Annotated in this window: 377 protein-coding genes, 3 rRNA genes, 9 pseudogenes and 2 riboswitches (2 of these 391 running past the window's edge); of the genes and pseudogenes, 175 read left to right on the top strand and 214 right to left on the bottom strand. The window is 73.1% G+C overall.

Annotated features, from left to right (window positions below; genetic code table 11):
- On the bottom strand, positions 1–534 hold the 5' portion of the coding sequence (locus tag AB6L24_RS15385; RefSeq protein WP_405655779.1) for an ROK family protein. It extends 438 nt beyond the left edge of the window; 534 of the gene's 972 nt are visible here — the first part of the coding sequence; the start codon lies at positions 532–534; the stop codon falls past the left edge of the window.
- A 437-nt stretch (positions 535–971) separates the two neighbouring features.
- On the opposite strand from AB6L24_RS15385, the gene AB6L24_RS15380 reads away from it, so the two are divergent.
- Positions 972–1,958 carry a LacI family DNA-binding transcriptional regulator gene (locus AB6L24_RS15380; RefSeq protein WP_380853897.1) on the top strand — a complete coding sequence of 329 codons (987 nt, stop codon included), beginning with the start codon at positions 972–974 and terminating at the stop codon, positions 1,956–1,958.
- 87 nt (positions 1,959–2,045) lie between these two features.
- Here the strand turns inward: AB6L24_RS15380 and AB6L24_RS15375 are convergent, their stop codons facing one another.
- From AB6L24_RS15375 to AB6L24_RS15355, 5 genes are all read right to left on the bottom strand, one after another.
- Complete coding sequence (locus AB6L24_RS15375; protein WP_405655778.1) at positions 2,046–2,807, bottom strand: hypothetical protein; 762 nt, start codon at positions 2,805–2,807, stop codon at positions 2,046–2,048.
- Positions 2,804–3,490 (bottom strand): RNA polymerase sigma factor, encoded by a 687-nt coding sequence (locus tag AB6L24_RS15370; RefSeq protein WP_405655777.1) that lies wholly within the window; start codon positions 3,488–3,490, stop codon positions 2,804–2,806. The genes AB6L24_RS15375 and AB6L24_RS15370 overlap by 4 nt, the downstream gene beginning before the upstream one ends.
- 49 nt (positions 3,491–3,539) lie before the next feature.
- On the bottom strand, positions 3,540–4,529 hold the full coding sequence (locus AB6L24_RS15365) for a GNAT family N-acetyltransferase (RefSeq protein ID WP_405655776.1): 990 nt from the start codon (positions 4,527–4,529) through the stop codon (positions 3,540–3,542).
- 120 nt (positions 4,530–4,649) lie between these two features.
- Positions 4,650–6,596, bottom strand: coding sequence for a serine/threonine-protein kinase (locus tag AB6L24_RS15360; RefSeq protein ID WP_405655775.1), 1,947 nt, complete (start codon positions 6,594–6,596; stop codon positions 4,650–4,652).
- A 127-nt stretch (positions 6,597–6,723) separates the two neighbouring features.
- The gene (locus tag AB6L24_RS15355) at positions 6,724–8,022 is read right to left on the bottom strand and encodes a DUF6986 family protein (protein WP_405655774.1); all 1,299 of its coding nucleotides are present in this window, start codon (positions 8,020–8,022) and stop codon (positions 6,724–6,726) included.
- Between the two features lie 294 nt (positions 8,023–8,316).
- Here AB6L24_RS15355 and AB6L24_RS15350 point away from each other — a divergent pair, with 294 nt between their 5' ends.
- Positions 8,317–9,219: an endonuclease/exonuclease/phosphatase family protein gene (locus AB6L24_RS15350; RefSeq protein WP_405655772.1), complete on the top strand. Its 903-nt coding sequence runs from the start codon at positions 8,317–8,319 to the stop codon at positions 9,217–9,219.
- Positions 9,220–9,328: 109 nt separating this feature from the next.
- Here the strand turns inward: AB6L24_RS15350 and AB6L24_RS15345 are convergent, their stop codons facing one another.
- The 4 genes from AB6L24_RS15345 to AB6L24_RS15330 form a co-directional block, all read right to left on the bottom strand.
- The gene (locus AB6L24_RS15345; protein WP_405655771.1) at positions 9,329–10,291 is read right to left on the bottom strand and encodes an electron transfer flavoprotein subunit alpha/FixB family protein; all 963 of its coding nucleotides are present in this window, start codon (positions 10,289–10,291) and stop codon (positions 9,329–9,331) included.
- 61 nt (positions 10,292–10,352) lie between these two features.
- The gene (locus tag AB6L24_RS15340) at positions 10,353–11,141 is read right to left on the bottom strand and encodes an electron transfer flavoprotein subunit beta/FixA family protein (RefSeq protein ID WP_164326835.1); all 789 of its coding nucleotides are present in this window, start codon (positions 11,139–11,141) and stop codon (positions 10,353–10,355) included.
- 231 nt (positions 11,142–11,372) lie between these two features.
- On the bottom strand, positions 11,373–11,879 hold the full coding sequence (locus tag AB6L24_RS15335; RefSeq protein WP_405655770.1) for a flavin reductase family protein: 507 nt from the start codon (positions 11,877–11,879) through the stop codon (positions 11,373–11,375).
- A gap of 207 nt (positions 11,880–12,086) precedes the next feature.
- On the bottom strand, positions 12,087–12,458 hold the full coding sequence (locus tag AB6L24_RS15330) for a TlpA family protein disulfide reductase (RefSeq protein WP_405657170.1): 372 nt from the start codon (positions 12,456–12,458) through the stop codon (positions 12,087–12,089).
- A gap of 266 nt (positions 12,459–12,724) precedes the next feature.
- Here AB6L24_RS15330 and AB6L24_RS15325 point away from each other — a divergent pair, with 266 nt between their 5' ends.
- Entirely contained in the window at positions 12,725–13,453 is a 729-nt protein-coding gene (locus AB6L24_RS15325) for a lysophospholipid acyltransferase family protein (RefSeq protein ID WP_380853667.1), read from the top strand.
- 15 nt (positions 13,454–13,468) lie between these two features.
- Here AB6L24_RS15325 and AB6L24_RS15320 read toward each other — a convergent pair whose 3' ends face one another.
- The 8 genes from AB6L24_RS15320 to AB6L24_RS15285 all read right to left on the bottom strand — a co-directional run bounded on the left by AB6L24_RS15320 (position 13,469) and on the right by AB6L24_RS15285 (position 23,147).
- Positions 13,469–14,158 (bottom strand): B3/4 domain-containing protein, encoded by a 690-nt coding sequence (locus tag AB6L24_RS15320; protein WP_030358154.1) that lies wholly within the window; start codon positions 14,156–14,158, stop codon positions 13,469–13,471.
- 93 nt (positions 14,159–14,251) lie between these two features.
- Complete coding sequence (locus AB6L24_RS15315; protein WP_405655769.1) at positions 14,252–16,498, bottom strand: glycosyl hydrolase family 95 catalytic domain-containing protein; 2,247 nt, start codon at positions 16,496–16,498, stop codon at positions 14,252–14,254.
- 223 nt (positions 16,499–16,721) lie between these two features.
- Positions 16,722–17,327, bottom strand: a complete 606-nt coding sequence (locus AB6L24_RS15310; RefSeq protein ID WP_405655768.1) for a transglutaminase domain-containing protein — start codon at positions 17,325–17,327, stop codon at positions 16,722–16,724.
- 91 nt (positions 17,328–17,418) lie between these two features.
- Positions 17,419–18,489 carry a threonine aldolase family protein gene (locus AB6L24_RS15305; protein ID WP_405655766.1) on the bottom strand — a complete coding sequence of 357 codons (1,071 nt, stop codon included), beginning with the start codon at positions 18,487–18,489 and terminating at the stop codon, positions 17,419–17,421.
- A complete protein-coding gene (locus AB6L24_RS15300) occupies positions 18,486–19,226 on the bottom strand; it encodes an SDR family NAD(P)-dependent oxidoreductase (RefSeq protein ID WP_405657169.1) in 741 nt (246 codons plus the stop codon). The genes AB6L24_RS15305 and AB6L24_RS15300 overlap by 4 nt, the downstream gene beginning before the upstream one ends.
- A gap of 26 nt (positions 19,227–19,252) precedes the next feature.
- The gene (locus tag AB6L24_RS15295) at positions 19,253–20,656 is read right to left on the bottom strand and encodes a DUF6421 family protein (protein ID WP_405655765.1); all 1,404 of its coding nucleotides are present in this window, start codon (positions 20,654–20,656) and stop codon (positions 19,253–19,255) included.
- A gap of 81 nt (positions 20,657–20,737) precedes the next feature.
- Entirely contained in the window at positions 20,738–21,787 is a 1,050-nt protein-coding gene (locus tag AB6L24_RS15290; protein WP_405655763.1) for an alpha/beta hydrolase, read from the bottom strand.
- 223 nt (positions 21,788–22,010) lie between these two features.
- Positions 22,011–23,147 (bottom strand): LLM class flavin-dependent oxidoreductase, encoded by a 1,137-nt coding sequence (locus AB6L24_RS15285; protein ID WP_405655762.1) that lies wholly within the window; start codon positions 23,145–23,147, stop codon positions 22,011–22,013.
- Between the two features lie 246 nt (positions 23,148–23,393).
- On the opposite strand from AB6L24_RS15285, the gene AB6L24_RS15280 reads away from it, so the two are divergent.
- From AB6L24_RS15280 to AB6L24_RS15270, 3 genes are all read left to right on the top strand, one after another.
- Entirely contained in the window at positions 23,394–24,113 is a 720-nt protein-coding gene (locus AB6L24_RS15280; protein WP_405655761.1) for a lysophospholipid acyltransferase family protein, read from the top strand.
- A 100-nt stretch (positions 24,114–24,213) separates the two neighbouring features.
- A complete protein-coding gene (locus tag AB6L24_RS15275) occupies positions 24,214–24,849 on the top strand; it encodes a PadR family transcriptional regulator (RefSeq protein WP_405655759.1) in 636 nt (211 codons plus the stop codon).
- A 278-nt stretch (positions 24,850–25,127) separates the two neighbouring features.
- Positions 25,128–25,811 carry a glycerophosphodiester phosphodiesterase family protein gene (locus AB6L24_RS15270; RefSeq protein ID WP_030358164.1) on the top strand — a complete coding sequence of 228 codons (684 nt, stop codon included), beginning with the start codon at positions 25,128–25,130 and terminating at the stop codon, positions 25,809–25,811.
- Positions 25,812–25,848: 37 nt separating this feature from the next.
- Here AB6L24_RS15270 and AB6L24_RS15265 read toward each other — a convergent pair whose 3' ends face one another.
- The gene (locus tag AB6L24_RS15265) at positions 25,849–26,403 is read right to left on the bottom strand and encodes a GNAT family N-acetyltransferase (protein WP_405655758.1); all 555 of its coding nucleotides are present in this window, start codon (positions 26,401–26,403) and stop codon (positions 25,849–25,851) included.
- 135 nt (positions 26,404–26,538) lie between these two features.
- Between AB6L24_RS15265 and AB6L24_RS15260 the strand changes: the two genes are divergently transcribed.
- The 5 genes from AB6L24_RS15260 to AB6L24_RS15240 all read left to right on the top strand — a co-directional run bounded on the left by AB6L24_RS15260 (position 26,539) and on the right by AB6L24_RS15240 (position 30,318).
- Complete coding sequence (locus AB6L24_RS15260) at positions 26,539–26,925, top strand: VOC family protein (protein WP_405655756.1); 387 nt, start codon at positions 26,539–26,541, stop codon at positions 26,923–26,925.
- A 185-nt stretch (positions 26,926–27,110) separates the two neighbouring features.
- A complete protein-coding gene (locus AB6L24_RS15255) occupies positions 27,111–27,725 on the top strand; it encodes a DUF5134 domain-containing protein (RefSeq protein WP_405655755.1) in 615 nt (204 codons plus the stop codon).
- Between the two features lie 149 nt (positions 27,726–27,874).
- Positions 27,875–28,807: a M56 family metallopeptidase gene (locus tag AB6L24_RS15250; RefSeq protein WP_405655753.1), complete on the top strand. Its 933-nt coding sequence runs from the start codon at positions 27,875–27,877 to the stop codon at positions 28,805–28,807.
- 33 nt (positions 28,808–28,840) lie between these two features.
- Positions 28,841–29,533 (top strand): phosphatase PAP2 family protein, encoded by a 693-nt coding sequence (locus AB6L24_RS15245; RefSeq protein WP_405655752.1) that lies wholly within the window; start codon positions 28,841–28,843, stop codon positions 29,531–29,533.
- A 71-nt stretch (positions 29,534–29,604) separates the two neighbouring features.
- On the top strand, positions 29,605–30,318 hold the full coding sequence (locus AB6L24_RS15240) for an HAD family hydrolase (protein WP_405655751.1): 714 nt from the start codon (positions 29,605–29,607) through the stop codon (positions 30,316–30,318).
- Between the two features lie 80 nt (positions 30,319–30,398).
- On the opposite strand, the gene AB6L24_RS15235 is transcribed toward AB6L24_RS15240, so the two are convergent.
- Complete coding sequence (locus AB6L24_RS15235) at positions 30,399–30,644, bottom strand: DUF2630 family protein (RefSeq protein WP_405655750.1); 246 nt, start codon at positions 30,642–30,644, stop codon at positions 30,399–30,401.
- A 231-nt stretch (positions 30,645–30,875) separates the two neighbouring features.
- Here AB6L24_RS15235 and AB6L24_RS15230 point away from each other — a divergent pair, with 231 nt between their 5' ends.
- The gene (locus AB6L24_RS15230; RefSeq protein ID WP_405655749.1) at positions 30,876–31,499 is read left to right on the top strand and encodes a TetR/AcrR family transcriptional regulator; all 624 of its coding nucleotides are present in this window, start codon (positions 30,876–30,878) and stop codon (positions 31,497–31,499) included.
- 143 nt (positions 31,500–31,642) lie between these two features.
- Positions 31,643–32,203, top strand: coding sequence for a histone deacetylase (locus AB6L24_RS15225; RefSeq protein ID WP_405657167.1), 561 nt, complete (start codon positions 31,643–31,645; stop codon positions 32,201–32,203).
- 77 nt (positions 32,204–32,280) lie between these two features.
- On the opposite strand, the gene AB6L24_RS15220 is transcribed toward AB6L24_RS15225, so the two are convergent.
- Together AB6L24_RS15220 and AB6L24_RS15215 are read right to left on the bottom strand one after the other, a co-directional pair.
- Positions 32,281–33,249 (bottom strand): threo-3-hydroxy-L-aspartate ammonia-lyase, encoded by a 969-nt coding sequence (locus AB6L24_RS15220; protein ID WP_405655748.1) that lies wholly within the window; start codon positions 33,247–33,249, stop codon positions 32,281–32,283.
- 19 nt (positions 33,250–33,268) lie between these two features.
- Positions 33,269–34,000, bottom strand: coding sequence for a transcriptional regulator (locus AB6L24_RS15215; RefSeq protein WP_405655747.1), 732 nt, complete (start codon positions 33,998–34,000; stop codon positions 33,269–33,271).
- Positions 34,001–34,172: 172 nt separating this feature from the next.
- Between AB6L24_RS15215 and AB6L24_RS15210 the strand changes: the two genes are divergently transcribed.
- Positions 34,173–35,375 carry an AAA family ATPase gene (locus AB6L24_RS15210; protein WP_405655745.1) on the top strand — a complete coding sequence of 401 codons (1,203 nt, stop codon included), beginning with the start codon at positions 34,173–34,175 and terminating at the stop codon, positions 35,373–35,375.
- Between the two features lie 88 nt (positions 35,376–35,463).
- Here the strand turns inward: AB6L24_RS15210 and AB6L24_RS15205 are convergent, their stop codons facing one another.
- Positions 35,464–36,123 (bottom strand): hypothetical protein, encoded by a 660-nt coding sequence (locus tag AB6L24_RS15205; protein ID WP_405655744.1) that lies wholly within the window; start codon positions 36,121–36,123, stop codon positions 35,464–35,466.
- A gap of 258 nt (positions 36,124–36,381) precedes the next feature.
- Between AB6L24_RS15205 and AB6L24_RS15200 the strand changes: the two genes are divergently transcribed.
- Positions 36,382–37,083: a FadR/GntR family transcriptional regulator gene (locus AB6L24_RS15200; RefSeq protein ID WP_405655743.1), complete on the top strand. Its 702-nt coding sequence runs from the start codon at positions 36,382–36,384 to the stop codon at positions 37,081–37,083.
- Between the two features lie 86 nt (positions 37,084–37,169).
- Positions 37,170–38,444 (top strand): CynX/NimT family MFS transporter, encoded by a 1,275-nt coding sequence (locus AB6L24_RS15195; protein ID WP_405655742.1) that lies wholly within the window; start codon positions 37,170–37,172, stop codon positions 38,442–38,444.
- A 13-nt stretch (positions 38,445–38,457) separates the two neighbouring features.
- On the opposite strand, the gene AB6L24_RS15190 is transcribed toward AB6L24_RS15195, so the two are convergent.
- Complete coding sequence (locus tag AB6L24_RS15190) at positions 38,458–39,690, bottom strand: alkene reductase (protein WP_405655741.1); 1,233 nt, start codon at positions 39,688–39,690, stop codon at positions 38,458–38,460.
- Between the two features lie 59 nt (positions 39,691–39,749).
- On the opposite strand from AB6L24_RS15190, the gene AB6L24_RS15185 reads away from it, so the two are divergent.
- Positions 39,750–40,112, top strand: a complete 363-nt coding sequence (locus tag AB6L24_RS15185) for a MerR family transcriptional regulator (protein WP_405655740.1) — start codon at positions 39,750–39,752, stop codon at positions 40,110–40,112.
- Here AB6L24_RS15185 and AB6L24_RS15180 read toward each other — a convergent pair.
- Together AB6L24_RS15180 and AB6L24_RS15175 are read right to left on the bottom strand one after the other, a co-directional pair.
- Positions 40,109–40,540 (bottom strand): DUF3995 domain-containing protein, encoded by a 432-nt coding sequence (locus tag AB6L24_RS15180; protein WP_405655739.1) that lies wholly within the window; start codon positions 40,538–40,540, stop codon positions 40,109–40,111. The two genes, AB6L24_RS15185 and AB6L24_RS15180, sit on opposite strands and share 4 nt — an antisense overlap.
- A 44-nt stretch (positions 40,541–40,584) precedes the next feature.
- Positions 40,585–41,046, bottom strand: coding sequence for a DUF6463 family protein (locus AB6L24_RS15175; RefSeq protein ID WP_405655738.1), 462 nt, complete (start codon positions 41,044–41,046; stop codon positions 40,585–40,587).
- A gap of 105 nt (positions 41,047–41,151) precedes the next feature.
- Here AB6L24_RS15175 and AB6L24_RS15170 point away from each other — a divergent pair, with 105 nt between their 5' ends.
- A complete protein-coding gene (locus AB6L24_RS15170) occupies positions 41,152–41,718 on the top strand; it encodes a TetR/AcrR family transcriptional regulator (protein ID WP_380853905.1) in 567 nt (188 codons plus the stop codon).
- Between the two features lie 7 nt (positions 41,719–41,725).
- On the opposite strand, the gene prcB is transcribed toward AB6L24_RS15170, so the two are convergent.
- Complete coding sequence (prcB, locus tag AB6L24_RS15165) at positions 41,726–42,571, bottom strand: proteasome subunit beta (protein ID WP_405655736.1); 846 nt, start codon at positions 42,569–42,571, stop codon at positions 41,726–41,728.
- A gap of 226 nt (positions 42,572–42,797) precedes the next feature.
- Between prcB and AB6L24_RS15160 the strand changes: the two genes are divergently transcribed.
- The 3 genes from AB6L24_RS15160 (at position 42,798) to AB6L24_RS15150 (ending at position 46,357) form a co-directional block, all read left to right on the top strand.
- Positions 42,798–44,294 carry an esterase gene (locus AB6L24_RS15160; RefSeq protein ID WP_405655735.1) on the top strand — a complete coding sequence of 499 codons (1,497 nt, stop codon included), beginning with the start codon at positions 42,798–42,800 and terminating at the stop codon, positions 44,292–44,294.
- Positions 44,295–44,628: 334 nt separating this feature from the next.
- Positions 44,629–45,492 (top strand): family 16 glycosylhydrolase, encoded by an 864-nt coding sequence (locus AB6L24_RS15155; protein ID WP_405655734.1) that lies wholly within the window; start codon positions 44,629–44,631, stop codon positions 45,490–45,492.
- A gap of 193 nt (positions 45,493–45,685) precedes the next feature.
- The gene (locus tag AB6L24_RS15150; protein ID WP_405655733.1) at positions 45,686–46,357 is read left to right on the top strand and encodes an AIM24 family protein; all 672 of its coding nucleotides are present in this window, start codon (positions 45,686–45,688) and stop codon (positions 46,355–46,357) included.
- A gap of 30 nt (positions 46,358–46,387) precedes the next feature.
- Here AB6L24_RS15150 and AB6L24_RS15145 read toward each other — a convergent pair whose 3' ends face one another.
- Positions 46,388–47,656 carry an MFS transporter gene (locus AB6L24_RS15145; protein WP_405655731.1) on the bottom strand — a complete coding sequence of 423 codons (1,269 nt, stop codon included), beginning with the start codon at positions 47,654–47,656 and terminating at the stop codon, positions 46,388–46,390.
- Between the two features lie 362 nt (positions 47,657–48,018).
- On the opposite strand from AB6L24_RS15145, the gene AB6L24_RS15140 reads away from it, so the two are divergent.
- The 3 genes and pseudogenes from AB6L24_RS15140 to AB6L24_RS15130 form a co-directional block, all read left to right on the top strand.
- A complete protein-coding gene (locus AB6L24_RS15140) occupies positions 48,019–48,273 on the top strand; it encodes a hypothetical protein (protein ID WP_405655729.1) in 255 nt (84 codons plus the stop codon).
- A pseudogene (locus tag AB6L24_RS15135) lies at positions 48,270–49,496 on the top strand (response regulator transcription factor); the annotation flags it as partial. The gene AB6L24_RS15140 and the pseudogene AB6L24_RS15135, both read left to right, overlap by 4 nt.
- 147 nt (positions 49,497–49,643) lie before the next feature.
- Positions 49,644–49,946 (top strand): annotated as a pseudogene (locus AB6L24_RS15130) (winged helix-turn-helix domain-containing protein); the annotation flags it as partial.
- A gap of 301 nt (positions 49,947–50,247) precedes the next feature.
- On the opposite strand, the gene AB6L24_RS15125 reads toward AB6L24_RS15130, so the two are convergent.
- From AB6L24_RS15125 to AB6L24_RS15105, 5 genes are all read right to left on the bottom strand, one after another.
- Complete coding sequence (locus AB6L24_RS15125; RefSeq protein WP_405655728.1) at positions 50,248–50,430, bottom strand: hypothetical protein; 183 nt, start codon at positions 50,428–50,430, stop codon at positions 50,248–50,250.
- Between the two features lie 278 nt (positions 50,431–50,708).
- Positions 50,709–51,485 carry a S1 family peptidase gene (locus AB6L24_RS15120; RefSeq protein WP_405655727.1) on the bottom strand — a complete coding sequence of 259 codons (777 nt, stop codon included), beginning with the start codon at positions 51,483–51,485 and terminating at the stop codon, positions 50,709–50,711.
- A gap of 495 nt (positions 51,486–51,980) precedes the next feature.
- The gene (locus AB6L24_RS15115) at positions 51,981–52,886 is read right to left on the bottom strand and encodes an NADP-dependent oxidoreductase (protein ID WP_405655726.1); all 906 of its coding nucleotides are present in this window, start codon (positions 52,884–52,886) and stop codon (positions 51,981–51,983) included.
- A 183-nt stretch (positions 52,887–53,069) separates the two neighbouring features.
- Positions 53,070–55,061 carry a sigma-70 family RNA polymerase sigma factor gene (locus AB6L24_RS15110; RefSeq protein ID WP_405655725.1) on the bottom strand — a complete coding sequence of 664 codons (1,992 nt, stop codon included), beginning with the start codon at positions 55,059–55,061 and terminating at the stop codon, positions 53,070–53,072.
- Positions 55,062–55,110: 49 nt separating this feature from the next.
- Positions 55,111–55,434 (bottom strand): YciI family protein, encoded by a 324-nt coding sequence (locus AB6L24_RS15105; protein ID WP_405655724.1) that lies wholly within the window; start codon positions 55,432–55,434, stop codon positions 55,111–55,113.
- 141 nt (positions 55,435–55,575) lie between these two features.
- On the opposite strand from AB6L24_RS15105, the gene AB6L24_RS15100 reads away from it, so the two are divergent.
- Positions 55,576–56,277 carry a DUF998 domain-containing protein gene (locus AB6L24_RS15100; RefSeq protein WP_405655723.1) on the top strand — a complete coding sequence of 234 codons (702 nt, stop codon included), beginning with the start codon at positions 55,576–55,578 and terminating at the stop codon, positions 56,275–56,277.
- A gap of 123 nt (positions 56,278–56,400) precedes the next feature.
- On the opposite strand, the gene AB6L24_RS15095 is transcribed toward AB6L24_RS15100, so the two are convergent.
- The 3 genes from AB6L24_RS15095 to AB6L24_RS15085 are packed head-to-tail and all read right to left on the bottom strand — an operon-like array spanning position 56,401 to position 59,759.
- Positions 56,401–57,390, bottom strand: coding sequence for a BtrH N-terminal domain-containing protein (locus AB6L24_RS15095; RefSeq protein ID WP_405655722.1), 990 nt, complete (start codon positions 57,388–57,390; stop codon positions 56,401–56,403).
- Positions 57,387–58,217, bottom strand: coding sequence for a MerR family transcriptional regulator (locus AB6L24_RS15090; protein WP_405655721.1), 831 nt, complete (start codon positions 58,215–58,217; stop codon positions 57,387–57,389). Before AB6L24_RS15090 ends, AB6L24_RS15095 begins: the two co-directional genes overlap by 4 nt.
- A 60-nt stretch (positions 58,218–58,277) precedes the next feature.
- The gene (locus tag AB6L24_RS15085) at positions 58,278–59,759 is read right to left on the bottom strand and encodes an amidase (RefSeq protein ID WP_405655719.1); all 1,482 of its coding nucleotides are present in this window, start codon (positions 59,757–59,759) and stop codon (positions 58,278–58,280) included.
- 230 nt (positions 59,760–59,989) lie between these two features.
- Here AB6L24_RS15085 and AB6L24_RS15080 point away from each other — a divergent pair, with 230 nt between their 5' ends.
- The 3 genes from AB6L24_RS15080 (at position 59,990) to AB6L24_RS15070 (ending at position 62,293) form a co-directional block, all read left to right on the top strand.
- A complete protein-coding gene (locus tag AB6L24_RS15080; RefSeq protein ID WP_405655718.1) occupies positions 59,990–61,030 on the top strand; it encodes an alpha/beta fold hydrolase in 1,041 nt (346 codons plus the stop codon).
- A gap of 59 nt (positions 61,031–61,089) precedes the next feature.
- On the top strand, positions 61,090–61,539 hold the full coding sequence (locus AB6L24_RS15075) for an SRPBCC family protein (protein ID WP_405655717.1): 450 nt from the start codon (positions 61,090–61,092) through the stop codon (positions 61,537–61,539).
- 184 nt (positions 61,540–61,723) lie between these two features.
- Positions 61,724–62,293, top strand: coding sequence for a TetR/AcrR family transcriptional regulator (locus AB6L24_RS15070; RefSeq protein WP_405655716.1), 570 nt, complete (start codon positions 61,724–61,726; stop codon positions 62,291–62,293).
- Positions 62,294–62,356: 63 nt separating this feature from the next.
- Here the strand turns inward: AB6L24_RS15070 and AB6L24_RS15065 are convergent, their stop codons facing one another.
- Positions 62,357–63,076, bottom strand: coding sequence for an SDR family NAD(P)-dependent oxidoreductase (locus AB6L24_RS15065; RefSeq protein WP_405655715.1), 720 nt, complete (start codon positions 63,074–63,076; stop codon positions 62,357–62,359).
- 70 nt (positions 63,077–63,146) lie between these two features.
- Between AB6L24_RS15065 and AB6L24_RS15060 the strand changes: the two genes are divergently transcribed.
- A complete protein-coding gene (locus tag AB6L24_RS15060; RefSeq protein WP_405655714.1) occupies positions 63,147–63,800 on the top strand; it encodes a MarR family winged helix-turn-helix transcriptional regulator in 654 nt (217 codons plus the stop codon).
- Between the two features lie 27 nt (positions 63,801–63,827).
- Here the strand turns inward: AB6L24_RS15060 and AB6L24_RS15055 are convergent, their stop codons facing one another.
- Both AB6L24_RS15055 and AB6L24_RS15050 read right to left on the bottom strand, forming a co-directional pair.
- On the bottom strand, positions 63,828–66,767 hold the full coding sequence (locus AB6L24_RS15055; protein WP_405655713.1) for an FAD-binding and (Fe-S)-binding domain-containing protein: 2,940 nt from the start codon (positions 66,765–66,767) through the stop codon (positions 63,828–63,830).
- Between the two features lie 98 nt (positions 66,768–66,865).
- Positions 66,866–68,032, bottom strand: coding sequence for a pyridoxal-phosphate-dependent aminotransferase family protein (locus AB6L24_RS15050; protein ID WP_405655711.1), 1,167 nt, complete (start codon positions 68,030–68,032; stop codon positions 66,866–66,868).
- A gap of 98 nt (positions 68,033–68,130) precedes the next feature.
- On the opposite strand from AB6L24_RS15050, the gene AB6L24_RS15045 reads away from it, so the two are divergent.
- On the top strand, positions 68,131–68,898 hold the full coding sequence (locus AB6L24_RS15045; protein WP_405655710.1) for an IclR family transcriptional regulator: 768 nt from the start codon (positions 68,131–68,133) through the stop codon (positions 68,896–68,898).
- A gap of 297 nt (positions 68,899–69,195) precedes the next feature.
- Positions 69,196–70,563, top strand: a complete 1,368-nt coding sequence (locus AB6L24_RS15040) for an SLC13 family permease (RefSeq protein WP_405655708.1) — start codon at positions 69,196–69,198, stop codon at positions 70,561–70,563.
- A gap of 74 nt (positions 70,564–70,637) precedes the next feature.
- On the opposite strand, the gene AB6L24_RS15035 is transcribed toward AB6L24_RS15040, so the two are convergent.
- On the bottom strand, positions 70,638–72,233 hold the full coding sequence (locus tag AB6L24_RS15035) for a PTS ascorbate transporter subunit IIC (RefSeq protein ID WP_405655707.1): 1,596 nt from the start codon (positions 72,231–72,233) through the stop codon (positions 70,638–70,640).
- Positions 72,234–72,250: 17 nt separating this feature from the next.
- Positions 72,251–73,096 carry a PTS sugar transporter subunit IIA gene (locus tag AB6L24_RS15030; protein WP_405655706.1) on the bottom strand — a complete coding sequence of 282 codons (846 nt, stop codon included), beginning with the start codon at positions 73,094–73,096 and terminating at the stop codon, positions 72,251–72,253.
- A 155-nt stretch (positions 73,097–73,251) separates the two neighbouring features.
- Here AB6L24_RS15030 and AB6L24_RS15025 point away from each other — a divergent pair, with 155 nt between their 5' ends.
- On the top strand, positions 73,252–74,046 hold the full coding sequence (locus tag AB6L24_RS15025; protein ID WP_405657166.1) for an SDR family NAD(P)-dependent oxidoreductase: 795 nt from the start codon (positions 73,252–73,254) through the stop codon (positions 74,044–74,046).
- A gap of 20 nt (positions 74,047–74,066) precedes the next feature.
- Here the strand turns inward: AB6L24_RS15025 and AB6L24_RS15020 are convergent, their stop codons facing one another.
- Positions 74,067–75,185, bottom strand: a complete 1,119-nt coding sequence (locus AB6L24_RS15020) for a hypothetical protein (RefSeq protein WP_405655705.1) — start codon at positions 75,183–75,185, stop codon at positions 74,067–74,069.
- 68 nt (positions 75,186–75,253) lie between these two features.
- A complete protein-coding gene (locus tag AB6L24_RS15015; RefSeq protein ID WP_405655704.1) occupies positions 75,254–76,408 on the bottom strand; it encodes an epoxide hydrolase family protein in 1,155 nt (384 codons plus the stop codon).
- Between the two features lie 341 nt (positions 76,409–76,749).
- Between AB6L24_RS15015 and AB6L24_RS15010 the strand changes: the two genes are divergently transcribed.
- Both AB6L24_RS15010 and AB6L24_RS15005 read left to right on the top strand, forming a co-directional pair.
- Positions 76,750–77,547, top strand: coding sequence for an arylamine N-acetyltransferase (locus AB6L24_RS15010; protein ID WP_405655703.1), 798 nt, complete (start codon positions 76,750–76,752; stop codon positions 77,545–77,547).
- Between the two features lie 204 nt (positions 77,548–77,751).
- Complete coding sequence (locus tag AB6L24_RS15005) at positions 77,752–79,110, top strand: GNAT family N-acetyltransferase (protein ID WP_405655702.1); 1,359 nt, start codon at positions 77,752–77,754, stop codon at positions 79,108–79,110.
- On the opposite strand, the gene AB6L24_RS15000 is transcribed toward AB6L24_RS15005, so the two are convergent.
- From AB6L24_RS15000 to AB6L24_RS14975, 6 genes are all read right to left on the bottom strand, one after another.
- A complete protein-coding gene (locus AB6L24_RS15000) occupies positions 79,094–79,795 on the bottom strand; it encodes a fused DSP-PTPase phosphatase/NAD kinase-like protein (RefSeq protein WP_405655701.1) in 702 nt (233 codons plus the stop codon). The two genes, AB6L24_RS15005 and AB6L24_RS15000, sit on opposite strands and share 17 nt — an antisense overlap.
- A 300-nt stretch (positions 79,796–80,095) precedes the next feature.
- Complete coding sequence (locus AB6L24_RS14995; protein ID WP_405655700.1) at positions 80,096–81,013, bottom strand: hypothetical protein; 918 nt, start codon at positions 81,011–81,013, stop codon at positions 80,096–80,098.
- Positions 81,010–83,373 (bottom strand): PEP/pyruvate-binding domain-containing protein, encoded by a 2,364-nt coding sequence (locus tag AB6L24_RS14990; protein ID WP_405655699.1) that lies wholly within the window; start codon positions 83,371–83,373, stop codon positions 81,010–81,012. Before AB6L24_RS14990 ends, AB6L24_RS14995 begins: the two co-directional genes overlap by 4 nt.
- A gap of 265 nt (positions 83,374–83,638) precedes the next feature.
- Entirely contained in the window at positions 83,639–84,265 is a 627-nt protein-coding gene (locus AB6L24_RS14985; RefSeq protein WP_405655698.1) for a hypothetical protein, read from the bottom strand.
- A gap of 75 nt (positions 84,266–84,340) precedes the next feature.
- Entirely contained in the window at positions 84,341–86,572 is a 2,232-nt protein-coding gene (locus AB6L24_RS14980) for an MMPL family transporter (protein ID WP_405655697.1), read from the bottom strand.
- 312 nt (positions 86,573–86,884) lie between these two features.
- Entirely contained in the window at positions 86,885–87,271 is a 387-nt protein-coding gene (locus AB6L24_RS14975; protein WP_405655696.1) for a PPOX class F420-dependent oxidoreductase, read from the bottom strand.
- A 264-nt stretch (positions 87,272–87,535) separates the two neighbouring features.
- Between AB6L24_RS14975 and AB6L24_RS14970 the strand changes: the two genes are divergently transcribed.
- Positions 87,536–88,168 carry an RDD family protein gene (locus AB6L24_RS14970; RefSeq protein WP_405655695.1) on the top strand — a complete coding sequence of 211 codons (633 nt, stop codon included), beginning with the start codon at positions 87,536–87,538 and terminating at the stop codon, positions 88,166–88,168.
- A gap of 91 nt (positions 88,169–88,259) precedes the next feature.
- Here AB6L24_RS14970 and AB6L24_RS14965 read toward each other — a convergent pair whose 3' ends face one another.
- On the bottom strand, positions 88,260–89,153 hold the full coding sequence (locus AB6L24_RS14965) for an NAD(P)-dependent oxidoreductase (protein ID WP_405655693.1): 894 nt from the start codon (positions 89,151–89,153) through the stop codon (positions 88,260–88,262).
- 175 nt (positions 89,154–89,328) lie between these two features.
- On the opposite strand from AB6L24_RS14965, the gene AB6L24_RS14960 reads away from it, so the two are divergent.
- The 5 genes from AB6L24_RS14960 to AB6L24_RS14940 all read left to right on the top strand — a co-directional run bounded on the left by AB6L24_RS14960 (position 89,329) and on the right by AB6L24_RS14940 (position 93,911).
- Positions 89,329–90,345, top strand: a complete 1,017-nt coding sequence (locus AB6L24_RS14960) for a helix-turn-helix domain-containing protein (RefSeq protein WP_405657164.1) — start codon at positions 89,329–89,331, stop codon at positions 90,343–90,345.
- A gap of 168 nt (positions 90,346–90,513) precedes the next feature.
- On the top strand, positions 90,514–91,278 hold the full coding sequence (locus AB6L24_RS14955; RefSeq protein ID WP_405655692.1) for a class I SAM-dependent methyltransferase: 765 nt from the start codon (positions 90,514–90,516) through the stop codon (positions 91,276–91,278).
- 85 nt (positions 91,279–91,363) lie between these two features.
- A complete protein-coding gene (locus AB6L24_RS14950; protein ID WP_405655691.1) occupies positions 91,364–91,774 on the top strand; it encodes a tautomerase family protein in 411 nt (136 codons plus the stop codon).
- A gap of 96 nt (positions 91,775–91,870) precedes the next feature.
- Positions 91,871–92,887, top strand: coding sequence for a DUF5954 family protein (locus AB6L24_RS14945; RefSeq protein WP_405655690.1), 1,017 nt, complete (start codon positions 91,871–91,873; stop codon positions 92,885–92,887).
- A 229-nt stretch (positions 92,888–93,116) separates the two neighbouring features.
- Positions 93,117–93,911 carry a thioesterase II family protein gene (locus tag AB6L24_RS14940; protein WP_405655689.1) on the top strand — a complete coding sequence of 265 codons (795 nt, stop codon included), beginning with the start codon at positions 93,117–93,119 and terminating at the stop codon, positions 93,909–93,911.
- A gap of 40 nt (positions 93,912–93,951) precedes the next feature.
- Here AB6L24_RS14940 and AB6L24_RS14935 read toward each other — a convergent pair whose 3' ends face one another.
- Together AB6L24_RS14935 and AB6L24_RS14930 are read right to left on the bottom strand one after the other, a co-directional pair.
- On the bottom strand, positions 93,952–94,824 hold the full coding sequence (locus AB6L24_RS14935; RefSeq protein ID WP_405655687.1) for an SMP-30/gluconolactonase/LRE family protein: 873 nt from the start codon (positions 94,822–94,824) through the stop codon (positions 93,952–93,954).
- A 17-nt stretch (positions 94,825–94,841) separates the two neighbouring features.
- Complete coding sequence (locus AB6L24_RS14930) at positions 94,842–95,297, bottom strand: hypothetical protein (protein ID WP_405655686.1); 456 nt, start codon at positions 95,295–95,297, stop codon at positions 94,842–94,844.
- Between the two features lie 283 nt (positions 95,298–95,580).
- Between AB6L24_RS14930 and AB6L24_RS14925 the strand changes: the two genes are divergently transcribed.
- Positions 95,581–95,988, top strand: coding sequence for a protein phosphatase (locus AB6L24_RS14925; protein WP_405655685.1), 408 nt, complete (start codon positions 95,581–95,583; stop codon positions 95,986–95,988).
- A gap of 23 nt (positions 95,989–96,011) precedes the next feature.
- On the opposite strand, the gene AB6L24_RS14920 is transcribed toward AB6L24_RS14925, so the two are convergent.
- Positions 96,012–96,596: a rhodanese-like domain-containing protein gene (locus tag AB6L24_RS14920; protein WP_405655684.1), complete on the bottom strand. Its 585-nt coding sequence runs from the start codon at positions 96,594–96,596 to the stop codon at positions 96,012–96,014.
- Positions 96,597–96,677: 81 nt separating this feature from the next.
- On the opposite strand from AB6L24_RS14920, the gene AB6L24_RS14915 reads away from it, so the two are divergent.
- Positions 96,678–96,959: a metal-sensitive transcriptional regulator gene (locus tag AB6L24_RS14915; RefSeq protein WP_030358230.1), complete on the top strand. Its 282-nt coding sequence runs from the start codon at positions 96,678–96,680 to the stop codon at positions 96,957–96,959.
- A gap of 20 nt (positions 96,960–96,979) precedes the next feature.
- On the opposite strand, the pseudogene AB6L24_RS14910 reads toward AB6L24_RS14915, so the two are convergent.
- The 3 genes and pseudogenes from AB6L24_RS14910 to AB6L24_RS14900 form a co-directional block, all read right to left on the bottom strand.
- Positions 96,980–97,369 (bottom strand): annotated as a pseudogene (locus tag AB6L24_RS14910) (TSUP family transporter); the annotation flags it as partial.
- A 209-nt stretch (positions 97,370–97,578) separates the two neighbouring features.
- Positions 97,579–97,932, bottom strand: a pseudogene (locus AB6L24_RS14905) (TSUP family transporter); the annotation flags it as partial.
- Positions 97,929–99,407 (bottom strand): rhodanese-like domain-containing protein, encoded by a 1,479-nt coding sequence (locus AB6L24_RS14900; RefSeq protein ID WP_405655682.1) that lies wholly within the window; start codon positions 99,405–99,407, stop codon positions 97,929–97,931. The pseudogene AB6L24_RS14905 and the gene AB6L24_RS14900, both read right to left, overlap by 4 nt.
- 203 nt (positions 99,408–99,610) lie before the next feature.
- Here AB6L24_RS14900 and AB6L24_RS14895 point away from each other — a divergent pair, with 203 nt between their 5' ends.
- Positions 99,611–100,864, top strand: coding sequence for an FAD-binding protein (locus AB6L24_RS14895; protein ID WP_405655681.1), 1,254 nt, complete (start codon positions 99,611–99,613; stop codon positions 100,862–100,864).
- A 10-nt stretch (positions 100,865–100,874) separates the two neighbouring features.
- Here AB6L24_RS14895 and pulA read toward each other — a convergent pair whose 3' ends face one another.
- The 7 genes and pseudogenes from pulA to AB6L24_RS14860 all read right to left on the bottom strand — a co-directional run bounded on the left by pulA (position 100,875) and on the right by AB6L24_RS14860 (position 111,261).
- Positions 100,875–103,604, bottom strand: a complete 2,730-nt coding sequence (gene pulA / locus AB6L24_RS14890) for a pullulanase-type alpha-1,6-glucosidase (protein ID WP_405655679.1) — start codon at positions 103,602–103,604, stop codon at positions 100,875–100,877.
- A gap of 166 nt (positions 103,605–103,770) precedes the next feature.
- Positions 103,771–105,099: pseudogene (locus AB6L24_RS14885) on the bottom strand (alpha-amylase family protein); the annotation flags it as partial.
- A 220-nt stretch (positions 105,100–105,319) separates the two neighbouring features.
- Complete coding sequence (locus AB6L24_RS14880) at positions 105,320–106,384, bottom strand: LacI family DNA-binding transcriptional regulator (RefSeq protein ID WP_405655678.1); 1,065 nt, start codon at positions 106,382–106,384, stop codon at positions 105,320–105,322.
- The gene (locus AB6L24_RS14875; RefSeq protein WP_405655677.1) at positions 106,372–108,036 is read right to left on the bottom strand and encodes a glycoside hydrolase family 13 protein; all 1,665 of its coding nucleotides are present in this window, start codon (positions 108,034–108,036) and stop codon (positions 106,372–106,374) included. Before AB6L24_RS14875 ends, AB6L24_RS14880 begins: the two co-directional genes overlap by 13 nt.
- An 86-nt stretch (positions 108,037–108,122) precedes the next feature.
- Complete coding sequence (locus AB6L24_RS14870) at positions 108,123–108,971, bottom strand: sugar ABC transporter permease (protein WP_405657162.1); 849 nt, start codon at positions 108,969–108,971, stop codon at positions 108,123–108,125.
- A gap of 5 nt (positions 108,972–108,976) precedes the next feature.
- Positions 108,977–109,987, bottom strand: a complete 1,011-nt coding sequence (locus AB6L24_RS14865; protein ID WP_405655675.1) for a carbohydrate ABC transporter permease — start codon at positions 109,985–109,987, stop codon at positions 108,977–108,979.
- 2 nt (positions 109,988–109,989) lie between these two features.
- On the bottom strand, positions 109,990–111,261 hold the full coding sequence (locus AB6L24_RS14860; RefSeq protein WP_405655673.1) for an extracellular solute-binding protein: 1,272 nt from the start codon (positions 111,259–111,261) through the stop codon (positions 109,990–109,992).
- 266 nt (positions 111,262–111,527) lie between these two features.
- Between AB6L24_RS14860 and AB6L24_RS14855 the strand changes: the two genes are divergently transcribed.
- On the top strand, positions 111,528–112,565 hold the full coding sequence (locus tag AB6L24_RS14855) for a LacI family DNA-binding transcriptional regulator (protein ID WP_405655672.1): 1,038 nt from the start codon (positions 111,528–111,530) through the stop codon (positions 112,563–112,565).
- A 47-nt stretch (positions 112,566–112,612) separates the two neighbouring features.
- Positions 112,613–113,023 (top strand): ArsR/SmtB family transcription factor, encoded by a 411-nt coding sequence (locus AB6L24_RS14850; protein ID WP_405655670.1) that lies wholly within the window; start codon positions 112,613–112,615, stop codon positions 113,021–113,023.
- Between the two features lie 47 nt (positions 113,024–113,070).
- Here AB6L24_RS14850 and AB6L24_RS14845 read toward each other — a convergent pair whose 3' ends face one another.
- Together AB6L24_RS14845 and AB6L24_RS14840 are read right to left on the bottom strand one after the other, a co-directional pair.
- Positions 113,071–114,492 carry a nitrate/sulfonate/bicarbonate ABC transporter ATP-binding protein gene (locus tag AB6L24_RS14845; protein ID WP_405655668.1) on the bottom strand — a complete coding sequence of 474 codons (1,422 nt, stop codon included), beginning with the start codon at positions 114,490–114,492 and terminating at the stop codon, positions 113,071–113,073.
- Between the two features lie 65 nt (positions 114,493–114,557).
- The gene (locus AB6L24_RS14840; RefSeq protein ID WP_405655666.1) at positions 114,558–116,312 is read right to left on the bottom strand and encodes an ABC transporter permease; all 1,755 of its coding nucleotides are present in this window, start codon (positions 116,310–116,312) and stop codon (positions 114,558–114,560) included.
- A gap of 458 nt (positions 116,313–116,770) precedes the next feature.
- On the opposite strand from AB6L24_RS14840, the gene AB6L24_RS14835 reads away from it, so the two are divergent.
- Positions 116,771–117,505: an MgtC/SapB family protein gene (locus AB6L24_RS14835; RefSeq protein WP_405655664.1), complete on the top strand. Its 735-nt coding sequence runs from the start codon at positions 116,771–116,773 to the stop codon at positions 117,503–117,505.
- 19 nt (positions 117,506–117,524) lie between these two features.
- Here the strand turns inward: AB6L24_RS14835 and AB6L24_RS14830 are convergent, their stop codons facing one another.
- A complete protein-coding gene (locus tag AB6L24_RS14830; RefSeq protein ID WP_405655663.1) occupies positions 117,525–117,983 on the bottom strand; it encodes a MarR family winged helix-turn-helix transcriptional regulator in 459 nt (152 codons plus the stop codon).
- Between the two features lie 96 nt (positions 117,984–118,079).
- On the opposite strand from AB6L24_RS14830, the gene AB6L24_RS14825 reads away from it, so the two are divergent.
- The gene (locus AB6L24_RS14825) at positions 118,080–118,874 is read left to right on the top strand and encodes a dioxygenase (RefSeq protein WP_405655661.1); all 795 of its coding nucleotides are present in this window, start codon (positions 118,080–118,082) and stop codon (positions 118,872–118,874) included.
- A 33-nt stretch (positions 118,875–118,907) separates the two neighbouring features.
- Here the strand turns inward: AB6L24_RS14825 and AB6L24_RS14820 are convergent, their stop codons facing one another.
- Entirely contained in the window at positions 118,908–119,819 is a 912-nt protein-coding gene (locus AB6L24_RS14820; RefSeq protein ID WP_405655659.1) for an N-acetyltransferase, read from the bottom strand.
- A 248-nt stretch (positions 119,820–120,067) separates the two neighbouring features.
- Between AB6L24_RS14820 and AB6L24_RS14815 the strand changes: the two genes are divergently transcribed.
- Positions 120,068–121,096 carry a hydroxyacid dehydrogenase gene (locus tag AB6L24_RS14815; RefSeq protein WP_405655657.1) on the top strand — a complete coding sequence of 343 codons (1,029 nt, stop codon included), beginning with the start codon at positions 120,068–120,070 and terminating at the stop codon, positions 121,094–121,096.
- 69 nt (positions 121,097–121,165) lie between these two features.
- Here AB6L24_RS14815 and AB6L24_RS14810 read toward each other — a convergent pair whose 3' ends face one another.
- The 4 genes from AB6L24_RS14810 to AB6L24_RS14795 all read right to left on the bottom strand — a co-directional run bounded on the left by AB6L24_RS14810 (position 121,166) and on the right by AB6L24_RS14795 (position 123,100).
- Positions 121,166–121,519 (bottom strand): DUF1036 domain-containing protein, encoded by a 354-nt coding sequence (locus tag AB6L24_RS14810; RefSeq protein WP_405655656.1) that lies wholly within the window; start codon positions 121,517–121,519, stop codon positions 121,166–121,168.
- A gap of 4 nt (positions 121,520–121,523) precedes the next feature.
- Positions 121,524–121,763, bottom strand: coding sequence for a hypothetical protein (locus AB6L24_RS14805; protein WP_405655654.1), 240 nt, complete (start codon positions 121,761–121,763; stop codon positions 121,524–121,526).
- 94 nt (positions 121,764–121,857) lie between these two features.
- A complete protein-coding gene (locus tag AB6L24_RS14800) occupies positions 121,858–122,391 on the bottom strand; it encodes a hypothetical protein (protein WP_405655652.1) in 534 nt (177 codons plus the stop codon).
- A 55-nt stretch (positions 122,392–122,446) separates the two neighbouring features.
- Positions 122,447–123,100, bottom strand: a complete 654-nt coding sequence (locus AB6L24_RS14795) for a DJ-1/PfpI family protein (protein ID WP_405655650.1) — start codon at positions 123,098–123,100, stop codon at positions 122,447–122,449.
- A gap of 276 nt (positions 123,101–123,376) precedes the next feature.
- Between AB6L24_RS14795 and AB6L24_RS14790 the strand changes: the two genes are divergently transcribed.
- Positions 123,377–124,327, top strand: a complete 951-nt coding sequence (locus AB6L24_RS14790; RefSeq protein WP_405655649.1) for a GlxA family transcriptional regulator — start codon at positions 123,377–123,379, stop codon at positions 124,325–124,327.
- A gap of 45 nt (positions 124,328–124,372) precedes the next feature.
- On the opposite strand, the gene AB6L24_RS14785 is transcribed toward AB6L24_RS14790, so the two are convergent.
- On the bottom strand, positions 124,373–125,116 hold the full coding sequence (locus AB6L24_RS14785; protein WP_405655647.1) for a class I SAM-dependent methyltransferase: 744 nt from the start codon (positions 125,114–125,116) through the stop codon (positions 124,373–124,375).
- A 117-nt stretch (positions 125,117–125,233) separates the two neighbouring features.
- On the opposite strand from AB6L24_RS14785, the gene AB6L24_RS14780 reads away from it, so the two are divergent.
- The 3 genes from AB6L24_RS14780 to AB6L24_RS14770 all read left to right on the top strand — a co-directional run bounded on the left by AB6L24_RS14780 (position 125,234) and on the right by AB6L24_RS14770 (position 129,835).
- Positions 125,234–126,091 (top strand): hypothetical protein, encoded by an 858-nt coding sequence (locus tag AB6L24_RS14780; protein ID WP_405655646.1) that lies wholly within the window; start codon positions 125,234–125,236, stop codon positions 126,089–126,091.
- A gap of 81 nt (positions 126,092–126,172) precedes the next feature.
- Positions 126,173–127,099 (top strand): slipin family protein, encoded by a 927-nt coding sequence (locus AB6L24_RS14775; protein ID WP_405655644.1) that lies wholly within the window; start codon positions 126,173–126,175, stop codon positions 127,097–127,099.
- 255 nt (positions 127,100–127,354) lie between these two features.
- The gene (locus AB6L24_RS14770; RefSeq protein WP_405655642.1) at positions 127,355–129,835 is read left to right on the top strand and encodes a polysaccharide lyase 8 family protein; all 2,481 of its coding nucleotides are present in this window, start codon (positions 127,355–127,357) and stop codon (positions 129,833–129,835) included.
- A 73-nt stretch (positions 129,836–129,908) separates the two neighbouring features.
- Here the strand turns inward: AB6L24_RS14770 and AB6L24_RS14765 are convergent, their stop codons facing one another.
- Complete coding sequence (locus tag AB6L24_RS14765; protein ID WP_405655640.1) at positions 129,909–130,514, bottom strand: TetR/AcrR family transcriptional regulator; 606 nt, start codon at positions 130,512–130,514, stop codon at positions 129,909–129,911.
- A 269-nt stretch (positions 130,515–130,783) separates the two neighbouring features.
- Here AB6L24_RS14765 and AB6L24_RS14760 point away from each other — a divergent pair, with 269 nt between their 5' ends.
- Positions 130,784–131,725, top strand: a complete 942-nt coding sequence (locus AB6L24_RS14760) for an alpha/beta hydrolase family protein (protein WP_405655638.1) — start codon at positions 130,784–130,786, stop codon at positions 131,723–131,725.
- A 480-nt stretch (positions 131,726–132,205) separates the two neighbouring features.
- Here AB6L24_RS14760 and AB6L24_RS14755 read toward each other — a convergent pair.
- The 5 genes and pseudogenes from AB6L24_RS14755 to AB6L24_RS14735 all read right to left on the bottom strand — a co-directional run.
- Positions 132,206–132,670 (bottom strand): annotated as a pseudogene (locus tag AB6L24_RS14755) (trimeric intracellular cation channel family protein); the annotation flags it as partial.
- 109 nt (positions 132,671–132,779) lie between these two features.
- Entirely contained in the window at positions 132,780–135,335 is a 2,556-nt protein-coding gene (locus AB6L24_RS14750; RefSeq protein ID WP_405655637.1) for an ATP-binding protein, read from the bottom strand.
- A 43-nt stretch (positions 135,336–135,378) separates the two neighbouring features.
- Positions 135,379–137,922, bottom strand: a complete 2,544-nt coding sequence (locus AB6L24_RS14745) for an ATP-binding protein (RefSeq protein ID WP_405655635.1) — start codon at positions 137,920–137,922, stop codon at positions 135,379–135,381.
- Positions 137,923–137,932: 10 nt separating this feature from the next.
- Entirely contained in the window at positions 137,933–138,022 is a 90-nt protein-coding gene (kdpF, locus tag AB6L24_RS14740) for a K(+)-transporting ATPase subunit F (RefSeq protein WP_033263837.1), read from the bottom strand.
- Positions 138,023–138,242: 220 nt separating this feature from the next.
- Positions 138,243–139,145: an NAD(P)-dependent oxidoreductase gene (locus AB6L24_RS14735; RefSeq protein WP_405655634.1), complete on the bottom strand. Its 903-nt coding sequence runs from the start codon at positions 139,143–139,145 to the stop codon at positions 138,243–138,245.
- 151 nt (positions 139,146–139,296) lie between these two features.
- Here AB6L24_RS14735 and AB6L24_RS14730 point away from each other — a divergent pair, with 151 nt between their 5' ends.
- From AB6L24_RS14730 to AB6L24_RS14710, 5 genes are all read left to right on the top strand, one after another.
- Positions 139,297–143,928: a BTAD domain-containing putative transcriptional regulator gene (locus AB6L24_RS14730; protein WP_405655632.1), complete on the top strand. Its 4,632-nt coding sequence runs from the start codon at positions 139,297–139,299 to the stop codon at positions 143,926–143,928.
- A gap of 389 nt (positions 143,929–144,317) precedes the next feature.
- Entirely contained in the window at positions 144,318–144,767 is a 450-nt protein-coding gene (locus AB6L24_RS14725) for a subtilase-type protease inhibitor (RefSeq protein WP_405655631.1), read from the top strand.
- A 292-nt stretch (positions 144,768–145,059) separates the two neighbouring features.
- Positions 145,060–145,866 carry a cupin gene (locus AB6L24_RS14720; RefSeq protein ID WP_405657161.1) on the top strand — a complete coding sequence of 269 codons (807 nt, stop codon included), beginning with the start codon at positions 145,060–145,062 and terminating at the stop codon, positions 145,864–145,866.
- A 109-nt stretch (positions 145,867–145,975) separates the two neighbouring features.
- Positions 145,976–146,437 carry a nitroreductase family deazaflavin-dependent oxidoreductase gene (locus AB6L24_RS14715; RefSeq protein WP_405655629.1) on the top strand — a complete coding sequence of 154 codons (462 nt, stop codon included), beginning with the start codon at positions 145,976–145,978 and terminating at the stop codon, positions 146,435–146,437.
- Between the two features lie 44 nt (positions 146,438–146,481).
- The gene (locus AB6L24_RS14710) at positions 146,482–147,021 is read left to right on the top strand and encodes a GNAT family N-acetyltransferase (protein WP_405655628.1); all 540 of its coding nucleotides are present in this window, start codon (positions 146,482–146,484) and stop codon (positions 147,019–147,021) included.
- Positions 147,022–147,106: 85 nt separating this feature from the next.
- On the opposite strand, the gene AB6L24_RS14705 is transcribed toward AB6L24_RS14710, so the two are convergent.
- Positions 147,107–147,982, bottom strand: coding sequence for a TauD/TfdA dioxygenase family protein (locus AB6L24_RS14705; protein ID WP_405657160.1), 876 nt, complete (start codon positions 147,980–147,982; stop codon positions 147,107–147,109).
- A gap of 533 nt (positions 147,983–148,515) precedes the next feature.
- Here AB6L24_RS14705 and lpdA point away from each other — a divergent pair.
- The gene (lpdA, locus tag AB6L24_RS14700; RefSeq protein ID WP_405655626.1) at positions 148,516–149,919 is read left to right on the top strand and encodes a dihydrolipoyl dehydrogenase; all 1,404 of its coding nucleotides are present in this window, start codon (positions 148,516–148,518) and stop codon (positions 149,917–149,919) included.
- Positions 149,920–150,136: 217 nt separating this feature from the next.
- Positions 150,137–152,353 carry an MMPL family transporter gene (locus AB6L24_RS14695; protein WP_405655624.1) on the top strand — a complete coding sequence of 739 codons (2,217 nt, stop codon included), beginning with the start codon at positions 150,137–150,139 and terminating at the stop codon, positions 152,351–152,353.
- A 116-nt stretch (positions 152,354–152,469) separates the two neighbouring features.
- Here the strand turns inward: AB6L24_RS14695 and AB6L24_RS14690 are convergent, their stop codons facing one another.
- From AB6L24_RS14690 to AB6L24_RS14680, 3 genes are read right to left on the bottom strand one after another with little or no spacing between them, the layout of a single operon-like run.
- Positions 152,470–153,813: an MFS transporter gene (locus tag AB6L24_RS14690; protein ID WP_405655623.1), complete on the bottom strand. Its 1,344-nt coding sequence runs from the start codon at positions 153,811–153,813 to the stop codon at positions 152,470–152,472.
- Between the two features lie 46 nt (positions 153,814–153,859).
- Positions 153,860–154,726 carry an isocitrate lyase/phosphoenolpyruvate mutase family protein gene (locus AB6L24_RS14685; RefSeq protein WP_405655622.1) on the bottom strand — a complete coding sequence of 289 codons (867 nt, stop codon included), beginning with the start codon at positions 154,724–154,726 and terminating at the stop codon, positions 153,860–153,862.
- A 25-nt stretch (positions 154,727–154,751) separates the two neighbouring features.
- Positions 154,752–155,357, bottom strand: coding sequence for a hypothetical protein (locus AB6L24_RS14680; RefSeq protein WP_405655620.1), 606 nt, complete (start codon positions 155,355–155,357; stop codon positions 154,752–154,754).
- Between the two features lie 265 nt (positions 155,358–155,622).
- On the opposite strand from AB6L24_RS14680, the gene AB6L24_RS14675 reads away from it, so the two are divergent.
- From AB6L24_RS14675 to AB6L24_RS14665, 3 genes are all read left to right on the top strand, one after another.
- Positions 155,623–156,108: a hypothetical protein gene (locus tag AB6L24_RS14675; RefSeq protein WP_405655619.1), complete on the top strand. Its 486-nt coding sequence runs from the start codon at positions 155,623–155,625 to the stop codon at positions 156,106–156,108.
- Between the two features lie 424 nt (positions 156,109–156,532).
- Positions 156,533–157,237, top strand: a complete 705-nt coding sequence (locus AB6L24_RS14670; RefSeq protein WP_405655617.1) for a class F sortase — start codon at positions 156,533–156,535, stop codon at positions 157,235–157,237.
- Positions 157,238–157,367: 130 nt separating this feature from the next.
- The gene (locus AB6L24_RS14665) at positions 157,368–158,846 is read left to right on the top strand and encodes a serine/threonine-protein kinase (RefSeq protein ID WP_405655616.1); all 1,479 of its coding nucleotides are present in this window, start codon (positions 157,368–157,370) and stop codon (positions 158,844–158,846) included.
- 45 nt (positions 158,847–158,891) lie between these two features.
- Here the strand turns inward: AB6L24_RS14665 and AB6L24_RS14660 are convergent, their stop codons facing one another.
- Positions 158,892–159,713, bottom strand: coding sequence for a peptidoglycan recognition protein (locus tag AB6L24_RS14660; protein WP_405655615.1), 822 nt, complete (start codon positions 159,711–159,713; stop codon positions 158,892–158,894).
- Between the two features lie 239 nt (positions 159,714–159,952).
- On the opposite strand from AB6L24_RS14660, the gene AB6L24_RS14655 reads away from it, so the two are divergent.
- Together AB6L24_RS14655 and AB6L24_RS14650 are read left to right on the top strand one after the other, a co-directional pair.
- Entirely contained in the window at positions 159,953–160,375 is a 423-nt protein-coding gene (locus AB6L24_RS14655; protein ID WP_380858568.1) for a YciI family protein, read from the top strand.
- 117 nt (positions 160,376–160,492) lie between these two features.
- Complete coding sequence (locus AB6L24_RS14650; protein ID WP_405655614.1) at positions 160,493–161,734, top strand: RNA polymerase sigma factor; 1,242 nt, start codon at positions 160,493–160,495, stop codon at positions 161,732–161,734.
- Positions 161,735–161,879: 145 nt separating this feature from the next.
- Here the strand turns inward: AB6L24_RS14650 and AB6L24_RS14645 are convergent, their stop codons facing one another.
- Entirely contained in the window at positions 161,880–162,764 is an 885-nt protein-coding gene (locus AB6L24_RS14645; RefSeq protein ID WP_405655612.1) for a LysR family transcriptional regulator, read from the bottom strand.
- A 364-nt stretch (positions 162,765–163,128) separates the two neighbouring features.
- Here AB6L24_RS14645 and AB6L24_RS14640 point away from each other — a divergent pair, with 364 nt between their 5' ends.
- Complete coding sequence (locus AB6L24_RS14640; RefSeq protein ID WP_380858559.1) at positions 163,129–163,440, top strand: CopG family transcriptional regulator; 312 nt, start codon at positions 163,129–163,131, stop codon at positions 163,438–163,440.
- Between the two features lie 32 nt (positions 163,441–163,472).
- On the opposite strand, the gene asnB is transcribed toward AB6L24_RS14640, so the two are convergent.
- Both asnB and AB6L24_RS14630 read right to left on the bottom strand, forming a co-directional pair.
- A complete protein-coding gene (gene asnB, locus AB6L24_RS14635) occupies positions 163,473–165,314 on the bottom strand; it encodes an asparagine synthase (glutamine-hydrolyzing) (RefSeq protein WP_405655611.1) in 1,842 nt (613 codons plus the stop codon).
- 320 nt (positions 165,315–165,634) lie between these two features.
- The gene (locus tag AB6L24_RS14630; RefSeq protein ID WP_405655610.1) at positions 165,635–166,276 is read right to left on the bottom strand and encodes a TetR/AcrR family transcriptional regulator; all 642 of its coding nucleotides are present in this window, start codon (positions 166,274–166,276) and stop codon (positions 165,635–165,637) included.
- 110 nt (positions 166,277–166,386) lie between these two features.
- Between AB6L24_RS14630 and AB6L24_RS14625 the strand changes: the two genes are divergently transcribed.
- Positions 166,387–167,319 carry a DMT family transporter gene (locus tag AB6L24_RS14625; protein WP_405655608.1) on the top strand — a complete coding sequence of 311 codons (933 nt, stop codon included), beginning with the start codon at positions 166,387–166,389 and terminating at the stop codon, positions 167,317–167,319.
- On the opposite strand, the gene AB6L24_RS14620 is transcribed toward AB6L24_RS14625, so the two are convergent.
- Positions 167,280–167,873, bottom strand: coding sequence for a TetR family transcriptional regulator (locus AB6L24_RS14620; RefSeq protein WP_405655607.1), 594 nt, complete (start codon positions 167,871–167,873; stop codon positions 167,280–167,282). The genes AB6L24_RS14625 and AB6L24_RS14620 overlap by 40 nt on opposite strands.
- Positions 167,874–168,503: 630 nt before the next feature.
- Here AB6L24_RS14620 and AB6L24_RS14615 point away from each other — a divergent pair.
- From AB6L24_RS14615 to AB6L24_RS14595, 5 genes are all read left to right on the top strand, one after another.
- On the top strand, positions 168,504–169,448 hold the full coding sequence (locus tag AB6L24_RS14615) for a Gfo/Idh/MocA family protein (protein WP_405655606.1): 945 nt from the start codon (positions 168,504–168,506) through the stop codon (positions 169,446–169,448).
- Between the two features lie 452 nt (positions 169,449–169,900).
- Positions 169,901–170,722: a helix-turn-helix domain-containing protein gene (locus tag AB6L24_RS14610; protein ID WP_405655605.1), complete on the top strand. Its 822-nt coding sequence runs from the start codon at positions 169,901–169,903 to the stop codon at positions 170,720–170,722.
- A 125-nt stretch (positions 170,723–170,847) separates the two neighbouring features.
- The gene (locus AB6L24_RS14605; RefSeq protein WP_405655604.1) at positions 170,848–171,888 is read left to right on the top strand and encodes a PhlD; all 1,041 of its coding nucleotides are present in this window, start codon (positions 170,848–170,850) and stop codon (positions 171,886–171,888) included.
- Positions 171,889–172,263: 375 nt separating this feature from the next.
- On the top strand, positions 172,264–172,521 hold the full coding sequence (locus AB6L24_RS14600) for a hypothetical protein (protein WP_405655603.1): 258 nt from the start codon (positions 172,264–172,266) through the stop codon (positions 172,519–172,521).
- Complete coding sequence (locus tag AB6L24_RS14595) at positions 172,521–173,213, top strand: trimeric intracellular cation channel family protein (RefSeq protein WP_405655601.1); 693 nt, start codon at positions 172,521–172,523, stop codon at positions 173,211–173,213. The genes AB6L24_RS14600 and AB6L24_RS14595 overlap by 1 nt, the downstream gene beginning before the upstream one ends.
- Positions 173,214–173,461: 248 nt before the next feature.
- Here AB6L24_RS14595 and AB6L24_RS14590 read toward each other — a convergent pair whose 3' ends face one another.
- From AB6L24_RS14590 to AB6L24_RS14565, 6 genes are all read right to left on the bottom strand, one after another.
- On the bottom strand, positions 173,462–173,974 hold the full coding sequence (locus AB6L24_RS14590) for a GNAT family N-acetyltransferase (RefSeq protein ID WP_405655599.1): 513 nt from the start codon (positions 173,972–173,974) through the stop codon (positions 173,462–173,464).
- Complete coding sequence (locus tag AB6L24_RS14585) at positions 173,971–174,093, bottom strand: hypothetical protein (RefSeq protein WP_405655598.1); 123 nt, start codon at positions 174,091–174,093, stop codon at positions 173,971–173,973. Before AB6L24_RS14585 ends, AB6L24_RS14590 begins: the two co-directional genes overlap by 4 nt.
- A 163-nt stretch (positions 174,094–174,256) precedes the next feature.
- Positions 174,257–194,386, bottom strand: coding sequence for a non-ribosomal peptide synthase/polyketide synthase (locus AB6L24_RS14580; protein ID WP_405655597.1), 20,130 nt, complete (start codon positions 194,384–194,386; stop codon positions 174,257–174,259).
- A gap of 14 nt (positions 194,387–194,400) precedes the next feature.
- Positions 194,401–213,027, bottom strand: a complete 18,627-nt coding sequence (locus AB6L24_RS14575) for a non-ribosomal peptide synthase/polyketide synthase (protein ID WP_405655596.1) — start codon at positions 213,025–213,027, stop codon at positions 194,401–194,403.
- A gap of 89 nt (positions 213,028–213,116) precedes the next feature.
- The gene (locus AB6L24_RS14570; RefSeq protein ID WP_405655595.1) at positions 213,117–214,466 is read right to left on the bottom strand and encodes a serine hydrolase domain-containing protein; all 1,350 of its coding nucleotides are present in this window, start codon (positions 214,464–214,466) and stop codon (positions 213,117–213,119) included.
- An 88-nt stretch (positions 214,467–214,554) separates the two neighbouring features.
- Positions 214,555–215,643, bottom strand: a complete 1,089-nt coding sequence (locus AB6L24_RS14565; RefSeq protein ID WP_405655594.1) for a cytochrome P450 — start codon at positions 215,641–215,643, stop codon at positions 214,555–214,557.
- Positions 215,644–217,009: 1,366 nt separating this feature from the next.
- On the opposite strand from AB6L24_RS14565, the gene AB6L24_RS14560 reads away from it, so the two are divergent.
- Complete coding sequence (locus AB6L24_RS14560) at positions 217,010–217,786, top strand: GNAT family N-acetyltransferase (RefSeq protein ID WP_405655593.1); 777 nt, start codon at positions 217,010–217,012, stop codon at positions 217,784–217,786.
- A gap of 61 nt (positions 217,787–217,847) precedes the next feature.
- Here AB6L24_RS14560 and AB6L24_RS14555 read toward each other — a convergent pair whose 3' ends face one another.
- Complete coding sequence (locus AB6L24_RS14555; RefSeq protein ID WP_405655591.1) at positions 217,848–219,053, bottom strand: isoaspartyl peptidase/L-asparaginase family protein; 1,206 nt, start codon at positions 219,051–219,053, stop codon at positions 217,848–217,850.
- 143 nt (positions 219,054–219,196) lie between these two features.
- Entirely contained in the window at positions 219,197–220,432 is a 1,236-nt protein-coding gene (locus AB6L24_RS14550; protein ID WP_405655589.1) for an acyl-CoA dehydrogenase family protein, read from the bottom strand.
- A gap of 189 nt (positions 220,433–220,621) precedes the next feature.
- Between AB6L24_RS14550 and AB6L24_RS14545 the strand changes: the two genes are divergently transcribed.
- Positions 220,622–221,269 carry a TetR family transcriptional regulator gene (locus AB6L24_RS14545; protein ID WP_380858526.1) on the top strand — a complete coding sequence of 216 codons (648 nt, stop codon included), beginning with the start codon at positions 220,622–220,624 and terminating at the stop codon, positions 221,267–221,269.
- A gap of 76 nt (positions 221,270–221,345) precedes the next feature.
- Here AB6L24_RS14545 and def read toward each other — a convergent pair whose 3' ends face one another.
- A complete protein-coding gene (gene def / locus AB6L24_RS14540; RefSeq protein WP_405655588.1) occupies positions 221,346–221,912 on the bottom strand; it encodes a peptide deformylase in 567 nt (188 codons plus the stop codon).
- Positions 221,913–222,049: 137 nt separating this feature from the next.
- Here def and AB6L24_RS14535 point away from each other — a divergent pair, with 137 nt between their 5' ends.
- From AB6L24_RS14535 to AB6L24_RS14515, 5 genes are all read left to right on the top strand, one after another.
- Positions 222,050–223,297: a MurT ligase domain-containing protein gene (locus AB6L24_RS14535; protein ID WP_030362405.1), complete on the top strand. Its 1,248-nt coding sequence runs from the start codon at positions 222,050–222,052 to the stop codon at positions 223,295–223,297.
- A gap of 49 nt (positions 223,298–223,346) precedes the next feature.
- Positions 223,347–224,075, top strand: coding sequence for a type 1 glutamine amidotransferase (locus AB6L24_RS14530; RefSeq protein ID WP_030362404.1), 729 nt, complete (start codon positions 223,347–223,349; stop codon positions 224,073–224,075).
- Between the two features lie 184 nt (positions 224,076–224,259).
- Positions 224,260–225,285, top strand: coding sequence for a 6-phosphofructokinase (locus AB6L24_RS14525; protein WP_405655586.1), 1,026 nt, complete (start codon positions 224,260–224,262; stop codon positions 225,283–225,285).
- Between the two features lie 111 nt (positions 225,286–225,396).
- Positions 225,397–226,356, top strand: a complete 960-nt coding sequence (locus AB6L24_RS14520) for a cytochrome c oxidase assembly protein (RefSeq protein WP_405655585.1) — start codon at positions 225,397–225,399, stop codon at positions 226,354–226,356.
- A 93-nt stretch (positions 226,357–226,449) separates the two neighbouring features.
- Complete coding sequence (locus tag AB6L24_RS14515; RefSeq protein ID WP_380858513.1) at positions 226,450–226,608, top strand: hypothetical protein; 159 nt, start codon at positions 226,450–226,452, stop codon at positions 226,606–226,608.
- Positions 226,609–226,655: 47 nt separating this feature from the next.
- Here AB6L24_RS14515 and AB6L24_RS14510 read toward each other — a convergent pair whose 3' ends face one another.
- Positions 226,656–227,060 (bottom strand): subtilase-type protease inhibitor, encoded by a 405-nt coding sequence (locus AB6L24_RS14510; protein WP_405655584.1) that lies wholly within the window; start codon positions 227,058–227,060, stop codon positions 226,656–226,658.
- Between the two features lie 264 nt (positions 227,061–227,324).
- Here AB6L24_RS14510 and AB6L24_RS14505 point away from each other — a divergent pair, with 264 nt between their 5' ends.
- The 3 genes from AB6L24_RS14505 (at position 227,325) to AB6L24_RS14495 (ending at position 229,730) form a co-directional block, all read left to right on the top strand.
- Positions 227,325–228,050, top strand: coding sequence for a lysophospholipid acyltransferase family protein (locus AB6L24_RS14505; protein WP_380858507.1), 726 nt, complete (start codon positions 227,325–227,327; stop codon positions 228,048–228,050).
- A gap of 149 nt (positions 228,051–228,199) precedes the next feature.
- Positions 228,200–229,243, top strand: coding sequence for an NAD-dependent epimerase/dehydratase family protein (locus AB6L24_RS14500; RefSeq protein WP_405655582.1), 1,044 nt, complete (start codon positions 228,200–228,202; stop codon positions 229,241–229,243).
- 1 nt (position 229,244) lies between these two features.
- A complete protein-coding gene (locus AB6L24_RS14495) occupies positions 229,245–229,730 on the top strand; it encodes a YbaK/EbsC family protein (protein WP_405655581.1) in 486 nt (161 codons plus the stop codon).
- A gap of 60 nt (positions 229,731–229,790) precedes the next feature.
- Here the strand turns inward: AB6L24_RS14495 and AB6L24_RS14490 are convergent, their stop codons facing one another.
- Both AB6L24_RS14490 and AB6L24_RS14485 read right to left on the bottom strand, forming a co-directional pair.
- Positions 229,791–231,407 carry an alpha/beta hydrolase gene (locus tag AB6L24_RS14490; protein ID WP_405655579.1) on the bottom strand — a complete coding sequence of 539 codons (1,617 nt, stop codon included), beginning with the start codon at positions 231,405–231,407 and terminating at the stop codon, positions 229,791–229,793.
- Between the two features lie 295 nt (positions 231,408–231,702).
- Positions 231,703–232,233, bottom strand: coding sequence for a VOC family protein (locus AB6L24_RS14485; RefSeq protein ID WP_405655578.1), 531 nt, complete (start codon positions 232,231–232,233; stop codon positions 231,703–231,705).
- 606 nt (positions 232,234–232,839) lie between these two features.
- Here AB6L24_RS14485 and AB6L24_RS14480 point away from each other — a divergent pair.
- The gene (locus tag AB6L24_RS14480; RefSeq protein WP_380858493.1) at positions 232,840–233,046 is read left to right on the top strand and encodes a hypothetical protein; all 207 of its coding nucleotides are present in this window, start codon (positions 232,840–232,842) and stop codon (positions 233,044–233,046) included.
- Between the two features lie 68 nt (positions 233,047–233,114).
- On the opposite strand, the gene AB6L24_RS14475 is transcribed toward AB6L24_RS14480, so the two are convergent.
- The 7 genes from AB6L24_RS14475 to AB6L24_RS14445 form a co-directional block, all read right to left on the bottom strand.
- Positions 233,115–233,930 carry an urease accessory protein UreD gene (locus AB6L24_RS14475; RefSeq protein ID WP_405655577.1) on the bottom strand — a complete coding sequence of 272 codons (816 nt, stop codon included), beginning with the start codon at positions 233,928–233,930 and terminating at the stop codon, positions 233,115–233,117.
- On the bottom strand, positions 233,927–234,616 hold the full coding sequence (gene ureG, locus AB6L24_RS14470; protein WP_405655575.1) for an urease accessory protein UreG: 690 nt from the start codon (positions 234,614–234,616) through the stop codon (positions 233,927–233,929). The genes AB6L24_RS14475 and ureG overlap by 4 nt, the downstream gene beginning before the upstream one ends.
- Before the next feature lie 144 nt (positions 234,617–234,760).
- A complete protein-coding gene (locus AB6L24_RS14465; protein WP_405655574.1) occupies positions 234,761–235,435 on the bottom strand; it encodes an urease accessory protein UreF in 675 nt (224 codons plus the stop codon).
- A gap of 14 nt (positions 235,436–235,449) precedes the next feature.
- Positions 235,450–237,171: an urease subunit alpha gene (locus AB6L24_RS14460; protein ID WP_030358750.1), complete on the bottom strand. Its 1,722-nt coding sequence runs from the start codon at positions 237,169–237,171 to the stop codon at positions 235,450–235,452.
- Positions 237,164–237,532: an urease subunit beta gene (locus AB6L24_RS14455; protein WP_405655571.1), complete on the bottom strand. Its 369-nt coding sequence runs from the start codon at positions 237,530–237,532 to the stop codon at positions 237,164–237,166. The genes AB6L24_RS14460 and AB6L24_RS14455 overlap by 8 nt, the downstream gene beginning before the upstream one ends.
- A 16-nt stretch (positions 237,533–237,548) precedes the next feature.
- The gene (locus tag AB6L24_RS14450; protein ID WP_087883138.1) at positions 237,549–237,851 is read right to left on the bottom strand and encodes an urease subunit gamma; all 303 of its coding nucleotides are present in this window, start codon (positions 237,849–237,851) and stop codon (positions 237,549–237,551) included.
- Positions 237,852–238,048: 197 nt separating this feature from the next.
- Entirely contained in the window at positions 238,049–238,669 is a 621-nt protein-coding gene (locus AB6L24_RS14445; protein ID WP_405655569.1) for a TetR/AcrR family transcriptional regulator, read from the bottom strand.
- Positions 238,670–238,857: 188 nt separating this feature from the next.
- Between AB6L24_RS14445 and AB6L24_RS14440 the strand changes: the two genes are divergently transcribed.
- The gene (locus AB6L24_RS14440) at positions 238,858–239,868 is read left to right on the top strand and encodes an ABC transporter permease (protein WP_405655567.1); all 1,011 of its coding nucleotides are present in this window, start codon (positions 238,858–238,860) and stop codon (positions 239,866–239,868) included.
- Between the two features lie 106 nt (positions 239,869–239,974).
- Here AB6L24_RS14440 and AB6L24_RS14435 read toward each other — a convergent pair whose 3' ends face one another.
- Positions 239,975–240,277, bottom strand: a complete 303-nt coding sequence (locus tag AB6L24_RS14435) for a type II toxin-antitoxin system Phd/YefM family antitoxin (protein WP_405655565.1) — start codon at positions 240,275–240,277, stop codon at positions 239,975–239,977.
- Positions 240,278–240,397: 120 nt separating this feature from the next.
- On the opposite strand from AB6L24_RS14435, the gene AB6L24_RS14430 reads away from it, so the two are divergent.
- The 4 genes from AB6L24_RS14430 (at position 240,398) to AB6L24_RS14415 (ending at position 243,314) form a co-directional block, all read left to right on the top strand.
- Positions 240,398–241,027, top strand: a complete 630-nt coding sequence (locus AB6L24_RS14430) for an ATP-dependent Clp protease proteolytic subunit (protein ID WP_405655563.1) — start codon at positions 240,398–240,400, stop codon at positions 241,025–241,027.
- A 7-nt stretch (positions 241,028–241,034) separates the two neighbouring features.
- Positions 241,035–241,364: a hypothetical protein gene (locus tag AB6L24_RS14425; protein WP_405655561.1), complete on the top strand. Its 330-nt coding sequence runs from the start codon at positions 241,035–241,037 to the stop codon at positions 241,362–241,364.
- A gap of 665 nt (positions 241,365–242,029) precedes the next feature.
- Positions 242,030–242,195, top strand: a riboswitch (cyclic di-AMP (ydaO/yuaA leader).
- A 2-nt stretch (positions 242,196–242,197) separates the two neighbouring features.
- Positions 242,198–242,671: a C40 family peptidase gene (locus tag AB6L24_RS14420; RefSeq protein ID WP_289953873.1), complete on the top strand. Its 474-nt coding sequence runs from the start codon at positions 242,198–242,200 to the stop codon at positions 242,669–242,671.
- A gap of 103 nt (positions 242,672–242,774) precedes the next feature.
- Positions 242,775–243,314 (top strand): DUF6328 family protein, encoded by a 540-nt coding sequence (locus AB6L24_RS14415; protein ID WP_405655559.1) that lies wholly within the window; start codon positions 242,775–242,777, stop codon positions 243,312–243,314.
- Positions 243,315–243,337: 23 nt separating this feature from the next.
- On the opposite strand, the gene AB6L24_RS14410 is transcribed toward AB6L24_RS14415, so the two are convergent.
- Positions 243,338–244,000, bottom strand: a complete 663-nt coding sequence (locus AB6L24_RS14410) for a LysE family translocator (protein ID WP_405655557.1) — start codon at positions 243,998–244,000, stop codon at positions 243,338–243,340.
- Between the two features lie 179 nt (positions 244,001–244,179).
- Here AB6L24_RS14410 and AB6L24_RS14405 point away from each other — a divergent pair, with 179 nt between their 5' ends.
- Positions 244,180–245,091 (top strand): LysR family transcriptional regulator, encoded by a 912-nt coding sequence (locus tag AB6L24_RS14405; RefSeq protein ID WP_405655556.1) that lies wholly within the window; start codon positions 244,180–244,182, stop codon positions 245,089–245,091.
- Positions 245,092–245,101: 10 nt separating this feature from the next.
- On the opposite strand, the gene AB6L24_RS14400 is transcribed toward AB6L24_RS14405, so the two are convergent.
- Positions 245,102–245,533 (bottom strand): ATP-binding protein, encoded by a 432-nt coding sequence (locus AB6L24_RS14400; RefSeq protein WP_030358738.1) that lies wholly within the window; start codon positions 245,531–245,533, stop codon positions 245,102–245,104.
- Positions 245,534–245,795: 262 nt separating this feature from the next.
- On the opposite strand from AB6L24_RS14400, the gene AB6L24_RS14395 reads away from it, so the two are divergent.
- On the top strand, positions 245,796–246,656 hold the full coding sequence (locus AB6L24_RS14395) for a helix-turn-helix domain-containing protein (RefSeq protein WP_405655554.1): 861 nt from the start codon (positions 245,796–245,798) through the stop codon (positions 246,654–246,656).
- Positions 246,657–246,665: 9 nt separating this feature from the next.
- Positions 246,666–246,890, top strand: a complete 225-nt coding sequence (locus AB6L24_RS14390) for a DUF397 domain-containing protein (protein ID WP_405655552.1) — start codon at positions 246,666–246,668, stop codon at positions 246,888–246,890.
- Between the two features lie 57 nt (positions 246,891–246,947).
- Here AB6L24_RS14390 and AB6L24_RS14385 read toward each other — a convergent pair whose 3' ends face one another.
- Positions 246,948–248,084, bottom strand: a complete 1,137-nt coding sequence (locus AB6L24_RS14385) for an 8-amino-7-oxononanoate synthase (RefSeq protein WP_405655551.1) — start codon at positions 248,082–248,084, stop codon at positions 246,948–246,950.
- Between the two features lie 197 nt (positions 248,085–248,281).
- On the opposite strand from AB6L24_RS14385, the gene bioB reads away from it, so the two are divergent.
- The 4 genes from bioB (at position 248,282) to AB6L24_RS14365 (ending at position 252,442) form a co-directional block, all read left to right on the top strand.
- Positions 248,282–249,469 (top strand): biotin synthase BioB, encoded by a 1,188-nt coding sequence (gene bioB, locus AB6L24_RS14380; protein WP_405655549.1) that lies wholly within the window; start codon positions 248,282–248,284, stop codon positions 249,467–249,469.
- Entirely contained in the window at positions 249,462–250,781 is a 1,320-nt protein-coding gene (locus AB6L24_RS14375; RefSeq protein WP_405655547.1) for an adenosylmethionine--8-amino-7-oxononanoate transaminase, read from the top strand. The genes bioB and AB6L24_RS14375 overlap by 8 nt, the downstream gene beginning before the upstream one ends.
- Positions 250,778–251,491, top strand: a complete 714-nt coding sequence (gene bioD / locus AB6L24_RS14370; RefSeq protein WP_405655545.1) for a dethiobiotin synthase — start codon at positions 250,778–250,780, stop codon at positions 251,489–251,491. The genes AB6L24_RS14375 and bioD overlap by 4 nt, the downstream gene beginning before the upstream one ends.
- 270 nt (positions 251,492–251,761) lie before the next feature.
- Entirely contained in the window at positions 251,762–252,442 is a 681-nt protein-coding gene (locus AB6L24_RS14365) for a class I SAM-dependent methyltransferase (RefSeq protein ID WP_405655544.1), read from the top strand.
- Positions 252,443–252,450: 8 nt separating this feature from the next.
- Here AB6L24_RS14365 and AB6L24_RS14360 read toward each other — a convergent pair whose 3' ends face one another.
- The 3 genes from AB6L24_RS14360 to AB6L24_RS14350 all read right to left on the bottom strand — a co-directional run bounded on the left by AB6L24_RS14360 (position 252,451) and on the right by AB6L24_RS14350 (position 253,544).
- A complete protein-coding gene (locus AB6L24_RS14360) occupies positions 252,451–252,813 on the bottom strand; it encodes a VOC family protein (RefSeq protein WP_405655542.1) in 363 nt (120 codons plus the stop codon).
- A gap of 128 nt (positions 252,814–252,941) precedes the next feature.
- On the bottom strand, positions 252,942–253,280 hold the full coding sequence (locus AB6L24_RS14355) for a hypothetical protein (protein ID WP_063750494.1): 339 nt from the start codon (positions 253,278–253,280) through the stop codon (positions 252,942–252,944).
- Positions 253,281–253,316: 36 nt separating this feature from the next.
- Complete coding sequence (locus AB6L24_RS14350) at positions 253,317–253,544, bottom strand: toxin-antitoxin system HicB family antitoxin (RefSeq protein WP_030358728.1); 228 nt, start codon at positions 253,542–253,544, stop codon at positions 253,317–253,319.
- Between the two features lie 176 nt (positions 253,545–253,720).
- Here AB6L24_RS14350 and AB6L24_RS14345 point away from each other — a divergent pair, with 176 nt between their 5' ends.
- From AB6L24_RS14345 to AB6L24_RS14325, 5 genes are all read left to right on the top strand, one after another.
- Positions 253,721–254,638: an ABC transporter ATP-binding protein gene (locus tag AB6L24_RS14345; protein ID WP_405655539.1), complete on the top strand. Its 918-nt coding sequence runs from the start codon at positions 253,721–253,723 to the stop codon at positions 254,636–254,638.
- A 9-nt stretch (positions 254,639–254,647) separates the two neighbouring features.
- Positions 254,648–257,212 (top strand): ABC transporter permease, encoded by a 2,565-nt coding sequence (locus AB6L24_RS14340; protein WP_405655537.1) that lies wholly within the window; start codon positions 254,648–254,650, stop codon positions 257,210–257,212.
- A gap of 170 nt (positions 257,213–257,382) precedes the next feature.
- A complete protein-coding gene (locus tag AB6L24_RS14335; RefSeq protein ID WP_405655535.1) occupies positions 257,383–258,276 on the top strand; it encodes an LLM class F420-dependent oxidoreductase in 894 nt (297 codons plus the stop codon).
- A 201-nt stretch (positions 258,277–258,477) separates the two neighbouring features.
- Positions 258,478–259,818 carry a hemolysin family protein gene (locus AB6L24_RS14330; RefSeq protein WP_405655533.1) on the top strand — a complete coding sequence of 447 codons (1,341 nt, stop codon included), beginning with the start codon at positions 258,478–258,480 and terminating at the stop codon, positions 259,816–259,818.
- Positions 259,815–260,828 carry a hemolysin family protein gene (locus AB6L24_RS14325; protein ID WP_405655531.1) on the top strand — a complete coding sequence of 338 codons (1,014 nt, stop codon included), beginning with the start codon at positions 259,815–259,817 and terminating at the stop codon, positions 260,826–260,828. The genes AB6L24_RS14330 and AB6L24_RS14325 overlap by 4 nt, the downstream gene beginning before the upstream one ends.
- A gap of 49 nt (positions 260,829–260,877) precedes the next feature.
- On the opposite strand, the gene AB6L24_RS14320 is transcribed toward AB6L24_RS14325, so the two are convergent.
- Both AB6L24_RS14320 and AB6L24_RS14315 read right to left on the bottom strand, forming a co-directional pair.
- Complete coding sequence (locus tag AB6L24_RS14320; protein WP_405655529.1) at positions 260,878–261,126, bottom strand: holin; 249 nt, start codon at positions 261,124–261,126, stop codon at positions 260,878–260,880.
- Positions 261,127–261,168: 42 nt separating this feature from the next.
- Complete coding sequence (locus AB6L24_RS14315) at positions 261,169–262,275, bottom strand: LysR family transcriptional regulator (protein WP_405655527.1); 1,107 nt, start codon at positions 262,273–262,275, stop codon at positions 261,169–261,171.
- 70 nt (positions 262,276–262,345) lie between these two features.
- Here AB6L24_RS14315 and AB6L24_RS14310 point away from each other — a divergent pair, with 70 nt between their 5' ends.
- Entirely contained in the window at positions 262,346–263,083 is a 738-nt protein-coding gene (locus AB6L24_RS14310; protein ID WP_405655525.1) for a maleylpyruvate isomerase family mycothiol-dependent enzyme, read from the top strand.
- A gap of 59 nt (positions 263,084–263,142) precedes the next feature.
- Positions 263,143–263,988 (top strand): SGNH/GDSL hydrolase family protein, encoded by an 846-nt coding sequence (locus AB6L24_RS14305; protein WP_405655523.1) that lies wholly within the window; start codon positions 263,143–263,145, stop codon positions 263,986–263,988.
- Positions 263,989–264,067: 79 nt separating this feature from the next.
- Here AB6L24_RS14305 and AB6L24_RS14300 read toward each other — a convergent pair whose 3' ends face one another.
- The 4 genes from AB6L24_RS14300 to AB6L24_RS14285 all read right to left on the bottom strand — a co-directional run bounded on the left by AB6L24_RS14300 (position 264,068) and on the right by AB6L24_RS14285 (position 267,994).
- Positions 264,068–264,502, bottom strand: coding sequence for an SRPBCC family protein (locus tag AB6L24_RS14300; RefSeq protein ID WP_405655521.1), 435 nt, complete (start codon positions 264,500–264,502; stop codon positions 264,068–264,070).
- Entirely contained in the window at positions 264,499–265,893 is a 1,395-nt protein-coding gene (locus AB6L24_RS14295; protein ID WP_405655519.1) for a carotenoid oxygenase family protein, read from the bottom strand. The genes AB6L24_RS14300 and AB6L24_RS14295 overlap by 4 nt, the downstream gene beginning before the upstream one ends.
- The gene (locus tag AB6L24_RS14290; RefSeq protein ID WP_405655517.1) at positions 265,890–267,251 is read right to left on the bottom strand and encodes an MFS transporter; all 1,362 of its coding nucleotides are present in this window, start codon (positions 267,249–267,251) and stop codon (positions 265,890–265,892) included. Before AB6L24_RS14290 ends, AB6L24_RS14295 begins: the two co-directional genes overlap by 4 nt.
- 176 nt (positions 267,252–267,427) lie before the next feature.
- Positions 267,428–267,994 (bottom strand): TetR/AcrR family transcriptional regulator, encoded by a 567-nt coding sequence (locus AB6L24_RS14285; RefSeq protein ID WP_380858397.1) that lies wholly within the window; start codon positions 267,992–267,994, stop codon positions 267,428–267,430.
- Positions 267,995–268,202: 208 nt separating this feature from the next.
- Between AB6L24_RS14285 and purB the strand changes: the two genes are divergently transcribed.
- Positions 268,203–269,645 (top strand): adenylosuccinate lyase, encoded by a 1,443-nt coding sequence (purB, locus tag AB6L24_RS14280; RefSeq protein WP_405655515.1) that lies wholly within the window; start codon positions 268,203–268,205, stop codon positions 269,643–269,645.
- 76 nt (positions 269,646–269,721) lie between these two features.
- Here the strand turns inward: purB and AB6L24_RS14275 are convergent, their stop codons facing one another.
- Positions 269,722–270,315 (bottom strand): DedA family protein, encoded by a 594-nt coding sequence (locus tag AB6L24_RS14275; protein ID WP_405655513.1) that lies wholly within the window; start codon positions 270,313–270,315, stop codon positions 269,722–269,724.
- Between the two features lie 354 nt (positions 270,316–270,669).
- Here AB6L24_RS14275 and AB6L24_RS14270 point away from each other — a divergent pair, with 354 nt between their 5' ends.
- Both AB6L24_RS14270 and AB6L24_RS14265 read left to right on the top strand, forming a co-directional pair.
- A complete protein-coding gene (locus AB6L24_RS14270; protein WP_405655511.1) occupies positions 270,670–271,821 on the top strand; it encodes a sensor histidine kinase in 1,152 nt (383 codons plus the stop codon).
- Positions 271,812–272,456 carry a response regulator gene (locus tag AB6L24_RS14265; protein ID WP_405655509.1) on the top strand — a complete coding sequence of 215 codons (645 nt, stop codon included), beginning with the start codon at positions 271,812–271,814 and terminating at the stop codon, positions 272,454–272,456. Before AB6L24_RS14270 ends, AB6L24_RS14265 begins: the two co-directional genes overlap by 10 nt.
- 81 nt (positions 272,457–272,537) lie before the next feature.
- Here AB6L24_RS14265 and lysA read toward each other — a convergent pair whose 3' ends face one another.
- Both lysA and AB6L24_RS14255 read right to left on the bottom strand, forming a co-directional pair.
- Positions 272,538–273,908 carry a diaminopimelate decarboxylase gene (gene lysA / locus AB6L24_RS14260; RefSeq protein WP_405655507.1) on the bottom strand — a complete coding sequence of 457 codons (1,371 nt, stop codon included), beginning with the start codon at positions 273,906–273,908 and terminating at the stop codon, positions 272,538–272,540.
- A gap of 823 nt (positions 273,909–274,731) precedes the next feature.
- Entirely contained in the window at positions 274,732–275,274 is a 543-nt protein-coding gene (locus tag AB6L24_RS14255) for an SAV_915 family protein (RefSeq protein WP_405655505.1), read from the bottom strand.
- 267 nt (positions 275,275–275,541) lie between these two features.
- On the opposite strand from AB6L24_RS14255, the gene AB6L24_RS14250 reads away from it, so the two are divergent.
- Positions 275,542–276,330, top strand: a complete 789-nt coding sequence (locus AB6L24_RS14250) for an endonuclease/exonuclease/phosphatase family protein (RefSeq protein ID WP_405655503.1) — start codon at positions 275,542–275,544, stop codon at positions 276,328–276,330.
- Positions 276,331–276,383: 53 nt separating this feature from the next.
- On the opposite strand, the gene AB6L24_RS14245 is transcribed toward AB6L24_RS14250, so the two are convergent.
- Positions 276,384–277,067 carry a response regulator gene (locus AB6L24_RS14245; RefSeq protein WP_087883164.1) on the bottom strand — a complete coding sequence of 228 codons (684 nt, stop codon included), beginning with the start codon at positions 277,065–277,067 and terminating at the stop codon, positions 276,384–276,386.
- 784 nt (positions 277,068–277,851) lie between these two features.
- Between AB6L24_RS14245 and kdpB the strand changes: the two genes are divergently transcribed.
- The 8 genes from kdpB (at position 277,852) to AB6L24_RS14205 (ending at position 288,619) form a co-directional block, all read left to right on the top strand.
- On the top strand, positions 277,852–280,014 hold the full coding sequence (gene kdpB, locus AB6L24_RS14240; RefSeq protein ID WP_405655500.1) for a potassium-transporting ATPase subunit KdpB: 2,163 nt from the start codon (positions 277,852–277,854) through the stop codon (positions 280,012–280,014).
- A 341-nt stretch (positions 280,015–280,355) separates the two neighbouring features.
- On the top strand, positions 280,356–281,183 hold the full coding sequence (locus tag AB6L24_RS14235) for an SDR family NAD(P)-dependent oxidoreductase (protein WP_405655498.1): 828 nt from the start codon (positions 280,356–280,358) through the stop codon (positions 281,181–281,183).
- Complete coding sequence (locus AB6L24_RS14230) at positions 281,180–281,275, top strand: 50S ribosomal protein bL37 (RefSeq protein WP_405655496.1); 96 nt, start codon at positions 281,180–281,182, stop codon at positions 281,273–281,275. The genes AB6L24_RS14235 and AB6L24_RS14230 overlap by 4 nt, the downstream gene beginning before the upstream one ends.
- Before the next feature lie 147 nt (positions 281,276–281,422).
- Positions 281,423–282,274 carry a GNAT family N-acetyltransferase gene (locus tag AB6L24_RS14225; RefSeq protein ID WP_405655495.1) on the top strand — a complete coding sequence of 284 codons (852 nt, stop codon included), beginning with the start codon at positions 281,423–281,425 and terminating at the stop codon, positions 282,272–282,274.
- Between the two features lie 155 nt (positions 282,275–282,429).
- The gene (mutA, locus tag AB6L24_RS14220; protein WP_405655493.1) at positions 282,430–284,283 is read left to right on the top strand and encodes a methylmalonyl-CoA mutase small subunit; all 1,854 of its coding nucleotides are present in this window, start codon (positions 282,430–282,432) and stop codon (positions 284,281–284,283) included.
- The gene (scpA, locus tag AB6L24_RS14215) at positions 284,280–286,523 is read left to right on the top strand and encodes a methylmalonyl-CoA mutase (protein ID WP_405655491.1); all 2,244 of its coding nucleotides are present in this window, start codon (positions 284,280–284,282) and stop codon (positions 286,521–286,523) included. Before mutA ends, scpA begins: the two co-directional genes overlap by 4 nt.
- A 12-nt stretch (positions 286,524–286,535) precedes the next feature.
- Positions 286,536–287,573, top strand: a complete 1,038-nt coding sequence (gene meaB / locus AB6L24_RS14210) for a methylmalonyl Co-A mutase-associated GTPase MeaB (protein WP_405655489.1) — start codon at positions 286,536–286,538, stop codon at positions 287,571–287,573.
- Complete coding sequence (locus AB6L24_RS14205) at positions 287,570–288,619, top strand: enoyl-CoA hydratase/isomerase family protein (RefSeq protein ID WP_405655488.1); 1,050 nt, start codon at positions 287,570–287,572, stop codon at positions 288,617–288,619. The genes meaB and AB6L24_RS14205 overlap by 4 nt, the downstream gene beginning before the upstream one ends.
- Positions 288,620–288,669: 50 nt before the next feature.
- Here the strand turns inward: AB6L24_RS14205 and AB6L24_RS14200 are convergent, their stop codons facing one another.
- From AB6L24_RS14200 to AB6L24_RS14190, 3 genes are all read right to left on the bottom strand, one after another.
- Entirely contained in the window at positions 288,670–289,125 is a 456-nt protein-coding gene (locus AB6L24_RS14200; protein WP_405655486.1) for a hypothetical protein, read from the bottom strand.
- Between the two features lie 83 nt (positions 289,126–289,208).
- Positions 289,209–289,946, bottom strand: a complete 738-nt coding sequence (locus AB6L24_RS14195; RefSeq protein ID WP_405655484.1) for an ABC transporter permease — start codon at positions 289,944–289,946, stop codon at positions 289,209–289,211.
- Between the two features lie 2 nt (positions 289,947–289,948).
- The gene (locus AB6L24_RS14190; RefSeq protein WP_405655482.1) at positions 289,949–290,914 is read right to left on the bottom strand and encodes an ABC transporter ATP-binding protein; all 966 of its coding nucleotides are present in this window, start codon (positions 290,912–290,914) and stop codon (positions 289,949–289,951) included.
- Positions 290,915–291,022: 108 nt separating this feature from the next.
- Between AB6L24_RS14190 and AB6L24_RS14185 the strand changes: the two genes are divergently transcribed.
- The 3 genes from AB6L24_RS14185 to AB6L24_RS14175 all read left to right on the top strand — a co-directional run bounded on the left by AB6L24_RS14185 (position 291,023) and on the right by AB6L24_RS14175 (position 294,288).
- Positions 291,023–292,261, top strand: a complete 1,239-nt coding sequence (locus tag AB6L24_RS14185) for a sensor histidine kinase (RefSeq protein ID WP_405655480.1) — start codon at positions 291,023–291,025, stop codon at positions 292,259–292,261.
- Between the two features lie 109 nt (positions 292,262–292,370).
- On the top strand, positions 292,371–293,033 hold the full coding sequence (locus AB6L24_RS14180) for a response regulator (RefSeq protein ID WP_385718928.1): 663 nt from the start codon (positions 292,371–292,373) through the stop codon (positions 293,031–293,033).
- A gap of 97 nt (positions 293,034–293,130) precedes the next feature.
- Entirely contained in the window at positions 293,131–294,288 is a 1,158-nt protein-coding gene (locus AB6L24_RS14175; protein ID WP_405657159.1) for an ROK family transcriptional regulator, read from the top strand.
- Between the two features lie 143 nt (positions 294,289–294,431).
- On the opposite strand, the gene AB6L24_RS14170 is transcribed toward AB6L24_RS14175, so the two are convergent.
- A complete protein-coding gene (locus AB6L24_RS14170) occupies positions 294,432–295,193 on the bottom strand; it encodes a GntR family transcriptional regulator (RefSeq protein WP_380834158.1) in 762 nt (253 codons plus the stop codon).
- Positions 295,194–295,482: 289 nt separating this feature from the next.
- Entirely contained in the window at positions 295,483–296,373 is an 891-nt protein-coding gene (locus tag AB6L24_RS14165; RefSeq protein WP_405655477.1) for an RNA polymerase sigma-70 factor, read from the bottom strand.
- Positions 296,374–296,556: 183 nt separating this feature from the next.
- Between AB6L24_RS14165 and AB6L24_RS14160 the strand changes: the two genes are divergently transcribed.
- The 3 genes from AB6L24_RS14160 (at position 296,557) to AB6L24_RS14150 (ending at position 300,960) form a co-directional block, all read left to right on the top strand.
- Positions 296,557–297,414 carry an alpha/beta fold hydrolase gene (locus tag AB6L24_RS14160; protein WP_405655475.1) on the top strand — a complete coding sequence of 286 codons (858 nt, stop codon included), beginning with the start codon at positions 296,557–296,559 and terminating at the stop codon, positions 297,412–297,414.
- Positions 297,415–297,723: 309 nt separating this feature from the next.
- Entirely contained in the window at positions 297,724–299,304 is a 1,581-nt protein-coding gene (locus AB6L24_RS14155; RefSeq protein ID WP_380858330.1) for an alkaline phosphatase D family protein, read from the top strand.
- A 195-nt stretch (positions 299,305–299,499) separates the two neighbouring features.
- Positions 299,500–300,960, top strand: a complete 1,461-nt coding sequence (locus AB6L24_RS14150) for a GNAT family N-acetyltransferase (RefSeq protein WP_405655473.1) — start codon at positions 299,500–299,502, stop codon at positions 300,958–300,960.
- Positions 300,961–301,079: 119 nt separating this feature from the next.
- Here AB6L24_RS14150 and AB6L24_RS14145 read toward each other — a convergent pair whose 3' ends face one another.
- Positions 301,080–301,982, bottom strand: a complete 903-nt coding sequence (locus AB6L24_RS14145) for an NAD(P)-dependent oxidoreductase (RefSeq protein WP_405655471.1) — start codon at positions 301,980–301,982, stop codon at positions 301,080–301,082.
- A 130-nt stretch (positions 301,983–302,112) separates the two neighbouring features.
- On the bottom strand, positions 302,113–302,697 hold the full coding sequence (locus AB6L24_RS14140) for a TetR/AcrR family transcriptional regulator (RefSeq protein WP_405655469.1): 585 nt from the start codon (positions 302,695–302,697) through the stop codon (positions 302,113–302,115).
- A 122-nt stretch (positions 302,698–302,819) separates the two neighbouring features.
- Between AB6L24_RS14140 and AB6L24_RS14135 the strand changes: the two genes are divergently transcribed.
- A complete protein-coding gene (locus AB6L24_RS14135; RefSeq protein ID WP_405655468.1) occupies positions 302,820–304,532 on the top strand; it encodes a DUF885 domain-containing protein in 1,713 nt (570 codons plus the stop codon).
- Positions 304,533–304,636: 104 nt separating this feature from the next.
- On the opposite strand, the gene AB6L24_RS14130 is transcribed toward AB6L24_RS14135, so the two are convergent.
- Positions 304,637–305,482: an SDR family oxidoreductase gene (locus AB6L24_RS14130; protein ID WP_405655467.1), complete on the bottom strand. Its 846-nt coding sequence runs from the start codon at positions 305,480–305,482 to the stop codon at positions 304,637–304,639.
- A gap of 135 nt (positions 305,483–305,617) precedes the next feature.
- Here AB6L24_RS14130 and AB6L24_RS14125 point away from each other — a divergent pair, with 135 nt between their 5' ends.
- Positions 305,618–305,995, top strand: a complete 378-nt coding sequence (locus AB6L24_RS14125; protein ID WP_405655466.1) for a nuclear transport factor 2 family protein — start codon at positions 305,618–305,620, stop codon at positions 305,993–305,995.
- 28 nt (positions 305,996–306,023) lie between these two features.
- Here the strand turns inward: AB6L24_RS14125 and AB6L24_RS14120 are convergent, their stop codons facing one another.
- A complete protein-coding gene (locus tag AB6L24_RS14120; protein ID WP_405655465.1) occupies positions 306,024–306,554 on the bottom strand; it encodes a rhodanese-like domain-containing protein in 531 nt (176 codons plus the stop codon).
- 94 nt (positions 306,555–306,648) lie between these two features.
- Here AB6L24_RS14120 and AB6L24_RS14115 point away from each other — a divergent pair, with 94 nt between their 5' ends.
- On the top strand, positions 306,649–307,095 hold the full coding sequence (locus tag AB6L24_RS14115; protein ID WP_405655463.1) for an Lrp/AsnC family transcriptional regulator: 447 nt from the start codon (positions 306,649–306,651) through the stop codon (positions 307,093–307,095).
- A gap of 36 nt (positions 307,096–307,131) precedes the next feature.
- Here AB6L24_RS14115 and AB6L24_RS14110 read toward each other — a convergent pair.
- From AB6L24_RS14110 to AB6L24_RS14100, 3 genes and pseudogenes are all read right to left on the bottom strand, one after another.
- Positions 307,132–310,367: pseudogene (locus tag AB6L24_RS14110) on the bottom strand (AAA family ATPase).
- The gene (locus AB6L24_RS14105) at positions 310,364–311,527 is read right to left on the bottom strand and encodes an exonuclease SbcCD subunit D (protein ID WP_405655461.1); all 1,164 of its coding nucleotides are present in this window, start codon (positions 311,525–311,527) and stop codon (positions 310,364–310,366) included. Before AB6L24_RS14105 ends, AB6L24_RS14110 begins: the two are co-directional and overlap by 4 nt.
- Positions 311,528–311,668: 141 nt before the next feature.
- Positions 311,669–312,874, bottom strand: a complete 1,206-nt coding sequence (locus tag AB6L24_RS14100; protein WP_405655459.1) for a DUF6777 domain-containing protein — start codon at positions 312,872–312,874, stop codon at positions 311,669–311,671.
- 234 nt (positions 312,875–313,108) lie between these two features.
- On the opposite strand from AB6L24_RS14100, the gene AB6L24_RS14095 reads away from it, so the two are divergent.
- Complete coding sequence (locus AB6L24_RS14095; RefSeq protein ID WP_405655457.1) at positions 313,109–314,410, top strand: streptophobe family protein; 1,302 nt, start codon at positions 313,109–313,111, stop codon at positions 314,408–314,410.
- A 48-nt stretch (positions 314,411–314,458) separates the two neighbouring features.
- Here AB6L24_RS14095 and AB6L24_RS14090 read toward each other — a convergent pair whose 3' ends face one another.
- Complete coding sequence (locus AB6L24_RS14090; protein WP_405655456.1) at positions 314,459–315,076, bottom strand: TetR/AcrR family transcriptional regulator; 618 nt, start codon at positions 315,074–315,076, stop codon at positions 314,459–314,461.
- Positions 315,077–315,199: 123 nt separating this feature from the next.
- Between AB6L24_RS14090 and AB6L24_RS14085 the strand changes: the two are divergent.
- Positions 315,200–315,781: pseudogene (locus AB6L24_RS14085) on the top strand (alpha/beta fold hydrolase); the annotation flags it as partial.
- Positions 315,782–315,973: 192 nt separating this feature from the next.
- Here AB6L24_RS14085 and AB6L24_RS14080 read toward each other — a convergent pair.
- From AB6L24_RS14080 to AB6L24_RS14065, 4 genes are all read right to left on the bottom strand, one after another.
- Positions 315,974–317,023 carry a serine/threonine-protein kinase gene (locus tag AB6L24_RS14080; RefSeq protein ID WP_405655454.1) on the bottom strand — a complete coding sequence of 350 codons (1,050 nt, stop codon included), beginning with the start codon at positions 317,021–317,023 and terminating at the stop codon, positions 315,974–315,976.
- Positions 317,023–317,838: a hypothetical protein gene (locus AB6L24_RS14075; RefSeq protein WP_405655452.1), complete on the bottom strand. Its 816-nt coding sequence runs from the start codon at positions 317,836–317,838 to the stop codon at positions 317,023–317,025. The genes AB6L24_RS14080 and AB6L24_RS14075 overlap by 1 nt, the downstream gene beginning before the upstream one ends.
- Before the next feature lie 76 nt (positions 317,839–317,914).
- Complete coding sequence (locus tag AB6L24_RS14070; protein ID WP_405655450.1) at positions 317,915–320,287, bottom strand: FHA domain-containing protein; 2,373 nt, start codon at positions 320,285–320,287, stop codon at positions 317,915–317,917.
- A 100-nt stretch (positions 320,288–320,387) separates the two neighbouring features.
- Positions 320,388–321,014, bottom strand: coding sequence for a YigZ family protein (locus AB6L24_RS14065; RefSeq protein ID WP_405655448.1), 627 nt, complete (start codon positions 321,012–321,014; stop codon positions 320,388–320,390).
- Between the two features lie 107 nt (positions 321,015–321,121).
- Here AB6L24_RS14065 and AB6L24_RS14060 point away from each other — a divergent pair, with 107 nt between their 5' ends.
- Complete coding sequence (locus AB6L24_RS14060) at positions 321,122–321,841, top strand: 4'-phosphopantetheinyl transferase (protein ID WP_380858288.1); 720 nt, start codon at positions 321,122–321,124, stop codon at positions 321,839–321,841.
- Positions 321,842–321,887: 46 nt separating this feature from the next.
- Here AB6L24_RS14060 and AB6L24_RS14055 read toward each other — a convergent pair whose 3' ends face one another.
- Positions 321,888–322,556, bottom strand: coding sequence for a transcriptional regulator (locus AB6L24_RS14055; RefSeq protein ID WP_405655446.1), 669 nt, complete (start codon positions 322,554–322,556; stop codon positions 321,888–321,890).
- Between the two features lie 172 nt (positions 322,557–322,728).
- Between AB6L24_RS14055 and AB6L24_RS14050 the strand changes: the two genes are divergently transcribed.
- Positions 322,729–323,184 (top strand): tellurite resistance TerB family protein, encoded by a 456-nt coding sequence (locus AB6L24_RS14050; protein ID WP_030358673.1) that lies wholly within the window; start codon positions 322,729–322,731, stop codon positions 323,182–323,184.
- 32 nt (positions 323,185–323,216) lie between these two features.
- Here AB6L24_RS14050 and AB6L24_RS14045 read toward each other — a convergent pair whose 3' ends face one another.
- Together AB6L24_RS14045 and AB6L24_RS14040 are read right to left on the bottom strand one after the other, a co-directional pair.
- On the bottom strand, positions 323,217–324,215 hold the full coding sequence (locus AB6L24_RS14045) for a M48 family metalloprotease (protein ID WP_405655444.1): 999 nt from the start codon (positions 324,213–324,215) through the stop codon (positions 323,217–323,219).
- 9 nt (positions 324,216–324,224) lie between these two features.
- Positions 324,225–324,635, bottom strand: a complete 411-nt coding sequence (locus tag AB6L24_RS14040) for a BlaI/MecI/CopY family transcriptional regulator (RefSeq protein WP_405655442.1) — start codon at positions 324,633–324,635, stop codon at positions 324,225–324,227.
- Between the two features lie 243 nt (positions 324,636–324,878).
- Here AB6L24_RS14040 and AB6L24_RS14035 point away from each other — a divergent pair, with 243 nt between their 5' ends.
- The 3 genes from AB6L24_RS14035 (at position 324,879) to AB6L24_RS14025 (ending at position 326,444) form a co-directional block, all read left to right on the top strand.
- Positions 324,879–325,454: a TerD family protein gene (locus tag AB6L24_RS14035; RefSeq protein WP_030358670.1), complete on the top strand. Its 576-nt coding sequence runs from the start codon at positions 324,879–324,881 to the stop codon at positions 325,452–325,454.
- Between the two features lie 126 nt (positions 325,455–325,580).
- Complete coding sequence (locus AB6L24_RS14030; protein ID WP_380858276.1) at positions 325,581–325,997, top strand: CoA-binding protein; 417 nt, start codon at positions 325,581–325,583, stop codon at positions 325,995–325,997.
- Positions 325,998–326,093: 96 nt separating this feature from the next.
- A complete protein-coding gene (locus tag AB6L24_RS14025) occupies positions 326,094–326,444 on the top strand; it encodes a hypothetical protein (RefSeq protein ID WP_405655440.1) in 351 nt (116 codons plus the stop codon).
- 28 nt (positions 326,445–326,472) lie between these two features.
- On the opposite strand, the gene AB6L24_RS14020 is transcribed toward AB6L24_RS14025, so the two are convergent.
- Together AB6L24_RS14020 and AB6L24_RS14015 are read right to left on the bottom strand one after the other, a co-directional pair.
- Positions 326,473–327,537 (bottom strand): PucR family transcriptional regulator, encoded by a 1,065-nt coding sequence (locus AB6L24_RS14020; RefSeq protein ID WP_405655438.1) that lies wholly within the window; start codon positions 327,535–327,537, stop codon positions 326,473–326,475.
- 256 nt (positions 327,538–327,793) lie between these two features.
- On the bottom strand, positions 327,794–328,486 hold the full coding sequence (locus tag AB6L24_RS14015) for a hypothetical protein (RefSeq protein WP_405655437.1): 693 nt from the start codon (positions 328,484–328,486) through the stop codon (positions 327,794–327,796).
- A gap of 613 nt (positions 328,487–329,099) precedes the next feature.
- Between AB6L24_RS14015 and AB6L24_RS14010 the strand changes: the two genes are divergently transcribed.
- Both AB6L24_RS14010 and AB6L24_RS14005 read left to right on the top strand, forming a co-directional pair.
- A complete protein-coding gene (locus tag AB6L24_RS14010) occupies positions 329,100–330,140 on the top strand; it encodes a LuxR C-terminal-related transcriptional regulator (RefSeq protein WP_405655435.1) in 1,041 nt (346 codons plus the stop codon).
- 53 nt (positions 330,141–330,193) lie between these two features.
- A complete protein-coding gene (locus AB6L24_RS14005; protein WP_405655433.1) occupies positions 330,194–331,246 on the top strand; it encodes an NAD-dependent epimerase/dehydratase family protein in 1,053 nt (350 codons plus the stop codon).
- Between the two features lie 120 nt (positions 331,247–331,366).
- On the opposite strand, the gene AB6L24_RS14000 is transcribed toward AB6L24_RS14005, so the two are convergent.
- The gene (locus AB6L24_RS14000; RefSeq protein WP_405655431.1) at positions 331,367–332,482 is read right to left on the bottom strand and encodes a sensor histidine kinase; all 1,116 of its coding nucleotides are present in this window, start codon (positions 332,480–332,482) and stop codon (positions 331,367–331,369) included.
- Positions 332,479–333,417: a response regulator transcription factor gene (locus AB6L24_RS13995; protein ID WP_405655429.1), complete on the bottom strand. Its 939-nt coding sequence runs from the start codon at positions 333,415–333,417 to the stop codon at positions 332,479–332,481. The genes AB6L24_RS14000 and AB6L24_RS13995 overlap by 4 nt, the downstream gene beginning before the upstream one ends.
- Before the next feature lie 355 nt (positions 333,418–333,772).
- Here AB6L24_RS13995 and AB6L24_RS13990 point away from each other — a divergent pair, with 355 nt between their 5' ends.
- The 3 genes and pseudogenes from AB6L24_RS13990 to AB6L24_RS13980 all read left to right on the top strand — a co-directional run.
- The gene (locus AB6L24_RS13990; protein ID WP_405657158.1) at positions 333,773–334,450 is read left to right on the top strand and encodes a glycosyltransferase family 2 protein; all 678 of its coding nucleotides are present in this window, start codon (positions 333,773–333,775) and stop codon (positions 334,448–334,450) included.
- Entirely contained in the window at positions 334,447–335,088 is a 642-nt protein-coding gene (locus AB6L24_RS13985) for a DUF2064 domain-containing protein (protein WP_405655428.1), read from the top strand. Before AB6L24_RS13990 ends, AB6L24_RS13985 begins: the two co-directional genes overlap by 4 nt.
- A pseudogene (locus AB6L24_RS13980) lies at positions 335,085–335,792 on the top strand (methyltransferase domain-containing protein); the annotation flags it as partial. The gene AB6L24_RS13985 and the pseudogene AB6L24_RS13980, both read left to right, overlap by 4 nt.
- Before the next feature lie 125 nt (positions 335,793–335,917).
- On the opposite strand, the gene AB6L24_RS13975 reads toward AB6L24_RS13980, so the two are convergent.
- Together AB6L24_RS13975 and AB6L24_RS13970 are read right to left on the bottom strand one after the other, a co-directional pair.
- Positions 335,918–336,484, bottom strand: a complete 567-nt coding sequence (locus AB6L24_RS13975; protein ID WP_405655427.1) for a hypothetical protein — start codon at positions 336,482–336,484, stop codon at positions 335,918–335,920.
- Positions 336,484–337,902, bottom strand: coding sequence for a molybdopterin-dependent oxidoreductase (locus AB6L24_RS13970; RefSeq protein WP_405655425.1), 1,419 nt, complete (start codon positions 337,900–337,902; stop codon positions 336,484–336,486). Before AB6L24_RS13970 ends, AB6L24_RS13975 begins: the two co-directional genes overlap by 1 nt.
- Before the next feature lie 195 nt (positions 337,903–338,097).
- Here AB6L24_RS13970 and AB6L24_RS13965 point away from each other — a divergent pair, with 195 nt between their 5' ends.
- Complete coding sequence (locus AB6L24_RS13965; protein WP_405655423.1) at positions 338,098–339,510, top strand: hypothetical protein; 1,413 nt, start codon at positions 338,098–338,100, stop codon at positions 339,508–339,510.
- A 12-nt stretch (positions 339,511–339,522) separates the two neighbouring features.
- On the opposite strand, the gene AB6L24_RS13960 is transcribed toward AB6L24_RS13965, so the two are convergent.
- The 3 genes from AB6L24_RS13960 to AB6L24_RS13950 form a co-directional block, all read right to left on the bottom strand.
- A complete protein-coding gene (locus AB6L24_RS13960) occupies positions 339,523–340,548 on the bottom strand; it encodes a phytase (protein WP_405655422.1) in 1,026 nt (341 codons plus the stop codon).
- 104 nt (positions 340,549–340,652) lie between these two features.
- A complete protein-coding gene (locus AB6L24_RS13955; protein WP_405655420.1) occupies positions 340,653–341,477 on the bottom strand; it encodes a lysophospholipid acyltransferase family protein in 825 nt (274 codons plus the stop codon).
- Positions 341,474–342,319: a GNAT family N-acetyltransferase gene (locus AB6L24_RS13950; protein ID WP_405655418.1), complete on the bottom strand. Its 846-nt coding sequence runs from the start codon at positions 342,317–342,319 to the stop codon at positions 341,474–341,476. The genes AB6L24_RS13955 and AB6L24_RS13950 overlap by 4 nt, the downstream gene beginning before the upstream one ends.
- 259 nt (positions 342,320–342,578) lie before the next feature.
- Here AB6L24_RS13950 and AB6L24_RS13945 point away from each other — a divergent pair, with 259 nt between their 5' ends.
- Positions 342,579–343,115: a VOC family protein gene (locus tag AB6L24_RS13945; RefSeq protein WP_405655416.1), complete on the top strand. Its 537-nt coding sequence runs from the start codon at positions 342,579–342,581 to the stop codon at positions 343,113–343,115.
- A gap of 5 nt (positions 343,116–343,120) precedes the next feature.
- On the top strand, positions 343,121–344,317 hold the full coding sequence (locus AB6L24_RS13940) for a CaiB/BaiF CoA transferase family protein (protein WP_405655414.1): 1,197 nt from the start codon (positions 343,121–343,123) through the stop codon (positions 344,315–344,317).
- 68 nt (positions 344,318–344,385) lie between these two features.
- Here the strand turns inward: AB6L24_RS13940 and AB6L24_RS13935 are convergent, their stop codons facing one another.
- A complete protein-coding gene (locus AB6L24_RS13935) occupies positions 344,386–344,940 on the bottom strand; it encodes a YbaK/EbsC family protein (protein ID WP_405655412.1) in 555 nt (184 codons plus the stop codon).
- Between the two features lie 58 nt (positions 344,941–344,998).
- Entirely contained in the window at positions 344,999–345,583 is a 585-nt protein-coding gene (locus AB6L24_RS13930; protein ID WP_030358650.1) for an XRE family transcriptional regulator, read from the bottom strand.
- Between the two features lie 112 nt (positions 345,584–345,695).
- Here AB6L24_RS13930 and AB6L24_RS13925 point away from each other — a divergent pair, with 112 nt between their 5' ends.
- Entirely contained in the window at positions 345,696–346,562 is an 867-nt protein-coding gene (locus AB6L24_RS13925) for an EamA family transporter (RefSeq protein WP_405657157.1), read from the top strand.
- Between the two features lie 64 nt (positions 346,563–346,626).
- Here AB6L24_RS13925 and AB6L24_RS13920 read toward each other — a convergent pair whose 3' ends face one another.
- Positions 346,627–347,400 carry an acyltransferase gene (locus tag AB6L24_RS13920; RefSeq protein ID WP_405655410.1) on the bottom strand — a complete coding sequence of 258 codons (774 nt, stop codon included), beginning with the start codon at positions 347,398–347,400 and terminating at the stop codon, positions 346,627–346,629.
- Between the two features lie 164 nt (positions 347,401–347,564).
- Between AB6L24_RS13920 and AB6L24_RS13915 the strand changes: the two genes are divergently transcribed.
- The gene (locus AB6L24_RS13915) at positions 347,565–348,122 is read left to right on the top strand and encodes a gamma carbonic anhydrase family protein (protein WP_405655408.1); all 558 of its coding nucleotides are present in this window, start codon (positions 347,565–347,567) and stop codon (positions 348,120–348,122) included.
- Between the two features lie 64 nt (positions 348,123–348,186).
- On the opposite strand, the gene AB6L24_RS13910 is transcribed toward AB6L24_RS13915, so the two are convergent.
- The 8 genes from AB6L24_RS13910 to AB6L24_RS13875 all read right to left on the bottom strand — a co-directional run bounded on the left by AB6L24_RS13910 (position 348,187) and on the right by AB6L24_RS13875 (position 358,249).
- Entirely contained in the window at positions 348,187–349,842 is a 1,656-nt protein-coding gene (locus tag AB6L24_RS13910) for an alpha/beta fold hydrolase (RefSeq protein ID WP_405655407.1), read from the bottom strand.
- Entirely contained in the window at positions 349,839–351,110 is a 1,272-nt protein-coding gene (locus AB6L24_RS13905) for a serine hydrolase domain-containing protein (protein ID WP_405655406.1), read from the bottom strand. Before AB6L24_RS13905 ends, AB6L24_RS13910 begins: the two co-directional genes overlap by 4 nt.
- A gap of 392 nt (positions 351,111–351,502) precedes the next feature.
- Positions 351,503–352,249, bottom strand: coding sequence for a DedA family protein (locus AB6L24_RS13900; protein WP_405657155.1), 747 nt, complete (start codon positions 352,247–352,249; stop codon positions 351,503–351,505).
- 80 nt (positions 352,250–352,329) lie between these two features.
- Positions 352,330–354,078 carry a carboxylesterase/lipase family protein gene (locus AB6L24_RS13895; protein WP_405655404.1) on the bottom strand — a complete coding sequence of 583 codons (1,749 nt, stop codon included), beginning with the start codon at positions 354,076–354,078 and terminating at the stop codon, positions 352,330–352,332.
- Positions 354,075–356,492, bottom strand: coding sequence for a beta-glucosidase (locus tag AB6L24_RS13890; RefSeq protein ID WP_405655403.1), 2,418 nt, complete (start codon positions 356,490–356,492; stop codon positions 354,075–354,077). Before AB6L24_RS13890 ends, AB6L24_RS13895 begins: the two co-directional genes overlap by 4 nt.
- A 96-nt stretch (positions 356,493–356,588) precedes the next feature.
- A complete protein-coding gene (locus AB6L24_RS13885) occupies positions 356,589–357,152 on the bottom strand; it encodes a hypothetical protein (protein ID WP_405655402.1) in 564 nt (187 codons plus the stop codon).
- Positions 357,153–357,245: 93 nt separating this feature from the next.
- Positions 357,246–357,701, bottom strand: coding sequence for a DUF6234 family protein (locus AB6L24_RS13880; protein ID WP_405655401.1), 456 nt, complete (start codon positions 357,699–357,701; stop codon positions 357,246–357,248).
- An 89-nt stretch (positions 357,702–357,790) separates the two neighbouring features.
- Positions 357,791–358,249, bottom strand: a complete 459-nt coding sequence (locus AB6L24_RS13875) for a DUF4442 domain-containing protein (protein ID WP_380858197.1) — start codon at positions 358,247–358,249, stop codon at positions 357,791–357,793.
- A gap of 193 nt (positions 358,250–358,442) precedes the next feature.
- On the opposite strand from AB6L24_RS13875, the gene AB6L24_RS13870 reads away from it, so the two are divergent.
- The 3 genes from AB6L24_RS13870 (at position 358,443) to AB6L24_RS13860 (ending at position 362,173) form a co-directional block, all read left to right on the top strand.
- A complete protein-coding gene (locus AB6L24_RS13870; protein ID WP_405655399.1) occupies positions 358,443–359,450 on the top strand; it encodes a hypothetical protein in 1,008 nt (335 codons plus the stop codon).
- A 215-nt stretch (positions 359,451–359,665) separates the two neighbouring features.
- Positions 359,666–360,769 carry a hypothetical protein gene (locus AB6L24_RS13865; RefSeq protein ID WP_405655398.1) on the top strand — a complete coding sequence of 368 codons (1,104 nt, stop codon included), beginning with the start codon at positions 359,666–359,668 and terminating at the stop codon, positions 360,767–360,769.
- Positions 360,770–360,853: 84 nt separating this feature from the next.
- On the top strand, positions 360,854–362,173 hold the full coding sequence (locus AB6L24_RS13860; protein WP_405655397.1) for an MFS transporter: 1,320 nt from the start codon (positions 360,854–360,856) through the stop codon (positions 362,171–362,173).
- 110 nt (positions 362,174–362,283) lie between these two features.
- On the opposite strand, the gene AB6L24_RS13855 is transcribed toward AB6L24_RS13860, so the two are convergent.
- The 3 genes from AB6L24_RS13855 to AB6L24_RS13845 form a co-directional block, all read right to left on the bottom strand.
- Positions 362,284–363,078, bottom strand: coding sequence for a spermidine synthase (locus AB6L24_RS13855; protein WP_405657154.1), 795 nt, complete (start codon positions 363,076–363,078; stop codon positions 362,284–362,286).
- 329 nt (positions 363,079–363,407) lie between these two features.
- On the bottom strand, positions 363,408–364,583 hold the full coding sequence (gene tuf / locus AB6L24_RS13850; protein WP_405655396.1) for an elongation factor Tu: 1,176 nt from the start codon (positions 364,581–364,583) through the stop codon (positions 363,408–363,410).
- Positions 364,584–364,917: 334 nt separating this feature from the next.
- Entirely contained in the window at positions 364,918–365,622 is a 705-nt protein-coding gene (locus AB6L24_RS13845; protein WP_405655394.1) for a DNA alkylation repair protein, read from the bottom strand.
- Positions 365,623–365,671: 49 nt separating this feature from the next.
- Here AB6L24_RS13845 and AB6L24_RS13840 point away from each other — a divergent pair, with 49 nt between their 5' ends.
- A complete protein-coding gene (locus tag AB6L24_RS13840; protein WP_405655393.1) occupies positions 365,672–366,379 on the top strand; it encodes a TVP38/TMEM64 family protein in 708 nt (235 codons plus the stop codon).
- A 236-nt stretch (positions 366,380–366,615) separates the two neighbouring features.
- A complete protein-coding gene (locus tag AB6L24_RS13835; protein ID WP_380858179.1) occupies positions 366,616–367,488 on the top strand; it encodes an undecaprenyl-diphosphate phosphatase in 873 nt (290 codons plus the stop codon).
- A 641-nt stretch (positions 367,489–368,129) separates the two neighbouring features.
- Here AB6L24_RS13835 and AB6L24_RS13830 read toward each other — a convergent pair.
- The 4 genes from AB6L24_RS13830 to AB6L24_RS13815 form a co-directional block, all read right to left on the bottom strand.
- Positions 368,130–368,711, bottom strand: a complete 582-nt coding sequence (locus AB6L24_RS13830) for a hypothetical protein (protein ID WP_405655392.1) — start codon at positions 368,709–368,711, stop codon at positions 368,130–368,132.
- Positions 368,712–368,916: 205 nt separating this feature from the next.
- Positions 368,917–369,339 carry a peptidase inhibitor family I36 protein gene (locus tag AB6L24_RS13825; protein WP_405655391.1) on the bottom strand — a complete coding sequence of 141 codons (423 nt, stop codon included), beginning with the start codon at positions 369,337–369,339 and terminating at the stop codon, positions 368,917–368,919.
- Positions 369,340–369,455: 116 nt separating this feature from the next.
- The gene (locus AB6L24_RS13820; protein WP_405655389.1) at positions 369,456–369,959 is read right to left on the bottom strand and encodes a hypothetical protein; all 504 of its coding nucleotides are present in this window, start codon (positions 369,957–369,959) and stop codon (positions 369,456–369,458) included.
- Positions 369,960–370,000: 41 nt separating this feature from the next.
- The gene (locus AB6L24_RS13815; RefSeq protein ID WP_405655388.1) at positions 370,001–371,020 is read right to left on the bottom strand and encodes a RimK family alpha-L-glutamate ligase; all 1,020 of its coding nucleotides are present in this window, start codon (positions 371,018–371,020) and stop codon (positions 370,001–370,003) included.
- 628 nt (positions 371,021–371,648) lie between these two features.
- Between AB6L24_RS13815 and AB6L24_RS13810 the strand changes: the two genes are divergently transcribed.
- Positions 371,649–373,247, top strand: a complete 1,599-nt coding sequence (locus AB6L24_RS13810; RefSeq protein WP_405655386.1) for an NBR1-Ig-like domain-containing protein — start codon at positions 371,649–371,651, stop codon at positions 373,245–373,247.
- 58 nt (positions 373,248–373,305) lie between these two features.
- Here the strand turns inward: AB6L24_RS13810 and AB6L24_RS13805 are convergent, their stop codons facing one another.
- Complete coding sequence (locus AB6L24_RS13805; protein ID WP_405655384.1) at positions 373,306–373,848, bottom strand: GNAT family N-acetyltransferase; 543 nt, start codon at positions 373,846–373,848, stop codon at positions 373,306–373,308.
- Between the two features lie 166 nt (positions 373,849–374,014).
- On the opposite strand from AB6L24_RS13805, the gene AB6L24_RS13800 reads away from it, so the two are divergent.
- A complete protein-coding gene (locus AB6L24_RS13800; protein WP_405655383.1) occupies positions 374,015–376,831 on the top strand; it encodes an alpha/beta hydrolase family protein in 2,817 nt (938 codons plus the stop codon).
- On the opposite strand, the gene AB6L24_RS13795 is transcribed toward AB6L24_RS13800, so the two are convergent.
- Entirely contained in the window at positions 376,803–377,396 is a 594-nt protein-coding gene (locus AB6L24_RS13795; protein ID WP_405655381.1) for a cupin domain-containing protein, read from the bottom strand. The two genes, AB6L24_RS13800 and AB6L24_RS13795, sit on opposite strands and share 29 nt — an antisense overlap.
- 161 nt (positions 377,397–377,557) lie before the next feature.
- Between AB6L24_RS13795 and AB6L24_RS13790 the strand changes: the two genes are divergently transcribed.
- Positions 377,558–378,481 (top strand): LysR family transcriptional regulator, encoded by a 924-nt coding sequence (locus AB6L24_RS13790; protein WP_405655380.1) that lies wholly within the window; start codon positions 377,558–377,560, stop codon positions 378,479–378,481.
- Between the two features lie 3 nt (positions 378,482–378,484).
- Here AB6L24_RS13790 and AB6L24_RS13785 read toward each other — a convergent pair whose 3' ends face one another.
- Complete coding sequence (locus tag AB6L24_RS13785; protein ID WP_405655378.1) at positions 378,485–379,171, bottom strand: TetR/AcrR family transcriptional regulator; 687 nt, start codon at positions 379,169–379,171, stop codon at positions 378,485–378,487.
- Positions 379,172–379,239: 68 nt separating this feature from the next.
- On the opposite strand from AB6L24_RS13785, the gene AB6L24_RS13780 reads away from it, so the two are divergent.
- The 4 genes from AB6L24_RS13780 to lnt all read left to right on the top strand — a co-directional run bounded on the left by AB6L24_RS13780 (position 379,240) and on the right by lnt (position 383,816).
- Entirely contained in the window at positions 379,240–380,817 is a 1,578-nt protein-coding gene (locus AB6L24_RS13780) for an MFS transporter (protein WP_405655376.1), read from the top strand.
- Between the two features lie 295 nt (positions 380,818–381,112).
- Positions 381,113–381,292 (top strand): hypothetical protein, encoded by a 180-nt coding sequence (locus AB6L24_RS13775; RefSeq protein ID WP_078619226.1) that lies wholly within the window; start codon positions 381,113–381,115, stop codon positions 381,290–381,292.
- Between the two features lie 247 nt (positions 381,293–381,539).
- Complete coding sequence (locus AB6L24_RS13770) at positions 381,540–382,022, top strand: nuclear transport factor 2 family protein (RefSeq protein ID WP_405655374.1); 483 nt, start codon at positions 381,540–381,542, stop codon at positions 382,020–382,022.
- 105 nt (positions 382,023–382,127) lie between these two features.
- Complete coding sequence (gene lnt / locus AB6L24_RS13765) at positions 382,128–383,816, top strand: apolipoprotein N-acyltransferase (protein ID WP_405655373.1); 1,689 nt, start codon at positions 382,128–382,130, stop codon at positions 383,814–383,816.
- Here the strand turns inward: lnt and AB6L24_RS13760 are convergent.
- Both AB6L24_RS13760 and AB6L24_RS13755 read right to left on the bottom strand, forming a co-directional pair.
- Complete coding sequence (locus AB6L24_RS13760) at positions 383,740–384,645, bottom strand: Gfo/Idh/MocA family protein (RefSeq protein WP_405655371.1); 906 nt, start codon at positions 384,643–384,645, stop codon at positions 383,740–383,742. The genes lnt and AB6L24_RS13760 overlap by 77 nt on opposite strands.
- A 10-nt stretch (positions 384,646–384,655) precedes the next feature.
- Positions 384,656–385,894: an FAD-dependent monooxygenase gene (locus AB6L24_RS13755; protein WP_405655370.1), complete on the bottom strand. Its 1,239-nt coding sequence runs from the start codon at positions 385,892–385,894 to the stop codon at positions 384,656–384,658.
- Between the two features lie 114 nt (positions 385,895–386,008).
- Between AB6L24_RS13755 and AB6L24_RS13750 the strand changes: the two genes are divergently transcribed.
- Positions 386,009–386,623, top strand: coding sequence for a TetR/AcrR family transcriptional regulator (locus AB6L24_RS13750; RefSeq protein ID WP_405655369.1), 615 nt, complete (start codon positions 386,009–386,011; stop codon positions 386,621–386,623).
- Positions 386,624–386,746: 123 nt separating this feature from the next.
- Complete coding sequence (locus AB6L24_RS13745) at positions 386,747–387,283, top strand: hypothetical protein (protein ID WP_405655368.1); 537 nt, start codon at positions 386,747–386,749, stop codon at positions 387,281–387,283.
- Positions 387,284–387,435: 152 nt separating this feature from the next.
- On the opposite strand, the gene AB6L24_RS13740 is transcribed toward AB6L24_RS13745, so the two are convergent.
- From AB6L24_RS13740 to AB6L24_RS13710, 7 genes are all read right to left on the bottom strand, one after another.
- A complete protein-coding gene (locus tag AB6L24_RS13740) occupies positions 387,436–387,930 on the bottom strand; it encodes a hypothetical protein (protein WP_405655366.1) in 495 nt (164 codons plus the stop codon).
- 228 nt (positions 387,931–388,158) lie between these two features.
- Entirely contained in the window at positions 388,159–388,842 is a 684-nt protein-coding gene (ung, locus tag AB6L24_RS13735; RefSeq protein WP_405655365.1) for a uracil-DNA glycosylase, read from the bottom strand.
- Between the two features lie 114 nt (positions 388,843–388,956).
- The gene (locus AB6L24_RS13730; protein ID WP_405655364.1) at positions 388,957–390,543 is read right to left on the bottom strand and encodes an ABC transporter substrate-binding protein; all 1,587 of its coding nucleotides are present in this window, start codon (positions 390,541–390,543) and stop codon (positions 388,957–388,959) included.
- Positions 390,544–390,715: 172 nt separating this feature from the next.
- Positions 390,716–391,471 carry an SDR family oxidoreductase gene (locus AB6L24_RS13725; protein WP_030358612.1) on the bottom strand — a complete coding sequence of 252 codons (756 nt, stop codon included), beginning with the start codon at positions 391,469–391,471 and terminating at the stop codon, positions 390,716–390,718.
- A gap of 46 nt (positions 391,472–391,517) precedes the next feature.
- Complete coding sequence (fabG, locus tag AB6L24_RS13720) at positions 391,518–392,279, bottom strand: 3-oxoacyl-ACP reductase FabG (protein ID WP_405655362.1); 762 nt, start codon at positions 392,277–392,279, stop codon at positions 391,518–391,520.
- 217 nt (positions 392,280–392,496) lie between these two features.
- On the bottom strand, positions 392,497–392,850 hold the full coding sequence (locus AB6L24_RS13715; RefSeq protein WP_405657153.1) for a DUF3037 domain-containing protein: 354 nt from the start codon (positions 392,848–392,850) through the stop codon (positions 392,497–392,499).
- A gap of 86 nt (positions 392,851–392,936) precedes the next feature.
- Positions 392,937–393,713 (bottom strand): HipA family kinase, encoded by a 777-nt coding sequence (locus tag AB6L24_RS13710; protein ID WP_405655361.1) that lies wholly within the window; start codon positions 393,711–393,713, stop codon positions 392,937–392,939.
- A gap of 99 nt (positions 393,714–393,812) precedes the next feature.
- On the opposite strand from AB6L24_RS13710, the gene AB6L24_RS13705 reads away from it, so the two are divergent.
- Positions 393,813–396,026: a prolyl oligopeptidase family serine peptidase gene (locus AB6L24_RS13705; RefSeq protein ID WP_405655360.1), complete on the top strand. Its 2,214-nt coding sequence runs from the start codon at positions 393,813–393,815 to the stop codon at positions 396,024–396,026.
- A gap of 134 nt (positions 396,027–396,160) precedes the next feature.
- Positions 396,161–396,637, top strand: a complete 477-nt coding sequence (locus tag AB6L24_RS13700) for a Rieske (2Fe-2S) protein (RefSeq protein WP_405657152.1) — start codon at positions 396,161–396,163, stop codon at positions 396,635–396,637.
- A 49-nt stretch (positions 396,638–396,686) separates the two neighbouring features.
- Here AB6L24_RS13700 and AB6L24_RS13695 read toward each other — a convergent pair whose 3' ends face one another.
- Positions 396,687–397,331 carry a cysteine hydrolase gene (locus AB6L24_RS13695; protein WP_405655359.1) on the bottom strand — a complete coding sequence of 215 codons (645 nt, stop codon included), beginning with the start codon at positions 397,329–397,331 and terminating at the stop codon, positions 396,687–396,689.
- 261 nt (positions 397,332–397,592) lie between these two features.
- Between AB6L24_RS13695 and AB6L24_RS13690 the strand changes: the two genes are divergently transcribed.
- On the top strand, positions 397,593–398,060 hold the full coding sequence (locus AB6L24_RS13690; RefSeq protein ID WP_405655358.1) for a pyridoxamine 5'-phosphate oxidase family protein: 468 nt from the start codon (positions 397,593–397,595) through the stop codon (positions 398,058–398,060).
- 127 nt (positions 398,061–398,187) lie between these two features.
- Here the strand turns inward: AB6L24_RS13690 and AB6L24_RS13685 are convergent, their stop codons facing one another.
- Complete coding sequence (locus tag AB6L24_RS13685; RefSeq protein ID WP_087883230.1) at positions 398,188–399,090, bottom strand: LysR family transcriptional regulator; 903 nt, start codon at positions 399,088–399,090, stop codon at positions 398,188–398,190.
- A gap of 74 nt (positions 399,091–399,164) precedes the next feature.
- On the opposite strand from AB6L24_RS13685, the gene AB6L24_RS13680 reads away from it, so the two are divergent.
- A complete protein-coding gene (locus tag AB6L24_RS13680) occupies positions 399,165–400,199 on the top strand; it encodes a DMT family transporter (RefSeq protein ID WP_405655356.1) in 1,035 nt (344 codons plus the stop codon).
- A gap of 51 nt (positions 400,200–400,250) precedes the next feature.
- On the opposite strand, the gene AB6L24_RS13675 is transcribed toward AB6L24_RS13680, so the two are convergent.
- The gene (locus AB6L24_RS13675; RefSeq protein WP_405655355.1) at positions 400,251–401,591 is read right to left on the bottom strand and encodes an aminotransferase class I/II-fold pyridoxal phosphate-dependent enzyme; all 1,341 of its coding nucleotides are present in this window, start codon (positions 401,589–401,591) and stop codon (positions 400,251–400,253) included.
- An 89-nt stretch (positions 401,592–401,680) separates the two neighbouring features.
- Between AB6L24_RS13675 and AB6L24_RS13670 the strand changes: the two genes are divergently transcribed.
- Positions 401,681–402,382 (top strand): pyridoxamine 5'-phosphate oxidase family protein, encoded by a 702-nt coding sequence (locus AB6L24_RS13670; protein ID WP_405655354.1) that lies wholly within the window; start codon positions 401,681–401,683, stop codon positions 402,380–402,382.
- Between the two features lie 7 nt (positions 402,383–402,389).
- Positions 402,390–403,034, top strand: a complete 645-nt coding sequence (locus AB6L24_RS13665) for an FMN-binding negative transcriptional regulator (protein ID WP_405655352.1) — start codon at positions 402,390–402,392, stop codon at positions 403,032–403,034.
- Positions 403,035–403,103: 69 nt separating this feature from the next.
- Here the strand turns inward: AB6L24_RS13665 and AB6L24_RS13660 are convergent, their stop codons facing one another.
- The 3 genes from AB6L24_RS13660 to AB6L24_RS13650 form a co-directional block, all read right to left on the bottom strand.
- A complete protein-coding gene (locus AB6L24_RS13660) occupies positions 403,104–404,084 on the bottom strand; it encodes a DMT family transporter (protein WP_405655351.1) in 981 nt (326 codons plus the stop codon).
- A 262-nt stretch (positions 404,085–404,346) separates the two neighbouring features.
- The gene (locus AB6L24_RS13655) at positions 404,347–405,366 is read right to left on the bottom strand and encodes an EamA family transporter (RefSeq protein ID WP_405655350.1); all 1,020 of its coding nucleotides are present in this window, start codon (positions 405,364–405,366) and stop codon (positions 404,347–404,349) included.
- Positions 405,367–405,512: 146 nt separating this feature from the next.
- Complete coding sequence (locus AB6L24_RS13650; RefSeq protein ID WP_405655349.1) at positions 405,513–406,055, bottom strand: Clp protease N-terminal domain-containing protein; 543 nt, start codon at positions 406,053–406,055, stop codon at positions 405,513–405,515.
- Between the two features lie 198 nt (positions 406,056–406,253).
- On the opposite strand from AB6L24_RS13650, the gene AB6L24_RS13645 reads away from it, so the two are divergent.
- Positions 406,254–406,442, top strand: a complete 189-nt coding sequence (locus AB6L24_RS13645; RefSeq protein WP_030358596.1) for a hypothetical protein — start codon at positions 406,254–406,256, stop codon at positions 406,440–406,442.
- 105 nt (positions 406,443–406,547) lie between these two features.
- Here AB6L24_RS13645 and AB6L24_RS13640 read toward each other — a convergent pair whose 3' ends face one another.
- On the bottom strand, positions 406,548–407,333 hold the full coding sequence (locus tag AB6L24_RS13640) for a putative protein N(5)-glutamine methyltransferase (RefSeq protein ID WP_405655348.1): 786 nt from the start codon (positions 407,331–407,333) through the stop codon (positions 406,548–406,550).
- 155 nt (positions 407,334–407,488) lie between these two features.
- Here AB6L24_RS13640 and AB6L24_RS13635 point away from each other — a divergent pair, with 155 nt between their 5' ends.
- Positions 407,489–407,917 carry an SRPBCC family protein gene (locus AB6L24_RS13635; protein ID WP_405655347.1) on the top strand — a complete coding sequence of 143 codons (429 nt, stop codon included), beginning with the start codon at positions 407,489–407,491 and terminating at the stop codon, positions 407,915–407,917.
- A gap of 92 nt (positions 407,918–408,009) precedes the next feature.
- Here AB6L24_RS13635 and AB6L24_RS13630 read toward each other — a convergent pair whose 3' ends face one another.
- The gene (locus AB6L24_RS13630) at positions 408,010–408,627 is read right to left on the bottom strand and encodes a PadR family transcriptional regulator (RefSeq protein WP_405655346.1); all 618 of its coding nucleotides are present in this window, start codon (positions 408,625–408,627) and stop codon (positions 408,010–408,012) included.
- 243 nt (positions 408,628–408,870) lie between these two features.
- On the opposite strand from AB6L24_RS13630, the gene AB6L24_RS13625 reads away from it, so the two are divergent.
- Complete coding sequence (locus AB6L24_RS13625) at positions 408,871–409,698, top strand: PhzF family phenazine biosynthesis protein (RefSeq protein ID WP_405655345.1); 828 nt, start codon at positions 408,871–408,873, stop codon at positions 409,696–409,698.
- 55 nt (positions 409,699–409,753) lie between these two features.
- Here the strand turns inward: AB6L24_RS13625 and AB6L24_RS13620 are convergent, their stop codons facing one another.
- Positions 409,754–410,554: a CPBP family intramembrane glutamic endopeptidase gene (locus AB6L24_RS13620; protein WP_405655343.1), complete on the bottom strand. Its 801-nt coding sequence runs from the start codon at positions 410,552–410,554 to the stop codon at positions 409,754–409,756.
- A 202-nt stretch (positions 410,555–410,756) separates the two neighbouring features.
- On the opposite strand from AB6L24_RS13620, the gene AB6L24_RS13615 reads away from it, so the two are divergent.
- Positions 410,757–412,529: a substrate-binding domain-containing protein gene (locus AB6L24_RS13615; RefSeq protein WP_405655341.1), complete on the top strand. Its 1,773-nt coding sequence runs from the start codon at positions 410,757–410,759 to the stop codon at positions 412,527–412,529.
- Positions 412,530–412,576: 47 nt separating this feature from the next.
- On the opposite strand, the gene AB6L24_RS13610 is transcribed toward AB6L24_RS13615, so the two are convergent.
- Positions 412,577–414,097 (bottom strand): glutamate--cysteine ligase, encoded by a 1,521-nt coding sequence (locus AB6L24_RS13610; protein WP_405655339.1) that lies wholly within the window; start codon positions 414,095–414,097, stop codon positions 412,577–412,579.
- A gap of 483 nt (positions 414,098–414,580) precedes the next feature.
- Between AB6L24_RS13610 and AB6L24_RS13605 the strand changes: the two genes are divergently transcribed.
- A complete protein-coding gene (locus AB6L24_RS13605) occupies positions 414,581–415,165 on the top strand; it encodes a hypothetical protein (RefSeq protein WP_405655337.1) in 585 nt (194 codons plus the stop codon).
- 359 nt (positions 415,166–415,524) lie between these two features.
- Positions 415,525–415,731, top strand: coding sequence for a DUF5999 family protein (locus AB6L24_RS13600; RefSeq protein ID WP_030358586.1), 207 nt, complete (start codon positions 415,525–415,527; stop codon positions 415,729–415,731).
- A 101-nt stretch (positions 415,732–415,832) separates the two neighbouring features.
- Here AB6L24_RS13600 and gcvP read toward each other — a convergent pair whose 3' ends face one another.
- Complete coding sequence (gcvP, locus tag AB6L24_RS13595; RefSeq protein WP_405655335.1) at positions 415,833–418,721, bottom strand: aminomethyl-transferring glycine dehydrogenase; 2,889 nt, start codon at positions 418,719–418,721, stop codon at positions 415,833–415,835.
- A gap of 188 nt (positions 418,722–418,909) precedes the next feature.
- A riboswitch (glycine riboswitch) is annotated at positions 418,910–419,007 on the bottom strand.
- A gap of 205 nt (positions 419,008–419,212) precedes the next feature.
- Between gcvP and AB6L24_RS13590 the strand changes: the two genes are divergently transcribed.
- Positions 419,213–419,575, top strand: a complete 363-nt coding sequence (locus tag AB6L24_RS13590) for a PRC-barrel domain-containing protein (protein WP_030358584.1) — start codon at positions 419,213–419,215, stop codon at positions 419,573–419,575.
- 415 nt (positions 419,576–419,990) lie between these two features.
- Here the strand turns inward: AB6L24_RS13590 and AB6L24_RS13585 are convergent, their stop codons facing one another.
- From AB6L24_RS13585 to AB6L24_RS13525, 13 genes are all read right to left on the bottom strand, one after another.
- The gene (locus AB6L24_RS13585; RefSeq protein WP_405655332.1) at positions 419,991–421,610 is read right to left on the bottom strand and encodes a DNA polymerase IV; all 1,620 of its coding nucleotides are present in this window, start codon (positions 421,608–421,610) and stop codon (positions 419,991–419,993) included.
- Between the two features lie 91 nt (positions 421,611–421,701).
- Entirely contained in the window at positions 421,702–422,334 is a 633-nt protein-coding gene (locus AB6L24_RS13580; protein ID WP_405655330.1) for a MerR family transcriptional regulator, read from the bottom strand.
- Between the two features lie 247 nt (positions 422,335–422,581).
- Positions 422,582–423,055 carry a bifunctional nuclease family protein gene (locus AB6L24_RS13575; protein WP_005475662.1) on the bottom strand — a complete coding sequence of 158 codons (474 nt, stop codon included), beginning with the start codon at positions 423,053–423,055 and terminating at the stop codon, positions 422,582–422,584.
- Positions 423,056–423,108: 53 nt separating this feature from the next.
- Positions 423,109–423,852, bottom strand: coding sequence for a MerR family transcriptional regulator (locus AB6L24_RS13570; protein WP_405655328.1), 744 nt, complete (start codon positions 423,850–423,852; stop codon positions 423,109–423,111).
- A gap of 43 nt (positions 423,853–423,895) precedes the next feature.
- The gene (locus tag AB6L24_RS13565) at positions 423,896–424,780 is read right to left on the bottom strand and encodes an FHA domain-containing protein (RefSeq protein WP_405655326.1); all 885 of its coding nucleotides are present in this window, start codon (positions 424,778–424,780) and stop codon (positions 423,896–423,898) included.
- 139 nt (positions 424,781–424,919) lie between these two features.
- Positions 424,920–425,813 (bottom strand): DUF881 domain-containing protein, encoded by an 894-nt coding sequence (locus AB6L24_RS13560; RefSeq protein ID WP_405655325.1) that lies wholly within the window; start codon positions 425,811–425,813, stop codon positions 424,920–424,922.
- Between the two features lie 23 nt (positions 425,814–425,836).
- Positions 425,837–426,169 carry a small basic family protein gene (locus AB6L24_RS13555; protein ID WP_003988855.1) on the bottom strand — a complete coding sequence of 111 codons (333 nt, stop codon included), beginning with the start codon at positions 426,167–426,169 and terminating at the stop codon, positions 425,837–425,839.
- Positions 426,166–427,065: a DUF881 domain-containing protein gene (locus AB6L24_RS13550; RefSeq protein ID WP_405655322.1), complete on the bottom strand. Its 900-nt coding sequence runs from the start codon at positions 427,063–427,065 to the stop codon at positions 426,166–426,168. Before AB6L24_RS13550 ends, AB6L24_RS13555 begins: the two co-directional genes overlap by 4 nt.
- A gap of 89 nt (positions 427,066–427,154) precedes the next feature.
- A complete protein-coding gene (locus tag AB6L24_RS13545; protein ID WP_405655320.1) occupies positions 427,155–429,650 on the bottom strand; it encodes a sugar phosphate nucleotidyltransferase in 2,496 nt (831 codons plus the stop codon).
- Positions 429,651–429,761: 111 nt separating this feature from the next.
- Entirely contained in the window at positions 429,762–430,370 is a 609-nt protein-coding gene (locus tag AB6L24_RS13540) for a CDP-alcohol phosphatidyltransferase family protein (protein ID WP_405655318.1), read from the bottom strand.
- A gap of 174 nt (positions 430,371–430,544) precedes the next feature.
- Positions 430,545–430,661, bottom strand: a 5S ribosomal RNA gene (rrf, locus tag AB6L24_RS13535).
- A gap of 89 nt (positions 430,662–430,750) precedes the next feature.
- Positions 430,751–433,873: ribosomal RNA gene (locus AB6L24_RS13530) — 23S ribosomal RNA — on the bottom strand.
- Positions 433,874–434,180: 307 nt separating this feature from the next.
- A 16S ribosomal RNA gene (locus tag AB6L24_RS13525) occupies positions 434,181–435,706 on the bottom strand.
- Together the 16S, 23S and 5S rRNA genes form the textbook arrangement of a ribosomal RNA operon.
- 588 nt (positions 435,707–436,294) lie before the next feature.
- On the opposite strand from AB6L24_RS13525, the gene AB6L24_RS13520 reads away from it, so the two are divergent.
- Both AB6L24_RS13520 and ptsP read left to right on the top strand, forming a co-directional pair.
- A complete protein-coding gene (locus tag AB6L24_RS13520; RefSeq protein ID WP_405655316.1) occupies positions 436,295–436,744 on the top strand; it encodes a PTS glucose transporter subunit IIA in 450 nt (149 codons plus the stop codon).
- An 81-nt stretch (positions 436,745–436,825) separates the two neighbouring features.
- Positions 436,826–438,496: a phosphoenolpyruvate--protein phosphotransferase gene (gene ptsP / locus AB6L24_RS13515; protein WP_405655314.1), complete on the top strand. Its 1,671-nt coding sequence runs from the start codon at positions 436,826–436,828 to the stop codon at positions 438,494–438,496.
- Positions 438,497–438,601: 105 nt separating this feature from the next.
- Here ptsP and AB6L24_RS13510 read toward each other — a convergent pair whose 3' ends face one another.
- Together AB6L24_RS13510 and AB6L24_RS13505 are read right to left on the bottom strand one after the other, a co-directional pair.
- Positions 438,602–439,495 (bottom strand): hypothetical protein, encoded by an 894-nt coding sequence (locus AB6L24_RS13510; protein ID WP_405655312.1) that lies wholly within the window; start codon positions 439,493–439,495, stop codon positions 438,602–438,604.
- A gap of 79 nt (positions 439,496–439,574) precedes the next feature.
- The gene (locus AB6L24_RS13505; RefSeq protein WP_405655310.1) at positions 439,575–441,557 is read right to left on the bottom strand and encodes an acetoacetate--CoA ligase; all 1,983 of its coding nucleotides are present in this window, start codon (positions 441,555–441,557) and stop codon (positions 439,575–439,577) included.
- Between the two features lie 341 nt (positions 441,558–441,898).
- On the opposite strand from AB6L24_RS13505, the gene AB6L24_RS13500 reads away from it, so the two are divergent.
- Complete coding sequence (locus AB6L24_RS13500) at positions 441,899–444,256, top strand: TIM-barrel domain-containing protein (protein WP_405655308.1); 2,358 nt, start codon at positions 441,899–441,901, stop codon at positions 444,254–444,256.
- Between the two features lie 76 nt (positions 444,257–444,332).
- Here AB6L24_RS13500 and AB6L24_RS13495 read toward each other — a convergent pair whose 3' ends face one another.
- Positions 444,333–444,866: an NUDIX domain-containing protein gene (locus AB6L24_RS13495; RefSeq protein ID WP_405655306.1), complete on the bottom strand. Its 534-nt coding sequence runs from the start codon at positions 444,864–444,866 to the stop codon at positions 444,333–444,335.
- 71 nt (positions 444,867–444,937) lie between these two features.
- Here AB6L24_RS13495 and AB6L24_RS13490 point away from each other — a divergent pair, with 71 nt between their 5' ends.
- The 5 genes from AB6L24_RS13490 to glpK all read left to right on the top strand — a co-directional run bounded on the left by AB6L24_RS13490 (position 444,938) and on the right by glpK (position 450,138).
- Entirely contained in the window at positions 444,938–445,750 is an 813-nt protein-coding gene (locus tag AB6L24_RS13490) for a M15 family metallopeptidase (RefSeq protein ID WP_405655304.1), read from the top strand.
- Between the two features lie 32 nt (positions 445,751–445,782).
- Positions 445,783–446,238: a Zn-ribbon domain-containing OB-fold protein gene (locus AB6L24_RS13485; RefSeq protein WP_405655303.1), complete on the top strand. Its 456-nt coding sequence runs from the start codon at positions 445,783–445,785 to the stop codon at positions 446,236–446,238.
- Positions 446,235–447,425 carry a lipid-transfer protein gene (locus tag AB6L24_RS13480; protein WP_405657151.1) on the top strand — a complete coding sequence of 397 codons (1,191 nt, stop codon included), beginning with the start codon at positions 446,235–446,237 and terminating at the stop codon, positions 447,423–447,425. Before AB6L24_RS13485 ends, AB6L24_RS13480 begins: the two co-directional genes overlap by 4 nt.
- A 415-nt stretch (positions 447,426–447,840) precedes the next feature.
- On the top strand, positions 447,841–448,593 hold the full coding sequence (locus AB6L24_RS13475; RefSeq protein WP_405655302.1) for an MIP/aquaporin family protein: 753 nt from the start codon (positions 447,841–447,843) through the stop codon (positions 448,591–448,593).
- A 24-nt stretch (positions 448,594–448,617) separates the two neighbouring features.
- Complete coding sequence (gene glpK, locus AB6L24_RS13470; protein ID WP_405655301.1) at positions 448,618–450,138, top strand: glycerol kinase GlpK; 1,521 nt, start codon at positions 448,618–448,620, stop codon at positions 450,136–450,138.
- A 109-nt stretch (positions 450,139–450,247) separates the two neighbouring features.
- Here glpK and AB6L24_RS13465 read toward each other — a convergent pair whose 3' ends face one another.
- The 5 genes in view from AB6L24_RS13465 to AB6L24_RS13445 are tightly spaced (at most 42 nt apart) and all read right to left on the bottom strand, a layout consistent with a single transcriptional unit that may run on beyond the window.
- Complete coding sequence (locus AB6L24_RS13465; RefSeq protein WP_380860929.1) at positions 450,248–450,853, bottom strand: ATP/GTP-binding protein; 606 nt, start codon at positions 450,851–450,853, stop codon at positions 450,248–450,250.
- A 42-nt stretch (positions 450,854–450,895) separates the two neighbouring features.
- The gene (locus AB6L24_RS13460) at positions 450,896–454,546 is read right to left on the bottom strand and encodes a hydantoinase B/oxoprolinase family protein (protein ID WP_405655300.1); all 3,651 of its coding nucleotides are present in this window, start codon (positions 454,544–454,546) and stop codon (positions 450,896–450,898) included.
- 25 nt (positions 454,547–454,571) lie between these two features.
- Positions 454,572–454,970 (bottom strand): DUF742 domain-containing protein, encoded by a 399-nt coding sequence (locus tag AB6L24_RS13455; protein WP_405655299.1) that lies wholly within the window; start codon positions 454,968–454,970, stop codon positions 454,572–454,574.
- Between the two features lie 9 nt (positions 454,971–454,979).
- Complete coding sequence (locus AB6L24_RS13450) at positions 454,980–455,420, bottom strand: roadblock/LC7 domain-containing protein (protein ID WP_030560569.1); 441 nt, start codon at positions 455,418–455,420, stop codon at positions 454,980–454,982.
- Positions 455,417–457,915, bottom strand: partial view of a nitrate- and nitrite sensing domain-containing protein gene (locus AB6L24_RS13445; RefSeq protein WP_405655298.1) — the 3' portion only. 633 nt of this gene lie beyond the right edge of the window; 2,499 of the gene's 3,132 nt are visible here — the last part of the coding sequence; the start codon falls outside the window, past its right edge; it ends in the stop codon at positions 455,417–455,419. Before AB6L24_RS13445 ends, AB6L24_RS13450 begins: the two co-directional genes overlap by 4 nt.

Here is a 457,915-nt window from a genome sequence, read left to right as displayed (position 1 = left end):
GCCGCACGGGCACGGGTCGCCGTCGAGGTCCACGCTGATGTGCCCGATGTGGCCCGCGTTGCCGGTGGGGCCGGGGTGCAGGGAGCCGCCCAGGATCAGGCCGCCGCCGACGCCGGTGGACACCACCATGCACAGCGCGTTGTCGTGGCCGCGGGCGGCGCCCTGCCAGTGCTCGGCGGCCGTCATTGCCACGCCGTCGCCCACCAGCTCGACGGGCCGGCCGCCTGCGGCCGCGCGCACCCGCTCGACCAGGGGATAGCCGCGCCAGCCCGGGACGTTGACCGGACTGACCGTGCCCGCGCCGGCGTCGACCGGACCCGCGCTGCCGATGCCGACCGCGCGGACGAGCCCCCACGGCTCACCGGCCGTCAGCTCGCCGATCACCTCTTCGACCGCGCGCATCACGGTGTCGCCGTCCTCGCGCGCGGGCGTCGGCCGCTGGGCGCGCAGCAGGATCCGGCCCCGGCCGTCCACGAGGGCTCCGGCGATCTTGGTGCCGCCGATGTCGAGTGCGGCGACGAGGTCCGTGGGCATCAGTGTCAGATCTCCTGGTGAAAGGGCAGGCCGGAGAGTGCGGTGCATAGTCTCTCGCGCATCTGACAACGTTGTCCAGGTCCTATGCTCGACGCCACATGCGAGGCACACGCATACGACCGGGCACGCACCGCCCCGGGCGGTCCCCGGGCGACGCGGATGCGGACCCCGGTGGACGAGGACGTACGACCCCCGATGGATAGTGGACGTCGCAGTACGGACGTCACCGTACACAGGGGGAAGCGCAGAGGTGGAAGTCTGAACTTCCGCACGTGAAGCACCGACGTTACGCAGACTGAGATCCGCACAGTGGACGACAGACAGGACAGCGCACCGTGGCAGAGACCGCCCGCACCCCCGTCTCCCGGCTCCGTACGGACGGGAGCACCTCGGACGGCACCGCGGACCCCAAGAGCCGCTACGGCAACAGGCCCACCATGAAGGACGTCGCCGCGCGCGCGGGCGTGGGCCTGAAGACGGTGTCGCGCGTCGTGAACGGCGAGCCCGGCGTCACGCCCGACACCGAACGCCGGGTCCAGGAGGCCATCGAGGCGCTGGGCTTCCGGCGCAACGACAGCGCGCGGGTGCTGCGCAAGGGCCGTACGGCGAGCATCGGCCTGGTCCTGGAGGACCTGGCCGACCCGTTCTACGGTCCGCTCAGCCGGGCCGTCGAGGAGGTCGCCCGCGCGCACGGGGCACTGCTCATCAACGGTTCCAGCGCCGAGGACCCGGACCGCGAGCAGGAGTTGGTGCTCGCGCTGTGCGCACGCCGGGTGGACGGGCTCGTGGTCATCCCCGCGGGAGACGACCACCGCTATCTGGAGCCGGAGATCGCCGCCGGTGTCGCCACGGTGTTCGTCGACCGGCCGCCGGGGCGGATCGACGCCGACGTGGTGCTCTCCGACAGCTTCGGGGGCGCGCGCGACGGCGTCGCGCACCTGGTCGCCCACGGCCACCGCAGGATCGGCTTCATCGGTGACCAGCCGCGGATCCACACCGCGATAGAGCGCCTGCGCGGCTACCGCGCGGCGATGGCGGAGGCGGACATCGACGTCGACGAGTCCTGGGTGTCGCTCGGCCCCACGGACCCCGAGCGGGTCCGGCACGCTGCCGAGGCGATGCTGTCGGGCCCCTCCCCCGTCACCGCCGTCTTCGCGGGCAACAACCGCGTGACGGTCACGGTCGTACGCGTCCTCGCGGGCCTCCCCCGCCCCGTCGCCCTCGTCGGCTTCGACGACATCGAGCTGGCCGACCTGCTGAGCCCCGGCGTGACGGTGGTCGCCCAGGACGCGGCCCAGCTGGGGCGGACGGCGGCGGAGCGGCTTTTCCGGCAGCTCGACGGCGCCTCGGACGCGCCGGAGCGCATCGAGCTGCCGACGCGGTTGATCACGCGGGGGTCGGGGGAGCTGCCGCCCTCCGGATGAGCGGCGACGCGACGCGGGCGACCGGGGCGGCCGTCCCGCGCCGGGTGCGCCGCCCGAGGCGCCCGCGCTGTGCCCGTGGAGGTCGCCCTACCCGTGAGGGTCGCTCGTGACGACCTTCCCCCGCCGGTCGAGCGCGTCGATCGTGCGGTACTCCCGCTCCGTCTCGGGCTGCCTGCGGGCGAACGCCAGGAACGTGCCGTCGGGGTTCAGGCGGACCGTGTGCCGCGCTCCGTCGGCCCAGGTGATGCGTACCGTCACGGCGGGCTCGGCGGCGCGCCCGAAGACGGTCTCGTAGCCGGGCATGTCGGTGGTGCCGCCGCCGGTCCACAGCGGGAGCCGGTCCAAGGGGGTCGCGCCCGCGCCGTTCGAGCACTCGGTGCCGCCCCCCTCCGACGTGCCGTCGTCGTCGGCGACGTACCGCGTGTACAGGCAGGTGCCGCCGCTCCCGTTGGGCGCCTGCCAGACCTGCATCGTCCGGCGGCCGTCCGGCATCGGGCCCGCCACCAGCATCCGGGCCCGGTCCAGGTCGACCTCGCCCAACTCGTCGTCCTGGATGCGGGTGAGCCCGTCGACCACTCCCGACGGGAGCACCCCCATGGCGTCCGCCATCGCCGTCACTCCTCCCAGGGCCATGACCGTGGCCGCGGCGACCAGCCGGCGGCGTCGTGCTCCCCGGGCGCGGCCGGGCGGCTCCGGCCGGTCCGCGAGGATCCGGGCCAGGACGGCCCGGCCCTCCGGTGTCCGTGCGGCGCCGGTGAACTCGTCCCCGCGCGCGGGATCGCCGGGGCCGAGGGCGTGCCGCGTGAACTCCAGCGACTCCTGTGTGATCCGCGTCCGCCGACCGCTCATGCCTGCCTCCCCTGCAGCGCCACGGCGGTCCGCGGCACCCCCTCGTCCGCGTACGTGGCCGCGAGCGCCCGCGCGAGGCGTCGCCGGGCCCGGTGCAGCCGGACCGCGAACGTGCGGCGGCCACAGCCCACGACCCGCGCGGCGTCCGCCACGTCGAGGCCGTCCCAGCCCACGAGCAGCAAGGTCTCCCGGTCCCGCGCGGAGAGCGTGCCGAGCGCCTGCCGCAGATGCAGTACGCCGACGACGTCCCCCGCGTGGTCGGGTCCGGCCCGGGGCGGGTCGACGCCGCCGATGCGGGCGGTGAGCCGCTCGCCCCGCCGGTCCCCGCGCCGCTGGTTGGCCAGCACGCGGCGCGCCACGGCGTACAGCCACGGCAGCGCCTCGTCACCGGCCGACGGCACCTCGGCCAAGCGCCGCCACGCGACGAGGAAGGTCTCGGCGGCCACGTCGCCCGCCGCCTCGTGCTCGACTCTGCGCGCCGCGAACCGCAGCACGTGCTCGTAGTGGGCCTCGAAGAGTTCCTTGAAGCGCTCCTCGTCGCGGCCACCGACGTCGTCGTCCCGGTCACGCCCGTGGTCCCGTTGATCCCGGTGGTCCTGCCGATCCCGGCTGCCCTGCTCGTCCCGGTCGTCCCCCCGCACGCCGTCCCCCTTCTCGCGCGGCCTGCCCTCCTGCGTCTGCATGCCTCTTCATGTCCGGCACGGGCGGCGGGGTTACAGGCTCGGGGCGGGTCTAGCGGGGTGCGGGCAGGGTGACCTCCCAGGTGTCCACGGCGTAGTGCAGGCCGAGGCCGTGGGCCGTGTACAGGTCCAGGGCGCCGGTGGCGTTCTCGGTGTCGACGCCGAGGCCGATGGTGTCGCGGCCGCGGGCGGCGTACACGGCGAAGGAGTGCCGCAGGAGATGACCGGCGATGCCCCGGCCGCGGGCGTCCTCGCGGACGCCGAGGTAGGGGACCCAGGCCATGGCCGCGCGGTCGTCGCGGGTCACGACGACGGCGACGTCGCCCGCCCCGGCGAGGGAGGCGACCCAGACCAGGGACCAGTCCATGCCCTCGCCGAGGTCGTCCAGCCACTGCTGGTAGGTGCGCGTCCGGTGGTCGTGGTGGCCGACGAAGGTCTCCTGGACCAGGGCGTGGGCGCGTCGCCGGTCGGCCTCCGCCGCGCAGTCGCGCAGGGTGAGGCCGGGCGGCGGGGTCGGGGCGGGGTCGGCGGCGCGGGAGAGCGGGCGGGTCAGGACGTGATAGCGCCGGACGGTGTGCCAGCCGCGCCGGGCGAGCGTCGCCCGGTCGAGGCTGGGGCGGATGTTGAGGTTGAGGTGGACGACCGCGCGGGTCGCGCCGTTCTCGGCGGCGCGTTCGGCGGCTCGGGTCTCGATGGCGGCGAGCACGCGCTCGCCCGCGTCCTGGTGGTCGGGAAGGACGTAGTGGTCGGCGTCGATGCGGTCGGCGCCGGAGTCGTCCCAGAGGAGTCCGTACGCGACCATGCTTCCGTCGCGGAAGGCCAGCCAGGAGTTGCGGGGCAGGTCGGCCTCGGGGTGGACCAGGTCGACCTCGACGATGCCCAGGTCGGTCTCCGCGTGCCCGAGCTCCAGGATGTCGATGGTGTTGAGCATGCGGCAGATCTCGGCCGCGTCCTCGGGGGTCGCGGCGCGTACGGTGAGGTCGTCCCCGTCGGCCGGGGCCTCCGGGCCGAGCAGGGCTTCCGTGGGCGTCAACTCGTCCATCCGGCAAGGGTCCGCGCCGCCGCGAGGGCCGCGCAACCGGATTATTCACGGCGTGCCCGCCGCGCCCCGGCGTGCGCGGCCACGCGCCCGGCACCCCTCAGGGGTCGGGCGGTCCCGCCCTCAGCAGGTCGGCAGCCCCGGAAGCGGCTTGTCGTTGTCGCCGCCCCGGATGTACACGTCGCTCACGAACACGTTCGTGTTGCCGCTGTCGTCGTCGGTCTTCGCCCACCAGACGTTGGTCCACTGGCCGTGGGTCTCGCGGCGGCCGAGGTTCTGCTGGCAGTAGAAGTAGTTGGTGCCCGCGTTGAGGATGCCCGCCTCGGCGCCCGACGCCTGGTACGACTTGGCGGTCTGCCACACCGAGCAGTTGTACTTGCCGCCGCCCGCGGGATGGCACGCGGGCTCCTCGTCGCCACCGGAGGAACCGCCGCCGGACGTACCGCTCTTGGGTGGCTTGGACGACTCCTTGGGGCGGCCGTCGGACTTGTCGCCGGAGTCAGATCCGGAACCGGAACCGGAGTCGTCGTCCGACGCCCCGTCGCCCTTCTTGCCGTCGCCGTCCCGGTCGTCCTCCCCCGCCTTGTCGGGGCGGTCGGCGTCCTTGGAGGGCTTCGCCTTCTTGTCGCCCTGCTTCGAGGGCTTCGAGCCGTCCGGGTCGAGCGCGCCCCGGCTCGCGTCCGAGCCCGGCTCGACCGTGCTCCCGGCCTCCTGCGCGTCGCGCGCGTCCCGTGCCTGGTCCTTCTTGTCGTCCCCGCCGGAGAGCACCGCCACGGTCACGCCGGTCACCGCGAGGACCACCGCCACGGCAGCGGCGGCGAGCAGGGCCTTGCCCCGGCGCGGCCGGCCCGCCCGCGCTCCACGGCGGCCCGAGGGCGCCGGAGCGGGCGCGGTTATGGACCCCGCGGGCGCCGCACCAGCCGCACCAGCCGCACCGAACGCCGCGGGCTCACCGGCGACTCCCGCCACCCCGTGCCCCGCCGCCACACCGGACGCACCGGGAGGCGGGCCGAACCCGGGCGGCGGCGTGGTCGGCACATGGCGCACCGTGGGCTCGCGCACCGCGCCCCCGACACCCTGGGACGACGGCTCCGCGTACCCGAGAGGCCCGGTGGCCCCCAGGGGCCCGCTTGCCCCGGCAGACTCGGCAGACTCGGCAGACTCGGCAGACCCAGGAGACCCCGTCGCCCCCGACGCCCCCTCCGAGATCGACTCCCCCGCAGCCACCTGCTCGAGGAGCCGCCGCGCGCCCTCCGCGTCCGGTCGTGCCTGCGGGTCCTTGTCCATGAGGAGCCGGAGGACCGGCATGAGCGTGCCCGCGCGCAGCGGCACGGGCAGGGGCTCGACGACGATCGCGGTGAGCGTGGACCACGTCGACGTGCGGCGGAACGGCGAGGCGCCCTCGACGGCCGCGTACAGCGTGGCGCCGAGCGCCCAGACGTCGGACGCGGGTCCCGGCTCCTGGCCCTGGGCCCGCTCGGGCGCCAGGTAGTCCAGGGAACCGACGAGTTCGCCGCTGCGGGTGAGGTGGGTGGCCGAGCCGTCGCCGGGGTCCTCCATGGTGGCGATGCCGAAGTCGGTGAGGACGACGCGGCCGCCGGTGCCGAGCAGGATGTTGCCGGGCTTCACGTCGCGGTGCAGGACGCCCGCGCGGTGGGCGGCGGCGAGGGCGTCCATGACCTTGGCGCCGATGGCCGCCGCCTCGCGCGGGTCGAGCGGGCCGCGCTCGCGCAGGACGTCGTCCAGGGAGGGGCCGTCGACCAGCTCCATGACGATCAGCGGCCGCCCGTCGACCTCCGCGACGTCGTGCACGGCGACGACTCCGGGGTGGCGCACCCGGGCCGCCGCGCGGGCCTCGCGCTGCATGCGCAGCCGCAGGTCGGCCAGTTCGGGCCCGCCCGTGTCGGTGTAGGTGCGCAGCTCCTTGACCGCGACCTCGCGGTGAAGGACCTCGTCGAGGGCGCGCCACACCACACCCATGCCGCCGCGTCCGAGCTGCGCGAGCACGCGATACCGCCCGGCGAGGACGCGGCCGACCCCGTCCGTCTGTCCCTGTTCCCCCGAAGACACCGCTGCCCCGTCCCTGTGATCCCTGTGCCGCCGTCGTGCTGATGTGCTGTGTGGCGTACAGAGTACGGGGCAGATGTGACAGGCGGTGCGGGACGTCTCGTGAAGACCGCGGGACGCCCGCGCCCCGTCACTTGGCCGACGGCGTCAGGTCCCCCCGGCGCGGTCCGGCGTAGACCTGGAGGCCCGCGAGCGTCAGGCCGGTGAGGCGGGTGACCTCGGCCGTGTCGAGTGCCCCGCAGTCCAGGCCGCGCAGCAGGTACCCGGCGAGCGCCTTCGCGGTGGCGGGCTCGTCCGCGATGTCGCCGCCGGTGCGGTTGGCGTAGGCGGCGAGGCGGGCGGCGGCCTGCGCGAAGCCCTCGCGGTAGAAGGCGAAGACGGCGGCGTACCGGGTGGGGATGTGGCCGGGGTGCATGTCCCAGCCCTGGTAGTAGGCGCGGGCGAGGGCGCGCCGGGTGAGGCCGTAGTGCAGCCGCCAGGCGTCGTGGACCTTCGCGGTCGGGCCGACGGGCAGCACGTTGGTGGAGCCGTCGGAGACGCGCACGCCGGTGCCCGCTGCGGCGACCTGCATGACGGCCTTGGCGTGGTCGGCGGCGGGGTGGTCGCTGGCCTGGTAGGCGGCGGAGACGCCGAGGCAGGCGCTGTAGTCGAAGGTGCCGTAGTGCAGGCCGGTGGCGCGGCCCTCGGCGGCGTCGATCATGCGGGCGACGGCGGCGGTGCCGTCGGCGGCGAGGATGGACTGGCTGGTCTCGATCTGGATCTCGAAGCCGATCCGGCCTGCGGCGAGGCCGCGGGCCTTCTCGAACTCCTCCAGGAGCCGCACCATCGCGGTGACCTGCTCGGCGTACGTCACCTTGGGCAGGGTCAGGACGAGGCCGTCGGGCAGCCCGCCCGCCTCCATGAGGCCGGACAGGAAGACGTCGAGGGTGCGGATGCCACGGTCGCGTACCGGCGCCTCCATGCACTTCATGCGGATGCCCATGTACGGAGCGGCGGTGCCTCCCGCGTACGCCTCGGCGATCAGGCGGGCCGCACGGGCCGCGTCGGCGTCCTCGTCGGCGTCGGTGCGCCCGCCGTAGCCGTCCTCGAAGTCGACGCGCAGGTCCTCGATCGGCTCGCGTTCCAGCTTGGCGCGCACGCGGGTGTAGACGGGCTCGGCGAGGTCGTCGGCGAGGCCGAGGACGGCGGCGAAGGACGCGGCGTCGGGGGCGTGCTCGTCGAGGGCGGCGAGGGCGCGGTCGCCCCAGTCGCGGACGGTGTCGGCGGCGAAGGCCTCACCGGGTACGTACACGGTGTGCACGGGCTGACGGGTGCCGGGGTCTCCCGGGTACCGGCGTTCGAGCTCCGCGTCGACCGGCGCGAGCGAGGCGCTGATGCCTTCGCTGACCGCACCTGCGAGGCTCGTGGACACCTTCTCCTGCTGACCCATCCGTGCACCCTCCACTGTTCAGTGACCCACACCGGTTCTCAGTGACTCACACCCACGGCGCTGCCGACGGTCTCCCGTACAGCATTTCCGCCTGACGGAATCGAACATCCGCATACTGAAGTTATCCGTGCACCTTCCCGCTGGTCAACACCTTCTCGCGTGCCGGTCCCCGCGTGTTCACGCATGTCTCAGATGGTGCTTCCACACTCCCGTGGGCGCACTCCACGCTGACCGTGGCCCGACCGCGACCGAACGCACCGACCGCACCATCCGCGACCCCACGAAGGAGAACGCGTGCCGACCGACAACCGAGTGACCCGCCGCTCCGGCCTGCGGACGGCGGCCGCGGCCGCCGCCGTCACGGTCCCGCTGCTCGCGACCGCACTGGCGGCGTCGCCCGCCCGCGCGGTGGAGCGTCCGGGCCGCCGCCTGGAGGTGATGTCGTTCAACCTGCGCTACGCCGGAACGAACCCGCCGAACACCTGGGCCGACCGCCGCCCCGTCACACGGGAGCTGCTGCGGCGCGCCCGCCCGCACGTCGTGGGCACCCAGGAAGGCCTCTACCAGCAGGTGCAGGACATCGCCGAGGACCTGGGGCAGCACTACGCGTGGATCGGCACGGGCCGCGCCGGCGGCAGCCGGGACGAGTTCATGACGGTCTTCTACGACACCCGCAGGCTGCTGCCCGTCGCCTACGACCACTTCTGGCTCTCCGACACCCCGGACGTGATCGGCTCCAACACCTGGGGCGGCGGCTCGATCCGCATGGTGACCTGGGTCCGCTTCCTGGACCGGCGCACGGACGGCGAGCTGTACGTCCTCAACACCCATCTGGACAACGCCAGTCAGTACGCCCGCACCCGCGCCGCGCACCTGATCACCGACCGGATCACGGCCCTCGACCGGTCCCTGCCCCTGATCGTCACCGGCGACTTCAACGTCGCGGCGCACAAGAACCCGGTGTACGAGACGATGCTGGGCGCCGGGCTCGTCGACACCTGGGACGCGGCGGACGAGCGCAGCAAGCAGTACGCGACGTTCCACGGCTACAAGCCGCTCGTGCCCGACGGCGACCGCATCGACTGGATCCTGGCGACGCCGGGCGCCCGGGTGCACGCCGCCGCCATCAACACCTTCTCGCTCGGCGGGCAGTTCCCGAGCGACCACCTGCCGGTGCAGGCGAGCCTGACGCTGTGACGCGCGAGGCCCCCGCCTCCGCGCGCGGCGGATGCGGGGGCCTCGTCCGGCCTCGGCCACGGGGCCGCCGGGAGCGCCGGTGTCCCGGAACTCCCCCGACCCGACGGGCTCAGCCCTTGCGCGACTTGACCTCGTCGGTCAGCTGCGGGACGACCTCGAACAGGTCGCCGACCACGCCGTAGTCGACCAGGTCGAAGATCGGGGCCTCGGCGTCCTTGTTGATGGCCACGATGGTCTTCGAGGTCTGCATGCCGGCGCGGTGCTGGATCGCGCCGGAGATGCCGGAGGCGATGTACAGCTGCGGCGACACGGACTTGCCGGTCTGGCCGACCTGGTTGGAGTGCGGGTACCAGCCGGCGTCGACGGCGGCGCGGGACGCGCCGACGGCGGCACCGAGCGAGTCGGCGAGCGCCTCGATGATCGCGAAGTTCTCGGCGCCGTTGACACCGCGGCCGCCGGAGACGACGATCGCGGCCTCGGTCAGCTCGGGGCGGCCGGTGGACTCGCGCGGGGTGCGCGCGGTGACCTTGGTGCCGGTGGCCTGGGCGGAGAACGACACGGACAGGGGCTCGACGGCGCCCGCGGCCGGGGCGGCCTCGACCGGCGCCGAGTTCGGCTTCACGGTGATGACCGGGGTGCCCTTGGAGATGCGGGACTTGGTGGTGAACGCGGCCGCGAACACGGACTGCGTGGCCACCGGGCCCTCGTCACCGGCCTCCAGGTCGATGGCGTCGGTGATGATGCCGGACTCGATGCGGACCGCGAGGCGGGCCGCGATCTCCTTGCCCTCGGCGGAGGACGGCACGAGCACGGCGGCCGGGGACACGGCGTCGTAGGCGGCCTGGAGCGCGTCCACCTTCGGCACCACGAGGTAGTCGGTGAACTCGGGGGCGTCGGCGGTGAGGACCTTCACCGCGCCGTGCTCGGCGAGCGTGGCGGCGGTGGCCTCGGCGCCGGAGCCGAGCGCGACGGCGACGGGCTCACCGATGCGGCGGGCCAGCGTGAGCAGCTCCAGGGTGGGCTTGCGGACGGCGCCGTCGACGTGGTCGACGTAGACGAGAACTTCAGCCATGGGACTTCAATCTCCTGCGATTACGAAGAAGTTGGGATGTGAGGGGTGACTGAAGCTCAGCTCAGATGAACTTCTGGCCGGCGAGGAACTCCGCGAGCTGCTTGCCGCCCTCGCCCTCGTCCTTGACGATCGTGCCCGCGGTGCGCGCGGGACGCTCGGCGGCGGAGTCGACCTTGGTCCAGGCGCCCTCGAGGCCGACGGTCTCGGCGTCGATGTCCAGGTCGTCCAGGTCGAGCGACTTCACCGGCTTCTTCTTGGCGGCCATGATGCCCTTGAAGGACGGGTAGCGGGCCTCGCCCGACTGGTCCGTCACGGACACGACGGCCGGCAGGGACGCCTCGAGCTGCTCGGAGGCGGTGTCGCCGTCACGGCGGCCCTTCACGACGCCGTCCGCGACGGAGACCTCGGAGAGCAGCGTCACCTGCGGCACGCCGAGGCGCTCGGCGAGGATCGCGGGGAGGACGCCCATGGTGCCGTCGGTGGAGGCCATGCCGGCGATGACGAGGTCGTAGCCCGTCTCCTCGACGGCCTTGGCCAGGACCAGCGAGGTGCCCATGACGTCGGTGCCGTGCAGGTCGTCGTCCTCGACGTGGACGGCCTTGTCGGCGCCCATCGAGAGGGCCTTGCGGAGCGCGTCCTTGGCGTCCTCGGGGCCGACGGTGAGGACCGTGATCTCGGCGTCGTCGTCCGCCGCTTCCTTGATCTGCAGGGCCTGCTCGACCGCGTACTCGTCGAGCTCCGAGAGCAGACCGTCCACGTCGTCGCGGTCGACGGTCAGGTCCTCGGCGAAGTGCCGGTCGCCGGTGGCGTCGGGCACGTACTTCACACAGACAACGATCCTCAAGCTCACGCCGGCTCTCCTACTGCATCGTCATTACTGGGCTGCTGCCTCGGCTACAAACCACTGCCTTCTTGCAGGCAGCATAGGCGCCTGAAGCGGCGGGTCCCGGTTGGGGCGGCCCCCGCTCCAACCGGAATATTACTCATGAGTACACCCAGTACTTTCCCCCTGAGCAAGCGCTTTGAACTGTGACCTTCGCAACGCTCCGTAATCACGCGCACCCCGCGTCATCGGGAACTCTCAGTCACGCAGCGCGTTGAAGCGTCCCTGGTGGTACAGCAGCGGACGGCCCGCCCCCGCGGGGTCACCGGCGACCACCTCGGCCAGGACCACCCGGTGGTCACCGGCGGGCACCCGCGCCACGATCCGGCACACCATCCAGGCGAGCACGCCCTCGAGGACCGGCACGCCCTCGGGTCCGTCGAACCAGCGCGTGGGCGCGCCGAAGCGGTCGGCGCCGCTGCGCGCGAAGGTGGCGGCGAGTTCCTGCTGGTGCTCGCCGAGGATGTGGACGCCGACGTGCTCGGCCCGGGATATCGCGGGCCAGCTGGAGGCGCCGGTGCCGATGCCGAACGAGACCATCGGGGGTTCGGCGGAGACCGAGGTGAGCGAGGTGGCGGTGAAGCCGACGGGGTCCGCGCCGCGGGCGGTGATCACGGCGACTCCGGCCGCGTGCCTGCGGAAGGCGGAGCGGAGCAGGTCGGGCGTGGCGAGCTGGGGGGCGGAGAGGTCGGGCGTGGCCGTCATGGAGTTGTGTCCTTCTGCCGAGAGGTACGAACGGGTCCGTGGCTGCTCAGCGGGACCAACAGCGCGCACTGGCATGGCGCGCGAGGTCCACGTGGACACGCTCGTAGAGAAGGAGCTCCGGGGGCATGGCAGCAGGCTGACGATAGGTGGCGGGTGCAGTCAAGCCCGTTCCGTGAGGTGAAAGCACCACGCACCGTCCTGTACCGCTCATATCGCCGCCCCCAGGGCCGAGATCACATCGGCTTTCCGCGGCTGTCCGGCCGCGCGCCGCACCTCGCGCCCGGCGGCGTCGAGGACGAGGACGGTCGGGGTCTTGTCTACGCCGAGGGCGCGGACCAGGCCGAGGGCGGCCTCCGCGTCGATCTCCACGTGGGCGACGCCCGGGACCATGGCGGCGACGTCCGCGAGGACTCTGCGGGTGGCCCGGCAGGGCTGACAGAACGCGCTGGAGAACTGCACGAGCGTGGCTCTCTCGCCCAGCTCGGCGCCGAGTTCCGCCGACCCGAGCCGAGCCGCACCCGGACGGTCCGCACCGGCCCGTGCCGCGCCGAGCGACCCCGCGCCCTCGCCTCCGCGCACCCCTGTCACGCGCGCCCCGCCTCTCCCACCCCCACCGGGGGCCTCGCTCCGCCCCATCGGGGCTCCACATACGTCCATCCCTACAGCGCACGCGCGTACGGAAAGATTCCGACGTGACGAGAATCTCCCGCGATACGGGCACCATGGCTGGCCAGCCGCTCGTTCTTGGGGCACGATCTGGCGGAGCCGTAGACCCTACGGATCCGTAACTTAGCTTCCTGCCAAAGGCCCTCTCCTCTGGCAGAGACGAAGGGCCCTCCCCAGCCATGGCAGAACTCGTCTACCGACCGGTCATCGGCGTCGCCAAGACCTTCTTCAAGGCTCTCGACCTGAAGATCGACTGCAAGGGCTCCGAGAACATTCCGCGCTCGGGCGGGGCGGTCCTGGTCAGCAACCACATCAGCTATCTGGACTTCGTCTTCGACGGCCTCGCCGCCCTGCCCCAGAAGCGCGTGGTGCGCTTCATGGCGAAGGAGTCGGTGTTCCGGCACAAGATCTCGGGTCCGCTGATGCGCGGCATGAAGCACATCCCGGTGGACCGCAAGCAGGGCGAGACGGCCTATGCCCACGCCCTGGACTCGCTGCGCGCCGGAGAGATCATCGGGGTGTTCCCGGAGGCGACGATCTCGCAGTCGTTCACGCTGAAGTCGTTCAAGTCGGGTGCCGCGCGCATGGCCCAGGAGGCCGGGGTCCCGCTGATCCCGATGGCCCTGTGGGGCACGCAGCGGCTGTGGACGAAGGGGCACCCCCGCAACTTCAAGCGCCAGGGCCTGCCGGTGACGATCCGCGTCGGCGAGCGCATGGAAGCCCCCAAGGACCAGTACGCGGGCGCGATCACACGCCGTCTCCGCGAGCGCTGCCAGGAGCTCCTGGAGGCCGCTCAGCGCGCCTACCCCGTGCGCCCCAAGGGCCCCGAGGACACCTGGTGGATGCCGGCGCACCTCGGCGGCACGGCCCCGACGCCCGCCGAGGTCCGCGCCGCCGAGGCCGGCTGACCCCGAGCGGGCCGACTAGCCCACCGGCTCGTGGACGGTGACGCGGGCCCCCGGGCTGACCTTCTCCAGGAGCTCGGCGAGTTCGGCGCCCGCCGCCGCCAGGCCCGCGTCCGGGCCCATGCCCTCCAGCAGGAAGATCGCGTTCACGCTCGCCTCGGTGAGGCGGGTGCGCGGGCCCTGCCGCCAGTTCCAGCGACGGCACGTGACGCCCTCGTCGTCGCGCCAGACGACCTCGCCCGGCTCCGGGTGCTCGACGGCGCGCTCACCCCCCGCCATGGTGACGAAGTCCTCGTCCCCGGCCGCCCGCACCAGCCGCATGCCGCCCTTGATGTGGTCCAGGTCCTCGCCGCCGACCGGGATCAGATGGGCCACGCTGATCGCGTTGTAGACGTCGACGAGCGCGTTGATCCGGGGCAGCCCGCCGTCCGCGAGCGCCCGCTTGGCCAGCGCCTCCGCGGAGTTGCGGGTGCGCGAGGGCTTGGCGCCGAAGGCCGTGTACGCGGCGCGCCAGGCCACCATGTGCGGATCCTCGTGCGGGGCGCGGCCGTCCAGGCGCGCGGCGAGACGGCGGGCCGCGTCGTCGAGCAGGGCCGAGGTGGCGTCGGTACTGGGACCGTTGACGAGGTCGTACGCCTCGATGGTGACGTGGGTGAAGCCGGGCGCGAGCGTGCGCACCTCGTCGGACACGGTGAGGGTGAGCGTCATGGTCTGCGTCTGCCTTGGTTCGCGGGAATCGACGGAAGTACAGCATAGGGCACCACCGAGTGCATCATGATGGACTTCCGTTGTTTCCCGCACCTACGGCAGGCCCCAGGCGGGCTCCGTCCCGTTCGCCCGCACATCACGCGGGCGCAGCGACGGCGGCCTGGCCCCGTTGGGCGTGATCACCGCGGACTGCCCTCGCCGCAGCGGCACACCGATGACGTCCCGGCCCGTGTACGGCAGCGGCCGCCCGCGCTCGTCACGCACGTCGATCGCACCGGCGATGCCGTGCCGCAGCCGCAGCGGCTCCCCGGCCTCGCTCTCCACCCTGATCCACTCGGTGCGCCCGCCGCGCCGCGAGGCGTCGACGAGGAACGCGCCCTGTGCACGCACCCGTTGCAGGCTGGCGTCCGCCCAGGTGCGGGACACGGCGGGGAAGATCTTCACCACTCCCCCGTGGCTCTGCGTCAGCATGTCGAGCAGGGACTGTCCGGCGCTGATCGGGCTCTCCAAGGCGAAGTTGGAGCCCTCGCGGTACATCGTGTTGGGGGTCATCGCGCACTTGTCGGTGACATTGCCGTCCAGGAAGAACCGCAGGTGGGCGAGGGCCTCCTCGGGCTTGCCGAAGAGCGTCTCCATGGAGGATGCGGCCGCGTAGCTGTAGCCGTGCCAGCGGTCCTGGCGACTGGTCCAGTGGTCGAAGGTGCGCCGGTCCAGTTTCTCCTGGAGCGGATAGAGCCACAGCAGGTGCGAGTAGTGGCGGTGGGACTCGGCGAGCGGGACGCCGTCGCCGATCATCACGCCGTTCTCGTTCTCGTGGTACGGGACGAGCCGGTCGCGGATGTCGCGCCACCGCTTCTCGTGCGGATCGCGCAGGCGCAGCCTGCGCGCGGAGTCGAGGAGCGTGGTCACGCCCCAGCGCAGCAGCGAGAGGTCGTAGGTGCAGTCGGAGGCGTTGGCGTACTCCGGGGAGCGGGTCTCGGGCAGGTGGAGCCGGCCGTCGGAGCCCTCGGTGAGGTGGCGGGCGTAGTAGTGGACGGCCCGGGTGAGGACCGGGCGGATGACGTGCCGCAGGACGTCGTCGTCCATGTGGTGGCGGTAGGTGACCCAGGCGTTGTGCAGGGCCCAGGTGAGGTTGCCGGTGTGGTCGTTGGGGCTCTCGCCGGGGATGCCGACGTAGCGCGGGCCCGAGCGCAGCTTCCAGTCGCCGGGGTGGCACAGGGCGTAGGTCTCGCCGTCGCGCAGCCGCGGCCAGATGTTGGACTCCAGGTTCTCGTGGTACTTCGCGAACGTCGGCGTGACGGCGTCGAGTTCCCGGTGGTTGGAGCCGTTGGCGATCGGATATGTCACCTGGACGTTGGTGTTCCACCAGATGCTGGTCCAGTTGTTGCCGGTCTCGGGGAACCAGGGCCCGAAGACGGGCGTGACGGGCCCGTGGCTGCGGGTGGCGCAGGCCAGCTTGTAGAGCTGGATCCAGTAGAAGCGCTGCACCTTCTTGTCGGGTACCGACACGAAGCTGCGCCGGTAGAAGGCGTGCCACCAGTCCCGGTGCCGGGCGACGGCCGCGTCGGGCGGGCCGTCGAGGGCGCGCGCCACGGTGCGTTCGGCCTCCGTGCGGCCGGTCGAGCTGGGGTGGCCGTAGGCGATCGTGGCCGCGAGGAGCCTTTTCGTGCCGGAGCGCGCCTCGCGCCAGGCTGTGGTGTAGCCGCCGCCCGCGCGCAGGGGCTGTTCGACGACGCCGGGGGCGGTCGTCGGGTCGGGGTTCGCGGTGTAGTCGGGTGGGACGCGGGTGGTGCGGGTGGTGTGCGAGGGCAGCGCGGTGAAGCCCCAGGTGGCTGCCTCCTCGCCCGCGCTCGGCTCCAACGACACGAGGAGGACGTCTTCCTGACTGAGGATCAGGGCGGTGAAACGCACGCTGCCGCGGGCCGTGGTGAGGGTGCCGGTCAGTTCGGCGTTGTCGAGGTCGAGCCGCCAGTCGACGGCGGTGATCGTGCCCGCGAGGGTCAGCGTGAGGAAGCCGACGCCGAGCCGGGAGTAGCCGATCGCGGCCTCCCACTGGCCGCGCTGGTCCTGTACGTACGAGTGGTTGATCATGGTGCGCAGGACGTTGCCCTCGCCGGGCTTGACGTACAGATGGGCGGCGAGGAACCCGTTGCCGAGGAACGGGCCCTCCTGCCAGCCGCCGGGCAGGCGTCTCCACACCATCGCGGCGTCGCGAAGGAGCGTGCCGTGCACGTCGTCCGGTGCGGCGGCCGGGGCTCTGCCCCAGGCGACAGGTGACCCGGCCGCCACTAACGCTCCGGAGGTGCCTGCGACGAACGCGCGCCGCGAGATGGGGGACATGGCGAGGCCTTCCGACGGAGGACTGCGTGACAGCGCGCCAACACGACGACGCGACGTCGCGACGACTCGGACGGCACGCAGCATCGACCTCGGGACGGGTACGCGTCAAGGAATCCGACAGGAATAGGTCGGATGAATCTCCACCTTAGGTGCCGCACCAGGGACTTGAAGGAGCCTTGGCTTCACGTACGCGACCTGTCCTCCGATGAATGACCCCGCACGCTCACCGGGCGACCGGGAGCTCCGTCGGCAGCGTGTCCCACAGGTGCGGCCGGTCGGTGGCCTGTTGCAGGCTGGCGAGCACCGACGGGTGCGGGGAGGCGTGGAGTTCGGGGTAGTCGACCTCGCCTGCCGCGGCGTCCGGGATCCAGGCGAGTCGTTCGCCGTCGAGGCTGAACTGGGCGTCCACGCCCGGCTTGTTGCCGCGGGGGTCCTGCCGGTGCCAGGCGCCGTCGAGGCGCACGGCGACGAGTCCGTGGACGACGAAGCCGCTGCCGTCGTCGTGCAGGAGGCGCTGGTAGCACAGCGCGGTCGGGATGTCCTCGGCGCGAAGGAGCGCGGCAAGGGCGTGGGCCTTGGCGTGGCAGATGCCGGTCTTCTGTTCCAGGACGTCGGAGGCGCGCCAGGTGACGCGCGGGTCGCCGGAGTCCGCGGAGTGCGGGACGGCGTCCCGCACGAACTCGTAGGCGGCGCAGGCGTACGCGTAGGAGTCGGCCACGTTCTTGGCGAGCCGGGCCGCCGTCTCGCGCACCAGGGGATGCGTATGGTCGATGGCCTCGTCCGCCGCGAGATAGGCCGAGAGGTCCGGGGTCTGCTGGATCAGCTGCATGGCGAGCGAGCATAAGAAAGCGGCCGATCGTCAGTCAATGACTTTTCGATCGACCGCATACTTATGCGCCCTGCCGGAATCGGACGGTCGGCTAGCGCGCCATTTCTTCCTTCAGCGCCGCCACGAAGGCGTCCACGTCGTCCTCGGTGGTGTCGAAGGAGCACATCCAGCGGACGTCGCCTGCGGCCTCGTCCCAGAAGTAGAACCGGAAGCGCTTCTGCAGGCGCTCGCTGACGTCGTGCGGCAGGCGCGCGAAGACGGCGTTGGCCTGGACGGGATAGAGGATCTCCACGCCGTGCACCGCGCGGACGCCCTCGGCCAGGCGCTGGGCCATCTCGTTGGCGTGCCGGGCGTTGCGCAGCCACAGGTCCTTGGCGAGCAGCGCCTCCAACTGCACGGAGACGAACCGCATCTTGGAGGCGAGCTGCATGGACAGCTTGCGCAGGTGCTTCATGTGCCGCACGGCGTCCTGGTTCAGGACGACCACGGCCTCGCCGAACAGCGCGCCGTTCTTGGTGCCGCCGAACGAGAGGATGTCGATGCCGACCGCGTTCGTGAACGTCCGCATCGGGACGTTCAGGGACGCGGCGGCGTTGGCTATCCGCGCGCCGTCGAGGTGCACCCGCATGCCGAGGCCGTGGGCGTGCTCGACGATGGCACGGATCTCGTCCGGGGTGTAGACGGTGCCCAGTTCGGTGTTCTGGGCGAGCGAGACGACCTGCGGCATCGCGCGGTGCTCGTCCTCCCAGCCGAAGGCCTGACGGTCGATCAGCTCAGGGGTGAGCTTGCCGTCGGGCGTCGGCACGGTGAGCAGCTTGATGCCCGCGACCTTCTCGGGGGCGCCACCCTCGTCGACGTTGATGTGCGCGCTCTCGGCGCAGATCACCGCGCCCCAGCGGTCGGTGAGCGCCTGGAGAGCGACGACGTTCGCGCCGGTGCCGTTGAAGACCGGGAAGGCTTCCGCGCTCGCCCCGAAGTGGCTGCGGATCACCTGCTGGAGGGCTTCTGTGTACTGGTCCTCGCCATAGGCGATCTGATGGCCGCCGTTGGCCAGGGCCAGGGCCGCGAGCACCTCCGGGTGCGTGCCGGCGTAGTTGTCGCTCGCGAAGCCGCGGACGTCCGGGTCGTGGTGCCGGCGCGCGTCGGTCTTGGGTGGGTTCACGGCTTCTCGGTCAGCCACAGACGGTTTCCGTTCACTTCCTCGGCGGGCCGCTCCCAGACTCCGGCGATGGCCTCGGCCAGCTCCTTCACGTCGGTGAAGCCCGCGAACTTCGCGCTCGGCCGCTCCGCCCGCATCGCGTCGTGCACCAGCGCCTTGACCACCAGGATGGCAGCCGCCGCGCGCGGCCCCTCCTCGCCCCCGGCCTTGCGGAAGGCGTCGCCGAGCGCGAGCGTCCAGGCCTCGGCGGCGGCCTTGGCGGACGCGTACGCCGCGTTGCCCGCCGTCGGCTTCGAGGCGCCCGCGGCGCTGATCAGCAGATAGCGGCCGTTGCCGCTGCGCTGCAGGCCGTCCTGGAACGCGAGCGAGGTGTGCTGGACGGTGCGGATCAGGAGGTCCTCGAGGACGTCCCAGTCGCCGAGGTCGGTCTCGGCGAAGGAGGCGCTGCCGCGCCAGCCGCCGACGAGGTGGACCAGGCCGTCGATGCGGCCGAACTCCTTCTCGGTGCGGTCGGCCCAGGCGCGGGCCGCCTCCAGGTCGAGCAGGTCGACGGTGTCGCCCGTGACCGTGGCGCCGCCGTGGGCGTACCGCGCGGCGTCCACGGCCTCCGCGAGGCGGGCCGCGTCGGCGTCGGAGGCGACGACCGTGGCCCCGGCCTCAGCGAGCCTGAGCAGTGTGGCCCGGCCCGCGGGACCCGCGGCCCCGGCTACCGCGACTACGGCTCCGTCGAGTGCGGACATGGTCCTCGCCTCCTTGATGCGGTCGCTCACGCGGCGACCTTCCCGGCTCCCGAGCCCGCGGTGATCCCCTGGGTGGAGGCGATCACTGCCTTGAGCTTCTTGGAGAGCGCCTCATAGAACATGCTGAGCGGAAACTCGTCAGGAAGCACCTCGTCGACCAGTTTCCGCGGCGGCAGCGAGGTGTCCAGGGCGTCGGGACCCTTGGCCCAGCGCGAGCCCGGGTGCGGGGAGAGATAGGTCGAGACCAGGGTGTACCCGGCGAGCCAGTGGACGAGCTTGGGGCGGTCGATGCCGTCCCGGTACAGCTTCTCGATCTCCGCGCAGAGCTGGTTGGTGACCTGGGGCGCGCGCTCCCAGTCGATCTTCAGCTTGTTGTCGGTCCAGCGGACCACGTCGTGCTTGTGCAGGTAGGCGAAGAGCAGCTGGCCGCCGAGGCCGTCGTAGTTGCGCACGCGCTCGCCGGTGACCGGGAAGCGGAACATCCGGTCGAAAAGCACCGCGTACTGCACGTCGCGGGCCTGGGACACGCCGTCGGCCTCGAGCTTCACGGCCTCCTTGAAGGCCGTGAGGTCGCACCGCAGCTCCTCGAGGCCGTACATCCAGAAGGGCTGCCGCTGCTTGATCATGAAGGGGTCGAACGGCAGGTCGCCGTGGCTGTGCGTGCGGTCGTGGACCATGTCCCACAGGACGAAGGCCTCCTGGCACCGGTCCTGGTCGTCGAGCATCGCGCGGACGTCGGCGGGCAGCTCGATGCCGAGGATGTCCACGGTGGCCTCGGTGACGCGGCGGAAGCGGGCCGCCTCGCGGTCGCAGAAGATGCCGCCCCAGGTGAAGCGCTCGGGTGCCTCGCGCACGGCGATCGTCTCGGGGAAGAGGACGGCCGAGTTCGTGTCGTACCCGGGAGTGAAGTCCTCGAAGGTGATGCCGCAGAACAGCGGGTTGTCGTAGCGCGTGCGCTCGAGCTCGGCGAGCCACTCGGGCCAGACCATGCGCAGGACGACCGCTTCGAAGTTGCGGTCGGGGTTGCCGTTCTGCGTGTACATGGGGAAGACCACAAGGTGCTGCAGGCCGTCCTCGCGGTGGGCCGCGGGGTGGAAGGCGAGCAGCGAGTCCAGGAAGTCCGGCACCACGAAGCCCGCGTCGACCCAGCCGCGCAGGTCGCTCACCAGCGCCCGGTGATACGCCTCGTCGTGCGGGAGCAGCGGGGCGAGCGCCTCGACGCCGGATATGACGCGGTCGACCGCCGCCTCCGCGTCGACCCGGGTCGGGGCGCCCTCGCGCTCGAAGTCGATGGACCCGTCCTTGGACTGCCAGGGCCTGATCTCCTCGACGGCGCTCTTGAGTTCCGGCCAGGCCGGGTGATCCACCACTCGTCCGTCCCGGATGGCGTCGCCACCCTCCACCGCCGTGTGCACAAGAATTTCCGTCATAACCCATCCTCCACGGGAGAACCTCGCGTATGGACACCGTATGTGTGCGGGGTTCTCCGTTTCAAGAGGGGATCCGGGAAATTATCCTGCCCCACCCCCACCAAGGCCGCTGTTTTTCCTGCCGTCCAGCGTCGAGACGATCGCTTCTCTCACTGTTTCCTGTGCGGCGCGGGCGTCCGCGAGGAGCTCCGGGAAGCCGAAGAACCCGTGGAACATGGCCGGAAAGTGGCGCTCGACGACGGGGACCCCGGCGTCTCTCAGCCGCGTCGCGTAGGCCCTGCCCTGCGCGCACAGGGGGTCGTGGCCCGCGGTGACGACGACGGCGGGCGGCAGGCCGGAGAGGTCGGCGGCCAGGAGCGGCGAGACGCGCGGGTCCGCCGGGTCGCCGCCCGCGCGCAGGTACGCCCCCAGGTACTGCTCGCGGAACCAGCGGCCGTGGGCGGGGGTGAGGAAGCTGGTGCCGGGGTCGGCGTCCGCTCGGCCGGCGGGGCGGTCACGGCCGTCCACCGCCGGATAGACGAGGACCTGGAGCGCCGCTCGCGGGCCGTCGTGGTCGCGGGCCGTGAGCGCGGCCACGGCCGCGAGGTTCCCGCCCGCGCTGTCGCCCGCGAGCACCAACGGGCCGTCCTCGCCGCCGAGTTCGGCGCGGTGCGCGTGCGCCCACAGGACGGCTGCGTACGCGTCGTCGACGGCCGCGGGGAACGGGTCCTCCGGGGCGAGGCGGTAGTCCACGGAGACCACGGCGGCCCGCGCGGCACGGCACAGGCCGCGCGCGGTCGCGTCGTGGGTGTCCACGCCGCACAGGGACCAGCCGCCGCCGTGGAAGAAGACGACGGTGGGGCGGGGCGCGGGTTCCACCGCTGCCCGCGCGGGCGCGGCCTCGGGCAGATAGCACCGCACGCGCAGGTCCGGCGCCCCGGACGGCCCCGGCACGGACCGGTCGGACACCGAGCCGACCTCGGGCGGCGGGAACGGCGACGCGGGCGCGGCGGCCAGGATGCGGCGCGCCTCGGCGGCGTCGGTGACGGCACCGCCGATGTCGGGGAAGAAGGCGGTGAGCGCGGCGACGAGGGGGCGGGCGTCGGCGGCGAGGGGGACGGGGTCGGGCGCGGGCGGCTCGACAGGGGTCACGGCGGGCACGCAGCCGCCGCTCGGCGAACCGGCACCCGGCACACCGGAAGCCGCGTCGGGCCGCTCACCCGCGTCCGCCCCGGCCCGACCTCCCGCGTCCCCCACAGGGGGCTTCCCCGCATCCACCCCGGACCGCCTTCCCGCATCCCCCTCGGACTGCCTTCCCGCATCCCCCTCGGACCGCCTTCCCCCCTCCGCCCCGGACCGCCTTCCCGCACCCATCTCACGCCACCTCCCGACGTCGCGGACGAAAGTGCGGGATCACCGTCTCGCCCCACTGCCGCAGCGTCTCCAGGCACGCCTCCTGCGGCACCGTGCCCATCTGGACCAGGCACATCACCTCGTCCGCCCCGGCCGCCCGCAGCCGCTCGACGTAGGCGATGGCGTCGGCCGCGGTGCCGTAGGCGTGGTCGGCGTGGAACACGGCGGTGGCGGACGGGCGGACGGGGATGTCCTGCTCGTTCAGGCGCGCCACGACCTGCTCACCCGCGGTGCGCAGTGCGGCCGCCTCGTCGGTGCCGTCGACCACCGCCTCGTCGGGCAGCCCCGCGCCGCCGTACCAGTGCGCGATGGACTGCGCGAAGAACCGCTGGCCGCGCAGGCCCACGCGCCGGGCGGCCGTGCCGTCGTCGAGCACGATGGTCGGGCAGAGCACGGCGAAGTGGTCGTTGACGACGCTCGACACGAACCCCTCGGGCGTACGTGCCGCGATGGCGTCGTCGTACACGCGCCGCATCCCGGCGATCGACTCGGGCCCCGCGAAGCCCATCACCAGCGCGCCGACGCCGAGCCCGGCCGCCCGCTCCAGGGTCTCGGCCCTGCTGCACGCGAGGAACAGCGGCGGGTGCGGGGTCTGCGCGGGGCGCGGCAGGACCGGGTGCGGCCCGATGTCGAGCAGCGGGCCGTGGTGTTCCAACTCGTCGTGCTCCCAGGCCCTGGCGACGACGCGCAGCGCCTCCTCGACCTCCTCGGCCGTGCGGTCCGGGTCGACCCCGCAGAGCGATGTCTCCTGGGCCGTGCCGCCGCGGCCCGCGCCCAGGTCGAGCCGGCCGCCGGAGAGCAGGTCGAGCATGGCGGCCCGCTCGGCCACGCGCGCAGGATGGTTGAAGTTGAACGGCATGCAGACGACGCCGTGCCCGACACGGATGGTGCGGGTGCGGGCGGCCACCCAGGTCAGGAAGACCTCCGGCGCGGACATGTGCGCGTACCACTTCAGGGAGTGGTGCTCGACCGCCCAGACGCGGTCGAACCCCATCTCCTCGGCCAGGACGGCCTGTTCGACGCAGTCGTGGATGAGGCGGTGCTCGCGGTCCACGGTCGGATCGGCGAGTTGCGCTTCGAAGATGACGGAGAACTGCACGGTGCCTCCAGGGAGTCGGCCTCCGGGACGCTCGCATGTTTCAAACAGTCATATGACTAGTCGTCAGATCTTGAAGAGGCAAGGGGCACGGCAAGGGCGGTGCGACGGGGCGGCGACAGGTCAACTCACGCCAGACATAGCTCACATGAGACGCCATCCCTGGCTGATTACGCGTTCTCCCTCAAACCCCTTGAGACCACTAGCGTTCCCCGGCGCGGGGGCAGCCAAGGAGGAGGTCTCACAGGCATGTTCTACCGCTTCTTCAAGTGCGTCGTACTGGTGCCGCTGCTGCGGTGGCTGTTCCGGCCGCGGATCGAGGGGCTCGACCACGTGCCCGCCGCGGGCGGGGCGATCGTCGCGGGCAACCACCAGTCGTTCTGCGACCAGTTCCTGCTGGGGGTGACGCTGCGGCGGCGCATCAACTTCCTCGCGAAGATGGAGTACTTCACCGGCAAGGGGCTCAAGGGCCGCCTGGCCGCCGCGTTCTTCCGGGGCATCGGGGCGATCCCGGTGGACCGGTCCGGGAACGGGGCAGGAAGGGCCGGGGTCGAGTCGGGGCTCGCGGTGCTGCGCGGGGGCGGACTGCTCGGGATCTTCCCGGAGGGGACACGTTCGCACGACGGTCGTCTGTACAAGGGCCGGGTGGGGGTGGCGGCGATGGCGCTCCGCTCGGGCGCGCCCGTGGTCCCCTGCGCGATCATCGGCACGTTCGAGGCGCAGCCCGCGGGACGCAGGGTGCCGAGCCTCGTGCCCCTCACGCTGCGCTTCGGCGAGCCCCTGGACTTCTCGCGCTACGCGGGCCTGCAGGACCAGCGAGCCGCGCTGCGGGCCGTCACGGACGAGATCATGTACGCGATCCTGGTGCTCTCCGGCCAGGAGTACGTGGACCAGTACGCCGTCGACGCCAAGGCGGAGGCGCGGACGAAGGCGCTCGCCGAGCACGCGGCGGCCCCGCGCGCGGCCTGAGCCCCGGACACCCGGCCCGGCGGCCCGCGCACACGCCGAACCCGGAGGCCCGCGGGCGGACCCTTGCGCGCACACCGGCCCGTTCACTTCAATGCGGCTCATGGCAGCCCCGCTCCCGGCCCCGTCGCCCCCGCCCGCCCCGCTGCCGCCGACGGCGTGGGCCGTGCTCGGGCTGCTGTCCTTCCCGGGCGAGCGGACCGGCTACGAGCTGAAGAAGTGGGCCGACTCCTCACTGCGGTTCTTCTACTGGTCCCCGGCGATCAGCCAGATCTACGCCGAGCTGCGCCGCCTGGAGGGCCTGGGGTACGCCTCCTCGCGCCGCTCCGGCCCGGAGGAGCCGCGGGCGAGGCGGGCGTACACCATCACGGACGCGGGCCGGGAGGCGCTCGCGGGCTGGGCCGCGGGCGGGCAGGACGCCGGGCCGCCGGTGCTCAAGCATCCGCTGCTGCTGCGGGTCTGGCTCGGCCACCTCACCGAGCAGGACCGGCTGCGGGCCATGGTGGGCGAGCACATCGCGCACACCCGGGACGAGCTGACGCAGGTCCAGGGCGCCCTGGCGCACGCCCAGGGCGTCGAGGGCTGGGCCCACCCGCAGATCGCGCTGCGCTGGAGCGCCCGCCATCTGGAGGGCGAACTGGAGCTGGCCGAGGCACTGCTCACCGATCTCGAAGCGCTCCCGGAGGCGCCCGGCGAGCGTCCTGGTCAACGCCCGGACGACGCGCCCACCCACGGGTGAGACCACTCGCGATCAAGGGCTCCGCGGCGGTAGGACGGGCCGGGTCAGCCGACTCCACCGAGAGAGGCCGCGAACCCTTGAGCACCCGCGCCGTCCTTGTCGCCGCCCTCATCACCGGACTCATCCTGGGCATCGTAGGAACCAGACCGGACGACTCCACTCCGTCCCGCAGGGACGGTCCCATCGCGGAGGCGGGCCATTAGGCTGCGCCTTGCCGCGTGGTCATGAGCCGCCGAGCCGCGCGGAGCCGAGCCGCCGTCGACGGAAGCGAGTGAACCTTGAACTTCCTCACCATCGGTCATCGCGGTGTCATGGGGGTCGAACCCGAGAACACCCTGCGTTCGTTCGTCGCCGCCCAAGCCGCGGGCCTCGACATCATCGAACTCGACCTGCACCTCAGCAAGGACGGCGCCCTCGTCGTCATGCACGACGCGGACGTGGGCCGCACCACCGACGGCCGGGGCGCCATCGCCGACAAGACCCTGGCCGAGCTGCGCGACCTGGACGCGGGCAAGGGCGAGCGGATCCCCGTCTTCGAAGAGGTCCTGGACGCCGTGAAGGCGCCGCTGCAGGCCGAGATCAAGGATGTCGCGGCGGCCCGCGCGCTCGCCGACGTCATGCACGCGCGCGATCTGACCGGCCGGGTGGAGGTGCTCTCCTTCCACGACGAGGCCATCGCCGAGATCGCCCGGCTCGTCCCCGGCGTCCGGACCGCGCTCGTGGCCAGCCGCTACGGCACGGACGTCGTGGAGCGCGCCACCGCGGTGGGCGCCACCAGTCTCGTGCTGAACATCCGGCGCCTGACACTGGAGATCGTCGAGCACGCGCGCAAGGCCGACCTGCGGATCATCGGCTGGGTCGTGAACACCCAGGACGATCTGCGCCTGGTGCGCGCGCTGCAACTGGACGGCGCGACCACGGACTACCCGGAGATCAAACGCACGGGCCGCTTCACCGCCTGACGGCCCGCGCGCACCGCCCGGCGCCCCGGGGCACCGCTCAGCCGATCTCCTTCACCAACAGCTCGAACTGCAGGTCGTCGCGCTGCGGGATGCCGAAGCGCTCGTCGCCGTACGGGAAGGGGCTCATCTCTCCCGTACGGCGGTAGCCGCGCCGCTCGTACCAGGCGATGAGTTCGTCGCGCACGGAGATCACGGTCATGTGCATCTCGCGCGCCCCCCACGCCTCGCGCGCCACCCGCTCCGCCTCCGCCATGATCACCTTGCCGAGGCCCGCGCCCTGGAGCGCCGGGCTGACCGCGAACATCCCGAAGTAGGCGTGCTCGCCCCGGTGTTCCAGCTGGCAGCAGGCGACGACCCGGCCCTCGACCTCGACGGCGAGCAGCTTGCTCCCGGGCTTCTCGATGACCGCGACGACACCCTCGGGGTCGGTGCGCTGGCCCTGGAGGATGTCCGCCTCCGTCGTCCACCCGGCCCGGCTGTCGTCCCCGCGGTACGCCGACTCGATGAGCGCGACCAGCGCGTCGACGTCGTCCGTGGTGGCGTCCCGGAACGTCGGGTCGCCGTGGGTCCTGTGGCGCGGTGCCGTGTGCATGGGCGCGTGTCTCCGATCTCCGGAGCCGCGGCGCGTGCCGGGCCCCGGCTGCGGCGGGTTTCCGTACGGCGGCGGCGCCACTCCCGCACCACCGCGCGCACCGCCGAGGGTAACCCGGCACTAGCGTGCACAGGCATGGTGCACGTACTCAGCAGCAGGATCCTCCTGACCCCCACCGACCTCGAGCGCTCCCGCGCGTTCTACGGCCGTGACCTGGGTCTCGCGGTGTACCGGGAGTTCCGCACGGGCTCCGGACGCGGCACGGTCTACTTCCTCGGCGGCGGCTTCCTCGAACTGTCCGGCCGCTCCGACGCACCCGCGTCCCCGGCGGTGCGGCTGTGGCTCCAGGTCGCGGACGTGGCGGCCGCCCACGAGGAGCTGTCGGCGCGCGGCGTGGAGATCCTGCGGCCGCCGGTGCGGGAGCCGTGGGGCCTGATCGAGATGTGGACCGCGGACCCGGACGGCACCCGGATCGCGGTGGTGGAGATCCCGGAGGACCACCCGCTGCGCTACCGCCCCTGAGAACCCGCGCGCCACCTCCCACCACACCCCTTCTTCGCCCGGCGCGTCCTTGCGCCCACGAGCGCGCCCGGCGGCGACCCGCGCCCGCGATGTGCTCCCGCCGTACCTCCGTGCGCTCCCGTACGCCGACCCGGGGCCGGGCATCGACCCGACGACGGCGTGACGTCGATCGAGGAGGTGCCCAGATGCACGGACCGGGGTCGGCGAGCTGGCTGCTCGTGACGCTCTGCGCGGGGAGCGGCGCCTACTGCCTGCTGCGGCTGCGCAGCCGCGTCGAGGAACAGCGGCGCACGGCGGGCGGCGAGGCGCTGATGGGGTTCGGCATGGCGGTGATGGCCCTGCCCGCCACGGTGGTGCAGCCGTCGCGCGGCGTGTGGCTCGGGTACGCGGCGGTGTTCGCCGCCGCCGGTCTGTGGATGGCGTGGCCCGCGCTGCGCGCACCGCGCCATCTGCACCACGTCGTGGGGGCGCTGGCGATGGTGTACATGGCGGCGGCGATGGTGGCGGCACCGGGCGGCCACGCCGGTCACGGCGGTACGGGCGTGCCGGTGGTGACGGGCGCGCTGCTCCTGTACTTCGCGGGCCACGTCCTGCTCTCCGGCGCGCGCCTCGCGCCGGTGGGGGCGGCGGTCGCCGGGAGCGAGGGGGTTCCGGGCGGGGGCGGGGACCGGGCGGTGTGCCGCGCCGCGGAGCCGCCTCCGGACGGCGCCGTGGGCTGGGCCGACCGGCCGGAGCTGGTCCTCGTGTGCCGCCTCGCGATGAGCATGGGGATGCTGGCGATGCTGGTCCTGATGTCGTGAGGACGCCGGTGCCGATGGCGTGGAAGGGCGCTTCGGGGCGTCGCCGCGGAGGGCCCGCGCGCGCCGGGACACCTGATTCCGTCGTGGCGTACGTCACTTGCGGTGGCTGCCCATACCCCCGCGCGGCGCGGCCCTCATAGGGTTGACCCATGATGGTCCCCGTCGCGCTGTTGCTGCTCGGCGCGCTGACCGCCGTCGTCGCCCCCAGACTGCTCGCCAGGGCCGACTGGGTGGAGCGCGAACCGGTGGTCGCGCTGTGGGTCTGGCAGTGCGTGGTGGCGGGTGTCCTGCTGTGCTGCGCCCTTTCGATGACGTTCAGCGCGGCGTCCGCCTGGCAGGCGGTGCGCGGGCAGCTGTTCGCGCCCGCGCCGCGCGGCGTCGTGGAGGCGTACGCGCTCGGACCGACCCCGTGGGCGGCCGTGACGGCCGTGGTGCTCGCCTGCGGCGGCGTGTGGACCGCCGCGATGCTCACCCGGGAGATCGCCCGGGCCCGCACCCGACGCGCCCGGCGCCGCGCCGAACTCGTCGTGCGGGCACCGCTGTTGCCCGGCGAGGAGCCCGGCGCCGACCGGCTCGTGGTGCTCGAGGGCGAGCGGCCCGACGCCTGGTGGCTGCCCGGCGCCGCACCCCAACTGGTCATCACCACCGCCGCGTTGCGCCGCCTGAAGGGCCGTCAGCTGGATGCGGTGCTCGCCCACGAGCAGGGCCACGCACAGGCCAGGCACGACTGGCTGCTGCACTGCTCGGGCGCGCTGGCCGCGGGCTTCCCGCAGGTGCCGGTGTTCGCCGCGTTCCGCGACGAGATGCACCGGCTCGTGGAACTGGCCGCCGACGACGTGGCGTCGCGCCGCTTCGGCCGGCTCACCATCGCCCTCGCCCTGGTCGAACTCAACGAGGAGCGGGGCGTGTTCGGGCCCTGCCCGACCCCGCAGGCCCATGTGCCGCAGCGCGTGCACCGGCTGCTCTCGGCCCGCCCCCGGCTCACGGCGGGGCGTCGGCTGCGGCTGACGGCGGCCGCGGCGCTCGTCCCGGTCGTGCCCCTGCTCGTGGCCTTCGTCCCGGCGCTGCGCGCCCTCGGTTAGGTGCCGCCGCCCTCCATCGGCCAGGATCGACGCATGCCTTCCGCACCGCCCGGAGCGACCCGGAGCGCCACCCGCGCCCCGCGCGTCGCCGTGTTCCTCGCCGTCCCGTCCGTCCTCCTTCTCGTTCTCGTCGCCGCCGAGTGGCACCCGCTGCTCGCCCTGGACGACGACATCGCGCGGACCACCCACCGCTGGGCCGTCGAGCACTCGACCCTGACGCGGACCGCCCGCATCCTCACGGACTGGGTGTGGGACCCCTGGACCATGCGCGCGCTGGTCACCGTCGTCGTGCTGTGGCTCGTGGCGCGGCGATCGTGGTGGCTCGCGGGCTGGCTCGCGGCGACCTCCCTGGTGGGGACGCTGGTGCAGCAGGGGATGAAGGCCGCGCTGGACCGGGAGCGACCGGAGTGGCCGGACCCGGTGGACTCTGCGCGCTATGCGGCGTTCCCGTCGGGGCACGCGATGACCGCGACCGTGGTGTGCCTCCTGATGCTGTGGCTGCTGCGGCTGTACGGCGCCGGGGCCCTGGTGTGGCGCACGGGGCTCGTCGTCGCCGTGGTGTCCGTGGTGGGAGTGGGGTTCACGCGGGTGTGGCTCGGCGTCCACTGGACGTCGGACGTCGTGGAGGGCACGCTGCTCGGGGGCTTGACGGTGGCGGTGGCGGTGGCGGCGTACGAGCGTTTCGTGCCCGAGGATCAGCGTCCGGACCGCGCCGGACATCGCTGACCTGGCACCTCGCCCCTCGCCGCGCGATGCGCCCTTGACCCTCGTTCGCCGGGTCCCGGAGGATCGCTCCCATGGCGATCAAAGGCGTGCTCTTCGACTTCTCCGGGACGCTGTTCCGCGCCGAGTCCACGACGTCCTGGCTGCGCGGAACGCTGGCCGCGAGCAGGCTGACGCTGCCGGAGGACGAGGTGGCGCGGCTCGCGACAGCGCTCAACCGCGTGGGCGCGCTGCCGGGCGGCTCGCCGCCGACGGTCGACGTACCGGAGCATCTCGCGGACCTCTGGGCGCGGCGCGACGAGAGCGCGGAGCTGCACCGGGCGGCGTACACGGGCCTCGCCCGCACCGTGGAGCTGCCCGATCCCGCCCTGTACGACGCGCTGTACGAGCGGCACCGGACGCCGGAGGCGTGGCGGCCCTACGACGACGCTCGCGAGGTCCTGCGGGGGCTGCGGGAGCTGGGTGTGCGCGTGGGTGTCGTCAGCAACATCGGGTGGGACCTGCGGCCGATCTTCCGGGCGCACGGCCTGGACCCGTACGTCGACGTGTACGCCCTGTCGTACGAGCACGGCGTGCAGAAGCCGGACGCGCGGATCTTCGCGCAGGCCTGCGCCGGGCTCGGTGTGGCTCCGGAGGACACGCTGATGGTGGGCGACGACCGGCGTGCGGACGCGGGTGCGGCCGCGTTGGGCTGCGCGGTGCACTTCGTGGAGCATCTGCCGGTGGCTCGGCGGCCCGACGGGCTGCGGCCCGTGCTCGGGCTCGTCGAGGGCACGGGCGCGCGCTGAGGCCGGTCGTCGTCCGCCCGCGCCTCAGGACTGACCCGTGCCTCAGGACTGACCCGCGCCTTCAGGGCCGCCCCGCACCCTCAGGACTGATAGCCCTCGACCTGCGCCACCGGCCGCACCCGCACCGAGTCGGGGTCGCCGCCGAACTCCTCCTTGGCCCGCCGCCTGCGCAGCAGGTCCCAGCACTGGTCCAGTTCCCGTTCCAGGACGCCGAGGCGGGCCCGCTCCGTCGCCTCGTCGATCGCTCCGGACGCGAGCGATTCGCGCAGGGTCTTCTCGGCGTCGACCATCTCGGTGATCCGCGCCAGAATCTGCTGTTGGTCCATGTCCAAGCGCCTCCTCGGCCCCCGGCCCACTGTAAGGAGGCGGAGCCGGATCCGCGAGAAGAGCGCGGACGGGCGCGCGACGCCCCGGGTCCCCGGCTGGCCCCGGCTGTCCAAGGGCAGGCAACACTCCCCCGCGGTGTTGCCTGCCCCGGACCGCACCGGCCCATGACGGCCAGGGCCGGGTCGTCCTGAGTATATTGGCTGTGAGCCAGTCAACGCAGGAGTTACAGGATGTCCCCGCGTAGCCCATCGGTCAATGAAGAGTTGCGGCGACGTTCCCGCGAGCGGCTTCTGCAGGCCACGGTGGAGCTGGTGAGCGAGCGCGGTTACGAGGCCACGACCCTGGCCGACATAGCCGACCGGGCCGGCTCGGCGCGCGGCCTGGTGTCGTACTACTTCCCGGGGAAGCGCCAGCTCCTGCAGTCGGCCGTGCACCGCCTGATGCACAGGACGCTGCAGGAAGCGCTGGAGCGGGAGCCGCGCACGGAGGACGGGGACGAGCTGCTCGCCCGCGCCATCGACGCGATCCTGGGCCTCGCCCGCGACCAGCAGATGCTGATGCGCACGCACATGGCGGGCATCCTCCAGGCCGAGGGGTTCGTGCAGTGCCCCGAGCAGCAGCGTCTTGCCTTCCTGCTCCGCGAGGCGGTGTCCCGGCACGGGTCGCCGGAGGCCGAGACGGACTACCGCATGCTGCGCGCCCTGCTGATGGGCGCGGTGTTCGCGCTGCTCATCCCGGGCGCCCCGATGCCGTTCGACGTACTGCGGGCCGAGCTGTTCCAGCGCTACGACCTGGACTGGACGTGCGGCTTCCCGCCGGGCGACGAGCCGCCCGAGGGGTCGTTCAAGACGTGAGTCGCGTACGGGTCATCGAGGCGGGGGCAGGGGAACCGGGCGGCGGGCAGTCGGCCGAGCCGGGTGGTGGTGAGCGGGCGGCGGGCGTTCCGGAGCTGGTCTGGTACGCGGCCTACGGCTCCAACACGAGGCGGGGCCGCCTGATGCACTACATCGAGGGCGGCCGGCCGCCCGGCGCCGCCCTGGCCTCGCCCGGCTGCCGGGACCCGCGTCCGCCGCGGCAGTCCGTGCCCGTGGAGCTGCGGGGCGTCGTGTACTTCGCGACCGAGTCCGCGCTCTGGACGGGCGGCCGGGCCTTCTACGAACCCGACGCGCAGGGGCGGGTGTACGCGCGCGCCCATCTGGTGACGGCGGGGCAGTTCCGCGACATCGCCGCCCAGGAGATGTACCGCGCGCCGGGGACGGGCCCCGACCTGATGCCGGCGCTGCGGCACGGCCGGGCCCGGCTCGGCGAGGGGCGCTACGAGACGCTGGTGTGCCCGGGGACGCTGGACGGCCTTCCGGTGCTCACGTTCACCGCGCCGTGGGCGCTCGGGGACGTGCCCCTGAACGCCCCGTCCGAGGGCTATCTCCGGCAGCTGGCCACCGGGCTCCTGGAGGCGGACGCGTGGGACGGGGCCGCCGTGGCCGCGTATCTCGCGGGCTGCCCGGGGGCGGCGGGGCGGTGGACGGCCGAGCGGGTCACGGAGCTGCTCCGCGCCTGACCGCCCGGCCGTGGCGCGGCGGTTCGCGCGCCGGGCTCTCGGAGCCGGTTCGGTCGCCGCACCCCGGGCCGGCCCGGTCAGGTGCCGCAGATCTCCGCGAAGCGCCGGGCGTCGACGTTGCCGCCGGAGAGGATGATGCCGACGCGGGGCGGCACGCGGTCGACGCGGCCGCTGAGGGCGGCGGCGAGGGCCGTGGCGCCGCTCGGCTCGACGACGGTCTTCAGGCGTTCGAAGGCGAACCGCATGGCGTCACGGATGTCGTCGTCGGAGACGAGGGCGATGCCGTCGACGAGCCGCCGGTTGATGGAGAACGTCAACTCGCCCGGGATCTCGGCGGCTTGACCGTCGGCGATGGTGCGCGGCACGGGGATCGTCACGCGGTGTCCGGCCGCGAGCGAGCGCTTGGTGTCGTCGCCCGCCTCCGGCTCGACGCCGACCACACGCACGCTGCCGCTCAGCCCCTTCACCGCCGTGGAGCTGCCCGCGATCAGCCCGCCGCCGCCTACCGGCACGAGCAGCAGGTCCAACTCCCCGACCTCCTCAGCGAGTTCGAGGGCGGCCGTGCCCTGTCCCGCGATGATGTGCGGGTGCTCGTACGGCGGGATCAGGGCGAGGCCGCGCTCGGCGGCCAGGGCCGCGCCGATGGCCTCCCGGTCGCCGGTGTAGCGGTCGTACGTGACGATCTCCGCGCCGTAGCCCTCGGCGGCGGCGCGCTTGGAGGCCGGGGTGTCCTCGGGCATGACGATGACGGCGCTGCTGCCCAGCTCGCGGGCGGCGAGGGCGACGGCCTGGGCGTGGTTGCCGGAGGAGAACGACGCGATGCCCTTGGCCAGTTGCTCCGGCGAGAGGCGGGACACGGCGTTGTAGGCGCCGCGGAACTTGAAGGCGCCGACGCGCTGGTGGTTCTCGCACTTGAGGAACACCTCGGCGCCGACACGGGCGTCGAGGGTGCGCGAGCGCAGCACGGGGGTGCGGTGCGCGACGCCCTTGATCCTGGCCGCCGCGTCGCGTACGTCGTCGAGGGTGACCGGGGGTGTGCTGGTCATGCGGGTGCTCCCTGTCTCGTCATGCGGATGCCCCCGGTGCGGTGTCGGGCCCGTACTCCGGGGGCTCCTCGGCCCGGGCCTTGGCGAGATAGCTGTACGCGGAGGCGCGGGAGATGCCGAGGCGCTCCGCCACCTGTGGCACCGCGCGCCGGACCGCGAAGACCCCGCGCTCGTCGAGGCCCCGGAACAGCTCGACGCGTTCGGCGCGGTCGAGCTCGCCCCAGGGGCGGCTGCGCTTGAGCTGGTAGGCGTCCACGACGGACCCCACGACGGCGTCGACGACCTCGGCGGAGTCCCCGAAGGTGGTCGTGGGCACGTCCGCCGGGGCCGCCACACCGGCGAGCTCGCCGATGAGCGTGCCCACCTGCTGGACGGCAGTGATGTCGAGGTTGACGCACAGCGCGCCGAACACCGCGCCGCCGCTGTCGCGCAGCAGCACCGTGGACGACTTGACCAGCTTGCCGTCCTGAGTGCGCGTCAGATAGTTCAGCTCGTCGCCCGCCTCGTCGCCGCGGGCGAGCATGCCCATCCCGATCTCGCTCATCGCGCCGCCGACGCGGCGCCCGGTCACGGACCCGGCGATCGACACGACGGACTTCTCCGGCCGCCGGTAGTCGTGGACGACCACTTCGCACAGCGAGCCGAAGGTGGCGGCGATGCCGTCGGCGACGGGGACGAGCGCGGCGAGGATCGCGTCCCGCTCGTCGTCCCGGGGGGAACCGGCTGCTGTCGGGCTTTCCGCGGCACTCATGTCGGGCCTCGTGCTCCTCGCGCTCCTCGTGCTTCCCGGTCGCGACCGGGGTCCCGGCCCTCCGACCGGGCCGTCTGGACACAATGTACACGCCTTGGACGAAAATTCCAGACGCCCGATCGCCGCCGGAAACCGTTCGACGCGCGCGCGGCGCGCGGGCGAGACTCGCGGCATGCGCCTCCTGCCCGTCCTCTGGCTGTGCGGCCCGCCCGGGGTCGGGAAGACGACCGTCGGCTGGGAGATCCACTCCCGGCTCGTGGACGAGGGCGTCCCCGCCGGGTACGTAGACGTCGACCAGCTGGGGATCTGCCACCCCGACCCGGCCGCCGACCCCGGACGGCACGCACTGAAGGCGGCCAACCTCGGCGCGGTGATGACGCACTTCCGTGCGGCGGGCGCCCGCTGCGTCGTCGTGTCCGGTGTCGTCGAGGCCGACCACGGGGTCCGGGCCGACCGGCTCTCGGGGGTCGCGCTGACGGTGTGCCGTCTTCGTGCCGACCGGCGGGAGCTGCGGGAGCGGTTCGTCGGGCGCGAGGCGGCGAACGGGGCGTCGGAGGCGGGGAGTTCGGGCGACGAGGCGGTGGCCGCGGTGCTCCGGTACGCGGACGAGCTGGACGCGAGCGGCTTCGCGGACGTGTGCGTCGAGACGGGGGGCCTGTCGGTCGGGGAGGTCGTGGGGCGGGTGCGGGAGCGGGTGGGAGGGTGGCCGGGGGCGGCGGCCCCGGAGCAGGCCGGAGGGGCGTACGGGACGGCGACCACGGAACGGCCCCCGGCCACCGGGGCGCAGGACACCGTCCCGCCCGGCGGCACCCGCGCCCTCTGGCTGTGCGGCGCCACCGGCACCGGCAAGTCCGCGGTCGGCTTCCCGCTTCATCTGCGGGCCGCACGGGCCGGGTTCGGGTCCGCGTTCATCGACCTCGACCAGGTCGGCTTCCTCTCCCCCGCCCCGTCCGGGGACCCGGACCACCACCGGACCAAGGCGCGCGTGCTCGCGGACCTGTGGCGCAACTACCGCACGGCCGGGGCCCGTCGCCTCACGATCGTGGGCCCCGCGACGGACGAGGCCACCCTGCGGACGTACACGCGAGCCCTCGCCGGAACGCCGGTCACGGTGCGCCGGCTGCACGCCGGACGCGAGGAGTTGACGCGCCGGATCCTGCGGCGCGGGCAGGGGCTCGGCTGGGCGCAGCCGGGCGATCCGCTGCGGGGGAGGCCGACCGCGGAGCTGCTGCGGGTCGCGGGGCAAGCGGCGGCGGTCGCCGGGGAGTCGGCGCGGGCCGGGATCGGCGGGTCGCACGTCGACACGGACGGCGCGACGGTGGCGGAGGTCGCGGACGCGGTGGCCGCCACGGCCGACTGGCCGGGGCGGCCGTGACGCGGAAGGCCCCCGGCCCTCCGCAGGCGGGAACGATCCGCGTACGGAGGACCGGGGGCCCGAATCCGTGGGGGGGGAGGTGTCGGCGTCAGCGCACGGTGACCGTGAACACCGGGGACAGCGTGGCGCCGCTCTTCATCCGCAGCTCGTTCTTGCCCTTCAGGCCGAGCTTCACGCGCAGCGTGTACGCGCCGGACTTGTTGACGGTGGTGGACGCGGGCAGCGTCTTCCACGTGCCGCGCTGCTTCTGCTGGAGGCCCACCTTGGTGCCGGCCTTGATCCCGGTCGCCTTGCCGCTGACGCGCAGCTCCTGCCAGGCCTTCACGGAGGTAGCGGACGGCTTCGCGGTCAGCGCGGCCTTCACCTTGGCGGTGGGGCTGTTCTTCTGGGTGCCGAGGCTCTTGCCGGTCTTGACGTCCCAGATCGCGTACGGCGTGCCGCCGCCCTGCGTCTTGCTGTACAGCTTCTTGCCGTCGGCGCTGAGGTGCAGGTAGATGCCGTCCTGGACGGTCTGACCGGGCTTCAGGGCCTTGCCGTTGTAGTACGGCTTGCCGCCCTTGACCTCAAGGGTGACGCCGGCGCCGATGTCGATCTTCACCGGCTTGGGGGCGGCGGTCCGCACGGCGGCCTGCTGCGGGGCCGGGGCGCTCGCGAGGGCGGCCGCGGCCGGGGCCAGGAGCGCCGCACCGACGGCGACGGAGATGGTGGCGGTACGAAGGGCGCTGCGGCGGTGGGTGGTGTGACGCATGGTGGCGATGTTCCCCTTCACGGTACGGATATCTCGATATGCCCTCTGCCTTCCGGCGAGTGCTGAATCAACCTATTCGCCCGGCATTACGGATTTCCCGAGATCATGTAACGGCGCCCCATAGATCACTTCACGGGTCTGCCCGTACGGGGGTCGGCGGTCCGGTCGATTGACACTCTCAAACATGGGATGTTCCCATGTCTGTCACGATCCCGTCCGCCCAGGCAGATCCGCCCGGACCGAGAGGGCACCTCACCGATGCCGCTGCGCAGCACCGCCCGCACCAACCTCGTCGACCTCGTCATCGCCCAGATGGAGAGCCTGATCTCGGACGGCGAGTGGCCGGTCGGCACGAAGATCCCGGCCGAACCGCTGCTCGTGGAGCAGCTCAACGTCGGCCGCAACACCGTGCGCGAGGCGGTCCGCGCCCTGGTGCACACCGGCATGCTGGAGCCGCGCCAGGGCGACGGCACGTACGTGCGGGCCAGCAGCGACTTCGGGGCGGCCGTGCAGCGGCGGGTGCGCAAGGCGAGCGTCCTGGAGGCGTACGAGGTGCGGGCCTCGCTGGAGCGCGACGCGGCCCGGTACGCGGCCGAGCGCCGCACGCCGGAGGACCTGGCAGCGCTGCGCGCCGCGCTCGACGAGCGCGGCCGGGCCTGGGAGAGCGGCGACACGGAGGCCTTCGTCGACGCCGACATGACCTTCCACCGCGCCGTCGCAGCCGCGGCCCACAACGCCGTGCTCGCCGAGCTGTACGGACACCTGAGCGACGCCATGCGCACCACGGTCAAGGCCGTGATCGGCGCGGCCGTCCCCGACTCCGTGCGGCATCAGATCGACGCCCACAGCGCGATCGTCGACGCCATCGAGGCGCGGGACCCGGCCGCCGCGGAGGCCGTGGTGCTCGCCCATCTCGCCGAGGGCATGGCGGCGTTGCGCGAGGAGCCCTCGGCCGACTGAGACCCCGGCTCCACCCGGGCGGGCCGGTCCCCGCCGGGCCGGCCCCACACCCGTACCACCGCAGCACGACCCCCAGGAGAAACCTCATGCACAGCCGAACGCCCGCCCCCACGGACACCGTGGCGCGGGCGGACGCCGGTCCCACGGCGGCCGACCTGCCGACAGCCGCCCCGTCCGGCGTCACCGGGCGGCACGCACTCTGGCTCGGCCTGGGTGTCGTCCTGCTCGCCCTCAATCTGCGCCCGGCCCTCGTCGCGGTCTCCCCGCTCGCCGACACCATCCGTGACGACAGCGGCATGTCGGCGGCGGCCACGAGCCTGCTCACGGCGCTGCCCCTGCTGTGCTTCGGGCTGCTCGCGCCCGTCGCCCCACGCCTGGGCCGCCGCTTCGGCACCGAGCGGACGCTGCTCGCCACCATGGTGCTGATCTGCGCGGGCACGGCGCTTCGCATGCTGGACGCGGTGGTCGCGCTGTTCGCGGGCACCGTCGTCATCGGCGCGGGCATCGCCGTCGCCAACGTGCTGCTTCCGGGCCTGATCAAGCGGGACTTCCCCGGGCGTGCTGGGCTGATGACGGGTCTCTACTCGATGTCGCTGTTCGGCGGCGCCGCGCTCGCGGCGGGCGTCACTCTGCCGGTGCAGGAGGCGTCCGGCATGAACTGGCGGACGACGCTGGCCTGTTGGGGCGCGCTCGCGGTGGTGGCGGTCGTGGTGTGGCTGCCGCAGCTGCGTGCGCGCGCCCGGGACGGCGCGGCGGCGGCCCGGCAGGCGGCGCGTCCGGTGCGGGGTCTGTGGCGCTCGCCGCTGGCCTGGCAGGTCACCGGGTACATGGGCCTTCAGTCCCTCAACTACTACGCGGCGGCGGCCTGGCTGCCGACGCTCCTGAAGGACGCCGGGATGAGCGCGGGCGACGCGGGCTGGATGCTGTCGTTCTCGTCGCTGCTCGGCATCGCGGGCTCGTTCGTGGCTCCCGTGATCGTCGGCAGGCGGGTGCGGTCCGGCACGCTCGCCGTCCTCGGCGCGGTGCTCTGCGCGATCGCGTACGCCGGGCTGCTCGCCGCCCCGGTCGGCGCCGCCTATCTCTGGATGAGCCTGCTCGGGCTCGGCCAGGGCGCGGCCATCAGCCTCGCGCTCCTGTTCATCGTGCAGCGCGCGCCGGACGCCCGGCACGTCGCGCCGCTGTCCAGCATGGCCCAGTGCTTCGGCTACATCCTCGCCGCCACCGGACCCGCCGTCCTCGGCGCCGTACACGACGCGTCCCACGACTGGACGCTGCCGGTCGTCCTGCTGCTCGTCCTGCTCGTGCCGCAGGTCGCGGTCGGCCTGGGGGCCGCCCGCAACCGGCACGTGGCGGGGCGGTAGGGCGCGGCCGGGGTCAACGCGTCGCGGCGGGGGTCGCGGGCCGGGCCGCGGCGAGGTCGGCCCGGTCGGTGCGGCCGACCCGGTCGGCGAGGTCGGCCTGGCCGGCGGCGCCGGCCGGGGCTCCGACGGCCGCCTCCAGGGCCGGATAGTCGGTGTACCCCTTCTCCCCGCCCACGTACATGAGGCCGTGATCCCGCACCGGGTTGACGGGGGCGCCCGTGCGCAGCCGGTCGACGAGGTCGGGGTTGGCCAGGAAGGGGCGGCCGAGGGAGATCAGGTCGGCGCCCGCGGCGAGCAGACGGTCGGCCTCGTGGCGGCCGCCGTCGGCGGGGATCCGGTCGCGCGGCAGCATCGGGTTGGCGATGAGGGTGCCGGTCCAGCGCTTGCGGATGTCCTGGAAGACGGGGCTGTCCGGGTCGGCGTACACGAGGTGCAGATAGGCGAGCGGGACGTCCGCGAGCGCGTCGAGGAGCGCCGGATAGAGGTCCTCGGTGTCGCCCTCGTCCATGCCGTTGACCTTGATCCCGGGCGAGACGCGCAGGCCCACGCGCGCGGCGCCGATCTCGGCGACGACGGCGCGGACCACCTCGGCGACGAACCGGACCCGGCCCGCCGCGGAGCCGCCGTACGCGTCGGTGCGCCGGTTCGTGCCCTGCCCCAGGAACTGGTGCAGGAGATAGCCGTTGGCGCCGTGCACCTCCACCCCGGCGAAGCCCGCGTCGACGGCTCGACGGGCCGCGGCGGCGAAGTCGGCGACGGTCGCGCCGATCTCGGCCACGGTCATCTCGCGCGGGGTGACGGCCTGTTGGTGGCCGGAGGGCGTGAAGATGGTGTCGGGCAGCGGTATCGGCGACGGCGCGAGCGGCGTCAGGCCGCCGTTGTTGTCCGGGTGTCCGACCCGGCCGCCGTGCTGCAACTGGAGGAACATCCGCCCGCCCGCCGCGCGCACCGCGTCGGTGACGCCCCGCCAGCCGTCGACGTGCGAGTCGGTATGGATCGCGGTGATGTCGGGGTAGGTCTGGCCGACGGCATTGGGGGTCGCGGCCTCGGCGATGATCAGGCCCGCGGTGGCGCGCTGCGCGTAGTACGTCGCCATGAGCGGGGTCGGCGTGCCGTCGGCGGCGGCGCGGTTGCGGGTCATCGGGGCCATCACCAGGCGGTTGGGCAGGTCGAGGACGCCGAGGCGGGCGGGGTCGAAGAGGCCGCGCGGGGCGAAGGGGCGGGGGTTCGCTGCTGTGTTCGTCATGCCGGTACCGTAGAACCTGACATTGATGTCAGATTCAAGCCCGGAAGGCTCGGTGGGACATGCGGATCGGTGAACTGGCGCGGCGCACCGGCGTGAGCGAACGCTCCTTGCGCTACTACGAGAAGCAGGGGCTGCTGGCCGCCGAGCGCACGCCGGGCGGCCATCGCGACTACGCCGAGGACGCGGTGGACCGGGTCATCCGCGTCCAGGAGCTGTTCGCGGCGGGCCTGTGCAGCTCGAAGATCGTCCGGCTGCTCCCGTGCATGCGGGACGCGGACGGCGGCCCCTCCACGATCGCGACCCCGCACCTGGTCGCCGAACTGAGCGCCGAGCGGGACCGCATCAACCGCATGATCGGCGACCTGGTCCGGTCCCGCGAGGTCCTGGAGGAGGTCATCGACGCGGCGTCCGCGCCGGTCTAACGCCTGCTCGCGGCCACCGCGACGACGGCACCCAGGGCGGCGAGCGCCACGCACAGCGGCGAGTACAGGACCGTGTTCCACTGCCGGAACTCCGCGGCCGCCCCGGCGTTCATGAAGTATCCGCCAAGACCTCGGGCGAGCAGCACCGCCGTCAGGCCGTACATGCCCGCGAGGCGCAGCCAGTCCGGCCCGACCGCCGGGATCGACCCGTTCACCATCAAGGTGAGCGCGGCGCCGCCGATCAGCAACAGGCCCACGACGACGGTGCTCGACGCCGACGGCATCACGCCGTCGTCGCTGCCGCCGATCGTCCTGGTGAACGTCATCGCGTCCCTCAACGGCCAGGGGGAGAACGCCCAGACGAAGTGCAGCAAGCCGATCGCCGCGAGGACGACCGTCAGCACCGCGGGGACCACTGTGCGGACCATGAGTGAGTTCCTCCGACTCGAAGTGGCGCTCGGACAGGCGGACTTCAGCCCTCGGCGGCCTCGGGCCGCTCCGCGCCGGGACCGCGCGCGGCCAGGACGAGCAGCAACCCGACCGCCACCAGGGCCCAGGCCGGCGAGGCGGGAAGCAGGGCGGCGAGGACCGCGCCCCAGGCGGTCATGGCCCAGCCGAACGCGGCGGGCACCCGCGCCCCTCGCTGCGCCGCCCACAGCACGAAGGAGCCGAACAGGAGCACCGGCACGCCGAAGCTGGCCGGCCCGACCCAGAAGGCCTCGGAGTAGGCCAGGTTCTCGGACGTGACGTCCAGCGAGATGGTCCGCCACGGCCCCTGCTCGAAGATGTCCGACCAGACGGCCCGCTTGTCCAGCGGCGCCACGACGATGTGGATCGCGCCGAAGGCGACAGCGATCCAGCCTGCCGCCCGCGCGAGCTTCGGCCTGGTCGGATTGTTCGGACGTGACGTGCGCGTGGTACGTGGAAGTGCCATGACTGCCCCCATCCACCCTCGTCTATACGGGGTCGTATAGACACGACTCTAGCACCCATCTATACGATGTCGTATAGATGGGTGGCCGAAGGAACGGAGCAGATCATGGCGGTGGCTCGCACCCCGCGTCACAAGTGGATCGACGAAGGACTGCGCGCCCTCGCGAGCGGGGGCCCGGATGCCGTCCAGATCGAGTCGCTGGCGAAGGCCCTCGGCGTCTCCAAGGGCGGCTTCTACGGGTACTTCGCCGACCGGCGCACCCTGCTCGACGAGATGCTCGAGCGCTGGGAACGCGAGGTCACCGTCGACGTGGAGGCACACGTCGACATGCAGGGCGGCGACGCGAAGACCCGGCTGCGCAACCTCTTCGCCGTCGTCGACACCGGTGACGGGCTCGACCCGGCCATCACGACCGACCTGGCGATCCGCGACTGGGCCCGCCGCGATCCGGCGGTCGCCGCCCGCGTCCGCCGCGTCGACAACCGCCACATGGACTACCTGCGCTCGTTGTTCCGCGCCTTCTGCCCCGACGAGGACGAGGTCGAGGCCCGCTGCCTGATCACGTTCTCGCTGTACATCGCCGACCAGTTCACGTTCGCCGACCACGGCGGGCGCAGCCGCGCCGAGGTCCACGAACTGACGACCCGATGGCTGCTCCGCTCACCGCGCTGAGCGGTGCTCAGAGCACGGCGGCCCGCGGTCCGTCCGGCGTCTCCAGGCGGCCTTCGACCACCGTCCTGGCGATCTCCGCGACCTCGCCCTGCGGCAGTTGCCGGTAGCCGTCCGCGGTGACCAGGGCGACGCGCGGGAACAGACGGCGCGTCAGGTCGGGGCCGCCCGTCGCCGAGTCGTCGTCCGCGGCGTCGTACAGCGCCTGGACGGCGGCGAGGACGATGTCCCGCTCGGACATGCCCTCGTGGTAGAGCTTCTTCAACGAGCCGCGGGCGTACACCGATCCCGACCCGGTGGCCGCGACGCCCCGCTCCTCGCTGCGCCCGCCGGTGACGTCGTACGAGAAGATCCGGCCGACGCCCTTGGCCAGGTCGTACCCGGCGAACAGCGGGACCACGGCGAGGCCCTGCATCGCCAGGGCGAGGTTGCCGCGGACCATGGTCGTGAGGCGGCTCGCCTTGCCGACCAGGGACAGGGCCGTGCCCTCGATCTTCTCGTGGTGTTCCAGCTCCAGTTGGAAGAGCTTGACCAGTTCCACGGCGAGCCCGGCGGTCCCGGCGATCGCTATCGCGGAGTGGCCGTCGGCGGGGAAGACCTTGTCGTACTCGCGGTGGGCGATGACGTTGCCCCTCGTGACCCGCCGGTCGCCCGCCACCAGGACGCCGTCCGCGTACGTGGCCGCGACGATCGTGGTGCCGTGCGGTGCCTCGAAGCCGTCGTGCGCGGCGGGCAGGGCGCGCCGCGCGGGCAGCAGGTCCGGCGCCTGCTCGGCGAGGAAGTCCAGGAAGGACGAGGTCTCGGCGGCCATGAAGGCGGCCGGGAGACCTCCCGAACCCTGTGGGTCTGTGTGCATGCGCGCCCCTCCCGAGCAGCCCGACGCGTCCTGAGGCGGACCCTACCCCCCGCCCTCAAGACCTGAACCCCGAGCGGGAGTTGCGGGCGGCCGCCCGGTGAACCCGCGGCGACATCCCGTACAACCCTTCCGGTCCTGCCGCGGTCGAACAGGGCGCCGGACGAGGAACGGGCCCTTTCCGGACACCCCCGCGCCGCCCGGCCACCTTCCCGCACAGGAGTCGCTCGTGCGCAAGAACCGTTCCGCCGCCGTCGCCGCGGCCTCATTCCTTCTGCTCTCGGGTGCGGCCGTCGCCGCCGCGCCCGCCGCCGTCGCGGGCACCCCCGGAGGCACGCACGCCGACGACCGCAACAGTGACTTCGACGGCGACGGATACGAGGACGTCCTGGTCGGCGCGCCCGGCGCGACGGTCAGCGGCAAGAAGGGCGCGGGTCTCGTCACCGTGCAGTACGGTTCCTCCAGAGGCATCGGCACCAGCGACGTGGCGCGGTTCAGCCAGTCCACGGCCGGTGTCGCGGGCGCCGCCGAGGCCGCCGACGGCTTCGGCACGGCCGTCGCCACCGGCGACCTCGACGCCGACGGCTACGACGACGCGGTCGTCGGCATCCCGGGCGAGGACATCGGCGACCAGGCGGACGCCGGCGGCGTCGCGATCCTGTGGGGCTCCAAGGAGGGCCTCAAGGGGGCGGCGAGCGACTGGCTGCAGACCCAGGAGCCCACCAAGGGCGAGAAGTTCGGGTCCGCGGTGACGGCCGCGCGCCTCACCGGCGACACCCCGGGCGACGTCCTCGCCGTGCTCGACCGCGACGACCTCGAACTCTTCGTGTACGACGCGGCACCGCAGGCCCGCGCCGCGGCGCCGCTCAAGCGCCTCGCGACCGAGCGCCTGGCATCGGGGCGCACGGCCGCGCGCGCCGAGGAGCGCCACATCCTGCCCAAGTCCCTGACCACCGGCGACTACGACGACGACGGCTACGCCGACCTCGTGGTGTCCGGCGTGACCGTCGGCGACGAGGAGCCCGGGCACGGCTGGTCCGCCTACTTCAAGGGCGGCGCGGACGCCATCACGCACCAGGGCGACCTGCGCGGCGGCCCGGCGGCCGCGTCCGGCGACATCAACGGCGACGGCTTCGACGACCTGGTCACGGGCGAGCCCCACTCCCCCGACGACGGCGGCGAGACGATGACCGGCGGCCTGGTCGGCGTGCGCTACGGCTCCGCCGAGGGGATCTCGCAGGACGTGAAGTGGTGGACCCAGGACGCCCCGGGTGTGCCCGGCACCGCCGAGCGCGGGGACGGCTGGGGCGCCGACCTGTCCGTCGCCGACACGGACAAGGACGGCTACGCGGACGTGGCGATCGGCGCGCCCGGCGAGGACATCGGCACGGTCGCGGACGCGGGCGCGGTGTGGGTGCTCCGCGGCACGGCCGCCGGGCTGACCGGGACCGGCGCCAAGTCGTGGGACCAGAACTCCGCGGACATCCCCGGCGCCGCCGAGAAGGGCGACAAATGGGGCGCCCAGGTGCGCCTGACCGACCCCAACCGCGACGGCCGCTTCGGGCTGCTCGCGTCGGCGCCGGGCGAGAACACCGGCGACGGCGTGGTGTGGGTGCTCTCGGCGGGCGCGGGCGGGGTCACGGCCGCCGGGTCGTGGACGTACGGGGCGGGATCGCTCGGCGCGCCCGCGCAGGACGCGGCGTTCGGGGCTGCCGTCGACGAGTGAGCGACCGCGAGTCCCTCGCGGCAGCGGGGGTACGCGGAGAACGTGCCCGTTCACGGCCGGGGCAGCGGCCGTGAACGGGCGCGCCGAAGGGGCCGACGGCGGCGAACGCCGTCGGCCCCTTCGGCAGTTGGTCCGCACCAACGCCTTGACGGCCCCTGCGCACCTGCCTTAAATCAAGCAGTGAAGAAACCGTCGCGGAGGATCGCGTACCGCGTTCAACTCTCGACGTGATCTTGTCATGCACGCGACTAGCGGCATGCCCGCGACCGCACCGCGCACCACCACCATGCCCCCCACGGCATGCGTGCCCGCTCCCCCCACCCGAAGCGATGTGATGACCGTGTCCCTCTCCTGGCGCCGCCGCGCGGCGCTCTGCGCACTCTCCCTGGTCTGCTGCGCCACCGCCGCGACCGCCGCCCCCAGCGCCGCCGCCGCGCCCGAGCGCGAGCGCGAGAACGCTGCCCTCGCCTTCTCCGACGACTTCAACGGCCCCGCCGGGTCCGGCGTGGACGGCGGCAAGTGGCAGGTCGAGACCGGCGACAACGTCAACAACCACGAGCGCCAGTACTACACATCGGGCAACAAGAACGCGAAGCTCGACGGCCAGGGCAACCTGGTCATCACCGCCCGCAAGGAGAATCCCGAGAACTACCAGTGCTGGTACGGCCGTTGCGAGTACACCTCGTCCCGGCTCAACACCGCGGGCAAGTTCACGTCGACGTACGGCCGCGTCGAATCGCGCCTGAAGGTGCCGCGCGGCCAGGGCATGTGGCCCGCGTTCTGGATGCTGGGCGCCGACATCGGCAACGTGGGCTGGCCGAACTGCGGCGAGATCGACGTGATGGAGAACGTCGGCAAGGAGCCGAACACGGTCCACGGCACGCTGCACGGCCCCGGCTACTCCGGCTCGGGCGGCATCGGCGCCGCGTACTCCCTGCCGAACGGCGAGGCCTTCGCGGACAAGTTCCACACCTTCGCCGTGGACTGGTCGCCGAACAAGGTGACCTGGTCGGTCGACGGGCACGTCTACCAGACCCGCACCCCGGCCGACCTCGGCGGCAAGCAGTGGGCCTTCAACAAGCCCTTCTTCCTGATCCTCAACCTGGCCGTCGGCGGCTACTGGCCCGGCGATCCGGACGGCAGCACGACGTTCCCGCAGACGCTGACCGTCGACTACGTGCGCGTGACGACCGGCTGACCGCGACGGGTCCCCGGTCCCGCACGGGCGCCCCCTCGCACGGGCGCCCCGCCCCGGAAGAGCGCCCCGCCTTAAGTAGAAGCGCCCCTGGCCGAAAGTCGCGGCCGGGGGCGCGCCGGGCGCGACCCCGGTCCGGTGGACATGCGCCCCGGGAGTCTTGGCGGGGCACCCCCGCACGGGGCACGATGCCCGCATGAAGAGCGACCTTTTCTCCAAGGACCACGTGGCGCAGCCCGCGACGGCGCCCGGCATGAGCCTGCACAACTCGAAGTCCATCCGGTACGCCGTGAGCGGCGAGATAATGGCGCGCCAGGGCGCGATGGTCGCCTACCGCGGCAACCTGCAGTTCGAGCGCAAGGGCCAGGGCGTCGGCGGGATGCTCAAGCGCGCGGTGACCGGTGAGGGGCTGCCGCTGATGTCCGTGAAGGGGCAGGGCGAGGCGTGGTTCGCGCACGAGGCGCAGAGCTGCTTCGTCGTCGACATCGAGCAGGGCGACTCGCTCACCGTCAACGGCCGCAACATCCTGTGCTTCGACGCCTCCCTGTCGTACGAGATCAAGACCGTGAAGGGCTCGGGGATCTCCGGCGGCGGGCTCTTCAACAGCGTGTTCACGGGGCACGGGCAGCTGGGCCTGATGTGCGAGGGCGAGCCGCTGGTGATCCCCGTGTCGGCGCAGGCGCCGGTGTTCGTGGACACCGACGCCGTCGTCGGCTGGACCACCAGCCTGCACACGTCGCTGCACCGCTCGCAGTCGATCGGTTCGATGATCCGCGGCGGCTCCGGTGAGGCGGTGCAGCTGAAGCTGGAGGGCGAGGGCATGGTGATCGTCCGCCCGAGCGAGGCGACGCCGCACAAGCCGCAGTAGTACGGCGGTCGCCCCGCGCCCGTCGGCCGCTCAGCAGCCGACGGGCGTCGTCGGGTCCGCCGACGCGGTGGGCGCGGTGGGCGCGGTGGGCTCCGGTGTCTGCCGGTCCTCTCGCGACAGCCGCGTCCGCAGCACCGGCAGCGCGCACAGCGTCAGCAACAGCGCGACGGCGCCCGCGACGAGCGCCACCGAGACCCCGGCGGTGGCGCCGAAGCGGTCGTAGACGACGCCGGTGACGGCCGCGCCGATCGCCACGCCGCTCTGCAGGCCCGCGATCATCCAGGTCATCGCCTCGGTGAGCTGGTGCTCCGGCGTCACGCGCTCCACGATGCCCATGATCACCACCATGGTCGGCGCGAAGAACACCCCGGCGAGGAACACCACCACGCACATCCCCACCACTCCGTCGACGAGCAGGAACGGCAGGGTCGTGAGGGCGGTTCCCGCGACCCCGACGAGCAGCAGGCGCGGCAGCGGGACGTTCCACTCGCGGGCTCCGAAGAGCAGTCCGGACAGGCCCGAGCCGATCGCGTAGACGGTGAAGACGAGGCCGCCGAGCGACTTGTTGCCCTGTTCCTCGGCGAACGCGAGACCCATCGTGTCGACCATGCCGGGGATCGCCCCGCCGCAGAGCAGCACGAGTGCGAGCAGCAGCACCGGCGCCGAGCGGATCACGGAGGTGTCGCCGCCGCTCGCGGCGCGCGGCCTGACGGGCGGTTCGGTGCGCTTCTGCGGTACGAACAGGGCGACGCCCACGACCAGGAGGACGGCCGCGAACAGGGGTGCGGCCTGCGGGAACAGCGCCGTGGACAGGACCACGGCGAGCGCCGGGCTGATGACGTACGTCAGCTCGTCGACGACCGACTCCATGGAGTACGCGGTGGTGAGCCGCGGGGTGCCCCGGTAGATCTCCGTCCAGCGCGCGCGGACCATCGCGCTCATGCTCGGCATCAGGCCGGACAGCAGGGCGAAGAGGAACAGGGTCCAGCTGGGCGCGTCGGCGGTGGCGCAGAGCAGCAGCGCGGCGAGGCCGAGCACGCTGACGCCGGTGGCGAGCGGCAGGACGCGGCTCTGCCCGCGCCGGTCCACGGCCTTGGACACCTGCGGGCCGAGGAAGGCCATGGAGAAGGTGAAGGTGCCCGCGACCAGGCCGGCCAGGGCGTACTCGCCGGTCGTCTCGGACAGCATCGTCAGGATGCCCATGTGGGTCAGGGGCAGTGGCAGCCGGGCCAGCAGACCGGCGGAGCTGAACGCCTTCGTCCCGGGGGCGGTGAAGATCTCTCGGTACGCGTTTGCCATTGGTCGTCCTGTCGGTGGAATCGGCCCTCGGCCCGTGCGGGCATGCGCGGTCACCCGGTGTGCGCGGCCCGCACGGACACCTACCGGGACTATCGTTCCACTTTCTATCACGCCCGGCACGGGCCGACCATCGGCGCGCACATCCGACGGGCAGACCTTCTCCAACTGGCCCCGGCGCTACGTTGATTGCGCTTTCTTGCCGGTGGACGCGTTCTGGGGGACGGTGGGCGAACCACTTCAGGTGACGGGGACGTACACACCTCTCAGCTCCTCTCGCACGACGCACGGCGACTCGTGGATCCACCGCGTGCGCGTCGCGACAGCCCGCGATGGCCGCGGTCGCTGTCGAGAGGAGGTGACCGATGTGCCGAACCTCGGAGCCGGGCGGGTCGGGCACGGACACGGAGGGCGAGGAACCCCCCGCGTCGGACCCCGGAACGTCCACGAGGTGGGATCCGCGGAGGGTGAACTCGTACTGGACGGGGCTGCGGGCCGTGTTGTTCGTCGTGGACACGGTGGCGGCCCTGAGACAGCACGAGGCCCTTGCCCAAGGGGCAAGGGTCCTCATCGCGGTGGGTGACATGATCGTCGACGCCGGCAAGCACGAGCGGTCATGAACCCGGGGGGCCTGGTCGCCAGGAGGCGGTCGGGCCCTCCGCATCCAGGAGACCACGGACCGTCGGCCTCGGCCAAGGGGCGCTCTCCCCCTTGCACCCGATGGGCCGTCACAAAAACGGGTTTCGTGTCATGCTCGCGATCCGTTCGTAGAGAGGGCCGCGTCATGGGGACGGCAGACGGCGAGTGCCAGGAGTGCGGCGGGCCGTTGCCGCCCGCCTCCGGCACGGGCCGGCCGCGCCGCTACTGCTCGGACGTCTGCAGATCGGCGGCCCGGCGGTCCCGCGACCGGCGGCGGAAGTCCGCCGACGCCATCGCGTCGCGCCGGTGCGCGACGGACATCGCCGGACGCCGCTGCGAACGGGACGCGCGGCACGTCCTGGTGGTGCGGGGCACCGAGAGCCAGGTGTGCGCCGACTGCCGCGAACTGGCCCTGGCGTTCCTGGTCAACAGCGGAGTGCCCGGCTCCGCGGTCGAGGTGCGCCCACTGCCCGGGTACGTGGCCGAACGCGCGCCGGACGAGGGAGCGACGGCGGTCGCGCCGCCACCGGCGCCGGCCACCGCCGAACACCGCACACGCGTGCTGCTCATCGAGGACGATCCGTACGTCGCCGCGGCGCAGGCCGCGGTCCTGGCCCGGCACCGCTACTCCGTCGTCCACAAACTGTCCGGCTCCGATGGGCTTCGCGCCGCGCAAGCCGAGCGGCCCGACCTGGTGCTCCTGGACCTCGGGCTCCCCGACATGGACGGCTACGAGACCCTGACCCGGCTCCGGACCGTCAGCGACGTGCCCGTCATCGTCGTGACGGCCCGCGCCGACCTCCGGTCACGCCTGCACGGCTTCCACCTGGGTGCCGACGACTACGTGGTCAAGCCGTACGCCTCCGCGGAACTCCTCGCCCGCATGGAGCGCGTCCTGCACCGCACCGCGCCGAAACAGTGGGTGGACCACGTCTACGACGACGGCCTGCTGCGGCTCGACTCCCAGAACTTCGTGGCCGCCGTGGCCGACGCGCCGCTGCGGCTGACGCGCACCGAGTTCCGCGTGCTCGACCTGCTCGTACGGAACACGGGAGTCGTCCAGCCGTTCCGCAAGCTGCTCGCGCGTGCCTGGGACGACCCCGACGGGCGGGACACCGACAAGGTCAAGTTCACCATCTCGCGCCTGCGCGGGAAGCTCGACGCGACGGTGGTCGGCAGCGAGTCGATCGTGTCGGCCCGAGGCGTCGGCTACCTCTACCGGGCGCCGGGGCCGACGGCGCCCGGCACTCCTGCCGCGCCCGAGTCCCCCTCGCCCCGGCCGGGGTACGGGCACGCCGGCCAGGTGCTCAGCATCCTGGAGTCGCAGGACCCCGCCGCGGCCGGAACCGCCCCTGAGGCGGCCCTGCGGTTGGGCCCCCTGCGCATCGAATCGGCCGCCCAGCGGGTCAGCGTGGACGGATCGGTGGTCGAGCTCGCCCAGAAGGAGTTCGACCTGCTCACCCTGCTCGCCCAGCGCCCCGGCACGGTCGTCCGCCGGGAGGTGCTCATCGCCGAGCTGTGGCGGGCCGAATCGCCGGGCACCGCCCGCGCCCTGGAGGTGCATGTCGCCTCGCTGCGCCTCAAGTTGGGGGTGCGGAACCTGATCGAGACCGTACGCGGTGTCGGCTACCGGCTCGTCGTGCCGGCCGCGTAGCACGGGGGGCAGGGCGGGGCCCCGGACCGTGGTGTCGGCGCCGGGCTCGGCGGCCTCACGCGGCATACCGGCCACCTCGCCCTCGAAGCATCCGACTTGCTGGACTCGTTCCATGAACTCGCCGTCCAGTGTGGGCACGAGGTCTGGGCGCCGGAGCTCGTCCCACTGATCACCGACAGCCGCATCCCGCCGGTCCTGAGCTCCCTCCGCACCCTGCCGACCGGTCTCAACCGGGACACGAGGGCGCCCTCGCCCAACGGCCCTCTGCTGGAAGCCCGTTGGACGAGGGCGCGCGGTGCGCCTACTGCCGGGTGCGGCCGACGGCCGCGCAGACAGCCGCTGCCGCGGTGATCCATTCGGGGGTCACCCCGGCGCACGCGAGCACGATCACCACCGTGATCACGGTGATTACGACTACGTGCCACGCGTTCGCGCCGTGTGCCTGGCCGCCATCAGGGGCATCCACACACTGAGGTACGGTCACGTACTTCTCCTTCCGGGTTCGCCTGGTTGGCGTGGCTCCCTGGTGCGGGCTGGTTGGGAAGCCGGTGTCCCGCACCAGGGGGCTTCGGCGTTTCGCCGTGGTGTGTCCATTCCCCTCGGGCTGAGCGAGTAGCCGTGACCTAACCCACGGCGCCGCAGCATTGGGGGCGCACAGAACCACGGTGACCGTCATCTGGACGTGACGACGCGCCGTCCGAACCCGGTGAGTTGATCCGAGCAGCCTCCTGGGGCGCGTGCAGACTGCGGGGACAAGGAGCCCTACACGCCGGCGATCTGCTGGATCCAGGCGCGGCTGCGGGTGATGTCGGTGTAGCCGCTCCAGCCTCCCGACGGCTTGGGGCCTACCGCGCTGACGCCCGCCTGCACCCAGCGGCCGGACGGGCTCCACACCATCAGCGGTCCGCCGGAGTCGCCGCCCGCGGTGGTGCCGTTGCCCGCCCCGAAGCACAGGACCGCGGGACTGGCGGGGGTGCAGTTGGTGCCGGTCATGGCGCCCCGCGCGTACTTGAGCCTGGTGGGCAGGGGGCCGCCCCAGTCGGCCCGCTCGGAGCCCCAGCCGTACACCTCGGCCGTCTGGTTCCGGACGATGTCGCCTGCGCCCGCCAGCGGGGAGTAGGCGGTGTTCACGTTCCGGTCCAGTTGCACGAGGGCGATGTCGTTGCTCGGCCAGTTGTAGTCGGGGTGCTGGACGACGTGGACGGCCTGTGCGGTGGTGCCGCCCTGCGTGCGGTCCAGCGAGCCGATCCGGACGAGGGGGCGGTCGCCCGGGCGCACACAGTGGGCGGCGGTGAGCACCCAGCGCGGGGCGATGAGGGTGGAGGTGCAGCGGTGGTTCGCACCCCCGAGGGACGCGATGGAAGGCTTCTGCTGGGTGACGAACTGGCCGCCGACGATGCGGGTGCCGACGGAGCCGGGTGCGGCCGCCCGGCCGCCGTCGCTGTCGGCGGCGGCCGGTACGGCGAGCGCGCTGGTGGCCAGTGCGGTGAGCGCCGCACCCAGCAGTGCCCGGCGGCGTATGGCAGATCGCTCTCTCATGGCTGTGCTGCCTTTCGGTGGGGGTTGACGGTGCGGTGCTCGCTGCGGGAGGTGTGAAGTTTCCCTGACGGCACGTCAATTCGATTTGCGGCCATGTGCGTTCGATGTCCGGACACACGGAAGTACGGACACCCGCGGATCAGGCGCGCAGCCGCACCGGGGAGCGGTTGGGGGGACGCGGACCGCGCCGGTAATCAAAGCCAGCCTTGGATGTCATGCCCTCGACATCCTCTGGCATATAACATTTCACACGTCACACGACAGCAGGAAGTCCCGTACGCCAAACAGTTTCTGACGGGACATCAGGGCTGCGCCGGACATCTCTCCCGGGCCTTCGCCGGGCGGCGGCCCCGCACAGCGGTCCGGCGGGAGCGCGGCGCTAGGGCCGCGTGAGGTTGACGGGCGGTTCCGCGGAGGGACAGGCGGATGCGGATCACGCTACTGACGGCGGCGCGCCCCTGCCGTCCGTTGGATCCTTCCGTGGGCGGGGCGAGGTCAGACGCGGACCACGATCTTCCCCCGTGTGTGTCCGCGCTCCGCGTACGCGTGCGCTTCCGCGATCTGCTCGATGGGGTAGGTCCGCTCGACGCGCGGTGTGTAGCGGCCTTCCCGGCCGAGTTCGCCCGCTTCGGCGAGGAGTGTGGAGTCGTTCTCGGCGTTGGCCGGCCATACGCCCAGGCGCTGCGCGTTGGCGTGGTCGGCGATCGTCGACACACGAGCGGGGTCGCCCACGATCGCGACGAGGTCGGCCAGGGAGCCGGAGGCCGCGGTGTCGAGCGCGACGTCCACACCGTCCGGGGCCAGCGTGGCGAGGCGCTCCGCGAGGCCGGTGCCGTAGGTGGTGGGAACGGCTCCGAGCGACGTGAGGAACGCGTGGTTGCGCTCGCTCGCCGTCCCGATCACGGTGGCGCCCCGGGCCACCGCGATCTCGACCGCGGCACTGCCCACGCCCCCGGCGGCGCCCTCGACGAGAAGGGTGCGCCCCCGCAGCGGACCGAGCGCCTTCAGCCCGCCCAGCGCGGTCACGGACGCCAGACCGGCACCGGCGGCCTCCTCGTCGGTCCACGCGGCGGGCGCGTGCGCCCAGGCCGAGAGCACGGCCAGCTCCGCCGTCGCGCCGGTGACACCCCCGAGCCCGAAGACGCGGTCGCCGACGCCGACCCCCCGCACCCCACCACCGACCTCGTCGACCACACCGACAACCTCACGCCCCGGAATCGCGGGCAGATCCACGGGGAGCACCTCGCGCACCGCGCCGGAACGCACCTTCCAGTCGACGGGGTTGACCCCGGCCGCCGCGACGCGGACGCGGATCTCGCCGGGCCCGGCATGCGGGTCCGGCACCCGCTCGACCACGAGGGTCTCCACACCGCCGTACTGGTGATACCGGACTGCGCGCATGACGTTCCGCCTTCCACACGGCCCGAGTCGGCCGTACGTGAGATCAGTGGGGTGAAGGGCCGGCGAGCGCCGACGCCCCCACGCTAAAAGCTGACGTCGGCGTCAGGTGCAAGTCGGACGGGCCGCCGGCTGCTCTCACGTGCGGTGAGGCCAACTCCCCCCTCCGCTGTTTCCGCCGTTCCGTCAGGAACCCTGCGGCTTGAGCCTGCTGAGGGTGTAGCCCTGGGCGGCCGGGTCGAGCGACTTGGTGGTCTGCTTGAAGAGGTACTCCGCCCGTTCGTACGAGAGCCTGCGGCGGCCGGTCTGCGGGCACAGGTCCGCCGCGGCGGGCGTCCGGGCGGGGGCGGGGCGGCGGTCGGCGAGGAACAGCGGGCCCCGGGTGCGGCCGGACAGCAGGGCGGGCAGCAGCCGGGCCGTGCCGGAACGCCAGGACACCCAGGTGCCGCCGGTGCGGGCGCGGCGGTCGTCCAGGTCCAGGTCTTCGACGTTCAGGGACAGGACGGTCGTCACCCCGGCCCCCGACTCGTGCAGGAGCCACCACAAGGTCCGTTCGCGCAGCGGCAGTTCGGTGCGGCCGAAGAGGGCGTCGAGTTGCGTCCGTGCCAGCGGTCGCGTGGCGCGCCCGGATCCGGTGCGCCGTTCGATGCCGACAGTGAGGTCGTCCAGGTCGGCCCAGGCGCAGAACGAGCGGACGGCCGAGCGGTGGCGGTTCCACGTCGTGGCCGCGGCGTCCGACCAGGTGGCCGCGAACACCTGCGCCACCTGCTGCGGGGGCATGGAGTGCAGGGGCTGCCCCTCGCCCAGGGCGCGGCACAGGCGGCGCAGCGTCTGGGCGTAGGAGCGGAGGGTGGGGGCGGTGAAGTCGTCGCACTTCAGGAAGTCGTGGGCCGCTTGCCCGAGCGTGGGGCCGGAGGTGTCGGCGACGGTGATCTCGTCGGCCCTGCGGAGCAGGAAGGCGCGCTCGGCGACGTTCCGGGTGAGCTGGGCGGCCCGTTCGAACTCGCGGCGGGCCTCGGCGGACCGGCCAAGGCGGAGCAGGAGGTCGCCGCGGACTCCGGGGAGCAGGTGGTAGTCCCGCAGGGCGGGGTCCGACGTCAAGGCGTCGACCAGGTCGAGGCCTTGCTGGGGGCCGTGCGCGTGCGCGAGCGCCACGGCCCGGTTGAGCTGCACGACCGGTGTCGGCAGCAGTCGCGCGAGGGCCTCGTACAGGGACGCGATCCGGGCCCAGTCGGTGTCCTCGGCGGATGCCGCCTGGGCGTGGCTCACGGCGATCGCCGCCTGGAGCACGTACGGGCCGGGTGCGGCACCGATCTCCCGGGCGCGCAGCATCGCGGTGAAGCCGCGGCGGATGAGCAGTTGGTCCCAGCGGCCCCGGTGCTGCTCGTGCAGGGGGATCGGCTCCCCGGAGGGTCCGGTGCGGGCGGCGGAGCGGGACTGCTGGATCTCCATGAGGGCGACCAGGCCGTGCACCTCGGCTTCCCGCGGGGCGAGTTCGGCGAGGAGCCGGCCGAGGCGCAGGGCCTCCAGGGTGAGTCCGGGGCGCATCAGGTCGTCGCCGGACGTCGCCGCGTAGCCCTCATTGAAGATCAGGTAGATGACTTCGAGCACCGATGCCAGGCGCTCCGCGAGTTCGGCGCCCGGGGGCAGTTCGAACGGCACGCGCGCGTCGGCCAGGGTGCGCTTGGCGGCGGCGATGCGCCGGGCGATCGTCTGCTCGCCCGTCAGGAAGGCCCGGGCGATCTCTCCGGCGGTCAGGCCGCCGAGCAGGCGCAGGGTGAGGGCCAGGCGTTCCCGGGTGGGGAGCAGCGGGTGGCAGGAGATGAACATCAGCCGCAGGACGTCGTCCTGCTCGTGGTCGCGCTCGCTGTCGGGGCCGGGCTGCCGGTCCTGGTCGTGGGCGAGGTCGTGGGCGAGCTGCTCCTGCTTGCGCTCCAGGCGCCCGGAGCGCCGGATGTGGTCGACGGCCCGGCGCTTGGCGATCGCGAGGAGCCAGGCAGCGGGGTTGTCGGGGACGCCCGCGGCGGGCCACTGTTCGAGCGCGGCGACCAGCGCGTCCTGTGCCAGTTCCTCGGCGAGCGCGACATCGCGCACCATCCGGGTCAGCGTGGCGATGATCTTGGCCGACTCCAGCTTGAAGACCGCGTCGACCGTGCGGTGCGTGTCGGTCACGGGCATGACGGCACCGCCTCCGCCGGTCGGTGACGGAGGCGGCGCCGTCGGCCGGTCACTGGCTGAACACCTGCCGGATCTCGCTCTCGCCGTCACCGACGATCCTGCGGAACCGGCGGGCCAGCTCGACCGCCTCCTCCTGCGAGCGGGCCTCGATCAGCGCGAAGCCCACCACGGCCTCCTTGGCCTCGGTGAACGGCCCGTCCGTCACCGTTATCTCGCCGTCGACCGAGGTCAGCCGCAGGCCGCCGGGCTCGAGGCCGCCGGTGGCCAACAAGGCTCCGGAGGCGGTCAACTCCTCGATGAACTGGCCCATCTCGGCGAACAGGCTCTCGTCGGGGGTCCTCGAAGAAGCCTTGGTCGTCATCAGGTAGCGCATGGCCGTTCCCTTCCACTGCGGGCTGCTGTCACGCCTCCACGTCGTACAAGCTTATGTGACAGGGAATTGCACCGTTCCCTGTCACATCGCCGGATCGACGTGAAGGCAGGAACAGCCGACGAACCGGGAAAGGCCCTCGCCATGACGACCACTCAGATCACCGCCCGCGCCGCCACCACGAGCGCCGCCACCTCCTCCCCCGCCCCCTCCACGATCGCCTCCGGCCCTGTCCGCGCCCTGCTCGCCGCCGGAGCCGTCGCCACTCCGCTGTGGACCGTGGCGGCGGTGACCCAGGCCCTCACCCGGGACGGCTTCGACCTGACCCGGCACCCGTTCAGCATGCTCGCCAACGGCTCGCTCGGCTGGATCCAGATCGTCAACTTCCTGGTCGTCGGGGCGCTGTTCATCGCGGCGGCGGCCGGCCTCCGCCGTGCGCTCCACGGCGCGACCGGCGGCATCTGGGTGCCGCGCCTGGTGCGGGTCGTCGGCGTCGGGATGGTCGCCGCGGGCGTCTTCGTCGCGGACCCGGGGGACGGTTTCCCCGCGGGCACCCCGGCCGGCAGGCCGGAGAGCATGAGCTGGCACGGCACGCTGCACCTCGTCGCCGGGTCGGTGACGTTCTTCGCCCTGATCGCGGCCTGCCTGGTCCTGGGCCGCCACTTCGGCCGCGCCGCGGACCGCCGCTCGGCCGTCGCCTGCCGCGCCGCCGCGGGGGCGGTCGTCCTCGGCAACGGGTGGGCGATGAGCGGCGGCCCGGCGGGCTCGCTGACCCTGGCGGTCGGGGTCATCGCGGGGATGGGCTGTGTCTCCTGGATCGCCGCCCGGTACCGCAAGGGCCTGTGACCCCGGGCGGAGCCGTCGGTTCGACACCCTGGACACCCCGACACCCTGGACACCTCGACACCCTGGACACCTCGACACCCTGGACACCCCGACGCCCCGGACGCCACGGCGCCCGGGGCGCCCTCATGCCCCCACGCGCGTCAGTGCCTCCATCGCCTCGCGCTCGACGCGCGCGAGCTCGTGGAGCAGGGTGCCCGCCTGCGCGAGGCACTCCGCGCCGCCGGATTCACCGGCTTTCTTGATCAGCGCTGCGACCTCCGTCCACCGGTCGGCGGCCTCCGTGTACAGCCCGAGGCCGGTGCGCAGATGGCTGTCGTCGAGCAGGTCGGCGCACTCGGCGAGGAAGTCGCGGTAGAGGTTGCGGAACAGGGCGCCGCCGGTTCCGGCCTTCTCCATCAGGAGGGCGGCCCGCGGCAGGTCGCGCCGCGGGTCGTCGGTGCGCCGGAACCAGGTGGGGACCAGCTTGCCCGCCTTGTCGATGCCCCGGTGGCCGAGGTTGGCGATGGGCGGGTGGAGGAAGGCGTCCGCGCAGGCGGTGATCGCCGGGACGATCCGGTCGCGCGGGGAGGGCGGATTCCGTGGCGCGGTGAGGGTGAAGGAGCGGTGCTTGGCGGTCATCGGGCCGCGCGCGGCCCTGGCGTCGGCCAGGCTCGTCAGGCTGGTGGAGACCGCTCCGCCCTGCTGTTCGGTGTCCACCAGGTACGCGACGCGGTCGTCGTAGCCGTACAGGGCGACGACATGGCCGCCGAAGTGCGCCTTCGCCCCGAAGTACGCCAAGTAGTAGCTGTCGAGCTGCAGTCCGACGGGGTGACCGGCCTCGACGGCTGCCACCACGTTCTCCCAGCCCTTGCGGGGCGAGGTGGTCTCCCGGACCGTCAGGTCGAGGCCGAGACGGGTGGCCAGGTTGCGGGTGAGGTCGAACGGCTTGACCCGTCCCCCGAGGAAGGGGAAGCCCATGTTCTTGCTGTCCCAGTAGACGAAGGACAGACCGGAGCCGAGGCCGAAGAGCATGGGCTCGGACAGATCGAGCCCCTGGTGCCGCAGCAGCACCCCTAGGGCCGTCGTCTCGCAGTGCTGCGTACCGCGCGCGTCGACGCCTGCCACCGTGGTCATGCCGTGCTCTCCTCGACGCCGATGATCAGCCGGGTCCTCAGCTCGTCCTGCGGTGCCTGCGCCGGTCCCCCGAGATAGGCCTCACGCGCGGGCGCCCGTGGCCGCAGCCCGCGCTCGTGAACGGTGGCGAAGAGGGCGTGGTACGCCAACGGCAACTGGGCGTAGGGCCCGACGTGCACCGTCTCGGCGACGAGCCCGCCGGGCAGCACCTCGCACTCCAGGCCGGGCGGCGCCCCGCACTCCGGTCCTGGCGACTCGGCACCCTCCCCCAGCTGGGCCCCGACGGCGATCTCCGTCCGCGCTTCCAGGTCCAGCGGGTACAGGCCCCACAGCGGCGGCTCCCACGCGACCCCCGTCCCGCCGAGCCCGGCAAGCAGCCGCCCCACGCACTCCCCGACCCGCTCCCCGATCTCCGTGGGAGCGCAGACGGCCCGCACCACCGCGAGCCGCCGCTCCGGCTCCCGGCCCGTCGTCACCTCGTAGCCGGGCAGCCCGCCCTCGGCGAGGCGCTCGAGGAGCTGCAGCCGGAGCTGGTCCCTGCTGATCCGCTCGGCCAGCCGCTCGCCCTCGGCGCGCAGGATCTCCGCCCGGGACTCCGGCTCGGCGGACAGGGCCCGGGCGATCACGGCCAGGGGCAGGTCCATGTCGCGCAGGAGGGCGATGGTCAGGGCGTCACGCGCCTGTTCGGGCGCGTAGAAGCGGTAGCCGGTGACGGCGTCCACGCGGACCGGGGCCAGGAGTCCCGTCTCGTCGTAGTGCCGCAGCTGCTTGACGCTGAGCCGGCACAGGCGGGCGAAGCGGCCGATGGTGAGGAGTTCGTCTCGCACGCCACCATGGTGGACTCTCCCACCGTGGGAGAGTCCAGCACCGCCCGCGTCGGCCCGGTCTCAGAGGTTCGGCCGCTCCCGGCCCCAGGGCGCGGCCGACTCCAGCTGCGCGGCGAGGGCGAGCAGCATGCCCTCGCCGCCGAGCGGCCCGCCGAACTGCACGCCCAGGGGCAGGCCTTCGGGGGTGCGGTACAGCGGTACCGACATGGCGGGGCGGCCGGTGATGTTGGCGAGCTGCGTGAAGGGGTTGGGCGCGAGATTCTGGACCACGGCCTGCCGCCACAGCTTGGTGCGGCTGAGCCGGCCCGCCACGCCCGCCTTGAGCAGCGCCTTGCCGACCTGCCGGGTCGGCCAGGGCGTGGCGAGCTCGCCGATCTTCACGGGCGGCCGGGCGAGGGTCGGGGTGAGCAGGATGTCGTACGTCTCGTGGAACGCGGCCAGCTGTCGGGCGTAGGTGTTCCAGCGCGCGTGCCGGACGGTGTGCTCGACCGCGCCGAGCGCGCGGCCCGCGGCGGCGAGGAGCCGGGTGTCCAGCTCGAACTGGTCGTCGTCCGCGCCGGTCCTGTGTTTCAGCTCGGCGAGGGTCGCGGCGTTCTCGGCGGCGTACATGGCCATGAAGTCGTCGGCCATGCGCAGGCCGTCGACGACGGGTTCGGCCTCCTCCACGTCGTGGCCGAGGCCGACGAGGAGCTTCACGGCCGTGTCGACTGCCTCGACGGCCTCGCGGGACACGGGGGTGCCGATGGGCGAGCGGGTGCTGACGCCGACGCGCAGCTTGGCCGGGGTGCGCAGGGCGAGCTCGGCGTAGGGCGCGTCGGGGCGTGCCGCGAGGTACGGGCCGCCGGGGTCGGCGTGGGCGGTGAGGACGTCGAGGAGGGCCGCGCTGTCGCGCACGGTGCGGGAGAGGACGCCGTCGCTCGCGGCGCCCGAGAGGAGTTCGCCGTACGCGGGGCCCGCGGGCACCAGGCCGCGGCCCGGCTTGAGGCCGAAGAGCCCGCAGCAGGCGGCGGGTATGCGGATCGAGCCGCCGCCGTCGTTGGCGCCCGCGGCCGGGACGATGCCCGCGGCGACGGCCGCCGCTGAGCCGCCCGACGAACCGCCGGGCGTGTGGCTGAGGTTCCAGGGGTTGCGGGTCGCCCCGCCGGCCTCGGGCTCAGTGATGCTCTTGATGCCGAACTCAGGGGTGTTCGTCTGCCCGAAGATGACGAGCCCGGCGTCCAGCCACCGCTGCACGGGCTCGCTGTGGCGTGCCGCGACGAGCCCCTGGGCCGCGCGGGAGCCGCGTCCGGTGGGGCGGCCCGCGTAGTCCTGCATCAAGTCCTTGATCAGGAACGGCACTCCGGCGAAGGGCCCGGCCAGCGGGCCCGCGGCGCGCTCGCGGGCGACGACCGGCATCGGGCGCACGATCGCGTTGATCCTGCCGTTCACCTCGTCGGCGCGCGCGAGGGCCGTTTCGAGGAGTTCGGCCGGTGTCACCTCGCCCCGCGCCACCAACTCGGCGAGCCCCACTGCGTCGTACGTCGCGTAGTCCCGGTAATCCACCGCGCACCCCACTGACTTGGCGTCAAGAATGCACCGGAGCGTAGATCGTCGGTGCGGCGAGCGGCAACGGGGCCGGGACGGGGCCGGCGCCTGCGTACGCCCGCACGCGAGGCGTGCCGCCCGGGACGAGGAGGCCGATCGGGCCGTCTTGCGGAAACCGCAAGATTGCGTGCCCGGTCGTGGGGTGCCTGGCAAGACTGCGTGCATCCCCACCTGAGGAGCCCTGCCGCATGAGCACAGCACCACGGCCGTCGCCCCACCGCTTCCGCCGGACCGCGTACACGACGGCGACCGTCCTGCTCGCCCTCCTCCTGACGATCGCCACCGCGGCCTGTGCCCCACCGACGACGGACGACGCGGACAGGGCCGTTCCCGCGTACGCGGCCGCCACCCACGACGATCCCGGGTTCCAGAAGACGTTCCGGCACAAGTTCGCCGACGTCGACGGCGTCCGCATGCACTACGTGACCGGCGGCAGCGGCCCACCGGTCGTGCTGCTCCACGGCTGGCCGCAGACCTGGTACGGCTGGCGGCGCATCATGCCGGAACTCGCCGAGCACCACACCGTCTACGCCGTGGACCTGCCCGGCCTCGGCGACAGCACCGGCCGGCCGACCGGCTACGACAAGGCCACGCTGGCACGGTACGTGCACCGGCTGATCGCCGGCCGGCTCGGGATCCACGACGCCCGGATCGTCGGGCACGACCTCGGCGCCGCGGTGGCGTTCCAGTACGCAAGCCGGTTCCCGAAGGACACCGCGCGCCTCGGCTACCTCGACCTGCCGCTGCCCGGGCCCGCGGTCGACGCGCCCACGTACCGCTCCCTGAGCTGGCACATCGCCTTCCACTCGCAGCGCAAGGTCCCCGAGGCGGTCGTGGGCGACGACGTCCGCGACTATCTGGCCCTGTTCTACCCCCAGGTCGCGTTCGGCGGCACGGCGTTCGGCGGCACCTCCCGGCGGTCCCCGTTCACCCGCGCGGAGATCGACGAGTACGCACGGACCTACCGCTTGCCCGAAGTCCTGTCCGGCGGCTTCGAGCTCTACCGGGCCCTCGACAAGGACGTGCGGGATACCGTGGCCGCGCGACCGACCCGGGTCCCGGCCCTGGTCATGACCGCCCAAGGCCAACTCGACGCGATCCGGCGCACCGTGGCCCCCCGCATGACCAACGTCGTACGGGCGGTGGACGTGCCGAAGGCCGGGCACTGGCTCGTCGAGGAGAACCCCCGGTTCGTCACCGCCGAACTCTTGCGCTTCCTCGACGGGTGACCACACCGCCGAACCCGTCAGGGACACCCGCCCCCACCCACTCCCAGGAGCCTTCTCTCATGCACAAGTACGACGTCACCGTGACCACCGCCGCCTCGCCGGAAGTCGTCTGGAGGCTGCTGGTCGACGCGAGGACCTGGCCGGAGTGGTCCAAGGTGGACAGCCTGGACACCGAACGGTCGGCGGGCCTCGACCCCTTCGGCGACGACGGCGTCGGCGCCGTCCGGGCCTTCCGGACGGGACGCACCGTGACCGGGGAGCGGATCACCGAGAAGGTCGAGCACCGCCTCCTGGCCTACGAGGACGCGTTCAACACACCGATCCACAACCTGAGCGCACGCATCGAACTGGAGCCGACAGCGAGCTCGGGCACCGTCATCCACTGGCACGGCGAGTACGAGACGAACTGGCTGATGGGCCTGATCATGCCGCGCTACCTCCAGAAGTTCATGCAGGGCATGGCGGACGGACTCGCCCGCCACGCCGAGCGGCAGAAGCCGACCGGGTAACGTCGGCGGGAACGGGTCATGGCCGACCCGCATCTGTGAGCAGTGGAGAGCCACCCTGAACGAGACGGGCACCGACACCAGTACGGGAACGACGGCCGGCGCGGAACCGGCGGCCGGGCCGGACGGCGCGGCGGGAGCCGCGCGCAAGGCCGCGCCGGACCTCGGGCGGACGGAGGGGGCGGCCGTGACGGACGGCCGCCGTGTCAAGGGCGAACGCCGCCGCCGGGCGCTGATCGAGGCGACCGTGCGGGTCATCGCGCGCGACGGCGCCGCCGGGGTCACGCACCGCACGGTGGCCCGCGAGGCGGAGCTGCCGACGACCGCGACGACGTACTACTTCAGCAGCATCGACGCGCTCCTCACCGCGGCGCTGACCCAGTGCATGGAGGAGGACTCGGCGCGCATCGAGGCGCTGGCCGCGGCGCCGGGAGACAGCGTCACCAGGCGCCGGTCCCTGGCGCTCCTGATGGCGGAGATCCTGACGCCGCCCGGGCATCTGCTCGCCGAGTTCGAGCTGTGCCTGCTCGCGGTGCGCCGCCCCGAGCAGCGCGCGGCCACCCGCCGCTGGAAGGAGGCCCTGGCCGCCTTCGCCCGCGCCTTCACCGACGACCCCCTGCGCGTGAAGCTCTTCGCGCACGCCTACGACGGGCTGCTCCTCCAGGGGCTGCTCGACGACGAGCCGCCCACGGCGGACGAGTTCGAGGAACTGCTCCGGGAGCTGCTGCCGGATCCGGCGGCGGGCGGGGACTCCTAGGTCCCCTCCCGCGCACCCCGGGCGCGGCCGTGGTCCGGTGCCCGGGCGGACCGGCAGCTTGGCTCAACGGGTCGCGCGGGCCCCGCCGTTGACGTGCAGGACCTGACCGGTGATGTGGCGGGCCGCGGGGGACGCGAGGAAGGCGACGGTGCCCGCGATGTCGGCGGGCGCCCCTGCGCGGCCCGTCGCGGTGGCCGCCACCAGCTGCTCGCGCCGCTCGCCCGGGAGCTTGTCGCGGAAGAACTCGGTGTCGGCGATGTAGCCGGGCGCGACGACGTTGGCCGTGACGCCGCGGCGGCCGAGCTGCTGCGCCAGGTCGATGTTCCAGGTGGCGAGGCCCGCCTTGGCGGCGCCGTAGGAACCGGCGCCCTGCTCGGCGGCGATCGAGCCGATGTGCACGACGGCGCCGCCGTCCGCGAGCCGGTCCTCAAGGGCCTTGGTGGTGAGCGCGGCGCTCACCAGATTGGCGTCGAGGTTGGCGCGGAAGTCGCGGGCGTACGAGGCCAGGTCCGTCTTGCCGTCGGCGTCGAAGGCGATGTTCCCGCCCGCGTTGTTCACCAGGACGTCGATCCGCTCGGGCAGCTCCGCGAGGAGCCGGGTGAGCGCGGCGGGGTCGGTGTGGTCGCAGACCGCCGTACGGACTCCGGCCTCGGCGGCGAGGTCGGCGAGCGGGCCGGGGCGGCGGCCGGTGACGGTGACGCTCTCGCCCGCCGCCGCGAAGTGCCGTGCGATCGCCCGGCCGATGCCCGTGCCGCCTCCGGTGACCAGGATGGTGCGTGCCATATGCTGAGCTCCGAATCGATCTCGTATAGGTCTAAATTTAGGCCTCAACATAACACCGGGGAGCAGCACGATGGCAAGGGAACCAAGGGCGGGGCGGCACCCCGACGGCCCTGACGGCACCACCGGCACCGACGACGAGGGCCCCGCGGACGACGGGAGCGGCGTCGACGACGGCGGCGCCTCGGCCGAAACGGCGCGGGCGCACACCGCTCAGGGCATCGCCGCGGCCTGGGAGCGCGAGCGTCCCGGCACGCCCGTCTCCTCCATCGGGATCCTCACGCCCGTCTGGCAGTTGGCGAAGCTGTTCGGCGACGACCGGCGCCGGGTGCTCGCCCGCGCGGGGGTGGACGCCGCGACCCTCGACCTGCTCAGCGTGTTGCGCCGCAGCGGGCCGCCGTACACCCTCAGCACCCGTGAGCTGGGGCGGCGTTCGCTGGTGACGGCGGGTGCCGTGTCGCAGCGCGTGGCCCGCGCGGAGCAGGAGGGCCTGGTGACCCGGGGGCCCGCCCGCGGCCGGTCCCGCACGGTCCTCGTCACCCTGACCCCGGCCGGGCACGACCTGGTCGAGGCGACCGTCGACCAGGTCCTGCACCGCGACGCCGAGCTGGTCGCGGGGCTCACGCCCGACCAGCAGGCCCAGCTCACGGGCCTCCTGGCGGTCCTGCTCACGGACGTGCAGCGGCGGCTCGGCGACGACCGGATCGGCCACGTCGGGGACCGGTGAGCGCCGGGCCCCCGTGGCCGCCGGGCGTCAGCCCCCGTCGGTCGCCAGCGCCTCCCGCACCAACTGCACCGGATGCCACGCGTTCCGTTCGGTGCCGTGGAAGATCTGCTGGCGGCACGAGGCCCCGGTGGCGACCACGACGGTGTCCTCGGACGCGGCCCGCACGGCGGGGAACAGCCGGTCCTCCCCCACGGTCATCGACACGTCGTAGTGCTCGGACTCGAAGCCGAAGGAACCCGCCATGCCGCAGCAGCCCGCGTCGATCTCGGTGACCTCGACGCCGGGGATGCGGCGCAGCATGGCGACGGTCGCGGCGGTGCCGACCTCGGCCTTCTGGTGGCAGTGGCCGTGGTAGAGCAGGGTGCGGCCGCTGAGCCAGGAGTCCTCGCGCAGGGCGAGACCGCCGTCGTCGATGGCCTCGGTGAGCAGTTCCTCCAGCTGGCGGACGCGGCCCGTGACGGCCTCGCGGGCCGAGTCGAGCGGCAGCAGGGCCTTGTGCTCGTCGCGGAGCGTCATCAGGCAGGACGGCTCGCAGCCGGTGATGGGCGCCTCGGGGGGCGTGGTCTCCGTGAGGCGGTGGACGAGCTGGAAGGCCTTGTCGCCCGCCTCGTCCAGGAGGCCCTTGGACAGGGCGGCCCGGCCGCAGCAGCCGGCGCTCTCCAACCGCACGTCCCAGCCCGCGCGTTCGAGGAGTTCCACGGCGGCCTGGCCGATCTCCGGTTCGGTGTACGTGGTGAAGGAGTCGGCGAGCATGACGACCGGGCCCCGGGACGCCGGGACGCCGGCCGCCGGGCGGCGGGTGAACCAGCGCACGAGGTTGCGCCGGGTGTAGCGGGGCAGCGGCCGGTGCGGGGTGATGCCGACCGTGCGGTGGAGCAGGCGGCGCAGCAGGGGGATGCGGCCGGGCAGGTTGGACACGGGGGCGGTGGCCGAGCCGAGGCGGTTCAGGAAGCGGATGGCGCCGAAGATCCGGGAGCGCAGCGGGGTGCCGTGCTCGTCGTGGTGGTGGGCGAGGGCCTCCGCCTTCAGGGACGCCATGTCGACGCCCAGCGGGCACTCGCTCTTGCAGGCCTTGCACATCAGGCACAGGTCGAGGACCTCGTGCAGGCGTTCGTCGCCGAGGGCCTTGTGCGGGTCGGGTGCGGACAGGGCCTTGACGAGGGCGCCCGCGCGGCCGCGGGTGGAGTCCTCCTCGTTGCGGGTGGCCATGTAGGAGGGACACATCGTGCCGACGTCGCTCTTGCGGCACAGGCCGATGTTCATGCAGCGGTCGGCCGCGGCCCGCATGCCGCCCGCGACCTCGAAGTCGAGCCGGGTGCGCAGTCCGGGCGCGGGCGGCAGCGCGGCGTCGCGCAGATGGTCGGTCATCGCGGGCGCGTCGACGATCTTGCCGGGGTTCAGCCGGTTGTCCGGGTCGAAGAGGCCCTTCACGCGCCGCATCGCCTCGTACAGCTCGTCGCCGAACAGCTCCCGGTTGAACTCGCTGCGGGCGAGGCCGTCGCCGTGCTCGCTGGAGTTGACGCCGCCGTACTCGGTGACCAGGTCCTTGATCTCCTCGGCGACCTCGCGCATGGTCTGCCGCTGCGCGGGGTCGGTCACGTCGAGGAACGGGCGGATGTGCAGACAGCCCACCGAGCAGTGTCCGTAGAAGCCCGCCGTGAGGCCGTGCCGGTCCAGGACCTTCTTCAACCTCGCGGTGTACGCGGACAGATGGACGGGGTCGACGGCGGTGTCCTCGATGAACGCCAGCGGCCTGCGGGTGCCCTCGCTCGCCGCCATCAGCAGGCCGAGGCTGGACTTGCGGACCTTCAGGAGGGCGGTCTGGTCGGCGGGGGTGACCGCGGCGAGGGTGTGGTAGCCGTGGCCGTGCCGCTGCCACAGCTTGGTCAACCGCTGGACGCTCGCGATGAGTTCGCGTTCGTCGTCGCCGGTGAACGACACGAACAGGAGGGCGTCCGGGTCGCCTTCGAGCACGGTGGACAGGGAGGCGTACTCGATCTTCTGGCGGGACAGGTCGAGGATGGTGCGGTCCATCAGCTCGACGGCCGCGGGGTCGCAGGCGAGGGCGTCCTGGGTGGCCTCGATGGCGCCGGCCACGGAGGTGAAGTGGCCGACGGCGAACACGGTGTGCTTCGGTTTCGGCACGAGGTCGACCAGGGCGCGGGTGCTGACGGCGAGCGTGCCCTCCGAGCCGACGACGAACTTCGCCAGGTCGAACGGGGTGTCCTCGCGGGCGAGCCGGTCCAGGCGGTAGCCACCCGCACGCCGCCAGTGCTGCGGGAATCCGGCGGCGATGGCGTCGGTGTGGGCGGCGACGAGCGCGGGCAGTTCGCGGTGGATGCGGGCGTCCAGGCCGGTGCCGCGGGCCCGGTCGGCGTGCTCGGTCGCGGTGAGGGGCGCGAGGTGGGCGGTGCTCGCGTCGGCGAGGACCACGTCGAGGGCGCGGACGTGGTCGATGGTCATGCCGTACCGCAGGGAGCCGCTGCCCGCCGAGTTGTTGCCGATCATGCCGCCGATGGTGGCGCGGTTGCTGGTGGAGGTGTCGGGGCCGAACATCAGGCCGTGCGGGGCGGCGGCGCGGTTCAACTGGTCCTGGACGACGCCCGTTTCGACCAGGGCGGTACGGCCGTCCGGTTCGAGGGCGATGATGCGGCGCATGTGGCGGGACAGGTCGAGGACGATGCCGGGGCCCGTGGTCTGGCCGGCGAGGCTGGTGCCCGCGCCGCGCGGCACGACGGACACGCCGAACTCGGCCGCCGCCGCGACAACGGCCTGCACGTCCTCGGCGTGCTTGGGGAAGACGACCCCGAGGGGGGTGATGGCGTACATGCTGGCGTCGCGGGCGAAGAGATGGCGGCTGTAGTCGTCGAAGCCGACCTCGCCGTCGAGGTCGGCGCGCAGCCGCCGCGCGAGGTCGCCGCCGAGCGCGTCCCGCTCGGCCTCCGTGGACTCGGTGCTTGTGGTCATGCGACACGCTCCTGGTGGTGAAGGGGCGTACGGGACAAGGGCTTTCGGGTCGTGCGCGGGGCGGCACGCTCAAGACGTGGAGGGTCGGTGACGTGGCGTCAGTCGACGCGGAGGTGGTCGAGCGCCGCCGCCACGCCGTCGCGGCCGACGGGGATCCCGGCGAGTTCGAGGCCCATCTGCACGCCGGCCAGGGTCCCGGCGAGGGTGAGGTCGTTGAAGTGGCCGAGGTGGCCGATGCGGAAGACCTTGCCCGCGAGCCGGCCGAGGCCGGTGCCGAGCGACATGTCGAACCGCTCCAGGACGATCTTCCGTACGGCGTCGGCGTCCTGGCCGTCGGAGAGCAGCACGGCGGTGAGCGAACCGGAGTGCTCGCGCTCGTCGGCGCACAGCACGTCCAGGCCCCAGCCGCGCACGGCCGCGCGGGTGGCGGCGGCGTGCCGGGCGTGCCGGGCCCACACCTGTTCGAGGCCTTCCTCGGCGAGCATCAGCAGGGCCTCGTCGAGGCCGTACAGGAGGTTGGTGGCCGGGGTGGAGGGGAAGAACCCGGCTTCGTTCGCGTCGATGATCGGCCCCCACTCCCAGTAGGACTTGGGCAGTCGGGAGGTGCGGGCGGCCGTGAGCGCCTTGTCGCTGACGGCGTTGAAGCCGAGGCCCGGCGGCAGCATCAGCCCCTTCTGGGAACCGGTGACGGTCACATCGACGCCCCAGTCGTCGTGGCGGTACTCGATGGAGCCGAGCGAGGAGACCGTGTCGACCAGGAGCAGCGCGGGGTGTCCCGCGGCGTCGAGGGCCGCGCGGATCTCCGGGACGCGGCTGGTGACGCCGGTGGACGTCTCGTTGTGGACGACGCAGACGGCCTTGATGTCGTGGGAGATGTCGGCGTCGAGGCGCTGGGCGGCGGCCTCGGGCGACGCGCCGTGGCGCCAGTCGCCGGGGACGAACTCCACCTCCAGGCCGAGGGACTCGGCCATGTCGCGCCAGAGCGTGGCGAAGTGCCCGGTCTCGAAGCACAGCACCCGGTCGCCCGGGCTGAGCGTGTTGACCAGGGCGGCCTCCCAGGCGCCGGTGCCCGACGACGGGTAGACGACCACCGGGCCCGCGGTGCCGAACACCGGCTTCAGGGCTTCGAGCACCCGGCGGGCGAGGCTCGCGAACTCGGGCCCCCGGTGGTCGACGGTGGGGGCGGACATGGCACGAAGTACCCGGTCGGGGACGTTCGTCGGTCCGGGTATCTGGAGAAAGTGGCGTCCGGTCCTGACAGTCATTGCGCGGATCTCCCCTCAGCGCTTGTGCCGTGAGGTGGCACAGCGTATCGTGGTGCGGCACGACGCAGCATAGAGTTCCGATCCGGAGGGGGTCAACGGTGCAGAACGTCCTGAACACCTTGCGCGTGCTGGAGGAGCTCGCGGTGCGCCAGCCCGTGGGCGTGGGGGACCTGGCCCGCGCCATGGAGCTGCCGAAGAGCACCGTCCAGCGGGCGCTCGGCACCCTGCACACGGCGGGCTGGATCAAGCAGACCGGCACCGCCCCCACACGCTGGACGCTCACCACGAAAGCCCTGCTCATCGGGCGACAGGCCACCGGCGAGCTGGACCTGCGGGACGTCGCCGTGCCGGTGATGGAGGAGCTGCGGCGCGCGGTGGACGAGACCGTGCACCTGGCCGTCGCGGAGGGCGAGCGGGTCGTGCTCGTGGAGCGCCTGGAGACGACCCAGCCGGTGCGGATCGTGCTGCCTCTGGGCCAGCACCTTTCCGGCCACGCGTCCGCCAACGGCAAGGCGATCCTGGCGGCCCGCTCCCCCGAGGCCGTCGAGCGCTACCTCACCCAGGGCCTGACGCGGTTCACGGACACGACGATCGACGACCCGGCCGCCCTGCGCGCCGACCTGGAGGCGGTCCGCACCTGCGGCTACGCCCTCAACCAGGGGGAATGGCGCGAGGACGTGTCCGCGGTCGCCGCCGCCGTGCTCGGCCCCGACGGCTCGCCGGTGGCCAGCGTCAGCATCAACATGCCGAGCAGCCGCTGCGACCGCGACCGGCTCGTCGAGCTGGGCGAACACGTGCGCACGGCGGCCCACAGGATCAGCACGGCACTCGGCTACCAGGCACCGGATTCCGCCCGCGCGAGCTGAACCGGACGCCGATCACCCCACAACCCGGATGTGTCCGCACCCCCTTGACGGGGCGTGACCGCCGTCACATACTCGCCAACGTCGCATTGGAGTTCCGCATGGCGGAACTTCAAGTCCACCCTGCGGACAGTCCGGGCTCTTGAGACTGCCCGCCATGGCAGGGGCGCGGCCGTTCTGTGCCCCTCTGCCCCCGGACGCCGCCACGGGTCCCTCCCGCATGCCCACAGTCGGACACAGCCCGCGCATCGACTCAAGCCCGCGCACTGTGACCGCCGTCCGAAGGCGAGGACGTGTCACATGGCAGACCATCTCATCGCGATCGGCGCACTGGTACTCATCTTCACCATCTCCACCTTCACCTCCGTCCACATGGGGGCGCTCGCCCTCGTCGCCGCCTTCGCCGTCGGCTCGTCCGTCGCCGGCGAGAACGCGGACGACGTCTTCGGCGGCTTCCCCGGCGACCTCTTCGTCGTACTCGTCGGCGTCACCTTCCTGTTCGCCATAGCGAAGAACAACGGCACCATCGAATGGCTCGTGCACGCGGCGACGCGCGCCGTCAGGGGGCGCATCGCGCTCATCCCCTGGGTCATGTTCCTCATCACCGCATCCCTCACAGCCGTCGGCGCGGTCGTGCCCGCGGCCGTCGGCGTCATCGCGCCCATCGGCATGAGCTTCTGCGTCCGCTACGGAATCAGCCCGCTCCTGATGGGCCTCCTGGTCATCAACGGCGCGAGCGCGGGCGGCTTCTCTCCCGCCAGCGTCTTCGGCAGCATCACCAACGGCGTGGTCGAGCGCAACGACCTGCCGGGCGACCCCGGACTGCTGTTCCTGATGTCGTTCCTGTTCAACGTCGCGCTCAGCGTCGTCGCGTACTTCCTGTTCGGCGGGCGGCACCTGCTCGGGCGGAGGGCCGAGGACGGGGGCACGGGCACCAAGGCCGGGGGTGTGCCGGACGCCGAGGGGGCCCCGGGTTCCGGAAGCGCGCCCGCGGTCCCCGTCGGCGCCCCCGAGCCCGGCGGCACCACCACGGTGGCGTTCGCACCCGCGACCACCGATGTCGGACCTCGGCTCGACCGGTCGCGCGCCCTGACCCTGATCGGGCTGCTCGGCATGGTCGCGGGCGCCCTGTTCCTCGACTACAACGTCGGCCTGATGGCCTTCACGGTGGTCGTCGTGCTCACCCTCGTCGACGCCGACGCGGCGAAGGGTGCCGTCGACCGCTGCGCGTGGTCGACCGTGCTGCTCGTCTGCGGTGTCGTCACGTTCGTCGGCGTGATGGAGCGCATGGGCACGATCAACTGGCTCGGCGACAGCGTCGCGAAGATCGACTCACCGCTCGTCGGCGCCCTGTTGATCTGTCTCATCGGGGCCGTGGTCTCCGCGTTCGCCTCCACCACGGGCATCCTCGGCGCCCTGATCCCGCTCGCCGTACCGTTCCTGATGGACGGTCAGGTCGGGGCGGTCGGCCTCATCATCGCCCTCGCCGTGTCCTCGTCGGTCGTGGACTCCTCGCCGCTGTCCACGAGCGGCGCGCTGGTCACCGCCAACGCCCCGGAGGAGCAACGCCCGCAGGTGTTCAGCGCGCTCATGAAGTGGGGCATGTCGATGGCGCTCATCGCACCGGTGGCCACGTGGGCGCTGTTCGTGGTGCCGGGGCAGGGCTGAGCGGTCGCGTTTGTGGTCCTCCGCCGGGCGGGGCCTCCGGGCAGAGCTTTCCCGGCGGGCTTTCCCGGCAGTCCTCAGCCGTCCTGTCCGGGCGGCGGCGGAGGCTTGGGCGCGCCCGGCGGCGGGGCGATCTTCGCGTACGTCGCCGCCGGGCCCGCCCCGGAACCGGCCTCGGCGTCCGCCCCGCCGTCGCCCTCCGTGCCCGCGGCGGCCGCGTGGCCGAGGAGCGCGTCGCGCCGGGCCCCGGGGTCCCAGCCGGTCTCCACCACCCGCTTCTGCATGACGATCGCGCCCGCCAGGACGACCGCGCCGATCACCAGCATCAGGATCGCGCCGCCCACGGTCCCCGCCTTGGCCGCGTTGCCCACGAGCGAGCCGAACCAGCCGAAGTCCGCGTCGCCGAACGTGGTGTTCTCCTTGCCGAAGGCGCCGAGGACCTTCAGGAGCAGCGCGGGCAGGAAGGTGATGAGCACACCGTTCAGGAACGCGCCGACGACCGCGCCGCGCCGCCCGCCCGTCGCGTTGCCGTAGACCCCGGCCGCGCCACCCGTGAAGAAGTGCGGCACGAGGCCGGGAAGCACCAGGGCGAGGCCGAAGGCGGGATCGAAGATCCAGGCGAGCAGGCCGAGGCTGATCAGGCCGCCGACGAAGCTGGAGATGAAGCCGATGAGGACGGCGTTCTGCGCGTACGGGAAGACGATCGGCGCGTCCAGGGACGGCACCGCGCCGGGCACGACGCGGTTCGCGATGCCCTGGAAGGCGGGCACCAGTTCACCGAGGATCGTCCGGACGCCGAAGAGGATGACGGCGACGGCGATGCCGAACTGCAGGCCCTGCATGACCGATTGCATGACGTACGCGCCGACGTCGGGCGCGGCGGGCCCGCCGTCGACGGCGAACGCCTTGAACGCGCTCTTTTTGCCGACCTTCGCGAGGAAGACGAGCGACATGATCAGGTAGATGAGGACCATGGACAGGGCCGTCGCCACCATGGAGTCACGCAGGAAGCGCAGGCCCTCCGGCAGCTTCATGTCCTCCGTGGACCGGCTGCGGCGCCCGACGACCTGCCCGGTCGCACCGGCGACGACGTACCCGGCGGTGCCGAAGTGCCCGATCGCGACAGTGTTGTTGCCGGTGACGCGCTTCGTCCAGGGGTGCGCGAAGGCGGGCATCGCGACCAGCATGATGCCGAGCAGCACACCGCCGACGACGACCACGACCCAGGAGCGCTGCCCCGCGGTCGCGAGCACCATCGTCAGGAGCGTCGCCATGAACAGCATGTGATGGCCGGTCAGGAAGACGTAGCGCAGCGGTGTGAAGCGGGCGAGGACCAGGCTCACGGCGAAGCCGAGGATCATCAGCCAGGCGACCCGGGAGCCGTACTCGGCCTGGGCGATGCCGACGATGGCCTCGTTCGTCGGGATCACGCCGTGCGCGCCCGTCGAGCCCTGGATCATCTCGCCGAGCGGGGCGAGCGCGGCCACGACGAGCCCGGCGCCCGCGCCGATCAGGAGGAAGCCGAGGGTCGCCTTGATCGCCCCGCCGAGCACCTGGCCCGCCGACTTGCGCAGGGCGATCAGGCCCGCGGCGGTGATCAGCCCGATCAAGTACGCGGGCTGGCTGAGGATTTCGTTGACCAGGAACTTCGCTACGGAGACCAGCCAGTCCACGGCTCTCCCCCCTCTTTCTAGACGTCGTAGGTGTCCCGCAGGACCCGGTCGGCCTCGGTGGTCGAGGTGAAGTCGTCGACGACCCGCACGGGGACGCCCACGTCGCCGAGGGTCTTGGCGATCTCCCGGGAGGTGAGGATGGCGACGGCCTCGGACGCCTTGCCCTTGGCGGAGATGGTGTCGGTGGCCTCGACGGTGACGTACCGGCTCCAGCCCCAGCGGTCCAGGACCTGCTCCAGGGTGTTCTTCAGGAAGAGGCTGGTGCCGAGGCCGTTGCCGCAGACGGTGAGGATCTTGTGCACGGCGGGCCCGGCGGCGGCTGCGGCCACGGGCGCGGAGGCGGCGGCTCCGGCTCCGGCTCCGGCTCCGGCTCCGGAGGCAACCCCCGCCCCTTCGTCAGCCCCCGACTCCCCCGACTCCCCTGCGAGAATCCCCCACACCGCCGCAGGAGTCGGAGCCACCCGCAGCGCCTCCGTCGTCTCCGGGTCCGCGAGCAGCCGGGCCAGGGACGCCATCGCCTCGGTGTGCGCGGAGGCGTCCTCGGCCGCGAGGGCCACGACGAGGCCGACGGGGTCGTTCGTCTCGTGCCCGAACTCCACCGGCCGCGCGAGCCGCACCCACGCCATGCCCGTCCGCAGCACCGCGGGCGAGGGCCGCGCGTGCGCGAACGCGAAGCCGGGGGCGACGACGATGTAGGGGCCGCTGTCGACCACGGTCCGGATCATCTCCGCCGTGTACGCGTCCGTGCTGCTGCCCGTCGCCACCAGCAGCTCGCCCGCGGCACCGATCGCGGCACGCCAGTCCTCGGCCGCCACATCCACGCGGATCGCCTCGACGGGCAGGAGATCACTCACAGACACCATGTGGTTGATCGTTTCACAGACCTCCTGGGGCGGCAGGGGCTGCGGCGCCGAACGGCGCACCCGTCGCATCGGCGGGTTGCGGGGCGCGCCTCCGCGGAAGGATGGCCATGGCAAGGAAAGCGCTCGACACCACGACGAAAGAGAAGGTGCACCACGTGTTGATCGACCTCGTCGGAAAGTCGGCCCTGGTCACGGGCTCGACCCAGGGAATCGGAGCCGCGATCGCCGCGGGCCTCGCCCGCGCCGGAGCACGCGTCTCGGTGAACGGACGGACGAAGGACTCCGTCGAAGCGGCCCTGCAGCGGCTGCGCGCGGCGGACCCGGAAGCGGACCTGGTGGCGGCCCCGGGCGACATCACCACCGACGACGGTCTGGAGCAGGTCCTGTCCGCGCTGCCACGGACGGACATCCTCGTCAACAACCTGGGCATCTTCGGGGCCGTGCCCGCCCTGGACATCTCCGACGCCGAGTGGCGCCGGTACTTCGAGGTGAACGTGCTGGCCGCGGTGCGGACCACGCGCGCGTACCTGCCGGGGATGAAGGAGCGCGGCTGGGGCCGGATCCAGAACATCGCCAGCGACTCGGCCGTCGTCGTCCCCGCCGAGATGATCCACTACGGCATGTCCAAGACCGCGCTGCTCTCGGTCTCCCGCGGCTTCGCCAAGGAGGCCGCGGGCACCGGCGTGACCGTCAACTCCGTCATCGCGGGACCCACGCACACCGGCGGCGTGGAGGACTTCGTGTACGAGCTGGTCGACCGGAGCCTCGCCTGGGACGAGGCGCAGCGCGAGTTCATGCGCCTGCACCGGCCCCAGTCCCTGATCCAGCGGCTCATCGAGCCCGAGGAGATCGCGAACATGGTGGTCTATCTCAGTTCGCCGCTCGCCTCGGCGACCACGGGCGGCGCGGTCCGGGTGGACGGCGGATACGTCGACTCGATCCTGCCCTGACCGCGCCCCGGGCGTGCCGGTCAGCGCGTCTCGGAGGCCTTGCGCAGCGCGGTGATGCAGGTGTTGATGGCCTGCTGGAGCTCCTCGAGGCGCTGGACCATGTCGTCCTCGTAGATGTCGTCGAAGTCGACGGCGTCGTCGAGGGTCAGCTCCTCGAAGACCTTCGTGGCCTTCTGCAGGCTGCTGTAGAACTTCGTGCGCCGCTCCTGCACGCGCAGCTCGGGGTCGGCCTCGACGGTCTCGGCGACGAGGGTCTTCACCGTGTCGTACGCCTCCGCGGCCCACTCGCCGGCCTCTTCGGAGTCGTCGAGTTCGTCGAGGAGGGACAGGTGCCGCTCGGCCTCGGCGCGCAGTTCGGCGGGGGCGTCCAGGGTCTGCCCGGCGGGCGTGCGGATCTGGCCCTCCTCGGCGACCTTGCGCACGTACTCGATGCGGTCCGCGGCCCTGGTCTCCCCCGCGACGGCCTTCTTCAGCTCGTCGGTGCGGGCGATGTCGCGGGCCAGCTCGGTCTGGAGGGCCGGGTCCTCCTTGAGGCGGTCGAGCAGCGCGTGCCGGGCGGCCTGGGCGGTGGAGGGGTCGGCGAGGATCGCGGCGCGCAGCGCGGTGGGGTTCTCGGCGACCTCCAGGGCCTTGGTCGGGCGGATGCCCTCCGCCTCGGCGGCGGCGGTGATCGCGGTACCTCGCTCGGAGGTGGCGCTGGAGCGCGGCACGTAGTAGGTCAGCCAGACGTCGGCGTCGGGGAGTTCCACGTCGCCGCCGGGCGTCAACGCCTCGAAGTGCGGCACGAGGCCGTCGTCGGCGGCCTTGTCCCAGGCCTTGTAGTAGCGCATGACGCGGTCGGCGGAGCACCCTGCGAGCTCGGCGAACTCCTTCGCGGAGACCTTCGGCGTGCCCTCGGCGGCCTGCCCGCCGGGCCGCACGCTGCGGGCCACCTTCAGGCCGAAGGTCCAGCCGCCGGTGCGGGCGTAGGCGCCGAAGTCGCGGGCGTCGCGCTCCACGAGTTCCCGAGTGCCGGCCGGGTCCGCTTCCCGGTGGTCGGCCGGTACGGCGGCTTCGGGCACGACGATGGCTACGCTCACAGATGACGCTCCGGGGTGGGTCACAGGCTGCCAGGAAGCAGCAGGAAACGGAACGTACATCCTATATCGGCCCTCGCGCTCCCAAGCCCCTTCCGGAGCCCGGGAGCGCGGCCGCTGCCGGACGGGCCCTAGTCGGCCCGCCTCAACGGACCGAAGAACGCCCGCAGTTCGGCGGCGACCTGGTCGGGCTCCTCGTGCGCCATGAAGTGTCCGCCGCGCTCCGGCGTGTTCCAGTGGCGCAGGTCGGCGAAGACGCGCTCGGCGAGGCTCTTCGGGTAGTCCCTGAACGCCGGTTCGTTGCTGAGGGTGACGGCGGCGGGCACGGCGATGCGCGGCACCCGCTTGTTCAGGTGGTAGTCGTAGTACTGCCGGAAGGACGAGCCGATGCTGCCGGTGGCCCAGTAGAGCGTGGCGACGGTGAGCAGGGTGTCCCGGTCCCAGCGGCGCGCGACGTCTCCGTCGCAGTCGCTCCAGTCCCGGTACTTGTCGACGATCCACGCGAGCAGCCCGGCGGGCGAGTCCATGAGCGCGGCGGCGACCGTGTCGGGCCGGGTGCACATGATCTCGCTGTAGCCCTGGTCCCCGATGTCGTACGCGGCGAGCGCGTCCAGGTACGTCTGCTCCGCGGGCGTCGGCGGCTCCTTCTCGAAGTCCGCGCTCACCACGGCGGACGTGATGTGCACGCCGGCGACGTGCTCCGGGTACAGGGCGCCGAGCCACTGGGTGACGCCGCCGCCGATGTCGCCGCCGAACGCCCCGTAGCGGTCGTAGCCGAGGGTCCCGGTCATGAGGGAGTGCCAGGTCTCGGCGACTCCCCGGCGGGTGAACGGGCCCTGCGGCAGACCGGAGTAGAGGAATCCGGGCAGGGACGGCACGACCACGTCGAAGGCGTCGGCGGGGTCGCCGCCGTGGGCGGCGGGGTCGGCGAGACGCCGGGCGACGCTCAGCATCTCCACGAAGCTGCTCGGCCAGCCGTGGCTGAGCACGAGCGGCAGCGGCGCGGGAGCGCCCTCGGGTCGCCGGGCGCGCAGGTGGATGAAGTGCAGCGGGGACCCGGCGACTTCGGCGACCTGGTGCGGGAACGCGTTCAGGGCGGCCTCGGCGGCGCGCCAGTCGAAGCCGTCGGCCCAGTACGCGACGAGGTCGCGCAGGTACGCCGGGTCGGTGCCCGCCGCCCAGGAGGTGGTGTCGGACGCGGCGGTGAAGCGGGTGCGGGTCAGTCGTGCGCGCAGGTCGCTGAGGACGTCGTCGGGCACGGCGATCCGGAAAGGCGTGACAGTCATGGGTTCCTTCGCTCAGGAGTGCTTCGATGCGATGACATGCGATGCCTGGGCCGGTGCGGGCCAGGCGGGGCGCTCCTGCGCGGTGTCCGTACGGTTCAGACGCGTACGGCGGTCAGGAGGGCCCGGGCTGTGGTGCGGTCGGCTGAGTGCTCGCGCATCGGGTCACCTCCTTCTGTGGGGCACGCGCGGGTCGGGTGCCGCGCGGCGTGGACCGACTATACCCACCGGGCGGCGGCGCGGGCCACGGGGATCGGCGGCACCTTGGACCTAGGTCCCGGGACGGGGGCCCGCCCCACCCCCGGTCGGTGGCCGCACCGGCGGGCCGCGGCGAGACTTGCGCCATGGATACCGCCCGGACAGCCGCCTATCTGCGCCGCATCGGCGCCGACCGCCCCGCAGCCCCGACCTCGTCGGCCCTGCGCGATCTGCACCTCGCCCATCTGCGCCGTGTCCCCTTCGAGAACCTCGCCATCCACCTCGGCCAGGAGGTGGAGCTGACGGAGAAGGACCTGGTGGCGAAGGTCGTCGACGAACGCCGCGGCGGGTTCTGCTACGAGCTCAACGGCGCCTTCGCGGCGCTGCTCACCGCGCTCGGCTTCGAGGTCACGCTGCTCCAGGCCCGGGTGTACGGGGACGAAGGACGCCCCGGCATCCCGTACGACCACCTGGCGCTGCGGGTGCGCACCGAGGACGGCGGGGACTGGCTCGCCGACATCGGCTTCGGCACCCACAGCCACCTCCCGCTCGACCTTGCCGAGCGCGGGGACCAGGACGACCCCGGCGGCACGTTCCGCGTGGTGGAGACCCCCGCCGGCGACCTCGACGTCCTCAAGGACGGCAAGCCGCAGTACGTCCTCGACCGACGCCCGCGCGAGCTGGCCGACTTCACGGCCGGGGCGTGGTACCACCGCACCTCCCCGAAGTCCCACTTCACCCGGTCCACGGTGTGCACGCTGGTCACGGAGACGGGCCGGGTCACCCTCAGCGGCAGCAAGCTCACCGTCACCACCGGCGAGCAGCGGAACGTCACGGAACTGGCCACGGACGCGGAGATCCTCGCGGCGTACGCGACGCACTTCGGGATCGCTCTGGACGAGGTGCCGCAGGTGGCGAAGCCGGTCCGCGTCGGCGGGCGCTGACGGGTCCGGGCGGTAGTACCCGGAGGACGATCTTCCGGGTGCGTCCGGCGCGGCCGCCCGGCGTCCTGTGACAAGACACGGGGCGGCCCGGCCAAGCACGCGGGGCCCCCTTTGTCCAGTCCCCTTGGCGGGAATCGAACGCGGATGCTGGCGGTGATGTTCATCGCGGCATTCGCGGCCTTCCCGGACGTAGGCTGCTGCACTGTGAAGAGACACATACCTTTCGAACGGCTGCACAACTTCCGTGACCTGGGCGGCCATGTCACTGAGGACGGCCGTGCGGTGCGCTGGGAGCAGGTGTACCGGTCCGACTCGCTGAGCAAGCTGCGGGGCGCCGACTGGGACCGCTTCCTCGCCCTGGGTGTCCGCACCGTCATCGATCTGCGCCGACCTTCGGAGATCGAGGCGAAGGGCCGGGTGCCCGAGCACCCGACGCTCGCCTACCACCAGCTGAACACCGAGCACCGCCCCCACTCCCAGCCGTCGCCGGGCCCCGACGCGCTGCTGGTCCCCCACCTGCGCGAGCGCTATCTGACGATGGCCGAGGATGGCGCGAAAGAGCTGCGCCGCGCCCTCGAAGTGCTCGCCGACGACGGCTCGGGCCCGGTGGTCTTCCACTGCGTGTCCGGCAAGGACCGGACCGGCCTGCTCGCCGCCCTCCTGCTCGCCCTGCTCGGCGTGCCCGAGGCCGACATCGTCGAGGACTACGCCCGCACCGAGCTCGCCACGGACCGCTTCCTCGCGGACTGGCGCGCCGAGCACCCCGGGGGCGAGCAGCCCTGGCTCGGCTTCGGACGCGCGCCCGCCGACGTGATGCGCCTCGTCCTCGTGGAGATCTCCGAGCGGTACGGGTCCGTGCGCGCGTACGCCGAGCAACTCCTCGGCGCCGACGCCGAGTTGGTGGCCACGCTGCGCCGCAACCTGCTCGAACCGGAGGCGGGGCGCGAGCTGTCGTTCCGGCGCGCCGACGAGTCCGACGTGCCCGTGCTCGTACGGCTGCGGGACGAGGCGGCCCGCTGGCAGATCGCGCAGGGCATCGCGCAGTGGAAGCCGGGCGAGCTGGGCGAGGAGCACTTCAGGGCGCGGCTCGTGGACAGCGAGATCTGGATCGCGACGCTCGGCCCGGACGGGCCGGTCGCGGGCGCCTGGGAGCTGTGGTGGGACGACCCGGCGGCGTGGGGCCCGCAGCCGCCCACGGCCGGGTACGTGCACCGCCTGATGACCGACCGCCGGGTCGCGCCGCCCGGCACCGGCCGCCGCATGCTGGAGCACGCCGAGCGCCGCGTCCGCGCCGCGGGGCGCAGCCTGTGCCGCCTCGACTGCCGCGCCAACAACCCGCGGCTGCGGGCGTACTACGCCGCCGCGGGCTTCGAGGTCGTCGGCGAGCAACCGTCGAAGGACGGCGGTGTCGGCGGACGCTTCGCGGCGACACTGCTGCAGAAGCGGGTCCGCGAGGACGAGCGGCGGCTCGGCGAACGCGCGGCCGACGGCGGGCAGTTGTCGGCGGACGGCGGCGCGGAGCTGTTCCGCGGCGGCGCGTGGCGGCTCAAAGCGACGCTTTGATCCTGCGGGGCGCGTCGGCGAGCCGGCTGACCAGCGAGACGACGCTCGGCGGCTGCCGGCTCGCGTCCCGGTCGGCGCTGAGCACGTAGTAGATCTGCTCCAGCGAGGGCGGACCCACGGCGACCGTGCGCAGCGCCGCCTGACGGGGCGTCGCCTGCCCGGTGCGGACCAGGTAGGCGGCGGTCATCGAGCCGGTGCGCCCGACGCCCGCGCCGCAGTGCACGAAGACCGGGCCGCGCGCGTCGGCGACGACGCGCAGGAACCGGTCGACCTGGCGGCCGTCGGGGGTCTGGCCGTCGCGGATCGGCATGCGGACGACGTGCAGTCCGGCGCGCTTCGGCTGCGCGAGCGCCGCGGCGCCCAGGTCCTCCGCGCGCAGGTCCACGACGGTGTGGATGCCGTGCGCGACGAGCGCGCGGTAGCCCGCCTCGCTGGGCGCGGAGCCGCGCCACACCCGGTCGTCGACCTGCTGGAAGTGCCGGATACCGGCCAACTCGCCGTCTTCCGGGGCGTGTTCGCCCGCCCACGCCGACACGGCGAGCACACCGAGGGCCGAGGTGAGCCAGAAGACGGTGTAGCCGAGGACGCACAGGCCGACGGTCTTCAGCGCCCGGCGGGCGAGGGGGCGGCGGGGCGTGAGTCCGTCGCGCGCTCGGACCCCTGCGGCCCGCGCGGCGGCGAGCACTGCGGCGGCGCGGGCCGGCAGCCCGGCAGGGGGCGGCGCAGAGGGAGCGGGCGAGGAAGGCCGGGAAGAGGGCGCGGAGGACAAGCGGTCACCACCTGATGGGGTACGCGACGGGCGCACACCAGCACGGGACGGGGAGGAAACGCAGACGCCTTTCAGGCTACCCGCGCGCGAGCGGCCCCGGGACCGCGTACGACCGCCCCACCAGGCTCGACAGCCTCCCTAACTCGCCCTCACATCAAGGGTGTTGGGCTCTCCAGGGACTTCGCCTCGTCTGCGCGGGGCGCCGCCCCAAGCCCCTCACCCCTCCCGATGAGCCGGTTCCACCTGGCTCTCGCCCAGGACCCGCGCGCGGGTTCGGTGGGCCGTCGCGTCGGTCAGGCAGCCGCTGAGGCGCATCGCGTCGTGGTCGGAGAGGGCGGGGCGGATCACTCCGGCCCAGACGTCCGTGTCGAGGCGGGTCAGCGGGGCCCGCACGTTGAGGGCGGCGGTCGAGCGGCGGCACCGCTCCCACAGTTCGCGCGCGGCCAGGGCGCGGGCGTTCGCGTTGTCGCTGCCGCGCACCTCGACCCGGTAGACGAGGGTGGTCGCGGCCGAGCCCGCCGCCTTGCCGGGGCGGGTCTGGGTGGCGTCGGACAGCGTGTCCACCAGGAGGCTGAGGAGCAGCCCGCACGCCGCGGCCACGACGGCCAGCAGGAGCGTCCGCGCGGCACGGGGGCGCGGCACGGCGGGCCTGGCCTCCAACTCCGGTGCCCGGCCGAGGCGTTCGGGCGGCGGCGCGGCCAGTGCCGTGAGGCGCCCGGCGAGCCTGCGCTCCGCGCCGGGCCCGGCGGTGGCCGCCGAGATCCGCTGCACGACCCAGGCGACACCGGACAGCAGCACCCCGGCCGCCATCAGGACGGGAACGAAGACGTACGTGCGGTGGGCGCCGTCGGGCGCGGACGGCTCCAGCCAGCGGAACCGCGCGCCCTCTTCCGGGCCCGATTCCCGCAGCCGCCGCCACACTTCCTCGGTGCGCTCCCCGGTGTCGGCGATCCTGCGCTCCAGGCGGCCGATGCGGCTCAGGAGCAGCGCGCAGACGAGCAGGCCCTCGACGACCAGGAGCAGCACGCCGCAGATGAGGGCGCGCTGCCACTCCCAGCGGGTGAGGTAGACGACGCTGTAGGTGGCGGCCGCGGCGGCGGTGAGGCCGCCGAGGAGATAGCTCACGTACTTCATGACGCCAGGCCCTCCTGGTAGTCGGGGCAGTCGGGCGGGACGGGTCCGCGCACACCACCACCGCCGTCGCCACCGTCGTGGGAGCACGGCGGCACGTCGGGTCCGGCGCTGGTCCTGGACGGTCCGCCGCCGCGGTCGGCGGACTGCCTGCCGCCGGGTCCCGCGCCACCGGTCCCCCTGCTGCCCGGCTCGACACCGCCCGGCCCCGCGCCGGGCACCTCCGCCCCGCTCGCGTCGGCGTCCGCGTCGGCTGCCATGTCCACGGAGTCCACGGGATCCACCGCATCCGCCACGGCCGCCACCCGCACCACGTCCACCTCCCCCGTCCCCCCGTCCACGGAGAGCCGCACCCCCTCCGGGAAGCGGCTCTGCGCGTCGGGGACGCCCACCGCCGTGGGCACCCGGTACTCGCGGGCGAGGACGGCGAGGTGGGACAGGACGCTGCCGGTCTCGGCGACCAGGCCGGTGAGCCCGGGAAGCAGCGGCGCGAAGGACGGGTCGAGGGTGCGGACGATCAGGACCGGGTGCCGGGGCGGTGTCCCTGTCCCGTGCCAGGCGGTGCCGGAGCCGAAGCCGCCGCCCGCGCCCTGGCCGGGGTTCTTCTTGCGGCGCCCGCCGGGTTCGGGCACCGGGCATCCGGCCGCGAGGCGGAAGGCGGCGGGCAGGGCGGGGCGGTGCGGGCGGGGACGGCGTTCGGGCAGGTCGGCGGGGAGGCCCGCGCCGTCGCTCGCAGCCGTCAGCTCGGTCCAGCGCAGCAGGGCCACACGGGACGGATCGTCGATGAGCCCGGCGACCGTGAAGCGGCGGGCTGTCTCGCGCACCATGGCGGCCTGCATCTCCTGCACCCAGCGCACCCGCAGCCGCAGCCCCTCGCGGACCGGCAGGGCCGCCGTGCCGCGCGGCACCCCGGCCCACGCGGTGCGCGCGGGCAGCGGCGGGCGCGGGCCGAGCGACGGCGGCAGCAGGGACAGGAGCACGGGGTGCCGGGCGACCAGGCGTACGTCGTCGGGTTCGGCGGCGCGCACCTCGGACAGGACCGCCAGGGCCTCGCCGACGGCGGTGGCACCGCAATCGTGCGCCAACAGGGCTCCGGCCAGGGACTCCTGGGCGTGCAGCGACGCCAGGACCGTCCGGCCCCAGGACACGGCGGCGAACAGCCGTCCGCTCAACATCTCATCGGGCGGCGGCAGTTCGCTCAAGTACCGGTCCACGTCGGCCATGAGGTCGACGGCGAGCATCGGCAGGGCGGCACGCAGGCGCCCGGTCCGCCAGGCCGACGCGGCGCGGCGGGCGCCCGGGGCGGGGTTGAGGAAGGCGAGGGCGGGCCGGCGTGCCGGGGCGGCCCCGAGCAGGCGCAGGTCGGCGGCCGCGCGCCCGTCGACCGTGGTGACGACGGGCAGTCGGCGCAGCTGCCCGCGCGGCGCGGAGCCGGTGAGGTCGAGGGCGAGCGTCAGGCCGTACGACATGGGGGCGAGCCACAGGTCCTCCTCCAGCGGCTGTACGACTCCGGGGAAGGTCTCGGCGACCGGGCCGGGGCCGAGCAGGCGGGCGCCGCGGGGCGGGGCCGTGGGCATCGCCGTGATGGGGCGGGTCTGGAACAGCCACAGCCGGTCGTCGGCGTCGAACCCGAACTCGATGTCCTGCGGGCCGCCGAACTCCCGCTGGGCCAGGCGTGCGAGGCGCACCAGGCGGCGCAGTCGGCCGCGGTCGAGGAGGCGGGCGCCGCGCGGCTCGGCGGGTTCGGTGCGGACCAGGCGGGCGTGGCGGGTGAGGTGGTAGCGGACGCCGTCGGCGCTGCCGTCGACCAGCCGGTCGGGGCCGCCGGGCACGGCGCTGACGAGTACCCGGTCGTGCCGCCCCGTGAGCGGGTCCGCGCCGAACATCACCCCGCCGACGACGGCCCGCACCATGGGCTGCACCAGGACGGCCATGTCCGCGCGGGCGGGGCCGTCGGCCTCCTGGCCGACGTGGGCCGGCACCTGTCGTACGGGGACGCGGTGCGCGGAGCGGAGCACCCGTCGCACGGCGTCGGTGAACGCGTCCCAGCCGTGCACGTCGAGGACCGTCTCGAACAGGCCCGCCAGGGACGACTCGGCGCCGTCCTCGTGCGCGGAGGACGACCGCACGACGAGCGGTCGCGCGCCGTTGTCGCTCAACTCGCGCCAGGCGCACCGTAGTTCACTCTCGCCGTGGTGCGCTTCGGTGTCCGCTGCCGCCACCACGAATCCGGGCAGCACCGGCAGGCCCGCCCCCGCGGCCCGTGCCAGATGTGCCGCCTTCGCCCCCGCGATCCGGACGTCCTGTGCCCGTCGGGCATCCAGAGCGACCACCGCGAGCCGGTCCCCGTCGACCCCGATCATGGTCAACCTCCTCCGCGCGACCGCGCCCCCGGGCCCTCGCCCGCGGAGCACGCGACACCGCTCCACGCGGGACGTAGGGCCTGGCAGCCGGGCTGAAAACGGTCCAGCCCTTAGCACGGACGCGTGTCGTCACGGCGAAGTTGACTTCGCGGACGCACGAATCGAGCCGAATCGCCTCTTCGGTGCCGTTCCTTGCCGTTCCTTGCCGTTCTTTGCCAAATCAGCGCCCTTCAGCGCGTTTTGGGGCCGATCGGGTCAGTCGGGGTCAGTCCCGCCCTGCCCGGAGGTGGTCGAGCACGAGGCGGCCGCGCGGCGAGAGGCGGTAGCCGACGTCGAGACTCTCGGTCAGGCCGCGGTCCTTCAGCTTGCGCACGTCGGTCTTGAAGGGGAGCGTCTCGCGGCCGAGGCGCGCGGCGAGGTCGGCGGCGCGGACGGCGGGGTGCGCGGCGATGAGTTCGAGGGTGGCGGTGGTCCACGGGCCGTGGCCGCTGCGGGCGTCCATGCGGGCGAGGGCGGTGGTGACGGCGTCCAGGTCGGCGGCGGACAGGTCCGTGTCCTCGCGCAGGCCGACGCGGGGGTCGGCGCCGACGCGGCGGAGGGCGATCCGGTAGAGGGCGCGGTCGGCGCCGGGGCGCTGGTCGGCGAGGAGTCTCGCGCGGTCGGCGTATCCGGCGCGGCGGGCGTCCCGGTCGCTGACGGCGCTCTCGTCGACGGCCTCCACGGCGTCGACGGCGAGTACACCGACGGCGGTACGCAGCTGGGTGCCGGGCCGGACGGCGGGTCTGACCCAGCGCCGGAACGCCAGGTCGACATCGCCGGCGGCGATCTTGGCCAGGGCGTCCTGGGTGAAGAGCACGGGCACCTCCGAGGTCGCGCCGAGGACAGTCTCCACCAGCGGGGCCGCCTGCGCACAGCAGAGCGGCCCGGTGACCGAGGAGGTCACCGGGCCGCCGTTGTCACTGCGGGGTCAGCGCACGCGCTGCAGTTCACGCTCCGGGTCGCTGTACGGCGCGGGTCCGCCGTTCACGTCACCGAGCTGCTTGTGCAGCTTCTCGCCCTCCACGTCCACGTTCGGCAGGATCTTGTCCAGCCAGCGCGGCAGCCACCAGGCGGACTTGCCGAGCAGCGCGAGCACCGCGGGCACGATCGCCATGCGGACCACGAAGGCGTCGAAGAGGACGGCCGACGCGAGACCGAAGCCCATCATCTTGATCATGTCGTCGTTCTCCATGATGAAGCCGGAGAACACGCTGATCATGATGACCGCCGCGGCGGCGACGACGCGACCGCTGTGCGTGAAGCCGGTCACGATGGCCTCGCCCGGGCGGGCCCCGTGGACGTACGCCTCACGCATACGCGTCACGAGGAACACCTCGTAGTCCATCGCGAGGCCGAAGACCACACCGATCATGAAGATCGGCATCATGCTCATGATCGGGCCGGGCTGGTCGACACCGAAGACGTCGGCGAGGTGGCCCTGCTGGAAGACCGCCACGACCGCGCCGAGCGCCGCGAGGACCGACAGGAGGAAGCCGAGGGCCGCCTTCAGCGGGACCAGGATGGAGCGGAAGACCAGCATCAGGAGCAGGAAGGCCAGGCCGACGACGAGAGCCAGGTACGGGATCAGGGCGTCGTCGAGGGTCTGCGAGAAGTCGATCGTCATGGCCGTGGAGCCGGTGATCAGGACCTCGGCACCGGTCTTGGACTCGACGTCGCTGATGTCCGAGCGGATCTTCTTGACCAGCTTTTCCGTCTCGGCGTCGCTCGGGCCGGTCTTCGGCACGGCGGTCATCGTCGCCGTGTTGTCTTCCTTGTTCGGCGCGGCCGGGGTGACGGTGACGACGCCGTCGAACTTCTTGAGCGCCGCGCCGACCTCCTTGGCCGCGGCGGCCGCACCCTTGTCGTCCTTGTCGACGACGACCGTGAGCGGACCGTTGAAGCCCTTGCCGAAGGAGTCCGACAGCATGTCGTACGCCTTGCGCTGGGTGGTGTCCGTCGCGAACGTGCCCTCGTCGGGCAGGCCGAGCTCCAGCTTGGCGGCCGGGGCCGCGATGGCGCCGAGGCCGACGACGGCGAAGAGCAGCACGATCAGCGGGCGGCGCAGCACGAACCGGGCCCAGCGGGTGCCGAGCTTCGGCTTGCCGTGCGGGTCGGCGTGCGGCGTGCCGAACGGCTTCTTGCGGTCCTTGCGGCGCAGCACCTTGCGGCGGCCGAAGCCGAGCAGCGCCGGGATCAGGGTGAGCGCGATCAGTACGGCGATCACGACCGTGCCGGCCGCGGCCATACCCATCTTGGTGAGCAGCGGGATGTTGACGACCATGAGGCCGGCGAGCGCGATGACGACGGTGAGTCCGGCGAAGACCACGGCGGATCCCGCGGTTCCGACGGCGCGGCCGACCGCGTCCTCGGGTTCCCGTCCTTCGGCTATCTCTGCTCGGTAGCGGGACACGATGAACAGCGCGTAGTCGATGCCGACCGCGAGGCCGATCATCATCGCGAGCGTCGAGGTGGTGCTGGACAGCTCAAGGGTGCTGGCGAGCGCCGTGATGCTGGAGATGCCGATGCCCACGCCGATGAGGGCGGTGAGGATGGGCATGCCCGCGGCGATCATCGATCCGAAGGTGATGAGCAGGACCACCGCGGAGACGCCGATGCCGATCAGCTCGGCGCTGCCGCCCATGCTCTGCTCGGTCGGAACGGCGTCGCCGCCCGCCTCGACGGTCAGGCCGTCCTTGCTCGTGTCCTTGAGGAGCTTTTCGAGGGCTTCCTTGTTCTTGTCACTCAGCTCGGTGCCGGTGACCTTGTAGGACACGGTCGCGTAGACGGTGGTCTTGTCCTTGCTGACGGCACCCGCCTTGAACGGGTCGTCGACCTTGGAGACCTTGGGGCCCTTGCCCAGGTCGGCGACGAGCTTGTCGACCTTGGCCTTGTTCTTCCCGTCGGTGATCTTCTGGCCGTCCGGGGCGCGGACCACCACGCGGGCGGTGGCACCGTCGGACTTGCTCTGCGGGAAGCGCTCGTCGAGCAGGTCGAAGGCCTTCTGCGACTCCGTGCCGGGCATGGAGAACGTGTCGGCGGGCGCAGCGGGGGCTGCCGAGGCGGCGAAGCCGGCGCCTACAAAGAGCAGCACCCATATGAGCGCCATCCACCAGCGCCGTCTGAACGCGAGACGGCCCAGCTTGTAGAGGAACGTAGCCACGGCGAAAGAGACCCCCGTCGGGATTGGCAGGCAAGGGTGACCATCCGGCGGCACGTTGATGCTCGTCGGTACAGGTCTTCAGGATCCCCTCCATCGTGCCGTCCGGTCGGGGCCCGGAAGTCAGACTGCGGGCCGGACTATCGGCCCACGACCGGTGTAGTCCTGACAGGGCCCCCTCATCCTCCGGTAGGAGACGCACAGAATCGGTGTAGGTCTCATGTACCAATGCCGCCGAACCGGTGTGATCTGCGTCTCTCGGGCATCAACTTGCCCGCATTGCACCCCAATTCGGGACAGAGTCCACGTCTTTGATCACGGAACGAGGATGATGCGGATACCCACGGTGCCGCGGACCCCTCTGCGCAGCCTGCTGCCGAGCAGGACCAGGGCCCCTGAGACGCCGTACTTCCGTGCGATGAGTCTGCGGTAACGCGCTGTCGTCGTCGAGTCACAGATTTCGGCGGTGGCCGGAACCTGATCACCCGTCGGATTGCCACGCAGGTCGCAGGGACCGACGAGAACGTCCGTCCGACGGCGAATCCGCTTCACCTTCCAGCTCTCCGTGACCGTCCAGATGCCGAGCGCGTCCCCGTCCCGCACCACCCAGACCGGCGTCGGCACTCCCGTGCCGTCCTTGCGGTAGCTGGTGACCAGCAGGTACTTGCCGTCGGCGAGGCGGTCGAGCCGCGTGGTGTCCATGGCCGGAGTCTAGGGAGGAGGCATCCGAGGGCCGCCCTGCCACGCGCGGGGCGCGCGCCGAGCAAAGCCTCCGATTCGCGCCCCACGCACGTCGCGTGCGCTTCTGCGCGCCGGTCGTCCCGGAGTCATCTTGACGCTTTGGCAACGGAGTTGAACGACGGGAGCGCCCCGGGATCGTCTCAATTGACCGGCTGAGCACGGGAGTCGGTGTTGCTATCGTGATGCGCACTCAGACCGGGGGGTAGCAGTCTTGGGGGATCATCTGTGCCGAAGTTCCGCCGTCTCGGCGCCTGGCTCATCGACTTCGCTTTGGTGGTGGCGGCGGCCTGGGGCCTCGCCGTCCTGACCTTCAACCGCATCTCGGCACTCATCACCGACGTGCCCGAGCTGGTGACCAAGGGAAGCTGGCACTTCGTCAAGTCCGGGGGCGACGCCCAGGGAGCGGCCGACAAGATGGTCGACTCGCTCTGGAAGGACGCCGTCGGCTACATCCAGCAGGGCTTCCTCGCCCTGATCGTGCTCACGTTCCTCTACCAGTGGCTCACGCTCAACTTCACCGGCCGCACGCTGGGCAAGGCCCTGATGGGGCTGCGCGTCACCCCGCGCACACCCTCGCGCACGGCGCTGCGGGCGGCCGTCACCACCTCGGCCGACGTCGCGGTGTACGCCCTCGCGTGCTGCATGCTGGTGCAGGGCTGGCTCTTCCTGTCCGTCCTGTGCTGGATCGCGGCGGTCGCCCTGTTCCTCCTGAACGTGTTCCCGGTGCTCTCGCGCTCCTCGCGCTCGCTCGCGGACCGGGTCGCCGGTACGTCGGTGGACTCCCCCGGATTCGGCGGTCTGCCCTCGGCCCGGCGTGCGCCCGAGCAGCCCCAACCGGATCTCACACGGAGCTGGTGAACACCGGTGGCGTCGGCCCTTGCGGGCCGACGCCACACCGTGTTCCGGGCGCCCGGCCGCCCACCGCCGCGGGCCCGCACGCCCGCGGCACCTAGGCCTTCGCCCCGCCCTTCCCGCGCATCACCTCGATCACGCTCGCGTAGCTGTCCCCGCCGTGGCCCGCCGCCTTCGCCTGCTCCATGCCGGCCTTCAGCAGCTCCGGCAGCGCGTTGTCGACACCCCGGTCGGCCGCCGCGTGGATGAGGTGGTCGATGGTCGCGATCTGTACGTCGACGGTCGCGTCGTCGCCCGGGTAGTGGCCCTCGTCCACCTGCGCCGCGTACCGCGTGAGGAAGCCGCTCACCGCGCCGCCGAGCCAGCGGTTCGCGAGCACCGTGTAGTCCGTGGCGGCCACCTTGTCGGCACCGACGAGCGCCGTGCCGTGCAGCCAGCCGTTGAACGTGGCCCACATCAGACCGAGCAGCGCGGCGTCGTACAGCGAGGCGACCGCCGGGTCCGTGCCCAGGAACAGCGCGTCGCCGAGGACGTCCAGGGTCTCCTTGTGCGCGGTGAAGGTGTCCTGCGAGCCGCTGTAGAGGAACATCATGTCCGGGCTGCCGACGCCGGGCGGCGTGGTCATGATGGCGCCGTCGAGGTAGGTGGCGCCCTGCTCCTTAGCCCAGTCCCTGAAGTCACGGGCCTGCTCCGGCGATCCGGAGGTCACGTTCACCAGGGCGCGGCCCGCGAGCCGGTCGGCGACCGGGTCGAGCACGGCGTGCAGCGCGTCGTAGTCGAGGACGCAGGCGATCACCAACTCGGCCGCGGTCACCGCCTCCTCGGGCGTCGCCGCGACCCGCGCGCCGCGCTCGGCGAGGGCCTTGGCCTTCTCCGGCGAACGGTTCCAGACGGTGGTGGGGTGGCCGCGCTCCAGGAAGGCGGCGGCCAGGGCCGTGCCCATGTTGCCGAGTCCGATGACGGTCACGGGGGCGCGTCGTTCTGCGCTCATTGTGTCGTAACTCCTAGAAGATCCGCCTTCGGGCGGCTGATCACGTTGATCACGTAGGACCACCTTCGCAGCGCGTCGATGGCCACGACAGTGACGGTGGTGACGGTGGCCACCAAATTCCTGCCAGCCCTGCGGGCGTCGTATCCTCGCCCGCATGAGCGCTGGAACCGTCGCGGTGGTCGTGACCGAGGAGATCGGGGTCCCGTCGTGGGACCTGTACGAACTGAGCATCCCGTGCACGGTGTTCGGCAAGCCCCAGCCGGATCTGGCCGACTCCTGGTACGACCTCCGGCTGTGCGGCATCAACGGCGGCGAGGAGGGCGGCGCGGCGCCGTCCGGCTTCTCGCTGCGCACCCCCTACGGCCTCGACGACCTCGTCGGCGCGGACACCGTCATCGTGCCGTCGGTGCCCGACGCCTGTGTCGACGAGGGCGCGCCGATGCCGCCCGGCCTCGTCGACGCGCTGCGCCGCGCCCACGCGGCGGGCGCCCGCATGGTGTCGCTGTGCACCGGCGCCTTCGCGCTCGCCGCCGCGGGCATCCTCGACGGCCGCAGGGCCACCGCGCACTGGCTGCACACGGCCCAGCTCGCCGCCCGCCATCCGCGCGTGGAGGTCGACGACTCGGTCCTGTACGTGGACGACGGCGACGTCCTGACCAGCGCGGGGCTCGCCGCGGGCCTCGACCTGTGCCTGCATCTCGTACGCCGTGACCTCGGCGCGCACGTCGCCAACCAGCTGGCCCGCCGCATGGTGGTGCCCGCCCACCGGCCGGGCGGGCAGGCCCAGTTCATCGACCTGTCGGTGCCGGCCACGGACGACGCGGGCCTGAGCCCGGTCCTGGAGTGGGCCCGGGAGCGCCTCGACCAGCCGTTGACGGTGACGGATCTGGCGCGCCGCGCGGCGATGAGCCCGCGCACCTTCTACCGCCGCCTCCAGGCCGCCACCGGCACGACCCCCCTCCAGTGGCTCCTCAACCAGCGCCTGGCCCGCGCCCAGAGCCTCCTGGAGTCCACCGGCCTGCCCGTCGAGAAGGTCGGCGAACTCAGCGGCCTCGGCACGGCGAACAACCTGCGCCACCACTTCCTGAAGCAGGTCGGGGTGTCGCCGAGCGATTACCGGCGGGCGTTCCCGCAGCCGGACGCCGCATCCGTCAGGAATCCGGCTCCGGCGGCGCCCGCAGTACCCGCCTGACGGCGTTCGGCGGGGCCGCACGCGGACGGACGAGCGCGCTCCGGGGTGCTCTCGCGCACGCCCCGCCCGCACCCCGCACAAGCCCGTCCACGCACCCGAGTCACCCGGCCTGACCTGGGATTTCCTGTGCGCCGTCGATATCCTGGCCCCCTCACCAAGGGGGTTCGGATGGACCGGGACATACGCACCGTGGACGACGTACTGCAGCTCCTCGACGGGCTGTTCGCGCCGGAGGCCGATCGCTGGACGGCGGGCGCGGCCGACTGGTGGGACGGCTTCTACGCCGACCGGTCCAAGCCGGTGCCGTTCTTCGTGGCGAAGCCCGACGCGAGCCTTGCCTCGTACGTCGAGCGCGGCCTGATCCGGCCGGGGCGCGCCCTCGACCTGGGCTGCGGGCCGGGCCGCAACGCCCTGCACCTGGCCGCGCTCGGCTTCGATGTGGACGCCGTCGACGTGTCGCCCACCGCGCTCGCCTGGGCCGAGGAGCGCGCCCGCGAGGCCGGGGCCGCGGTCCGCTTCCACCTCGGCGACGCGTTCGCGCTCGACCCCGCCGCGCTCGGCGGGCCGTACGACCTGGTCTACGACTCGGGCTGCTTCCACCATCTGCCGCCGCACCGCCGCGTCAGCTACCTCGCCCTGCTGGAGCGCGCGCTCGCGCCCGGCGGCCACTTCGGCCTCACCTGCTTCGCCGCGGGCGCCATGGGCTCCGAACTCCCCGACGCGGACCTCTACGGCGGCTCCGGACTCCAGGGCGGCCTCGCCTACACCGCGGAGTCGCTCCGCTGGATCTTCTCCGACCTCACCGAGGTCGAGCTGTGCCGCATGCGCGACGAGCCGCCCGAGTCCGCGCACTTCGGCGAACCGTTCCTCTGGACGGGGCTGTTCCGCAAGGACGCCCCTGACGGCTCCGCGCAGGACGCCCGGGGCGCTTAGGGCCCCTCGCCCCCGCCCGAGCCCCGGCGAAGCTGACTGTACCTACTAGTATGTACGGCAAGCGACCAGCGAGGGGAACACCGCCATGCCTTTTGTCCGCATAGACGCCCTGGAAGCCGGCCAGGACCGCCTCGACGCCCTCGGCAGGGCCGTGCACGACGCACTCGTCGAGACCATCGGCATCCCGGCCGACGACCGGTTCCAGGTGCTCGACGGCCACAGCGGCGGGGGCAGCACGCTGCGGTACGACGACTATCTCGGGGTGCGCCGCGACAGCGGCATCGTGTACGTGGCGATCACGATGCGCTCCGGCCGCACCCCCGACCAGAAGCGGGCCCTCTACCGGCGCATCGCCGAACTCGCCCACGCCTACGCCGGTACCGAGCCCCGGAACGTGTTCGTCACCGTGACCGAGAACGAGTCGATCGACTGGTCGCTCGGCGACGGAGAGGCGCAGTACGCGCGGGAGCCGCGCCGGAGCGAGGGCCCCCTATAGGGCACGCCGGTCCCCCGCGCGCGGCATTCGACCACTTCGTCATGCTCCCGCGTGACGCGGCCCGCGCGGGACGGCGCGAGTCAGGACAATGCACACATGCCTGACGACTGGAAGCGGCAGATCGACGCGCTGCACAGCGACTTGGTCCGCCGTGACGACCCGGCCGCATGGGTCAGCGAGGCCGACGCGGTGGACGCTTCGTACCTCTACCCACAACTGGCCGTGCGCGGGCCGGTCTTCGGGCTCGCCGCCCGGGAGACCGGCGCCGAGCAACCCTGGCGGCTGCTCGGCGACGTCACCGAGGGCACGCCCCAGCAGGCCCGGGACGGCCTCAACTCCCTGCTGTGGTTCAAGGCGAAGGACGACACCGAGGACCGCGAGGAGCGACGCGCGCTCCTCGCGGCCGTGACCCGGCTCGAACGCGAACCGGTCGACGAGGTCACCGTGCTCGGCACCCGCTACCGCGTGGTACGCGGCGACGAGTTCGCCCGCGCAGGCGAGGACGGCCTCGAACCGCCCCGCCCCACCGACCCCGAACCGGCCGACGCCTCCTGGGAGGACCGGCCGAGCCCGCCCTCGCAGGACGTGGGCTTCACCCTCGGCCCCCAGAGCACCGAAGGCCTGATGGCGGGGGCACTGCGCATCGCCCTGCGCGGCTTCACCTACGCCGACGGCCACCTCCCCGCCGCCCTCCGCGAGGACTCCGAGCGGGCCGCCCGGGACTACCCGGAGGTCGTCCTGCTCCCGGTCAGCTTCGGCGTCGCGGAACGCCGCGGCGACCACTGGCGGCCCCGCGGCGCCCTCATGCCCACCCCGCACGACGCCCGGCGCCTCCTCGTCCACGGCATGACCGAGCTGTGGCCGCTCCTGTACGACTTCGACGCCGCCGAGCGCGCCGAATTCCGCAGCGCCGCCGAGGAGTTCAAGTCCGCCGGACGCGCCAACCAGATCGTCGTGCGCGACCGCTGCTTCCGCATCTGCCGCGTGGAACGCATGGTCAGGATCGGCAGCGACGGACCCGAGTCGACACGCCCCTCGGACATGGAGACGACGGAGCCGATGAAGCTGCACCCGACGATGGACGAGGACGGGGTCATCCACTACGACGACTGAGGGCGGACGCGACAGGCGGACGGCGGACACCGGTGAGATCTGTCGGCTGTCGGCGTTCGCCGTCCGGGCGACCGGACATCTGTGTGTACGTGGCATCGGTGCGGGGTAGCGCTTGTGGCGTCGGCCGAAGCGCTACCCCGGGTTGCGGCAGTTGCCCCGCTTCTGGTTCCGTCGCGCGGGCGACCACTTGAACCGCGGCCCGACCGCCTAGCTGCTCGACGGAGTGCTGATGACCACCGAACCGAATCCCACCGCCCACCGCCCCGGTGGCAACTCGGCCGCTCCCACGCCCCGCTGGCTGCGCCGCACCCAGCCGCGCCCCGGCGCCCGCACCACCCTGGTGTGCTTCCCGCACGCGGGCGGCACCGCCTCCTTCTTCTCGCCGTGGGCGCGGCTCCTCCCGCTGGACGTGGAGCTGGTCGCGGTGCAGTACCCGGGGCGTCAGGACCGGCTCGCGGAGCGCCCGATCGGCACCATGACGGAGCTGGCCGACGCGGTCACCGAGGCGCTGCGGGCCGGTGTGCGCCCCGACCGCGAGCTGGTCTTCTTCGGTCACAGCATGGGCGCCGCACTGGCCTGGGAGGCGGCGCTGCGCCTGGAGGCGGGTCCCGGGCCCGCGCCCCGGCAGGTCTTCGTGTCCGGTCGCCAGGGTCCGCGCCGCCAGCGCCCCGGCACGGTGCACCTGCTGCCGGAGGAGCGGCTCGTCGACGAGATCAAGCAGCTCGGCGGCACCGACCCGCAGCTCCTCGACGACCCGGACGTGCGCGAGATGGTGCTGCCCGCGATACGCGCCGACTACCGCCTGATCGAGACGTACCGCCCTGACCTGACGGCCCGGCTGCGCTGCCCCATCGGCGTGTTCACGGGCGACCAGGACATCGAGGTGTCGCCGGAGGACGTGGAGGCGTGGCGGGACGCGGGCAGCGGCGACTTCTCCGCCCTGGTGCTGCCCGGCGACCACTTCTACCTGGCCGACCAGGCGGAGCGCGTCATCTCCTCGATGTTCGCGAGCCGGACCGTCTGAGACCGGCGCGGCGCCCCGGGACGGCCCCGGCCCGGCGGTGTCAGCCCGCGAAGGCCGTCCCCGGCAGCCCTTGGCCCGCGCCCCGGACGACGAGGACCGAGCCCGCCATCGGGTGCGGCCGCTCCTGGCCGGTCCGGGCCGTCGTGACGTACAGGTCACGCAGGTCCGGGCCGCCGAACGCGCACGCGGTGGGGCGCGCCACGGGAAGCCCCAGGACGCGGTCCAGCGTGCCGTCCGGGGTGTAGCGCCGCACCTGCCCGCCGTCCCAGAGCGCCACCCACACACAGCCGTCGGCGTCCACGGTGAGTCCGTCCGGGAAGCCGTCCGCGTCCGCGATCACCGCGAACTCCCGTCGCTCCACGGGGTGTTGCCCGTCCATGCGGCACACGTCGATCCGCCGCGTGGGGCTGTCCACGTAGTACAGGAGGGTGCCGTCGGGGCTCCAGCCGGTGCCGTTGCTGACGGCCACGCCAGGGAAGACCTCCGTCGCCGTGCCGTCCGCCGTGACGCGCGTGAGGGCGCCGCCGCCGGGTGCCTCGTCGTAGCGCATGGTGCCCGCCCACAGCGCGCCGTCGGGGGCGACGGCCGCGTCGTTGCCGCGGCGTCCGGCGACCGGGTCGCGCACCAGCCAGGAGAAGGCGCCGTCCGGGGCGTAGAGCCCGATGCCGTCGCGGAGGTTGACGACGAGGCCGCCGCCCGCGCGCGGCTTGGCAGCGCCGACGTGCTGTTCCGTGGCGAGCACCGTGCGGTGGCCGCTCGCCGGGTCGTAGGTGTGGACACGGGAGTTGAGGATGTCCACCCAGATCAGGCGGCCGGTGGCCGGGTCCCAGGTGGGGCCCTCGCCCAGCTCGGCCCACTCGCGCACCGCGACCTCGACGACCGGCTTGAAGTCCGTCACCGTCTCACCCTTCACCGCTGCTCCGCCTCTCGTCAGGGCCTCGTCAGGGCCTCGTTGCGGCTCATCCAACCCGTCCGCGCCGTCGACGGCGCGTACGCGGGCACGCCGAAGACCCGCTCGGCATGCGAACTCGTGGCGATCTCGCCCTCGTTCATCGATGGTGCGTCGATGAGGGCGGCATCGGCACGGTACTGGTCGCCGTCGTCGTCGGCCAGAGGTCCGGCGCGTACGACGACGGCAGGGGAGGTGTCGGTGGTGGCACCGACTACGGGCAGGTCGCCGAGGCGGTGGTCCTGCTCGTGGTGGTCGGGTTCGGTGTGCTCGGGGCACGGAGGGCGGGGTGGTGGGACCCCGTCCGGTGGGCGGGGCCCACGCGGCGTATCAGCGTCCGCGTGGTCGGTGCGCCCCGCCTGACACGCGGCGGTGTGGCCGTCGGCGCGCACATGCGGGCCGACGCGAGGTGGCCGGCCACTGCCGGACAGATGCATTCCACCCGGCCGCAGTACGGGCAGACAGGAACCATGGTTGTCATGCGTGTCAATATGCCCTGTCGAAGTCAAGATTCCGTTAGAACCGGGTGAGTATCGGCTAGGTCGGCGTGGCCATTGTCCCTTTGGTGTATGAAGCGCTCTGCGACCTGCGGCTGCGGGGCTGTTGGTTCGCCCGGAGCGCAACTCACGCCGTGCTGCCGCCTTTCTCCGTAGGGTGATCATGTGGCGAACCTTGGGAGATCATGTGGCTGAGACCTGGAGCGAGACCGCCGATGGTGTAATGCGGCTGCCCTCGGGCCGGCTCGTGCGCGGCCGGGGACTCCGCCGCCCGCTGCCCGCCGGGCCCGAGCCGATGTTCGCCGTCCACCTCCAGGGCAAGCAGCCGCCCGAGGTGCCGTGGGACGCGCGCTGGCTGCGCTGGCCGGACTTCTGGCTGCCCACGGACCGGATCGCGGCGCGCCAACTCCTCGGCGAGGCCTGGGCGCGCGCCGCCACGGAGCGGGTGGAGATCGCCTGCGGCGGCGGGTTCGGCCGCACCGGCACGGCGCTCGCCTGCCTGGCGGTGCTCGACGGCGTCCCGGCCGGGGAGGCCGTCGCTTATGTGCGCGCGCACTATCACCGCCGGGCCGTCGAGACGCCCTGGCAGCGGCGCTACGTAAGGGACTTCGGGACTGCCGACGCCGGCTGACGCGCGGCCGGGGCGCCCCGCCGTCAGTGGTTCAGGGCGGCGAGCGTGGCGTGCAGGTCGGTGTCGCGGGGGCGGTTGTGCGGCAGCCTGGCCAGCACGGCGGCGAGGCCGCAGGTGTCCGTGACCGCGGAGAAGACCAGGCCACCGGCGATGGCCGCGGACAGCCACAGGGCGTAGGGCCACAACAGCCCGAGGGCCAGTCCCGTCAGGACCAGCGCCCCCGCGGCCAGGCGGACTTGGCGCTCCATGGCCCACGTGGTGCGGGCCGTGCCCCGGGTGCGCTCGACGTCGTATCCGTGCCCGGTCCAGCCGGTGGTGCCGCCGGTGAGAGTCGTGGCGGGGACGCCGTTCTCGGCCAGGGTCGCGCAGGCCCGGGCGGAGCGGTTGCCGGAGGCGCACACCATGAGGAGTTCCCCGCGTGCCGCGGCGGTCTTCAGGGCGGGCAGGGCTTCGGCGAGGCGTTCCAGGGGGATGTTGTGGGCGCCCGGGAGGTGCCCGGAGGCGAATTCGGCGGGGGTGCGGACGTCGACGACGGCCAGTTCGTCCAGGCGGTGGCGGGCCTCGACGGCGGTGAGCGCGGTGGGGGACGGCACGGGGGTTCCCTTCATCGGATGCTTGGAGGATGCCTTCGTTGATGCGTGCACCACTCCCGTACGGTACCCATAGGGGTATCCAGATCGGAGTGAGCAGTGGAACTGACGATGGCGGCCGAGGAACTGAAGACCGCGGTCAACCGGCTGCGCCGGGCCCAGGGCCAGATCAACGGCGTGATCAAGATGATCGAGGAGGGCCGGGACTGCGAGGACGTCATCACCCAACTGGCCGCCGCGTCCCGAGCCTTGGACAAGGCCGGGTTCGCCATCATCGCGACCGGCCTCCAGCACTGCCTGACCGACACAGAGTTGGCCGAAAGTGGTGACCGGGAGCGGATGCGGGCGCGCCTCGAGAAGCTGTTCCTGTCGCTCGCGTAGGACGGCTCCCACGGCCCCCTTCACCCCCGGCCCGCGCTCTGGACGACCGCGTCCACCGCCATCGCGGCGGCCACCACGAGCAGCGCGACCGCGAAGGTGCGCCGCAGCGCGGCCCCGGTGAGCCTGGCGGCGAGCCGTTTGCCGTCCCAGGCGCCGAGGACCGCCGCGCCGGTGAAGGGCGCGACCACCGCCCAGTCGAGGCCGGTCGTCGTACTGCCGCGGGTGACCAGCGAGGCGAGGGAGTTGACGGCGATGACCAGCAGGCTGGTCCCGGTGGCGGCCCGCATCTCGAAGGCGAGGACGGTGACGAGGGCCGGTACGACGAGGAATCCGCCGCCGACGCCGAGCAGCCCGGTGAGCGCCCCGAGCCCGGCCCCGGCACCGGCGGCCCGCCCCGGTCGCGCGGCACGGGCTCCCGCACGGCTCTCACGGCCTGCCCTGCCGCCACGGTCCCCGCCGCCGCCCGCGCGCCGCGCCCGCCGCCCGGGGCGCCCGCGTCCACGCCCTCCGGACGACCGGCGCGGCCCGCCCCGACCCCGTGCCCCGGGCCGCCCTCACGCACGGCTCCGTCCACGGACTCCGGACCGACCTCGGGCCCCACCCCGTCACCACGCCCCCCGACCCTCAGCATCAACACCCCCGCCACCCCCGCGACCCCGGCGAACGCCGCCGTCAACACCGCCTGCGGCAGCCTGCCCGCCGCCGCCCCGGCCCCGGCGGCGGGCAGGATCCCGGTCGCCGCGAACAGCGCGCCCGCCCTCCAGCGGACCTGCCCGGAGCGGGCGTGGGCGTACAGGGCCGTGGCCGAGGTGACGGCGACGATGAGCAGGCTCGCGGTGGTGGCGGCGGCCGGGGTGAAGCCGAGGAGGTAGATGAGCGCGGGGACGGCGAGCATGCTGCCGCCACCGCCGAGCGCGCCGAGGGCGAGGCCGACCACGGCCCCGGCGACCAGGGCCAGGACGAGCGTGCTCACGCGCGGCCGCAGGTGTGGCCGTCGTGGACGGGCAGTCCGGCCCGGGCCAGCGCGTCCGCGTCGAACCCGTCGTCGACCACGACGACCGCGCGCCCGGCGGCGGCGAGGAGCGACGCCCCGATCGCCGCGCGCATCCCGCTGCCGCAGTGCACCCACACCTCACCGTCCGGCACCTCGGAGTGGCGGCCGTGGAGTTCGTGCAGCGGCACGTGCGCGGAGCCCTCGATGTGCGCGCCCGCGCGTTCCGATGCGCGGCGCACGTCGAGGACCACCACGTCGTCCCGTTCCTTGCGGGCCTCGGCCAGGGCGGCGAACGTGGCCAGGGGGAAGGTCCCGAGGCGCTCCCCCGCCCGCACCCAGCCCCCGGGGTCGCCCGTCGCGGCCGCCGCCGGTCGGTCGATGCCCACGCGCACCAACTCCCGCTGGGCGTCGGCCAGTCGGCGGGGCGAGTCGGAGAGCAGCGTGACCGGGGTGCCCCACGGGATCAGCCACGCCAGATACGTGGCGAGCTTGCCCTCGGCCTCGAAGTTGAAGGACCCGACGACGTGCCCGGCGGCGAACGCCACCCGGCCGCGCAGGTCGACCACCCACTCCCCGGCGGCGAGGCGCGCGGCGATCGCGGCGGCGTCGGCGGGTGCGGGCGGGGTCAGGTCGACGGGCGCGGGCCCCACCGCGTTGGCCGGGCCCATGTGGGCGTAGTACGCGGGCACGTCGTCGAGCCCGGCGAGCAGCTCGGCGACGAACGTGTCCTCGTCCTGGGTGAGAGCCGTGTTGGCCGTCCGCTCCGCGCCGATGGTGGTCGCGTCGCCCTCGGACCGCGTGGCCGAGCAGAAGCTGCCGAAGCCGTGCGTGGGCAGCACCCGCACCGCGTCGTCCAGTTCCTCGGCGAGCCGCTGCGCGGAGGCGTGCTGGGCGCGGGCCAGTGGCTCGGTGAGGCGCGGCTCGACCAGGTCGGGGCGGCCCACCGTGCCGATGAGCAGGGAGCCGCCGGTGAACGCGGCGGTGGCGCGGCCGCCGACCGTCAGGACGTACGACAGGTGGTGGGGGGTGTGACCGGGCGTGGCGACCGCGCGCAGCGCCACGGCCGCGCCCGCCCGGGACGCCCCGCGCGCCTCCTTCGCCCCACGTGCCTCCTCCGCCCCGGACACCCCGGACGCCCCGGACACGCCACCCGCCTCATCCACGCACACCACGTCGCCGTCCGCGACCGGCGTGTGCGGGAACGACACGGAGGCACCGGCGGGCACCAGGTAGCGCGCGCCCGTCACGCGGGCCAGCTCCCACCCACCGCTCACGTAGTCGTTGTGGAGGTGCGTCTCCGCGACGTACCCGATGCGCACCCCGCGCCGGGCGGCCAGGGCGATGACCCGGTCGATGTCGCGCGGCGGGTCGACGGCCACGGCGGTGTCCGGGCCTCCCGCCAGATAGCTGCGGTTCCCGAGCCCTGCGAGTTCGAGGGTGTCGACGAAGAACACGACTGTCACTCCTTCTCAGCTTCCGACCGTCCGGGGCCGCACCCCGGGATCATTACCCCCGGGGGTATTCGACCCTTACCCCCCACCATACCCAGGGGGGTATTTCCGACTCCGCGCGGCCCGGCACGATGGCCGGTAATGCACCGGCGGGCCCGCACCGGCCGCCGCGCCCAGGACCCCCACCCCCAGGAGGAACGACGAGCATGAGTGCCAGCGACGTGGTGACGAACTGGGCGGGGAACATCGCCTTCACGGCGCGTGAGCTGCGCCGTCCCGCCTCCCTTGAGGAGCTGCGAACGCTGGTGACCGGCTCCCGGCAGGTGCGGGTCCTCGGCAGCGGGCACTCCTTCAACCGGATCGCGGACACCGACGGCCCGGACGGCACGCTCCTGTCCCTGGCCGGGCTGCCGCCCGCCGTGGACGTCGACACGATGGCGCGCACGGTGCGCGTCGCGGGCGGCGTCCGGTACGCCGAACTGGCCCGCCACGTGCACGCGGCCGGGCTCGCGCTGCCCAACATGGCCTCGCTCCCCCACATCTCGGTCGCGGGTTCGGTGGCGACGGGTACCCACGGCTCGGGGAACGCACTGCCGCCGCTGTCGTCGTCGGTGTGCGCGGTGGAGCTCCTGGCGGCGGACGGCGGGCTCGTCACGTTGCGCCGCGGGGACGCCGGGTTCGACGGGGCCGTGGTCGCCCTCGGCGCGCTCGGCGTGGTGACGGCGCTGACCCTCGACCTGGAGCCCGCGTACGAGGTGGCTCAGCACGTGTTCACGGAACTCCCCCTGGCGGGGCTCGACTTCGACGCGGTGACGTCGTCGGCGTACAGCGTCAGCCTCTTCACGGACTGGCGGGGCCCGCGCTTCACGACCGTGTGCCTCAAGCAGCGGGCGGGTCGCGGCGTCGACTTCCCCTGGGCCGCACCGGCCACCGAGCCGAGGCATCCGGTGCCCGGCGCTCCCGCCGCCAACTGCACGCGGCAGCTCGGCGTCCCCGGCCCCTGGCACGACCGACTGCCCCATTTCCGCGCCGACTTCACGCCGAGCAGCGGCGCGGAGCTGCAGTCGGAGTATCTGCTGCCGCGCGCCGAAGCGCTCCCGGCGCTGCACGCGCTCGACGCCGTCCGGGAGACGATCGCGCCGGTCCTCCAGGTCTGCGAGGTCCGCACGGTCGCGGCGGACACGCAGTGGCTCAGTCCCGCGTACGGCCGCGACTCGGTGGCGTTCCACTTCACCTGGGCGCCGGACCCGGCCACCGTCCTGCCGGTGGTCGCCCGCACGGAGGAGGCCCTGGCGCCCTTCGCGCCCCGCCCGCACTGGGGCAAGGTCTTCCGCACCCCGCGGGCGAGCCTGCGCGCCGTCCATCCGCACCTCGCGGACTTCGCGGCGCTCGCCTCGGACCTCGACCCGGCCGGGACGTTCCGCAACGCCTTCGTGCGGAACGTCCTCGGCCTGGCCTGAGCGGCGGTCCTCAGCCGCGCCGGAACACCGCGACCGTCCGCGCCGGGACCCGGAAGGTCCCCGACCTCTTCGCGTACGCCGCCGACTTGACCACAGGGTCGGCTCCGCGCGCCTGCGTGGGATGCAGGGCGTACGCCGTCCCCTTCAGGGCCTCGACGTCCTGCGACTGCTCCCGCGGTGTCGCGTTGAAGACGACCACGAGGGAGCCGAGGCGCATGGTGATGACGCCGGGCTTCTCCCCCGGGGTGCCGGACAGCGGGAAGGACAGCTCCTTCTGGACCCGCTCGCCGGTCGCGAGGGAGAACTCCGGCGCGGTGGCGCGCAGCCGCAGCAGGTCCCGGTACGCGGCCGCCGCGCCGCGGATGTCCGCGCAGCCAGGGGCGAGCGCCGGATCTGCCAACAGGGGCTTGGCGTAGGGCCACTTGGGCTTGTTGTCGGCGGCGGGCGGCAGGCCGCGGCCGAAGCCGTTGCCGGCGCGGCAGTCCCAGTGGAGGGCGTTGAACCAGTCGCCGCTGTCGTAGGAGTTGCGGTCGAGGGACTTGGAGCGGAGCAGGTCGCTGCCCGCCTGGTACAGCGCCGGGCCCTGCGAGAGGGTCGCCGTCGCCGACGCGAGGACCTGCATCCTGGCCCGGTCGGCCGCCGGCGTGCCGCGCGGCAGCTTGAAGGCGAGGGCGTCGTACAGCGTCTCGTTGTCGTGGGCGTCGGCGTAGGCGAGGGCGTCGCCGGGTGCGGCCGCGTATCCGGCGGGCGCGCCGTTGTAGTCGACGTCGGCGCCGGTGACCCGGCGGCCCGAGGAGTCGGTGAAGGAGTAGTCGGCCAGGTTGCCGGTGAGGCCGACCTTGATCAGGTCCTGGTAGCGCAGGAGGCGGGCCTTCTGCTCGGCGGGCGTGCCGTTCGCCTTGGAGGTGTTGGGGTCGGTGTAGAGGCCGCTGGCGAAGCCCTGCACGCCGGGGTCCTCGTCGAAGGGGCCGCCGCCGCGCACGGCGTCGCGGGCGCGGTCGGAGAAGGTGGCGACGCCCGTACCCGCCATGTTGCGCTGGGTGGCCTGCTCGAAGCGGGCGTCGTCGGCGATCTCGCCGAAGTTCCAGCCCTCTCCGTAGAGCACGATCTTCTTGCCGTCGACGCCGTCCTTCTTCACGGTGAGGGCGTCCAGGGCCTTGCGGACAGCGAGGATGTTGGCCTTCGGGTGGTGCCCCATCAGGTCGAAGCGGAAGCCGTCGACCTTGTACTTCCTCGCCCAGGTGACGACCGAGTCGACGACAAGCCGACCCATCATGGCGTTCTCGGGCGCGGTGTTGGCGCAGCAGGTGGACGTGGCGACGGAGCCGTCGGCGAGCAGCCGCTGGTAGTAGCCGGGCACGATTCTGTCGAGGACCGACTTGTCGGCCTGGCCGCTCGCGACGGTGTGGTTGTAGACGACGTCCATGACGGTGCGCAGGCCCGCGTCGTTGAGTCCTTGCACCATCTTGCGGAACTCGACGGTGCGCCGGGGGCCTTCGGGGTCGGACGCGTAGGAGCCCTCGGGGACGGTGTAGTGCAGCGGGTCGTAGCCCCAGTTGTAGGCGTCCTCGGCGGCGGCCTCGCCCACGCAGGCCTGCTGTTCGTCGGAGTCCGGCGCGTGGGACCCCAGGTCGCAGTCGGGGGTGGCCTGTCCGGACTTCCGCTCGGGGACGGTGCCGATGTCGAACGCGGGCAGCAGGTGGACGTAGGACGTGCCGGACCGCGCGAGCTTCCGCAGGTGCCGCATGCCGTCGGACGTCCGGTCCGTGAACGCCAGGTACTCGCCCGGGTGCTCGGCCGTGCGGTCGGCGACGGAGAAGTCCCGGATGTGCAGTTCCTGGATCTGCGCGTCCCGCAGCGGGGTCGCGGGCGGCTTCTGCAGGGTCCGCCAGCCCTTGGGGGCGAGCGCGGGGTCGTCGAGGTCGACGAGGAGGCTGCGGGCGGAGTCGGTGGTGAGGGCGGTGGCGTAGGGGTCGGTGACCTTGTTGGTGACGACCTTCTGGACGCTCGGCGCCCACACCTTCACGACGTACCGGTACGGCTTCCCGGTCCAGCTCCTCGGCCCGCTCGCCGACCAGACGCCCGAGTCCCCGTCCCTGCGCATCGGCACGGTCCGGCCGCCGATGTCGAGCCGGACGTCCTGGGCGGTGGGCGCCCACACGGCGAGCGACGCCTTGCCGCGGGCGAAGCCGGGGCCGAGCGGGGTCTTCCTGGCGGCGGGGGCGTAGAGGTCGTCGAGGATGCCCTGTGTCTGGACGCCGGTGGCGGCCTTCAGGGCGCCGTCCGACCCGCGCTGGACCGCGACGAGCTGGCCGGTGAGGGCCGTGCGGATACGGTCGCGGTCGCGGGGGTCGACGCGGAAGGCCGCGTAGGTCTTCAGGTGCGGGAACTTCACCCGCTGCGCTTCGGTGAGGCCGCCGGGCACGGGGGCGAGGCGGATCCGGTGCCGCGCACCGGTGAGGTCGGCGCCGTCGACGGTGATGCCGCCGCGCCGCGCGTACGCCAACTCCGTGCTGCCGGGCGCGCGTTCACCGCCCCGTGCGGTGGGTTCGGCGCCGGTGTTCCAGGCGACGGTGTCGCGGTCGATCCACTGTGCCTCGGCCTTGGACAGGTCGAGGCCGACGGCCGGGGCTGCGGGGGCGCTCTGGCCGGGCGCCGCCGCCGCGCCCGTCAGGGGCACGGCGGCGGCGAGCAGGGCCAGGGCCATCGCGATGGCGGTGCGGCGTGCGGAGCCGGTCACGGGGGTGGGTTCTCCTTCGACATGGTCAACAGGACTCAGGGCGGTCAGCAGGACCGGGCGCACCAGGTGCAGTCGACTGCGGTGCGAAGTCGCCCTGAAGGGGCGCGGGGAACTGCGCGACCAGCCACGACGGACCCGCAGACGCACGACGGCCGGGTGCAGCTCATCCAGCGGCGCACTGTGCGCCGGTGTGCAGGGCGAGGGCGGTGTTCGGCGCCACCGAGGCGGTGAACCGACCCGAGCCGTCGACGGTGACGCTCCGGCCGCTCTGCACGTCGCAGTAGGTGCCCGCGGCCAGGGACGTCTGGAACGTCCGGTCGAGCGCGGCGCCTTCGTGGTTGACGACCACGTACGCCTTGTCCCCCCGGCCGAATGCAATGGCGTCGTTCCCGTTGTCCCACCAGTCGGTGACACCGGTACCGCCCGCGACGTTGCGGAACTTCACCATGCCCTTGATCTCGGGCCACGCGTGCTGGCACTTCCAGCCGTCGCTGTAACAGGCGTTCACCTGCCCGCCGTTGGGCGGTCCCGCGTCCCGGTCGGTGAACTCGTAGCCGGAGTGCACGTCCGGGGAGCCGTAGGGCCAGGCGAGCATGAAGACGTGCGCCAGGGTGTGGTCGGCGCCGTCCTTGTAGGTGAGGGTGTCGCCGCCGCGCTCGGTGTCGTGGTTGGCGACGAACACGGCGGACTTGCCGGAGGGCAGGTAGCCCCAGCCCTCGCCGTAGTTCTTCAGGTACGCCAGCTTCTCGCCGGTGAACACGCGCTTGAGGTCGCGGGCGTAACGGAACTCCTGCACGTCACCGCTGCCCAGGTACTCGTCCGGCGCGACGGCCTCGCCCGCGCCGAAGATGGCCTCCTGCTTCCAGTACGCGTTCGGGTCGCTCAGGCGCGACTTGATGTTCTTCAGGTCGGCCGCCGCCATGTGCTTGGCGGCGTCCACGCGGAAGCCGTCGACGCCGAGGGAGAGCAGGTCGTTCATGTAGGCGGCGATGCGGCCGCGGACGTGGTCCTCGCCGGTGTCCAGGTCCGCGAGGCCGACCAGCTCGCACTCCTGGACGTTCGTGCGGTCCTGGTAGTTGGAGATCTGCGCGGTGCAGTTGTCGAGGTCGGGGCGCGAGTAGATGCCGGGGTAGTTGTACTTCGTGTACGAACTGCCGCCGGTGCCGGTGCCGTCGCCCGCCGCCATGTGGTTGATGACCGTGTCGACGACGACCTTCACGCCCGCCGCGTGGCAGGTGTCGACCATGCTCTTGAAGGCGGCCCGGTCACCGAGCCGACCCGCGATCCTGTAGCTGACGGGCTGGTACGACGTCCACCACTGCGGGCCCTGGATGTGCTCCTGCGGCGGCGACACCTGGACGTAGCCGTACCCGTCGGGGCCGAGCCGGTCCGTGCAGGCCTTCGCCACCGAGGCGAACTTCCACTCGAAGAGCACGGCGGTGACGTCCTTGGTCCCGGGCGGGGCGGCGGCGGCCTGCGGCGCGCCGCCGACCATGCTCCCGCCGACTCCGGCGAGCAGGGCGAGGGTGGCGGCCTGGGCCTTGCGTCCTGGTGCCGGCTTCGTGCGCGTACGACGTGTCACGGGGGCCTCCTGCGCGGGTGAGGTGGGGGGCCTTCGCCGGCGCCGGGTCGTGCTCGTCAGGCCGTTGAAGGTTGTTGCAGCAAGATTGCGGCAGTGTTTTCGCCCGTGACCGTACGACCGTCAACCATGACGGTCAACCCTTCGGACGCACCTGGGCCGTTGAACCCCGTACGACGAGTTCCGGCTGGAAGACGAACTCGGTGCGTTGCACGGGGTTTCCGTTGATTTCTTCCAGGAGGGCGCCGACAGCGGCCGACGCCATCGACTGCACGGGCTGGCGCACCGTGGTCAGCGGCGGGTCCGTGAACGCGATGAGCGGCGAGTCGTCGAAGCCCACCACGGAGACGTCACCGGGCACGGTGAGGCCCCGCTCCCTGGCAGCCCGGACGGCACCGAGCGCCATCATGTCGCTGCCGCACACCACGGCGGTGCAGCCGCGGTCGAGCAGCGCACCGGCCGCCGCCGCGCCGCCCTCGACGGTGAACAGCGTGCGCCGCACGAACGGTTCGGCCTCCCCCTGTGCCAGGCCGACGTACTCGTGCAGCGCCGCCGCGAACCCCTCCGCCTTGCGCCGCGAGGGGACGTAGCGGGTCGGCCCGATGGCCAGGCCGATCCGTTCGTGCCCGAGGTCCACGAGGTGGCGCACCGCCATCCGCACGGCCGCGCGGTCGTCGGCGGAGACGCAGGAGACGGGGATGTGCGCGTTGTAGCCGTTGATGAGGACGAACGGCACGCCGCGGCCCGCGAGTTCCCGATAGCGCCCGTGGTCCGCGCCGGCGTCGGCGTGCAGCCCGGACAGGAACACGATGCCGCTCACACCGCGTTCCTCCAGCTGTTCCACCAGCTCGTCCTCGGTGGCGCCGCCCGGCATCTGGGTGCACAGCATGGGCGTGTAGCCGTGCCCGGCGAGGACCTGCTCCACGACCTGCGCGAAGGCCGGGAAGATCGGGTTGGTCAGCTCGGGGATGACCAGGCCGACCAGGCCCGCGCTGCGCCGCTTGAGCCGCACGGGCCGTTCGTAGCCGAGCACGTCGAGTGCGGCCAGGACGCGGCGCCTGGTCGCGGCGGCCACGCCCGCCTTGCCGTTCAGGACACGGCTCGCGGTGGCCTCGCTGACCTCCGCCTGGGCGGCGATGTCCGCGAGCCGCGGGGCGCCGCGCTCGGCGTCCCGCGGCGGGGAGGTCGTCACACCGCCCACCAGACGGTGGTGTCGGCGGGCAGCTCCACCTCGCCCCCGGTCACCTCGACGGGGCCGCTCGCGAGCAGCATCCGGCCGGGCGCCGCGACGCGCACGGGCGCCCCGGTGGTGTTCGCGGTGCACGCGAACTCCTCCCGCCGGAAGGCGAGCACGCCCGCCGGGGCGTCGGTCCACTCCAGGCCCTCGCCCGCGCCGAGACCCGGCTGCGCCCGACGGGTCCGCAGGGCCGCGCGGTACAGCTCCAGGGTCGACGTCGGGTCGCCGGTCTGCGCCTGGACGCTCAGCTCGCCCCACCCGTCGGGCTGCGGCAGCCAGCTGCCGCCCGTGCCGAAGCCGTACGACGGCCCGTCGACGGTCCACGGGATCGGCACCCGGCAGCCGTCGCGGAACCCGTCCTGCCCCTGCGCCCGGTGGAACGAGGGGTCCTGGCGGGCCTCGTCGGGCAGGTCGGTGACGTCGGGCAGGCCGAGCTCCTCGCCCTGGTAGAGGTAGGCGGAGCCGGGCAGGGCCAGCATCAGGAGCGTCGCGGCGCGGGCGCGGCGCAGGCCGAGGGCGCGGTCGCCGGGGGTGCGCAGCTGGGTGCCGAGTCCGGGCGGGTTGGCGAAGCGCGTCGCGTGCCGGGTCACGTCGTGGTTGGAAAGGACCCAGGTGGCGGGGGCGCCGACGGGGCGCATCGCGGCCAGCGAGCTGTCGATGACCTCACGCAGCTCGGCGGCGTCCCAGTGGGTGCCCAGGTACTGGAAGTTGAAGGCCTGGTGCATCTCGTCGGGGCGCACGTAGTGCGCGGTGCGCTCGACGGTCGGCGTCCACGCCTCGGCGACGAGGACGCGGTCACCCGCGTACTCGGCGAGGACCTCGCGCCAGCTGCGGTAGATCTCGTGCACGCCGTCCTGGTCGAAGAACGGCATGGTGTCGTTGCCCAGCAGCTTCAGCTGGTCGTGGTGGCCGATGTCGGGCAGCCCCTCGGCCTTCACCAGGCCGTGGGCGACGTCCACGCGGAAGCCGTCGACGCCCATGTCCAGCCAGAAGCGCAGGATGGAGCGGAACTCGTCGCGTACGGCGGGGTGTTCCCAGTTGAAGTCGGGCTGCTCGGGTGCGAACAGGTGGAGGTACCACTCGCCGGGGGTGCCGTCGGGGTCGGTGGTGCGGGTCCAGGCGGGGCCGCCGAAGATGGACTCCCAGTCGTTGGGCGGCAGTTCGCCGTCGGTGCCCTTGCCGGGACGGAAGTGGTAGCGCTCCCGCAGGGGCGAGCCGGGGCCGTCGGCGAGGGCGCGGCGGAACCAGTCGTGCCGGTCGGAGGAGTGGTTGGGCACCAGGTCCACGATGATGCGCAGGCCCAGTGCGTGCGCGTCCCTGATCACGGCGTCGGCGTCGTGGAGGGTGCCGAACATCGGGTCGATGGCGCGGTAGTCGGCGACGTCGTAGCCCGCGTCGGCCTGCGGCGACGCGTAGAACGGGGAGAGCCAGACGGCGTCCACGCCGAGGTCCCTCAGGTGCGGCAGGCGGGCCCGGACGCCCTCGAGGTCGCCCATGCCGTCGCCGTTGCCGTCGGCGAAGCTGCGCGGATAGACCTGGTAGATCACCGCGTCGCGCCACCAGTCCGTACGTGTGCCGGAGTCGGGGGCGGCAGGGGCAGCGAGATGCTGGGTCATGTGTTCCCTGGGAGGTCGAGTCTGGTCGAGTCGTGGTGCGGGGCGGGCGGGGCCCGCCGGACGCGGGGTCCGGCGGGGCGCCCGGGTCAGGACTTGGTCGCGCCGGCCGTGAGCCCGGAGACCAGGTGGCGCTGCACGAAGCCGAAGATCACGGCGGCGGGCACGGCCACGATCACGGCTGCGGCGGTCAGCGAACCCCAGTCGCTGGTGTACTGGTTGACGAAGGTCTGCAGGCCGCCCGCGAGCGTCAGGTTCTCCTCGCCCGTCATGAACGCGGAGGCGTAGGCGACCTCGGCCCAGCCGGTGATGAAGCTGTAGAAGGCCGTCACGGCGAGGCCGGGCTTGGCCAGCGGCATGATGAGCCGCCAGAAGGTGCCGAACGGGTTGAGGCCGTCGACGCGGCCCGCCTCGTCGATCTCCACGGGGATGGTGTCGAAGTACCCCTTCATCATCCACGCGGAGAACGGCACGGCGATCGTCAGATAGGTGAGGACCAGGCCCATGGGCTGGTTCAGCAGCTCCATGCTCGCGAGCAGGTTGTACAGCGGCACGATGAGCACGGCCACCGGGAACATCTGCGTGATGAGGAGCAGCCACATCAGGGGCCGCATGCCGGGGAACCTGAACCGGCTCACCGCGTAGCCCGTGGTCGCCGAGATGAAGACGCCGATGACGGTGGTCAGGCCGACGACGAACAGCGAGTTGACGACCCAGTCGAGGAACTTGGTGTCGTTCAGGACGTGGTCGTAGTTGCCGAACGTGAAGTCCTTCACCAGGGCGGTGGAGAACGCCTCGCTCTGCGGCTTGAACGAGGTGACGAGCAGCCACAGCGGCGGCAGGACCGCGATGAGGGAGGCGATCAGGAGCGTGGTGTGCAGGGCGACGGAGGCGAGCGGGCCGCGCTCGCCGCGTCCCCTGACCTTCTTCGGGGGCATCGTGGTCACCACACCTCTCCTTGCTTGCGGAGCGCGCGGCGGTAGACCACCGCGAAGAGCGAGAGGAGCAGCAGGATGAGCACGCCCCAGGCCGCGGAGCCCGCGAAGTCACGTGGGCTGACGACGAACGACAGGCGGTAGGCGTACGTCACGAGGATCTCGGTGGCGTCCCCCGGACCGCCCCGGGTGAGCAGGAAGATCACCGGGAACATGTTGAAGGTCCAGATGGCGCTGATGAGGATCACGGTCGTGGCGACGGACCGCAGCCCGGGCAGTGTGACGTGGCGGAAGCGCTGCCAGGCGCTCGCGCCGTCCATCTCGGCGGCCTCGTACAGCTCGCCGGGGATGGACTGGAGCCCGCCGAGCATGGCGACGAGCATGAACGGCACGCCGAGCCAGACGTTGACGGCGATCACGGAGAACTTCGCCCAGGTGGGGTCGTTCAGCCACGGGATCGCGTCGATGCCGCCGCCTTCGAGGACCTTGTTCAGGACGCCGCTCTTCTCGTTGAAGAGCAGCCGCCAGGTGAAGACGGAGACGAACGCGGGCACCGCCCAGGGCAGGATCAGCGCCATCCGGTAGAAGGAGCGGCCCTTGAGCCTGCGGTTGAGCATGTTCGCGAGGACGAGGCCGATGGCGAACGACAGGGCGACGCAGGAGACCGTCCAGATGACGGTCCAGGTGAGCCGGTCCCAGAAGACGCCGTCGTCGAGGATCGCCTTGTAGTTGTCCAGGCCGACGGACTCGTAGGTCGCCGGGATGTGGTTGACGCCGATGGTGCGCTCGACGTTCGCCTCGTTGGCGTTCGTCGTCGACAGGAAGACGCCGCGGGCCAGCGGGTAGCCGACGATGACGCCGATGACGGCCACCACGGGGGCGACCATCGCCCACGCGTACCAGTGTGTGCTCAGGGCCCTGCGCAGGCGTCCGGGGTTCTTGCCCGGGCGGGGGCCGCGGCCGCGGACACCGGTGGTGTCCGCGGCCTTGACCGCTCGGGGGCCGCTCTCGACAGCCATCGCTACTTGTAGTCCTTGAGGAGCTTGCCGTAGGCCTTGCCGATGCTCTTGGCGCCGCCCTCGGGCGAGGCCTTGCCGCTGAGCACCTTCTGCATCTCCAGGCGGATGGGCTCGAACAGCGAGTTGGCCTCGGGGATCCAGGGCCGCTGCACGGACTTGTCGACGGCCGGCTTGAAGAACTGGACCATCTGGTTGTCCTTGACGGACTTCACGTCGTAGACGGAGGTGCGGGTGGGCAGCAGGCTCAGCTTCTCGGTGGTCTGCTGCTGCACCTTCGCCGAGCTCATGTACTTGATGAACTCGTACGACGCGTCGAGGTTCTTGGACCCGGCGTACGCGGCGAGGTTCCAGCCGCCCTGCGGCGAGGCCTGCCGGGCGCTGCCGCCGGGCACCGGCGCGACGCCGAGGTTGGTCTTGTCGTCCTTGAACTGCTTGCCCTGCAGGGCGCCCTCGATCGACCAGGGGCCGTCGAGCGCCATGGCGACGTCGCCGTTCTTGAAGGCGTTCAGCTGGTTGTTGTAGCCGTCGCTGGCGTCGGTGACGGCGGCCTTGGAGTCGACCAGGTCCTTCATGACCTCGAAGGCCTTGCCGCCCTCGGCGTCGTCGACGGTGATCTCCTTCTTCTTGGTGTCGAGGAGGTCACCGCCCTCGCCGTAGAGGTAGGGGAGGTAGAAGTACGGGTCGTCGCCGCGCAGGTAGAGACCGGTCTTGCCGGACTTCGACTTGATCTTCTTGGCGGCGGACTTCACGTCCTCGAAGGTCTTGGGGACCTCGACGCCCGCTTCCTTGAGCATCTTCTTGTTGTAGAAGAGCGCGAGGGTGTCGATGGTCTGCGGCGCCGCGTAGGTCTTGCCCTTGAACTTGGTGCTCGCGGCGGCCTGCGGCAGGAAGTCGTCCGGCTTGTCGAGCGCGGCGGTGCCCTCCAGCGGCGCCAGGTAGCCGAGGTTCGCGAAGTCGGCGACCCAGGCGACCTCGGTGCGCATCACGTCGGGGGCGCCGGAGTTGCCGCCGGCGGCGTTCTTGAACTTGGCGTTGGCCTCGCCGAACGGCACGTTCACGTACTTCACCGTGACGCCGGGGTGGAGGTCCTCGAAGCCCTTGGCCAGCTTCTCGTACGTGCCCTTCTCGGCGTCGTTCGAGGTGTCCCAGAAGGTGACGGTCCCGGAGAGCTTGCCGCCGCTCTTCTTGCCGCCGTCACCGTCGTCGCCGCCGCACGCCGCCGCTGTCATCGCAAGGGCTGCGACCAGTGCGGTGGCCGCTATGCCACGCCGCATGTGTACTCCTTCAACTGGTCCCGGAATGACCCGGAATGAGGAGAGACGAAGAGGTGCCTCCTGCCGGCCGCACTCGAGGCGGCGCCGGGTTGGCAGGAACGTAACAGGCTTGAAAACCAGCCGAAAGACCTTGCGGGAATTTTCTGCAAGACGTGGTGATCGTTACCGTCGCGTGTCCTGTGTGTTGCGGCGGAGCCACGTCAGGGCTTGCTGCAAGCTTGCGCAACCGGTGGGCAAGGACGCGGTCGGCCGGTACAGTCCCGTGCATGACCGCGCGGCTCGTCGACATCGCAGCCCAGGCGGGAGTCAGCGAAGCCACCGTCAGCCGGGTCCTCAACGGCAAGCCCGGTGTGGCCGCGGCCACCCGCGAAGCCGTTCTCGCCGCACTCGACGTGCTCGGCTACGAACGGCCCGTCCGGCTGCGCAGACGTGGCAGCGCGGGCCTGGTCGGCCTGATCACGCCCGAGCTGGACAACCCGATCTTCCCTGCCCTCGCCCAGGTCATCGGCCAGGCCCTGACGCGCCAGGGCTACACCCCGGTGCTCGCCACCCAGACCCCGGGCGGCTCCACCGAGGACGAGCTGACCGAGATGCTGGTGGACCGCGGCGTCGCCGGGATCATCTTCGTCTCCGGGCTGCACGCCGACACCACCGCCGACATGGAGCGCTACGGCTCCCTGCGCGCCCAGGGCGTCCCGCACGTCCTCGTCAACGGCTTCTCCCCCAAGGTCGACGCGCCCTTCGTCTCCACCGACGACCGGACCGCGACGCAGCTGGCCGTGCGCCATCTCGCCTCGCTCGGCCACACCCGCATCGGCCTCGCGGTCGGCCCCCGGCGCTTCGTCCCCGTCGTCCGCAAGATCGAGGGCTTCCGGCTCGGCCTGCGCGAGCGGCTCGGCCTGTCCGGCGCGGCGGCGGACGATCTGGTCCAGCACTCCCTGTACACCCTGGAGGGCGGGCAGGCCGCGGCGACGGCGCTGATCACCAAGGGCTGCACGGGCATCGTCTGCGCGAGCGACATGATGGCACTCGGCGCCATCCGCGCCGCCCGCGAGCAGGGCCTCGACGTGCCCCGGGACATCTCGGTGGTCGGCTTCGACGACTCCCCGCTGATCGCCTTCACCGACCCGCCGCTGACCACGGTCCGCCAGCCCGTCCAGGCCATGGGCCAGGCCGCGGTCCGCACGCTCCTGGAGGAGATCGGCGGCACCCCGGCGCCGCACAGCGAGTTCGTGTTCCTGCCGGAGCTGGTCGTCCGGGGCTCCACGGCTTCGGGGCGGCGCGGCGGGACCGTCGCGTCCTGAGCCCGCGCCGCGGTGGCCCGCCTCCCCGCGGCGGCTACCCTATTTGCATGGACGCGCAAGGACAGTCGTGGGACGCGGCCGCCGCCGACCGTGCGGTGGCGGTGCTCAAGGCGGTGGCCGACCCCTCGCGCTACCGGCTGCTGTGGGCGCTCAGCGGGCAGGAGCTGCCGGTCAGCGCGCTCGCGGAGCTGCTCGGCGCGCATGTCGCCGCGACCTCGCAGCACCTGGCGAAGCTGCGGGCGGCCGGGCTCGTGGTGTCGCGCCGCGAGGGCACCCGCGTCTACTACCGCGCGGCGGACGTGCGGGGGCTCCTGGACGAGGCGGCGCTGGTGGCCCGCGCCTCCGCCGCCGCCGAGGGGACCGGCACGGCCGCGGAGGCCGCCGCGCAGGAACAGCCCGTCGCCGCGCCCGCGACGAGGGCCCGGGCGGTCCGCCGCCGCCCGGCCACCGGGCACTAGCCGGAACGGGGGCGCGCCCGCGGCGGCGGGCCCCGGGCCCATCGCCGTCACCCGCGTCCCGTCTCCCCCGGCTCCCCCACCTCCCCTTCCGCGCCCTCGTCGAGCCGGTACTCCTGCGGTTCGGCGTCGTACGCGTACAGCTCCGCGTACCGGCCCCAGTCGGTGGCCGTCTCCAGTTGCCGCTCCACCTGCTCGCTCGTGAAGTGGTGGGCGAGCAGGTCGCGGAAGAACCCGGCGCGGACGGCGCCGTCGGGCTGTTGCCGCAGGCTGTTGGTGATCAGCTTCACCAGCGGGATCTCGACGGCGGCGGCAGCGAAGATCGTCTTGGACGTCTGCACGTCGGCCTCCGCGAACGCCGTGCCCGGCGCGCTGAGGACCAGGTCGTCGCCGGTGATCGAGGCGAAGCCGAGCAGTTCGAGCGCGTCGACCTGCGGGAGCAGGTCGTCGACGTCCAGGCCGAGTTCGTCGGCGAGGTCGGCGAGGTCGCAGCGCCCGCCCCGGTGGGCGACCAGCTCCGCGAGGCCGGACAGGCCGTCGACGGTGGCGGCGGGCAGCGGGGTGCCCGCGACCGTACGCCTGTCCAGGTCGGCGCCTTCGGCGCGGCCGGAGATCCTGGACTCCTTGGGGCGGCCGGTCATGATGCGGTACACCCGGTCGATCAGCTCCTGGAAGGCGGGCGCTTCCCGGTCCCGGGGGCGGTCGAGGCCGACCTCGACGGTCTCCCGGATGGTGCCGTAGGGGCGGGAGCCGAGGACGACGATGCGGTCGGCCATCAGGACGGCCTCCTCGATGTTGTGGGTCACCAGGACCACGGCGCGGGTGGGGAACTGTCCCGACTCCCACAGCTCCAGCAGCTCGCCGCGCAGGTTCTCGGCGGTCAGGACGTCGAGCGCGGAGAACGGCTCGTCCATCATCAGCACGTCGGGCTCCACGACGAGGGCGCGGGCGAAGCCGACGCGCTGGCGCATGCCGCCCGACAGCTCCTTCGGGTACGCCGACTCGAAGCCGTCGAGGCCGATCAGGTCGATGGCCTGCCCGGCGGCGCGGGCGCGCTCGTCGGCGGGTACGCCCCGCGCCTCCAGGCCGAGTTCGACGTTCTGCCGCACGGTCAGCCAGGGCAACAGGGCGAAGGTCTGGAAGACCATGGCGGTGCCGGGGTTGGCGCCGGTCAGTGGCTCGCCCCGATAGGCGACGGTGCCGGAGCTGGCCGGGATGAGCCCGGCGAGGCAGCGCAGCAGCGTGGACTTGCCGGAGCCCGACTTGCCGAGCAGCGCGACGATCTCCCCGGCGCGGACGGTGAGGTCGATGCCGGACAGGACGGGCAGGTCGCCGTCGGCGCCCGCGTAGGACTTGGTCAGGCCGGCGGCCTCCAGGAGGGCGTCGCCGTCGGCGGCGGGCGGCGGGGCGACGGCCGGTCCCGTGGTGGGGGCGGCGGGGGTGCGCAGCTTGCGGAGGGCCTTGAGTGCCATGAGGGAGGCTCCAGTTCGGCAAAGGGAGAGGGAGGTCCAGGGGTGGGCGACGGCCCGGGCGCGGGTCACAGCGCGTACCGGGTGTCGGCGAGGCGGTAGAGGCGGCGCCACAGCAGGCGGTTGAGGCCCACGACGTACAGGCTCATCACCGCGACGCCCGCGATCAGGCGCGGGAAGTCGCCGTCGGCGGTGGCCTCGGCGATGTACGCGCCGAGGCCGGTCGCGGTCAGCGTGGTGCCGCCGAAGGTGACGACCTCGGAGACGATCGAGGCGTTCCAGGCGCCGCCGGACGCGGTGATGCCGCCGGTGACGTAGGAGGGGAAGACGCCGGGCAGGATGAGCCGGCGCCAGCGCTGCCAGCCGGTCACGCCCAGGTCGTCCATGGCCTCGCGCAGGTCCGTCGGGATCGACATGGCGCCGGCGATGGCGTTGAAGAGGATGTACCACTGGGCGCCGAGGGCCATCAGGAGGATGCCGCCGACGTCGATGGACAGGCCGGTCTTCAGGAAGAACCAGACGGCGAGGGGGAAGAGGAAGTTGGCGGGGAAGCTCGCAAGGACCTGGACGACCGGCTGGGCGATCCGGGTCAGGCGCGGCGAGAAGCCGATGCGTACGCCGATGGGCACCCACACGACGGTGGCGACGGCGACGAGCACGACGACGCGGGCGAAGGTGACGAGGCCGAGGAGCAGCGGCTCGCCGAACACGCCGAGGCCGGTGCGGTCGTCGAGGTAGCGGCCGAGGTCGACGAGGCCCCAGGCGATGAGGCCGCCCGCGACGATCCCGAAGGCGAGGTCGCCGGTGCGCCTGCGGGTCGGGTCGACGGTCAGGGGGCGGTCGTCGGTGCCGAACACGCGGGCGGCGCGGCCGAGCGCGCGGCCGACGGGGCGCAGCGACGCCCCGATCAGGCGCGGCCAGTGGGAGCGGCGCAGGAAGTTCAGGACGACGGAGCGCTGTACCTCGTCGGCCTCGGACTGCTCGTTCTTGAAGCGCTCGGCCCAGGCCGTGAGCGGGCGCCAGAACAGGAAGTTCACGCCGATGACCATGACGGCCATGGTGAGGACGGCCCAGCCGACCTTGCCGAGGTCGCCGTCGGCGACGGCGGCTCCGGCGTAGGACCCGACGCCGGGCAGGGCGTAGTCCTTGTTGTTGACGCTGATCGCCTCGGAGGCGACGAGGAAGAACCAGCCGCCGCCGAAGCTCATCATGCCGTTCCAGACCAGGCCGATCGTCCCCGCGGGGACCTCGACCTTCCAGAACCGCATCCACTTGGTGAAGCGGAACGACCGTGACAGCTCGTCGAGTTCACGGGGCAGTGAGGTCAGCGAGTGGTAGAAGGCGAACGTCATGTTCCAGGCCTGGGAGGTGAAGATCGCGAAGATCGACGCGCATTCGAGGCCGAGCAGGGAGCCGGGGAACAGGGCGATGAACCCGGTGACGGCGACGGTGAGGAAGCCGAGGACGGGCACGGACTGGAGGATGTCCAGGGCCGGGATGAGGATCCGTTCGAGGCGGCGGCTCTTGGCGGCCGCGTAGGCGTACACGAACGTGAAGACGACCGAGGCGGCCAGGGCGACGAACATCCGCAGCAGGGAGCGCGCCGCGTCGTACGGCAGCCGCGCGGGGTCGGTGTCGACGACGACCGACTGGTCGGTGGAGAAGCGGACGGTGGTGCCCTGGCCGACCCGCAGGACGAGGTAGAGCAGGACCAGGACGGCCGCGGCGACCACGACGTCCACCCAGGACATCCGGGAGAGACGGCCCCCGAGCCGGGAGGAGAGCGGGGCGCGCGGCGGGGCGCCACCGGTCTTGAACGACATCACAACAACCTCCGACCACACTCTGGGCACAGCGGTCCCCGGGCCGCGACCGCAGGGCGGCCGGGCAGGCGGGGGTCACACCGTGCGGAGAGTGCGCACGTGAGCGGGAAGAGGGGAGGGGCGGCGGCGGGCGTGGTGCCGCGCGGGCCGCGTCACGCCGGTCCCGTGCGGTGCCCGGGCGGGGAGCGGCGGATCAGGGGCTGCCGGGGAGGCAGCGGCTACTGGGAGGGTCGGCGCCCATGGCTGCCTCCTTCCGTGATGCCGGTCTGCCGGGTATGCCCGGGATGCGTCCGAGATGTGCCTCCGGCAGTGTGCGCCTCTTTGCGTCGATGCGCAAATAAGGAGCCCGGAGCCCGCCGGACGGGAATCATCTTTGCATACTTGCGCAACTATGCAAGCATCAGGAGTCGTACGAAGTACCGACGACAGCGGTACGGGAGTCACCTGGAGGTGCCGCCATGCAGTCCCTGACCACATTCGACTTCACCCTGCGCCTGGCCACCGGCGTCGGCTGCGGCGCCCTCATCGGCGTCGAGCGGCAGTGGCGCGCCCGCATGGCGGGCCTGCGCACCAACGCCCTGGTGGCCGCGGGGGCCACCCTGTTCGTGCTCTACAGCGAGGCGATGCACGACCCGACGAGCCCGACGCGCGTCGCCTCGTACGTCGTCTCCGGCGTCGGCTTCCTCGGCGGCGGCGTCATCATGCGCGAGGGCGCCTCGATCCGCGGCCTCAACACGGCGGCCACACTGTGGTGTTCGGCGGCGGTAGGAGTGCTCGCGGCCTCCGGGCGGCTGACTCTCGCCCTGCTCGGCGCCGCCACCGTCGTCGCCGTCCATCTGACCCTGCGGCCCACCAGCCGCCTGATCGACCGGGCCCCGCAGGGCAACTCCGACACCCCCACGCAGGTCACCTTCCACGTCACCTGCGACCGCCGCGACGAGGCCCATGTCCGGGCCCTGCTCATCCAGCTGCTCAGCAGCACCGACCCGCGCCTCGCGGGGCTGCGCATCCGGCGCGGCGAGGACGACGACAGCACCTCCCTGGAGGCCTCGGTCGTCCTGGACGGCGCCCCCGGCGCGGACATGGAGCAACTCGTGACGCGCCTCTCCCTGGAGCCGGGCGTCCGCGATCTGCACTGGCACCTCGCGGACCAGGACGAGCAGGCCCGCGCGGAGCGCGAAGCCCTCGTGTGAGCGGCGGCCCCGCCGGGCGTCACTCCCCGCCCAGCGCCCGCACGACCTCCTGCAGCCCTTCCTTCATGACCCGGACCTGGCTGTCGCTGAGGACGTCGATCAGATGGGCGCGGACCACCCGGAGGTGGCCGGGCGCGGCCCCCTCAAGGCGCGCCCGGCCCTTGTCGGTGAGGACGGCGTAGACGCCGCGGACGTCGGCGGCGCAGGAGCGGCGGCGCACCAGGCCCGCCTTCTCCATCTGCGTGATCTGGTACGTCAGACCGCTCTTGGTGGTGAGCACGTCGGCGGCGAGTTCGCTCATGCGCAGCTCGCCGCCCTCGGCCGCGGACAGCCGCACAAGGACCTCGTACTGGACGTGGGACAGCCCCGACTCGGCCTTCAGCTGTTCCTCGATGCGCCGGTCGAGCAGCGCCCCTGCCGTCAGGAAGGCCTGCCAGAGGGCCATCTCGTCGTCGTTCAGCCACTTCGTGTCGCCCATGGGAGCAGCGTACGCCTGTTGTTCAAATTCAAACCATCGAGTACGGTCGACCATGTGCTTCAAATTTGAACCACACTGCCGAGGAGGCGACCGACCATGACCACCGCACCCCTGGACCACCCGGCGTCGCGGATGCCCGCGCTCTTCATGAGCCACGGCGCCCCGACCCTCGCCGAGGACGCCGACTGGCCGGGTCAGCTCGCCCGGTGGGGCGCGGAGCTGCCCCGCCCGACGGCGATCCTGATGGTCTCCGCGCACTGGGAGGAGGCCCCGCTCGCACTCGGCGCGACCACGGCCGTGCCGCTGGTCTACGACTTCTGGGGCTTCCCCGAGCACTACTACCGCATCCGGTACGCCGCGCCCGGCGCCCCGGAGCTCGCCGAGCAGGTCCGGGGGCTCCTTCGCGCCCCGGGCATGCCGGCGCAGGACCTGCCCGAGCGCGGACTCGACCACGGCGCCTATGTGCCGCTCCTGGAGATGTACCCCGACGCGGACATCCCGGTGCTCCAGATGTCCCTGCCGACGCTGGACCCGCAACGGCTGATGGACATCGGCCGCAGGCTCGCGCCGCTGCGCGACGAGGGCGTCCTGATCGTCGGCAGCGGCCACTTCACGCACAACCTGCGCGCCATCAACCCCCACAACGAAGTCCCCGCCCCGCTGGCCGAGTTCGACGACTGGGGGCGGCGCGCCCTGGAGGCCGGCGACGTCGACGCGCTGCTCGACTTCGCGCACAAGGCCCCGGCCGCCCGGTACGCCCACCCCCGCGAGGAGCACTTCGTGCCCCTCGCGGTCACGCTCGGCGCGGCGGCGGACGACCTGGGCAGCCAGCGCAGCGTCATCGAGGGCTCGTGGCTGGGGCTTTCGAAGCGGTCGGTGCAGTTCGGCTGAGACCGCCCGCACCGGCTGCACACCCCGCCGAGGTCAGGCGTGGTCCCAGCCCCGGTCGGTCCGCACCAGCTCCCGGAACCCGAGCGCCGTCAGGCGCGCGATCGCCTCGGGGTCGTCGGCCGCTTCGTAGGCGAGCACCCGGTCGGCCCCGGCGAGGCGCAGCCACGCGGCGGCCTCGCCCAGGAGCCAGGCATCGAGGCCTTCGACGCCGTGACCGGGCTCGGTGTGGAAGTTGCCGATGTCGGCGAGCGAGCCGTTGCGGGCCTGGCGTTCGGCGCGGCCGAGGGCGGTGTCGACCTCGATGAAGCCGAGGTCGCGGCCGTCGGCGTGCGCGGTCAGGCGCGTGCCGCACTCGCCGAGGGTGCGGCGGACGGCGAGGCCCGGCAGCGGCGCCTCGGCACGCGGCAGGTCGGGCACGGCGGCGATCAGGACGACCTCGGTGTGTCCGGTGTGCCGGAATCCGGCGCGCTCGTAGGCGGCCCGGACGTGCGGCCAGGCGCGCGGCACGCCGTAGACGGCCGGGGCGGGCAGCGCGCCGTCGGCCGCGCGGGCCCGCACGTCCCAGCGGGCGAGCTGCGCCAGGCAGGCGCTCATCAGCAGGTCGGCCGCCTTGTCGGCGTCCGGCCAGAAGGACGCGGCCGGGTGGCAGACGAACCAGTTGATCTCGCCGAGGTCGCGGTAGTCGGGGCCGACGTCGGCCCCGCAGCGGTAGCGCAGCAGGTGCGCGGCGGCCACGACGAACGCGCGCTGCTCGGCGACGAGCGTGACGCGCTCGACCACCCACGGGTCGGTGATGAACTCGTCCGGCCGCCGCGTCAGTTGCCCGAGGACGGTGTTCACGGAGACGGAGACGCCCGGCACGACGGCGGCCACGTGGCTGTTCACCAGATCGGTGAGCTGGTCACGGTCGTCGCGGTGGAAGGGGCGTACCTGGAGCGCGGACATGCGGGGACCTCCCGGTCGGGGTGCGTGGTGCAGGAGGCCGCCATGCGATGCGGTACGTGACCGATCCTACGACAGGTGCCGCCGGCGCACCGGAGCGGGCGTACCGATGCGGCCACGCGGGCCCGGGCGCACGGCTGCGACGCGTGCGAAAGCGGCGCGGCCCGACGAGACTCGTACGGATCCGGCGCCGCCGGAAGGACGCAGCCTCGCGATCCGGCCGCCGCCGGAAGGATGGAGCCCCGCCCCGCATGCCCACCCCACCGCACCCGTCCGGTCTGCCGTCCGCCGCGCTCGCCATGTCGCCCGGCGCCGCCGACGCGCTGCTCGGGCCCGATGTGCTGGCCGCGTTCGCCGGAGTGTGCGCGCTCCGGCACCCGCCCGTCCTCGACGACTTCTCCGGCGAGCGGGCCCGGGACGTCCTCGGGCAGGCCGAGCTGCTCATCACCGGCTGGGGCTGCCCGCCGCTCGACGAGGCCGCCCTCGCCGCCGCCCCGAGGCTGCGGGCCGTCGTGCACACCGCCGGGTCCGTGCGCGGCCATCTCACGCCCGCCTGCTGGGAACGCGGGATCGAGGTGTCGTCGGCGGCCGCCGCGAACGCGCTTCCGGTCGCCGAGTACACCGTCGCGATGATCCTCCTCGCAGGCAAGCACGTCCTGGAGCGGGCCCGCGCCTTCAAGGCCGCGCGCGACCGCGACGACCCGCTGAGCACACCGCGCGCCATCGGCAACTACCGCCGCACCGTGGGGATCCTGTCCGCCTCCCACGTCGGCCGGCGCGTCATCGAGCTCCTTCGCCCGTACGACATCGAGGTGCTGCTGCACGATCCGTACGTGGACGGGGCCGGGGCGGCCGCGCTCGGCGTGCGGGCCGTCGGGCTCGACGAGCTGTTCCGGCACAGCGACATCGTGAGCGTGCACGCCCCGCTGCTTCCCGCCACGCGCGGGCTCGTGGGCCGCCGTCAGCTGGCCGCGCTGCGCGAGGACGGCGTGCTCATCAACACCGCGCGCGGAGCCGTGGTCGACCAGGACGCGCTCACCGAAGCGGTGGTCACGGGTCGGATCAGGGTGGTGCTCGACGTCACCGAGCCCGAAGTCCTGCCGCCGGGGCACCCGTTGTGGGACTGCGAGAACGCGCTGATCACCCCGCATCTCGCCGGCTCGCAGGGCAACGAGTGGCGGCGCCTGACCGATGTCGCGGTGAGCGAGGTCGCGCGCTGGGCGGCGGGCGAGGGGTTCGCGCATCCCGTGCGGGCGGACCGGGTGGCGTTCCTGGCGTGAGCGGGGCACCGCGCCGGGTGCGGGGGCCGGGCGGGCGGGGGCGAGCGTGGCCCGTCGGGCATCAGCCCGTCAGCCCGTCAGGTTCAGGGTGAAGTTCTCGTTGTCGCCCACGTCGAACAAGCGGAAGCCGCGCGGGTGGCCGCCCGAGACCGAGGGCCGCCAGCAGCGGTTGAACGCCTGGTCCGGCACCTGTGTGACGTACTCCCCCGCCCAGACGGGGCCGTTGTTCGCGGCCTCGCCGACGAAGAACCACATGCGGCTGTACTGGTTGACGCGGTTGGCGTACACCAGCGCGCAGCGGCCCGGGTCCAGGTTCCACCAGCCCATGATGTGCGGGCCCGTGTTGTACAGGCAGGTGTTGTCGTAGAAGCCGATCGACACGTGGACGCGGGTGTGGAAGCGGTTGCAGATCGTCAGGCCCATGGCGTCAGCCCTCCGGCGTCCGGGGCGGGGCCGTCGGCCCGGGTGCGGGCGGCGGGTCCAGCGGGGCCGACAGGTCCGGTGCGCCCGGGGCCTGCCACGCCTCCGCGTGGGACGCCGCCGGGTCCCGGGTCCGCGCGCACGCGTCCGGCGTCCTGCCCACCGGCGGATCCCCGATCGCACCGCGCGGGTCGGCGCCCGCGGGCTCTGCCGGAGCGGGCGCCGTGCTGTCGTCCTCGGACCCCATCTCGTACCCCCTGCCGGGAAGTCGACGGACCGCCGTCGCCTAGAGCATGGGGCACGGGAGGCGTCCCGGCCAGCCTCGCGGGGCATGTGCGGGGTCAGCCTCCGGTCGTGGAGCCCGGGCGCACGATCATCAGGACGGTGACGGTGGCCCAGAGGAGGTTGAAGACGCCGGTGAACATGGCGAGTTGGGCGCTGGTCCGCGCGTCGAGCTTCACCGCGACCGCGGAGTCGGTCGCTGAGTCGGCCGTGCCCTCGCCGTCGGCCTCATGGGCTTCCCCGGCCTTCGCCCCGGACACCGCCTCCAACGCCGTCTCCTGACGCGGCAGCACAAGGAGGATGAGGATCACCGCCGCGACGAACGTCAACGCGATCGACGTGATCAGCCAGGCGCTGCCGAGCACACCCATGCTGCTCGCCGTCAGGAAGCCGAAGACCACGACGGCGATGGCGGCTCCCGCGTAGACGCGGCAGATGCGGTGCAGCGTCCGCAGCGTCGTCACGGGGGCCGCGTCGCCGGGTCCGGCGAGGGCGTCGCGCAGGACCTTCGGGAACATGCTGGCCGCGACGGCGACCGGGCCGACGGCGAGGATGGCCGCGAGGACGTGGAGGATGAGGAACAGCTTCGTCATGGGAGGGCTTTCGCGTCGGGGAGGGCGGGCGGGGCGCGCTTGCGGCGGGGCGGTGTCAGATGTGTGCGGGCTCCGCGCCGGTCGCCCGCCACACCACCCCGCGCCGCTCGTGCGCGAACATCTCCTCGACCACATGGGCCACGCGCGGCCCGAACTCGCGCTCCAGCAGGTGCAGTCCGAGGTCGAGACCCGACGTCACCCCGGCCCCGCTGACCAGGTCGCCGTCGTCGACGACCCGGGCCCGCACCACGGTCGCCCCGAGGCCCCACAGGACGTCGAGCGCGTCGTGGTGGCCGGTGGCGTACCTGCCCTTGAGGAGCCCGGACATCGCGAGGAGCAGGGAGCCGCCGCACACGGTCGTCATGGTCACGCCGGGGCGCTCCATGGCGGTCGACAGGAGTGCGGGCAGGGCGGTGCGCTGGGTGCGGGCGATGCGGGAGGGGATGCTGTCGTCCTCGGGGCCGCCCTGCTCGGTGGCTCCGGCGGCGCCCGGCACCAGGATCAGGCCGTCGCGCTCCGGGTCGAGCCGGGCCGTGGCCCGGAGGGTGACGAGGTCCAGGCCGCTCGGGACGTCGCGGGCGCCCTCCGCCGAGACCAGCTCGACGGTGATCCCGCCGTTCGTGGCGATGCCCCCGGCGTACAGGATCTCCAGCGGGCCGAGGACGTCGAGCGGGTCGAAGCCGTCGAAGAGGACTGCTTGAACGTGCATACGAGGTTCCGTTTCCTGGCGGGGACCGCGGCCCCGGCGGGGCCCGGTGGTGTTCCCGTGCTGTTCCCGCCGCCGAGGCTAGCCAGCGCCGCTCCCCCGCCGACAGTGGCTGCAATGACAGCTTTCAACGGGATATCGCCAGGGTGGTGTCCGACCGCGAACGCCCACTCCGCGCACGTAAGCGCAGGTCGAACGCGCCTGGCGGGGGTTACGTGGCCCGGGCGGGTGCCGTGAGCGGCGGTTGGCGGGAGTCCGGCGATGTCGTACGTTGCCGCCATGCACACCGTCGCTTTCCTCGCCCTCGACGACGTCATCCCCTCCGACCTGGCGATGCCCCTGGACGTGTTCAGCAGGACCCGGCTGCCCGGCGAGCGGCCTGCCTACCGGGTGCGGGTGTGCGCGGCCGAGCCCGAGGTCGACGCGCGCGCGTTCTCGCTGCGGGCGCACCACGACCTGAGCGGGCTCGTGGACGCGGACACCATCGTCGTACCGGGCACTCACGACCCGACCGCGCCGGTGCCGGAGAAGACCCTGGCGGCGCTCCGCGAAGCGGCCGACGCGGGCACCCGCATCGCGTCCATCTGCGTCGGCACGTTCGTGCTCGCGCAGGCGGGTCTGCTCGACGGGCTGCGGGCCACCACGCACTGGTTCGCGACCGACCACCTCGCCGCGGCCTACCCGGAGATCGACGTCGACCCGGACGTCCTGTACGTCGACAACGGCCAGATCCTCACGTCCGCGGGTGCCGCCGCCGGGATGGACCTGAGCCTGCACATGGTGCGGCGCGACTACGGCTCGGCGGTGGCCGCCGACTCCGCCCGCCTGTCGGTGATGCCGCTCGAACGGGAGGGCGGCCAGGCCCAGTTCATCGTCAACCAGCCCCCGGCGATGCCCCGCGGCCGCGCCCTCGAACCGCTGCTGCGCTGGCTCGACGAGAACGCGGCGCGCGACCTCACCCTGGACGACATCGCCGACCACGCGGGCCTGAGCAGCCGCACGCTCCTGCGCCGGTTCCGCGAGCAGACCGGCACGACGCCGCTGCAGTGGCTGCACCGGGCGCGGGTACGCCAGGCCCAGCACCTCCTGGAGACCACGGAGCACCCGGTGGAGCGGATCGCCGCGCAGGTCGGCTTCGGCTCGCCGACCGCGTTCCGTGACCGCTTCAAGCGGGTCGCGGGGGTCAGCCCGCAGGCCTACCGGCGGGCGTTCAGCAGCGCGACGCGCTGACCGGGTCCACCACGACGGCAACCCGGGGCACGCACGAGCCGCCCCTCACGCCGCCTTGCGCGCCACCACGAGGCGCCAGTGCGGGCTCCCGTCGTCCCTGCGGCCGAACTCCTCCAGCGGCCGCAGCCCCACCGTGAACCCGGCCCCCTCCAGGTCGGCCCGCACCCCGGGCAGCGGGAAGGTGCGGTAGTACATGACGAAGGGCGGCTGCCGCAGCGCGTTGCGGGCCCGCATCGCCAGGTCGAAGCCGAGCATGCCCCAGTACCATGGTGACGTGAGTGGCTGTGGCGCGCCGATGGGGAAAGCGAACAGGCCGCCGGGGCGCAGCGCCCGGTGCACCTGGGCGAAGAGACCCGGCCGCTCGACGGGCAGGAAGTGCCCGAACGCCCCGAAGCTGACGGCCACGTCGAAGCCCTCGGCGAAGGGCAGCGCGCGGGCGTCCGCCCGCACCCAGTGGACCGCCGGGCCCCACTCCCCCGGCCCGTCCTCGGCGCCGAGCGCGGCCCGCGCCCGCGCCAGCATCCCGGAGCTGAAGTCGACGCCGGTCACATGCTCCCGGCACATGGGCCGCAGGAGTTCCACCCCGGCCCCGGTGCCGCAGCACACGTCGAGACCCGTGGCGAACGGGCCAAGTGGCCGCAGCGCCTCGGCACAGGCGTCGAGGACGCGCTCGGGCGTACGGAAGGGCGTGTGATCGAACTTGGGAGCCAGCAGGTCGTAGCCGTGCTCCGTGGAGGACAGCGCCTGGACGGCCAGTTCGCGCAGCGAGGGGCCCTGGGAGGTGAACACCGGCACAGCTTAGTGAGCGGCGTGGCCAGGAACCGCCTCGTGGCCTTCCGGGCCCGTCGAGCCCTCGGGTACAGCTTCAGCTGCCGCACACCCGAACCCACGTCACGGAGGTGCACCATGGGCGCACACAGGCAGCCGGGACCCGATGACCCCGCGGCCGGCGCCATGGCGGGCAAGACCCGGTTCGACGACATCTACGACCGGCCCGACCCACGGGCGTACTTCCGCCGCCTCGCCCCGTACGACTACGCGATCCCGCACCACGCCCAGAGCGTCTTCCGCCGCACGCTCGCCGACCGGCGAAAGGCCGCGCCGCCCGGCCCCGACGGCGAGCCCACGGTCCTCGATCTGTGCTGCTCCTACGGCCTGAACGCGGCGCTGCTCAACCACGACCTGACGCTCGCCGACCTGTACGCGCACTACGCCGGGGAGGCCACCGCGGACCTCACCACCAGCGAACTCGTCGACCTGGACAAGGAGTTCTACGCCGCCAGGCGCCGCCCGGACGCGGTCCGCCTGGTCGGCGTGGACACCGCCGCCAACGCCACCGCCTACGCCCTGGCCGTCGGCCTGCTCGACGAGGCGTACGCGGAGAACCTGGAACACGTGCCGCCCAGCCCGGGCCTCGCGCGGGCCGTGGCGGGCGTCGGCCTGATCACCGTCACCGGCGGCATCGGCTACGTCACGCACCGCACCTTCGACGCCCTGCTCGGCGCCGCCCGCCTGCCCCTGTGGGTCGACGCGTTCGTGCTGCGGACCGTCCCGTACGACCGCATCGCGCAGAGCCTCGCCGCGCACGGCCTGGTCACCACGACGGACCCCGACCGGCTCTACCCGCAGCGCCTGTTCACCGGCCCCGAGGAGCAGCACGACGCCGTCGCGCGGGTGCGGGCGGCGGGCGACGACACCACCGGCCTGGAGTCGGCGGGCCGCTACTACACGCGCCTGTACGCGTCACGGCCCGAGGCCCGCTGACCCGCGCCCAGGGGCTCGCCGCGGCCCCCGGTCCGGGCGTATCGTTGATTGACGGACGGCTCGGAGCGACAGGGGGTCGTCATGCTGCAGGAACTCCTCGCGGCCGGCGCGGTGACACTCTCCGCCGGTCTCATGTACGTGGTGTCGGCGGCCCGCGTCGTCAAGCAGTACGAACGCGGTGTCGTGTTCCGTCTCGGCCGCCTCTCCGGGGCGCCGCGCGCGCCCGGGTTCACCATGATCGTGCCGGGCGTCGACCGGATGCGTAAGGTCAACATGCAGATCGTGACGATGCCCGTGCCCGCGCAGGAGGGCATCACGCGCGACAACGTCACGGTGCGCGTCGACGCCGTCGTGTACTTCAAGGTGGTCGACGCCTCGCACGCGATCGTGCGGGTCGAGGACTACCGCTTCGCGGTCTCACAGATGGCGCAGACGTCGCTGCGGTCCATCATCGGCAAGAGCGACCTGGACGACCTGCTGTCCAACCGCGAGAAGCTCAACCAGGGCCTGGAGCTGATGCTCGACAGCCCGGCGATCGGCTGGGGCGTGCAGATCGACCGCGTCGAGATCAAGGACGTGTCCCTGCCGGAGACGATGAAGCGGTCCATGGCCCGGCAGGCCGAGGCGGACCGCGAGCGGCGCGCCCGCGTCATCAACGCCGACGCCGAACTGCAGGCCTCCAAGAAGCTCGCCGAGGCCGCCAAGGAGATGTCCGAACAGCCCGCCGCCCTGCAACTGCGGCTCCTGCAGACCGTCGTGGCCGTCGCCGCCGAGAAGAACTCGACCCTGGTGCTGCCCTTCCCCGTCGAACTCCTCCGCTTCCTGGAGCGGGCCGCGAACCAGCAGCCGCAGCCGACGGCGGCCCCGCCCGCGAGCGCGGAACCGCAGGCCGTGGCCGGGGCGCGGGACGACGCCGCGCCCCGCGAAGTCACCGCACCCACGGTGGAGTCGATCCCCCGGATCACCGGCAGCACGGCGCCGCCCGTGGAGGCCGACGCGGCGCCCTGAGCCCGGCCCGGACGCCGGGCGGACCCGGCCTCACCCCGGGTCCGCCCGGTCGAATCCTTGCGTCAGACCCATTGAGCCGGTCGGCGCACGCATGCTAGAAAGCGCTTACTGAAGGGCGGTTGCCCGCACCTCGGCCGCCCGCACCCCCGGGCACCCGCCCGCGCCCCCGAACACCCGCCCCCTCCTCTCCGGCCCTCCCTTCTGGCCCTCCCGACCTCCCGCCCCCTTGGCCCTCGGTCCCCCTGGAGCCCCCGCATGCCCTCTCCTTGGCCCCGCCGCGCCTTCCTCCTGACCACCGGCACCTCGGCGCTCTCCCTCGCCGCGCCCGCGGCCGCGCTTCCGGCAACCGCCCGCGACACCGCGACGACGGGCGCCGCGGGCGCGGCCACCGAGGCCGCCGCTGACGCCGACGCGTTCGCCGCCCTGCGCGCCAAGTGGCGCACCCTGATCCTGGGTACGGGATTCAGCCCGACCGCCGAGCCGTTCAAGAGCCGCCTGGCCCAACTCGGCACTTCCGCACGGCAGTTGAGGGACACCATGGCTCCGGCGGACGGCTCGCTGTGGCCCGACGCCTCGTACGCCGACCCCGAACCGGACACGGACCAGGAGTCGTTCGGCTACTCCGCGAACCTCGTGACCAGTTGCACGCGGCTCGCCACGATGGCCCAGGCGTACAGCCAGCAGGGCACCGGACTCACCGGGGACGCCACGCTCAGGACGGCGGTCGTGACCGGCCTCGACCACCTCTACGCGCAGGTCTACAACGAGCGGCAGAAGCGCTTCGGCAACTGGTGGAGCTGGCAGATCGGCGCCCCGCAGGCCCTCCTCGACACCTGCGTCCTGATGTACGACGCGCTGTCCGCCGACCGGATCGCCCGCTACTGCGCGGCCGTCGACCACTTCGTCCCGGACTCCGCCGTCGCCCAGTACACCGGCACCAGCACCGGAGCCAACCGCGTGGACCTGTGCCGGGTCCTCGCGCTGCGCGGCGTCGTCGGCGCGAACGAGGCGAAGGTCGCGCTGGCACGGGACGCCCTCTCGCCCGTCTTCCCGTACGTGACCAGCGGCGACGGCCTGTACACGGACGGCTCGTTCATCCAGCACACCACCGTGCCGTACACGGGCTCGTACGGGTCCGTGCTGCTCGGCGGGCTCGGCCTGCTGTTCGCGCTGCTCGACGGGTCGCCGTGGGAGGTGACGGACGGCGGCAGGCAGATCGTCTTCGACGCCGTGGAGAAGGCGTGGGCGCCGTTCCTCTACAACGGCCTGGTGATGGACTGCGTCGCGGGCCGTGCCATCAGCCGGGGCGTCGCCGCGTCCGACACGAAGCAGGTCCAGGCCGACGACCATCTGCGCGGCCACCCGATCCTGGCGTCGATCGCGCTGCTCGGCCTGGGCGCGTCGGCGGCCGAGAACGCCCGCTGGCGGGGCCTGGTGAAGGGCTGGATGCGCCGCGACTACTACAGTCCGCCGCTCAGCGACCCCCAGTTGAGCCTCGCCCACCTGGCCCGGCTCAAGGCCGTCCAGGACGACACCGCCGTCACGCCCGCGCCCGAGCCGACCGGGCACCGCCTGTTCACCAACATGGCGCGGGCCACGCACCGCCGCCCCGGCTGGGCCGCGTCGATCAGCATGGCCGACGCCCGCATCACGTACTACGAGACGGGCAACGGCGAGAACCTGCGCGGCTGGCACACGGGCTCGGGCCTGCTCGCCTGGTGGGGCGACACTTACGCCAACGGCCAGTACAGCGACGCCTTCTGGCCCACCGTCGACCCCTACCGGCTGCCCGGCGTCACCGCGTCCCGCAAGGTCCTCGCGGACGGGGCGGGCGGCGACTGGGGCGCGGCGCGGCCGGACGTGAGCTGGGTCGGCGGGGCCACGGACGGCCAACGGGCCGTGGTCGGGCAGCACTTGAAGGGGTTGCAGAGCACGCTGTCGGCCCGCAAGGCGTGGTTCTGCCTGGACGACGCGATCGTGTGCCTGGGCGCGGGCATCACCTGCGCGGACGGCGCGGTCGTGGAGTCCACCGTGGAGAACCGCAACCTCGGCCCGACCGGAGGCGCCCCGTTCCAGGCCGACGGCGTCACCAAGCCCGCGACCACGCCCTGGTCCCAGACCCTCACCGGCGCACGGTGGGCGCACATCGGCGGCCACGGCGGCTATGTCTTCCCCGGCGGCGCCACCGTCCGGGCCCGTCGCGAGCGGCGCACCGGCAAGTGGAGCGACATCAACAAGGGCGGCGCCACGACCCCGTTGACCCGCACCTACCTGACGCTGCACGTCGACCACGGCACCGACCCCACGGACGCGACGTACGCGTACGTCCTGCTGCCCGGCGCGAGCGCGGCCCGCACGGCCGAGCGGGCCGCGGCCACCGGCCGGCTGCGGATCCTCGCCAACTCCGGTGCGCGGCAGGGCATCAGCGTGCCCTCGCTCGGCTTCACCGGCGTGACGTTCTGGTCGGGCGGCACGGCCGGGGCGCTCACCGCGAGCGCGGCCTGCGCGGTGCTGGTCGGCGAACGGCCGGACGGGACGGCGGTGGTGTGCGTCAGCGACCCGACCCGGGCGGCGCGCGCGGGCCTGACGGTCACGTGGGACCGGCCGGTCGCCGCGGTCACCGCGAAGCCCGCCACGGTCACGTCGGCCACGACGGGCGCGGCCCTGAAGCTCACGTTCGCCGACCTCGGCCCGACGAAGGGCGCCACGCAGAAGATCACCGTGCGCCTCGGGTGAGCCGTGCGCCTCGGGCGAACGCTGCGCTTCACATGAGCCCTGCGCCTCGGCCGACCGTCCCGTGCCGCCGCCGTCAGTCCTTGCGCAGTCCCGCGACGAGCAGCGCGACCAGGCGGCGGGCGTCGTAGCGGGAGTCGGTCTCGGCGCCGATGCAGAGGTTCCCGATGCCGCGCATGAACGCGTACGCGGTGACGTCGGAGCGGATCCCGCCCGCGGCGGCAGCGGCGTCGAGGAGCCGGGCGCACACCGGCACGAGGCGGTCCAGGAAGTAGGCGTGCAGCGCCTCGAAGCCCGCGTCGTTGGACTGCATCGCGGCGGCCAGGCCGTGCTTGGTGACCAGGAAGTCGACGAAGAGGTCGACCCACCGTTCGAGGGCGGCGCGCGGTGCCGCCTCCGCCGCGAGGAGGGCGGGGCCGGCCTCGGCGCAGGCGTCGACCTGGTGGCGGTAGACGGCGATGACGAGGTCGGCGCGGGTCGGGAAGTGGCGGTAGACCGTGCCGACGCCGACGCCCGCCTCGGCCGCGATGTCCCGTACCGGCGCCTCCACGCCCGAGGTCACGAAGACGGCCGCGGCCGCGTCGAGGAGGGTCTGCTGGTTGCGCCGGACGTCCTTGCGCTTGGGCCCGGCGGCGCTGCCCGTGCCGGGAGTGCCGTCCGCACCAGGGGCGCTGTCGTTCACCGCGACGTTCCTTTCCTGAGGGGGCGCTCCTGACCGCGCCACGAGCACCCCGGGCGAGGGGACCGGCACCCGGGGGTTGTGAAACGGAACCATGTTCCGTATCGTCGGCGGAGCAACGTTCCGTTTTGCTCATGATGGCAGACCGGGGGCGCCGCGACCAGCTCGTCCGTGCTGTCCGCCGCCCACCCCGGCCCTGCCCGCGGCACCCCCGGCCGACCACCGGAACCGCCGCGCCCAGACACCGCAGCAGCCCCAGGGAAGGCACCTCCATGTCCGAATCCGCCGTCACGCCCCCGCAGCAGCCCGTGGACGCGCCCGCCACGGTCGTCTCCGCGAAGCCCGTCGTCATGCCCGACCCGGGCCGCGGCACGGACCTCCAGGTCCGCGTGTCCGCCCCCGCGACCGGCACCGGCCTGCCCGTCGTCGTCTTCTCGCACGGCTTCGGCTGGTCGTTGGACGGCTACGCCCCGCTGGCGGACCACTGGGCCGCGCACGGCTTCGTGGTCGTCCAGCCCACCCACCTGGACTCCCGGACGCTCGGCATCCCCGCCGACGACCCGCGTACGCCCGACATCTGGCGCATCCGCGTCGACGACCTCACGCGCGTCCTCGACGACCTCGACATCCTGGAGGCCGCCGTGCCCGGCCTGAGCGGGCGGGTCGACCGCGACCGCGTCGCCGTGGCCGGGCACTCCTGGGGAGCGCAGACCGCGAGCACGCTGCTCGGCGCGCGGGTCCTCGACGCCGACGGCGCCCCCGGCGAGGACCTGTCCGACCCCCGCGTCAAGGCGGGCGTCCTGTTCGCCCTGACCGGCCTGGGCGACGACCTCACCCCGTTCGCCGTCGAGCACCTCCCGTTCCTGCGGCCGTCCTTCGCCGCCATGACGACCCCGGCGCTCATCGTCGCCGGGGACAGCGACCGGTCCCACCTGTCCACGCGCGGACCGGACTGGTTCACCGACCCCTACGTCCACAGCCCGGGACCCAAGAGCCTGCTCACGCTGTTCGGCGCGGAGCACTCGCTCGGCGGCATCCCCGGGTACGAGGTCGCCGAGACGACGGACGAGTCCCCCGCGCGCGTCGCCCTGATCCAGCGGCTCACCACCGCCTATCTGCGCAGCGCCCTCACCGTCGACGACACGGGCTGGAAGGCGGCGGCCACCGCCCTGGAGGAGGACCCCGCGCCGCTCGGGAGGCTGCGGAGCAAGTAGCGCCGGGCCGAGCGGCACCGAGGCTCCGCCCGTGGGCCGGACGTCATCGGCCGAGCGGTGAGCCGAGGGTGTCGTCCCCGCCCGTGTCGCCGCTCGGGCCGTCCCTCGTGTCGGCGCCGGGCGGGTGCGGTGGTGCGGGCTTGCGCCGCAGGGCGCCGGGCGCGGGGCGGGCGGCGCGGAACCGCAGCCGCCGGGCCGCGCTCGCGCCCCGGCCGCTCCCCGGTCCTCGGCCCCGCCCGGGCGCTCCGCCGTCCGGGACTCGCGCCGCCACCCGCGCCGCAGCGCGCCCGCCAGGCGCGACCGGGGCTGCCACTCCAGGCCGCTGGGCAGCCCCCAGCCGCGCTTGTACGCGGTGAGCCTGAGAACCAGTGCCACGGTCACGCCGAGCACGATGCCGAGAGTGGGCTGCTCGGCGTAACTGCACACGACCGTGATCGCGGCGGCGACCACCGCGACGGACGCGTACAGCGCGTTCCCGCCGAGCACCGCGGGCACGCGGCGCAACATCATGTCGCGCAGCGCCCCGCCGCCGACGGCCGTGATGGTGCCGAGCAGCAGCGCGGGCAGCCAGCCGAGCCCCGCGGCGAGGGTCTTCTGCGCCCCCGCGACGGCCCAGAAACCGATCACGGCCGCGTCGAGGGCGGTGAAGAGCCGGTCCCAGGCCTCCTGGCTGATGTGGATCAGGAAGGCGATGAACGCCCCGGCGAGCGCGGTCGGCAGGTAGAAGACGTCGGTGAGCGCCACCGGCGTCCCGTGCTGGAGCAGGGTGTCGCGGATGAGGCCGCCGCCGAGCCCGGACACCACGCCGACCGCGACGAAGCCGAACAGGTCGAGCCGTTCGGTGCGGGCGATCGCGCCGCCCTGGAGGGCGGCGGCGAACACCCCGGCGAGGTCGAGGCCGCGCGTGGCCACGTCCACGCCGTGCGGCGTGAGGAGTTCGGCCATCGCCGCCCGCCTCCCTGCTCCGTTCCGCGCCCGGTGCGTCCCGTACGTCTCCTACGTTTCGTACGTCACCCGGCGGCGGACGGCGACCGGAGGCGGGCTCACGCCGGTCTCAGGACGTGGCGGCCGCGGGCAGGTCGGGGCTGACCTGCGGGCGCCCGGGCACCAGACGCAGCACGAGGACCATGGTGAGCCCGCCGCCGGGGGTGTCCTCGGCGCTGAGGGTGCCGCCCATGGCCTCGGTGAAGCCGCGGGCGACGGCCAGGCCGAGGCCCACTCCGGCGCCGCGCGGGGAGTCGCCGTACCGCTGGAAGGGCTCGAAGATGCGCTCCTTGGCGTCGTCGGGCACACCGGGGCCGCGGTCGACCACGCGCAGCTGCACCTGGTCGGCCATGGTGCTGGCGGCGACCAGGACGCTCTCGCCCGTGGGGCTGTACTTCAGGGCGTTCTCTATGACGTTGGCGACGGCCCGCTCCAGGAGGCCCTTGTCGGCGGCGACCATGGGCAGGTCCTCGGGGATGTCGAGGGTCACGTGCTCGGCGGACGAGGCCATCCCTTCGAGGGCGAGCGGGACGACCTCGTCGAGGTCGATCTCGCGGACCATCGGCATCACGGTGTCGGTCTGGAGCCGCGACATGTCCAGGAGGTTGCCGACGAGGTGGTCGAGGCGGTCGGCGCCCGCCTCGATGGCGGCGAGGAGTTCCGCCTGGTCCTCGTCGGACCACTCGATGTCGTCCGAGCGGAGGCTGGAGACGGACGCCTTGATGCCGGCGAGAGGGGTGCGCAGGTCGTGGCTGACGGCGGCGAGCAGGGCGGTGCGGATGCGGTTGCCCTCGGCGAGGGTGCGGGCCTCCTGCGCCTGGGACTGCAGGCGCTGGCGGTCCAGGACCACGGCGGCCTGCGCGGCGAACGCGGCGAGGACACGGCGGTCCTCGGCGGGCAGGACACGCCCTATGAGGGCGAGGGACATGTAGTCGCCGACGGGCATGTCGACGTCGGCGTCCTCGGGGCGGCCGACGTGCGGGCGGGGGCCGACGCCGGCCACGCAGGTCCACAGGGCGATGTCGCTCTCGCGCTCAAGGAGGGCCACGGACTCCATGGCGAAGGTCTCGCGGACGGTCTCCAGGAGCGATTCGAGGCTGTTCTCGCCGCGCAGGACGCTGCCCGCGAGGTAGGACAGGATCTCCGACTCGGCGCGCAGCCGTGCCGCCTGGTGGGTGCGGCGGGCCGCCAGGTCCACGACCGACGCCACGGACACCGCCACCGCCACGAAGATCACGAGGGCGACTATGTTCTTCGGGTTGGAGATCAGGACGTGGTGGACGGGCGGAGTGAAGTAGTAGTTGAGCAGCAGGGAGCCGAACGCGGCCGACGCGAGGGCCGGCAACAGACCGCCGAGCAGCGCCGACGCCACGGTGAGCGTCAGGAACAGCAGCATGTCGTTGGCGAGGCCGAGGTCGGGCGCCACGCCGCGCAGCAGCAGGGCGAGCAGGATCGGCCCGCCCATGCCGACCAGCCAGCCCCAGATGATGCGGTTGCGGCCGAGGCGGGCGGCGCGCGGTGTGGCCGACAGGCTGCGGCCCTTGCCCGCCTCGTTGTGGGTGACGAGGTGGACGTCGAGGTCGGGCCCGGACTCGCGGGCGACGGTGGCGCTGACGCCGGGCCCGAACAGGTACTGCCAGGACCTGCGGCGGGAGACGCCGAGGACGATCTGGGTGGCGTTGACACCGCGCGCGAACTCCAGGAGCGCGGCGGTGATGTCCTCCCCTACGACCTGGTGGAAGGAGCCGCCCAGGTCCTCCACGAGGGTGCGCTGGATCGCGAGTTCCTTCGGCGAGGCCGCGGTGAGGCCGTCGCTGCGGGCGATGTAGACGGCGAGGACCTCGCCGCCCGCGCCCTTCTCGGCGAGTCGCGCGGCACGGCGCAGCAGGAAGCGGCCCTCGGGTCCGCCGCTGAGGCCGACGACGATGCGTTCGCGGGCCTGCCAGGTGGAGCGGATGTTGTGCTCGCCGCGGTACTGCTGGAGGTATTCGTCGACCCGGTCGGCCACCCACAGCAGGGCGAGTTCCCGCAGGGCGGTGAGGTTTCCGGGGCGGAAGTAGTTGGACAGGGCCGCGTCGACCTTGTCGGCCTTGTAGATGTTGCCGTGCGCCATCCGGCGGCGCAGCGCCTGGGGCGACATGTCGACCAGCTCGATCTGGTCCGCCCGGCGCACCACCTCGTCGGGGATGGACTCGCGCTGCCGTACGCCGGTGATCCGCTCGACGACGTCGCCGAGTGACTCCAGGTGCTGGATGTTGACGGTGGAGACCACGTCGATGCCGGCGGCGAGCAGCTCCTCGACGTCCTGCCAGCGCTTGGTGTTGCGCGAGCCGGGGATGTTGGTGTGCGCCAGCTCGTCGACCAGGGCTACGGTCGGGGCGCGTTCGAGGACGGCGTCGACGTCCATCTCCGTGAACGTCGCGCCGCGGTACTCCAGGTCCTTGCGCGGCAGCAGTTCGAGGCCGTGCAGCATCACCTCCGTGCGCGGACGGCTGTGGTGCTCCACGAAGGCCACGACACAGTCCGTGCCGCGTTCGACACGACGGTGGGCCTCGGACAGCATCGCGTACGTCTTGCCGACGCCCGGTGCCGCCCCCAGATAGATCCGAAGCTTGCCGCGTGCCATGGAACTCGTCTCTGCTCTCGGGGGTGATTGATACGTTCATCAATCAAAGGCGCTCAGAATGCCAGACGCCAGAGACCCGCGCACCGTTGACTTCGCGCACCCGTTCCGCGAACGGCAGGGACAGGACCATGGTGAGCCCGCCGCCGGGGGTGTCCTCCGGAGTGAGCGTGCCGTCCATCGCCTCGGCAAGCCCCCGTGACAGGGCGAGGCCGAGCCCGAGGCCCGTGGTGTTGTCGGTGTCGCCGAGCCGCTGGAAGGGCTCGAAGACGCGGTCGCGGTCGGCCGGCGGGAGGCCGGGGCCGCGGTCGACGACGCGCAGTTCCACCCGGCCCGCGAGGGCGCTCGCGGTGATCAGGACCTTGCCGCCGGCCGGGGTGTGGCGGGCGGCGTTGCCGACGAGGTTGGCTATCACCCGTTCCAGGAGGGGCGGGTCGGCGAGGACGGCGGGGATCTCCTCCAGGCTGCCCGTCTCGACCGGGCAGTGGTCGGGCAGCGAGTCGAGGGCGGGCGGCAGGACCTCTTCGAGCGCGGTGTCGCGCAGTTCCAGCTTGAGGGCGCCCGCCTGGAGCCGGCTCATGTCGAGGAGGTTGTCGACGAGGCGGTTCAGCTTCGCCATGGACTCGTCGGCGGTGGCGAGCAGTTCCTCCCGGTCGTGCTCGGAGAAGTCCAGGTCGCGGCTGCGCAGCGAGCCGATCGCGGCGAGGGCGGCGGCCAGCGGGGTGCGCAGGTCGTGGCCGACGGCGCGGAGCAGCGCGGTGCGCATCCGGTCGGCGGCCTTGACGGGCTCCACCTCGGCGGCGGCCTCGGCGAGCCGGGCCCGCTCGACGGCAGCGCCGACGTGCGCGGCGAACGCGGCGAGGACGCGGCGGTCGGCGGAGGGCAGCGGGCGGCCGCGCAGCACCAGGTAGGCGTCGGCGCCCGCGGGTACGGCGGTGACCGCCGCGTCCGCGGCGTCCGGCGGCTCCGCCACCAGCTCGGCGGCGTCCACGCCGAACGCCTCCCGGGCGCGTTCGAGCAGGGCGGGAATGGGCTGCCCGCCCCGCACGATGGTGCCCGCGAGGGACGACATGGTCTCGGCCTCGGCGGTGGCGCGGGCCGAGCGCCGGGACAGGCGAAGGGACCGGTCGACGACGGCGGCGACCGTGGCGGCGACGATCGCGAACACCACCAGCGCCAGCATGCTGTTCGGATCGCCCAGCGTGAAGTGCCCGACGGGTGGCATGAACCAGTAGTTGAGCAGCAGCGACGCGGTCACCGACGCCACCACCGCGGACAGCACCCCGCCGATGCAGGCCACGCCGACGACGGCCAGCAGGAACAGCAGCGCCTCGCTGGTGAGGTTCAGGTGCTCGCGCGCCACGTCCAGGTCGAGGAGCAGGGTGAGCATGCCCGGCAGGAGCAGCCCGGCGACGGGTCCGCCGACGCGCCGCGGGCCCGACAGCGTACGTCTGCGGGACGGCAGCAGCGTGCCCGCGCCCGCGCGTTCGTGGGTGACCGTGTGGACATCGATGTCGCCGGACGCCTCGACGACGGACTCGCCGGTGCCGCGTCCGGTGAGGAACCGTTCGACGCGGCCGCGGCGGCTGGAGCCGAGGACGAGCTGGGTGGCGTTCTCGGCGCGGGCGAACTCCACCAGGGCGGTCGCGACGTCGTCGCCGACGACCGAGTGGTAGCTGCCGCCCAGGTCCTCCACGAGCCGCCGCTGCCGGGTCAGGGAGGCGTGCGAGGTGCCCGCGGCGAGGCCGTCGCTGCGGGCGATGTGCACGGCGAGCAGCTCGCCGCCGACGGAGCGGTCGGCGATGCGGGCGGCGCGGCGGATCAGGGTGTCGCCCTCGGGGCCGCCGGTGAGGCCGACGACGACGCGTTCGCGGGTCTCCCAGACGCCGCCGATGCCGTGCTCGGAGCGGTACGCCTGCAGCGCCTCGTCGACGCGGTCGGCGACCCACAGCAGGGCGAGTTGGCGCAGGGCGGTCAGATTGCCGGTGCGGAAGTAGTTGGCGAGGGCCGCGTCCACCTTCTCGGGGGCGTGGATGTTGCCGTGCGCCATGCGGCGGCGCAGCGACTCCGGGTCGATGTCGACGAGCTCGATCTGGTGCGCGCGGCGCACGACGTCATCGGGGACCGTCTCGGCCTGCGGCACCTTGGTGATCTTCTCCACGACGTCCTTGAGGGACTCCATGTGCTGGATGTTGATCGTCGTGACGACGTCGATGCCGGCCGTGAGCAGCCGGTCGACGTCCTGCCAGCGCTTGGGGTTGCGGCCGTCGCCGGGCGCGTTGATGTGGGCGAGGTCGTCGACGAGCACGACCTGCGGGGCGCGGGCGAGCACCGCGTCCAGGTCGAGCTCGGTGAACTCGCCGCCGCGGCAGCGGACGCGGGCGCGCTCCACGACGTCGAGCCCGGCCGCCCTCGCCTCCTTGAGCAGGGCTTCCGTGTGCGGGCGCCGGTGGCACTCCACGAGGCCCACGACGACGTCGGCGCCGCGTGCGGCCCGTCGCCGTCCTTCGTCGAGCATGCGGCAGGTCTTGCCGACCCCCGGTGCCGCACCGAGGTAGATCTTCAGCTGTCCGGGTCGTACGTGCGTCATCGCGCCGGTGTCAGAACCTCTCCGGGAAGAGCCGCGCGAGAACGAGATAGCCGACCAGGCTGACGGCGATGACGAGTCCCACCACATTCTCAGCGCTCACGGTCCTCAACTCCTTGGCGTGCCGGGTGACTTCTCCACCGCGTGCCGGGTGACTCCTCCACCGAAGCCGCTCGCCGGACCTGCGGATACGCCCCTTGACACATCCTTGGCAGCTCTCATCAGGACGTTGACACCGCCTTGACATCCGGGCGCCGTACGGACGGACCGGGCGCCCCGGGGTGTGGTGCCGCCCTCCCCGGGGCCGACCCGTCCGGCGGGCCCTAGCGCAGCGACTCGATCGCGCGGGACATGCTCTCGGCGCCGTGGCCCTCGGACAGCTGCTGCTCGAACAGCGTGTACAGCGGGGCGAGCAGGTCGACGCCGACGCCGAGGTCCTTGGTCGCGGTGAGGATGTGGGCGAGGCCCACGGCGTTGATGTCCAGGTTGGACGTCTCGGTCCGGTAGTCCCCGGCGTCGATCTCGGCGGCGAAGCCGGGCAGCGCGGCGATGGCCTCCTTGAGCCAGCGCACCAGCAGCTCGGTGGCCTTCCCCGCCTCGATGCCGGCGGAGCGGCCGACGGCCACCGTCTGGAAGAACCCGGCGAACATCCCGTACATGCCGCTGAGCAGCGCCACGTCGTACACCGGCGCGAGACCCGAGTCGCCGCCGACGAACACCGCCGAGCCCAGCGTCTCCAGGAGTGTCCGGTACTGCGCGAAGGCCTCCTCGTCGCCGCTGTACAGGACGAACGCCTCCGGCGTCCCGACGGTCTGCGGGATCGCGTAGACCGCGCCGTCCACGTACGCGGCGCCCTGCCCGGTGACCCAGGCGCCCAGCTCGCGGGCCGGGTCGGGGGTGCCGGAGGTGAGGTTGACGACGACGCGGCCCGCGAGGGCGGCCGCGGTCGGCGTGAGCAGGTCGCGGACGGTCGTGTAGTCGAGTACGCAGACGACGACCAGGTCGCTCGCGGCGACGGCGTCGGCCGGGGTGGCCGCCAGGGTGGCGCCCCGGGCCACCAGGTCGTCCGCCTTGTCCTGCGAGCGGTTCCAGACGGTGACCTCGTGGCCCTGGTCGAGGAAGGTGCGGGCGAGGACCTGCCCGAGGTTGCCGAGCCCGATGACGGTGACGGTGACGGGCTCGGGGGTGGTGGTGTTCTCGCCGGTGGTGCGGGCGGTGTCGCTCATGGTGTGCCTCCGTGGGTCCGCGGCCGGTGCGGTGCGCCCGGCCTGTGGTCATCACCTTGGCCGCGGGGCCTTTCCGTTCACTGCCGGTCGGCTGTCGCTTCGCTGTCGGCGCGGTCGGCAGGGCGCTCACCTGCCGGGTTATCGTCTCGGCATGCGATTCGGGGTGCTCGGTCCGCTGGCCGTGTGGACGACAGACGGAGCGGAGGTCGCCGTTCCCGGCGCCAAGGTCCGTGCGCTTCTCGCCCACTTGCTGGTGCACCCGGGGCACGCGGTCTCCGCGGACCGGCTGATCGACGCCCTGTGGGGCGAGGAGCTGCCCGACCACCCCGCGAACGCCCTCCAGGGCAAGGTGTCGCAGCTGCGCCGGGCCCTGGAGCGGGCCGAGCCGGGCGGCAGGGCCCTGGTCGGGGCCGGGCCCGCCGGCTACACGCTGCGGGTGGCGGCGGACGCCGTCGACACGGGCCGGTTCGCGCGGCTCCTCGAGAGGGCCAGGGCCGCGGCCGCGCCCCGCGAGCGGGTCCGGCTCCTGGACGAGGCGCTGGGGCTGTGGCGGGGCGAGGCGTTCGCCGACTTCACCGACGACGCGTTCGCGCGGGGCGCGATCGGCCGCCTGGAGGAGGACCGGCTCACCGCCTGGGAGGACCAGGCCGAGGCCCGCCTGGAGTCCGGCGACCACGGACCGCTCGCCGCGGACCTGGCCGACCTGGTCGTCCGCCACCCCCTCCGGGAGCGACTGCGCGCCGCGCAACTCCGGGCCCTGTACCGCACGGGCCGCCAGACGGAGGCACTGGCCGCGTACGAGGAGTTGCGCCGACGCCTGGACGGAGAGCTCGGCCTGGTGCCCGGGGCCGAACTGACGTCGCTGCACGGGGCGATCTTGCGCCAGGATCCGGGGCTGGACGCGGGGGTGCCGGGGCGGGGGTCGGTGCTGGGTGCGGTGGGGGGCGGGGAGTCTGGTCCGGTGGGGGGCGGTGAGGGTGCTTCGGCGGGGGGCGGTGAGGGTGCTTCGGCGGGGGGAGAAGGGACCGGTCCGGCGGGGGCTGGGGGAACTGTCTCGTCTGTGGGCGGGGCGGCCGGTCCGGCAGGGGCCGGGAGAACTGTCTCGCCAGTGGCCGGGGAAGCCAGTCCGGCGGCGGCCGGGGGCACCACCTCGCCAGTGGGCGGGGCGGCCAGTACGGCAGGGGCCGGAGGCACCGTCTCGCCAGTGGGCGGGGAAGCCGGTCCGGCGGCGGTCGGAGGCACCACCTCCCCAGTGGCCGGGGAAGCCGATCCGACAGCGGCCGGAGGCACCACCTCGCCAGTAGCCGGGGAAGCCGGTCCGACAGCGGCCGGAGGCACCACCTCGCCGGTGGCCGGGGAAGCCGGTCCGGCGGTGGTCCGGTCGGCAGCGGCCGCGCTCGCGGACTCGGCGACCACGTCGCCAGCCGCCACACCCCCGTCGCCGTCGGCCTCGGCCCCGGCGTCCACGACATCGGCACCCGCGCCCACGGCTGCCCACTTCCCCGTCCCGGCAGCCGCCGCGCCCGCCCCGACGCCCCGCACCAACCTCCCCGCCCCCGTCGCCCCGCTCGTCGGTCGTGACGACGCCGTGGCCGAGGTGCGTCAACTCCTCACCGCCACCCGGCTGGTGACGTTGACCGGACCCGGGGGCGTCGGCAAGACGCGCCTGGCCGTCGCCGCGGCGTGCGGGGTCGCGGACGGCTACCCCGACGGGGTGTGGCTGGTCGAGCTCGCGGGTCTGGCGGCCGGGGCGGGGGTGGGAGCAGAACTCGGGGTGGGGGCAGGACCCGGGGTGGGGGCAGGACCCGGAGCGGGAGCAGGAGCAGGGCCTGAGACAGAGGCCAGGGCCGAGACCGGGACCGGGGCCAAGGCCGGGGCCGAGACCGGGACCAAGGCCGAGACCGGGACCAAGGCCGGGACCGAGACCGGGACCAAGGCCGAGACCGGGACCAAGGCCGGGACCGAGACCGGGACCAAGGCCGGGACCAAGGCCGGGACCGGGGCCAAGGCCGGGGCCGAGACCGGGACCGGGGCCGGGACCGGGGCCGGGGCCGGGGCCGGGACCGGGGCCGGGGCCGGGGCCGGGACCGGGGCCGGGACCGGGGTGGGGGTCGACCCCGTGGCCGAGGCCGTGGCGCGGGTGGTCGGGCTGCACGAGGAGCCCGGCGCGCCGGTGGCCGCGGTCGACCGGCTCACGGAGGCGCTGCGCGGACGGCGGCTCCTGCTCGTGCTCGACAACTGCGAGCATCTGGTGGACGCCGTGGCCGAGTTGGCCGACGGCCTGCTCCGGGAGGTCCCCGGGCTCACCGTCCTCGCCACCAGCCAGGAGCCCCTCGACGTGAGCGGCGAGCGGGTCCGCGCGGTGCCGCCGCTCGAACTCGCGGGCGCCATGGAGCTGTTCCGGCAGCGCGCCGGGCTCGGCTCCGGGGCCGACCTGGGCGCGGACGACGCGGAGGCCGTCGCCGAGTTGTGCGTACGGCTCGACGGGCTTCCGCTGGCGCTGGAGCTCGCGGCCGCGCGGGTGCGCACGATGGGCGTACACGGGTTGCTGTCCCGCATCGACGACCGGTTCGCCCTGCTCGGCCGCGGCTTCCGCGGGGCGCCCGCCCGGCAGCGTACGCTCCGCGCGGTCATCGACTGGAGCTGGTCGCTGCTCTCGGAGCCGGAGCGCACGGTGCTGCGGCGCCTCGCCGTGCACGACGGCTGCACCCTCACCGCCGCGCGGGCCGTGAGCGCGGGCGGCGCCGTGCGCGGCGCCGACGTGCTCGACCTGGTCTCCCGCCTCGTGGACCGCTCGCTGGTGGTGGCGTCCGACCGGTTGGACGGGCCCCGGTACTGCGTGCTCGAGTCCGTCCGGGAGTACGGCGCCGAACAGCTGCGGGAGGCGGGCGAGTCCGCCGACGTGCGCGAGCGGCACAGCGTCCACTACGCCGGGCTCGCCGTCACGGCGGGCCGTTCGCTGCACGGTCCCGAGCAGCGCCGGTGGCTGGATCGCCTCGACGAGGAAAGCGCCAATCTGCGCCGCGCCCTGGACACGGCGGTCGAACGCGGCGCGGTGGAGCGCGCGTTGGCCATGGTGAACGCGTTGGCCTGGTACTGGGTGCTGCGGGGGCGGATCGCCGAGGCGCGGAGGTCGCTGGACGCGGCCCTCGCGCTGACGCCGGGCGTCGCACGCGCCCCCGGGTCCCCCGATTCCCCCGCGACGCCCGAGCCCCCCACCTCGGCCTCCTTCGATCCCACCTCCACCTCCCCCGGTCCCACCTCAGCCGCCCCCTCCCCCGATCCCGCCTCAGCCGCCCCCTCCCCCGACCCCACCGCCGCCGCCCGTGCCCTCGCCCTCGCCTGGCGCACCGGCATCTCCCTGCGCGAGGGAGGCGACGACGCGGGCGTGGACGCGTACCCGGACGTCTGCACGGGCACGGACACCGGACCGACCACCAGCGCGGACACAGCCACAGGCCCGACCACCGCCACCGGCACAGACGCGCAGCCACCCGCCACCGGCACAGGCACAGACGCGCAGCCGCCCGCCACCGGCACAGGCACAGACGCGCAGCCGCCCGCCACCGGCACAGGCACAGACGCGCAGCCGCCCGCCACCGGCACAGGCACAGACGCGCAGCCGCCCGCCACCGGCACAGGCACAGACGCGCAGCCGCCCGCCCCCAACACCACCACTGCCACCGCAACCACCCCAACCCCCCACGACGACCCCACCCGCCTCCTCCGAGCGACCCTCGCCGCCCACCAGGACCTCGACGACCCCTCAGGCCGCGCCACCGCCCTGTGGATCCTCGGCTCCGCGCAGTTGGGCGCGGGCGCCGTGCGGACCGGGGAGCGCCTGGTGAACGAGGCGCTCGACGCGTTCTCCGCCCTCGGCGACACCTGGGGCACCGCGGCCGCGCTGAGCGTGCGGGCCCGGCACGCGCTCGCGCACGGCGACCTCGCCGCCGTACGCAGCGACAGCGCGCGCAGCGCCCGCCTGTTCCGCGAACTGGGCGACGAATGGGGGCAGTTGCAGACCGTCTTCCCGCTGGCAACGCTCAGCGAGATCGCGGGCGACTATGCCGACGCGGCCCGGCTGCACCGCGAGGGACTGGCCATCGCCGAGCGCCTCGGGCTCTGGACGGAAGCCTCCAAACGACTGTCCGGGCTTGGCCGGATCGCACTGCTCACGGGCGACTTCGACGAGGCCCGCGCCGCGCACGGGCGCGCCCTGCGGCTCGCGCGCGACCACAGCTTCCGCTCCGGTGAGCTGGACGCCCGGATCGGCCTCGGCCTCGGGGCGCGCAGGGAGGGCGACCTGGCGGGCGCGGAGGAGCACATGCGCGACCTCCTCGCCTGGTTCCGCAGGGCCGACTACGGGCCGGGCACGACGCTCGCGCTCGCCGAGCTGGGCTTCGTGGCGGAGCTGCGCGGCGACGCGGCGCGGGCGCACGCGCTGCACGCGGAGGGCTTCGACGTCGCCGTCGGCCTCGGGGACGCGCGGGCGCTCGCCCTGGCCCTGGAGGGCCTCGCGGGGGCGGCGGGCGCCGCCGGGGAGCACCGCACGGCCGCGACGCTGCTCGGCGCCGCGGCGGCCGCCCGCGCCTCCGTGGGCGCCCCGCTCCCGGCGGGCGAACGCCACGACGTGGACCGGGTGGCGACCGCAGCCGAGGCGCGGTTGGGCGGGGCGGCGTACGCGACCGCGTTCGATGAGGGCGAGCACATGGCCCCTGAGCAGGCCCGACGCCTGGTGGCGCGGACTCCTGGGAAGGCCGGGGATCCGCTCCCGTCGCACTGACCTCACCGGCCCCAGAAGCCTCTAACTCCTCCGCACCCACGCGGTCAAGCACTGGTTTCCGGTCGAACGCCGCGCCGAGAAAAACGACCAACCGCTCATTTTCCCAGGTCAGCGTGTTGTTCTTGGTTATACCACCTGGCGAAGTCCACATTCTGGACGGTCGCCGCGGACCGCGACTGGCCGCCCTGAGCTGCCCGAACGGTCATTCGGCCCTCGCTCAACGGACGCACTCATCCGGAAATCGACCATCCGCTTGCCGCTTACTCAGCGCACTTGCAAGACTCCCGACCGCAACCAAGAACGGCACACGCAATCTCCACGTAACACCTGGTTTAACCCACAAGAAACACAACTCTCGTACTTCCCAACCGCATTGAAGGAGCGTCAAAGTGCGTCACCTCCCGAAGACCGTGAGCGCGGCCGTAGCCGTGGCCGCAGGCGTCCTGACCGTCACGGCGGTCTCGACGGGCGCGGCCGGTGCTGCGACCCCGGCACCGACGGGCCTGTTCGCGCCGTCGGACCTCGTGCTCACCGTCGGCCAGGGCGACGACGCCGCCACGGCGACGGTGCAGCGCGCGGTCACCCTCAGCTGCGCGCCGAAGGCGACCGGCACCCACCCGGCGCCGCGCGCGGCGTGCGCCGAACTCTTCGCCGTCGAGGCGCGGTTCGAGAAGCTCGTCGACCAGGCCCCGACGGTCGCGTGCACCAAGGAATGGAACCCGGTCGTGGTCTCCGCGGCCGGCGTCTGGCAGGGCAAGCACGTCGCCTGGACGACCACGTTCGGCAACCCGTGCGCGATGAAGGCCGCCCTCGCGGACGGCGCCCTGCTCAACTTCTGACGGATCATCCGTCCACCCCCATACCCCTCGGCAACCTTTCGTGGGGGGAGGAAGCCGAGGTACGCGGCCCCCGATGTCCCGAGCATCGGGGGCCGCACAATTTCCCGTACGCGCGCGGCGGCTGTCCGGCCGGCGAGCCCATGCCACAACCCGCGGCCTCCCGACCGGGTCGTTCCGGCGGAACCTGCCCGATCCTGTCCGGGAACCGGATCCCGTCCGGCCCGAGGAGGCCCCCGCCGTGCACACCCCCGAGACGCCCCCGCGCCCCGCGACCGCGACCACCCCGGGGCCCCTGCCCCCCGCTCCCCGCGACCCCGCCGTATACGAGGGCCTGCCGGGCGGCATCGGTGTGTCCCTGCTGCGCGTGTACGACTGGCCCGCAGCGGACGGCCTGCGCGGCGGCACCCCGCACCTCCACCTCACCTGCACGGAGGGCTACGCGGTCGTCGGCGGCCGGGGCGCCGTGCAGACCCTGACGCCCGCCGGTTTCCGGCAGACCCCGCTGGCGCCGGGCGCGCTCGTGTGGTTCACGCCCGGGACGATCCACCGGCTCGTCAACGAGGGCGGCTTGACCCTCCACGTCCTGATGCAGAACAGCGGCCTGCCCGAGGCGGGCGACGCCGTGCTCACCCTGCCGCCGCACCTGCTCACCGACCCCGGGACGTACCGGGCCGCCACGGCCCTGCCGCCGCGCGGAGCCCACGGGAGCGACGGGGACGGCCGGGACGCCCCCGATGGACCCGATGGAGAGGACGGCGCCGACGCGGCCGTGGCACGTGCGGCCCGGCGCCGCCGCGACCTCGCCGTCGAGGGGTTCACCGCGCTGCGCGCCGCCACGGAGGCGGGCGACCCCGAGCCCCTCGCCGCCTTCCACCGGGCCGCCGCCGCGCTCGTCGCACCCCTGACCGCCGCGTGGCGCGAGCGCTGGCGCACCGGCGCCGCGGCGGCGGCAGCCGCCACCGGCGCCCAGCTCGACGCGCTGGCGAAGGGCGACACAGGCCACCTCGCCACCGCCGGGGTGCGTGCCGAACAGCCCACCGAGCGCGGCCGGTTCGGGATGTGCGGACGGCTCGACGTATACGAGGCGGGCTCCGCCTGAGCCGGGCCCGGGAAGGGTTCGCGGCCGCCTGTGGTTGACGAGCACCGGAGCGGCACCCCGGCCGTGTCCATGAGCCCCGCCCCACTCCCCCGACCCGAGGAGCCCGCGCATGAGCACCGCACACGACACCCTGGACGGCGAGTACGAGCCCAACGCCTGGGACTGGGTGGCCGAGCACGTCGCCCGCTACGAGGCCAGCGGCGGCACCGAGGGCCTGGAGATGCACGGCTTCCCGACCGTCGTCCTCACCACCAGGGGCGCCAGGTCCGGCAAGATCCGCAAGACCCCCGTGATCCGCGTCAGCGACGGCACGCGTTACATTGCCGTCGGCTCCGTGGGCGGCGCGCCCAAGCACCCGGCCTGGTACCACAACGTGCTCGCGCACCCGCGCGTCCGGCTCCAGGACGGTCCGGTCGTCAAGGAGTACGAGGCGCACGTGGCCGAGGGCGAGGAGCGCGCCGCGTGGTGGGAACGCGCGGTGGAGACCTTCCCCCGGTACGCCGAGTACCAGGAGCAGACGGAGCGGATCCTGCCCGTCGTGGTCCTGGAACCGGTCGCCGAGGAGGCCTGACGCACGGATGACACATCGATGAGTACGACAACGGGGGACGACACATGAACCGCGCAGGACACACCGTCGAGGCCGCACCCCTCACCACCGCGCGCCTCACCCTGGAGCCCCTGCGCGTCGCGCACGCCGATGAGCTGGCCCCGGTGCTCGCCGACCCGGCGCTGCACACGTTCATCGGGGGCGCCCCGGACGACCTGGCGACGCTGCGGGCCCGCTACGCGCGCATGGTCGCCGGGTCGCCCGACCCGCGGGTCTCCTGGTGCAACTGGGTGATCAGGGTGTCCGCCGACGGCCGTCCCGCGGGCACCGTGCAGGCCACCGTCGGGCCCCGCGAGGCCGCCGACGGGCTCGCGGCCGAGATCGCCTGGGTGGTGGGCACTTCCTGGCAGGGCCGGGGGATCGCGTCCGAGGCGGCGCGGGCCCTCGTGGCCTGGCTGCGCGGCCTGCCGGAGGTGACGTGCGTCCTCGCGCACATCCACCCCGACCACGGCGCGTCGGCGGCCGTGGCCCGCGCCGCCGGGCTCGCGCCCACCGAGGAGTGGCACGACGGCGAGGTCAAGTGGCTGCTCACGCTCGACCGCTGAGGACCGGGGCGCGGCCTGGCCCGCGCCCCGTCCGCGTCTCTCAGCAGGACCGGTCCCCTGCGTCCGTAGGACCGGTCCCCCGCGGTCAGTAGGGCCGGTCCCCCGCGATCGCGACGCGCTCCGCCACCCGCCGGTGCGGCGCGTAGTCGTCGACGGCGTAGTGCTGCGTCGCCCGGTTGTCCCAGAACGCGATGTCGCCCGGCTGCCACTGCCAGCGCACCTGGTACTCCGGCACATGGGCCTGGCGGACCAGATGCCCGAGGAGCCGGTCGCTCTCGGCGCGGTCCATGCCGACGATGTGCGTGGTGAAGGACGTGTTCACGAACAGCGTCCGGCGCCCGGTCTCGGGGTGCGTGCGCACCACGGGATGGGTGACGGGCGGGAACTCGTCCTGGTACGGGACCAGTTGCTCGGGGCCGTAGAAGCGCGCGAAGCCCGGGATGAAGTCGTGGACGGCCCACGCCCCGTCGATCCGGGCCTTGATGCCGTCCGGGAGGTTGTCGTACGCGGCGGCCATGTCCGCCCACATGGTGTCGCCGCCGACGGGCGGGACCTCGCGGAGCTGCAACACGGCGCCGAGCGCGGGCCGTTCGCGGAAGGTGACGTCGGCGTGCCACACGTTCTCGAAGGTGGGCGCCGCCGTGCCGCCCTTCTCGAAGCGCACGACGTCCTCGGCGGCGCCGCGCGCGAGCAGCGGGTTGGTCTCCAACTCGCCCCAGCAGCGGGCGAAGGCGCGCTGCTGGTCGGAGGTCAGGTGCGCGCCGCGGAAGAACAGCACCTTCCACTCCAGGAGGGCGCGGTGCAGTTCGGCGCGCACCGCCGGGTCGAGCGGCCGGGTGAGGTCGGCGCCCCGGATCTCGGCGCCGATGACGCGGCCCCGGGGCACCACGTCGAGGTGCGCGTAGGGCCGCTCCGTCCAGCCGTCGGGGAGGCGGCGCAGGGTGCGGCGGCCCTCGTACATGCCGTCGGCGGGGACACGGGCCTCACGGAGGGTGCCGGGCGGGTTCGGGGCGTGGTGGGGTGCGGCGGTGGACGTGGGCAGAGCCGTCATGGTGATGATCCTCGCGTCGGGCGAAGGGCCTGGACCGGGCCGGACACAGGCCGGGCGAACGGGGCTTCGGCGCGGGGCCCGACGCGTACGCGGGACGTACGGTCACAGGGGCGCGGCGCCGCGGGGTCGCGGTGGTCGCGTCAACAGCCCGATCGCTCGCACCCGCGCCGCCACGGGACGTTGAAACGCCCGAGGCCGGTGGTCAGGTGCTGGATCATGTCGGCCATTGTGGGTGGCGGTTCCCGTTCCGTCAACAGGTGTTGACGGGGCTCCCCCTTGCCCGCGGAATCCGCGCCGACCTGCGCGGAAGATTCGAGGACGCCGGTGAGTTGTACGGGCGGCGCTCCCGCGCAAGGCTGACCCGGCCGACATCGCGACGCCCGGATGACGGATGATCGACCCATCCGTACCAGGCAACTGTGCAACGCAGAGAGGACCACCCCATGGATGACCGCTTCGACGTCGTCGTGCTCGGAGCAGGACCCGGCGGATATGTCGCCGCCATCCGCGCCGCCCAGCTGGGCAAGCGGGTAGCGGTCGTCGAGGAGAAGTACTGGGGCGGGGTCTGCCTCAACGTCGGCTGCATCCCGACGAAGGCGCTGCTGCGCAACGCCGAGCTGGCGCACCTGTTCACGCACGAGGCGAAGACGTACGGCATCAAGGTCGACGGCGAGGTCTCCTTCGACTACGGCGAGGCGTTCCGGCGCAGCCGCACCGTCGCGGACGGCCGCGTCAAGGGCGTCCACTTCCTGATGAAGAAGAACAAGATCACGGAGTTCGACGGCCGCGGCACCTTCCTCGACGCGAACACCCTCCAGGTCGCGAAGTCCGACGGCACGACCGCCACGATCGGCTTCGAGAACTGCATCATCGCGACCGGCGCGACGCCGAAGCTGCTGCCCGGCACCCGTCGCAGCGAGCGCGTGGTGACGTACGAGGAGCAGATCCTCGCCGACGAGCTGCCGCGCTCCGTCGTGATCGCGGGCGCGGGCGCCATCGGCATCGAGTTCGCCTACGTCCTGCACAACTACGGCGTGAAGGTCACGATCGTCGAGTTCCTGGACCGGATGGCGCCCCTCGAGGACGTCGACGTCTCCAAGGAGCTGGCCAAGCAGTACCGCAAGCTCGGCATCGACGTGCTGACGTCGACGCGGGTGGAGAGCATCGACGAGTCGGGCGAGCAGGTCCGCGTCACCGTCACCGCCAAGGACGGCAAGCAGCAGGTCCTGGAGGCCGACAAGGTCCTGCAGGCCATCGGGTTCGCCCCGAACGTCACCGGCTACGGCCTGGAGGCCACGGGTGTGACGGTCACCGAGCGCGGCGCCATCGACGTCGACGGCCGCTGCCGCACGTCCGTGCCGCACATCTACGCCATCGGCGACGTGACCGCGAAGCTGATGCTCGCGCACACCGCCGAATCCATGGGCGTCATCGCCGCCGAGACCCTCGCGGACGCCGAGACCATGGAGCTCGACTACCCGATGATCCCGCGCGCCACCTACTCGCAGCCGCAGATCGCGAGCTTCGGCTGGACGGAGGCGCAGGCCCGCGAGAAGGGCTTCGACGTCCAGGTCGCCAAGTTCCCGTTCCAGGCGAACGGCAAGGCGCACGGCCTCGGCGACACCGTCGGCTTCGTCAAGATCATCAGCGATGGCACGCACGGCGAGATCATCGGCGCCCACCTGATCGGCCCCGACGTCACGGAGCTGCTTCCCGAGCTGACCCTGGCCCAGCAGTGGGATCTGACGGTGCACGAGGTGGCCCGCAACGTGCACGCCCACCCGACGCTGGGCGAGGCCGTCAAGGAGGCCGTGCACGGCCTGGCCGGGCACATGATCAACTTCTGACGGGTTCCGCCCCGCCGCCTGTGCGCGTGCGTCGGCCCCGCCCCCCGCACGAGGGGGGCGGGGCCTTCGCGCGCCTGGACGGCTTCCCGTGTGCGGGCAGGGCCGTCGGGCGCACCGCACGGTGCCTCCCCCACCCCCCAAGTGGCGGAGCCGGGCTCCCCGGAAGATCCTGGGCAGGATGTGACGTGCCTCGGGGGCCGAGGAGAGGCAGCTGCCGATGTTCTCTGGCCTGGGCCGATTCGTGGTCCGCCGCCCGTGGTGGATCATCCTCGCGTGGGTGATCGCCGCGGGAGCCGTGATCTCGCTGGCACCGAAGCTCACCTCCAGTTCGGACGAGGCGAGCTTCCTGCCCGACCACTACGAATCCATCCGCGCTTCGGACCTGCAGGAACGCGACTTCCCACAGCAGCAGAACATCGGCGCGATCATCGTCTTCCAGCGCTCCGACGGCGGGAAGATCACCGCCGCCGACTCCGCGGACGTCACCCGGATCGCCGAGGACCTGGCGGCGAAGAAGGTCGAGGAAGTCCAGGCGATCGACCCCGGTGAGGTCTCGCCGAACAAGCTCGTGCAGACCGCGATCGTCGCCATGCCGAAGGTCACCGACCCGGAGGACACCTCCCAGCAGGACGCGGTCGAGCAGCTCCGCAAGGACCTCGAGCCGGAGCTGAAGGGCACCGACCTGAAGGCCGGCATCACCGGCTCCGCGGCGCAGGCCCTGGACGAGAGCGACGCCTCCGAGCGGGCCGGGATCCTCGTGGGCGTCGGCACCATCGTGATCATCATCGTGCTGCTGTTCGTGATCTTCCGCAGCCCCATCATCGCGCTGCTCCCCGTCGTCCTCATCGGTCTGATCTCGCCGATGGCGACGGGCCTGATCGCCTCGGCCAACAAGGCCTTCGACATGAAGGCCGACTCCTCCATCCAGGAACTCCTCACCGTCGTCCTGTTCGGCGTCGGCACGGACTACATCCTGTTCCTGCTGTTCCGCTACCGGGAGGCGCTGCGCGCGGGCGAGGATCCCAAGGGCGCCATGGTGCACGCCGTGGAGCGGGTCGGCGAGGCCATCACCTCGGCGGCGGGCGCCGTCATCGTCGCGTTCGCCGCGCTGACGCTGTCCTCGCTCGGCATGCTCCGCTCGATGGGCCCGGCCCTCGCGATCGCCGTGTTCCTGACGCTGCTCGCGGGCCTCACCCTGGTGCCCGCCGTGGTGTCGCTGCTCGGCACGAAGGTGTTCTGGCCGTCGAAGTCCTGGCAGCGCGAGCCGCACGGCACGGGCTTCGCCAAGCTCGGCACGTCGATCGCCCGCAAGCCCGCCGTGTGGACGGTGGTCTCGGGACTCTTCATGGCGGCCCTGGCGCTCGGCGCGCTCGGCTACAAGGCGAACTTCGACCTCGCGGGCTCCTCGCTGCCCAAGGACAAGGAGTCCATCGTCTGGCAGGACAACCTGGAGAAGGGCTTCCCCGCGGGCAGCACCGACCCGACCTTCGTGTACCTGACGTCGACGGGCGACCGGCCGCTCGCGCCGGACCAACCCGCGGCCTTCCGGAAGCAGTTGGAGTCGGTCGAGGGTGTGGGCGAGGTGGCGGCCCCGCGCGTCGGCAAGGACGGCACGACGGCCGCGTACTCGGTCGTGCTCTCCGATCCGCCCGCCTCCGAGAAGGCCCTCGCGACGGTGAAGGACCGGCTGCGGCCCGCGGCCCACGACGACGCGCCCGGGGGCACGGAAGCCCTCGTGGGCGGCACGACGGCCGTGTACGTCGACATCAACAAGGCCGTGGACCGGGACTACTCGGTCGTCTTCCCGGTGGCCGCCATCGCCATCATGGTGATCCTGGGCCTGCTCCTGCGCAGCCTGGTGGCGCCCTGGTACCTGATGCTGTCGGTCGCGCTCGGCTTCGGCGCGACGCTCGGCGCGACCTCGATCCTGTTCCAGAGAATCGGCAGCCAGCCGGGCCTGATGTTCATGCTGCCCGTGATCATGTACTTGTTCGTGGTCGCGCTCGGCACGGACTACAACATCCTGATGGTCTCGCGGCTGCGCGAGGAGGCCCGCGAGGGCCGCGACCCGCACGACGCGGCGGGCACGGCGGTGCGCCACTCGGGGCCGACGATCGGCTCGGCGGGCGTGATCCTCGCGGGTACGTTCGCGACGCTGATGCTCGCCGGCAACTCCACGCTGTCCCAGATGGGCTTCTCGCTCTCCTTCGGCATCGTGATCGCCGCGTTCGTCATGGCGCTGATCTTCACGCCCGCGCTGACGGCCCTGATCGGGCATGCCGCGTGGTGGCCTGGGCACGGTGACGAGAAGCGGAACGGCGGGAGCGGGGGCGGGAGTCCGGGAGACGGCGGTACGGGGGAAGGCGGTACTCGGGGCGGGGCGGGTGAGCCCGCGGGGCCTGGGCCAGGGGTGGGCGCGGGCCCGCCGCGGTGAGCCGGGGGCCCGGTGCCGCCGGGGGCAGCGAACGGTCGGAGGCGGCACCGCGGGAGGGGCGGGCGCGGGCCGGACGCGGTGGACGGGGGACGGGGCGGCGGGCGGCGGGCGGCGGCTCAGGGAGCGGCCCGGTCGCCCTCCACCCGTCCGGTCCGGGCCCGCCCGATCCCCGTCAGCGTTCCGGTGAGCGCGATGACCACCGCGCACAGGCCGACCACCAGACACACCGGCCGCACGCCCCACACCCCGGCGGCCAGGGTCACGACGGCGGCGCCGACCGGGCCGAGGGCGTTGTGGATCGTCCAGAACGCCGAGGTGACCCGGCCCAGGAGATGACTGGGCGTCACCTCCTGGCGCAGCGACATGGAGTTGATGCCGCCGACGCCCGTGCAGAAGAGCATGCCCGCCGCGAGCAGCGCCACCACGGGCACGCTCCCCGAGAGGCCGAGGCAGGCCACGGCGACCCCGGCGAGGGCGTGCGCGCCGATCCAGCTGGCGCCGAAGCCGAGCCGTCCGCGCAGCCGGGCGACCACGAACGTGGCGGCGAGCGTGCCGAGCGTGCCCGCGGTCAGGACGTAGCCGACGGTCCCGTCGCCGTGACCGAGGTCGTCCTTCACGCGGTAGATGAGGACGTCGGTCACGCCGTAGGTGAGGAAGGTGAGCAGCGCGAGCAGGACGGTCAGGGGGCGCAGGACGGGGTGCCGCCACAGGAACCGGGCGCCGGCGAGGAACTCCTCGCGCACGCCGCCGCGTTCGGCCTCCACCGGGGCGGGCTCGCCCGAATCCCCTGAGCCGCCCCGGGCGCCCGCGGCCTCCGTCTCCGGGGGCGGGGCGGCGGCGCGGATGCGGACGAAGAGGATGCCCACCGCCGACACCGCGAAGGTCGCCGCGTCGATGCCGATGGCGGCCGCGGGCCCGAGCGCGGCCGCGACCAGGCCCGCGAGCATCGGCCCGCCCGCGCCCGCGACGGCGTACGTGCCGTACAGATGGCTGTTGGCCTTCAGGATCTGCCCGGGCGCGACGATGCCGGGCACCACGGTCACGTACGTCACCTGGAAGAGCATCGCGAAGACACCGGCGACGGGCACGACCGCGTACACCAGCCAGACCGGCGTCGCGAACAGCCACACCAGCGGGATCAGTCCGTAGAGCAGACACCGCGCGACGTCGGTGACCACGATCAGTCGGCGCCGGTCCACGCGGTCGGCGACGACCCCGGCGAACAGGCCGGTGACGATGGACGCGACGCCGGTAAGACCGGTGACGAGTCCCATCTGCGCGAGGGAGCCGGTCTCGTGCAGGACGAGCAGCGGGATCGCCACGTGCGAGAAGGAGTCGCCGAGCGCGGACAGGGCCTGAAGGGCCAGGAACAGACGGTAGTTGGAGTCGGACCACAGCGACTGTCCGGGCGCGGGTCCCGCAGCCGTGCGCGTACGCCGCGACATGTCGCGCCGGGCCATGCCTGTCCCCCGTCCCCGTCACCGCTCCCGTGAACCGCCGTGCCCCCTAGGGGACTTCACCCTCGTCCCCGAAGTCCGCCGAGAGCTCCTGCGCCTCAGCGTACGTCGGCAGCCCCTCCGGTCCCACCGTGCCGCGGGTGAACGCCCCCGCCACCTCGACCGCGTGCCCGACCGCCGCCCGGAACAGCAGCGACCCCGTGCTGACGCGGCGCACACCGAGGTCGGCCAGGCGCCGGGGGGTGAGGCCGCCGGGCACGTAGAGCGTGTTCAGCGGTACGTCGAGGGCGTCGACGAGTCCCGCGATGGCGGCCTCGTCATGGACCCCGGGCACGAACACGCCGTCGGCACCGGCCCGTTGGTAGGCGGCGGCGCGGTCGCGGGCCTCCTTCTCGCCCCCGGCGTCCAGCCAGTACGCGTCCGTGCGCGCGTTGAGGAACAGCGTGGGCGCGACCTCCTTCACGGCGCGGATCAGCTCGCACTGCGCGTCGACGGCGGTGAGCGTCCCGTCCGGCCTGCCGTCCTCGAGGTTCACGCCGGCGACGCCCGCGGCGGCGAGTTCGCGGGCGAGCAGGGCGACGTCGTCGGGCCGCTCGCTGAAGCCGCCCTCGATGTCGACGGTGACGAGCGCGGGCAGGCGGGCGATGCCGTGGGCGAGGCGCACCGTCTCCGTCCGCGCGGCGCCGGTGGCGTCCGGCTTGCCCGCGGCGGCGGCGACGCCGAGGCTCGTCGTGCCGACGGCGGCGAACCCGGCGCGGACGAGCGCGGCGGCCGAGGCGTGGTCCCAGGCGTTGGGCAGGAGCAAGGGGTCGCCTGTGCGGTGCAGGGCGCGGAAGGCCTCGTACCGGTCGGCCTGGTCGGCCTGGTCGGTCTGGCGGGTCCGGTCGTTCTGGGGCTCGATCGTGGGGTCGGTCATGGGCGCACTGTGCCAGAAGGCACTGTCAGGACTGCCAGAGGAACGCGGCGGAGCGGCACGCCCGGCAGGTGAAGACGTATCCGATGCCGCCGCCTCCGAAGTTCGCCGACGTGGCGAAGTCGAAGCCCTCCTCCAACTGGGCCACGAACGCCATCGGTTCGCCGCACCCCGGACAGGTCGGCGTCTCGTCGCCCTGGAGCCAGGCGGGCACGCCCCCGAGCTGGCCCTGCACCCGCAGCGTGGCCTCGTCGACGCCGTCCGACCACAGGTCGAGCGCGGCCGGGAAGTCCTCGGCCGCCACGTCCTCGGTACGCAGCGCGCTGACCGCTCCGAGCAGGGTCTCGCCCCGCTCCGGTACGGCGGCCGGGGTCAGGGCCGCGCCCTCGAAGAGGTACGCGCGGTTGCCGCCGCCGGTCGCGTCCCAGTCGTCGCACATCCCCGGGTCGTTCTGGCAGAGGAACACGGAGACGACGTCCGGGCCGAGCGGCAGGTGCAGCAGGAACTGCATGGCCCCGCCGCAGGCCCGGCAGTGCGGCCAGTCGAACCCGACCGGCACCAGCGGCACACCGCCCGTGCGCAGGGCGGTGGCGTGCGGGTCGGCCGCACCGTCGTGGATCATGAGCGTCGTCATGCCCCCGACCCTAGGCGCCCCGATTCCGGGCCCGGCGCCCGCACCCCTTCTCCGCCCGGCGCCCGGCGCCCGCGCCCTCGTCCGGCCCGGCGTCCCCGCCCCGGTTCCCGGGTCCCCGGCCCTTCCCCGTTTCCCGGTCCCTGATCGGACCCCAACAGGAACCTGACAGGTTCCTCATAACTTCACGCCAGCCTGTGCGACAGGCCCGGCGCCGCTCGACCAACGGTGCCGGGCTCTTCCGAGTCAGAGCTGGAATGGAGCCCCTATGTCCCACCGTGCCCGTCGTCCCCAGCGCAGCACGTCCTTGCGTGCCGCCTTCTTCGCCACCGCCGTGGCGGGCGGGGTGCTCGCCGCGCCGTCGGCCACGGCCTTCGCGAGCGACACCCCGCCGAAGCCGAAGCCGACCGTCAGCGAGCCCGCGCCCGAGGACGTGGTGAAGAAGAAGCGGGCCGCCGAGGACGCGAAGCAGAAGGCGCCGGGGGCCGTTCCGCGCGGCGGGGTGGCCGCCGGTGACAAGCCCGACAAGCCCGCCGTGCGCGACAAGGCCGAGCCGACGCCGAAGCCCGTCAGCGACGAGGCGCGCAAGCGTCTCGCGCAGCCGCCCAAGGGCGGTGTCGCGGCGGGTGAGCGCCCGGAGTCCGGCAGCGACAACACGGCCACGCTGATCGGTTCGGCCGCGGGCATCGGACTGCTCGCGGGTGCGAGCACCATGGTCCTGCGCCGCCGCGCCACGGTGCGCCAGCAGGGCTGAGGCCTCTTGGTCCGGTCGGCCTGACGCGCGCGGCCCCGGCCCGGCGCCTGCCGGCGAGCCGAGGCGCACGCCGTCAGGCCCGACCGGCCGACCCCGGTCCCGCCGGCCGCGCAGGTCCAGGTTCCGTCGAACCCGCCTGACGCCCGTCCCGGCGCCCCGGCCCGGCTCGGCGATCCACGCCCGGCACACCCCTCGGGCCCGGGGGCCCGGCCCGGCGCACCGCGCGGCCCCCGGCCCAAAGCCCCCGGGCGCACCCCGAGGCCACAGCCCACCGCACCCCGCGGGTCCCGCACCCCGCCCACTCCGCCCACCCCACCCTCGGGCCGACGGCCACCACCCCGTACGGCCCGACCCACCTCTCGGTGGCGCCGCCCCGGTCCCCCTTCACAAGCCCCGGGGCGGCGCCACCGTTCACGGAGCCCTCATGTCCCCTGCGCAGCACCGGACGTCCCGTTCCCACGACGGGGCGTCCCGTACGTCCCCCCGGCGCCCGTACGGCACCCTCGTGTCGATCGCGGGCGGCCTCGCCCTCGTGTGCGCCGCCGTGAGCGGCTGTTCGTCCGGGGGCGGCGCGCGGGCCGAGTCCTCGTCCACGTACACGGTGCGGTCGGACGACTCCCGCACCGAGGAGGGCTCCGCGGGCGGCTCCGGGCGGGAGGCCGAGCGCGGTACGCCCGCGAGGGCCGCCGCGCCCGTGCACGTCGCGGTGCCGTCCATCGGCGTCAGCAGTTCCCTGATGCGGCTCGGCCTCAACGCGGACCGTACGGTCGAGGTCCCGCCGCCGGACAAGGGGATGACCGCGGGCTGGTACACGGGCGGGGCCGTGCCGGGGCAGCGCGGCGCGGCCGTCATCATCGGCCACAACGACACGCGCCACGGCAAGGCCGTCTTCCACGACCTCAAGAAGGTGCGCACAGGCACGGACATCACGGTCCGCGACGCCCGCGGCAGGACGACGCACTTCGAGGTGACCCGCACCGAGACCGTGAGCAAGAAGGCCTTCCCGACCGAGCGGGTCTACGGCGCCACCAACTCCCGCGCCCTGCGCCTGATCACCTGCGACGGCGCCTTCGACGCGCAGGGCCACCCCGTGGACAACCTCATCGTGTACGCCATCGCAAATCGGTAGTCGATGTTCCGCACCCCGTCCAGGCTTCGATGCCCTGGGCAACCAACACGGGCGGCGCCCTGGCCACTTCAGGGCGCAAGGTAGGCTTCGTACGCAAAACTGTTCATGTGTGCGAAGTAGGGAATCAACGGTGTCCGATCCGGGGCGGCTTGTGGCCGGCCGCTACCGCCTCGTCGAGCGCGTGGGCCGGGGTGGCATGGGCACCGTGTGGCGGGCCGAGGACGAACTCCTCAAGCGTGCTGTCGCGGTGAAGAAGCTGCACGTCCCTCCGCACATGGACGACGCCGAGATCCAGACGCTCCACGAGCGCACACGCCGCGAGGCCCGCAGCGCCGCCCGCATCACCCACCCCCATGTGATCGTCGTCCACGATGTCGTGGACGACGAGGGTCTGCCGTGCATCGTCATGGAGTACGTCCCCTCACGCACCCTGGGCGACGCCCTGAAGGAGCGGGGCGCCCTGCCGCCCTGCGAGGCCGCCGAGATCGCCGTCGCCACGGCGGCAGCGCTGCGGGCCGCGCACGACGCGGGCGTCCTGCACCGGGACGTCAAGCCCGCCAACGTCCTGCTGGGGCACGACGGTCGGATCGTGCTCACGGACTTCGGCATCGCCGTGGAGAGCGGCACCCCCTCCTTGACCAGGACCGGCGAACTGGTCGGCTCTGTGCAGTACCTGGCGCCCGAGCGGCTGCGCAGCGCCGACCCCGGACCCGCGTGCGACCTTTGGTCACTCGGCGTGCTGCTGTACCAAGCGGTGGAAGGGCGTCATCCGTTCGAACGGGACACCGCGATGGAGACGGCCTACGCCGTCGCCACCGAACCGCACGATCCCCCCAGGGCCGCCGGGGCGCTCGCTCCCGTGATCGAGGGGCTGCTCGTCAAGGACCCCGGGCGCCGCATGGAAGCGCACGAGGCCGAGCGTCTGCTGCGCCGGGCCACGGAGTCGTCCACGGCGGTCCTCGACCCGGCCCCGCCCCCCGTGCGCCCCGCGCCCGGCGGCCGCGGCCGCCGGGCGGCCCTGTGGTGCGGGTCGGCCGCCGCCGTCGCCGGACTGGTGACGGGCGGCGTGCTGCTGTGGCCCGAGGACGCCGACACCGGCGCCCGGGCTTCCGGCACCCGCCCCGCGGAGCGCGAGCCCTCGCCCCGCTCCTCCGTGCCTCCGCTGCCGCCCGGCTATCACCTGGAGAAGCAGGAGGGCGGCCTCTCCCTGCCCGTGCGGGACGGCTGGAAGCGCAAGGACCTGCGGGGCGGCGACATCGCGTACATCGACCCGTCCGGGCTCGTCGGCCTGCGGGTCAACGTCGCCGAGTTCGCCGGATCGGACCCCCTGGAGCACTGGCGCCGGACCGAGGAGGCCCAGACCCGCCGCGACAACCCGGGATACGAGCGGGTGCGGATGACGTCCACGACCTTCCGCGGAACACCCGCCGGGTACTGGGAGTTCACGTTCGACGGCAAGGCACGCACCTACCGTGCGGTGGAGATGGCGTTCGCCGACGCCGACGGCACTCAGTACGTCGTGTACCTCTCCGCCCCCGACGCCGAGTGGAAGCGGCACCGGCCGGTCTTCGACGCCGCCGTGAAGGGCATACGCCTCAAGAAGTCGTGACGGCCACCACCGGCTGACCGGCCGCGCCGACCCATCGGACAGGCCCTAGCGCCCGCGCGCCGCCTGCACCCGTGCCTCGGTCCGCCCCTGAAGCACCGCCGCCCGCTCCCTGATCGCGGGCAGCTCGGCCCGCAGCGCGGCCCCGGGACAGTCCGTGGTGTAGCCGTCGGTGTGCCCGGCCACCGCGTGGAAGCCGGCGTGCCTGCCCTCCGGTACGCGGCTGAGGCTGTTGCTGGAGACCAGGCGTGCCGTCTGCCGGGGGTCGGTCCCGGCCAGGCCGAGCTTCCACGCGGCGAGCGCGGCGATCGCCTCCGCCATCGGCGCCGGGACGGGGCTGCCCGCCGTGAACGTACCGATCGCGGCGACGCCCGCCGTCCGGTGGTTGAACCCTTGCGTGTGGGCGCCGACGACGGGCTGGTCGACGCCGCCCCCGCGCCCCTCGTAGATCGTGCCGCAGCGGTCGACGAGGAAGTTGTAGCCGATGTCGTCGAACAGCCGGGCGCTGGTCTGGCCCTCCGCGAGGGCGCGGATGATGCGGGGCGCGTCGGCGCAGTCGTACCCGTTGGGCGAGTCGGTGTGGTGGACGAAGACCACGACGACGGGACCGCTGTAGTGCGCGGGCGGCGGCGTCGGCCGGGAGTCGCCCAGCCAGCGCTCGCGCGGCACGATGGCGGGCCTCGCCGCCCGGTGCACCACGGCCCTGGCCTCGGTGTGCCGCCCGCCGCCGCCGACCGCGTCCTCGACCCCGGCCACGCACAGCACGAGGGCGGTCACGGCGAGCAGCCCCGGCAGGCACGCGAGCGCCCAGCGCCCGGCACGGGGCAGCCGCCCCGCCACCGTCTCCCCCAGGGCCCGCAAGGCACGCATGGCCCCACTCTCGCGGCGCCCCGGGCGCCCCGCCCCGTGGACTGCTCCAGTCGAGCGAGCAGGGGCGCGGGCGTACGCGGAGCACCCGGCTCCGAATCACCGCCGAAGCGCCCTCGGAGCACCCCCGAAAAAACACCGGAAAAAACTTCGCGGGAGTTGTCGAGATCGAGTCGCCCGCTCCGACGTCCCCTGTGAGAGTTGCCCATGAGGGGCGACGAGACAGCCAAGGAGTGGCAGCCATGAAGTATCTGGTGATGGTGCAGGGGTCCCAGGCCGACTACGAGGCCATGAGCGGCAAGGCCTCGGAGCACAGCCCGGCGTGGAGCGAGCAGGAACTCCAGGCGATGTTCGCGTTCATGGGGAACCTCAACAACGACCTGTCGGAGTCCGGCGAGCTCATCGACGGCCAGGGCCTGACCGAGCCCGCGCAGACCCGCCACGTCAGCGTCGACGACAACGGCCGCCCGGTGATCACGGACGGGCCGTACAGCGAGACCAAGGAGGTCCTCGCGGGCTACTGGGTCCTGGAGTGCGAGAGCCTGGAGCGGGTCACGGAGATCGCCAAGCGCATCAACGAGTGTCCCGCGCCCGCGGGCTCCCCGAACCCGACGGTGGTCATCCGGACCATCCAGGAGGGCGGCGACGGCGGCGAGGGGTGCTGATCACCGCCGAGACCGGAGCGCCGGTCACCGGACCACCCGGAGTCCCGGTCACCCCACCGCCCGGAACGCCGTCGACCGCACAGAACCGACGCGCCCCCGCGAGGCCCGTGGCCGGCGATGAGCGCGACCGGTGACGTCGAGGACCTGCTGCGCCTGCACGCGCCGCAGGTCCTCGGCGCGCTGGTGCGGCGGTACGGCCACTTCGACGAGGCCGAGGACGCCGTACAGGAGTCCCTGCTCGCCGCCGCCGACGAGTGGCCCGGGCGGGGCGTGCCGGACAATCCGCGCGGCTGGCTGATCAGGGTGGCGTCGCGGCGCCTGACGGACCAGTTGCGCAGCGACGCGGCCCGGCGCCGGCGCGAGGAGAACGCCGCCCGGATGACGCCGCGCGACGCGTTCACCGCGCCCGCGCCCGGTGAGAGCCGCGCCCCGTCGGACGACGACACGCTCACCCTGCTGCTCCTGTGCTGCGATCCTTCCCTGGCGTCCGCCGCGCAGATCGCCCTGACGCTGCGGGCCGTCGGCGGTCTCACGACGGCCGAGATCGCCCGCGCGCACCTGGTGCCGGAGGCGACGATGGCCCAGCGCATCAGCCGCGCCAAGCAGAAGATACGGGGCGCGCCGTTCACCCAGCCGGGCCCGGCGGACCGCGACGGGCGCCTGGCCGTCGTGCTCCAGGTCCTGTACCTCATCTTCAACGAGGGCTACACGGCGACGTCGGGCGCCGCGCTGCACCGCGCCGACCTGGCCCGCGAGGCGATCCGGCTGACCCGCGCGGTGCGCAGGCTGCTGCCCCAGGAGGGCGCGGTGACGGGCCTGTTGGCGCTGATGCTGCTCACCGACGCGCGCAGTGCCGCCCGCACCGGGCCGCACGGCGAGCTGATCCCGCTGGACGAGCAGGACCGCACCCGCTGGGACGGCGAGGCGATCACCGAAGGCACCGCCCTGGTCGAACAGGCCCTGGGCCAGGGCCCCGCGGGCGTCTACCAGTTGCAGGCCGCCATCGCCGCGCTGCACGACGAGGCGGCACGCGCCGAGGACACCGACTGGCCGCAGATCCTCGCCCTGTACGACATCCTGGTGCGCCGCACGCCGGAGCCGATGGCCGAGCTGGGCCGCGCCGTCGCGGTCGCCATGGTGCACGGCCCACGCGCCGGCCTCGACGAACTGGCTTCGCTGGAGGAACGCTTGGCCGGCCACCACCGCCTGGAGGCGGTACGCGGCCACCTCCTGGAACGCGCGGGCGACCCCGAATCCGCCCGCACCGCCTACCAGTTGGCCGCCCAACGCACCCTCAGCCGCCCGGAGTCCCGCTACCTCCAAATGCGCGCGGCACGCCTCGCCCTCCCCCCGACCTGAGCCCCGTCAGGGGCGCGGGGAACTGCGCGACCAGCCACAGCTGAAGCCGCAGGCGCGTCTGCTGGGATCTCGGCAGACGCGTCTGCGGCTTTTCGCGCGCTGAGCGCGCAGTTCCCCGCGCCCCTGACGGGGCTGAGCCCGCCGCTCAAGGCGCCCCGCCAGAAACCGTGTCGGCGAACGCCCGAGCCAGCGGACTGAGCGCGTCCCAGCGGCGCACCGCCCAGCCGACGGACAGCGGCGGCAGGTCGGGGACCGGGAGCAGGCGCAGTCCTGGCGGGCTCTGGGTGCGCCAGCCGGGCAGGCCGGGCACGAGCGCCTGGCCGACGCCGAGTTCGGTGAGCAGCAGCGCGGTGTCCCAGTCGGCGACGCTGGTGTGCCCGTCGGGCCCCAGGTCGAGGTCGGCCAGGGCGGCGTCGAGGCGGGCGCGGGACGTGGCGGCCTGCGGGGGCCTGATGAGCCGGGCGGCCGCGAGGTCGGCGAGGTCGGCGTGCGGCTTGGCCGCGAGCGGGTCGCCGGACTGCACCGCGAGCACCCAGGGCAGCTCGGCGACGGGCCGCTGCTCGATGCCGCGCACGGGGGTGCCGATGGTGACCCAGGCCAGGTCCAGATCGTCGGCGGCGAGCGCGTCGAAGCAGGCCCGGCTCGAACTCGCCGTCTGGAACTCCAGCGTGACCTGCGGGAAGCGCTGCCGGAAAGCGACGACGGCCGTGGCCATGAAGTGTCGTACGGTCGTCGCGCCGGTGGTGACGCGCACCGCCCCGCTCTCGCCGCGCACCAGGTCGCGCAGGCGGCGCAGGGCCACGTCGATGCCGCCGAGGCCGTCGGCCGCGGCGGCGTGCAGGATGCGTCCGGCGGACGTCGGCACGACACCGCGCGCGTGCCGCTCCAGGAGGCTGACGGCCAGCTCCTTCTCCAGGCGTTTGACGTGCTGGCTCACCGCCGACTGCGTACAGGAGAGGTCGCGCGCGACGGCGCTGAGGCTGCCGGCGCGGCAGACGGCGAGGAAGACACGGAGGTCGTCGAGCGTCACGACCCCCAAGCTATCGCTCGGGTCACGGCGGCCGACGCCCGGAGCCGGATCCAGGCACCACGGCCCGGCCCTCTCCTCCCGCCCCCGCGCCTTCGCCCCCCCCCGGAAGCGGTCATGTAACGCGGATCACACATAACCGACCCGACCCACGGGAACGCACACCCCTATTTCACCGTTGAACTAGATGAGAGCCCCGACCGCGATTCCCCCGTCCGGCCGGGGCTCTCACCGTCTCCGAGGCCCGCACGGCGGCCTTGGTCACCCCGCGGCCGAATCCGCCACCGCTTCGAGCTCCCGCCACCCCTTCGAGGGCGAATATGCCAACCGCACCGCGCGCGGCCGGTCCGGGCGGCATCATGCGTCCATGGACGGTCCAAAGACTGTGCAGGTCCTGTTCCCACCCGACGAGTACGCCGCCGTGCTCCGGCACGCCGACCGCCTGGGGATCACGCCCGCGGAGTTCATACGCAGGGCGGCGGCCGTCCACACCGGACAGGAACCCGACACCTGCGGCTCCGGCGGCGCCCGGCGCACGGTGGTCGTGCCCCCGGTGCGCCGCGGCCTCGACGCCCGCGGCGCCCCCGCGCTCCAGCGGTTCCTCGACACCCTCGCGACCGCCGACCCCACCCGGGTCCCGCCCCAGCAACCCACGGTCCGCAGCTGCTCGGGCCCCTGAAACCCCGCCCCCGGGCCGCCCCCACGCCCACCTCAGCCCAGCGACACCTCGGGCCGGTACAGGTCGAACCACAGCGCCAGATCGAGCGCCCGCTCCAGACCCCGCCGTGAGGCCGGCCGCACCTGCGGGGTGTCGCGGTGCGCCAGGCGGCGCAGGGCCTCGCGGTCGACGAGATCGAAGACGGGATGCCCCGTCCGCGCGAGCAGATCCTTGGCGTGCTCCTGGAGCGCGAAGGCGTACTTGGGGTCCTGCGTCGACGGATAGGGGCTCTTGACCCGGTCACAGACGGAAGCGGGCAGGCTGTCCCTGGCGGCCTCCCGCAGCAGCGACTTCTCCCGGCCGTCGAAGGACTTCAGCGCCCAGGGCGCGTTGTACACGTACTCCACGAGCCGGTGGTCGCAGAACGGCACCCGCACCTCCAGGCCCACCGCCATGCTCGCGCGGTCCTTGCGGTCGAGCAGCGCGCGCACGAACCGGGTCAGATACAGGTGGCTGATGGTGCGCATGCGGTACTCGAAGTCGCTCTCGCCGTCGAGGCGCCGGACGGCACCCGCGGCCGCGGCATAGCTGTCGCCGACGTACGTCCGCAGGTCGAGCGCGTCCAGGACGTCCTGACGCAGCACGCCCGTCTCGTCGCCGAGGGTCTCCGCGTGCCGCACCAGCCAGGGGAAGGTGCCGCCCCGCCGGGCCCCCTCGTCGAAGAACTGGAAGTAGCCGCCGAACACCTCGTCCGCCGACTCGCCGGACAGCGCGACCGTCGAGTGCTCGCGGATCGCCTGGAAGAGCAGATACAGCGAGGCGTCCATGTCCCCGAAACCCACCGGCATGTCACGGGCCGTCAGCATCTTCGCACGCACCTCGGGATCGGCGAGGGCCTGCGCGTCCAGGACGATGTCACGGTGATCGGTGCCCGCGAGACGCGCCACGTCATGGGCGTACGGGGCGTCCGGCGTGCCGCGCAACTCGTCCGCCACGAAGTTCTCGCTCAGGCCCGCGAAGTCGACGGAGAAGCTCCGCAGGGTCTCCCCCGAGCCCGCGAGCTGCGCCGCGGCGAGCGCCGACATGGCGGAGGAGTCGAGGCCGCCGGAGAGCAGCACGCAGCGCGGCACGTCGGCGACGAGCTGACGGCGCACGATGTCGTCGAGCAGCCCGCGCACCGCGGCGACGGTCTCGTCGCGGCCGTGGGGGTGCGGACGGGTCTCCAGGCTCCAGTAGACGCGGCTGCGCAGGCCCTCGCGGTCGACGGTGACGACGGTGCCGGGCTCGACCTCGCGCATGCCGTCCCACACGGCGTGCCCCGGTGTCTTCACGAAGGCGAAGACCTCGCGCAGCCCGTCCACGCCGACGCGGGCCCGCGCCAGCGGGTGGGCGAGGATCGCCTTGGGCTCGGAGCCGAACAGGACGCCGTCGGGCGTCGGGTGGAAGTAGAACGGCTTGACGCCCATGCGGTCGCGGACCATGACGAGGCGCTGCCTGCGGCCGTCCCACACGGCGAACGCGTACATCCCGTTCAGCCGCTCGGCGACGCCCTCGCCCCACTGGAGGTAGCCGCGCAGGACGACCTCGGTGTCGGAGCCGGTGCGGAACCCGTGCCCGTGCCCGGCCAGTTCGGCGCGCAGCTCGGTGAAGTTGTACGCCTCCCCGGAGTACACCAGGGCGACGGTCCCGTCGGGCGTCGTCGCCGTCATGGGCTGGCGCCCGCCCGGCAGGTCGATGACGGCCAGACGGCGGTGCCCCAGCGCCGCCGGGCCCTCGATCCAGGTGCCGCGGTCGTCGGGGCCGCGGCAGGCCATCGTCTCCGTCATGGCGTCCAGGGTCGGCGCGTGCGACCGCAGGTCACGGTCGAAAGAGATCCATCCGGTGATGCCACACATGGGGTTTCCTCCTGCCGTCCGGCCGCCCTCCCGGTCGTACGCCCTGAACGGCCGAACTAGATGTAATGGACAGCTATCTCTTCAGGCTCCGCCCCGGAGCCCCGGAGGTCAACGCGCTCCCGACCCGGCGAAGCCGCGCCGCCCCGGGGATTTCGGCCGCCCGGAGGTCCGGGTCAAGGAATCGCCAGGAAGCCCCACCGGGCCGTATCCCGCCCCCGCCTGCCGCGCGGCCGCACGCAACGGCACCTTCCGGCCATCGGCAAAGACTTGCTCAACACATGTGCGCACCCTGGCACGTGAACGGCGGAGGCGGTCCGCCGTCAGTCCGCCGGAGCGGCAGCCCGGAGCAGCGCCTCGGCGTCCTGCCGGGCGTGCTCGATCGCGTCGGGGAAGATCCCCATGCTGTACGCGACGAGCCCGCCCTCGTGCAGCAGCATCAGGGACCTGCCCAGCGACGTCGCGCGACGCGACGCGAGCGGTCGGGCCAGCTCGGTGAGGAGATCCAGCATCCACGCCTTCTGGCCGGTGATCACGGCGTACGCGGGGTGCGCGGGGTCGGTGATCTCCGCATGGGCGTTGATCATGCTGCACCCTCGCGGCAGGCTTCGCTCCGCCCAGTCGCGGGAGGCGTCGAAGACGGCGAGGACGCGGGAGCGGGGCGAGCGGGAGCGCTCCAGGTACCCGGCGAGGAAGGCCCGCCAGCGCTCGTCGCGGTCCGCCAGGTACTCGACGACGATCTGGTCCTTGGAGCCGAACCGGTCGTACAGCGTCTTCTTGGTCACGCCGGCCTCGGCCGCGATCAGGTCGACGCCGACGGCGTGGATGCCGCGCTCGTAGAACAGCCGTCCCGCCGCATCGAGGACCTTGCACGCGCCCGGCGTCAGGAGGACGCGGCGCGGCCCCTGCCCGCGGGCGTCCGCCGCCCGCGCCACGTCCGGTCCACGCGTCCCGTGCTCATCCATGCACCCCACCTCACCACATCGAACCCACCGCCATAGTAAACCGATCTGTATACTCACTCGCAGGGAGTAAACAGATCGGTCTACTTCACTCGTCCATCAGGAGGCTCGCCGTGAACGTCCTGCTCTCCCTCGGATTCGTGGTGACCTGGAGCTCCGGCTTCATCGGCGCCAAGCTCGGCGCGGGCAGCGCGGACGCGATGACCGTCCTGATGTGGCGGTTCCTGCCGCTGGCCGCGGTCCTCGCGCTGCTCGCCGCGACCGTGGCCAGAGCGTCCTGGCGCGGCCTCACGGCCCGTGACCTGGGGCGCCAGGCGGTCGTGGGCGCCCTGTCCCAGAGCGGCTATCTCCTGACCGTGTACTACGCGATCCAGCTCGGCGTCTCCAGCGGTACGACGGCGCTGATCGACGGGACCCAGCCGCTGGTCGCGGGCGCGCTCGCCGGACCGCTGCTCGGCCAGTACGTGTCACGCACCCAGTGGCTCGGCCTCGCGCTCGGCCTGACCGGCGTGGCGATCGTCACGGCCGGGGACGCGGCGACGGGCACCGGCGCGCCCTGGTGGGCGTACCTGGTGCCGTTCCTCGGCATGCTGTCACTGGTCGCGGCGACCTTCCTGGACCGCCGCACGCGCACCGCCGTCGCGCCCTCGGCCGCGATGACCGTGCACTGCGTGACCAGTGCCGTCATCTTCACGGTGCTCGCGCTCGCCCTGGGCGCGGCGGCGCCGGTCGCGGAGACGTCGTTCTGGGCGGCGATCGGCTGGCTCGTGGTCCTGTCGACGTTCGGCGGGTACGGCCTGTACTGGCTGATCCTGCGCCGGGGCGGCGTCACCCGCGTCAACACGCTGATGTTCCTGATGGCGCCGGTGACGGCGCTGTGGGGCGCGGCGATGTTCGGGGAGCCGTTCGGCGTCCAGACCGTCGCGGGCCTCGCCGTCGGGCTCGCCGCCGTCGCGGTGGTGCACCGGGGCGGGGCCGGGCCGGGGCGCGGGGGCCCGCGCCGGGGTCACTCGGGGGTCAAGCAGGCCTGCACGGCGGGGGCGTAGCGGTCGGTGATGTCGGCTATCGCGGTCGCCCGCAGGTGCGGTCCGCGCGCGATGCCGTACATCACGCCGAGCCCGAGCAGCATTCCGACGGCCAGTTCGGCACGCAGACCCGCGTCAGGGCCCGCCAGGCGGTCGCCGAGCCTGCGCACCACCTGGGTGCGGAAGTTGGCGCGCAGGACGTAGCCGTGCTCGCGGTGCAGCGGTGCGTAGACGATGCGCAGGATGGGGTCGGCGCCGCGCTCGGCCTGGCTGGTGAGCAGGTGGTGGACCATGTGGCGGCCGAGGCGCTCCAGGGGCGCGTCGAGCACCTCCTCCGCGTCGGCCTCGAAGGACATGATCCCGGCGAACAGGGCGTCCTTGCTGCCGAAGTACTTCAGGACCAACGGCGGGCTCACCCCCGCGCGTTCGGCCACCGCCTTGAGCGTGATGTCGGTGTGCGCGTGCCGGGCGAGCAGATGGCGGGCGGCACGCACGATCGCGGCCTTCGTCGCCTCGGCGTCGCGGCGCGCGGGGCTCGGCGGGCACGGCGCCGGGTGTGAGGTCGAGCTGGTCATGGTGTCACTTTCCGTCGCTGGCTGCCTTTTTGGGCAACCGGGTCCGAGCGTATGGCGCCGGGCGCCGCGAGGACCACGAATCGGGCGGACGGGACACGGAGACGCCGATCACGGTCCGGTCCGGCGAGTACGCCATAACGCGCGCCATACCCCCTGGGGCACACCGACCGGCGCGCACCCGCCGGAATGCCGGATGTCGGGAACTCCCGGACAGTCCAGACAGGTTGCCCGCCCCCTTCCGGACGGCGGCAATCAGCCACAAGTGAATGCGAATTCACCCCGCACCGAACCCTGGCCACGAATTGCCATTCACCGACCGAGAGTTGACGGTACGTCGAGAAAAGAAGCGCGCCCGGGTGACTGGTCCGAGCCATCCACATGTTCTTCACCGGATACGTGCGAACACGCGCACAGGAACCACGGGAACACACGAGAGGGAACGCCGCGCACTCACGAGAGGGGGCGCGCGAAGAAAAGGTCCAGACCTTCGGCGCGGCGACGACTCCTCTCTTCTCCCCCGACTCTTCTCCCCCGACGCGTCAGAAGGCCGCACCGGTATCAGCCGCGTCCCGCCCCGCATCGCTGTCGCACCCGTACTGCCGCCACAGCGGGCTCCGCCATACTGCGCGCATGGAGAGACTTCGAGTGGGCTTGATCGGCACGGGTCCCTGGGCGACGCAGACGCACGCGCCGGTGCTCGCCGGGCATCCCGACGCCACGCTGTCGGGAATATGGGGGCGCCGCCCGAAGGCGGCGGCCGAGCTGGCGTCCGCGCACGCCACCACCGCGTACGAGGACGTGGACGAGCTGTTCGCCGCGAGCGACGCGGTCGCCTTCGCGGTGCCGCCGGACGTCCAGGCGCCGCTGGCCGAGCGGGCCGCGGCGGCGGGATGTCATCTGCTGCTCGACAAGCCGGTGGCCACCTCGCCGGCGGCGGCGCGGAGCCTCGCCGACGCCGTGGAGCGCGCCGGGGTGGCGTCTGTGGTCTTCTTCACGCTCCGCTTCGCCCCGCCGATGGCTCAGTGGCTGGCGCGCCGGGCCGACGAGGGGCCGTGGTTCACGGCGCGCGCCGACTGGTACAGCTCGTTCTTCGCGGCGGACGGCACCGGCGACTTCGACTCCCCCTGGCGGGCCGCCAAGGGCGGCCTGTGGGACGTCGGACCGCATGCGCTTGCTGTGCTCACGGCGGTGCTCGGCGAGGTCACGTCGGTGACGGCGGCGCCGGGACCCGAGGACACCGTCCATCTGATCCTGCGGCACGCGGGCGGCGCGTCGAGCACGGCGACGCTCACGCTGCGGGCGCCGCGGGCGGCCGAGGGCCTGGCGCTCGAGTTCCGCGGCGAGCGCGGGACGGCCGTGCCGCCGGGGTGGGGCGAGAGCGGCTGGGGCGATTCGACCGATGCGTTTCGGTCAGCGGTCGACGCGTTGGTGCGCTCGGCGGGCGGCGGGGAGCGGCACGCGTGCGACGTACGTTTCGGACTGCGGGTGACGGAAATCCTGGCTGACGCGGAACGACAGGCGGACGCACGAAGGGAGACGGAACTTCCGGCTCAGCCGCCGCCCCGGGCCTCTTGAAGCACACCCGGACACTCGCGCCGCCCGTAACAACACGGGCGGCCGGTACCGTGGCCGCTACGTAATGGCGAGTGACGGCACCGGCCGCAGCCAGTGAACCCAGGAACCGAACCGGGCGGTAACTGCCACGTGGGTACACACTGCTCAGTTTCCGACCACTCAGATCGGAATACGAACAACCGGTCCCGCGCACTACCCGACTGCGACCCCGTAGGCCTAGGGGGTGTCCAACGCCGAGGAATTTCAGCCAATTTCACGCCACTCGAACAGGACGCCCCTGAGTTGTGCCCACGAGCCCACCGACGATCAAACCTGCAGGTCGGTGGTCTCGCGTACTCCATGATGCCGCATCGACTGATCGTTTTCTTCAGGCAATGTTTATGCCCAAAGAAGATGCGAATATTTAGACTGCTGATGCTCAACTCGGCGTGCACGAAGAGGGATTACCCACCATGAACAAGACGGCGCTGCGCGCTCTGCTCCGCGAACGACGCGCCCTCATCGCCCCCGAATCGCACGGGTTCATCCGTTCGACGGGCCAGGGCCGCCGGGCTCCCGGGCTGTCCCAGCACCAGGTGGACCAGCTCCTCCACCGCACGCTCGGCACCTATCACCGGCTGGAGTCGGGCAATTACCCGAACCCGCCGGCCTCGCTCCTGCGGGATGTTGCCCGCCTGTTCGGACTGAATGAGCAGGAATGGGTTTCTCTGTGCCGTTATGCCCTGTTGCAGGATCCTCCCGGGCCGCTGCATCTGTCCTCGGGCAAGGAGATTCCCGGCGTCTGGCAGGAGGCCGTGGACGGCGTGCGGCACATGGCGTACGTCACGGACGCGTCCTGGGACATGCTCGCCCACAACGAGGCCTTCACCCGGATGTTCCCGGACGCCCAGGTCCCCGCGAACGTCATGCGCTGGATGGTCCTCGACCCGGTGGGCCGCGCGCACCTCCTCGACTGGAGTACCGCCTGGGCCCCGATGGTGCTCCCGCAGTTGCGCGCCGCCCTGGCGTCCCGACCTGAGGACGAAACGCTCCGCCAGATCGAGAAGGAGGTCGTGGCCGACCCCGAGACCGCGCCCTACTACGGCGCCGGGCGCCCCTTCCCGCACCCCGACGGCGACGAGCGGCCCCTGATGCACGCCGAACTGGGTCCCGGCTGGGTCACGATGTGCGCCGCTCAGCCCTTGACGGCCCCTGGCGCTCGGCTGATGATCCTCGTGTTCCAACCCGGGAAACAGCGCTCCCATCTGCGCGCGCCCATGCTCCGCTCCCATTGATCCTCCGGTCGGCCCGACCCTCCCATCGGCCCAGCGGGAGTAGCACGGCAGGACGCATGTTCGATGTGGTGCAGTACCTTGGCCCCAGATCCCCACATCGGATCGCGCCTCGTGGGAGCCCCTCCATGCCAGCTCATGTGCTCAGACCACTGACCGTTCTGGGTGATCACCAGGTCACCACCGCGGAGATAGCCGACGACGTCCGGAACCACCACCCGGACCATCCACGGCTGGGCGCGTTCCTCCGCGTGATCGGCAACTGCGGGGTCCAGACCCGTTACTTCACCCGGCCCCTCGGCTCCCCGACCGTCGCGGGCTCCGCCGGGATCGAGGAGCGCACGACCGCAGCTTTCGAGGACGTCCTCGCCATGGCCGAGAAGGCGGCCAAGGCGGCCCTCGACGAGGCCGGGCTCACGGCGCTCGACATCGATGCCATCGTGACCACGCACACGACGAGCTGGACTGTCCCGAACCTGGACATCAATCTGATCGACCGGCTCTGCCTGCGCCCCACCGTGCGCCGCGTCGCCCTGACGACCGTGGCCTGCCCTGGAGGCGCCCAGGCGCTGATCCGCGCCGCCGACCTGGTGGCCGCGCGGCCCGGCAGCAAGGTCCTCGTGGTGGCCGGGGAAGTCCTGTCCGGCATCTACCACAACGCCGACGACACCATCGAGTCGATGATCTACAAGGCCCTGTTCGGCGACGCGGCGGCGGCGACGATCGTCACCGACGAGCCGCTCGGCCCCGGCCTCGTCATCGAGGACAGCTTCGAGTACATCCTGCCGCACAGCGTCGACCGCCAGGCGGGCCGCATCGACCACGCGGGCATCCATTTCGTGTCCACCAAGAAAGCGCTGTCCGCGGCCGACGACGTGCTGCCGCAGCTCAAGGACTGGGTCGGCACGGACCGTCCCGGGTTCGCCGTCATCCACCCGGGCAGCCCGCGCATCATCGCCGACACGGGGGCGGCGCTCGGCCTCGACGAGCACGGCACGCGGCACTCCACGGACACCCTCGCCCACGAGGGCAACATCGGCGGCGTCAGCGTCCTGCGCGTCCTGGAGCGCACCCACGCCGACCCGCCCGCGGACGGCGAGCGCGGCTACACGATCGCGTTCGGCCCCGGCTTCGCCACGGCGGCGCTGCGCTGCCGCTGGCAGTCCTGACTCTCCCCCGGCACACCCCTCCCACCCGACGTCCCGCTCCCCTGCCCGCGTACGGCACTCCAGACCCTGGCCCGCCCGCAGCACCCCGACCACGCCGAGCACCCCCGAGCACACCGGCCCACCCGAAGCACTCTGCCGGACCAACGGGCCGCCGCCACCCCGCTTTGCTCCCCCTTTCCGCTATTTGCCATGCCTTTGCACAACGCACCTTTGTACGCAGTGGCTTTGCGCGACGCTGCCGCGCCCACCGCGCTGGTGGACGGCGTGACTTTGCGCGCTGTGCGTTTGCGCAACGCATCCCCTCGTCCTTTCGGCCATCCCGATCCGTCCACCTGACCGATGCGCGCCCCGGGCCGCGCCCGACAAGCTGGACGGATGTTCACGGCGCGCAATCCCAGGTGGTGGCTCAGAGCGGCGGGATCCTTCGGTGTGGTCGCGCTGACGGCGGTGCTCCTCACGGGCGCGTCCGGCCGGCGCGGGCGGACCCGTCCCGGTCCCGGCGACAGCGGGGCCGATCCCCGGCTCGACGCGGCCGCCCTGGCGATCGCCGTCGTCGTGTCGACGGCCGTCCTCCTGCTCCTTCGCCGCCCCGTCACGGACGAGACCGCGGCCGACCGCGAGGTCGCCCCCTGATGCTGCACACGCTGTACCTGATCGGCATCGCCGCCTTCGCCGCCAGTGGGGTGCTCGCCGCGCACCGCGCCCGGATGGATCCGTTCGGCGGCCTCGTGCTCGCCTTCGTCGCCTCCATGTCCGGCGGTACCCTGCGCGATCTCATCCTGGACCGGCACCCGCTGTACTGGACGCACGACTGGGTCCTGCTCACGGTCGTCGCCTGCACGGGCGTGGCCACCATGCTGTTCCTGCGCCACCGGGAGCTGCCCCAGCGCACGCTCATGGTGGTGGACGCCGTCGGCCTGGCCGTGGTGACCGTCATGGGCGCGCAGGCCGCCATCGACGCGGGCGTCACACCGATCGCGGTCGTCCTCCTCGCGGTCCTCACGGGGGTCACCGGCGAAGTCCTGCGCGATGTGCTGTGCGGCCAGTTCCCGCCGCTGCTGCTGCGCGAGGAGGTGTACGCGACCGCCGCGCTCGCGGGCGCCCTGTGCTACCTCGGCCTGCACCACGCGGGCGCGTCCCCGACCGCGACCACGGTGACCTCGGCCGGCCTCGTGCTCGCCCTGCGCCTCGCCGCGATCACGAAGTCCCTGCACCTGCCGCCGCTCTCACGTGCACAGAGCACGGACGCCGACCGGATACCGGCCCAGGACCCGGCCCCGGACACCGCAGGAAATCCCGTTGCCCCACCGGAACCGCCCTGCTGAAGTGACCGCATGGATCACGGCCGACAGCCTCAAAATGCCGCTTTGGCCCTGGAGTGGCGGAGGCCGAACCGGAGACGCTGCAGCCCCTGCTGCACAGCATCAACCCCGCAGAAGGCGCTGACGCGGTCGCTCGCGTCGTGGTGCGAGCCGCGGGGCTGATTCGCGTCCGCCGGAGCCGAGCCGAAGGGACGAGGCCGCCCCCTTCGGCTCGGCGAAGGGGGCGGCCGTTCAGGTCGGGGCGGCGCCCGTCAGGCCGCGCCGCCCGTGGAGATCACCACCATCTTCGTCACCGAGCCGTCATCACCGACCACGTCGCGCACGTGCCGGAAACCGACCCGTTCGCAGACGGCGAGGCTGACGGTGTTCCCGGCGCCGACCATGCCGTAGACCTCCTTGAGCCCCAGGTTGTCGGCGGCGTGCCGGAGCAGGCCGCCGATGATCTCCTTGCCGAAGCCGCGGCCCCAGTAGCGCGGTACGAGCGCCGCGATCATCTCGTGGCCGTCGACGTTGCCGGTCTTCTTCACCTCCGCGTGGCCGATGTACGTGCCGTCGTGCCACACGCCCCAGACGTCGAACATCTCCTTGGGGTACACGTCCGTGAGGACGAACTGGAACAGCTTGCGCAGTTCCGGCTCGGGCACCAGGTCCTGGCCCATCCAGTGGCACACCTCCTCGTCGCGGAGCAGGGCGACGAAGTGGTCCTCGTGCTCGGGCCGGTAGGGCGTGAACTCCAGACGTTCGGTGCGCAGTTCGGGTGTCACGGGCGGACTCCTTCCAGGCGGCCGGCGGGCGTTCCTGCCGGTGCCGTGCCGCCGGGTGACCGCCGTGCGTGCCGGTCCCCGTCGTCACGCCGCGTCAGATGGCGGGTGCGGTCGTTCATGTGCTGCTCTCCTGTTCCGTGTGCGGTGTCACCGGCCGGGGCGAGCGGTACCGGCCGGGGTGTCCTGCGGGGTGGTGCGCGGGGTGGGATGGGGGCCGTTTCAGGGGGTGGTTCTCCCGAGGGTCCGGTGCTTCTCCGAGCGGTGGGGTGGGGGTGCCGGTCGTCAGACGCTGTCCCGGGCATGTCGGGCGATGTGGTGCAGGGCTTCGGTGAACTCCTCGGCCGCCTCCCGTACGGCTTCGGTGTCGTGGTGGCCGGTGCGGTGGTGCCAGGTGAAGGCGAGGCGGCCGTCCTGCACGGCGCCGACCACCTCCAGGGGGTGCGAGCCGCTGTCCCGGGGGTCGTGGTCCTGGCCGAGGGAGCCGTGCTCGGTGCGGACCAGGCCGGTGCCGGGCTCGGCGGGCCGGGCGTCCCACTGGCCGAGGTAGTTGAACACCACCTGGCCGTGGGCCGCGGCGCCGAGCCGGGCGCGCACCTCCGGCGACCCGAAGGTGCGCAGGGCGCCGAAGCCGATGCCGTTGCCGGGGACGACCCGCAGCTGGCGGCGGACCGCCTTCACCAGGGCGCGCCAGTCGCGGGAGGCGCCGAGGTCGTCCGCGTCGGGCACGGTCAGGGCGACCGGGTGGACGGTGGTGAACCAGCCGACCGTGCGGGACAGGTCCACCCCGTCGAGCAGGTCCTCGCGGCCGTGGCCCTCCAGGTCGAGGCGGACCCGGTCCCGTCCGGTCCAGCGGGCGAGGGTGAGGGCGAGGGCGGCGAGGAGGACGTCGTTGACGCGGGTGCGGTAGGCGGTCGGTGCGGCGCGCAGCAGGGCCTCGGTGTCCTCCTCGGTCAGCTCCACGGTGAGCTGGCGGGCCTCACCGGCGTCGGGGGCGGGGCTGTCGGCGGCGGGCAGCTGCTCGGCGGTCACCGCCTCCTCCCAGTACGGCAGTTCGTGGTCGAGGCCGCCCTCGGCGACGTGGGCGGCGAGCTTCCGGGACCACGCCTGGAAGGACGTCGACCGCTCCCCCAGCGTGACCGGGCCGCCCTGGGCGGCCTGCCGGTAGGCGGCCTCCAGGTCGTCGGAGAGGATCCGCCAGGACACGGCGTCCACGACGAGGTGGTGGCCGACCAGGAGGAGGAACGCCGGGCGGTCGGCGGCGCCGGTGAACAGCGCCGCCCGCAGGAGCGGGCCCCGGCCGAGGTCGAAGCCGGTGTGCAGGTCGTCGGCGGCCTTCTCCATGGCCGCGTCGGCCGCCCCGGCGGCGAGGCCCCGCAGGTCGTGCTCGACGAGCACGACGTCGCCCGCGGCGGGCGGCGGGTTGAACTGCTGCCAGCCGTCGGCGCCGTGCGTGAAGCGCATGCGCAGCGCGTCGTGGTGTTCGAGGAGGGCGTCCAGGGCGGTGCGCAGCGCGGCCGGGTCGGGGTCGCCGTCGAGTTCCAGGAGCGCCGACTGATTGAAGTGGTGGTGGGCCGCGCGCGGCGTGGTGAGGAACCACTCCTGGATGGGGGTGAGGGGGACGTCGCCAGTGGCCGGGCCGTCGTCGGAGCGCTGCGGCGCGGTCCGCACGACGGTGGCCAGTTCGGCGACCGTCTGGTGGGTGAACAGGTCGCGGGTCGCCAGGTGCAGTCCGTCGCGGCGCAGCCGGGACACGACCTGCATGCTGAGGATGGAGTCGCCGCCGAGGAGGAAGAAGTTGTCGTCGGCGCCGATGTCGTCCACGCCGAGGACGTCGGACCAGATCCGCGCGATGTGGCGTTCGGTGTCGGTGCGGGGCGCGGTGCGCGGCCCGGTGCTGGTGTGCGCGGGGCCCGGGGCGGGCAGGGCGCGCCGGTCGGTCTTGCCGCTCGGGGTGAGCGGCAGCCGCTCCAGCGGGACGAACACCGACGGGACCATGTGCAGCGGCAGCAGTCCGGTGAGGTGTTCGCGCAGTTCCGCCGGGGGCAGCGGGTCGGGTCCGGGGTCGGCGGGGACGACGTACGCGACGAGCCGGCCGGTGCCGCCGCCGTCGGGCCGGTCGGGGGCGCGGACGACGACCACGGCGTCGCGCACCCGCGGGCTGCGGCGCAGCGCGCTCTCGATCTCGCCGGGCTCGATGCGGTAGCCGCGCAGTTTGATCTGGTCGTCGGCGCGTCCGGCGAACCGCAGCGCCCCGTCGCCGCCCCAGCGGACCAGGTCGCCGGTGCGGTACATGCGCTCGCCGGGCGCGCCGAAGGGATCGGCGACGAACCGCTGGGCGGTCAGGGCGGGTTGGTTCAGGTAGCCGCGGGCGAGGCCGGGGCCGGCGACGTACAGCTCGCCGGTGACGCCGGGCGGCACGGGCCGCAGACCGGCGTCGAGGACGTAGACGCGGGTGTCGGCGGCGGGGCGGCCGATGGGCGGGGCGGCGGCGTCCGGGGTGAGCGGGCCGGTCCAGGTCGCGACGACGGTGGCCTCGGTGGGCCCGTACGAGTTGACCATGCGGCGGCCGGGCGCCCAGCGTTCCACGAGGTCGGGCGGGCACGCCTCGGCGCCGACGATGAGGGTGCGCAGGTGCGGCAGGCCGTCCGCGGTCTCCGGGGGCACGGTGGCGAGGGCGGCGGGCGGGATCAGCGTGTGGCTCACGTGCCGCCCGGTGAGCACCTCGGCGAGGCGTTCGCCGACGAGGGGCCCCTCCTCGCCGGTCACGAGGGCGGCGCCGCTCAGCAGGGACACGCACAGCTCCAGGACGGAGGCGTCGAAGCTGGGCGAGGCGAACTGCAGGACGCGGTCGCCGGGGCCCGCGGCGTACTGCTCGGCGGCGCCCGCGGCGAAGGCGGCGAGGCCGCTGTGGGTGACCACGACGCCCTTGGGGGTGCCGGTGGAGCCGGAGGTGTAGATGAGGTACGCGGGGTGCGCGGGGGTGAGGGGCGCGGTGCGGTCGGCGTCGGCGGGCGGGGTGTCCCGGTCCGGTTCCCCGTCGTCCCCGGCCCACACGTGGGCCGGGTCCTCCAGGGTCAGGCAGGCGCCCGCGTCCCGCGCCATGAACGCTCTCCGCTGTGCCGGGTAGGCGGGGTCGATCGGCAGGAACGCGCCGCCGGCCTTGGCGACGGCGAGCTGGGCGACGACGGCGGCCGCCGCGCGCGGCAGGGCCACGGCGACGACCTGCTCCGGGCCGACGCCACGGCGGATGAGGCGGTGGGCGAGGCGGTTGGCGGCGCGTTCGACGTCCGCGTACGTCAGTTCCTGCTCGTCCTCGACGAGGGCGGGCGCGTCGGGTGTGCGAGCCGCCTGGCGTTCGAACAGCTCGGCCAGGGTCGCCGCGGCGGCCGGGGGTGTGGTGCCCCGCCCCTGGTCGAGGAGGGCCTGCAGTGCGGCGTCGGAGGACAGGGGCAGGGCGCCGAGCGGGCGGTGCGGGTCGTCGGCGACGGCGGTCAGGAGCGCGGCGAGCTGGTCGGCCATCCGCTGGGCGGTCGCCGGGTCGAAGAGGTCGGTGTGGTAGGTGAGCAGGCCCTCCAGCGCGCCGGAGTCGGTCTCGGCGAATTCCAGGGTGAGGTCGAACGCCGCGTGCTGCAGCTCGGGTTCGATGTCGGTGACGGCGAGGCCGGGCAGGTCGAGGTCGCCCTGCGGGGTGTTCTGGAGGACCACCATCACCTGGAAGAGCGGGGTGCGGCTGGTGTCGCGCACCGGCTGCACCTCGTCCACGATCCGTTCGAACGGCACGTCCTGGTGGGCGAAGGCGTCGAGGACGGTGCCGCGGACGTCGTCGAGGAACTCGGGGAAGGGGCGCCGCGGGTCGACGTGCGAGCGCAGGACCAGGGTGTTGACGAAGAACCCGACGAGGTTCTGGGTCTCGGGCCGGTCGCGGCCCGAGGTGACGGTGCCGACGGCGATGTCCGCCGCGCCGGACAGCCGGGCCAGGTAGGTCTGCGCGGCGGCGACGAGGGTGGTGAACAGGGTGGCGCCGCGGTCCCTGCCGACCTGGGCGAGGCGGCGGGCCGTGCGGGGCGGCAGGGCGAGCCGGGCGGTCGCGCCGTGGTGGGTGCGCACCGGCGGGCGCGGCCGGTCGGTGGGCAGGTCGAGCGGCTCGGTGTCGGCCAGCTGCTCGGCCCAGTAGGCGAGTTGGGCGTCGGTGTCGGGTGCTGCGGTGGTGCGCTGCCAGTGCGCGTAGTCGGCGTACTGGACGGGCAGCGGCGGCAGGTGCCCGGTGTCGTGGCCGAGGGCCTCGCGGTAGAGGTGGGCGAGGTCGCCGGTGAGGACGGCGGTGGACCAGCCGTCGGTGACGATGTGGTGCAGGGTCAGGGTCAGGACGTGGTCGTCGGCGGCGAGGCGGACGAGGGCGGCGCGCAGCAGCGGGCCGTGGCGCAGGTCGAAGGGGCGGGTGCGCTCGTCGGTGAGGAACCGGGCGAGCTGGTCGGGGCGGTGCTTCTCGGACAGCTGGGCCAGGTCGTGCAGCGGCAGCGGCACCGGCTGCGGCGGGTGCACGATCTGCACGCCGTGGCCGTCCACCGAGTCGAAGGTGGTGCGCAGCGACGCGTGCCGGGCCACCAGGGCGCTGAGGGCGGCGGCCAGGGCGCCGGTGTCGAGGCGTCCGCGCAGGCGCAGCGCGAGTCCGGTGACGTACTCGGCGCCTCCGGGGGCGAACTCGGCGAGGAACCACAGGCGTTGCTGGGCGTACGACATGGGGGCGGTGGCGCGGTCCACGGGCACGATCGCGGGGCGGGTCTCGGCGGCGGCCCGGCCGTCGGTGACGAGGGCGGCGAGCGCGGCGGGCGTGGGGTGGGTGAACACCGCGCGCGGTGACACGTCGGTGCCGAACTCCTCGGTGAGGCGGGAGGCGAGCCGGATGCTGAGGATCGAGTCGCCGCCGAGGGAGAAGAAGTCGTCCTCCACTCCGGGCCTGCCGATGTCGAGGACGTCCGCGAAGACGTCGGCGGTGCGGCGCTCGGCCTCGGTGCGGGGCTCGACGCGGGGTGCGCCCGCGTCGGTGTCCGGTGCGGGCAGCGCGGCGCGGTCGACCTTGCCGTTGGCGCTGAGCGGGAGCGCGGGCAGGGGGACGTACGCGGACGGTACGAGGTAGTCGGGGAGGGCGCGGTCGGCGTACACGCGCAGCGCGGCGGCCTGTTCGGCGTCGTCTCCGGCCGGGCCGACGAGGTAGGCGACGAGGCGGCGGGCGCCGGGCCGGTCCTCGCGGGCGACCACGGCGACGTCCGTGACGCCGGGGTGGGCGGCGAGGACGGCCTCGGCCTCGCCGGGTTCGACGCGGAAGCCGCGGATCTTCACCTGGTCGTCGGCGCGGCCGAGGAAGGCGACGGTGCCGTCCGGGTGGCGCCGGGCCAGGTCGCCGGTGCGGTACATGCGGGCGCCGGGCGGTCCGAAGGGGTCGGCGAGGAAGCGGGCGGCGGTGTCGCCGGAGCGCCCCAGGTAGCCGCGGGCCACGCCCGCTCCGGCGACGAACAGTTCGCCCGCGCACCCCGGCGGCACGGGCCGCAGGCGGGCGTCGAGGACGTAGGCGCGGGTGCCGTCGAGGGGGTGGCCGATGGGCACGGTGTCGGGGACGGCGTCCGCGTCGGCGAGGGCGAAGGAGGTGGCGAAGGTGGTGGTCTCGGTCGGCCCGTAGCCGTCGACGACGGTCAGGCCGGGGCAGGCGGCGAGCACGCGGCGCACGGCCGCGGCCGGGACCACGTCGCCGCCGGTCCACACCTGGCGCAGGCCGGTGAAGCAGTCCGGCGCGTCCTGCGCGAGGAGCCGGAAGAGGCCCGCGGTGAGCCACAGCGCGGTCAGGCCGTCGCCGTGACCCGGGCCGTCGGAGAACCGGCGCAGCAGCGCGGCGTCCACCGGCCCGTCCGGCGCCACCACCACGCAGCCCCCGGTCAGCAGCGGCGCCCACACCTCGAACGTGACGGCGTCGAAGGCGACCGGCGAGTGCAGCAGCACGCGGCGGCAGACGCCGTCGGCGAAGCGGCTGTCGGTGGCGAGCGCGGCCACGTCGCGGTGGCGTACGGCGACGGCCTTCGGGAGGCCGGTGGAGCCGGAGGTGAACATCACGTAGGCGAGCCGGTCGGGCCCGGCCTGGGGGGCCGCGGGTCCCCCGGCGGCGTCGGCGCGCGCGGCGGCGACGTCGGCGGCGGTGAGCCGGGCCGTGGCGCCGGCCTGGTCGAGCAGGGCGCGGCGGCGCTCCTCGGGGGCGCGGGCGTCGACGGGCAGGTAGGCGCCGCCCGCCTTGAGGACGGCGAGCTGGGCGACGACGAGTTCGGCGCCGCGGTCCATGAGCAGCGCCACCCGGTCCTCGGCGGTGAGGCCGTCGGCGAGGAGCCGGGACGCCACACGGTCGGACCAGTCGGCGAGCTGCCGGTAGGTGATCCGCCGGTCGCCGTCGTGCACGGCGACCGCGTCCGGGGTGCGCCGGGTCTGCTCGGCGAAGAGGGCGACCGGGGTGCGCGGCTCCGGCTCGGTGGTGGCGTGCCACCGCTGGAGGAGGTCCCGGTCGTCGGCGGTGAGCAGGTCGAGGGCGGACAGGTCGCCGTCGAGGCCGTCGGCGAGGCGGGTGAGGAGTGCGGCGAGGCGGGCGGTGGCGCGTTCGGCGGTGGCGCGGTCGAAGAGCGCGGCGTCGTAGGCGAGGTCGAAGCCGAGCCGGTCGGCCACGTGGGCGCGCAGGCACAGCGGGAAGGTGGTGGCGTCGTCGGCGCGTACGTCGGCGACCCGCACCCCGGTCCTGGCCTCCGCGGACTCGTCCACGGGGTAGTTCTCGAACACGACCATGCTGTCGAACAGGGCCTCGCCCGCCGGGAGCCCGCTGCGGGCCTGGATGCGGGGCAGCGCGACGAAGTCGTGGCGGCGGGCGTCGCTCTGCTGGTCCTGCAGGCCGCGCAGCCAGGGCAGCAGGCCGCCGTCCGGGACGCGGACGCGGGTGGGCACGGTGTTGATGAACATGCCGACCATGGCGTCCACGCCGGGCAGTTCGGCGGGGCGGCCGGAGACGGTGGTGCCGAAGACCACGTCGTCGCGTCCGCTGTAGCGGGCCAGGAGCAGCGCCCAGGCGGCCTGCACCACGGTGTTGACGGTCAGTCCGGCGTGTGCGGCCGTGCGGCGCAGGCGCCGGGAGACGTCGTCGTCGAGTTCGTGGTGGACGGCGTCCTGCGAGCGCGCGCGGTGCGCCTCGGCGGGTGCGCGGTCGTACGGGAGCGGGGTGCGGGCGGCGAACCCGGCGAGGGCGTCGGCCCAGAACTGTTCGGCGGCGTCCTCGTCCTGCTCGGCGAGCCAGCGGAGGAAGTCGGCGAACGGGCGCCGCAGGGGCGCGGCGGCGTCGGGGCCGCCGGTGAGGGCGGCGTAGCGGTCGCACACCTCGATCAGGAGCTGTCCGGTGCTCCAGCCGTCGAGGATCAGGTGGTGCGAGGACCACAGGAGCAGGATCTCGTCGTCGGGCAGGGCGGCGAGCGTGACACGGGTGAGGGGCGCGGTGGTCAGGTCGATGCCTTCCGCGCGGTCGGCGGCGAGCAACTCATCGGTCGCGGCCTCTTGCTGACCAGGCGTCAGGTCGCGCCAGTCGAGGTGCGTGACGGGCAGTTCGGCGCGGTGGTGCACGACCTGCACGGGGTGCGGCAGGCCCCGCCAGTGGACGCTGGTGCGCAGCGCCGGGGTGCGGTCGGCGACGTGCTGCCAGGCCCGGGCGAAGACCTCGGGGTCGGCGACGCCGGTGAGCCGGACCGCGGTGCGGTCGAAGTAGGCGCCCGCGGTGTCGACCAGGCCGTGGAAGAGCATGCCGGACTGGAGGGGGGTGAGCGGCAGGACGTCCTCGACGTGCCGTCCGTCGCCGACGAGGTGGTCCACCTCGCCCGGGGTGAGCGTGGTCAGCGGGTAGTCGGAGGGGGTGCGACCGCCCGCGTCGGGGCGGGCGCAGTGCGCCACGATGTCGGTGAGCGCCGCCCGGGTCTCCTCGGCGAGGTGCCGCACGGTGGCCTCGTCGTACACGGCGGTCGGGTACGTCCAGCCGAGCTGGAGCCGCCCGTCGTGGACGACGCCGGTGATGTCGAGGAGGTAGGGGCGGGGCGCGTCGGGGTCGGTGTCGCGTCCGGCGGACGGCAGGGAGGCGCCGTAGAGCGTGCCGCTGCCCGCTCCGGTGGTGTCCCACTGGCCGTGGTAGTTGAAGCCGACGAGCGGTGCGGGGGCGTCGGCGAGAGGGCTGTCCGGCAGCAGATGGCGCAGCGCGCCGTGGCTGAGGCCGCGCAGCGGCACCGCGCGGAGCTGTTCCTTGACGGAGCGCAGGGTGTCGCGCCAGCCGGCGTCCGGGTCGACGGTGAGGGCGAGGGGGAACTCGGCGGTGAACCAGCCCACGGTCCGCGACAGGTCGACGTGGTCGAAGAGGTCCTCGCGGCCGTGGCCCTCCACGCCGACGAGGACGCGGTCGCGCCCGCACCAGCGGGCCAGGGTGCGGCCCAGCGCGCTGAGCAGGACGTCGTTGACCTGGGTGCGGTAGACGTCGGGGACCTGCCGCAGGAGCGCGTCGGTCTCGGCGGCGCCGAGCGTGACGGTGACGGTGGCGGCGGTGCCGTGGGTGTTGGGGCCGGGGCGTCCGGCGGGGAGTTCCGCCGGGGCCTCGGCGGTGCGGGTCCAGTGGGCGAGGTCCGCGTCGAGGCCGCCGGAGCGGGTGTGCTCGTCGAGGCGTGCGGCCCAGTGGCCGTAGGCGGTGCCGACCGGGGGCAGCGCGACGGGACGCCCGGCCGCGGCGGCGCGGTGGGCGGTCTCCAGGTCGCCGAGGAGGATCCGCCAGGAGACGCCGTCCACGGCGAGGTGGTGCACGGTGACGGTGAGCTGCGCGGGCCGTCCGGGGCCGCGGTCGAAGACGAGGACGCGGAGGACGCGGCCCGCGGTGGGGTCGAGCGCGGCCTGCGCGGCGTCGGTGACGGCGTGCACCTCCGCCGCGAGGTCCGGGCCGTCGAGTCCGGCCACGTCGTGGCGCGTGAGAATGCCGTCCAGTGCCTCGTCGGCCTCGTCGGCCTCGCCAAGGGGCTCCTGCACCCAGCCGTCACCGGTGTGGCGGAAGCGGGTGCGCAGGGCCGCGTGGTGGCGTACGAGGGCGTCGACCGCCGGTTCCAGGGCGGTGAGGTCGGTGTCCGGGGCCAGCTCCATGCTCTGGGTCATGGTGAAGCGCAGCGGGTCGCCGGGGCGGCGGCCGTCGAGGTACCAGCGCTGGATCGGGGTGAGCGGCGCCTGGGCGGGCGGGTCCGCGCCCAGGACCTCGGCGGGGTCCGCGGCGGTGGCGCACAGGGCGAGTTCGGCGACGGTCGGGGAGCGGAACACGTCCTTGGTGGTGAGGGCGAGGCCCGCCCGGCGGGCGCGGGAGACGATCTGGATGCTGAGGATCGAGTCGCCGCCGAGCGCGAAGAAGTTGTCCCGCGCGCCGATCCGTTCCGCGCCCAGGACCTCCGCCCAGATCGCGGCCAGGCACTCCTCGGCACCGGGCCGCGGCGCCACGTACGCCGTCGCGGTGTCAGGACCCGCGGGCGGTGCGGGCAGGGCGCGGCGGTCGGTCTTGCCGCTGGTGGTGCGGGGGATGCGGGTCAGCGGGACGAACGCCTGCGGCACCAGGTGGTCCGGCAGGGTCCGGCGAAGGCGGGTCCGCAGGTCGTCGCCGGTGGGGGTGTGCTCCCCCGCGGGCACGACGTGGGCGACGAGCAGCTTGCGACCGGCCTGCTCGTGGACGGTCACCACCGCCTCGGCGATGTCCTGATGGACGGTCAGGGCGGCCTCGATCTCGCCGGGTTCGACGCGGAAGCCACGGATCTTGACCTGTTCGTCGACGCGGCCGAGGAACTCCAGGGCCCCGTCCGCGTCCCAGCGGGCGCGGTCGCCGGTGCGGTACATCCGCGTGCCCGGGGCGCCGTAGGGGTCGGCGAGGAAGCCGGCGGCGGTCGGGCCGGGCCGGTCCAGGTAGCCGCGGGCCACCTGGGCGCCCGCGAGGTACAGCTCGCCGGGGGTGCCGGGCGGTACCGGGCGGAGCGCGCCGTCGAGGACGTAGGCGCGCAGGCCGTGTCCGGGGCGGCCGATGGCCGGGTGCGCGGGCCGGTCGGCGCAGCGGCCGTAGACGGCGTCGACGGTGCACTCGGTGGGCCCGTACACGTTGTACGCGGTGACGCCGAGGTCCTCGGCCGCGCACAGGTCCCGCCACTGGTCGGCGCCGATCGCCTCGCCGCCGACGAGGAGCAGGCGCGGGTGGTGGCGGCCGGGCGCGAGGAGTCCGGCTGCGGTGAGTTCGCGCAGGAAGGAAGGGGTCACGTTCACCAGGTCGATGGCGCTGTCGGCGACTTGGGCGCAGAACGCCTCCGGGTCCAGGCGGACGTCCTCGTCGATCAGGTGGACCTCCTGGCCGAGGGCGAGCAACAGGGGCCCTTCCCAGGACGTGTCGAAGGAGAACGAGGCGCTGAGCGCGGCCCGCAGCCGGTGGCCGTCCGCGGTGTGCGGGGCGACGAGTTGCGCGCGGTGGTCGTGGCAGAGGTTGACGAGCTGGCGGTGTTCCACGGCGACGCCCTTGGGGCGCCCGGTGGAGCCCGAGGTGTGGATGATGTACGCGGTGTTGCCGGGGCGCAGGGGCGCGGTGCGGTCGGTGTCGGCGGGGTTGTGGGCGGGCAGCCGGTCCCAGGGCAGCGCGCGCAGGGCGTCGGCGGTGAGGACGGTGCGGGCCGCGGTGTCCGCGAGGAGGTGGGCGACGCGCTCCTCGGGCAGGTCCGGGTCGAGGAAGAGCAGGGTGCCGCCCGCCTTCAGGACGGCGAACACGGCGACGACCAGGTCCGAGGTGCGCGGCAGGCGCACGGCGACGGCCTGCTCGGGGCCGACTCCCTGGGCGATGAGGTGGTGGGCGAGGCGGTTGGCGCGGGTGTTGAGGGCGGCGTAGTCGAGGGTGGCGTCCCGGGCGACGAGGGCGGTGGCGTCCGGGGTGCGGGCGGCCTGCGCCTCGAAGAGCGCCGGGAAGGTGCCCTCCGGTGCGGGCGCGGGGCCGCCTTGCCACTCCCCCAGGACCTGGTCCCGCTCGGCGGCGGTGAGCAGCGGCAGCGCGCCGACGACGCGGTCGGGGTCGGCGGCGGCGCCCTCCAGGAGCAATGAGAGCTGGGCGGCGAGGCGTTCGGCGGTGACCGTGTCGAACAGGCCGGTGTTGAACTCCAGGTGCCCGGTGACGCCGCCGTCGTGCTCGACGAAGTCGAAGGCGAGGTCGAAGGTGGCGTGCCGGACCTCGGGCCGTACGGCTTCGACGTCCAGGCCGGTCAGGGCGGGGGCCTCGGCGCCGAGGTTGTGCAGGGCCACCATGACCTGGAACAGGGGGGTGCGGCTGGTGTCGCGTTCGGCCTTCACCTCGTCCACGACGCGTTCGAACGGCACGTCCTGGTGGGCGAAGGCGTCCAGGGTGGTGGCGCGGGCCCGGCCCAGGAGCTGACGGAACGTCAGTTCCAGGTCGATGGTGCCGCGCAGCACCAGCGTGTTGACGAACATGCCGACGACGTCGTGGAGTTCTGCGCGTTCGCGTCCGGCGGTGACGGTGCCGACGGCGATGTCCCGCTGTCCCGTCCAGCGGGCGAGGAGCACCTGGCAGGCCGTCAGCAGGGTCGTGTAGAGGGTGGTGTCGGCCGCGCGGCCGGTGGCGCGGAGCCGTTCGGTCAGCGCGGCGGGCAGGGCGAAGGTCACCAGGGCGCCGTCGCGGGTGCGGACGGCGGGGCGCGGTCGGTCGGTCGGCAGCTCCAGCGGCGCGATGCCCTCGAGCGTGTCGCGCCAGTACGCGAGCTGCTCGTCGGCCTGCTCGGTGCGGGCGCGCTGCCAGGCGGCGTAGTCGGCGTACCGCACGGGCAGCGCGGGCAGCTCGGGGGCGCGGTCGGCGCACGCCGCCGCGTACAGCTCGCCGAGGTCCCGGCCGAGGACGCCGAGGGACCAGCCGTCGGTGGCGATGTGGTGGACGGCGAGGACGAGGACGTGCTCGGCGGCGGCCAGGCGGACGAGGCGGGCGCGCAGCAGGGGGCCGGTGCCGAGGTCGAAGGGGGTGGCGGCCTCGCGCTCCAGGAGCGCGTCGAGGGCATCGGGGGCGTCCGGGGTGCCGGTGAGGTCGTCCGACGACACCTCGACCGCGTACGGCGCGTGCACGATCTGCCGTGCCTGGCCGTCCTGTTCGGCGAACGTGGTGCGCAGCGCCTCGTGCCGGGCGACGAGGCCGTCGAGCGCGACGCGCAGCGCGGCCTCGTCGAGCGGGCCGCGCAGGCGCAGCGCGGACAGCGTCGTGTACTCGGTGCCGCCGGGTTCGAAGCGGTCGAGGAACCACAGGCGCTGCTGGGCGTACGACAGCGGCGGCGCGGTGTCCGGGTCGGCGGCCGGGATGACGTCGGGGGCCGCGGTGCCGGCGCCCGCGTCGAGGGCGGCGGCCAGGGCGCTCACGGTGGGGTGGCTGAACAGCAGGCGCGGTGAGACGTCCGTACGGAAGGCCGTGCGCAGCCGGGAGGCGACCCGCACCGCGAGGATGGAGTCGCCGCCGAGGGCGAAGAAGTCGTCGTCGGCGCCCACGTCGCCCGCGTCGAGGGCGTCCAGGACATCCGCCCAGGCGGCGGCGACGAGGTGTTCGGCCGGGGTGCGCGGCGCGGTGCGGTCGGCGCCGGTGGCGAAGCCGTCGGCGCCGGGGGCGGGCAGGGCGCGCCGGTCGAGCTTGCCGTTGACGGTCAGCGGCAGCGCGGCGAGCGGCACGTAGGCGGCGGGCACCATGTGGGCGGGCAGCAGGAGCGCGAGGTGGGCGCGGAGGTCGGCGGCGGGCGGTGCGGTGTCCTCGCCGGTGCCGACGACGTGGGCGACCAGGCGCCGGGTTCCGGCGGCGTCCTCGTACACGCCGACGGCGGCGGCGCCGACGCCCGGGTGGGTGTGCAGCGCGGCCTCGATCTCGCCGGGCTCGATGCGGTAGCCGCGGATCTTCACCTGCTGGTCGGCGCGGCCCAGGTACTCCAGGGTGCCGTCGGCGCGCCGCCGGGCCCGGTCGCCGGTGCGGTACATGCGGCTGCCGGGCGCGCCGAACGGGTCGGCGACGAACCGGCCCGCGGTCAGGGCAAGTCGGCCGAGGTAGCCGCGGGCCAGGCCCTCGCCCGCCACGTACATCTCGCCCACGCCGCCGGGCGGCACGAGGGCCAGGTCGTCGTCCAGGACGTGGATCCGCAGGTCGGGGATGCCGGTGCCGATGGGGCTCGCGGCGCCCGCGGAGACCGTCGCCGCGTCCAGCGGGGCGTAGGTGACGTGCACGGTGGTCTCGGTGATGCCGTACATGTTGACCAGGCGTGGCGCGGTGTCGGGGTGCCGGGTGCACCAGTCGGCGAGCCGGTCCACGTCGAGGGCCTCGCCCCCGAAGATCACCTGCCGGAGCTTCAGTCCGCTGCCCAGCTCGGGGTGTTCGGCATCGGCACGGGCCAGGGGATAGAACGCGGAGGGGGTCTGGTTGAGGACGGTGACCTGTTCGTCGACGAGCAGGCGCAGGAAGTCCTCCGGGGAGCGGGCGGTGTCGTCGGGGACGACGACGAGCCGCCCGCCGTGCAGCAGCGGGCCCCACAGCTCCCACACGGAGAAGTCGAAGGCGTAGGAGTGGAACAGCGTCCACACGTCGTGCTCGTCGAAGCCGAACCAGTCACGGGTGCGGGTGAAGAGGCGGACGACGTTGGCGTGCGGGACGACCACGCCCTTGGGGCGGCCGGTGGAGCCGGAGGTGTAGATGGCGTAGGCGGGGCTTTCCGGCAGCGGGCGCGTCGTGGGGCCCGCGGCGGGGCGCCGGTCGAGGTCGGCTCGTACCGCCGGGTCGTCGAGGAGCAGCACCGGCACGTCGGTGCCGTCGGCGCGGACGTCCGCGTGCGTGCTGGTCACCAGGACCACCGGGGTGGCGTCGCCGAGCAGGTGGGCGACGCGTTCGGCGGGCAGCCCGGGGTCGACGGGCAGGTAGGCGGCGCCGGACTTGAGGGTGGCGAGGACGGCCACGACCAGGTCGGTGGAGCGGGGCAGGGCGAGGGCCACGAACCGCTCGGGGCCGGCTCCGGCCTCGGCGAGGCGGTGGGCGAGACGCCCGGCGGCGGCGTCGAGGGCCGCGTAGGTCAGGTGCTCGGCGCCGCAGGTGACGGCGGTGGCGTCGGGGGTACGGGCGGCCTGCGCCGCGAACAGGTCGACGAGGGTGGTGTCCGGGCGGCCGGGCGCGGCGCCGGTTCCGTCGGTTCCGTCGGTTCCGTCGGCGAGGATCCGGTGGCGTTCCGCGGCGGTCGTGGCGGTGAGGGAGCGCAGCGGCAGGCCGGTGGTGAGGGCGCCGTCGGCGATCTGGGTGAGCAGCAGGCACAGGCGTTCGGCGAGCGCCCGCGCGGTGCCGTCGTCGAACAGGCCGGGGTCGTAGGCGAGGTCGAAGCCGAGGCGTTCGCCCTGGTAGGCGCGGAGTACGAGGGGGTAGTTGGTGGCGTCGCGGGAGGTGACGTCGGTCAGGCGGACGCCGGTGGTGGCCGCGCGGGCCTCGTCGAAGGGGTAGTTCTCGAAGGCGACGATGCTGTGGAACAGCGGGGTGCCGGACGGCACGGCGCTCAGCGCGGTCAGCTCCGCCAGGGAGACCGCCGCGTAGCGCCGCGCGTCGGCCTGCGCCTCCTGGAGTGCGCGCAGCCAGGCGACGGCCGTGCGCCCGCCGTCGACGTGGACGCGGGTGGGCAGGGTGTTGATGAACATGCCCACCATGGACTCCACGCCGGGGAGTTCGTCGGGGCGGCCGGAGACGGTGGTGCCGAACAGCACGTCCCGTTCGGCGCTGTGCCGGGACAGCAGCAGCGCCCAGGCGCCCTGGACGACGGTGCTGACGGTGAGCCCGGCCTCCCGCGCGGTGCGGGCGAGGCGCGCGGAGGCCGCGGCGGAGAGCCCGGTGGTGTGGACGCCCGCGGACCGCGCCTGGTGGGCCTCGCGCAGGGGCCGGTCGACGGGCAGCGGCGTCGGCGTGGCGAAGCCCGCGAGGACGTCGCGCCAGTGGGCGCGGGCGGCCGTGCCGTCCTGCTCGGCGAGCCAGCGCACGTAGTCGCCGAAGGGGCGGCGCACGAGCGGCTTCGGCTCGGCGCCGCTCACGAGGGCCGCGTACCGCTCGCCGACCTCGGTGAGGACCTGGGCGAGGCTCCAGCCGTCGAGGATCAGGTGGTGGGAGGTCCACAGCAGGTGCAGGCGCGCGTCGGGCAGCCGCACCAGGGTGAGCCGCATCAGGGGCGCGACCGTGAGGTCGATGCCGCGTGCGAGGTCGTCGGCGCGCAGCCGCTCGAACCGCGTGGCGCGCTCCTCATCGGCCACGTCCCGCCAGTCCACGTGGGTGACGGGCACGCACGCCTCGCGGTGCACGACCTGGAGCGGCACGGGCACGTCCTCCCACACCACGGAGGTGCGCAGGGCGGGCGTGGCGTCGGCGACCTCCTGCCAGGCCCGCGCGAAGGCGTGCGCGTCGGCGACCCCTTCGAGGAGCAGGGCGGCCTGGTCCACGTACACGTCGTCCGCGCCGCCGACGAGCCGGTGGAAGAGCATGCCTTCCTGGAGCGGCGTCAGCGGCAGCAGGTCCTCAACGCCGCGGCCGTCGCCGGCGAGGCGGTCCACTCCGGCCTGGTCGAGGCGGGCGAGCGGGAAGTCGGAGGGGGTGCGTCCGCCGGCGCCGGGGCGGGCGCAGTGCTCGGTGATCGCGGTGAGCGCGGCGGTGAGGGCGTCGGCCAGGCCCTCGACGGTGGCGGTGTCGTGCACGTCCGGGCTGTAGTGCCAGGTGAACTCCAGCTCGCCGTCGGCGACGACGGCGGCGACGTCGAGGAGGTGGTCCAGGGGGGCGTCGGCTGCGATGTCGCGGCCGGGCACCTCGGCGGCCGGGGTGAAGTCGCCCGTGCCGGAGGTGTCCCACTGGCCGTGGTAGTTGAAGGAGACCTGCGGCAGCGGCACGTCCCGCAGGTCGCGGGCGGCCGGGTCGGGCGAGCCGAGGCGGGCGAGTGCCTCGTAGCTGAGGCCGCGCCGGGGCACGGCCCGCAGCCCTTCCTTGACCGCCTTCAGGGTGGCGCCCCAGTCGGGCGCGTCCGCGGGCCCGGCCGGGGTGAGCGTGACGGGGTACTGGGTGGTGAACCAGCCGACCGTACGGGACACGTCGAGGGCGTCGCCCAGTTCCTCGCGGCCGTGGCCCTCCAGCGCGACGGACACGCGCTCGGCGTCCGCCCAGTCGGCGAGGACCCGGGCGAGGCCGCTGAGCAGCACGTCGTTGACCTGGGTGCGGTAGACGCCGGGCACGCGGCGCAGCAGGGCGTCGGTGGTCGCGCGGTCCAGGCGGGTGCGGACGGTGCGGACGGATCCGGCGAGCGGGGTGCCGGGGCGGTCGACGGGCAGCGGTGTGCGCGGCTCCGCGGCCTCGGCGGTCCACGCGGGCAGGTCGCCGTCGAGGTCGCCGTCGCGTACCCGTTCGGAGAGCCGCGCGGCCCACTCGGTGAACGGCGTGGTGGCGGGGTCGAGGCGGACCGGCTCGCCTGCGGCTGCCTGCCGGTAGGCCCGTTCCAGGTCGGTGAGGAGGACGCGCCAGGAGACGCTGTCGACGGCCAAGTGGTGGGCGGTCACGAACAGTTGGGGCCGCTGTCCGGCCGGGGTCCGCAGCAGGGCCGCGCGCAGCAGGGCGCCGGTCGCGGGGTCCAGAGCGGCGCGGGCGGCGTCGGCGGCGGCCTCCCGGGTGTGCCGCGCGTCGGTGGCGGGCGGGTCGTGGCGGGTGAGGAGTCCGGTGGCCGGGCCCTCGCCGGGGTGCTGGCGCCAGGTGTCGCCGGTGCGGACGAAGCGGGTGCGGAGCGCCGGGTGGTGCGCGGCGAGGGCGTCGACGGCCCGTTCCAGGGCCTCCTCGTCGAGGGCGGCGGGCAGGTCGAGCAGCAGCGACATGCTGAACCGCCGCAGCGGCCCGTGGGTGGTGAGGAACCAGTCCTGTACGGGGGTCAGCGGGGCGGGCCCCTCGGCGGGCGCCCGCCGGGGCGCGGGCACGTCGGCGGCGCGCCGGGACGCGGCGGCGGCCAGGTCGGCGACGGTCTGGTGCCGGAAGACGTCCTGCGAGGTCAGCCGCAGCCCGGCGGCGCGGGCGCGGGAGACGGCCTGGATGCTGAGGATGGAGTCGCCGCCCAGCTCGAAGAAGTTGTCGGTGACGCCCACGCGGGTGGTGCCGAGGACCTCCGCCCAGATGGCGGCGAGGGTCTCCTCGTCGGGGGTGCGCGGCGCGACGAACTCCCGCTCCCGCGCGCCGGTGTCGAGGTCCGGCGCGGGCAGGGCGCGGCGGTCGAGCTTGCCGTGGGCGGTCAGCGGCAGCGCGTCGAGGACGGTGAACGACGACGGCACCATGTGGTCGGGCAGCACGCGGCGGCACTCGGCCCGCAGCGCGGCGGCCTCGGGCCGCGCCGCGCCCGCCGCCGGGGCGACGTAGGCGGCGAGGCGCAGGTGGCCGTGCGTGTCGGGCACGGCGACGACGGCCGCGGCGGACACCTCCGGCAGGTCGAGGAGCGCGGCCTCGACCTCGCCGGGCTCGATGCGGTGGCCGCGCACCTTCACCTGGTCGTCGGCGCGTCCCAGGTAGTCGAGTTGGCCGTCGGCGGTCCAGCGGGCGAGGTCGCCGGTGCGGTACATCCGGCTGCCGGGCGTGCCGTACGGGTCGGCGAGGAAGCGGGCGGCGGTCAGTCCGGGCCGCCCGGCGTAGCCCCGGGCGACCTGCTCGCCGGCGAGGTACAGCTCACCGCCCACGCCGGGCGGCACCGGCTGGAGCCGCTGGTCGAGGACGTACGCCCGGACGTTGGGCAGCGGACGGCCCACCAGGGGCCGCCCGTCGCCCTCGACGCGGCAGGCCAGCGCGTCGACGGTGCACTCGGTGGGTCCGTAGAAGTTGTACGCGGCGACGTCGCGGTGTCCGGCCAGCTCGCGCCAGAGGGCGGGGCCGATCGCCTCGCCGCCGAGCATCAGGACCTTCGGGTGGTGGCGGGGGTCGGTGAGGAGTCCGGCGGGCAGCAGCTGCCGCAGGTACGAGGGCGTCAGGTCGAGGAAGTCGACGCGGTGTTCGACGACGTACTCGACGAGGGCGGCGGCGTCGAGCCGCGTCGTCTCGTCGACGAGGTGCAGCGGGTGGCCGTCGGCCATCAGGAGGACGCCTTCGAGGGAGGTGTCGAAGGAGAACGACGCGGTGAGCGCCACCCGCAGCGGGCCGCCGCCCGCGTCGGCGACGAAGCCCGCGCGGTGGCCCGCGAGGAGGTTCGTCAGCGCCCGGTGCGGGACGGCGACGCCCTTGGGGCGGCCGGTGGAGCCGGAGGTGTAGAGGACGTACGCGGTGGTGTCCGGGTCGAGCGGCGTACGCGGGTACGGCTGCGGGGCGCCGGTGCCGGGGACGGCCCGCAGCGCCTGCTCGTCGAGGACGAGGGCGGGTCGCGCGTCGTCGAGCAGGAACCGTACGCGCTCCTCGGGCAGCGCGGGGTCGACCGGCAGGTAGGCGGCGCCGCACTTCCACACGGCGAGGATCGCCACGATCATGTCGGCGGTACGCGGCAGCCGCAGCGCCACCAGCCGCTCGGGCCCGGCGCCCGCGGCGGCCAGGTGGTGGGCGAGGCGGTCGGAGCGGGCGTCGAGCATGGCGTAGTCGAGGCGGTCGGCCCCGGCCACCAGGGCGGTGGCGTGCGGGGTGCGGGCGGCCTGCCGGGCGAAGAGGTCGGGCCAGGTGGCGGCGGGGACGGGTGACTCGGTGGCGTTCCACTCCTGGGTCACGCGCCGCGCCTCGGACGGGGAGAGCAGGGGCAGGGCGCCGAGGGGGCGGTCGGGTGCGGTGGCGGCGGCGTCCAGGAGGCGCAGGAGCTGGTCGGCCATGCGCGCGGCGGTGGCCGTGTCGAAGAGGTCGGTGCGGTACTCCAGGAGACCGGTGAGGCCGTCGCCGTCGGGGACGAACTCCACGCTCAGGTCGAAGGTGGCGGCCTGCCGGGGCACGTCGACCGGCGCGGCGGCCACGGCGCCGAGCGCGGACGCGGTGGGCGGGTCCGGGTGCAGCAGGACCATTGCGTCGAACAGCGGGTTGCGGCCCGCCTCCCGGGTCGCGCCCACGGACTCCACGATCCGCTCGAACGGCGTGTCGCCGTGCGCGAAGGCGTCGTTGACGGTGTCGGCCGCGGTGCCGAGCAGATCGCGGAACGACGCGTCGGCGGCGACGGGTGTGCGCAGCACGACGGTGTTGGCGTAGAAGCCGACGGCGCGTTCCAGGTCGGTGCGGGAGCGCCCCGGGGTGAGGGAGCCGACGGTGATGTCGTCCTGCCCGGACCAGCGGGCCAGGAGCGCCTGGCACACGGCGACCAGGGACGTGAACAGGGTGGTGTGCCGCTCGGTGGCGAGGGCGCGCAGCCGGGCCGTGGTGGCCGCGGGCACGGCGAAGGTGTGCAGGGCGCCCGCCCCGGACTCCGCTCCGGCGCGCGGCCGGTCCAACGGCAGCGCCGGCGCCACGGCACCGGTCAACTGACGGGTCCAGTAGGCCAGATCGCGCTCGAGGCGTGCCCCGGAGAGCTGCTCGCGCTGCCACACCGCGAAGTCGGGGTACTGCGTCGCCACGGGCGGCAGCTCCGGCTCCCGGCCCTGCGCGGCGGCCTCGTAGGCGGCGCACAGTTCGTCGAGGACGACGCCCATGGACCAGCCGTCGGTGACGATGTGGTGGGCGGTGAGGAGGAGGACGTGGGAGGCGGCGGGCGCTCCCGGCGTGTGCGGCGGTGCGGGGGTGCCCGGTGCCGCCGGTTCGCGCAGCAGCAGGGCGCGCAGCGGCGGCCCGGTGCGCAGGTCGAACGGGCGGTTGTACTCGGCGAGGAGCGCCTGATCGAGGGCGTGCTCCGGCGCGGGCGGGCTCGCGGGCCCGCCGGGCGCGGCAGCCCCGTCGGACGTGGCGGCAGCGGTCACGTCCCGTACGGGAAGCGGTACATGTCCGGCCGGGTGCACGACCTGCACGGGCCGCCCGCCGGTCTCGTCGAACGTGGTGCGCAGCGCCTCGTGCCGCCCCACGACGGTGTCCAGGGCGCGGGAGAGGGCGTCGAGGTCGAGGGGGCCGGTGAGCCTCAGCGCGACCGCGCTGTTGTAGCGGGCGTCGCCGGGCCGCAGCCGGTCGAGGAACCACAGCCGCTGCTGCGCGAACGACAGCGGCAGCGGCCCGGTCCGGTCGGCACGGGGGATGCCCGTGCGGGCGGGCGCGCCCGGGGTCCCGGCCCGCCCGGCGGTGCCGCCGCCGGGCGCGGTGCCTCCGGCGCGGCCCGCGAGGCGGCGGCGCAGCGCCTCCTGGAGGTCCTTCGGCAGGGCCGCGGCGCGGTCTCTCTTCTCGTTCGAAGACGTCATGATCGTTGCGGTCCTTACCGGTCGTCGTGGTCGCTGAAGTCGCGTGCGGCGTCTTCGAGTTCGCGCAGCACCTGTTCCTCCACCAGGTCGGCCATGGCGGCGACCGTGCGGTGGACCAGGACGTCGCGGGGGGTGAGGGCCACGCCGAAGGCGTCGTTGGCCCGTGAGGCGATGAGCAGGGCGCGCAGGGAGTCGCCGCCGACGGTGAGGTAGTCGTCCTCCACGCCGACGCTCGTGTGCAGGACCTCCTCCCACAGGTCGGCCATCACCTCCTCCGTGGGGGTGCGCGGAGCGACGTACCCGGCCGTCCCCTCCTGCCCGGGCACCGGCGCGGGCAGCGCGGCCCGGTCGGTCTTGCCGTTCTCGGTCAGCGGGAAGCGGTCGAGGACGACGAACGCGGCGGGCACCATGGGCCCGGGCAGCCCTCTCGTGGCGAGCGCCCGCAGCTCGGCGGCCGTGGGCGGTTCCGTGCCGGGTGCGGCGAGCACGTGGGCGACCAGACGCGGCAGCCCCGGCTCGTCCTCGCGCACGCCCACCACGGCGTCGAGGACGTCCGGGTGGCGGGCCAGGACCGCCTCGACCTCGCCCGCTTCGATGCGGTGGCCGTGCAGCTTGAGCTGGTGGTCGGTGCGGCCGAGGTAGTGGAGTTCGCCGTCCGCGTCGCGGCGTACGAGGTCGCCGGTGCGGTACATACGAGTGCCGGGTGCGCCGAAGGGATCGGCGGTGAACCGGGAGGCGGTCAGCGCCGAGCGGTTGAGATAGCCGCGCGCCAGGGACGGACCGCTCAGCCACAGCTCGCCGGCCACACCGTCGGGCACCGGCCGCAGCCGCTCGTCCAGGACGTAGGTGCCGGTGGAGGGCAGTCGGCGACCGATGGGAGGCGCGCTGCCGTCCGGGACCAACGGCGCCGACCAGGTGGCCACCACCGTCGCCTCGGTGGGCCCATAGGAGTTGATCAGCCGATGGTGCGGTGCCCAGCGGGCCACCAGGTCGGGGCCACAGGCGTCGGCGCCGACCGTGAGGGTCTTCAGGTCGGGCAGCGTGCCAGGACTCTCCGGCGGCAGGGTGGCGAGCGCAGCCGGGGGCAGCAACGTATGCGTGATGCGCTCCCCGCGCAGCACCTCCGCCAGTTCGGCGCCGAGGAGCGGACCCGGCGAGGGCACCACCAGGCAGGCGCCTTGGGGCAGGGACATGCACAATTCCAGGACGGAGGCGTCGAAGCTGGGCGTCGCGAACGCCAACACCCGGTCACCGGGCGCCACTTGATAGTGCTCAGCCTCCGCCGCAGCGAATCCGGCCAGGCCCCGGTGGGTGACCACGACACCCTTGGGCGTACCGGTCGAACCCGACGTGTAGATCACGTACGCCGGATCATCCACCCTCAACGGCCGCACCCGGTCGGCGTCCGTCGGCCGTGACGCACTGCCCGAAGCATCCGCGAGCAGCTCGGCGACGCGGGCCTCGTCAAGGGTGACCGCAGTCCCGGCGTCCTCCAGCATGAACGCCACCCGCTCGGCGGGATATCCCGGGTCGACCGGCAGGAACGCCGCCCCCGCCTTCGCCACCGCCACCTGCGCGAGCACCATGTCGGCCGAACGCGGCAGCACCAGCGCCACCAGATCACCCGGCCCCACGTCCTGACCGATCAGCCAGTGCGCCAGCCGGTTCGCACACGCCTCGACGTCCGCGAAGGACAGCTCACGGCCCGGCGCGACCAACGCCACCTCCGCAGACGTACGATCCACCGCCGCCTCGACCAGATCGGGAAGCAACACCGGCCCCGGCACGGCGAGTTCCGGCCGCACCGGCCCCCGCAGCAACCGCTCCCGCTCCTCCCCCGGCAGGGTGTCCACCGCGTCCAGCGGCGTCCCGTCCGGTACGGCGGTCAGGGCGCGCAGCGTATGGAGGAGCTGGACCGACAGCGAGTGGGCCGTCGCCTCGTCGAAGTAGCGGGAGTCGTAGCCGAGGACGACGCCCAGGCTTTCGCCCGGCAGCATCACCACGGTCAGCGGGTAGTTGGTGGCCTCGCGGGCGTCGAGGTCGTGGACTTGGACGCCGTGGTCGCCCGCCGTGGAGTCGCCGACGGGGTAGTTCTCGAAGACGAGGAGGCTCTCGAAGAGCGGCGTCCCGGCGGGCATTCCGCTCACGGCGTGCAGGTCGGTGAGCGGTACGTGGTCGAAGCGGCGGTCCTCGGCCCGTGCGGCCTGCGTCCCGCGCAGCCAGGCGCCGCAGTCGGCGGCGCCGTCCACGGTGACGCGGGCGGGCAGGGTGGTGATGAACAGGCCGGTGATGGTCTCGGCGCCGGGCAGGTCGGCGGGCCGGCCGGAGACCGTCGTGCCGAAGCACACGTCCCGTTCGCCGCTCCAGCGCGACAGGAGCAGCGCCCACGCGCCCTGCACCACGGTGTTGAGGGTGAGCCGGTGCCGCCGCGCGAACTCCTGCAGCTGCCGCGTCTCGGCCTCGTCCAGGTACTCCGCCCTCCAGGTCCCGGAGCGGGCCGGGGCGCCCGGCGCGGGCCTGCGGTCGTAGGGCAGCGGCGTCGGGGCGGTGAGGTCGGCCAGCGCGGCCGTCCAGTGCTCCTGCGCCTGGGTGGTGTCGCGGGCGGTGAGCAGGGCGACGTAGTCCGCGAACGGGCGTCGTTCCGGCAGCCGCGGCTCCTCGCCGCGGGCGAGCGCGGTGTGCGCGGCGACGACGTCGCCGAGGACGTGGAAGACGCTCCACCCGTCGAGAAGGGCGTGGTGGAAGGTCCACACCACCCGTACTTCGGCCGGTGCGATCCGGATCAGGGCGACGCGCAGCAGTGGCGCGCGGTCCAGGTCGATGCCGCGGGCCTTGTCCTCGGCGAGCAGGCGTTCCAGTTCCGCCTCGCGCGCGGCGGGGGCGAGGGCACTCCAGTCGTGCTCGGTGACGGGCACGGTGACGGCTCGGCGTACGGCCTGGAGCGGGACGGGTGTCCCGTCCAGGACGACGTCGGTGCGCAGGACGGGGGTGCGGTCCACGACGTGCTGCCAGGCGGCGGCCAGCGGGCGGGTGTCGGGCACGCCGTCCATGACGAAGGTGATCTGCTCGACGTACAGCCCTTCGCCGGGCTCGTCCAGGCCGTGGACGACCATCCCGGCCTGGGTGGGGGTGAGCGGGTAGAGGTCGGCGACGTCGCGGCCGGTGCCGACGACGCGGTCGATGCCGGACTGGTCCAGCGGGGCCAGCGGGAAGTCGGACGGGGTGCGTCCGCCGGCGCCGGGTGCGGCGCAGTGCCGGGCGACGGCCCGCAGTTCGTCGGCCATGTCGGCGGCGAGCCGAGCGACGGTGTCGCGCCGGTGCACGGCCCGTGAGTACGACCAGGTGAACTCCAGGCGCTTGTCCGTCACGCGCCCGATGACGTCGAGCAGGTTCGGGCGGTCGGCGGCCAGGTCCATGCCGCCGACGAGTTCCCCGTACGGGGCGTGCAGCAGGTCACCCGCGACGGTCCGGTCCTGCTGGCCGAGGTAGTTGAAGGAGACCGGTGGCAGCGCGGGCAGGTCCGCGCCCGCGGTGGGGTGCAGATGGCGCAGGGCGCCGTAGCCCAGGCCGCCGTGCGGCACGGCGCGCAGGCTCTCCTTGACGGCCTTCAGCGCGGTGCCGGTGTCCGCGTCGCGGGGCACGTCGAGGGCGACGGGGAACACGCTGGTGAACCAGCCGACGGTACGGGAGAGGTCGACGTCGTCGAAGAGTTCCTCGCGCCCGTGGCCCTCGAGGGTCACGGTCACGCGGTCCCGTCCGGTCCAGCGCGCGAGGACGCGGCCCAGGGCGCACAGCAGGACGTCGTTGACGCGGGTGCGGTAGACGTCCGGCACGTCCTGGAGGAGCTGCCGGGTCTCCTCGCTGTCGAGGGCGACCGTCACCGACTCCTCGCTCGTGGCGGTGTTCGCCCCGGGCAGGTCGGTCGGCAGGGCGTGGTCCGCGGGGACGTGCCGCCAGTGGTCGAGTTCGCCGTCGAAGCCTCCGGCGCCGGTGTGCGCGGCGAGCCGGTGGGCCCACGCCTGGAAGGAGGTCGTCTTCGGCCCGAGGTCCGGCCGGTTCCCGGCGCGTACGGCCCGGTAGGCGGTGTCGAGGTCCTCCAGGACCAGGTGCCAGGACACGGCGTCCACGACCAGGTGGTGGGCGGCGAGCAGCAGCACGGGGCGCCGCCCGTCGTCGAAGCGGCACAGCGCGGCCTTGAGGAGGGGGCCGGTGGCCGGGTCGAAGCCCGCGCACAGGTCGTCGACGAGGACGCCCGGCACCTCCCCCGGCAGGTCGTGCGTGTCCAGGTGGACCGGCGTCCCGGCCGCCGTGCCGTGCTGGCGGCGCGGTCCGTCGCCGCCCGGCGGGAACCGCAGCCGCAGCGCGTCGTGGTGGTCCTGGACCGCGGCCAGGGCGGCCCGCAGCGCGGTCTCGTCGGTGTCGGCCGCCAGGTGGTAGGAGACCGCCTGGGTGAGGTGCGCCGGGTCACCGGCGAGCGTGTCGAACAGCCAGTGCTGTACGGGGGTGAGCGGGGCGTCGCCGACGACGGCGCCCTGTTCGGCCGTGGCCGTGGCGGCGGGCAGGTCCTCGGCCGCGGCGGCCAGTTCGGCGACCGTCTGGTGCCGGAACAGGTGCCGCGGGGTCAGCGCCAGCCCGGCGCGGCGGGCGGCGGCGACGATCTGGATGCCGAGGATGGAGTCGCCGCCGAGCGCGAAGTAGTTGTCCCGCGGGCCGACGTCCGGTACGCCGAGGACGTCGGACCAGATCGCGGCGAGCGTCTTCTCGGTGGCGGTGCGCGGCGCTTCGGTGCCGCCGTCGGCCGTGGCGGGCCACACCGGTTCGGGCAGTGCCCGCCGGTCGAGCTTGCCGGAAGGGCCGAGCGGCAGCCGTTCCAGCGGCACGACGACGGCCGGGATGAGGTGGTCGGGCAGCGTACGGGCGAGGAAGTCGCGCAGGGCGACGGGGTCCACGGCGCCGGTGCCGCGCGGCACGGCGTACGCCACGAGACGGCGGTGCCCCTCGCGCTCCACCACTGCGGCGGCGGCTGCGGCCACGTCCGGGTGTCCGGCCAGGGCGGCTTCCAGCTCACCGAGTTCGATGCGGTAGCCCCGTACCTTCACCTGGTGGTCGGTGCGGCCGAGGTAGTGGAGTTCGCCGTGGCTGTCACGGCGTACGAGGTCACCCGTGCGGTACATACGAGTACCGGGTGCGCCGAACGGATCGGCGGTGAACCGGGAAGCCGTCAGCGCGGGCCGGTTCAGATAGCCACGGGCGAGCGTCGGGCCACTGAGCCACAACTCGCCCGCCACACCGTCCGGCACCGGCCGCAACCGCGCGTCCAGCACATACGCACCCGTCGACGGCAACCGGCGCCCGATCGGCGGCGCACCCCCATCTGCAACCAGCGCATCCGACCACGTCGCGACCACTGTCGCCTCGGTCGGCCCGTAGGAGTTGACCAGACGGTGATGCGGCGCCCACCGCGCCACCAGATCCGGACCGCACGCATCGGCACCCACCGTCAGCGTCTTCAGATCCGGCAGCGAACCCGGAGTCTCCGGCGGCAGCGTGGCCAACGCCGCCGGAGGCAACAACGTGTGCGTGATCCGCCCGGCCCGCAGCACCTCCGCCAGCTCCTCACCCAACAGGGGACCCGGCGGGGGAACGACCAGCGCGGCGCCCCGCGGCAGCGACATGCACAGCTCCAGCACCGACGCGTCGAAACTGGGCGTAGCGAACGCCAACACCCGGTCACCCGCCGCCACTTGATAATGCGCACCCTCGGCAGCCGAGAAGCCCGCCAACCCGCGGTGCGTGACCACCACACCCTTGGGCGTACCCGTGGACCCCGACGTATAGATCACGTACGCCGGATCATCCACCCGCAGCGGCCGTACCCGATCAGCGTCCGACGGCCGACGCGCCGTGCCCGATGCGCCCCCCAGCAGTACGGCGACGCGCTCCGTGTCCAGAGTGACGGCGGGCGCCGCGTCCTCCAGCATGAACGCCACCCGCTCCGCCGGATAACCCGGGTCGACGGGCAGGAACGCGGCCCCGGCCTTCGCCACCGCCACCTGCGCGAGCACCATCTCCACCGAACGCGGCAACACCAACGCCACCAGATCACCGGGCCCCACACCCTGCCCGATCAACCAGTGCGCAAGCCGGTTCGCCCGCGTCTCCACCTCCCCGAACGACCACTCCACCCCCGACGCCACCAAAGCAACCGCCGCAGGCGCACGATCCACCGCCGCCTCCACCAACCCCGACAACAACCCCGGCTCAGGCAGCACGACTTCGGGCCGCACCGACCCCCGCAGCAACCGCTCCCGCTCCTCCTCCCCCACCACATCCACCGCGTCCACCAACGTCCCGTCCTGCGCTTCCGCGAGGACGCCGAGGGTGTGCAGCAGCCGCGTGGACAGGGTGCGGACGGTGCTGTCGTCGAAGAAGCGGGCGTCGTAGTCCAGGACGACGGCCAGGGTCTCGCCGGGGACGACCACCACGTTCAGCGGGTAGTTGGTCGGCTCCACGTCGCGTTCCTGCTCGATGGCGAGGCCGTGGCGGGCCAGGGCGCCCTCGTCGAAGGGGTAGTTCTCGAAGACCACGATGCTGTCGAAGAGGTTGGTGCCGCCGGGCACCTCGCTCCAGGTCTGGATCTGGGCCAGGGACACGAAGTCGTGCCTGCGGGACTCCGACTGCGTGGCCTGCACCTCCCGGAGCCAGTCGAGGAGTTCACGGTGTCCGTCGATCCGGACCCGGGTCGGCAGGGTGTTGATGAACACACCGACCATCGAGGTGACGCCGGGCAGCTCGGCGGGGCGGCCGGAGACGGTGGTGCCGAAGACGACGTCGTCACCGCCTCCGTACCGGGACAGGAGCAGCGCCCAGGCGCCCTGTACGAGGGTGTTGACGGTCAGGCCGGACCGCTGAGCCGTCTCCCGCAGCCGGGCGGACACGTCGGCGTCGAGCGTCGCGCGGACGGAGCCCGAGGAGAACGTGCCGTGGGCCTCGGCGGGCCGCCGGTCCCTGGGGAGTTCGGTGGGCGCGGTGAATCCGGCGAGGCCCTCGCGCCAGTACTGCTCGGCGCCCGCGGTGTCCTGCCGCGACAGCCAGTCCAGATAGTCGCGGAAGGGGGCACGGCGGGCGGTCTCCGGGCGGCGTCCGGCGGTGCGGGCCGCGTACCGCTCGCACACCTCGTCGAAGACCTGGGCGGCGCTCCACCCGTCGAGGAGGACGTGGTGGAACGTCCACACCAGCCGTACGCGGTCCGGTGTCAGGCGGATCAGGGCGAGCCGCATCAGCGGGGCCGTGCCGAGGTCGATGCCCGCGTCGCGGTCCTCGGCGAGCAGCCGCTCGTTCTCGCGGGCGCACCGGTCGGCGTCCCAGCCGGTCCAGTCGTGGTGGGTGATGGGCACGGTGGCCCGGTCCTGGACGGCCTGGAGCGGTTCGGCGGTCTCCTGCCACACCAGGCGGGTGCGCAGCACCGCGTTGGCGTCGGCGGTGTGCTGCCACGCCTCGGCGAGGGCGTGCGGGTCGGTGACGCCGCACAGCACCAGCTGGACCTGGTTGACGTACGTGCGGGCGTCGGGGTCCATGAGGCTGTGGAACAGCATGCCCGCCTGCATCGGCGTCAGCGGGTACAGGTCGGTGACGGTACGGCCGTCGCCGACGACGCGGTCCAGGGCCGCCTGGTCGACGCGGGCCAGCGGGAAGTCCGAGGGCGTACGTCCCCCGGCGTCCGGGCGCAAGCAGTGGGCGACGATCCCGGTGAGCGCCGTCAGCATGGTGTCGGCGAGGCGCGCGACGGTGTCCTCGTGGTGCAGGGTGTGGCTGTAGTGCCAGGTGATCTCCAACTGGCCGTCCTCGACGCGGGCGATCACGTCGAGGAGGTGCGGGCGGGCCGCGTCGGGCGCGTCGGCGCCGCCGAGGCCGCCGGGCACGCCGCGCACCAGCGCTCCACCGTGGTCGGCCGACCAGTCGAACCGGCCCAGGTAGTTGAAGCTGATGGCGGGGGCCGGAGCGGCGGCCGGCCGGTCGTCACCGGTGAGCCGGGTCAGGGCGCCGTGGCCGATGCCCCGGTCCGGCACGGCACGCAGCTGTTCCTTGACCGACTTGAGCGCGGTCCCCCAGTCGGCGTCCGGCACGTCCAGGGCGACGGGGTACAGGCTGGTGAACCAGCCGACCGTGCGGGACAGGTCGACGTCGTCGAAGAGCTGGTCCTCGCGGCCGTGCCCCTCCAGCGCGACGGCGACGGTGGCACGTCCGGTCCAGTCGGCGACGGCGCGACCGAGCGCGGTCAGGAGGACGTCGTCGATCCGGGTGCGGTAGACGGCGGGCACCTTGCGCAGCAGGTCGTCGGTGCCCGGCCGGTCCAGGCGTACGGTGACGGCGCGCACGTCGGCCATCGTGGTGGCGTCCGCGTCGGCCCCGGTGTCCAGGGGCAGCGGCGCGGCACAGTGCCGGGCGGTCTCCTCCCAGTGGGCGCGCTGGCCCGCGAAGCCGCCGGACGCGGTGTGCGCGTGCAGCCGACGCGCCCACTCCTTGACGGAGGTGGTGCGCTCCGGGAGGCGTACGGGCGCACCGGCCCGTGCCTGCCCGTAGGCGGTGTCGAGGTCCTCCAGGAGGATGCGCCAGGACACGCCGTCGACGACGAGGTGGTGGACGACCAGGAGCAGGCGCGGGCGGGGGCCGGTGAACAGGCGGGCGGTCAGCAGGGGTCCGGTGGCGAGGCGGAACGCGGCGTGCGCGGCGGCGGTCACGCGGGCCTCGGCGGCTTCGGCGGCTGCGGGCTCCAGGCCGTTCAGGTCGCACACTTCGAGGAGGTCGCGTGCGGCTTCGTCGGGGCCGGGGCAGTGCTGGTGCCAGGTGCCGTCGGCGGCCTGGGCGAACCGGGCGCGCAGGGCGTCGTGGTGGACCCACAGGGCCGCGAGGGCGCGGCGCAGGGCGTCCGCGTCGACGTCCGGGTCGGTCTCGACGACGAGGGCCTGGTCGAAGTACTCGGGGCGGCTCGGCCCGGGGTCGAGGAACCAGTGCTGTACGGGGGTGAGCGGGACGTCGCCGGTCACGGGTCCCGTTCCGGCGACGGGCGCGGCCGTGCCGGTGGCGGCGGCGAGCGCGGCGACCGTGGGGTGGCGGAACAGGTCGCGCGGGGTGAGCCCGAGCCCGGCGGCGCGGGCGCGCGAGACGACCTGGATGCTGAGGATCGAGTCGCCGCCCAGCATGAAGAAGTTGTCGTCGGCACCGACCCGGTCCACGCCGAGGACGTCCGCCCAGATGCCGCTGAGGACGCGTTCGGCCTCGGTACGGGGCGGGCGGTACGCGGTGTCGCCGGCCGTCGACCAGTCCGGCGCGGGCAGCCTGCCCCGGTCGACCTTGCCGTTGGCGGTCAGCGGCAGCTCGGGCACCGTGACGAAGGCGGCGGGCACCATGTAGTCGGGGAGTTCGGCGGCCACGTGCGCGCGCAGCTCCGTCGCCGTCGGCGCTCCCGCCCCGGGTACGGGGACGAGGTGGGCGGCGAGACGCTTGCGCCCGGCGTGCTCGCACAGGGACACGACGGCCTCGGCGACACCCGCGTGCGCGGTGAGCCTGGCCTCGATCTCGGCGGGCTCCACGCGGAACCCGCGCAGCTTGATCTGGTCGTCCGCGCGGCCCACGAAGTGCAGTTCGCCGTCGCCGCTCCAGCGCACGACGTCGCCGGTGCGGTACATGCGTCCGCCGGGCGGGCCGAACGGGTCGGCGACGTAGCGGGCCGCAGTCGCCCCTGGCTCCCCCGCGTAGCCGCGGGCGAGCCCGGCCCCGGCGATGTACAACTCACCGGGGACGCCGGGTGGTTGGGGCTGGAGGGTGTCGTCGAGGACGTACACGCGGGTGTTGTCCAGGGGCCGTCCTATGGGCAGGACCGCGGACAGCTCGTCACCGGCGCGGTAGGCGCGCCGGGTCGCGAAGGTGGTGGTCTCGGTGGGCCCGTAGCCGTCGACGACGGTCAGGCCGGGGCAGGCATCGAGGACGCGGCGCACCACGGCGCCGGGCACGGCCTCGCCGCCGGTCCACACCTCGTACGCGCCGCGCAGGCACGTCGGGTCCTCCTGGGCGAGGAGGCGGAACAGGCCCGCGGTGAGCCACAGGTGGCGTACGCCTCGCTCGCCGACGGCGTGCCGGACGACGGCGGCGTCGACGTCCCCGGGTGGGGCGAGGACGGCGGTGCCGCCGCGCAGCAGCGGCACCCACAGCTCGTACGTGGAGGCGTCGAAGGCGTGCGGGGAGTGCACGAGGACGCGGTCGTGCCCGGCGAAGGCGCGGTCACGGGCGAGGGCGGCGACGTCCCGGTGGCGTACGGCGACGCCCTTGGGGGTGCCGGTGGAGCCGGAGGTGAACATCACGTACTGGACGGTGTCGGGGTGCACCGTCCGGGTCACGGCCGACGTGTCGGGGTGCACCGCCGGGGGCCCGCCCGTCGCGCGGTCGGCCCGCAACACGGCCCCGTCGGGCAGCGCGTCCCGCGCCGTCTCCTCCCAAGCCGCGTCGGTCAGGAGCAGCTCCGCGCCCGCCTCGGTGAGCATCCGCCGCAGCCGCTCGGCCGGGGCCCGCCCGTCCAGGGGGACGTAGACGCCTCCGGTCCGGGCGAGGGCGAGCTGGATGACGACGAGGGTGACGCAGCGGTCCATGAGGACGCCGACCGGCGTCTCCGCCGTGACGCCGTGGGCGGTCAGGCGGGCGGCGAGCGCCGCGGCCCGGGTGTCGAGGTCCCGGTAGGTGAGCCGGTCGTCGCCCGCTTCCAGGGCGACGGCGTCGGGGGTGCGCCCGACCTGCGCGGTCCACAGCTCGGCGACGGACGCCTCGGGCGTGTCGGTCGCGGTGGCGTTCCACTCCTGGACCACCTGGCGGCGGCGGGCGGGGGTGAGCAGCGGCAGCCGCGCGGGCGGCTCCTCGGGCCCGGCGGCGATGCCTTCGAGCAGCACCGTGAGGTACTCGGCCATCCGTGCGGCCGTGGCGGCGTCGAACAGGTCGGGGTCGTAGCCGAGGCGCAACGCGAGTTCGGCGCCCGGGTAGGCGACCAGGCTGAGCGGGTAGTTGGTGGTCTCGATGCCGTCGAGGCCGCTGAGCCGGAGGCCGTGGGCGGCGGCGAGGTCGTCGTCGACGGGATAGTTCTCGAAGACGACGATGCTGTCGAACAGGGCGCCCCGCTCGGGAAGTCCGGTGAAGCCCTTCATGCGGGTGAGCGGCACGTAGTCGAAGCGGCGGTCCTCGCTCTGCTCCTGCTGGAGCGCGGCGAGCCAGTCGCGGAGGGTGCCGTCGCGGGGCACGGTGACCCGGGTGGGCAGGGTCGTGATGAACAGGCCGGTCATGGTCTCGGCGCCCGGCAGCTCCGGCGGGCGGCCGGAGACGGTGGTGCCGAAGACGGCCTCGTCCCGGCCCGCCTGACGGGCCAGGAGCAGCGCCCAGGCGCCCTGCACCAGGGTGTTGAGGGTCAGTCCCGCCGTCCTGGCGAGGTCCTCCAGAGCCCGTGTCGTGGCCTGCGGCACCGTGACGCGGACCGCCGCGGTGGACTCCGCGCGGTGGGTCTCGCGCGGTTCGCGGTCGTAGGGCAGCGCGGTCGTCGCGGTCAGGCCGGAGAGGCGGTCGCGCCAGTGCTGTTCGGCCTCGTCCCAGTCCCGGTCGCGCAGCCAGGCCACGTAGTCGCGGAAGGGGCGCCGCTCGGGCAGCGGGGCGCCCTCGCCCTCGGGGCCCGACGGCCGCGCGTGGCAGGCGAACACGTCGGAGAGGACCTGGAAGAGGCTCCAGCCGTCCAGGATCAGGTGGTGGAAGGACCACACCACGCGGACGGCGCTGTCGGAGAGCCGGACCAGGACCAGGCGCTGGAGCGGCGCGCCCGCCAGGTCGACGCCCCGCCCGCGGTCCCGGTCGAGGAGGTCCCGCAGCCGCCGTTCCCGTTCGTCCTCGGCGAGTGCGCGCCAGTCCAGGTGCGTGACCGGCACGGGCGCCTGGTGCCGCACCACGAGGAGCGGTTCGGGCACGTCCTGCCACACCGCGCAGGACCGCAGCACCGGGGTGTGGTCCGTGACGCGCTGCCAGGCCGCCGCAAGCGCGGCGGGGTCGGGCACGCCGTCGAGGACGAACGACAGCTGCTGGAAGTACACGCTCCGGTCGTCCTGCGACAGGCCGTGGAAGAGCATCCCTGCCTGGGTGGGCGTGAGCGGGTGCACGTCCTCGACGGCGCCGGGGTCGCCCCCGGCGCTCGCGACGATCCGGTCCACGGCCGCCTGGTCGAGCGGCGCCAGCGGGAAGTCGGACGGGGTGCGCCCGCCGGTGCCGAGCCGGGCCGCGTGCCGGGCTATCCCGGCGAGGGCGTCCGCGAACCGCTCGGCCAGGCCGGTGACGGTCGCCTCCCGGTGCCGGGCGGCGGAGTAGAACCAGGTGAACTCCAGAACGTCGCCGTCCAGTTGGCCCACGACCTCCAGGGGGTGGGGGCGGGCGGAAAGCGGGTCGGCGTCCAGTTCGAGGGGGCGGCACGCGCCGCCGTAGAGGCCGTCGGGGGTGTCGGGCAGCCCGAACCGGCCCAGGTAGTTGAAGCTGACCTGTGCGGCGGGCGTCGCGGGCAGAGCGCCGGGCCGGGCAAGGTGGCGCAGCGCGTCGTGGCCCAGGCCGTGCCGGGGCACCGCCCGCAGCTGCTCCTTGACCTGCTTCAGGACGGCGTCCCAGTCGGCGTCCCGCGGGACGGCGAGCGCGACGGGGTGGCGGGTGGTGAACCAGCCGACGGTCCGGCTGATGTCGACGTCGGCGAACAGCTCCTCGCGGCCGTGGCCCTCGACGTCGACCAGGACCCGCTCGTGGCCGGTCCACGCGCACAGCACCCGGCCGAGGGCGCTCAGGAGCACGTCGTTGACACGGGTGCGGTACGTGTCGGGCAGGGTGCGGAGCAGGACGGCGGTGTCCTCGGGGGTGAGGCGTACGGTCACGGAGCGCGCGGAGGCGTAGGTGTCCGCGCCCGCGCCGTCCGCCGCGCCCTCGGTCGTCAGATCGGTCGGCAGGTCCGGCTCGGCGCCCGCGAGGGCCTGCTTCCAGTACGCCGTCTCGTCGTCGAAGCCGCCGTCGGCCGCGTGCGCGGCGAGGCGCCGCGCCCACTGGCGCAGCGGCGCGGACTTGGCGGGCAGTGCCGCCGCTCCGTCGCGGCCCTCGCGGCGGGCGCGGTACGCCCGGTCGAGGTCGTCGAGCAGGACGCGCCAGGACACGCCGTCGACGACGAGGTGGTGCACGGCCAGGTGCAGGACGGGCCGCCGGTCGGCACCCCGCTCGTGCAGGACGGCGCGGAGCAGCGGGCCGTGGCGCAGGTCGAAGGGGCCCAGGTGGGGGGCGTCGGTGTCGGGTCCGGAGTGGTGCGCGAGGCGCAGCCGCGGAGTGCGGTCGTCGATGTGCCACCGCGCCCCGGACGTCCCCGTGTCGTCGTCCGCGGCGGCGTCCTCGGTGCCGTCGGCGTCGGTGAAGCGGGAGCGCAGGGCGTCGTGGTGGGCGACGAGGTCGTTGAGGGCGTCCTCGAGGGCAGCGGCGTCGACCGCTCCGGACAGCTCCGCCGACAGGGTCTGCGCGAAGTGCCCGGCACGTGCGGCGGCGCTGTCGAACAGCCACCGCTGGATGGGCGTGAGCGGCGCCGGTCCGGTGGCGGCCACGGGGGCCGGGGCGGCGGGCCGGTGGGTGCCCGCGGCGTCCGCGTGGCGGGCGAGGGCGGCGACCGTCTGGTGCCGGTAGACGTCGCGGGAGGTGACGGTCAGACCGGCCTGCCGGGCCTGGGCGACGACCTGGATGCTGAGGATGGAGTCGCCGCCGAGGGCGAAGAAGTTGTCGTCGACGCCGACGCGCTCGACGTGCAGGACGTCCGCCCAGATCCCGGCGAGGGTCCGCTCGGTGGGCGTGCGCGGCGCCACGTGCCGGGCGGTGGTCCCGGCGGGGCCCGGCTCGGGGAGCCGGTCGCGGTCCAGCTTGCCGTTGGGGTTCAGGGGCAGCGCGTCCAGGCCGACGACGACGGCGGGCACCAGGTAGTCGGGCAGGGTGCGGGCGAGCGTCCGGCGCACCGCCTCCGGCTCCACCCGCGCGCCCGGCGCCGGGACGACGTAGCCGACGAGGCGCCGGTGGCCGTCGCTCTCGCGGGCGGCGGCGGCTGCCTGCGCGACGCCGTCGCAGCGCAGCAGCGCCTCCTCGACCTCGCCGAGTTCGATACGGAAGCCGCGCACCTTGACCTGCTGGTCGGTGCGGCCCAGGTACTCCAGTTCACCGGACCGGGTCCACCGCACCAGGTCCCCGGTGCGGTACATGCGGTCCCCGGGCGCGCCGAACGGGTCGGCGACGAAGCGGGCGGCGCTCAGGGCGGGGCGGCGCAGATAGCCGCGGGCGAGTCCGCCGCCGCCGAGGTACAGCTCGCCGGTCACGCCCGGGGGCTGCGGGCGGAGCAGGTGGTCGAGGACGTAGGCGCGGGTGCGGCCCACGGGCCGGCCGATGGGCGGGGCCTGGTCGAGCGCCGCGCCGTCGGCGAACCAGGCGGTGGCGTAGACGGTGGCCTCGGTCGGCCCGTAGATGTTGGCGACGGCGCAGGACGGCATGGCGCGCCGCAGGTCGCGTACGGTCTGCGCGGGCAGTGCCTCACCGGCCAGGACCAGGGACTCCGGGGCGACCGCGGCACCGTCGTCGGTGAGCAGCCGCGCGACCACGGACGGCACGCCGCTGACGAGTCCGGCGCGGCGCCGCGCGGGCGCGTCGGCGAGGGCCGCCAGGTCGGCGACGACCTCGACGCCGCCCCCGGCGAGCAGCGGGCACAGCAGCTCGAACACCGACACGTCGAAGTTGAGCGACGTCGAGGCGACGACGTGGGCGAGCCGCTCGGCCCCGAACTGGTCGCGGGCCCATGCGGCGAGGGCCACGACACTGCGGTGGGCGACCACGACGCCCTTGGGGCGGCCGGTCGAGCCCGAGGTGTAGATGACGTACGCGGGGTGGTCGGGCAGCAGCGGGCCGGCCAGGTCCGCCGCAGTGAGGTCCGTGTCCCCGGGCAGGTCGGCGCCGTCGGCCAGGCAGTCCTCCAGGAGGAGGGGTGCGCAGCCCGCGGGCAGCGCACCCGCGGTGTCGCGAGTGGCGACCACGAGGGCGGGGGCGGCGTCGGCGAGCATGAAGCGGACGCGTTCGGCGGGGTAGCCGGGGTCCACGGGCAGGTAGCCCGCGCCGGACTTCAGAACGCCCCACAGGGCGGGGAGGAGATCGGCTGAGCGCGGCAGGCACAGCGCGACCAGCGTCTCGGGTCCGGCGCCGCGGGCGACGAGCCGCCGGGCGATCCGGTTGGCCCGCCGGTTCACCTCCGCGTAGTCGAGGCGGGTGTCGCCGCAGACCACGGCGGTCCGGTCAGGGGTGAGGGCGGCCTGGGCCTCGAAGAGCACCGGCAAGGTGCTGTCGGCGGGGTCGTGCCCGGTGCGCGCGGGCGGGTTCCAGACGTCCAGGAGGGTGCGCCGCTCGTCGTCCAGGAGGAGGGGCAACTCGGCGAGGGTGCAGTGCGGGCCGTCGGCCATCGCGTCGAGCAAGCGGTGAAGATGACGGCTCATCCGGGTGACCGTGCCGACGTCGAAGAGGTCGGTGTTGAACTCGACGGTCAGCTCGTGGTCGCCGTCGGGGCGCGGCGCGAACTCCAGGACGAGGTCGAAGCGGGAGGCGGGGCGCGGCAGCGGATGCTCCTCGATCCGCATGCCGCCCGCCTCCCTGGGGTGGTCCGGGGCCGTCTGCTGCACCACGAGCGCCTGCACCAGTGGCGTGCGGCTGGGGTCCCGGGGCGGCGCCAGTTCCTCGACGACGCGGTCGAAGGGCACCCCCTCGTGGGCGAAGGCGTCCAGGACGGTGGCGCGCATGTGCTCCACGAACCGGTCGACGGTGACGGTGTCGTCCACGTCGGCGCGCAGCACCACGGTGTTGGCGAAGAACCCGGTGACGTCCTCCAGGTCGCTGCGCACGCGGCCGTTGGTGACGGTGCCGAAGGCCACGTCGCGCTGCCCGGAGTACCGCGAGAACAGCACGGCGGCGGCCCCGGCGAACAGCGTGAACGCGGTCGTGCCGCGGACCGCGGCGAAGTGCCGCAGGCGGGCGACGAGTTCCGCGGGAATCCGGTGCCGGTGGCCCGCGCCCGCGGTGGTGCGCACGGCGGGCCGGGGCCGGTCGGTGGGCAGCTCCAGCTGCTGAAGTCCCGTCAGATGCCGCTTCCAGTAGGCCAGGTCCTCGACGTCGTCGGCGTCGTCGCGGCCCTCGTGCTCCCACACGGCGAAGTCCGGGTACTGCACGCCGGGCGCGGGCAGGCCGTCCGGCGCGCCCGTCACCTCCGCGTCGTACAGGGCGACCAGGTCTCGGGCGAGGACACCCACGGACCAGCCGTCGGTGACGATGTGGTGCTGGGCCAGAAGCAGCAGGTGGTCGTCGGCTGCGCGGCGGACGAGCAGCGCCCGGGTGAGCGGGCCCGCCGCCAGGTCGAAGGGACGCTCCAGTTCCTCGGTGAGGAGAACGTCGGCGGCCTCGGCGGGCAGGTGGCTCACGTCGGCGGTGCGCAGCGGCAGTTCGGCGCGACCGCTCACGCACTGGACGCCCTGCCGGTCGACGGTGGCAAATGTGGTGCGCAAGGAGTCGTGGCGGGCGGAGAGCCGGTCCAGGGCGCGGCGCAGCGCCGCTGTGTCCGGCGCTCCGCGCAGCCGCAGCGCCAGGCCGGTGTTGTACTCGGTGCCGCCGTCGCTGAGGTCGTCGAGGAACCAGAGGCGGCGCTGCGCGCGGGACAGCGGCAGCGGGCGGTCGCGCGGGGCGGGCCGCATCGGGTCGGCGGGCGCGGCGACGGCCGGGTCGCTGAGCAGCGGCGCGAGGGCGGCGACGGTGCGGGCGGTGAACAGGTCCCGTACGGAGAGGCGGACGCCGAGGTCGTCGCGGATCCGGGCCAGGACGCGGACGGCGAGGATCGAGTCGCCGCCGAGGGCGAGGAAGTCGTCGTCCGCCATGACGTCGTCGACGCCGAGCACGTCGGCCCAGACGGCGGCGAGGGCGCTCTCGGCGGGGGTGCTCGGCCGGGTGCCGCCCGCTGCGGCGCTGCGGGCGGGGGCGGGCAGGGCCTGGAGGTCGACCTTGTGGTGGGAGGTCAGGGGCAGTTCGTCGAGGACGACGAGGGCGGCGGGGACCATGTGCGCGGGCAGGGCGGCGGTCGCGGTGGCGCGCAGCGCGCCGGGGTCCGGGGTCCGGGCGGGGTCGGTGGGGGTCACGTAGCCGACGAGGCGGCGGCGTCCCGGTTCGTCCTCGCGGGCCACGACGACGGCCTCGCGCACTCCGGGGTGGGTCAGCAGCGCCGCCTCGACCTCGCCGGGCTCTATGCGGTAGCCGCGGACTTTGACCTGCCGGTCGACCCGGCCCAGGAATTCCAGCTCGCCGCCTTCGGTCCATCGGGCCCGGTCGCCGGTGCGGTAGAGGCGGCTGCCGGGCGGGCCGAAGGGGCTGGCGACGAAGCGGGTGGAGGTCAGGCCGGGGCGGCCGTGGTAGCCGCGGGCCACTCCGGCGCCGCCGACGTACAGTTCACCGGCGGTGCCGGGCGGGACCGGGCGCAGCATCTCGTCGAGGACGTGCACCCGGGTGCCGGTCAGGGGCGAGCCGATGGTGGGGGTGCCGCTGCCCGCGGCCAGCGGCCCGGTCCAGGAGGCGACGACGGTGGCCTCGGTGGGCCCGTACGAGTTGATCATCCGGCGGCCGGGGGCCCAGCGGTCGACGAGGGCCGGGGGGCAGGCTTCGGCGCCGACGATCAGGGTGCGCAGGTGGCGTGCGACGCCGTTGTCCCCGGGGGCCGGCAGGGTGGCGAGGGCGGCGGGCGGGACCAGGGCGTGGGTGATGCGGTGCTCGTCGAGGACGGCGGCGAGTTCGTCGCCGAGCCACGGGCCGTCGGGCGGCACCACGAGGGTGGCGCCGGACAGGACGGACGAGCACAGCTCCAGGACGGAGGCGTCGAAGCTCGGCGAGGAGAACTGGAGCACGCGGTCGCCGGGCCGCACGGCGTACCGCTCGGCGCAGCCCGCGACGAAGCCGCCGAGGCCGCGGTGGGTGACGGTGACGCCCTTGGGAGTGCCGGTGGATCCGGAGGTGTAGATGACGTACGCCGCGTGGTCGGCGCCGACGAGTCCGGTCGCGGGTGCGTCGACGGTGTCGTACGCGGGGTCGTTCAGGATGGCGCGGACGTGGAGCAGGTCGTCGAGGACGACGGCGGGGGCGGCGTCGGCGAGCATCAACGCGCGCCGCTCGGCGGGGTAGTCGGGGTCCACGGGCAGGAACGCGGCGCCTGCACATGCCACCGCCAGCTCCGCCGCGACGAGTTCCATCGACCGCGGCAGCACGAGGGCCACCGTCCGGTCGGGTGCCGCGCCACGGCGTACGAGGTCGGCCGCGAGCCGCCCGGCCCGCACCGCCAGTTCCCGGAAGGTCCAGGTCCGCCGCCCGTCAGTGAGCGCGGGCGCCTCGGGTGTGCGGGTTGCCCACGCGTCGAACAGCTCGTCGAGCGTCGGGTACGGCACCGCGACGGCTCCGTCGGCACCGGTGGACCCGGTGGCCGTCGCGGGGCCGACGGGCCCCGGCCGGAACGTAGCGGTGGTGGGCTTGTCATGCGCGTCCGTCATGGGGACTGTCCTTCAGGGCAGGGCACAGTGCGCGGGCGTGGGGGCGCTCCGCGGCCGGTCTGACGGGTCGGCCGCGGAGCGGGTGGGGATCAGACGCTGCTGGTGCGGCGGGCGGTGCGGCCGGATATCTGCACGCGGTCGACGACGCCGGTGACGGGATCGCGATGGAAGCGCCCGCCGGGCTCGCGCCGCCCGGTGACCGGGTCGACGAGGTCGCAGGTGAGGTCCGCGTGACAGACGAGCGGCAGCGGCAGGTCGCCGTCGACGGACAGCGCCGGAGAGCCGTCCGCGTCGAGCGTGATCCGGTACTCCGTGGTGCCGTTGTGGTAGGTGCCCGCGCACTCGGGCAGCGCGACGGGGTCGCCGTGGCGTGGGGTGGCCGGAGCGGTCGGCACCCGGAGCCCGGTGATCCGGGTGAGGTCGTCGGCGAGGTCCTGCCAGAGGGCGGTGGCGCCGCCCGCGTTGCCGGTGAAGGCGACGACGACGCCGCTCTCGGGTTCGGCCCGCAGGTGGCAGGAGGTGCCCTGGGCGTTGCCGTCGTGGCCGCACCACCAGCGCCCGTCCTCCTGGAACAGTGCGAGGCCGAGCCCCCAGGCGTCGGCCAGGCCCTCGGACTCGGCGCCTTGTTGACGGCTGCGCATGAGGGCGGCGGAGGCGGTCGGCAGCACCGTGGAGCGGCCGACCAGGGCTCTGCCGAGCGCGGCCAGGTCGAGGGCGCTGGCCAGGAGGGCGCCCGCCGGGGCCTCGACGGGGGCGAGGTTCTGCCGGGCCGGGCGGAGCTGTCCGGTCGCGGTGTTCAGCGCGTGGCCGACGGCGGCCGGGCGGGCGGGCGCGGTGTCGTCGAGGAACGCGGGCGCGGTGCCGAGCGGGTCCAGGAGGAGGGCGCGGACGGCCTCCTGCCAGGTCATGCCGGTGACGGCCTCGACGAGGCGGCCGGCGGCGACGTAGCCCGCGTTGGAGTAGGAGAACCCGGCTCCGGGCGGGAACAGGGCGTTCCGGGCGGTGCAGACACCCGAGAGGTAGCGCGAGACGGGGGTTCCGGCGGCGGTGTCGGAGTCGGGCCCCGTCGGCAGGCCCGCGGTGTGACTGAGCAGGTGACGGATCGTTACCTCAGGTAACGCGCGTAGCTCGGGCAGGAACGAGGCCACGGGGTCGTCGGGGTCGAGGTCCCCGTCGTCGGCCAGGAGCATCACGGCGGCGGCGGTGTAGACCTTGGTGACGGAGCCAAGGGGTACGGCCGTGTCGGCGGTGAAGGGGGCACGGACGGCGGCGTCTGCGGTGCCGGTGTGGGCGCTGACGACCTCTGTCCCGGTGTCCACGGCCAGGTGGGCCCCGGGCACGCGGTGGGTCCGGGCGAGTACGTCCAGGCGGTCCTGTAACGCCTGGCGTATCGGGGACGGGTGCCGCTCGACGATCGGCGCGGCGGTGGGGTACGGCATGACGAGGTGACTCCTGTGAACAGTGGTTCATGGAAGGTGACGCGTCGGCCGCCTGGGCTCGGTCGGGCCGGACGCGGTGGCGCGCTTCCTAGGCCCGGACGACGTCGACCGGCAGGTGCCGTACGCCGACGAGGACGGCGGGGTTCTGGTAGGTGACGTCGTCGTACGAGGGGACCCCGAGGTCCCGGTAGCGGTCGAGCAGCATGCGCAGCGCTGTGCGGGCCTCCAGGCGTGCCAGGTGCGCGCCGAAACAGAAGTGGATGCCGTGGCCGAAGGTCAGATGGGGGTTCGGGCTGCGGGCGATGTTCAGGGTGTCCGGGTCGGTGAACCGTGCGGGGTCACGGTTGGCGGCGCCCAGGTGGGCCATCACCAGGGTGTTGGGTTCCAGTTTGTTGCCGCCGAGGACGACGGGCTTGTTGACGCGGCGCCCCAGTTCGGGGAAGGGCGGCAGCCAGCGCAGCACTTCCTCGATGGCCTCGGGGAGGCGTCCGGGGTCGGCGCGCAGCGCGGCGAGCGTGCCGGGGTTGCGGTCGAAGGCCACCAGGGCGTTGCCGAGGAGTGCCGTGGTGGTGATGTGGCCGGCGACGAGGAGGAGGGCGACGAAGCCGACCATCTCCTGGTCCTCCAGGCGGACGCCGTCGACCTCGGCGGCGATGAGCTTGCTGATGAGGTCGTCACCGGGGGCCGCGCGGCGGCGGCGGATGTGGTCGAGGACGTAGCCGTTCATCTCGCGCACGGTCGGCGCGATGGCCTCCAGGGCGCGCTCCAGGTCGGCCATGTCGGGCGACTCGCCGAGCTGGTCGCCGCCGAAGAGGGTGGCGGCCCACTCCTGGAACAGGGGCTGGTCCTCGACCGGGATGCCCAGGAGGTCGGCGATGACGATGATGGGCAGCGGGTAGGCGAGCGCGTCCACCATGTCGATGCGGTCGCGGTCCTCGACGGCGTCGAGGAGGCGGGCGCAGACGGCCTCGATGCGCGGCTCCAGGCCGTTCACCACCCGAGGGGTGAACGCCTGACTCACCAGGGTGCGGAACTTGCGGTGCTCGGGCGGGTCCATCCCCACGAAGTTGCCCTGCCGGAAGGCTTCGAAGTCCTCCTGGGTGGGGGCGATCGGGGTCATGTCGGAGGAGTACGTCGCAGAGTCGCTGAGCACGGCGGCGACGCCTTCGTGGTCCACGACGTGCCAGACACCCTGCGCATCGTCGTACCGGACGGGCCCGGCCTCGCGCAGGGACCGCCATCTTTCGGTCAGCGTGTCAAACAATAAGTGGCCCTGTGTGGATGGCTTGTTCGTCACTTTTCTCCCTTGGGTGGGGGCGTGGGGCGAGTGCCGTGGCCCGGGGGGCATCGGCCCCTGACAGGCGGGTGCCCCGCGCGCAGGGGGCGGCGATACGCGGTGCTGGTGCGCGCGGCGTGCCGGGAGGCCGCCTTGGGGGCGTCTCTCGCGCAGGGCAGGGCAGGCGGTAGTGACGGGCGGCGTCCTACGCCCGTGCGCCTGTCATCTGTCCGTCATCGGGGCCGCGCGGCCCAGCTCAACACGCCCGACTCATCGCACCGCGGCCTTCCGTGCCTCCATGAGCCAAGGGCGGCACCTCTTGCGCGAACCAAGCCGACATCACTCATCCCCCAGTGAAACGTTCCGCGCAGCCGTTGCGCGGGGCTTCCCCATGCGTCCAGCAGGCGTGGCACGGGTCCGCAGCGGCCCCGGCGTCCGGCGGCGGACGACCCCTTGAAGGGATACGTTCCGGCGCTTTGCACCACGCGCATTCAGAGCATCCGCGCCACAGTTTTCACGGTGGGTCACCCGGAAGCAACCCCCTGAAGTTGAACGGAGGGTGCTTCTGCCATGCGATTTCCGTAACTGCCGAGTAGCTTCGGGGCGCCCCAGCTGACATCGCAGCGGTCCCCGGTGGACCGCCGAGCCGCCGTGTACCCCGGCACCTCGCTACCAAACTCCTGACCGCCGGCAGTGCGCCGTACCGCTCGCGCCTTTCCAGCCAAACATGCCGCTCACCTGCGACGGAAGAAGAACTTCCGGAACCAGACGACGCCGCAATGAAGGAAGATGAACGGAAACGAACGGATGCGTTCCAGGTGCGCCCCGTCGGCGATCCGAGCCAACTGGGCATGATCAAGCGGCGAAGCACGCTCTACGCCGGTAGAGCGACGTGGCCGGTTTTCGCCGGGGGCACAGGGGGCGCACAGTCACTCACTGTGCGCGGGCACACGCTTCCAACAGGTGGGGAACTCGCCATTACATCCCGACGAATTACCATTGGCCAACGCTTGGCGCCCGACTGTCACATCCTGCGCCGGCACACGACGGCTCGGTCGATCTCGGCGACCAGGCGGATCAGTCCTGCGGAAGGACGATCGGGCGCACCGGTATCGGGTGCGGGAACAGGTCGCCGCCCCTCCAGGCCGATCAGCCGATCGAGGCGAGCCGGCTGGCTCGTGCCACCGCTCCCCCTTGCTCGGAGCAGGGTCAGCGCCCCTCGCGAAATCCCGTTGCCCCACCGGAACCGCCCTGCTGAAGTGACCGCATGGATCACACAGCGGTGCTCGCGGCGTACGACCGGCAGATTCGGCAGAACCTGGACCCCGACGGCCCCGGTGTGGTGGTCGAGCGGGCGGACGGTGTCGTACGCCGCGTGGGCGGCGCCCACGACTGGAACGGCGTCGTGTGGTCGGACCTGGACGAGAGCACCGCGGACGCGGCCATCGCCGCGCAGGTGCGCCACTTCACCTCGCGCGGCCTGGAGTTCGAGTGGAAGGCGTACTCCCACGACCTGCCCGCCGACCTGCCCGAGCGGCTCCTCGCGGCCGGGTTCACCCCCGAGGACCCCGAGACGCTGATGGTCGCCGCCGTGGACGAACTGCCCCTGGACGCAGGTCCGCCCGAGGGCGTCCGCCTTGCGCCGGTGACGGACGCGGCCGGCGTGCGGCTGATGATCGACGTGCACGAGCAGGCCTTCGGCACGGACGGCACCGCCCTCGGCAAGCAGCTGCTCGACCAGCTCACGACCGCGCCGGACACCATCGCCGCGGTCGTCGCCCTCGCCGGTGACGTCCCGGTCAGCTCGGCCCGCCTTGAGTTGTGCCCCGGCACCGACTTCGCGGGCCTGTGGGGCGGCGGCACCGTCACCGAGTGGCGCGGCCGGGGCATCTACCGCGCCCTGATCGCCCACCGCGCCCGCATCGCCGCCGACCGCGGCGTGCGCCACCTCCAGGTCGACGCGTCCAGCCAGAGCCGCCCGATCCTGCGCCGCCTCGGCTTCGCGGAGCTGGGCACGACGACGCCGTACGTCCACAAGCCGTGAGCCGGGCCCGGGCCGGGGGGGGCGCCGACGCCCCCCCGGCCCGGCCGGACCCGCCCCGCCCTCAGGTATTGGGCGGCGTCTCGTCCGGGAAGATCTTCGTGACGACCTTCCCGCCCTTCGTCAGATAGCCGTGCAGCATGCCCGGGCTGCTGTGCGGCGCGTCGAACTCGCCGTTCGGCGCGAGCGCGATCACCCCGCCGTCGCCACCGAGCTTCGGCAGCCGCTTGACGATCACTTCGTACGCCGCGGACGCGACGTCAGCGCCCTTGAACTCCACCAGGTTGGAGATCGTCGAGGTGGCGGCGCCCCGGATGAACACCTCTCCGGCGCCGGTGGCGCTCGCGGCGACCGTGCTGTTCTTCGCGTACGTCCCCGAGCCGATCAGCGGTGAGTCACCGACGCGGCCGGGCAGCTTGTTGGTCATGCCGCCGGTCGAGGTGGCCGCCGCCAGGTCGCGCCGTCTGTCGACGGCGACCGCGCCGACCGTGCCCTTGGACTGCGCGTCGGCGAGGGCGGCGGGCGAGTCGGTGCCACGGTCACCGCCCTTGGAGCCCCCGGCGCCCGGGGAGCCCTTCAGGCCCTTGTCCGCTCCCCCACCGCCCCCATCGCCCCCACCGCCCCGCTCCGCCGCCTTGGCGGCCATCAGGGCGTCCCAACGGGCCTGCGTCCAGTAGTAGTCCTGGGTGACGGTCTTCAGGCCGTGCCGTGCGCCGAAGTCGTCGGCGCCCTCGCCCGCGAGCAGCACGTGCGGGGACTTGTCCATCACCGTGCGGGCGCCCGCGACGGGGTTGCGCAGGCTCTTCACGCCGGCCACCGCACCCGCTTTCAGGTCCGAGCCGCGCATGATCGACGCGTCCAGCTCATGGCCCGCGTCCGCGGTGAACACGGCGCCCTTGCCCGCGTTGAACAGCGGGTCGTCCTCCAGCTCCACCACGGCCGCCTGCACGGCGTCCACGCTGGAGCCGCCCTTGTCGAGAACCTTCTGCCCGGCCCGCAGGGCCTTGCCGAGCCCGTCCCGGTAGGCCTTCTCGCGCTCCGGGGTCGTCTTGTCGCGGTCGAGCGCGGTCCCGGCCCCGCCGTGCACAGCGAGGACCACGTCCCGCGCGTCCGGCTTGCCCTTCCCCGCGGGGCGCTCCCCGTGCGCGGCGGGCACGGAGCGGCCGTCGGGCTCCCGGCCGTCTCCCTGGGGGACGGCCACCGCGGTCACGGTGACCGCGGCGGCGGTGGCGAGGACGGGAATCAGCCAGGTCAGGGGGCGTCTGCGCATCGGCACTCCTCGGCAGAGGGAACGCGGGCGTCCACGGTAATGGCATGGCCATGGCGCCTGCCAGAGCGCCTCCTCCGCCCCGGCCCGCACCCCCGTCACACGCCCCGCACCCCAAGGCTCGCCCCTGAGCCGCAGGCCCCCCGTCAGCGGATCGGCAGCCCCGACAGCGTGCGGGCGATCACCAGGCGCTGGATCTCGCTCGTGCCCTCGAAGATCGTGTAGATCGCGGCGTCCCGGTGCATGCGCTCCACCGGGTACTCCCGCGTGAAGCCGTTGCCGCCGAGGATCTGGATCGCCTGGGCGGTGACCTTCTTCGCGGTCTCGCTCGCGAACAGCTTGGACATCGAGCCCTCGGCCGACTCGAACTTCTTGCCCGTGGTCGCCATCCAGGAGGCCCGCCACACGAGCAGCCGGGCGGCGTCGATCTGCGTCCGCATGTCGGCCAGTTGGAAGGCCACGCCCTGGTTGTCGATGATCGGGCGGCCGAACTGCGTACGCGTCTTGGCGTACTCCAGGGCCTCCTCGTACGCGGCGCGGGCCGTGCCCACCGCCATCGCGCCGACCGCCGGTCGGGACGCCTCGAACGTCGCCATGGCGGCGTTCTTCAGGCGCGCCCCGTCCTTGTCGGCGCTCTTGGCGCGCTCACGCGCGCGGGCGAGGCGCTCGTCCAGCTTGTCCTTGCCGCCGAGCAGGCAGGAGCCGGGGACGCGCACGTCCTCCAGGACCACCTCGGCGGTGTGCGAGGCGCGGATGCCGTGCTTCTTGAACTTCTGGCCCTGGGACAGACCGGGGGTGTCCGGCGGCACGATGAAGGAGGCGTGCCCCTTGGAACCCAGCTCGGGGTCGACCACCGCGACGACCACGTGGACGCTCGCGATGCCGCCGTTGGTCGCCCAGGTCTTGGTGCCGCTCAGGACCCACTCGTCCTTGGCCTCGTCGTACACCGCACGGGTGCGCATGGAGGCCACGTCGGATCCCGCGTCCGGCTCGGAGGAGCAGAAGGCGGCGACCTTCACGTCGTTCACGTCGCCGTACATCTGCGGGATCCAGGTGCCGATCTGCTCCTCGGTGCCGTTGGCGAGGACGCCGACGGCGGCGAGGCCGGTGCCGACGATGGAGAGGGCGATGCCCGCGTCGCCCCAGAAGAGCTCCTCCATCGCCATGGGTATGCCGAGCCCGGTGGGGTCGAAGAACTGCTGGGCGTAGAAGTCCAGGGAGTAGATGCCGACCTTCGCCGCCTCCTGGATCACCGGCCAGGGCGTCTCCTCGCGCTCGTCCCACTCGGCGGCCGCGGGGCGGATCACATCGGCGGCGAACCCGTGGAGCCAGTCCCGGACCTCCTTCTGCTCGTCGCTCAGCTCCATGGTGAACTCGGCCATGACCCCTCCAGGACTGCGGAACCCTGCTACGTTACTTCCGGTAACTGGAGTGTGTTACCGGCCGGTAGCCGATGTCAACTCCCGGCAGCCCGTTCGATGCGCACCCTCGCGCGAGTGTTACGTTTCGCGTGCGTCAGGCATTTCGCACGGCGCGTGCGTCACGCAATCGCACGGGCGGAGAGACACCCCATGGAGACCACGCAGCGGACCGACCAGCAGCGGTCCGCCGAGCAACGGCGGCGCGAGCTTCTGGAGGCGGCCGACCGCGTCGTGCTCCGTGACGGACCCGGCGCCTCGATGAACGCCATCGCCGCCGAGGCGGGCATCACCAAGCCCATTCTGTACCGGCACTTCGGCGACAAGGGCGGACTGTACGCGGCCCTCGCCAAGCGGCACACGGACGCCCTGCTCGCCTCGCTGCGCGCCGCCCTCGACGCCCCCGCCGAACGCAGGGAGCGGGTGGAGGCCACGCTCGACACCTACCTCGCCGCGATCGAGGCCCGCCCGCAGGTCTACCGCTTCCTGATGCACCCCTCGGAGGCGGGCCCCGCCGGCGACCAGGGCGGCTTCGACGTCGGCCTGCACTCCGCCCCGCTCCTTCGCCGCCTCGGCGAGGAGCTGGCCGAGGTCATCGAGGAGCGCGTCGACCTCGGCCCGGAGAGCGCCCGTCTCGCCCGGGTCTGGGGCCACGGGATCGTCGGCATGATGCACGCGGCCGGGGACTGGTGGCTCGGCGAACGGCCCTGCTCGCGCGCCGAGTTGGTGGGCAGCCTGGCCGACCTGCTGTGGGGCCGGCTCGCGGCGGCGGGCAACCGCATGGGCGGGCCCGGCTTCTGAGAGCCTCCTGCACGCCCCTCTGACGAAAGCCTCCGCACGCACCCCCGAGAGCTTCCCGGGCGGCGGTGACCGCGGCTCAGGCCGTGGTCACCGCGGCTCCGGCGCGCGTCGCCCAGGGAGCCTTCGCCGCCTGCCGGAGCACCCGGCGGCGGCGCCACCCGGTGACGTGATCGGTGTACACCCCGCCCTCCAGGTGGTCGTACTCGTGCTGCAGGCAGCGCGCGAAGAATCCGGTGCCGTGCACCCGCACCGCGTCCCCGCGCATCGTGAAGCCCTCGAGGACCGCGTGGTCGAAGCGCGGGGTCGCCGCCTCGAGGCCCGGCAGCGACAGACACCCTTCCGGCCCCCGGACGCTCACGCCGTCCACATCGACAAGACGCGGGTTCACCAGGTGCCCGAGGTGGCGCACGTCCTCGTCGTCGGGGCAGTCGTACACGAACACCCTGAGACCCACGCCGACCTGGTTCGCGGCCAGGCCGACGCCCCTGGCCGCGTACATCGTGGCGAACATGTCCTCGACCAGCGCGGCCAGTTGGGGACCGAAGTCGGTCACCTCCGCGCCGGGGGTGTGCAGCACGGGGTCGCCGAGCAGGGTCAGGGGTCGTACGCGCCCTGAGGCGCCCGGGATCGAGCCGTGTCGCATGGCGGCAAGAGTACGGTCCAGGGGAGAGCAGCAGCGTGAGCAGGTGGTGTGATTCGGGCTTGTCCGCCGATCTCGATAGGCTGGCCCGACACGATGCCGGGCAGGCGCGGCGCCGTACGCAAGGAGGATCACGAGAGATGGCAGGACACCCTGGCAGTGCAGACCCGCTGTCGCCGCGGGCCAAGCTGGCCGTGACGGCGGGCAAGGCGGCCGCGGCGGTGTCGCGTGCGGCGGGCCGCGGCAGTGGATCGGTGATCGGCGGCAAGGTGGCCCTCCGGCTCGACCCGGAGCTCCTCGGCCGGCTGGCCACGCACCTGGACGTGGTGCTGGTCTCGGCCACGAACGGCAAGACCACCACGACGCGGCTGATCGCCGAGGCCCTGCGCGCCAGCGGCCCGGTCGTCTCCAACGCCCTCGGCGCCAACATGCCTGCCGGAATCACCTCCGCGCTCGCGGGCGGCTCCGACGCGCGGTTCGGCGTCATCGAGGTCGACGAGAAGTACCTGGCGGGCGTCGCCCGTGACGTCGACCCCAAGGCGATCGCGCTCCTGAACCTCTCCCGTGACCAGCTCGACCGCGCCGGTGAGACCCGCATGCTCGCCGAGAAGTGGCGTGAGGGCCTGGCCGGTTCCAAGGCCGTCGTCATCGCCAACGCCGACGACCCGCTGGTCGTGTGGGCCGCCTCCTCCTCGCCGAACGTCGTGTGGGTGGCCGCGGGCCAGGAGTGGAAGGACGACGCCTGGTCCTGCCCGGCGTGCGGCGGCGTCATGCAGCGCCCCGGCGACGACTGGTTCTGCGGCGAGTGCGGCTTCCGCCGCCCCGCCCCGAGCTGGGCCCTCTCCGGTGACTACGTCCTCGACCCGCACGGCTCCGCCTGGCCCATCCACCTCCAGCTCCCCGGCCGCGCGAACAAGGCCAACGCCGCCTCGTCGGCCGCCGTCGCCGCCGTCTTCGGCGTGCCCCCGCAGGTCGCCCTGGAGCGGATGTACCAGGTGCAGGCCGTCGCCGGCCGCTATGACGTCGTCCAGTTCCAGGGCCGTGACCTGCGGCTGCTGCTCGCCAAGAACCCGGCGGGCTGGCTCGAAACGTTTTCGCTGATCGACCCGGCGCCGGCCCCCGTGGTCCTGTCGGTGAACGCCCGCGGCGCCGACGGCACGGACACCTCCTGGCTGTGGGACGTCGACTACACCCGCCTCGCCGGGCGCCCGATCTTCGTACTCGGCGACCGCAAGCTGGACCTCGCCGTCCGGCTCGAGGTCGCGGGCCTGGACTTCCGTGTCTGCGAGACGCTCGACGAGGCCGTGCAGCTCGCGCCGCCCGGACGCATCGAGACGATCGCGAACTACACCGCGTTCCAGGACCTGCGCCGCCGCGTGGGCAACTGAGGCCGCCGGACTCCCCAGCACTTCGAGAGCTTCGTAGGGACCAATGAGCATGAGCGACAACAGCCTGCGTCTGGTGTGGGTCTACCCGGACCTGCTGAGCACGTACGGCGACCAGGGCAACGCCCTCGTCGTCGAGCGCCGCGCCCGCCAGCGCGGCCTCCAGGTCGAGCGGTACGACGTCCGCAGCGACCAGCCGGTGCCGACCTCCGGCGACATCTACCTGATCGGCGGCGGCGAGGACCGCCCGCAGCGCCTGGCCTCCGAGCGGCTGCGCCGCGACGGCGGTCTGCAGCGGGCCGTCGGCAACGGCGCCATCGTCTTCTCGGTGTGCGCGGGCTACCAGATCCTCGGCAACGAGTTCATCAACGACCTCGGCCAGCGCGAGCCCGGCCTCGGCCTGCTCGACGTGGTCTCCACCCGCGGCGAGGGCGAGCGCTGCGTCGGCGACGTCCTCGGCGACATCGACCCGCAGCTCGGCCTGCCCGAGCTGACCGGCTTCGAGAACCACCAGGGCATCACGCACATCGGCCCGGGCTCGCGCCCCTTCGCCCGCGTCCGCCTCGGCAAGGGCAACGGCACGGGCGACGGCACCGAAGGCGCGTACAACGGCACGGTCTTCGGTACGTACATGCACGGCCCCGTGCTCGCCCGCAACCCCCTCATCGCGGACCTGCTCCTGAAGCTGGCCCTCGACGTGAACGCACTGCCGCCGACGGACGACCGTTGGTACGAGGCGCTGCGCGGGGAGCGGATCGCCGCCGCCCAGCAGCCTGCGTAGCGCGGGGGGTTTCAGCCCGTCCGGCGATTGAGGACGAGCGCGGAGCGCGATCGGCGGGAGCCGGGGACACGTCCAGCACTCGGACGAGCTAGGGGGACAGTCCCCCGTCCCCGGTAGGGTGGCCGCGTTCCAGCCGGACGACGGGGTCCGGTCACCGACCCACGTGGCAAAGGTAATCCGTGCTATGCGCATTGGTGTCCTGACCTCCGGCGGCGACTGCCCCGGCCTGAACGCCGTCATCCGGTCCGTCGTCCACCGCGCCGTCGTCGACCACGGCGACGAGGTCATCGGCTTCCACGACGGCTGGAGGGGCCTGCTCGAATGCGACTACCGCAAGCTGGACCTGGACGCGGTCGGCGGCATCCTGGCCCGCGGCGGCACGATCCTCGGCTCGTCCCGGGTGCAGCCCGCCCATCTGCGTGACGGCGTCGAGCGCGCCAAGGGCCACCTCGTCGACCTCGGCCTGGACGCGGTCATCCCGATCGGCGGCGAGGGCACGCTGAAGGCGGCCCGGCTGCTCTCCGACGCGGGCCTGCCCATCGTCGGCGTGCCGAAGACCATCGACAACGACATCGCCGTCACCGACGTGACGTTCGGCTTCGACACGGCCGTCGGGGTCGCCACCGAGGCCCTCGACCGCCTCAAGACCACCGCCGAGTCGCACCAGCGCGTCCTGATCGTCGAGGTCATGGGCCGGCACACCGGCTGGATCGCGCTGCACTCCGGCATGGCGGCCGGCGCGCACGCCATCGTCGTCCCCGAGCGGCCCTTCGACATCGAGGAATTGGCGAAGAAGGTCGGCGAGCGGTTCGAGGCGGGCAAGAAGTTCGCGATCGTCGTGGCCGCCGAGGGCGCCAAGCCCCGCGAGGGCAGCATGGAGTTCGACGAGGGCGTCAAGGACGTCTACGGCCACGAGCGGTTCGCGGGCATCGCCCGGCAGCTCTCCCTCGAACTGGAGCAGCGCCTCGGCAAGGAGGCCCGCCCGGTGATTCTCGGCCACGTACAGCGCGGCGGCACCCCCACGGCGTACGACCGCGTGCTCGCCACCCGCTTCGGCTGGCACGCCGTGGAGGCCGTGCACCGCGGCGAGTTCGGACGGATGACGGCGCTGCGGGGCACAGACATCGTGATGGTGCCGCTGGCCGAGGCCGTCGAGACGCTGAAGACCGTGCCGCAGGAGCGGTACGAGGAAGCGGAGTGCGTGCTCTGAGCCGGTAGCCCGCATTTCACGTACTCGCCCCCGGTCGCAGGCGCGGCCGGGGGCGGTTCTACTCTGGTGCGGACACACAGCGCACAATCTGCACGAAACAGGAGCCAGCGGATGGATCACAGCGGGCACGGCATGCATGGCATGAACATGGATCTGCCGCCGTTCACGCTGGGGCGAGGCCTGGAACCCTCGGCCGACCCCTTCTTCCTCATCGGCTGCCTGGTGGCCCTCGCCCTGTACGGGTGGGGCGTCGTCCGCCTGGTGCGGCGCGGCGACAAGTGGCCGGTGGGCCGCACGGTCTCGTTCGTCGTGGGCGTCCTGACCATCCTGCTCGTGATGTGCACGAAGCTGAACGACTACGGCATGGTCCTGTTCAGCGTGCACATGGTGCAGCACATGATCATCAGCATGCTCTCGCCGATCCTGCTGCTCATGGGCGCGCCGATCACGCTGGCGCTCCGGGCGCTGCCGGTCGCGGGCCGCGGCCGCAAGGGCCCGCGCGAGCTGCTGCTCGCCCTGCTGCACAGCCGGTACGTACGGATCATCACGCACCCCGCGTTCACGATCCCGCTGTTCATCGCGAGCCTGTACGCGCTGTACTTCACGCCCCTCTTCGACACCCTGATGGGCTCCAAGCCCGGGCACATCGGCATGATGGTGCACTTCCTCGCCGTCGGCCTGGTGTTCTTCTGGCCGATCATGGGCGTGGACCCGGGCCCGCACCGCCCCGGCTATCTGATGCGGATGCTGGAGCTCTTCGCGGGCATGCCGTTCCACGCGTTCTTCGGCATCGCCCTGATGATGGCGTCCGAGCCCATGATCGACACGTACAAGAACCCCCCGGCCTCCCTCGGCGTCGAGGCGCTCGCCGACCAGAACGCCGCGGGCGGCATCGCCTGGGCGTTCAGCGAGATCCCCTCGGTGCTCGTGCTGCTCGCCCTGCTCTTCCAGTGGTACCGCTCCGACCAGCGCGAAGGCCGCCGCAAGGACCGTGCCGCCGACCGCGACGGGGACAAGGAGCTGGAGGAGTACAACGCCTATCTGGCGTCACTGGCGGCACGCGGACGCTAGCGGCCGGGTGGCATCGCGGGTGAGGATGGACTCAGGCCACGGTTCGGCGCCCGGGTGACCGGACGCCCGACCTGCGTTTGAGGAGGCAGGGCGATGCCTGGTTCTACGAAGACGATGGGCGCGTTCACCATCGGGGGGCTCGTGATGGTGACCGCGTACACGGTGGCGCTCGGGAGCAACGGCTGGCTGTGGTTCGGCTGGGTCGTGCTCGGGCTCCTCACGGTGGCGATGGTGCTCTCCCGCCCCACGTGAGCGGTGGGGCGTCGGCGAGGCGGACCGCGCCGACGGGCAGGTGCCGCTCAGAAGCTGAACACGTGCCCCGTCGACGCCGCCATCTCGCACGCGTTGCCGTACGTCCGGTGCCAGTCGACAGGACGCCCCTGGAAGCTGCCGGTCGCGCCGACGGTGACCGGGGCGTACTCCTTGGTGCAGATCCGGTCCTCCCGCGGCAGCCCGTCGAAGTCGCCACCCGCCCGGTCCAGCTCCGCGCAGGCCTCCCGGGCGAAGGGGTGGTGCCCCGACGGCTCGGGCACACAGCTCAGCAGCACCCCGCGGATCCAGGTGTCCGCGTCACCCGACACGGTCAGGAAGACCTCGTGCTTGCCGGGCGGAGCCTCGGCGGGCGCGGCCGCCGACGGCACGGCCCCCGCGGCGGCCGCGGCGCACGCGAGCAGGGCGGCCGAGGTGACGGTGAGCGAGCGCATGGGACCTCCGGGAGGCAACGACGGACGCCGGTCACGGACGGTGCCGTCAGGGACGTCGGGCACCGGCCAGAGCACCCCGCGGCCTCCCGCCCCGCAAGCCGCCGCGCCGGTCACTCCCCCGTACGGGGCCGACGTCTCCCCCGGACGGACGCACTCCGGGAACCGCACGTCCCACGATCCACAAGACCCGAACGGGCTCTCGCGCACGCGCCCGCGATTGACTACTGTGCGTCGGCACCACCCCCGGGGGAAGGCGGCACCCGCATGTTCTACCTAGTGCTCAAGTACGTGCTCCTCGGGCCACTGCTCCGGCTGATGTTCCGCCCCAGAATCGAAGGTCTGGAGCACATTCCGGAGCACGGCGCGGCCATCGTCGCCGGGAACCACCTGTCGTTCTCCGACCACTTCCTGATGCCCGCGATCATCAAGCGGCGCATCACGTTCCTGGCGAAGGCCGAGTACTTCACCGGGCCCGGCATCAAGGGACGGCTCACCGCCGCGTTCTTCCGCAGCGCCGGCCAGATCCCGGTGGACCGCTCCGGCAAGGAGGCCGGGCAGGCCGCGATCCGCGAGGGCCTCGGCGTGCTGCGCAAGGGCGAGCTGCTCGGCATCTACCCGGAGGGCACCCGCTCGCACGACGGCCGCCTGTACAAGGGCAAGGTCGGCGTCGCCGCGATGGCGCTCAAGGCGCAGGTCCCGGTGATTCCCTGCGCGATGATCGGCACCTTCGAGGCGCAGCCGCCGGGCAAGGTCGTCCCGCGCTTCCAGCGCGTCACGATCCGCTTCGGCGAACCCCTCGAATTCTCCCGCTACGCGGGCATGGACGGCGAGAAGGCGGTCCTGCGCGCGGTCACGGACGAGCTGATGTACGCGATCCTCGGCCTGTCCGGGCAGGAGTACGTGGACAAGTACGCGGCGGTGGTGAAGGCGGAGGAGGCCGAGGCGCGGGCGGTGGCGGGGCGGAAGTTCCCGAGGATGCCGCTGAGCTGAGGATGCTGCTGAGCTGAGGATGCTGCTGATTTGAGGCTGCCGCTGCGTCGAGGTGCGGCGCCGCGGGCCCGGCCCGTGGCGGGTTGCCCCGCGTCTGCCGACCGCAGAAACCGCGCGGCCTCCACCCGTCCCCGGCGTACCGTCCGGTCATGAGTCGAGCAGTGGTGATCGGAGCGACGGGGCAGATCGGGCGGGCGGCGGTCCGGGCACTGGCCGAGGACGGCTGGGCGGTGACCGCGGTGTCGCTGGGCGGCGGGCGCGACGGCTCCTGGCCCGGGGACGTGCGCGCGGCGCGCCTCGACCGCGCGGACGACGTGGCGTTCGCGGAGCTGGTCGGCGAGGGCTGCGACGTCCTCGTCGACATCGTGGCGCACGGGGCGGAGCACGCCCGGCAGCTCGGGGCCCTGGCCGGCCGGATCGGATCGGCGGTGGTGATCTCCAGCGGCGCGGTGTACGAGGACGAGCAGGGCCGCAGCTTCGACACCCAGGACGAGCCGGACGGCTTCCCGCGCTACCCGGTGCCGATCCCCGAGGGCCACCGGACCGTGGCACCCGGCCCCACGACGTACGGCACCCGGAAGATCCAGCTGGAGCGGGACCTGCTCGCGCTCGGCGACCGGCTGCCGACGACGCTCCTGCGGGCGGGGGCGATCCACGGCCCGCACTGCCGGGCACCCCGCGAGCTGTACTTCGTGAAGCGCGTCCTCGACGGCCGCCGCACCCGGGTCCTGAGCGAGGGCGGCACGAGCCGCTTCCACCCCGTGAACGTGCACAACCTCGCGGAGCTGATACGGCTCGCGGCCCGCCACCCCGGCGCGCGGGTCCTGAACGCGGGCGACCCGGACGCCCCCACCGTCGCGGAGATCGGCGCGGCCGTCGACGCCGTGCTCGGCTTCGAGAGCGAGACGGTCCTCATCGAAGGCGAGGCCCCGGGCAAGGGCGTCGGCCTCACGCCCTGGACGGCCCGGCACCCCGTCGTGTACGACATGTCGGCCGCGGAACGGGACTTGGCGTACAAAGCGGTCACGACGTACGCCGACTCGCTGCCGGAGACGGTGAGTTGGCTGGTCGACCGGCTCTCCGGCCGGGACTGGCGCGAGGCGTTCCCGGTCCTGGCGCGCGCCTATGATCCAGTGATCGATCTGTTCGACTACCGGGCGGAGGACGCCTGGCTGGCTCAGCGGGAGGCCTGAGGTGACCGAGCACGCCCAGTACACGAAGCTCATCGGACTGCTGGAGGAGCGTGGCGCGCACTACCGCGTCATCGAACACGCGGCGGAGGGCGCGACGGAGGCGGTGAGCGCGCTGCGCGGCCATGAGCTCGCGCAGGCCGCGAAGTGCATCGTGGTGATGGTGAAGCTGGACAAGAAGCGTAAGAGCTATGTCCTCGCGGTGGTCCCCGGCGACCGGCGCGTGGACCTGAACGCGCTCAAGGCCCTGCTCGGCGGGGTGTACGCGGGCTTCGCCACACCGGAGGTGGCGGAGCGGCTCTCGGGGAGCGTGAGCGGCACGATCCTGCCGTTCTCCTTCGACCCGGAGCTGGAACTCGTCGTGGACCCGGCCCTGCTGGCGCACGAGGAGCTGTTCTTCAACGCGGCCCGTCTGGACCGCTCGCTGGCGCTGCGGACGGCGGACTACCGGGAGATCGCCCAGCCGAGGCTGGAGTCGATCTCCCAGTAGCACCACTGACTACGAACAACTGCTGACCACGAACTACTGCTGACTACGAACCACTACTGACTACGGCTTGGGCGTGGCGTGCGGGGTGCACGTCACGTCACGGCTGTCGAGCTTGCCGTTGAGCAGGTAGTTGTCGACGCGCTGGTTGAGGCAGGGGTTCTCGAGGTTGGTGATGCCGTGCGAGCCGGCGTCCTTCTCCGTGATCAGACGGGAACCCTTGAGCCGCTTGTGCAGCTCGACCCCGCCCGGGTACGGCGTGGCGGCGTCGCGGGTGGCCTGGGCGATCAGCGTGGGCGGCAGGCCCTTGCCGGTCTTCACCTCGACGGGCTTGTGCTGCTTGCTGGGCCAGGTGGCGCAGGGCAGGTTCATCCAGGCGTTGGCCCAGGTCATGAACGGGTGGTCCTTGTGGATGCGGGTGTTGTCCCGGTCCCACTTCTTCCAGCTGGTGGGCCACTTGGCGTCGGCGCACTCGACGGCGGTGTAGACGGCGTTGCTGTTCTCCGACGCCTTGTTGCCGGCGGTGTCGGACAGGTCGGGGCTGGCGGCCTCGATCAGCGGCTTCGTGTCACCGGCGACGTACTTGCTCCAGTTGGTGGCGATGGAGACCCAGGCGGAGTCGTAGTACGGCGCGCTCTGGAAGTACGAGATGAGCTCAGCCGGGCCGACGACGCCGCCCAGCGGGTCCTTCTTCGCGGTGGCGCGGAGCTTCGTCCACTGCGCCTGCACCTTCTCGACGGTGTCGCCGAGGTGGAAGGTGGCGTCGTACTTGGCGACCCAGGTCATCCAGTCCTTGAGACGGATCTCGAAGGCGACGTCCTGGTCGAGGTTGGCCTCGTACCAGATCTTCTTCGTCGAGGGGTTGACGACCGAGTCGAAGACCATGCGGCGCACGTGCGTCGGGAAGAGGGTGGCGTAGACGGCGCCGAGGTAGGTGCCGTAGGAGACGCCCAGGAAGTTGAGCTTCTTCTCACCGAGTGCGGCGCGGATGACGTCCAGGTCGCGGGCGGTGTTGGGCGTCGTCATGTGCGGCAGCATCCAGCCGCTGCGCTCCTTGCACCCTTGCGCGTACTCGGCGGCGAGCTTGCGCTGGGCGCGCTTGTCGGCCGCGGAGTCGGGGACCGGGTCCAGCTTGGGAGCCTTGACGAACTCCTGCGGGTCGACGCAGGAGATGGGCGCGGAGTGGCCGACGCCGCGGGGCTCGAAGCCCACGAAGTCGTAGGCCTTGGCGGTCTTCTCCCACAGCTTGTTCTTGCTGGTGACGCGGGCGGGGAAGCGCAGGCCGGAGGCGCCGGGGCCGCCGGGGTTGTAGAGCAGCGCGCCCTGGCGCTCGCCCTTGGTCCCGGTGTTGCCGATGCGGTCGACGGCGAGCTTGATCTGCTTGCCGTTCGGCTTGGCGTAGTCCAGCGGCACGGTGACCCAGCCGCACTGGATGGGCTTGGCGATGCCCCAGTCCTCGGGACAGTCCTTCCAGGAGATGCCCTTCTTGGCGGCGCGCCGGGCGGCGACGGCAGCGCCGGCGGCCTCCCGGTCCTTGGCGGCCGCGGCCTTGGCGGGGCCCTTCTCGCCCCGGACATCAGCGCTCGCGGACGGCGCGGCAAGCGCCCCCGCTATCAACGTCGCCGCGACGAGTGTGCCCGCAGAACCGAACGTCACCGTCCGTCTGGTCCGCGTGGTCATCGGGGTACGACTCAAGTGGGGCCTCCCGCACATCGATTCGGTCGTTCGCTCGGTACGGGGATACTTGCGTCTGGGGGGTCCCTGACAACAGACGTGTTGGACGTTTTTTACCAATCCGATAAACGGATTGGTTTGTACCGGTGAGCGGCCAGGGCAGGCCGGAGGCCCGGTTCCTCCAGGCCTCGGCTGCTGCTCCTCGACGCCGACGGGCCGCTGACCCCGTTCGGGGCAGAGTCGCAGCAGGTCGGCGTCGTTGCCGTGACGACTACGGGGCAGGGCTGTCCGGTGGCGGGGGTCAGCGCCAGTGGTTGTTGCTGGTGTGGTCGCCGGCGAGCCAGCGGGCGAGGTCGGCGTGTGCTGTGGCGCGTCGCTCGGCGTCGATCTTCTCCACGTCGGGGTGGTCGACGGCGAATTCCAGGATGAGTCCGTTGGGGTCCGTGACGTACAGCGAGACGCAGAAGCCGTGGTCGAGGACGTGGGCGTTCGAATCGGCGTAGCCGGCCGAGGTGACCCGCTTGAGTATGGCTTCCTGGGTCTCCGTCTCGACCTTGAAGGCGATGTGGCGCAGAGGGGTGAAGTTGAGGTCCGTCTTGAACTCCTCCTGGTCCTTGGGGTCGGCGAACTGGAAGAAGGCGAGCGCGCTGCCGTCGGCCATGCCGTAGAGGGCGTGGCTGTAGGCGCGTTCGGCTCCGGAGAGCACCTCGCGTTCGGTCCAGGTGGCCACCAGGGGCAGGCCGATGACGTCCTCGTAGAAGTGCCGGTTGGCCTCCTGGTCGTCGGTGATCCATGCGTGGTGGTGAAGGCGGAGCGGCAGGGTCTGGCTCATGTGGGTCATCTCCGTTGATCGGCTGCGGTGTTGAACCGGGGACCGGGGCGGTCTCCATTGCTCCAATCAGCGTGCCCCATGCATCAGTTGAATGTTAAATCATAATGAGCCATTGTTCACGCACTGGAGCGTCGACCTCCCGGCGGTCGAACTGGGCGGTGGCGGCAGCACCGGCGCCGGCCAGGACGGCGCTCCAGGGGCGCGATGGCGCCAGGGGGATCCTCCACGTGGCGCGGTCGGGGATCTGGGACACGAGGGCTTCCGTCGGGGGTGACGCAGCCCTACCCTGCACCGACTTCGCGGCTCACCCTTGAGCGCGATCGACGCCGACCCACCGCGCGGGTCGCGGCCGAAAATGGTTGAACGTTGATCAATGCGAGGCGTCATCCTGCCGGAAACCTGCGACCTGCCTCCCGCCGGGCGGCCAGGGAACGGGAGCGATGTCGGTGTACGAGTCACGGCGGCGCACCGCGCCGGACCTTCGTCCCCTCCCGCGCCGCCCGGTCCGCACGCCCCGCAGGTCGATACTTTCGGACCGCACCCCGCGCCCTGCCATGTACCGACGACTAATACCCGTCCCGACCTGCGCTTTCTACGCTCGGGAGCATGAAAGGCATCCTTGGGTTCATCAGCTTCACGCTCATCGTCGGTGGCCTGCAGGGCATCGTCCACGAGGCATTCGACAAGTGGATTCCGCTCATGGGTTTCATGCGGCACCTGTACGTCGACGGCTACGAGATCTACCTCAGCATCGGCCTCATCGTGCTCGGCGCCGCCGTGGCGACGGCCGCGGCCAAGGCCCCGCAGAGCTGAGGGCCGTCCGGCGGGCAGGTCGCGCACGTCCTGGGTCAGGGTTGAGGGGTCTGGCGGGGGCAGGTGGGTCAGGTGTTCAGGCGCGCCAGGCGGGTCAGCGCTTCGTCGAGGATCCGGCGCAGGCGCAGGGCGTCGGGAGCCAGCGCTGTGACCAGGGCGCCCGGGCCTGCCAGGGGGGTGACGGCCGCTGAATCGCCCAGGGGTGTCGGGGGTGGCGGGTGGTGCGTGAAGTCCGGGTCCACGACGATGAGTTGGCCCACGGCGCGGTGGCCCGCCAGGACCGCGGGGCCGTCCCAGCCGCCCGGGGCTCCGGGGCCGCAGGACAGTTCCTGGTCGAGGAGGGGGCGGCCGGCGTGGTGCACGGTGAGTCGGGAGGACAGGAGGCCCGGGGACTCGGCCGTGCGGCCCAGTACCTGTTCCTCGCGCAGGACCAGGCGGCCGCCCGCGGCGACGTCCGCGCGGGTCGTGACGTGCAGTTCGCTGTCCTTCACCGAGATCAGTTGTTCCGGCAGCCAGCGCAGTTCCGCCCCGGCGGCGACCGTGAGGCGCACGTCGTAGTGCGCCGGTGCGCCGTCCTGCCCCGGCAGGGCGATCGTCGCCGCGGCCGAACCGACGTGCAGGCGCGCGCCCGCCCCGACCTCCGCCTCCACGGTGAGCCGGTCGCCGCCCAGGGGTCCGCTCATCGCCCCCACCAGCGTGACGTGGGCCTCGGGACCCGTGGTGCGGGTGCGGCGCAGGGCCAGGGGGGCCTCGCCGTGGAGCAGGGGCAGGACCGTGCGGCCGTGGGGGTCCGCGCGTGCGGTGATGCGGGCGCGGGCCCTCACCCCGGCGGGGCTCCACGGCTTCTGCTCGGCGTCGTCCTGGAGGAGCGGTGCGTGGGTCACTCGGCCGGGGCTTCCGTCCACTTCGCGCGCTGCTCCCGTACCCAGCGCGCGACCTCACCCACGTGCTCCTCCGAGCGCAACGACTGGAACACCACCGGCAGTTCCGCGCGCTGCGCCTTCGCGTCGGCCGCCATCCGGGCCAGGTCCGAGCCCACGTACGGGGCGAGGTCCGTCTTGTTCACCACGAGGAGGTCCGCCGTCGTCACGCCGGGGCCGCCCTTGCGCGGGATGTCGTCGCCTCCCGCCACGTCGATGACGAAGATCTGGGCGTCCACCAGGCCGCGCGAGAAGGTCGCCGTGAGGTTGTCGCCGCCCGACTCCACCAGGATCAGGTCCAGCGGGCCCACCTCGTCCTCCAGGTCCTCCACCGCCTCCAGGTTCGCGGAGATGTCGTCGCGGATCGCGGTGTGGGGGCAGGCTCCCGTCTCCACGGCCGTGATGCGTTCCGGGGGGAGGACCGCCTCGCGGAGCAGGAACTCCGCGTCCTCCCGGGTGTAGATGTCGTTCGTCACGACGGCCAGGGAGAGTTCGTCGCGGAGGGTCCGGCAGAGGGCTGCGACCGTGGCCGTCTTGCCTGAGCCGACGGGGCCGCCGAGGCCGATGCGGAGGGCTCGGCGGGTGCCGTCGGGGCGGTGCGCGTCCGCGCTGATCGCCTTGGACTCGTCGTGGGTGTGGTCGAGGTGCATGTCGCGCTCCGGTGGTCGGTCGTCGGGTGAGTGGGTGGATGGGGGACGTGGGTGGGCGAGTGGGGTGTGGGGGTGGAGGAGGGTGGGGCGCTGCGCGGAGGCTTCCCCGGTCCCGCCCCTTCCCGTGACCAGGGGCGCGGGCCCCTACGACGCGAACAACCGCACCCCCCACCCCGCATGCCCCTCCGCCCCCACCTCCAGCAACGGCGCCGACGCCGCAGGCAGTACGTCCGTCCCCTCCCCCACCGCCCGCCGAGCGGCCCCCGCCGCCGACCCCGCCACCGCGTCCAGCTCCGGCGCGAGCCGGGCCAGCACGGCCGTGGCGTCGAACGGGTCGAGGCTCAGGAGCCTGACCACCGCGGTGGCGGGCCCGCTGACGCTCTCGTACGCCGAGCAGTACGCCGCGTCCGCTCCGTCGAGGCCGGCCGCCCGCGCGGTCACGCCGAGGACGACCGGCTGGTGGGCGCCCTTGGGGAAGGCGCGGGCGAGGGCGTCCAGTTCGGGGGCGGGCCAGGCGATGCGGGCGGCACGCAGCAGTTGGCGGCCGAGTCTGCGGGCGGTGGTCCGCAGCGCGGCGGACGGGGTGCGCGCGTCGGCCGCCGCGTCCAGGTCATGGATGTCGACGCCCAGGGCGGCCGCGGCGGCGAGCGCGGCCGACACCGCGCCGGTGGTGTGCAGGCGGCCCCGGCAGAAGTCCTCCAGGGATCTCGCCCCGGTGATCCGTCCGGCCTTCACGGCCGCCTCGGCCCCGCCGGAGTGCGCGTGGCCCCCGGCGGGGAAGCGGCCGTCGGCCAGGACCATGAGTGCGGCTCGCGACATGTCCTGTCACCGGCTCAGAAGAGGAAGTACCGCTGGGCGAGCGGCAGTTCGGCGGCGGGTGCGGGTTCGACGAGTTCGCCGTCGATGCGTACGGCGAAGCTGTCGGGGGCGACCTCGACCCGCGGCAGGGCATCGTTCTCGCGCATGTCGGCCTTCGTCCGGCCCCGGGTGGAGGCGATCGGCACGAACTGCCGCTCCAGGGCGAGGCGTTCGGGCAGGCCGTCGTCCAGGGCGGACCGCGTGACGAAGGTGAGGGAGTTGCGGGCGGGCGCCCTGCCGCGGCCGCCGAACATGGGGCGTGGCAGGACCGGCTGCGGGGTCGGGATGGAGGCGTTGGCGTCGCCCATCTGCGCGTACGCGATCTGACCGCCCTTCAGGACCACTTCGGGCTTGACGCCGAAGAACGCCGGCTCCCACAGGACCAGGTCGGCCAGCTTGCCGCTCTCCACCGAGCCCACCTCACCCTCGATGCCCTGCGCGATCGCCGCGTTGATCGTGTACTTGGCGACGTACCGCCGGGCCCGGTGGTTGTCGGCCCGGGTGTCGCCGGGGAGCCATCCGCGCCGCTTCTTCATCACGTGCGCCGTCTGCCAGGTGCGGAGGATCACCTCGCCGACGCGGCCCATCGCCTGGGAGTCGGAGGACATGATGGAGATGGCGCCGAGGTCGTGGAGGATGTCCTCCGCGCCGATGGTGGTCGGGCGGATGCGGGACTCGGCGAAGGCCAGGTCCTCCGGCACGGCCGGGTTGAGGTGGTGACAGACCATCAGCATGTCGAGGTGCTCCTCGACGGTGTTGACGGTGTGCGGCCGCGTCGGGTTGGTGGAGCTCGGCAGCATGTTGGGCAGCGAGACCGCCGTGATCATGTCGGGGGCGTGACCGCCGCCCGCGCCCTCCACATGGAAGGCGTGCAGCGTGCGTCCGGCGACGGCCGCGAAGGTGGCGTCCACGAAGCCCGCCTCGTTGAGCGTGTCGGTGTGGACGGCGAGCTGGGCGCCCGTGTCCTCGCACACGTTCAGACAGGCGTCGATCACCGCCGGAGTCGCGCCCCAGTCCTCGTGGATCTTGAAGCTGACGGCGCCCGCGCGGAGTTGGGCGTGCATCGACTCGGCCGATGTGGTGTTGCCCTTGCCCAGGAAGCCGATGTTGACCGGGGCGTTCTCCAGGGCGGCGAACATCCGGGCCAGGTGCCAGGCGCCGGGGGTGATGGTGGTGGCCTTGCTGCCCTCGGCGGGTCCGGTGCCGCCGCCGATGAGCGTGGTGACGCCGGAGGCGAGGGCCTCGTCGACGATGGTGGGCGAGATGAAGTGGATGTGCGTGTCGATGCCGCCCGCGGTGAGGATCTTGCCGTTGCCGGACAGGATCTCGGTCTCGGGTCCGATGACGAGATCGGGGTGCACGCCGTCCATCGTGTCCGGGTTCCCGGCCTTGCCGATGCCGGTGATCCGGCCGTCGCGGATGCCCACGTCGGCCTTGACCACCCCCCAGTGGTCGATGATGACGGCGCCGGTGACGACGGTGTCGGGGGCTCCTTCGGCGCGGGTCGTACGGGACTGGCCCATGGACTCGCGGATGACCTTCCCGCCGCCGAACACGGCCTCGTCGCCGGAGCGTCCGGGGCCGCCGGAGCGGTCCTCCTCGATCTCCACGAGCAGCCCGGTGTCGGCGAGCCGGATCCGGTCGCCGGTCGTCGGGCCGAACAGGTCGGCGTACGCGGCGCGGGACAGCTCAGGCATCGAGAGCACCTCCGGTCTCGCCGCGCAGCCCGGGCACGACGCGGGCGCCCGCGAGGGGGACCAGCGTCACGTCGACGGGAATGCCCGGCTCGAAGCGCACGGCGGTGCCCGCGGCGATGTTCAGGCGCAGGCCGCGCGCGGCGGAACGGTCGAACTCCAGGCCGGGGTTGGCCTCGGCGAAGTGGTAGTGGGAGCCGACCTGTACGGGGCGGTCGGCGGCGTTGAGGACGGTGAGGCGGGTGGTGGGGCGGCCCTCGTTGAAGGCGACGGGTCCGTCCGCGAAGAGGATCTCGCCGGGGACGAGGCCGGGGCCGTCGAGGTCCGCGCCGATACCCGCGCCCGTGCTGTCTGCGGATTGCATACGTCCCGTACCCCCGTCAGACGATCGGGTCGTGGACGGTGACGAGCTTCGTTCCGTCCGGGAACGTCGCCTCGACCTGGACGTCGTGGATCATCTCGGGGATGCCCTCCATGACGTCGTCGCGCGTCAACACCGTGCGTCCCGACGTCATCAGATCGGCGACGCTGCGGCCGTCGCGGGCGCCTTCGAGGATGTGCGACGTGATGAGCGCGATCGCCTCGGGATGGTTGAGCCTGAGGCCGCGCGCCCGGCGCTTCTCGGCCACGTCGGCAGCCACATGGATGAGCAGTCTCTCCTGCTCGTGCGGTGTCAGTCGCACGTCCCCACCTCATCGTCCTTGCTCCGAACCATGCGGGGCCCGGCTGCCGCGGCCACCGCGACGGGAAAGATGTAGCGCACAGCGAATGGTGCGCCGAGGTACACCTTGGCGTACGCGATCCCCAGGTGGCGTGGCACGGCAGGCTAGTTGGACGGAGTTTCAGCGAGGTTAACCAGCCCTTGACCCAGCCATGACCGTCAGCTGGGCTCACCCATACTCATCAGGCCACGCACGCCGTCGGCCAGCGCGTCCACCGGCACCCCGTCGAACAGGGCGACCTGGGCCGCGAATCCCTGCGCCATGGCGATCATCGTCCGCGCCACGCGGTCCGCCGGCACGTCGGCGCGCATCATGCCCGCGGCCTGATAGCCCTCGACGATCCGAATCCAGGCCGCCCGCACCGCGTCGTACCCGTCCTGGATGAGGGCGCGCAGCTCCTCGTCGCGCAGCGTCTCCGTCCAGACCTGCACGAGGAGCCGCGGGAAGTACGGCCGGTCGTGCTCGACGAGGCCCGGCTTGAGGTCGAGCACCTGGCCGAGCGCGCGGCCGACGAGGACGTCCGGCGGCGGGGGCGGGGTCTGGCGGGCCGCGGACTCGAAGATGTCCCGGATCTCCGACAGCACCTCGGAGACGATGGCGCGGATCAGCTCGTCCTTGCCGCTGAAGTAGCGATAGACGGCACCCGCCGACAGGCCCACCTCCTTGAGCACGTCCTGCATCGACGTGGCGTGGAAGCCGTTGCGGGCGAAGCAGAGCGCGGCGCCGTCGAGGATCTGGCGGCGACGGGCGTCGAGGTGTTCCTGGGATACGCGAGCCATGACCTCAAAGTAAAACGAACATTCCTTCTTGACAACCGACACGACCCGTCTCACAGTGGGAGCACGCCAAAAACGAACGATCCTTCTTTTTAGAGGGTGCCTCCCAGGCAGGCGGCCTCACGAACCCCGGACGCCCCCGCCACCCCCCGTTCCCCCTTCCCTCTCACCTCTTTGCTCTGGAGAACCCCATGCCCACGCCGTCCCCTGCCGCGCCCCCGCAGGCCCGCCGCATGCTGACGGTCGCCCTGCTGGTTCCCTTCGTCGTGGCCCTTGCCCTGTGGGCCTTCGCCTGGCCCGCCGCCAGGAACGCCCCGCGCGACCTGCCGCTCGGCGTGGCGGGCCCCGCCCACGCCACCGCGCCGCTGCAGAAGCAACTTCAGGAGCGGGAGGGCGCGTTCGAGATCCATCGGTACGCGGACGAGTCGGCGGCCCGCGCCGCCGTCGAGGACCGGACCGTGTACGGCGCGGTCGTCGCCACCGGCCAGGGCCCCAAGCTCCTGACGGCCTCGGCGGCGAGCCCGGTCGTCGCCCAACTCCTCCAGCAGGCGGTGACGGCGGGCGCCCCGGACGGCGCGCGGGTCACGACGGTCGACGTGGTGCCCGCCCCGGCCGCCGACCCACGCGGGGCCGCCCTGGGGTCGAGCGTGCTGCCGCTGGCCATCGCGGGCGTCGCGGCCGGCTCGCTGGTGACGCTGCGGGGCCTGCGCGGGCTGCGCGCCGTGGGCACGCTGGTCCTCGCCGCGGCGCTCGTCGGCCTCGTCGCCGCCGCGCTCGCCCACAGCTGGCTCGGCATCCTGACGGGCAACTGGTGGGCGGAGGCCGGGGTGCTCGGCCTCTCGGCGCTCGCCGTCGCCGCGGCCGTGGCCGGTCTGGCGGCGCTGCTCGGCCCCGCGGGCATCGGCGTGGGCGCGCTGTTGATGGTGCTGCTCGGCAACCCCTTCTCGGGGGTGACGTCGGCGCCGCAGCTGCTGCCCGAACCGGCCGGTCTGATCGGCCAGTTGCTGCCGCCGGGCGCGGGCGGCTCGCTCCTGCGCTCGACCGCGTTCTTCGACGGGGCGGCGGCCACGGGCCCCGCGGTCACCCTCGCCCTCTGGGCGGTCGTCGGCCTCGGGGCCGTCCTCGCCGGGGCCCGGCGCGGCCGGAACGCTCCCCCGGTGACGGCGTCATCCCGGGTGCGTGAGCCCGCCCCGGTCGGCTGACGCCGCGCCCCACCGGACAGCCGTGTGCCCCCGCCGTAGCGGACGGGGGCACACGGCCTTTGTCATGTCTTCCGGCGTCACACCTTCCGGTGTCACTCCCTCCGGACTAGGTCACGTTCGGCCCGCGGTGCTCCGCCGCGATGCCGAAGCGCCGGTGCTCGCCGCCCGCGCCTGACGTGGACGACGAACCGAGCGAGGACACGGAGGAGATCACCGTCTCCTCGGCGGCGGCGCCGATCACCTCTGCCTCCTCGAGCTCGTCGAGTCGGCGCAGGTCATCGGCGGAGACAAGGGCCACGAGCGGCTTGCCGTGACGCGTGACGACCACGCGTTCGTTGCCGTAGACAACGCGGTTGATCAGGTCGGCGAGCTCTGCGCGGGCTTGCGTCACCGGAATCTCGTAGGCCATGGCCCCATCATAACGTCATGTACGTCCTGTACATTTTTTACAGAGACCGTCGCCAGCGACGGTGCCCGCACGCATGCCCGTGCGTCCGCACGCATGCCGTACAGATGGGGAGGCACGCCCATGCAGGAGCCGTTCGCCCGCCACGTCCTGCCGGAGTTCACCGAGCGCACCAGCTCGGGCCTGCGCACGCTCGATCCGTACTCCAAGCTCCTGGAGGAGCGCATCGTCTTCCTCGGCACGCCCGTCGACGACGTCTCCGCGAACGACGTCATGGCGCAGCTGCTGCACCTGGAGTACCTCGCGCCCGACCGGGACATCTCGCTGTACATCAACTCGCCCGGCGGCTCGTTCAGCGCGGCCACGGCGATCTACGACACCCTGCGGTTCACGACCTGTGACGTGGAGACCGTCTGCCTCGGCCAGGCCGCGTCCGCCGCCGCGGTGCTGCTCGCCGCGGGCACGCCGGGGAAGCGGTCGATCCTGCCCGGCGCCCGGGTGCTGCTCCAGCAGCCCGCGCTCGCCGAGGCGTTGCGGGGCCAGCCGACCGACCTCGTGATCCAGGCCGAGGAACTGCGGCGCACCCGCGCGCTCCTGGAGGAGATGCTCGGGCGCCACACGGGGCAGGACGCCGAGCGGATCGCGGCGGCCGTCGAGCGCGACACCGTCCTGGACGCCGCGGCCGCCGTGGAGTTCGGCCTGGTGGACCGGGTCGTGCCACACCGCAGGGCCACGACCACGACCGCCGGGTGAGGCCCGGGTGCTGCCCGAACTGCCGCCGCTGCCTGCCCTGACCCGCGCCGAGGGCGAGCTGATCGACGCCTACCTCGCGGTGGTGGACCTCGTCGGCCGCATCAATCCGGCGCGCGCGGAGCACACGTACGGCGGCCTGCGCGCCGCACAAGCCCTCGTGGTCAGGGCGACGGAGCTGCGGGACGCCCTGAACCTGATGCACCAGCGGGGCGAGGCGGAGGTCCACTCGGCGACGCTGGCCCGGGCGTTGCGCACGCTGGACGGCGAGCGGCGTGCCGCGCGCGTGGCCGTACCGCCGCCTGGTGTCGGCGAAGGGGCGCCGCCGACGGGCGGGTGACCGATCCGTCCGGGGGCGGGGCGACGGGACGACGGGAAGGCGGGAAGGCGGGAAGGCGGGAAGGCGGGAAGGCGGGAAGGCGGAGCAACACGACCACAAGTGGGGTGAGCACACCTATAAACGGCGAGTCGGCCAAGCGTTTCTGCTAGGAGTTGACGGGGCTCTTCGGCGCAGCTTCGGCCGATCCGCCGGAGCCCCGCCCCGAGCCGCCCCGCCTCTCTCGCGACCCCACACCCGAGGTGCGCCGTCTCACCGGCCGGCCTTCGGAGCGCCCCGGCCGCAGCGCGTCCGCGCCGTCCGCCCGTTGGGGGTGCGGACGGCACGGACGGGGGTCGCGCGGCTTCCGGTCCTTACCCGGGGTACGACCAGAGGTGGTAGCTCTTTCAGCGTAGGAAACACTCGCACGCGCGTGCCCCTTGAGTTGCACAACTCCCTTACGCGGCAGCCGGAACCGGACCTTCCGGCGCTGTTCGGGCAATCGTCTCCGACTGTGACCCAGGCCCCTTTCGGGCTCTGTCCACCCGAACAGGTCAGTCGTGAGGAGCCTCACATACGGCCGATTCGGCTCGGTTTTTTCGCCACTCTCGGGTGAAGATCCCTTCCGACGACAAGCCCCCGCCACAAGCGGCGGGGCGGTCCGGGCGGACGCCGAGTCCTGCCGCCACCCGGATGACCGGTCGACATCTGTGCATCGGCAGGAGTGGAGGACCCAGCAAGGCGGGCTGTCCGGGAGACCGGCCGGCCCTTGGGGTGAAGTCGTTGTACGACCGGGCATCTTCGCCTGCCCGAACCCGACAGGTCATCCTTCACAGGCGGCTGACGAAGGGTTGCGCATGACTGCGCTGAATCGTGTTCCGTCGCTGCTGACGAGGGCCGGTACCGCATCGGCACTCACGCTCGCCGCCGTGGGCGGCACCATCGTGGCCCCCGGACTCGTCTCCGAGGCCGAGGCAGCCACACACGGGACGAAGGCGCTCAAGATCGCGGCTTCCAAGAAGGGCTCTCCCTACGGCTACGGGGCCGTGGGACCGCACCGGTTCGACTGCTCGGGCCTCACGCTCTACTCGTACAAGCGCGTGGGCAAGAAGCTGCCGCGAACCGCCGCGCAGCAGTACAACAAGACCCGGCATGTCTCCAAGGCCAACCGCACCCGCGGCGACCTGGTGTTCTTCCACTCCGGCCGGAACGTCTACCACGTCGGCATCTACGCCGGCAAGAACAAGATCTGGCACGCGCCGAAGCGGGGCACCGTGGTGCGCCTGGAGAAGATCTGGAGCAACAGCGTCTGGTACGGCCGGGTCCGCTGACCCGGGTGCCGGGAGGGCGGTGCCTTCGGGCAGGCACCGCCGTCCGGGCGTGATCCGGCCGACGCGAGGAGTGGTTCGCGTCGCACCGGGATACTCGTAGTGCATGTCCGAGAACGATCCCGACGGCGGCCCCCGGTCATCGGGCACCGCCGCGCACGACCACAGCCGAGGCCGCGACGAGACCCCGCTGGAACGCGCCGACCGCAACTTCCTCGAGCTCCTCCAGGAGCTGAGGGTCACTCAGACCGGCGTGCAGCTCCTCTTCGCGTTCCTGCTCACCCTCGCCTTCACCCCCCGCTTCCCGTCGCTCGACGCCCTCCAGCGCGCCACATACGTGACCACGCTGCTGCTCGCCGTCCTCGCGGCCGCGCTGTTCACCGCTCCCGCCGCCCTGCACCGGGGACTGTTCGCGCGTGGCGCGAAGCCGCTCGTCGTCACGGTGTCGTCCCGGCTCGCCGGAGCCGGACTCGCCGTCCTCGTCCTGGCGCTCACCGGGTCGGTGCTTCTCGTCGTGGACGTGGCGGCGAGCCGGACCGGCGCCTTCTGCGCCGCCGGGGCCACGCTGCTGGTGTGCGGTGGCCTGTGGGGGCTGCTGCCGTGGGGGATCGCGCGACGGCAGGGGGACGAGCGCGGGCCCGTCTGATCGGGCTGCGTCGACAGGTCGGGCTACGCGACCAGCGGTTCCGCGAGCAGCACCACACCCAGCGCCGAGAGCACCACGCCGGTGCCGCCCTCGATCGCCCGGGCCACGACCGGTCGGCGCAGCCAGCGGCCGAGCCGGTCCACGAGCAGCGCGACGGCCGGGAACCACAGCAGCGCGAAGGCCACGACGATCGTGGCGAGCAGCAGCGTGCGGGGCATCGCGGGGCTCCCCTCGGGCACGAACTGAGGCAGCACGCTCAGGAACGTCAGGGACGCCTTGGGGTTGAGGGCGTTGGTGAGGAAGCCCTCGCGCAGGCCGCCGCCACGCCCGCCGCCGGGGTCCTGCACGGCCGTCACCCCCTCGGGCCGCTCCCCCACCGCCCCCACCGCCTCCACCCCGGGCGGCCGCACCGCCGATCGCAGCGCCCGCACCCCCAGGTACAGCACATAACCGCCACCCACCACCTGCAGCGCGCGGAACAGCGCGGGCACCGCCGCGAGCACGGCCGCGACGCCCGCGACGGCGAGCGCCGTGTGCACCAGGAGTCCCGCCGCGATGCCGAGCGCACACAGGACTCCGGCGCGGCGGGAGGCGAGCGCGTTGCGTACGACGACGGTGAAGTCGGCGCCGGGCATGGCGACCATGCCTGCGGCGACGCCGGTGAAGGCGACCAGTTGAGCGTCCATGACGGCCACTGTGCCGTGAGTCAGCCTTCAGCAGGTATGTGAGATCTTCTGCGTCTTCCTTAAGCATCTGTTTATGCTGGGCTCCCCGTAAGATCCGGCGGCGGTCCCGGAAGGCCGGGGCCGGGGCGTTCGCGTACCGCCGCAGGACCGCGGTCCACAGCCACAGGAAGAGGCACGTCATGTACGACCCGACGCGGCTCGCGGCGCTCGTGGCGGTCTCCGAAGCCGGTTCCATCACCCGCGCCGCCGAACGGCTCGGCTATACGGTGCCCGCGCTCTCCCAGCAGCTCGCCAAGCTGGAGCGGGAGGCGGGCGCGGCCCTGCTGGTGCGGCACCACCGGGGTGCCCGGCTCACCGGCGCGGGCGAGCTGCTCCTGGCGCGCGCCCGCCGGGTCCTGGACGAGATGGAGCTGGCCCGGCACGAGCTGGCGCAGCTCGTGGGCCTCGGGGGCGGGCGGCTGCGGGTCGCCACGTTCACGACGGCGGGCATCCATCTGCTGCCGCCCGCGCTCACCGCGTTCCGCAGGGCGCATCCGGACGTCGAGCTGACGGTCACCGGCCACGAACCACCCCTGGGTGTGGCCGCGGTGGCGGCGGGGGACGCCGATGTGGCCCTGACGCACACGTACGAACCCGCGGAGCTGCCCGCGCCGCCCGCGTCGGTCACCCTGGAGCCGGTCCTCGTCGAGGAGTTGGTGCTCGTGACGGCGCCGGGGCACGCGCTGACGGCGGGCACCGGGCGGCTTCCGCTCGGGGAGCTCGCCGGTCAGCCCCTGATCAGCATGGCGCCGGCGCATCCGGCGCGCCATGGGGTGGAGGCGGCGCTCGCGCGGGCGGGGGCGGCGCCCGCGGTGCTCGTGGAGACGCCGGACTACGCCCTGGTGTGCGCGATGGTCAGCGCGGGTCTCGGCGCCGCGGTGGTCCCGGAGATGGTGGCCCGCACGGCGGCGACCCCGGTCGGCTTCCGGCCGTTGGAGCCGGGGGAGCTGCGGCGCACCATCTGGGTCTGCCATCGCACGGACGAGTCGAGCCCGGCCGCGGACACGTTCCGGGCCCTGCTGCGGGGGACGTTCGGCCGCTCGGCCACCTGACCGCGAGACGTCAACTCTGGACCGGCACCGACCACGGCAGGGTGATCCAGACCGTCTTGCCGCCCTCCGCCGTCGGACAGATCGAGAGTCTGCCGCCGCACTCGGCGGTGAGCCAGCGGATGATGACCATGCCGCGGCCGTTGTCCTGCTGGACGGCGGCGGGCAGGCGCCGGGGGAAGCGCGGGTGGCTGTCGGTGACGCCGATGCGCAGCCGCTCGTCCCGGTCGAGCTGCACGTCCACGGTGAAGGTCGGGGACTGGCCGAGGGTGTGCTGGACGGCGTTCGTGGCGAGTTCGGAGACGATGAGCCGCACCGTGTCGGCGACGTCGGCGTCGGCCGGCAGGCCCCACTCCGACAACGTGTCCGCCACATACCTGCGGGCGGCTGCGACCGAGACAGGATCGCTCGGCAGAGTGACTGATACTTCCTGGAGGTCTGCCATGGCGACACTGTCCCTTTCCCACCGGGACCGGACTCCGACTCGTGGCGGAAGAACTCGAGGACAGTCCCGGAACTGGTGCTTCGCGCCAGAGTGCCACTCCTGGGCCGGTGACGCGCGGCGATCCACCGAGATGTGCATATATCTGTCGCTCGAAGCGGTGAACTCTGCGACGGCAGACCGTATTTGGGCGCAACACTGGCGCTTCCTCTACAGTCTCCCGCTGTCCCGTACGGTTGGCGCGGACGTCCGGAAGGAGACGGACATGCAGTACGGTCCCGCGGTGCGGCGCCGCAAGCTCGGCGCGGAGTTGCGCGCGCTGCGCGGGCAGGCCGGACTCACCAGCGGTGAGGCGGCGGCCCGGGTCGGCTGGCACCAGTCGAAGGTGAGCCGCATCGAGACCGGGCGCTCCGGGGTGCGCGCCTCGGACGTGCGGCTGCTCCTCGAGGCGTACGAGGTCGACGATCCGCAGTTGCGCGAGCTCCTGGTCGTGCTCGCGGGCGGGGAGGACGAGAACGGGCGGCCGCACTGGTGGCACGCCTACCGCGGTCTGCTGCCTCCGGCGTACCGCGACTTCATCAGTCTGGAATCACAGGCCTGCCGGGTGCGCACCCTGGAGACCACTGTGGTCCCCGGTCTGCTGCAGACGCCGGACTACGCCCGCGCGGTGACACGTGCCGCGCTCGGCGGGCTGCCCGAGGAACAGGTGAGGGCCCTGGTGCAGGTGCGTCTGGCGCGCCAGGACGTGCTGCGCAGCGAGCCGCCGCTGCGACTGAGCGTGATCCTCGACGAGGCGGTGCTCCGGCGTCAGATCGGCGGTCCCGAGGTCCTCGCCGGGCAGTTGCGGCGGCTTCTCGAGGCGGCGCGCCTTCCTCAAGTGCGAATCCAGGTGCTGCCGTTCGTCTCCGGCGAGCACATCGGCCTCATCGGACCTTTCGTTATTCTCTCCTTTCCGAACATTTCTGATCTGGATGTGGTTGTTCTCGACCACTTGACGAGTAGCCTCTACCTCGAACGGAAAGAAGACCTTCAGGCGTACACCGACGCCTTCAACTCTCTTCAGGGACAGGCGCTTTCCGTTCAGGATTCAATGGATTTCATCGCCGGGTTAGGTGACGGCGCGTAAGGAGGCACCATGACTGCACTGCCTCGGTCCGTTCCCTCCAGCACGTCTCTCAGGGACGCGCGGTGGCGGCGCAGCAGCCGCAGCAATGGAATGAACAACTGCGTGGAAACAGCGCCGCTCGGCTCCGGACCGCTCGCCGGTCTGTTCGCCGTGCGCGACTCGAAGGACACGGCGGGCCCAGCCGTGCTCTTCTCCCCTGCCGCCTGGGAGGACTTCGTCGACGCCCTTCGATGAAGCCCGGGTGAGAGCGCCGGACCCTGGACCCAGGTCTCAGGTGCCAGATCTCAGGAGTCAGGGTGCGGTGCGGCTGATCGTGGCGACGGCTTCGGCGACCTGTGCGTCGCTCAGGTCGGCACGTGCGGTCAGCCGCAACCGTGAGACGCCGTCGGGAACCGACGGCGGGCGGAAACAGCCGACGGCCAGACCCTCGTGGCGGCAGTCGGCCGCCCAGCGCACCGCTGCTTCCGGCGACGGCGCGCGCACGGAGACGACGGCGGCGTCGGGACGTACCGCCGAAAGCCCTTCCTCGGTCAGGAGTTCGTGCAGCTTCGCGGCCACCGCCCGCGCGCGGGCCGCCCGTTCCGGCTCGCGGCGCAGCAGGCGCAGGGCGGCGAGCGCCGAGCCCGCGGCGGCCGGGGCGAGCCCGGTGTCGAAGATGAGGGTCCGGGCCGCGTTGACCAGGTGCGCGATGACCTTGGCCGGGCCGAGGACGGCCCCGCCCTGGCTGCCGAGCGACTTCGACAGGGTGACCGTGACCACGGTGTCGGCGCTCCCCGCGAGCCCGGCGGCGTGCGGCGCGCCACGGCCGCCGTCCCCGAGCACCCCGAGCCCGTGCGCGTCGTCGACGAGCAGGCCCGCCCCGGCCTCGCGGCAGACGGCGGCGAGCTCGGACAGCGGCGTCGCGTCCCCGTCGACGGAGAACACCGAGTCGGTCACCACGACCGCGGGTCCCTCGTGCGTGCCGAGCGCCTTGCGCACAGCGGCCGGGTCGGAGTGCGGCACCACCTGGGTCGTGCCGCGGGCGAGGCGGCAGCCGTCGATCAGGGAGGCGTGGTTGCCCGCGTCGGAGACGATCAGCGAGCCGTGCGGGGCGAGCGCGGTGACGGCGGCCAGGTTCGCCGCGTAGCCGGAGGACAGGACGAGGGCCGCCTCGAAGCCACAGAAGTCGGCCAGCTCACGTTCCAGTTCGGCGTGCAGTTCGGTGGTGCCGGTCACCAGGCGGGAGCCCGTGGCGCCCGCGCCCCAGCGCCCGGCCGCGGCCGCCGCGGCGGCGGTGACCTCCGGGTGGCGGGTCAGTCCCAGGTAGTCGTTCCCGGCGAGGTCGAGCAGATGGGATTCGGCCGGGCGCGGGCGCAGCGTGCGCACCAGGCCCGCCTGGGCACGCAGCCGCGCCTGCTCGTCGATCCAGTCGAACGGCGAGCCAGCCATGGGACCTCCGGGGCATCACGGGTCGACGTACGTGCCGTGCTCGGACGGGACGTACGGACCGGGGTGTTTGTAGACAGTGCACAGACCCTAGCGGCCGCACCACCGGGCCATGGTGTGGCAATACCCACACCTCCCGATGCTTCTGTTGTACGGAATCTCCATGGTCAGAAAGTCCGGCGTGCGTCAGGATCGGCGCCATGGATCTGCTCAACACGCTGGTGGACAAGGGGCTTCGGCGGGAACTGCCGAGCCGTGACGAGGCGCTCGCTGTGCTCGCGACCTCCGACGAGGACCTGCTCGACGTGGTGGCGGCGGCCGGAAAGGTGCGGCGCCACTGGTTCGGCCGACGGGTGAAACTCAACTATCTGGTCAACCTCAAGTCGGGTCTGTGCCCGGAGGACTGCTCGTACTGCTCGCAGCGGCTCGGCGCGGAGACCGGGATCCTCAAGTACACCTGGCTGAAGCCGGACGAGGCGTCCAAGGCGGCGGCGGCCGGGCTCGCCGGGGGCGCCAAGCGGGTCTGCCTGGTGGCGAGCGGGCGCGGGCCCACGGACCGGGACGTCGACCGGGTCTCCGACACCATCAAGACGATCAAGGAGCAGAACGAGGGCGTCGAGGTCTGCGCCTGCCTCGGCCTGCTCTCCGACGGCCAGGCCGAGCGCCTGCGCGGCGCCGGCGCGGACGCCTACAACCACAACCTCAACACGTCCGAGGCGACGTACGGCGACATCACCAAGACGCACACCTACGCCGACCGTGTCGACACCGTGCAGAAGGCGCACGCGGCCGGGCTCTCCGCCTGCTCGGGCCTGATCTCGGGCATGGGCGAGACGGACGAGGACCTGGTCGACGTCGTCTTCGCGCTGCGCGATCTGGACGCGGACTCCGTGCCGGTGAACTTCCTGATCCCCTTCGAGGGCACCCCGCTCGCCAAGGAGTGGAACCTCACGCCGCAGCGCTGCCTGCGCATCCTCGCCATGGTCCGGTTCGTCTGCCCGGACATCGAGGTCCGCATCGCAGGCGGCCGCGAGCTGCACCTGCGCACGCTCCAGCCGCTCGCCCTGCACCTCGCCAACTCGATCTTCCTCGGCGACTACCTGACCAGTGAGGGCCAGGCGGGCAAGGCCGACCTGGAGATGATCGCGGACGCCGGGTTCGAGGTGGAGACCACGGACCAGGTGACGCTGCCGGAGCACCGCAGGGGCGGTGGGTGCGGCTCGGTCTGCGGCTCCCAGGACGCCGCCGCCGACACCGCAGTCGAGGCTCCCGCCGGGACCGCGAAGCCCGCCGCGAACACCGAGGCTCCCGCCGCGCCGGGCCCGCGCACGGACCTGGTGGCGGTACGCCGCCGCGGCGCCGGAACGGACGTGGCGCCCAATGCCTGACGCGTCCACGGCGTCCGGCCTGGACGTCAAGGAGATCCTCGACCTCGACCGGGCGCACGTCTGGCACCCCTACGGCCCGATGCCCGGCCGCCAGGACCCGCTGGTCGTGGAGTCCGCGCACGGGGTGCGGCTGCGCGTCGCGGGCGTCGGCGAGCTGGTCGACGGCATGTCGTCGTGGTGGTCGGCCATCCACGGCTACAACCACCCCGTCCTGAACGACGCGGTGCGCGAGCAGTTGGACAGCATGAGCCACGTCATGTTCGGCGGGCTCACGCACGAGCCCGCCGTCCGGCTCGCGAAGCGACTTGTCGACCTCACGCCGGACGGCCTGGAGCACGTCTTCCTCTCCGACTCCGGTTCGGTGTCCGTCGAGGTCGCCGTCAAGATGTGCCTCCAGCACTGGCGTTCCCTCGGCAGGCCCGAGAAGCGCCGGATGCTGACCTGGCGCGGCGGCTACCACGGCGACACCTGGCAGCCCATGGCCGTGTGCGACCCCGACGGCGGCATGCACAGCCTGTGGCAGGGCGTGCTCCCCCAGCAGGTGTTCGCGGACCAGCCACCGGCGGGCTTCGACGCCTACGACGAGGCGTACGCCCAGCATCTGCACGACGTGATCGGACAGCACGCCCACGAGCTCGCGGGTGTCATCGTCGAGCCGGTGGTGCAGGGCGCGGGCGGCATGCGCTTCCACTCCCCCCGTTATCTGCGCGCGCTGCGCGAGGCGTGCGACGCGCACGACGTGCTGCTCGTCTTCGACGAGATCGCGACGGGCTTCGGCCGCACGGGCGCGCTGTTCGCGGCGGACCACGCGGGCGTCACGCCGGATGTGATGTGCCTCGGCAAGTCCCTGACCGGCGGCTATCTGACGATGGCGGCGACGCTGTGCACGGCGCGGGTCGCGTCGGGCATCGCGCGGGGCGAGGTGCCGGTGCTCGCGCACGGGCCGACGTTCATGGGCAATCCGCTCGCCGCGGCGGTCGCCAACGCCTCCATCGACCTGCTGCTCGGCAAGGACTGGCAGACGGACGTCAAGCGCGTCGAGACCGGCCTGCGGGCGGCGCTCGCCCCGGCCGCCGAGCTGCCCTTCGTCCGTGACGTGCGCGTCCTCGGCGCGCTCGGCGTCGTGCAGCTCGACCATCAGGTCGACATGGAAGCGGCGACGAGCGCCGTGGTGCGCGAGGGCGTGTGGGTGCGGCCGTTCCGCGACCTCATCTACACGATGCCGCCGTTCGTCACGGGCGACGCGGACGTGGCGCAGATCGGCCGCGCGGTGTGCGCGGCGGCGCAGGCGAGCGGGGAGGTCTCGGCGTGAGCGTGCTCGTGGTGTCCGGTACGGGCACGGAGATCGGCAAGACCGTGACGACGGCGGCCGTCGCCGCGGTGGCCCTCGCGGCCGGGCGCAGCGTCGCCGTCCTCAAGCCGGCGCAGACCGGCGTCGGCCCCGGGGACCCGGGCGATGTCGACGAGGTGCTGCGGCTCGCGGGCGACCGGGTGACCCCGGTGGAGCTGGCGCGCTTCCCCGAGCCCCTCGCGCCCTCGACGGCCGCGCGCCGTGCGGGCCTTCCGACGGTGTCGCCCGCCGAGGTGGCCGAGGCCGCGGAGAAGCTGGCGGTGTCGCACGACCTGGTCCTGATCGAGGGGGCCGGGGGGCTGCTCGTCCGCTTCGACGAGGCGGGCACGACCCTCGCGGACGCGGCCCGGCTCCTCGCCGCCCCCGTCCTGATCGTGGCCACCGCGGGCCTGGGCACCCTCAACATGTCCACGCTCACCACCGAGGCCCTGCACGCCCGCGGCCTCACCCCCGAGGGCATCGTCATCGGCAGCTGGCCCACCACCCCCGACCTCGCGTCCCGCTGCAACCTGGCCGAACTGGCCGACGCGGCGGGGGCGCCCTTGCTCGGCGCGATCCCCGAGGGGGCGGGTTCCCTGCCGGCTCCGGAGTTCCGGGCGGCGGCCGGGGGCTGGCTGGGACCGGGGCTCGGCGGGAGCTGGGCCGGGCCGGGGGCCTTGTCAGGGGTGTGAGCCAGGTGCGGGATCGGGTTCTCGCCCCGGTGAATCAGGGGTGTCCCCGTGGAGCGGGGGTGTCCCCGGGGGGACGGCCCGATCCCGCACATGACAGCCGGGCCGGACCATTTCAGCCCGTCCGGCGATTGAGGACGAGCGCGAAGCGCGATCGACGCCCACCCCGGCGCAGCCGAGGGCAGCCCCGACCCCCGGGGCCTGGGGCGAGAGCCCCAGTTTCGGGAAGGGGCGGGTTTGGGGAAGAAACCCCCACCCACCCTTGGAGGCACCATGCCGCCCTCCGCCCGCCCCGCCCCGCGCGACGCGGTCCACCACCCCCTCTTCGCCCGCTTCTACGCCCGCCTCAGCGTCTCCGCGGAACCGGCCATCGCCCCGCACCGCAAGGAACTCCTGCGGGGCGTCGAGGGCCGCGTCATCGAGGTGGGCGCGGGCAACGGCCTGAACTTCGCGCACTACCCGAGCAGCGTCGCCGAGGTGGTCGCGATCGAGCCGGAGAGCGTCCTGCGCCGCCTGGCCGTGTCGGCGGCGCTGCGCGCGGACGTCCCCGTGGACGTGGTGCCGGGCGCCGCGGAGGCCCTGCCGGTGAAGAGCGAGGCGTTCGACTTCGCGGTGGCGTCGCTGGTGCTGTGCAGCGTGCGGGACGTGCCGAGGGCGCTCGGGGAGCTGCGCCGGGTGCTGCGTCCTGGCGGTGAGCTGAGGTTCTTCGAGCACGGCCGGGCGCCGGGCGGCGCGATGGCGACGGCGCAGCGTGTCCTCGACCGCACGGTGTGGCCGCGGCTGTTCGGCGGCTGCCACGTCAGCAGGGACACGGTGGGCGCGCTGCGTGCGGCGGGGTTCGAGGTGGGGTCGTACCGCGCGATCGTGGTGCCCGAGCGCGGCCCGAAGTTCCCCACGTCGTACTGCGTCCTGGGTTCGGCGCGCCGCCCCGCGGAGGACGGGGCGGCGGGCTGAAGCGCCGGTCAGATCGGCTGTGCGAGGTTCACCGCGTTGCCGTCGGGGTCCTGGATGTGGGCGACGCGCTGCCCCCACGGCATGTCGTTGGCGGGGCCGCGCACCGTGCCGCCGAGGGCTTCGACGCGCGTGAGGAGTTCGTCGACGTCGTCCACGGTCACGCTCAGGAGCGAGCGCTGCGGGGTGCCCCGCTCGACGTTCTTGTCGGCGACGATGCCGAGGTCGGACTCCTTGACCCGCAGGTTCAGGAAGAAGACGGGGCCCTCGTCCGGCACGCGTTCGGTCTCCTCGGCGCCGAGGAGACCCGTGTAGAAGGCGACGAGGCGGTCCAGGTCGGGGGTGATCAGCATCGGCTGGATGGTGGCGGGCATGGCGGGGTCCTCCTGGTGGTCGCGACCGGTTGCCTCATGCTGACCGGCGGACGGGCCACAACTCATCGGCCGCGCGCCGCGCGATGTCGCACCGCGCCCGCGTCACCTCACCGGCCGACCGCACCGGATCACAGGCTCCACTGCCGCAGCTCACGCGCTATGTCGTGCACGCTCGCCCCGTCCTCCTTGATGAGGCGGGCCAGATCCCGCACCTGCTCGGGCGAGGTCACGACCTTCACGCCGCTGGCGACGAGGTAGGCGTAGGCGACCGAGGAGGCGAAGAGCGCGTTGGAGCGTTCGAGGGCGGGCAGGTGCAGCAGGAGCTGGAGGAGGGCGGCGGCGCGGTCGTGCGGACCTTCGTAGACGGGAACGCCGAAGATCTCCGCGTGGTGACGGGCGACGGCGGCCACCAGGGCGCCCCAGTCGGTCACTTGTGGATCACCCGGCGTCTTGTGCTCGGCGACCATCAGGAGCCAGGCGAGGTCGATTCTGAGGTTCAAGGGTCAGCGACGACCCTCGCGCTCCGCGCCGAACTCCTCGGCGAAGACGGTCTCGTACTGCTTCATGAAGTCGGCGGCGGCCTCCACGAACGTGTGGCCGAGCTCGCCCGCGTCCTGTTTGACCAGCTCTTCGATGTAGCGATTCACGCTCACGCCGCGGGCCATGGCGCGTTCGCGCGCGGCCCGGGCGGTGTCCTCGTCCACCCGCACGTTCAGCTGAGTCTTCGCCATGTCCACAAGCTAGCGCCGATCCGCTAGCACCGGCAAGAGGTACCGGGCCCGGAGGGTCAGGTGCCCCTTACACGCTCCTCACTCATCGACCTGCGAGGGATACCAGCCAGCCGCTCCGACCCTTTACTCTTCGCTGGCATACGCGAGTTGGGACGGCCACGACCCGGGAGGCGGCCTTGTCCACACCTGCTTCGACACCGCACACGGAGCGCGCCGAGCCCTCCGGATCCGCGGCCCGCGCGCGCGGGCTCACGAAGGCGTACGGCTCGGGCGAGACGGCCGTGCTCGCCCTGGACGCGGTCGACGTGGACATCGCGCGGCAGCGCTTCACCGCCGTGATGGGTCCTTCCGGTTCCGGCAAGTCCACGCTGATGCACACCCTCGCCGGGCTCGACTCGGTCTCGGCGGGCCAGGTGTGGCTCGGCGACACCGAGATCACCGGACTCAAGGAGCGGGAGCTGACCCGGCTCAGGCGGGACCGGATCGGCTTCATGTTCCAGTCGTTCAACCTCATCCCGACGCTGAACGCGCGCGAGAACATCACCCTGCCCATGGACATCGCGGGGCAGCGCCCCGACGCCGAGTGGCTGGAACACGTCATCGACACGCTCGGCCTGCGCGACCGCCTCCGGCACCGGCCCGCGCAGCTCTCCGGCGGGCAACAGCAGCGCGTGGCGTGCGCGCGTGCGCTGGCCTCCCGCCCCGAGCTGATCTTCGCCGACGAACCGACCGGCAACCTCGACTCGCGGGCCGGGCTCGAAGTCCTCGGGTTCCTGCGCGAGGCGGTGGACTCGCTGGGCCAGACGGTGGTGATGGTGACCCACGACCCGGGCGCCGCCGCCCACTCCGACCTGGTGCTCTTCCTCGCGGACGGCCGGATCGTGGACGAGATGGCCCGGCCCACGGCGGAGGGCGTCCTGGAGCGGATGAAGCGGTTCGACGTCCTGCACGGCGCGGGCGCCGACACGGCCGACGGGACGACGGACATCACCGGACCACCCGGCCCCGCCGCGCCCCCGGCCGAACCCGCCGGCGACGCGCCCGCCGACCCCCTCGCGAAACCCACCCGCGACGACCCGTCCCCCAAGGACTGAGGCGGCACCGTGCTGAAGGCCACCCTCCGCAGCTTCCTCGCGCACAAGGGCAGGCTCGCCCTGTCCGCGCTCGCCGTGATCCTCTCCGTGGCGTTCGTCGCGGGCAGCCTGATCTTCTCGGACACCGTCGCCCGCACCTTCGACCGGCTCTTCGCGTCCACGTCCGCCGACCTCTCCGTCGGGCCCAAGGACGACCTCGACGAGAGCGTGCCGACGGGCCGGACCCCGACCGTGCCCGCCGACCTCGCCGAGCGGGTCGCGAAGGTCGACGGCGTCGCGGCCACGCACGTCGACGCGACCGTGGAGAACATCACCGTCGTCGACCGCGACAACGACCCCGTCGGCCCCACCACGGGCGCGCCCACCGTCGCCGGCAACTGGTACGAGACCGAGCGCTCCCCCGTGGAGATCACCTCGGGCCGGGCGCCGCGCGCCGCCGGGGAAGCCATGATCGACGCGGACACGGCCGACAAGAAGGACGTGGAGATCGGGGACACGCTCAAGATCCTTGCCGCCCCGGGCTCGTTCGAGACGAAGGTCGTCGGCGTCGTCACGTTCACGACCACCAACCCCGGCGCCGCGCTCGTCTTCGTGGACACCCCGACCGCGCAGACCAAGCTGCTCGGCGGCGCGAACCGCGCGACCAGCATCTCCGTCGACGCCGCGCCGGGCGTCAGCGACACCGAGCTGAAGCGCCGCGTGGCCGCGGACCTGGGCAGCCGCTACGACCTGGAGACCGCGGACGAGCAGGCCGAGTCCGCCGCGTCCGAGCTCGGCGGCTTCCTGGACGTCATCAAGTACGTGATGCTCGGCTTCGCCGGGGTCGCCGTCCTCGTCGGCATCTTCCTGATCGTCAACACCTTCTCCATGCTCATCGCGCAGCGCACCCGCGAGCTGGGCCTGCTGCGCGCGCTCGGCGCCGACCGCAGGCAGGTGCGCCGCTCCGTGCTCATCGAGGCGGTGCTGCTCGGCGTGGTCGGCTCCACCCTCGGGCTCGCCGCCGGGATCGGGCTCGCCGCCGGACTCATCGAGCTGATGGGCCTGTTCGGCATGAACCTCAAGTCCACGGAGATGGTGATCGCCTGGCCGACGCCCGTCGCGTCGTACGTCGTCGGGGTGGGTGTCACCTTCCTCGCCGCGTACCTCCCGGCGCGCCGGGCCGCGCAGGTCTCGCCGATGGCCGCGCTCGCGGACGCCGAGATCGCGGGCGTGGGGCGGCCGCTCCGGGTGCGGGCGATCGTGGGCTCGGTCGTGGCTGCGGGCGGCGCTGCGGCGCTCGTGGGGTGCGCGACCTCGTCCGACACCTCCACGTCGGCCTCGCTGCTCGGGCTCGGCGTGGTCCTCAGCCTCCTCGCCACGGTCATCGCGGGCCCGCTCCTGGTGCGGCCGGTGATCCGGGTGCTCGGCGGCGCCTTCCCCGCCGTCTACGGCTCCGTGGGCCGCATGAGCCAGCGCAACGCCCTGCGCAACCCGCGCCGCACCGGCGCCACCGCGGCCGCGCTCATGGTCGGGCTCGCCCTGGTCGGCGGCCTCTCCGTGGCCAGCGCCTCCATGACCAAGTCGTTCGACGACCAGATCGACAAGACGCTCGGTGCGGACTTCGTCGTACAGAACAACGCGTTCATGCCGTTCCCGACCGAGGTCACCAAGAAGGTGGAAGCGACCGACGGCACCGGGCTCGTCGTGCGCAGCCGCTTCACGCCCCTGAAACTGCGGATGCCGGACGGCAGGACCGTGGAGACGACGGCGGCCGGGTTCGGCAATCAGCTCGACGAGGTCGTGAAGACCACGTACACGCAAGGGAGTTCGGCGCGGGCCCTCGCCCCCGACCGGCTCGCCATGGACCGGGACTACGCCAAGGACCATGACGTGCGCGTCGGTTCGGTGCTGCCCGTGGAGTTCCCCGGCGAGCGCAAGGTGGAGCTGACGGTGGCCGCGCTCACCGACAACGAGGGCCCCGAGGGTCCCGGCATGCAGGGCGGGCTGTTCATGGGGCTCGGCACGCTGGAGAAGTACGTGCCCGACGGCCAGGACTCCGCCGTCTACGTCAACACGGCGCCCGGCACGGACGCGGAGGCGCTGCGCGACCGGCTCGACACCGCGCTCGACCCGTACCCGCAGGTGCAGGTGCGCGACCAGGCGGACTACAAGAAGCTGATCCGCGAACAGATCGCCGTGATGCTCTACCTCGTGTACGCGCTCCTCGGCCTCGCGATCGTCATCGCGGTGCTCGGCGTGGTCAACACCCTTGCCCTGTCGGTCGTCGAGCGCACCCGGGAGATCGGGCTGCTGCGCGCGATCGGGCTCGCGCGACGGCAGCTGCGGCGGATGATCCGGCTGGAGTCGGTGGTGATCGCGGTGTTCGGCGCGGTGCTCGGGCTCGCGCTCGGCCTGGTGTGGGGCGTTTCGATGCACCAGGTCCTGGAGCTGCAGGGCCTGAAGGCGTTCGCGGTGCCGTGGTCGACGCTGGTGGCGGTCGTGATCGGGTCGGTGGTGGTCGGGATCGTGGCGGCGCTGCTGCCCGCGCTGCGGGCGTCGCGGATGAACGTGCTGGAGGCGATCGCGCACGAGTGAGGGGGCGTCGGGCCGCGCGGGGTCGGGGTGCGCGTCGGCCCGTGCGGGGCCGGAATGCGGTGGCTCGCGGGCGCGGGCGGGTGGTGGAATCGGGTCTCGCTCCCGTGTCGCCGTGTCCCGCCCGCTCCCGTACCACGTCCCGCTCACTCCCGTACCTTCAAGGAGAGTTCATGTCTCACCGGCCCTTCCGCTTCGGCGTCAACATGGTCGAGCCGAGCCCGCGCGCGCAGTGGCGGGCCAAGTGCCGCACGGCGGAACAGCTCGGCTACGACGTGATCCTCGTGCCCGACCACCTGGGCATGGCCGCGCCGTTCCCGGCCCTCGTCGCCGCCGCGGAGGCCACCGAGCGGCCCCGGGTCGGCACCTTCGTCCTCAACGCCGGCTTCTGGAACCCGACCCTGCTCGCCCGCGAGGTCGCCACCACGGACCTGCTCACGGACGGCCGCCTCGAACTGGGCCTCGGCACCGGCTATGTGCGCGCCGAGCACGACGCGGCCGGGCTGCCGTGGGGGTCGCCGGGCGAGCGCGTGGACCATCTGCGGCACACCGTCGAGACGCTGGACCGGCACTTCGCCGAGGCCGGGTTCGTGCCCAAGCCGGGCCAGACGCCCCGGCCGCCGCTGCTCATCGGCGGCAACGGCGAGAAGATGCTGCGGCTGACGGCCGAGCACGCGGACATCGCCGCGTTCACGGGGGCGCGGTCGGTGCCGGGCCGCACGGACGGCAAGATGCTCCACCTGACGGCCGAGGAGATGGACGAGCGGGTCGCCTCCTACCGGCGGCACGCGGCCGGGCGGCACGCGGCCGCCGAGCTGAACCTGCTGATCCAGCTGGTCGACATCACCGACGACCGGCGCGCCAAGGCCCGCGAGGTCGCCGACTTCGTCCCGCATCTGTCCGTCGACGCCGCCCTGGACGTACCGATCCTGCTCATGGGCACGGTCCGCCAGATCGCCGACCAGCTGCGCGCTCAGCGGGAGCGGTACGGCTTCTCGTACATCACGGTCCTTGAGCCGTACTTCGAGGTGTTCGGGCCGGTCATCGAGGAGCTGCGGGGCGAGTGACGCGGGCGCACCGACACCTCAGCGGCACGGCATGGTAACAGTGAGTTACGTGGAGCGCAGAGTTTTGCCGATCCTTTAACATGGGTCCACCACTCGAATCCCGACGGAAAGGTGTGAGCGTCCGCCCATGGGCGAGCCTCCCAGTACCCCACATCGCGCATTCACCACGCCCCTGGCCGATCATGGGACGGAGGTGACCCGATGACTGAAGTGCTCCTGCTCCTCGTGGCGGTGCTGCTCTCGCTGGCCTGCGGAATCTTCGTGGCGGCGGAGTTCTCGCTCACGACCGTCGAGCGCAGCGACCTGGAGCGCGCCGTCGAACGCGGCGAGCGCGGCGCGGCCAGCGCCCTCAAGGCCGTCAAGAACCTCACCTTCGAGCTCTCGGGCGCGCAGCTCGGCATCACCGTGACCGGCCTGGTCGTCGGCATGCTCGCGAAACCGGCCATCGGCGACCTCATCGAGGGCCCGCTGAACGCCGTCGGCGTCCCCGACTCGGCGTCCTCGACCGTCGCCCTCCTCCTCGGCACCGCACTGTCGACCGTCTTCCTGATGGTCGTCGGCGAGCTGGTGCCGAAGAACTGGGCGATCTCGTCGCCGCTGCCCATCGCCAAGCGGGTGGCGACGCCCCAGCGCGTGTTCAGCGCCGCGTTCCGCCCCTTCATCCGCCACCTCAACAACACCGCGAACCGCGCGGTACGCCGCTTCGGCCTGGAGCCCACCGAGGAGCTGGCCTCCGCGCGCGGCCCCAAGGAGCTGCTCGCCCTGGCCCGGCACTCCGCGAAGGAGGGCGCCCTGGAGGCGGAGACGGCCGAGCGGTTCATGCGCACGCTGAACCTGGCCGACCTCACCGCGGAGAACGTGATGACGCCGCGCGTCCAGGTCGTCGCCCTGGACGTGGCCGCCACCTGCGAGGACGTCGCCAACGCCACCCGCGCGACGGGCCTGTCCCGGTTCCCGGTCTACCGCGGCAACCTCGACTCGGTCGTCGGCGTCGTGCACATCAAGAACGTCCTGGCCGTGCCCGCCGAGCTGCGGGCGCGCCGCCCCGTGAGCGAGCTGATGCGCGAGCCGCTGCTCGTACCGGAGTCGCTGACCGTGGACCGGCTCCTGGACCGGCTCTCGGGCCGGCGCACCATGGCCGTGGTCATCGACGAGTACGGCGGCACGGCCGGGGTCGCGACCCTGGAGGACATCGTCGAGGAAGTCGTCGGCGAGGTGCACGACGAGCACGACCCGCACGAGACGCCCGACCTGGCCCCGGCCGGGACCGACGAGGACGGCCGGGTGCTGTACTCGGCCGACGGCGCGGCCCGCACCGACCAGCTCGCCCGCGTGGGCCTGCGGGTGCCGGACGGCCCCTACGAGACGCTCGCCGGCCTGATCGCCACCGAGCTGGGCCGCATTCCCGCCGTGGGCGACGGCGTCGAGGTCGCCGGCTGGCACCTGGACGTCGTGGACGCCGCGGGCCGCCGCGCCGCCCGCGTGCTGCTGCACGCCCCCGCCAGGACCGCCACCGACGAACCGGAGGAGGACGACCGATGACCGTCATCCAGTTGCTGATCGGCCTCGCGACGCTCGTCGTCAACGCCTTCTTCGTGGGCGCCGAGTTCGCCCTGATCTCCGTGCGCCGCAGCCAGATCGAGCCGTATGCGGAGGACGGCGACCGGCGCGCCAAGAGCGTGATGTGGGGCCTCAAGCACGTGTCCGCGCTGATGGCGGCCGCGCAGCTCGGCATCACGCTGTGCACCCTGGTGCTCGGCGTGGTCGCCGAGCCCGCGATCGCACACCTCCTGGAGCCGCTGTTCGACGCGGTGGGCGTGCCGCACGGCCTGGTCCACCCGATCTCGTTCGTCATCGCCCTGGCCGTGGCGACGTATCTGCACATGCTGCTCGGCGAGATGATCCCCAAGAACATCGCGCTCGCCGAGCCGGTGCGCAGCGCCCTGCTGCTCGGGCCGCCCCTGGTGGCCTGCGCCCGGGCCGTGCGCCCGGTGGTGTTCACGATCAACGCGTTCGCCAACGCGATCCTGAAGCTGCTGCGGGTCGAGACGAAGGACGAGGTCGCGGCGACGTTCTCGGACGCCGAGCTGGCCCGCCTCGTGCAGGACTCCAGCGACGCGGGTCTGATCGACGACCGCGCGCAGGAGCGTCTGCACGACGCCCTGGAGCTGGGCCGCCGCGCGGTGCGGGACGTGGTGCTTCCGCTGGAGCGCGTGGTCTACGCGCGCGTGGGCGTCACGCCCGAACAGCTGGAGCAGCTGTCGTCGCGGACCGGCTTCTCGCGCTTCCCCGTCGTCGACGAGGGGCGGCGCATCGTCGGCTACCTCCATGTGAAGGACGCTCTCGACCTGTCCCCGCGCGACCTGCCGTTCCGGGTGACGGACATGCGGTCCATCGCCCGGGTGCGGGAGACCACGTCGCTCAACGACGTCCTGACGGCCATGCGGGGCAGCCGCACCCATGTGGCGGCCGTGCTCGGCGAGGACGGCAGGCTGGCGGGGATGGTCACCATGGAGGACGTGCTGCGGGAGCTGTTCGGCCAGCCCGCGTGACTCCTGGGGGAGGCGCCACCTGCGGCGCCTCCCTCCACAGCGCGGCCCGTCAGAGGACGGGCTGGTGCCCCCGGCCCTCGGGGACCTCGGTGAGGCCGGGGCCGGGCGGGCCGATCTTCGCGGAGCCGAGCGCGGTCAGGACGGCGAGCAGCGCGGCCATCCCCGCCGTGCCGAGCGCCGCGCCCCACGCCACGTCCAGGAGGTTCGTCGCCCCCGCGACGAGAACGGCGGCGAGTGCCTGGGCGAAGGTGCGCACGGCACGCTCGGCGGTGGCTTTCCAGAAGGCAGCGGTCCACATGACGGACCCCTCTCCGGTCGTGAGGAGCCGTTCTGTGAGTCCTCAACTACCGCTATGTTCGCGGTGGTCGGGGAGGCGCGTCGAGGGTGGGGGCGACTCGGACACGAGGTGCGGGACGGCTCGCACACGAGCTGCGGGGCGGCTCGGATCCGGGGGTGCCTCCGCGTGTACGGGCAGTGCGGCCCGCAAGCGCGTCAGGAACGCGCGGGCCGCGGGTCCCGCCGGGCCGTCCGTGCGCCAGGCCAGGCCGATCCGCCCGCGCGGGCAGGGCTCCTCGAACCCGATCACCCGCAGGCCCCGCGCCGCGGCGATCCGCGCGCCCGGCGCCGGGAAGACGGCCGCGCCGAGGCCGCGTGCCGCGAGCTGGACCAGCAACTGCGGCGAGGCCGCCTCGAAGGCGACCTGCGGCGTGAACCCCGCCCGCGTACAGGCGCGTTCGAGCACGGCGCGAAGGCCCGTGCCGCGCGGGAGGCTGATCAGGGGGCGGTCGGCGAGGGCCGTCAGGGGGACGACCCCGTCGGGTGTGCCCACATCGCCGCTGCCCCTACCCTCACCCTCACCCCTGCTCCTGCTCCCGCCACCGCCGTCCGGCGGCGGCACGGCCCGCGCCACCAGCGGGTCGTCCGGTGCCACAAGCGCCGCCAGGGGTTCGTCGACCACGACCTGCCAACTGACGCCCTGCGGCGGGGTGTCGTCGGCGAGACCGGCCAGGGCGATGTCGAGCCGGCCCTCGCGCACGGCGGCCAGCATCCGGTCCGAGGTGTCCTCGGTCAGCGCCATCTCGACGTGCGGGTGCGCGTCGTGGAAGTCGGCGAGGACCGACGCGACGTCGTACTCGTGCGTGGCGGCGCCCGACACGAGGCCGATGGTGACGCGCCCCCGCAGCAGCCCGGTGAACTCGTCGGCGGTCTGCCGGATCCCGTCGACGGCGGCCAGCGCCGCCCGCGCGTACGGCAGGACGGCCGCGCCCGCCTCCGTCACGGTCACCGACCGGCCCGAGCGGTCCAGGAGCCGCTGCCCCAACTCCCGTTCCAGCTGCCGGATCTGGGCGCTCACCCCCGGCTGCGCCACGTGCAGCGCGGCGGCCGCACGCGTGAAGTTGGCCTCCTCCACGACCGTGAGGAAGTACCGGAGCTGGCGAAGTTCCATAACGCGGAATGCTAGCCACGAGACGTACTGGCTCTTGGACTTATGACGGCAACGAGCCGATCTTGGCTTCATGGGGAACTCACAGGGGAACTCACCAGGGCATTCACAGGGACATGCGCAGGGACGTGCGCAGGGGCACTCGCAGAGGAACTCGTCGCCCGCACCGGACACCTCCACCCGCCGCATCCGCACCGCCATCGCCGCCGAACGCCGTGACCTGGCCGACCTGCTCGACGACCTGGCACCCGCGCAGTGGGACGCGCCGTCGCTGTGCGCGGGCTGGCGCGTGCGCGAGGTCGCCGCCCACATGTCGCTCGGCTTCCGCTACCCCCTCCCCCGCGTCCTGTGGGAGTTGCTCAGGGCGGGCGGAAGCCTGCACCGCATGACGGACCGCCGGGCCCGCGCCGACGCGGCGGCGTTCTCCGCGCGCGACCTCGCCGCCTTCCTGCGGGACCACGCGGACCACCCGTGGACCCCGCCGGTCGGCGGCTTCGCGAGCGCGCTCGGCCACGACGTCGTCCACGGGCTCGACATCACCGTGCCGCTCGGCCTCACCCGTCGCGTACCGGAGGACCGGCTCCGCATCCTCCTGGACCACGTCACACCGAAGTCCGCGAAGTTCTTCGGTGCCGACCTCACCGGCCTGGAGCTGCGGGCCGACGACACCGACTGGTCCTTCGGGTCGGGGTCGCCGCTGTCCGGTGCCGCGCAGGACCTGCTGCTCGTGGCATTCGGGCGGCGGGTGCCCGCGGGGCGGCTGCGGGGCGAGCAGGCGGAACGCTTCACCGTGGCCGGGCAGGCGCACTGACCGAGGGCTCGGGTGGGGCCCGCGCGGACGTGGGTGCCCCGGGATACCATCGCATCGCCATGCAGATCAATCCGCGCTACACGAGCCTCGTCGCCGTCGGCGACTCCTTCACCGAGGGCATGTCCGACCTGCTGCCCGACGGCAGCTACCGCGGCTGGGCCGACGTACTGGCCGAGCGGCTCGCGACCCGCACCCCGGGCTTCCGGTACGCCAACCTCGCGGTGCGCGGCAAGCTCATCGGGCAGATCGCCACGGACCAGGCGCCGATGGCGGCCGCGCTGGGCGCCGACGTGATCACCCTGGTCGGCGGTCTCAACGACACGCTGCGGCCCAAGTGCGACATGGGGCGGGTGCGCGGCCTCCTGGAGCAGGCCGTGGAGACCCTCGCTCCGGCGTGCAAGCAGCTGGTCCTGATGCGCAGCCCCGGCCGCCAGGGCCCGGTCCTCGAACGGTTCCGCCCGCGGATGGAGGAGCTGTTCGCCCATGTCGACGACCTCGCGGCACGGCACGGGGCGCTCGTGGTGGACCTGTACGGCTCCCGGACGCTCGGCGACCAGCGCATGTGGGACGTGGACCGGCTGCACCTGACGGCCGAAGGGCACCGCCGGGTCGCCGAGGCGGTCTGGCAGGCGCTCGGGCACGGGCAGGAGGACGACTGGGACAGCCCGCTGCCGCCGGCCGTCCTCGCGGCCTGGGCGACCCGCCGCGTCGACGACGTCCGCTTCGCCCGGCAGTACCTCGGCCCGTGGATCGGCCGCCGCCTCACCGGCCGCTCGTCCGGCGACGGCCGCTCGGGCGCCCAGGTGGACCCGGTGACGGGACGCGCGTTCTGGGTGACGCCCCACGACTCGGCGGCGCCGGGACCCGTACAGACGTGGCGGCGCGTGGAGCCGGACGCGGGCTGACCGCGCCCGGCACGGGAAGCCGGACGCGGCCTGCCGCCTCTCCCAGGCCCCGCTCACTCCTTCTCCCGCCAAGCCCCGCTCACTCGTTCTCCCGCGCCACCACCGTCTCGACCTCGTCCTTCAGCTCCGCCAGCCAGTCGATGAGGGACTGGGCGAGGAGCGCCCGCATCCCGTCGGGGTCGGCGTCGACCGGCGCGCCGGTCCAGTACTCCTCAGTGACCACCGACGTGCCGCCGTCGGCGGTCGGCGTGAACGTCCAGCGGTGCATGCCGTCGATGCCGGAGGTGGGGCCGCCCCAGGTGATCGAGCGGTACTCGTCGACGGCGGCGACCGTGGACGTGATGTCCAGGCCGTGCGTGAGCCACCTGAAGGACATGCCGACCTCCAACTCGCCCGAGGTCTCGGCCCGTTCGATGGCGCTGTGCCACAGGGGCCAGGCGGCGATGTCGGTGTGCAGCCGCCAGACGGTCTCGACGGGCGCGGCGACGGTGATCTCGTGACGGGTGCTGATCATGCCGCACCGCCTGCGGCGGAGAGGGCGTCGGCGTCCACGTCTACGTCCGCGTCCGCGTCCGCGATCCAGGAACCGTGGATTCCGCTCGGCACCCGGCGCGGCAGCTCGACGACGGCGAGCGGCCCGGTGCCGGGGGCGGAGGCGTCGATGACGAGCAGCTGCGAGGCGTCCTCGACGAGGTCGCTGACCACGGTGAGCAGATAGCCCTCGTCCTCGCCGGTGGCGCCCTCGGCCGGTACGAACACGGCCTCGCCGGGCATCCGGCCGCGGCCCATGGGGACCAGCTCCCGACTGCCCGCGGTGAGGTCGTGTTTGACGATCGCGTACTCGTCGAGGTCCGGTCCCGGGAACGCCACGGCGTAGCTGTAGCGGTGGAAGCGGCCCGTCAAGTCCTCGTTGACGGTGGGGAATTCGGTGATGAGGTCGTCCACGGGCTCCTCGACGGCCTTGCCCGTGGCCGGGTCGAGTATCCACCGGTGGCCGACCGCGCCGACCATGGGCTGCGGCGCGTGGCCCGGCGCGCCGATCCAGAACTTCCAGGTCTGCTCCCACGCGCCGCGGTCGTAGCGCGGCCCGGTCAGGACGACACGGCCGCGCTCGTCCTCGTACGCGTTCGCGACGTGCAGGAGCACGCCGGGCTCCACCTCGAACCAGCGCACCGTCGCGGGTCCGGTGCGCGGCATCACACCGATGCGCGGCGTGTACGTGTCGCTCCAGCGGTACGGGATGCCGGAGTGCTCCTCGGCGTTGAAGACGACGGGCAGGTCCAGCCACACCACGTACCGCTCGGTGATCCCGAAGTCGTGCATCAGGGACGGCCCCGCGCCCTCGACGACCTCGCTGCGCACGATCTCGCCCTTGGCGTCGGCCACGTAGTACGTCAGGTGTGGCGGGAACGGCCCGTACCCGAAGAAGTGCAGTTCGCCGGTCGCGGGGTCGGTCTTCGGGTGCGCCGTCATCGCCGTCTTCAGGCGGCCGCCGAAGTCGTGGGCTCCGACGGTGTCCAGCTCGGGCGTCAGCTCGTAGGGGAGGTTGGCCTCCTGGAGGGCGAGGATGCGGCCGGCGTGCTCGATGACGTGGGTGGCGGCGTCGCTGGCGCGGAGGTTCGGGACGCCGTCGGCGCCCAGGTAGGGCACGCCGTCGAGGGCCGGGGTGTGCACCCATCGATTGCGGTACCACTCGGCGCGGCCGTCGCGCAGCCGGACTCCGTGGATCATTCCGCTGCCCTTGAACCAGTGGGTGGGGGTGATGCCGGGCTTGGGGTTGTGGCCGTTGCGGAAGTAGCGGCCGTTCAGCTCGGGCGGGAGGGTGCCGTGCACGGTCAGGCCGTGTGCGGTGGTCTCGTCGGTGACGGGGGTGTAGTGGCCGGTGAGGTAGGGCTTCTTGGTCATGACGGGTTCCTCCTGGTGCGGTCGGTGGAGCCGGTGAGGGTGGTCAGTGCCGCGGCTGTGGTGAGCAGGGCGATGAGGGCCGTGGTGGCGAACGCGGTGCGGTGGTCCCCCGCCGTGGGGGCGAGGGCGGTCAGCAGGGCGAGGCCGAGGGCGCCGCCGATCTGCCGGGTGGTGTTGACGAGGCCGCCCGCGAGCCCGGAGTCGGCGGCCGGTACCCCGTCGGTGGCCAGCGTGGTGAGCCGGACGAACGCGACGCCGAGGCCCGCGCCGACCAGGACCGAGGGGCCGAGCAGGTCGACGGCGAAGGTGCCGTCGGTCCTGGCCAGGGCGAGCAGGGCGAGGCCGAGGGTGAGGGCGGCGAGGGCGGCGCCGAGGCCCGCGCGGTGGGGCAGGCGAGGGGCGAGGGTGGACGCGACGACGACGGTCAGCGCGAGCGGGAGCTGGGTGAGGCCCGCCGCGAGGGCGCTGTATCCGAGCACTTGTTGCTGGTACAGCGGCAGGAAGTAGAAGAGTCCGACCCAGACGGCGCCGAGCAGCGTCATGGCGAGGTTGGCCGCCGCCACCCGTCCGGTACGGAGCAGGCGTGGCGGTACGAGCGGGGCCGTGGTCCGGCGCTGGCGGTCGGCGAACAGGGCCAGGAGCGCGAGGCCCGCCGCGGCGGCGAGCGGCTGTTCGGCGGTGAGGGCGTAGACGAGCGCCGTCAGGCCGGCGGTCGAGGTGATCGCGCCGACGAGGTCGAGGCCGCCGCCCGTCGGCCGGTCGGCGGGGACCAGCAGGAGGGTCGCTCCGAGCGAGGTGACGGCGATCGGCACGACGACGAGGAACACGGCCCGCCAGCCGTACCACTCGGTGAGTACGCCGCCCAGGATCACCCCGGCCGCGCCGCCCGCCCCGGACACCGCACCCCACACGCCGAGCGCCGCTCCGCGCGTCAGGCCGCCACCCTGGGGTTTCGCGCCCGGCGGGAAGATCAGCAGGACCAGCGCGAGCGCGGCGGGCGCGAGGAGCGCGGCGCCGACGCCCTGGGCCGCGCGGGCGGCGATCAGCGCGGTGGCGTTCGGCGCGAGCCCGGCGGCGAGCGAGGCGAGCGCGAACACGGTCGTCCCCGCCACGAACATCCGCCGCCGCCCGAAGAGATCCGCGAACCGGCCACCGGGCAGCAACAGCGCTCCGAACGCGAGCACATAGGCATTGACCACCCACGACAGCACCCCGGACGACAACCCGAGCCCTCCGGAGACGGCGGGCAGCGCCACATTCACGATGGACGTACTGAGCACGACGACGAACTGCGCCGTCGCGAGCGCCACCAGAGCGGGGCCCTGCTCCACCCCGGACGCCCGGGCCGGCCGGGGCACCCGCCCCACCCCTCCTGTCCGCCACTGTCCCCTCACGATCACACCCCCAATTCCCTGGTCCCTGATCTCTGGTCCCTGATCCCTGACCCGACTCCGAGGAAAGAGTGGTTAATCACTCACACCTCACCCCGAAAGAAGGGCCACGCATGCGTGGCCTTCCATTCCGCTACGGCGGCTCAGTAATGCCTGATGCCCGCCAGGAGCGTCCTCGTCCACGGCGCGTCCACTTCCAGCGCCCCGATCGAGACCGCCACATTGCACAGGAATCCCCTGGCGAAGAACTCCTGCACCTCGTCGTCCCGCGCACCGGACGCGGACCGCACATACTCCACAAGGCGTGCGTACATCCCCTGCACCGCCTCCCTGATCTCCGGCTCACTGACCGCACAGTTGGCGTGCATCAGCACTTTCAGCAGGTCCTCGCGGTCCGCGATCAGGCGGGCGTACTCATCCCCCATCGCATACAGCACCTCCGCCGGATCCGCGCTCCCCACCTTCGCGACCGACTCGCCGAGCCGCTCACGGATCAGCCGCGAGACGTCCTCGACCACGGCCACGAACAGCGCCTGCTTGTCGGGGAACAGCCGGTACAGATACGACTGCGAGATCCCGGCACCCTTGGCGACCTCCGTCGTGGACGTCCCGTAGTACCCGCGCCCCGCGAACACCTTCGCCGCGGTGGCCAGCACCTCACCTCTGCGCGCCTCCGCCGTGGACAGTTGCCGCGCCTTCGTCGTACCCATGTGAGTAATAGACCACTCACACCAGCGCCTCGTCAACCCTCTCCTCGCCCACGGCACCCAGAGCACACCCGGACCACGCCCCAACCGCCCCCGGGCCGCGCCCGGCCAGCTCCTCCCTCTCGACCTCGCCCCCACCCGCTCCTTGTAGCTTCCGACGACGACAGCCATGGCGCTGGCCTGCAGAAACCGCCAGCTAGAATGGCCGACTGTGACTGCCGCGCCTGCAAAGCCCCGTATCCCGAACGTCCTCGCCGGGCGTTACGCCTCCACCGAGCTCGCCCTGCTCTGGTCGCCCGAGCAGAAGGTGAAGCTGGAGCGCCGCCTCTGGCTCGCCGTCCTGCGTGCGCAGAAGGACCTCGGCATCGACGTGCCGGACGCCGCGATCGGGGACTACGAGCGCGTGCTCGACCAGGTCGACCTTGCCTCCATCGCCGAGCGCGAGAAGGTCACGCGCCACGATGTGAAGGCCCGCATCGAGGAGTTCAACGCCCTCGCCGGTCACGAGCACGTCCACAAGGGCATGACCTCGCGCGACCTCACCGAGAACGTCGAGCAGCTGCAGATCCGGCTCTCTCTCGAGCTGGTCCGCTCCCGCACGGTCGCCGTCCTCGCCCGCCTCGGCCGCCTCTCCGGTGAGTACGCCGAGCTGGTCATGGCCGGCCGCTCCCACAACGTCGCCGCCCAGGCCACCACCCTCGGCAAGCGCTTCGCCACCGCCGCCGACGAACTGCTCGTCGCCCACCGCCGCCTGGACGACCTCCTCGGCCGCTACCCGCTGCGCGGCATCAAGGGCCCCGTCGGCACCGCCCAGGACATGCTCGACCTGCTCGGCGGCGACGCCGAGAAGCTCACCGAGCTGGAAGGCCGCATCGCCACCCACCTCGGCTTCGACCGCGCCTTCACCTCCGTCGGCCAGGTCTACCCCCGCTCTCTCGACTACGAGGTCGTGACGGCGCTCGTCCAGCTCGCCGCCGCCCCGTCCTCCCTGGCGAAGACCATCCGCCTGATGGCCGGGCACGAGCTGGTCACCGAGGGCTTCAAGCCCGGCCAGGTCGGCTCGTCCGCGATGCCGCACAAGATGAACACCCGCTCCTGCGAGCGCATCAACGGCCTCACCGTCATCCTGCGCGGCTACGCCTCCATGACCGCCGAGCTGGCCGGCGACCAGTGGAACGAGGGCGACGTCTCCTGCTCCGTCGTGCGCCGCGTGGCCCTGCCCGACGCGTTCTTCGCGCTGGACGGCCTCCTGGAGACCTTCCTGACGGTCCTCGACGAGTTCGGCGCGTTCCCCGCCGTCGTCGCCCGGGAACTGGACCGCTACCTGCCGTTCCTCGCCACGACCAAGGTGCTCATGGCGTCGGTGCGGGCCGGTGTCGGCCGCGAGGAGGCCCACGAGGCCATCAAGGAGAACGCCGTCGCCTCCGCGCTCGCCATGCGTGAGCAGGGCGCCGAGCGCAACGAACTCCTGGACAAGCTCGCCGCGGACTCCCGTATCCCGCTGGACCGCGCCCAGCTGGACGAGCTGATGGCCGACAAGCTCTCGTTCACGGGCGCCGCCAGCGACCAGGTCGCCGCGGTCATCGCCCAGATCGAGGCAGTCGTCAAGGAGCACCCCGAGGCTGCGGCCTACACGCCAGGCTCGATTCTCTGAGGCATTCCCAGCTCCGAGGCTTTCCCCGCTCTCGGAGCCTTGCTCGCGCGGGCCGTGGCTCGCGCACCCGGTGGGGCTAGCTCCTCGCCCGGTGCGCGCCGCGGCCCGCCTTGCGTATGCGGACCACCACGAACGCGATCACGGCCAGGGCGACCACGCCGAGGACGCCCTTCGAGTACAGCCCGACGGCATCCGTGACCTCGTGCCAGCGGGAGCCGAGGCCGTAGCCCAGCAGGACGAACACGCTGTTCCACAGCAGGCTGCCGAGCGTCGTCAGGCCCAGGAACAGGGGCAGCGGCATCCGTTCTATGCCTGCCGGTATCGAGATCATGCTGCGGAAGATCGGGATCATGCGGCCGAAGAACACGGCCTTCGTGCCGTGCCGCTCGAACCACGCCTCCGTCTTCTCTATGTCCGCCGTCTTCACCAGCGGCAGGCGCGCCGCGATGGCGACGGTGCGGTCACGGCCGAGCAGCGCGCCCACCCAGTACAGCGCGAGCGCCCCGACGACGGAGCCGACCGTGGTCCACAGCAGCGCCGCGAGCAGGCTGAACTTGCCCTGGCTCGCCGCGAAGCCGGCGAGCGGCAGGATCACCTCGCTGGGCAGCGGCGGGAACAGGTTCTCCAGCGCGATCGCCACACCGGCACCGATCGCGCCGAGGGAGTCCATGAGGTCGGCTGCCCAGCCCGCTATACCGCCCGCGGGGGCGTCGGCGGGCGCGGCCGCGTATAGAGCGGAGCGGACGGGCCGAGCGGGCCCGGACGTGGCCGAGGACACGGTCACAGTCGCGGATGAGACCGTGGCCGAGGCCGCTGCCGCGGCGGATTCGTACGCGGCGCTGAGGGTGTGTGAAGCAGTGAGGATCATGTCTTCGACGGTACGAAACCCGCAGGCCACGGCGGTATGGGGGCGGCCGCACAGTTGCGCTGCGGACCGCCGCAGACCCTCCCTGCGGACTGCCGCAGCCAGGTTTGCGGTTTTCCGCAGTCCGCTCGGCTCGCCGCTCGGCTAGCGTCATTGATCATGCGAAACTTTCTCGCCCGCCGACTACGCGTCGCCGCCGGGGTCCTGCTCGGATCCATCAGCGCCGTCGCCGAGTTGGCCATGACGCTCGCGTCCGGACTGTGGCTGCTCGTCACGCTCGGGCGGTCCGCCGACGACCGCCGCGGCGAGACACAGATACTCGCGGTCGCCCGCTGGTGGGCCGAGGTGCAGCGCCGCCGGATGGCCCGCTGGTACGACACCGGCACCGCGGACCTGGCCGCGCCGCTGACCGGCATGGCCGCCCTGTCCTATGTGGCCACGCGCTGGACGGTGGGACTCCTTGGCGGCGTGGTGCTGCTGGCCGCCGCGATCGGCGCCGGCTATGCGTCACTGCTGGTGTGGGGCTGGTTCCTGGTCGATCTCGACCAGTGGCCGCTGGTCATCGCGCCCGCCACGTTCGGCGGTCTCTTCCTGCTCTTCCTGTGCATACAGGGCGTGCACGCGGTGGCGCTGATGGACGAGCAGCTCATACGCCACTTCCTCGGCCCCAGCGACCGCCAGACCCTGGAGCGCCGCATCGGCGAGCTGGCGAAGAGCCGGGCGGGCGTCGTGGAGGCCGTCCACGACGAGCGGCGGCGCATCGAGCGGGACCTGCACGACGGCGTCCAGCAGCGCCTGGTCGCTCTCGGCATGCTGCTCGGCCGGGCCCGCCGCACCCCGGACCCGGAGAAGTCGTCGGAGCTGCTGCGCCAGGCCCACGAGGAGTCGCAGCAGGCGCTGGTGGAGCTCAGGGACGTGGCGTGGCGGGTGTATCCGGCGGCACTCGACGAGGGTGGTCTTGCCGCCGCGCTCGAAACGGTCGCCGAGCGGGCCGCGATACCCGTCCGGCTCTCCTGCGAGCTGCGGGACACCCCGCCGCCGACAGCCCACGCGGTCGCCTACTTCGTCGCCGCCGAAGCCGTGACGAACGCGGTCAAGCACTCCGGCGCCGGGCAGGTCACCGTGCGGGCCGACCGGGCCGATGAGCTGCTGCGACTGCGGGTCGAGGACGACGGCCGGGGCGGGGCCGACGCCTCCGGCAGTGGGCTGCTCGGCCTGAGCCGGAGGATCGCGGCGCTCGACGGTACGTTGTCGGTGGCCAGCCCGGCCGGAGGCCCGACCATCATCACAGCGGAGCTGCCATGCGCGTAATACTCGCCGACGACTCGACACTGCTGCGTGAGGGCCTGACCCGCCTGCTCGTCGAAGAGGGGCATGAGGTGACGGCGTCCGTGGGGGACGCGGAGGCCCTGCTCGAAGCGATAGCCGCCGATCCGCCGGACGCCGCCGTGGTGGACGTGCGGATGCCGCCGACGCACACCGACGAAGGACTCCGGGCCGCGCTGGAGATCCGCAAGAACTGGCCGGGCACAGGTGTCCTGGTGCTGTCGCAGTACGTCGAACGGCGTTACGCCACGGACCTGTTGACCACCGCGACGGAGGGGGTCGGATATCTGCTCAAGGACCGGGTCGTGCAGGTCGACGAGTTCCTGGACGCGCTCGACCGCGTGGGCTCGGGCCGGACGGCCTTCGACCCGGAGGTCGTACGCCAGTTGCTGACGTTCAGCCGCCAGGTGGACCCGTTGCAGCGGCTGACCGACCGGGAGCGGGAGGTCATCGCCATGATGGCGCAGGGGCATACGAACGCGGCCATCGCGGACCAGTTGCACGTCTCGCAGAGCGCCGTCGAGAAGTATGTGAACGCCATCTTCGACAAGTTGGAGCTGACCGACGTCACCGGCTACAGCCGCCGTGTGCTGGCGATCCTGCGCTTTCTCGGCACGTGACGCCGACGGGGCGGGTGCCTCGGCCACGGGGCAGATGCCTCGGCCGCGCCGCCGTCCGGCCTTGAGAGCGCAGGACCGCGCCTAGAGGCCGACGTCCCGGCTGCGGAAGTCCTCCAGGGACTCGCGGCGCACGAGGAGTCGGGCGTGGCCGTCGGCGACGGCGACCACCGGGGGCCGGCCGACGAGGTTGTAGCCGGAGGCCATCGACAGGTGGTAGGCGCCGGCGACGGGGACGGCGAGGAGGTCTCCGGGTCGGGTGTCGGCCGGGAGTTGGATGTCGGCGGCGAGTACGTCACCGGCCTCGCAGTGTCGGCCGACGACGGTCACGGGTGCGGGTGCGGCGGTGGAGCGGCGGCCGATGAGGCGCGGCAGATAGCGGACGCCGTACAGCGCGGGCCGAGGGTTGTCGCTCATGCCGCCGTCGACGGCGACGAAGGTGCGGTCGCTGGTGCGCTTGACCGAGAGGACTCGGTAGAGGGCGACGCCCGCGGGGCCCGCGATGGCGCGGCCTGGTTCGACGATCAGGCGGGGTACGGCGAGGCCGGCGGCGGCGCAGCTCTCGGTGAGTTCGGCGCGGATCTTGCGGGCGAGGGTGGTGATGTCGAGGGCGTCCTCGCCAGGGCGGTAGGCGATGCCGTGGCCGCCGCCGAGGTCGAGTTCGGGGAGCGTGAGGCCGTGGTGGTCCTTGATGCGGGCCATCAGGCCGACGAGGCGGCGTACGGCGCAGAGGAACGGCTTGTCGGAGGTGATCTGGGAGCCCAGATGGCAGTGCAGGCCGACCAGTTCGAGGCCGGGCTGGTCGAGGATGCGGGCGATGGCGTGCTGGGCGGAGCCGTCGGTGATGGACAGGCCGAACTTCTGGTCGTCCGTGCCCGTCTGGATCTTGCTGTGGCCGCCGGCGGCGATGCCGGGGACGACGCGGACCAGGACCTTCTGGCGGCTGCCGGGTGGTACGGCCGCGGCGAGGCGGGCGATTTCGGAGGCGCTGTCGATGACGATGCGTCCGACGCCGAGGCGCAGGGCGGCGCGCAGATCCTCGGGGCTCTTGGCGTTGCCGTGCAGGACGATGCGGGCGGCGGGGAAGCCGGTGGTGACGGCCAGTTCGAGTTCGCCGGCGGAACAGACGTCGAGGCCGAGGCCCTCCTCCTCGACCCAGTGCGCCATGGCGCGGCACAGGAACGCCTTGGCCGCGTACAGGACGTCGGTGTCGGGGAAGGCGTGGAGATAGGTGCGGCAGCGCTCGCGTACGTCGGCCTCGTCGAGGAGGTAGGCCGGGGTGCCGAAGCGGTCGGCGATCTCGGTGAGCGGTACGCCGCCGACGGCCAGGTCTCCGTGCGCGAGCCGCGTGGTGGAGAGCGGCCACACGGTCAGGTCGTCGGACGCGGCCAGGCGCGGCGCGTCGACGGCGACCGGGGGGTGGCCGGGTGTCGCGGGGATGTCCGCAAGGGTCATGGCTGGCTTCTCTTTTCGCCTCGTCGTCTTCACGTCGTCGTCTTCACGTCGCCCTCGTCGCGGGCGCCGGGTGCTCTCGGCGGGGGTGCGGGCCGTGCTCGGCGCGCGCGTCAGGTGGCTCACGTCCGTCAGGCTGTCGGCTCACGCCCTGTCGGGCTTTCCGCTCACGCCCGGCGGGGCGGCACCGTCGCACTCGGTCGAGTTGTTCGGTCGCGGGCGGCCGGGCTGCCCCGTCGCAACTGGTCGCACTCGGTCGAGTTGTCCGGTCGCGCCGGGCGGGGCGGCCCTGCCGCAGTTGGTCGCACTTGGTCGAGTTGTTCGGTGGCGCCCGCCGGGGCGGCCCTGTCGCAGCCGGTCGAGCTGTTCGGTCAAGCCCGGCGGGACTACCCCTTCGGTCAAGCCCGGCGGGACTACCCCTTCGGTCAAGCCCGGCGGGACTGCCCCTTCGGTCAAGCTCGGCGGGACTGTCCAGTCACACCTGGGTGGGAGTCTCCGGTCGCGCCTGGCGAGAGCCTCGGGTCGCACCCGGCGGGACTCTCTGGTCGCGCCCCGGAGAACTGCCCGGCGCCGAGAGCGAATCCGGCGCCTGAGGTGCGCTGCTCGTCGCGGCCCCTCGTCGCCCACTCGGGCTGCCAGATCGCGGGCGCCGCTCGGGCTTCCAGCTCCCGGGTGCCCAGTTCCCGGGCGTCCAGTTCGTGGGCACCCAGTCCGTAGGCACCCAAGTTCGTTGGCACCCGGTCCGTGCGCACCCAAGTCCGTGCGCACCCAGTTCCCACGCCCCCAGCTCCCACGCCCCCAGCTCCCGGCCCGCCGCCGCGTTCGTTCAGCCGATCCAGGCCGTCAGCGCACCCACGAGCGCCGCCGCTCCGGTGACGCGCAGCGCTCCGACGGCCTGGGGGTCCCAGTCCCGCCAGCGGGAGACACGCGCGGCGGTACCCGCGGAGGCGGCGACGGGCCGGGGCGCGGCGGGCGTGAGCCGGGGCGCGGACGAGGCGGATGGGCCGGACGGGGCGGGGGTGTGCCGGGGAGCCGGGGAGCCCGGGGTGTGGTCGGTGGTGGAGGTGCGGCCCCTGGGTGCCGAGCCGGGCGTGAGGCGGGGGTCGACGGTGACCCGGGGAACGCCGAGCGGTTCGGTGAGCGCGCGCAGGGCGGGTTCGGAGAGCCGGATCCAGGGCTGCCGGGCGCCGAGTTCGTCGGTGAGGCGTTGTGGTGTCGTGAAGGCGACGGCCGTGCGGCCGCCGACCGGGGTGCGGAACAGGCGGGCGACACAGCCCGCGGGTCCCGGCCGGACGGGAACGAACAGCGGTCCGGCCGGGCCGCGTTCGGAAGGCTCGGGGTCTTCTCCGCACACCAGCTGCTGCGTCATGGGATTCCTCCTTGAGGAGCCTCGGCAGGCCCTCGTAGGGTTGGGCGGTCGCCGTGGGCCCGGCGGTGAGCACCGGGCACACAGTGACGGTATGCCCGGCACGGGGTGTCAACCGACCGGAACTGACGAGCCGTTGACGGTGATTCCGCGCACGCTGACACTCTGCTGACGCGTGGCCCGGCTCGGAGACCCGGACGAGTGAGGACGTACGTGCGCATAGCGACGTGGAACGTATGGTGGCGATACGGACCCTGGGAGCAGCGGCGGATGGCGATTCTCGCGGTGCTGCGCGAGCTGCGGCCGGACGTCGTCGGCCTGCAGGAGGTCTGGGAGCGCGGCGGCGAGAACGTCGCCGGGTGGCTCGCGGACGAGCTGGGCCTGCACTGGACGTGGGAGCCGTCGCGGGCGCCCGGGCGGTGGCAGCGGCGGATCGGCGATCCGGACGTGGCCATCGGCAACGCGGTCCTCAGCAGGTGGCCCGTCCTGGACCGGGCCGTCGCGCAGCTGCCCGAGCCGGATGGGGAGGAGGACGACGGCCGTCTCGCGCTGTACGCGCGGCTCGCGGCGCCGGGTCAGGAGGTGCCGTTCTTCACCACACATCTGACGTCGGCGCCGAGCCAGTCGGCGACGCGGTGCGCGCAGGTGGCGCGGCTCGCCGGGTTCGTGGCCGAGCACCGGGGCGGCACCGCGTTCCCGCCCGTGATCACGGGCGACTTCAACGCCTGGCCGGACTCGGACGAGATCCGGCTCCTGGGCGGGTATCGCACGGCGCCCGCCGTGCCGGGGCAGTCGCTCCTGGACGCGTGGGAGTACGCCGAGCCGGGCGCGGCGGCCGCCACCTGGGACGCGGCGAACCCGTATGTGGCGCCCTCGTACAACCCGAGCGTCCGGATCGACTACATCCACGTCGGGCCACCGGGCCCCGAAGGCCTCGGCGCGGTGCGCTCGGTGCGGCGCGCGGGCGACGGCCCGGTCGAGGGTGTCTGGCCGTCCGACCACGCGGCGGTGGTGGCGGACCTGCGGGACAGCGGACCCTCGTCCGGCACCGCCTCATAGGCCCGACCGCAGCGGCGTCACCAGCCTCACCCCACGCGCCCGGGGCGGCCTCCCTACCCCTCGAACCGATACCCCATCCCCGGCGCGGTGATCAGATGCCGCGGATGCGCCGGGTCGGGCTCCAGCTTGCGGCGCAGCTGGGCCATGTAGACGCGCAGGTAGTTGGTCCGCGTGCTGTGCGAGGGACCCCACACCTCGCCGAGCAGCTGCTGCTGGCTGACCAGGCGGCCGCGGTGGCGCACCAGGACCTCCAGGAGGTGCCACTCGGTGGGGGTGAGGCGTACGGCGCGGCCGTCCCGTAAGGCCTTCTTGGCGAGCAGGTCCAGGGTGAAGCCCTCGGTCTCGACGAGGGCGGCGGCCTCACCGCGCTCCACGGAGCGGGTTCTGCGGGCGGCGGCTCGCAGCCGGGCGAGGAGTTCGTCCATGCTGAACGGTTTGGTGATGTAGTCGTCGGCGCCCGCGTCGAGCGCCGCGACCTTCTCGTCGGAGGCCTGGCGGGCGGACACGACGAGGATGGGCGCGCGGCTGAAGCCCCGCAACCAGCGCACCACGTCGATGCCGTCCATGTCGGGCAGCCCGAGATCAAGGAGGACCACGTCCGGCGGACGCGCCGCGGCCAGACGCTGGGCCGTGCCCCCGTCGACCGCCGCGTCCACCTCGTACTTGCGTGCCTTCAGATTGATCTCCAGAGCCCGTACGAGCTGTGGGTCGTCCTCGACCACCAGCACCCGGGTCATCGGTGTGCCGCCTCCTGAAAGTGCGTGCGGGCCGGGCCCACAAGATTGTGCGGTCCTCTGAAGCAAAGCGCCCACCAGCGGGTTCGCCGTCTCTCTTGACGTCTCTCATACGGCGTCCTGGACACCGTTGACGCCTCTCTTACGTTTTGGCCACGACTCGTTCACCGGGTCACCGCACACCGCGGGAGCTGATCATTCCGGTGCGCCGCGCCCCACCGGGTGCCGGGTGGCGCCGAGTTGGGCGAGGGCGCGGGTGCCGACCTTGTCGAGGCCGACGGCAGGACGACGGTGACCGCGTCCTCGGCTCCTTTGCGGGCGCCAAGGTGACGTCAAGATCACTCGGGCGACTGGACGACCGTCGGGCCGGGCAGTCGGGGACGTCCCGGCCCGCAGCCCCCCTCTGAGCCGCGGGTCGGGACGTCCCTCTGGACGGACGACCGGATCCCGATGTGTGGCGGGCACAGTCCGGGCCCCCGCATCTGGACTGTGCGTACGGCCGGCGGTGATCGTCACGCGACCTCCGGCCTCACATCGCGGACTCGTTCGTCCGTTCCCCCGTGGTGATCAGTCTTGGGTCCGCCGTGGCGCTTCCCGGTTTTGTTGACGCCCTCCTTATGCGTCACCAGGGCTTCTTGACGGAGGCTTGACGGATCGTCGGGAGGGCCTGTCAGGAGGACGTAAATTCCCTGCTGCGAAGGTGATTCGGTGAGGTTGGGACCGCTAGCTTCCTCTCCGCACGGCCGCGCTCCGTGGCCGCTCCCCCACCAGAAAGTCACCTTCACCGATGCTTCCCGCCGCCCCGCAGCAGGCTCCCCCGGCGCCCGAGAGCCAGTCGTCCGGGCGCAGTCCCGAGAGCCGTCACGGCCGCCGACGTGTCCGCCCCGGCGGCCTCGTCGATCCCGTGCAGGCCCTGAAGTCGTTCCCCGACGCGCTGCACAAGCTGCGCCCGCGGGCGCTGGTCAAGAACCCCGTGCTGTTCGTGGTGGGCTGCGGCGCGGTGATCACGACGGGGACCGCGGTGTTCGACCCGTCGGTGTTCTCGTGGATCATCAGCGTCTGGCTGTGGCTGACCCTCGTCTTCGCCAATCTCGCGGAGGCGGTGGCGGAGGGCCGGGGCAAGGCGCAGGCGCTCGCGCTGCGCAAGGCGCGCACGGACACGGTCGCCCTGCGGCTGCGGCACAACTGGCGGGTGGGCACGGACCTCCAGGGCGCGGAGACCGAGGCGGTGGCCGCGACCGAGCTGCGGCCCTTCGACTTCGTCCTGGTCGAGGCGGGCGAGCTGATCCCGGCCGACGGCGACGTGGTCGACGGGGTCGCGGCGGTCGACGAGTCCGCGGTCACGGGTGAGTCGGCGCCGGTCATCCGGGAGTCGGGCGGTGACCGCAGCGGTGTCACGGGCGGTACGACGGTGCTGTCCGACCGGATCGTCGTGCGGGTGACGTCGCGCGCCGGGCACTCCTTCCTGGACCGGATGATCTCCCTCGTCGAGGGCGCGTCCCGGCAGAAGACGCCGAACGAGATAGCCCTCAACATCCTGCTCGCGGCGCTCACCATCGTGTTCGTGCTGGTCGTCGTGAGCCTGCAGTCGATGGCTTCGTACGCGGACGCCGCGCAGCCCACGACCGTGCTCGTCGCACTCCTCGTGACGCTGATCCCGACGACGATCGGCGCGCTGCTGTCCGCGATCGGCATCGCGGGCATGGACCGGCTCGTGCAGCGCAACGTGCTCGCCATGTCCGGCCGCGCCGTCGAGGCCGCGGGCGACGTGAACACCCTCCTCCTCGACAAGACCGGCACCATCACCCTCGGCAACCGCGAGGCGGACGCCTTCATGCCGCTGCCCGGCATCGACGAACTGCACTTGGCGGACGCCGCCCAGCTGTCCTCGCTGGCCGACGAGACACCCGAGGGCCGCTCGATCGTCGTGCACGCCAAGAAGAAGTACGGCCTGCGCGCGCCGGCGCAGGGCGAGTTGGCCAACGCGCGGTTCGTGGAGTTCACCGCGCAGACCCGGATGAGCGGCATCGACCTGCGCTGGGACAACGGCGCCGCCTGCACCATCCGCAAGGGCGCCGCCGCCCAGGTCATCACCTGGGTGGAGCTGCGCGGCGGCCAGGTCCCGCCGCAGGCACGGATGTTCGCCGACTCCGTGGCCGCGGCCGGCGGGACTCCGCTGCTCGTCGCGGTGCACGACTGGGACGGGCCGCGGGTGCTCGGCCTGGTCCAGCTCAGGGACGTGGTGAAGGACGGCATCCGGGAGCGGTTCGCGGAGCTGCGCCGCATGGGCATCCGCACTGTCATGATCACCGGCGACAACGCGCTCACGGCCCGCGCCATCGCCCGGGAGGCAGGTGTGGACGACTTCCTCGCGGAGGCCACGCCCGAGGACAAGCTCGCCCTGATCAAGCAGGAGCAGGAGGGCGGCAAGCTGGTCGCGATGACGGGCGACGGCACCAACGACGCACCCGCGCTCGCGCAGGCCGACGTCGGCGTGGCCATGAACACCGGCACCTCGGCCGCCAAGGAGGCCGGGAACATGGTGGACCTGGACTCCAACCCGACCAAGCTCATCGAGATCGTGGAGATCGGCAAGCAACTCCTCATCACCCGGGGCGCCCTGACCACGTTCTCGATCACCAACGACGTCGCGAAGTACTTCGCGATCATCCCGGCGATGTTCGCGGGGGCCTATCCGGGCCTGGAGTCCCTGAACATCATGGGCCTGCACAGCCCGAAGTCGGCGATCACCTCGGCGATCATCTTCAACGCCCTCATCATCGTCGCGCTCATCCCCCTCGCCCTGCGCGGCGTGCGCTACACGCCCGCGTCGGCGCACGATCTGCTGCGGCGCAACCTGGCGGTGTACGGACTCGGCGGGCTCGTGCTGCCCTTCCTCGGCATCAAGCTGATCGACCTGGTGGTGTCGACGATCCCGGGCCTCAGCTGACGCACACCTGAGACCCGCACCCCGAGGCCCGTGCTCAGAGACGCGCGCCCTGGTGGGAGACCTCGCATCAGGGCCCCGTCAAAGCCCGTGAGCAGCGCTTGAAGCGCAGCTCACGGGCCCGTTAGATGGTCGACGTGAACAGCTTCGTGCGCCATGACGACCGGCCGCCTCATACGGCGGTGCCGGTCTCGCGCCCTGTTCACAGCACGGTGCGCTGACGCCGCACCGCACCCTCCTCCGCCGTGACCGGCGCTCCTGACGAGCGCGCACGGCCTTTTCGTATCGCATGCCGCAAGCCCCCGTCGGGGCTGCCCCGGCATGCCTCCACCACAGGATCAGACATGTCTTCTGCCTCTCTGTCCGGGCGCACCGCTCTGTCCGGGCGCACCGCGCTCGTCACCGGAGCCACCTCCGGCATCGGCTACGAGACCGCGCGCCTCCTCGCCGAGCGCGGCGTCACCGTGCTCGTGCACGGACGCACCGCCGACGAGGCCCAGGCCGCCGTCGACAAGCTCATCGCCATGGCCGGCGTCGACGCCTCGAAGCTGCGTGCCCTGGGCGCCGACTTCACCCATCTGGAGGAAGTCGAGCGGCTCGCCGAGCGTGTCGTCGCCGAGCACCCGCACCTGGACGTCCTGGTGAACAACGCGGGCATGGCCGCGCCGGAGCGCCACACCATCACGGCCGACGGCAACGAGATCGCCTTCCAGGTGAACTTCCTCGCCCACTTCCTCCTCACGGGCCTCCTCGAACCGTCCCTCACCAGCGAGCCCGGCGGCCGCGTCGTCAACGTCTCGTCGTCGCTGCACCGCACCGCGTCCATCCAGTGGAGCGACCCGAACCGCGCCCGCCGCTACTCCCGCCTGGCCGCCTACGCCCAGTCGCAGCTCGCCCTCACCGTCTTCGCCGCCGACCCGCGCGTGACCGCCGTGTCCGTGCACCCCGGCGTGTGCGACACCGCGCTGTTGTCGCTGTACGCCCACGAGGGCACGTCGGCCGCCGAGGGCGCCGGGCACGTGGTGCGCCTGTGCGACCCGGCCACCGAGATCGTCAACGGCGCGTACTACGACCGTTCCGAGCGGGTCGAGCCGGCCGCGGCCGCCCTGGAGGACCGCACCGTCAAGCGTCTCAACAAGCTCGCCGCCCTGCTGGTCGGCCACGGTTCTTGAAGGAGTCGAACGCCTGGATGTCCAAGCGCGCACGCAAGAAGAAGGCCCGCCGCAAGAAGAAGGCCAACCACGGCAGCAAGGCGGGGAGCTAGCCTGCCGCCACCTGGTCAGCGGTGCGGTCCTCCCCCCACCCGGAGGACGGGCACCGCTGACCTCGTGTCGGCCCCGCACCGGCACACCCTCGAACGCCCGCACCGCCATCCTCGAACGCCCGCCCCGCCACCCCGGAGGACCGTCCCGTGATCCCGCTCCCGCGGCACCGACTTCCCGCCCTCGCCGACTGGTTCGCCGCCGGGGCGCCCGGAACGGCCGCGCTGCCCGAGCACGTCCGCACGCACGGCACCGGCCAGTGGTGGGCCGACGACGCCGACGCGCCGCGCGCCCTCGCGGTGTCCTGCGCCGGACACGTCCTGCTCGGCGGCGACCCGCGCGCGGTGTCCCCGGACGGCCTCGCGCGGTTCACCTCCAGCCACGTCGTGGCCTCGGCGCGGTTCCTGCCCGTGCTCGGCGCCGCCTTCGACCGCCTCGTGCCCGACGAACGCATGGTGTACGTCCACCGGGAGCCCGTCGCCACGCCCCGGCCGCCGCGCGGGGTGCGGGTGCGCCGGGTGACGGGAGACGACGCGCTCGCGGCGCTGTGGCCGGACTCCGACTGGATCCACGCCAGTTGGGGAACTCCCGCGGCGCTCGCCGCGTCCGGGCACGCCGTCGCCGCCTTCGACCGGGGCGGGCGGGTCCTCGCCGTCGCGTGCTCCTACTTCGCGGGCGACGCGTACGAGGACGTGGCCGTGGCCACCGCGCCGGAGCACCGCCGCAAGGGCCTCGCGCACGCCTGCGTCGCCGCCCTCACGGCGGACGTCTCGGCCCGCGGCCGCACCGCGAGCTGGTCCTGCGCACGCGACAACCGCCCCAGCCGCCTGCTCGCCTGGACGGCCGGATTCCGCTTGCACCGCGAGTACACCCACTACGTCACCGGCGGCGCCCGGCGCGGCGTCGGCGCCGCCGTCCGTGCTGATGTCCGCGAAAGCGCCGTACAGGGGTCGGCCCCGGCCCAGGCCACACCGCGAATGCCGACGAAAACCCCTGCTTGAGGGCGTGCGGCGGACAGATACGACCCCTATGAAACCCCTATATATTACCTGCGGGTAATAACTTGCGGGCCGTCCGAGTTCAAGACCGACGGGGAGAGTGCAAGGTCACAGCGGTGCCCCGGCACCGGGCCCTGATTGAGCCCTAGCATCGGAACATGACGGTCCTGCCTGACGACGGGCTTTCCCTGGCCGCCGAGTTCCCTGATGCGACCCATGAGCAGTGGCAGCGCCTGGTGGAGGGCGTACTGCGGAAGTCGGGTAAGGACGTATCGGGGGCGGCGGCGGAGGAAGCGCTGTCCACCGCGCTCGAGGACGGGCTCAGCACCCGCCCCCTGTACACCGCCCGTGACGCCGTGGCCGATGTCGGCCATCCGGGTTTCGCCCCGTTCGTACGCGGCGGGCGCGCCGCGGGCGGTGCCGCGACCGGCTGGGACGTACGGCAGCGGCACGCGACAGGCGACCCGGCCCGCACGAACGAATCGATCCTCGCCGACCTCGAGAACGGCGTGACGTCGCTGTGGCTCACCCTCGGCCCCGACGCGCTGCCCGTCTCCGGCCTTGAGCGGGCGCTCGACGGCGTCTACCTGGACCTGGCCCCGATCGTGCTCGACGCCGGAGCCGATGTCGAGCCCGCCGCACGGGAGTTGCTGAGCCTGGTCGAGGCCGCGGGCGTCGCCAAGGACGCGGCGCACGGCAACCTCGGCGCGGACCCGCTGGCGTACGAGGCGCGCACGGGCACGGAGTTGGGCACGGACGCCGCCGTCGATCTCGCGCGGCTGTGCGGCCGTGAGTACGGCGGCCTGCGCGCGCTCACGGTCGACGCCCTGCCGTACCACGAGGCGGGCGGCTCGGCCGCGCAGGAGCTGGGCGCGTCCCTGGCGACGGGCGTGGCCTATCTGCGGCTGCTCACCGGCGCGGGCCTGACCCTGCAAGAGGCGTGCGCCCAGCTGGAGTTCCGGTACGCGGCCACGGCCGACCAGTTCCTGACCATCGCCAAGCTCCGCGCGGCCCGGCGCCTCTGGGCGCGGGTTGCGGAGGCGAGCGGCGACGTCGACGCGGGCGCGCAGCGCCAGCACGCGGTGACCTCGCCGGTGATGATGGCGCGCCGCGACCCGTGGGTGAACATGCTGCGCACGACCGTGGCCTGCCTGAGCGCGGGCGCGGGCGGCGCGGACGCCGTGACGGTGCTGCCGTTCGACCACTCCCTCGGCCTGCCGGACGCGTTCGCGCGCCGCATCGCCCGCAACACCTCGACGATCCTCCTGGAGGAGTCGCACCTGGCGCGGGTCATCGACCCGGCGGGCGGCTCGTACTACGTGGAGCGGCTCACCGCCGAACTGGCGCACGCCGCCTGGGACTTCTTCCAGGAGATCGAGCGCGCGGGCGGCCAGGCGGCGGCCCTGCGCTCCGGCATGCTCGGCGACCGCCTGGCGGCGACCTGGGCGGAGCGCGGCAAGAAGCTCGCCAAGCGCCGCGAACCCATCACGGGGGTCAGCGAGTTCCCGAACCTCGCCGAGAAGCCCGTGGCGCGCGAGAGCGCGCCCGCCGGGCCGACCGGCGGCCTGCCGCGGGTGCGGCGCGACGAGGCGTACGAGGCCCTGCGCGCCCGCTCCGACGCCCACCTCGTCGAGACCGGTGCCCGTCCGAAGGTGTTCCTTGCCGCGCTCGGCCCGGCCGCCGCGCACACCGCCCGCGCCACGTTCGCCTCGAACCTGTTCCAGGCGGGCGGCGTCGAGGCCGTGCACGACCCGGTCTCCGTGGATGCCGCGAGCGCGGCCGACGCCTTCCGGGCCAGTGGCGCGCGCGTCGCCTGCCTGTGCTCCAGCGACGCCCTGTACGAGCAGGAGGCGGCCGCGGTCGCCGCCGCGCTGAAGTCGGCGGGCGCGGAACGGGTATTCCTGGCGGGACGGCCCGGCGAGTTCGGGGATGTCGACGCCTATGTCTTCGCCGGCTGCGACGCCGTGGCCGTGCTCACCTCCACCCTCGACCTCATGGGAGTGGCGCCATGACGATCCCCGACTTCTCCGGCATCGGCCTGGAGCCGGACGCGGCCCCTCGGGGCTCCGCCCAGCAGTGGCGCGCCGCGGTCGAGTCGGCCACCGGCAAGGACGCGGACGACCTGCTGTGGGAGACCCCGGAGGGCATCGCGGTCCAGCCGCTGTACACCGGCGCCGACCTGGAGGGCCTGGACTTCCTCGGCACCTACCCGGGCGTCGCGCCGTATCTGCGCGGCCCGTACCCGACGATGTACGTCAACCAGCCCTGGACGATCCGGCAGTACGCGGGGTTCTCCACCGCGCAGGAGTCCAACGCCTTCTACCGCCGCAACCTGGCGGCGGGCCAGAAGGGCCTGTCGGTCGCGTTCGACCTGCCGACCCACCGCGGCTACGACAGCGACCACCCGCGGGTGACCGGTGACGTCGGCATGGCGGGCGTGGCCATCGACTCGATCTACGACATGCGGCAGCTGTTCGACGGGATCCCGCTGGACAAGATGACGGTGTCGATGACGATGAACGGCGCGGTGCTTCCCGTGCTCGCGCTGTACATCGTCGCCGCCGAGGAGCAGGGCGTGCCGCCGGAGAAGCTGGCGGGGACCATCCAGAACGACATCCTCAAGGAGTTCATGGTCCGCAACACCTACATCTATCCGCCGAAGCCCTCGATGCGGATCATCTCCGACATCTTCTCGTTCACCTCGCAGAAGATGCCGCGCTACAACTCCATCTCGATCTCCGGCTACCACATCCAGGAGGCCGGTGCGACGGCCGACCTGGAGCTGGCGTACACGCTCGCCGACGGCGTGGAGTATCTGCGGGCGGGCCGGGAGGCGGGTCTGGACGTGGACGCGTTCGCGCCGCGCCTGTCGTTCTTCTGGGCGATCGGCATGAACTTCTTCATGGAGGTCGCCAAGCTCCGCGCGGCGCGCCTGCTGTGGGCGAAGCTGGTCAAGCAGTTCGACCCGAAGAACGCCAAGTCCCTCTCGCTGCGCACGCATTCGCAGACCTCGGGCTGGTCGCTCACCGCCCAGGACGTCTTCAACAACGTGACGCGCACCTGCGTGGAGGCGATGGCGGCGACGCAGGGCCACACGCAGTCCCTGCACACGAACGCCCTGGACGAGGCCCTGGCCCTGCCCACGGACTTCTCGGCGCGCATCGCCCGCAACACCCAGCTCCTGCTCCAGCAGGAGTCGGGCACGTGCCGGGTCATCGACCCGTGGGGCGGCAGCGCGTACGTGGAGAAGCTGACGTACGACCTGGCGCGCCGGGCCTGGCAGCACATCCAGGAGGTCGAGGCCGCGGGCGGCATGGCGCAGGCCATCGACGCGGGCATCCCGAAGCTGCGCGTCGAGGAGGCCGCCGCGCGCACGCAGGCCCGCATCGACTCCGGGCGGCAGCCGGTGATCGGCGTGAACAAGTACCGCCCTGAAAGTGGCTCCGGCGACGAGCAGATCGAGGTCCTGAAGGTCGACAACTCCTCGGTGCGGACCCAGCAGATCGAGAAGCTGCGGCGACTGCGCGAGGAGCGCGACGAGGCCGTGTGCCAGGACGCGCTGCGCAAGCTGACCGCGTCGGCCGAGCGCGGCTCGGGCCCCGGCCTGGAGGGCAACCTCCTCGCGCTCGCGGTCGACGCGGCCCGCGCGAAGGCGACGGTCGGCGAGATCTCCGACGCCCTGGAGAAGGCGTACGGGCGGCACGCGGGCCAGATCCGTACGATCTCCGGTGTGTACCGCACCGAAGCAGGCCCGTCGCCGTCCGTGGAGCGCACTCGCGCGCTGGTGAAGTCCTTCGAGGAGGCCGAGGGCCGCCGTCCGCGCATCCTGGTCGCCAAGATGGGCCAGGACGGTCACGACCGCGGCCAGAAAGTCATCGCGACCGCCTTCGCCGACCTGGGCTTCGACGTCGACGTCGGCCCGCTGTTCCAGACGCCCGGAGAGGTGGCGCGGCAGGCCGTCGAGGCGGACGTGCACATCGTCGGCGTGTCCTCGCTGGCGGCGGGACACCTGACGCTGGTCCCCGCGCTGCGCGCGGAGCTGGCCGCCGAGGGCCGCGAGGACATCATGATCGTCGTGGGCGGCGTGATTCCCCCGCAGGACGTCGAGGCTCTGCACGAGGCGGGCGCCGCGGCGGTGTTCCCGCCCGGAACGGTCATCCCGGACGCGGCGTACGACCTGGTGCGGCGGCTCGCCGTCGGGCTCGGCCACGAACTGCCCGGCGAGGCCGCTTCCGGCAGTGGCGAGCTGTGAGCCGCTGAGCCCATGGCACCGAGGATCGATCTCGACACCTATGTGAAGGGCGTACTCGACGGCAAGCGCGCGCACATCGCGCGGGCGATCACGCTCGTGGAGTCCACCAGGGCCGAACACCGCGTGCTCGCCCAGCAGTTGCTGACGCAGTTGCTTCCGCACTCGGGGCGGGCGCGGCGCATCGGCATCAGCGGCGTCCCGGGAGTCGGCAAGTCGACGTTCATCGACGCGCTCGGCACGATGCTGACGTCGATGGGCCACCGCGTCGCGGTGCTCGCCGTCGACCCGTCGTCGTCGCGCACAGGCGGCTCCATCCTGGGCGACAAGACCCGCATGGAGCGCCTTGCGGTGGACCCGATGGCGTTCGTGCGGCCCTCGCCCACGGCGGGGACGCTCGGCGGCGTCGCGAAGGCGACCCGTGAGTCCGTCGTGGTGATGGAGGCGGCCGGGTACGACGTGGTGCTCGTGGAGACCGTCGGCGTCGGCCAGTCCGAGACGGCCGTCGCGAACATGGTCGACACGTTCCTGCTCCTCACCCTGGCCCGCACGGGCGATCAGCTGCAGGGCATCAAGAAGGGCGTCCTGGAGCTGGCCGACGTGATCGCGGTCAACAAGGCGGACGGACCGCACGAACGGGACGCGCGCTCGGCGGCACGGGAGCTGGCGGGCGCCCTGCGGCTCATGCATCCGGCGGACGCCTCCTGGACGCCCCCGGTCCTGAGTTGCAGCGCCCGCGAGTCGAAGGGCCTCGACACTCTCTGGGACCGGCTCGAACAGCATCGCGCGCTCCTGGACTCCACCGGCCGCCTCGCCGCGAAGCGCCGCGACCAGCAGGTCGACTGGACGTGGACGATGGTCCGCGACGAACTCCTCGGCCGGCTGCACGCCCACCCCGACGTGCGGCGCCTCGCACCCGACCTGGAGCAGCGGGTCCGGGAGGGGACGCTGACGGCGACGACGGCGGCGGAGCGGATCCTGGACGCGTTCCAGGGGCCGACCGACGACAACGACAAATCCGACGGCAACGACAAGGAGGGCTCGGCTCAGTGAGTGTCGACGCACCGCCGGTGCTCACGCGGGTCGAGGGCCGCGCGGGCCACATCGTCCTGAACCGGCCCCGCGCCCTGAACGCGCTCGACCACCCCATGGTCCGTCTCGTCGACGAGGCGCTCACCGCGTGGGAGCACGACGACGAGGTCCGCACGGTGGTCGTGACGGGCGCCGGTGAGCGCGGTCTGTGCGCGGGCGGCGACATCCGGGCCGTGCGCGAGGACATCCTCGCGGGCGGCGGCGCGGCGTCGGCGGCTTTCTGGCACGACGAGTACCTGCTCAACGCCCGGATCGCGCGCTACGGCAAGCCGTATGTGGCGGTGATGGACGGGTACGTCATGGGCGGCGGCGTCGGCGTCTCGGCACACGGCGACGTGCGCGTCGTCACCGAGCGGTCCCAGGTCGCCATGCCGGAGACCATCATCGGCTTCGTCCTCGACGTCGGCGCCACGTATCTGCTGACGCGGGCGCCGGGCGAGCTCGGCACGCATCTGGCGCTGACCGGCACGTCGGTGGGCGCGGGCGACGCGCTGCTGTGCGGCCTCGCCGACCACTACGTCCCCTCGGAGCGCCTCACGGACTTCACGGCGGCGCTCGCGGACACCGACGCGGCGGACGCCGTGCGGGCGTTCGCGGCGACCGCCCCGGAGGGCGAACTCGCCGCGCGCCGCGCGTGGATCGACTCCTGCTACGCCGCCGACTCGGTGGAGGAGATCGTCGACCGCCTCCAGTCCTGCGGCGAGCGGGCGGCGAAGGAGACCGCCGAGGTCCTCCTCGCGCGCTCCCCCACCGCGCTGAAGGTCACGCTGGCCGCGCTGCGCCGCTCCCGTGCGCTCGGGTCCCTGGAGGAGGCGCTCGACCAGGAGTACCGCGTGTCGTGTGCCTGTCTGACGGCGCCCGACTTCCCCGAAGGCGTGCGGGCCCAGGTCGTCGACAAGGACCGCGCCCCGAGGTGGGTGCCCGCCGACCTCGCGTCGGTCACGGAGGCGGACGTGGAGCGGTTCTTCGGGCCGGGTGCGTACGGGGAGTTGGGGCTCGGCTCCTGAACGGCGGGCGTGGACGACGGCCGCTCCCACCCGGGCGGCCCCGGCCCGTACTACGGCGGGGCGACCTCCGTGACCACGGCGAGGAGCTGGACCGCGAGGCGCTCGCCCCAGCGGGCCACCCCCACGGCTATCCACTGCCCGTCGGACCGCCACAGGTGGACGTCGGGCACGGACTCGCTGAGTGTGGCCCACGGTTCGGGGACCGGCGCGCCCGAACCGTCGGCCTCCTGGGCCATGACGCGGATGAGGACGCTGGTGAGGCCGAAGGCCCGGGGCGCGCCCCAGCGCTCGGTGAGGAGCGCCCGCAGGGCGTCGCGCTCGGCCTCGCACCGCGCCTCCGTCTCCTCGTGCGCCGTGCCGTCGTCGTCCCACAGCTGGTCGTACGTCGACAGCTCCGCGACGTGGAAGCCGGGTCCGCCGTAGCCGTGCTCCGACCTGCCGGGCGCCCGGGGGAAGTCCCGGGCGCGCAGCAGGTCGATCGCGGCGAGGTGGTCTGCGCTGCTCATGGCATCCAGTAAAGCCGTTGCCACCGACCATTGGCTGTCCGTCAGGCGTCGGACGACTGACGAGGCCTCAGCGGCTGCACGCCTCAGGCGTCCCGCCTCCGCACCGCCCACCACCCGGCGCCCAGCGACGCCACCGCCCACAGCGCCGTCACCCCGAGCCCCGGCCAGGGGCCGAGCATCCCGTCGGGGGCCTCGTGCAGGATCTGCTGCCCGGCCCGGTCGGGCAGGAACTGGGCCGCGCCGCCCGCCATGTCCCCGAGCACGAACGGGACGATCAGGGTGAACGGGATCAGCACGCCGAGCACGACGGCACCGCTGCGCAGCACCGCCGCGAGGCCCGCCGCGAACAGGGCCATCAGCGCCAGGTAGACGCCGCCTCCGACGCACGCGCGCACCGCCCCGGGGTGACCGAGCCCGATGGCGTACTCCCCGAGGAAGGCCTGTCCGCCGAGGAACGTGGTGAAGCTGGTGACGAGCCCCACCAGGAGCGCCGCCGCGCCCAGGACGGCGATCTTCGCGCCGTAGAAGAGGCCGCGGCGCGGCACGGCGGCGAGCGAGACCCGCAGCGCGCCGTTGACGTACTCGGAGCTGACGGCCGTGGCTCCGAAGCTGATGGCGGCGACCTGCCCGAAGTTGAACGCGTAGAAGGCGTCGAAGAGGGGTTCGGCGTCGGCGTTGTCGGCCTCCGCGCGGCCGACGGTGGCGAAGACGAGGACGGTGATGGCGACGGTCGCCACGAACACCGCGACGAGCGAACCGACGCTCCCTCGCAGCGACTTGATCTTGATCCACTCGGAGTGCAGCACGGCGGACGTGGACATCGTCAGGCCTCCTGGAGAGGTGTGGGAGCACTGGAGGACGCGGAGGACGCCGCGGGCGCGGCGGACGCGGAGAACTCCGTCTCGGCGGCGGTGAGGGCGAGGTAGGCCTCCTCCAAGGAGGCCTCCTCGTCGGCGAGTTCGAGGATCGGCACGCCCGCTCCGGCGGCGAGCCTGCCGACCTCCTCGGCCCGGATCCCGTCGACCGTCCAGCGGCCGTCGTCGGCCTCCGCCAGCTCGTGTCCCGCGCGGGCGAGCGCCGCGCGCAGCCGGGCCGGGTCGGTGGTGCGCGCCCGGACCCGCGGGCGGCTGCGGGCCTCGATGAACTCGCGCATCGGGGTGTCCGCGAGCAGCCTGCCGCGGCCGAGGACGACCAGGTGGTCGGCGAACGTCGCGGTCTCGTTCATGAGGTGGCTGGACACCAGGACGGTGCGGCCCTCCCGGGCCAGACCGCGCATCAACTCACGGATCCAGATGATCCCTTCGGGGTCGAGCCCGTTGGACGGCTCGTCCAGGAGCACGACGGCGGGGTCCCCGAGCAGCGCGGCAGCGATCCCGAGGCGCTGCCGCATGCCCAGGGAGTACGTCTTCACCCGGCGCCCCGCGACGGCCGCCAGGCCGGTCTCCTCCAGGACCTCGTCCACGCGCGCCGAGGCGATGCGGTTGCTCACGGCGAGCGCGAGCAGGTGGCTGCGGGCGGTGCGGGAGCCGTGGGCGGCCTGCGCGTCGAGCAGGGCGCCGACCTGGCGGAGCGGTTCGTCGTACGCCGCGTACGGGCGTCCGCCGACGGTCGCGGTCCCGGACGTGGGCCGGTCGAGGCCGAGGACGAGGCGCAACGTGGTGGACTTTCCGGCGCCGTTGGGGCCGAGGAAGCCGGTGACCTGGCCGGGGCGGACGCTGAACGTCACGTCGTCCACCGCGCGGGTGGTGCCGTACTCCTTGGTGAGCTGCTTGACGTCGATGCTGGTCATGGGGACAGCGTCGCGGTGCGGGCGGGTCCGTGGCCTCCCCCGCCCGGGGAGATCGTCTCCCCCGTACGGGGGAGACGTGCCCCGCGCGGGTGCTGGCACGATGACGGCATGCCCCGCTTCCTGCGACCGCTCACCCGCGCGGTCACGTACACCCGTTGGCTGCACGTGCTCGTCGGCTGTGTCGCCGGTCTGACGTGCGCGTCGGTCTACGGCATGTCGGACGCGAGGGTCCTCGACCTGGTCGTGGGGTTCTTCGTCCTGCCGGTCCCGCTGGGGGTCGCGGCCGGTCTGGTGCCGGCGATGCGCAGGGCCGAGGGGCTGCAGGCCCGGCTGATGCTGTTCCCCGGGCCCCACGCACGCGGGGCGTCCGGTCCGCACGAGGCGGAGCCCACCGGTTCCGGTGTCTCCGTCGCCCCGTCGGCGTCCTGGAACGAGCGCCTGCGCACGGCGCTCTGGCTCGTCGTGCGGATCGAGGCGGGATCCGCGACGGGCTTCGTGACCTTCTTCCTCATGGGTCAGACCCTGGCGTCGATCGGCGCGGCGGCGCAGGAGCGCACGACGGACCCGGCGCTGTTCCTCCCCGCGCTCGCCGACGGCCCCTGGTGGACGGACGCGCTGCTCGTACCCGTGCCGCTGCTCGTCCTGCTCGGCTTCGTGGGGGCGGTGGGGCACTCCATGACCGCCGTCGCCGGGCGCCTCCTCGGCCCCTCCCACGCCCAGCGCCTCGCCGCCCTGGAGGAGCGCACCGAGCAGCTCCTTGAACGCAACCGGATCGCCCGCGAACTGCACGACTCCATCGGGCACGCGCTGACCGTCGCCGTGGTGCAGGCGGGCGCCGCCCGGGCCACCGCCGACCCGGCGTTCACCGAGCGCGCCCTGGAGGCCATCGAGGACACCGGCCGGCACGCCCTGGAGGACCTGGAGCGGGTGCTCCGGGTGCTGCGCGAGGACGGCAGGGCCGGGCGGCAGCGGCCGACGCTCGTGGACGCCGACCGGCTCCTGGACTCCGCGCGCACGTCGGGCGTGAAGGTGGACGCCGAGGTGACGGGCCCGGTGGACCGGCTGCCCGGGCCGGTGTCGCGCGAGGGCTACCGCATGCTCCAGGAGTCCCTGACCAACGTCCTGCGGCACGCGGGCCCGGTGCCGGTACGCGTCCGGGTCGCCGCCGACGAGGGCCTGCTCACGCTCGACGTGCGCAACGCCCTGTCGGGGCCCGCGGCACCCACCGGGCGCGGCGGCAGCGGCCTGCGCGGGATCCGCGAGCGGGCGACGCTGCTCGGCGGCCGGGCCCACACGGGACCGCACGACGGCGAGTGGCGGGTCCGCGTCGAACTGCCCCTGACGTAACGGCGGAAAGCCACTGGCCTGCTTCGGCCCGCGGCCTCGGTACTCGGCGTCGGTACGCGGCCTCGGCACTCGGCGTCGCACCGAACAGCTCGTGATCTACGCTGACCGGATGCCGGTCACCGTCCTGCTCGTCGACGACGAGCCCCTCGTCCGCGCGGGTCTGCGCGCCGTCCTGGAGGCGCAGCCCGACATCGAGGTCGTCGGGGAGGCCGCGGACGGCGCCGCCGTGATCCCCCTGGTGCGGGAGCTGCGGCCGGACGTGGTGGCCATGGACGTGCGCATGCCGCTGCTCGACGGCATCGAGGCGACGCGCGCGGTCCTGCGCACGGTCACCGACCCGCCCAAGATCGTCGTCATCACGACCTTCGAGAACGACGAGTACGTGTACGAGGCGCTGCGCGCGGGCGCCGACGGCTTCCTGCTGAAGCGCGCGCGGCCCGCGGAGATCGTGCACGCGGTGCGCCTCGTCGCCGAGGGCGAGTCGCTGCTGTTCCCGGCGGCGGTGCGGGAGCTCGCGGGCTCCCACGGCCGGCAGCGGGGCAATCCGGACGCCCGGGCGGCCCTGGAGCGGGCCGCCCTGACGGGGCGCGAGGAGGAGGTCCTGCGGCTCATGGCGCGCGGTCTGTCGAACGCGGAGATCGCGGCGCGCCTCGTCGTCGGCACCGAGACCGTGAAGTCGCATGTGAGCTCGCTGCTCGCGAAGCTCGGGGCGCGCGACCGGACCCAGGCCGTGATCACGGCGTACGAATCCGGTTTCGTCGCGCCGGGCTGAAGCGGCCCCCTGCCGGGCGGCCTGATCGGCACTCGCCCCGATCGGTGGCTTCCGAGTACTCTTCGCCCATCATGCGCATGGGATGGAAGGACGGACGTTGGGGCGGCTGACCGGCGGAGATCCTTCTCTGCTACGGCGGATCAACTCCGCGGTCGTGCTGCACGCGCTGCGTGCGGCGGATTTCGCGACACTCACCGAGATCACCCGGGTGACGGGGCTTTCGCGGCCCACCGTCGAGGGCGTGGTCGAGGGGCTCAGCGAGGCCGGGCTCGTCGTGGAGACGGACGCGGACGAGGGCGGCGCGAGACGGCAGGGCCGACCGGCGCGGAAGTTCCGGTTCCGGGCGGAGGCGGGACATCTGCTCGGTCTGGAGATCGGTCCGCACCGCGTCGCCGCCGTGCTGTCCGACCTCGACGGCAAGATCCTCGGGACGGCGGCGAAGGACGTGTCGGAGACGGCGTCCGCCGACGAGCGCCTGGAGCGGATGCGGGGTGCCGTCGCCGACCTGCTGCGCCGTGCGGGCGTCTCACGCGGCTCGCTGCGCGCCGTCGGCGTCGGCAGCCCGGGGATCGTGGAGGCCGACGGTTCGGTGCGGCTGAGCACGGCGCTGCCGGGCTGGACGGGGCTGCCGCTGGGCGAGCGGCTGCGGCGCTCCTTCAAGTGCCCGGTCCTGGTGGAGAACGACGCGAACGCGGCGGCGGTCGCCGAGCACTGGAAGGGCGCGGCGACGGAGTCGGACGACGTGGTGTTCGTCCTGGCCGGGCTGAGCCCGGGTGCCGGTTCGCTGATCGGCGGGCGGCTGCACCGGGGGTACGGCGGCGCGGCGGGCGAGATCGGCGCGCTGCATCTGCTGGGCCGCGAGGTGACGCCGGAGACGCTGCTCTCGACCACGGACGAGCCGCTGCACCCGCTGGACGAGCAGGCGGTCGCGGAGGTCTTCGCGCATGCGCGTGAGGGCGACGAGCGTGCCCTTGCCGCGGTCGACCGTTTCATCCGCCGCCTGGTGCACGACGTGGCCGCGCTGGTCCTCGCGCTCGACCCGGAGCTGGTCGTGGTGGGCGGCTGGGCGGCGGGCCTCGACGGCGTCCTGGAGCCGCTGCACCAGGAGCTGGCGCGCTACTGCCTGCGGCCGCCCCGGGTGACGCTGTCGATGCTCGGCGAGGCGGCGGTGGCGACGGGCGCGCTGCGGCTCGCGCTCGACCACGTGGAGGAGGAGCTGTTCGCGGTGGAGGGCACGGTGACCGCGCGGCAGTAGGGTGCGGCGGCGCCGTCAGGTGCCGCCGGAAGACAGCAGGACATCGTGAAGGCGGGGCCTTCCTCTCGATCCGTCGAGAGGAAGGCCCCGCCTTCACGATGTCCTGCTGTCTGCTGTCCTGCTGCCCTGCCGCTTCTTGCCGCTCAGGAAGCCTGCTGCTCCGGCCCGTGGTGGATCTCGACCGCGCCCTGGTCGCCGAACGTGAGGCGGCAGGTGTCCGCGCGGTACGTCGCCATGGAGAGCGCGGCCGTGCGCCCGCCGGCGAGGAAGCGCGTGGTGACGACCAGGACCGGGGCGCCGGGCAGGCGGTCCAGGGCCTTGGCGTCGTCCGCGCGGGCGGAGCCGAGCTCGACGGAGCGGTCCTGGCCCTCCAGGGCGAGGCGGCCGAGCTCGCGCAGCACGGCACGCGCGCGTGCGGCGCCCGCGGGGGCGTCGATCGCGGTGAGGTCGGGGACGGAGCCCGCCGGGACGTACAGCAGCTCGGCGGCCACGGGCTGGCCGTGGGAGACACGGGTGCGGCGCACCGTGTGCACCGGCTCGTCCGGGTCGATGTCCAGGGCGCGGGCCACCTCGGCGGGCGCGGGCGCCAGCTCGCTGTCCGCGGGCTGCCAGGCGTCCCCGGCCGCGCCGGGCCAGGTGCCCTGGGCGGAGCCGACGGCCACGCCCATCCGGGGCGGGGCGACGGTCGTGCCGACGCCGCGGCGGCGCTGCAGGCGTCCTTCCAGCTCGAGCTGCTCCAGTGCCTGGCGGAGCGTCGCGCGGGCGACGCCGAACCGGGCGGCGAGGTCGCGTTCGTTGGGCAGGATCTCGCCCACGGCGAACTCGGAGTCCAGTGCTTCGCTGAGCACGGTCTTGAGGTGCCAGTACTTCGGCTCCGGCACCGATTCCAGCTGCGTGGTCCCCACCCTGTCCTCCGCAATCGCCGTGCGCAGGCGGCTTTTTCGCGCCTTGTTTATTAAAGGTTCCTGCACTATCTCAGCGACGATAGAGCCGCGCTCACCCTTGGTCAAGACCAATCCTGAGTCCGTTACAGCCCGCAGTGAAGTGGTGCCACAGAGCATTCACGCGCTGTTCGCGCGTGGTCGACACCTGACGGGCGGGCGTGACGCAATCCGATACGTCCCCACCGGGCGCGCACACGGCACAGCCCCCGCCCGGTGCACGGGCGGGGGCTGTTTCGCGCGGAGGGGCGCGCTAGACGCCGAGCCCCCCGAGCTTGTCCGGATTCCGCACGATGTACACGCGCTGGATACGTCCGTCGGAGATCTCCAGCTGGATGACGCTGTCGGGCTTGCCGTCGGCGAAGAAGAGGACGGACTCGACTCCGTTGACCTCCAGGTGGCGGATCTCGAAGTCGGTGTGCTCCGCGAGGCCCTTGCGCGCCGCGCCCACGATGAAGCGGCCCACCTTGTCGGCGGACTCGACGACCCGCAGGGGCGCCCTGACCTTGCCGCCGCTGTCGCCCACCAGGTCGGCGTCCGGCGCGAGCACCGACATCAGCCCCTCCAGGTCGCCGTCCACGGCGGCGGCGAGGAAGCGCTCGGTGAGGTCACGGCGCTCGGCCGGGTCGACCTCGAAGCGCGGGCGCCCCTCCTCCACGTGCTTGCGGGCACGCCCGGCGAGCTGGCGCACGGCGGCCTCGCTGCGGTCGAGCGTCTCGGCGATCTCCGCGTACGGGAATCCGAAGGCCTCGCGCAGCACGAACACCGCGCGCTCCAGCGGCGACAGGGACTCCAGGACGACGAGGACGGCGAGCGACACGGAGTCGGCGAGCACGGCCTTCTCGGCGGTGTCGGGCACGGTCGGCCCGAAGTCGGTGACCAGCGGCTCGGGCAGCCAGGGCCCGACGTACGACTCGCGGCGCGACTGCGCGTGGCGCAGCCGGTCGATGGCGAGGCGGGTGGTGATCCGCACCAGGTAGGCGCGTGGTTCGCGCACGTCCTCGCGCTCGCCGGCGGACCAGCGCAGCCAGGCGTCCTGGACGACGTCCTCGGCGTCGGCCACCCGCCCGAGCATGCGGTAGGCGACGCCCATGAGGACGGGCCGGTGCTCTTCGAAGACGTCGGTCGCGATATCGGTAGCCACGACTCCATCCCAGCCGACGGATCTGCTGGTGTCCACCTCCGTCGGCCAAGCCGACGAGGATCACACCGGGCCCCCGGCGGACCCGGCTCCGGACCCGGTGGCAAGTCGGTGACGCCGCACCCTTGAAGTCGACGCTACTGAGCGGTAATTGTTGCTGACAAGGTGTCTAAGTCAGGAGCAGTCATGGCCGCACGGGTGGCAGGGTCCGCAGAGGCCGCAGAGGTGTCGTTCAGCGTCGATGCGCCCCGCGGGCCGCGCTCGGTGACGGTCTCCTACCAGCGCTCGGGCACCGGGGCCCCGCTGCTCCTGCTGCACGGCATCGGCCACCACCGCCAGGCCTGGGACCCCGTCGTCGGCATACTCGCGGCCGAGCGGGACGTGATCGCCGTGGACCTGCCCGGCTTCGGCGCCTCCCCGGCGCTGCCGGACGGACTCGCGTACGACCTGTCGACGGTGGTGCCCACGCTGCACGCCCTGTGCGGGGCCCTGGGCGTCGAACGGCCGCATGTGGCGGGCAACTCGCTGGGCGGCCTGCTCGCGCTCGAACTGGGCCGGGAGAAGCTCGTACGGTCCGTCACCGCGCTGTCCCCCGCCGGGTTCTGGAGCGAGGCGGAGCGCCGGTACGCCTTCTCGACGCTGCGCGCCATGCACGGGATCGCGCGCCGCATGCCCCTGCCGATGATCGAGCGCCTCTCCCGGAGCGCGGTCGGCAGGACCGCGCTCACCAGCACCATCTACGCCCACCCCGGCCACCGTTCGCCGGAGGCGGTGGTCGCGGAGACGCTGGCGCTGCGCGGGGCCACCGGCTTCCACGAGACGCTGGCCGCAGGGCGGGACGTGCGCTTCCGCGACGACGTGCCGGGGCTGCCGGTCACCGTCGCCTGGGGCACCCGCGACCGGCTGCTGCTGCGCCGCCAGGGCATCCGGGCCAAGCACGCCATCCCCGGGGCCCGGCTCGTGCGGCTGCCCGGGTGCGGGCACGTCCCGATGCACGACGACCCGGCCCGGGTGGCGCGGGTCATCCTCGACACCAGCCGCTGACCTCGACGGGCGGGCGCGGGCCGAAGGCCTCCCGAGGCTCAGGGACCTCGGGAGCCGGGCCACGCGCGCGTGCTGAGCTCGGACCACGCGCGCATACCGAGTCGGACCTCGCGCGCGTACCGAGTCGGACCTCGCGCGCGCGTTGAGCACCGGGTACCGGTGCTCGGCACGCGCGAAACCGGTGTCCGGCGCGGCTGTTCCCCTCGTCCCATGGGCGGTTGTTCACTTGTGGTTCGCGTGGGCGCCGTGGCGCAGCAGTACACGTGGCACTGCACATCCGATCGATTCGCCGTCCCTGGAGGCGTCTTCATGTCACACCGTCCGTCGAGCCCGTCCCCGCGCCGCCGCAGTCTGCTGCGCGGTTCGCTCGTCGTGCCCGCGGCACTCACCGTGCCCGCGCTGTCCGGCGCGGCCCCGGCGCTGGCCCTGCGGGGGCGCCCGAGCGCCGACTGGGGGGTGCAGGCCGGTGACGTGGGCGCGCACTCGGGGCTCGTGTGGGTGCGCTCCGACCGGCCCGCCCGCATGATCGTGGAGACGTCCGCCACGGAGTCGTTCCGGCGGCCGACCCGCTGGCACGGCCCGCTGCTCGGCCCCCGCACCGACTTCACCGGCACCACGCGCCTGCGCGGGCTGCCCTCCGGCGAGCAGATCCACTACCGCGTACTCCTGGCCGACCCCGACGACCCGCGCCGCACGGGAAAACCGGTGACCGGCACGTTCCGCACGACCTCGCTCAGACGCCGGGACGACGTGCGCTTCCTGTGGTCGGGGGACATCGCGGGCCAGGGCTGGGGCATCAACCCGGAGCTCGGCGGCTGGCGGGTCTACGAGGAGATGCGCGGCCGCAACCCCGACTTCTTCCTCTGCAGCGGTGACAACATCTACGCCGACGGGCCCATCCAGGCGAGCGTCAAGCTGCCCGACGGCCGGGTGTGGAAGAACATCACCACTCCGGAGAAGTCGAAGGTCGCCGAGACCCTCGCGGAGTTCCGCGGCAACTTCCGCTACAACCTGCTCGACGAGCACGTACGCCGGTTCAACGCCCAGGTGCCGTCCATCGTGCAGTGGGACGACCACGAGGTGCGCAACAACTGGTACCCCGGGCAGATCCTGGAGGACCCGCGCTACACGGAGAAGGACGTCGACGTCCTCGCGGGGCGCTCGCTGCGGGCGTTCAGCGAGTACTACCCGATCTCCACGCAGCGCCCCGGCGACCGCGACGGTCGGGTGTACCGGGTGCTCAGGCACGGCCCGCTCCTCGATGTGTTCGTGCTCGACATGCGCACGTACCGCAACGCCAACTCGCCGAACCGGCAGCCCGAGGACGCCACCGGCATCCTGGGCGCCGAGCAGCTCGCCTGGCTGAAGCGGGAGCTGTCGCGCTCGCGCGCGGTGTGGAAGGTCATCGCCTCCGACATGCCGCTCGGCCTGGTGGTCGGGGACGGCCAGACGAACTTCGAGGCCGTCGCGCAGGGCGACCCGGGCGCGCCGCTCGGCCGTGAGCTGCAGATCGCCGAGCTGCTCCGGCACATCAAGCACCGCCGGATCACGGGCACGGTGTGGCTGACGGCCGATGTGCACTACACCTCGGCGCAGCACTACGACCCCTCGCGCGCCGCCTTCAAGGACTTCGCGCCGTTCTGGGAATTCGTCTCCGGGCCGCTCGCCGCGGGCGGTTTCCCGGCCGTGAAACTCGATGGAACCTTCGGCCCGGACCAGACGTTCGTCAAGGCGCCGGACCGTGCCAACACATCGCCGGCGGAGACACCGCCCTACTACGGAGAGGTGGACATCGACGGCGACAGCGGCGAGTTGACGGTGCGACTGCGGCAGCAGGGCGGAGGCGTGCTCTTCACCAAGGTGCTGCAGCCGGGACGCGTGGGCCAGTGACGACCCGCGCGGGTGCGGACCGGCCACCTCCGGTCGGCACCCGCGCGGACCGTTGCGGGCATACGGGGGACAGCAACGGACAACCGGGGTGAGCAAAGAGTAATGAAACGGACAGAACCGCTCTTAACCCATCAGTCACAAACCGTTCGTGATCACGCAACACCCTTCGGCCAGAGTGACTGCATGAGTGCTGACATGTCTGATGTGACGCGCAAGAGGCACGGCAGGCCGGTACACCACTGGCGCCGGGACCTCGTCGAACTCGCCGCCCTGTTCACGGCCGTGGCCGTGGCGGACGCGGTGGCCAATCTCGTGGGGCACGGCCCGGACGGGCCCGAGCTCCTCCTGGTGTCCGCCGTGATCCTGGCGGCCACGGCCGGGTTCCACACATGGTGGGCACGGCGCCACACGCATGCGCCGCCGGACGCGGACGGACCCGATACGGGCACCCGGTCGCTCCCGGCCCAGGACCGGACCGGGGACACCACCGACACCGACACCACGACTGCCACAGCCGCCACGATCGCACCGGGAGCCACCGGCGCGGCGGCCGGTCCACGGCCCGAGCCGACGACGCTGTGGCGCATGCGCACGACCGTGCGCGACGCCCCCGGCTCGCTCGCCGTGCTGTGCACGGCGCTTGCGGGGGACGGCGTCGACATCCTGAGCCTGCAGACCCACCCGCTGGCCGACGGCACGGTCGACGAGTTCCTGCTGCGGGCCCCGGCGGCGCTGCCCGCCGCCGACCTCACCCGCACGGTCTCGCGCGCGGGCGGCTCCAGCACCTGGGTCGAGCGGGCCGACGCCCACGACCTGGTGGACGCGCCGACCCGGATCCTCGGCCTTGCCACGCGCACGGCCCTGGACGCGGCGGAACTGCCGCTCGCACTGCGCCAGTTGCTCGGCCGGTGCACCATCCGTTCCCTGCCCGCCAAGGCGGCTCGGACGGAGCGGGCACAGGAGGAGGCGCCCGTCGAGGGCGTCCTCGACGGGACCGTGCTGCGGCTGCCGGCCCCCGAGGGCGGAGTGATCACGGTCGAGCGCCCCTATCTCCCGTTCACCCCCACGGAGTTCGCCCGCGCGCGGGCACTCGTGGAGCTGGACACCCGGCTCGGCCCGCGCATCCCGCGCGGCCAGGACGTCCTGACCCTCCCCGAGGGCAGCGACATCACGGTGAGCCGCGCCGACACGGGCGACCTCGACGCCGCCAAGGACATGCACGAGCGCTGCTCGAAGCGCACCCTGAGCATGCGCTACCACGGCCCGGTCAACGACGCCGACCGCTATCTCAACCACCTCCTGAGCCCGCGCTTCGGCCGCACGCTCGCCGCGCGCACCGCGTCCGGCCGCGTCGTCGGCCTCGGCCATCTGCTGTGGGACGGCGACGAGACGGAGATCGCGCTGCTCGTCGAGGACGACTGGCAGCGCCGCGGCATCGGCGGCGAACTGCTCGGCCGGCTGGTCTCGATGGCGATCGAGGCGGGCTGCGAGAGCGTGTACGCGGTCACGCAGTCGTCCAACACCGGCATGGTCGCCGCGATGCGCGGTCTGCGCCTCCCCCTGGACTTCCAGATCGAGGAGGGCACGCTCGTCATCACCGCCCGCCTCGACGCCACACCGGTGCGGTCGCAACTGCCGTACGACAGCCACCAGTAGCGTCCAGGGTCACCGGGAAAGCCCCGGCGGTCCGGGGCCGCCGAAGAGCCCGGCCGCGCAAGACGCCCGCACCTCCCGCCTCGCGCGGTCGGGGTGCGGGCGTCCGCCGTACGGGACCCTCAGTCCCCCGCGCCCGGGTTCCGCCCCGCGCCTGCCGGGGCCACGAGGTAGGAGGCGGCCATGTCCTTGTCCCCGTGTCCGGCGTCGGCCGCGCGCCGGAACCGGGCGAGTCCGGCCGCGCCGACATCGACCGCGACCCCCGCCGACTCCGCCGCCGCCACGACGAGTTCCGCGTCCTTGACGGAGTTGCTCACGGAGAAGCTTGCCGTGTAGTCGCCCGCGCGGATCGCGGCGGCCTTGGCCTGGAAGAACGGGCTGTCCAGCGGGCCGCCCGCGACCGCGTCGACGACGAGCGCCGGGTCCACGCCCAACGCCTCGGCCAGGGCGAGGCTTTCGGCGGCGCCGTGCGTGAGGGCGAACACGAGGCTGTTCAGGGCGAGCTTGAGACGGCTGGCCGCGCCGGGCTCGTCGGAGACCCAGACCGTGCGCGAGCCGATCGCGTCGAACACGAGCCGGGCGAGCTCCAGCGGCTCCCCGGCGGTTCGCGGCCCGGAGGCGAGGACCACCAGCGCGCCGTTCTCCGCGGGCTGCCTGGTGCCCTGCACCGGCGCGTCGTACAGCACGAGCCCGTACGCGTCCGCGAGCCGCGCCAACTCGTCGATCTCCTCCGCGCCGACCGTGCTCAGCTGCACCCACGCCGCGCCTTCGGCCAGCGCGGGGGCGGCCGCCGCCAGCGCCTCGCGCACGGCGGGGCCGTCCTTGAGGACGGTCACGACGACGTCGGCGCCCGCCACCGCCTCGGCCGGGGTGTCGCACACCACGAGACCGTCGTGGGCGGCGAGGGGCTCCGCCCTCGCGCGGGTCCTGTTCCAGACGCGCACCGCGAAGTGCGCGCGCAGATGGCGCGCCACTGGTGCGCCGATGATCCCGGTGCCGAGTACGGCGACCTTCTTCTGCGCCATGTGCGTCCTCCTCGAAGAAACTGTCATAATTGACCGATCGTTCTTGTATTGAGGCGTGAGAATCCGTCGCCCGGGCACGGTGCGCCAGGGCGGGGAGAGTCGGGGCGGTGACCGCCCGTGCCAACGGCGCCTACGCCAGCAGCGCCAGCGCCTGGTGCGCCGCCGCCCGCACGCGGGCCTCGCCGCCGGAGACCTTGCCGACCACCCTCATGCCCTGGAGCAGGACGAGCAGCATGCGGGCGAGGGCGCGCGGATCGCGGTCCTCGGGGATCTCGCCCTGGGCCCGCGCGCGGGTGAGCGCGGCGTGCAGCAGGGTCTCGAACTGCTCCCAGTTCAGCTCGACCCGGCGGTCGGCCGCGGGGTCGTGCGGGGCCAGCTCCGCCGCCGTGTTGGTGACGAAGCAGCCCGCACGGCCGGTGTCCGGCGCGGACGACTCGGCGACGAACCGGTCGAGCAGGGCGCGGACCCCCACCAGCGCGGGGCCGGGCCGGGAGAGCTCGTCGAGCAGCAGCGGATCGTTCAGTTCCGTATAGCGGTCCATGGCCTTCAGATACAGCTCGCGCTTGTTGCCGAAGGTCGCGTAGATGCTGGCGCGGCCGATGCCGAGGTGCTCGACGAGGTCCGCCATGGACGTCGCCTCGTAGCCACGGCTCCAGAACAGGTCGAGCGCGGCCCTGAGCGCGGCGTCGGGGTCGAATTCCTTGGTCCTCGCCATACGGCAGACGCTAACCCCAACTGGAACGACCGGTCAACTAAAGGACGGATGATCGCCGTCGCGCCCCGTGCGGCCCCGACGCGCCAGTGACGTGCGGCCCTGTCCCGTACCAGGATGTCCGCATGTCAGACACGAACATCACCCCCACAGCGGCGGGCCCGGGCCCGCTGCCCCGCCAGGTCGCCGACACCTACGTCGACGAGCTCATCGCCCTGGACCCCGTCACCGGCACCTACCTCGGCGTCAAGGAGAGCCACAGCGAACTCCCCGACCTCTCCCCCGCGGGCCTCGACGCCCTCGCGGCGCTCGCCCGCACCACGCTGGCGCGGCTCGACGAGGCCGAGGCGCGCCCGGGCGCCGACTCCGACGTGGAGCGGCGCTGCGCGCGGCTGCTGCGCGAGCGGCTCACGGCGGAGCTCGCCGTGCACGACGCCGACGAGGGCCTGCGCGCCGTCGGCAATCTGCACACCGCGCCGCACGCGGTCCGGGAGATCTTCACGGTGACGCCGATGGACACCGACGAGGACTGGGCGGCGATCGCCGAGCGGCTGCGGGCGGTGCCCGGCGCGTACGAGGGCTACCGGGCCTCCCTGGAACTCGGCCTGGAGCGCAAGCTGTTCGCCGCGCCCCGGCCGACGGCGACGTTCATCGAGCAGCTGACGCAGTGGGCGGGCGCCGAGGGCGGTCCCGGCTGGTACGAGGAGTTCGCGGCGGACGGGCCGCAGGCGCTGCGGACCGAGCTGGACACGGCGGCGAAGGCGGCGACCGGCGCGGTCGTGGCGCTGCGCGACTGGATGCGGGACGTGTACGCCCCCGCGATCGAGGGCGCGCCCGAGGTCGTGGGCCGGGAGCGCTACGCCCGTCTCTCGCGCCACTTCAACGGCACGGACCTGGATCTGGACGAGGCGTACGCGTACGGCTGGGCCGAGTACCACCGGCTGCTCGGCGAGATGCGGACCGAGGCCGAGAAGATCCTGCCGGGCGCGGCCACGCCGTGGGCGGCGCTCGCGCACGTCGACGAGCACGGCGCGCACATCGACGGCGTCGACGAGGTCCGGCAGTGGCTGCAGGACCTCATGGACGAGGCGATCGAGGCGCTGGACGGCACGCACTTCGAACTCGCCGAGCGAGTGCGGAAGGTGGAGTCGCGGATCGCCCCGCCCGGCGGCGCGGCGGCCCCGTACTACACCGCCCCCTCCGAGGACTTCTCGCGCCCCGGCCGGACCTGGCTGCCCACCATGGGCGAGACCCGCTTCCCCGTGTACGACCTGGTGTCCACCTGGTACCACGAGGGCGTGCCCGGCCACCATCTGCAGCTCGCGCAGTGGGCGCACGTCGCCGAGGACCTGTCCCGCTACCAGGCGACCGTGGGCATCGTCAGCGCCAACGCGGAGGGCTGGGCGCTGTACGCCGAGCGCCTGATGGACGAGCTGGGCTTCCTCACCGACCCCGAGCGGCGCCTCGGCTACCTGGACGCGCAGATGATGCGCGCCCTTCGGGTCATCGTCGACATCGGCATGCACCTGGAGCTGGAGATCCCCGCGGACTCCCCGTTCCACCCCGGCGAGCGCTGGACCCCCGACCTCGCCCAGGAGTTCTACGGGGCGCACTGCAGCCGGCCCGCGGACTTCGTCGAGAGCGAGATGACCCGCTATCTGACGATTCCCGGCCAGGCCATCGGCTACAAGCTCGGCGAGCGCGCCTGGCTGCTCGGGCGCGAGAACGCGCGGCGGCGGCACGGGAACGCGTTCGACGCGAAGGCGTGGCACATGGCGGCGCTTTCGCAGGGGTCGCTGGGGCTCGACGACCTGGTGGACGAGCTCTCGGCGCTCTGAGGCGAGCTCTCGGCGCTGTGAGGCGGGACGGGGCGGGCGCCTTCGCGGCTCCCGCCCCGTCCTGCTCCCCGGCCCTGGGCCCGGCTCCGGCCCAGGGCCCGCCGTCACTGCCGGATGCCGCCCTCGGAATCGATGACCTGCCCCGTGATCCACTCGGCCTCGTCCGTCGCGAGCCACGCGATGAGACGGGCCGGGTCGTCGGGCATGCCCCAGCGGCCCGCAGGGAAGAGGGCGGCGATGTCGTCGTACGCGTCGCCCGTCATGTAGTCCGTGTCCACGGGGCCCGGGTTGACGGTGTTCACCGTGACGGCGAGTTCGGCGAGCGTCGTCGCGAGCGACCGCGTCGCCGAGGCCAGCGCGCCCTTCTGCAGGCCGTACGCGATCTCGCCCGGCATGCCGCCCGCGTTGTCCTGGCCGGACGTCATCATCATGACGCGGCCGCCGGGCGTGCGCGGCGGGAGCCCGGCGCGCAGCCGCGCGTACGCCTGCACGAGCAGGATCACCGAGCGGGTGTCGACCGCCCAGTGCACGTCGAGCATGGACGCGTCGATCTCGTCGAGAGTGCCGTCCATGCCGCTGCGGGCGTGGTTGGCGACGAGGATGTCCAGGCGCCCGCCGAGGGCTTCGGCCGCCGTGGCGACGAGTGCGGCGGGCGCGTCGGCGTCGGAGAGGTCGGCCGGGCCGTGACGGACGAGGGCGTCCGGGTCGGCCCGCGCCGCGCGCACGGAGGCGGCGACGTCCTCCGGCCGGTCGGCGCCCCAGGGCATCTCGGCGTCGTGCGGGACGTGGTGGTGCAGATAGACGCTCGCCCCGTACGCGGCGAGGCGGCGGGCGACGGCGTAGCCGATGCCCCCGCGACGGCTCGCGCCGGTGACGAGGGCGGTGCGCCCCCGCAACGGCAGCGGGTCACGGCGGAGTTCGGCTGCGGTGGGCTGAGGAAGCTGAGGCATGACAGATCATGATGGGGCTCGCGGCTCACGGGCGCACGCGATTAACCACGGGACGGGCAAGATCGGCCAGGCGCCGGGCTCGGTCGTGTGCGAGGCGAGCGCCCGTTGTCAGTGGCTGCTGCCACGATGCCCGTCATGACACCTACGGAGATCGTCACGGCGTTGTGGGACCGCATGCAGGCACGGGACTGGACGGGCGTGGAGGCGCTGCTCGCCGAGGACGTCGTCGTCGAGTGGCCGGTCAGCGCCGAGCGCATCGTGGGCAGGGACAACTACCTGCGCGTGAACGCGGAGTATCCGGAGGGCTGGTCGATCCGGCTGCTGCGGACCGTCGCGGCCGGCGACACGGTGGTCTCGGAGGTGGAGGTGCCGCACGAGACCATGGGGACACACCGCGTGGCGTCCTTCTGGACGGTGTGGGACGGGCGGATCGTGGCGGGCCGCGAGTACTGGAGCGAGCTGGGCTCGGACCCGTCGCCCCCGTGGCGGGCGGACTTCGTGCAGCCGATGTGAGCCGGGGCCCGCCCTCCGTCCGCCCGGCTCAGCAGCCGCAGTCCGCCCCGTCCTCGGGAGCCGTCAGCGGGTCCGCGGCGCGCCGCTCGGGTCCCTCCCAGTTCTCGTACGCGAAGCCCTCCCTGACCCAGTACTCGAAGCCGCCGAGCATCTCCTTGACCTGGAAGCCCAGCTGGGCGAGGGCCAGGGCGGCGCGGGTCGCGCCGTTGCAGCCGGGGCCCCAGCAGTACGTGACGACGGGGACCGACTTGTCCAGGATCTGCTCGGCCTGGGCCGGGATGAGCGCGGTGGGCAGGTGGACGGCGCCGGGGACGTGGCCCTGGTCCCAGGACGCGGTGGAGCGGGAGTCGAGGACGACGAAGCCGGGGTCGCCGTCGGCGGCGAGCGCGGAGGCGACGTCGGACACGTCGGCGTGGAAAGCGAGGCTCGCGCCGAAGTAGGCGGCGGCCGCTGCGGGGGCGGCCGCGGGGACGCGCAGGACGGCGTTCGTGACGCCGGGGTTCGCGGCGTTCGTGCTGGTCGCTGCGTTCGTGGGGACTGCGGAAGCGATGTGGTTCATGGCCAAAAATCTATGGCCGTGGCCTCCTGTCCTGAAGGGGCGATTCCCTGTCCACCTCTTGATCAGCCGGGGTTTTCCCTGTTTCCTCTCGGACATGACCGCTTATTCCACGGACGCCACCGACTGGCGCATCCTCGACGTCCTCCAACGGCAGGGCCGAGCCAGTTACGCCGAGCTGGCGCGCGCCGTCTCCATGTCCCCGAGCGCGGTCACCGAGCGCGTGCGGCGCCTGGAGGAGGCCGGCGTGATCCAGGGCTACGCGGCCGTGGTCGACCCGGAGCGCCTCGGCCTGCCGGTGCTCGCGTTCGTACGGCTCCGCTATCCGAACGGCAACTACAAACCGTTCCACGACCTGGTCGACGCGACGCCGGAGATCCTGGAGGCGCACCACGTGACCGGCGACGACTGCTTCGTGATCAAGGTCACCGCACGCTCGATGCGGCACCTGGAGGAGGTCTCCGGCAAGATCGGCGCCCTCGGCTCGGTGACGACGAGCGTCGTCTACTCCTCACCGCTGACCAGGCGGCCCCTGGGCCAGTGAGGCACCGCGCGGCACCGCGTCGGCCGACGTCCCGCCTCAGCCCGCGCCCCGCTGCCGCACCACCGACCCCGCCCTGCCCTTCACGACCTCCAGCTGCGCGTGCACCCGGCGCCGCAGATCCGCGACGTGGCTGACGATGCCCACGCTGCGGTCCCGCTCCCGCAGGGCGTCCAGGACGTCGAGGACCTCGTCGAGCGTCTGGTCGTCCAGGGAGCCGAAGCCCTCGTCGACGAAGAGGGTGTCCAGGCGCACGCCGCCCGCCTCGTCCGTGACGACGTCCGCGAGGCCGAGGGCGAGCGCGAGGGAGGCGAAGAACGTCTCACCGCCGGAGAGTGTGCTCGCGTCGCGCTCCCGGCCCGTCCACGCGTCGACCACGTGCAGGCCGAGGCCCGAACGGCCGCGGCCGGTGCGGTCGTCGGAGTGGACGAGGGTGTAGCGGCCCGACGACATGCGGTGCAGCCGGGCGGTCGCCGCCGCGGCGACCTGCTCCAGGCGGGCCGCGAGGACGTACGACTCCAGGCGCATCCGGCGTTCGTTGTCCGCGGATGTGCCCGCGGCCAGCGTGGCGAGGCGGGCCACGCGGTCGTGCGTCTCGCGCAGCGGGGCGAGCCGCCGGGCGGCGGCGGCCGACCGAGCGGAGAGCCGGTCGAGCTCGGAGCGGCGGCGGGCGGCGGCGTCGCACGCGGACGCGACCGTACGCACGCGCGCTGCGGTCGCCTCGGCGGCGGACTCGGCGGCGGCGAGCCGCGCGGGGGCTGCTGCGCGGCGGCGGCCGCGTCGGGCTCGGCGAGCAGCGCGCGCACCGCGGCCTGCTCGTTCTGCCAGGCGTCGATGCGGTGCTGGAGCTCGCGGTGGCCGGAGTCGTCGATGAGGGCCGCCGACGCGGCGGCCGGGGTGTCGAACCCGGCGCGGTAGGCGGCGTCGGCGAGCCGGGCGTCGGCGTCCTTGAGGCGCTGGGCGGACTCGTCGGCGGCGCGCGCGGCATCGGCGGCGGCGGTGAGGAGGGAGGCCTGCCGCTCCAGCTGCGCGGCGCGCTGGGCGACGCTGGCGGCGGTGCCGCGCGCACGGGCCAACTCCTCCTCCAGGCCCGTCTGTTCGGCGGCGATGGCGTCCCGGAGGGCGGCGCGCGAGTCCACGCGGCGGGCGGCCTCCTGCTGCGCGGTGACCCGGCGGTCGTGCTCGCGCTCGGCCTGGGCCAGCCCCTCGCGGGCCGCGTGCAGCCGCGAAGCGCGGTCCCGGGCCTCCGTGTGCGCGGCGCGCAACTCCTCGACGGCCGCGGCGAGTTCGGCGACCGGCGTGCCGGAGGCGGCCGCGGTGGCGGCGGCGAGCGACTCCCGTACGGCGGCGAGCTCCCGCTCGGCCGTGCCGCGCGCCTCGTCCGCGCGCTGGTGGGCGGCGAGGGCGGCCTCCTCGGCGGCGCGGTCGACATGGCCCGCGGACTTCCGCGCGGGGGCGGGGTGTTCGGTGCCGCCGCAGACGGCGCAGGGGGCGCCGGGTGCGAGGTTCGCGGCGAGTTCGGCGGCGATGTCCGCGAGGCGCTGCTCCTTGAGGCCGAGCCAGTGCTCGCGGGCCGATCCGGCGCGCTCGCGGGCGGCGAGGGAGCGTTCGGCGGCGGCGTCGGCCTCCTGGGCGAGGCGGTCCCGGCTGCGGGCGGCGTCGAGCTTCTCCTGCGCGGGCTGGAGCCGTCCCGCGAGGTGCTCGGTGCGGGCGGCGGCGTCCTGGGCGTCCTCGATGGCGTCGCGCAGCCGGATCCTGCGGGCGTCCCAGTCGGCGAGCCAGCCCTCGGCCTCGGCGAGGAGTTCGTCGTCGGACCGCTCCTGCTGGTCCAGGTCGGCGCGCTGGGCGGTGAGTTCGGCGAGGCGCGGCTCGGCGCGACGGGCGGAGGCGAGGCCGCCCAGGTCCTCGCTGGCCCGGCGGGCGGCGTTCGCGAGGCCCGCGGCGCCCTCGTCGGCGTACGTGGCGGGGAGGTACGTCCGCGCCCGCGCCTCCTCGGCCGTGGCGCGGTGGTGCTCCTCGTCGGCCTCGGCGCGCAGGGCGAGGGCCGGGGCGACGGTCTCGGCCTTGCGGGCCCGCTCCATGCGGGCGGTGCGCTCGCGGTGTTCGTCGGCGCGCTCCTCAAGCCGGGCCGCGCGCTCCGTGGCGTCGGCGAACCGCCGTTGCAGCCGCGCCAGTTCGCGTACGTCGTCGAGCTCGGCGGCCGCCTCGGCGTGCGCGGACTCGGCGTGGGCGAGGGCGCTGCGGGCGACGTCGAGGCGCTCGCGGGCGCCCGCGCGGGCCACGGCGGCCCACCCGAGCACGGCGTCCGCGAGCCCCGGGTCACCGGGGGCCGCGTCCGGCAGCGGCAGCTCGGCACCCGCGCCCCCTGCCTCCGCCGCCTGCTGCATGCGGTGCGCGTCCGCGAGCAGTTCCGCGTCGCCCTCGCGCACCCTCGCCTCCGCCGCGCGCCGCTGCTCGGCGAGGCGTGCCTCGACGGCGGCGAACCTGCGGGTGTCGAAGAGCCTGCCGAGGAGCTTGCCGCGGGCCTCGGCGTCGGCCCGCAGGAAGCGCGAGAAGTCGCCCTGCGGCAGGAGGACGACCTGGCAGAACTGCTCCTTGCTCATGCCGAGCAGCTGGCTGATCTCCTCGCCGATCTCCTGGTGGGAGCGGCTGAGGTCCCGCCATCCGCTCGCGTCGACGGAACCGGCGGACGCGGCCGCCTCCATGGCGGCGCCCGCCTCCGTGGGGGGACCCGGCTCCATCACGGCGCCCAGCTCCGTGGCGGGGTCCGGCTCCGTGGCCCGGCCCGCCCCGGCCGAGGCACCCCCGGCCGAATCGCCACCCACGACGACAGCCCCCTCGGCCCCCGCGCCAGCAGCACCACCGGCACCCGCACCCGACGTCCGGTCGGCCCGCGCCCCACCCCCGTACTCCCGCAGCCAGCTCTGCGCCTTGTCCGTCGTCGTGCCCGTGCCGCGCTTCTTCGGGCGCTCCCAGGGCGGCTGCCGGGTGATCTCCAACCGGCGTCCCGCGACGGTCAGTTCGAGGCGCACCTCCGTGCGGGTGCCCGGGCTCGCGTGGTCGCTGCGCAGGGTCGCGCCCTGGCCGCTGCCCTGGCGGGGGCCGGGGACGGAGCCGTACAGGGCGTAGCAGACGGCGTCCAGGACGGATGTCTTTCCCGCGCCGGTCGGGCCGTGAAGGAGGAAGAGCCCGGCGGCCGAGAGCTCGTCGAAGTCGATGTCCTGGGTGGTGCCGAAGGGACCGAAAGCGGTGATGCGCAGCCGGTGCAGCCTCATCGGGCCACCTCGCGCAGCACGTCGTCGGCGCGGACGGCGTCGAAGGCGTCCCGGAGCACGTCCCGCTCGCGCGCGTCGGGGCCCGCGCCGCGCACATGGGTCACGAAGTCCTCCGCGATCTGCTGGTCGTCGCGGCCCTTGAGCCGCTGGGCGTACGACACGTCGGGGTCCTCGGGGGCGCGGTCCGGGTCGAAGGCGAGGCTGAGTGTGTGCGGGAAGCGCTCGCAGAGGCGGGCCATGGGGTCGTCGGGGCGCACCGGGTCGGTGAGCGTCGCCTCGACCCAGGCGTCCTCGTGGCGGGCGAGGTCCGGGTCGGCGAGGAGCGTCTCGATGTCTCCCCGGATGCGGGCGAGGGGCCGCGGCACCGGGCAGTCGATCCGCTCGGCCTCGATCTCCCCGGCGGCGCCGAGGTCGAGCAGCCACATGGTCTTGCGGTGGGCGGACTCGGAGAAGGAGTACGGCAGCGGGGAGCCGCTGTAGCGCACGCGCTCGCTGATGGCCTGGCTGCCGTGCAGGTGGCCGAGCGCCACATAGTCGACGCCGTCGAAGACTCCGGCGGGCACGGCGGCCACGCCGCCGATCGTGATGTCCCGCTCGCTGTCGCTGGCCTCGCCGCCGGTCACGAAGGCGTGGGCGAGGACGACGGAGCGGGTGCCCGGCGTCCGGGCGGCCAGGTCGGCGCGGACCCGCTCCATGGCGGCGCCGAGCACCGCCTCGTGGCCCGCCCTGCGCACCCCGAACTCGTCCTTGACCAGAGCCGGTTCGAGATACGGCAGGCCGTAGAACGCCACGTCCCCGTGGGCGTCGGACAGGACCACGGGCTGCCCGCAGCCCGCGGGGTCCGTCCGCAGGTGGATGCCCGCGCGGTCGATGAGCCCGGCGCCGACGCCGAGGCGGCGCGCCGAGTCGTGGTTCCCGGAGATCATCACGGTCGGCACGCCGAGATCGGCGAGCCGGTGCAGCGCGTCGTCGAACAGCTCGACGGCGGCGAGCGGCGGCACCGCCCTGTCGTACACGTCTCCCGACACGACGACGGCGTCCACCTCGCGCTCACGTGCCGTGGCGACGAGGTGGCCGATGAACTCGGCCTGGGCGTCGAGCATGTTCACGCGGTGGAACGCGCGGCCCAGATGCCAGTCGGACGTGTGCAGAATTCTCAAGACGCCGCTCCGGCCCGCATGCTCGCTCATCCCTCCCGTGCCTCGGATCGAGGACCGCCGGATCGCGGACCGTCCCAGCACGGGCCCCGCCGACAGCACCCACCACGCTAGCGCCTGTCGGCACCTGCTCGATCACGGACCTCAATATGCCCCGGGCGACGGCTGCTCTTCCGGGGACCGGTACTCGGGCGGCTGCTCCTGCTCGGCGGAGGGCGAGGCGGACGAGGGGGACGGCGAGGACGGGGAGACGGACGGCGAGGGGGACGAGGGTGAGGGGGACGAGACCGAGGGGGACGGGGACGACGAGGACATGGACAGGGACGGCGACGGGGACGGTTGGTCCGGCGGCGGCTGCGTCTCCTTGTCGCCGGCGCCCGTGTCGCCCTTGTCGCGCTCGAACCACTTGCCGCTCTTCGGGTCGTACATCACGAACACGTTGACGACGTGGGCGGCGGGCGCCACGAACACGACGTTCGACGGGCGGTAGCCGGGCCAGGTGTCGCCCGTCCGCTTCGGGGTGCCCTGCTGCGCGACGGGCGGCAGCAGCGGGTTGCCGCAGGCACAGCGCACCCGCGGCACGCCCCGGTCGTCGACGAGCACGGCGGTCCCGGCCTGCAGGACCGCCTGGTAGGCGGTGGGGGCGCCGTCGCGGTAGCCGTGGTTGGTGACGCGGGTGTCCATGCGCAGCTGCGCGGGTGTGAGGGCTCGCAGGTACGCGGGGACGGCGGCCGCGTCGATGGCGAGGACCGAGGCGAACGCCTTGTTCTTCGCCGGGTCCTTCCCGAGGACCTCGACCTGCTTCTCCACGTCGCAGGCCCCGACCTTGCGCGTCCCGCCGTAGAGGCCGGGCGCGGCGCCGTCGACGCCGCGCGTCACGTTGGCCGACGCCGAGGTGCTGGCCACGGGCGTCGGGGACGGCGGGGTGTCGTCGTCCCGGGCCGTCGACTCGGTGAAGGGGTCGGGGCCCGACTTGCCCGCGGCCTGGAGGAGGACCTCGCCGCGGGACTCCTTGGTGCCCTCGGGCCGGGTGAGGACGACGATCAGCACCACGGCGGCCACGACGGCGAGGCCGATCATGGCCACGCGCGGCGCCGACCGCCACCAGGGGCGCTCCGGCTCCGGGCTCCCGCCGGAGCCCTCGGGAGGCTCGTGCGATCCCCCGTCCCCGCCCGGTCCCCGGCCGCCCGGCGGACCCGAGGGCCGGTCCCCGCCGGGCGGCGGCGTCGCACCGGACGGGCCCGCGCCCGGGGTCCCGCTCTGCTGGGTGGCGCCCGGCTGCGAGGGGCCCGAGAGCGGGCCGGAGGGGGGTCCTGTGGGGCGACCTGACGAGGGCGGTTCGACGCTCACGAGACTTCTTCCCTGCGTAGGGGGCTGCGTAAGGGCTGTGTGCGGGCTGCCTACGGCCTGCGGACGGGCTGGGTGAAGGGCCTGTGGCGCGCGGACCTGATCCCGATTTCAACCGTTCCGCACGCTTCATTCCCTTACGCGCCTATTGTGTGTACCGGTTCATGGGAGCCCGCAAGCCGACGCGGTCGGCCCTCCCGAGGGGCGCGCCGACGCGGTGCTGCTTAGCGTGACAACGTGAGTCACCAGACACCGCCCGGCCGGGCGGGCACGCCGGGCGCCCCGCAGAGCCGACGGGACCCCCACGGCTGGCCGCACGCCGTACTCGCCGTACTCGCCTCACTGGTGGCCATGGCCGTCGTCGCCGGGCTCGGCCTGTGGGCCGCCGGGGCCGGGGACCTGCCGGACGGCGCGTTCCCCGCCGTCGTCGCCGCGGTCGTCGTCATGGCGGTCGGCGGCTCCGTCGGGCTCTCCGGCGGCGCAGGGGGGATCGCCGACACGGACGCGGGACTTTCCGTGGTCCCGCTCTCGGTCTCCCTCGTCGGCGCGCTGGTGATCGCCGCCGGGTTCCTCAGGCCGCTGCGGCACCGGGCCGTCACCGACACCAAGGAACTGCTCGGCTGGGCCGCCCGGATCGCGCTGCTGTGGGTCCTGCTCCTCGTGGGCCTCGGCCTGGTGGCCGACCACCGGTTCACCATCGAGCTCGGCGAGGGGACGGCCGCCGACATCGGCGACCTCCTCGGCGCCTCGCCCGAGGTCGGGTTCGAGACGGACGTACTGCCGACCGTCGTGTTCGGCCTGCTGTGGCTCGCGGGTGTGTTCGCCATGGCGCTGCTGGTCTCGCGCGGGGCCCCGCTCCCCGCCCGTCTGGTGCGCTTCCAGGAGTCGGTGCGTCCGGCGGCGTACGCCATGCTGGTGCTGCTGCTCGCGTACGTCGCCCTGGGGCTCGTCATCGGCGTGATCGTGGCGGCGACGCAGGGGCACACCGCCGAGACCCTCGCGGTGCTTCTGCTCGGGCTGCCCAACCTCCTCTGGCTCGCCTTCACCCTCGGGCTCGGCGCGTCCTGGGAGGGCCGGGTGGACGGTCCTTTCGGGTTGCCCATGCCGCGCGTGCTCGACCAGGTCCTGCGGACGCCGAGCGACTCCACGCTCAATCTGCGCACGCTCTCCGACCACGACGACCGGGTGTGGCTGCTGCTGGTCGTCGCGGCGGTCATGGTCCTCGGGGCCGCGTTCCTGATGGCGGCACGCTCCCCCGCCCGGATGCGGGCCTGGCAGCACGCCGTGCACATGGCGGTGGCGCTGGCCCTCACCGTGTTCACCGTCTGCCTGCTGGCCGGCGTCTCCGCCCACGCCGGCCTGTCGCTCCTCGGCATCGGGGACCTCGGCGGCGGCCTGACCGGCCTCGTGAAGCTGCGGCCGCACCTGGGGACCGCGGTCCTGCTCGCGGTGGCCTGGGGCCTGGTCGCCGGGTTCATCGGGGGCCTGCTCGCGCGGCCGGTGCACCGGCGCGGCGAGGTGGGGGCGGAGAAGCGCTGACGGGCGCCGGCACGCCCCCGACCAACCCGGCGACCAGGCCCCACCCCCCTACGGCTGTCGCGTCGGTTGTGCGGCCAGGGCCCGGCGCCACTGCTCAGTGATCGACCGCCGCAGGTGTTCGGTGTCGATGGCGTCCGGGTCGAGCAGTCGTTGCAGCCCGATCCCGCGGAGCTGCGCGACGATCGCCGTGGCGACCTCCGCGGGCACGAGATCGCCACGGACGGTGCCGTCGGCGATTCCGGCCGCCACGTCGTCGCGCAGATCCGCCCGGAACGCTTCATCCCGTTCGCGGAAGACCGACGCGAGTTCGGGCGTGGTGAGCGCCTCGGTCCAGAGCACCAGGAACGCGCGCTGGGCCGTGGCCCCCCGGCCGATTTCGCCGATGTAGCCGTCGACAAGACCGAGGAGGCGGTCGAGGCCGGGGCGCAGCTCGTCGAGGCCCGGCACGAACCCGGCCTGCACGCTGCGGGCCAGGCGTTCCAGAAGAGCGTGCTTCGAGCCGAAGTGATGCGTGACGATGCCGCGGCTGTACCCGGCTCGCTCACCCACCCCCGCCAGCGTCAGGGCGCGCGCTCCCCGCTCGACGACGAGTTCGGCGGAGGCCGCGAGCAAGGCCGCCTCGGCCTGTTCGCGGCGCTGTTTCTGAGTACGACGGGGGGTCGGCATGCGGCATCCTCACTATCTTGCTTGCTGTCCAACAAGTTTATATGGTTCCGTTGATCCCCGAGAAGGTCCCGAGGATCAAGACGCACGACATGATCCGTGACCCTGCCTGAGAGGCAGTGACACATGGCGCCCGCGGTGTTCGTGCACGGAAATCCCGAGACGGCGGCCGTCTGGGGGCCGCTGCTCGACGAACTGGAGGCCGCCGGCGCGGCTCCGGACGGCCTGGTCCGGCTGTCCCCGCCCGGGTTCGGCGCGCCGCTGCCGCCCGGGTTCGGGGCGACGGTCCTGGAGTACCGCGACTGGCTCGTCGACGAGCTCGGCCGCTTCCCCGGCCCCGTCGACCTGGTGGGCCACGACTGGGGCGGCGGACACGTCCTCAACACGGTGATGAGCCGTCCGGACCTCGTACGCAGCTGGGTCAGCGACACGATCGGAGTCTTCGAGCCGGACTACGTCTGGCACGAGCTGGCCCAGCGATGGCAGACACCCGGAATCGGGGAGGCCGACGTGGCCGCGCGCTTCGGCGCCCCCGTCGAACAGCGGACCGCGACGCTCGTCGAGCGGGGCATGGCCGAGACCGTGGCCGCACACGTCGCCCAGGGCCAGGACGAGGCGATGGGCCGGGCCGTGATCGCGCTCTACACCTCCGCCGCACCACCGGTCATGTCCGGTCTCGGCAAGAACCTGGAGAACGCGGCGCGGCGGCCGGGTCTGGTGCTGCTCGCCACGGCGGACCACGTGGGGGGGATCCGTCGAGCAACGGCGCCGCGCCGCGCGCAGGGCGGGCGCCCGCGTGGAGGTCCTCGACGGCCTTGGGCACTGGTGGATGACGCAGGACCCCGCCCGCGGCGCAGCGGCTGTCGCCCGCTTCTGGGCGTCAGTGGAGCCGCGACAGGCCTAGGGCTCCGACGATGCGCCGGACGGGCCCTGGTCGGGCAGCCGCCGGAACACCGGCCGGGCCCAGCCGGGCGGGTCCGGAGGCGCCCCCGGGTCCGCCGGGGCCTCCACGACCTGGAGGTCGACCTGCGTCGGCGGGTGACCCTGGGCGCTGCCCGTGACGGCGGCGCGCAGCGCGGCCACGAACTCCAGGCAGGAGCCGTACCGCTCGTCGGGGCTCTTGGCCAGCGCCTTCGCGAGGACGCCGTCGAGCGCTCCGGGGCTGCCGGGGCGCTTCTCGGTCAGGCGGGGCGGCTGGTCGTACTGGTGGGCCCAGAGCAGCGCCATGTCGTCGTCGCGCTGGAACGGCGGCCCGCCGGCCATGGTCTCGTGGACGACGCAGGCGAGGCTGTAGACGTCGCACCTGCCGTCCACGGGGCGGCCCGAGATCTGCTCCGGCGCCACGTAGTCGAGCGTCCCCACGAACTGGCCCACGGACGTGAACCCGGTCAGCGAGAGCGACTTCTTCGTCAGGCCGAAGTCGGTGAGGTAGACGTGCTCCGGGTGATCGCTGTCCGTGCCCTTGGCCACCAGGATGTTGCCGGGCTTCACGTCGCGGTGGACGAGGCCGTGGTCGTGGGCCGCGTCGAGCGCGGACGCGACCTGCGCGGCGATGCGCAGGGCCGTGCCGACGGGGAGCGGGCCCGAGCGGTCGAGCAGATGGCGCAGGTCGAGCCCGGGGACGTAGCGCATGGCGATGTAGAGCACGCCGTCGGTCTCGCCCGCTTCGAACACCGGGACGATGTGCGGATGCTCGATCGCGGCGGCCACGCGTGACTCGTGCGTGAAGCGCTGCCGGAACGTGTCGTTGCGGGCCAGCTCGGGGGCGAGCAGCTTCAGCGCGACGGTCCGGTCGAGGCGCAGGTCCTTGGCGCGGTAGACGACGGCCATCCCGCCGCGCCCGATCTCGCTCTCCACCCGGTAGCCCGCGATCTGCTTCCCGATCAGGTCGGAGGGCCGCCCGGAGTGCGAGCTGCCGCTCGCCGGAGCCTCGCGCGGGGCGCCGCCCATCAGGCGTCACCGGGCCGGGCGGGCGGGTCGGGGTCGACCGTGACGGGCGGGATGCGGCGGGTGGGGTCCTCACCGTACGGATCGGGGGTGCCGCTTCGGCCGTACGGGTCGGGGGTGCGGCTCCGGCCGTAGGGGTCGGGTGCGGCGCCCCGGCCGTACGGGTCCGGGGTGCCGTTCCTGCCGTCCGGACGGTCCGCCGCACCCGGAACCGGACCCGCCCCCGGCTCCGGCACGGCCTCGACCACCTGCGTCGGCTCCGGCGCCCCCGCCTGCCCCCCGTTCGCCGGGGCCCCGTTCCGCGCGGCCCCGCCGCCCCCGTCGCCGTGCACGCTCGGCCCCTCCTCCGCCGCGTACGTGCTGAGCCGCGCCCCGTCGCAGTACACCCACCGCTCGTGTTCGGCGTCGTAGAGCCACACCGACTCGCCGTCCACGATCATGCCGACGCGCAGGCCGCGGGTCCGGCGGTGGAAGGACTCGCCGTCCGCCGTGCCGCTCGCCAGTTCCTCGGCCGCGCGCCGGTAGCGGGTCAGCGCGTCCTCGGAGCGCGCGAGGAGTGGGCGCGGGTCGGCCGTCCGGGTCAGGGGATGGCCCGCGGCCGGCGGGTCCTGCGGCACGGCGACCAGGAGGCGGCCGTCGACCCAGGCCGACCAGCCGTTGGCGCAGACGACGCGGCCCCAGTCGCCGAGCCGGTCGACCAGGCACACGGGCAGCAGCGCGTCGAGCGGTGTCGTCGGCCGGGTGGCGTCCGGCGCCTCCCAGGCGGGCAGCCCGTCCTGGGGGACGACGTGTGTGGGCCGGAAGTCCGCAGTGGTCATCTCGTCCGCTCCCGCTCCTGTTCGCCGCTCCCGCGCTGTCCCTGCTCGCCGGTCACTCGTCGTCGGCCGCTGCCCGCTACTTCCGCATGATCGCGGGTTCGTGCCGCCGCAGCAGCCTGGCGACGGCGTACCCGAAGACGACCGAGAGGGCCACCAGCGCGCCCATGTTCAGCAGCCAGACACCCGCGGAGTGCCGGAACAGCGGATCGGCCGTCAGCTCCCCCGGGACGATCCGGCCGAGCCCGATGGTCCCGGCCATCGCGCCGAGCGCCCACCGCGAGGGCACCAGCCACGCCAACTGCTCGACGCCGGGCACCCCGTGGAGCTTCAGGAGCGCGCCGCAGAACACGACCTGGACGATGGCGAGCAGCACGAGCAGCGGCATCGTCACCTCTTCCTTGCGCACCAGCGCCGAGACGAGCAGGCCGAGCATCATGGCCGTGAAGGCGAGCAGGGCCACCGCCAAGGTGATCTCGACCAGCGGCGGCAGCAGCACTCCCTCGCCTGCGGGCGCGTTGAGGTCGACGCCGAGCAGGGCCACCAGGGTCAGCACGACGGCCTGCAGCACGGTGATGGTGCCGAGCACGACGACCTTGGACATCAGGTACGCCGATCTGGAGAGCCCCACGGCCCGTTCCCGCTGGTAGATCACGCGCTCCTTGACCAGTTCCCGCACGGCGTTGGCGGCGCCGGTCAGGACGCCGCCGACGCACAGGATGAGCAGCGCGTTCATCGCCGTCTCCTGGGTCAGCCTGCTCCCGGCGAGCGCGCGGGCCATGGCGCCCATGACGAACGGCAGCGCGATCATGATGGCGAGGAACGTCCGGTCCGCGCCGAGGGCGGCCGCGTACCGCCGCACCAGGGTGCGCAGTTGGGAGCCCCAGCTCTGTGCCTTCGGCGGCGGCGCGAAGGAGACGGCGGCCGCGCCGCCCTGTCCGACGCCGCCCTGCGGCAGCAGGTACGGCTGCGCCGAGGAGTTGACGATGTACTGCTGGTGGAAGGGCGACTGCCGGTAGCCCCCGGCCCAGTCCCGGTCGCGGTCCCCCTCGAAGGCCTCGAACGCCTCGGGCCACTGTGTGTAGCCGAAGAAGGGGAGCGCGTCCTGCGGCGGCCCGTAGTAGGCGATCCTGCCGCCCGCCGCGAGCACGAGGAGCCGGTCGCACACGTCGAGGCTGAGCACGCTGTGCGTGACGACGATGACGGTGCGACCGTCGTCGGCGAGCCCGCGCAGCATGTGCATCACGGAGCGGTCCATGCCGGGGTCGAGCCCGGACGTCGGCTCGTCGAGGAAGAGCAGCGACGGCTTCGTGAGCAGTTCGAGGGCGACGCTCACGCGCTTGCGCTGGCCGCCGGAGAGGCTGTGGATGGGCTGGTCGACGCGTTGTTCAAGGCCCAGCTCGCGGATGACCTCCTCGACCCTGGCCCGGCGTTCGGCCTTCTCGGTGTCCTGGGGGAAGCGCAGTTCAGCGGCGTAGCCGAGGGCTCTGCGCACGGTGAGCTGCGTGTGCAGGATGTCGTCCTGCGGTACGAGGCCGATGCGCCGGCGGAGTTCGGCGTAGTCGCGGTAGAGGTCGCGGCCGTCGTAGAGGACGGTGCCGCCGTCGGCGGGGCGCAGTCCGGTGAGGGCGTTGAGGAGGGTGGACTTCCCCGCGCCGCTGGGGCCGACGACGGCGAGCAGGCACTTCTCGCCGACGGGGAAGGAGATCCGGTCGAGCAGCGTCCTGCGGCCCCGGTCGACGGCGACGGTCAGCTCCTGCACGTCGAGCGACACCTCGCCCGTGTCGACGTACTCCTGCAACTGGTCCCCGACGAGGCAGTACGCGCGGTGGCCGACGCCGACGATGTCCCCGGGCATGACGGGGGCGCGGGCGACCGGCTGGCCGTTGAGGTAGGTGCCGTTGTGGCTGCCGAGGTCCACGATCTCGTAGCTGCCGTCGGCGAGGAACCGCAGCTCCGCGTGGCGGCGGGAGACGACCAGGTCGTCGACGACCACGTCGTTGTCGGCGGCGCGGCCGATGCGGACGGTGCGGGTGGGCAGCGGGCGCACGGTCGTCGGCTGCCGGAAGGTGCCGGTGGCCGAGGGCGTGCGGACGGCGGAGGGGCGCTCGGGGGCGGCGGGCGGGGGCGGCTCGCGGCCGACGAGCACCGCGCGCGGGCCGTCCGTGGCGTTGCCGAAGCGCAGGACGCTGCCGGGGCCGACGCTCCACTCCTGGACGCGGTGTCCGTCGGCGTAGGTGCCGTTCGTGCTGTGCTCGTCGGCGATCGTCCAGTGGTCGAGCTCGGCGTGCAGGACCGCGTGGTGCCAGGAGACGCGGGCGTCGTCGAGGACGACGTCGCTGAGCGGGTCGCGGCCGACGTGATAGTCCCGGCTCGGACTCATCACCGTGGAGCCGGTGTCGGTCTCGAGGACGAGTTCGGGCGCAGTCGGCTTCACGGGCCGCTTCCCCATGCCCGAATTCTACCTATTCACGCCCGTTCACGCCTGGGCGCGGGGGCGAGGTCGCCCGCCCCTGGGGCCGGACCCCACCCGGTGCGGGCCCCGGCCACCCTCAGGCGTCCCCGTACGCCTCTCCCCCGAGCTCGAAGGACGCGCTGCCCGCCGTGGCGTCCGCGAGCCACCCCTTGAAGGCCTCGACGTCGGCGTCGGGAAGGCCGATCTCGATGGTCACCGCGTCCCCGTACCGCACGTCGCGCACCTCGCGCCCCGCCGACCGCAGATCGTTCTGGATCTTGCCCGCGCGCTGGTGGTCGACGGTGACGGTGGCGAGCCGGAAGCGCCTGCGGGTCAGCGTGCCGATCGCGTCGAGCGCCTCGCCGACGGCTCCTCCATAGGCACGGATCAGGCCGCCCGCGCCGAGCTTGACGCCTCCGTAGTAGCGGGTCACGACGGCGACGACGTAGCGCATGTCGCGGCGCAGCAGCATCTGGAGCATGGGGACGCCCGCGGTGCCGCCCGGTTCGCCGTCGTCGCTCGCCTTCTGTACGGAGGCGTCGGCGCCGATGACGTACGCGAAGCAGTTGTGGCTGGCCGTCGGGTGTTCCTTGCGGACGCGGGCGACGAAGTCCTGGGCCTCCCGCTCGGTGGCGGCGGGTGCGAGCGCGCACAGGAAGCGCGAGCGGTTGATCTCGGTCTCGTGCACGCCCTCACGGGCCACGGTGCGGTACTCGTCCTGCATCAGGCCACCCTATGCGCTCCCCGCGCGGGCCCCCCGCGCGCCGGTCGCCGGGCCCGACGCGGGAGTCCCGGACCGCGCCGCGCGGGCCGCCGGTACAGTGATCGACTGTGACGTCACCCTCGAAGTCCACCGGCGAAGTAACCGACGAGACCGGCATATTGGGCGCGCTCCTGGCCGCGGAGCCCGTCGTCGTGGTCGAGACCCGCGAGGACCCGGCCGACGCCGTCCTGTTCCCCGAAGAGGTCGCGTACGTGGCGAAGGCGGTGCCGAAGCGCCAGCGCGAGTTCACCACCGCGCGGCACTGCGCCCGCACCGCGCTCGCCCGCATCGACGTGCCGCCCGGGCCCATCCTGCGCGGCGACAAGGGCGCGCCGGTGTGGCCCGAGGGCGTCGTCGGCAGCATGACGCACTGCCTGGGCTACCGCGCGGCGGTCGTGGCCCGCGCCGGCGCCGTCATCTCCGTCGGCGTCGACGCCGAGCCCGCCGAGCCGCTGTCCGACCCGGGCGTCCTGGAGCTGGTCAGTGACGAGAAGGAGCGCGCCGCGCTGGCCGCGCTCGCCGTCACGGAGCCCGCCGTCCCGTGGGACCGGCTCCTGTTCAGCGCCAAGGAGACGGTCTACAAGGCGTGGTTCCCGCTCGCCAGGCGCTGGCTCGGCTTCGAGGACGCGCACCTGGACATCCGGGCGGACGGCACGTTCAGCGCCGAACTCCTGGTGGAGGGCCCGGTGGTCGCGGGCGCGCGCCTGACGGGGTTCTCCGGCACGTGGCTGGTGCGGGACGGGGTCGTCGTGACGGCCATCGTGATGCGGGCGGGGCAGGCGGGCTAGGGCTCGAGGCGGCCTCCCCCGCGCCGCCGCGCGCGCCGGGGCACGCTCAGGCGAGCCCCGCCAGCGTCCCCCAGAACATCTCCTCGTAGTCCTGGAGCAGCCGCCCCTGGCGCAGTGCCGTCGCGGGCGTGAGGCGCTCCAGGTCGATGCCCTCCTGGAGCGCGGCGAGGATCGCGCGGTCGAGGTCGGGCGCGGGCCCGGCGAAGAAGTCGAAGAAGCCGCAGGCCTCGTCGGAGAAGCCGTAGTGCCCGCGCAGCGCCCGCGCGAGCGCGCCGCAGTAGCCGCCCCACGCCGCGAAGTTGGCAGTCAGGGCGAGCACGGCGTCGGCCGGTTCGGCGTTCAGGGCGAGCCACGCCACGTAGGCGGGATAGGCCTGGCAGCCCGCCGTCGGGACGTACGCCGCCGCCTGCTCCGCGTCCACCCCGCAGGCGACGAGCAGCGGGCCGAGCCGGTCGAGGGCCACCGACTCGCCCTCGGCGAGCGCCGCGAAGAAGGCCGCGCCCGCGGGCAGGCCCGCGTCGGCCGAGCGGGCGGCCAGGTGCAGGAAGGACCGGCGGTCGGCCGGGATCACGCGGCACTGCTCCAGGGCGAGTGCGGCGAGCGCGCGCCGGTCGGCGGCGCCGTCCGCGACGAGCGGGACCAGCGGGTTGGCGTGCGACTTCGGGGCGAGCTCCGCCGTCGCGCCGTCCAGGAGTTCGCGGGGCGTCGGTGTCATCGGTCGGCCTCTCCGTGCGTACGGATCTTATGGAACCTATGAAACACAAGTGACTTGCGTGACTCATGCGACCAACGGCGCTTTTCGGTACGGCTGCCGCGGATGCTAACTTCTACAGTGCTGTAGAACTTGGTCGGCGACAACCGCCGGCACCAACTGATGGAGTTTTTCCATGGCCCTGTGGGACCGCTTGAAGGAATCCGCGTCGACGATGCAGGCGCAGCTGACGGCGAAGAAGAACGACCTCACGAGCGGGGCCTTCCGCGACTCCAGCATGGCGATGTGCGCCCTTGTCGCCGCCGCCGACGGCACCGTGGACGCCGCCGAGCGCCAGCGCGTCGCACAGCTGATCGCCACGAACGAGGTGCTGCAGAACTTCGCCGCGGACGACCTGCGGGCCCGCTTCGACGCGTACGTGGACAAGCTGACGGCCGACTTCGCGTTCGGCAAGGTGAGCGTGTTGCAGGAGGTCGCGAAGGCCAAGAAGAAGCCGGCCGAGGCACGTGCCGTCATCCAGATCGGCATCGTCATCGGCGGCGCCGACGGCGACTTCGACAAGGACGAGCAGGCCGTGGTGCGCGAGGCGTGCTTCGCGCTCGACCTGCCGCCGCACGAGTTCGACCTCTGAGCCGACCTCTGACCGGCTGATGGGCCCGCGCGTCACAGCGGCGTGGCGGCCCGCAGGACGAGCACCATCGTCACCGTCGCGTTCGCCGAGGACATCGCGGACACGACGGTGCCGCACGCGGCGCCCCAGAGCGCGAGGCCCATCGCCGTGAACAGCGAGGGCCGGGTGCGGGCCGCGGGCGCCGGGCCGAGCAGAGCGGCGACGCGCCGCGGCACGGGGCCCGCCGCGGCGAGCCCCGCGAGCGCGGGCCCGGGCGTGCGCGGCCGGGCGAGCGCGGCCTTGCCGATGGCGCGCGCCACCACACGCCGGTCCCGTACGACCGCCGCGGCCTCCTCGTCGGCCCATCGCTCGGCGGTGTACGCGGTGGCCGTGCGCAGCGGCCGCAGGAACGGGTTGGCGCGCGCCGCCAACTGCGTCACCAGCAGGAACCGGTGGTGGCGCGCGGTGAGATGGGCCCGCTCGTGGGCGAACAGGGCGCGCCGTTCGGCGGGTTGGAGCCGGTCGAGCAGCGCGCGGCTGACGACGACGCGCCCGTGCGGCGCGCCCCGGCCGCTCCTCCCGGTCCGGCGCCGCCCCCGTGAACGGCCCTCGGCCCGCCGCTCCTTGCCGGGAAGCGCGTAGGCGTACGCCGCGGTCGCGTCCGGCAGCACGGCCACCGACGTACCGGGCAGCCCCGCGAGCGCCCGCCACCCCCGGCGCCGTACCGTCGCATGCCGCCACAGCGTGCGCGCGAGCGCCGCGCAGACGATCGTCAGCGCCGGGATCGCGGCCCGGCCCGCGACCTCGTCGTAGGGCAGCGCGGCGCGGACCTCGGGGTCCGACCAGCCGTCGGGCAGCGGGTTGCCGGGGAGTTGGGCGGTGCCGACGACCATGAGCAGGGCCAGGCAGAGCGTGCTGCACACGGCCATGACGGCGGCCAGCGCGGTCAGCAGGCGGGTCGCGGTGCGCGGGTGCAGATGCTGGGCGGCGAGCCGGGCGACCGGCCAGGCGGTCAGCGGCAGCACGAGCGGCAGAAAGACGAAGAGCCCCATGGCGAGCGGTCAGTCCTCCGCGCCCGCGGTGCCGCCGGCCTCGCCGAGCAGATCGCGCAACAGCCGCTCGTCGTCGGCGGACAGGGTGGTGACGAAGCTGGCGAGCACCGCCTCCCGGTCGCTCTCGCCGTCGAGGACCTTGCGCATCCGCAGCGCGGCGAGCCCGGCCTCGTCGGCGGTGGACCGCCACACGAAGGAACGGCCCGCGCGTTCACGTGTCACCACGTTCTTGGCGAGCAGGCGCGTGAGGATCGTCATGACCGTCGTGTACGCGAGGTCGCCGCCGATGCGCTCCTGCACCCAGGCCGCGCTCACCGGGCCGCGCGCGCCGTGCAGCGCCGCGAGCACCTGGGCCTCCAGCTCGCCCTGCCCGCGTCTGCGCGGACGCGGCTCCCGCGACCCTTCCATGTGCTGCGTCATACCGTGCCCTCGCCTCCCGTCGCGGTGTGCCGCGCCTGCCGCCGCCGCGCGCGCTTCCGTCGTCTCCCGCTCCCTCGCATCACATACCTCACGTATGTCGCGTACGTCTCATAGGGAGCGCCACATCGTAACGGCCGGAAGGGGCTGTACCCCCTTCGGACGCTTCTACACTCATGTAGATTCTAAGTCCCGGCCCTGACCACGGCCGGAAGCGATTCTCGGTAGCGGACCACAGGAGGACACGTGGGAGTTTCCCTCTCCAAGGGCGGCAATGTCTCGCTGAGCAAGGAGGCGCCCGGCCTCACGGCCGTGCTGATCGGCCTGGGCTGGGACGTGCGGACCACCACCGGCACGGACTACGACCTCGACGCCAGCGCGCTGCTCTGCGACGACTCCGGAAAGGTCGTCTCCGACCAGCACTTCATCTTCTACAACAACCTCACGAGCCCCGACGGCTCCGTGGAGCACACGGGCGACAACCTCACCGGTGAGGGCGAGGGCGACGACGAGGCCGTGAAGGTCAACCTCGCCGGGGTGCCCCCGCAGATCACGAAGATCGTGTTCCCGGTGTCGATCCACGACGCGGAGAACCGCGGCCAGTCCTTCGGCCAGGTCCGCAACGCGTTCATCCGCGTGGTGAACCAGGCGGACAACCAGGAGATCGCCCGCTACGACCTCTCCGAGGACGCCTCCACGGAGACCGCGATGGTCTTCGGCGAGCTCTACCGCCACGGCGCCGAGTGGAAGTTCCGCGCCGTCGGCCAGGGCTACGCGAGCGGCCTGCGCGGCATCGCATCGGACTTCGGCGTCAACGTCTGACGCCCGCCGGGGCGGCGCCGCGGACATCCCGGCCGGCCGCCCGGCCCGACGGCGGCGCGAGCCGGGAATCACCCGGCCCGCGCCGCCGTTGGCGTAGTGAGACCGACGACGCCCAGGAGGCCCGACATGCACGGCGACCCCGCCACCGTCCGCAAGATCCTCACCGGACTCGGTGACACCTGGGCCGTCGTCGGCCTGTCGAACAACGAGCGGCGTGCCGCGTACGGCGTCGCCGAGGTGCTCCAGCGGTACGGCAAGCGCGTCGTGCCGGTCCACCCCAAGGCGGAGACGGTGCACGGCGAGAAGGGGTACGCCTCGCTCGCCGAGATCCCCTTCGACGTCGATGTCGTGGACGTGTTCGTGAACAGCGACCTCGCGGGCGCCGTCGCCGACGAGGCCGTCGCCATCGGCGCGAAGGCCGTGTGGTTCCAGCTCGACGTCATCGACGAGGCGGCCTACGCACGCACGCGCGCCGCGGGCCTCGACATGGTCATGGACCGGTGCCCCGCCATCGAGATACCGCGGCTCGGGGCGTCGGCGTAGCTCCTGCGCACGTCCTGAGCGGATGAGTGGGAGCACTCAGGGCGTCTGAGTACCTGTTCGGTTCCCCGGACCCCCGGTCGCGCCTTGACTGGGGTCATGAACACCGAAAGCTCCGGCGTCGCCGCCGCGCGATCCGACGCCGGCGACCGGGCCGCCCGCGTCACGGCCCTGGTCGCCCTCGTGCTCCTCGTCCCGACCGCCATCGGCTCCCTCGTCCTGGCCCTGGCCTCCGAACGTGCCTCGGGGTGCGTGACGTACGGCGTCGACTGCGCGCAGGTGTCCCCGGCGCTTGTGGTGGCGGCCTTCCTCGTCTCGGCGGTGTCCGGCGTCCTCGCCGCCGCGTGGCCGCACCGCCGGGCGCCGTTCGAGGGCTGGCGGGGGCTGCTGATCACGGTGCAGATCAGCGCGCAGGTCACCCTGGCGGCACTGCTCCTCAGCTACGCCTGAGTCCGGGCGAACTGCCGTGCGCCCGACGTCAGAACGGCCGCTCGGGCCAGTCCAGGAGTCGGGCTCCGATCACCGCCGTCTGGAGCGTGTAGCGGTGCAGCGGATCGGCCGGGTTGGTGCCGGTGAGGCGGTGGATACGGTCCAGGCGGTACGTCAGGGCGCGCACGCTGAGGTTCAGGCGGCGGGCCGCCTGGGCCGCGACACAGCCGGTGTCGAAGTAGGCCGACAGGGTCTCGATGAGGGGTTCGGCGCCGCCCCTGGTGCCGCGCAGCGGGCCGAGGGTGTTCAGGACCAGGTCGGCCATGGCCTGCCGGTCCCGGGTCAGGACCGGGTAGACGAGGAGGTCGGCGGCGCGCAGGACGGGCGTGGCCAGGCCCAGGCGCGCGGCCAGGTCCAGGGCGCCCAGCGCCTCCTCGTACGACTGGACGACGCCGCCCGGTCCCGGCTGCGGGCGGCCGATGGCGACGCGACCGCCCTCGGTGGCGGTGTGCGCCTGCGCGGCGAAGAAGTCGAGTACGTCGTCCTGGTCGCCGGGGGCCACGCACACCAGGCGGCCGTCCTTGGTGGTGACCAGGACGCTGCGGTCCCCGAAGCGGCCCGCGAGCGCCTGCTCGACGGCGCGTGGCGCCCGGTCGCCCTCCTCGTAGGCGCCCTCGCCCTGCGCGACGGCCACGGCGTGGGCGAAGGAAAGGCGTAAGCCGAAGCGTTCGGCGCGCTCGGCGAGCAGGCCGAGGTCGCTGCGGCCGTGCAGCAGGTCGTCGATGAACTCGCGGCGCGCGGTCTCCTCCTGACGGATCGCCAGGCGCTGGGCACGTTCGTACCCCTCCGCGAAGGCGTCGACGGCCTGCTCCACGGCGGCGAGCAGGGACTCGGCGGACACCGGCGCGGCGGGGCCCGTGCCGTACGCCCGCGTCGCCGCGAGGTGCGCGCCGACCAGGGCACGCAGCCCGAACCCGGCGTCGGCCGCCAGCTCGCCGAGGGCGCGCCGCGACTCCAGCTCCTCGCGGGTCAGACCGCGGCCGGCCGCGGAGGCGTCGGCGAGTATCCGGGCATAGCCGTCCAGGTAGTCACCCGGTATGTCATGGCTCCCCATCAGCAACCCCCGTGCCCCGATCCGTTCCTGACGCCTTTTTAACGCATGTTCTTCACGCATGGCGGGTGGAGGGAGCGGGTTGGGGCTGGGGTTGGGTGGGCGTCGGAGTGTCGGCGAGGGTGGGAGGCCGGTGAGTGTCGACTCGGGCTCGGGTGCGGTCGAGCCCTGGCGCGGCGCGGCCGACCACGCCGCCTCCGGGGACACTCGGCCCCACCTGTTCGGCCAACGGCCGCCGGGGGCCGGGCGGGGCCGGGCGTCACGCGCAGTCGGCGTGCGGCCACGGGTCGTCCGCGGGGCCGGTGTCGGCGGGTGGGGCCTCGGCCGCGCGGACGGGGCGGGGGCGGCCCGGGGCGAGCGCCACCGCGCAGGGCACCGCCCAGAAGAACGCGCCGGTGGCGTCGTACGCGTGCAGCAGGGCGCTGCCGCCGACCGCCAGCGGCTCCCCCGGCGCGGACGGGTCCTGCCGGATCTCGACGACGGCCACGGTCCCGTCCGGTGCGGCCACTTCGGCCCGGCCGGACTCCCGGTCGACCCAGCCGGTGCGGACCGTGCACACGGAGCCGACGAGGTTTTGGGGCGACGGGTCGGCGCCGCTCGGGCCGCGCGCCGGCGCGCGGACGAGGGCACGCGTCGCTCCGTACGCGACGAGCGCGGCCACCGCGAGCAGCCCGAGGTCCCCCGCCGCGTGCGCGAGCCCCGTCCAGCCGGTCCGCGCGAGCGCGACGGAGCCCGCAAGGGTCACCAGCCAGCCCGTGCCCACGAGCAGCGACACGGCCACGGCCACCGGCACGCCGCCGAGCCCGACGGCGCCCAGGTCGGCGTCCTCGTCGAAGCTGTCGGCCCGGCCCAGGCCCACCGCGACGAGCAGCCAGAAGCACACCACCACCGCCATCGCGGAGGTGAAGGCCACTCCTGGGAACCCCACCGCCGCGTCGATCAACTCCCCCATGCCCCCGCCCCCTTGACCGGTCACGCACGGGAGCCGCACGCACCCGGGTGCCGGATCTCGTTTCCGTGATCCGGCACCCGGGCCCTCGCCCCCCGTCCCTGCGCTCCCATCCTGACGCGACCCGCCCCTTCGGCGCACTGCCATTTTCCGGCAATCTTTATGCGTTCTTAATGCCGCACCGGCGCGCGGCCGTCGGGCGGATGCCGACGGGGCAGGTGGGACGGGTGGGTCAGGGGCGGTTGCCGAGGGGCGGGGAGCGCGCGCAGTGGGCCGGGGGCGCGCGAAGAAGGTGGTGGGCGCGGGTGGCACGGGATGCCCCGAGTGGGGGGTTGGCGCCCCTGACGTGCGGGGGCGCAGAGCCGGGGCATCCCGTGCCGGTCTCGTACCGCGCGCCGCGCGCGGGCCTGCACGGCCTGCGGCGTCGCCGGAAGGCGGAACGTGCCGTGGACGCGGAAATCGCCGTCAGGCAGACTGCCGCTTCCGGCACGCGACTTCGGCGTTCATGACAACCGCATCCATGGCAGGCATGACCGTACCGGGGTCCGCGCCGAAGAGAGCGTCGGAGTTCCGCCAGTGTCGGCATTCCGACGCGCAGACGAGGGAAGACGGTGGCATGGACGCGACGCCGGAGCAGACCCCGCCACCCCCGCACGCCCCGGTCCTCGCCGGGCTCGGCGTCGGCCCCGGCGACGAGCGTGTGTACCGCGCGCTCCTCGCGGCCCCCGGCTCGACGCTCGGCGCGCTCGCCCGGGCCACGGGCCTCACCGAGGAGTCGGTGCGCGGGCACGTGCGCTCGCTGGCCGGCCTGGGGCTCCTGACGGGCGCCGCGGACGGCACGGAGCGGCTCACCCCGGCCCCTCCCGACGTGGCGCTCGAGGTCCTCGCGCTGCGCCGCCAGGAGGAGATCGCGCACGCCCGCCTCGCCGCGGCCGGGCTCGCCGAGGAGTTCCGGGCCGGGCGGCTGCGCGGCGAGGGCTCGCCGGTGCTGATCCTGCGCGGGCGCGAGGCCATCGCCCAGCAGTTCTTCCAGACCCAGCAGATGGCCAAGAGCGAGATGCTGATCCTGGACAAACCGCCCTACGTGGTGGAGCCGTTGCGGCGTCAGGACACCGTGCAGCGCGAGCGCCTCGACAAGGGCCTGCGCTATCGCGCGATCTACGACCAGGCGGGCCTCGACGGCCCCGGCCGCGTCGAGGCCACCCGGGATCTCGCCGAGCGCGGCGAGGAGAGCCGGGTCCTCGCGGACGTACCGCTGAAGCTGGTGGTCGCCGACCGCAAGGTGGCGCTCGTGCCGTTCGTGCTGCCCAGCGAGGAGGAGATCCTGGTCCTCCAGCAGTCCGCCCTGCTCGAAGGCCTCATCGCCCTCTTCGAACTCCTCTGGCAGCGCGCCACGCCCCTGTGGCCCGCGGCCCCGGCCGCCCACGCCGGGCTCTCCCCCGACGACGAACTGCTGCTCGCCCATCTGCGCGCCGGGCTCACCGACAGCGCCATCGCCCGCAGGCTCGGCGTGGCCCAGCGCACGGTGGAGCGCCGGATGAGCCGGATCATGGCGGTGCTCGGGGTGCGGACGCGGTTCCAGGCGGGGGTCCGTACGACGGCGCTGTACGGCCACGGCGACGACGGCCGTCCCGGGCAGGGTCTTACGGAACGGTGACACGGGGCCGCGGCGCGGTCCGTGCGGGCCGTCCGCTGCCTAGCGTGGGCGGCATGCGGGTACTGGTCACCGGCGGAGCCGGGTTCATCGGAACACACGTCGTCGACGCGCTCCTCGCGCGCGGGCACGAAGTCGTCTCCTACGACGCGGTCCTCGCGTCGGCGCACGGCGGACCGCCGCGCGCGGCCCGGCCCGGGGAACGGCTCGTCGTCGGCGACGTGCGCGACCCCGACGGCGTGGAGTCGGCGCTGGCCGGTGTCGACGCGGTGTGCCACCAGGCGGCCATGGTGGGGCTCGGCAAGGACTTCGCGGACGCGCCCGCGTACGTCGGGTGCAACGACCTGGGCACGGCGGTGCTGCTCGCCGCGATGGCGCGGGCAGGACTGCGGGACCTGGTGCTCGCCGGGTCGATGGTCGTCTACGGAGAGGGGCGGTACGTGTGCGCACGGCACGGCGTGGTGCGGCCGGGGCCGCGCGCCGAGAAGGACCTGGCGGCCGGGCGGTTCGAGCCGCTCTGCCCGTCCTGCGGCGCCGAGTTGGCGCCCGGACTGGTGGCCGAGGACGCGCCCGTCGACCCGCGCAACGTGTACGCCACGACGAAGCTGGCCCAGGAGCATCTGAGCGCGGCGTGGGCCCGCTCGACCGACGGCCGCGCGGTGTCGCTGCGCTACCACAACGTGTACGGCCCCGGCATGCCCCGCGACACCCCCTACGCCGGGGTGGCCGCCCTGTTCCGCTCCGCGCTCGCCCGCGGTGAGGCGCCCCGCGTCTTCGAGGACGGCGGCCAGCGGCGGGACTTCGTGCACGTACGGGACGTGGCGGTGGCCGCGGCGACGGCCCTGGAGTCCGTACGGGACACGTCGGCAGCCGGCACGTTCACGGCCTACAACACGGGCAGCGGCGACCCGCACACCGTCGGCGAGATGGCCCGCGCCCTCGCCGACGCCCACGGCGGACCCGCGCCCGTGGTCAGCGGGGAGTACCGGCTCGGCGACGTACGCCATGTGACGGCGGACCCGGCACGGCTGCGGGCGGCGCTCGGGTGGCGTCCGGAGGTCGGCTTCGCGGAGGGGATGCGGGAGTTCGCGGGGGCGGGGTTGCGGTGAGGGCGCCTGCGCGGAGCCCGCGGTGAGGGCGGCCGGGGCGGCGGCCCTCTCAGCGGCCCGGGGCCCGTCGGCGGGTCGCCCGTGCCCACGGCCCGGCCGAAGGCGACGGGCCCGCCCGCTCTACGCCGGTCCCGCCTGGGGCAGGACCACCTCGAACCGGCAGCCTCCGGAGACGTTGCGTACCGCCGCGCGGCCCTCGTGCGCCTCCACGATGCCGCGGACGATGGCGAGGCCGAGGCCCGCGCCCGCCGGGGGCGTACGGGCGTGGGTGCCGCGCCAGCCCGTGTCGAAGACCCGGCCCAGATCCTCCTCGGGGATGCCGCCGCAGCCGTCCGTCACCGACAGGACGACGCCGGCGTCCGAGCACTCCGCCGCCACGGCGACCGTGCCGTCGGCCGGGGTCCGCCGGATCGCGTTGACCAGCAGGTTCCCCAGGACCCTGCTCATCTCCTTGCTGTCGACCTCGATCGGCACCGCGTCGATGCGGCGCCCCACGAGCCGTACACCGTGCTCCCGCGCCAGCGGGTCCGCCCCGGCGAGCGCGTCGCCCACGAGGTCGTACACGGAGATCCGCGACGGCGAGAGGGCGAGGGCGCCCGCGTGGATGCGGGAGAGCTCGAAGAGGTCGCCGACCATGCCGTTCAGGCGCTCCACCTCCGTGCGGATCTGCCGCAGATAGCGGTCGGGGTCCGCCGCCACGCCGTCCTCCAGCGCCTCCGCCATGGCCCGCAGTCCGGCGAGCGGCGTCCGCAGGTCGTGCGAGATCCAGGCGACCAGCTCACGGCGGGAGCTCTCCAGGGCCCGCTCGCGCTCCCTGGACTCGGCGAGGCGCGCGCTGGTCGACTCCAGCTCCCGGGTGAGGGCCGCGAGTTCGGCGGTCGCGGGCTCGTCGGGCGCGGCGAAGCTGCCGCCCGTGCCGAAGGAACGGGCGGCGAGCGTCAGCGCCTTGCTGCGGGCCACCACCCACCGGCCGAGCAGCAGCGCGGTGGCCAGCGACACCACGGCGGCCATGGCGACGACCACGGTGACGACCGTCAGGTCGTGCGGGGACAGGAACATCTGCCACGCCACGGTCAGCGTCCCGGCGAGCATCGCGGTCACGGCGACCGCGACGACGACGGTCAGCGACACGACCAGGGAACGGTGCCGCAGCAGGCGCAGGACGAGGGCGCCGAGCAGCCCGGCGACGACGGCGCCGAGGAAGGCGTAGAGGGCGATGAGGAGGATGTCGGTCATGGGTGGGGGTGGCTCCCGCCGGGGTGGGGGTGGCTGCCGCCGGACTGGCTCCCGGCGGGCTGGGGGTGCCTCGCGTCGAGGTGGGGGTGCGGGGCCGCGACCAGGCCCGCCCCGTCGACCAGACCCACGCCGTCGGCCAGGCCCACGTCATCGGCCAGGCCCACGTCATCGGCCAGGCCCGCCCCACCGCGCGGATCCGCCCCGTCGAGGCGGTACCCGACCCCCCACACCGTCTGGATCAGCCGCGGCGCCGCCGGATCGTCCTCCACCTTCCCGCGCAGCCTGCGCACGTGGACCGTCACCGTGGACAGGTCGCCGAAGTCCCAGCCCCAGACCTCGCGCATCAGCTCCTCCCGGCCGAAGGCCCGTCCGGGGTGGCGCAGGAAGAACGCGAGGAGGTCGAACTCTCTTACCGTCAGGGCGAGTTCGGTGCCGTTCTTGGTGGCGCGGCGGGCCTCGGGGTCGAGGCCGATGCCCGCCGCGCGCAGCAACGAGCCGCCGGGGCGCGGGCGGGGTTGCGCGGACGCCTGGCTGCGGCGCAGCACCGACTCCACCCGGAGCACCAGTTCGCGCGGGCTGAACGGCTTGGTGACGTAGTCGTCGGCCCCGACCTCCAGGCCCAGGATCCGGTCGTCCTCGTCGCCCCGCGCCGTCAGCATGATCACGGGCACGGGCCCCCGCGCCCGGAGCCTGCGGCAGACCTCCAGGCCGTCCATGCCGGGCAGCATCAGGTCGAGCACGACGAGGTCGGGGCGGCGGGCGGCGGCGCGTTCGAGGGCGGCCGGGCCGTCCTCCGCCTGCTCCACCTCGAACCCGGCGCGCTCCAGATAGCCGGTGACGACCTCGGCGACGGTGCGGTCGTCGTCCACGACGAGGACGCGGGCGCCGGGGCGTGCGGGCTCGTGGGCGTCGGGCCCCGAGGGTGGTGTGTCCATGCGACAAGCCTCGCACCACGTGCCCGCGCGCGAGGACGGGGAGCCGCCGCGGCCTGCGGTTGTCCTCGTTTCGTAAGGAGTGGGCGGCCGACGGTGCGCAGGGGTGTCCACCGCCACCGAGGGCCCGGCGGCGCCCCGGTCCACGGGGATGCGGCGTCCGTGTTTCGTAAGGAACAGGCGCCCGTTTTGCCCGTTTTCGCTTCGTAGGGTGAATGCCGTGAACCACTCCTCCCCCGACGCCCACGGCCCGCACACCGCCCTCGGCGCCTCCGCGCCCCCGGACGGCCTCACGTCACCGGCCCCCACGCCCCCGGACCCGGCCGCGGCGCCCCCGCCCGCCACGGCCGACCTCGTCCTGCCCTGCCTCGACGAGGCTGCCGCGCTGCCGTGGGTGCTCGCGCACGTCCCGGCGGGGTGGCGCGCGATCGTCGTGGACAACGGTTCCACGGACGGCTCCGCGGAGTTGGCGCGCTCGCTCGGGGCGACCGTCGTGCACGAGCCGACGCGCGGTTTCGGCGCCGCCTGCCACGCGGGGCTCACCGCGGCGGACGCGGACGTGGTCTGCTTCTGCGACTGCGACGGGTCCCTGGATCCGCGCGACCTCGAACCGTTCGTACGCGACGTGGCCGCGGGCCGCGCCGATCTCGTCCTGGGCCGTCGGCGCCCCCGGACGCGCGGCGCCTGGCCCGCCCACGCACGCGCGGGCAACCTCGCCCTCGCCCGGATGCTGCGCCGCCGCACCGGCCTGCGCCTGCACGACCTGGGCCCGCTGCGGGCGGCCCGCCGCACGGACCTGCTCGACCTGGCCCTGACGGACCGGCGCAGCGGCTATCCGCTGCAGATGGTGGTGCGGGCCGCCGACACGGGCTGGCGGGTCGAGGAGCGGGACGTGCCCTACCTGCCGCGCACCGGCAGGTCGAAGGTCACCGGTACGTGGCGTGGCACGTGGCAGGCGGTACGGGACATGCGCGCCGTCCTCGCGGAACCTCCGGGCACGGGGGCGCGGCCGACGCGGGAGGGCTCGACACGATGACCCCCGGCCTCACCCTCCTGATCATCGCCAAGGCCCCCGTCCCCGGTCGGGTGAAGACCCGGCTCACCCCGCCCTACTCGCCCGAAGAGGCCGCCCGGCTCGCCGAGGCCGCGCTCGTCGACACCCTGCACGTCGTGCTCGACGTGCCCGCGCGGCGGCGGGTGCTCGTGCTCGACGGGGTGCCCGGGCACTGGCTCCCGGACGGGTTCGAGGTGGTGCCGCAACGTGCGGGCGGGTTGGACGAGCGGCTCGCCGGGGCGTTCGGGGTCTGCGCGGGGCCCGCGCTGCTCGTCGGCATGGACACCCCGCAGGTCTCCCCCGCGCTGCTCGCGCCCGTGCTCGCGGGGGACGCCTGGCGGGCCGCCGACGCCTGGTTCGGCCCGGCGGCGGACGGCGGGTTCTGGGCGCTCGGCCTGGCCGCGCCCGATCCAGCGTTGCTGCGGGGCGTGCCGATGTCCACGCCGACGACGGGCGCCGTCCAGCGTGCCCGTCTCACGGCCGCGGGCCTGCGCGTGCGCGACCTGCCGGTGCTGCGGGACGTCGACACGGCGGCCGACGCGGCGGCGGTCGCGGCAGCCGCGCCGGACACCCGGTTCGCGGGGGAACTCGCCCGCCTGGCCGGGGCCGGGCGCCGATGAGCACGGTCGTGCCGCCCCCGGACGCGGTCCCCTCGTGGTGCGCGGGTCCGTACGCCGACGCGCTGCGCGCCGGGCGCGGCCCGCTGTTCCTGCGCCGTACGGACGGCTGGCTGCTGCCGCTGGACGTGGAGCGCTGGTGCGCGGAGCCGGACCCGGCCGACCTGTCGGCGCTGCGCCGCTGCGCGGGGCCCGTCCTCGACATCGGCTGCGGCCCCGGCCGCCTGGTGGCCGCGCTCGCCGCGCTCGGCCGGCGCGCGCTCGGCATCGACGTGAGCGAGGCGGCGGTCCTGCACACGCTGGCCCTCGGCGGGACGGCCCTGCGCCGGTCGGTGTTCGAGACGCTGCCGGGCGAGGGGCGTTGGGGCACCGCGCTGCTCATGGACGGCAACATCGGCATCGGGGGCGACCCCGCCGCGCTGCTCGCGCGGGTGGCCGAACTCCTCTCGCCGCGCGGCCTCTTGATCGCCGAGACGGCGTCCGTCGACATCGACGAGCGGGTGCGCGTCCACCTCGACGACGGCCGGGGGCGGTCCGATCCCGGCGAGGTCTTCCCGTGGGCGAGGATCGGCACGCCCGCGCTGCTCGGCCACGCCCGCGCGGCGGGCTGGCAGGTCGCCGATCAGTGGTCGGCGGACGGCCGCCGCTTCGTGGCGCTGCGCCGCCGGGGCCCGCGTGAGGGGGCCGAAGGGCGCGCGGCGCGGGCCGTACCGGACGCGCGGAGGACGCGCACCGCGCACCGCCCCACCACGCGCAACCCCACCTCACGCACCCCGACCGCGCCCGCCCCCGCCTCACACAACCGCGCCGCGAAACCCGGCCCCACCCCGCCTCACCCCCGCCCCGTGCCCGCCTCCCGCCCCGACCGCGCCGCCGACCTCGACGTCGACCACGCGCGCAGCACGCACCACAGTGCCGACCCCGCGAACAGCGCCGCCGTCACGAGCAGCCAGCGCGTCAGGAACACGTCGGCGGGCAGTGTCGTCGACCGTTCGTAGCGCGGGACCTGACGGGTGATCAGCGGGTACCAGACCAGGAGGAGAAGGAGCGAGAGCGCCGCCGGGACACGGACGTACATCGTCCGCTCCCGGCGCCCGCCACCGCGCCCACCGTGGCCCCCACCGGCACGCCCACCGACCAACGCCGTCACCGCCCGGTCCGCTGCCCCGTACACCGGCACCAGGACCAGATCGTGCAGCAGCGCCGCCCCCACGAACCACACCGCGACCATGACCCAGTCGTCGGCGAGCAGCCGCACGCCCGCGTAGAGCGCGAGCGCGAACGAGGCGAGCAGCAGCAGGAAGTGGAGCGGACCCTCCCCGTACCAGCGCCGCACGAGGGTGGTCACGTGCTTCAGCGGGGCGGTCAACTGCCTGGTCGAGGCGGGCACATGCTTCATCACAGTTCTCCGAAAGTCAGCCGGGACACCCATTTCGTGTTCAGTACGCCGGGCGCGGCGGGCACGATGACGCGGGCCGGGTAGCCGTGGTCCGGCGTCAGGTCGGCGCCGTTGACGCGCAGCGCGAGCAGGGAGCGGGGGTCGCGGACCTGGTTGTCGCGCAGGGCCGCCTTGCGGAAGGAGCCCCGGAGCTGGAGGGATTCGACGAGTACGGCGGGTGCGTCGGCGGCGGTCCCGTCGTATCCGGCGAGCTCGGCGAGGTCCCGCAGCCGTACGCCGCTCCACGCCTGGTCGGACGTCGACCAGCCCTCGACGCAGGCGATGGGCAGGTCGGCGGTGTGCTGGGCGAGGCCGAGCAGGTCGGCGCGGGTCAGGCGCAGGGTGCGGCCGGGGCCCGCGACGACGAGCCGCCAGGACTCGCCGGTGCGGTCCGGGCCGACGCCCACGGACCGGGCGGTCTTGTTGACCTGGAAGGCGCCGGGCCCGCGGCCGGGTTCGGCGCCGCCGTGCGGGGCGAACAGGGCGGTGGCGCGGGGCCACCCGTCGAAGCTCTGCCCCGCCGTCGTGGCGAACAGGAGCAGCGAGCCGCCGCCGACGAGGCCGAGCGCACCGCGCCGGGACACGGTGGGCTCGGCGGGCCGGGGCGCGGCGAGGCTGTCCGCGTCGGCGGGACCGGCCTCGCCGGCGGGGCCGACCTCATCGGCGGGACCGGCCTCGCCGGCGGCACCACGCCCCGAACCGCCGTCCGGCCCACGCCCCGCCGAGCTGCGCAGCCCCTCGCGCAGCCCGCCCGCCCGCAGCACCCGCACCGTCTGCGGCAGCTTCAGCGCCGCGTGCGCGACGAAGGCGGCGAAGAACACCCACGCGCCGTAGAAGTGCAGCGGGTAGAAGGACCCGGGGAAGACGTACTCCAGCTGGACGTTGAGGACGCCGGTCGCGAACACGAAGAGCCCGCCGCCCACGAGCAGGAGCAGCGAGAGCCGTTCCAGGGCGTGGCCGAGGGACCGCGCGGGCGCCAACGCGAACAGCTTCGGGAGCACCGACCACAGCTTGGCGAGGAGCACCGGGATCAGGGTGATCCCGACGGTGACGTGCAGGCCCTGGGTGAGCCGGTACAGCCAGTGCGGGTCGGTGGGCCAGGCGAACAGGTAGAGGCCGAGCAGCCCCTTGTCGGGGGTCTTGTCGTTGACCGGCGCGAGGCCGGGGTTGTACGCGGCGTACGACAGCAGGCCGGTGACGAACAGGAGGGTCACTCCGAACAGGAGCACCGTGCCGAGCACGGCGGTGAACCACGTCCCGCGCACCGGGCTGCGCCAGAAGCCGGGCGCCGACGGCGCGTGCTCCTTGAGCCTCTCCGGCGCCTCGTGGACCAGGGTCCGAAGCCGGGTCCTGCGGGATGGTGGAGGTGCGTCGCGCATGCTGCGTCCTCGGCGGTCAACGCGACGTGGGTCCGTCGCCCTGTCCCGACCGTAAGCCGCGTGACCTGCGGTGAGGCGTGAGCGACAGATGACGAAACGCTGACGGGGCGCCTCGCGGCCTCAAGATCTGACGGTTCGGTGACGCGGCCCCGCACACCCGCTGTCCGCCGCCTCCGGCGACCTACCGTGCCAAGGGTGAACCACCCCGAACCACGCCCGCCCCACCCGCCCCGGACCGACCCGCTCCGGACCGCCCAACGCCGGTCCGGCCCCCGTCGTGACCTCCTCGCCACCACCCTCGCCGCCCTCCTCGTCACCGCGGCCGTCCTCATCGGCCGCCACCTGGAGGACCACGACGGCAGTCTGCACGTCAACTGGCCACCGTTGTACGCGAAAGGGGACCCGCACCTGGGCCCGGGCACCCCGGCCGCCCTCGCCGTGGCCGCGGCCGTCGTCCTGCACGGCCCCGCGCTCGCCGCGCGCCTGCCCTGGCGGGCGCTCCTCGCCGCCGCGTGGGCGGGCTCCACCGCGTGGATCTGGTCCCTCGCCCTGGTCGACGGCTGGCACCGCGGCGTCGCGGAGCGCCTCACCACGAAGTACGAGTACTTGCGGGTGATCGACCGGTTCGACGACATCCCGGCGACGCTGCGGGACTTCACGCACCACATCGTGCAGGTGCCCGGCGAGTACCACTGGCCCGCGCACACCGCGGGCCATCCCCCGGCCGCGCCGCTGACGTTCGTCCTCCTGGACCGGATCGGTCTGGGCGGCGGTGGCTGGGCGGGCGCGTTCGTCATCACGGCGGGCGGCACGGCGGTCCTCGCGGTGCTCCTCACCGTGCGGGCGCTGGCGGACGAGGCGACGGCCCGCCGCGCGGCGCCGTTCCTGGTGCTCGCGCCCGCCGCCGTGTGGACGGGGGCGTCGGCGGACGGGTACTTCGCCGCGGTCACGGCGTGGATGACGGCGCTGCTCGCGCTGGCGGCGACGCGCACGACCCGCCACCCCGCACTCGCCGCGACCGGCGCCGGCCTGCTGTTCGGCCTGACGTGCTACCTGTCGTACGGCCTGACGCTCTTCGCATTGGTCGCCGCGGGTGTCGTGGTCATCGCCCGGACACCGCGCCCGCTGCCGTACTTCGTGGCGGGCGCGGCGGTGGCGCCGCTGGTGTTCACGGCGTTCGGCTTCGACTGGTGGGAGGCGTACCGCCTGTTGGTGGACCGCTACTACCAGGGGGCGGCGGGCGTGCGGCCGTACTGGTACTGGGTGTGGGCCAATCCGGCGTGCACGGTGTTCGTCGTCGGGCTCGCGACGGTGGCGGGGCTGCGGCGGACGCTCACTGCGGCGCCGGGCGCGGTACGCCGCTGGCACACCCGGGACACCACGGCGACGGACCGGCTCGTGGGCCTGGTCCTCGTGGCCCTCCTCGCGGTCGCCGCCGCGGACCTGTCCGGCATGAGCAAGGCGGAGACGGAACGCATCTGGCTGCCGTTCGCGCTGTTCCTGCTGCCCGCGGCGGCGCTCCTGCCGCGCCCGTCCGCGCGGGCGTGGCTGACGGCTCAGGCGGCGCTCGCCCTCGCCGTCAACCACCTCCTGTTCACGGGCTGGTGAGCCCGGCCGGGCTCAGACGCGGTCGGTGATCCGCTCCAGCGGCACGAACTTGAAGTTCTGGTTGCCGCTGGAGCCGGGCGCGCCGTTGGAGCCGTCCTGGCAGATGAACACGCCCTTGGGGAAGGCGGACCCGAGGGCCGTGGCGGTCGCGTCGATGCCGTCGGTGTCCTCGCAGTCGTCGGCGGCGGTGCCGGACGCGACGCCGAAGCGGCCGAGGTAGGCGCCGCTGCGCCGGTCGTACACGGTGAAGTCGTCGCTGCCCTGCGAGGAGACGAACAGGCGGTTCCCGGCGGCGGCGATGCCCTCGGTGTCGGCGGTCAGGTGGCCGCCGGAGCCGGTGGAGTCGAGCTTGGTGCGGGCGGTCCCGGCGCCCGGCTCGGCGCCGTACACCCACACGCCGACGTCCTCCTCGCCGAGGTAGAGCTTGCCGTTGCTCTCGTCCGCGTAGCAGCCCTCGACAGCGGACCCGGCGTCGAAGAGCCGCACGGAGGTCGCCGTCACCGAGTCGCCGCTGACGGCGAGTTCCCACTGCTCGACGCGGCCCGAGGTGGAGTTCGGGTAGGCGTAGAGCTTCCCGGACTGCGGAGACCGGTACAGGCAGACGCCGTGCGCGGTGACCTCGGTCGGGACGTCCTTGAGGTGCTTGAGGCGCCGTGTGGCCGGGTCGATCCGGTACACGTGCAGCGCGCCGTCGCCGCCCGCCGCCTCGTCGTCCGCGGACACGACGACATCGCCGCGTACGTCGACGTTGTTGCCGTGGTCCCCGTCGATCCGCTGGACGCGCGCGCCCTTGAGGTCGTACACCTCGAGCGCGCCCTTCTTGTCCGTGCCCACCACGACGGACTTCGCCGGGTCGTCCGGGTGCACCCAGATCGCCGGGTCGTCGGCGGCGTCCCCGCTGTGCGACACCGGCGCGGTCTCCACGGTCGCGGTCACGTCGAAGTCCACGGCAGCCTGCGCGGGCAGCGCGGTCTGGAGGACGAGCGCGGCGGCGCCGGCGGAGAGCAGGGAGGTACGGAGCTTTCGGGTGACGGGCACCGGTGGTCCTCTTTCACTGGGGGGTGGGCGAGCGGGACGAGCGTGCCAGCGGTGCGCGAGCGCCCCGTGAACACGAGTTGAACGTACGCGGTCACACACCGTGGTCACGAGAGGGCGAACCGGCCGTGCTCCCCCGCCGCCGCGGCGTCGGCGGCTTCCCCCGCGCACACCGCCGCCCACGCCTGCGCCGCCAGCATCTTCCGGTCGTGCCCGTGCAGCGGCCCGTGCGCGGTGACCCGCACCGTGAGCCCCCGCGCGACCGCCACCCGCCGCAGCGACCCCCCGAACCCCTCGTCCGCCAGGAACGCCGCCGCCGTACTGGCCGCGCCGCCCTGCCGGTACGCCACCGTCACCGGCCGCACCGGCACCCCCGCGTCCACCGCCGCCTGGAACGCGGCCCGCCTGAACCTCCCGGAGCCGACCGAGCACCACGTGGTGGCCTGCGGGAACACCAGGACCGACCGACCGGACGCCAGCGTCTTGGCCAACTCGCCGACCATGAGCGGCAGTTCCCGCCGACCGCCCTCGCGGTCGATGAACTGCGTGCCCATGCGGCGGGCGAGCGTGCCGACCACGGGCCAGCGGCCGATCTCCTTCTTGGCCACGAAGGACACCGGCTCGACCGCGAGCAGCGCGACGACGTCCAGCCACGAGATGTGGTTGGCGACGATCAGCGTGCCGGTGTCGGTGCCCGGCACGCTCAGCGGCGCGAGGGCCGCCTCCAGGTCGACGCCGAGGGCCCGCAGGACCCGCCGTGCCTGCACGCGCGGCGCCGCGTCCCCCGCGAGGCGTTCGCCCATGAGCAGGCTGCGCCCGAGTTCCCGGGCGACGGCCGCGTACCGCAGCGCCTCCTCGGCGGGCCCGACCCGGGTCGCGGGCCGCACCGCGCAGGTCCGGGGACAGCCCGCGTCCACGGCCCAGGGGTTCACGCGCTCCTCCCCTGCGCGGCGTGGCCACGCTCGGCGTCGCCGAGGAAGAACCTGCGGTGCCGGTCGCTCAGGCGCTCGGTGTCGAGCAGCACGAAGAAGTCGGCGGAGTCGAACTCCGGGTCGTGCGCGGGTGCCCCGCACATCCAGGCACCCAGGCGCAGATAGCCGCGCAGGAGCGGCGGCAGGTCGGCGTAGCTCGGCCGGTGTCCGGCGCGCTCGCCGGGCGTCCACGGGCGGTGCGGGTGCACGCGCAGCTCGGGCGGCGAGACGTGCTTGGCGGTGCCGAGCAGCCAGGCGCTGGCGGCCGCGGTGCCGCCGTCGGCGAGCGGCACGGAGGCACAGCCCGCCAGGTAGCGGTGGCCGGAGAGCAGGACGTAGCGGGCGAGGGCCGACCACATCAGGTTGATCACGGCGCCGGAGCGGTGGTCGGGGTGCACGCAGGAGCGTCCGGCCTCGACGGTGGCGGAGCGCAGGGGCCGCAGCGCCGCGAGGTCGAACTCGCCGTCGGAGTAGGAGCGTTCCGTGCGTCCGGGCGGGATCAGGCGGTAGGTGCCGACGACGTCGCCGCTCGCGGTGTCGGTGATGATCAGGTGGTCCGCGAGCGCGTCGAAGGCGTCGATGTCGTGCCCGGGCACGGGGGTGTCGAGCGCGGCCCCCATCTCCTCGCCGAAGACCTGGAAGCGCAGCCGCTGGGCGGCCCGGATCTGGTCCTCGGAGTCGGCGATGGAGGGGACGTAGCGGGGGGCGTCGGGGGTGGCCGGGGCGCCGGGGGCGGGAGCGGCGGCCGGGGCGCCGGGCGCGGCCGGGGTCGCGGAGGCAGGGGTGAGGGGTGTCGCGGGCATGACACGTTCTCCGTTCGATGGGGACGGACGGGGAGTCCGCTGAAACCGACGGGCGGGAGTGACAGGAGCGGGGAGGCAGGAGAGGGGGAAGCGGGGCGACACGGGGAGCGAAGGGAGTGCGGCGATGCGGTGGTGCGGGTGAGCGTGCGGCCGACTGCGGGAAAGGCGCCTGTTCAGCACGGTGACCGCCCAGGCTGAACTGCGCACAAGGTTCGCGAGACCGATCGTGCCGACCCTCGTGAGCATCAGGTGAACGGCGGTGGTCGCGTCCCGGCCCGCGCTCCCGGGCACGGCCGCCGCGCCCCGGTCCGCGCCCCCGGGTACGGTCGTCGCACGCCCGGCGGCCGATCCGTCCGGCGCGGCCACGGGAGGGGCGTACCGCATGATGGGCAGCAAGCAGTTGAAGATCGGCCTGCGGGTCAGGGATCTCCAGGTCTCCGGCGACCTCTACGTGAAGCTCGGCTTCCGCGAGCTGCCGAACGACGAGCAGCCGCACCTGCGCTATCTCACCTTCGGCCACACCTGGCTGATCCTGACGGCCCGGGACGCGCACGGGTACTACGACGAGGAGCGCGGCGCGGCGGCCCGCAGGGGCCCGCTCGGCCTCGGCTTCACGCTGGCCGTGCCGACGCCCGACCTCGACGCGGCCCACGCCCTGTGGCGCGCCGAGGGCCTGCCGGTGCTCACGGAGCCCGAGGACACGGACTGGGCGCGGATCTTCGTGGGCCTGGACCCGGACGGCTACGAGGTGTCGTTCGAGCAGTTCCACGAGGAGTACCGCGGGACGAGGGGCTGAGGGCCGTGCCGCATCCGCTGCCGCTCGCCGGCATCACGGTCGTGAGCCTGGAGCAGGCCGTCGCCGCGCCCTTCGCGACCCGCCAGCTCGCCGACCTCGGCGCCCGGGTGATCAAGGTGGAGCGTCCCGGCGGCGGCGACTTCGCGCGGCGCTACGACACCACCGTGCACGGCGAGGCCAGCTATTTCGTGTGGCTGAACCGCTCCAAGGAGTCGCTCACGCTGGATGTGAAGTCGGCGGCCGGGCAGGAGGTCCTGCGCGAACTCGTCGCGGGCGCCGACGTGTTCGTGCAGAATCTCGCGCCGGGCGCGGCCGGCCGCCTCGGCCTTGCGGCACCCGACCTCCAGGCCCGCCATCCGTCCCTGATCACCTGCACGGTCAGCGGCTACGGCACCAGCGGCTCCTGGGCGGACCGCAAGGCGTACGACCTGCTCGTGCAGTGCCAGACCGGGCTGCTCTCGCTCACGGGCACGCCCGACGAGGCCGTGCGGGTGGGGATATCGGTGGCCGACATAGCGGCGGGGATGTACGCCTACAGCGGCATCCTGTCGGCACTGTTCACGCGCGCGACGACGGGCCGGGCGCCCGCCGTGGAGGTGTCCCTGTTCGACGCGCTCGCCGAGTGGATGAGCCAGCCCGCGTACTACACGCGGTACGGCGGCACGCAGCCCGCGCGCGTCGGCGCCCGGCACGCGACGGTGGCGCCGTACGGCGTGTTCACCGCGGCCGACGGCAAGGAGGTGCTGCTCTCCGTGCAGAACGAAAGGGAGTGGGCGGCGCTCTGCGAGGACTTCCTGGGGCGGCCCGAGCTGGTGGCCGACCCGCGCTTCGCCGACGGTTCGGCGCGGGTGGCGCACCGCGAGGAGCTGGACGCGGCGATCCAGGCGCGGTTCGCGGACCTCGACGGCGCGGCGGCGACGGCGCTGCTCGACGCGGCGAACATCGCCAACGCGGGCGTGAACTCCGTCGCGGACTTCCTCGACCACCCGGCGCTCACGGAGCGCGGCCGCTGGCACGACGTCGGTCTGCCCGGCACGGCACCCGGCATCCAGGCCCTCGTCCCGCCCGCCGACCTGTCCGGGGTGAGCCCGCGCATGGACCCGGTGCCGGGCGTGGGCGAGCACACGGAGAGCATCCTGGCGGAGCTGGGCCGGAAGGCGGCCGACATCGAGCGGCTGCGGGCCGAGGGCGTCATCTCCTAGCGCCCGCAGGGGTGTTGGCGCCGGGCTCGGGCCGACGCCAGGACGCCGACCCCGGTCCACGCGTCCCGTCAGACGCCGAGCCCCTCGATCACCGTCGCGTTCGGCAGCCCCGCGAACACCTTGCCCGGCACGATCAGCTTGCCGCGCCGGCTGCCGCTGCCGACGAGGACGTGCGGCAGGTCCGCCACCGCGGCGTCGACCAGCAGCGGCCAGGTGTCGGGCAGGCCGATGGGGGTGATGCCGCCGTACTCCATGCCGGTCTCGCCGACGGCGGTGTCCATCGGCGCGAACGAGGCCTTGCGGGCGCCGAGTCGGCGGCGGACGACGCCGTTGACGTCGACGCGCGCCGCCGACAGGACCAGGCACGCGGCGAGCGTCGTCTCGCCCCCGCGCTTCCCGGCGACGATGACGCAGTTCGCGGACTGGGAGAACAGCTCGGGGCCGTAGTGCTCGACGAACGTGGCCGTGTCGGCCCACTGCGGGTCGGTGTCGACATGGACCAGCTCCTCTGCGGGCACGTCCCCGCTCCAGCCGCGGACGGCGGCGGCGACGGGGGCCACGAGGAGGTCGAGGGCTTCGGGGGCGGGGCGGACTACGTCGAAGTCACCGAGAGGAGCGCGCATGGCGGCACCGTAACGCAGGGCGCGGGCGCGCGGGCCGGGAGGGCGGCCGCCGGGCGGCTCAGTACGCCCCCGCGTGGGCCGGAGGCACCGACACCGCCATCGTCATCTCGACCGGCTCCGCACCCTTGTTGTGGTAGCCGTGCGCCACGTTGGCCTCGAACGACGCCGCCGATCCGGCCGCCACCAGGTGCTCGTCGCCGTCCACGACCAGGGTCAGCTCGCCGGACCTGACGTGCAGCAGCTCCATCGTCCCGGGCGGGTGCGCGTCGGAGTCGCTGCCCTCGCCCGGCGTCAGGTGCCACGTCCACAGCTCGAAGGGGCCCCGCGACTCGGTGCCGACCAGGAGCGTCGTGCTGCTGCCCGCCTCCGTGGACCACATCCGCACGGCCTGCTCGGGCGGGACGAGGCGCACGTGCGGCCCCTGTTCGTAGTCGAGCAGGGTGGTGATGCTGACGCCGAGCGCGTCCGCGAGCTTGACCGTGATGCCCACGGAGGGGTTCGTACGGGCCTGCTCGATCTGGATGATCATGCCGCGGCTGACGCCCGCGCGGGCCGCGAGCGCGTCGAGCGTGAAGTTCCGTTCGGTGCGCCAGCGCTTGAGGTTGCGCGCGAGCGACTGAGTCAGCTGGTCGAGGTCCGACACATTCCGTCCAATATTCTGGATGACAGAGTTCACTGTACTGAACTACGGTGTGGTGCACCTGATGGTTCCCGAAGGTTCATCACACTGTACTGCGAGGCATCCCATGACGGGACTGACAGCACTGTTCGCCCTGGCCACCAGCCTGCTCTGGGGCCTCGCCGACTTCGGCGGCGGACTGCTGACCCGACGGATCCCCGCACTCACGGTGGTGGTCGCCTCCCAGTGCGTCGCGGTCGTCGTCCTCGGCGTGGTCGTGGTCTCCACCGGCGCCTGGAGCGAGTGGGGCCCGCAGCTGTGGTTCGCGGTCGGCGCGGGCCTCGTCGGCCCGGTCGCGATGCTCGCCTTCTACAAGGCCCTCGCGCTCGGCCCCATGGGCGTCGTCTCACCGCTCGGCTCGCTCGGCGTGGCCGTACCGGTGGGCGTCGGACTGATGCTGGGCGAGCGTCCCGGCCTCCGGCAGTTCGCGGGCATCGCGGTGGCCGTCGTCGGCATCGTCCTCGCGGGCGGGCCCGAGCTGCGCGGCGCCCCGGTGCAGCGGCAGGCGGTGCTCCTGACCCTGCTCGCCGCCTTCGGCTTCGGCGCGGTCATGGCACTCATCGCGGAGGCGTCGAGCAGTGTCACCGGCCTGTTCCTGGCGCTGTTCGTGCAGCGTGTGACCAACGTGCTCGCGGGCGGCACGGCGCTGTACGTCTCCGTGCGGCGAGGCGGCGCGGCACTCCCCGAGGGTCAGGGCATGGGCGTGATCTGGTCCGCGCTGCCCGCGCTCGCCTTCGTCGGCCTCGCGGACGTCGCCGCCAACGGGACCTACGCCATGGCGGCCCAGCGCGGCCCCATCACCGTCGCCGCCGTGCTCGCCTCGCTCTACCCGATCGTGACGGCGCTCGCGGCGCGCGGCCTCCTCAAGGAACGGCTGCGCGGGGTGCAGGCCGCGGGGGCGGGCCTCGCGCTGGTGGGCACGGTGCTGCTGGCGACAGGCTGAGCCACAGCCGCGCGCCGCACGCCGGCCACGGCCCCGCGCCCCTTCAGTGCGCCACCGGGACCGCTCAGACGTTCCCCTCGGCCTCGGCAAGGCGCGCCGCCTCCAGGTCGGTCAACTCGCCAAGGGCGAGGAGCTGTTCCGGCGTGATGCCCTCCGGTATCGGCACCGGCGCGGGCGTACGCAGCGGCGGCTCCCAGCCCCGCTCGGCGCACCACGTCCGCACGACCCGGGCGGGCGCCCCGGCCACCACCGCGTGGTCGGGCACCTCGCCCCGCACCACCGCGCCGGCGGCCACCACCACATTGCGGCCGATCCGGGCGCCGGGCAGGATCACCGCGCCGGTGCCGACCCAGCAGCCGGGCCCGATCTCGACCGGCTCCATCCGCGGCCACTGCTTGCCGATCGGCGTGTGCGGGTCGTCGTACGAGTGGTTCGTCGAGGTCACGTACACATAGGGGCCGAAGTAGCAGTCCTCGCCGATGGTCACCGCCGTGTCCGCGATGACGTGGCTGCCGCGGCCGAGCACCACCCCGTCGCCGATGCGCAGGATCGGGTCCGGGCCGAGGTCGAGGTCGGGCATCAACCCGGCGGTCAGCGTGACCTGTTCGCCGACGATGCAGTGCGCGCCGAGCCGGATCCAGGGCGCCCCGAAGACCGTGCCCTGCGGGAACGCGAGGCGCGTGCCCTCGCCGATCGCGCCGAACCGCAGCCGTCCGGGCCGCCGCGCGGTGACGGCGCCGGTGCGCTGCACCCAGTCCCACCCGGCGTGGACGGCGCGCTGCGCCACGCCGCGCCGCCAGGCGGCCAGCGATGAGAACACGTTCTTGTTCCTGGGCACCCGCTCACGTTACTCAGCCGGGCGCGCGCCGAGCACGCCGACGACCTGTGATCTTCACCCCACGCGGCCGCGGGCACCCGGCCGTCCCGTACGGTTCGCTCAGGCGCGACACGGGGACGACGACGCGACGACGCTACGGCGCCGCGGGAAGAGGGAGCGAGCCGATGAGCCAGCAGGCACTCGTCATGGGCTTGGCCGGCAAGGAGCCGAAGGTCGACCAGGAGGCCTTCACCGCACCCACGTCGGTGGTGATCGGCGAGGTGACGCTGAGCGCGGGCGCGAGCACCTGGTACGGCGCGGTGCTGCGCGCCGACTGCGGGCCCATCGAGATCGGGGCCGACAGCAACATCCAGGACAACTGCACCCTGCACGTCGACCCTGGCTTCCCGATGTCCATCGGTGAGCGCGTCTCGGTCGGCCACAACGCGGTCCTGCACGGCTGCACCGTCGAGGACGACTGCCTCATCGGCATGGGTGCCACGGTCCTCAACGGCGCGGTGATCGGCGCCGGTTCCCTCGTCGCCGCGCAGGCGCTGGTGCCGCAGGGGATGCGGGTGCCGCCAGGATCGCTGGTCGCGGGCGTCCCCGCGAAGGTCAAGCGCGAGCTGACCGAGGAGGAACGCGCGGGCATCTCCCTCAACGGCACGCTGTACGTGGAGCTGGCCAAGGCCCACCGCGAGGCGAACGCGGCCCGGGAGGGCCAGGGCCCGTCCGAAGGCTGAGAGACCCCCGGCAGGCGTGTCGCCCGCCAGGTCCGGGGTGCGGACCTGGCGGGCGGTGGGCGCGTCAGCCTTCCTTCTTGACGCCTTCCTTCTTGACGCCGTCCTTCTTGACGCCTTCCTTCTTGACGCAGGTCAGGTCCTTGCCCGGCAGCTTGCCGCTGGCGAGGTAGGCGTTGACCTTCGTGTCCACGCAGTCGTCGCCGTAGAAGCCGTAGACCCCGTGCCGGTTGGCGCCCTTCAGGGTGATCAGCCTGGAGCTGGGCAGCAGGCCGCGCAGGGCCACGGTTCCCGCGTAGGTGGCACGCGGGTCACCGGTCGCGCCCACGAGCAGGGCCGGGGCGTCGCGCGTGACCTGGGTGGGTTCCTCGCGGGGGCGGTCCCAGAACGCACACGGGGTGATGTTGTTGGTCAGCGGTCCCATGACGGGGTGCGCGGCGCGGCTGCGCTGGATGTCGCGCCAGTAGCGCTCCGGGTCACGAGGGGCCGGCTTGTCGCCGCACAGGATCGCCGTCTGCACGCTGCCGTAGTGCGAGTCCTCGCCGGTGACGTAGGACCGCAGGGCCGCGGCGAACTCCGGTGAGAGCCGGGTCGGTTGCCCCTCGGCCGCCTTGACGAGGACGGTCACCTGCTCCGCGAAGACCGCCCTTGCCTCTTCGGTGTCGTCGGCGATGCCCATGACGAGCAGGGTCGGCACGGTGGTGTCGTCGAGCCGGAAGGTGTCGGGAGCGGTGCCGACGGTCAGCCCGCGCGCGGAGGCCCCGACGGTGCGGTCGACGGCGGCGAGCACCTGGGCGCGGGTGCGGCCGAGGCCGTATGTGTCGTGCCGCTTCGCCGCCCACGCCGCCCAGTCGGACAGTGCCCGGTCGTTCTCGGGCTCGGCGCCGCGCAGCAGCCGGGGGTTGTAGCGGCGTGGGTCGATCGCCCCGTCGAGGACGACGCGGTCGTGGCGGCCGGGGAACATCTGGGTGTAGACGGTGCCGAGGTAGGTGCCGTACGAGTAGCCCAGGTAGGAGATCTTCCGCTCGCCGAGCGCGCCACGGATGACGTCCATGTCGCGGGCGGTGTCGCGGGTGGTGACGAACGGCAGCACCGACTTGTTGGTGGCGCGGCACTTGGCGGCCAGGTCCTTGTGCAGGGCGACCTGCCGGTCGAAGCCCGCGCGGCCGGCCCCGGCGGAGAAGACGGCGCTGGAGACGGGCCACCCGCAGTCCAGCGGGGTGCTGCGGCCGACGAAGCGCGGGTCGACGCCGATGATGTCGTAGCGCGCGGCGACGTCCTTCATCGCCTTGTGGATGTCCGGGGCGTCACCGAGCGAAGTGCCGCCGGGACCGCCGCCGTTGAGGAGCAGCGGGCCGACGCGGTGGTGGGTGTCGGTGGCCTTGATCCGCGATATGGCGACGGTGACGGTGCGGCCGCCGGGGTCGGAGTAGTCGAGGGGCACGGTGACGTCCGCGCACCGGGCGCCCGCCTTCTCCAGGGCGTGGCCCGTCTCGTCGCCCGGGCCGAGGACGCAGGAGCGCCAGTCGAGGCGCTGGTCGTGAAAGCGGTCGAGACCGGCGGCGGGAGCGGTTGTGCCCGCGCCGCGTTCGGCCGCGCGGGTCGTGGCCGCCGAGGCCAGGGTGGGGGTGGCCGCCGAGGCAAGGGCGGGCGCGGCGGTGAAGCAGGCGGCGAGGGCGAGGCCCACCGAGGTGCGGCGCACGGCGGCGCTGGTGCTTGTCACGGGTTCTCCTTGAGGCGCGGGGTGCGGTCGGGCGGACACAGGGCGCTGTCGACGACGGCCCGGAAGTCCTCTTCGGCGTGGTCGGTGGCGGGCACCTGGTTGAGGGCGAGGGCGACGGCGCGGCCACCGGGGCCGATCGCGCCGAGGGCGCGGTGCCCGCCGGGGACCGTGCCGGCGTGTCCCCACCAGCGCCCGCCGCACGCCAGCGGCGAGGAGATCAGGCCGAGGCCGTACCGGGCGCCGGGCCAGAGCCGGTCCGGGTCGGCGGGGACGGTGCGCTTCATCTCGGCGAGCCAGCGCGCGGGCAGCAGCTTCCCGCCGAACAGCGCGCCGAAGAAGCGGTTCACGTCGGCGGGCGTCGAGACCAGGGCACCGCCCGCGCCGCCGAAGGTCATGTTCCACTCGGTGCCGTCGACGCGGGAGGACGCCTTGCCCTGGGCCGGGGACGGCCGTGTGCCGTCGGGCCGGAGGAAGGCCCCGCCGTCCCGCCCGTCCTCCGGGCCGGGGAAGTAACTCCGCGAGTGCGCGCCCCGGATGCGCGTGCCGTCGCCCGGCCAGTAGGTGTCCCGCAGGCCGAGCTTCCGAATGACGCGACGGTCCACCTCCGCCTCGACGCGGTGCCCGGTGACCTTCTCGACGATGAGCCCGGCGACGACGGTGTTGGTCGTCGCGTAGTGCCACCTCTTGGCCGGGCGCGGCATCGTCAAGGCGGCGGCGATCTGCTCGTGGGGCTCGAAGTGGCGGAAGCGCCACTCCGCCACGGGCCGCTCGGCGAGGGCTTCGACGTAGTCGGGCAGTCCGCTGGTGTGCTGGAGGAGCTGACGCACGGTGATCTTGCGACCGTCGTGGCCGTTGCCCCGGATCAGGCCCGGCAGATAGCGCTCGACGGGCGCGTCGAGGCCGATCCGGCCCTCCGCGGCGAGCTGTACGACGACGGTGACGGTGAACGTCTTGCTGACGCTGCCGATCCGCAGCCGGTCCCTCGCGTCCATCGGGCGACCGCTGTCCAGGTCGGCGACGCCCCGTGCGACGGACCAGCGCCCGCAGCGCCGGTCGACCACTTCGGCGGCGACGCCGGGGATGCCGTGGCGGTCGACGAAGGGGCCGAGGGAGCCCTTGACCGCTCCGCGCGCCGTGTCACAGTCGGGCGGCGGGGCGGGGGTCCGGGCGGGAGCCGGGGTGGGAGTCGGGGCCGCCGGGCGGGACCCCGCGCCGGGGCGGGCCGCCGCGCCGGCCACGGGGACGAGCAGCGTCAACGCCGCCGTCACCACGGCCGCCGCGGTCGCCCGCCCGGCTCGACGGCGCCCGGGTAAGGCCCGTACGGACGTTCTTTGCTCCGGGTGCGCTACAGAGGACGTTCTTTTCTCGGTGTGCTCTACACAAGTCATGCCGACCGACGCTAGGGACCCGGTGCCCCGCGCTCACTGGAGCCTGCCCCCGGAAGCACACGGGGGCAGACCCCCCGGATCCGGGAGGAGCGCAGGTCGCGCCCCGCGGAAGGGGACGTGGACGGACCCGAACGGCCAGGGGCGTGCGGAAGCACGGGCGGGAGCGACGGCAAGCGGAACGCAGGGCGCACCTGCGCGTACCCGCTCGCGCGCGACGCACGAGCGGGTACGAAAGGGGTGTGCGGGGCCGGTCCGTGGTGGCCCGGCGCGGCTCAGCTGCCGGTGGCGCCCTGGGCGGCCGCGAGCGCCGTCTCGCCCTCGGTGGCGGCGCCCGCGGCCCCGCCGTCCGTCCCGGTGGCCGCGTCGGCCCCCGCCTGCGCGGGCACTTCGGCGTCGGACAGCGCCGCGTGCTCCTCCGCCGCCTTCTTCGCCCGCCGCTTCACGAGCAGCATCGAGCCGATGCCGATGAGGACGGCGATGCCCAGGCCGACGTACGAGAAGCGCTTGAGCCAGTCCTCCGCGACCACGCCGATGTAGTAGATGACAGCCGTGGTGCCGCCCGCCCACACGATGCCGCCGAGAACGTTGGCGATGGCGAACTTCCAGTACGGCATCCGCAGCACACCGGCGAGCGGCCCGGCGAAGATCCGCAGGAGGGCCACGAAGCGGCCGAAGAAGACCGCCCACATGCCCCACTTCTGGAACGACCGCTCGGCGCTGCCGACGTTCGCCTCGCTGAAGTGCTTGGGGAACTTCCGCCCCAGCCAGGCGAGGAGCGGTCGGCCGCCCTTGCGTCCGATCGCGTAGCCGATGGAGTCGCCGATCACCGCGCCCGCGACGGCGCAGGCGCCGAGGATCACCGGGTTCACGTCGCCGTGCTGGGACGAGAGCAGCGCGGCGGAGACGAGGACGATCTCGCCGGGCAGCGGGATGCCCAGTGACTCCAGGCCGATCACGAGGCCCACGAGCAGGTAGACGCTGACGGCCGGTACGTTCTCCAGCCACTCCTGGACGTGCAACCCGGTTCCTTCCGCTGTGCTGGTGAATCCCCCGGCGTGCGTGTCCTTGTCGATCACGCACGACGGGGAAGCCTACCTGCTCAGCGGGGTGCGGCCGGGTCCCACAGAGCGCAGTGGTGGGCCCGGTGCACCCCCTTGTCGATGGTGGTGCCGCCCGCTGATCCGGTGCGCAGCGAGAGGGTGGCGCCGGGGTGAGTGCGCTGGTCGGGAGCGGGCGGGGCGCCGTCCGCGCGGGGCACTCCGGAGTGGATGAAGGAGCCCCAGTACGCGGTCATCTGCCGGGCGAGGGCGCGCTGTTCGGCGTTCAGGGGCGAGCGCAGGCCGAAGTGTTGGAACAGATATTGCACTTCGTTTACGTGCGTCGCACCGAAGGCGAAGTCCGTGCCGCGGTCGCGCAGGCTGGCGAAGGGCGGCGAGGTACGGTCCGCGAACTCGTAGGCGTAGACGGGGCCGCGCCCGGCAAGGGAGCGGTCGAGCCGCAGGGCCGGGCAGGCGAACAGCTGGTCGCCGATGGTCGCGGCGAAGGCGTGCGAGGGCGTGGAGTACCGCGCGAGCGGGTAGCGGCGCATAACCCGTTCCGCGAGCGCGGGCCCGTACGTCTCGTCGAGGACGGCCGGGTAGCGCTCGGCGGCCAGCGGTCTGCCCTGCCCGTCGAACTGCGCGAACGCGAACAGCGTGCCCTCGTCGGTGTTGGCGCCGTTCAGGACCGGCACCTTCGCCGCGCTGCCCCGCTCGAAGGCCGCCGCGGGCTGTACGGGCAGGAAGCGCCCGCCGACGACCGGCCCCCAGTCGAACCCCGCCTGCACCGCGAGCAGGTCCTTCGCGGGCTTGCGCCGCAGACACACGAGGGCGGCCGCCGGGTCCGGGCAGCCCGCCTTCCGCGCGAACGCGGCGCCGTCCCCGGCCGCCTGCCGCCGCGTGCGGCCCGCGCAGTCGTCGTACGCGCCGCTCTGGACGACGGCCGCGCGGAACAGGCCGCGGCCGGTCGGCGAGGCGAGGTGGGTGCAGACCGAGCGGCCGCCCGCGGACTCGCCCGCGACGGTCACGCGGCGCGGGTCGCCGCCGAACCGCCCGATGTTGGTACGCACCCAGCGCAGCGCGGCCTGCTGGTCGAGCAGTCCGTAGTTGCCGGACACCCCGTCGGACGCCTCGCCGTCGAGCGCGGGCGAGCCGAGGAAACCCAGGGCGCCCAGGCGGTAGTTGACGGTGACGACGACGGTGCCGGTGGCGCGGGCGAAGCGCTCCGGCACGACGTCCTCGCCCGCGCCCGCGGTGAGCCCGCCGCCGTGCAGCCAGACGAGGACGGGCCGCCGCACGTCCACCGGGGTCCGCGCGCCCGCGGCGCCCCGGTCCCCCGCGGGCGCGTACACGTTGAGGGCGAGGCAGTCCTCCGTGTGGCTGGGCTTCTCGTACCCCGGGTCCCAACTCGCCGTCTGCACACAGCGGTTGCCGAACCCCGTGGCCGCGCGCACCCCGTGCCAGGGGACGACCGGGCGCGGCTCCCGCCAGCGCAGCGCGCCGACGGGCTGTCGCGCGTACGGAATCCCCAGGAACCGCCGCCCCTCTTCCGTGACCCGCCCGCGCACCCGGCCCGCGTCGGTCCGCACCACGGCGGGACCACCCTCGGCCCTGTCCCCGGACCCGGCCCGCACGGCAGCCCCCGCCGCCCCCGACCGCCCGGGCCACGCTGCCGATTCCACCTGCCCGGCCCGCACGCCCGGGTCCGCCTGCCCCGCCCGCGCCGCCTCCGGCGCGAGCCCCACCGCCCCGGCCACGATCAGCACCCCGACGGCCACCACGAAACGCCCCGCACGCCGACCACCGCTCACACCCGCACCGCCTTCACGTCGATGACGCCGGAAAGGACCAACTCCTGGGCGGAGACGCCCACATGCACCGCACGCCGTCCGGTACCGAGCACCCAGCCGCCGCGCCGCCCGTCCCACAGCGACAGCGTCCGCGCCGCGATCCGCAGGGTCACCCGCCGCTCCTCCCCCGCCCGCAGCGCGATCCGCCGGTAGCCGCCGAGCACCCGCACCGCCTGGTCGAGCCGCACGTCCGGCGAGGCCCCCACGTACGCCTGGGCCACCGTGATCCCGTCCCGCGGCCCGGTGTTGCGTACCGTGAAGCTCACCTCGATCCCTCCGCCCGCCGCCGGGAGCACCGTGAGTCCGGCGTAGGAGAAGGTCGTGTACGACAGTCCGTGGCCGAAGGGGAACAGCGGCCGCACGCCGTGCGCGTCGTACCAGCGGTGGCCGACGTGGACGCCCTCCGTGTACTCCTCGGTGCCGTCGACGCCCGGGTAGCGGCGCGGGTCGCCCGCCGTCGGATGGCGGTCGTCGTCGACGGGGAAGGTCTGCGTGAGCCGGCCGCCGGGGTCGCAGTCGCCGAACAGGACGGCGGCGGTGGCGGCCGCGCCCTCCTGGCCCGGGTAGTACATCTGGAGGACGGCCGCGGTGCGCTCCAGCCAGGGCATCGAGGTGGCCGACGAGGTGTTGAGGACGACGGTCGTACGGGGGTTGGCGGCCGTCACCGCCTCGATCAGGGCCTCCTGGTGGCCGGGCAGGGCGAGGGTCGCCCGGTCCTGGCCCTCGGTGGCGTCCTCGTACGCGAAGAGCACGACGCTGTGCGCGTCCCGCGCGGCGCGCACCGCGTCGGCGACGTCACGGGCGCGGCTCGCCCCGGTGACGCGGCGGATCCGGAACGTCTGCCCGTTCCTGCCGCCGTGCGCGGAGATCTCCAGACGGTGTCGGCCCCGCCCGAGCGGCAGCGTCCTGCGGCGCACAGAGAGTCCGTCGGGGGCGGTCGCGACGAGCCCGCCCGTGAAGTACTCGCCGAAGCCAGGCGCGGGCGGGAAAAGCTCCACCCCGTCGAGCCGCACCGTCGGCCGGGCACCGGAGCAGTGGATGACGAACGTCCACTCGTCGTCCTCGTCACCCTCGTCACCCTCGTCGATGGTCAGCGTCCCCTCGTACGCCCAGCACTCGCCCGGACCGACCCACTGCCCCTCCGGGTCGAAGCCGCCGGGAGCGAGCGCGCCCGTCGGCATCGCGGAGCCGAACAGGTCCTCGCCGACGGCGTAACGGACCCGCGCGCCGCGCCCCGCACGGGACGCGAGGGCGTCCAGAGGGCTCAGGGCCCGGTCCGGGACGACGTGCGCGCTCCCGCCGCCGCTCACGAACGGCACCGCGCCGGTCGGTCCGATCACGGCGAGGGAGCGGGCGGCGGGGCCGGTCAGGGGCAGCGCCCCGTGCTCGTTGCGCAGCAGCGTCGCACCCGCCTTCGCGACCTCCAGCGCGAGGGCCGCACCGGCCGCGGCGTCGCGGCGCGGGCGCGGCGGCGCGCTCCCGTCGAGCAGACCGAACCGGTCGAGCACCCCGAGCAGCCGCCGCACGGACCGGTCCACCCACGCCTCGGGCACGCTCCCGTCCGCGACCGCCCGCCGCAGGGCCGCGCCGAAGTACCGGCCGTCCGGCATCTCCATGTCCAGGCCCGCGCCGATCGCGGCGACCGTGGAGTGCCCCGCGAACCAGTCGGTCATCACCCACCCGCCGAACCCCCACCGCCCGCGCAGCACCTCGCCGAGCAACTCCGCGCTCTCACAGGCGAAGACGCCGTCGACCTTGTTGTACGCCCCCATGACCGCGCCCACCCCGGCGGCGACAGCGGCCTCGAACCCACGCAGCTCCGTCTCGTGCGCGGTCCGCTCGTCGACCCGCACGTCGACGGACATGCGGTCCCGCTCCTGGTTGTTCATCGCGAAGTGCTTGACCGTCGCGACGAGCCCCTCCTCCTGGATGCCGACGATCTCGTGCGCGACCAGGTCGGCGGCGAGCAGCGGATCCTCGCCGAACGTCTCGAAGTTCCGCCCCGCGTACGGGGTGCGGACGAGGTTGACCATCGGCGAGAGCAGCACGTCCTGGCCGAGCGCCCGCCCCTCACGGCCGAGCACCCGCCCGTAGCGGCGCGCCAGTTCGGGGTCGAAGGCGGCCGCGAGGAGGATCGGCGCGGGCAGCGCGGTGGCGGGCGCGTCGACCCGCACCCCGGCGGGCCCGTCCGCGAGCCGGAGCGCGGGGATGCCGAGCCGGGGCACCCCGGGGACGTGGCCCGCCTGCCCGAGCCGTTCCGGGTCGGGGGCGCCGTGCAGCAGGGAGACCTTCTCGTCGAGGGTGAGCGCGCGGACCAGGTACTCCACGCGGGACACGGTGTCGGACACGGGCGCCGCCTCTGCCGTCTGACGCACCGTCGGATTCCATCGGCGCGGCGCACAAGCTACGGCCGGTGTTGACTCGTGTCAATCATCTCGGCGACGACCGTGGGCAACCCGTCCGTAAACCGCCTACCCCCTCTGCTTCGCCGGGAAGAGCCGGAGCTTCGCGGTGTCCCCGGTGATGGCGAGTACGGCGATCGACAGCTCGTTGACGGTGGAGGGCCCACCCTGTTCGGGACGCTGGCCGAGCAGGCTGGAAGTGAATCCGCTCGCGTCGACCGAGGTGAGGTCCACCCCTTCGGGACCGACGGCGCTCACCGTGAACGGTCCGGCCCGAAGGCTGTCGACGCCTGGAATCTCGGCACCTCTCCGCACCACGACCGTGCAGCTTCCGTCCGCGCACGCCCGCAGTTCGGCCCGCGTCGACGGCTTCATCGGCTTCTTCGGCTGCACCGCGGTCGGTGACGGCGACGGCGACTTGGCGGGCTTCGTGGGGGTCGGCGAGGCGGGTGACGATTGCGCGGAACGCGCGGGCGAGGACGGCGCGGACGCCCCCTCGTCGTCGCCCGAGTCGGAGCCGCAGCCGGTGACGGCGGCGGCCAGGGTCAGGAAGGCGCCCACGGCCGCCACCGCGCCACGCGCCGCGGACAGCCCGGCCGTGCGGCGGCGGATCGATGTTTCCGATGTGGTCATGGGACCGTTCTATGCGCGGGCGCCCGGGAGGGGTCCCGCACACGCGGGGTTCAGGAACCCGCGAGGCTCAAACCCGCCGGGTTCAGGGCCCCTTCATCGCCCCGTACCGGCGCACTCGTCGCTGTCGCCCCCGCTGCGGCACCCCACCTGCCCCTGCCAGGTGGACGCGGGCGCGGGCCGCTCGCGCTCCCGCGTCCGGTCCGGGTACGCGGGGCCGCACAGCACGGCGGCGGCGATCAGCACCGCCATGAACCCCTGACTCCACGCGGTCGCCGCGGCCCGCCTCCGGAAGGCGAAGGCAGCGGCCAGGACGGCGAAGAGCCCGACCGCCCCGGCGGCGACGAGATAGCCGCCGAGGGAGTCGGGCTCGACGTCGGCGCCGCCCGCGGGGACGAAGGAGACCCCCGACAGGAGCCACGCCCCGAACACCACGACGAGGACGGCCCCTTCGAGCAGGAAGAGGCCGACGGCGGCCGTGATGTCGGCGCGTCCGTCGGCACCGGTGTCGTTGGAGGCGTCGAAGGCGGGCGGCGCGCTCGGCAGGCTCATGCCGCCCATGCTCGACGCCGGACCCCGTCCGCACATGAGTACGGGTACTCAGTCACTCGGCGGGACGGCCACCGAGCCGTCCGTCCTGGCTACTTCGGGTCGTTGGGGCGCAGCGTCCACACGACGGTCATCTCGCCCGTCACGGCGCCGTCCTCACGCGTGATGGCGATGGCGACCGGGAACTCCGGGCGCTGACCCGCGTCCAGCTCGGCGACCACGTCGGCGACCGGGCGGCCGAGCGTCGCGGTGGCCGTGACCTTCCCCATCGCCAGCTTCTTGTACGCGATGTCGGCGCGCACCGCGAGCGGCACGGCACGCGAGAGGTGCGCACCGAAGGCGGCGAGCACGATGGCGCCGCTCGCGGACTCGCCCAGCGTGAACATGGCTCCGGCGTGCGGCCCGCCCACGTGGTTGTGGTACTCGCTCTGGTCCGGCAGCACGACCACGGCACGCTCGGGCGTGGTCTCGCCGAACTCGAGGTTCAGGGTCTTGGCCATCGGCACGGTGGCGGCGAGCATCTCGCCGATCGACATCTGGTCTGCGCTCATGCCAGGGATGTTACCCACGAGTAGCACTCCTTGGCCAGGGCTTCACGGGCCGGAGACCCCGCCCGCCCGACACCCCTCCCCGTACCGGACCGCCGTCCGCCGCCGCGCCCAATCCCCCCGCATCCGGGGCACTCTCGGCATCGGCGAGGGCACGCGCGGCCACCGCCACCCCGCACCCGTATCGTGATCCGCCATGAGCTCGCAGGACCAGAATCCTTACCAGCAGCCCGGGTACCAGCAGCCGAACCCCTATCAGCAGCCGGGATATCAGCAGCCCCAGCAGCCTGGTCACCCGCAGCCCGGCGCCTACCAGCAGCCCCCCGCGGGGCCGCAGGGGCCCTGGGCCGGCGCCCCGACCCACCCGGGCGCGCCGCAGCCGCCGGGCGGGAGCGGTGGCGGCGGTGGCGGGAACAGGACCAAGGTCATCGCGATCGTCGCCGCGGCCGCCGTGGTCGTGGCCGCGGGCGTCACCGGCTTCCTCATACTCGGCGACGACGACAAGTCCGACAAGGCCAAGTCCGACTCCTCGGAGCAGGCGTCCGACAAGCCGTCCTCGCCGTCGGACGGCGACGACAGCGACCGGGGCACGGACGACGGCGGGCCGAAGGCGACCGTTCCGGGCTGGAACGTCGTCGTGAACCCCAAGTGGGGCACCGCCTTCGACGTACCGCCCGACTGGCAGGTGGAGGGGCCGGGCCGGGCCATCAACATGGAGGACCACAAGACCGGCGAGCCGGTGGCGACGATGGGCTCGCCCGCCGTCCTCAAGCCCAAGTGGTGCACCTCCGACGAGGACAAGGACGGCCGGTCCGAGGACACCGAGCTGGCCGCCGCGGGCACCAAGGGCGGGCGCGGCGGCAAGAACACCGACGAGGTCGCGATCAACACCGTCGGCTGGTGGATCTACGGCGCCTACACGCAGCCGGACAAGAAGACCATGACGTACGACGAGAAGGCGAAGCCCTACACCACCAAGTCCGGGATCAAGGGCAGCATCGCGTGGGGCAAGTCGACGAACACCCCGCAGCGCGGCAAGTGCGCCTCGGACGGCAAGGCGATCACGTTCGGCTTCAAGAACTCCGAGGGTGAGTTCGTGTCCTGGAGCCTGTACGGCGCCCGGGGCGTCAAGGAGGAGATCCCGGACTCGACGATCATGAAGATCCTCGCCACGGTGCGGCTGCACGGCAAGCCGACGGGCTGACGGATCGCGGACGCGGTCGGCTGACGAGCCGACCACGCGGACAGCGGGCGGGGCCGAGGACGCGGCCGCCGGGGGCGCGGCGACGCGATCTCACGCCCATCAGTACTACTTCTTCACCACTTCGTCACCGCTTCGTCCGCCCCCGGCTCCGGTGCCGGTCCGGCAGCCGACCGGGCGTGGCACCCGGGGCCCCGGCCCATCTATGGTTACTGGCCATGTGGCCAGAACAGCAGCCGCCCGGGGGCGAGCAGAACCCGCAGGACCAGGGTCAGAACCCGTACCAGCAGCCCGGGTACCAGCAGCCCAATCCGTATCAGCAGCCCGGATACCAGCAACAGCCCGGGCCCCAGCAGCCCAATCCCTACCAGCAGCCGCCCGCCGGGCAGCCCCCCGTGGGCCAGCCCACGCAGCCCGGGCAGCCGCAGTGGGGCGCGCCGACGTTCCCGATGGGGACGCCCCAGGCGGGCGGGCCCGACCCGAGCGGCGGCGGGAGCGGCGGCGGCAACAAGACGAAGGTCACGGCCATCGTCGCGGCGGCCGCCGTGGTCGTGGCCGCGGGCGTCACCGGCTTCCTGGTCCTCGGCGGTGACGGCGACGACGACAAGGCGGACAAGGCGGCCCCCAAGCCGTCCAAGTCGGTCACCAAGAAGCCGAGCCCCACGGCGTCGGACGACGACAACCCGCGTGGCACGGACGGCGACCCCAAGCCGACCATCCCCGGCTGGCAGGTCGTGGTGAACCCCAAGTGGGGCACCGCCTTCGACGTGCCGGCGGACTGGACGATCAAGTCGCCGGACACCTTCATCGGTTTCGAGGACCGCAAGAAGGGCGACGGCAGCGCGCTGATCATCATGTCCGCGCCCGCGATCTACAAAGAGAAGTGGTGCTCGTCCGACGACGACAAGGACGGGCAGAAGGACGACACCTCGCTCGCGGTCGTCGGCACCAAGGGCCAGAACGGCGCCAAGAACACCAAGGACGTCTCCCGCAACGACTCGGCGTGGTGGGTCTTCGGCGGCTACACCAACCAGAAGAAGTCCGACAAGAAGAAGATCAAGATCGGCAAGGTCGAGTCGTACACCACGAAGTCCGGCATCACGGGCAGCGTGACGACGTCCACCACGGTCGGTGCCGAGAAGTCGGACAAGTGCGACTCCGACGGCAAGGCGACGACCTTCGCGTTCAAGAACGCGGCGGGCGACTACGTGGCGTGGTCCATGTACGGCGCCAAGGGCGTGAAGGAGGAGGTCTCCGACGCCCAGGTGAAGAAGATCCTCTCCACGGTGCGGCTGCAGGGCGACCCCGAGGAAACCTCCTGAGTCCTGAACTGACGCTCCGGCCGCCGTCACGGCGGCCGGAGAATCGGTTTGTCATGGCGGTGGTCCGCCGGGGATAGTCCCGTGGTGACCTCACCCACCGCCTCCCGCCGCCCCTCCTGGGCCGGTCGCAACTACACGCTCCTCACCGCCGCCGCGATCATCACGAATCTCGGCGGCCACGGTGCGCTCATCGCGGCGGCGTTCGCCGTCCTCGACGCCGGGGGCGACGGCGGTGACGTGGGTCTGGTCGCCGCGGCCCGCACGCTGCCGCTCGTGCTCTTCCTGCTCATCGGCGGCGCGGTGGCCGACCGGCTGCCGCGGCACCATGTCATGGTCGCCGCCAACACCCTCAACTGCGTCTCCCAGGCCGCGTTCGCCGCCGTCGTGCTCGCCGGTGACCCGCAGCTGTGGCAGATGATGCTGCTCACCGCGCTCGGCGGCACCGGCCAGGCCTTCTTCGGGCCCGCGTCCGAGGGCATGCTCCTGTCCTCCGTCACCGGCGAGCAGGCCGGGCGGGCCTTCGCCCTGTACCGGATGGCGATGCAGGGCGCGGGCCTCGGCGGCGCGGCGCTCGGCGGCCTCATGGTCGCGGTGATCGGGCCCGGCTGGGTGCTCGCCGTGGACGCGGTGGCGTTCGCCGCGGCGGGGGCGCTGCGCGCGTTCCTCGACGTCGGCCACATCCCGCGGCGCGCCCCCGGCGGCGGTCTCCTCGCCGATCTGCGGGACGGCTGGCGGGAGGTCGTCGGGCGGCCCTGGCTGTGGTCGATCGTGGCGCAGTTCTCCGTGGTGGTGGCGGTGGTCGGCGCGGCCGAGTCCGTGTTCGGGCCGCTGGTGGCCGAGGACGAACTCGGCGGCGCGGGGCCCTGGGGGCTCGCGCTCGGGGCGTTCGGCGCGGGCACGGTCGGCGGGGCGCTCCTGATGATGCGCTGGAAGCCGCGACGGCTGCTGTTCGCCGGTACGTTGTGCGTCTTCCCGCTGGCCGCCCCGTCCGCCGCGCTCGCGGTGCCGCTGCCGGTGGCCGGGCTCGCGGCGGTGATGTTCGTGAGCGGTGTCGCCATCGAGGTGTTCGGCGTCTCGTGGATGACGGCCATGCACCAGGAGATCCCGGAGGAGAAGCTGTCGCGCGTCTCGGCGTACGACTGGTTCGGCTCCGTGGCGATGGTGCCCCTCGCTACGGCCCTCGCAGGCCCCGCCGAGCAGGCCTTCGGCCGGTCCGCCTCGCTGTGGGGGTGCGCGGCGCTGGTGGTCGTGGTGACGGCGGCGGTGCTGCTCGTCCCGGACGTACGGAATCTGACGCGGCGTACGCAGGCGGTGGTGGCCGCGGAGGGGCCGGGGGCCGGGGAGGGGCTGATGGCCGGGTCGGCGCCCGTGGACGCCGTGGCGTCGGAGAAGCCCTCCGCCTGAGCCGATGCGGCGGCCAGGGCCGCGCCGGGCGGTCGGGCGGGGCCGGGCGGCCGGGCGGGGCCGGGCCTGACGCTCCCCCGCCGTTCCGCCCCGCTCCCCTGCCGCCCCGCTCAGCCGACGCTGAACGCCCCGTCCGGCGGCTGCGGCGAGGCCTCGGCGTCCGCGTCCCGTACGACCCGCGCGTTCCCGATGAACCTCCGCAGCGCCTCCCCGTGCACGACCCGTGCGGGGAACGCGTCCGCGGCGGTGCGCCGGACGAGGGCGTCCACGTCGACCGGTGCGTGGGAGGCGAGGAGCACGGCGTTGCCGAAGCGGCGCCCGCGCAGCACGGCGGGCTCGGCGATCAGCGTCAGCTCGTCGAAGACCGTGGCGAAGGTGGCCAGTTGGGAGCGGAGGAAGGCGAAGGGCGCGCCGTCGGCGAGGTTCGCGGCGTAGCAGCCGTCCGCGCGCAGCACGCGGCGCACGGCACGGGCGTACGCGTCCGACGTGAGGTGCGCGGGCACCCGGGAGCCGCCGAAGGCGTCGCCGACGAGCACGTCGGCGCTGGCCGCGGGCGCGGCCTCCACCCAGGCGCGGGCGTCCGCGCCGTGCACGGCGATCCCGGAGCCGGCGGGCAGCGGCAGTTCCGCCACGACGAGTTCGAGCAGCCCCCGGTCCGCGTCGACCACGTCCTGCCGGGACCCCGGCCGGGTCGCGGCGACGTAGCGCGGCAGAGTGAGCGCGCCCCCGCCGAGGTGCACGACGTCGAGCGGGCGGCCCGGCGCGGCAAGGGTGTCGAGGACGTGTCCGAGCCTGCGGGCGTACTCGAACTCCAGGTACGTGGGCTCGTCCAGGTCGACATAGGACTGCGGGGCCCCGTCGACGGTCAGGAGCCAGGCCCGCGCCCGGTCCACGTCGGGGAGCAGCTTCGCGGTGCCGTGGTCGACGGCACGGGTGACGGGGAGCGGGTCGGCGTCGGGGGGTGTGGGGCGCGGCGCGTCGGCGAACGTAGCCGCGGCGGGCGACGTCTCGGCAGGGGCTCGGGGAGTCGCCGCAACGGGCGCGGCCGGTATCGCCCCGACGGGCGCTTCGGGTATCGCCTCGGGGCCGGATCGCTCGGCAGGCTCGTTCACCGCTCCATTGTGCCCGTGTCCGTCCCTCTTTCCATGCCTCCGGCAGGGGTTGGGCCCGCTCCCTGACCGGAAGCGGACCCGACCCCGCACGGACGCGACGCACGCCGTCCGACGGCACGGCGTCAGCCGACCTCCGTCACCGTGCCCGCCCCCACGGTCCGCCCGCCCTCGCGGATCGCGAAGCCGAGCCCCGGCTCCAGGGGGATCTCGCGGCCCAGCTCGACGGTCATGGTGACCGTGTCGCCGGGCCGGGCGACGGCCGCGGCGCCGAGGTCGATGTCGCCGACCACGTCCGCGGTGCGGATGTAGAACTGCGGGCGGTACCCCGTGGACACCGGGGTGCTGCGGCCGCCCTCGCGGGTGGACAGGACGTACACCTGCGCGGTGAAGCGGCGGCTCGGACTGAGGCTGCCGGGGGCCGCGACCACATGGCCGCGGCGGACCCCGTCGCGTGGCATGCCGCGCAGGAGCACCGCGACGTTGTCGCCGGCCTGCGCGGAGTCCATCGGCTTGCCGAAGGTCTCCAGGCCGGTGACGACCGTCTCGGTGTCGCCGTCGGCGCCGAGCACCTGCACCCGGTCGCCGACGCGCACGGTGCCGCGCTCGACGGCGCCGGTGACGACGGTGCCCCGGCCGGTGATCGTGAGGACGTTCTCGACCGGGAGCAGGAAGGGCGCGTCGACGTACCGCTCCGGCATCGGGACGTAGGTGTCCACCGCGTCGAGCAGCGCCTCGATCGACGCCGTCCACCGCGGGTCCCCCGACAGGGCCCCGAGGCCGGAGACCCGGACCACGGGCACGGCGTCCCCGCCGTACCCGTGCGCGGACAGCAGCTCACGGACCTCCAGCTCGACCAGGTCGGTCAGCTCCGGGTCGCCCGCGTCCGCCTTGTTCAGGGCCACGACGATGTGGTCGACGCCGACCTGCCGGGCGAGGAGCACGTGCTCGGCGGTCTGCGGCATGATGCCGTCGAGCGCGGACACGACGAGGATCGCGCCGTCGAGCTGGGCGGCGCCCGTGACCATGTTCTTCACGTAGTCGGCGTGGCCGGGCATGTCGACGTGGGCGTAGTGCCGGGTGTCGGTCTCGTACTCGACGTGCGCGATGTTGATGGTGATGCCGCGCTGCGCCTCCTCCGGCGCCCGGTCGATGCGGTCGAAGGGCACGAACGTGCCGGTGCCCCGCTCGCTGAGGACCTTGGTGATGGCGGCGGTCAGGGTGGTCTTGCCGTGGTCGACGTGGCCCATCGTGCCGATGTTGAGGTGGGGCTTGGTGCGGACGTATGCCGTCTTGGACATGGTGGTTCCTTCTCCGGAACTCGAAAGGTGTGGTCCGCGGCACGGACGGCCTGCGGACGGGGACCCCCGGGGGCCTGGCCGACCCTCCCCCTGCGGGGTCCGCCGGAATGTCCGGGGAGGGTCAGCTTCGGGCGCCGTCGGAAGGAAGTGCGGCGAGTACGGCCGGCGGTGCGGTGGCCGCGAGCGGAGGGACGGCAGCCTCGACCGCGTCCGCGACTGCGGACGTGTGCGGGAAGGAGGCGTGCCGGAACATGTGGACGATCATTGCCGACGCCCTGGTCGGCGTCGAATCATTTTCCGTGACACACCGGCCACACAGGGAAGTTGCGGCGCTTCAGCCCCCGATGTTCTTCAGCGCCTCACGCACGGACAGGGGCGCGAGGGCCTCGCGGTGGCGCGCGACGAAGTCCCGTACGGCGTCGGGGTCGGTCTTCGCGTACTCACGCAGGCACCAGCCGATGGCCTTGCGGATGAAGAAGTCCGGGTGGCCCGCCCGGCGTTCGCAGTACGCGAAGAGGCGGGCGGTGTCCGTGGCGTCCTTGTGGCGCAGCTGGTGGAGGAGCGCGGTCCTGGCCGCCCACAGGTCCTCGTCCTCGATCCAGGCGTCCATGTCGGCCCTCAGCGCCGGGTCGGCGGCGACGAGGCCGCCCACCACGTGCGCGGCGAGCGCGTCGACGGTGTCCCACCAGGGGCGGGTCGTCACCAGATGCCGGGCGACGGGCAGGAAGCCGGACGAGCACCGCCGCACGTGCCGCCGCAGGTAGTCGACGGCGAAGTACTGGTACTCGCGCTCGGGCAGCTCCCAGCAGCACAGCGCGATCGCGGCACAGTCCGCCTCGTCGGGGCGCGGGGTCCCGGCGAGTACGTCGCGGTGCAGGGCGCGGCGCACGGGCGAGGAGAGGCCGAGGAACGGCGCGATGTCCTTCATGTACGCCCGCATCTCCGCGGCCCGGACCGGATCGGCCGCCTCCGCGTACCGTGCGACGAGCCGTTCCACGACGGTGTCGGCCAGGGAACTCGGCGGCACTGTGACGCTCATGAGACGCACCATACGGCGATCAGACACATGAGCCGGTTAGTCTCTCCGGATGCTCGACACCGCCGCCGCCCCGACGCCGGGCCTCGCCGTGCGCTGCACCCGGGTGCTCCTGTCACCGTGGTCGCGGCTGTCCCTGCTCGTCCTGATGCTGGCCGCGGCAGGCACGGGCGTGCTGCTCTTCGAGCCGCAGCGGCTGCTCTCGGAGGGCTGGCCGCCGCAGCTGAACGGCGCCGCCGCGGTGTGCGCGTTCGCGCTGGCGTACGGCATGTGCACGGTCGCGTTCGTGCCGCGGCCGCTGCTCAATCTGGCGGCGGGCGCGCTGTTCGGCTCGCAGGCCGGGATTCCCGCGGCGATCGCCGGGACGGTCCTCGGGGCCGGGGTGGCCTTCGGGCTCGGCCGGGTCCTCGGGCAGGACGCGCTGCGGCCGCTGCTCCGGGGCCGCTGGCTCAAGGCGGCCGACGGCCAGCTGAGCAAGCACGGGTTCCGCTCGATGCTGGCGGTGCGGCTCTTCCCCGGCGTGCCGTTCGTCGCCGCCAACTACTGCGCCGCCGTGTCCCGCATGGGCTGGCTGCCGTTCCTGCTCGCGACCGCGCTTGGCTCCGTCCCGAACACGGCGGCGTACGTCATAGCGGGCGCCCGCGCGTCGACGCCGACGTCGCCCGCGTTCCTGATCGCGATGGGGTTCATCGCGGTGACGGGCCTCGGGGGCGCGGTGGTGGCGTGGTGCAAGCGGCATCGGCTGCGGGGCGGACACTGAGACGTCGCGGGGCCTCGCCGGACGCCCCCAGGAGCCCCGAGCGGCGGCCCTCGCACGAGCACTTCATCTTGTGCCGCTACGCTGCCCCCCGTCGAGGCACGTGATCGTCCCTCCCGGCCCTCGCGCGACCCCGCGCACACCCGCATCACGCCTCGCCGCTCCTGGTCCCCCGCCCACGCTTCTGACCGCCACCGCACGGGTCAGCACCCGATCAGTTACTGGACGGCGCAGTTTTCATGTCTTGGCTCGAATCGTTCATCCTCGGACTCGTCCAGGGACTGACCGAGTTCCTTCCGATCTCATCCAGCGCTCATCTGCGACTGACCGCGGCGTTCGCGGGCTGGCACGACCCGGGTGCCGCCTTCACCGCGATCACCCAGATCGGCACGGAGACCGCTGTCCTGATCTACTTCCGCAAGGACATCGGGCGGATCATCAGCGCCTGGTTCGGCTCGCTGATCGGCAAGGTGCCGCGTTCGGACCACGACGCGCAGATGGGCTGGCTGGTGATCGTCGGCTCGATCCCGATCGGCGTCCTCGGCATCACGCTCAAGGACCAGATCGAGGGCCCGTTCCGCGATCTGCGCCTGATCGCCACGACGCTGATCGTGATGGGCATCGTCCTCGGCATCGCCGACCGCCTCGCGGCCCGCGACGAGACCGGCGGCAAGCACCGTGCGGTGCGCGAACGCAAGGGCCTCAAGGAACTGGGCGTCCGCGACGGCCTGATCTACGGCGTCTGCCAGGCCATGGCCCTCATCCCCGGCGTCTCCCGCTCCGGCGCCACGATCAGCGGCGGCCTCCTCATGGGCTACACCCGCGAGAGCGCGGCCCGCTACTCCTTCCTCCTCGCCATCCCCGCCGTCCTCGCCTCGGGCGCGTACGAACTCAAGGACGCGGGCGAGGGCCATGTCTCCTGGGGCCCGACGATCTTCGCCACGATCATCGCCTTTATTGTCGGATATGCCGTAATCGCGTGGTTCATGAAGTTCATCACCACGAAGAGCTTCATGCCGTTCGTCTACTACCGCATCCTGCTCGGCATCATCCTGTTCATCCTGGTGGGCGCGGGCACCCTGAGCCCGCACGCGGGCGAGTCGGCGGGGTAGCAGCAAGGCCCCGGTCGGCGACCTTCAACTGGTCACCGTGCGTAGTCACTTTGGCCACACATGTCCCTCTGCTACCTAAAACGGCGATCTGGGCACGTTGTGTAGGCAAGGGGGGCGCTTTTTCCGTCCGTTGGGTGCACGCTGGTCGTACGGGCGTATCCCCGGGCGGCCGCCGCCGGCTCGTCGGCGGGGGCGGCGGCCGCGAGGTGCGAGGACGTGGCGGCTCCCCCTCCGCCGGGCGTCCTCGCACCGCTGCCCTCTCCTCGGGGGCGGGCGGGAGCCTCCCCCGAGGAGAGGAGGAGCCGGGACCGCGGTGTCCGCTGCCTGGAGCGCGGCCCCGGCTGCCTCATCCCCTCTTTCGTGCGGCGTCCGTCACGAACAGCCGCCCGTCAAGGACCGTCGGCCCGCAGGGCAGCCGGTCACCGAAGAGCGCCGCACGACCGCGTCCCCCGGGGCGGGGAGAGCGGGTGCGGCCGCATGGTGAGTCCTGGGAAGTCCGTGACACGTCCTGGGAATTCCGTGAGCGGTCCGCGGGACCTCGTGGAAGTCCGTGGGAGGTCCGTGGGAAATCCAAGGGGCTGTACCTGGGCGGTGCCCATGCCTCGGTGGCCGCGTCCTGACCATGCCTGTACCCACGGTAGTCAAACCAGTCCACGCAGTGAAGACCGCTGCCGCAAACGGGAGGCGATTCCTCCGTGCGCGGGCGCCCCACGCGGGTTTCCGTCTCCAGCGGCCTCAACTCCCCCAGGAGTCGGCCCGGCGGCGCCGCCGTTGGCAGGGGCCTGCCCACCCGGCCCGCACCGCAGCACATGGTGCTCACCGCTCAGCACCGGCCCGGTCAGCGTGAGGAACCGGACGTCCACCGTGACGTCCAGGCCCCGCACCCCCGCGGCACGGCGGCACGCCCCCAGTTCGTCCGTCGCCACCACCCAGCGCGGCCGCCCCAGCGCCGTGACCGCCCGGACCGCACGGCGCACTCCCCCCGCGCCGTCGCCGTCATCGGCCCCGACCGCCTCATCGGCCTCCAGGACGACCAGTTGACGGGGAGCCACCACAGGAGGCAGCGCCCGCGCCACCGGCCCCTCCTCCGACACCAGCGCCACCGGAGCCCCGTCCCGGACCACCAGGCCGACCAGTTCCACGTACGGACGCCCGCGCCGGGCCACCGCGAGGCGTCCGGTCCAGGCCCGGGCAAGGACCTCTCGGCACTCGGCCTCCGTCATGCGGCGCACGGTCCCCACAGTCGACCTCCTCGTGCCGCCGCGGCCGGGAGGGGCGCGGACGGACCTCGCGTTCCTCACTTCTCTTATGCGCGGTCCGGCTCCGCTTATGCCCGCCGGGAGGAGACGGGCGCAGAACGGCGGAGACGCGTACGGGCCCGCCACCCGATGGCGGCGGGCCCGTACCGGTCGTACCGGGGCGGGACGGTCAGCAGCTCATGGCCCACGTGTGGGAGTCGCCGTCGTCGTTGGCCGCGCCGTTGTAGTTGACCTCCTGTCCCGGCGTGAGGCAGATGGTCATGTGGCCGCCCTGGCCGGAGCTGGAGTACACCTTGACGTGGTCCTTGATGCCAGGACCCGAGATGCCGTGGTTGGCCCACGAGGAGTCCTCGTCCGCGATGTAGCTCTCCCACCAGCTGTCGTCGCCGGACCAGTTGGCGCGCTGGCCCTTGTAGTCGGAGTGTTCCCAGGCGCAGAACTCGCCGCTGGGGCAGTCGGCGGCCCCGGCCGGGGTGGCGACGGCGAGGCTTCCGGAGACCAGGAGTGCCGCGGCCATGCCGAGGAGGGCCCGCCTGACGGTCCTCGCCCTCGGTGCGGTCGCGGCGGTGGCGGAAGAGTGCTTCAGCGTCATGTCGGGTTGGTGCCTTTCTGTTCGTGCGCCTGGGCTGTTCATGCGTCCGGGCGGTACGTCGGTTCGGTGCTTCGGGTACGAGGGGCAGTGGTCGCCGACCGGTGGCCGACGGTCCGTCAGGCGGCCTGGCAGCCCTCCGTCTTGTCGGAGACGCCGTCGATCCGGGAGCCCCAGGACCAGTTGTCGCTGAAGTCGTAGGGACGGATCACGCGGTAGTAGCAGTCGTGCCGACCCCAGTCGATCGCGTACAGGTTCTGGTTCGCGTCCGAGCGGAAGGACGCGGTCTTGTCGTGGTGGGATTCCGGAACGTCGGCGTAGCCCGGGGGCTTGTAGCACCAGCCCGTGCCGTGCTGGCCGGCCTGGGTCCAGAAGCACACCTCCCCGGGACCGCGTTCGACAGCACCGGTGCCGGGCGCGGACGCCGACGCGGGGGCTGTCGAGACGATCGCGGGGGCCAGGGCCGCGAGCAGGGCAGTGGACAGGGCGAGTCTGCGGAGCATGGCCACCTTCGGGTCGCTCATCGGGTCGCGCATCGCGTCGCTCAACGGGTCGCTGAGGAGCCCCCGCCCGTGGACCGGGAGGTGGGCACGGCGATGCTGCCCCGGTGCGGATTCGCGCATTCCGCCCTTCACCCGAAGGAGGGCGAAGCCGGTGTCGCCCGTTACGCCACGCGCGGCGTCCGGCCGTGGACCTGGCTGCCCCGCCGCCTGCCCCGGGCCGGATGCCGGCCCCGGTAGCTTCCGGCCGTCTGGGCGAGCGCGTCCAGATGCGCCTGGACGTAGGGCACGGCCACATGCTCCAACTCGCCCTCGATGAAGGCGGGCTGGACGTTGACCTCGAAGACGACCCCGCCGTTCTCGATGGCCAGGTCGACCCCGGCGAAGGGCAGTCCGACCGACGCGGTGGCGGCGACGGCCAGGTCGGCCAGGCGGCGCGGCAGGTCGCGCGGGGCGATGAAGGTGGCGGTCGCCCCCTGGCAGGTGTTGCAGGGGGTGTCCGTCGCGGGCTGGATGTGCTCGCGGGCGTGGATGACGCGGCCGCCGAGGACGAACACGCGGAACTGGTGCCGGTCGCCGTCGGCGGTGATGTTGCCCGCGTCCCGCGAGAGCAGCCAGGCGCTGCTCCGGCGGGCGTAGTACTCGGCCGCCTCCGCCAACTGCGCCTCGGAGGTGACGTGGAAGGTGTCGCTGCCGCCGGTGCCGACGACCGGCCGGGCCCAGGTGTCGCGGCCGAGCTTGTCGAAGGCCGCGGCCGCCTCCTGCGCGCCCGGCCGCGCCAGGACGACCGTGTCCATCTGTGCGATGCCGTCCCGCTGGAAGCGGTCGACCGTGCGGTCCTTCTCGGTGGCCGTCCGCCACGCCGTCACCCCGGCGCCCAGGGTCACCGCGCGGTGGTGGGCGAGGAGCCGCTGGAAGGCGGTGAGGGAGCGGCGCCGGTGCGGCGGGATCTCGTACAGGACGACCACGTCGGGCACCACCTCCAGGCCCTGTTCGGGCACGTCGAGGCGTAACCGGTTCCCGTCGCGGTCGCGGACGCGGCCGGTGCCGCACGGGGCGAAGTGGCGGGAGTCGATGCGGCGGGGCGGGGCGCCGGTGAGGAGTTCCACGGCGCGGGCCAGGTAATCCCGGCAGCCCTCGGGGGACGTGGGGTCGGTGATCAGGGCGACGCACGGTCCGGACACGGCTGCCTCCAGCGGCTCTCGGCGCGCACTCGGTCCGCGCGCACGTCGTGGCGCGGGCCCGGGCGGAGGTCACGGCGGGGCGGGGCCGGTCCGCGGCAGCAGGTCACCGGGTCCCGTACGGCGCCGCGTCCGCGCCCGCCGGTCGTCCCGGCGGTGGCGGGCCGGGGCGGCGCCCGGCCGGGGGTGTCGGTGACCACGGGACGGGGCTGCGCCCTCCCCCGACACGTGCCGCGGGGCCGTGGCCCCGTGTGCCGTTTCCGTACTCGGTTCCGTGTCCCTGCTCAGTGCCGTACTCGGATTCCGTGCTCGGTACCGCAGCGCCATGGGCCCCACACTGTAGGCGCGGGCCGGACCCCCGGCCAGTGCGCAGGCGCGCCGGTCTGCCGCGCCCGCTCTGCGCCGCGTGCGCCCGGTACGCGCCCCTCCCACACGCGGTCCACGCGGGACGTCGGACCCACCGCCACCAGCACCCCCGTCGGCGGACCGGGCGCCGGTGCGGCCGGGCGCCCCGCCGAGCCTTACGCCCCGCCCTCTCCGGTGGGACGCTCACAGCGACCGCCGTGCGGAGGCGTCCGGGCGCGCCGGCGGGACCGCACCTGTACTGGCACCTGTACTGGGGGGATCTGCCATGGATCGTCTGCTCGCCAGTCAACGGCTGGACGTCGGGGACGAATTGACCTCGCTCAACGGACGGATACGCCTCGTCATGCAAGGGGACGGCAACCTGGTCCTCCACCGCACCGACGACGGCGTCCCGCTGTGGGCCTCCGACACCTGGCAGCAGCCCGTCACCCACGCGGTGATGCAGCACGACGGCAACTTCGTCCTGTACTCGGAGGAGAACAAGCCCTACTGGGCGACGAACACCGAGGGCAACCCGGGCTCCCTGCTCGTGGCGCAGGACGACGGGAACCTCGTCCTGTACGCCGAGTCCGGGGCGCCGCTGTGGGCCTCGGACACCGTGCAGCGCTTCGGGCCGGTCGCCGTGCCGGGGTTCCTTCCCTCGACCAGGGCCCCGCTGTTCGGCAACAACCCGTGGCCGCCCGGGACCGCGCTCCGGATCGACGTGTTCGGCCTCCCCGTGGCCTCCGTCGACGTGACCGCCATGGGGCTGTGCGGCGGCATGTCGTTCCTGGCCAGGGACATCTTCGAGAGCGGCACCCCGCAGCTGCGCGGCAGGTCGTCGCAGGAGGTCCCCGTCGAGCTCGCCCAGCACATCCTCGCCAGGCTGATCGACAGCTTCAAGGGACCCGGCGTGGTCCAGCGCTGGCTCGGTGACACCCAGGGCCTCGGCCACGACACCCTGTTCTGGGGCGACGGCCTCTTCCGCCGCACCCTCGCCCGGGTCCCGGCGATCCTCGACGACCTCGACAACGGCGTCCTGTGCCCGCTCGCCCTCGTCCTGGTCCGGTCCTACGCGCCCTGGGACGTCTTCCTGAACCACGTGGTCCTGGCGTGGGGGTACGAGCGGCACGGCGATGTGCTGACGCTGCGTACGTACGACTGCAACCACCCCGGCAGGGACGACATCGTCATCCAGCTCGACATCAGCTCCCCCGTCCCCTCCAAGACGATCACCACCAACGGGACGAGCGACGACGCCACCCCCGGCGAGATCCGCGGCTTCTTCCGCCTCCCGTACACGCACGCCGACCCGGCCCCCGCCTACATCGACGACGCCACCGTCGGCGCCACCGCGCACCCGCCGCCCCGGATGACGCCGGGCGCCTCCGCCCAGGTGACGCTGACGGCGACGAACACCGGCTCGACCAGCTGGGCGGCGCGCGACTCCCACCGCCTCGGCAGCCAGGCCCCGCAGGACAACACCCTGTGGGGAACGGGCCGGGTGAACCTCCCGAAACCCACGGTGGATCCCGGCGAGCGGGTCCAGTTCCGGTTCACCGTGACGGCTCCGGGCGCGCCGGGACGCTACGCGTTCTGCTGGCAGATGCTCCAGGAGGGGGTCAGCTGGTTCGGCCGGGCGAGCCCTAGGATCCGGGTGGCCGTCGGCGCGACGTCCGGGGTGTGCGACCAGTTGCACGCGCGGTACGTGGACCTCGCCGAGCAACTCGACGACGTACGCGGGCAGATACAGCAGGTCGACTGGAGCGATCCGTACGAGGCGCGGCGGGAGCAGGGCATGCTCGTCCGGCGGGCCGAGAGTCTGCGGAAGGCTCTCGACACGGTGGAGCGGGACGAGCGGACGCACGGGTGCGCGCCGAGCTGAGCCCGGGCCGCACCTGCGCCCGCCCGGCGGGCCCCCCTCGCCCCGCCGACGGCACCGCTCACATCGGGAACGACAGCAGCCGCACCTCACCCACCGGCCACGGGGCCGCCTCGCGCCCCTCCCCCAGCGGCGTCCACATCGTCCGCAGCGGCATGACCACCGGCCCGTCGGGCTGCTCCACGTGGACGTCGCCCGTCAGGGCCCGCCAGCCGAGGCGGTCGTAGAGGGCGACGAGGGGCGGACGGCAGAAGAGGAGGGCGTGCCGGGGGCCCAGGGTGCGGGCGTGGTCGAGCGCCGCCGTGAGGACGGTCCGCGCGAGGCCCCGGCCCCGCAGGTCGGGCGCGACGGCCACGCCACCGACGCCGATCACCTCCGTGGCGCTCCCGTCGATCGCTATCGGCAGCCGCAACAGGCCCGCGTGCGCCACGAGTCGGCCCGCCTCCGATCTGACGCCGAAGTGCTCCTCCTTGGGCAGCCACGTCAGGCCGGTCCCCGCGACGCCGAACGGGTCGTCGCCGTCGCCGAGGATCTCGCTCTGGTCGGCCCGGGAGTACGCGTCGAGCCGGACGGCGGTCAGGGCCCCGAAATCATGATCATCCATCTCCGCATGATGCGCGGCGGACGGGCGCGTGGACAAGTGCGGACCAGTGAAGAGCGTGACACGAGGCAACCCCGGTACGCGTGTTGTCATCCTCCAGGTCCGGGGCCCAGTGATCTCTCCAGGGATCCGGGGTGAGTGACGAACAGCATGAAACCGGAGGAATGTCTTGATCCAAGTCCCGCGCTCGGTGACCGCCGCCGCGGCGGTCCTCGCGCTGGCGGTGGGGGTGCCGGGCCTCGCGCACGCGCAGCCGTCCGCCGACCGAATACCGCCCGCCCCACCGATACCCGCCGCGCTGTCGGGCACCTCCGCGTCGTCGGGGGATGCCGACGAGCAACTGCCCAAGGGCTGGCGGGTCGACGGGTCCGGCGACCGCAAGGAGCTGGTCTGGAAGGCCCCGGAGGCCGTGCCCATGGGCGACTCCCGGGTCGAGTTCTACTCCGGGGACCGGCTCATCGGCGTCCCCGTGCCCCACGACGACCAGCGGACCTTCCGGCTGCGGCTCGACAGCACGGACGTCGGTCCCGCCGCCGAGCTGCGGGCGCAGGCCGGCGGCCGGCGTCTGGACGAGGGCGCGAAGGAGGCGCCGCGGATCTCGCCGCCCGCCGCGTCCGCCGAGGAGTCGGCCCCGCTGCCCGCGAACCGCGTCGACCCTGGCGTGCCGGGCAAGTACCGCACGGTGAGCGGCGAGTACACGCAGAAGTCGGTGCGCCTGCCGGGCTTCCGGGCACCGGTGGAGATGCGCGGCACCGTGGTGGGTCCCGTCGACGCACCGGGCAAGCGGCCGATCGCGCTGTTCCTGCACGGCCGCCACTACACCTGCTACAACGCCCGCGGCGACCAGGACGGCGGCTGGCCCTGCAAGGGCGACATGAAGCCGGTGCCGAGCCACCGCGGCTATCTGCACGACCAGAAGCTCCTCGCCTCGCAGGGCTATGTGACGGTGTCGATCGCCGCCAACGGCATCAACGGCCAGGACGACGTGGCCGAGGACGGCGGTGCCGAGGCCCGTTCGTCGCTCGTGCGTCAGCACCTCGGCCGCTGGGCGGACTGGGCCGCGGGCCGCGGCGACGTGCCGAGGGCCGTGCGCGCGACCGCGCCCGCCGACCTGTCCCGGGTGCTGCTCGTGGGCCACTCCCGCGGCGGCGAGGGCGTCAACCGCGCCGCGCTCGACAGCCTGGCCCCGCCGCCCGCCGCCGAGGACGGGGCGCCGGGCCCGGCGCGCTGGAACATCCGCGGCACCGTCCTGATCGGCCCCACGATCTTCGGCCAGAACCCGGTCCCCGACGTGCCGTCGATGACCGTCCTGCCCGGCTGCGACGGCGACGTGTCCGACCTCCAGGGCCAGATCTACGCCGACGGGACGCGCGGCGTCAGCCGCGGCAAGGCCCTGCACAGCGCGGTCTACGTGGTCGGCGCCAACCACAACTTCTTCAACACCGAGTGGACGCCGGGGCAGGCCAAGGCGCCCGCGGACGACGACTTCAGCTCCGGCAGCAGGCCCGACGCGGTGTGCGCCAAGGGCAAGCCCACGCGCCTGACCGCCAAGCAGCAGCAGAAGGCGGGCTCCACGTACATCGCCGCGGCCGCCCGGCTCTTCGTCGACGGTGACGACCGGGTGCGCCCGCTGCTCGACGGCTCCGGCCGCCGTGCCCCCTCGGCGAAGCCCGCGCGCGTGCTCACCCACGCCGTCGGCGGCAACCGCACCCCCGCGTTCGTGCCGAACTCCTCGGCCACGGTGACCGGCGGGCGGCTGTGCGCCCAGGTGGACAACAAGGCCTCCCGCTCCTGCCTCGCCCCCGACGTGCGCGGCGCCTCACCGCACTTCGCGGCCTGGGGTCCCTCGCCCGAGGCCGGCCGGCACGCGGTCGCGATGCGCTGGACGCGGGCGGGCACCCCGACCGAGGTCCGGCCGAAGAAGCCCGTGTCCCTCGCGGGCGCCGACAAGCTGGCGCTGCGCGTGATCGTGCCGCCGAACACCACCGGCACCCGCTTCGACGTCGCCGTCACCGACGCCTCGGGCCACCGCGCGAAGCTCGGCCAGGTCCGCGTGAACGGCCTGCCGGGCACCGAGATGACCGCCTCCTACTGGGGGCGCGAGGTGCGTGTGCCGCTGTCCGCCGCCGCCCGCGCCGGAGTCGACCTCCAGCAGGTCGCCTCCCTCGAACTGACCCCGCAGAGCCGGTCCGGGCGCGCCTGGCTGATGGACGCGTGGGGCTGGCGCCCGGGCACTCCGGACGCCGGGACCGCCGACCTCGCGCGGGTCGACATCGGCCGGCTCAAGGTCGACGAGGGCGACTCCGGGGTGCGTAACTACCGCGTGCCGGTCCAGGTCTCCGGACACGGCACCGGCAAGGTCCGGCTCTTCGTGACCGACCCGCGTACGCAGAAGACCACGACCCGGACGGTCACGGTGCGCGCGGGCGGCGACACCGTCGAGGTGCCCGTCACCGTGCGGGGCAACAAGCGCTACGGCGCCGACGTGTCCCACGAGGTCATGGCCAAGGCGGTCAGCGGCACGATGGTCGGCTCCCACCAGGGCGGGGTGCTCGTGCGCAACGACGACCCGATGCCCAAGGTCACCGTCAAGCCCGTCGCGGACCGGGTCACCGAGGGCAAGCCCCTCAAGTGGCGCGTCACGCTGTCCGAGGCGGCCGACACCGACATCGAGGCCGGCTTCGAGCTCCGCCGGGTCACCAGCGGCACCGAACTGTCCACCAAGGACGTCAGCAAGCGCTGGCTGAAGGAGACCTTCGACCGGTCGCCGAACCCGGCCCGCCGTCTGTCCAAGGTGTCGGAGATGCCGTACATCCCTGCGGGCATCGCCGCGGGCAAGCGCAGCGTCGAGGTGACCGTGCCCACCGTCAAGGACCGGGTGCGGGAGTCCAAGGAGACCGTGCGGCTGCGCCTCGTCACCTACGACCAGTCGTGGCAGCAGCACCGCGGCCCGACGGTCACCGGGACGGTGCGCGACCCGGCGTGACCCTGCCGCGCGCCGCGTCCCAGGCGGCGGCGTCCGCGCCGCCGCCGAAGTGCACGTCGTACCGGTCCTGTTCGGGCAGGAGGCTGTCGAACGTGTCCAGGCCGTGCTGCACACGGCCCAGGACACGGAAGTAGCCGAACCGGTCGACACCCGGTGTCAGGACCGCGAGCAGTTCGGCGGTCGCACCGGCCGCCGCGCCGAACGCGTGCGGCGTCCCGGGCGGGATGACGACGAGACCCCCGCGGGTCACCGTCGTCATCCTGCCGTCCAGGGAGAACTCGACGGCTCCGTCGAGCACGTAGAACAGCTCCGTCGACCGCGCGTGGACATGCGGCCTGGCGCCGTCCGCGCCCGCGCCGAGGGCCAGCCGGTTGGCTCCCAGGGCGCCGCCGGTGTCCACGGCGTCGGCCAGCAGGTCGAAGCCGCCGCCGTGCGGGAGGGGGATGTGCTCGGCTGTCCCGGCCGGCACGACGAGGACGCCGGGCCGGTCGGGGGCGTTCGGGGCGTCTGGGGTCTCGGGGGCGCCCAGGGTCTCGGGGGCGTCCGGGTGCGCGCGGTTCGTCATGGTCGGCGGTCTCCCTGTTCTCTCTGATCTCTCGATCTCTCTGATCTCTCTGATCTCTCTTCCTGGCTCCCATTCGATCCGGGGAAGAAGCCGCGAACCAGAAGCAGTTGTTCCCTGCAGAAATCACCGATCGTGATGAATCGGCGCCGCAGGAGGAACCCGTGGAACTGCGCCAGCTCCAGTACTTCGCCGCCGTGGCGGACGCGGGCGGCTTCAGCCGGGCCGCCGAGCGGCTCGGCATCGTGCAGTCGGCGGTCAGCCAGCAGGTCCGGCGGCTCGAACGCGAGCTGGGCGTCACGCTGTTCGACCGGTCCACGCGCTACGTCCGCCTCTCGGCCGCGGGCGAGCGGCTGCTGCCGGAGGCCCGCGCCGTGCTCGCGGCGGCCCACCGCACCCGTCAGATCGCCGCGGACATCGCGTCCGGCGACGAGGGGCTGCTCCGCCTCGGCACCGTCCAGGGGCCGGGCGACCGGACGTACCGCCTCCTCGACGCGCTGCGGCGCACGGCCCCCCGGCTCCGGGTGCGGCTGCGCCGGCTGCCCCTCGCCGAGCGGCTCGCGGCGGTGCGTTCCGGCGAGCTGGACGCGGCGCTGGTGCGGGCGGCGGCGATCGCTCCGGGGCTCGAACTGCTGCCGGTGTGGCGGGATCCGCTGTACGTGGCGCTGCCCGACGGCCACCCGGCGGCGGCCGCGCCGGACGGCGGTCCCGGGGCCGCGCCCGGCCTCGCCCCGGCGGACGCCCCGCCCCTGCTGGTCGAGCAGTTGGCGGACCTCCCGCTGCGCCTGGCCCCGCGCGAGCACAACCCGCCCTTTCACGACCTGGTGACCGGCGCGCTGCGGGCCGCCGGGGCACAGCCGCCGCTCGGGCCGCCGTTCACCACCCTCCAGGAGACCCTGACCGGCATGGCCGAGCAGCACGCCGACTCCCCGTCCTGGACGGTCTTCTACGAGGTGACGGGGCTGCCGTCGGTGCCCCACGTGGCCGTACGACGCCTTGCCGCGCCCGAACTCACCACGTCGCTCGCCGTGTTGCCCGGTCCGCCGGGCCCACCGCTGCGCCAGCTCCTCCAGGCGCTGCGGACCTGAGGCTCAGCCGGTCGGCCCGCCCGGGCGCGGGTCGTCCTGGTGCTGCTGCTGGTAGTGGCCGCGCCAACGCGGCGTCGCCGCGCCCTCCATGAGCACCATCACGACGTCGTGGGCCAGTGAGTCCGTCACCGGCAGATGCCCGAAGAGCACCCGGTGGTACGTGGTGGCGCCGAGCATGTCCAGGAGCAGGTCGATGTCGGCGTCGGGCCGGATGTCGCCCCGCTCGATGCCCCGGCGCAGGGCCGCCTCGGTCGTGGCCCTGCGGGGGCGGAAGAGCGTCTCGGTGAAGACGCGGTCGAGCTCAGGGTCGTCGGCCAGTTCGGCCACGAGCGCGGGCAGCGTCCGGCGTCCCAGCGTCCCGCCGAAGGCCTGGCTCAGGGTCTCGACGCCGAGGATGAGGTCGCAGTGCGTGCAGCCGGTGTCGGGGGTGGGCGCGGTGCCCACGGTCTCCGCGAGCGCGGCGATGACCAGGTGCTGGCGGGACGGCCAGCGGCGGCGGATGGCCGGCTTGGTCGTACCGGCGCGGCGCGCGACGCCCTCCATCGTCAGGCTCGGGTAACCGGACTCCTCCAGGAGCGCCAGCGTCGCTTCCAGGATGGCCTCGTCGAGCCGCGCGTCGCGGGGGCGCCCCGTCCGGCCGGTCTCACGGGCGGAACGGGCGGTGGAGGCCACGGACTCGGGGGTTGCCATGACGGTCAGTATAGGTAGCATCTACTTTCGTTCCGTTCCGGATCGAAACGTAAAGAGGAGGGTCGACCTTGCCGTCCGAGCAGGAAGCGACCACGCAGGAACCGCCCGCCCAGGAGCCGTCCAAGCAGGAGCCGTCCGTGCACGATCCGTCCGTGCACGATCCGTCGACGCAGGGCACGTCGGCGCGGAAGCCGTCCGCCCGGGAGTCGCCCGCGCAGCCATCGGGTACGCGGCAGGCGCCCGCGCCGGACGCCCGCCCCGAGAGCGCCTTCCGCGCCCCCTACTCCGCCCTCACCTGGGGCATCGTGCTCTCCGTCGGGCTCGTCGCCTTCGAGTCGATGGGGGTCGCCACCGTGCTGCCCGAGATCGCGGGCCGCCTCGGCGGACTCAACGCCTACGGCTGGGGCCTGTCCGCCCTGATGCTGGCCAACCTCATCGGCACCGTCGCCGCGGGCGTCGCCGCCGACCGGCACGGCCCGGCCCGCCCGCTCGCCCTCGGCCTCGCGGTCTTCGCCGTCGGCTGCGCCCTCGCCGGGGCCGCGCCGAACTGGCCCGCCTTCCTGGCCGGGCGGTTCCTCCAGGGGCTCGGGGTCGGAGCGGTCATGGCCCTCGCGTACACCGCCATCGCGCTCGCCTATCCGCAGCACCTGCGTGCGCGCATGTTCGCCCTGGTCTCCGGCGCCTGGACCGTGCCGTCCCTGGTGGGACCGAGCATCGCCGCCGTGATCTCCGACCATGTGTCCTGGCGCGGCGTGTTCGTGCTGCTGCTGCCCCTGATCGCGGCCGCCGCGACGCTCGCGCTGCCGCAGCTGCGCCGCCTCGGCCGCCCCGGGAGCCCTGAGGAGCGGGAGGCCCCGGCCGCCGAAGCGACCCCGTGGTGGTCCACCCCCGTCGCCCGCAGCGTCCTGCTCGCCGCCGGGACCGGCCTCCTCCTCGCGGGCCTCCAACTGCGCCAACTCGCCCTCCTGATCCCCCTGGCCGCCGTGGGCGCCGCCACGGCCGTGCTCGCGCTGCGCCGGGTCACACCGGCGGGCACCCTGTCCGTGCGCCGCGGCGTGCCCACCGGCGTCGTCCTGCGCTTCCTGCTCTGCGGCGCCTACTTCGGCAGCGAGGCGTTCCTGCCCCTCGGCCTGGTCGAGCTGCGCGAACTGAGCGCCACGGAGGCCGGGTTGGGGCTCTCGGCGGGTGCCATCACCTGGGTGCTCGGGGCCACCTGGCAGGGCCGGGCCGACAGCCGCTGGAGCGGGCGGTCGCGGGCCGTGCCGATCGCCGCCGGGTTCGCGGTCCTGCTCGCGGGGATCGCCGTGATGGCGCTCGGCGTCCTGGTCGACGCGGTGCCCGCCCTGACGGCCGTCGCGGGCTGGGCCATCGGCGGCGCGGGCATGGGCGTCGCCTTCAACGCGGCGACCACCGACGCCATGGAGCAGGCGACGGCCGACCGGCAGGGCGAGGCAAGCGGCTCGATGCAGCTCGCGCAGACCCTCGCGGTGGCGGTGCTCAGCGGCCTCGGCGGCGCCGCCGTCACCCTGTCCGCGGCCCACGGCGGCTCGGTCTCCCTCGCCCTGACGGTGACCTTCGCCCTCACCGCCGCGCTCGCGGCCGCCGGAGTCCTCACGGCGCACCGCATCAGGCCGAGCGCCGCCTGACGCGCGCCGGACCCCGGTCCAGAGCCGGTGATGCCGCTGTCCGACGGCGGCATCACCGAACGCGGGCACCCGACGCGCCAAGTGACGTACGGAATCGTGCCGTCCATCACTGCCCGAGCCCGTCACACCGCGCCCCAACCGGCCTCAAAGGCCTCCCTCCGCCCCGCTGACCAGCGCTCCCGCCCCAACTCGCGCCGGACGCGCGCGCCTTGCGGCGCCCCGGCGCGATCACGTGCCGCAGGTGTGCGGTAGCTGACAGTTCCGATTGTCAGGGCTATCCCCTAGGCTTGACCCCATGCCCCTCACCCCTCAACCCCATGGTTCCGTGCGGTCGTCGGCCGAGTTGAACGAGCGGATACGCGGCCTGTGGCTGCGTGCGGGCGGCCGCCTCTCCGTCGAACAGCGGCGGGAGTACGAGCAGTTGGTGACCGAGTGGGCCGAGGCGGTACGCGCGGAGATCGTGCAGGCCGCGTAAGCGGCACACAACGGGGGCAGTACGCACGCGTCTTCCGCGCGTGAGCCGTCCATCGGCGTCACCGCACCGGAGGCCCGCCCTCCACCGAGGAATTCCTCAGCGCGCGAGCGACCACGCCCCGCTCGCGCGCACCCTCGCCCCCCTCTCACCCGCCGTACGGACACATCGCGCCACCCCGGCCCCTCGCGGCACAACGACTCGCGCCCGGCCTCTTGGCTCCGCACCCCCGGTGCCCAAGACTGATCCGATGACGCAGCGCGTGGAACTCGCCGCAGTCCTTGACCGGTTGGCCATCGACACCCTCATCACCGACTACGCCATCACCGTCGACGACGGCGACTGGGACGCCTACCGTCGGCTCTTCGCACCCGACGGACGCGCCGACTACCGCTCGGCCGGAGGCATCGAAGGCCCCGCGTCCGAGGTCGCCGACTGGCTCACGGAGTCCCTGCGGATCTTCGCGGTACGCCAGCACCTCATCGTCAACCGCAGGATCCACTTCGACATCCGCGACCAGGACGTCGGCGACACCGCCCGGATACAGGCCGACTACGCCAACCCCATGCGGCTCGCCGACAAGGCGGAGGGCTCCGACGGCACCGCACCCGACTTCGAGTGCGGCGGGCGCTACGCCTTCACCGCCGTCCGCACCCACAACGGCTGGCGGCTGCGTCAGGTCGTCGTCCAGGAGAAGTGGCGCAGACAGCACTGGTCCGACCCGGTTACATGAACCAGGCGCCCCCTGTCCTAGATCGTCGGGGACGCGCACACTGAACGTACGACGGCGGGGGGGCACGGGCCGCGTCGGACGGATCGGGGCAGAAAGGCGCGCTGCATGGACACGCTCGGCAGCAAGCGGCGGCACCGATGGGTGCCCCGGTGGGCGGACGCGAAGGCGTGGCGGCGCGGTGACCGCTCCGCCCCCGGGCAGCGCACCGCCCCGTGGCGGCGCGTCGACCTCGCGTCGCCGTGGCAGCGCGGCGCCCTCGCCGCCCTCTGCGGCGCCCTGCCCGCCCTGGCGTTCCCCGCGCCGTCCTGGTGGTGGTTCGCGTACGTGGCGCTGGTGCCGTGGCTGCTGCTCGCCCGCTCGGCCCCGACGGGCCGCCGGGCCGCCCTGGACGGATGGCTCGGCGGACTCGGCTTCATGGTCGCCGTGCACCACTGGCTGCTGCCGAGTCTGCATGTGTTCACGCTGGTCATCGCCGCACTCCTTGGCCTGCTCTGGGCGCCGTGGGGCTGGCTCGTACGCCACCTCCTCGGCGGCACGCCCGCCCCGGCGCGCGTCGCCGCCGCGCTGCTCGTGCTGCCGTCCGGCTGGCTGACGGTGGAACTGGTGCGGTCCTGGGAGGGGCTCGGCGGGCCCTGGGGGCTGCTCGGCTCCAGCCAGTGGCAGGTCGAGCCCGCGCTGCGGCTCGCGTCGGTCGGCGGTGTCTGGCTGGTCAGCGCCCTGGTCATGGCCGTGAACACAGGAGTGGCCGTGCTCGTCGTCCACCGCGGCGCCCGCGTCCCCGCCGTCGCGGGGCTCGTCGCCGTCGGCGCGGCCACCACGGCGGCCTGGACCTGGTCCCCGCGCCCCGAGCCCGCGGGCCACATCCGCGTCGCCGTCGTCCAGCCCGGCGTCATGAACGGCATCGACAGCGCCGACCAGCGGTTCGCCCGCGAGGAGCAGCTGACCCGCTCCCTCGCGGGACGCGATCTGGACCTCGTCGTGTGGGGCGAGAGCAGCGTGGGCCACGACCTCACCGAGCGGCCCGATCTGGCCGCGCGGATCACCGCGCTGTCCCGGCAGGTCGGCGCCGACATCCTGGTGAACGTCGACGCGCGCCGCTCGGACCGGCCGGGCATCTTCAAGAGTTCGGTGCTGGTCGGCCCCGACGGGCCGACGGGCGATCGCTACGACAAGATGCGCCTGGTCCCCTTCGGCGAGTACGTGCCCGCCCGCTCCCTGCTCGGCTGGGCGACCTCCGTCGGCAAGGCCGCGGGCGAGGACCGCAGGCGCGGGGACCGGCCCGTCGTCATGACCGTCGGCCAGGGCCAAGGGCAGGGCAAGGGCCTGCGGGTCGGGCCGCTGGTGTGCTTCGAGTCGGCGTTCCCCGACATGAGCCGCCACCTCACCCGCGAGGGCGCGCAGTTGCTGCTCGCCCAGTCCGCCACGTCGACGTTCCAGCACAGCTGGGCGCCCCGGCAGCACGCCTCGCTCGCGGCGGTGCGGGCCGCCGAGACCGGCCGCCCCATGGTGCACGCCACCCTCACCGGCGTCTCGGCCGTCTACGGCCCGAGCGGCGAACGCGTCGGCCGGCCGCTCGGCACGTCGGCGTCGAGCACCGCGGAGTACGCAGTGCCGCTGGCCACCGGCACCACCCCGTACGTGCGGTTCGGGGACTGGCCGGTGCACGCGGCCCTCGTCGTGCTCGCCCTGCTGTGCGCGGCCGAGGGCGCGCGGGCGTTCAGGCGCCCTGCTCCTGAACGGCCCGCACCACCCGCTCGCACAGCTCATGGCTCGCCAGCGCGTCCCGCGCGCTGAGCACCTTGCCCGCGCGCACGGAGTCGAGGAAGGCGAGCACGACCTGCTCGATGCCGCGCTGCCGCGCCACCGGCACCCAGTCGCCGCGTCGCCGCACGGTGGGCTGGCCCTTGTGGTCCACGACGTCGGCGAGGTTCAGGACCTGCCGCTTGGTGTCCTGACCCGAGACCTCGAGGACCTCCTCGGTGGACCCGCTCAGCCGGTTCATCACGCCGATCGCGGTGAACCCGGCGCCCCCGAGCTGCAGCACGACGTGTTCGAGCAGGCCGTTCTCGACCCGGCCGCGCACACTCACGTCGTCGATCTGCCCGGGCACGAGGAAGCGCAGGGTGTCGACGACGTGGATGAAGTCGTCGAGGACCATGGTGCGCGGGTCCTCCGGCAGCCCCACGCGATTCTTCTGCATCAGGATGAGCTCGCGCGGGTGCTCGACGCACTGGGCGTAGCCGGGGGCGTAGCGGCGGTTGAAGCCGACGGCGAGGCTGACGTTCCGCTCCTCGGCCAGGTCCACGAGGCGCTCGGATTCGGCGAGTTCGTACGCGATGGGCTTGTCCACGTACGTCGCCACTCCCGCCTCCAGGAGGCGGCCCACGATCTCGGGGTGGACGGCGGTGGGCGCGTGCACGAAGGCCGCGTCCAGGCCCTGGGCGAGCAGGGAGTCCAGGTCGGTGTGGCGGCGCTCGCCCGGCACGTGGTGGACGGCGGCGACGCGCTCCAGGGTGGCGGGGGTGCGGGTCTGGAGGTGCAGTTCGACGCCGGGCTGCGCGGCGAGCACCGGGAGGTACGCCTTCTGCGCGATGTCGCCGAGTCCGATGCAGCCGACCTTCACCAGTGTCTCCCTACCGTCGTGCCGGTTCACGCTCCTGCGCCCCCGAGCCTGTTCCCGCAGCATACGGGGGCTGGGGCGGCCGCCAGTCGGCGATGGAGGCGAAGCCCCGCATGATCATGTCCGGGCCGAGCCGGGACGCCGTCCGCACCAGGGTGTCCCGCACCGCCCGCAGGGGGCCGCTGGTGAGGTGGTTGAGGCGGGCGGTGCGGGCGGCCCGGCGCACGATCGCCGTGGTCCGCGGCACGCGGACGGCGCTGTACGCGGCGAGGCCCGCGAAGAGGTCGGCGCCCGGTGCCGTGTGGTGGGCGAGCACGACGGCGTCCTCGATGGCCTGGTTGCCGCCCTGGCCGAGGGTGGGGGCCATGGCGTGCGCGGCGTCGCCGAGGAGGACGGTCCGGCCACGGTGATATGCGGGCAGCGGGTCGATCAGGTGGCGCACGTCGTTGCGCAGGATGTCCTCGGGGCGGGCGGCGGCGATGATCTCGGGGATCGGGTCGTGCCAGCGGGCGAAGCGCCGCTCCAGTTCGGCCTTCTCGTCGTCGGGGGCGCGCCCGCCCGCGGGGACGAGCGCGGTGGCGTACGCGTACACCCGGCCGTCCTTGAGCGGCTGGGTGCCCCAGACGCCGCCGCGCCCCCAGGTCTCGTGCGGCGCGAAGGGGCGCTTCGGCGCGGGCACGACGAGCCGCCAGGCGGTGAAGCCGGTGTACGCGGGCGCGGGGTGGGCGGGGAACAGTGCGGTGCGGACCGCGGAGTTGATGCCGTCGGCGCCGACGACGAGGTCGGCCTCCAGGGCGCCGTCGGGGGTGGTGACGACCGCCTTTCGGCCGGGGCCGCCGGGGTCGGTGAGGCGGGCGTCGACGCCGGTGCGCAGGCAGTCCGCGGGCAGTTCGGCGACGAGCAGGTCGACCAGCGTCGCGCGGTGCACCAGGACCAGCGTGCCGCCGAACCTCCGCGCCGTCGCGGCCGCGCTGGTCCGCACGATCCAGCGCCCGCCCTGCGCGCGCATCCCGCCCTCCCCCTGCCACGCGGCCAGGTCGCGCACCCGGTCGCCGAGGCCGAGCACGTCCAGGGCGCGCTGGGCGTTGGGCGCGAGGCCGATGCCGGAGCCGACGGGCTCCAGGGACTCGGCGCGCTCCAGGACCGTGACCCGCCAACCGGCCTTGTCCAGGCCGATGGCCGCGGTGAGACCACCGATCCCACCGCCGATGACGACGGCGTGGAGCTGGGGCGATTTCGCTGTTCCGGGCATGATCTCTCCTTGTCGCGCGCATACTTGACACAGGCGGAACCACGGGAAACTACAGGTGTAGTGCCCACGCCCAGACGCTACTACATCTGTAGTGAAACCGGTAGGCTGGGCCACATGCCTGTACGTGCCACGGGGACAGCCCGCACCGAACTCATCGCCGACACCGCCCTCTCCCTGCTCGCCGAGCGCGGCATGCGCGGCCTCACCCACCGGGCCGTCGACGAGGCGGCGGGGCTCCCTCCGGGGTCGACGTCGAACCACGCCCGCACCCGGCTCGCCCTCCTGGAGGCCGCGGTCCGGCGGCAGGCCGAGCGCGAGAACGACATCCTCACCCCGAGCGAGCTGCCCGACCCGGCGGGCGACCGCGACACCCTGGTCTCCGGCCTCGCCGTGGCCCTGCACCGCTTCCTCACCGGCGACGACCACCGCGGCCTGCTCCTGTCCCGCTACGAACTGGCCCTGGAGGCGACCCGGCGCCCCGAACTCCGCTCGTACTACGACTCCGCGGGCGCCCAGTTCCGGGAGCCGCTGCGCGAGCTGATGGTCGCCGCGGGCTCCAAGGAGCCGGAGCGGCACACCCTGTCCCTGGTGGCCTGGTGCGACGGCATGATGTTCTCGTGCGTCGCGGGTTCGTACCACGCGACGGCGCCGACGGTGGCCGAACTGCGGGACGGCTTCGCGGAGTTGCTGCGGGGGATGCTGGACGGGGACGCGCGGGGAGGGGTGTAGGGCGGGGGTCGTCGCCCGAGGCGGGGCTGGTCGCCCGAGGCGGCGCGCGTCGGTGTCACCCGTGCGGGGCATGCGGCGGCGTTCGGCGCCCCGGGGCACGCCGGGGGCAGCAGAGTGGCGCGGGTGCAGCGATCGACGACCGCCTCGGTGACCACCTCGGTGATCCTTGTGTCCACGTCCGTGGCCGTGCTGGCGCTCTCCGGGTGCATGGGGGTGGAGCGGGGCGCGGCCGGTCGGGGCGCGGTGTCGGCGGGCCCCGCGACGCCGGCCCGGGCACCGTCGAGCCGACCGCCGCGGGCGGTGCAGGACCCGGCGCGCGACTCGCTGGAGCGCGGCGGCCCGGCGGACGCGCCGTCCCACGCCGCGTCCCCGCGGGCGAAGCCCACCCCGTCCGACCGGCCCTCGACCGCGTCGCCCTCGCCCTCCGACGACGCCACCGCCCGCGAGCACGGCAGGCACAGCGGGCGCTTCGACCCGCCCCCGCACCACCGGGACGGCCGCCCGCAGGACCCCGCTCGCGACGACGGGCGGGCGCCCCGGTCCGATGCGCCGCCGCCCGCCCTGGTCGAGGTCGACCTGTGCGTCCTCGGCCGCGCGCACGGGGGCTGGGAGCCGGACAGCGAGGAGGCGGCCATCTGCCGGGCGGCGTACGGGCGTTGAGCCGACCGGGGCCAAGCCCGCGACGGAGCTTGTCCGAGCTTCCGGACTGCCCCCGACCGCCTCGGTCCGCCCGGCCGACCCCGGGCTCCCTGCCGACCCCGGCGCCCCGGACGCCCCGGCGAGCAACCCGTCCCGGCCGCGCCGCTACTCCGCTACTCCTCGATCGCCCCCTCCCCCACCTGCGCCTCAAGCCGGTCGAGTGCCGCCCTGATGCCGTCCCCATAGCCGTCGTCGCCGAGCGCGCCCACCGCGCCGCGAGCCAGTCGCAGATGGCTGCGGGCCGCCTCGGGGCGGGCCAGCTTCACATAGTCCGCCGCCAGGTTGAGGTGCAGCGAGGGGTAGAAGCCGCGCACCGCGAGGGACTGGTGGTGGGCGCCGACGCGCTCGTCGGTCAGCTCGTGGGCCGCCGACAACGCCCTGAGGTCCCAGGCCAGTTCGTCGGCCGGGTCGTCCTGGGTGTCGGCCATGTAGTGCGCGAGGGTGCAGCGGTGCAGGGCGTCGCCCTCCTCGCCGATCTCCGACCAGAGCACCAGGAAGCGGGTCCTCGCCTCCTCGCGGTCGCCCGCGTGCTGGAGCATGACCGCCTGCCCGATCCGGGTCATCATGGCGTCTTCGTCGTCCGTCGTCTGTTCCTGCCGCTCCGCCACCGCGTCGCCCTCCGCGCCCGCCGGACGTGCCGCGGGCCGGGCGGGGCCCCGCGGCAGGTCCGACGTCAGTCCGTCGTCAGCTGTCAGTCGATCCGTCGGTCGTTCGTCAGCCGTGGGGCCGCCCGCCCGGGGGCCGGCGGCGGCCCCCCCACGAGTCGGTTCCGACGCTAGCGGCCACCACTGACAATCGCGGTCAGGCGCGGTGCGGGGCGGGGCGCTCCCGCCTGCTCAGCCCAGGTCGGGGATGCGCCAGTCGATGGACTCGTGCCCCTGGGCCGCCACCGCCTCGTCGATCTGTGTGAAGGGCCGGGAGCCGAAGAACTTCTTCGCGGACAGCGGCGAGGGGTGCGCGCCCTTGACGACGACGTGCCGCTCGGTGTCGATGAGGGGCAGCTTCTTCTGGGCGTAGTTCCCCCACAGGACGAAGACCGCCGGGTCCGGCCGCTCGGCCACCGCGCGGATCACGGCGTCGGTGAACTTCTCCCAGCCCTTGCCCTTGTGGGAGTTGGCCTCGCCGGAGCGGACCGTCAGGACCGCGTTCAGGAGCAGCACGCCCTGCCGGGCCCACGGCATCAGATAGCCGTTGTCCGGCACGGGGTGGCCGAGCTCCTCCTTCATCTCCTTGTAGATGTTCCGCAGCGAGGGCGGGGTCTTCACTCCGGGGCGGACCGAGAAGCACAGGCCGTGGCCCTGCCCCTCGCCGTGATAGGGGTCCTGGCCGAGGACGAGGACCTTGACCTCGTCGAACGGCGTGGCGTCCAGCGCGGCGAAGACCTCGTCGCGCGGCGGGAAGACCGGCCCCTTCGCACGCTCCTCCTCGACGAACTCGGTGAGCTCCTTGAAGTAGGGCTTCTGCAGTTCCTCGCCGAGGACTCCGCGCCAGGACGCGGGCAGCATGGCGATGTCGGTCACGTCAACAACCTCCGGGGTGCGTTCAGTTCTGCACCACAGAACCTACCGGCGGCCACTGACAATCCCCCGCCACCGGCCCACCGCCCGGCCCCGCACCCGCGTGGCGGGCACCGCCTACCAGCTCGTCTTGCGCCCCAGCTCCCACATCATCATGATCGCCGAGGGGTCGAGGGCCCGCTCGGCGCCCGAGATCTCCTCGCTCGCCATGACGTACTGCTTGCCCTGCCACACCGGAAGCAGCCGCACGTCGTCGAGGAGGATCCGCTGGGCGCGCTCGAACTGGTCCACGACGTTGCTCCGGTCGGCCTCGCGGCGTGAGAGCGGCAGCAGGTCGTCGGTGAGTTCCTTCGACGGGTAGGGCAGGTTGTGGACGTTGCGCTCGCCCACGAAGGGCGCGATGAAGTTGTCCGCGTCCGGGAAGTCCGGGAACCAGCCGCGTCCGAAGACCGGGTACTCACCGCGCTTGTAGGCCGCGTCGAACTCCTTCCACGGCCGCCCCTTGACGGTGATCTCGAACAGCCTCGAGGCCTCCAGCTGCCGTTTGATCTCGGCGAACTCCGGCGCGGTCGCCGAGCCGTAGCGGTCCGTGGTGTACCAGAGGGTGAGCGGTACGCGTTCGGTGATGCCCGCCGCCGCCAGGATCCGCCGCGCCTTGGTCACGCTCGGGTTGCCGTAGGAGTCGAAGAAGCCCGTGCCGTGCCCGGTGACACCGCGCGGGACCATCGAGTACAGCGGCTCCACGGTGTCCTTGTAGATCTTGTGGGCGATCGCGCCCCGGTCGATCACCTGGGCGAAGGCCTTGCGCACGGCGGGCTTGCGCGCCCACGGGTCCTTCGGGTTGAACACCAGGTAGCGGATCTCGGTGCCCGCGCCCTCGACGAGCCGGATGTCGCTCTCCTTGTCGGGGCCCTGCTGCGCCACGATGTCCCGCGCCGCGAGACCGCGGAAGGTGACGTCGAGGTCCTTGTCACGCAGTGCCTCGACCATGGCGTCGGAGTCGCGGAAGTAGCGGATGGTCACGGCGTCGTTCTTGTGGTCGGCCGCGCCTTCGTAGTGGCTGTTCCTGGCGAGTTCGGCCCGGTCACCGGCCTGGTAGGACTTCAGGGTGTACGGCCCGGAGCCGTTGATCTCGTCGCCCTCGCGTATCTTGTCGGCCGGGTACTCGCGCGGGTCGACGATCGACATGGCGGGGGTCGCGAGGACGAACGGGAACGTGGCGTCGGGCTTGCGCAGCCGGAAGACGACGGTCCGGTCCCCCTTGGTCTGCACGGTCCGCAGCGCGCCCAGAAGTCCGGCCGGACCGCCCTTGACGTCGATGCGCCGCATCCGGTCGAAGGAGAACTTCACGGCCCGCGCGTCCAGCGGGTGACCGTCGGAGAACTTCAGGCCCGCGCGCAACGTACACGTGTAGATCATGCTGCTGCCGTCGGTGAAGCGGCAGCGCTCCGCCGCGTCCGGCTGGGGCTCGGTGGCGCCGGAGGGAAAGCTCAGGAGCGTCTGGAAGATGTTCCGGTACAGCTCCCACGAGCCGTCGTAGGCCGCGGCCGGATCGAGGGTGCTCGGCGCGCTCGTCGTACCGACGGTGACGGTGTCCCCGTCGCCCGAGCCCTCGGAGGACAGCACCCCGCAGCCGGCGACGAGGGACAGGGACGCGAGCAGGGTGACCGGCCGCCGACGACGCGGGGAAACTCTTCTGAACACGTGCACGCTCCTCGGTCCGCCGTGCCATGGATCGGCAGACCATACCGCAGTGCCCCGCCGTGCCAACCAGGCTCACCGACGGGGCACTTCATGCGGGAGAACATCACGTACGCACGGAAATCCCGGCCTTCCTCACGGTTCCTCCGGATCCGGTGACCGATGTCCGGTTCCGTCAGCCGACGCCCGCGTTGAGGAACATCCCGCCGTCGACCTGAAGCGTCTGACCGGTGATCCAGTCTGACTGCTCGGAGGTCAGGAACGCCGCCGCGCCGCCGATGTCGGAGGGCACCCCGAGCCGGCCGAGCGGGTAGGCCGCCGCGGCCTCCTCCTCGCGGCCCTCGTACAGCGTCTGCGCGAACTTGGTCTTGACCACGGCCGGGGCGATGGCGTTGACCCGCACCTTCGGCGCGAACTCGTGCGCCAGCTGCAGGGTCAGATTGACCATGGCGGCCTTGCTGATGCCGTACGCGCCGATGAACGGCGAGGGCGCGACGCCCGCGATGGAGGCGATGTTGACGATCGCGCCGCCGTGCTCGCTCTGCCAGGCCTTCCAGGTGAGCTGGGCGAAGCCGAGCGCGGAGATCACGTTGGTCTCGAAGACCTTGCGGGCCACGTTCAGGTCCATGTCGGCCATCGACCCGAACACCGGGTTCGTACCGGCGTTGTTGATGAGGAAGTCGACGCGGCCGAACGCCTCCATGGCGCGCTCGACGGCGACCGCCTGGTGGGCCTCGTCGTGGGCCTTGCCCGGGACGCCGATGACGCGGTCGGCGCCGAGCTTCTCCACGGCCTCCTTGAGCGCGTCCTCGTTGCGCCCGGTGATGCACACGCGGTCGCCGCGGGCGACCAGCGCCTCCGCGATGCCGTAGCCGATGCCGCGGCTCGCTCCGGTGATGAGCGCCGCCTTGCCGCTGTCCTGCACTGCCATCTGTCCTGGTCCTTTGCGCTTGATCCGGTGCCTGTCGGACGGGCCGCTAGTTGAGCGGCCCACCGGCCACGTACATGACCTGCCCGGACACGAATCCGGCCGCGTCGCCGGTGAAGAAGGCGATGGCGTTGGCGATGTCGTCCGGCGTGCCCACGCGCTGCACCGGGATCTGGGTGGCGGCCGCGGCCTGGAAGTCCTCGAAGCCCATGCCGACGCGCTCGGCGGTGGCCTTGGTCATCTCGGTGGCGATGAAGCCGGGCGCCACGGAGTTGGCGGTGACGCCGAACTTGCCGAGCTCCTTGGCGAGCGTCTTGGTGAAGCCCTGCATGCCCGCCTTGGCCGCCGCGTAGTTCACCTGGCCGCGGTTGCCGAGCGCGGAGGAGCTGGAGAGGTTGACGATGCGGCCGAAGCCCGCGTCCACCATGTGCGCCTGACAGGCGCGGGACATCAGGAACGCGCCGCGCAGATGCACGTTCATGACCGTGTCCCAGTCGCTCGCGCTCATCTTGAACAGCAGGTTGTCGCGCAGCACGCCCGCGTTGTTGACCAGGATCGTGGGCGCGCCGAGCTCGGCGGCGATCCTGGTGACGGCGGCCTCGACCTGGGCCTCGTCGGCCACGTCGCAGCCCACGGCGATCGCCTTGCCACCGGCGGCGGTGATCTGCGCGACGGTGTCCTTGCAGGCGGCCTCGTCGAGGTCGATCACGGCGACGGCGCGGCCCTCGGCGGCGAGCCGGACGGCGGTCGCCGCGCCGATGCCTCGCGCTGCTCCGGTCACGACCGCGACGCGCTGCTCAGTGGTGGACATGCTGGCTCTCCTCGCCCTTGGGGTGCGGCTCTCATGCCGTGCGGATCTTCTGGAGGTGCGGTGCCACGGCACACTCCCAGGTGAGCGACCGCTTAGTACCTTCAGCAGACGAGACGCTAGAAGCCCTGACACCCGGTGTCAACGGCCCCCCGGCCACTGTGACTCATTACGTCTCCCGCGAGCCCCGAACCAGTCGGCCCCACCCATCGGACAGGCCCTAGCGCACCAGCAGCTCCACCAGGCGCTCCACCTCGGCCTCGGGGTCGGCCGTGAGGCCCGTGTGCACCGGCCCCGGCTGGACGACGGTGGAGCGCGGCGCGATCAGCCAGCGGAAGCGCCGCCCGGCGTCGTCGCCGGCCGCCTGCCCGGCCGCCGTGCCGCCCGCGCAGACGCCCTCGACGGCCGACAGCGCCGCGCGCACGCCTGCCGCGTCGGCCCCGGGGTCCAGGGCGCGCAGCTTCGCCTCGTCCAGGTGCGTGCGGGCGGCCACGTAGGACTTGGCGCGGCAGTAGAGCACGACGCCCGCGTTGAACTGCTCGCCGCGCTCCACGCGCGGCACGACGCGCAGCAGCGCGTACTCGAAGACGTCCCGCGCGGGGGCGCCGTTCGGCTCGGTGACGTCCCGCGCGGGGGCGCGGTGCGGCTCGGTCGGTTCGGTCACTTCGCGGCGCCTTCCAGGGTGATGCGTTCGTGGATGCTCTCCGCGCGCGGGAGCAACGTCTCGGCGTACGCGCGCCGCACCTCGTCGGGCGTGTCGAAGCCCGCCTCGTCGGCGAGCCACGCGTCGGGCACGTCGGCGGTCACCTCGGCGAGCAGGTCCGCGGTGACCCGGGGGGCCAGGTCGGCGGCGGCCGCGGCGAGGTCGGGGGCGTACCGGGCGAGGACGTGGTCCTTGGCGTCGTACGGCTTGCCGGCCGCGGCCGGTGCGGTCGGCCAGTTGTGGTGCCAGATCATGCTCGCGCCGTGGTCGATGAGCCAGACGTCGCCGTGCCACACCAGGAGGTTCGGGTTGCGCCAGGAGCGGTCCACGTTGTTGATCAGCGCGTCGAACCAGATCACGCGCCCGGCCTCCAGCGGATCCACCTCGAAGGCCAGCGGGTCGAAGCCGAGGGCGCCCGGCAGGTAGTCCATGCCCAGGTTCAGGCCGCCGCTCGACTTCAGGAGCTGCTGCACCTCCTGATCCGGTTCGCCGAGGCCGAGGACCGGGTCGAGCCGGATGCCCGCGAGCCCGGGCACGCGCAGCCCGAGGCGGTCGGCGAGGCGCCCGCAGATCACCTCCGCGACAAGGGTCTTGCGGCCCTGGCCCGCGCCCGTGAACTTCATGACGTACGTCTCGTAGGCGCCGCGGCCGTCGTCGGTCTCGACGAGCCCGGGCAGCGATCCGCCCTCGCGCAGCGGCGTGACGTACCGGACGGCGGTGACTTCGGTGAGCATCGCCCCAGGTTACTGCCGAGGTCCGACACTCCCGCCGCTCCCCCGGAGCCCTCGCCCACCCCCTGCCGGACCGCCCCCCGTGGTGCCTACAGTCACCCCATGAACTCCCCTGACCTCCCGACCCAGTTCGCCCGCACCCACCGCTACGCGTTCGGCGTGCCCCGTGGCTTCACCGTGTCGCGGGACGGCGCGCGCGTGCTGTTCGTGCGCTCGACGGCGGGCGACGACCCGGTCAGCAGGCTCTGGCTGTACGACGTCGGGGCCGAGGCGGGGGAAGGGGGCGAGGGCGGGTCCGGGGGTGCGGGCGGGTCCCGGGGCGAGGCCGTGTCCGGGGCGGAGCGCATGCTCGCGGATCCGCTCACGCTCGGCGCCGCCGGCCCCGTGCCCGAGGCCGAACGCGTGCGCAGGGAACGCGCCCGGGAGGCATCACAGGGAGTGGTGTCCTTCGCCACCGACGACTACGCGCGCGTAGTCGCCTTCGCGGTGTCGGGCGCCCTGTGGACGGTCCGCACGGACGGCGGCGCGCCGCGCCGGATCGGCACCCCGGGCCCCGTGGTCGACCCGCGCCCCTCGCCCGGCGGCTCGCTCATCGCGTACGTCAGCCGGGGCGCCCTGCGCGTGGTGGGCACCGACGGCACGGGCGACCGGGCCCTGGCCGAGCCCGAGGGCGAGGAGGTGACGTACGGGCTCGCTGATCATGTCGCCGCCGAATCCATGGACAGGCACCGGGCGTTCTGGTGGTCGCCGGACGGCGACGCCCTGTTGGTCGCCCGCGTGGACACCGCGCGCGTACAGCGCTGGTGGCTCTCCGACCCGGAGCGCCCGGAGCGGCCGCCGCGCTCGGTGCCGTACCCGGCGGCGGGCACCGACAACGCGGAGACGACCCTGCACATCCTGCGGACGGACGGCTCGCGCGTCGCCGTCCGCACGCCGTCGAAGGCGTCGGAGCACACACGGGACGGCGCCGGGCCCACGTGGACGGACACCGCCTTCGACTACATCCTACGGGCCTCCTGGGACGCGCACGGGCCCCTGGTCACCCTCCAGACCCGCGACCAGCGCACGGCGTGCGTCCTGGCGGTCGACCCGAAGAGCGGCGAGTGCCATCTCGTCGACAAGCAGCACGAGAGCCCGTGGCTGGACCTCGTACGGGGCACCCCGGCCCGCCTCGCGAACAGCACGCCCCTGTTGCACCGGCTCGTCGACCCCGACACGGCGGGCCTCCGCGCGGGCAGCACACAGACGCCTCCGGGGCTGCACGTGCGCGAGGTGCTCGCCACCACGGGCGACCGGGTGTGGCTGACGGCATCGGACGAGCCCACGGAGGTGCACGTCTGGTCCTTCGCGGTGACCGGCGCGCCGGACGGACCGGTCCGCACCGCCGCGCCGGTACGCCTCAGTCAGGGCCCGGGCGTGCACACCGCCGCGGTCGGCGGGGACACCGTGGTCCTCGACAGCAGGACCCCGGGCGGGCACTCGGTGACGGTGCTGCGCGACGGGCGGCCCGTGGGGCGGATAGCCGTGCTCTCCGAAGAGCCCGTCGTGAGCCCGAAGCCCCGTCATCTCTCCCTCGGGGAGCGCGCGGTGCGCGGCATGCTGTTCCTGCCGTCGTGGCACGAGCAGGGCTCCGGGAAGCTGCCGGTCCTGCTGTGTCCGTACGCGGGTCCCTCCGTCCAGCTCGTCACGCACGCGCGCGCGTGGTGGACGGTCGTCGCCCAGTGGTTCGCCGAGCAGGGCTTCGCGGTGCTCGTCGCGGACGGGCGGGGCACACCTGGGCGCGGGCGGGCCTGGGAACACGAGGTGTACGGCGATCAGTTGACGCCCGCGCTCGACGACCAGGTGGACGCGGTGCGGGCGGCGGCCGAGCTGGTTCCCGACCTCGACCTGGAGCGCGTGGGCATCCGCGGCTGGTCCTTCGGGGGCTATCTCGCGGCGGGCGCGGTCCTTCACCGTCCTGACGTGTTCCACGCGGCGGTGGCCGGGGCCGCGCCCTCGGACATGCGGCTCTACGACACCCACTGGAAGGAGCGCTTCCTAGGGCACCCCGACGTACAGCCCGCGCACTACGAACGCTGCTCCCTGGTGGCGCACGCGCACCTCCTGTCACGCCCGCTGATGCTGGTCCACGGCCTGTCCGACGACAACGTCCTGCCGGTGCACACGCTGCGCCTGTCGTCGGCGCTGCTCGCGGCGGGCCGGCCGCACACGGTCCTGCCGCTGCCCGGGGCGAGCCATCTGGTGGCGCGGGAGGACGTTGCGGCCAATCTGCTGAATCTGGAGCTCGACTTCCTGAAAAAGTCCTTGAACGCCTGAACAACCCGGCGCCGCCGTCCGTACCATCCGGCATGACTGCTTCCAGGGAAGACAGGGCCGAGACCGCCGCGCCGCTCCTGCCGACGGCGGACAGCCCCACCACCCCCCTCCCCGCACGCCCTTCAGGCCTCTGCCTGAGCACCTCACCGAACCCCGCCGGATCCCCGAGCCCCACCCGTCGCACCGTCGTCGCCGCGGTGGGCGCCGCGGGCCTGGCCGCCGCGCTCGTCGCCTGCGGCTCGGAGGACGACAAGGGCTCGTCGGAGGAGCCCGCCGGCGAGGCCTCGGAGAAGGAAGAGGGAGGTGGGGGAGGCGGGGGCGGCGGTGCCGTGCTTGCCAGGACGGCGGACATTCCCGTGGGCGGCGGCAAGATCTTCAAGGACGAGAACGTCGTGGTCACGCAGCCGACAAAGGGCGAGTTCAAGGCCTTCTCGAACCGCTGCACGCACAAGGGGTGCCCGGTGACGAGCGTCGAGGGCGGCACCATCAACTGCCCCTGTCACGGCAGCAAGTTCGACATCACCGACGGCAGCGTCAAGCAGAACCCGGCGCCGAAGCCGCTGCCCGCGACGAAGATCACCGTCGAGGGCGACTCGATCAAGCTGGCCTGACGCGGGAACCCGCCGAAGCAGGGGGGAGGGGCCGCGCCGCCACGGGGACTCACCCGGAGCGGCGCGGCCCCTTCCACGCACCCAGGAGCTCATCCGTCGTGGTGACGGTGGCGACCAGTGCGAGAGTGTTCTGGACGACGGCGGGGGTGTACTCGGCGGGGACACCCGCGATGGCGTCGGCGGGCACGACGGCGGTGTAGCCGAGGTTCACCGCGTCGAAGACGGCGTTCGGTATCGCCACGTTGGCCGAGACGCCGGTCACGACCAGGGTGCGGCAGCCCAGGTTGCGCAGCAGCGCGTCGACGTCGGTGCCCGCGATCGGCGACAGGCCGTGCAGGCGGCGTACGACGAAGTCCTCCTCCGCGACCTCGATCGGCGGCGCGATCCGCACGGCCGTCGTGCCGGACAGCTGCCGCACGGGCAGCCGTTCGGCCGCGCGGAACAGCCGCGCGTTGCGGTTCGCGCCGCGTCCGTCGGGGCGGCGCTCGGCGACGGCGTGCAGGACCTGGACGCCGCCGGTGTGGGCGGCGTGCACGAGCCGGGCGACGTTGCCGAGCGCGCCGGACGAGCGGGCCTCCTTGGCGAGTTCGGGCAGCGCGCTGTCGGTCCCGACGACGCCCTGTTGGCACTCGACGGTCATCAGGACGGTGCTCGCGGGGTCGACGATCTCCTTGAGCTGTGCGTACGACGGCATGCTTCCCCCTGTCGCGGACCACGGGCCGACCGGTGCCGCGCGCCCTCGGGGCACCGGTGCCCCGCGGGCGGAGATCGCGGTGCGCGGGAGGCTAACCGGCATCGCGTCATGAAGGAACCGGCATTGCGTCACGAAGGAAGACGCCTCATGCTTCTCTGACGCTCAGTCAGTTTCGTGGTCGGCCATGCGGTCCGGTGGATACGGAGGCAGGCGTGCGGCCTGAGCGACGAGACGGACTCATCGGCAAGGGGAGGACGACGCATGGCCACCACACAGCGGCGCGGTCGCCGGATCATGATGACGCCGGACGAGGTGGACGCCTTCCTCGCCAGCGAACGCACCTGCCGGGTCGCGACGGTGTCCCCCGGCGGGGCCCCGCACGTCAGCGCGCTGTGGTTCGCGTGGGACGGCACCTCCCTGTGGCTGTACTCGATCACGCGCAGCAAGCGCTGGGCCGAGCTGCGCCGCGACCCGCGCGTCGCCGTGGTCGTCGATGCCGGTGAGCAGTACGGGGAGCTGCGCGGTGTGGAGCTGACCGGCACCGCGGAGGTCGTCGGCGAAGTGCCGCGCACCGGGGAGCCGTGCCCCGAACTCGACCTTCCGGAGCGGCTGTTCGCCCGCAAGAACTTCGGCCTGGAGGAGATGGTGCACGACGGCCGGCACGCGTGGCTGCGGCTCACGCCGGACGCGATCGCCTCCTGGGACTTCCGGAAGCTGGCGCAGCTCTAGGCGCCGACCCGGGCCGCCCCGGGCACCTTTCACCCAGCCCGACCGCACCCGGCCCGACCGCCCTCACGCAACGGACCGACACCCCCTCGCCCGGCCCGAACGCCCTCCCCGGCCGCCCGAAGCCCCCTCACCCCAGCCCCGCCCCCGCCACCCGCAGCGCCTCCACCGCCGCCCGGATCGACGGTCGCCGGTCGGCGTCGGCGCGCCACACCACGTACACATGCCGCCGCACCCGGTGTCGCACCGGCACCGTGCGCACACCCGCCGGCATCGGGTCGCGGCCGAGCCGCGGCGCCACGCACACCCCGAGCCCCGCGGCGACCAGCGCGAGCTGGGTGTGGTGCTCCTCCGCGCGGTGCCCGATGCGCGGCTCGAAGCCCTTCGCACGGAGCGTGAACATCAGCCACTCGTGGCAGAACTCGCCCTCCGCCCACGTGATCCACTCGTCGTCCGCGAAGTCCTCCAGGTCCACCTCGGCGCGGTCGGCCATCGGGTGGGCGACGGGCATCGCGACGTCCGCCGGGTCGTCGATGAGGGGCGCCTTCATCAGGCCGTCCGGCACCGGCAGCGGCTTGTTGTACCAATCCAGGACCACTGCCAGGTCCAGGTCGCCGCGCACCACGCCGTTGACCCCCTGCTGCGGCTCCAGCTCCTGGGCGCCGACGCGCAGGCCGGGGTGGCGCACGCGCAGGGAGGACAGCGCGGCAGGAAGGAGCCCGCGCATCGCCGTCGGGAACGCGGAGATGCGCAGCTCGCCGACCGCCTGGCCGCGCTGCCGCTCCAGGTCCGACTGGGCCAGCTCGACCTGGGAGAGGATGCGCGCCGCGTGCTCGGCGAGCAGCCTTCCGGCGTCGGTGAGGCGCACGCCGCGGCCGTTCTTCGCGAGCAGCTGCTGGCCCACCTCCCGCTCCAGCTTGGTCATCTGCTGGGAGACGGCGGACGTGGTGACGTGCAGGCCCGCCGCGGCGCCGCTCACCGATCCGTGCCGGGCGAGGGCGTCGAGGGTCCGCAGGCGCTCCAGATTCAACATGTAAGCGATGCTACGCGATACCGGGCAAGAAATCTCGCTTGTACTAAGACGTTGGATGCCCCAAGGTGGCGTTCATGAGCACCTCCGCGGCCCCTTCCGTGCCGACGTCCGTCCCCGAGCCGACCACCCCGTCGGACCCACGCACCACATCCGGCACGCGCGCCGCGTCCACCACATCCAGGGGGCCCGCCGGGCGCCGCGCCCTGGACTGGCGCGTCCGCTTCGCCGTCCTGTCCCTGATCTGGGGCTTCAGCTTTCTCCTGATCAAGGTCGGCACGGAGGGGTACGCCCCGTTCCAGGTCACCTTCGGGCGACTCTTCTTCGGCACGGCGGTGGTCGCGGCGGTCCTGGTCGTCAAGCGCGAGCGGCTGCCGCGCTCCGCGCGCACCTGGGCCCATCTGTCGGTGGCGGCCCTGCTGCTCAACGCCCTGCCGTTCTCCCTCTTCGCCTACGCCGAGCTGACGATCCCCTCGACGCTCGCGGGGATCTGCAACGCGACGTCGCCGCTGTGGGGCATGGTCCTCTCGCTCGCGGCGCTCTCCGAGGACCGCCCGACGCGGCGCCGGGTCGCGGGGCTCGCGCTCGGCTTCGTCGGGGTGCTCACGGTGCTCGGCGCCTGGCAGGGCTTCAGCGACCTGGAGCCGCGCGGAACGGCGATGGCACTGCTCGCCTCGCTGAGCTATCCGATCGGCTGGATCTACGTCCGCCGCACGCTGGCGGGCTCGGGCCACTCGAACCTCTCCCTGTCGGGCGCGCAGCTGCTCGTGGCCACGCTCGAACTGGCCGTCGTGACCCCCTTGTTCACGTCCATGCCGTCCCACCTCCCGGTGGTGCCGCTGCTCGCGATCGTCGCCCTCGGCGCGCTCGGCACGGGCATCGCGTTCCTGATCCAGTACGGCATCGTCGCCGAGGTCGGCCCGACGACGGCGCAGATGGTCACGTACTTCGTGCCGGTCATCGCGACGGCGGCGGGGGTCGCGGTCCTCGGCGAGTCGCTGACGTGGACGACGCCCGTGGGAGCCGTGGTCATTCTGGCGGGCGCGGCACTCACCCAGTCGAGGCCACGCGCCCGCACGCCCCAGGGACCGAGGGCCCGCCAGGGGACGTAGCGCACCCCGCGCCCTCCCCACCCCTTTCAGCTCTGCCTCCGCGCAGCCCTCTCAGCCGTACCTCCCGTATCTCCCCGCAGGCACAGGACCGACAGCCGCCCCGACCGCTTCGGCCACCGCCTCGAAGTCGTCGCCGGACAGCGTCGAGACGGTGATCCGCACCCCGGGAGGCGAGCCGAGGCGGTACCGCGCGCCGGGCGAGACCATCCAGCCCGCGTGCAGCAGGCTCGCGACCACGCCGGTCTCGTCCGGCACCGGCACCCACACGTTCATCCCGCTGCGCCCGTGTGCCGCGACCCCGCGCGCGGCGAGCGCGTCGATCAGCGCGTGACGTCTGCGCCCGTACGCCGCCGACACCTCCCGCGCGTCCACCGCCCCGTCCTCCCAGAGGCGCACGACGGCCCGCTGGAGCACCTTGCTGACCCACCCGGGGCCCAGACTGATCCGCCCCTGCACCCGGTCGACCGTCTCCGCGTCCCCGGTGAGCACGGCGAGCCGCAGGTCCGGGCCGTACGCCTTGGCGGTGGAGCGGACGAAGGCCCACGCGCGCGTGGCGCCCGACAGCGTGTGCAGCGGCAGGTCGACGATGCCGTGGCCGTGGTCGTCCTCGACGACGAGCGTGTCCTGGTGCCCGGCCAGGACCTCGCGCACGGCACGCGCGCGTGCGGCGCCGATGGCTGCCCCCGTCGGGTTCTGCGCGCGGCTGGTGACGACCAGGGCCCGCGCGCCGGACCGCAGCGCCCGCTCCACGTCGTCGGGCAACGGCCCGTCGTCGTCCACCCGGACCGGGACCTGTCGGAGCCCGAGCCCGGACACGAGGTCGAGCACGCTCCCCCAGCCCGGGTCCTCGACGGCCACCGCGTCGCCCATCTTGAGGCGCGCGGCGAGCACCCGCTCGATGGCGTCAAGGGCCCCGGACGCGAGGGCGACCGGTCCGTCCGGCACCCCGTCCGCGTCCAGCGCCGCACGCGCGCGGAGCTGGAACTCCGGCACCACCGGCGCCTCCCCGTACAGCGCGGGAGCGCGGTCCGACTGCGCCGCGGCCGCCGCGAACGCCCCGGCCAGGGGCGGAAGCAGGGCCGTGTCCGGATTGCCGCTCGCCACGTCGCGCACGCCGGGCGGCACGTCGAGGCGGACGTAGTCGCGGGCCGTCGTGGCGGGCTTGCTGCGCACGCGGCTGCCGCGTCGGCCCGCCGTCTCGATCACACCGCGCTCGCGCAGCGTGCGGTAGGCGGCCGCGACCGTATTGGGATTGACGCCCAGCTGCACCGCCAACTCCCTCATCGGAGGCAGCGATTGCCCCGGCTCTAGCGCGCCGCCGCTCACCGCGCGCTCGACGCTCGACGCGATCTCTGCTGCGCCGCGCCCCTCGATCGGATAGTCTCCTAGCACAAAGCACATTATGCACTAGTGCAAAAGCGTCCGCAAGGCGCAGCAAGACGACCCCGACCGCAGCACCCTGCGAAGCGATGGAGAAGGCCATGGAGACGACGACGCAGCCGGCCGCGCCGGCCGGCGCCCCCTACACCCCGACCGACCGCACCGTCCCCACGCGGTCCCGCGACCGCGCGGCGTACGACCGCGAGCTGGTGCACGCGATACTGGACGAGTCGTACGTCTGCCACCTGGGCTTCGTGCGCGACGGCGCCCCCGTGGTCCTTCCGACGCTGTACGGCCGGGTCGGTGAGCGGCTCTACGTCCACGGCTCGACCGGGTCGCGGCCCCTGCGGATGGCGGGCGCCACGGAGGACAGCGAGGCGGATCCGGGTCTTCCGGTGTGCCTGACGGTCACCCATGTCGACGGTCTCGTCCTGGCGCGCTCGGCCTTCCACCACTCGATCAACTACCGCTCCGTGGTGGTGCACGGCATCGCGCGGCAGGTCACGGACCCCGAGGAGAAGCGCACCGCCCTGGACGCCCTCGTCGACCACGTGGTGCCGGGCCGCGCCGCCGACTCGCGCCCCGCCAACGCGAAGGAGCTGGCCGCGACCGCCGTCCTCTACCTGGACCTGGACGAGGTGTCGGCGAAGATGCGCACGGGCGCGCCGAACGACGAGCCGGAGGACCTGGACCTGCCCCACTGGTCCGGTGTCGTCCCACTGCGCAAGGGCTACGACCCCGTCATCCCGTCGGACGACCTCGCCCCCGACATCGCCGTGCCCGACTATCTGCTCAAGGACTGACGCGGTGATGCTGGTCCATCCCTGGGACGCACCGGCCTCCGACGCCGAGTGGCAACGATGGCTGGCCCAGCACGACTTCGGCCAGCTCGCCGTGAACGGCCTGCCCGGCGAGCCGCCGCACCTCCAGCCGACCCACTTCGTGTACGACGCCGACTCCGGCCCGCGCGGCCGCGTCCTGCTCCACCTGGCGCGCCCGAACCCGCTGTGGGCGGCCCTGGAGGCGAACCCGGACGTCGTCCTGGGCGTGGTCGACGACTACGTCTTCGTGCCGGGTCCGTGGGGCGCCGCCCCTGACGTCCCGCCCGAGCACGGCGTGCCGACCAGCTTCTACGCCGCCGTCCAGCTCCACTGCACGGCCCGGATCGTGGACGACCCCGCCGAGAAGGCCGAGCTTCTGAACCGCCAGGTCGGCCACTTCCAGCCCGACGGCGGCTCGGCGCCGACGGCCGTGGGCGAGGAGCCGTTCGGCAGGTTGCTCCCCGGCATCCGCGGGGTGTCCCTCGACGTCGTCGACGTACAGGCGAAGTTCAAGTACGCCCACCACAAGCCGCTGGAGGTGCAGGACCGGACAGCGGCGGGCCTGAAGGAGCGCGGCGGCCCGCGTGACGCGGCCGCGCTGGCCCATCAGTTGGGCGGGCGTTCGGCGAAGTAGCCGCAGCCGGGCGGGAGGGACGAGGACCGGCGGGGGCGGGGCGCGCAGCACCCCGCCCCCGCTACCGCGTCACGCCCCTTCCTCCCGCCCGCGCGCGGCCCCTCGCGCCTCCGCCCCCGCGAGCCCCGTGACCGCCGCGAGCATCAGCAGGGTGCCCGCGACGGTCGCCGTGTTCGGCTCCTCACCGAGCAGGACGACGGCGATGGCGGCCGCGCTCACCGGCTCCAGGAGCATGATCACGGAGACGGTCGCGGACCGGACGACGGCGGCTCCGGCGAAGTACAGCGCGTACGCGAGCGCCGTCGGCACGGCGGCGATGTAGAGCAAGCAGACCAGTACGCGCGCGGGTTCGGCCGTGTGTGGCACGAGTCCCTCGGCGGCGGCGAGCGGCAGCAGGCACACCGACACGACGGCGAAGGACCACATGGTCGTGTCGCCGGAGGAGTCCGCCCCGCCGTCGCGCCCCCACCACCGGGTCAGCAGCGTCATGACGGCGTACCCGGCCGCCGACACCAGCGCGAAGGCGACTCCCCAGGGACGTACGGCCGCGTCCCCGCCGCCGACGAACAGCACGGCGAGCCCGGCGAGCGCGCCGCCCACCGCGCAGCTCCCGCCGAGCCCGAGCCGCTCCCCCAGGGTGAGACGGGCTCCCAGTGCGATGAGGACGGGCCCCGCGCCGAGCGTGACGACGGTGCCGACCGCGAGGCCGGTGGCCTCCACGGCGGCGAAGTAGGCGGTCTGGAAGACGGCGAGGGCCACACCGAGGGCGGTGACCCGCAGCGCCCGGCGGCGCAGCGGCAGACCGGATCCGGAGCGCGCGCCCCGGCGCGGCCGTGCGAGCCGTGCGCCGAGGAGCAGCAGGAACCCTCCGGCGCAGCGCCAGAAGGAGAGGGCGACGGGCCCCATGTCGCCGGCCGAGAAGACCAGCGACGCGGCGGCTCCTGCAGTGCCCCAGGCGGCACCGGCGATGCCCAGGTACAGGAGGCCGCGCCGGACGGAAAGACCGGAGGCGGCAGGTGAATCGGTCGACGCGGTGGACGCGTTCGACATGCTTGACACGCTCGACACGTGGAATTCTCCGCAGAGGTTCAGGAGGAAGACCGCGTCACGGGCGCACCGGCGCGCAGGCACCCGTACAGAGCTGTGGGTGCGTGGTCACGCTCGGGAGAGAGGCCCGGGGACGCAGGTCCTGGATGGCGTCTGCGGGCAGCACCGTCCACCCGGCCGATGGCCGGGCGTGATCCGTGGGAGGCCCGCGCGCTAGGCGGCGGGGGGCGGAAGGACGAGCGCTCGTGCGTGCATGATCGCCACCCTAGGCGGCGGTGCCGCTCGTCGACAACTCCTCTTCGGAGTCTGAGACGCGGACCACGGAGCTCTCCGTCCTCGCAGGTGTCGCGGACTGGGCGATGAACGCGCCCACCAGGACGACGGCGCCCCCGACGAGCTGCGGCGCCGAGAGCTGTTCGCCGAGCATGACCCAGGCGAGCACGGTCGCTATGACCGCTTCGAGACAGGCCACTACGCCCGCGACCTGCGGCGAGAGCCTGCGTACGGACACGACTCCGGTGAGGTACGCGACGACGGTGGCGATGAGCACGATCCAGCCGATGAGGGCCCAGGCGGGCACCGCGGAGCCGTCCATGTCGGCGCTCCCTGCGAGCACCTGCCAGTCCATGCCCCAGGGGCGTGCGATGACGGTGAGCAGGGCCGTGCCGACGAGCAGTCCGTAGGCGATGACGCCGAACGGGTCCGGTGCCTTCTCGCCCGCGTCGCTGCCCTGGTCGGACAGGACGAAGTAGCCGACCTGGCAGCAGGCGGCGCCGAGCGCGAGCAGCAGTCCTACGGTGTCGAAGCTCAGGCCCGACCACACCTCGACGACGCAGGCGAGCCCGCCCACGGCGAGGACCACGCCGAACGCGGCGGCCTTGGTGACGGGCCTGCGCTGCACGAACCGCACCCAGCCGAGGACGAGGGCGGGCGCCAGATATTCGACGAGCAGGGCCACGCCGACGGGGATGCGGGAGATCGAGGCGAAGTAGCAGGCCTGTACGCCGGCGACGGCGAGGAGCCCGAAGCCCGCGAGCAGCGCGGGCCGTTCCCGCACCAGCGCGCGGTGGCGCCAGGCGACCGGCAGCATCACCAGGGCGGCGCCCGCCACCCGCAGCCACACCACGTGCAGCGGGTCGAGTCCCGCCTCGATCAGCGGCTTGGCCGCGACACCCGAGCCGCCGAACGCGAACGCCGAGAGGAGCGCGAGGCCGAGACCGAGCCCCCGCCCGCTCCCGGCACGCCCCTGCGGGTTCCCCTGCGACTTCTCCTCAGACCCAAGCACCGGCACATGATGACAGGCGACGACATGACCGTCACCCACTTTGACAACTGTCTCAACGGGCGGACAGCGGGCGCCGGCGAGGGCCTCAAGCACTCCGGGCACCACGGGCATCCCAGGTCATCGAGCCCTGCGAGCGGGCCCTCGGCTCACCAGCCGGACTCGCGCCCCGTCTCGCACTCGTTCTCGATGCGCACGAGCAGCGCGTCCACGTCCACGCCCGCGCGCCGCAGCACCTCCACGGCCCGGCACTCGGCGTCGGCGGCCAGGGCCGCGAGCAGGTCCACGCCCTCGGCCTGCGCCTGCCCGCGCAGTGTGGCGCGGTCGGACGCGGCCTCCATGGCACCGGCGGCGGCGGGCGAGAGAACCGTTTCTTTGGCCGCGGCCACCAACGGCACGGCCCCGGAGTCCTCGACGGTGCCCTGCCACTGCAGTCCGTAGCCGATGCTGCGCTGGACGAGATAGCCGAGCAGCCGCGCGACCTGCGGGCCGCCGTCGAAGACGGACCGTACCGGCGGCTCCTGCTCCAGGAGCGAGTGCAGCAGATGCGCGGTGTCGACCTGCCGGTCCCCGTCGCGCACGGCCCGTCGGCGCGCACCGGCCATCACCGAGGCCAGCGCCACGCTCAGGCTGGATTCGATGTCTGCTCGGTTCGGGCCGGGTTCGGCGCCCTGGGGGGTACGGCTTTGCACATCCCCCACCCCATCAGTCCCCAGGGGCCACGGCATCGGCGGCGGGAAGCATTTCCCCGTCCGACACAGGTTGGGGATGGCCGAATGGGTTGTCCTCCTTACGGATGACATCTGACTGTTTTCCCAGGTGGGGCGCGCGCCGTCTTGCTTCACGCCGGGTGCGCAACCGCCACGCACCGGCGCTCGTCTGTCAGAGGCATGGAGAGCAGGTGCTGGATGGTCGCCCTCCTGGCCATCGACGGCAGGCAGTACGTGTACCGCGTGTACGCCCCCGCGGACGCGCTGCCCGCCGACTTGTTCTGGGACGCCTGGCACTGCCACGACGAGGGCCCCTTCCCGCGGGCCCTGGACCTCTTCGACGCGGCGGTGATACGGCGCGTGGGCTGAAGGCGGGGCGCGATGGCGGCGGCCCGGACGGGTCGGGACCGGCTGCGCGCGCCCGCTCGGCGACGCCCACGCCCGCACCCCACTGTCCGCGCCCACGCCCGCCCCTCACCACCCACGCGCCCGCTCCCCCACCACCACGGTCGCGTACAACTCCTCATCCGTGACCACCTTCGCCACGAGCCCCGCCGCCCCGACGGCCTCGACCGCCGACGGCACCTGGCGCTCGCTCGTCTCGAACAGCAGCCGTCCGCCCGGCGCCAGCCACTCCCGCGCGTCCGCGGTCACCCGCCGCAGCACGTCGAGCCCGTCCACGCCCCCGTCGAGGGCCACCCGCGCCTCGTGCTCGCGCGCCTCGGCGGGCAGCAGGGCGACCTCGTCCGTCGGGACGTACGGGACGTTGGCGAGCAGGACGTCGACGCGGCCCCGGAGCCGGCCGGGCAGCGCTTCGTAGAGGTCGCCCTCGTGGACGTGTCCCCGGGCGGCGGCGACATTGCGGCGGGCGCAGGCCACGGCGGCCGGGTCGATGTCGGCGGCGTGCAGCTCGACGTCTCCGAGGGCGGCGGCGAGCGCGGCGCCGAGCGCGCCCGACCCGCAGCACAGGTCGACGACCATGGCACCGGGCCCGGCGCGGGAGGCCGCCTCGCGCACCAGGAACTCGGTGCGGCGGCGCGGCACGAAGACGCCCGGGTCGACGGCGACGCGCAGACCGGCGAACTCGGCCCACCCGACGACGTGTTCCAGCGGCAGCCCACTCACCCGTCGCGCGACCATCGCGTCCAGCTGGTCCGGCGCCTCGGCGGCGGCGAGCAGCAGATCCGCCTCGTCCTCGGCGAACACACAGCCTGCGGCACGCAGCCGCGCCACCACGACGGAGTGGGCTGACCAGGGCATAGAGGGCCTTCCTGCGGTGCGGGCAAAGAAGCCAACCCTACCCGGGCCCACAGATCTGACGACCCATCAGTATTGAATGTTCCGAGGCCTGGGGATACGTTCCGCGACACCGTGGCTGCGCCCGGCGCAGCACCCGACGAGAAGGGGTGGTCGCAATGGCCGAAGTCAGCGCGGAGGCACGCATCGAGGCACCGGCGGAGAAGGTCTGGGCGCAGCTGACGGACTTCACCTCGTACGCGCAGTGGAACTCCACGCACACCAGCTTCCCGAAGGGCGGCCCCGAGACCCTTGAAAAGGGCGGCACCTTCACGGAGAACATGAAGCTCATGGGCTTTCCGGCCGAGGTCGCGTGGACGATCGTGGAGGTGGAGACGGCCCGCACCTTCGCGATCAAGGGCAAGGGCCCGATGGGCGTGGACGTCAGCACCCGCTACACGCTCGAACCGGACGGCGAGGCGACGACGATCCGCGCGAACGGCGAGTTCTCCGGCGCCGCGGTGAGCCTCATGGCGGGCAAGCTCAAGGACTCGGCGACGGCGGCCATGAACGAGTCGCTCCGCAAGCTGGGCGCGCTGGTGACCTGACCTCTCGCGCGCCGGGGGCACGACAGCGAAGCGCCCCGCGCAGCACGCGCGGGGCGCTTCACCAGCGGTGCGGGCGGCAGGCCCGCTCCGCGTCAGTCCTCATCGGCGAGGATCAGATACAGCTTCTTACGGGCGTCGTTGATGACCGTGAGCGCCTTCTCGCGCTGCTCCTTGGAGCCGGTCTTCCAGACCTGACCGAACGCCTCCATCAGGCCGAACCCGGCCTGCCGGATCTCGGTGAGCGCCTCGAAGTCGACGCCGCGCCCGGCCTCTTCCCAGGGGGCGTCCGGGCCCTCTTCCGCCGCTTCGCGGCCGGAGTGGGTGAGCGCGAACAGCTTCTTGCCGCCCTCGCTCTCGCTGGCGATCAGGCCCTCGTCCTCCAGGAGCTGGAGGGTCGGGTAGACCGAGCCGGGGCTGGGCTTCCACGCCCCGCCGCTGCGCTCGGCGATCTCCTGGATCATCTCGTAGCCGTGCATCGGCCGGTCCTTCAGGAGGGCCAGGATCGAGGCGCGCACATCACCGCGCCGCGCCCTGCCCCGGGGCCCGCCCCGGCCTCCGCGCCCGCCGCCCCAAGGGCCGCCGAACCCGGGACCGAAGGGCCCGAACGCGGCGCGCCCGCCCTCGAACCCGCCCCGGTCCTCACGACCGGGTCCGTACGGGCCGCGCCCGCGTCCATGTCCGTGCTTGTGCTCAAAACCGTGGGAACGCATAGCGATCTTTCCTTTCGTCGTCGCTCGCCGACTGGCGAGCCTTCCGCGACATCGTCGATCGGTGACATCGCTGATGAGTGACATCGTTGATCAGTCGCGATGCTTCAACGATATATCGGAACTGTTCGGTCAGCAAGCCTCGTGCGAAAGTGCGGCCACATCCGGGCACAGCAGGCACAGAGAGGTCCACTAGAAGTGAATTGGACTTGGCAGGATGTATGAGTGGCTCTCTAACGTCGTCCCATGACGACAGCACCGAGCACGCGGATCCGTATCGTCGACGCCTTCGCCGACCGCCCGTTCACCGGCAACCCCGCCGGGGTCGTACTCCTCGACGCGTTCCGGGACGACACCTGGCACCAGCACGTGGCCCTGGAGGTCAACCACGCCGAGACGGCCTTCGCCCACCCCCTGCCCGCGGGCGGCGAGGCGGACTGGGCGCTGCGCTGGTTCACGCCCGCCACCGAGGTCGACCTGTGCGGCCACGCCACGCTGGCCACGGCCCACGTCCTGCACGCCACGGGCGCCGCCACCGGCCCCGTGCGCTTCGCCACCCGCGCGGGCGTGCTCCACGCCACCGCCCACGCCGACGGCACCCTCACGCTCGACTTCCCGACGGCCCCGCTCACCCCGGCCGAGCTGCCGGAGGCGGCGGTCGAGGCCCTGGGCGCGCGGCCGGTCGCCGCGTACGACACGGGCCCGCACCTCGGCGATCTGCTGGTCGAACTGGCCGACGAGAAGGCGGTCCGCGCGCTCACGCCGGACCACCGCGGCCTCGCCCGGCACTCCGAGCGCGGTGTCATCGCGACCGCGCCCGCCGAGGATCCGCGCCAGGGGTACGACTACGTCTCGCGCGGCTTCTTCCCGCGCGTCGGGATCGACGAGGATCCGGTGACGGGCAGCGCGCACACCGCGCTCGCCCCGTTCTGGAGCGAGCGCCTCGGCCGTACCGACCTGACCGGACTGCAGGCCTCGCCCCGCTCCGGCTTCGTCCGCACCTCGGTGCGCGGCGACCGCACGCTCCTGACCGGCCGCGCGGTGACGGTCATCGAGGGCGACCTGCTGGCATGACGACGGCTCGCGCGCTCGCGGGCAGGACCGCGACGGGCGCGCGCCGCCGCGCGCCTCACGCCGTGGGGAGCCACCCCACCTTGCCCGCGAGCAGCGCGTAGCCCACGAACGCCCCGATGTCGAGCAGCGAGTGAGCCACCACAAGTGGCCCGACCCGGCCCCACCGCCGGTACAGGTACACGAACACCACACCCATCGCCATGTTCCCGATGAACCCGCCGATGCCCTGGTACAGGTGGTACGAGCCGCGCAGCACCGAACTCCCGATCAGCGCCTTCGTCGGGCTCCAGCCCAACTGGTCCAGCCTGCTCAGCAGATACCCGACGACGATCACCTCCTCGAGGATGGAGTTCTGCAGCGCGGACAGCACGAGGACGGGGTACTTCCACCACACGTCGGGCAGGTCCTCGGGCACCACCGTGAGGTTGAAGCCGAGCCCGCGCGCGGCCAGGTAGAACGCGATGCCGGTGGAGCCGATGACGGCGGCCACCGCCGCCCCCCGCCCGAGGTCCGGCCACGGGCGGCTCCGGTCGAAGCCGATGGCCCGCAGCCCCGAGCCCTCGCGCAGCAGGAAGTGCGCGACCAGGGCGACCGGCACCAGGGCGGTCGTGATGCCGAACAGCTGCCAGGCGAGATCGAGCCACGGACGTCCCGGCGCGGCCGACGAGTTGAGGGTCGCCGCCTGGTCCTTCAGACCGCCCGGCCGTGTGACCGAGCCGATAAAGCTGATCAGCGCGGACACTCCGCTCGCGCCCAGCGAGAGCGCCAGGACGAGCACCGTCTCGTCCCGCAGGATCCGCCGCGATGGCCCCGCCTCAGGAATAGAACCGGCCATTGGCCCCGGCTCCGCTTGCACTCCTGCCTCCAGTTGAGTAATCCCGCCTCATCCCCGCCCCCGTGCCGCTAGGGTCTCGAAAGAACTTACGAACCACGTGCGCGACAGGCCGAGGGGGACGGACGCCGACCGTGGCGCGCCGCCCCCTCATCCTCGTTCATTCTCATTTGTTGCTTTTCATCGCTTCGTCGCAGCTTGATCGCACGGGGAGGGGAGCACCGCCATGGGACGTCACAGCTTGCCCGATGGACGCGGGACAGCGGCATCCGACCCACGTCCACGGGGTCGCGGGCGCGCGGTCGCCCTGGTCACGGCCCTCGTCCTGGTCGTCGCGGCGGGCGCGGCGGTGGCGGTGCGCGCCGGGTTCCTGCCGCTGGGCGCCTCCTGCCGCGACGACGCGGTCCGCCTCGACGTCGCCGCCGCGCCCTCCGTGACACCCGCGCTCAAGGCCGCCGCCGACCACGTGCGCGACCGGGACATCACCTCGGACGGCCACTGCATGGACATCCGCGTCGCCGCACGCGAGCCGTACGAGGTCGCCGACGAGATCCGCCGCGACAGCGCGAAGGCGACGTACGACGTGTGGGTGCCGGACTCCCAGGTGTGGGTGCAGCGCGCCGGGATCGGCGGCAGCCAGGCGTGGGTGTCCCCCGCGGGGAACGTCGCCTCCTCGCCGATCGGCGTCGGCATGCTGGAGTCCGCCGCGGAGGAGCTGGGGTGGCCCCGGAAGACGTACACCTGGAGCCAGTTGGCGGGCGCGTCGGCGCGCGAGGACGCGCCGCGGCTCGGCGCTGCGGATCCGGCGCGCAGCGCGAGCGGGCTGCTCGCCCTGACCAGACTCGGCGCCTCCGCGCGGGCGTCCGGCGCCGAGGACGCCGACACCCGGGCCGCCGCGACGGCCAAGGCCCTGGCGTCCCGCACGTCCGACAGCGACAGCAGGCTCCTGGACACCCTGGCCCGTGACTCCTCCGGCGCCGAGCGCGGCAACCCGCGCCGCAACGAGGCGCTGATCCTGTCCGAGCAGGCGTCGTTCGCGCACAACGCGTCCGCCGACGAGGAGCACGAGCTCGACCTCTTCTACCCCAAGGACGGCTCACCGGCCCTCGACTACCCGTACACGCTGATCCGCGAGAACGACCTCTCCACCGACGAGAGCCGGGCGGCGCTGCGCTTCATGACCTTCTTCGGCGAGCGGGCGGGCCTGCGCATCCTCGCGGAGCACGGCTTCCGCACGGACGGGGCACGGCCGTCGGCGGAGCTGGTCACGGCGGCGGGCGGCCGCACCCCGCAGCCGTACGCGCGGGAGCCGGGCGAGGCGCCCTCCGACAAGGAGGTGCAGGAGGCCCTCGGCATGTGGACGATCACGGTGCAGAGCGCGCGGTTCATCACCGTCGTCGACGCCTCGGACTCGATGCGCCAGCTCGTGCCGGGGCGCGGCGAGTCCCGCATGGACGTCACGAAGGCCGCCCTGCTCCAGGCCCTCGCGGGTTTCACGGACGACGACGAGATCGGCCTGTGGGAGTTCGCCGCCCGACTCGACGGCGCGCGCGACCACCGCGAGCTGGTGCCCACCGGACGCCTCGGCGACCGGAAGGGCGACGGCACCCAGCGCGACCGCCTCACCAAGGCATTCGGCGCGCTGCGCCCCGTCCCCCGCGGAGCGACCGGCCTGTACGACACGACACTGGCCGCGTACAAGAAGGCCCACGAGGGCTACGCGCCCGGCAAGTTCAACACGCTCGTCCTGCTCACCGACGGCGTCAACCAGGACCCGGGCAGCATCTCGCGCGCCGAACTGATCTCCCGCCTGCGCGCCCTCGCCGACCCGGAGAAGCCGCTGCCGATCATCGCCATCGCGGTAGGACCGGACGCCGACGAGCGGGAGGCCGACCAGATCGCCCGGGCCACGGGTGGCTCGGGCCACGAGGTCGACGACCCCGCCCAGATCCACTCGGTGATCCTCAAGGCGATCGTGCAGGCGGGCACGCGACAGTGAGGCACAGGTGAGACGCGGGAGCGGTGCGGCCCCGCCCGCCGCGCCCCCTAGCTCAGCGGCAACGCCGGTTCCGGCAGCCCCACGGGCCACGTGTGCACCGGCTCGCCCGTGTGCATCAGCTCGCAGTACCGCCGCGTGGTGGCCGCGAGCGCCGCGTCCCGCTCCAGGCCGCGCTCCAGGGCCCGGTGGTAGGTGGCGGACTGCCAGGAGGCTCCGTTGACCCGCCTGCGACATCGCTCCTCGATCACGCCGAGGTACAGGTCCCGGTCGGCCGGCTCCACCCCCCACGCGTCGAGCCCGGCGGCGGCCAGCGGGAGCAGCTCGTCGCGTACGAGATCGACGGCGGCCACCTGTGTCGTGCCGCCGTACCGCCCGCGGCGCGGCCACTCCAGGCGCGCCTCGATGCCGTAGCGGCAGGCGGTGTCGAAGTTCCGGGCCGCCGCGTCGAACGGCAGCCGCGACCACACCGGCCGCGCCTCCTCGGCGAGCGCCCGCACCACGCCGTAGTAGAAGGCGGCGTTGGCGATCACGTCGGTCACCGTGGGCCCGGCGGGCAGCACCCGGTTCTCCACGCGCAGATGCGGTACGCCGTCGGCGATGCCGTACACCGGACGGTTCCAGCGGTACACCGTGCCGTTGTGCAGCGCGAGTTCCGCCAGCTGCGGCACCCCGCCGGTGTCGAGCACGCCGAGCGGGTCCTCGTCCTCGCACAGCGGGATCAGGGCCGGGAAGTAGCGCAGGTTCTCCTCGAAGAGCTCGTACGCGCTGGAGATCCAGCGTTCGCCGAACCAGGTGCGCGGCCGCACCCCCTGCGCCTGGAGCTCGGGCGGCCGGGTGTCCGTGGACTGCAGGAACAGCGGCGGCCTCGACTCGCTCCACAGCTCGCGACCGAACAGGAACGGCGCGTTGGCGCCCACCGCGACCTGCGCCGCGGCGACGGACTGCGCCGCGTTCCACACATCGGCGAACTTCCCCGGCGTGACCTGGAGGTGCAGCTGCACCGACGTGCAGGCCGCCTCCGGCGCGATCGACGAGGACGTGCACGTGAGGCGCTCCACCCCCTCGATGTCGAGCGCGAAGCTCTCGCCGCGCGCCGCCACGATCTGGTCGTTGAGCAGGACGTAGCGGTCCACGTCGGAGAGGTTCGCCGACACCAGGTCCTGGCGCGAGAGCGTCGGCAGAATGCCGATCATCACGATGCCCGCGTCCACCTCGTTCGCTTTTCGGTGGGCATAGGCGAGGCCGGTGCGCAGCTCTTCGGCGAGCCGGTCGAGAACACGGCCGCCCAACCGGTGCGGGGCAATGTTCACTTCCAGATTGAACATTCCGAGCTCGGTCTGGAAATCACGACTCGCGATGCGCTCGAGAACTTCCGCATTCATCATTCTCGGCATGCCGTCGGGCCCCGCCAGATTCAGCTCTATCTCCAGGCCCATCAGATTCTTGGGCCGGTCGAACCGCTGCTCCTCGAGGAGCCGGGCCAGCGCCGCGAGGCACTGCCGGAGCTTGATGCGGTACTGGTGACGATCGGACAGGTCGAACGTTCCTGCCACGACCTTCTCGCCCATCGAAGCGTCCCTCCTCGGAGCGGCCGCCGGCGACCCGGCCGCTGTGTACGGGGGATGATGCCCAGCCGATGTGATCCATAACGCCCCGCGCGGGACCATGGACAAGTACCCTGGAGGGAGTTGCCGCGCGGCACATTCACCAGGCATGACGAAGTGCGCAGTTTCCGGTCCTCGTGTTGTGGTGAAGAAAACCGACGAGAATCGGCCGACCGCGGCCGCGGGGAATGCCGAGGTCATCGCTCGGCAAGCGATCCGGAATCGGGAGAAAAGCCTCGACAGGGCGACCGGAATGCGACTTGTCCGCGATATTCGGAGCGGCTAGGCGAAACACTCCCAGAACACCCGTCGTATAAACTCCGCGGTTGAGGCAGAGAGTTGGCGCTCGCGGTCCCCCTGCCCCCGCCCCTCTGACCCAGAGCTGACAGCGCCGTCCGCACCTGCCCCCGCTCCACTGTGCCTGTCGAATGAGAGAGGCGACCCACTATGCCCCTGTCTGTCCCCCCGGCTCCCGCGCCCGCCCTGCGCAGCGTCCTCGCGGCCCTCGGTTCCCCGACCGCCGTCCGCGGGGCCCGCACCCCGGTCCTGTGCGCCACCCAGGGCCCCACGCGTGCGGAACTGCCGCTGCCGGTCCACGAGCTGGACCACGTCACGGCGACGGGCACGTCCCCGACCAAGCTCACCGGGTGGCGCTTCCTGATCCGCTGCGGCGAGCGCGCGGTCGCCGCGGCCGACACGATGCTCACGCCGGACGGCTGGGCGTTCTCCCACTTCTGCGAAGGCCCGTACATCGCCTCCGCCGAACTGGCCCTGCGGCACGCCGAGGCCATGCCGAAGCCCTACCAGCCCCGGTTGCTGTCCGTACCCGAGCTGTACATGCTCACCCTCTGGCTGCACGCCGACTGCACGGACGACGGCGCCGACGGCCCGCTCGCGCCCACGGACCTCCTGGTGCCGCTCGCCCCCGCGCCCCCCGGCATCGCGGCCCACCGCCCGCACCGCGCCGCCGACCTGCTGCCCGTGCTCACCCACCGCCTGACCCCGGCGCCGCTCCTGGGCTCGCCCGCCTGACGCCGCCGACCTCAAGCTCCGCCGTGCCCCGCCGCCCCGCCCGGGCCGCGGGGCACGGCCGTGAACGGCCCGGTCGCCGCGGGTCAGGGCCTCGTCACCGCCCGTACCGCACCGCCCAACCGGACTAGCCCACTTCGGCTATCACGAACCACCCGAAGAGACAGGGGAGTTGGGCTGAACCGTCCGGGCGGGTGATACGTCATTAAGCAGTAGGAACCGCTGCAGCAAAATCCCTGCGGAAACACGCCCGTAGGGCAACACTGGACCGGACCGACAAAAAACGGGGGGCGGCGATGAACACAGCATCGAGCCGCGAGTCAGACGTCACGACCATCACCACGCAGCGAAAGAACCCTTCCATGTGCCAGCACCAGCCACCGTGCCCGACAGCCGAATCCGCCGACCGGGAAGCCGCGTTCCTCGTGGCACACCACCCGGAGCAGGGATGGAGTCTGCTGTGCAACGGCGTCCTTCTCTTCGAGGACACCGGTGAGCTGCTGCCGAACGGGGAGATCATCGCCCCGCACCGGCCGCTGGGCACCAACCAGGTGATGACGGCCGCCTGAGCCGTCCACCACGCACACCAAGGGCCGGCCCGGACTTCCGTCCGAACCGGCCCTGACTCATGTGCGCCGCATGTGCCGCGGCACCGCGGTTTCAGGCGGTATCAGTCCTCGTACGCATCCAGCGGCGGGCAGGAGCAGACCAGGTTCCGGTCGCCGTACGCCTGGTCGATACGACGCACCGGCGGCCAGTACTTGTCCGCCGCCACCACTCCGGCCGGGAAGACGGCCTCCTCGCGGGTGTAGCCGTGCTCCCAGTCGCCGCCGAGCGCGGCGGCGGTGTGCGGGGCGTTGCGCAGCGGGTTGTCGTCGGCGCTCCACTCGCCGCTCGCGACCTTCTCGATCTCACCGCGAATGGCGATCATCGCCGCGCAGAACCGGTCCAGCTCGTCCAGGTCCTCGCTCTCCGTCGGCTCGATCATCAGCGTGCCGGCGACCGGGAACGACATGGTCGGCGCGTGGAAGCCGTAGTCGATGAGCCGCTTGGCGATGTCGTCGACGCTCACGCCCGTGGACTTGCTCAGCGGACGCAGATCGATGATGCACTCGTGCGCGACGAGGCCGCCGGGGCCCGTGTAGAGCACCGGGAAGTGCGGCTCCAGGCGCTTGGCGATGTAGTTCGCGGAGAGCACGGCGACCTGCGTGGCGCGCTTGAGGCCCTCACCGCCCATGAGGCGCACGTACGCCCAGGAGATCGGCAGGATCCCGGCGGAGCCCCACGGCGCGGCCGAGATGGGCCCGACGCCCGTCTCGGGGCCGGCCGCGGGCTGCAGCGGGTGGTTGGGCAGGTACGGGGCGAGGTGCTCGCGCACGGCCACCGGGCCGACGCCGGGGCCGCCGCCGCCGTGCGGGATGCAGAACGTCTTGTGCAGGTTCAGGTGCGAGACGTCGCCGCCGAAGTGGCCGGGCTTGGCGAGGCCCACCAGGGCGTTGAGGTTGGCGCCGTCGACGTAGACCTGGCCGCCCGCGTCGTGCACCTGCGCGCAGATGTCGGCGACGTGCTCCTCGAAGACGCCGTGCGTGGACGGGTAGGTGATCATCAGGACGGCGAGCTGGTCGCGGTGCTGCTCGATCTTGGCCCGCAGGTCCTCGACGTCGATCTCGCCGTCGTCCGCGGTCTTCACCACGACGACCTTCATGCCGGCCATCACGGCGCTGGCGGCGTTGGTGCCGTGCGCGGAGGACGGGATCAGGCAGACGGTCCGCTGGTCGTCGCCGTTGGCCCGGTGGTAGCCGCGGACCGCGAGCAGTCCGGCGAGCTCGCCCTGCGAACCCGCGTTGGGCTGCAGCGACACCTTGTCGTAGCCGGTGACCTCGGCGAGCCGCTCCTCCAGCTCCCGGATCAGCGTCAGATAGCCCTGCGCCTGCTGGGCGGGCGCGAAGGGGTGCAGCTGGCCGAACTCCGGCCAGGTGACCGGCTCCATCTCCGTGGTGGCGTTGAGCTTCATGGTGCAGGAGCCCAGCGGGATCATGCCGCGGTCCAGCGCGTAGTCCCGGTCGGCGAGGCGGCGCAGGTAGCGCAGCATCGCGGTCTCGGAGCGGTACTGGTGGAAGACGGGGTGCGCGAGGATGTCGTCGGAGCGCAGCAGGGCGGCGGGCAGGCCGTCCGCGACGGACGTGTCGAGCGCCTCGACGTCGGCCTCGACGCCGAACGCCGTCCAGACCGCGGCGAGCTGCGCCCGCGTCGTGGTCTCGTCGCACGCGAACGACACCTGGTCGGCGTCCACGAGGTGGATGTTCACGCCGCCCTCGCGGGCCGCGGTCACGATGTCGGCGGCCTTGCCCGGCACGCGGACGGTCAGCGTGTCGAAGTACGCCTCGTGCACGACCTCGACGCCACCGGCCTCGAGGCCCGCGGCGAGGATCGTCGCGTAGCGGTGGGTGCGCCGGGCGATCGCCTTGAGGCCCTCGGGGCCGTGGTAGACGGCGTACATCCCGGCCATGACGGCGAGCAGCACCTGGGCGGTACAGATGTTGCTGGTCGCCTTCTCGCGGCGGATGTGCTGCTCACGGGTCTGCAGCGCGAGGCGGTAGGCCTTGTTGCCGTCGGCGTCGACGGACACGCCGACGAGGCGTCCGGGCAGGCTGCGGGCGAACTTCTCGCGCACCGCCATGTAGCCGGCGTGCGGGCCGCCGAAGCCCATCGGCACGCCGAAGCGCTGGGTGGTGCCGACGGCGATGTCCGCGCCGAGCTCGCCGGGCGAGGTGAGCAGCGTGAGCGCCAGCAGGTCGGCGGCCACAGAAACGATTGCGCCGAGGTCGTGGGCCTGGTCGATGAGCGCCTTGATGTCCCGTACGGCACCGGAGGCGCCGGGGTACTGGATCAGCACGCCGACCACGCCGCGCTCGGCGACGTCGGCCGGGATGCCGTCCGTGAGGTCCGCGACGACGACCTCGACGCCGGTCGGCTCGGCGCGGGTCTGGATCACGGCGATGGTCTGCGGCAGCACGTCGGCGTCGACGAGGAAGACGCCGTTCTTGACCTTGCCCAGGCGCCGGGAGAGCGCCATGGCCTCGGCGGCGGCGGTGCCCTCGTCGAGCAGGGAGGCACCGGAGGTGGGCAGTCCGGTCAGGTCGGCGACGACGGTCTGGAAGTTGAGCAGCGCCTCCAGGCGGCCCTGCGAGATCTCCGGCTGGTAGGGCGTGTACGCCGTGTACCAGGCCGGGTTCTCCATCACGTTCCGCAGGATCACCGGCGGCGTGAACGTGCCGTAGTAGCCGAGCCCGATCATCGAGTCGAGCACCTGGTTGCGGTCGGCGAGGGAGCGCAGCTCGGCCAGGACCTCGGCCTCGGTCCGCGCACCGGGCAGCTCGAGGGCCTCGGCGTTCTTGATCACATCCGGCACCGCGGCGGCCGTCAGCTCGTCGAGGGAGCCGTACCCGACCTGGGCGAGCATCTTGGCGCGGGCTTCTGCATCGGGTCCGATGTGCCGCTGTTCGAAGGGGATTCCCTGCTCCAGCTGCGAAAGCGGAGTACGAGGAGTGGCGGTCATTGCGGAGGCCTCCTGGTCTGACACGACCTGCGAGGGGCACCACGGCGCGGGTACCCGGACGGCCTCCCCCTCTGTCATCTCAACCTGAGAGCTTCACAGCACCGCCCGAGGACAGCACTGCTTTCACCGTCGGTGAGGAAGGGTTCCGGACGTGCCCGCCCGACGCCCGCCCTGCTTTCCAGAGTGACCTCGTCCGTGCGGTACATGGGCCTGAGAGATTCCGGGGAGGAGTTGCTCCTTCGGCGCCTCCGGTGCTGCCACCGAAGAGCTCTCCCGCACGGGGTCAACAGCCACTCGCCAGCCTACCAGCGAGGACCGCGACCGATCCCTCGAGTGGCCGCCCGCCTCGATGTGCTCTTTCGTAGTGATGACAAGCACATTCCGGACGAGTAAGTACGAGCAGGTACTAACAGGTACGACCAGGAACAAGTAAGCACAACCGGGTACGAGCGCGAACGAGCAGGAACGACGCGCGACCAGTTGGAGGGCCCGTGCAGACCGACATCGATCCGCGCAACCTGATCGGCCGCAAGGCGTTCGACCGCGACGGGGCCAAGATCGGCACAGTCGACGAGGTCTATCTCGACGATGCCACCGGTGCGCCGGAGTGGGCGGCCATACGGACGGGGCTGTTCAGCAGGGACGCCTTCGTCCCCCTGGAGCCCAGCGAGCTGGTCGACGACGGCACCCTCCGGGTCCCCTTCGAACGCGCCCTGATCAAGGACGCCCCGGACTTCGGCGTCGGCCGCCATCTGTCCCCGGAGCAGGAACTCCAGCTCTACCGCCACTACGGCCTGGACCTGGCCCCGCCGCCGCCCCCGCCGGACGCGGACTTCGGCCAGACGTCCGCGTAGCCGACGGGGCGGGGCTGCGGCGGTGGGCCGCCGGGGGGATGTCGAGGCTGTGCCGCTGGTCCGCCGTGGGGCACATCGACGCTGCGCCGCTGGGCCGCCGTGGGGGACGTCGACGCTGCGCCGCTGGTCCGCCCTGGGGGACATTGAGGCTGCGCCCGTCGACTCTCCCCTGGGGCACGTCGAGGCTGCACCGCTGGCCTGCCCGGGGGCACGTCGAGACCGCGCCCGTCGGCTCACCGTTGGGGGCACGCCTCACCTTGGGGGGTCACACACGCCCCGCCCCGGGGGCACACGGGTCTCCCCGGTGCCCCGGGCCCACCCCAGGCTCGCTCGGCTCGCCGTGGCCTGCTGCGGCCTGCTGCGGCCTGCTGCGGCCTGCCGTGGCGCATACCCCGAGCCCCAGAGCCCTCGGCACTCACGGCGCCCCCGACACCTCCGGCGTCCCGGCCACCCCAGGCTCCCCGGCACCCACAGCATCCTCAGCGGCACCGACCTCCGAGGCCGTCCGACCACCATCGGCATGCCCCGAAGCCACCAACGGCAACGGATCCGACGCCTCCAGCTCCGGATCGTCCGTCCGGAACGTCCGCACCCGCCCCGGCGCCGACCCCGGCGTCTCGAACCGCACCGTCACCCGCCCCAGACCACTCCCCTGCACCCACCCCGCCCCGTGCACCGCATGCCGCACGTCGTGCCCGGCCGACCACCTGCGCTCGGCCGGCGCGGGGTACTCCGCACCACCGGCCCCGTCACCACCAGCCTCACCCCCGCCCGCGACCTCACTCCGCCCGTCCCCGTCCAGCGCCTCACCACCACCCGCCTCCCCCGTCCCAAGCCCCACCCCGTTCCGGGCCCCCACATCCGCCCGCACGTCCGCCTCAGCCCTCACCACGCCCTCAGCACCCGTCCCAGCCGCACCGCCCCCCGCGCCCGCCTCCGCTTCAGCCTCCGCGTCGGCCTGTGCCTGTGCCTGCGCGAACAGATCCTCCTGCGTGTAGTCCGCGAGCCCGCTCACCCCGACCCCCAACAGCCGCACCCCGCCCGTCGTGTCCACGGACTCCAGGAGCCGCGCGGCCGCCTCCCGCACCACCCCGGGGTCGTCCGTGGGGCCGCGCAGCGTCTCGGAGCGCGTCAGGGTCGAGAAGTCGAAGCGCCGTACCTTCAGCACGATGGTCCGCCCGGAGTGCCCCGCGTCCCGCAGCCGCTGCACGCACCGGTCGGCGAGGCGCGCGACCTCCATACGCACCCGCACCCGGTCGTGGATGTCCACGTCGTACGTGTCCTCGACGCTGACCGACTTGGTGTCCCGCTCGGCCACCACGGGCCGCTCGTCCCGCGCCAGCGCCATGGCGTACAGCGACCCGCCGTGGGCCTTCCCCAGGAGCCGTACGAGCTCGTCCTCCCCGGCCTCGGCCAGCTCCCCGACCGTGGTGATCCCGGCCCGTCGCAGGTGGTCGCCGGTGGCGGGCCCCACCCCTGGCAGCGTCCGCACGGTCATGGGCGCGAGCAGCTCCCGCTCCGTGCCGGGTGATATCAGCAGGAGCCCGTCCGGCTTGGCCTGCTCGGAGGCGATCTTCGCCAGCATCTTGGACACGGCGAGCCCCACGGACCCGGAGAGCCCCGTGACCCGCAGGATGTCCGCCCGCAGCCGCTCCCCCACGGCCCGCGCGGCCGCCTCGTCCGCCGCGACGCCGCCCGCCTCCAGGTCCACGAAGGCCTCGTCCAGGCTCAGCGGCTCCACCAGCGGCGACAGCTCCCGCAGGAGCCGCATCACCTGGTCGCTGATCTGCCGGTAGAACGAGAACCGGGGCACGAGATACGCGGCGTTCGGCGCGAGCCGCCGCGCCTGCCCCATGGGCATCGCCGAGTGCACGCCGAACCGACGCGCCTCGTAGGAGGCGGTGGCGACCACACCGCGCGGTCCGAGCCCGCCGACGACGACAGCCTTGCCCCGCAGGCTCGGCTTGGCAGCCTGCTCGGCGGACGCGTAGAAGGCGTCCATGTCGAGATGCAGAATCGTCGGCGCGGTCCTCACACCACCGATGCTGCCTCAAGCCACTGACAATGCCCCTGAGCCACCAGGCACAACCGCCCCGCCAGCCCCCCGCCGGCCGTCGCCGACCGCCTCACACGGCCCGGTTGCGGCGCCTCGCGAGCTCGTCCCCGGGGTGGTGCCCCACCAGGGTCTCCCCCGTGTCGATGCGCTCCCCGTGGAGCTGCGAAAGGGCGGCCTCCACATCGCGCCACACCACGCCCACGGCGATCCCGAAGACGCCCTGCCCGCCCTGGAGCAGATCGTGGACCTCGTTGGGCGAGGTGCATTCGTAGACCGTCGCCCCGTCGCTCATCAGCGTCGTGCGCTCCAGGTCCCGGAATCCGCTGTCCCGCAGGTGCTGGACCGTGGTGCGGATGTTCTGCAGCGACACCCCGGTGTCGAGGAACCGCTTCACGATCTTCAGAACGACCACGTCACGGAAGCTGTAGAGCCGCTGGGTCCCGGAGCCACCGGCCGCGCGCACACTGGGCTCGACGAGCCCGGTCCGCGCCCAGTAGTCCAACTGGCGGTAGGTGATGCCCGCGGCGGCGCACGCCGTGGGACCCCGATAACCGACCCGCTCGTGCTCGGGGCCCTCCTCCTGACCTTCCGGTCCGGAGGTGCCGCCGGGCACTGCCACCGGGCGTTTCGGAGAGTGATCGGCCGAGCTGCTGTGATGCGGGTACGGACCGCCCACCGCTGTGCCGTCGCCGCTGCTTCTCACGCCGACCTCCGTCCTTGACCTGCCTCCTCGACGGTAGGCAGTCACCAGGGGCTCGTCAACGAACGCCACACTCGGCACGCCGGGTGATAATCACCCTGCGAGTGGTTTCCCCTCCCACGCTGCGGGGAAAGGCTAGCCGAATGATCCGGGGACGGCCTCCCGGAGGGGTCCTACGGGCCGACGAACGACGGCGCGCCATCGGCCGCCGACGGCCGGCCGGGGCACCGGACACGCCGCCCGAAGCGGCTCACTGGCTGTTGGTGCCGAAGTCCTCGGGCGAGATCTGATCGAGGAACTCGCGGAACTTCTCCACCTCGTCCTCCTGCTCGTCCGGAATGGCGATCCCGGCGTCGTCGAGCACCCCGTCACTGCCGAAGATCGGCGTTCCGGTGCGCAGCGCGAGCGCTATGGCGTCGGAGGGCCGCGCGCTCACCTCGACCCCGCTGGCGAAGACCAGCTCGGCGTAGAACACGCCTTCCCGCAGGTCGGTGATGCGTACTTCGGTGAGCTCCTGGCCGACAGCCTCCAGCACGTCCTTGAACAGGTCGTGCGTCAGCGGCCGTGCGGGCGCCATGCCCTGCTGTGCGAAGGCGATGGCGGTCGCCTCCCCTGGTCCGATCCAGATGGGGAGGTACCGGTCGCCTCCCACTTCACGCAGGAGCACGATCGGCTGGTTGGAGGGCATTTCGACCCGGACACCTACGACGTCGAGCTCGTTCACACAGCAACCCTAGGACGTGCCCGGCAGGTTTGGGTAGTCGGGCACCGATCGGGTCAGCGCACCCGGACGCCGAGCGCACTGTGCACGAGCGCCGCGTGCAGCCTGCCCGTGAGCCCCGCGAGCTCCTTCGTACGGGCTTCCGCATGGGTCCTGGTCTGCGGATTGCGGTGCCTGCGCAGCGGGGCGACGACCTGGTCGACGAGGCCCGCCTCCCGGTCCGCAGCCGCCTTCATGGCCCGCAGATGGCGGGGTTCGATACCGAATCGCCCCAGTTCGACGACCAGCGCGGCCACCGTCACGGCGTCCGCGTCGTAGCTGCCGTCGGGCAGAGGAGTGATCAGGCCGTACGTCTCCCACTCGGCGAGCTGCCCCTCGTCGGCCTCGGCGGCGGCCAGCAGGGTTTCGCGGCCCAGGCGGGCCGCCGTGCGCTCTTCGTCGGCCTCGGCGAGTTCGCTGTCGGCGGACTCGGGCGACTGCCCGGGCGCGGGTACGACGGGTACCTCACCGCGCTCCATGGCGTCCAGCTGCTCGCGGATCACCTTGAGCGGCAGGTAGTGGTCGCGCTGCATCCGCAGGACGTACCCGAGCCGCTCGACGTCATCCGGGCTGAACTTGCGGTAGCCGGACGGCGTGCGCTGCGGCTCGATGAGCCCCTCGGACTCCAAGAACCTGATCTTGGAGATGGTGACCTCGGGAAACTCGTCACGCAGCGCGTTCAGCACGGTGCCGATACTCATCAGCCGGTGGTCCGCGGCGGCGGTGCCGTTTCCGGCACCGCCCCTCGTTGTGTGCAGCATGGACCTTCCCTGGAGGTCCCCCCGGACGGAGTCTGGGGGAGGGTCAGATGCCCCGCTGGCTCGCGTAGAAGACCAGCCGGTACTTGCCGATCTGCACCTCGTCGCCGTTGGACAGGGCGACGGAGTCGATCCGCTCCCGGTTCACATACGTGCCGTTGAGGCTGCCCACGTCGGCGACGGTGAAGGAGCCGTCCGCCAGGCGACGGAACTCCACGTGGCGGCGCGACACGGTCACGTCGTCCAGGAAGATGTCGCTCTGCGGGTGGCGCCCCGCCGTCGTCAGCTCGCCGTCCAGGAGGAAGCGGCTGCCCGAGTTCGGACCGCGTCGCACCACGAGCAGCGCCGAGCCGAGCGGCAGCGCGTCCACGGCCGCCTGGGCCTCGGGCGACAGCGCCGGAGAAGGCGTCTGACCCGTGACCTCGGCGTCGTAGGCCTCGAGTCCGGAGATGGAGATCGTCGAAGTGGTCTCGGACGGACGCTCGGCGACCGCTCCGGCCCGCAGCGGCGCACCGCAGTTGGAACAGAACCGGCTCGCCTGCGCGTTGCGGTTCCCGCACCTCGTACACACCAGGGCCGACATGGACGGATCCTCCTGCCGCGGCTGCCCCCCGGGGGCATTGGACGCGTACGAGTCGGGGGTAAACCCTCCACCCGTACTTGAGGTTGACGGTTCCCCGAAACCTATGCGGCCGGAACTGGCAGGGTCAACAGACGACGCGCCCTGTCCGCCCGAAATGTCTCCGCCGACCTGGTCCCGGAACAGCGGGCGCTCGCCCACCTGCGTCTCCGGCACATCTCCAGCGCGCGGCGCACGGTGACGGGCGTCTTCACGTGCGCTCTTGCCGAACAACTTCGCAAACAACTTCACGGGCGATTCCCCTTGACCGAAACAGACCCGCCCGTGGGGCAGGACGAACCCTGATTGCACACACCGTCATACCGCGGCACCACGGACATCCTCACAACGTCCGGAGCCGCCAAACAGTTTCCACCACGCACCCCATCTGCGGTGCGCCGACCCCCCGCAACCTCATGCCCTGGACCAATGGCCCCCATGCGCCCCCGGCTCACTGGGAGGACGACCGAGCGTAGTCAGGCCGCTTCGCCGGTCGCAAGGCATCCACGACGATCTTCTCCGTACGTGCGACAGTGACCGTGGCCTGCTCCTTCTCCAGAGTCTGCACCACCCCTCCAGGGATGTTCAGAGCCGGCTCCAGGTCCTGCGGCTTGCCGATGACCTTGAAGCGGTAGGGCGCGGAGACCTTCCGGCCGTCCACCCGCACACCGCCGCCCGTCGCGTCCGACAGATGCGTGCTGGCCACCACCCTGACGTCATTGACCTGGATGGCCTCCGCACCGGCGGCGCGCAACTCCTGGATGGCGTCGAGCAGCATGTCAGCCTCAACCGTCCCCTTCTTGTCGTCGATCGTCAGCGTGATGCCGGGGCCCTGCGCGGCCACGGTGCCCGCCAGAATGCCGAGCTGTCGTTCCCTCTCGGCGGTCTGCTTGCGGGCCTCCTCGGCCTGGTCCGAGCTGTTCTCGAGACCGGTGCGCTGTTCCTCCAGTCTCCGCTTCTCATCTTCCAGACGCTGAGTTCGGTCATCCAGTTCATCGAGAATACGTACGAGATCTTCCTGACGTGCCCCGCGCAGCGCACTGCTGTCGTTCGTGGACCGCACCTGGATGGCGAGCCCGAGGCCGAGGACGAACAGCAGCAGGGCGACGATGAGTTGCGCCCGCGTCAGGCGCGGCGGCCAGATCCCCTGTACGAGCCTCTGACGCCCGGTCAGGGACCGTCCCCCGCCCTGCTCGCCCGGCGGCCCGTCAGCGGCCGCGCGGGGCGTCACCGGGACCTCGGCGGGCAGTTCCCTGCGCCGGCCGTCGCCAGGCGGGGCGGCCCGGTGCTGGGGGTGCTCGGAGCTCGCTGAGTTCTCGGCGTTCTCAGGGTTCTTGGGGTCCATGGGACCGACGGGGCTCATCGGCGTCACGCCCGGAAGACGTGCCGACGGATCGCCGCGGCGTTGGAGAAGATCCGGATGCCGAGGACCACGACGACACCGGTGGACAGCTGCGCGCCCACCCCCAGCTTGTCGCCGAGGAAGACGATCAGCGCCGCCACCACCACGTTCGACAGGAACGACACCACGAAGACCTTGTCGTCGAAGATGCCGTCGAGCATCGCGCGCAGACCGCCGAACACCGCGTCGAGCGCGGCCACCACGGCGATCGGAAGATACGGCTCGACCACCGCCGGAACCTCGGGCCGAACCAACAATCCGGCCACGACTCCCACGACGAGGCCCAGTACGGCGATCACGATGTGCCCTTTCCTGCCTTCGGCTCTGCTGTTCGTACGGTCACACTGGGCGCGGCCGGGAGCCGGACGTCGTCCACCGCGGAAATGCTGGTCCGGACGCCGAAGTTCTCCTGCAGACCGTGCAGGTACTGGCCGTCGACGCTGTTCTGGAACCGCGTGCTCAGCTTCTGCCCGTCACCCACCGCGAGCACCGTATACGGCGGCACGAGCGGCTTGTTGTCGACCAGTATCGCGTCACCGGCGGCCCTGATCGCCGACAGCGCGGTCAGCCGCTGATCGTTGATCGCGATGGCCTCGGCACCCGACTCCCACAGGCCGTTGACGACCCGCTGCATGTCGCGGTCCCGCACCCGGCCGTTGTCGGAGAACCCGGAGCTCTCCCGCGGCCCGCCGCCGCCCTGGTCGGCTTCCTTCTTGTCGTCGACCACGAGCTTCACACCGGGCCCGTGCACTTCCGTCGCACCGGACAGCAGCGACACCAACTCGGCCCGGCCGCCGCCGTGTTTCTCCAGCGCGGCCCGCTGACGCGCGCTCACATCGCCGCGCAGATCGTCGACCTCGTCCTCGAGCTCGTCCGCGTCCGCGGTCGCCGACTCGACCCGTTCGATCAGCTCGGAGCGCTCCTTGGCCAGCTCCGGCGCCGCTATCCGCGCCTGCGCCGCGCCCACGGTCACCACGAGCGCGGCGAGCACCAGGCCGACCGCGAGCCCCAGCTTGGCCCGCAGCGTCTTGGGGACTCCACCTGTGCCGGTTTCCCTCTTGCGCGCGGCGGCCTCCGCGTACCCCTCGTCCAGGCTGTGGTCCATGACCGTGGTGAGCAGCGACATGGAGGCGTCCGGGCGCCGGGGGCGCGAGACGGTGCTCCGAACGGGGGGCTGCTGCGGCATGCCGCACATCGTCGCACGTCGCGGGCACTACCTCCGAACGGCCCCACCGGCGTGCCGGACAGCGCCACTTACGGGTGCTGTCCGGCACATATGCGCCATCAGTGCCCGGCGCTGTCCACCACCGCGGCCCACTCGTCGAGCAGCGCCTGGGCGGACGCGTCGTCGGGACCCTCGGCCCACAGGTGCGTGACGGCCTCCGCCGGGTCGGGCAGGACGAGCACCCAGCGCCCGTCGGTCTCCACCACCCGTACCCCGTCCGTCGTGTCCACGGACCGCTCCCCCGCGGCCTCCACGACGTGCCGCATCACCAGGCCCTTGACGGCCCAGGGAGTGGCGAGGTCCCGCTTCAGGACGTGCGCGCGCGGGATCCTGGCGTCGATCTGGCTGAGCGTGAGCTGCGTGCGCGCCACAAGCCCGATGAGCCGCACGAACGCCGCCGTGCCGTCGAAGACGCTGCTGAACTCGGGCACGATGAACCCACCGCGCCCGTCACCGCCGAAGACCGTCGAATCGCCGCGTCCGACCCGGGTCAGATCGTCCGGTGACGTCGTCGTCCACTCCACCTGGGTGCCGTGGTACGCCGCGACCTGCTCGGCGATACGCGTGGTGGTCACCGGCAGCGCGACCCGGCCACTGCGCCGTTCCGCGGCCACCAGGTCCAGCATCACCAGCAGGGCCCGGTCGTCCTCGACGATCCGCCCCTTCTCGTCGACGAGCGAGAGCCGCTCGCCCACGGGGTCGAAGCGCACTCCGAAGGCCGCGCGGGCCGACGCCACGATCTCGCCGAGCCGCATCAGACCGGACCGGCGCGCGTCGGCCGACTCGGTGGGACGTGACTCGTCGAGCCCCGGGTTGATCGTCAGCGCGTCGACGCCGAGCTTCCCGAGGAGGCTGGGCAGGACGAGCCCGGCGCTGCCGTTGGACGCGTCCACGACGACCTTGAGCTCCGACTCGGCGATGCCCGTCGTGTCGACGTTGCGCAGCAGGGACCCGGTGTAGGAGTCGAAGACGCTGGCGGGGAAGTGCAGGTCCCCGATCTCGCCGGGGAAGGCACGCCGGTACTCCTGGCGCGCGTACACCCGGTCGAGCTTGCGCTGACTGGCCTGCGAGAGGTCCGCCCCGCGCCCGTCGAAGAACATGATGTCGACGGAGTCAGGCACCCCCGTCGTCGTACGGATCATGATGCCGCCGGCGCTACCCCGCGCGGTCTGCTGCCGCGCGACCGGCAGGGGCACGTTCTCCAAGTCGCGTACGTCGATGGCGCTGGCCTGAAGGGCGGAGATCACGGCCCGCTTCAGGGCCCGCGCGCCACGGGAGTGGTCACGTGCCGTGGTGACGGTGGAGCCCTTCTTGAGCGTCGTCGCGTACGCTCCGGCGAGCCGCACGGCGAGTTCCGGGGTGATCTCGACGTTCAGGATGCCGGAGACGCCTCGGGCTCCGAAGAGATGCGCCTGTCCGCGGGACTCCCAGATGACGGAGGTGTTGACGAAAGCTCCGGCCTCGATCGTCTTGAACGGGTAGACCCGCACATTGCCCTGGATGATCGATTCTTCGCCGACGAGGCATTCGTCGCCGATGACGGCGCCGTCCTCGATGCGGGAGGCCCGCATGATGTCGGTGTTCTTACCGACGACGCAGCCTCTCAGATTGCTGTGCTGGCCGATGTAGACGTTGTCGTGCACGACCGCCTTGTGCAGGAAGGCACCGCTCTTCACGACCACGTTCGATCCGATGACTGTGTGCTCACGGATCTCGGCATCCGCTTCGATCTTCGCGTAGTCACCGACGTACAACGGGCCGCGGAGTACGGCGTCGGGATGTACTTCTGCGCCTTCGGCGACCCATACTCCGGGTGAGATCTCGAACCCGTCGAGTTCGACGTCGACCTTGCCCTCCAGGACGTCCGCCTGGGCCTTCACGTAGCTCTCGTGGGTACCGACGTCCTCCCAGTAGCCCTCGGCGATGTAGCCGTAGATGGGCTTGCCTTCCTTCATGAGCTGCGGGAAGACATCACCCGACCAGTCGACCGGCACATCCGCCTCGACGTAGTCGAAGACTTCGGGCTCCATGACGTAGATGCCCGTGTTCACCGTGTCGGAGAAGACCTGTCCCCAGGTCGGCTTCTCCAGGAAGCGCTCGACCTTGCCGTCTTCGTCGACGATGGTGATGCCGAATTCCAGCGGATTCGGAACGCGTGTCAGACAGACGGTGACAAGCGCGCCTTTCTCCTTGTGGAAGCGGATCAGATCGGTGAGGTCGAAGTCGGTCAGAGCGTCACCGGAGATGACGACAAAGGCATCGTCCTTCAGAGCCTCTTCAGCGTTCTTCACGCTGCCGGCGGTGCCGAGTGGCTTCTCCTCATTGGCATAGGTCAGCTCCATCCCGAGCTCTTCACCGTCGCCGAAGTAGTTCTTGACGAGCGACGCCAGGAACTGGACTGTCACCACGGTCTCGGTGAGCCCATGCTTCTTCAGCAGGCGCAGCACATGCTCCATGATCGGCCGGTTGGCCACCGGCAGGAGCGGCTTGGGCATGCTCGAGGTCATGGGGCGCAGGCGGGTGCCTTCGCCCCCGGCCATCACGACGGCCTTCATGTCGGAAACGTCCTCCTTGATAGACGACGATCTAGCCGACTCAGCCTGCCAGGATTGGCCCGTTCACTCAGGTACGAGCCTTCCGGCCGCCCCGCCCGTCATTTGACGGGCTCAATCGGCCATGGCATCCGTCTTGACAAGTCGGCGGACCTGAACCACGTAGAGGATCCCTGCCCACCAGTACAGCGTTGTACCCCATCCGGCGAACGCCCATCCGAAAATAGCAGCGAGTGTGTGGATCCAGCCACTTCCGTCACTGAGCAGCAGCAGCGGAAAGGCATACATCAGGTTGAAGGTCGCGGCCTTGCCGAGGAAGTTCACCTGCGGCGGCGGATAGCCGTGCCGTCGGAGGACCCAGACCATCACCAGCAGAACCAGCTCACGCAGCAGGAGCAGCGCTGTCACCCACAGCGGAAGAATCTCCCGCCAGGTGAGGCCGACAAGTGTCGAGAGGATATACAGCCGATCGGCTGCGGGGTCGAGGAGCCGGCCCAGGTTGCTGATCTGGTTCCATCGCCGCGCCAGTTTGCCGTCGAGATAGTCGCTGACGCCGCTGAGCGCGAGCACGAGCAGCGCCCAGCCGTCGCTGTTCGGCCCGCCGAACTCCGGCCTGAGGATCAGCCACAGGAAGAGGGGCACGCCGACGAGACGCGCCATGCTGAGGATGTTCGGGATGGTGAGGACCCGGTCCGTCTGGACGCGAGTCTCCTGGACCTCCACCCGGGGGCCTCCTGTGGGGAACGAGCCAATGATGCCCCCTGACCTTACCGTCAGTTGTCAGACGGCTGTGCAGAGGGGGTGGCGCGGCTCCAGAAAACGTGGAAATGGTGCCGGAAAACAAAAAAGCCGTGGTTCCCTGACATCTGTCAGGGAACCACGGCTATATCAATTTTAGTTCGGCGGCGTCCTACTCTCCCACAGGGTCCCCCCTGCAGTACCATCGGCGCTGTAAGGCTTAGCTTCCGGGTTCGGAATGTAACCGGGCGTTTCCCTCACGCTATGACCACCGAAACACTATGAAACTGTCAACCGCACCATGCCGTGACCATGGCATGGGGTTGTTCGTGGTTTCAGAACCAACACAGTGGACGCGAGCAACTGAGGACAAGCCCTCGGCCTATTAGTACCAGTCAACTCCACCCCTTACAGGGCTTCCATATCTGGCCTATCAACCCAGTCGTCTACTGGGAGCCTTAACCCCTCAAAGGGGGTGGGAGTCCTCATCTCGAAGCAGGCTTCCCGCTTAGATGCTTTCAGCGGTTATCCTTTCCGAACGTAGCCAACCAGCCATGCCCTTGGCAGGACAACTGGCACACCAGAGGTTCGTCCGTCCCGGTCCTCTCGTACTAGGGACAGCCCTTCTCAAGACTCCTACGCGCACAGCGGATAGGGACCGAACTGTCTCACGACGTTCTAAACCCAGCTCGCGTACCGCTTTAATGGGCGAACAGCCCAACCCTTGGGACCGACTCCAGCCCCAGGATGCGACGAGCCGACATCGAGGTGCCAAACCATCCCGTCGATATGGACTCTTGGGGAAGATCAGCCTGTTATCCCCGGGGTACCTTTTATCCGTTGAGCGACGGCGCTTCCACAAGCCACCGCCGGATCACTAGTCCCGACTTTCGTCCCTGCTCGACCCGTCAGTCTCACAGTCAAGCTCCCTTGTGCACTTACACTCAACACCTGATTACCAACCAGGCTGAGGGAACCTTTGGGCGCCTCCGTTACCCTTTGGGAGGCAACCGCCCCAGTTAAACTACCCATCAGACACTGTCCCTGATCCGGATCACGGACCCAGGTTAGACATCCAGCACGACCAGAGTGGTATTTCAACGACGACTCCACGAACACTGGCGTGCCCGCTTCACAGTCTCCCACCTATCCTACACAAGCCGAACCGAACACCAATATCAAACTGTAGTAAAGGTCCCGGGGTCTTTCCGTCCTGCTGCGCGAAACGAGCATCTTTACTCGTAGTGCAATTTCACCGGGCCTATGGTTGAGACAGTCGAGAAGTCGTTACGCCATTCGTGCAGGTCGGAACTTACCCGACAAGGAATTTCGCTACCTTAGGATGGTTATAGTTACCACCGCCGTTTACTGGCGCTTAAGTTCTCAGCTTCGCCACCCCGAAGAGTGACTAACCGGTCCCCTTAACGTTCCAGCACCGGGCAGGCGTCAGTCCGTATACATCGCCTTACGGCTTCGCACGGACCTGTGTTTTTAGTAAACAGTCGCTTCTCGCTGGTCTCTGCGGCCACCCCCAGCTCAGACCGTAAAGATCATCACCAGGTGTGGCCCCCCTTCTCCCGAAGTTACGGGGGCATTTTGCCGAGTTCCTTAACCATAGTTCACCCGAACGCCTCGGTATTCTCTACCTGACCACCTGAGTCGGTTTAGGGTACGGGCCGCCATGAAACTCGCTAGAGGCTTTTCTCGACAGCATAGGATCATCCACTTCACCACAATCGGCTCGGCATCAGGTCTCACCCTCATGAACGACGGATTTGCCTATCGTTCGGGCTACACCCTTACCCCGGGACAACCACCGCCCGGGCTGGACTACCTTCCTGCGTCACCCCATCACTCACCTACTACCAGATCGGGCCGGCGGCTCCACCACTCCCCTCAACTCCGAAGAGATCAGGGCGGCTTCACGGCCTTAGCATCACTGGATTCGATGTTTGACGCTTCACAGCGGGTACCGGAATATCAACCGGTTATCCATCGACTACGCCTGTCGGCCTCGCCTTAGGTCCCGACTTACCCTGGGCAGATCAGCTTGACCCAGGAACCCTTAGTCAATCGGCGCACACGTTTCTCACGTATGTATCGCTACTCATGCCTGCATTCTCACTCGTGAACCGTCCACCACTGCCTTCCGGCGCAGCTTCACCCGGCACACGACGCTCCCCTACCCATCCCAGCCGCCGTTGGGCGTATATGCTGGAATGACACGACTTCGGCGGTACGCTTGAGCCCCGCTACATTGTCGGCGCGGAATCACTAGACCAGTGAGCTATTACGCACTCTTTCAAGGGTGGCTGCTTCTAAGCCAACCTCCTGGTTGTCTCTGCGACTCCACATCCTTTCCCACTTAGCGTACGCTTAGGGGCCTTAGTCGATGCTCTGGGCTGTTTCCCTCTCGACCATGGAGCTTATCCCCCACAGTCTCACTGCCGCGCTCTCACTTACCGGCATTCGGAGTTTGGCTAAGGTCAGTAACCCGGTAGGGCCCATCGCCTATCCAGTGCTCTACCTCCGGCAAGAAACACACGACGCTGCACCTAAATGCATTTCGGGGAGAACCAGCTATCACGGAGTTTGATTGGCCTTTCACCCCTAACCACAGGTCATCCCCCAGGTTTTCAACCCTGGTGGGTTCGGCCCTCCACGAAGTCTTACCTCCGCTTCAGCCTGCCCATGGCTAGATCACTCCGCTTCGGGTCTTGAGCGCGCTACTAAAACGCCCTATTCGGACTCGCTTTCGCTACGGCTTCCCCACACGGGTTAACCTCGCAACACACCGCAAACTCGCAGGCTCATTCTTCAAAAGGCACGCAGTCACGACTACACAGCAAGCTGCATAGCGACGCTCCCACGGCTTGTAGGCACACGGTTTCAGGTACTATTTCACTCCGCTCCCGCGGTACTTTTCACCATTCCCTCACGGTACTATCCGCTATCGGTCACCAGGGAATATTTAGGCTTAACGGGTGGTCCCGCCAGATTCACACGGGATTTCTCGGGCCCCGTGCTACTTGGGTGTCTCACAAGCAAGCCGCTGACGTTTCGACTACGGGGGTCTTACCCTCTACGCCGGACCTTTCGCATGTCCTTCGCCTACATCAACGGTTTCTGACTCGCCGACCGGCCGGCAGACCGGTCAAGTGAGATCCCACAACCCCGTATACGCAACCCCTGCCGGGTCTCACACGCATACGGTTTGGCCTCATCCAGTTTCGCTCGCCACTACTCCCGGAATCACGGTTGTTTTCTCTTCCTGCGGGTACTGAGATGTTTCACTTCCCCGCGTTCCCTCCACACTGCCTATGTGTTCAGCAGCGGGTGACAGCCCATGACGACTGCCGGGTTTCCCCATTCGGAAACCCCCGGATCAAAGCCTGGTTGACGACTCCCCGGGGACTATCGTGGCCTCCCACGTCCTTCATCGGTTCCTGGTGCCAAGGCATCCACCGTGCGCCCTTAAAAACTTGGCCACAGATGCTCGCGTCCACTGTGCAGTTCTCAAACAACGACCAACCACCCATCACACACCGCGCAAACGCAGTGCTGCACTGGGGTCGGCATTGAGGTCAGGAACAAGTCCGTACCCTCAGATACCCAACAGCGTGCCCGACACCCTTACCCTCTCCATCTCGCTTTCCACGCCGAAGCAGTACTTGCGACCAGATCAGGTCAAGTGTGCCGAGTAGTCAACGTTCCACCCATGAGCAACCAGCATCAGACATTCGCTGATGTACTGGCCTCTGAACCAGGCAAGCCTGGCTTAGAAGTGCTCCTTAGAAAGGAGGTGATCCAGCCGCACCTTCCGGTACGGCTACCTTGTTACGACTTCGTCCCAATCGCCAGTCCCACCTTCGACAGCTCCCTCCCACAAGGGGTTGGGCCACCGGCTTCGGGTGTTACCGACTTTCGTGACGTGACGGGCGGTGTGTACAAGGCCCGGGAACGTATTCACCGCAGCAATGCTGATCTGCGATTACTAGCGACTCCGACTTCATGGGGTCGAGTTGCAGACCCCAATCCGAACTGAGACCGGCTTTTTGAGATTCGCTCCACCTCGCGGTATCGCAGCTCATTGTACCGGCCATTGTAGCACGTGTGCAGCCCAAGACATAAGGGGCATGATGACTTGACGTCGTCCCCACCTTCCTCCGAGTTGACCCCGGCGGTCTCCCGTGAGTCCCCAACACCCCGAAGGGCTTGCTGGCAACACGGGACAAGGGTTGCGCTCGTTGCGGGACTTAACCCAACATCTCACGACACGAGCTGACGACAGCCATGCACCACCTGTACACCGACCACAAGGGGGCGACCATCTCTGGCCGTTTCCGGTGTATGTCAAGCCTTGGTAAGGTTCTTCGCGTTGCGTCGAATTAAGCCACATGCTCCGCCGCTTGTGCGGGCCCCCGTCAATTCCTTTGAGTTTTAGCCTTGCGGCCGTACTCCCCAGGCGGGGCACTTAATGCGTTAGCTGCGGCACGGACAACGTGGAATGTTGCCCACACCTAGTGCCCACCGTTTACGGCGTGGACTACCAGGGTATCTAATCCTGTTCGCTCCCCACGCTTTCGCTCCTCAGCGTCAGTATCGGCCCAGAGATCCGCCTTCGCCACCGGTGTTCCTCCTGATATCTGCGCATTTCACCGCTACACCAGGAATTCCGATCTCCCCTACCGAACTCTAGCCTGCCCGTATCGACTGCAGACCCGGGGTTAAGCCCCGGGCTTTCACAACCGACGTGACAAGCCGCCTACGAGCTCTTTACGCCCAATAATTCCGGACAACGCTTGCGCCCTACGTATTACCGCGGCTGCTGGCACGTAGTTAGCCGGCGCTTCTTCTGCAGGTACCGTCACTTTCGCTTCTTCCCTGCTGAAAGAGGTTTACAACCCGAAGGCCGTCATCCCTCACGCGGCGTCGCTGCATCAGGCTTTCGCCCATTGTGCAATATTCCCCACTGCTGCCTCCCGTAGGAGTCTGGGCCGTGTCTCAGTCCCAGTGTGGCCGGTCGCCCTCTCAGGCCGGCTACCCGTCGTCGCCTTGGTGAGCCACTACCTCACCAACAAGCTGATAGGCCGCGGGCTCATCCTGCACCGCCGGAGCTTTCAACCCCCCACCATGCGGTGGAGGGTGTTATCCGGTATTAGACCCCGTTTCCAGGGCTTGTCCCAGAGTGCAGGGCAGATTGCCCACGTGTTACTCACCCGTTCGCCACTAATCCACCCCGAAGGGCTTCATCGTTCGACTTGCATGTGTTAAGCACGCCGCCAGCGTTCGTCCTGAGCCAGGATCAAACTCTCCGTGAATGTTTCCGGGTAATCCCGGTGACACACACGAGAGCGGAACCAGGAGAGGAATAATCCCCCGGTTCACAGCGTCCTCGCTGTGCGCCTGCACGGACATGCCGTACAGGACTTTTTCAAAGGAACCTCAACTCACCGAAGTGAGTCGGGGTATCAACATATCTGGCGTTGACTTTTGGCACGCTGTTGAGTTCTCAAGGAACGGACGCTTCCTTTGTACTCACCCACAGAACATTCTCTGGGGCTTTCCTCCGGGCGCTTCCCTTCGGTGTTTCCAAACTCTATCAGGTCGTTTTCGGCTCTCTGACCACGATGCTCTGTGGGCATGCAGAACCAAACCCCAAGATAGGATCCGACTCGATAGTTGCTGCCTGGCCCCGACGCGTAGTGCGTCGTTCGGCGCTGGGCAGGAGTCCGACTCTACAACGGCGTTCGGGTCGGCGCAAATCGTTTGTGCAGTGCTTCTACACCTGCCAACCGGGACCTCTCATGCGGAACCGGGACTTCCTATGACTTACCCTTCTGAACAGTGCGTCGTCCAGGACAGGTAGTGACGGCGGTAACGATTCTCCACCCCCTGGGAGGCTTGCCATGACCAGCGTTTCGTCCCCGCTTGCTGGACGCGCCATCGGACTCGCCGCGGTACCCGACCCCGTCTTCTCAGGCGCGATGGTCGGCCCCGGCACGGCCATCGACCCTGTTCGCGAGCCCTCCGAGGCCGTCGCTCCCGTTGACGGCATCGTCGTATCCCTTCACCCGCACGCCTTCGTCGTCGTGGACGACCAGGGCCACGGCGTTCTGACGCACCTGGGCATCGACACCGTTCAGCTCAACGGCGAGGGCTTCGAGCTTCTCGTCAACAAGGGGGACACGGTGCAGCGCGGTCAGACCGTCGTGCGCTGGGACCCGGCCGCGGTCGAGGCCGCCGGCAAGTCCCCCATCTGCCCCATCGTGGCGCTCGAGGCGACGAACGAATCCCTCAGCGAGCTCATCGAGGACGGCGAGGTCAAGGCCGGCGACGCTCTCTTCAGCTGGAAGTGACGTCGGTGCCGTCGGCGACCGACGGCAGGTAGGACAACCACCGCGGCGGCTGGGCCCGTCGCACTAGCGGAGACGGGTGTAATGGAGACAACGCTGCGAGGCGTCGGCGTGAGCCACGGGGTGGCGATCGGCGAGGTTCGGCACATGGGCACAGCGGTCCTCGAGCCGCCGGCCAAGCAGATCCCGGCGGAGGACGCGGAGCGCGAACAGGGGCGCGCCCGCAAGGCCGTCGAGGCTGTGGCCGCCGACCTGATGGCGCGCGGCAACCTGGCGGGCGGCGAGGCCCAGGCGGTCCTCGAGGCCCAGGCGATGATCGCTCAGGACCCGGAGCTCATGGCCGACGTGGACCGACGCGTCGCCGTCGGCAGCACGGCCGAGCGCGGCATCTACGACGCGTTCTCCCACTACCGCGAGCTCCTCGCGGGCGCGGGTGAGTACATGGCCGGTCGTGTCGCGGACCTCGACGACGTGCGGAACCGCATCGTCGCGCGACTGCTCGGTGTTCCCATGCCCGGCGTCCCGGACAGCGACGAGCCGTATGTGCTGATCGCCCGTGACCTCGCGCCCGCGGACACCGCGCTGCTCGACCCGGCGCTCGTGCTCGGCTTCGTCACCGAAGAGGGCGGGCCGACCAGCCACAGCGCGATCCTGGCGCGGGCGCTCGGTGTGCCCGCCGTCGTCGCGCTGCCCGGTGCCGGTGAGCTCGCCGAGGGCACGGTCGTGGCCGTGGACGGCAGCACCGGTGAGATCTTCGTCGACCCCAGCGCGGAGAAGCGTGCCGAGCTGGAGGCCGCCGCTGCCGCGCGCAAGGCCGCGCTCTCCGCGTCGACCGGCCCGGGCGCCACGTCGGACGGACACAAGGTGCCGCTCCTCGCGAACGTCGGCGGCCCCGCCGACGTGCCCGCCGCGGTCGAGGCCGGTGCCGAGGGTGTCGGTCTGTTCCGTACGGAGTTCCTCTTCCTCGACGACAGCACCAAGGCGCCGACCGAGGAGAAGCAGGTCGAGGCCTACCGTCAGGTCCTCGAGGCCTTCCCCGAGGGCCGTGTCGTCGTGCGGGTGCTCGACGCCGGTGCGGACAAGCCGCTCGACTTCCTGACGCCGACCGACGAGCCGAACCCGGCGCTCGGTGTGCGCGGCCTGCGTTCGCTCCTCGAGCACCCCGAGGTGCTGCGGACGCAGCTGACCGCCCTGGCCAAGGCCGCCGAGGGGCTGCCCGTCTACCTCGAGGTCATGGCTCCGATGGTCGCGGACCGCGCCGACGCCAAGGCCTTCGCCGACGCGTGCCGCGAGGCCGGGCTGCGGGCCAAGTTCGGCGCCATGGTGGAGATTCCGTCCGCCGCGCTGCGGGCCCGCTCGATCCTGCAGGAGGTCGAGTTCCTCTCGCTCGGCACCAACGACCTCGCGCAGTACACCTTCGCCGCCGACCGGCAGGTCGGTGCGGTGTCCCGGCTCCAGGACCCGTGGCAGCCCGCGCTGCTCGACCTGGTCGCCCTGTCCGCGGAGTCCGCCAAGGCCGAGGGCAAGAGCTGCGGCGTGTGCGGCGAGGCCGCGTCCGACCCGCTGCTCGCCTGTGTGCTGACCGGTCTGGGTGTCACCTCCTTGTCGATGGGGGCGGCGTCGATTCCTTACGTCCGAGCGACGCTGGCCAAGTACACGCTGGCCCAGTGCGAGCGCGCCGCGGCGGCGGCCCGTGCCGCCGACAGCGCCGAAGAGGCGCGCAAGGCGGCGCAGGCGGTGCTGTCCGGCGAGTAGTCGGCTTCGGCCGTCGTGGCGTTGCCGTTCGGCGGCTGAACCGCGTCGGTCCCGCTGTGCGGAAGGGGCGCTCCACCCGTGAGGGTGGGGCGCCCCTTGCCGTGTTCAGTGGTGGTGTCCCCCTTCTTGTGGGTCGTCGCCGCCCAGGTCGGGGGCGGCGCAGTAGTCGACGCCGGACTCGGGGGCGATGAGGTCGCCGGAGAGTGCGTCGGTGCAGTAGGCGTCGAAGACCTCCGCGGCCGAGAGCGCGTGCAGTCGCTCGCCCTCCAGGCGCCAGCCGTGGACGCGGTCACGGGTGCCGTCGTGGGTGCGCATCACCAGGCCGCCCGCGCTCGCCGTGGCGATGCCCACCGCGAGGACCGTGGTGAACTCCAGGGCTTCCGTCTCGTCCAGTTGGGGTGTGCCGTCGTCGTCGCACTCGACGTGCAGTGCGGCGAGGAGGGTCTGGCCCTCGCACGGGACGCTGCACACCAGGTGGCGGGCGACCGGGCTGCCGCTGCTGATCGCGCGCATGAGCAGGTCGGATGCCTTGGCGAAGGCGGCGCGTCCGATGTCCACACCGCAGTCCGCGCACGCGCCGATGCGGGCCAGGAGCATGGTCCCGTATTCCCAAGTGCTCTGTCGGACCGTCTCGTCGACGAGGTCGGGGACGATGTCGGCCAGGGCCTGGCCCTCGTACGGCATCGTCGGGCCCGTGGTCGCCAGTTCCGCGGTGAAGCGGGTGCGGCTCGCGGAGGTGTCCGGGTCGAGGCCCGTCTCCGCGCAGAACTCGTCGTACGCCTCCGGGTCGAAGAGGGCGACGCTGGTCAGTCTGCCCTGGGCGGACAGGGTCTTGAGCAGTGCCTCCACCTGCTGCAGATACGTCACGTGGTCGTCGAAGGTGAAGCTGCGGTAGCGGCGCATCGCCGCGAAGTCCTCGGCGTCGGCGAGCAGGCCGATGGTGCCGGCGACTTCGCGGCGCAGGGCGCGTCGCATCGTGTCGTGCTGGGTGTGCCCCATGGTTCCCCCTGCGGTCAGTCGATCAATGCTCACTCACCGTAATGGGAGGCACTGACAATGGCCGCTGAGAGTGAGGGGCTCAGCTGCGTTCGCGGGCCAGCCGCTCGTAGAAGCGGAGGAGTTCGATGTTGTCGACGGAGCCCGCGTTGACCGCCTTGTCGAGCGGGGTGCCCTGGAGGAGGCGCTTGACCGGAACTTCGATGCGCTTGCCCGTGAGGGTGTGCGGGATGCCGGGGACCTCGATGACCTCGTCCGGGACGTGCCGGGGCGAGAGTTCGGCGCGGATGGTCTGCTTGATGCGGCCGCGCAGGTCGTCGTCGAGGGCGGCGCCCGGGGCGAGGTGGATGAACAGCGGCATCCAGTAGCCGCCGTCGGGCTGTTCGACTCCGATGACCAGGGACTCGCGGATTTCCGGGAGGCGCTCGACGGCTTCGTAGATGTCGGCCGAACCCATGCGTACGCCCTGGCGGTTGAGCGTCGAGTCGGAGCGGCCGTGGATGACGACGGAGCCGCGTGACGTGAGGGTGATCCAGTCGCCGTGGCGCCACACGCCGGGGTAGGTGTCGAAGTAGCTGTCGTGGTAGCGGCTGCCGTCCGCGTCGTTCCAGAAGTGGATCGGCATGGACGGCATGGGGTTGGTGACGACGAGCTCGCCGACCTCGTCGACGAGCGGCTTGCCCTGGGGGTCCCAGGCCTGCAGGTCGGTGCCCAGACAGGGGGCCTGGAGCTCGCCGATGTGGACGGGCAGCGTCGGCACGGCCCCGGCGAAGCAGGAGCAGACGTCGGTGCCTCCGCTGACGGAGGCGATCCACACCTCTCCGGAGGCGTCGGCGAACTCGTCGTGCAGCCAGCGGAATCCGTCGGGCGGCAGCGGTGATCCGGTGGTGGCGACACACTGCACGCGCGAGAGGTCGAAGTCACGAGCGGGGTGCACGTCCGCCTTGCGGCAGGCCATGACGTACGCGGCCGACGTCCCGAAGAGGGTCGCTCCGGTGCGCTCGGCCACCCGCCACTGAGCGGCCGTGTCGGGGTAGCCGGGGCTGCCGTCGTACAGGACGATCGTGGTACCCGTGAGCAGGCCGGAGACGAGGAAGTTCCACATCATCCAGCCGGTGGAGGTGTACCAGAAGAAACGGTCGTCGGGGCCGAGGTCGCAGTGCAGGCCGACCTGCTTGAGGTGCTCGACGAGGATGCCGCCCTGGGACTGGACGATCGCCTTGGGCAGGCCGGTCGTGCCGGAGGAGTAGAGCACCCACAGGGGGTGGTCGAACGGCACGGCCTCGAAGACGGGGGCCGTGTCGGCCGAGGTGAGCGCGGACCATTCCAGGGCGCCCTCGGGGGCCGGAGTGCCGAGCTGGGGGATGTGCACGACGGCGCGCACGGTGGGCAGTTCGCGGCGCAGTTCGGCGACAGTGTCGCGGCGGTCGTGCTCCTTGCCGCCGTAGCGGTAGCCGTCGACCGTGAAGAGCACGACCGGTTCCACCTGCTGGAAGCGGTCAAGGACGCTGCGGGCGCCGAAGTCGGGCGCGCAGGAGGTCCAGACGGCGCCGACGGCGGCGGTGGCGAGGAGGGCGACGACGGCCTCGGGGACGTTCGGCACGTAGCCGCTGACGCGGTCTCCGGGGCGCACGCCGAGGCCGCGCAGCTCCGCGGCCAGGGAGCCCACTTGGCGGCGCAGTTCGGACCAGGTGAGGGGCGTCGGGCCGTGCGACTCGTCGACGTGCAGGATGGCCGGGGTGTCGGCGCGCGCGGGGTCCTCGCCGGCGCGCAGGGCGTGCTCGGCGTAGTTGAGGGTGGCGCCCGGGAACCACTCGGCGCCCGGCATGGAGCGGTCGCCGAGCACGCGCGTGTAGGGCGTGGTGAAGCGCACGTCGAACCATTCGGTGACGGCTTCCCAGAAGGTGTCGAGCTCGTCGACGGACCAGCGGTGCAGGGCCTCGTATCCCCCTGCGGCGGGCGCTCCGTGGTGCTCGGCCGCCCATGCCTGGAAGCGCGTGACCTGTGCGCCGGCGATCCGCTGCTGGTCCGGCTGCCAGAGCGGCGAGGGGTTCGCTGAGGACATGGGGCTGCTCCTGGGCTGTGCGCGTCGTGGGCGGCTGTCGTGCGCACGGGCTGGGTGTGCGCGTGACACGGCTGACACGGACGATGCCACGTGATCGACTTCCGCACCAGGGTGTCCCGGCACAGAGGCGCCGGTGTCCGTGTGGGGCGATGCGCTACGTAGTGCGCGCCGCCGACTCCGGAGAGGCATGGTGGTGCGCTCCTGGGAGTGCCTTGCGGGCTGTTTCCGCAAGGGGCTCGCTGTGTGTCTACGGAGAGGGTTGGTAACGCTAGTCGGCGCACGGGATGAACGGCAGTTGAACGCGGTACTCCCGCTCCGCCTTCGATGGCAGGGTGAGCAGCATGAACGGTCGTGACCTGGTGCGTTCGGTGAAGGCGGTCGGCCTGTCCGACACGGCCCAGAGGTTGCGCATGGTGCGCTCGGCGTGGCGGCGGCGCCGGACCGACGCGACGGGGTTGCCGCCCCGGGGCGCCGAGCGGGCCCGGACGCCCGGTCCCGTGACCCTCGTGGAGCCCGGTCCCGGCGGTGGCGTGGTGCGGTTCGCACGGTCCGAGCTGCGGGTGCGGGTCACGTTGGGCGGGGCGGTGTTCTGGGGCTGGGACGGGGCCGAGCCCGATCCGTCCTATGCCTTGGCGGGAGGCAGCCCCGAGGCGGATCCGCGGGCCGTTCTGGAGCCCGACAAGGCGGGTGGCTGGCGGGTGGTCTCGGAGCGGGCGACGGTGGTCGTCTCGCGGCACGGCGCGGTGGAGCTGCACACTCCCGGCGGGGTGATGCTGCGGCGCGATCTGCCGCCGCGCTGGTGGGAGCCGGTGGGCGGCGGCGCGGCCCGTTGGGTGCAGCGGTCGGAGGTGGCCCCGGACGCGCGGTTCTTCGGTCTGGGCGGCCGGGCGGCCGGGCCGCGGCTTCGGAATGGGACGTACCGGTTGTGGAACACCGATCCCGGGGGTTCCTTCGAGCCCGGGGACGATCCGCTGTACATCACGATGCCGGTGCAGTGGGTGGTCGCCGACGTGGGCACCCATCTGGTCTTCCACGACAACACGTGGGACGGCTCGGTGACCGTGCGCGAGGGCGAGGAGGGGGCCGGGTCCGGGCACGACAGGGCGGGGTCGTGCGAGGTCCGCATGGACGGCGGCCCGCTGCGCTGCTGGGTCATGGTGGGCGCCCCCGCGCGCGTGCTGCACTCATGGGCCGCGCTCACGGGTGCGCCCGCGGTGCCGCCGGCGTGGGCGCTCGGTCACCATCACGCGCGGTGGGGCTTCGGCAGTGAGCAGGAGGTGCGGAGGATCGTCGCGGGCTACCAGGAGCGCGGTCTGCCCCTGGACGCCGTGCACTTGGACATCGACCACTTCGACGCCCACCAGGTGTTCACGGTCGACGAGGAGCGCTTCCCGTCCCTGCCGAAGCTGGCCGGTGAGCTGCGCGGCGCGGGGATCAGGCTGGTGTCGATCGTGGATCCCGCGGTGAAGGCCGGTCCTGGCAACGCCGTGTACGACGGCGGGGCGGCCGCTGACGCGTTCGTGCGGGACGCGGCGGGGCGGACCGTGCGGGGCTTGGTGTGGCCCGGTGAGGCGGTGTTCCCGGACTTCACGGCCGGGCGGGTGCGCAAGTGGTGGGGCGGTCTCTACGACGAGCGTCTCGCGCAGGGCTTCGCGGGGTTCTGGCACGACATGAACGAGCCGGTGTCGTTCGCGTCCTTCGGGGAGACCACCCTCCCCCGCTCGGCTCGGCACGCCCTGGAGGGCCGCGGTGGCGACCACCAGGAGGCGCACAACGTGTACGCCTTGGGCATGGCCCGCGCGGGCTACGAGGGCATGCGCGAACTGCGGCCCGGGGATCGGCCGTTCCTCTTCTCCCGCTCCGGGTGGGCGGGGATGCAGCGCTACGGCGGGACCTGGTCGGGCGATGTGGCCAGCACGTGGCCGGGGCTGCGGGCCTCGCTCGCGCTGGTGCTGGGGCTCGGCCTGTGCGGGGTGCCGTACTCGGGCCCCGATGTCGGCGGTTTCGACGGCAGTCCGTCGCCCGAGCTGTATCTGCGGTGGTTCCAACTCGGTTCGTATCTGCCGCTGTTCCGTACGCATGCGGCGCTGCACGCCGGTCGCAGGGAGCCCTGGGAGTTCGGCCCCGAGGTGCTTGAGCACGCGCGCGTGGCGCTCGTCGAGCGCGAACGGCTGCTGCCGTACTTCGTGACGCTCGCGCACTTGGCGCGGCTCACCGGCGCGCCGTATGCCCGCCCCTTGTGGTGGGGGTCCCCCGAGGACAGATCGCTGCGGGACTGCGAGGACGCGTTCCTGCTCGGGGACTGTCTGCTGGTCGCGCCCGTGCTGCGGGAAGGGGCCACTCAGCGGGCCGTGCGGCTCCCGCCGGGCCGGTGGTACGACACGGTCACCGAGCGGGTGTACGAAGGCCCGGGACGGGCCCTGCTCGACGCTCCGCTGTCCCGCATACCGGTCCTCGCGCGCGCGGGCGCGGTGCTGCCGGTCCGTGGGGAGGACGGGCAGCTCGCGCTGGAGGTGTGGGCGCCCGCGAAGGGGCGTTCCGGCAGCGGTCTGGTGATCGCGGACGCCGGTGACGGGTGGGAGGAGCCGGAGCTCCAGCGCTTCGGCGTGCGCTGGAGCGGTGGGCGGCTCGTGGTCGAGAAGGAGGGCGACGAGCCAGGGGCCGCGGTGGAGTACGCGGTGCGGGTACGCGGCGTGTGAGGCGGGACCTCGTGTCACGCCGCCGCGTACGGCGCCCCCTGCGGCCGTGACGGCCACCGCCGGGCACCCTGCGGTCTCAGATGTAGCGCCCTTCGAACCACGCCCGCACCACGGACGTGTGCAGGGGGAAGGCGAGTTCGGCGGGCCGGTGCAGGAGGTCCCAGCCCTCGGTCTCGTCCGTGGGCGACGACTGCGGCAGGTCGGCCGCCGGGCGTTCCGGCAGCAGTCCGAAGAGGAGCACGTGGCCGTCGGGCGAGCTGAGCACCTCGACGATGCGCACGTCGTGGCTCGCCGCGCTGATGCCGGTCTCTTCCTTGAGCTCGCGGACTACGGCGTGCCGCCAGTCCTCCCTGTGGTCCACGTAGCCGCCGGGCAGGGCGGTGCCTCCGCGCGCGGGGGCGATGGACCGGGTCACGACGACGAGGCCGGTGCCCTTCGTGTCGTACACCGGCTGGAGGGCGATCGCGACGGGCAGCGGATTCCGGTAGGCCACTGTCTCGCAGGCCGGGCAGGTGCGGGGCCAGCCCGTGACGTGGTCTCCGTAGAGCGCGCCGCAGCTGGCGCAGTGGGAGTCCGGGGCCGGTTCGGTGGGGTGCGGGGATGGGGACACGCGGCGGACTGTATCCGATCTCGACGCGGTGGTCTTCCGCGGAGTGCCAACCTCCTGATAGATGCGGGTACATGACACGATTCGCGCCAGCACTGCGGAAACTCACCGTTGCCGCCGCCACTCTGCTCGCCGTGGCCACAGCCCCGTCGCCCGCCCCGGCGGCCACCGAACCGCAGGCCCCGAAGGGCTTCGTCGCGTTGAGCGACGTGGACCCGACGATCATCCAGGAGATGCGCTACATCACCCGGCACAACTTCGTGGGCGACCGCATCGACGGCTACCGCAAGCCGATGTGCATCCTCACCGAACCCGCGGCGAAGGCGCTGCGCAAGGCCCAGCGCGGCCTGCTGCGCGCGGGCTACTCCCTCAAGGTGTACGACTGCTACCGGCCGCAGCGGGCGGTCGACCAGTTCGTGCGGTGGGGCGAGGACCTCAGCGACGAGCGCATGAAGGCCGAGTTCTACCCCCGGGTCGCCAAATCGAGGCTCTTCGAAGACGGCTACATCGCCAAGAAGTCGGGACACAGCAGGGGCTCCACGGTCGACCTGACGATCGTGCGCCTGCCGGCCAAGCCGACGCGGCCGTACGTCCCCGGGGAGCCGCTCAAGCCCTGTTACGCGCCCCGTAGTGAGCGATTCCCCGACAACTCCGTCGACATGGGCACCGGGTACGACTGCATGGACACGCTGTCCCACACCGACGACCCTCGCGTGAGCGCCAAGCAGCGCGCGAACAGGGACCGGCTGCGCGGCGCCCTGGCCAAGACGGGCTTCGTCAACCTGCCGGAAGAGTGGTGGCACTTCACGTACAAGCCCGAACCGTTCCCGGACACCTACTTCGACTTCCCCGTGTCGCGCCGGGCGCTGCCCGTGGCACACTTCTGACGTTCCGTCAGATCCTGGGTGCGGGAGGGACCATGTCGCGAGTGCGTACGCCCGTGGTGACGCGGTGGTTCGACGGGGAGGGGGAGGACTTCCGGCTGCTCGGCACGCGGTGCGGGCAGTGCGCGGCCGTCTTCTTCCCGCGTGAGGACGGCTTCTGCCGCAATCCGGGCTGCGCCGGCGGCGAGCTGGTCGAGACGGCGCTGTCGCGGCGCGGGCGGGTGTGGTCGTACACCGACGGGCGCTACCGCCCGCCCGCGCCGTACCTCTCGGACCCGGAACTTCCCTGGGAGCCCTACACGTTGATCGCTGTGGAGCTTGCCGCGGAGCGCATGGTGGTGCTCGGGCAGGCGGCTCCCGGAGTGACCGTCGCCGACCTGGAGGTCGGCATGGAGGTGGAGGTCGTCCCCGGCGTGCTCGGCACGGACCCCGAGAACCCGTCGACGACGTGGACGACGTGGAACTGGCGGCCGGTGGGGGTGACGGCATGAGCGGCGACGTGGCGGTGCTCGGCGTGGGCATGCACCCCTGGGGCAAGTGGGGACGCGGCTTCGTCGAGTACGGGACGGTGGCGGCGCGAGCGGCGCTCGCCGACGCCGGAGTCGACTGGCGGGACGTCACGTCCGTCGTCGGCGCGGACACCGTGCGGGGCGGCTATCCCGGGTACGTGGCGGGGGCGACCTTCGCCAAGGCACTCGGCTGGCAGGGCGCGCGCGTGGCGAGCGTGTACGCGGCATGCGCCTCGGGGGCCCAGGCGATCGGCACGGCGCGCGCCCAGCTGCTCGCGGGCCTCGCCGACGTGGTGCTCGTGGTCGGCGCCGACGCCGCCCCGAAGGGGTTCTTCCGGCCCGCCGGGGGCGATCGGCCCGACGACCCCGACTGGCTGCGCTTCCGCGTCCTCGGCGCCACGAACCCGGCGTACTTCGCGCTGTACGCCCGCCGCCGCATGGCCGTGCACGGCGACACCCTGGACGACTTCGCCCACGTCAAGGTGAAGAACGCGGCCCTGGGGTCGCTCAACCCCCACGCGCGCTACCGCAAGGCCGTCACGCCCGAAGAGGTCGCCGGTTCCGCCGTCGTCGCCGATCCGCTGCGGCTGCTCGACATCTGCGCGACCTCGGACGGCGCCGCGGCGCTCGTGCTGTCCACCCTGGAGTTCGCCCGGCGGCACAGCACGGCCGCCCCGGTGCGCATCCGCGCGGTGTCCACCGTCACGCCGACGTACCCGAACACGGTCCTGGACCTGCCGGACATCGCCACGGACTCCGCGGCGGCCGTGCGTCCCGCCGAGCGCCCGTTCCGCGCGTCCGTCGCGCACGCCGCGTACGAGGAAGCGGGGATCGCCCCGGAGGACCTCTCCCTGGCGGAGGTGTACGACCTGTCGACGGCCCTGGAGCTCCAGTGGTACGAGGACCTGGGGCTGTGCGGCGAGGGCGAGGGGGCCAAGCTCCTGCGGGACGGCGCGACCGCGCTCGGCGGGCGCATACCCGTGAACACCAGCGGCGGCCTCGCCTCCTTCGGAGAGGCCGTCCCGGCGCAGGCCATCGCTCAGGTCTGCGAGCTGACCTGGCAGTTGCGGGGGACGGCGGGCGCGCGGCAGGTCGAGGGGGCGCGGGTGGGGATCACCGCGAACCAAGGGCTGTTCGGGCACGGCTCGTCCGTGGTGGCGGTGCGCTGACGCCCGCGCGGGCAGCTCGGCGGGGCATCGCGCGGGGTCCCGGGAGAGGGCGCCCGGCGGCCTTCCGGGCGTCCCGCTCGGAAGGCGTCGCGCCGGTTAACCGGTGGCGTCCGCGACCTTGACGCTCCATCACCACCGGTGAACACTTCCCGGTGTCAGTCGGCATCGCCGCTCTTCGGCACTCCGCCGCTCAGGGCCCGTGCGCTCCATGGCTCCGCGCAACGAGCCAGTTCAACGGGCATCCCCCATGGGCGATTCGACTGTGACGGCACGCTCGTCACCGAGGCCGGGCGGGGCGCGGGACTCCCCTGCCTTCGGCTGACGCGGCTGGCGCTGGCCGGGCAGTAGTCGTGGGAAACGAACCCTGCACGGAGTACCGGGGCCCACCACCCCGGGCGAAGGCCTAGGAGCCGCCATGTACTCGAATGGGGACATCTTCGTCGGTGAGATCATCGGCACCGCGATTCTGATTCTCTTCGGCGCCGGCGTGTGCGCCGCCGTCACCCTCAACCACTCGAAGGCCAAGGCCTCCGGGTGGATCGTCATCGCGTTCGGCTGGGGCTTCGGCGTGATGGCGGGCGCGTACACTGCCGCACCGCTGTCCGGAGGCCACCTCAACCCGGCCGTCACCCTCGGCATCGCCGTCGACACCGACAAGTGGGACAAGGTCTGGATCTATCTGGCGGGGCAGATGATCGGCGCCATGCTGGGCGCCGTCCTCGCGTACCTGGTCTATCTCGCGCAGTTCAACGCCAACGTGACCCGCGGGACCAAGGCCGCGCCGGGCACGGACAGTCCCACGCCGACCCTCGGCATCTTCTCCACCATCCCGGAGATCAGGAACCCGGTGGCGAACCTGCTGACCGAGATCATCGGGACGGTCGGCCTGGTCCTACCCATCCTCGCCTTCGGGCTCACCAAGGGCCTCGGCACCTCCGGCACCCAGATCCTGATCGTCGCGTTCCTCGTCGTCGGCATCGGTCTCTCGCTCGGCGGACCCACCGGCTACGCCATCAACCCCGCGCGTGACCTCGGTCCGCGCATCGTGCACCACTTCCTGCCCATCCCGAACAAGGGCACGTCCGACTGGAGTTACGCCTGGGTGCCGGTCGCCGGGCCGCTGATCGGCGGGCTCCTCGCGGGACTCATCTACAACGCAGCCTTCTGAGCAGCCTTCCTCCAAGGGGTAGCCATGACGGACAGCTCCGAGAAATTCGTCGCCGCAATCGACCAGGGCACCACCTCGAGCCGCTGCATCATCTTCAACCGGGACGGCGCGATCGTCGCCGTCGACCAGCGTGAGCACCGGCAGATCTTTCCCAAGCCCGGCTGGGTGGAGCACGACGCCACCGAGATCTGGTCCAAGGTGCAGGCGGTGGTCGCGGGCGCCGTCGCCAAGGCAGGGCTGCGCGCGGACCAGCTGAGCGCGCTCGGCATCACCAACCAGCGCGAGACGACGGTCCTGTGGGACCGCGCCACGGGCAAGCCGGTGCACAACGCGATCGTCTGGCAGGACACCCGGACGTCGGCGCTCTGCAACGACCTGGGCGGCGCCGACGGCCAGGACCGCTTCCGCGAGCAGACCGGGCTGCCGCTGGCGAGCTACTTCTCCGGTCCGAAGGCGGCCTGGCTGCTCGACAACGTCCCCGGGCTGCGGGCGCGCGCCGAGCGCGGCGACATCGCCTTCGGCACCATCGACTCCTGGCTCATCTGGAACCTCACCGGCGGCACCGACGGCGGTGTGCACGTCACCGACGTCACCAACGCCGGACGCACGATGCTGATGAACCTGGAGACCCTGCAGTGGGACTCCTCGATCCTGTCGGCGATGAACGTCCCCGAGAGCGTCCTGCCGGAGATCAGGTCGTCGGCCGAGTGCTACGGGACGGCCGTCGGGCAGCTCGCGGGCGTGCCCGTCGCCTCCGCGCTCGGCGACCAGCAGGCGGCGATCTTCGGACAGGCCTGCTACGACACCGGGACGGCCAAGAACACCTACGGGACGGGCAGCTTCCTGCTGCTCAACACCGGCAACCGGCCCGTGCCGTCCAAGAGCGGCCTGCTCACGACCATGGGCTACAAGATCGGCTCTGAGGCTCCCGTGTACTGCCTGGAGGGCTCCATCGCGATCACCGGAGCCCTGGTGCAGTGGTTCCGCGACCAGCTCGGGATCATCCGCAGCGCCGACGAGATCGAGTCCCTGGCCGCGAGTGTGGACGACAACGGCGGCGCGTACATCGTGCCCGCGTTCTCCGGCCTCTTCGCGCCGTACTGGCGCTCCGACGCGCGCGGTGTCGTCACCGGCCTCACGCGCTACGTCACCAAGGCCCACCTGGCGCGTGCGGTCCTGGAGGCGACGAGCTGGCAGACCCGTGAGGTCGTCGACGCGATGTACCAGGACTCAGGGGTGCGCATCACCACCTTGAAGGTGGACGGCGGCATGACCAAGAACAATCTGCTGATGCAGCACCAGGCCGACGTCCTCGGTGTGCCCGTGATCCGGCCGCGGGTGTCCGAGACGACGTGTCTGGGCGCCGCGTACGCCGCCGGGCTCGCGACGGGCGTGTGGAACGACTTGGACGAGCTGAAGGCCCACTGGCAGCGCGACGCCGAGTGGACGCCGCAGATGGCGGACACCGCGCGCGAGAGCGAGTACCGCAACTGGCGCAAGGCGGTCGAGCGCAGCTTCGGCTGGCACGACGACGGCGAGGGCTGAGGCGCCCGCCGAGGCCGTTCGCCCCGGCTCAGGCGTGCCCGGTGCGCGGCCCGTACCCCGGTCGGCGAGGGTACGGGCCGTCCCGGCCGCTGCCCGGGCGGTCGTCGCGTCAGGTCGCGACCGGCTGCCTGGCAGCCGCACCGATCGCCATCGCGTGCTCGACCACGTCGATCAGGACCTCCTTCACCGACTCCTTCTCGCGGGCGTCGCACAGCACCACAGGAGTGCTCTCGTCGAGGTCCAGGGCGTGGCGGACGGCGTCGGACGGGTAACGCGTCGCGCCCTCGAAGCAGTTGACGCCGACGACGAAGGGTATGGAGCGGCGCTCGAAGTAGTCGACGGCGGCGAAGCAGTCCTCCAGGCGGCGGGTGTCGGCGAGCACGACGGCCCCGAGCGCCCCGGTCGCCAGCTCGTCCCACAGGAACCAGAAGCGGTCCTGGCCCGGGGTGCCGAAGAGGTAGAGGACCAGGTCCTCGCGCAGGGTGATCCGGCCGAAGTCCATGGCCACGGTGGTGGTGTGCTTGCCCGGGACGCCGTTGGTGTCGTCGACGGGCCGTCCGGCCTCGCTGAGGGCTTCCTCCGTGCGCAGGGGCTTGATCTCGCTGACCGCGCCGACGAGGGTCGTCTTGCCGACGCCGAAACCGCCCGCGACCAGGATCTTCAGCGTGACCGGCTCGACAGGGGCCGTACCGCGCTCAGAACGCTTGAAGATCATTGCTCTCTTCTCCTGCATCAGTCATCAGTGGTGTCGCGTGCGTCAGTTGGGGTGAGGTGCTTCGGGGGCGGCCGCTGGGCCGGATGGTTCCTGGGCCGGTGGCCCGTACCCGCCGCCTCCGGGGGTTTCGATCACGAGTACGTCGCCGGGGCCCGCGTCGGCGGAGTCGCTGCCGTCGAGCCGTACGACGCTGCCGTCGGCGCGCTCCACGCGCCCTGAGCCGAGCGCGCCCGGCTCGCCGCCCGCCATCCCGTAGGGCGGCACCACGCGGTGCTGGGACAGCGTGGAGACGGTCATGGGCTCGCGGAAGCGGATGCGGCGCACGGCGCCGTTCCCGCCCCGCCAGCGTCCGTCTCCGCCGCTGCCGGCGCGGACCGCGAACTCCTCCAGGACGACGGGCAGCCGCCATTCGAGGACTTCGGGGTCGGTGAGCCGCGAGTTCGTCATGTGGGTCTGCACGACGGACGCGCCGTGGAAGCCGTCGCCCGCGCCGGAGCCGGAGGCCACGGTCTCGTAGTACTGGTACCGGTCGTTGCCGAAGGTGATGTTGTTCATGGTGCCGGAGCCCTCGGCCTGTACGCGCAGCGCTCCGTAGAGGGCGCCGGTGATGGCCTGCGAGGTCTCCACGTTGCCCGCGACGACGGCTGCGGGCGGCTCTGGCGACAGGAAGGTCCCTGTCGGCACGATGATCCGCAGGGGGCGCAGACAGCCGTCGTTCAGGGGGATGTCGTCGGCGACCAAGGTGCGGAAGACGTACAGGACGGCGGCGTTGACCACGGCGAAGGGGGCGTTGAAGTTGGTGGTCAGCTGCGGTGACGTGCCGGTGAAGTCGACGGTCGCCGTGCGTTGTTCGCGGTCTACGGAGACACGCACCCGGATCACGGCACCGGAGTCGGTCTCGTAGGAGAACTCGCCCTCCTCCAGAGTGTCGATGACGCGGCGCACGGAGTCCTCGGCGTTGTCCTGGACGTGCCGCATGTAGGCCTGGACGACGTCGAGCCCGAAGTCGCCGATCATGCGGGCCACTTCGTCGACGCCCTTCTGGTTGGCGGCGATCTGGGCGCGCAGGTCGGCGAGGTTCGTGGCGGGGTTGCGGGAGGGGTAGCGGGTCTCCGTGAGCAGGCTCAGGGTCTCGGCCTCGCGGAAGCGTCCGGCCTCGACGAGCAGCCAGTTGTCGAAGAGGATGCCCTCCTCGTCGATGGTGCGGCTGTGCGCGGGCATGGAGCCGGGCGCGATGCCTCCGATCTCCGCGTGGTGGCCGCGCGAGGCCACGTAGAAGAGGATCCGCTCCCCGGGGGTGTCGAAGACGGGGGTGATGACGGTGACGTCAGGGAGGTGCGTGCCTCCGTGGTACGGGTCGTTGACCGCGTAGGCGTCGCCCGGCCGCATGGCGGTGCCGCGGCGGCGGATGACCTCCTTGACGCTGGTGCCCATGGAGCCTAGGTGGACGGGGATGTGCGGGGCGTTCGCGACGAGGTTGCCGTCCGGGTCGAACAGGGCGCAGGAGAAGTCAAGCCGCTCCTTGATGTTCACCGACTGGGCGGTGGACTCCAGGCGGGCGCCCATCTGCTCGGCGATGGACATGAAGAGGTTGTTGAAGACTTCGAGGAGGACCGGGTCGGCTTCCGTCGTCGCGTCGGAACTCGCGGGCGCTGCCACCCGTTCCATGACCAGGTGCCCGTCGTCGGTCGTGGCCGCGCTCCAGCCCTCGTCGACGACCGTGGTGGCGCTGGACTCCGTGATGATCGCGGGTCCGGTGACCCGCTCCCCGGGCGGGAGTTCCTCGCGCCGTTGCAGGGGCACCTCGCGCCAGGAGCCGCCCGTGTGCAGGCGCACGGTCCGCGTGCCGCCGCGCGCGGTGGTCGGGCCGAGCACCGACAGGTCCGGGGGTTCGGTGCGGCCGGTGGCCTCCACGGAGAGGGCTTCGACGACGACAGGGCGGTCCAGGGTGAAGGAGTAGGTGGCGCGGTGCTGTTCTTCGAAGGCGCGGGTCATGGCGGCGGGGTCGGTCAGCTCGACGGTGAGCGTGGTGTCGGTGCCGTCGTAGCGCAGGTGGGCCCGGCGTGTGACGTGCACGTGGTCGGCCGGCACGTCCTCGGCGGCGAGCTGGGCGCGGGCGGCGGTCTCCAGGTCGTCGGCGGTCTTGTGGACCTGGGGCATCGCGGAGGGCTCCAGGGGTGCCTCCACGGACTGTTCGCGCATGGCCGTCGTGTCGGCGAGGCCGATGCCGAGCGCGGAAAGGACACCCGCCATGGGAGGTACGAGGACGGTGCGGATGCCGAGCGAGTCCGCCACCATGCACGCGTGCTGGCCGCCCGCGCCGCCGAACGTCGTCAGGGCGTAGCGCGTGACGTCGTGGCCCTTCTGGACCGAGATGCGCTTGACGGCGGCGGCGATGTTGGCGACGGCGATCCGGAGGTAGCCCTCGGCGACCTGCTCCGGGGTGCGGTCGTCCCCGGTCCGCTCGGTGATCTCCCGCGCGAGTTCGGTGAACCTGCGGCGGACGAGCGCGTCGTCGAGCGGCTGGTCGCCGTCGGCGCCGAACACCCGGGGGAAGTGGGCCGCCTGGATGCGGCCGAGGGCGACGTTGGCGTCGGTGACGGTCAGGGGCCCGCCGCCGCGGTAGCTCGCGGGTCCTGGGTCCGCGCCCGCCGAGTCGGGGCCCACGCGGTAGCGGCTGCCGTCGAAGTGCAGCACGGAGCCGCCGCCCGCGGCGACGGTGTGGATGTCGAGCATGGGGGCGCGCAGGCGTACGCCCGCGATCTGTGTCGTGAAGACCCGCTCGTACTCCCCGGCGTAGTGCGACACGTCCGTCGACGTTCCGCCCATGTCGAAGCCGATGACCCGGTCGAACCCGGCGAGCCTCGACATGCGGGCCATCCCCACGATGCCGCCGGCGGGCCCGGAGAGGACGGCGTCCTTGCCGCGGAACTGTCCGGCGTCCGCGAGTCCGCCGTTGGACTGCATGAACATCAGCCGCACGCCCTGGAGTTCGGCGGCGACGTGCTGGACGTAGCGCCGCAGGACGGGCGACAGATAGGCGTCGACGACCGCGGTGTCGCCGCGCGGGACGAGCTTCATCAGGGGGCTGACCTCGCTGGAGAGCGAGACCTGCGGGAATCCGGCGCGGCGCGCGAGGTCACCGGCCGCCTGCTCGTGGGCCGGGTACAGATGGCTGTGCACGCACACGACGGCGACGGCGCGGATGCCGTCGGCATGGGCCCCCCGCAGGGCTTCGGCGAGGCCGTCGAGGTCGGGGGCGCGCAGGACCTCGCCGTCGGCGCCGACCCGCTCGTCGTACTCGATGACGCGGTCGTAGAGCTCTTCGGGGAGAACGATGTCACGGGCGAAGATCCGGGGGCGGTTCTGGAAGGCGATGCGCAGCGCGTCCCGGAAGCCGCGGGTGATGACGAGGGCGGTGGGCTCGCCCTTGCGCTCCAGGAGGGCGTTGGTGGCGACGGTGGTGCCCATGCGGACGGAGTCGATGCGGACGTCGCCGGCTCCGCGCGCGGGGTCGGCGCCCTGCTCGCCCGCCCGGGCGAGGAGTTCCCGGATGCCCGCGACCGCCGCGTCGGCATAGCGCGCGGGGTTGTCCGACAGGAGCTTGTGGGTGAGCAGTCCGCCGTCCGGGCGGCGCGCGACGACGTCCGTGAACGTACCGCCCCTGTCGACCCAGAACTGCCAGCCTGTCACGTCTCAATCCCCGCTTTCGCGCTGTTCAGAGCGCCCGGAGGCCGTTGATCACGTCGCGCAGAATACTCTCGTCCGGCAGCTCGGCGGGGGGTACGGGGCGGGTCACGTGCACCAGTTGGTCGTCCACCAGATCACCGATGAGGACGCGGATCACGCCAATCGGAAGGTCCAGTTCCGCCGCGAGTTCCGCGACGGACTGCGGGGTGTCGCGGCACAGGCCGACGATGTCCACGTGCTCCGGGGACAGCGTCTGGTCGGCCTCCGTCTCCTCGGCGTGCGACTCCGCGATCACGACCGCGATCAGGTCGAGGCGGTGCTGGGCGGGGCTGGTGGTGCGGCCCCGTGTCATGGCATACGGGCGCACCACCGGACCGGCGTCGTCGTCGAACCAGTGAGGCATAGCGGCCTGACCGTCGTCGCTCATGCCCTCCCACTACCCTCCCGTGGGCAGGTCCGTGCGCGGCGCCGAACCCAAGTGCACACCCACCCTCTTGACCAGCAGCGTCATCTCGTACGCCACCAGGCCGACGTCGGAGTCGGCGTCCGCGAGGACGGCGAGACAGCTGCCGTCGCCCGCCGCCGTGACGAAGAGGAAGGCGTCGTCCAGCTCGACCACCGTCTGGCGGACCTTGCCCGCCTCGAAGTGGCGCCCCACGCCCTTGGCCAGGCTGTGGAATCCGGACGCGACGGCGGCAAGGTGCTCGCTGTCCTCGCGGGTCAGGTTCTTCGACACGCCCGTGGGCAGGCCGTCCCCGGAGAGCACGAGTGCTTTGCGGATGCTGGCGACGCGCTCCACCAAGTCGTCGAGGAGCCAGTTCAGCTCTCCCGATCCCCCGGTCGCGGTGGTGCGTGCGTCGGCCTTCGGTGCGGTCATCGACCGTCCCCCTCAGATGTGGTTCCTGGTGCTGCGCCGTCCGGGACGTCATCGCCCACGGCGTTCTCTTCACGGCCGCGCTGCCAGCCGCGCTGGAGCGAAGCCATTCGGCTGCGTACCTCGTCGGCGTCGCGCTCCTCAGCTCCGGCCCTCGCCGGGGTCGTGTCCAGCTCTGTGCGGCGGTCCGGGCTGTCCTTCAGCTGCGGGGCGAGGTTCGCCTGGCGGACCCTGCGGGGCAGCCCGCCGGCGGTCGGCGCGCCCTGATCGTTGCCCGCCGTCCGGGGCGGCGTGTCCGTGCTGCCTGCGGCCCGGTCCATGGGTCCTCTGTCCGTCCTTGCCGCCCGGTCCGCACCGGGCGCTGTCTCGGTGCGGGTGGTGGCACGCGGCGCGTCCGTCATCGGGCGGCGGCGGGGCAGGAGCGGCTGCGGGTCGGACGGGGTGTCCGGGCCCAGAGGGCGCGGCGGTGTGAGGTCGGGCCAGCCCGTGTCCGTCCTGGGGCGGCGCGGCAGGTCGACGCCCGCGCCGCCGTTGGAGTCCGAGGTGTCCCGGGGGGCGCGCGCCGGGGTGCCGAGGCCGTCCCGTACGCGCTTGTCGAGTGCCTCGCGCGCGGGGCCGACGTCGGACCGGGTGTCGGTGGGTGCCTGGCCCAGGGGCCGGGATTCCCGGGCGGGGCCGCGGCCGGGCCACCCGGTGTCGCGGCGGGCGTTGTCGCTGTCCGGGTCGGCGGTGTCGGTGTCGCGGGCAGGGCCGACGTCGGTGTCACGGGTGCGGGCGGGGCCCACGCGGCGGCCGTGCGAGGAGACCAGCTTCGGGGTGCGGCGGCGTGCCAGGGGCACGGTGCCGCCCGGGGCGGGCTCGTCGTCGAGGGGCTCGTCGGGGTGCAGGGCGTCGTGGCCCGCGGAGTCCGTGGCGCGGACGGGCTCGCCGAGGTCGGGCTCGCGGGCGTCACGGGCCTGCTGGTGCTGCTCCCCGGCGGTCTCGCCGACGCGGCGGCGCGGGCGGAACAGGCCGCCGCGCTCGCTGTCCTCGTCCTCCAGGGCGCCCGGGAAGCCGTCGAGTCCCGCCATGCCGACGGGCGCCTCCAGCTCGACCGGTCCGTCCAGGAGGGATGCGGGCAGGCCGGGCAGTTCGACGGGCGTCTGGGCGAGGGCGGCGTCGCGGTCGTGCGTGGTGCCGCCCACGGCCTTCTGCGGCTGCGGCCGGTCGAGGCGGAAGCCGACGCCTCCGGTGTCGGGCACGTCGTCGGTGAGCAGCGACTCCGGTATGAACACGACGGCGGTGGTGCCGCCGTACGGGGAGGGCTGCAGCGAGACGCGGACGCGCTGGCGCTGGGCCAGGCGGCTGACCACGAAGAGGCCGAGGCGGTCGGTGTCGGACAGCTCGAACTCGGGGGTCTCGGCGAGGCGGAGGTTGGCGTCGAGGAGAGCTTCGGAGGCCATGCCGAGGCCCCGGTCGTGGATCTCCAGGGTGAAGCCGTTCGCGACGTGCTCCCCGAGGACCTGCACCGCGGTGTGCGGGGGCGAGAACACCGTGGCGTTCTCCAGGAGTTCGGCGAGCAGGTGCGTGAGGTCGGCGACCGCGGGGCCGGTGACGGCGATGCGCGGGAGTCGGCGCACCTCGATGCGTTCGTAGTCCTCGACCTCGGCGACGGCGGCGCGGACGACGTCCATGAGCTGGACGGGCTTGCGCCACTGCCGGGACGGGGCGGCGCCGGAGAGGATGACGAGGCCTTCGGCGTGCCGCCGCATACGGGTGGTGAGGTGGTCGAGACGGAAGAGGTCGGCGAGCTCGTCCGTGTCCTCGGTGCGGCGCTCCATGGCGTCGAGGAGCGTGAGCTGCTTGTGCAGCAGGACCTGACTGCGGCGGGCGAGGTTGACGAACACTTCGGAAACGCCGCGGCGCAGGTCGGCCTGCTTGACGGTGGCCTCGACCGCGGCGCGCTGCAGGGTGTTGAGGGCCTGGCCGACCTGCCCGATCTCGTCCTTGTCGTAGGTCAGGCGCGGTGCCTCGGTCTCCACGTCGACCTGCTCGCCCGCCGCGAGACGGCGCAGCAGTCCGGGCAACCGGACACCGGAGGCCTCGTGAGCCTCCAGGCGCAGGCGGCGCAGGTCACGGATGAGGCTGCGGCCGATGCGTACGGAGAGGAAGAGCGACAGGAGCACGGCGAGCAGGCCGAGCACACCGGCGACGGCCAGTTGCACGATGACGCTGATGGCCTGAGGCCGGGCGCGGTCGCGCAGCCGGTCGACGGCGTCGTCGGTGCGGTCGGCGAGGCCGGTGAGGACCTTGTCCGACTCGCGGTCCCAGTCGCTGGACGTGACCGCGCGGGGGGTGCCCCCGCCGGAGTCCATCAGCAGTTGCTCGGCGTCGCGCAGACGGCTCGTCTCGGCGCCGTTCCAGTAGCGCTCGAAGCGGGCCCGCTCGCTGTTCGGGAGCTGGGTGAGGCTGTTGTCGAGGAGCACACCGCGCTGCGCCACGAGGTCGGAGACCTGGCG

Source organism: Streptomyces sp. RK9, assembly GCF_045070545.1.
Classification (GTDB): Bacteria; Actinomycetota; Actinomycetes; order Streptomycetales; family Streptomycetaceae; genus Streptomyces; species Streptomyces alboflavus.
The sequence above is the reverse complement of the archived record's forward strand: the minus strand, read 5'-3'. Positions and strand labels throughout refer to the sequence as shown.

Excerpts from the sequence above, each read along its gene's own strand:
- AB6L24_RS14315 (WP_405655527.1), bottom strand. The coding sequence starts at position 262,275 with ATGGAACTTCGCCAGCTCCGGTACTTCCTCACGGTCGTGGAGGAGGCC.
- AB6L24_RS15105 (WP_405655724.1), bottom strand. The coding sequence starts at position 55,434 with ATGCGCTACCTGATGACGACCAAGGCTTCTTCGAGGACCCCCGACGAG.
- AB6L24_RS13510 (WP_405655312.1), bottom strand. The coding sequence starts at position 439,495 with ATGGGGCACACCCAGCACGACACGATGCGACGCGCCCTGCGCCGCGAA.
- AB6L24_RS14090 (WP_405655456.1), bottom strand. The coding sequence starts at position 315,076 with ATGCCGACCCCCCGTCGTACTCAGAAACAGCGCCGCGAACAGGCCGAG.
- AB6L24_RS13545 (WP_405655320.1), bottom strand. The coding sequence starts at position 429,650 with ATGAAGGCCGTCGTGATGGCCGGGGGCGAAGGCACCCGCCTGCGCCCC.
- AB6L24_RS14955 (WP_405655692.1), top strand. The coding sequence starts at position 90,514 with ATGGACCGGGACATACGCACCGTGGACGACGTACTGCAGCTCCTCGAC.
- AB6L24_RS14490 (WP_405655579.1), bottom strand. The coding sequence starts at position 231,407 with ATGACCACGCGGACCAGACGGACGGTGACGTTCGGTTCTGCGGGCACA.
- AB6L24_RS14580 (WP_405655597.1), bottom strand. The coding sequence starts at position 194,386 with ATGACGTCTTCGAACGAGAAGAGAGACCGCGCCGCGGCCCTGCCGAAG.
- AB6L24_RS13785 (WP_405655378.1), bottom strand. The coding sequence starts at position 379,171 with ATGGCAACCCCCGAGTCCGTGGCCTCCACCGCCCGTTCCGCCCGTGAG.
- AB6L24_RS14150 (WP_405655473.1), top strand. The coding sequence starts at position 299,500 with ATGTCTGATGTGACGCGCAAGAGGCACGGCAGGCCGGTACACCACTGG.
- AB6L24_RS13750 (WP_405655369.1), top strand. The coding sequence starts at position 386,009 with ATGCCTGTACGTGCCACGGGGACAGCCCGCACCGAACTCATCGCCGAC.
- AB6L24_RS14235 (WP_405655498.1), top strand. The coding sequence starts at position 280,356 with ATGTCTTCTGCCTCTCTGTCCGGGCGCACCGCTCTGTCCGGGCGCACC.
- AB6L24_RS15170 (WP_380853905.1), top strand. The coding sequence starts at position 41,152 with ATGGCGGTGGCTCGCACCCCGCGTCACAAGTGGATCGACGAAGGACTG.
- AB6L24_RS14730 (WP_405655632.1), top strand. The coding sequence starts at position 139,297 with ATGCGATTCGGGGTGCTCGGTCCGCTGGCCGTGTGGACGACAGACGGA.
- AB6L24_RS14810 (WP_405655656.1), bottom strand. The coding sequence starts at position 121,519 with ATGGGCCTGACGATCTGCAACCGCTTCCACACCCGCGTCCACGTGTCG.
- AB6L24_RS13475 (WP_405655302.1), top strand. The coding sequence starts at position 447,841 with ATGTACTCGAATGGGGACATCTTCGTCGGTGAGATCATCGGCACCGCG.
- AB6L24_RS14010 (WP_405655435.1), top strand. The coding sequence starts at position 329,100 with ATGGACGCGACGCCGGAGCAGACCCCGCCACCCCCGCACGCCCCGGTC.
- AB6L24_RS14455 (WP_405655571.1), bottom strand. The coding sequence starts at position 237,532 with ATGCAATCCGCAGACAGCACGGGCGCGGGTATCGGCGCGGACCTCGAC.
- def (WP_405655588.1), bottom strand. The coding sequence starts at position 221,912 with ATGCGACACGGCTCGATCCCGGGCGCCTCAGGGCGCGTACGACCCCTG.
- AB6L24_RS15345 (WP_405655771.1), bottom strand. The coding sequence starts at position 10,291 with ATGGCTGAAGTTCTCGTCTACGTCGACCACGTCGACGGCGCCGTCCGC.
- AB6L24_RS14870 (WP_405657162.1), bottom strand. The coding sequence starts at position 108,971 with ATGCCCCCGAAGAAGGTCAGGGGACGCGGCGAGCGCGGCCCGCTCGCC.
- AB6L24_RS14015 (WP_405655437.1), bottom strand. The coding sequence starts at position 328,486 with ATGGGGGAGTTGATCGACGCGGCGGTGGGGTTCCCAGGAGTGGCCTTC.
- AB6L24_RS15235 (WP_405655750.1), bottom strand. The coding sequence starts at position 30,644 with ATGGACCAACAGCAGATTCTGGCGCGGATCACCGAGATGGTCGACGCC.
- AB6L24_RS14140 (WP_405655469.1), bottom strand. The coding sequence starts at position 302,697 with ATGGCGAGGACCAAGGAATTCGACCCCGACGCCGCGCTCAGGGCCGCG.
- AB6L24_RS14680 (WP_405655620.1), bottom strand. The coding sequence starts at position 155,357 with ATGACGACGCTCATGATCCACGACGGTGCGGCCGACCCGCACGCCACC.
- AB6L24_RS13825 (WP_405655391.1), bottom strand. The coding sequence starts at position 369,339 with ATGACGCTGAAGCACTCTTCCGCCACCGCCGCGACCGCACCGAGGGCG.
- AB6L24_RS14310 (WP_405655525.1), top strand. The coding sequence starts at position 262,346 with ATGGGGAACTCACAGGGGAACTCACCAGGGCATTCACAGGGACATGCG.
- AB6L24_RS14300 (WP_405655521.1), bottom strand. The coding sequence starts at position 264,502 with ATGATCAGCACCCGTCACGAGATCACCGTCGCCGCGCCCGTCGAGACC.
- AB6L24_RS14160 (WP_405655475.1), top strand. The coding sequence starts at position 296,557 with ATGGCCGCACGGGTGGCAGGGTCCGCAGAGGCCGCAGAGGTGTCGTTC.
- AB6L24_RS15260 (WP_405655756.1), top strand. The coding sequence starts at position 26,539 with ATGGTGCACGTACTCAGCAGCAGGATCCTCCTGACCCCCACCGACCTC.
- AB6L24_RS15110 (WP_405655725.1), bottom strand. The coding sequence starts at position 55,061 with ATGCCCGTGACCGACACGCACCGCACGGTCGACGCGGTCTTCAAGCTG.
- AB6L24_RS14460 (WP_030358750.1), bottom strand. The coding sequence starts at position 237,171 with ATGCCTGAGCTGTCCCGCGCCGCGTACGCCGACCTGTTCGGCCCGACG.
- AB6L24_RS15060 (WP_405655714.1), top strand. The coding sequence starts at position 63,147 with ATGGCAAGGGAACCAAGGGCGGGGCGGCACCCCGACGGCCCTGACGGC.
- AB6L24_RS15065 (WP_405655715.1), bottom strand. The coding sequence starts at position 63,076 with ATGGCACGCACCATCCTGGTCACCGGAGGCGGCACGGGCATCGGCCGG.
- AB6L24_RS14335 (WP_405655535.1), top strand. The coding sequence starts at position 257,383 with ATGTCTCACCGGCCCTTCCGCTTCGGCGTCAACATGGTCGAGCCGAGC.
- AB6L24_RS14375 (WP_405655547.1), top strand. The coding sequence starts at position 249,462 with ATGCCTGACGCGTCCACGGCGTCCGGCCTGGACGTCAAGGAGATCCTC.
- AB6L24_RS14255 (WP_405655505.1), bottom strand. The coding sequence starts at position 275,274 with ATGACGCAGCAGCTGGTGTGCGGAGAAGACCCCGAGCCTTCCGAACGC.
- AB6L24_RS13935 (WP_405655412.1), bottom strand. The coding sequence starts at position 344,940 with ATGCGCGCTCCTCTCGGTGACTTCGACGTAGTCCGCCCCGCCCCCGAA.
- AB6L24_RS13830 (WP_405655392.1), bottom strand. The coding sequence starts at position 368,711 with ATGACGGAGGCCGAGTGCCGAGAGGTCCTTGCCCGGGCCTGGACCGGA.
- AB6L24_RS15175 (WP_405655738.1), bottom strand. The coding sequence starts at position 41,046 with ATGGCACTTCCACGTACCACGCGCACGTCACGTCCGAACAATCCGACC.
- AB6L24_RS14995 (WP_405655700.1), bottom strand. The coding sequence starts at position 81,013 with ATGAAGTACGTGAGCTATCTCCTCGGCGGCCTCACCGCCGCCGCGGCC.
- AB6L24_RS15205 (WP_405655744.1), bottom strand. The coding sequence starts at position 36,123 with ATGCGTCACACCACCCACCGCCGCAGCGCCCTTCGTACCGCCACCATC.
- AB6L24_RS14660 (WP_405655615.1), bottom strand. The coding sequence starts at position 159,713 with ATGCGTGCCTTGCGGGCCCTGGGGGAGACGGTGGCGGGGCGGCTGCCC.
- AB6L24_RS14330 (WP_405655533.1), top strand. The coding sequence starts at position 258,478 with ATGACTGAAGTGCTCCTGCTCCTCGTGGCGGTGCTGCTCTCGCTGGCC.
- AB6L24_RS14430 (WP_405655563.1), top strand. The coding sequence starts at position 240,398 with ATGCAGGAGCCGTTCGCCCGCCACGTCCTGCCGGAGTTCACCGAGCGC.
- AB6L24_RS14500 (WP_405655582.1), top strand. The coding sequence starts at position 228,200 with ATGAGTCGAGCAGTGGTGATCGGAGCGACGGGGCAGATCGGGCGGGCG.
- AB6L24_RS15055 (WP_405655713.1), bottom strand. The coding sequence starts at position 66,767 with ATGACCACAAGCACCGAGTCCACGGAGGCCGAGCGGGACGCGCTCGGC.
- lysA (WP_405655507.1), bottom strand. The coding sequence starts at position 273,908 with ATGACCCTTGCGGACATCCCCGCGACACCCGGCCACCCCCCGGTCGCC.
- AB6L24_RS14685 (WP_405655622.1), bottom strand. The coding sequence starts at position 154,726 with ATGACCGACCCCACGATCGAGCCCCAGAACGACCGGACCCGCCAGACC.
- AB6L24_RS14920 (WP_405655684.1), bottom strand. The coding sequence starts at position 96,596 with ATGAAGGGAACCCCCGTGCCGTCCCCCACCGCGCTCACCGCCGTCGAG.
- AB6L24_RS14305 (WP_405655523.1), top strand. The coding sequence starts at position 263,143 with ATGCAGATCAATCCGCGCTACACGAGCCTCGTCGCCGTCGGCGACTCC.
- AB6L24_RS14390 (WP_405655552.1), top strand. The coding sequence starts at position 246,666 with ATGACTGCACTGCCTCGGTCCGTTCCCTCCAGCACGTCTCTCAGGGAC.
- AB6L24_RS13680 (WP_405655356.1), top strand. The coding sequence starts at position 399,165 with ATGAGCACCTCCGCGGCCCCTTCCGTGCCGACGTCCGTCCCCGAGCCG.
- AB6L24_RS13970 (WP_405655425.1), bottom strand. The coding sequence starts at position 337,902 with ATGCGCGACGCACCTCCACCATCCCGCAGGACCCGGCTTCGGACCCTG.
- AB6L24_RS15010 (WP_405655703.1), top strand. The coding sequence starts at position 76,750 with ATGGATACCGCCCGGACAGCCGCCTATCTGCGCCGCATCGGCGCCGAC.
- AB6L24_RS14385 (WP_405655551.1), bottom strand. The coding sequence starts at position 248,084 with ATGGCTGGCTCGCCGTTCGACTGGATCGACGAGCAGGCGCGGCTGCGT.
- AB6L24_RS13500 (WP_405655308.1), top strand. The coding sequence starts at position 441,899 with ATGAACGGTCGTGACCTGGTGCGTTCGGTGAAGGCGGTCGGCCTGTCC.
- AB6L24_RS13880 (WP_405655401.1), bottom strand. The coding sequence starts at position 357,701 with ATGAGCCTGCCGAGCGCGCCGCCCGCCTTCGACGCCTCCAACGACACC.
- AB6L24_RS14195 (WP_405655484.1), bottom strand. The coding sequence starts at position 289,946 with ATGTCCACGTCCGCCGTGCTGCACTCCGAGTGGATCAAGATCAAGTCG.
- AB6L24_RS13635 (WP_405655347.1), top strand. The coding sequence starts at position 407,489 with ATGGCCGAAGTCAGCGCGGAGGCACGCATCGAGGCACCGGCGGAGAAG.
- AB6L24_RS13755 (WP_405655370.1), bottom strand. The coding sequence starts at position 385,894 with ATGCCCGGAACAGCGAAATCGCCCCAGCTCCACGCCGTCGTCATCGGC.
- AB6L24_RS15280 (WP_405655761.1), top strand. The coding sequence starts at position 23,394 with ATGTTCTACCGCTTCTTCAAGTGCGTCGTACTGGTGCCGCTGCTGCGG.
- AB6L24_RS14670 (WP_405655617.1), top strand. The coding sequence starts at position 156,533 with ATGTCCCCTGCGCAGCACCGGACGTCCCGTTCCCACGACGGGGCGTCC.
- AB6L24_RS15200 (WP_405655743.1), top strand. The coding sequence starts at position 36,382 with ATGCCGCTGCGCAGCACCGCCCGCACCAACCTCGTCGACCTCGTCATC.
- AB6L24_RS14895 (WP_405655681.1), top strand. The coding sequence starts at position 99,611 with ATGAGTGCCAGCGACGTGGTGACGAACTGGGCGGGGAACATCGCCTTC.
- AB6L24_RS15250 (WP_405655753.1), top strand. The coding sequence starts at position 27,875 with ATGATGGTCCCCGTCGCGCTGTTGCTGCTCGGCGCGCTGACCGCCGTC.
- AB6L24_RS15185 (WP_405655740.1), top strand. The coding sequence starts at position 39,750 with ATGCGGATCGGTGAACTGGCGCGGCGCACCGGCGTGAGCGAACGCTCC.
- prcB (WP_405655736.1), bottom strand. The coding sequence starts at position 42,571 with ATGCACACAGACCCACAGGGTTCGGGAGGTCTCCCGGCCGCCTTCATG.
- AB6L24_RS14775 (WP_405655644.1), top strand. The coding sequence starts at position 126,173 with ATGCTGCAGGAACTCCTCGCGGCCGGCGCGGTGACACTCTCCGCCGGT.
- AB6L24_RS14400 (WP_030358738.1), bottom strand. The coding sequence starts at position 245,533 with ATGGCAGACCTCCAGGAAGTATCAGTCACTCTGCCGAGCGATCCTGTC.
- AB6L24_RS14640 (WP_380858559.1), top strand. The coding sequence starts at position 163,129 with ATGGACGGTCCAAAGACTGTGCAGGTCCTGTTCCCACCCGACGAGTAC.
- AB6L24_RS14445 (WP_405655569.1), bottom strand. The coding sequence starts at position 238,669 with ATGGCTCGCGTATCCCAGGAACACCTCGACGCCCGTCGCCGCCAGATC.
- AB6L24_RS14045 (WP_405655444.1), bottom strand. The coding sequence starts at position 324,215 with ATGGGGCTCTTCGTCTTTCTGCCGCTCGTGCTGCCGCTGACCGCCTGG.
- AB6L24_RS14135 (WP_405655468.1), top strand. The coding sequence starts at position 302,820 with ATGTCAGACACGAACATCACCCCCACAGCGGCGGGCCCGGGCCCGCTG.
- AB6L24_RS15375 (WP_405655778.1), bottom strand. The coding sequence starts at position 2,807 with ATGAGCGGTCGGCGGACGCGGATCACACAGGAGTCGCTGGAGTTCACG.
- AB6L24_RS14620 (WP_405655607.1), bottom strand. The coding sequence starts at position 167,873 with ATGACCAGCTCGACCTCACACCCGGCGCCGTGCCCGCCGAGCCCCGCG.
- AB6L24_RS13485 (WP_405655303.1), top strand. The coding sequence starts at position 445,783 with ATGTCGCGAGTGCGTACGCCCGTGGTGACGCGGTGGTTCGACGGGGAG.
- AB6L24_RS14510 (WP_405655584.1), bottom strand. The coding sequence starts at position 227,060 with ATGCGCTCGCTCACCGTCACCTCGGCCGCCCTGCTCGCGTGCGCCGCG.
- AB6L24_RS14650 (WP_405655614.1), top strand. The coding sequence starts at position 160,493 with ATGAGCGCGACCGGTGACGTCGAGGACCTGCTGCGCCTGCACGCGCCG.
- AB6L24_RS14805 (WP_405655654.1), bottom strand. The coding sequence starts at position 121,763 with ATGGGGTCCGAGGACGACAGCACGGCGCCCGCTCCGGCAGAGCCCGCG.
- scpA (WP_405655491.1), top strand. The coding sequence starts at position 284,280 with ATGACGATCCCCGACTTCTCCGGCATCGGCCTGGAGCCGGACGCGGCC.
- AB6L24_RS13775 (WP_078619226.1), top strand. The coding sequence starts at position 381,113 with ATGCCCCTCACCCCTCAACCCCATGGTTCCGTGCGGTCGTCGGCCGAG.
- AB6L24_RS14125 (WP_405655466.1), top strand. The coding sequence starts at position 305,618 with ATGACACCTACGGAGATCGTCACGGCGTTGTGGGACCGCATGCAGGCA.
- AB6L24_RS15150 (WP_405655733.1), top strand. The coding sequence starts at position 45,686 with ATGAAGAGCGACCTTTTCTCCAAGGACCACGTGGCGCAGCCCGCGACG.
- AB6L24_RS14265 (WP_405655509.1), top strand. The coding sequence starts at position 271,812 with ATGCGCGTAATACTCGCCGACGACTCGACACTGCTGCGTGAGGGCCTG.
- AB6L24_RS14185 (WP_405655480.1), top strand. The coding sequence starts at position 291,023 with ATGCCCCGCTTCCTGCGACCGCTCACCCGCGCGGTCACGTACACCCGT.
- AB6L24_RS14695 (WP_405655624.1), top strand. The coding sequence starts at position 150,137 with ATGTTCTCTGGCCTGGGCCGATTCGTGGTCCGCCGCCCGTGGTGGATC.
- glpK (WP_405655301.1), top strand. The coding sequence starts at position 448,618 with ATGACGGACAGCTCCGAGAAATTCGTCGCCGCAATCGACCAGGGCACC.
- AB6L24_RS14365 (WP_405655544.1), top strand. The coding sequence starts at position 251,762 with ATGCCGCCCTCCGCCCGCCCCGCCCCGCGCGACGCGGTCCACCACCCC.
- AB6L24_RS14480 (WP_380858493.1), top strand. The coding sequence starts at position 232,840 with ATGAAAGGCATCCTTGGGTTCATCAGCTTCACGCTCATCGTCGGTGGC.
- AB6L24_RS14000 (WP_405655431.1), bottom strand. The coding sequence starts at position 332,482 with ATGACCGACATCCTCCTCATCGCCCTCTACGCCTTCCTCGGCGCCGTC.
- AB6L24_RS15300 (WP_405657169.1), bottom strand. The coding sequence starts at position 19,226 with ATGTCCGCACTCGACGGAGCCGTAGTCGCGGTAGCCGGGGCCGCGGGT.
- AB6L24_RS14320 (WP_405655529.1), bottom strand. The coding sequence starts at position 261,126 with ATGTGGACCGCTGCCTTCTGGAAAGCCACCGCCGAGCGTGCCGTGCGC.
- AB6L24_RS14610 (WP_405655605.1), top strand. The coding sequence starts at position 169,901 with ATGAACAAGACGGCGCTGCGCGCTCTGCTCCGCGAACGACGCGCCCTC.
- AB6L24_RS14840 (WP_405655666.1), bottom strand. The coding sequence starts at position 116,312 with ATGTCGTTCAAGACCGGTGGCGCCCCGCCGCGCGCCCCGCTCTCCTCC.
- AB6L24_RS15335 (WP_405655770.1), bottom strand. The coding sequence starts at position 11,879 with ATGACGGCCACGCCCGACCTCTCCGCCCCCCAGCTCGCCACGCCCGAC.
- AB6L24_RS14945 (WP_405655690.1), top strand. The coding sequence starts at position 91,871 with ATGCCTGACGACTGGAAGCGGCAGATCGACGCGCTGCACAGCGACTTG.
- AB6L24_RS15050 (WP_405655711.1), bottom strand. The coding sequence starts at position 68,032 with ATGACTGTCAGGACCGGACGCCACTTTCTCCAGATACCCGGACCGACG.
- AB6L24_RS14505 (WP_380858507.1), top strand. The coding sequence starts at position 227,325 with ATGTTCTACCTAGTGCTCAAGTACGTGCTCCTCGGGCCACTGCTCCGG.
- asnB (WP_405655611.1), bottom strand. The coding sequence starts at position 165,314 with ATGTGTGGCATCACCGGATGGATCTCTTTCGACCGTGACCTGCGGTCG.
- AB6L24_RS14965 (WP_405655693.1), bottom strand. The coding sequence starts at position 89,153 with ATGAGCGCAGAACGACGCGCCCCCGTGACCGTCATCGGACTCGGCAAC.
- AB6L24_RS13805 (WP_405655384.1), bottom strand. The coding sequence starts at position 373,848 with ATGGATGATCATGATTTCGGGGCCCTGACCGCCGTCCGGCTCGACGCG.
- AB6L24_RS15230 (WP_405655749.1), top strand. The coding sequence starts at position 30,876 with ATGTCCCCGCGTAGCCCATCGGTCAATGAAGAGTTGCGGCGACGTTCC.
- AB6L24_RS14120 (WP_405655465.1), bottom strand. The coding sequence starts at position 306,554 with ATGAACCACATCGCTTCCGCAGTCCCCACGAACGCAGCGACCAGCACG.
- AB6L24_RS13845 (WP_405655394.1), bottom strand. The coding sequence starts at position 365,622 with ATGAGCGTCACAGTGCCGCCGAGTTCCCTGGCCGACACCGTCGTGGAA.
- AB6L24_RS14940 (WP_405655689.1), top strand. The coding sequence starts at position 93,117 with ATGACCACCGAACCGAATCCCACCGCCCACCGCCCCGGTGGCAACTCG.
- AB6L24_RS15310 (WP_405655768.1), bottom strand. The coding sequence starts at position 17,327 with ATGCAGCTGATCCAGCAGACCCCGGACCTCTCGGCCTATCTCGCGGCG.
- AB6L24_RS13665 (WP_405655352.1), top strand. The coding sequence starts at position 402,390 with ATGCTGGTCCATCCCTGGGACGCACCGGCCTCCGACGCCGAGTGGCAA.
- AB6L24_RS14040 (WP_405655442.1), bottom strand. The coding sequence starts at position 324,635 with ATGACGCAGCACATGGAAGGGTCGCGGGAGCCGCGTCCGCGCAGACGC.
- AB6L24_RS14275 (WP_405655513.1), bottom strand. The coding sequence starts at position 270,315 with ATGGACTCCCTCGGCGCGATCGGTGCCGGTGTGGCGATCGCGCTGGAG.
- AB6L24_RS14560 (WP_405655593.1), top strand. The coding sequence starts at position 217,010 with ATGGATCACACAGCGGTGCTCGCGGCGTACGACCGGCAGATTCGGCAG.
- AB6L24_RS14050 (WP_030358673.1), top strand. The coding sequence starts at position 322,729 with ATGGCCCTGTGGGACCGCTTGAAGGAATCCGCGTCGACGATGCAGGCG.
- gcvP (WP_405655335.1), bottom strand. The coding sequence starts at position 418,721 with ATGACCGCCACTCCTCGTACTCCGCTTTCGCAGCTGGAGCAGGGAATC.
- AB6L24_RS14950 (WP_405655691.1), top strand. The coding sequence starts at position 91,364 with ATGCCTTTTGTCCGCATAGACGCCCTGGAAGCCGGCCAGGACCGCCTC.
- AB6L24_RS14800 (WP_405655652.1), bottom strand. The coding sequence starts at position 122,391 with ATGACGAAGCTGTTCCTCATCCTCCACGTCCTCGCGGCCATCCTCGCC.
- AB6L24_RS14710 (WP_405655628.1), top strand. The coding sequence starts at position 146,482 with ATGAACCGCGCAGGACACACCGTCGAGGCCGCACCCCTCACCACCGCG.
- AB6L24_RS14815 (WP_405655657.1), top strand. The coding sequence starts at position 120,068 with ATGCCCACCCCACCGCACCCGTCCGGTCTGCCGTCCGCCGCGCTCGCC.
- kdpB (WP_405655500.1), top strand. The coding sequence starts at position 277,852 with ATGCTTCCCGCCGCCCCGCAGCAGGCTCCCCCGGCGCCCGAGAGCCAG.
- AB6L24_RS14860 (WP_405655673.1), bottom strand. The coding sequence starts at position 111,261 with ATGCGGCGTGGCATAGCGGCCACCGCACTGGTCGCAGCCCTTGCGATG.
- AB6L24_RS15155 (WP_405655734.1), top strand. The coding sequence starts at position 44,629 with ATGACCGTGTCCCTCTCCTGGCGCCGCCGCGCGGCGCTCTGCGCACTC.
- AB6L24_RS14845 (WP_405655668.1), bottom strand. The coding sequence starts at position 114,492 with ATGGCACTCAAGGCCCTCCGCAAGCTGCGCACCCCCGCCGCCCCCACC.
- AB6L24_RS14605 (WP_405655604.1), top strand. The coding sequence starts at position 170,848 with ATGCCAGCTCATGTGCTCAGACCACTGACCGTTCTGGGTGATCACCAG.
- AB6L24_RS15095 (WP_405655722.1), bottom strand. The coding sequence starts at position 57,390 with ATGACCACGGTGGCAGGCGTCGACGCGCGCGGTACGCAGCACTGCGAG.
- AB6L24_RS13600 (WP_030358586.1), top strand. The coding sequence starts at position 415,525 with ATGTGCCAGCACCAGCCACCGTGCCCGACAGCCGAATCCGCCGACCGG.
- AB6L24_RS14485 (WP_405655578.1), bottom strand. The coding sequence starts at position 232,233 with ATGAGCCAGACCCTGCCGCTCCGCCTTCACCACCACGCATGGATCACC.
- AB6L24_RS14520 (WP_405655585.1), top strand. The coding sequence starts at position 225,397 with ATGGATCACAGCGGGCACGGCATGCATGGCATGAACATGGATCTGCCG.
- AB6L24_RS13875 (WP_380858197.1), bottom strand. The coding sequence starts at position 358,249 with ATGAGCGCAGACCAGATGTCGATCGGCGAGATGCTCGCCGCCACCGTG.
- AB6L24_RS15325 (WP_380853667.1), top strand. The coding sequence starts at position 12,725 with ATGGCAGAACTCGTCTACCGACCGGTCATCGGCGTCGCCAAGACCTTC.
- AB6L24_RS14735 (WP_405655634.1), bottom strand. The coding sequence starts at position 139,145 with ATGAGCGACACCGCCCGCACCACCGGCGAGAACACCACCACCCCCGAG.
- AB6L24_RS13550 (WP_405655322.1), bottom strand. The coding sequence starts at position 427,065 with ATGTGCGGCATGCCGCAGCAGCCCCCCGTTCGGAGCACCGTCTCGCGC.
- AB6L24_RS15115 (WP_405655726.1), bottom strand. The coding sequence starts at position 52,886 with ATGCGCGCAGTCCGGTATCACCAGTACGGCGGTGTGGAGACCCTCGTG.
- AB6L24_RS13625 (WP_405655345.1), top strand. The coding sequence starts at position 408,871 with ATGACGACAGCACCGAGCACGCGGATCCGTATCGTCGACGCCTTCGCC.
- AB6L24_RS13695 (WP_405655359.1), bottom strand. The coding sequence starts at position 397,331 with ATGCCGTCGTACGCACAGCTCAAGGAGATCGTCGACCCCGCGAGCACC.
- AB6L24_RS14360 (WP_405655542.1), bottom strand. The coding sequence starts at position 252,813 with ATGCCCGCCACCATCCAGCCGATGCTGATCACCCCCGACCTGGACCGC.
- AB6L24_RS15380 (WP_380853897.1), top strand. The coding sequence starts at position 972 with ATGAAGGACGTCGCCGCGCGCGCGGGCGTGGGCCTGAAGACGGTGTCG.
- AB6L24_RS13610 (WP_405655339.1), bottom strand. The coding sequence starts at position 414,097 with ATGGGCGAGAAGGTCGTGGCAGGAACGTTCGACCTGTCCGATCGTCAC.
- AB6L24_RS14080 (WP_405655454.1), bottom strand. The coding sequence starts at position 317,023 with ATGGGCGGCGCCCCGCGCGAGGCTCCGGCGAGCGGCAGCTCGCACTCC.
- AB6L24_RS14285 (WP_380858397.1), bottom strand. The coding sequence starts at position 267,994 with ATGGGTACGACGAAGGCGCGGCAACTGTCCACGGCGGAGGCGCGCAGA.
- AB6L24_RS14410 (WP_405655557.1), bottom strand. The coding sequence starts at position 244,000 with ATGGACGCTCAACTGGTCGCCTTCACCGGCGTCGCCGCAGGCATGGTC.
- AB6L24_RS14435 (WP_405655565.1), bottom strand. The coding sequence starts at position 240,277 with ATGGCCTACGAGATTCCGGTGACGCAAGCCCGCGCAGAGCTCGCCGAC.
- AB6L24_RS14770 (WP_405655642.1), top strand. The coding sequence starts at position 127,355 with ATGCCCTCTCCTTGGCCCCGCCGCGCCTTCCTCCTGACCACCGGCACC.
- mutA (WP_405655493.1), top strand. The coding sequence starts at position 282,430 with ATGACGGTCCTGCCTGACGACGGGCTTTCCCTGGCCGCCGAGTTCCCT.
- AB6L24_RS15190 (WP_405655741.1), bottom strand. The coding sequence starts at position 39,690 with ATGACGAACACAGCAGCGAACCCCCGCCCCTTCGCCCCGCGCGGCCTC.
- AB6L24_RS15145 (WP_405655731.1), bottom strand. The coding sequence starts at position 47,656 with ATGGCAAACGCGTACCGAGAGATCTTCACCGCCCCCGGGACGAAGGCG.
- AB6L24_RS14515 (WP_380858513.1), top strand. The coding sequence starts at position 226,450 with ATGCCTGGTTCTACGAAGACGATGGGCGCGTTCACCATCGGGGGGCTC.
- AB6L24_RS14865 (WP_405655675.1), bottom strand. The coding sequence starts at position 109,987 with ATGGCTGTCGAGAGCGGCCCCCGAGCGGTCAAGGCCGCGGACACCACC.
- AB6L24_RS15015 (WP_405655704.1), bottom strand. The coding sequence starts at position 76,408 with ATGACTGTCACGCCTTTCCGGATCGCCGTGCCCGACGACGTCCTCAGC.
- AB6L24_RS14875 (WP_405655677.1), bottom strand. The coding sequence starts at position 108,036 with ATGACCCAGCATCTCGCTGCCCCTGCCGCCCCCGACTCCGGCACACGT.
- AB6L24_RS14585 (WP_405655598.1), bottom strand. The coding sequence starts at position 174,093 with ATGAACGACCGCACCCGCCATCTGACGCGGCGTGACGACGGGGACCGG.
- AB6L24_RS13670 (WP_405655354.1), top strand. The coding sequence starts at position 401,681 with ATGGAGACGACGACGCAGCCGGCCGCGCCGGCCGGCGCCCCCTACACC.
- AB6L24_RS13640 (WP_405655348.1), bottom strand. The coding sequence starts at position 407,333 with ATGCCCTGGTCAGCCCACTCCGTCGTGGTGGCGCGGCTGCGTGCCGCA.
- ptsP (WP_405655314.1), top strand. The coding sequence starts at position 436,826 with ATGGAGACAACGCTGCGAGGCGTCGGCGTGAGCCACGGGGTGGCGATC.
- AB6L24_RS13840 (WP_405655393.1), top strand. The coding sequence starts at position 365,672 with ATGCTCGACACCGCCGCCGCCCCGACGCCGGGCCTCGCCGTGCGCTGC.
- AB6L24_RS15370 (WP_405655777.1), bottom strand. The coding sequence starts at position 3,490 with ATGCAGACGCAGGAGGGCAGGCCGCGCGAGAAGGGGGACGGCGTGCGG.
- AB6L24_RS15265 (WP_405655758.1), bottom strand. The coding sequence starts at position 26,403 with ATGCACACGGCACCGCGCCACAGGACCCACGGCGACCCGACGTTCCGG.
- AB6L24_RS15140 (WP_405655729.1), top strand. The coding sequence starts at position 48,019 with ATGTGCCGAACCTCGGAGCCGGGCGGGTCGGGCACGGACACGGAGGGC.
- AB6L24_RS14075 (WP_405655452.1), bottom strand. The coding sequence starts at position 317,838 with ATGACCACTGCGGACTTCCGGCCCACACACGTCGTCCCCCAGGACGGG.
- AB6L24_RS14830 (WP_405655663.1), bottom strand. The coding sequence starts at position 117,983 with ATGGGCGACACGAAGTGGCTGAACGACGACGAGATGGCCCTCTGGCAG.
- AB6L24_RS13725 (WP_030358612.1), bottom strand. The coding sequence starts at position 391,471 with ATGGCAGTGCAGGACAGCGGCAAGGCGGCGCTCATCACCGGAGCGAGC.
- AB6L24_RS14270 (WP_405655511.1), top strand. The coding sequence starts at position 270,670 with ATGCGAAACTTTCTCGCCCGCCGACTACGCGTCGCCGCCGGGGTCCTG.
- AB6L24_RS15220 (WP_405655748.1), bottom strand. The coding sequence starts at position 33,249 with ATGACCAGCACACCCCCGGTCACCCTCGACGACGTACGCGACGCGGCG.
- AB6L24_RS15020 (WP_405655705.1), bottom strand. The coding sequence starts at position 75,185 with ATGTACGTTCCGTTTCCTGCTGCTTCCTGGCAGCCTGTGACCCACCCC.
- AB6L24_RS14835 (WP_405655664.1), top strand. The coding sequence starts at position 116,771 with ATGCAGTCCCTGACCACATTCGACTTCACCCTGCGCCTGGCCACCGGC.
- AB6L24_RS13450 (WP_030560569.1), bottom strand. The coding sequence starts at position 455,420 with ATGACCGCACCGAAGGCCGACGCACGCACCACCGCGACCGGGGGATCG.
- AB6L24_RS14820 (WP_405655659.1), bottom strand. The coding sequence starts at position 119,819 with ATGTCCGCGCTCCAGGTACGCCCCTTCCACCGCGACGACCGTGACCAG.
- AB6L24_RS14570 (WP_405655595.1), bottom strand. The coding sequence starts at position 214,466 with ATGCCGTACCCCACCGCCGCGCCGATCGTCGAGCGGCACCCGTCCCCG.
- AB6L24_RS13490 (WP_405655304.1), top strand. The coding sequence starts at position 444,938 with ATGACACGATTCGCGCCAGCACTGCGGAAACTCACCGTTGCCGCCGCC.
- AB6L24_RS14005 (WP_405655433.1), top strand. The coding sequence starts at position 330,194 with ATGCGGGTACTGGTCACCGGCGGAGCCGGGTTCATCGGAACACACGTC.
- AB6L24_RS14780 (WP_405655646.1), top strand. The coding sequence starts at position 125,234 with ATGGGCGCACACAGGCAGCCGGGACCCGATGACCCCGCGGCCGGCGCC.
- AB6L24_RS13685 (WP_087883230.1), bottom strand. The coding sequence starts at position 399,090 with ATGTTGAATCTGGAGCGCCTGCGGACCCTCGACGCCCTCGCCCGGCAC.
- AB6L24_RS14975 (WP_405655696.1), bottom strand. The coding sequence starts at position 87,271 with ATGGACACCACGCGGCTCGACCGCCTCGCCGACGGCAAGTACCTGCTG.
- AB6L24_RS14790 (WP_405655649.1), top strand. The coding sequence starts at position 123,377 with ATGCACACCGTCGCTTTCCTCGCCCTCGACGACGTCATCCCCTCCGAC.
- AB6L24_RS14535 (WP_030362405.1), top strand. The coding sequence starts at position 222,050 with ATGGCAGGACACCCTGGCAGTGCAGACCCGCTGTCGCCGCGGGCCAAG.
- AB6L24_RS13520 (WP_405655316.1), top strand. The coding sequence starts at position 436,295 with ATGACCAGCGTTTCGTCCCCGCTTGCTGGACGCGCCATCGGACTCGCC.
- AB6L24_RS14600 (WP_405655603.1), top strand. The coding sequence starts at position 172,264 with ATGTTCACGGCGCGCAATCCCAGGTGGTGGCTCAGAGCGGCGGGATCC.
- AB6L24_RS14355 (WP_063750494.1), bottom strand. The coding sequence starts at position 253,280 with ATGGTCGCCGAGCACAAGACGCCGGGTGATCCACAAGTGACCGACTGG.
- AB6L24_RS13950 (WP_405655418.1), bottom strand. The coding sequence starts at position 342,319 with ATGCCCGCGACACCCCTCACCCCTGCCTCCGCGACCCCGGCCGCGCCC.
- AB6L24_RS13660 (WP_405655351.1), bottom strand. The coding sequence starts at position 404,084 with ATGTCGAACGCGTCCACCGCGTCGACCGATTCACCTGCCGCCTCCGGT.
- AB6L24_RS14690 (WP_405655623.1), bottom strand. The coding sequence starts at position 153,813 with ATGGCCCGGCGCGACATGTCGCGGCGTACGCGCACGGCTGCGGGACCC.
- AB6L24_RS14295 (WP_405655519.1), bottom strand. The coding sequence starts at position 265,893 with ATGACCAAGAAGCCCTACCTCACCGGCCACTACACCCCCGTCACCGAC.
- AB6L24_RS14155 (WP_380858330.1), top strand. The coding sequence starts at position 297,724 with ATGTCACACCGTCCGTCGAGCCCGTCCCCGCGCCGCCGCAGTCTGCTG.
- AB6L24_RS14930 (WP_405655686.1), bottom strand. The coding sequence starts at position 95,297 with ATGCATCTGTCCGGCAGTGGCCGGCCACCTCGCGTCGGCCCGCATGTG.
- AB6L24_RS13705 (WP_405655360.1), top strand. The coding sequence starts at position 393,813 with ATGAACTCCCCTGACCTCCCGACCCAGTTCGCCCGCACCCACCGCTAC.
- AB6L24_RS13985 (WP_405655428.1), top strand. The coding sequence starts at position 334,447 with ATGACCCCCGGCCTCACCCTCCTGATCATCGCCAAGGCCCCCGTCCCC.
- AB6L24_RS14795 (WP_405655650.1), bottom strand. The coding sequence starts at position 123,100 with ATGCACGTTCAAGCAGTCCTCTTCGACGGCTTCGACCCGCTCGACGTC.
- meaB (WP_405655489.1), top strand. The coding sequence starts at position 286,536 with ATGGCACCGAGGATCGATCTCGACACCTATGTGAAGGGCGTACTCGAC.
- ureG (WP_405655575.1), bottom strand. The coding sequence starts at position 234,616 with ATGCACCTCGACCACACCCACGACGAGTCCAAGGCGATCAGCGCGGAC.
- AB6L24_RS14675 (WP_405655619.1), top strand. The coding sequence starts at position 155,623 with ATGTCCCACCGTGCCCGTCGTCCCCAGCGCAGCACGTCCTTGCGTGCC.
- AB6L24_RS13605 (WP_405655337.1), top strand. The coding sequence starts at position 414,581 with ATGCCCCTGTCTGTCCCCCCGGCTCCCGCGCCCGCCCTGCGCAGCGTC.
- AB6L24_RS15040 (WP_405655708.1), top strand. The coding sequence starts at position 69,196 with ATGGCAGACCATCTCATCGCGATCGGCGCACTGGTACTCATCTTCACC.
- AB6L24_RS14415 (WP_405655559.1), top strand. The coding sequence starts at position 242,775 with ATGTCCGAGAACGATCCCGACGGCGGCCCCCGGTCATCGGGCACCGCC.
- AB6L24_RS14350 (WP_030358728.1), bottom strand. The coding sequence starts at position 253,544 with ATGGCGAAGACTCAGCTGAACGTGCGGGTGGACGAGGACACCGCCCGG.
- AB6L24_RS13885 (WP_405655402.1), bottom strand. The coding sequence starts at position 357,152 with ATGACCACATCGGAAACATCGATCCGCCGCCGCACGGCCGGGCTGTCC.
- AB6L24_RS13820 (WP_405655389.1), bottom strand. The coding sequence starts at position 369,959 with ATGCGCGAATCCGCACCGGGGCAGCATCGCCGTGCCCACCTCCCGGTC.
- AB6L24_RS14745 (WP_405655635.1), bottom strand. The coding sequence starts at position 137,922 with ATGACGCACGTACGACCCGGACAGCTGAAGATCTACCTCGGTGCGGCA.
- AB6L24_RS14990 (WP_405655699.1), bottom strand. The coding sequence starts at position 83,373 with ATGATCGGGGTCGACGGGGACCGGCTCGCGGTGGTCGCTCTGGATGCC.
- AB6L24_RS14530 (WP_030362404.1), top strand. The coding sequence starts at position 223,347 with ATGAGCGACAACAGCCTGCGTCTGGTGTGGGTCTACCCGGACCTGCTG.
- AB6L24_RS15225 (WP_405657167.1), top strand. The coding sequence starts at position 31,643 with ATGCACTACATCGAGGGCGGCCGGCCGCCCGGCGCCGCCCTGGCCTCG.
- AB6L24_RS14630 (WP_405655610.1), bottom strand. The coding sequence starts at position 166,276 with ATGGATGAGCACGGGACGCGTGGACCGGACGTGGCGCGGGCGGCGGAC.
- AB6L24_RS14705 (WP_405657160.1), bottom strand. The coding sequence starts at position 147,982 with ATGTACGAGGGCCGCCGCACCCTGCGCCGCCTCCCCGACGGCTGGACG.
- bioB (WP_405655549.1), top strand. The coding sequence starts at position 248,282 with ATGGATCTGCTCAACACGCTGGTGGACAAGGGGCTTCGGCGGGAACTG.
- AB6L24_RS14715 (WP_405655629.1), top strand. The coding sequence starts at position 145,976 with ATGAGCACCGCACACGACACCCTGGACGGCGAGTACGAGCCCAACGCC.
- AB6L24_RS14190 (WP_405655482.1), bottom strand. The coding sequence starts at position 290,914 with ATGACCAGCATCGACGTCAAGCAGCTCACCAAGGAGTACGGCACCACC.
- AB6L24_RS13630 (WP_405655346.1), bottom strand. The coding sequence starts at position 408,627 with ATGCGTTCCCACGGTTTTGAGCACAAGCACGGACATGGACGCGGGCGC.
- AB6L24_RS15320 (WP_030358154.1), bottom strand. The coding sequence starts at position 14,158 with ATGACGCTCACCCTCACCGTGTCCGACGAGGTGCGCACGCTCGCGCCC.
- AB6L24_RS13455 (WP_405655299.1), bottom strand. The coding sequence starts at position 454,970 with ATGAGCGACGACGGTCAGGCCGCTATGCCTCACTGGTTCGACGACGAC.
- AB6L24_RS15120 (WP_405655727.1), bottom strand. The coding sequence starts at position 51,485 with ATGAGAGAGCGATCTGCCATACGCCGCCGGGCACTGCTGGGTGCGGCG.
- AB6L24_RS15240 (WP_405655751.1), top strand. The coding sequence starts at position 29,605 with ATGGCGATCAAAGGCGTGCTCTTCGACTTCTCCGGGACGCTGTTCCGC.
- AB6L24_RS14405 (WP_405655556.1), top strand. The coding sequence starts at position 244,180 with ATGTACGACCCGACGCGGCTCGCGGCGCTCGTGGCGGTCTCCGAAGCC.
- AB6L24_RS14245 (WP_087883164.1), bottom strand. The coding sequence starts at position 277,067 with ATGACCCGGGTGCTGGTGGTCGAGGACGACCCACAGCTCGTACGGGCT.
- tuf (WP_405655396.1), bottom strand. The coding sequence starts at position 364,583 with ATGTCCAAGACGGCATACGTCCGCACCAAGCCCCACCTCAACATCGGC.
- lnt (WP_405655373.1), top strand. The coding sequence starts at position 382,128 with ATGGACACGCTCGGCAGCAAGCGGCGGCACCGATGGGTGCCCCGGTGG.
- AB6L24_RS13810 (WP_405655386.1), top strand. The coding sequence starts at position 371,649 with ATGGATCGTCTGCTCGCCAGTCAACGGCTGGACGTCGGGGACGAATTG.
- AB6L24_RS14030 (WP_380858276.1), top strand. The coding sequence starts at position 325,581 with ATGCACGGCGACCCCGCCACCGTCCGCAAGATCCTCACCGGACTCGGT.
- AB6L24_RS13915 (WP_405655408.1), top strand. The coding sequence starts at position 347,565 with ATGAGCCAGCAGGCACTCGTCATGGGCTTGGCCGGCAAGGAGCCGAAG.
- AB6L24_RS13570 (WP_405655328.1), bottom strand. The coding sequence starts at position 423,852 with ATGCTGCACACAACGAGGGGCGGTGCCGGAAACGGCACCGCCGCCGCG.
- fabG (WP_405655362.1), bottom strand. The coding sequence starts at position 392,279 with ATGTCCACCACTGAGCAGCGCGTCGCGGTCGTGACCGGAGCAGCGCGA.
- AB6L24_RS14525 (WP_405655586.1), top strand. The coding sequence starts at position 224,260 with ATGCGCATTGGTGTCCTGACCTCCGGCGGCGACTGCCCCGGCCTGAAC.
- AB6L24_RS15255 (WP_405655755.1), top strand. The coding sequence starts at position 27,111 with ATGCACGGACCGGGGTCGGCGAGCTGGCTGCTCGTGACGCTCTGCGCG.
- AB6L24_RS14130 (WP_405655467.1), bottom strand. The coding sequence starts at position 305,482 with ATGCCTCAGCTTCCTCAGCCCACCGCAGCCGAACTCCGCCGTGACCCG.
- AB6L24_RS14055 (WP_405655446.1), bottom strand. The coding sequence starts at position 322,556 with ATGACACCGACGCCCCGCGAACTCCTGGACGGCGCGACGGCGGAGCTC.
- AB6L24_RS13870 (WP_405655399.1), top strand. The coding sequence starts at position 358,443 with ATGAGCTCGCAGGACCAGAATCCTTACCAGCAGCCCGGGTACCAGCAG.
- AB6L24_RS13505 (WP_405655310.1), bottom strand. The coding sequence starts at position 441,557 with ATGTCCTCAGCGAACCCCTCGCCGCTCTGGCAGCCGGACCAGCAGCGG.
- AB6L24_RS14855 (WP_405655672.1), top strand. The coding sequence starts at position 111,528 with ATGACCGCGCGGCTCGTCGACATCGCAGCCCAGGCGGGAGTCAGCGAA.
- AB6L24_RS14545 (WP_380858526.1), top strand. The coding sequence starts at position 220,622 with ATGGAGACCACGCAGCGGACCGACCAGCAGCGGTCCGCCGAGCAACGG.
- AB6L24_RS14440 (WP_405655567.1), top strand. The coding sequence starts at position 238,858 with ATGCCCACGCCGTCCCCTGCCGCGCCCCCGCAGGCCCGCCGCATGCTG.
- AB6L24_RS14750 (WP_405655637.1), bottom strand. The coding sequence starts at position 135,335 with ATGGCACGCGGCAAGCTTCGGATCTATCTGGGGGCGGCACCGGGCGTC.
- AB6L24_RS14825 (WP_405655661.1), top strand. The coding sequence starts at position 118,080 with ATGACCACCGCACCCCTGGACCACCCGGCGTCGCGGATGCCCGCGCTC.
- AB6L24_RS14595 (WP_405655601.1), top strand. The coding sequence starts at position 172,521 with ATGCTGCACACGCTGTACCTGATCGGCATCGCCGCCTTCGCCGCCAGT.
- AB6L24_RS14070 (WP_405655450.1), bottom strand. The coding sequence starts at position 320,287 with ATGGGGAAGCGGCCCGTGAAGCCGACTGCGCCCGAACTCGTCCTCGAG.
- AB6L24_RS14465 (WP_405655574.1), bottom strand. The coding sequence starts at position 235,435 with ATGTCGCGAGCCGCACTCATGGTCCTGGCCGACGGCCGCTTCCCCGCC.
- AB6L24_RS15355 (WP_405655774.1), bottom strand. The coding sequence starts at position 8,022 with ATGGGTCAGCAGGAGAAGGTGTCCACGAGCCTCGCAGGTGCGGTCAGC.
- AB6L24_RS14760 (WP_405655638.1), top strand. The coding sequence starts at position 130,784 with ATGTCCGAATCCGCCGTCACGCCCCCGCAGCAGCCCGTGGACGCGCCC.
- AB6L24_RS14550 (WP_405655589.1), bottom strand. The coding sequence starts at position 220,432 with ATGGCCGAGTTCACCATGGAGCTGAGCGACGAGCAGAAGGAGGTCCGG.
- AB6L24_RS15075 (WP_405655717.1), top strand. The coding sequence starts at position 61,090 with ATGCACAAGTACGACGTCACCGTGACCACCGCCGCCTCGCCGGAAGTC.
- AB6L24_RS15210 (WP_405655745.1), top strand. The coding sequence starts at position 34,173 with ATGCGCCTCCTGCCCGTCCTCTGGCTGTGCGGCCCGCCCGGGGTCGGG.
- AB6L24_RS14850 (WP_405655670.1), top strand. The coding sequence starts at position 112,613 with ATGGACGCGCAAGGACAGTCGTGGGACGCGGCCGCCGCCGACCGTGCG.
- AB6L24_RS15215 (WP_405655747.1), bottom strand. The coding sequence starts at position 34,000 with ATGAGTGCCGCGGAAAGCCCGACAGCAGCCGGTTCCCCCCGGGACGAC.
- AB6L24_RS15295 (WP_405655765.1), bottom strand. The coding sequence starts at position 20,656 with ATGACGGAAATTCTTGTGCACACGGCGGTGGAGGGTGGCGACGCCATC.
- AB6L24_RS15365 (WP_405655776.1), bottom strand. The coding sequence starts at position 4,529 with ATGGACGAGTTGACGCCCACGGAAGCCCTGCTCGGCCCGGAGGCCCCG.
- AB6L24_RS14200 (WP_405655486.1), bottom strand. The coding sequence starts at position 289,125 with ATGAGCAGCGCAGACCACCTCGCCGCGATCGACCTGCTGCGCGCCCGG.
- AB6L24_RS13710 (WP_405655361.1), bottom strand. The coding sequence starts at position 393,713 with ATGCTCACCGAAGTCACCGCCGTCCGGTACGTCACGCCGCTGCGCGAG.
- AB6L24_RS14925 (WP_405655685.1), top strand. The coding sequence starts at position 95,581 with ATGCGGCTGCCCTCGGGCCGGCTCGTGCGCGGCCGGGGACTCCGCCGC.
- AB6L24_RS13835 (WP_380858179.1), top strand. The coding sequence starts at position 366,616 with ATGTCTTGGCTCGAATCGTTCATCCTCGGACTCGTCCAGGGACTGACC.
- AB6L24_RS13795 (WP_405655381.1), bottom strand. The coding sequence starts at position 377,396 with ATGACGAACCGCGCGCACCCGGACGCCCCCGAGACCCTGGGCGCCCCC.
- AB6L24_RS14180 (WP_385718928.1), top strand. The coding sequence starts at position 292,371 with ATGCCGGTCACCGTCCTGCTCGTCGACGACGAGCCCCTCGTCCGCGCG.
- AB6L24_RS14615 (WP_405655606.1), top strand. The coding sequence starts at position 168,504 with ATGGAGAGACTTCGAGTGGGCTTGATCGGCACGGGTCCCTGGGCGACG.
- AB6L24_RS13975 (WP_405655427.1), bottom strand. The coding sequence starts at position 336,484 with ATGAAGCATGTGCCCGCCTCGACCAGGCAGTTGACCGCCCCGCTGAAG.
- AB6L24_RS14555 (WP_405655591.1), bottom strand. The coding sequence starts at position 219,053 with ATGCGCAGACGCCCCCTGACCTGGCTGATTCCCGTCCTCGCCACCGCC.
- AB6L24_RS15275 (WP_405655759.1), top strand. The coding sequence starts at position 24,214 with ATGGCAGCCCCGCTCCCGGCCCCGTCGCCCCCGCCCGCCCCGCTGCCG.
- AB6L24_RS15100 (WP_405655723.1), top strand. The coding sequence starts at position 55,576 with ATGACGACCACTCAGATCACCGCCCGCGCCGCCACCACGAGCGCCGCC.
- AB6L24_RS14025 (WP_405655440.1), top strand. The coding sequence starts at position 326,094 with ATGAACACCGAAAGCTCCGGCGTCGCCGCCGCGCGATCCGACGCCGGC.
- AB6L24_RS13690 (WP_405655358.1), top strand. The coding sequence starts at position 397,593 with ATGGCCACCACACAGCGGCGCGGTCGCCGGATCATGATGACGCCGGAC.
- AB6L24_RS15080 (WP_405655718.1), top strand. The coding sequence starts at position 59,990 with ATGAGCACAGCACCACGGCCGTCGCCCCACCGCTTCCGCCGGACCGCG.
- AB6L24_RS14395 (WP_405655554.1), top strand. The coding sequence starts at position 245,796 with ATGCAGTACGGTCCCGCGGTGCGGCGCCGCAAGCTCGGCGCGGAGTTG.
- AB6L24_RS14420 (WP_289953873.1), top strand. The coding sequence starts at position 242,198 with ATGACTGCGCTGAATCGTGTTCCGTCGCTGCTGACGAGGGCCGGTACC.
- AB6L24_RS13865 (WP_405655398.1), top strand. The coding sequence starts at position 359,666 with ATGTGGCCAGAACAGCAGCCGCCCGGGGGCGAGCAGAACCCGCAGGAC.
- AB6L24_RS13645 (WP_030358596.1), top strand. The coding sequence starts at position 406,254 with ATGGAGAGCAGGTGCTGGATGGTCGCCCTCCTGGCCATCGACGGCAGG.
- AB6L24_RS14065 (WP_405655448.1), bottom strand. The coding sequence starts at position 321,014 with ATGCAGGACGAGTACCGCACCGTGGCCCGTGAGGGCGTGCACGAGACC.
- AB6L24_RS14115 (WP_405655463.1), top strand. The coding sequence starts at position 306,649 with ATGACCGCTTATTCCACGGACGCCACCGACTGGCGCATCCTCGACGTC.
- AB6L24_RS15030 (WP_405655706.1), bottom strand. The coding sequence starts at position 73,096 with ATGGTGTCTGTGAGTGATCTCCTGCCCGTCGAGGCGATCCGCGTGGAT.
- AB6L24_RS13480 (WP_405657151.1), top strand. The coding sequence starts at position 446,235 with ATGAGCGGCGACGTGGCGGTGCTCGGCGTGGGCATGCACCCCTGGGGC.
- AB6L24_RS13560 (WP_405655325.1), bottom strand. The coding sequence starts at position 425,813 with ATGGACCCCAAGAACCCTGAGAACGCCGAGAACTCAGCGAGCTCCGAG.
- AB6L24_RS14145 (WP_405655471.1), bottom strand. The coding sequence starts at position 301,982 with ATGGCGCAGAAGAAGGTCGCCGTACTCGGCACCGGGATCATCGGCGCA.
- AB6L24_RS14575 (WP_405655596.1), bottom strand. The coding sequence starts at position 213,027 with ATGACGGACGCGCATGACAAGCCCACCACCGCTACGTTCCGGCCGGGG.
- AB6L24_RS14250 (WP_405655503.1), top strand. The coding sequence starts at position 275,542 with ATGGCGATTCTCGCGGTGCTGCGCGAGCTGCGGCCGGACGTCGTCGGC.
- lpdA (WP_405655626.1), top strand. The coding sequence starts at position 148,516 with ATGGATGACCGCTTCGACGTCGTCGTGCTCGGAGCAGGACCCGGCGGA.
- AB6L24_RS15180 (WP_405655739.1), bottom strand. The coding sequence starts at position 40,540 with ATGGTCCGCACAGTGGTCCCCGCGGTGCTGACGGTCGTCCTCGCGGCG.
- AB6L24_RS15195 (WP_405655742.1), top strand. The coding sequence starts at position 37,170 with ATGCACAGCCGAACGCCCGCCCCCACGGACACCGTGGCGCGGGCGGAC.
- AB6L24_RS13465 (WP_380860929.1), bottom strand. The coding sequence starts at position 450,853 with ATGATCTTCAAGCGTTCTGAGCGCGGTACGGCCCCTGTCGAGCCGGTC.
- AB6L24_RS13615 (WP_405655341.1), top strand. The coding sequence starts at position 410,757 with ATGGGACGTCACAGCTTGCCCGATGGACGCGGGACAGCGGCATCCGAC.
- AB6L24_RS13770 (WP_405655374.1), top strand. The coding sequence starts at position 381,540 with ATGACGCAGCGCGTGGAACTCGCCGCAGTCCTTGACCGGTTGGCCATC.
- AB6L24_RS13995 (WP_405655429.1), bottom strand. The coding sequence starts at position 333,417 with ATGGACACACCACCCTCGGGGCCCGACGCCCACGAGCCCGCACGCCCC.
- AB6L24_RS15245 (WP_405655752.1), top strand. The coding sequence starts at position 28,841 with ATGCCTTCCGCACCGCCCGGAGCGACCCGGAGCGCCACCCGCGCCCCG.
- AB6L24_RS14020 (WP_405655438.1), bottom strand. The coding sequence starts at position 327,537 with ATGGGGAGCCATGACATACCGGGTGACTACCTGGACGGCTATGCCCGG.
- AB6L24_RS15315 (WP_405655769.1), bottom strand. The coding sequence starts at position 16,498 with ATGTCCCCCATCTCGCGGCGCGCGTTCGTCGCAGGCACCTCCGGAGCG.
- AB6L24_RS14325 (WP_405655531.1), top strand. The coding sequence starts at position 259,815 with ATGACCGTCATCCAGTTGCTGATCGGCCTCGCGACGCTCGTCGTCAAC.
- AB6L24_RS14655 (WP_380858568.1), top strand. The coding sequence starts at position 159,953 with ATGAAGTATCTGGTGATGGTGCAGGGGTCCCAGGCCGACTACGAGGCC.